Origin of the sequence: Serratia sp. X3 (genome assembly GCF_014982455.1) — a bacterium.
GTDB lineage: Bacteria > Pseudomonadota > Gammaproteobacteria > Enterobacterales > Enterobacteriaceae > Serratia > Serratia ureilytica.
In genome coordinates this window covers 57,672-513,436 of sequence record NZ_JADCNB010000002.1, presented here as the reverse complement: position 1 = coordinate 513,436, position 455,765 = coordinate 57,672, and the positions used below count along the sequence as shown (strand labels likewise).

The following is a 455,765-nucleotide window of genomic DNA, read 5'->3' as shown; positions in this document are numbered from 1 at the left end:
GATCCGGGATTGCTGGCCGCGCGCGAGCTGGCGCAGGGGCCGGTGATCGGCATTGCGGAAGCGGCGATGCATATGGCGTCGATGGTGGCGACCCGTTTTTCGATCGTCACCACGTTACCGCGCACGCTGATTATCGCCCGCCACCTGCTGCATCAGTACGGTTTTCATCAGCATTGCGCGGCGCTGCACGCCATTGACTTGCCGGTGCTGGCGCTGGAGGACGGCAGCGGGCTGGCGCAGGAGAAAGTGCGCGAGCGCTGCATCCGCGCTCTGAAAGAGGATGGCTGCGGGGCGATTGTGCTCGGCTGCGGCGGAATGGCGACGCTGGCGCAGGAACTGACCCGCGAGCTGCGGGCGCCGGTGATTGATGGCGTCAGCGCGGCGGTAAAAATGGTGGAGTCGCTGGTGGCGTTGGGGTTATCGACCAGCAAACAAGGGGACTTGGCCTATCCCGAAACCAAAGCGTTAAGCGGTCAATTTCAGTCGTTAAATCTATTTTAAAGGGATGAAGAATGGTCATTGTCGATGAGAATTACCCCCGCGACCTGCGAGGCTACGCCGGAGATCCGCCGCACGCGCGCTGGCCGGGCAACGCGCGGATTGCCGTGCAGTTTGTGCTCAATTACGAGGAGGGCGCGGAGAATCATGTGCTGCATGGCGATGCGGGATCGGAACAGTTTCTCTCCGATATTATCGGCGCAGCCAGCTATCCGGCGCGCCATATGTCGATGGATTCGCTGTACGAATACGGCAGCCGGGCGGGCTTTTGGCGGATCCACCGCGAGTTCAGCCGGCGTGGCCTGCCGCTGACGGTCTTCGGCGTGGCGATGGCGCTGGCGCGTCAGCCGGAGATTGTCGCGGCGATCAAAGCGGCGAAATACGATGTGGTCAGCCATGGCTGGCGCTGGATCCATTATCAAAATATGGATATCGCTGAGGAGCGCGAGCATATGCAAAAAGCGGTGCAAGTGCTGGCCGACCTGTTCGGTAAAGCGCCTACCGGCTGGTATACCGGGCGCGATAGCCCCAACACTCGGCAACTGGTCGTGGAGCAGGGCGGTTTTGATTATGACAGCGATTATTACGGCGATGATTTGCCGTTCTGGAGCGAAGTGGCGTGCGGCGACGGCAGCCGTCGGCCGCACCTGATCGTTCCTTACACGCTGGACGCCAACGACATGCGTTTCGCCACCGCTCAGGGGTTTAATACCGCCGAGCAATTTTACACCTATCTGAAAGACAGCTTCGACGTGCTGTACGCTGAGGGTGAGGAGGCGCCGAAGATGATGTCGGTGGGGATGCACTGTCGTCTGCTGGGCAGGCCGGGGCGTTTTCGCGCGCTGCAGCGTTTTCTCGATTATATCCAGCAACACGAACGGGTGTGGGTCTGTACGCGGCAGCAGATAGCGGACCACTGGCGCGAGACCCATCCGTATCCGGGAACATGACGCATGCCTGGCGGCGTTGTGTCGGCTCCACTGCGAAAACGCCGCCTGCACGTCACGTTTTCAAAGACATGATACGTATGAAAGGCCGCCCTCTCTGCGCCGCTGATGTGACGGGCACGGCGTGATACCGCTCGCCAGTCGGGAGTACTCGAGGCCATTTGACGCTGTGGGGGAGGATTTCAACAGGGGATAGGGGATTAAAAAACCTCGCCGAAGCGAGGGTTTTGTGTACTATGTGACGCTAAGCCATTAAATTAAAAAAAGATAAGTAAGATAGACGATAACAGCAAAAGCCAATGCACTGTATCGCAGGACATCGTATCGCAAGCGGCGCTTGTTTATTCTCACGCCTCCTCCATTCAGTCAGTCTGCCAAAGGTTCGATGAACCACTATGAAATATAGATGTGAAACTCATAACGGATTTTATTTTTTCTGTATTTTGACGTCCGTCGCAATGTGACGGACCTGGCATTGATTTCCAGAATGTGAAGAGGTGAGCAATACGGTTAACTAGATATGATGCTCATGGTTAGCATGAGAGTGTTAACAGAGGGGCGTTGTCGGCATGGGGAGATGTCATCAACGTTAGAACGGCGCTTATATGAGCCGGGGTTAATATCGGCTCATATAAGCGATGGGATGTTATTTAGATATAGGTACGTTCACCGAGATGTTAAGAGATTCGTTCGGGGATTTTCTTTTGGCGTAATATTTTTCGGTCAGAATGTAATAATAAATAGCGATAACAAAACCATCTATTGTAAAAAGTGAGACGGTAGAGGTGAAAATGATCAAAAGAATCAGATCGAAACTTTTGAAGTTCATTACCTGCAGTCCGATGGCCGCTGTGATGAAGCCGATCACGCCCAGGTTAATAAATATGCCGTTCAGGCCAACATTAGGCGTGAAGCCTGCCCCGCCGCCACGAGAGATCAAATAATTGACCATACCCATCTTGGAGTTGTCAAAGCAGTTGTAATCATCGGCACAGCCTAAGAAAAGACTCTTTATATCCATATACTGAATCATATAAGAGGCTGACAGTCTGTGCGCGATTGACTCATTAGGGATGTAAAAATTGGGATCGCCGATGTTTAAATAAGTGGCAAACGATACCAGCGATAAGAAAAATACGGCATAGGTGATCGTTACCGGGATCTTGTTTATTATCCGTTTTAGAGGGTAAAGTATGCCAATGATCAACAGTGAGAATGAAACTTTTGACAGGCTGCATAGAAAACCTGCAGCGAAAAGCGCATATTCTTTTTTCTTCACATTGCCTTCGCGCAGCCTTATCAAGAAAACGACGGCAAGCAGAGAGGCAAAGAACCCCGCTTCCCTGGATAAGCCAGACATGCGAGGGAAAAGAATGATAGCAAATTGGTTGCTCGAAGTTTTGGTTGCGAACTGTCCCCAGATTAATTGGGAGAGGTTTTTAGGCCCCATTGCCAATGCCAGCGATTTGTCGACGAAAAATGCCACAAATTGCATTAGGCACCATACCAGGGAAATTAAAAAGCAAAAATAGACTTTTCGAGATATTTCATTTCGCATTGTGACAAAATAGAAAATCCCTAATGCTAAGACTGCAGATTTAATTGCGATGGTAGGGTTTATTGTGATTAAGCAAACTGCCATCCAAATGAACAGGAACGCAATTGTCTTGCGACTGACTTTTTGCATTCTACTCAGGAATGTTGTGTCGGCGAAAATTAATATTATCCATAAATAAAAGGTCATTCCTGATATATATGGATTAAATGGCACTGCAATGAAAAATATTGCAATCATCCAACGCAGTGTTTCATCATAAAAACGCTTCATGAAAAAATTCCCTTTCATAACAAGCATGCAAAAGAGTTTTTGGCTAATTCTTTGAATTTATCAAACTCTATTTTACCTAGAATGGTATTGCATTGTCTGATTTGTTTTTGTTTGATGATTTATTTGGTGTTAATCACTAATAATTTATTTTATTATGGTTTTTTATTCTAAGTTTAATTTGTTTTTATGTCTGATTTGGTTTTATAATCTGGTTGTTTTGCTTAAAAATTGACCACAAAAAGCTGGCATCAATAAGGTTAATCTGTAAGTTTGGCAATGAGTAGGGCGTTGCTGGTCATGTATGTTGTTATTTATCATGTGATTATGTTCTGGTGTTGATTGTTGTGACATATGGAAACATATTTTCTGTTTTGTGTGTGAGCATTTTCTAGCTGTGCGTGTACGGCATATTAAAAACGCTTAAAGAAAAGTGCAGTGTTATCGCTTTTCAACATGATGCTCATTTTTTTGCTCACGAGGAGGAAGTGGCACCCGGAATGCCTACGGTGCCTGGGGGCAGGTGGAATGAGGGATATCTGCGGCGGGCTTGCTGCGTTTCCTGTATACACAATGGGGCTGACAATGGGATTGCCGGGCTTTGTGCTGGATAACGACAGAATGGATAAGCGGTTTTCTGTTCCCTTCCGCTGGCCTCGTCACTTATTGCTCTGCTATCGATGTATTTATCTGTATGCCGAAACGATGCTGTCTTGTCCGCCACGAGGCTGTTTACCCACCGCCAATTGAACCTTCGTTTATTTTGCCGCGTTACAATAGGTGAAAATTTACCCATGGAGCCTATCGTGCGCAAATCCAGATTCTTTCTCGTGACCTTGCTGTGCCTGTGCGGCGCCGCCGTGCTGTACGTCATGGCTTACCGGGCGTTGGGGCATTACCTCAGCGACGGGGAGAAGGCCTACCCGGACATCACCGTTGAAATCCGCTGAGGTCCGTGCGCCGCCGCGGTGATTGCGCCGATTTTTTCGCACTGATTTACCCGCCATTTACCCGCCGTCGGCAATGATGACGCTGCGTCTCCACACTGTGTGGTTCTCTTGGGCGGAATGCGGTTATGTCACTGCAACAGGTATCGAATGTTTCTTTGAGCAATAACGGCTTAAAAGGCATCGGTTACAAACATTACGCGTTGGCGATCGTGGCGTTTTCGGCGATCGTGCGGTTTATTTCCTTAACGGATCGGTATTTTTGGTGCGACGAGGCCTCCAGCGTGCTGACCAGCCGCTATGATGTGGGCGCTTTGTTGTACCATGCTTCCTTCGATGTTCACCCGCCGCTTTATTACCTGCTGCTGCATGGCTGGATGGTGCTGTTTGGCGACGGCATTATGGCGGCCCGCGCGCTGAGCCTGGTGTTCGGCGTGATGACGGTGGCGCTGGCGATGCGTTTTACCCGTTGGTTGACCAACGAGCGGGCGGCGCTGACCGCGGGATGGCTGATGGCGATCATGCCGATGGCGGTGCGTTACAGCCAGGAGGCGCGCATGTATGCGCTGATGGGGCTGCTGGCGATCGCCGCCGCCATGGCGCTGGCGAAGTGGCTGAAAACGCCGGATAACCGCCGTTATCTGGCGCTGTATGCGCTGTTGATGACGCTGAGTTTTTATACTCACTACTTCACGATTTTCACGCTGATCGCGCACTGGCTGGTGGTGTTGGCGCTGTCGTGCCGCCGCGAAGGCGAGTGTTACATCAGACAGCCGGCGTGGTGGGTGGCCAATGCGGCGATTGGCGTGGCCTATATTCCCTGGCTGCTGGTGCTGCTCAATCTGCTGGCGCATATCGCCGAACTGCGGGTCGGCGGCGACGTCGGTTGGATCCCTCAGGTTGCCTGGAGCGATCTGCCGGCGATGTATTGGCGTTTTCTCACCGGGCATGATGGCAGCAACTATCCCACGATCATTCTCTGGCTGCTGCCGGCGATGTTTATCGCCTTATGTTCACTGCTGCTGTGGCGGCGCCAGATGCCGAGAAAGTATGCGCTGTTGCTGCTCGGCGGCATGCTGATCCCGGTGACGTTGGTATTCGCCATTTCCTGGCGTTCGCCGCTGTTTGTCGATCGCTACCTTTATTCCGCCGCGCTCGGCATTCCGCTGGTATTGGGCGTGCTGATCGCCGGTACGAAAAGCCGGGTGCGCGGGATCTCTTTGCTGCTGTTCTTCAGCCTGCTGTTCGGCTGCGGCGTGCGCAACGACTATCCGGTCGAGAAAGATGAGTTCAAGGTGATGGTGCACTACATCAACAGTAACTATCAGCCCAACGATGCGGTGGTGGTCAGCAACATGTTCAACTACCTGAGCTATGTGTATTACAACAAGCAGGGCTATCGCGCCTTGCTGTATACCCCCGCCAGGCCCAACGGCATTTCGGGCAAGCCCAATGCCTATGGTTTCGGCACCTTTTTCCACGATCGGGCGGCGCAGACCTACGTCGATAACCTCAGCGCGTTAGCGAAAGGCCATCGCCGGGTCTGGCTGGTCAGCGGCGGGGATTTCAATCAGGACTTCGGCCGTTCGCCGCCGGGGTGGGTCAATACCGGCACCTTCAAAAGCGGAGGTTTCGAGTCGAGGCTGTTCGTGGTGCCTTGAGCGGAATGTCATATTTCCCATTCGGCGTTACATCTGGCCGAGCAAACTTACGCGGGGATGACAGTTCTATACATTGGGATTGGTACTGTAGCTCTACCCGATGATGTTGTGTGTTATCCATTCCCTGTAGTGTATTACCCCATCCCTGTTAAGTTTATCCCGCCTTGTGCGGGATTTTTTTTATCTGCGCATACCCGGCGGCGCGTAGCACGATTTTTTTGAATGACACCGTCAGTTTTATTCAGTATTCAGCCGTTGCGCGCTTGATTAGATTGAACGCGAGATGGGCGTCGTCGGCGCCTCTGTGCAATGAGTGGAGAATTTCTATGGCGAAGACAGTAGTGGTGTTTCATTCCGGCTACGGCCATACCGAGCGTTTGGCGAAAGTGGTGGCGGAAGGCGCAGGGGCCGAACTGATCGCCATCGATCAGGAAGGCGATATCAGCGATGAAGCGTGGCAGAAGCTGGATGAGGCGGACGCCATCATCTTTGGCTCACCGACCTATATGGGCGGCCCGTCCTGGCAGTTCAAGAAATTCGCCGACGCCAGCTCCAAAGCCTGGTTCGGCCGCAAGTGGCAGGACAAAGTTTTCGGCGGCTTTACCAACAGCGCCAGCCTGAACGGCGACAAACAGGTCACGCTGATTGCGCTGCAAACGCTGGCTTCGCAACATGGCGGCCTGTGGGTCAGTCTGGGGCTACTGCCGGCCAACACCAAATCGGCGCAGCGTACCGATGTCAACAACCTGGGCGGTTCGGTGGGGCTGTTGGTGCAAACGCCGTCGGATGCCGGCGTGGACGAGATGCTGTCGGGCGATCTGGCGACCGCCAAGCTCTATGGTCAGCGCGTGGCGGGCTTTGCCGCCAAACTGGCGTAAGGCCTTGCCGCGTGCAGCGTTCATTTTCTCTGCACATTTGGCATGTAAGCTGCGAAATGTTATTAGCCTGCTTGGGCTAACGCTGCATTTCGTACAAATATTCCCGGTTCCTAGGCCGGGTTTTTTGTTGCTAAGGTCTGCTTAAGCTTTCGCCGCTACACTGCATGGCAGCACAGGCATGCAATGAATGGCTGTGTCGTAACTGTCGATTTGCTGTTGTTCAAGCAAGCCCGCTTTAGGCGGGCTTTTTTTGGGTTGTTATTGCACGGGCGGCCCAGTTGCAGGAAAATAATCGCGTAGTTATTCAAATATCATTCAACGAGCAATAACCACAATCTTATTAATGTAATTAACGTCGTCGGCGGCCTATTACGCTTTGCGCTATGCTGTCAGCAGAGCTGAGCATTATTTGCCGACGGTATGCGGGGGAGCCCACCGCCGCCACATTAGGTTCAGAAAAGTCTGTTAATTAATTGTTAATGCTTTTTATTATTGATTTGTCTGGCTTTTTTGGTTGAAATTCGGGTTGATTATCCCTCACTGGCCGGGCGAGAGAGTATGCACATTATTATTCTGGTTATTAGCAAAATATGGGCGAGGCGATGAACGCCAGAATAAACGCCAGGCATGGCCTGCCGCTTACGGTTCAGCTCATCAATCTTTTCATGCTGGCCTTTTTACTTTCCCTGGTGGGCATTCTTAGCCGACCGATTGGCTCGCTTTCTTTATTTTGGCCGGTGAATGCGATTCTGCTCGGCCTGCTGCTGCGCAAACCCGCTTACGCCACGCCGCTCGGCTGGCTTACGACCTATCTGGGCATGGTTGCCGCCGATCTCAGCACCGGCGAGGGCTGGTCTTTGGCGCTGTGGCTGAATGCCTGCAACATGTCGCTGATCGTCGTCGGTTACGGCATCATGCTGATGCTGCCGCAATCTCAACGGCGCATGGGTAAACCCCAGGCGATACTCTATATGTTCAGCGCCAGCCTGGCCGGTGCGGCGGTGGCGTCGACGCTGTCCGTGCTGCGCAACGATAGCCTGTACAACAACACGGTGGTGGTCGCCTGGTTGGCCTGGTTCAGCGAACAGTTTTCGACGACCCTGCTGCTGTTGCCGGTGCTGATGGCGGCGCCGCGGTTGAAACAGCTGTTGCGCATGCAGGTGCGTTGGCGCTTGAAAGGCTGCCTGCCGCTGCTGGCGCTGCTGCTGTCGCTGGCGTTCAGCGTCTATATCGGCGGGCCGGGCGCGATCGCCTTCCCGATCCCGGCGCTGCTGTGGTGCGCGGTGCGTTATCAGCTGTTCCCCGTGACGTTGCTGACGCTGTTGACCGGTATGTCCGAGATCAGCAGCATCTCTGCCAACCTGGTGCTGTATGAAACGCCGAACAACCATAATGCCTTCCTCGACACGCTGATGTCCGCCCGATTGGGTATCGCCATGCTGGTGATGGGGCCGCTGATCCTCGCCAGTTCCATCGCGGCCAACCGTAAGCTTATGCGGCGTCTGGAGCACAGCGCCAACCACGATTTCCTGACCGGCGTGCTGGCGCGCAGCGCGATGACGCGCAAAGCGGGCGAGCTGTTGGAGCACAAGCACCGTTCCAAAGAAGCGGTGTCGTTACTGCTGATCGATATCGATCATTTCAAGCAGATCAACGATACGCACGGCCACAGCGTCGGCGATCAGGTGCTGGCGTCGTTCGCGCACATCGTGCGGCGCGAGCTGCGGCACGATCAGCTATTCGGCCGCTTGGGCGGGGAAGAGTTTGCCATCATGCTGCCGCGCGCGTTGGCGGCGCAGGGCGTGGCGCTGGGGGAACATCTGCGCCGGCTGGTGGAGCAGACGGAGCTGCAGGCGGAAGGCAAGCAGACGTTGAAAATCACCATCAGCGTCGGCGTCGCCAGTTTGGCGATGAACGAGGTGAAATCGCTGGAGCAGTTGATGAACATGGCGGATATCGCGCTGTATCGCGCCAAATCGCAGGGGCGTAATCGGGTGGAGTCGTTCAACGTGGTGAACGGCAACAGCGTCGAGCATATCCTGTTCCGCTAACCGTTTTCAGCCTTGCCTGGGCTCGAAGCGGGTTTCGCAATTAGGGCAAATCAGTATCACGTCTTGCAGCATTGCCGCGCATTTTTGCCGGGTAACATAGCCGCATTTAGGGCAGACGATTTGGGTGGAGCGGTTGATAAAACCTTTAACGCTGCTGGAATCGGACATATCAATAGCCTGTGTCAGGTGAAAACTCACGCTAACACAGGCGACGACAAATTTCGTTGGTTATTTTCTGTACGCAGAGGCTTACAGGCTTTTCAGCGCCTTGATGGTCTCATCCATGTCGATCTCGTGCTCGGAGAAGGTATGGGTGGTGTTCTGGAAGGTGGTGATGGTCAGCATGCGCAGCGTTTGCATGGCCTGCGCCTGGTCTTCGGACTGCGGGCGAATGCGGTTCATCAGCAGGCCGACTGACAGCACGGTGTTCTCTTTATCCACGTCGGCTTTGACCGGCACTTCTTTGGTGAAGGTATTGAAAGACTTGATGCTGGCGATCTTGATTCTTTCATTGGCGATGATGATGTATTTGCTGGGCGCCAACACTTTGACCGCATAAGCCGACGGGCCTTTGGTGTTGTTGGTCGGTTCGAAGGTCACCGCCGCGTTTTTCTTAATCAGCTCCGGGTTTTGCACTTTAATCACGTGAAAATAACGATTTTCTCCGTTCTCGTCGGTAATAAAGCCGAAGCCTTTGTCTTCAAAAAAAGTCGTTATCTTGCCGTTCATCGCTATTCTCACAAAAAGGTTCAATACAGCGCTTATGATAGCGCGGAATGCCCTGCAGCGACAGATTGCGCGGGCGGCATTTAGTCATGCGATAACGGCATTTAGCGGCTTCCCGGCGACATGCTATGTTCATGATGACTTTATTCAATGCGCAAAAAGGAATAGCGATGGGCATCAAACGTCTCAATCACGCCGTGCTGTACGTCAGCGACGTGCGGCAGAGCGCCGACTTTTATCATCAGGTCTTGGGCTTCAAGCTGAAGCCGTCCGACAGCCCCGATCGAGCGGTATTTACCCAGGCCGCCGACTCGGACAACGATCACGATTTGGCGTTGTTCAGCAAGAACCTGGGCCAGCAGCGCGCCGGGGTGTTTCGCGCCAATGGCGAGCCGCCGGCGGAGCATGAGCCGCCGGCCGGGCTGTACCATCTGGCCTGGGAAGTGGACAGCCTGGAAGAGCTGGAGCGCATTCGCCATCAGCTGGCCGAACGCGGCATTCTCGGGTTGGAAGAGGATCACGGCGTGCACAAAAGCATTTATGGTCACGATCCGGACGGGCTGCTGTTCGAGGTGACCTGGTTTATTCCCCCGGCGTTGCTGACCGAAGAGGACAAAAACCAGCAGGGGATCCGCCCGCTGGATTTCGCCGCCGAGAAGCGGCGTTTCGCCGGCCTCTAACCTGCTCCTGCGCGGGGCGCATCGGCGCCCCGACGCTCACAGCACTTTGTTGAGGAAGTTGACGGTGCGCGGGTGCTGCGGCTGAGCCAGCACCTGTCTGGCATCGCCCTGCTCGACGATCTGCCCGTCGACCATAAACACCACCCGATCCGCCGCTTCGCGCGCAAAGCCGATTTCATGCGTCACCACCACCAGCGTGACGCCCAGATCCGCCAACCCTTTAATCACGTCCAGCACTTCGCCGACCAGCTCGGGATCGAGCGCGGAGGTCGGCTCATCGAACAGGATCACCTTTGGGTTCAGCGCCAGCGCGCGCGCGATGGCGATGCGCTGCTGTTGGCCGCCGGAGAGGTGGCGCGGGTAGGCGTCCGCCTTGTGGCGCAGCCCGACCGTATCCAGCAGCTCATAGGCCAGCGCTTTCGCCCGTTCGCGGGAGTGGATCTTGTGCACCACCGGCGCTTCGATGATGTTTTCCAGCACCGTCAGGTGCGGGAACAGGTTGAAGTTTTGGAACACGTAGCCGACGTTGATGCGCTGCCGGAGGATGGCCTTTTCCTTCAGCTCGTACAGCCGGTTGCCCTTGCGGCGGTAGCCGACGTAGTCGCCGTCGATGCGGATAAAGCCCTCGTCGACGCGCTCCAGATGGTTGATCGCCCGCAGCAGCGTCGATTTTCCGGAGCCGGAAGGCCCGAGGATCACGGTCACGGTCCCCGGCTGCAGCGTCAGGCTGACGTCGTCCAACGCCTTGTGTTTGCCGAAGAACTTGCTGACGTTGCTGATTTCGATCAGGCCGCGCGCCGGCACCGGGGTGAGGTTGCGTGCCGGCTGTTCGGGCAAGGCGTAATAATCAATGGCTTCAGACATGCGGGTCTCCTAACGTTTTAGCCAGCCGGCCAGTTTCTGCCAGGGCGTCGGCGGCAGTTCGCGCACCGCGCCCCGGGCGAAATAGCGTTCGATGTAGTATTGGATCACCGACAGGGCGGTGGTGATGAACAGATACCAGACGGTGGCCACCATCAGCAGCGGTATCACCTGCTGGGTGCGGTTATAGATCACCTGGATGGTGTAAAACAGCTCCGGCAGCGCCAGCACATAAACGATTGAGGTGCCTTTCGCCAGACTGATGATCTCGTTGAATCCGGTCGGAATAATGGATCGCAGCGCCTGCGGTAGAATGATGCGGAAGGTGCGGCGATAGCCCGGCAGGCCCAGCGCCGCCGCCGCTTCGTGCTGGCCGTAATCCACGCCCAGGATGCCGCCGCGGATGATCTCGGCGGTATAGGCGGACTGCACCAGCGTCAGGCCCAGCACCGCCACGGCGAACTGGCCGAGGATATCGATGGTCGGGTAGCTGGCAAATACCACCGAGGTAAAGGGAATGCCCAGCGAGATGGCGTCGTACAGATAGGAAAAGTTATACAGGATGATCAGCACCAGGATCAGCGGCAGCGAGCGAAACAGCCAGATATACCCCCAGGCCAGCGACGCCAGCAGGTAAGAGCGCGACAGCCGCGCCAGCGCCAGCAGGGTGCCGAACAGGATGCTGAACAGCGTGCCGAGTAGCGTCAGCAGCAGGGTCTGTCCCAGCCCCGCCAGCACCGCCGGGGCGAAGAACCACTCGGCGAACACGCCCCATTCCCAGCGCGCGTTGCCCGCCACCGATTGCACGATGGCGGCCAGAATAAACAGCGAAAACAGCGCGCCGATCAGCCGCAGCGGATAGCGGGCGGGCACCACTTTCAAGACTTCTTGTTTGGACATGTCATGTCTCCTGATACAGATAAAGGGGCCTTAGGCGATTTTCCTTTCCGACGCGCAACAACAGGCGTCTTCTGCAATCAGGCTTTTGCGGAACGGCAGGCGGCCATCGTAGGGTGGGCGGCTGTAAACCTCGCTGTCGACGGTGGGATCGAACTGCGGCTGATAACCGTTGCTCAGGTACAGGCCCACCGCTTCGGGCTGGCGAAAGCCGGTGGTCAGATAGAGCCGGCGATAACCCTGCGCCAGCGCCAGCGTTTCCAACTGCTGCAACACCCGTTGCGCCAGGCCCTGGCGGCGCAGATCGCCCCGCGTCCAGATACGCTTCAGCTCGGCGGTTTGCCCGTCATAGCGCTTGAAGGCGCCCATGGCGATCGGCGTACCGGCGCGCAGCAGCACGATGAAGGCACCCTGCGGCGGTGCGTACAGGTCCAGCGGTTCCGGTTCCTGGTCACCAAAATAGTCGCCGTAACGCTGACGATATTCGCCGAACAGCCCCTCGATCACCGGGGCGATCAGCGGGTCGGTCGGCAGCGTCTGAATGAAAGTGTCTTGCGTCATCGCGCGCTCCTAATCGCCCAGACCGGGCGGGTTGATTTCCGACTGCGCAAGACGTTCGACGCTCTCGCCCCAGCGGTTGAGCACCTGATCGTACTGTCCGCCGCGGATCGCGCCGTTCAGCGCTTCATTCACCGCCTGCACCAGCCCGTTGCCTTTACGGGTGGTGACGGCGATGTGCGCCGCCTTGGGCCAACCGCCTTCCACCGTGCCCGCCAGCCGGGTACGGCCATTCAGCGCCGCTTTATAGGCGCCCAGCACGTTGGGCCCGAAATAGGCGTCGGCCCGGCCGGACTGGATCGCCAGCGTGGCGGCCGCATCGTCGGTCACGTAGATCGGCTGGAAGGGTTTGAGCCCCTGCTGCCGGTTCTGTTTGTCCCACGCCAGCAAGATGGCTTCCTGGTTGGTGCCGGAGCCGACGATGATCTTTAATCCGGCGATATCGGCAGGCCGTTTGATCGTCGCGATCTTGCCGCCGGTTTTGACATAAAAGCCGAGCGAGTTGATGCGATAGGTGGCGAAGTCGAAGCGGGTTTTGCGCTCTTTGGTCACAGTAACGTTGGTGATGGCCGCGTCATACTTGCCGGAAACCACCCCCAGCGGCCAGTCTTCCCACGAGGTTTGCACCACGTTCAGTTCCAGGCCCAGGCTGTCGGCCACCAACTGCGCGATATCCACTTCGCTGCCGATAAGCCGCCGGTTGTCGGCGGCGAACAGCGCCAGCGGCGGCGTGTTGAGCGCGGCGATCGCGACGGTGAACCGGCCCGGCTTCACGAAGCGGAAATCGGCCGGCAGCTTGGCGATCGCCTGCGGGTTTTTCGGCGCATGGATAGGGGTTTCATTGGCCTGCAAATCGATGCCGGTGCCCGCCTGCGCGGCGCCGGTCAGGCTCAGCAAGGCCGCCACGAGAGCGGCGGTAACGGTTTTCTGCATAGCGGGTATCCCTGAAAACGATCTTATTATTGGGTGAATCTGTTCAACGGACGCTTCAGGCCCAGGTGTTCGCGCAGCGTATCGCCGTGGTACGCCTGGCGGAACAGGCCGCGCCGTTGCAGGACGGGCACCACCCGATCGACGAAGTGCCCGAAGGCGTTGGGCGTACCGCCGCTGATGATGAAGCCGTCGGCGGCTTCGCCGTCGAACCAGCGTTGCAGGCCGTCGGCCACCGCTTCCGGCGTGCCGCTGAACACCGGGCGCGGCGAGGCGGCCTCCAGCGCCACCTGGCGCAGCGTGAGGTTACGCTCGCGGGCGTTGCGCTTGATGGCGTCGGTGGTGCTGCGGAAGCTGTTTTTCCCCAGATCGCCGATGTCCGGGAAGGGCGCGTCCAACGGATGGCGGGAAAAGTCGTAATGTTCGAAGTAGCGGCCAAGGTAGTTGAGGGCGTTCTCGATGCTGACCAGACGGGCGGTCTCCTGGTACTGACGCTCGACGTCCGCATCGTCGTCGCCGACGATCACGCTGACGCCCTGGAAGATGCGCAGATCGTCCGGTTCGCGCCCCTGTTCCACCAACTGCCGCTTCACGTCCTGGTACAAATCCTGCGCCTGCTCCAGCGTGTCGTGATGGGTGAAGATCGCATCGGCGTGCCTGGCCGCCAGCCGTTTGCCGTCTTCGGAGGCGCCGGCCTGGAACAGGATCGGGCGGCCCTGCGGCGTGCGGCCGATGTTCAACGGCCCCTGCACCGAGAAGAACTCCCCCTGATGATTGAGGGTGTGCAGTTTCCCGGCGCGGAAAAATTCGCCGCTGGCCTTATTGCGCACGAAGGCATCGTCTTCCCAGGAGTCCCACAGTCCTTTGGCGACGTCGAGAAACTCGCCGGCGATGCGGTAACGCAGGCTGTGCTCCGGGTGCTCGGCGCGCGAGAAGTTTTTGGCCGAACCTTCCAGCGGCGACGTCACCACGTTCCAGCCCGCGCGGCCGTTGCTCAGGTGATCGAGGCTGGCGAACTGGCGGGCGACGGTGAACGGATCGCTGTAGGAGGTGGAGAGCGTGCCCACCAGGCCAATTTTGTCGGTGGCGGCGGACAGCGCGGCCAATAAGGTCAACGGCTCGAAACGGTTAAGAAAATGCGGAATGGACTTTTCGTTGATATATAAGCCATCGGCGACGAAGACGAAATCGAATTTCCCTTGTTCGGCTTTTTTCGCCGAGGCGATATTAAATTCGAGGTTGATGCTGGCGTCGGCGGTGGCGTCCGGGTGGCGCCAGGCGGACATATTTCCCGAGGCGCCGTGCAGAATGGCGCCCAGCCGTAATTGCCGTTGATTATTCGCGTTGTCGCTCATCGTGATTATCCTGTCATGCGCCGAAAGGCGCGCGGTGTCTGATGCGTCCACTATTGATGAGCGCTGGCGGGATGTAAAACAACAAAACAGCATATTCAAATGTTGAAAACTGCAAATATCACGGCGAGCGAAAATAATAATCCCCGGCGCAGCATCAGCGGCGTCGGGGAAATACTATTTCACGTTATTCAGGCGTTGCTGAGGGCTTTTTTCGCTGCGGGGGTTAATTGTTGCAGCGTGCGCTCCGCCAGCAGCGAAAAATAGTGGGCGGCAGGGAAGAGGGCGTGCTCATCGGGATTGAAACGCGGATGGTGCAGACCGAATTCGCTGGCGGAGCCGATGCTGACGAATGCGCCCGGCACGTGATGCAGATACAGCGCGAAATCCTCGCCGCCCATTTGCAGTTCCGCTTCTTCGACCCGGTAGCCGGCCTCGGCGGCGACGGTTTTGCTGAACGCCGCCCAATGGGCGTCGTTGATCACCGCCGGCGGCCCCGGCTGCCAGTGGAGTTCGGCCTGTGCGCCGAGCGCGGCGGCAACGCCGTCGATCACCTGGCGAATTTTATCCGGCACCTGGCGGCGCACCGCGTCGCTGTGGGTGCGCACCGTGCCTTCCAGCTCGACGGTTTGCGGCAGCACGTTCCAGGTATTGCCGCCTTCGATGCGCGTCACGCTCACCACCAGCGATTCCAGCGAGCTGAAGCTGCGGCTGGGCAGCGTTTGCAGCGCGCCGACGATCTGGCTGGCGGTGACGATGGTATCGACACCCTGTTCCGGTTTGGCGGCGTGGGCGCCTTTGCCGGTGATGCGGATCTGGAAGCGATCGACGTTGGCGTAGAACGGCCCGGCGCGGGTGGCGAAGGTGCCGGTGGGCAGCTCCGGCGCATTGTGCAGGCCAAATATCGCCGCGACGTTATCCAGCGCGCCGGCGTCGATCAGGTGTCGGGCGCCGTTAAAGGTCTCTTCCGCCGGCTGGAAGAAGATGCGCACCGTGCCCGCCAGTTCGGCTTCACGCGCTTTGAGCAGGTGTGCGGCGCCGAGCATCACCGAGGTGTGAAAGTCGTGCCCGCAGGCGTGCATCACGCCGCTGTTTTGCGAACTGAAGGGCACGTCGGCGATTTCGTCGATCGGCAGGGCGTCGATGTCGCCGCGCAGCGCGATGATCGGCCCCTGGCCGCTGCCGATCTCCGCCACGACGCCGGTTTTCAGCGCCAATGGCAGAAGGCGAATGTTCGCCTCTTGCAGCCAGCGGGTCAGGCGGGCGGTGGTGGCGAATTCGTGATTGGAAAGCTCCGGGTTTTGGTGCAGTTCACGCCGATAGGCGATGATCTTGTCTGCCAACTGGCTGGTCATAGGCTTGGCTCACAGTGGGAAATAAACCCTAACCCTAGTGCAGGGGCCGCCGAAGCAAAAAGACCATCTGGTTATATTTCATAGCGATTGTGTCTGCACGGCGCGTCAACGATGGGGGGCAGGGGCAGGTTTAGGCGTTCGCGCGTTGTTCGCCGGCGCAGGGAGAGGATTGACCTGGAACGGCAACTTACTGCAACCGGTGTCATTCATTTACACCGGACAACACGGATTTTTTCACTCTTTATCGGATTTCTGTGATCGCGGTGGTGGACAAAATCCTGCCTGCTTGCTGTACTGTAATCGACACAGGTTTTGTGTCTTTCATTCACGTTAAAGGTAAGTTTGATGTCTAAGATTAAAGGTAGCGTTAAGTGGTTTAATGAATCCAAGGGCTTCGGTTTCATTACTCCGGAAGATGGTAGCAAGGACGTTTTCGTTCACTTCTCTGCCATCGTTAGCAACGGTTTCAAAACGCTTGCTGAAGGCCAGCGTGTAGAATTTGAAATCACGAACGGTGCCAAAGGCCCATCTGCCGCTAACGTTACTGCTATCTAAGCTGCGTAGCTGAATTTCTTAAAACCCGCTCATTGAGCGGGTTTTTTATTGGGCGCGTTATGCGTCGCTGCGGCGGGCCAACAGGCTGAACAGCAGGATGGCGATGGCGTAACAGCCGACGATGGTCAGCGCCATCGACAGGCCCGAGGTGCCGCCCAGCCCGGTGAGCGGCACGGCGCAGGCGCCAAGCGCGAACATGCACACGCCGATCAAGGCCGACGCGCTGCCGGCTTTGTCCCCCTGGCTTTGCATCGCCAGCGACGAGGCGGTCGGGCCGACGATGCCGATCACCGCCACCGAGAAGAACAGCGGCACCAGCAACACGACCAGCGGCGCATGCAGCGCGGCGGCCAACAGCAGCAACAGCGACGCGATGGCTGCCATCGTCAGCCCGCTCTTCAACACCCGGCGTTCCCCCCAACGTGAACTGAGACGGCTGGCCAGCTGCGCCGCAATGATCAGCCCGACGCCGTTAATGGCGAAGCACAGGCTGAACATCTGCGGGCTGAGGCCGTAGATCTGCTGCAAGACAAAAGGCGAAGCGCCGATATAGGCGAACATGCCGGCCATTACGAAGCCCTGCGTCAGGCACAGGCCCATGAAATAGCGCTGGGTCAGCAACCCGCCGAGCGACATCAGCATCGCCAGAATGCCGCCCTGGCTGCGGCGCTCTACCGGCAGGGATTCGCGCAGCTTCAGCGCCGACAGGCTGAACAGCAGCACCGCGATGGCCGCCAGCACGCCGAAGATGCCGCGCCAGTTCATCACCTGCAGCATCACGCCGCCCAGCACCGGCGCGACGATCGGCGCCAGGCCGTTAACCAGCATCAGCAAGGCGAAGAAACGGGTCAGCTCATGGCCGGCGTACAGATCGCGGGCAATGGCGCGGGAAATCACCGCGCCGCCGGCGCCGGCGATGCCCTGCAGCAGGCGAGCGATCAGCAACTGGTCGATGGTGGGCGCCAGCGCGCACCACAGCGAAGCGCCCAGCAGCAGGATCAGCGACAGCAGCAGCGGGCGCATACGGCCCAGTTTGTCGCTGTAAGGGCCAAAAATCAGCTGGCCGACGCCCAGGCCGAGCAGCCCGGCGGTCAGGCTGAGCTGCGCGGCGGCGGTGGAGGTATTCAGCTCGCCCGCCATTTCCGGCAGGGCGGGCAGATAGAGATCGGTGCACAGCGGCCCCAGCGCGGCCAACAGGCCAAGCACGACGGCGTACACCAGACGTTGTCTGGCTAAGTGTTTGGTCATGGGAGATTAAGATTTCCTGAACAGGTGAGAAATGGCCTGCTGATACAGATCGCGCAGCAGGGACGCATCGGCTTTTTGCGTGGTAAGGATTCGGTAACCGGTACCTTCGCTCATGACGGCGATAAACTCCACTCGGGCGGCGATCTCTTCCGCGCTGAAGTCGGGATACAGCCGCCGCAGGTTGTGGCACACGTGGCGAAACAGCCGCGCTTCCGCATCGCTGAGCAGTTTGGCCACCACCGGGTTGCGCGTGGCCTCGGCGGTCACTTCCAGCATCAGCATGTGATCGGTTTCGCTCTCGCCCGGTTGCTGAAACAGCGTGCGCGCCGCCAGCGTGCCGGCGATCAGGTTGATGTGATCGCCAAGGTTTTCCAGGCGCTGCATCTTGCTGGTGATGATGCGGTTGACGATCTCTTCGATGATCGCGTCTTTATTGGCGAAATAGCGATAGATTTGCCCGACGCTGAGCTGCGAGCCCTGGGCAATCTCCGCCATGCTGGCGGCATGGAAGCCGTGGCGGCGGAAGCTGGTTTTCGCCGCTTCGACGATCTGATCGCGGCGCGCCTGCACCTTGGCCTGTTTACTGTCGTTGGGGGAGAGCATCTGCCCGATCCTTTGCTGCGCGTGAGCCGGGTTCACAATTTTGGGTGTGAACGTTCATTCTCAATTGTAGTGTAACGGATGGGGAGGACGCAAGATGAACGCGCGCCGCGGGGAAAAGGTGTTTAGGCGAACAGGTAGGCGTTGATAAAGGCGGCGACGATCAGCACGCACAGCGCAACGGCGATCGTTTCGGCGGTGGTTTTCGGCAGGCTAAACATAGCGATTTCTCATCCAGTCAGGAGTTCTGGATGAGATTATGCGCATGCAAGATTAAGGAAACATTAAGGGCTTAGCGCCCGTTGACCCACATCACCAGCATGAAGGCCAGCAGCGTCATCGCCAGCGAACCGGCCAGGTTGAGCAGCATATTGGCCAATGCCCAGCCGAAGCGGCCGTCCTGCATCAGATACACCACCTCCAGCGAAAAGGTGGAGAAGGTGGTCAAGCCGCCGCAAAACCCGGTGGTGATCAGCAATTTCCAGGTGGGATCCAGGTGCGTCATGCGGGTGAAAATCGCCATCGCCAGGCCGATGATAAAACCGCCGACCAGATTGACCATCAGCGTACCGAGCGGGATGTGGGCGTTCAGCGGATTCATTTTCATGCTTACCGCCCAGCGCAAAACGCTGCCGACGCCGCCGCCGATAAAGACGGCCAGTAAAGAACTCAACATGGGGCAACTCCCTTTCAAACAGAGAAATTCACGGGCTCGGAAAGGGACAGGCGTAACGCTACGCGCCTCTCTCCGAGAGGTTACGTAGACATCATCAGCCTGTGAAGGCGGTTAGGGAGGAATGTCATCTCCAGCGTGCCGCACGGCCTTTTTCACCGTACCCGATGGATGTTACACCTAACGCCGTCTATTTTGTAGTATCGACCCCCTGCGAGGTAAAACCGATGGAAATCAGAGCGGCGCGTCTGGGCGACCGGCACGCTATCGCCGAATTGATGACGGCGTTGGGCTATCCCGGCACCGAGGCGTTTCTGACGCAGCGCATGCAGCAACTGTTGGCGCACCCGGACGAGGCGCTGCTGGTGGCGGTGGATGGGGCGCAGGTGCTGGGCGTGTTGTCGCTGCATTTTCTGCCGCAGCTGGCGTTGGCCGGCGACATTGGCCGCATCAGCTATTTTTGCGTCGACGATCGGGCGCGCGGCGCGGGCGTAGGGCGGCGGTTGTTGGCGGAGGGAGAGGCGCTGGCACACCGTCGCGGCTGCGATCGGTTGGAGGTTCATTGCCACAGTCGCCGCGAGCGGGCCCATGCGTTTTACCTGCGCGAAGGCTTTGTTGAAGCGCCGAAGTATTTTGCCAAGTTATTAAGTCAGTAAGTTATTCCCCTGGCGGCACTGCCGTTTCCAGCCGGTTGCGGCCGTTTTGCTTCGCCCGATAGAGCGCGCTGTCGGCCGCTTTCAGCCAGTCCAGATAGCAGCCCAACGCGGGGTGGTAGTTGGCGATGCCGGCGCTGATCTGCAGCCGCAGCTGTGGCGCCTCTTTGAAGATAACGGCGTCCAGTTGCTGCTGGATGCGCCGCAGGACGGTTTCCGCCTGTTCGGCGCTGGTGTTCGGCAGCACCGCGCCAAACTCGTCGCCGCCGTAGCGCCCAACGATATCCACGTTGCGCAAGCCAATCAGCAGCTCTTCCGCCAGCGCCGCCAGGGCCTCATCCCCCAGCGCATGGCCGAAAGTATCGTTGATGGTTTTGAAACGATCGATATCCATCAGGATCAGCGTGGCGTTGCCCTGGTAGCGGCGGCAGCTGTCGAACTGACGATGCAGCAGATGCTCCCAATGGCGGCGGTTGTACAAGCCGGTCAGCCCATCGCGGGTGCTGATGCGCTGCAGCTCCTGTTTCTTTTCCGCCAACCGTTTGGCGGTGCGATAGGTCACCAGACCGAGCAGCGTCGGGTAAAGGTAGATCATCGGCAGGCACAGATAGATCTGCAGCGGCGTGCTGTGCGGGTGGAACGGGAAGCCGAGCAGCGCGCCGGTCAGCGCCGCTGCGGCCAGTTGAATCGCCAAGCCTTTGACAAACAGCGCTTTGCCGGCTGAAGCGATGTTATTCATGCTCATCATCGACAGGATGACGATGGCGGGCAGCGCGTTGAACGCCATCATCGCTGCCCAGAAGCCGCCGAAGGCGGAGTCGATCAACAGGTTGCGGATCTCGGCTTTGAAAGGATCTTTGGCGCGGCAGGCCAGGCGATAGGCGAGATGCGGCCAGAGAAAGCCGTGAAAGGCCAGCAATAGCCAGACCGCCGTGGGCGGAGCCAAGGGGTAGAGTGCGGCGCAAACGCAGATAAAGCCGAGCCCCAGACCGGCGACGCGGGGCAGATAGGTGCGTTTGGCGAAGCTGAGGCCGGATTTTCGGGCATCGAAAATGGGTGGAGCAATATACATCCGGCATCTCCCTGATAGGCATCACGGCAGAGTAGCATGCGGGTGATAAACTAAGAATAGTCTGGGATTCACGCTGCGGGGGGGCGTGGTATTCCTGCGACCGATCTCACTCTGTTACATGTTGCGGTTGTGCGAGCCGAAGGAAAGTCGCTAAATATTCGCAGGCAAGGTCAGTTTTTCTCGCTGTTCACGCAGCGCTCTATGATAAGAAGGTGAGTATGGAAGGTATCAGCATTACCAAACTTCTGGTGATTGCGGTGTTGGTGATTTTACTGTTCGGCACCAGCAAATTGCGCACGCTCGGCGCCGATCTTGGCGCGGCGCTGAAAGGCTTTAAAAAAGCCGTGGGCGATGACAGCACGCCGCCGGCCGCCGGCAACAATGCCGCCGAAAGCCAGTCCGCTCAGCAGAGCGTCGAAAAGAAAGACGTTTAACCTCGTCTGACCGCGCGCAATAAAAAACGGATGCCTTGCGGACATCCGTTTTTTGGCGTTTCCGCCGTCTATAGCGTAACAAACTATTACGCGTTATTTCACTTCCATCCCTTTGGCCTGCAGATCGGCGTGGTAAGACGAACGCACGAACGGGCCGCAAGCAGCGTGGGTGAAGCCCATCGCCATCGCTTCTTCTTTCATCTCGTCAAACTCGGCAGGGCTGACGTAGCGTTGCACCGGCAGGTGGTGGCGGCTTGGCTGCAGGTACTGGCCCAGCGTCAGCATAGTCACGCCGTGGCGACGCAGATCGCGCATCACTTCAATGATTTCCGCGTTGGTTTCACCCAGGCCGACCATCAGGCCGGATTTGGTCGGGATATCCGGGTGCGCGTCTTTAAAGCGCTCCAGCAGCTTCAGCGACCATTCATAGTTGGCGCCCGGACGCACCTGACGGTAGACGCGCGGCACGTTTTCCAGGTTGTGGTTGAATACGTCCGGTGGCGTGGCGGTGAGGATCTCCAGCGCGCGGTCCATACGGCCGCGGAAGTCCGGCACCAGCGTTTCAATTTTGATGTTCGGGCTTTTGGCGCGGATGGCCGAGATGCAGTCGGCAAAGTGCTGAGCGCCGCCGTCGCGCAGATCGTCGCGGTCAACCGAGGTGATCACCACGTAACGCAGCGCCATGTCGGCGATGGTTTGCGCCAGCTTTTCCGGCTCGTTGGCGTCCGGCGCGATCGGGCGGCCGTGGGCCACGTCGCAGAACGGACAGCGGCGGGTGCAGATGGCGCCGAGGATCATAAAGGTGGCGGTACCGTGGTTGAAACACTCGGACAGGTTAGGGCACGAGGCTTCCTCACAGACGGAGTGCAGGCCGTTCTTGCGCATCGCGGCTTTGATGCCCTGAATGCGCGTTGAGTCGGCAGGCAGTTTGATCTTCATCCACTCGGGTTTACGCAACAGCTCCTGCCGTTCGGTGACCACCGTTTTGACCGGGATCAGCGCCATTTTGTCAGCATCGCGGTATTTGACGCCGCGTTCCATCTGAATTGGTTTACTCATAATCGTGCAGGTTCCAGTTACGAAGCTCGACCGTCTGGTAGCCGAGTAAATGAACAAATTCCTGTACCAGGATTGGGTGTATGTCTTCAATGCCAACGCCGGGCGCCAGCGCGCTGACCTGCGTCATCTGCATGCCGGCGTAACCGCAAGGGTTGATGCGTTGGAAAGGGCTGAGGTCCATCGCCACATTCAGGGCCAGGCCGTGGAATGAGCTGCCTTTGCGGATCCGCAAGCCCAACGAACAGATTTTCTGCTCCCCCACGTACACGCCGGGCGCATCCGGACGGGCGCGCGATGCGAGACGGAAGTGGGCGAGGGTGTTGATAACCGTATCTTCTATCGCCGTGACCAATTGACGTACGCCGACCTTGTTGCGTTTCAGATCGACCATCACGTACATCACCTGCTGACCCGGCCCGTGGTAGGTCACCTGGCCGCCGCGATCGCTCTGGACAACCGGGATGTCGCCGGGCATCAGCACATGTTCGGCTTTGCCGGCCTGACCCTGGGTGAACACCGGGTGATGCTGCACCAGCCACAGCTCGTCCGGCGTGGTCTCGGTACGACTGTCGGTAAAGTTATGCATGGCTTGGGATACAGGCGCGTAGGGCTGCAACCCCAGCTGACGCAAAATGATCTTGTCTGGTTGCAAAAGAGTCATCGTCAGGTTACAGAAGTGGTAAAGCCATTATACCGGGCGCTCCGGCCTGCGACCAGCCTTTCGCTGACCAAAAATGCGCAATCCGGGAAGACGCTGCGCCATCCCGGGTTGATAAGCAGGAGTTTATGCTGGAATTACAGCACCATGCGAACAATTTCAATGTTGCCCAACTCTTCGTACAGGGTTTCGACCTGCTCGATGTGAGTGGCATTGATGGTGATGGAGACGGAGTGGTAGTTGCCTTTGCTGCTTGGCTTGACCTGCGGGTTGTAATTGCCCGGCGCATGGCGCTGCACCACTTCAACCACCTGGTCAACCAGCTCTGGCTGCGCCAGGCCCATTACCTTGTAGGTAAACGAGCAAGGGAATTCGAGCAGTTCGTTCAGTTTAGTTTTTTGCATGTGCGTGCGCTCCAGAGTGCTAGCTAATCTATAAAGTATAACTCCCGCCGGGGCGGGAGTTAGTGTTATTCACTATATGGGGACGATTTCGCCCGTTTCAACCGTTAACCGAACCAGTGGTGGAACATCAGTTTGATGTAGTCCACGATGCGGCTGAAGAAGCCGCCTTCTTTCACTTCGTTCATCACCACCAGCGGACGCTGGTCGATGGTTTTGCCGTCCAGCTGGAAGTTGATGCTGCCCACCACCTGGTTTTTCGCCAGCGGCGCGTGAATTTCCGGCGTGTTCAGCACGTAGCTGGCCTTCAGATCTTTCATGCGGCCGCGCGGAATGGTCAGGTAGACGTCTTTGTCCACGCCCAGCTCAACGCGGTCGGCATCGCCGAACCAGACCGGCTCGGAGGCGAACTCTTTACCGACTTTCAGCGGCGCCACGGTTTCGAAGAAGCGGAAGCCCCAGGTCAGCAGTTTCTTGCTTTCGGCTTCACGGCCTTTGTAGGTGCGGCCGCCCATCACGGCGGAGATCAGGCGCATTTGGCCTTCGGTCGCCGAAGCCACCAGGTTGTAACCCGCCGCGTCGGTATGGCCGGTTTTGATGCCGTCGACGTTCAGGCTGTTATCCCACAGCAGACCGTTGCGGTTCATCTGGCGGATATTGTTGAAGGTGAACTCTTTTTCTTTGTAAATCGCGTATTCTTCCGGCACGTCGCGGATCAGCGCCTGGCCGATCAGCGCCATGTCGCGCGCCGAGCTGTATTGGCCCTGCGCATCCAGGCCGTGCACCGTCTGGAAGTGGGTATTCTGCAGGCCCAGCTTGCTGACGTAGGTGTTCATCAGGTTGACGAAGGCGTCCTGGCTGCCGGCGACGTAGTCGGCCATCGCCACGCAGGCGTCGTTACCGGACTGCAGGTTGATGCCGCGGGTCAGTTTGGAGACCGGCACGCGATCGCCCGGCTTCAGGAACATCAGCGAGGAGCCTTTGAACACCGGGTTGCCGGTCGCCCAGGCGTCCTGGCCGACGGTCACCAGATCGTCCTGGCCGATTTTGCCCGCTTTCAGCGCCTGGCCGATGACGTAGCTGGTCATCATTTTGGTCAGGCTGGCCGGATCGCGACGCGCATCGGCGTTCATCTCGGCCAGCACCTTGCCGGAGTTGTAATCAATCAGGATGTACGCTTCCGCATCGATCTGCGGGACACCTGGGATCATGGTTTTGATATTAACGTCATCGGCATGCGCAACGGAGGCTGCGCTCATTGCGATAACGGTGCCGAGGGCGATGCTTTTGATTAAGCGAAAAGAAGTTACTTGTTTCATGATCGGGACTACAACATCCGTGAAAGTAAAGTTAAAAAACGAGCCACACTATAGCAGATGCGATCCCGGCAGGCATTACCCATTCATCTGACTAATTGCGGTTAGTGCCCTTTTAGCTGCAAGAAAATGTTTCAGCTAAATAACCGCTTATCGGCCGTGAATGCCCGCCGGGCTTAACGCTCAGGGTGCAGCAGTAACGAAAGACTGTTGTTGCGCTTCGCTCGCCAGGCGTTGCTGCAGCTGGGCCGCCTGTTGACGGCTGCTGAACGGGCCAAGCTGGACGCGATAAACGTTGCCGTTGGCCGCTACTTTGCCCGGCACGCCAAACTGTTGGCTCAGGCTCTGTTGCCAGCTCTGGGCGCGCTCGGCGCTGCTCAGCGCGCCGACCTGCACCACGTAGCCGCCGGAAGAGGCGACGGCAGCCGTGCCGACAGCCGCCGCGCCGGCCGCGACCGGTGCGGCCACCGCGGCGGCTTCAGGTTCGGAACCTTCCAGCACCCCGGCCGGCACCGCGCTCGGCGCGCCGAGGAAACCGCTGCGGCCGTTGGCGGCATTGCCGCCGGCTGCAGGGGCGCTGTTGTCGTCGGTGCGCAGGGTGCTGTTATCGATCGGGCGCACCGCCGCGCCGCTGGCGATCGGCGCCTCCTGTTGAATAGGGGTGCCCATGCCGCTGGAGCCGAGATCCGGACGCGCCGGCAGGGCGTAGCTCTGTTTCGCCACGATGGTGCCGATGGTGCCGGGGCCGCTCAGCGTGCCGTCCGGCGCCACGTTGATGAAATCGACCTTGACCTTGGTATTGTTGGACAGGTTGAGGCGGTCGGCGGCGGCTTTCGACAGATCGATGATGCGGCCCTTGGTGTATGGCCCGCGATCGTTGACGCGCACCACCAGCTGACGGCCGTTGGCCAGGTTAGTGACGCGCACATAGCTTGGGATTGGCAGGGTCGGATGCGCCGCCGTCAGGCCGTTGGGGTCAAACTGCTCGCCCAGTGCCGTGGTGTTGCCGTTGGCCTCTTCGCCATACCAGGCCGCCAGGCCGGTCTGCGAGAAGTTCTGCGGATCTTTTGCGATGCGGTAAGTATCGCCATTAACCTTATAGTCCTGCATGTTATTAGGGTTATAGGGTTCATATTGAGGCTCGACGCCGCCGATTTCCACCACCGGGCCGTTGTACGGCTGCGGAGGGGCTTGCTGTTCCGTGGTCGGGGCGGTACAGGCGGAGAGCAACACCGCCGCGACGCCGATCCAAAGCCATTCCTTACGCATTACTCACCTCTTATAAACTTTTAGACAGCATTTTCCGATGCGTGTGGATCGACATGATGATGCCGAAACCGGCCATCAACACTATCAGCGCCGAACCCCCGTAACTGACCAGAGGCAAAGGTACGCCAACTACCGGCAAAATGCCACTGACCATACCGATGTTAACAAAGACATAAACGAACAAAATCAGCATCAAGCCGCCGACCATGACGCGGCCAAAGGTGGTTTGCGCCTTGGCGGCAATCATCAGCCCGCGGATGATCACCAGCAGGTAAAGCGCCAGCAGCACCAGTACCCCGATCAGCCCCAGCTCTTCGGCCAGGACGGCGAAGATAAAGTCGGTATGGCGCTCCGGCAGAAACTCCAGCTGCGACTGGGTGCCGTGCAGCCAGCCCTTGCCGGACAGGCCGCCGGAGCCGATGGCGATCTTGGATTGAATGATGTGATAACCGGCGCCGAGCGGGTCGCTCTCCGGATCGAGCAGCATCATGACGCGGTCGCGCTGATAGCCGTGCATCAGGAAGAACCACAGCACCGGGATGAAGGCCGCCAGCGCGACGGCGGCGACGGCGATCAGCTTCCAGCTCATGCCGGACAGGAACAGCACAAACAGGCCGGAAGCGGCGATCAGGATAGAGGTGCCCAGATCCGGCTGCGCGGCTACCAGCAGCGTCGGCAGGAAGATCAGCACCAGCGCGATGGCGGTGTTTTTCAGCGAAGGCGGGCAGACGTCGCGGTTCATAAAGCGCGCCACCATCAGCGGCACGGCGATCTTGGCGATTTCCGACGGCTGGAAGCGCACTACGCCGAGATCCAGCCAGCGCTGCGCGCCTTTACTGATTTGCCCGAAGGCGTCCACCAGGATCAGCAAAATCACGCAGAAGATATACAGATAGGGCGCCCAGCTTTCGTACACGCGCGGCGGGATCTGCGCCATGACGGCCATCACGATCAGCCCCATGACGATCTGCCCGATCTTGCGCTCCATCATGCCGATGTCCTGGCCGCTGGCGCTCCACATCACGAAGGCGCTGTAGACCAACAGGGCCAGGATCAGCAGCAGGAACGTCGGGTCGATGTGGATTTTGGTCCAGATCGAGCCTTTTTGTTGGCTTTCAGTCATGTTCTACCTTAGTCACCTTCTACGCCAGGCGGCAGCGGGGCCTCGCTTGGCAATTGCGTATTGTTGTCGCCCAGCAGAATGTGGTCGAGGATCTGGCGGGTGATGGTCCCCACCGCCGGACCGGAGCCGCCGTTTTCCAGAATGATGGCGACCGACACCGTCGGGTTGTTGAACGGTGCGAAGGCGGTCATCAGTTTGTGATCGCGCAGGTGCTCCGCCAGTTTGTGGGCGTTGTAGGTTTCATAGCCGAATACCTGTGCGGTACCCGATTTCGCCGCGGCTTTATAAGGTGCGTCCGCAAAGTATTTGCGCGCCGTCCCGTTCGGACGGTTGGCCACACCGTACATGCCGTCTTTGGCAATTTCCCAGAAGCCGGAGTGAATATCGCCGATCTGCGTGTTTTCTTCCTGTTTGAACGGCACCAGCGCGCCGTTGATGCGGGTGCTCTGCAGCAGGTGCGGCGTTTTGACGGTGCCGTCGTTGATCAGGGTGTTCAGCGCCTTGGCCATCTGGATCGGCGTCGCGGTCCAGTAACCCTGGCCGATGCCTACCGGAATGGTGTCGCCCTGATACCACGGTTTTTTATAGCGTTTCTGCTTCCATTCTCGCGTCGGCATCAGGCCGGAGCGCTCTTCAGACAGATCGATGCCGGTGTACTGGCCGTAACCGAATTTGGTCAGCCAGGTCGACAGCCGATCGATCCCCATGTCATAAGCGACCTGGTAGAAATAGGTATCTGCGGACTCTTCCAGCGCCTTGGTGACGTTCAGGCGGCCGTGGCCCCATTTCTTCCAGTCTCGAAAGCGTTTTTCCGAGCCGGGCAATTGCCACCAGCCGGGATCGAACACCACGGTGTTTTTGGTGATCACCCCGGCGCTCAGCGCCGACACCGCGATATAAGGCTTCACCGTCGAGGCGGGCGGATAGACCCCCTGGGTGGCGCGGTTGATCAGCGGGCGATTCGGATCGTTCAGCAACCCCTGATAGTCCTTGCTGGAAATGCCGTCGACGAACAGGTTCGGATCGTAGCTCGGGTTGGAGACCATCGCCAGGATGGCACCGGTGCGCGGATCGCTCACCACCACCGCGGCGCGGCTGCCGACCAACAGCTGTTCGATATAGCGCTGCAGGTTAAGATCGAGCGTCAGGTAGACGTCCTGACCGGCGGAAGGCGGCTGTTCGTGCAATTGGCGGATCACCCGGCCGCGGTTGTTGACCTCGACCTCTTCATAGCCGGTTTTGCCGTGCAGCGTGTCTTCGTAATAACGTTCGATGCCCAGCTTGCCGATATCGTGGGTGGCGGCGTAGTTGGCCAGTTTGCCGTCTTTGTCCAGCCGCTCGACGTCGCGATCGTTGATCTTCGAAACGTAGCCGGTGACGTGGGTGAGGGCGGAGCCGTAAGGGTAGTAGCGGCGCTGGTAGCCTTTCACTTCCACGCCCGGGAAACGGAACTGATTGACCGCAAAACGGGCGACTTGCACCTCGGTCAGCGCGGTTTTCACCGGAATGGAGACGAAACGGCGCGAGCGCTTGCGCTCTTTTTCGAAATTGGTGATGTCGTCATCGGTCAAGTCGACCACCGGGCGCAGCGCCTGCAGCGTGGCTTTGAGATCGTCGACCTTTTCCGGCATCAGTTCCAGCTGATAAATGGTGCGGTTGAGCGCCAGCGGAGTACCGTTGCGATCGTAGATAATGCCGCGGCTGGGCGCGATGGGCACCAGCTTGATGCGGTTTTCGTTGGAGCGGGTGCGGTAATCCTCGACGCGGACCACTTGCAGATTATACAGGTTGGCGATCAGGATGCCGGACAGCACCAGGATGACCAAGAACGCCACCAGGGCGCGGCGTACAAACAGGGCGGATTCAGCCGTATAGTCGCGAAAAGGGTTACGTTCTATTTTCATCCCGCTGCTTTATTTCACTCTGTCACGGTCACCACCGGCTATTCCCGGTGGTAAGGATGATTTGTAGTAATACTCCAGGCGCGGTAGAGGCTTTCGGCCACCAGGACGCGCACCAAAGGATGCGGCAGTGTCAACGGAGAAAGCGACCAACTCTGCTCGGCAGCGGCTTTGCAGGCGGGCGCCAGCCCTTCCGGGCCGCCGATCAGCAAGCTGACGTTGCGGCCATCCTGTTTCCAGCGCTCAAGCTGCTGCGCCAGCTGCGGCGTTTCCCACGGCGTGCCTGGGATATCCAGCGTAACGATGCGGTTGCCTTTGCCCACCGCCGCCAGCATTTGTTCGCCTTCCTTGTCCAGAATGCGTTTGATGTCGGCGTTTTTGCCGCGTTTGCCGGCCGGGATCTCGGTCAGCTCAAACGGCATATCTTTGGGAAAGCGGTGCAGGTAATCCATAAAGCCGGTTTGCACCCAGTCTGGCATTTTGGTGCCGACCGCCACCAATTGCAGTTTCACCGCTTAGCTCCAGAGTTTTTCCAGCTCGTACAGGCGACGGCTTTCTTCCTGCATCACGTGCACGATCACTTCGCCCAGATCGACCACGATCCAGTCGGAGGCTTCCTGGCCTTTCATGCCAAACAGCTCCATGCCCGCGGCGCGGGATTCCTGCACCACGTGGCTGGCGATCGACATCACGTGGCGAGTCGACGTGCCGGTGCAGATGATCATGCAATCGGTGATGCTGGATTTGCCCTGTACGTCCAGAGCGACAATGTCTTGGCCTTTCAGGTCATCGATTTTATCGATGACGAAATCTTGGAGCGCTTTACCTTGCAAAGGTTCCCCCTCGGGTGTGTTCTGTTCAGTCGGCTGCGGTGGGCAAAATGCGCGCGCCGCGGCGTAACCGGATAAAGGTTTCGGCAGGCTGCCGCTGAAAGCCAGCTAACTGGTGACTGCCCGGCCAGCTAAGGTTTCCGGGGTTTTCAGCGGATACCTGAAAAATAGCGGCGCAGTATATCACGCACCTTTCGCTAGCGATATAAACCCTGCAACTCGATATAGCGCTGCACCGGGCGCGGCAGCAGATCGTCGCAGTTGAGACCCTGATGGCGGCGCTGGCGGATCTCGGTGGCGGAAATTTCCAGCTCCGGCGTATCGGCCAGATAGATATGGCCGTGCGGGCGGCGGCTGAGCAGCGCCGGGTCGGCAGTGCGATGACGTTCCAGCCACTGCTGCAGTTCCGGCGTGTCCATGCGATCGTTATAGCCCGGGCGCGCCAACACCAGCAGATGGCAGACGTCCAACAGCGCCTGCCAGCGGTGCCATTTATGCAGCGTCAGCAGCGAGTCCTGGCCAATAATAAACGCCAGCGGCTGGGCGGCGCCACGCTCTTTACGAATCGTTTCCAACGTCTCGATGGTGTAGGAGGGGGTGGTGCGATGCAGTTCGCGATCGTCGACCGCGAACAGCGGATTGCCGGCGATCGCCAGCTCGACCATCTTCAAGCGCTGCTGTGCGTTGGCCTCGGGCTGCGGGCGGTGCGGCGGCACGTGGTTAGGCAGCAGCGTGACGCGATTCAGGCCCACTTCGGCGGCCAGCGCCTCCACCGGCCGCAGATGGCCGTAGTGGATCGGATCAAAGGTGCCGCCAAACAGCGCGTGCAATACGGTGGGGTGTTCCGGATTAGTGGGCATCGGTAAAACTCGTGGCCAGGGGTTTGCCGCACAGCAGCATCGACAGGGTTTCCAGTTCCGGCCAGACCGACTGGCCATAGTCCTGCTTGAGGGTCAGCTCGATTTGCGTCAGCAGCTGTACCGCTTGCTGCAGCTGGGCGCCGGACAGGCGTTGCAGCGCCTGGGTCACCAGCGGGCGGCGATTCTGCCAGACCTTGTGCTGGTCGAACAGCGTGCGCAGCGGCGCGGACGCCATGCGGCGCTGCAGCGTCAGCAACAGCAGCAGTTCGCGCTGCAGAGTGCGCAACAGGATCACCGGCTCGACATCCTCTTGCTGCAGCTGCTGCAAAATATGCCAGGCGCGCTTGCTCTTGCCGGCCAGCAAGGCGTCCAGCCAGTGGAACGGCGTGAAGTGGGCGGCGTCGTTCACCGCCTGCTCGACGCGCGGCAGGGTGAGCTTGCCGTCCGGGTGCAGCAGCGACAGCCGCTCCAACGCCTGCGATAGCGCCAGCAGGTTGCCTTCGTAGCAGTAGCACAGCAGCTGATTGGCGGCGTCGTCCAACTCCAGCTTCATCGCCTTGGCGCGCGCGGCGACCCAGCGCGGCAGCTGTGCCTGCTCCGGCGTCTGGCAACTGACGAGGGCGCCGTGCGGGCTGAGCGCCTTGAACCAGGCGCTGTTTTCCTGCGCTTTGGTGAGGCGCGGGCCGCGCAGGATCAGCAGGATGTCGTCGTGCAGCAGGGTGGCGAGCTTGGTCAGCTGTTCACCGATCGGCGCCGTCGGGCCGTTTTCCGGGAAAATCAGCAGCAGCGTCTGGCGGCTGGCGAACAGGCTCATCGCCTGGCAGATGCCGAAGATGGCGTCCCAGTCGGTATGGGCGTCGAGGGAAATGCTGTAGTGCTCGCTGAACTGCTGCTGTTGCGCGGCCTGCCGGAGCAGATCCTGGCTTTCCTGCAGCAGCAGCGGTTCATTGCCGCTCAATAAATAACAAGCGCGCAGCCCCTCTCGGAGCTGCGCGGCAAGTTGTTCCGGATAAATGCGGATCATTGTGCGGTTTGGCTTGCCGCTCGTTCGCCAGCGGCAGCGGCTTTCTGCCGGTTTTCTTCTTCCGCCGCGTGCACGGTCAGCAGTTTGCGTACCAGCTGTTGCGCCGCCTGCTCACGCATTTCCTGGCGAATGATCTCCTGCTCGGAGTCTTTGGCCAGCGCGGTCAGCGGGTTGTCGAAGAACGAACGGAACACTTTCACCGACAGCGGATACAGGTCGTGGCCCGGGAGCAGCACCTGGGCCTGCACGGTCAGCACCAGCTGATACTCGGCGGTTTTACCGTCCTGGAAGATCGAGGCGGTATCCTGGCTTTCCGTCGCGCCGACGATGCGCAGAGAAGGCACGTCTTTACGCTTCGGATCGCTGACGATGGTCACGGCGTTCAAACGCAGTTGCTCACGCACCGCGCGCGTCAATGGCCCGTAAGGATCCGAACTGTCCAGGATCAGCGTTTTCATTTCATTAGGCACCTGCGTGGTGCCACGCAGGTGAAAACCGCAGCCGGCGGTGACCAGCACCGCCAACCCCAGCAACAGCGTCAGAATACGTTGTCGCACAACTCCTCCTTGTGTTAACCCACAACCAGGTTAAGCAGTTTGCCCGGAACGTAGATCACTTTGCGAATCGTGACGCCGTCCAGATATTTAGCCACCAGATGCTCTTCGGCAGCGCGCGCGCGCACTTGCTCTTCGGTCGCATCGGCAGATACGGTGATTTTAGCGCGGACCTTGCCGTTCACCTGCACCACCACCAGCTTGGAGTCTTCGACCATCGCCTGCTCGTCGGCAACCGGCCATGGCGCGGTGTCCACGTCGCCTTCGCCGCCCAGCGCCTGCCACAGGGCGAAGCACACGTGCGGGGTGAACGGATACAGCATGCGAACCACGGCCAGCAGCGCTTCCTGCAGCAGCGCGCGATCCTGCTCGCTCTCCTGCGGCGCACGGGCCAGTTTGTTCATCAGCTCCATCACGGCGGCGATCGCGGTGTTGAAGGTCTGGCGGCGGCCGATATCGTCGGTCACTTTGGCGATGGTTTTGTGCAGATCGCGGCGCAGCGCTTTCTGCTCTTCGTTCAGCGACGCCACGTCCAGCGGCTGCACCGCGCCTTTTTCCACGTGATCGTAGGCCAGTTTCCATACGCGTTTCAGGAAGCGGTTAGCCCCTTCCACGCCGGATTCCTGCCACTCCAGCGTCATTTCTGCCGGTGAAGCGAACATCATGAACAGACGCACGGTGTCCGCGCCGTATTTTTCCACCATCTCCTGCGGGTCGATGCCGTTGTTCTTCGACTTCGACATTTTGCTCATGCCAGCATAGACCAGTTCACGGCCTTGCGGATCGGTGGCCTTGATGATGCGGCCTTTGTCGTCGCGCTCGACGGTGGCGTCAACCGGGGATACCCAGACGCGCTCGCCGCTGTTGCCGGTGTAGTAGAAGGCGTCGGCCAGCACCATGCCCTGACACAGCAGGCGCTTGGCCGGCTCATCGGAATCCACCAGGCCCGCATCGCGCATCAGCTTGTGGAAGAAGCGGAAGTACATCAGGTGCATGATGGCGTGCTCGATGCCGCCGATATATTGATCGACCGGCAGCCAGTAGTTGGCGGCGGCCGGATCCAGCATGCCCTGGTCATACTGCGGGCAGGTGTAGCGCGCGTAGTACCAGGAGGACTCCATAAAGGTGTCGAAGGTGTCGGTTTCGCGCAGCGCCGGCTGGCCGTTGACGGTGGTCTTCGCCCACTCAGGGTCGGCCTTGATCGGGCTGGTGATGCCGTCCATGACCACGTCTTCCGGCAGGATCACCGGCAGTTGGTCTTCCGGCGTCGGCATCACGGTGCCGTCTTCCAGGGTCACCATCGGGATTGGCGCGCCCCAGTAACGTTGACGGGAAACGCCCCAGTCGCGCAGACGGTAATTGACCTTGCGCTGGCCGACGCCTTTGGCGACCAGTTTGTCGGCGATGGCGTTAAAGCCCGCTTCGTTGTCCAGACCGTCAAACTCGCCGGAGTTGAACAGCGCGCCTTTGTCGGTCATCGCTTCGGCGCTCACGTCAGGCTGGCTGCCGTCGAGGTTCAGGATCACCGGTTTGATCGGCAAATCATATTTGGTGGCGAATTCCCAGTCGCGCTGGTCGTGCGCCGGCACCGCCATCACGGCGCCGGTGCCGTATTCCATCAGCACGAAGTTGGCGACCCACACCGGCAGCTTCTCGCCGCTCAGCGGATGGACAACGAACAGGCCGGTCGGCATGCCTTTCTTCTCCATCGTCGCCATTTCGGCTTCGGCCACTTTGGTGTTGCGGCATTCGTCGATGAAGTCGGTCAGCGCCGGGTTGTTGCGCGCGCCCTGTTGCGCCAGCGGGTGACCCGCGGCGACCGCCACGTAGGTGGCGCCCATGAAGGTGTCGGGACGGGTGGTGTAAACCGTCAGCTTCTCTTCGCTGCCAGCCACGTCGAAGGTGATTTCCACGCCTTCGGAGCGGCCAATCCAGTTGCGCTGCATGGTTTTCACCTGCTCCGGCCAGCTTTCCAGCGTGTCCAGATCGTTCAGCAGCTGATCGGCGTAGGCGGTGATTTTGATGAACCACTGCGGGATCTCTTTACGCTCGACCTTGGTATCGCAGCGCCAGCAGCAGCCGTCGATAACCTGTTCGTTGGCCAGCACGGTCAGATCGTGCGGACACCAGTTCACCGCCGAGGTCTTCTTGTAGACCAGGCCTTTTTCATACAGCTTGGTGAAGAACCACTGTTCCCAGCGGTAGTATTCCGGCTGGCAGGTGGCGATTTCGCGATCCCAGTCGTAGCCGAAGCCCAGCAGTTTCAGCTGGTTCTTCATGTATTCGATGTTGTCGTAGGTCCACGGGGCCGGTGCGGTGTTGTTTTTCACCGCCGCGCCTTCCGCCGGCAGGCCGAACGCATCCCAGCCGATCGGCTGCAGTACGTTTTTGCCCAGCATGCGCTGATAGCGCGAGATCACGTCGCCGATAGTGTAGTTACGAACGTGGCCCATGTGCAGTCGGCCGGACGGGTAAGGCAGCATGGATAGGCAGTAGTACTTTTCCTTGCTGTCGTCTTCGGTAACTTTGAAAGTCTGCTTCTCTTGCCAGTGAAGCTGTACGTTCGATTCTATGTCTTCTGGACGGTATTGCTCTTGCATGGCGGCCGGTGGTCCTGTAGGTGTAAACCGTTGCCCCGGTCAGAGGCAACGCAATGAACATTTAGTATTCGTAGATCCGCATAGCATAGCTGATAAGACCTCCCGGCAACAACTCCAAGCGCCTGACTCGGCGCATTTAAAAAAAACGCCGCCATGACGCGGCTCACAACCTGCGGATCCCGCGTCTTGCCAAGTGACATCAGTCATTTACGGCTAAAATAAGAACAAGTAGCTTAAGGGTATCCCCATGGCCAAGTCCGGCGCAGCGTTTATCGAGGAGAGTCTATGAACAAGGTTGCTCAGTATTACCGCGAATTGGTGGCATCGCTGACCGAACGTCTGAAAAACGGCGAACGCGATATCGACGAACTGGTGGCCAGCGCGGAGCGGCGGTTGAACGAGGCCGAAGATCTGACGCGCGACGAGGTGCGGCAGGTGACGCAGGCGGTGCGGCGCGATCTGGAAGAGTTCGCCCGCAGCTATCAGGAAAGCCGGGACGAGTTTACCGACAGCGTGTTTATGCGGGTGATTAAGGAGAGCCTGTGGCAGGAACTGGCGGATATCACCGATAAAACCCAGCTGGAGTGGCGTGAGGTGTTCAAGGATGTCAGCCACCACGGCGTGTATCACAGCGGTGAAGTGGTGGGGCTGGGCAATCTGGTCTGCGAGCAGTGTCACTACCACCTGGCGTTTTACACGCCGGAAGTGCTGCCGCTCTGCCCGAAATGCGGTCACGACCAGTTCCAGCGTCGGCCATTTGAACCCTGATGACGTCCCCCGCCGCGGCGGGGGACGCTGACGTTTACCGTTAACGGAACAGTTTCTTCAGCAGGTTGCTCAGGAAACCGCCGCTGACGGCTTCCTGGGCGACGTTTGCCGGCGCCGGTGCGCTGGCCGGGACGGCGACGCCAGCCGGGATTTTCTGCGCGACCGCGATGCGGCTGTCCTGGGCGGCTTTCTCCGCCGCTTCCGGGCCGTAGGCGAAGCCTTCCGCCAGCACGAATTCAACGTCGGTGATGCCGATAAAGCCCAGGAACAGTTTCACGTACGGGGTGATCAGATCCGTCGGCGTGTCGGCGTGGATGCCGCCGCGGCTGGAGATGACGATCGCTTTTTTGCCCGTCACCAGCCCTTCGGCGCCGGCGGAGGTGTAGCGGAACGTCTGACCGGCGCGGGCGATCAGATCGAAGTAGATCTTCAGCTGCGTCGGGATGTTGAAGTTGTACATCGGGGCGCTGATGATCAGCGTGTCGTGCGACTTCAGTTCGGCAATCAGCTCATCGGACAGCGCCAGGGTGCTTTGCTGATGCGGCGTCAGCGGTTTGTCGCCGGCGGTAAAGCCGGCCATCACTTCGCCATCCAGCTCCGGCAGCGTTGGGTTGGCCAAGTCGCGCACGGTGAAGGTGTCTTCCGGGTGAGCTTCACGCCATTGTTCGACAAAAAAATCGACTAATTTTCCAGACTGGGAATATTCACCCAGAATGCTTGATTTCAGGACCAGTACGCGGCTCATTGGCTTATCTCCAGGCGAAGTGTAATCGGTAACGATGTCAATCGGTGTAAACGCATGGTAGAGGCAAGCCATCAACAGTGATAGCGCAAAAATTCGCTGAGTTAAATCAAAAAAGTTGAATGAGGGCGCGAGCGCGCCCCGAGAGGATCAATAACGCGCGACGCGCTCGGCCAGCAGATCGATAAAGCCTGCGCGATCGATGCCGGTCAGCACTTCCACGTTGGCCGCGTTGCCGGTTTGCTGGAAATAGTCCACCACCGTCATGCCGACGGTGTATTCCCCTTTGGTTTCCACACCGACCCAGCGTTCAATGCCGGTAAACAGCTGCGGCGCCAGCAGCCAGGCGATGGTGCAGGGATCGTGCATCGCCGCGCCAGGCAGGCCGCGCGGGTGGCTGAGATACAGCGGCAGGTAAAAATCGAGCATCTCCGCCACCGCCTGCGCGACCGGATTGGCTATCTGACGAATGCGCTCGATATCCTGCGGCAGCACCAGCGCCTGGTGGGTGACGTTCAGGCCGGCCATGGTCAGCGGCACGCCGGATTTCAACACCATCTCGGCGGCTTCGGGATCGACGAAGATATTGAATTCCGCCACCGGCGTGGTATTGCCGGCATTCATGCCGCCGCCCATAAATACGATGCGCTCGATACGGCTTTTCAGCTCGGCGTGCTGGGCCAACAGCAGGGCGATGTTGGTCATCGGGCCGGTCACCACCAGGGTGATTGGCTGCGGGCTGGCGCGCAGCAGGTCGGCGATCAGCTCGACGGCGCCGCGGGGATCGGGTTTGAGGGTCGGCGTCGGCAGGTGGGTGTTGCCCATGCCGGTTTTGCCGTGGACATAGTCGGCGATCACCAGCTCGCGCATCAGCGGGCGAGCGGCGCCGGCGGCGACAGGGATGTCCTCGCGCTGCATCAGGGTCAACAGACCCAGCGCGTTATGCAGGGTTTTCTCCGGCGTCTGGTTGCCGGCGGAGGTGGTGATGGCTTTGACGTCCAGCTCCGGCGAGCGCAGCGCCATAGCCAGCGCGATGGCGTCGTCGAGGCCGGGATCGCAATCGATGATAATAGGGCGGGGCATGTTCTTTCTCCTCTGTTTGTTATCCGGCGAGCATCGGATCAAAAACGAGGAGATACAAGCGCTTTTCGTGCCGGGAGAAAAGATGCGCCCCTGGCGGGGCGCATAGCGAGAACTTAGTGCAGGATCTTGGCCAGGAAGTCCTTGGCGCGATCGGACTCGGGGTTGTTGAAGAAATCGTCTTTGTTGCGGTCTTCGACGATTTTGCCTTCGTCCATAAAGATCACCCGGTTCGCCACCTTGCGGGCGAAGCCCATTTCGTGGGTCACCACCATCATGGTCATGCCTTCGTTCGCCAGCTCGACCATCACGTCCAGCACTTCGTTGATCATTTCCGGATCGAGCGCCGAGGTCGGTTCGTCGAACAGCATGGCGATCGGATCCATGCATAGCGCGCGGGCGATGGCGACGCGCTGTTGCTGGCCGCCGGAGAGCTGGCCGGGGAACTTGTTGGCATGGGCGGACAGGCCGACGCGTTCCAGCAGCTTCAGGCCCTTCTCGCGTGAGGCGGTCTTGTCGCGCTTGAGCACTTTTACCTGCGCCAGCGTCAGGTTGTCGATAATGGACAGGTGCGGGAACAGTTCAAAGTGTTGGAACACCATGCCGACCTTGGCGCGCAGCTGCGCCAGGTTGGTTTTCTTGTCGTTGACGGGCGTGCCGTTCACCAGGATGCTTCCCTGCTGGATCGGCTCCAGGCCGTTGACGGTTTTGATCAGGGTGGACTTGCCGGAACCTGAAGGACCGCAGACGACGACCACTTCGCCTTTTTTCACTTCGGTGGTGCAATCGGTCAACACTTGAAAGTGACCGTACCACTTGGAAACATTTTTCAGGGATATCATCAAACAGTCCTTTTCTTCAAATAGCTTACCAGCGCCGAGGCGGCGAGGCTGATAACAAAATAGACAAAGCCGGCGAACAGGATCATTTCAACCTGGGTGCCGTCGCGTTCGCCAATGGTCGATGCGGTGCGGAAGAAGTCGGCCAGGCTCAGTACGTAAACCAGCGAGGTATCCTGGAACAGTACGATGCCCTGGGTCAGCAGCAGTGGCACCATGGCGCGGAACGCCTGCGGCAGGATCACCAACCGCATGGATTGCCAATGCGTCATGCCCAGCGCCAACGCGGCGGAGGATTGGCCACGCGAGATGCTGATGATACCGGCGCGGATGATTTCCGAGTAATAGGCCGCTTCAAACAGGGAAAAGGCTACCATAGCCGAGATCAGGCGAATATCGGTTTTCGGCGACAGGCCTAGAACCTGTTGTAATAAGCTTGGAACCACCAGATAGAACCACAGCAGCACCATCACCAGCGGCACCGAGCGGAACAGGTTGACATACAGGGTGGCGAACCAGCTGATGGGCTTGAACGGCGACAGACGCATCACCGCCAGCACGGTGCCCCACAGAATGCCGACCACGATGGCGGTCACGGTGATCTTCAGCGTGATCGCCATGCCCTGCAGCAGATAAGGGAAGCTTGGGACGATCGACGCCCAGTCAAATTCGTACATTATTTACTCCCCAGGTTGCCAGGCAACTGCACTTTCTTTTCGACCAGACGCATAAACAGCATGATCACGGCGTTGATGCCGATATAAGCCAGCGTAATGGCGGTAAAGGATTCATAGGCGTGTGCGGAGTAATCCAACAGCTTGCCGGCCTGTGCGGCCATGTCCACCAGGCCGATGGTGGAGGCGATGGCGGAGTTTTTGACCAGGTTGAGCATCTCTGAGGTCATCGGCGGCACGATAACCCGGTAGGCGTTCGGTAACAGCACGTAGCGGTAGGTTTGCGGCAGCGTCAGGCCCATCGCCAACCCGGCGGCTTTCTGGCCGCGCGGCAGGGATTGAATGGCGGCGCGCACTTGCTCGCAAACGCGGGCGGCGGTAAACAGCCCCAGACAGAGCATGGAAGAGACGAAGAACTGCACGTTGGGATCCAGCTCGGTCTTGAACCAGGTGCCGATATTGGCCGGCAGCAGCTCGGGGATCACCAGATACCAGGTAAAGAATTGCACGATCAGCGGCACGTTGCGGAACAGTTCGACGTAACAGGTGCCGAGAGTGGAAAGAAAGCGGTTGGGCACGGTACGCAAGATACCGAACAGCGAACCGACGAAGAAAGCGATAATCCATGCACAGACGGAGAGGGCCACCGTGACCTGAAAGCCGGACCAGATCCAGCCGAGGTAAGTGGTGTTCCCAAACGGGGCCTGCTGCAGGAAGATACCCCAGTTCCAATCTATTGACATAACAAACTCCGATAAACGGGCGCAGGGCGCCGAAGAGTGATGACTTGATAGGCGCCGATCGCCGCGCGGCCAGTTGGGCTGGCTTGTTGTGTGCGGAGATCGGTGACGCGCCTTGGGGAAAATGAGGGAGGGGAACGGCCCCCCTCATTCCTGTCTGTCCCAGTCATCAACTGGGCCGGTTTGGCTTGGCGGCCGCCCCGGCTTTATTCTATTGAGTCAGTTCAACGCTTTGTCGTTAGGCGCTTTGAACAGTTGCTTCATGTCGTCCGACAGCTCGAAGTTCATGTTTAGGTTTTTCGGTGGGATAGGCTGCTTGAACCATTTATCAAACCACTTGGCCGCTTCACCGGAGGTTTGCGCCTGGGCGATAGTGTCATCGACCAGTTTCTTGAACTCAGGATCGTCTTTACGCAGCATGCAGCCGTAGGCTTCTTTCGACTGCGGCGTGCCGATGATTTCCCATTGATCCGGCTTCTTGGCTTTGGCGCGCTCGCCCGCCAGCAGGGCGTCATCCATCATGAAGGCCACCGCGCGGCCGCTTTCCAGGGTGCGGAAGGAGTCGCCGTGGTCTTTGGCGCTGATGATGCGCATGTTCATTTTGTCGCTGTCGTTCAGTTTGTTCAGCAACACTTCGGACGTGGTGCCGGAGGTGACCACCACCGGTTTGCCGGCCAGGTCTTTAAAGTCTTTGATGTCGGAGCCTTTCTTCACCAGCAGGCGGGTGCCGACCACAAAGATGGTGTCGGAGAAGGCGGCCTGTTTCTGGCGCTCTACGTTATTGGTGGTAGAGCCGCATTCGAAGTCATAGGTGCCGTTTTGCAGCAGCGGGATGCGGTTCTGCGAGGTAATCGGCAGCATTTTCACCTGCAGATTCGGTGCATTCAGCTTTTTCTTAACGGCTTCAACGATTTGGTTGGAGTAGTCCTGAGAGTAGCCCACAACTTTTTGCTGGTTGTCGTAGTAGGAAAAGGGCACAGACGATTCGCGGTGGCCGACAACGATAACGCCGTTGTCTTTGATTTTCTTCAGCGTACCGGTCAGGTCTTCCGCGTGCGCCACGCTACCTGCCATACCGAGCAGCAGTAACGATAACGCCAATTTACGCATTTGCATGGTCCAACTCCTTTGCTGTTGTGGTGGCTCTGACTAAAGAGCGTCAGGTTTAAATCGACTATTTATTGCTCAGGTTATAAAGATAGTCTTAGAACGGATAGCCGTTAAAAAATAACCGATTGTGAATATCTTGAAACTAAAATGTTTCATTTTTTGAGACGCCGCGCGCACCAAATCAATGCAACCAAACCCCGACGCACCCGCATGGTGCGTTCGGTGCCTCCAAAATGTGCACGGGTGCGACAAAACGTCAGCAAAAGTTAACCGACGTGCGATGTCACCTTAGATAAAGCAAGGAGTGTGCCAGCCGCGTTGATTTAACGACGTTTTCTGACCGAGGTGGGGGAACGTTTACGGAAACGCGGGGCGCGGCGGGCGCGCCCCGGCGAACAGGACTATTTGCGGCGCAGGCCCAACATCAGCGCCCAACCGCCCAGCAACAGGGTGATCACCCACAGCGGCGCGGCGCCGAAACGCGCGTAAGGCGTGACGCCGGTGGTCGGTGTGACCTTCACTTCAAGCACCTGACGAGTGAACTGCGGGATCTCGGCGATCACCTCGCCGTTCGCGTCCACCGCGGCGGTGACGCCGTTGTTGGTGCTGCGCAGCAGCGGCCGGCCCAGTTCCAGCGCCCGCATGCGCGCCATCTGGAAGTGCTGCCATGGGCCGATGGAGTGGCCGAACCAGGCGTCGTTGGAGATGGTCAGCAGGAAGTTGGTGTCCGGGCGGAAGTTATCGCGCACCTGCTGGCCCAACACGATTTCGTAGCAAATGGCCGCCGTCAGGTTGTAGCCGCGTACGCTGAGCTGCGGTTGTACGTAGTCGCCGCGGCTGAAGGAGGACATCGGCAGGTCGAAGAACGGCGCCAGCGGCCGCAGCAGTGTCTCCAGCGGCACAAACTCGCCGAACGGCACCAGGTGGTGCTTGTTGTAGCGATCGTTGGCAGGGTAGCTGTACGGCGTCGGTTCACCGAGCACGATGGCGCTGTTATAGATTTGCTGGCCCTGCGGCGTGGCGCGCACGTCGACGATGCCGGTGATGAGGCTGCTGTTCTTCGCCCGCATCAGGTCGTCCATCATCGTCAGGAAGCCGTTCTGATTGGCTTCATAATCCGGGATGGCGGATTCCGGCCAGATGACGATCGGCGCCTTGCCCATGTAGGGACGGGTTTCGTCCAGATAGGTTTGCAGCGTGCTGACCAGCGCTTTCGGATCCCATTTCATCGATTGAGCGATGTTGCCTTGCACCATGGCGACATTCACCGCTTTATCCGTCTGCGGGGTAAACCACTGCAGCTGGCGCAGCGGCCATGGCAACAGCAGCAGCGCGGCGGCGATCACCGCCGCCGAGAGGCGGCGCTGATTGACGGCGTACACCAGCAGGCCGGCGATGGCCATCAGCACAAAGGTGATGGCGTCGACGCCCAGCAGCGGCGCGATGCCTTTCAGCGGGCCGTTAATCTGGCTGTAGCCGAACTGCAACCACGGGAAGCCGGTCAGCACCCAGCCGCGCAGGAATTCCGTGACCTGCCACAGCGCCGGCGCGGCGATGGCCAGCCGCCACCAGCGCGTAGCCGGCCACAGGCGGGTCAGCAGCCCGGCGAACAGCCCGGTATACAGCGACAGGTAAGCGGCGAGCAGCGCCACCAGGAAGACGTTGACGGCGAACGGCATGCCGCCGAAATCGGCGATGCTGACATACACCCAGTTGATGCCGCTGCCGAACAACCCGAAGCCCCAGATAAAGCCGAGCAGGGCGGACTGTTTGGTGGTGCGATTGAGGGTAACGGCCAGCAGGCCGAACAGGGAGACGATGGCCGCGGGCCAGAAATCGTAGGGCGAGAACGCCAGCGTCCCGCCGGCACCTGACAACAGCGCCAGCAGGGCGCGAACCCACTGGCGTTCAAGTAATGAGGCTTTAGCCATGTTGGATTTAATCTTCCAGTTTCGGTGGTGGAGAGTCGTCCGGAATTTTTACATGAACCTGGATGATACGTCGACTGTCTGCCATGGCAACTTTAAATAGGTAACCTTCGATTTCAATGGTTTCCCCGCGCGCCGGCAGATGGCCGAAGGCCTGCATCACCAAACCGCCGATGGTATCGACCTCGTCGTCGCTGAAATGGGTGCCGAAGGCTTCGTTGAAGTCTTCGATCGGCGCCAGCGCGCGTACGGTGTACATGTGGCGGCTGAGCTGGCGGATATCCAGATCGTCTTCGTCGTCGTATTCGTCTTCGATCTCGCCGACGATCAGTTCCAGAATGTCTTCGATGGTGACCAGGCCGGACACGCCGCCGAATTCGTCAATGACAATCGCCATGTGATAGCGCTGGGAGCGGAACTCTTTCAACATCCGGTCGACGCGCTTGCTTTCCGGCACCACCACCGCGGTGCGCAGCACTTTGTCGATGCTGAACGGCTCGGAGTCTGCGCGCATGAACGGCAGCAGATCCTTGGCCATCAGGATGCCTTCGATGTGATCTTTGTCTTCGCTGATCACCGGGAAGCGCGAGTGGGCGGAGTCGATAATCACGTCCAGGCACTCTTCCAGCGTCTGGTTGCGCTTGAGCGTCACCATCTGGGAGCGGGGGATCATGATGTCGCGCACGCGCTGTTCGGCGATATCCATCACGCCTTCCAGCATGTCGCGGGTATCAGGATCGATCAGGTCGTTTTGTTCGGAATCACGGATCAGCTCGACCAGATCGCCACGGTTTTTGGGCTCGCCGTGGAACAGCTGGTTAAGGATAAGAGTAAAGAACCCCTTCTTGGGACTGGGGCTGTCATTGCTTTGTGAATGGTCGTCGCTCATGGCGTTTTCGTTACTGTCACTCATGTCAGAGTTAAGGGGCGTCAGCGACAGCCCCGTTAGGGGCTGTAAGGTAAACGGCTGACGTCAGACGGGGTCTTTTTCCGCCAGGTACGGATCAGGATAGCCCAGTCCGTGCATGATTTCGGTTTCCAAAGACTCCATTTCTTCGGCTTCATCGTCTTCGATGTGGTCATACCCTAGCAGATGAAGGCTGCCGTGGACAACCATATGCGCCCAGTGGGCCTCCAGCGCCTTGCCTTGCTCAATCGCTTCCTGTTCAACCACCTGGCGGCAGATGATCAGATCGCCGAGCAGCGGCAGCTCGATGCCAGGCGGGGCCTCGAACGGGAAAGAGAGCACGTTGGTCGGCTTGTCTTTGCCGCGATAGGTCAGGTTCAGCTCGTGGCTTTCCGCTTCGTCCACCAGACGCACGGTGACCTCCGCCTCTTCCTGAAATTGCGGCAGCACGCCTTCGAGCCAGCGCTGGAACGTGGCTTCATCCGGCAGGCCATCGCTGCTTTCACAGGCAATCTGCAGATCCAAAATCACCTGGCTCATGGTGTCTCCTGCTCGGAGGCGGCGAGCGCCTCGCGCTTACGTTGTTCGGCAATTGCGTCTTTGCGTTTCTGTTCGGCCGCTTCCCAGGCCTCATAAGCGATGACCACGCGGGCCACCACCGGGTGGCGCACCACGTCTTCGCTGTGGAAGAAGTTGAAGCTCAGTTCTTCCACGTCCGACAGCACTTCCACCGCGTGGCGCAGGCCGGATTTCTGGTTGCGCGGCAGGTCGATCTGGGTGACGTCGCCGGTGATGACCGCCTTCGAGTTGAAACCGATGCGCGTCAGGAACATCTTCATCTGCTCGATGGTGGTGTTCTGGCTCTCATCCAGAATGATAAAGGCGTCGTTCAGCGTACGGCCGCGCATATAGGCCAGCGGCGCGACTTCGATCACGTTGCGCTCAATGAGCTTCTCCACGCGCTCGAAGCCCAGCATCTCGAACAGGGCGTCGTACAGCGGGCGCAGATAAGGATCGACCTTCTGGCTCAGATCGCCCGGCAGGAAGCCCAGCTTTTCGCCGGCTTCGACCGCAGGACGGGTCAGCAGAATGCGGCGAATTTCCTGGCGTTCCAGCGCATCCACCGCGGCGGCGACCGCCAGGTAGGTTTTGCCGGTACCGGCCGGGCCGATGCCGAAGGTGATGTCGTGATCGAGAATGTTGGCGATGTACTGCGCCTGGTTAGGCGTGCGCGGTTTCACCATGCCACGCTTGGTTTTGATGGTGACCGCCTTGCCGTAATCCGGCACGCTGTCCGCCACCTGTTCCAGCACCCGGCTCTCTTTGATAGCCAGATGGATTTGCTCCGGATCGATATCCGGGATCACGCCGCGAATCGGCGCGGTATCCACGTACAGATGGCGCAGGATATCGGCGGCGGCGACCACGCACAGGTTTTTGCCGACCAGCTTGAAGCGGTTGTCGCGACGATTGATTTCGATGCCCAATCGGCGCTCGAGTTGCTTGATGTTGTCATCAAACGGGCCGCACAGGCTGAGCAAACGCTTGTTGTCTGCGGGCTCCAACATAATTTCTTGTGTTGCGACGTTCAAACTATTCCTCTAGGTCACATCGGGCCTGGTTGATGTCACATAGCGCGTCCGGGACGCGCGCGTTCAGGACGAGCCTGAATACTCTCTTTCTTGAATTATTCATGGTGCGCCGCAACGGCGCAAGTTTACCGCTGATCTATCTGTGCGCCGTCGGCGGAATTCAAGGGAAGATAAGGAAAAAACGCGGCGGGGCGCAAAGCCCGCCGCGTCATCACAGGACAAGGCCGCCGAGAATCAGTTCTTTTTCACGAACTCGGATTTCAGTTTCATCGGGCCGAAGCCGTCGATTTTGCAGTCGATGTTGTGATCGCCTTCCACCAGACGAATGTTTTTCACCTTGGTGCCGATCTTCAGCATCGAGGAGCTGCCTTTAACCTTCAGGTCCTTGATCACGGTGACCGCGTCGCCGTCCGCCAGCAGGTTGCCGTTGGCGTCTTTGACGATCAGCGCGTCCTGATCTTCCGCCGGGGCGCTGTCGCTCCACTCGTGGGCGCACTCAGGGCAGATGAACAGGGCATTGTCCTGGTAGGTGTATTCGGAGTTGCACTTCGGGCAGTGTGGGAGTTGCATGTTATGTCGCCTCTTCAACAATAAAAAAATAAAAAAGAACATCACCGGGCGCGGGCGCCCGGCGGAGAAACGGTAAGGAGTAGCGCGAATGGGCGGCGATAAGGCGAGCCGCCACGGGCGTCAGGGCTGGTAAATGCCGACGCCCAGCGCGTTTTCTTTGCGGGTACGGGCGATCACCGACTGCGGGGATTCATGTACGCGCAGATCCATCTGCTGCTCGGTGCGCACCACTGCGCCACGCAGGGTGTTGGTCAGCACCTCGGTAATTTCCACGTCGACAAACTGGCCGATCATGTCGGGCGTGCCTTCGAAGTTTACCACACGGTTGCATTCGGTGCGCCCGGCCAGCTCCATCACGCTTTTGCGCGAGGTGCCTTCCACCAGAATGCGCTGGACGGTGCCGAGCATGCGGCGGCTGAACTGCAGCGCCTGCTGGTTGATGCGATCCTGCAGAATGTACAGCCGCTGTTTTTTCTCTTCTTCGCTGACGTCGTCAACCATGTCCGCCGCCGGCGTACCGGGGCGCGACGAATAGATGAAGCTGAAGCTGACGTCGAAGTTGACGTCGGCGATCAGGTTCATGGTCTGTTCGAAGTCGGCCTGGCTCTCGCCCGGGAAACCGACGATGAAGTCGGAGCTGAGCTGGATGTTCGGACGCGCCTTGCGCAGCTTGCGGATAATCGCCTTATACTCCAACGCGGTATGGGCGCGTTTCATCATAGTCAGAATGCGATCCGAACCGCTCTGCACCGGCAGGTGCAGGAAGCTGACCAGTTCTGGCGTGTCTTCGTACACCGCGATGATGTCATCGGTGAACTCGATAGGGTGGCTGGTGGTGAAGCGAATGCGATCGATGCCGTCGATGGCGGCCACCAGACGCAGCAGTTCGGCGAACGAGCAGATATCGCCGTCATGCGTGGCGCCGCGGTACGCGTTAACGTTTTGGCCGAGCAGGTTGACTTCGCGCACGCCCTGCGCCGCCAGTTGGGCGATTTCGAACAGCACGTCGTCGCTCGGGCGGCTCACTTCCTCGCCGCGGGTGTATGGCACCACGCAGAAAGTGCAGTATTTGTTGCAGCCTTCCATGATCGACACGAACGCGGTCGGGCCTTCGGCGCGCGGCTCCGGCAGGCGGTCGAACTTTTCGATCTCCGGGAAACTGATATCGACCACCGGGCTGCGGGTGCCCTGAACGTGGTTGATCATTTCCGGCAGGCGGTGCAGGGTCTGCGGGCCGAATACCACATCGACGCAAGGCGCGCGGCTGCGGATCAGTTCGCCTTCTTGTGAGGCCACGCAACCGCCGACGCCGATGATGACAGACGGGTTCTTCTCTTTCAGCAAGCGCCAGCGCCCCAGCATGGCGAAAACTTTTTCCTGCGCTTTTTCACGGATCGAGCAGGTGTTCAGCAACAGCACGTCCGCTTCCTCGGCGTTGTCGGTCCACTCGAAGCCGTGCGTGCTGTTCAACAGGTCGGCCATTTTCGATGAATCGTACTCATTCATCTGGCAGCCCCAGGTTTTGATATGTAGTTTTTTCGTCATTGACTTGCCATTACTCAGTGCGGAGCAAAAGTTGCGTTACGCGACATGCAGGGCGCGTATTGTAATCATTTGCCGCCGTTGTGACCAGCGCGGGGGAAAATGGCACGCAACCTGAAGCCGAAGCGAAAATCCGGTACACTGCGCAAAACGCCATGTCGGGTGGGATGGCGAGCATTCACATAGAAAACATAGCCAATATGAAGACATCTCAAAATCGGTATGACGCGGTGGTGGTGGGCGGCGGCATGGTCGGCGCGGCGGCGGCTCTGGGCCTGGCGCAGGCGGGCTGGTCGGTGGCGTTGCTGGAACATCAGGCGCCGCAGGCGTTCGAGGCGCAAAGCCCGCCGGACCTGCGCATTTCCGCTATCGGCTGCACCTCGGTGGGGCTGCTGAAACAGCTTGGCGCCTGGCCCGCCGTGACGGCGATGCGCACGGCGCCGTATCGCCGGCTGGAGACCTGGGAATGGGCGTCGTCGCGCGTGGCGTTCGATGCGGTATCGCTGGGGCTGCCGGAGTTGGGCTTTATGGTGGAAAACCGCATTTTGCAGCTGGCGCTGTGGCAGCAGTTCGCACAGTGCGCCAATTTGACGCTACTGTGCCCCGCCAGGCTGCAATCGCTGCAGCGGGCGGACAAGGCCTGGCAACTGACGCTGGACAGCGGCGAAACGCTGCAGGCGCGGCTGGTTGTCGGCGCCGACGGCGCCAACTCGCAGGTGCGCAAGCTGGCGGCGATCGGCACCAACGGCTGGCAGTATCGTCAGGCGTGCATGTTGATCACCGTCGATACCGGCGCGCCGCAGCAGGATGTGACCTGGCAGCGCTTCTTCCCGTCAGGGCCGCGCGCTTTCCTGCCGCTGTACGACAGCTGGGCGTCGCTGGTGTGGTATGACAGCCCGCAGCGCATTCGCCAACTGCAGGCGATGCCGCCGGCGCAGCTGGAGCGCGAGATCGCCGCCGCTTTTCCGGCGCGACTGGGCCCGGTCAAGGTGCACGCCGCCGGATCGTTCCCGTTGACGCGCCGTCATGCGCAGCGCTACGTGCTGCCGGGCCTGGCGCTGCTGGGCGATGCGGCGCATACCATCAATCCGCTGGCCGGGCAGGGCGTCAATCTGGGATATCGCGATGTGGATGCCTTGCTGAACGTGCTGAGCGAGGCGCGGGAGCAGGGAGAAGACTGGAGCGGCGAGGCGGTGCTGCTGCGCTATCAACGCCGCCGCCGTACTGACAATCTGTTGATGCAGAGCGGCATGGATCTGTTCTATACCGCCTTCAGCAATAACCTGGCGCCGCTGACCGTGGCGCGCAATCTGGCGCTGATGGCCGCGCAGCGGGCGGGCAAGCTGAAAGAGCATGCGTTGAAGTATGCCTTGGGATTGTAACCGACAGGGCTCAGCGGTGGCTGGGCCTATTTAAGGTTGGCTGAACGGCAGACAGCAAAAAGCCCGCCGAAGCGGGCTTTTCTAAATATGGCTGGGGTGCCAGGATTCGAACCTGGGTATGCTGGTATCAGAAACCAGAGCCTTACCGCTTGGCGACACCCCAATTATGGTGGCTACGACGGGATTTGAACCTGTGACCCCATCATTATGAGTGATGTGCTCTAACCAGCTGAGCTACGTAGCCGATGTTACTTTTTACTTCTTTGATTTGCAAGCAGTTTTTTATGGCTGGGGTACCTGGATTCGAACCAGGGAATGCCGGTATCAAAAACCGGTGCCTTACCGCTTGGCGATACCCCACCTGCAAACAAATCTTATGTTGAAACCCCATTCCCGAAAGAATATGGCTGGGGTACCTGGATTCGAACCAGGGAATGCCGGTATCAAAAACCGGTGCCTTACCGCTTGGCGATACCCCATCAACATACTGCGCCGACGATGAAGAGAAATGGTGCGGGAGGCGAGACTTGAACTCGCACACCTTGCGGCGCCAGAACCTAAATCTGGTGCGTCTACCAATTTCGCCACTCCCGCAAATACAAAAAAGAGATGGTGGCTACGACGGGATTCGAACCTGTGACCCCATCATTATGAGTGATGTGCTCTAACCAGCTGAGCTACGTAGCCCTCTTTTTTTGCTTTGCCTTCATCGGCGTTGCGGGGCGCATTATGCGTATATGACCGATTTGCGTCAACAAGTTTTTTCCCGAAAAAGCGCCCGGAAGCGCCGTTTGTCTGGGTTGTGAACATTATGGCGATAAAATCGGCAATTCAGGCAGTTGGCGGGCGGAAAAGGCAACAAAAAGGCGGGCCAAAAGGCCCGCCCCGGGGAAAATGCCGCGCGATTATTTATAGGCGGCCTGGTGCACGCCGACGGCGCGGCCGGAAGGATCGTCCATCTTCTTGAACGATTCATCCCACTCGATGGCCTTGGCGGACGAGCAGGCGACGGATGGGCCGCCCGGCACGCATTCGGCGGCGCTCGGCAGCGGGAACAGCTCCTCGAAGATTTCGCGGTACAGGTAGCCTTCTTTCGACGTCGGCGTGTTGTACGGGAAGCGGAAACGCGCGGTTTCGAGCTGTTGATCGCTAATTTGCTGCGCAGCCACCTCTTTTAGCGTGTCGATCCAGCTGTAGCCGACGCCGTCGGAGAACTGCTCTTTCTGGCGCCAGGCCACGCTGGCCGGCAAATAAGACTCGAAACATTCGCGAACGATGTGTTTTTCCATTTTGCCGTTGCCGCACATTTTATCTTTCGGGTTGATGCGCATCGCCACGTCGAGGAATTTCTTGTCCAGGAACGGCACGCGGGCTTCGACGCCCCAGGCGGACATCGCCTTGTTGGCGCGTGCGCAGTCGAACATGTGCAGCGCCAGCAGTTTGCGTACGGTCTCTTCGTGGAATTCGCGGGCGTCCGGCGCCTTATGGAAGTACAGGTAGCCGCCGAACACTTCGTCCGCGCCTTCGCCGGAAAGCACCATCTTGATGCCCATCGCCTTGATTTTGCGCGACATCAGGTACATCGGCGTCGACGCGCGGATGGTGGTGACGTCATAGGTTTCGATGTGGTAAATCACGTCGCGGATGGCGTCCAGCCCTTCCTGCACGGTGAAGTGGATCTCATGGTGCACGGTGCCCAGATGGTTGGCCACCTCCTGCGCGGCGCGCAGATCCGGCGAGCCTTCCAGCCCGACGGCGAAGGAGTGCAGCTGCGGCCACCAGGCTTCGCTGCGTTCCTGATCTTCCACGCGGCGCGCGGCGTACTTCTTGGTGATCGCCGAAATGACCGAGGAATCCAGCCCGCCCGACAGCAGCACGCCGTAAGGCACGTCGGACATCAGGTGGCTTTTCACCGACTCTTCCAGCGCGGTGCGCAGGGCGGCGGCGTCGGTCACGTTGTCCTTGACGCTGTCGTAATCGAACCAGTCGCGGCGATAGTATTCGCGGATCTGGCCGTCCTGGCTCCACAGGTAGCTGCCGGCCGGGAATTCCTTGATGGTGCGGCACACCGGCACCAGCGCTTTCATTTCCGAGGCAACGTACAGGTTGCCGTGTTCGTCATGGCCCATGTACAGCGGGATGATGCCCAGGTGATCGCGGCCGATCAGGTAGGCGTCTTTTTCGGTGTCATACAGGGCAAAGGCGAACATGCCTTGCAGATCGTCGAGGAACTCCGGGCCTTTCTCCTGATACAGCGCCAGGATCACTTCACAGTCGGAGCCGGTCTGGAAGGCATAGCGGTCGCTCAGCTGTTGGCGCAGCGCCTGGTGGTTGTAAATTTCGCCGTTGACCGCCAGAACGTGGGTGTGCGCAGCGTTGTACAGCGGTTGAGCGCCGTTGTTGACGTCGACGATCGACAGGCGTTCGTGAGCCAGAATGGCTTTGTCGCTGGCGTAAACGCCGGACCAATCCGGGCCGCGGTGGCGCATCAGACGTGACAGCTCCAGCGCTTTCTTACGCAGTTCAACGGGATCGGACTTCAGATCGAGCACACCGAAAATAGAACACATACAACTCTCCTAACGGGCTTTTATGACTGTGATGTTGTTTTTACTGTTATGGGCAGCATTGCCGATTTATCAGCGATAACGCGGTTTTGCTGCGCTGTGGTTATGAAAATGCGCCAAAAGCTGCAGAGGTTGCAAGCGTTTTAGCCATGCGCTGAGAAATAGTTGTTTGCGTGGCTGAGGTTTTTAACGGATTTTCAGTTATTGGCGTGAAAAATTATCGATTATGCAATTTTTAGCGTGATGGCGGGATTGCCGGCCAGTTTGACCGGCAATCGATTAGCGATTAGGCGATGAGCTGCCAGAGAGTGAACGCGGCATCCGGCGTCCAGCCGGCATTGGAGGTGTGCGCCTGAATACAGGTGTATTTCTTGCCTTTATAACTCACGACGTCGCCGGCTTTGTAGCTGTGGTTGTTCTGCCACTCGGGCGCGCCCGGATCGGGCGGCGTACCGTCATTGGCGGTTTTGACCGCCAGCGCGCTGCTCGGCAGGGAGGTATTGCCCTGGGTGTCGGTCGCGGTAACGAAGTAGCTGTACTGGGTTGCCGGCGTCAGACCGCTGTCGGCCAGCGACAGACCGGCGGTTTGGCCGATCGGGTTGCCGTCGCGGTAGACGGTGTAGCTGGCGATCGGTGAGGCGCCGGTGGCGGCGGCCCAGCTCAGTTTCAGCGAGGTGGCGCCCAGCTCTGCGACCGTCAGCGCCGTCGGCGCATTAGGCTTTCCCGGCGGTGGGGTGACGCCGCCCTGAATCAGCGGCGCATAGCGGGTTTTGAACTCCCAATTGTAGGCGACGCCGGCTTTGCTCTTGCCGTTATCCCAGTTGATTGACCAGGTCATCAGGCCCTTGATCGACAGGTTTTTGGCGTCGAGACGCGAGAAAGCGTTATACACCGCCTGTTTGTTGACCACGTAGCCGGTGGCGGCGGCATCGTTGTTGCTCGGCAGGCCGATGACGAATTTCGCCGCCGGGATCTTCGCATAGCCGCGGGTGCCGGTAACCAGGCTTTCCGTCAGGTAGTAGAGGAAGTCCTCTTTCAGGGCGTCGTTATTCTGCGTGATCCAGGCATTGAGTTCATCCACCCAAATACCGTCGCCGCCCTGGTTATAATATTGCGGCGCGATAAAGTCGTAATAGCCTTCGAGGGCATTAATATAATCCAGGTAGGTGCCGTTGGTGCGTAAATACGGGAATTCCGGCGCCATGCTGATAATAAAGTTTTTTCCCTGCGCGGCGTAATGGTCTTTTACTTTTTTCAACGCCGCTGGCAAGACGGTTTTATTATTGGCGGCGCCGATCGCCGCCTGTTCCAGATCGATATCCAGGCCGTCGAAGCCATAGACTTCCACCAGGCGAATAATCTCGTCTTTCAGCTTGTCTTCGTCGCCGGTTTTCAGCTCGATATGCGCGTCTGCGCCGCCGAGGGAGATCAGCACCGCGCGGCCCTGGCTGTTCAGCACGCCCACCTGGCGGCGGAACTCAGCGTCGGACAGGTTGTAAGGCTTGAAGGTCGGGATGCCCTGGCCTTTCATAAAGGCGACGGCCACCACGTTGTACTCGGCGGGAATGTCGGTCAGGTTCATATTGGTGAACTGGCCCTGCTGATAGCCGTCACTGGCGCCGGCGGCCCAGTTGTGCCAGAAACCCATCAGGATCTTTTTATTGGCGATAGACGGCATAATGGCCGCGTCATCGGCGGCGACGGCATTAATAGTGTTATTTGTGCTCATGGTAGCCTCATTAATTAGGGGTAAGGGTTTTCCGCTCGCCGGCAATATCAGCTATTGGCGGGGCGTAACGTTATAATGAGGATTTTTAACGCAGGCAGGCTGAAACCTTTTATGGCCATGGACGAATTAAATTCAAACTGACGCTGAGGGAGAAGGAAATAATGGCGGCCGGGCGGCCGCCATAGCCGCATCAGAAGATGGTGATATCGGCGACGGAAGGGTAGACGTAGCTCGGGCGGAACGGCATGGTTTCGATGTCGCTCAGCGTGGAGACGCCGGACAGCACCAGCACGGTTTCCAGGCCGGCCTGGAAGCCCGCCAGAATGTCGGTGCGCAGGTTGTCGCCAACGATCACCGTCTCTTCCGAGTGCGCCTGCATTTTGTTCAGTGCGGCGCGAATGATCCACGGGCTGGGCTTGCCGACGTAAAACGGCTTGCGGCCGGTGATCTTCTCGATGGGGGCGCACAGCGCGCCGCAGGCCGGCGAGAAGCCGTGGCCGTGACTATCCGGGTTGGTGGCGATAAAGCGCGCGCCGTTGCTCACGAAGTAGGCGGCTTTATGCATCATGTCCCAGTTGTAAGAGCGGGTTTCACCGACGATCACGAAGTCCGGGTTGATGTCGGTGATGGTGAAACCGGCTTTGTACAGCTCATGGATCAAGGCGCCTTCGCCGACCACATAGGCTTTTTTGCCTTCCTGACGGCGCAGGAAATCGGCGGTGGCCATCGCCGAGGTGTAGAACGCGCTCTCCGGCACTTCCAGCCCGGCGGCGGCGAAGCGGTTCGCCAGATCCTGTGCGGTCTGTGATGGGTAGTTGGTCAGCACCACCAGCGGCATGCCTTGTTCCTGGATGCGCGCCAGGAACAGATCGGCGCCGGGAACCGGCGTATTGTCATGCAGCAGCACGCCGTCGATATCGCATATAACGTTTTTGATTTTCATTTGTCGCTGTTTCTCATGATTACGGCAGGCGAAGGGTGACGATAACACGCCTGCCAGAAGCGGCGGATCAGCTTTCCAGCAATCGCTGCAAGAGCACGCCGTTGAGCATCGCGCGTTTGGCCAGGGCGAAAGCGCCGATCGCCGAGCGATGATTGAGTTCGGAGGTCACCACCGGCAGATTTTTGCGGAAGTCCTTCAGCACCTGGGTATTGATACAGCTCTGGATCGCCGGCAGCAGCACCTTGTCCGCTTCGGTGATCTCACCGGCGATCACCACCTTCTGCGGATTGAACAGGTTGATGGCGATGGCCACCGCCTTGCCCAGATAGCGGCCTACGTGTTCGATCACTTCGCTGGCCAGCAGATCGCCGCGGTTGGCGGCCTTGCAGATGGCGTTGATGCCGCAGTCTTCCAGCGTCAGTTTGCTTGGGTAGCCCTGGCTCAGCAACTGGCGCACGCGCTGTTCGATCGCCGCGTTGGCGGCCACGGTTTCCAGGCAGCCGAAGTTGCCGCAGTGGCAGCGTTCCCCCAGCGGATCGATCTGGATATGGCCGATCTCGCCGACGTTGCCGTTGTTGCCGAGAAAAATCTGCCCGTTGACGATGATGCCGGCGCCGGTGCCGCGGTGCAGGCGCACCAGAATCGAGTCTTCGCAGTCGCGGGTGGCGCCGAAGTAGTGCTCCGCCAGCGCCAGGCTGCGGATGTCGTGGCCGACGAAGCTGGTGACGTTGAAGCGCTGCTGCAGGTTGTCCACCAGCGCCCAATTGCTGACGCTGATATGCGGCATGTAGCGCACCACGCCCAGCGCCGGATCCACCAGGCCGGGCAGGATCACCGCGATGGCGATCAGCTCGCGCAGGCGGCGCTGGTTAGCGTCGATGAATTGGGCGATGGCGGCGAACAGCGCATTCTCCAGCGTTTCTTGAGTGCGTTCCGGCAGCGGATAGTGTTCTTCGCTGAGCGACTTGCCGCTCATGTCATACAGGGTGATAGTGGCGTCGTGGCGGCCGAGACGCACCGCGACGGTATGGAAATGACGGGTTTCCGACACGATGGAGATCGCGCGGCGGCCGCCGGTGGAGGCTTGCTGATCGACTTCTTTGATCAGCCCGCGCTCCAGCAGCTGGCGAGTAATTTTGGTGACGCTGGCGGGGGCGAGCTGGCTGAGTTCGGCAATCTGAATGCGCGAGATCGGGCCCTGCTGGTCGATCAGGCGGTAAACTGCCGCGCCGTTAAGTTGTTTGACTAAGTCAACGTTCCCTATTTGTGCTTGTCCGCCAGTGCTCATCAATAATTTTACTCGCTGTTCATTGAATTAAACCTCGTTACCGTTAACGAGCGTTTTGGTGATCTTGAAATCACGGGTGAAGGCGGTCAGGTTAGCCACCTTGCCGGCTTCGAGGGTGCCCAGACGGTGATCGACGCCGATGGCGCGCGCCGGATACAGCGTCGCCATGCGCAGCGCTTCGTCCAGCGCGATGCCGATATGCTCGACGCTGTTTCGCACCGCTTCGATCATGGTCAGCGCGGAACCGCTCAGGGTGCCGTTCTCATCCACGCACAGCCCATCCCGATAGTATATTGTTTTACCGGCGAAAATAAATTGGTCAATATCTGCGCCCGCCGGCGCGGTGGCATCGGTGACCAGGACCAATTTATCACCTTTCAGGCGTTTGGCGTTACGGATACTCGCCCAGGCCACGTGATGGCCGTCGGCGATGATGCCGGTATAGACCTCCGGCGTATCGAAGATCGCCCCCATCAGCCCCGGTTCGCGGCCGGTGATATAAGGCATGGCGTTGTACAGGTGGGTGGCGAAGCTGATGCCGGCGGCGAAACCGGTGCGAGCCTGATCGTAGGTGGCGTTCGAGTGGCCGGCGGAGACCACGATGCCGGCCTCGGTCAACTGCTTGATAAAGTGCGGCTCAACCATTTCCGGCGCCAGCGTCACCTTGGTGATCACGTCGGCGTTGGCGCACAGGTAATCGATCATTTCCTGGGTTGGCTTGCGAATGAACGCCGGGTTGTGGGTGCCTTTTTTCACCGGGCTGAGGTATGGCCCTTCCAGGTGCAGGCCCAACGCCTGGTTTTGGTGCTTTTTCAGATAAGCGCGCATCACGTTGACGCTGTGCTTCATGAATTCGTCGCTGCTGGTGATCAGCGTCGGCAGATAGCTGGTGCAGCCGGATTTCTCGTTGGCGCGCTGCATGATCTCCAGCGTTTCTTCCGAGATCGCTTCCAGCGAATCGTTGAACTGTACGCCGCCGCAGCCGTTCAGCTGCACGTCGATAAGCCCGGGGGCCAGGATGGCGCCACCCAGGTCGCGCGTTTCGATGCCGGCGGGCAATTCAGCCGCCGGGCAGACTTTCTCGATCAGCCCATCAGCGATAATGACTGCATGGTCATCAAGTACGTCGTGGCCGGTATAGATTCGGCCGTGGGTTAAAGCGAACATCGTAGCCCCCTGCAAAGATTAAAGACTTTTAACGCTTTCCGCTTCTAACTCGCGGAAATATTTGACAGTTTTGACTTTCAGCTCCATGGTGGCCGGTTCGTCGCACACCACTACCGCTTTGGCGTGCAGCTGCAGACAGCTGATGGTCCACATGTGGTTGATATTGCCTTCCACTGCGGCTTCCAGCGCCTGCGCCTTGGCGTGGCCGGTGACCAGGATCATCACTTCTTCCGCGTCCAGCAGCGTGCCCACGCCGACGGTCAGCGCATATTTCGGCACCAGGCTGACATCGCCGCCGAAGAAGCGCGAGTTGGCGATGCGGGTGTCTTCGGTCAGCGTTTTGATGCGGGTGCGCGAAGCCAGGGACGAAGCCGGCTCGTTGAACGCGATATGGCCGTCGATGCCCACGCCGCCCATGAACAGGTTAATTTTGCCGTAAGACTTGATCTTCTCTTCGTACTGGCGGCACTCGGCGTCGACATCCGCGGCGTTGCCGTTCAGCAGGTTGATATTTTCGCGAGGGATATCAACGTGATCAAAGAAGTTGCGGTACATGAAGGTGTGATAGCTTTCCGGGTGTTCCTGCGGCAGGCCAACGTACTCGTCCATGTTGAAAGTCACAACATGCTTAAAGCTTACTTCACCTGCTTTGTGCATCGCAATCAGATGTTTGTAGGCTTCCAGCGGCGTGCCGCCGGTGGGCAGGCCGAGCACAAACGGGCGCTCTGCGGTTGGCTTGAATGCGTTGATGCGTTGAACGATATGACGCGCGGCCCATTTGCCGACTTGTGCGGTATCTTTCAGTGGGATAAGTCTCATCTAACACCTCTTGGGATAAGTAAACTAAAGCTATACTGTACGGGCCTGCGGGAGTCGTAAGCGTAACCCAGCTTTATGATTCTCGCGTGAATCGTCCGTCCGGTTGATTTTTTGAATGATAAAATAAGTTTTGTGTGATGGCCAGCAATCTGGGAGGTAAAGACTACTTTTTGGTGATATTTATCACAAAAAAGGAGGTTTTAATTTGCGATACAAAATAAATTTTTTACACTCGGCATGAGTGATACGTGCCAAGCGCTGTTTCTAAAAAGGTAGTGAGAGCTCCAAATAAACTACTAATAGGGTCCGTCCGCGGACAACATAGGGGGAAAAGGTGAACATTCTTAGTTATTTGCAAAAGGTGGGACGGGCGCTGATGGTGCCGGTCGCCACGCTGCCCGCCGCCGCCATCTTGATGGGCGTCGGGTACTGGATTGACCCTGTTGGTTGGGGCGGCGACAACGCGCTCGCCGCTTTCTTCATTAAATCCGGCTCCGCTATCATCGACAACATGTCGGTGCTGTTCGCTATCGGCGTGGCCTACGGCATGTCCAAAGACAAGGACGGCGCCGCCGCGTTGACCGGCTTCGTCGGCTTCCTGGTGCTGACCACCCTCTGTTCCCCGGCCGCCGTGTCGATGATTCAGAAGATCCCGCTGGATCAGGTGCCCGCCGCGTTCGGCAAGATCCAGAACCAGTTCGTCGGTATTCTGGTCGGCATCATCTCCGCCGAAGTGTACAACCGCTTCAGCGGCGTCGAGCTGCCCAAGGCGCTGTCGTTCTTCAGCGGCCGCCGTTTGGTGCCGATCCTCATTTCCTTCCTGATGATCCTGGTGGCTTTCATCCTGATGTACATTTGGCCGGTGATCTTCAACGGTCTGGTGAACTTCGGTGAACACATTCAGAAAATGGGCTCGGTCGGCGCGGGCATCTACGCCTTCTTCAACCGCCTGCTGATCCCGGTCGGTCTGCACCACGCGCTGAACTCGGTGTTCTGGTTCGACGTGGCCGGCATCAACGATATTCCTAACTTCCTTGGCGGCCAGCAGTCGATCGAAGCCGGTAAAGCGGTTGTCGGCATCACCGGCCGTTATCAGGCGGGCTTCTTCCCGATCATGATGTTCGGTCTGCCGGGGGCGGCGCTGGCCATTTACCACTGCGCGCGTCCTGAGAACAAAGCCAAAGTGGCGGGCATCATGCTGGCAGCCGCTTTCGCCGCCTTCTTTACCGGTATTACCGAACCGCTGGAATTCTCCTTCATGTTCGTGGCGCCGGTGCTGTACGTGATCCACGCTGTGCTGACCGGTATCTCGGTGTTCATCGCCGCCAGCATGCATTGGATCGCCGGTTTCGGCTTCAGCGCCGGCCTGGTGGATATGGTGCTGTCGTCTCGCAACCCGCTGGCGACCCACTGGTACATGCTGATCCCGCAAGGCCTGGTGTTCTTCGTCATCTACTACGTGGTGTTCCGCTTCACCATCAATAAATTCAACCTGATGACCCCGGGCCGCGAGCTGGCGGTTGCCGGTGACGAAACCGACGGCTACGACGTCAACGTCGACAGCAACGCCGGTAAAGACGAGAACGAAACCACCACCCTGGCTCGTCGTTACGTCGGTGCGATCGGCGGTTCCGACAACCTGACCGGCATCGACGCCTGCATCACCCGCCTGCGTTTGAATGTGAAAGACTCCGCGCTGGTGAACGACGCATTGGCGAAACGCCTCGGCGCGTCGGGCGTTATCCGCCTGAACAAGCAGAGCGTGCAAGTGATCGTCGGCACCCGTGCCGAACTTATCGCCAGCGCAATGCGCAACGTGATTGCGGCCGGCCCGGTAGCGGCAGCGGCGGCCCCGGCGGCGGCCCCGGCGGCGGCGCCTGCCGCGGAAGCCAAACCGCAGGCGGTGCCGAACGCGCCGAAAGCCGCGTTTGAAACGCTGCTGGCGCCGGTGACCGGCGAAGTGGTGGCGCTCGAACAGGTGCCGGATGAAGCTTTCGCCAGCAAGGCGGTAGGCGACGGCCTGGCGATTCGCCCGACCGACAAGATCGTGGTGGCGCCGGCTGACGGCACTGTGGTGAAAATCTTCAATACCAACCACGCATTCTGCCTGGAAACCGACAAGGGCGCCGAGATCGTGGTGCACATGGGGATCGACACCGTCGCGCTGGAAGGCCAGGGCTTCAAACGCCTGGTGGAAGAGGGCGCGGAAGTGAAAGCCGGTCAACCGATTCTGGAACTGGATCTGGATTACCTGAATGCCAATGCGCGTTCGATGATCAGCCCGGTGGTAGTCAGCAACTCTGACGAGTACGCCGGCCTGGCGGCGCTGGCCAGCGGCTCTGTGGTCGCCGGTCAGACCAAGCTGTACGAGATCCAGAAATAAGGCTGTTTTTACCTGAGTAGTGCCTGGGGCCGAACACGCATCATGGCGGCGTTTGCCCCGACTTGGCGGGAAGAGAGCGATCTCTTCCCGCTTTTTTTATCCCGTTTCGCCCCACGGCGGTGCGCTGCGCGCCGATGGTGCAACGCGCCGCATTTTTCATGAAACAAACGGTTGTTTCCAGACGTGGCTTGTTGGATCATAGGCGGTTATGTGTAGCGCTTTGCATTGAGGAACAGTGAAATGAGTGAGGCTGAAGCCCGCCCAACCAATTTTATCCGTCAGATCGTCGATGAAGATCTGGCGTCGGGGAAACACACGTCGGTACATACCCGTTTCCCGCCGGAGCCTAACGGCTATCTGCATATCGGCCACGCCAAGTCCATCTGCCTGAACTTCGGCATCGCCAAGGACTATCAGGGCCAGTGCAACCTGCGCTTCGATGACACCAACCCGGTGAAAGAAGACATCGAGTTCGTCGAGTCTATCAAGCACGACGTGGAGTGGCTGGGCTTTGAGTGGAGCGGCAACGTTCGTTACTCCTCAGACTATTTCGATCAGCTGCACCAGTATGCGGTGGAGCTGATCACCAAGGGCCTGGCTTACGTCGACGAACTGTCGCCGGAGCAGATCCGTGAATATCGCGGTACCCTGACTGCGCCGGGCAAAGACAGCCCGTACCGCGGCCGCAGCGTGGAAGAGAACCTGGCGCTGTTCGAGAAGATGCGCAACGGCGAGTTCGCCGAAGGAGCCGCCTGCCTGCGCGCCAAGATCGATATGGCTTCGCCGTTTATCGTGATGCGCGATCCGGTGCTGTACCGCATCAAGTTCGCCGAACACCACCAGACCGGCAACAAATGGTGCATCTACCCGATGTACGATTTCACCCACTGCATTTCCGATGCGCTGGAAGGGATCACCCATTCGCTGTGCACCCTGGAGTTCCAGGATAACCGCCGTCTGTATGACTGGGTGCTGGATAACATCACCATTCCTTGCCACCCGCGTCAGTACGAGTTTTCGCGTCTCAACCTCGAATACGCCATCATGTCGAAGCGCAAGCTGCACCAGCTGGTGGCCGAGAAGATCGTCGAAGGCTGGGATGACCCGCGCATGCCGACCGTCTCCGGTCTGCGCCGCCGCGGTTATACCGCCGCCTCGATCCGCGAGTTCTGCCTGCGCATCGGCGTAACCAAGCAAGACAACAACGTTGAAATGATGGCGCTGGAATCCTGCATTCGCGACGATCTGAACGAAAACGCGCCGCGCGCCATGGCGGTGCTCGATCCGGTGAAAATCGTTATCGAGAACATGGGCGACGCGGTGGAAATGGTCAGCATGCCTAACCACCCGAACAAGCCGGAAATGGGCAACCGCGATGTGCCGTTCAGCCGTGAGATCTATATCGATCGCGCCGACTTCCGCGAAGAAGCCAACAAGCAGTACAAGCGTCTGGTGTTGGGTAAGGAAGTGCGTCTGCGCAATGCGTACGTGATCAAGGCCGAGCGCGTCGAGAAGGACGAAGCGGGCGAGATCACCACCATCTTCTGCAGCTACGATGCGGAAACGCTGAGCAAAGATCCTACCGACGGCCGCAAGGTGAAGGGCGTGATCCACTGGGTGTCTGCGGCGCACGCGCTGCCGGCGGAAATTCGCCTGTACGATCGCCTGTTCAGCGTACCTAACCCGGGTGCGGCGGAGGACTTCCTCTCCACCATTAACCCGGAATCGCTGGTGATCAAGCACGGTTTCGTTGAGCCGAGTCTGGCGGCCGCACAGCCGGAGAAAGCCTATCAGTTCGAGCGTGAAGGCTACTTCTGCGCCGACAGCCATTACTCTTCGGCTGAGCACCTGGTGTTTAACCGCACCGTCGGTCTGCGTGACACCTGGGCGAAAATCGAAGGCTAATCTTAATCGCCTCGAAAATTAATGTATCAGCGCGGCTCAGGCCGCGCTTTTTTATGCCTGCGATTGAGCAAATCCTCTATTCCCGCCACGTTTTTCCGGGCTGCTTTTAATTAACTGCGGTGCGTTAATCAATAAGTTTTCTTATATTGGGCTTAGTAGTCTTAATCTTTTCTTATATATTCGTGATGCGAATTAATTTCATTTAGAGAGCGCTCTCAAATTTTATTTCCTGACTGACGCATTTAGTCAGGCTGAAACCATTAATCGTCTCTGGTTGACCTGGTATCTGTGTTTATTCTGATTTAATTGAATTTTTTATTCGACACCTTCCATGAATGTCAGCGTAACAAATTATCACCGATATGTGCTCTTTGTCATACTTTGACAAATCTTCCGCATTTTTCATTTGATAATTCGCGTCGCGAAAAATAGTCTGTCTGTAGCAATTAGTGCTGTGGGAATAACATCTCGTCGGCAATATTTTTTACCCGTTCGGGTTTTTTATTGGCAGTCGTGCAGGGCAGTGGTGAACACAGGCGGCTGCAACTTTTAAGTTAAGTCAAAGAGGAATTTCAATATGGGTACGCACGGTGCTCAGCGTAAAACGCTGGCGCTCGCAGTCGCGGGCGCGCTGTTGGGAACAGGGTTTGCCATGGCGCCTGAGGCGAAAGCCGCAGGGTTTATCGAGGATTCCACGCTGACCGGCGGCATTTATTACTGGCAACGTGAGCGCGACCGTAAAGATCTCAATCCGGACAGCAAGGATTACAATCAATACACCACCAACCTGTCCCACTCCACCGCCAACCTGAGCCTGGATTTCGCCTCGGGCTACGCCTGGGACATGTTCGGTCTGGATGTCGGCACTTTTACCGCCATCGAACTGGCTGAATCCAGCGCCAGCGGTCACCCGAACGAAATCGCATTCTCCTCGAAGAACCGTACCTACGACGAAGACTACTCCGGTGACAAAGGCGGTATCAGCCTGTACAAAGCCGCCGCCAAATTCAAATACGGCCCGGTCTGGGCGCGCGCCGGCTATATTCAGCCGAGCGGCCAAACCCTGCTGGCGCCGCACTGGAGCTTTATGCCGGGCACTTATCAGGGGGCTGAAGCCGGCGCCAAGTTCGACTACGGCGATGCCGGCGCGTTGAGCTTCTCCTACATGTGGGCCGACAAATACAAAGCGCCGTGGCATATCGAGATGGACGACTTCCGCCAGAACGACAAGAAAACCCGCGTCTCCTACCTGCACTCGCTGGGCGCCAAGTACGATTTCAAAAACGATCTGGTGCTGGAAGCCGCTTACGGCCAGGCCCAGGGGTACGTGAATCAGTACTTCACCAAGGCGTCTTACAAATTCGATCTGCTGGGCAACCCGCTGACCACCAGTTACCAGTTCTATGGCGCGGAAGACCGCATCAGCAACAAGAACGATCCGAACAGCATCTACGACGGCCTGGCCTGGCTGCAGGCCCTGACCTTCGGTTACACCACCGGCCAGTTCAACTGGCGTCTGGAAGGCACCATGGTCAAGGCGGAAGGCAATCAGGGCTTCTTCCTGCAACGTATGACCCCGACCTACGCCTCGTCAAACGGTCGCCTGGACGTGTGGTGGGATAACCGCTCCGACTTTAACGCCAACGGCGAGAAAGCGGTGTATGCCGGCGTGATGTATGACCTCAGCAACTGGAACCTGCCGGGCATGGCGGTCGGCGGCTCTTACGTTTACGCCTGGGACGCCAAGCCGAGCACCAACCCAATCTACGATCAGAGCCAGCGCCTGAAAGAGAGCGCCTGGAGTCTGGACGCGATGTACACCATCCAGGAAGGGCGAGCCAAGGGCACGCTGCTCAAGCTGCATTACACCCAGTATGACAATCACACCAACATTCCGAGCTGGGGCGGCGGTTACGGCAACATCTTCCAGGACGAGAAAGACGTCAAGTTCATGGTCATCGCGCCATTCACCATCTTCTGATGCGTTCCCCGGCCTCGCCGCCGGGGCAGTTAAGGGAATTCAACGATGAAAAAAATCATGCTGATGTTGGCGGCCGCTGCGGCCCTGAGCGCCTGTGCGCAACCCGCTGCGCCGCCGGAAGACGCCAGGTTGAAACAGGCTTACAGCGCCTGCATCAATACCGCGGAAGGCTCGCCGGAGCGTCTGCAGCCGTGCAAGGCGGTGCTTAACGTGCTGAAGCAAGAGAAACAGCACCAGCAGTTCGCCGCGCAGGAAACGGTGCGGGTGATGGATTATCAGAACTGCATTATGGCGGTTCACAGCGGTAACGGTCAGGCTTACGACGCCAAGTGCGGCAAGCTGTGGCAAGAAATTCGCGATAACAATAATTAAGAAGGACGAGAAGATGAACGCATTCAAACTGAGCGCACTGGCCGCCTTGACGGCAACGATGGGATTCCTGGGCGGCATGGGGAGCGCCATGGCCGATCAACAGCTGGTGGATCAGCTGAGCCAACTGAAGCTGAACGTGAAAATGCTGGATAACCGCGCCGGGGAAAACGGCGTGGATTGCGCGGCGCTGGGCGCCGACTGGGCCTCATGCAACCGGGTGTTGTTCACCCTGAGCAACGACGGGCAGGCGATCGACGGCAAAGACTGGATCATTTATTTCCACAGCCCGCGCCAGACTCTGCGGGTAGACAACGATCAGTTCAAGATCGCTCACCTCACCGGCGATCTGTACAAGCTGGAGCCCACCGCCAAGTTCAGCGGTTTCCCGGCCGGTAAGGCGGTGGAAATCCCGGTGGTCGCCGAATACTGGCAGCTGTTCAGAAACGACTTCCTGCCGCGCTGGTATGCTACGTCCGGCGACGCCAAGCCGAAAATGCTGGCGAATACCGACACCGAAAATCTGGATCAGTTTGTGGCGCCATTTACCGGCGATCAGTGGAAGCGCACCAAGGACGACAAAAATATTCTGATGACGCCGGCTTCGCGTTTTGTCAGCAACGCCGATCTGCAGACGCTGCCCGCCGGGGCGCTGCGCGGCCAGATCGTGCCGACGCCGATGCAGGTGAAAGTGCACGCGCAGGACGCCGATCTGCGCAAAGGGGTATCGCCGGATCTGAGCACGTTGGTCAAGCCGGCGGCGGAGGTCGTCAACCAGCGCTTCGCGCTGCTGGGTGTACCGGTTCAGGCCAACGGTTACCCGATCAAGACCGACATCCAGCCGGGCAAGTTTAAAGGTGCGATGGCGGTGCCGGGCGCTTATGAGCTGAAGATCGGCAAGAAAGAGGCGCGGGTGATCGGCTTCGATCAGGCCGGGGTGTTCTACGGGTTGCAGTCTATCCTGTCGTTAGTGCCGACCGACGGCAGCGGCAAGATCGCCACGCTCGACGCCAGCGATGCGCCGCGCTTCCAGTATCGCGGCATTTTCCTCGACGTGGCGCGTAACTTCCATAAGAAGGATGCGGTGCTGCGCCTGCTGGATCAGATGGCGGCTTACAAGCTCAACAAATTCCACTTCCACCTGAGCGATGACGAAGGTTGGCGCATCGAAATTCCCGGCTTGCCTGAGTTGACGGAAGTCGGCGGCCAGCGCTGCCACGATCTGAGCGAAACCACCTGCCTGCTGCCGCAGTACGGCCAGGGGCCGGATGTCTACGGCGGTTTCTTCACTCGTCAGGACTACATCGACATCATCAAATACGCCCAGGCGCGCCAGATTGAGGTGATCCCGGAGATCGACATGCCGGCGCACGCCCGCGCCGCGGTGGTCTCGATGGAAGCGCGCTACAAGAAACTGCATGCCGCCGGCAAAGAGCAGGAGGCCAACGAGTTCCGCCTGGTGGATCCGACCGATACCTCCAATACCACCTCGGTGCAGTTCTTTAACCGTCAGAGTTACCTGAACCCGTGCCTGGATTCCTCCCAGCGCTTTGTCGACAAGGTGATTGGCGAGATTGCCCAGATGCATAAAGAAGCCGGCCAGCCGATCAAGACCTGGCACTTCGGCGGCGACGAAGCGAAAAACATTCGTTTAGGCGCCGGCTACACCGACAAGGCGAAACCGGAACCGGGTAAAGGCATCATTGACCAGAGCAATGAAGACAAGCCGTGGGCCAAGTCGCAGGTGTGCCAGGTGATGATCAAAGAGGGCAAAGTGGCCGACATGGAGCATCTGCCGAGCTACTTCGGCCAAGAGGTCAGCAAGCTGGTGAAGGCGCACGGCATCGACAGAATGCAGGCCTGGCAAGACGGCCTGAAGGACGCCGAGAGTTCGAAGGCGTTCGCCACCTCGCGCGTGGGGGTCAACTTCTGGGACACCCTGTACTGGGGCGGTTTCGACAGCGTCAACGACTGGGCCAACAAAGGGTATGAAGTGGTGGTCTCCAACCCGGACTACGTCTATATGGACTTCCCTTACGAGGTGAACCCGGACGAGCGCGGTTATTACTGGGGCACCCGCTTCAGCGACGAGCGCAAGGTGTTCAGCTTCGCGCCGGACAACATGCCGCAGAACGCGGAAACCTCGGTTGACCGAGACGGCAACCACTTCAACGCCAAGAGCGACAAGCCGTGGCCGGGGGCATATGGACTTTCCGCTCAGCTGTGGAGCGAAACCCAGCGCACCGACCCGCAGATGGAATACATGATCTTCCCACGCGCGCTGTCGGTGGCGGAACGCGCCTGGCATCGCGCCGGTTGGGAGCAGGACTATCGCGCCGGCCGCGAATACAAAGGCGGGGAAACCCACTTTGTCGATACCAAGACGCTGGAGAAAGATTGGCTGCGCTTCGCCAATATTCTGGGCCAGCGTGAACTGGCCAAGCTGGACAAAGGCGGCGTCGCTTATCGTCTGCCGGTGCCGGGCGCTCGCGTGGCGGGCGGCAAGCTGGAGGCGAATATTGCGCTGCCGGGGTTGGGCATCGAGTATTCCACCGACGGCGGTAAGCAGTGGCAGCGCTATGATGCCAAGGCCAAACCTGCGGTCTCCGGCGAAGTACAGGTGCGCTCGGTCAGCCCGGACGGCAAACGCTACAGCCGCGCCGAGAAGGTCTAAGAAGGGCGGTGCGGCCCGCAGTTTTGGCGGCGGGCCGCATCATAACGAAGGGGGAATGCGTTCGCCCGCGCGTGTCGGCGCAGGGCGGACGTTGTAGTGAGAGTAGTACGTGGAGTCGCTGTGCCGCTGCAATTGTGGTATTTCATGACATGATTTTCCCCGGCTGGTCCGGGGATTTTTTTTCCCGTTGTACGGCGGGCATAAAAAAACCGCCTCAAGGTGAGGCGGTTTTTCATAGCCGGTCAGGGCTTATTTCTTGTCGTGCAGCGTTTCGTCTTCGCGACAGTCACCGGTTTCACAGTGGCCGTACAGGTACAGACTGTGGTTGGTGAGCTTGATGCCGTGCTGCTTGGCGATGTCACGCTGGCGCACTTCGATGGATTCGTCGCTGAATTCGATCACTTTGCCGCAATCCAGGCAAATCAGGTGATCGTGGTGATGCTGTTGGGTCAGCTCGAACACGGACTTGCCGCCTTCGAAATTGTGACGTGTCACAATGCCCGCATCGTCAAACTGGTTCAGTACGCGATAAACCGTCGCCAGCCCGATCTCTTCGCCCATATCAATCAGTTTTTTGTACAAATCTTCCGCACTGACGTGATGGCATTCCGGATTTTGCAGTACTTCCAGGATTTTGAGTCGCGGAAGCGTGACTTTTAAGCCGGCCTTCTTCAATGCGATGTTGTTGTCGGTCATGCGAATTCAGTCCTGTTACTATGCTAATCAAGTTGAGGCGTACTCGCCTGTGGCATCGGTCGGCACAAAGAGTTAATGCGTCTCATTATAGAACCGGTTGTACTAAATGGAAACCGCCGGTTGTTAACAAAGATATAATTGCACTATTGCATGTTTTGCATGCAACGCCTTGATGGATGGGATAAACCGATATCTCAGTCTACCGTGACGGGGTGGGAAGTTACAAATCTGTAGCTTCTATCGCAGCAATCCCTGTTGCCGATGACGGCCCTGTCGGCACACTATGCACTTTACAGGGCCTTTGTTCAACCTTTCGCCAGTCCCGGCGTTTAGCCGACGATATCGGCCAGGCTCAGCTCTTCGACGATCTGTTTGACCCAGGCGTCGACACGCTCGTTGGTCAGCTCCGGCTGACGGTCTTCGTCGATCGCCAGACCGATGAAGTGGTTGTCGTCCGCCAGGCCTTTGGAGGCTTCGAAGTGGTAGCCTTTGGTCGGCCAGTGGCCCACGATGGCCGCGCCGCGCGGTTCGATGATGTCGCGGATGGTGCCCATCGCGTCACAGAAATATTCCGCGTAGTCTTCCTGGTCGCCGCAGCCGAACAGCGCCACCAGTTTGCCGTTGAAATCGACTTCTTCCAGCGTCGGGAAGAAATCGTCCCAGTCACACTGCGCTTCACCGTAGTACCAGGTCGGGATACCCAGCAGCAGGATATCGAACCCTTCCAGGTCTTCTTTGCTGCTTTTAGCGATGTCGTGCACTTCAGAGACGTCGTCGCCAAACTGTTTCTGGAGAATTTTCTGGATCATTTTGGCAATGTTTTCGGTATTGCCAGTGTCGCTGCCAAAGAAAATGCCTACAGTAGCCATATCGCGTATAACCTTTAAATTCAAGTAATTGCATTACTCGATGCCAGCACTGCCGCCGCTGACGCCGATTAAAATGATGCCATGGCAAGAGCCGTTCGCCGCGGGGGGCGGGCGCCGACAGGCGCAGTCTCTTACCGGTAAATGCGTATCATGCCAGAAAGTGGCGCCGGGGTTTTATCGCATTTATGCGATGCCGGAGATGAAGAAAAGCGTGTCGATCCGGCGTTGTCCTTAACGCCGCGCCGCGCGTGCGGCCGAAGAGATCAATGTTCCGGCTGTTCTTCCGCCAGTTGCGCCAACAGCATCTGCTCGATGAGTTCGCTGCGGCTGATGTTGCGCTGTTCCGCCAGTTTGTTCAGGGCGTCCACCGCATCCGCGTTGATTTTCAGCTCTACGCGCCGCAATCCACGCACTTTATCGCGCCGTAACTGATTGCGCTTATTGATTCTAAGCTGTTCATCGCGGGAAAGCGGGTTGGTTTTCGGGCGCCCCGGACGGCGTTCATCTGCGAACAGATCCAGCGTCGTGCGATCCGTTTGTTCTTTTGCCATAGGTAGCGGTACTGCAAGGGAGTTTGCATCAAAAAGCGCTCGCACGCTTCCGGAGGCATCGGTTAACACACTTCGGGCCAATAAACCCTAACCCAAATTCACCCCCGACCCGGCGTTCGCGAACGCGCTGGCGCGGCGGCAAAATTATAGCGCGCCATATTACCCCAGCAGATGGAGCGGCGACAATGCCTAACTGCGGGCTAAACGCGCTAAGCCGTTATCTTTAGCGCGTTTTTTCGCCAGGTGAGCGTATTTTTCAGGCTTCGTCGAGGAAACGGTGGATGGCGCGCAGCACCGCCTCCGGTTTTTCGGCGTGCACCCAATGGCCGGTGCCGGCAACGACGTGCGCGCGGGCCTGCGGGAACTGGCGGGCGATGTCCGCACGGTAGCTGTCCTGCACGTACGGCGACAGGCCGCCGCGAATGAACAGGGTCGGGTGCGGCCAGGCCGGCACGTCCTGCCAGCCGGTGATGTCATCATAGCGTTCAATCAGCACCGACAGGTTGAAGCGCCATTCGCCGTTATGGAAGGATTTCAGCAGGAACTGGATGACGCCTTCTTCCTGCAGGTAATCACGCATCAGTTGGGCGGCGGCCTGGCGCTGGGTGATGCCGGCGGCGCTGACGGCCTTCAGGGCGGCGAAAATCTCGTCGTGACGTCGGGTCTGGTAATTCACCGGCGCGACGTCGATGACGATCAGCTTGGCGACGCGCTCGGGCGCGATGGCGGTCAGCGCCATCGCCGCTTTGCCGCCCATCGAATGGCCGATGACGATCGCTTTCTCAAGCCGCAGTTCGTCGAGGAGCTCCAGCAGATCCTGCGCCATCGCGGGGTAGTTCATCTCGTCGGCGCGCGGGGAGAGGCCGTGGTTGCGCAGATCGACCTTAATTACGCTGTGACGCTGATGCAGATCGCGCGCCAGCACGCCCAGGTTGTCCAGATTGCCGAACAGCCCGTGGATCAGCAGCACCGGCAGCGCGTCTGACTCGGCGGCCAGCAGTTGATAATGTAATTTCATGGCGAAGTTCATACTGAGAGAGATTCAGATTAGGGTATCATGATTGAATCGCACGATGAATCATGCGGAATTTTCGCGGCGCGGGCTTGGCAGTGCCGGCTATAGGTATTAGTCTGCATTTGCCGTCCGGAGGCACATTGTTGTGTTCGCCCCAGCGCTTTTAACCTTATAATCCCATGGCTTGAATGCAGGATCTGGCTTCAGGTTCTAAGTAGAAAAAACAGTATTGGATAAAGATGAAAACTATTGAAGTCGACGAAGAGCTTTACCGTTATATTGCCAGCCACACGCAACACATCGGTGAAAGCGCGTCCGATATTTTACGCCGCATGTTGAAATTCACCGCCGGTCAGCCGGTGCGCGCGTTGCCTGCCGCCAGTGCGTCGCCGTCCGTCGAACCGGAAAAAGCGGCGCCGGTTCAGCGCCCGCGCGATCGCGTACGCGCCGTGCGTGAACTGCTGCTGTCGGATGAATACGCCGAGCAGAACAAAGCGGTCAACCGTTTCATGCTGGTGCTGTCCACGCTGTACACCCTCGATGCCGCCGGTTTTGCCGCCGCCACCGAGGCGTTGACCGGCCGTACCCGCACCTATTTCGCCGGCGATCAGCAGACCCTGCTGGCCAACGGCACGCATACCAAGCCGAAGCATGTGCCGGGCACCCCTTACTGGGTGATCACCAATACCAATACCGGCCGCAAACGCAGCATGATCGAACACATCATGCAGGCGATGCAGTTCCCGGCGGAACTGATCGAGAAAGTTTGCGGTACCGTCTAATTTAGCGAACAGCCCGTCATGATGGCCGTGCGCGACGTATTTGCCCGGTCACCGACAGGGATGAGGGAGATATGTCGATGGCGAATAATCCACGTGCCGGGCAGCCCGCCCGTCAAAGCGATCTGATCAACGTAGCCCAGCTGACGTCGCAGTACTATGTGCTGCAACCGGAAGCCGGCAATGCCGCACATGCGGTGAAGTTTGGCACCTCCGGCCACCGCGGCAGCGCGCAGCGCCACAGCTTCAACGAAGCGCACATCCTCGCCATCGCTCAGGCGATCGCCGAAGTTCGTCATCAGCAGGGCACCACCGGCCCGTGCTACGTGGGCAAAGACACCCATGCGCTGTCCGAGCCGGCCTTTATTTCCGTGCTGGAAGTGCTGACCGCCAACGGCGTCGATGTGATCGTGCAGGAAAACAACGGCTTCACGCCAACGCCGGCAGTATCGCATGCCATTTTGTGCCACAACCGCCACGGCGGCGCGCAGGCCGACGGCATCGTCATTACGCCGTCCCATAACCCGCCGGAAGACGGCGGCATCAAATACAATCCGCCGAACGGCGGCCCGGCTGACACCAACCTGACGTCGGTGATCGAAAAGCGCGCCAACGAACTGCTGGCGCAGCAGCTGAAAGGCGTGCAGCGTCAGTCGCTGGACAAGGCCTGGAACAGCGGCCATCTGCACGCCAAAGATCTGGTGCAGCCTTACGTCGAAGGGCTGGTGGAGGTGGTCGACATGCCGGCCATCCAACGCGCCGGCCTGAAGCTGGGCGTGGATCCGCTCGGCGGTTCCGGCATCGCCTATTGGCAACGGGTAGCGGAACACTACAAGCTGGATCTGACGCTGGTGAACGATTCCATCGATCAGACGTTCCGCTTTATGCACCTGGATCACGACGGCATCATCCGCATGGACTGCTCGTCGGAGTCGGCGATGGCCGGCCTGCTGGCGCTGCGCGACAAATTCGATCTGGCGTTCGCCAACGATCCGGATTACGACCGCCACGGCATCGTCACGCCGAAGGGCCTGATGAACCCGAACCACTATCTGGCGGTAGCCATCAACTACCTGTTCCAGCATCGCCCGCAGTGGGGCGCCGATGTGGCGGTAGGTAAAACGCTGGTGTCCAGCGCGATGATCGATCGCGTGGTAGCCGATCTGGGCCGCAAGCTGGTGGAAGTGCCGGTCGGCTTCAAGTGGTTCGTGGACGGCCTGTTCGACGGCAGCCTGGGCTTTGGCGGCGAAGAGAGCGCCGGGGCCTCGTTCCTGCGCTTCAACGGTCAGCCGTGGTCGACCGACAAAGACGGCATCATCATGTGCCTGCTGGCGGCTGAAATCACCGCGGTAACCGGTGAGAACCCGCAGCATCACTATGACGATCTGGCCAAGCGTTTCGGCGCGCCAAGCTACAACCGCATCCAGGCGCCGGCCACCCATGCGCAGAAAGCGGCGCTGTCCAAGCTGTCGCCGGAGATGGTCAAGGCCAGTACGCTGGGCGGGGACCCGATCACCGCACGTCTGACCGCAGCGCCGGGCAACGGCGCGTCGATCGGCGGCCTGAAAGTGATGACCGACAACGGCTGGTTCGCGGCCCGTCCTTCCGGCACCGAAGAGGCATACAAGATCTATTGCGAGAGCTTCCTCGGGGCGAAACACCGCGAGAAAATCGAGCACGAAGCGGTCGAGATCGTCAGCGAAGTGCTGGCTTCCGCCAAGTAATCGCTTTTCTTGATTGATAAAAAGCGCTGTTTTTACAGCGCTTTTTTTATGGGCGTTATTTAGATATATCTTTTTCACGGCACGCGCTTGCGCATTTAGATATATCGATCTAGATTAGCGCTATCGATGCTGTTTAGATATATCTAAACAACCTCGTATTGATGTTCCCTACTAAAGCGAGGTCTCACCTTATGTTTCATCGATTAGGTTTACACCGGCATCATCATCACCATGAATGCGAAGAGGGCCGTCGTCATCGCGGCGGGCGCCATCACTTCGGCGGCGAAAGCGAAGAGCACGGCCGGGGTGGGCGCGGCGGCCGGGGCGGGCGTCATCGTCTGTTCGAACACGGCGATCTGCGCCTGGTGTTGCTGGCGCTGGTGGCGCGCAAGCCCAGCCACGGGTACGAATTGATCAAGGCGATCGAGGAAGCGTCATCCGGCCTGTATGTACCGAGCCCGGGGGTGATTTACCCCACGCTGACGCTGCTGGAAGAGCAGGATTTCCTCGAACCGCTCACCACCGGCAACGGCCGCAAAAGCTACCGCATCACCGCGGCGGGCGAGAGCGAGCTGCAAAAGCATCAACAGGTGGTTGAGGTCATTCTGGCGCGTCTGGCGGGTGCCGGCCGCGAGCGTCATCGGCACGGCAACCTGGCGGAAGGCATCTACGACGCCATGAACCGTCTGCGCAGCCTGCTGCGCGGCAACGTGATGCGCGCCGATCTCACGCCGCAGCAGGTGGAGCGCATCAACGCCGCGTTGCTGACCGCCGTGGCGGCGATCGAAAGCGAAATGCAGATTCAACCTTCGCAACAGGAGAAGAACTGATGCCCGGCCACCGTTTTAACATTACCGTTGAAGCCCTGAGCGATCGCCAGGGCAATCCCGTCGAGAAAGCGCCGCTGAGTTTTGAAGTGACCAACCACGACGATATTCTCGAGATCGTCGAGCGCATTCGGGCGCGTGACGATCTGAACTTCGGCCCCGAGCAGAGCGCCGCCTTCGCCGTAGGGTTGAAACTGTTCTCCGAAGTGATGATCGAAAACCGCAAACACCCGGTGTTCGCGCCGCTGCGCGAGGCGTTTAAGGAATTTATGGTCGGATTGAAGAAGGGCCCGGCGGCGTAAAGGCGCGGAAAACCGCGCCCTCCGGGGTTAAGGCATGAAGCGATAGCCGACGCCGGTTTCGGTCAGCAGGTGTTTGGGCCGGGCCGGATCGGCTTCGAGCTTCTGCCGCAAATGGCCCATGTAGATGCGCAGATAGTGGCTGTGCTCCACGTAGTTCGGCCCCCAGACGTGGCTCAACAGCTGGCGTTGGGTGATCACCTTGCCGGCGTTGGCCAGCAGCTCCGCCAACAGGCGAAACTCGATCGGCGTCAGATGCAGATCTTCGTCGTTGCGCAGCACCCGGCGATTCACCAGATCGACGGTGATCGCCGAAAAGCTCACCAGCGGGCTTTCCTGTTGGCTGGCGGAGTGGCGGCGCAGCGCGACCCGCACCCGCGCCAGCAACTCACCGATGCCGAACGGCTTGCTGAGGTAGTCGTCGGCGCCGGCGTCCAGCGCGGCGATCTTGTCCTCTTCGGCGTTGCGCGCCGACAGCACGATCACCGGAATGGCGCTCCACTGCCGCAGATCGCGGATGTAGCTCAGCCCGTCGCCATCCGGCAACCCCAAATCCAGGATGATCAGATCCGGTTTGCGCGTGCCGGCCTCAATCAGCCCCCGCTGCAGCGTTTCACTTTCAAACACCCGCAGGCCTTCGCTCTCCAGCGCGGTGCGCACGAAGCGGCGGATCTCTTTTTCATCTTCAACAATCAGAATGTTGGTTGGCGTTATGCTCACGTTTCCCCTGCGTTGATTACAGATCGAAGGCGTCGCCGTCGATCTCGGGCGGTTTTTCCAGCGGCAGCACGAAGCGGAAGCTGGCGCCGCCGTTGGCGCCGTTTTCCGCCCAGATGCGGCCGTCATGCACTTCAATAATGGCACGACAAATCGCTAACCCCAAGCCGACGCCGGGGATCGCCGACTCTTTATTGCCGCGTGAAAACTTGTCGAAAATCAGCTGCAGCTGATCGGCGGGGATGCCGGGGCCGTTATCCCAGACCTCGACTTCCAGCCACTCGGGCAGCGTGCGGGCGCGAATGCCGATGGTGGCCTCGGCGCCGGCGTATTTATTGGCGTTTTCCAACAGGTTGGTGAACACCCGTTCCAGCAGGCTGCCGTCGCAGTTGACCAGAATCTGTTCCGGCGGCAGATCGACCTCGATTGGATGCTGGCTGAGCAGCGGCTCCAGCATGTGCAGCGAAGCGCCGACGATCTCTTCCAGCGACTGCCACTCTTTACGCAGGCTGAAACCGCCAGACTGGATGCGCGCCATATCGAGCAGGTTGTTCACCAGCCGGGTGGTGCTCAGCACCTGCTGGCGGATCTGGCTGGCCTGGGTGGCGTGATTGGAGCCTTCGGCTGCCAGGTCCAGCGTGAGAATTTCCGCCTGGCCGAACAATACGGTCAGCGGGGTGCGCAGATCGTGCGACAGCGCCGCCAGCAGCGAGTTGCGCAGCTGTTCGCGTTCGGCGTCCAGCTTGGCTTCTTCGGCGCTGCGCGCCAGGTGCAGCCGTTCCAGCGCGCTGGCGATCAGCACTGCGAAGGTTTGCAGCAGCCGCTGTTGTTCCGGCACCATCAGCTGGCGCAGGTTGTTGGGTTCGATCGCCAACAGGCCGAAGGTCTGTTTGGGGGTATTGAGCGGCAGCAGTTGGTAAGGCACGCCGGGCAGGGTGTCGGTGCCGGCGCCGGCCGGCAAGCCTTTATCGAAACTCCAGCGCGCGATGGCTTCGTCTACCGACAGCAGCCCGCCTTCCTCGCCGATCATTTGCTGCAGCCGGCCGTCTTCCTGCGGCAGCAGCAGCACGGTTTTCGCCTGGAAGCTGCTGGAGAGGAAATGACGGCTGGTGTTGGCGATGTCGGCCACGGTCAGCGCGCGGCTCAGCCCGCGTGACATTTCGTACAGATGGCGCGCCCGCTGCTCGCGATAGCGCGCCACCCGGGCCTGATAACGCACCCCGGCGGTCAGGTTGCCGATGATGATGCCGACGGCGAGCATCACGCCGAAGGTCAGCAGATACTGCATATCGCTGACGGCGAACGACCATTCGGGCTGAACGAAGAACAGATCGAAACTGGCGACGTTGATCACCGCCGCCAGCACCGATGGCCAGCGGCCGAAGAACAGCGCGACGATCGCCACGCCGAGCAGGTAGACCATCACCAGGTTGGCCTGATCGAAGCCCGGCAGCAGCCACTGCGAGAGCAGGGTAATCAGCGCGCACAGCGCCACCGCCACCGCGCAGCCGCGCAGCTGCATGCGCCATTTCTCATTGAAGCTGCGGCCGTCGTGCTCCTTGCCCGGCGGCGGCTGTGCGGCGTCGTTGTCCAGCGCGACGATCACCAGATCGAGATCCGGGCCCAGCCGGCCGAGGCGATCGGCGAAACTGCCGCGCAGCTTCCAGCGCTGCTCGCTGCGGCGGCCGATGATGATTTTGCCGAGGTTATGCTCGCGGGCGTAGCGCAGCACTGCGCGCTCTTCGGACGGATCGGCCAGGGTGGCGGTTTCGGCGCCCAGCTCCTGCGCTAGCCGCAGCGCGCGCAGAATGGCGCGGCGCTGGTTTTCCGGCAGCCGGTGCAGCTTGGGGGTTTCCACGTAGACCGCATGCCAGTGGCAGCCGAGCCGCGCCGCCAGCCGGGCGGCGATGCGCACCAGCTTTTCGTTGCCGCTGTTGTGGCCGACGCACAGCAGAATGCTGTCGCGGGTGTGCCACACTTTCTCGCGCCCCTGGGTGTCGCGAAACTCGCGCATCTGGTCATCGACCCGATCGGCGGTGCGGCGCAGCGCCAACTCGCGCAGGGCGATCAGGTTGCCTTTACGGAAAAAATGCTCGATGGCGCGCTCGGCCTGGCCGGGAATATACACTTTGCCTTCGTGCAGCCGTCGGCGCAGATCGTCCGGCGGCAGATCGACCAGCACCACTTCGCTGGCCTCGTCAAACACGTGGTCGGGCACCGTTTCGCGCACCCGCACGCCGGTCACGCCGCCCACCACGTCGTTCAGACTTTCCAAATGTTGCACGTTGACGGTAGTCAGCACGTCGATGCCGGCGTCCAGCAGCTCTTCCACATCCTGCCAGCGTTTGGGGTGGCGCGAACCGTGGGCGTTGCTGTGCGCCAGTTCGTCCATCAGGATCAGCGCCGGATGGCGCGCCAACGCGGCGTCGAGGTCGAATTCATGCACCAGTCGCCCACGATGCTGGATGCGCTTTTGCGGCAACAGCGCCAGGCCGTCGAGCAGGGCGGCGGTCTCGCTGCGGCCGTGGGTTTCCACCACGCCGACCAGCACATCCAGCCCCTGAGCGCGCAAACGCTGGGCCTCCTGCAGCATGGCGTAGGTTTTGCCCACGCCGGCGCAGGCGCCGAAGAATACCTTCAACCGGCCGCGCGGTTTTTCATTGGCCAGCGCCAGCAGGCTATCGGGATCGGGACGCTGCTGTTCTTCTTCGACCATGACAATTCCTTGTGTTACCAAGCAAAAAGGGGTTCGGCACGCCGAACCCTATCACTATGCTGAATACGGCGCGTTACTTCAACGCATCCAGCGCCAGGTTCAGTTTCAGCACGTTGACCACCGATTCGCCCATGAAGTTGGGCGTGGCCCGATCGGTGTTGTCTTCGATCAGTTTGGCGACCTGTTCCGGCGGCAGATGACGCGCCGCCGCGACCCGCGCCAGCTGATACCGCGCCGCAGCGGTCGAGATCTGCGGATCCAGCCCGCTGCCGGAGGCGGTCAGCAGATCCACCGGGATCGGGCCGCTCATGGCCGGATTGGCCTGGCGCAGCTGCGCCGCGCGTTCGGCGATAGCCTTATCCAGCGCCGGGTTGGTGGCCGCCAGGTTGCTGCCGGCGGAGGCCAGTGGATTATAGGCTGAATCGCCGGTCGCCGACGGGCGGCCCCAGAAATAGTCGGCGCGCGTGAACTTCTGGCCGATCAACGCGGAGCCGACCGCCTTGTTGCCCTGGTACAGCAGCGAACCGTTGGCCGCGCCCGAAAACAGCAGCTGCGCCAGCCCGGTGGTCAGCAGCGGATAGGCGATGCCGGTGATCAGCGTCAGCAGGATCAACATCACCAGCGCAGGTCGTAAATACGTCATGTTCATTTCCCTCAATGGTTAACCGGCGACGTGCAGCGCGACCAGGATCAGGTCGATCAGTTTGATGCCGACGAACGGCACCAGCAGACCGCCGACCCCATACAGCCACAGGTTGCGGCGCAGCAGAGCTGCGGCGCTCATCGGTTTGTAGCTCACCCCTTTCAGCGCCAGCGGGATCAGAAACACGATCACCAGGGCGTTGAAGATCACCGCCGACATGATGGCGGAGGCGGGGGAGTGCAGGTGCATCACGTTCAGCGCGTTCAGCTGCGGATAGGTGGCCGCGAACGCCGCCGGAATGATGGCGAAGTACTTGGCCACGTCGTTGGCGATGCTGAAGGTGGTCAGCGAGCCGCGCGTCATCAGCATCTGTTTGCCGATATGCACCACTTCGATCAGCTTGGTCGGGTTGGAATCCAGATCGACCATGTTGCCCGCCTCTTTGGCGGCCTGGGTACCGGAGTTCATCGCCACCGCCACATCGGCCTGCGCCAGCGCCGGGGCGTCGTTGGTGCCGTCGCCGGTCATCGCCACCAGACGGCCTTCCGCCTGATACTGGCGGATCAGCGCCAGCTTGGCTTCCGGCGTGGCTTCCGACAGGAAGTCGTCCACCCCGGCTTCGGCGGCGATCGCCGCCGCGGTCAGCGGGTTATCGCCGGTGATCATCACCGTTTTGATGCCCATCTTGCGCAGCTCATTGAAGCGCTCTTTGATGCCGCCCTTGACGATATCCTTCAACGCCACCACGCCCAGCACCCGTGCGCCTTCCGCCACCACCAGCGGCGTACCGCCGGTGCGCGCCACGCTTTCCACCAGATCGTCCACCGCCCGCGGGAAGTGCCCCTGATTGGTTTCGACGTGACGGCGAATGGCGTCCACCGCGCCTTTGCGGATCATGCGCTCCTGCACGTTGACGCCGCTCATGCGGGTCTGGGCGGAGAAGGGCACGAAGGTGGCGTTCAGCGCCTGCAGATCGCGCTCGCGCAGGTTAAAGCGCTGTTTGGCCAGCACCACGATGCTGCGGCCTTCCGGCGTTTCGTCCGCCAGCGAGGCCAGCTGCGCGGCATCCGCCAGCTCTTGCTCTTTCACGCCCGGCGCCGGCAGGAACTCCGAAGCCTGGCGGTTGCCCAGCGTGATGGTGCCGGTTTTATCCAGCAGCAGCACGTCCACGTCGCCGGCGGCTTCCACCGCGCGGCCGCTGGTGGCGATCACGTTGGCGCCGAGCATGCGGCTCATCCCGGCCACGCCGATGGCGGACAACAGACCGCCGATGGTGGTGGGGATCAGGCAAACCAGCAGCGCGACCAGCACGGTGATGGTGACCACGCTGCCGCTGCCGGCCGCCTGGACGCTGTATTGCGAGAACGGGAACAGGGTGGCGGTGGCCAACACGAACACGATGGTCAGCGCCACCAGCAGGATGGTCAGCGCGATTTCGTTCGGCGTTTTGCGGCGTTTGGCGCCTTCCACCATGGCGATCATGCGATCGAGGAAGGTTTCCCCCGGGTTGACGCTGCACTGCACCACCAGCCAGTCGGACAGCACGCGGGTGCCGCCGGTGACCGAAGAGAAGTCCCCGCCGGATTCGCGGATCACCGGGGCGGATTCCCCGGTGATGGCGCTTTCATCCACCGAGGCGCCGCCCTCCAGCACTTCGCCGTCGCACGGAATGGTGTCGCCGGCTTCCACCAGCACGATATCGCCTTTGCGCAGGCTCTCGGCAGCCACTTTCTCCGTGGCGCCGTCGCGGCGCGGGCCGGCCAGTTTTTTCGCCCAGCTGGTTTTCTTGGTGCCTTTCAGGCTTTCCGCCTGGGCCTTGCTGCGGCCTTCGGCCAGCGCCTCGGCGAAGTTGGCGAACAGCACGGTGAACCACAACCACAGGGCGACGCTGCCGGTAAAGGCGGCGGCGCCGTCGGTTTGGCCGGCGAGGATCGCCAGCCAGATGGCGGTGGTCAGAATGCTGCCGATATACACCACGAACATCACCGGGTTGCGCCATTGAACGCGAGGATCCAGTTTTTTCACCGCATCGATCAGCGCGGTGCGCACCAGGGCCGGTTCAAACAGCGCGCGTTGTTTGCGAGTCATCTCTTATTCTCTCTCTGTGACGTCGGTTAGTTTGCCAACCAAAGTTGCAAATGCTCGGCCACCGGGCCCAGCGCCAGCGCAGGCACGAAGGTCAGCGCACCCACCAGCAGCACGGTGCCGATCAGCAAGCCGATAAACAGCGGCCCATAGGTCGGCAGGGTGCCGTTGCCCGCCGGCTGGCGTTGCTTGGCGCTCAGTGAACCGGCGATCGCCAGCACCGGCAGGATCACCCCGAAACGGCCGACGAACATGGCGAAGGCCAGCAGCAGGTTGTAGAACGGCGTATTGACGCTCAACCCGGCGAAGGCGCTGCCGTTGTTGTTGGCGGCGGAGGACAGGGCATACAGCACTTCGCTGAAGCCGTGGGCGCCCGGATTGAGGATGCCGGCGCGGCCCGCGTCGGTGCCGATGGCCAGCGCGCTGCCCAGCAACACCAGCGCCGGCGTGACCAGGATCGCCAGCGCGGTCATCTTCATGTCATAGACGTCGATCTTCTTGCCCAGATATTCCGGGGTGCGGCCGATCATCAGACCGGCGATAAACACCGTCAGCAGCACGAACAGCAGCATGCCGTACAGGCCGGAGCCGACGCCGCCGAACACCACTTCACCGATCTGCATCAGCCACATCGGCACCATGCCGCCCAGCGCGGTGAAGGAGTCGTGCATGGCGTTGACCGCCCCGCAGGACGCGGCGGTGGTCACCACCGAGAACAGGCTGGTGGCGAGAATGCCGAAGCGCGACTCTTTGCCTTCCATATTGATGTTGCTGTCGGCGCCCAGCGCGCTCAGGTGCGGGTTGCCCGCCAGCTCGGCGTACATCACCACCACCACCGCCACCACGAAGATCAGCGCCATCGCCCAGATCAGCGCGTGGCCCTGACGGTTTTCACCGGCCAGTTGTCCGAAAGAGAAGCACAGCGCGCAAGGGATCAGGAAGATGGCCAGCATCTGCACGAAGTTGGTCAGCACGGTCGGGTTTTCGAACGGGTGCGCCGAGTTGGCACCGAAGACCCCCCCGCCGTTGGTGCCGAGCATCTTGATCGCTTCCTGCGAGGCGACCGGCCCCATCGGCAGCGTCTGCTGCGCGCCTTCGAGCGTGGTGACGTGCAGGTAAGGCAGGAAGTTTTGCAGCGTGCCCTGGCTGACGAAGAACAGGGCGATCAGCAGCGCGATCGGCAGCAGCACATACAGCGTGATGCGGAACAGATCGGCCCAGGCGTTGCCGACGGTCTTGCCGGCGCGGCGGGTAAAGGCACGGATCAGCGCAAAGGCCACGGCGATGCCGGTGGAGGCGGAAACGAAGTTCTGCACCGCCAGCCCGGCCATCTGGCTGAAATAGCTGAGGGCGCTTTCACCGCTGTAGGCTTGCCAGTTGGTGTTGGTGACGAAGCTGACGGCGGTGTTGAGCGCCAGATCCCAGGAGAGGCCAGGGAAGCCTTGCGGGTTGAGCGGCAGCGAGCCCTGCGCCATCAGCAGGGCGAACAGCAGCGCCAGGCCGAGCAGGTTAAACGCCAGGATCGCCAGCGCGTACTGCCACCAATTCATCTCGGTGGGGCGGATGCCGCAGGCGCGCCAGACGCCGGCTTCCACTGCGCGCAGCGCAGGCAGCGGCTCACCTTCGATCAGGCGCGCCATAAAACCGCCCAGCGGCCGGGCCAGCAGCAGAAGCACCAGCAGGAAACTGGCGATCAGTAAAAAGGCTGAAGCCGCCATCAGAAATCCTCCGCGTTAAACAGGGCGTAGACCAGATAGGCCAACAGCAGCAGAACCAACAGCGCACCACCAATAACGCTGAAACTCACGGGACACCTCCAGAGGTGTTGTTTTTGATAGAGGCAGTGTAGGGAGCGGGGTAGAAAGAAGATGAAAAAATCGCGCGGGCGGGTGTAAAAAAAGTATAAAAATGGCTGAAATTTCAGCAAAAATTGAGCATTTCAACCAGCAGGTTGGCGGCGAGATTGCGCCTGATGAGTGAATAAGCAAGGGCAGCGGCGTGGAAGCAGGAACCGGATAATAACCACAACGTAACCAATGTTAAGTTAAAAATTAACTTGGTTGTAACAAAATTACGAATCGCCGCGGTGATTAGCGATTTTTTGTGCGATTTAGTGGTCGGATGAGTAGTAAACTTTCATCAAGTGCGCTAAAATTTTGTCCAGTTACCAAATTACCGATTGTTCATTTGATACGCCCACGCCGTTTTCCCTGACAAATCAACGGCAGGCGTTTTTAAGGAGGTTCGCATGTCTACGACCTATCACGCTTATTCACTGCATCGGATTCTCCTGCGCCGCAGCGCAGTGGTGATCGCGGGCATTTTGGCCCTGCCGGTGATGCTGTTCCGCAGCGATCGCGGGCGTTTTTACAGCTACCTGCACCGCGTCTGGTCAAAAACCAGCGATAAGCCGGTCTGGCTGCAGCAGGCGGAACTGGCGTCCTGCGACTTCTACTGAGTCACTGCCGACTCACGAACAACCCTCGCCCTGCGGCGGGGGTTTTTTTATGCCCCAAGCCCGCTGCCGTCAAGCGCAAGGTCGTATTTGGCAAGCCATTCTTCTACACTTTCCTCATCGACCAACACCACGAGAGAACGGTATGAGTGACAAGATCCCTATCGGCATCAGCGCCTGTTTACTGGGCGACGCGGTGCGTTTCGACGGTGGCCACAAGCGGCTGGCCTTCGCGGTGGAACAGTTGGCGCCCTATGTGCGCTTTGAGCCCGTTTGCCCGGAAATGGCGATCGGCCTGCCCACGCCGCGCCCGGCGCTGCGTCTGGTGAAACAGGCGCAGCCGTGGCCGGCGATGCGCTACAGCAACGACGCCGGCGTGGATCTGACCGAGGAGATGCGCAGTTTCTCCGCGCAGCGCGTGGCTGCGTTGCAACACCTGTGCGGCTATATCGTCTGCGCCAAGTCGCCGAGCTGCGGCCTGGAGCGGGTGCGGGTCTACAGCGAGAACGGCAAGGACTCGCGTAAAAACGGCGTCGGGCTGTTTACCGCCGAGCTGCTGCGCCAGATGCCGTGGCTGCCGGTGGAAGAGGATGGGCGTTTGCAGGATGCGGCGCTGCGGGAAAACTTTATCGAGCGAGTGTACGCGCTGTATGAGTTGAACATGCTGTGGCGTCAGGGGCTGACCCGCGGCGGGCTGATCGCGTTTCACAGCCGCTACAAACTGTCGTTGCTGGCGCATTCGCAGCCGGCGTACCGCGAACTGGGGCGTTTCGTCGCCGACATTCATCGCTGGGACTCGCTGGAAGACTTCGCCGTGGAGTACCGCAGCCGCCTGATGGCGCTGTTGGCGCACAAGGCGACGCGCCGCAACCATACCAACGTGCTGATGCACGTGCAGGGTTACTTCCGCCGCCAGCTCAGCGCGGCGCAGCGCCAGGAGCTGGCGCACCTGATCGACCGCTACCGGCAGGGCATGCAGCCGCTGCTGGCGCCGATCGCCTTGCTTAAGCATTACATGGCGGAATACCCCGACAGTTATCTGGCGGAGCAACGCTATTTCGAACCTTATCCGGAGGCGCTGCGTTTGCGTTACGGCCATTGATTGACAAGGGAATTTTATGACCACGCATCTGGTCTGGTTGCGTAACGATCTGCGTATCACCGACAACAAAGCGCTGCACGCTGCCTGCAGCGATCCCAAAGCCCGGGTGCTGGCGGTGTTTATCGCCACCCCGCAGCAGTGGCGGCAGCATGAGATGGCGCCGCGGCAGGCGGCGCTGATCTACGCCAGCCTGCGGGCGGTACAGCAGGCGCTGGCGCAAAAGGGCATTGCGCTGCATTGCCTTGCCGGCACGGACTTTGCCGCGTCGATCGACTGGCTGGCGGAGTATTGCCGGCGAGAGCAGGTGGACGCGCTATTTTACAACCGCCAGTACGAACTGAATGAACGGCGACGCGATGCGCGGCTGGAGCAGCAGTTGAATGGACGGGTAACGTGCCACGGTTTTGATGACAGCCTGCTGTTGCCGCCGGGCAGCGTGCTAACCGGCGGCGGCGAGATGTACAAGGTTTATACGCCGTTTCGCAACGCCTTCATTCAGCGCCTGACTGAGTCCGACGTGAGCTGCCTGCCGGCGCCGAAGATCCGTGCCGATGGCGCGTTGCCTGCGCCTGAGGCGCCTGTGGCGTTCGATTATCCCGCGGCGGACATCGGGGATGACTATCCCGCCGGCGAGGAGGCCGCGCTGCAGCGGCTGCGCGCCTTTTGTCGTGAGCAGGTGCAAGATTACCTTCGGCAGCGCGATCTGCCCGCCATCGCCGGCACCAGCAGCCTGTCGCCCTATCTGGCGATCGGCGCGCTGTCGCCGCGCCAGTGTTTTAACCGCCTGCGCGCCGAATGCCCGCAGCTGCTGGAAGATCGCGAGAGCGGCGCTTTCGCCTGGCTGAACGAGCTGATTTGGCGCGAGTTCTATCGCCACCTGCTGGTGGCCTACCCCGAGCTGTGCCGCCATCGTCCCTTTATCGCCTGGACGGACAAGGTGCGCTGGAGCGATGACGCGGCGAAGCTGCAGGCCTGGCAGCGGGGCGAGACCGGCTATCCGATCGTCGATGCCGCCATGCGCCAGCTGAACGCTACCGGCTGGATGCACAACCGGCTGCGCATGATCAGCGCCAGTTTTCTGGTGAAGGACCTGCTGATCGACTGGCGGGCCGGGGAGCGCTACTTCATGTCGCAACTGCTGGACGGGGATCTGGCGGCCAATAACGGCGGCTGGCAGTGGGCGGCCTCCACCGGCACCGACGCCGCGCCGTATTTCCGCATCTTTAACCCGACCACCCAGGGTGAACGTTTTGATCCACAAGGCACTTTCATCCGTAAATGGTTGCCGGAACTGGCGGATGTGCCCGACAATGACATCCATTACCCCCACCGCTGGGCGGAAAAGCAGCGCCGTACGCTGAACTACCCGCTGCCGATCGTCGATCACAAACAAGCCCGCGTGGAGACGTTGGCGGCGTTCGAGGCGGCGAAACGGGGAGAGTCTTGAGGCAACTGCAAGGAGCGACGTAATGATGAAAAAGGTGCTGGCCCTGTGCCTGAGCGGCTATTCCGCGCTGGCGATCGCCGGCTTTGACGTGGTGGCGCTGGGTGTCGACGGCGGCGTCAGCGACGGCAACCTGACCTCTTATCTGATCCGCAGCGATAATCAGCCGCAGTATGTGGCGCTGGACGCCGGCTCGCTGCTGCCGGGCATCGCCAAAGGGCTGGAGAAGGGCAGTTTCCCGCAGGTGACCCCTGAGCTGGCCGCGCCTTACACGCCGCAGGGCTATGTGTTCCGGCAGTTGATCGGCGGCTATTTCATCAGCCACGGCCATCTGGACCACGTGGCGGGGCTGATCGTCGGCTCGCCCGAGGATAATAAAAAAACCGTTTACGCCCAGGCGGACACCGTGCTGACCCTGCGCAACCATTACTTCAACTGGAAGGCCTGGCCGAACTTTACCGACGCCGGCAACGGCTCGCGGCTGGGCACCTACCGGCTGCAAACGGTGCGGCCGCAGCAGCGCTTTACCCTCGGCCTGACCGGGTTGACCGGCGTGATGTACCCGCTCAGCCACGATCGCTACCCGTCGTCAATGCTGCTGATTTCCAACGGCAACGAGTTCTTCGCCTACTTCGGCGATACCGGGCCGGACAAGGTGGAGCAGTCGCGCGATCTCGATACCGTGTGGCGCGTGCTGGGGCCGCTTGTCGAGCAGAAAAAGCTCAAGGGCATGATTATCGAAACCTCTTACCCCAACGGGGTGGAGGACAAACATCTGTACGGCCATCTGACGCCGGCCTGGCTGCTGAAGGAGCTGAAGAACCTGACGCAGTACAGCGGCGGCGAAGGCTCGCTGAACGGTCTGCCGGTGGTTGTCAGCCACATCAAGCCGAGCCTGAAGCAGGGCGAAGACGCGCGCGCCGCCATTGCGCAGCAGCTGGCGCAGGGCAACGATCTGGGAGTGAAATTCATCCTGATGGCGCAGGGCGACCGGCAGACATTTTGACTATGAAGAGAGAAGAGAATGCGTAACCTCGATCTGGAACAACTGATCAACACGGAACTGAACGCCGCGGCGTTTCAGGACTATGCCCCCAATGGATTGCAGGTGGAAGGGCGCCCGCACGTGCAGCGCATCGTGACCGGCGTCACCGCCTGTCAGGCGCTGTTGGACGCCGCGGTGGCGCATCAGGCCGACGCGATCATCGTGCATCACGGCTATTTCTGGAAAAACGAGGCGCCGGCGGTGCGCGGCATGAAGCGCAACCGCCTGAAAACGCTGTTGACCCACGACATCAATCTGTACGGCTACCACCTGCCGCTGGACGCGCATCCGGTGCTGGGCAACAACGCGCAGCTGGCGCAGGCGCTGGGCATTCGGGTGATTGGCGACGTCGAGCCGCTGGTGCCGCACGGGGAATTCGAACAGCCGCTGACCGGCGAAGCGCTGCAACAGCGCATCGAAAGCCGGCTGGGGCGCGCGGTGCTGCACTGCGGCGATAACGCGCCTGAGCATATTCGCCGAGTGGCCTGGTGCACCGGCGGCGGCCAGGGCTTTATCGACAGCGCGGCGCGCTTCGGCGTCGATGCTTTCATCAGCGGTGAAGTGTCTGAGCAGACCATTCACAGCGCGCGCGAAATGGGCGTGCATTTCTTTGCCGCCGGCCACCACGCGACCGAGCGCGGCGGCGTGAAAGCGCTGGGGGAATGGCTGGCTCAGCACCACGGTTTTGATGTGACCTTTATCGATATCCCGAATCCCGCCTGATTTTTTCTGCGTCGGATCCAGCCCGGCCTGCGCGCCGGCTGAATCCTTTTACCGCGCTATTTCCTTATTTTCCTTATGGTTGCGTTCTATTGACAGCCGGGGCTGCGTCACGCATAACTGGTGTGTTTTTCAGCGCGATAATAATAAGGAGAATAAGGGTGCAACAAGCGCGTTATTACCTTTTAGGTGAAAGAGCGGTAGTGCTTGAACTGTCACCGCCGGTGACGTTGCCGAGCCAGCAGCGCATCTGGGCGCTGGCGGAAAAGCTGAATCATCATCCCGACGTGCGGGAAGTGGTGCCGGGAATGAACAACCTGACGCTGCTGTTGCATACGCCACAGGCCGACGCCGAAGCGATGCTCGCGTTACTGCAGCAGGGGTGGGAAAGCAAAGAGCGCCTGACGCCGGAGTCGCGTCAGGTGGAGATCCCGGTTGTCTACGGCGGGGAACAGGGCCCCGACCTGGATGAGGTGGCGCGCCATACCGGCATGACGCCGCGACAGGTGGTGGAATGCCATGCGGCGGCGGCTTACGTGGTCTATTTTCTCGGCTTTCAGCCGGGCTTCTCCTATTTGGGCGGCATGCCGGAAAAACTGGCGACGCCGCGCCGCGCCGAACCGCGTCTGGCGGTGGCGGCCGGCTCCGTCGGTATCGGCGGCGGCCAGACCGGCATCTATCCGCTGACGACACCCGGCGGCTGGCAGCTGATCGGCCGCACGCCGCTGGCGTTGTTCAATCCCCATGAAATGCCGCCGACGCTGCTGCGCCCGGGTGATAGCGTACGCTTTGTGCCGCAGAAGGAGGGCGTATGCTGATTATTCTGCGTGCCGGCATCTATACCACGGTGCAGGATTTGGGCCGTGAAGGATTTCGCCGTCTGGGCATCAGTACCGGCGGCGCGTTGGATCAACCGGCGCTGAAGATCGCCAACCTGCTGGTGGGCAACGCGCCGGAGGCCGCCGGGCTGGAGATCACGCTCGGCCAGTTCAGCGCCGAGTTTACCCGTCCCGGCTGGATCGCCCTGACCGGCGCCGGCTGCGACGCGCAGCTGGACGGTAAGCCGCTGTGGACCGGCTGGCGCTACCCGGTGAAAAAGGGGCAGCGTCTGGTGCTGGGCACGCCGAAGCGCGGCATGCGCAGTTATCTCGCGATCGCCGGCGGTATCGCCGTGCCGGAAATGCTGGGCTCGCGCAGCACCGACATGAAAGCCGCTTTTGGTGGGTGCGAGGGGCGTAATCTGAGGGACGGCGATCGGTTGCCGCTGGGCCAATCCGCCGCTGAACCGCAAACCCGCTGTGGCGTGAAGCAGTTGCTGTTCACCAATCGCATCCGTGCGTTGCCGGGGCCGGAGTACGCCGAATTCAGCGAAGAGGCGCAAGATACGTTTTGGCGCGCCGCCTGGCAGCTCAGCCCCCAGAGCAACCGCATGGGCTACCGTTTGCACGGCGGCACGCCGCTGGCACGCACCACCGACAGAGAGATGCTGTCGCACGGTCTGATGCCTGGTGTGGTGCAGGTGCCGCACAACGGCCAGCCGATCGTGCTGATGGCCGATGCGCAAACCACCGGCGGTTACCCGCGCATCGCCTGCGTGATCGAAGCCGATCTTTACCATTTGGCGCAGATCCGTCTCGGCGAACCGATCCATTTCGTTCTCTGTTCACTGGCCGAGGCGCAGCGCGCCAAGGCCGAGCAGGATCTTTTCCTTCGACAGATTGCCTGGGGGTTACATGATCGTTGATTTGAACGCCGATCTCGGCGAAGGCTGCGCCAACGACCAGGCGCTGTTGCAATTGGTGAGCTCGGCCAACATCGCCTGCGGCTTCCACGCCGGCGATGCGCAGACCATGCGTCAGTCGGTGCGCTGGGCATTGCAGTACGGCGTGGCGATCGGCGCCCACCCGAGTTTTCCCGATCGGGAGAATTTCGGTCGCACTCGCATGCAGCTGCCGCCGGAAACGGTGTACGCGCAGGTGGTGTATCAGCTCGGGGCGCTGGCGGCCATCGCCCGCGCCGAGGGCGGGGTGATGGTGCACGTTAAGCCGCACGGCATGCTGTACAACCAGGCGGCGGTTGAGCCGGCGCTGGCGGAAGCCATCGCCCGGGCGGTGCAGGCGGTCGATCCGGCGCTGCGGCTGGTGGGGCTGGCCGGCAGCGAGCTGATCCGCGCCGGGCAACGGCTCGGTCTGACCACCCGGCAGGAGGTGTTCGCCGATCGCGGTTATCAGGCCGACGGCACGCTGGTGCCGCGCGGTTTGCCGGGGGCATTGATCGAGGATGACGAACAAGCGCTGGCGCAAACCCTGGAGATGGTGCGCCATCACCGGGTGCGCAGCGTCGATGGCGTTTGGACCGCCGTACAGGCGGAGACCGTCTGCCTGCACGGGGACGGCGAGCATGCGCTGGCGTATGCGCGCAAGCTGCGGGACAGTTTTGTTCAACAGGGCATCCGCGTCAGCGCAGAGCAGTAAAGCAAGACACAACATCACAAACAAAAAAATTATTAGAAAATATCGAGGGAAGACTATGGAACAGGCCGTGAATCTCTGGCCACTGATCGGCATCGCCGCGATCGTGGTCGGGTTTGTATTGCGTTTCAATCCGGTGCTGGTGGTGATCGCCGCCGGCATCATCACCGGTCTGGCGGCGCTGATGCCGCTGGACGTCATTCTGGAAAAGCTCGGCGAGGGCTTTCTCAATACCCGAAACCTGCCGCTGATCCTGCTGCTGCCGCTGGCGGTGATCGGCCTGCTGGAACGTCACGGGCTGAAAGAGCGGGCGCAGGCGTGGATCGCCAAGATCAAAAGCGCCACCGCCGGCCGTTTGCTGATCGTGTACCTGTTCGTGCGCGAGATCACCGCGGCGATGGGGCTGACCAGCCTGGGCGGGCATCCGCAGATGGTGCGGCCGCTGCTGGCGCCGATGGCGGAAGGGGCGACGGAAAACCGCTACGGCGAGTTGCCGGAGCGCACCCGCCACCGCCTGCGCGCCATGTCGGCCGCCACCGACAACGTCGGGCTGTTCTTCGGCGAGGATATCTTCGTGGCCTTCGGCGCGATCATCTTCATGCATAACTTTATGCTGGAGTCCGGCGGCATTCAGACCGAGCCATTGCATATCGCGCTGTGGGGCATTCCGACCGCCATTTTCGCTTTCCTGATCCACGCTTTCCGGCTGTATCGGATGGATAAACAGCTGAGCGCCGAGCTGGCGCAGCTGAATCAGGCGGCGCTGCAGGCGAAGGGGGAAGCACGATGAACTTCCAGCAACAATATCTCTACTGGCTGGCCGGCGCGGTGCTGCTGATTGTGGCGGTGATGTCCTTGCGCGATCGCGCCAACCCGCGCCGCATCACCACCGGGCTGTTTTGGGGGCTGTACGGCCTGGTATTCCTGGTCGGCGACTGGACTTACCGCCTGCTGGGCGACGTGCTCGGCGAAGGCAGCAACGAGAAACGCATGCTGCACATCATCGTTGGCGTGGTGGTGGTGGTGATGGCCCTGATCGCCGGCTTCGGCGGCGTGCGCCTCGGCAGCTATCATCAGCGAACGCCGCAGGAGCGCGAGGCGAGCGCCAAGCGCCTGGGCAACAAGCTGTTCATTCCCGCGCTGGCGATCCCGGTGGTGACGGTGATCGGCGTGCTGCTGTTCAACAACGTGCCGGCGTTGCAAAACGCGGTATTCGGCAGCGGTAACCACGCGACGCTGATCACCCTGTTCTCGATGACCGTCGGTTGTCTGATCGGGTTGGCGATCGCGGTGAAAATGACCCATGAGAAGGCGCTGCAGCCGATACAGGAAGCGCGGCGCCTGCTGGATTCGATCGGCTGGGCGTTCATTCTGCCGCAGATCCTCGCCACGCTGGGGCTGCTGTTTACCGTCGCCGGCGTTGGCACTGCGATCTCGCATTTGACCCAGGAATATCTGGCGGTCGATAACCGTTTTATCGCCGTGGCGGTCTACGCTATCGGTATGGCGGTGCTGACCATGGTGATGGGCAACGCCTTCGCCGCTTTCCCGATCGTTACCGCCGGCATCGGCATTCCGATCCTGGTGTTGCAGCACGGCGGCAACCCGGCGGTGATGGCGGCGATCGGCATGTTCTCCGGCTATTGCGGCACCCTGATGACGCCGATGGCGGCGAACTTTAACATTGTGCCGGCGGCGCTGCTGGAGTTGCCGGACAAGAATGCGGTGATCAAGGCGCAGGTGCCGACCGGCGCGCTGCTGCTGTTGGTTAACGTGTTCCTGCTGTATTTCCTGATGTTCCTGTAGGAGTAAGGATGCAAAAAGTATTGATTACCGGCTTCGAGCCGTTTGGCGGCGAGCGCCTCAATCCCTCCTGGGAAGTGGTGAAGCAGCTCAACGATATGGAACTGGTGGGCACGCGTATCGTGGCGCGCCAGTTGCCGTGCGTGTTCGGCGCCGCGCTGGAGGCGCTCAATGCGGCGATCGACGAGGTGCAGCCGGTGATTGTGCTGGCTATCGGCCAGGCCGGCGGCCGCACCGATATCACGATTGAACGGGTGGCGATCAACGTCGACGATGCGCGTATTCCCGACAATCAGGGGCAGCAGCCGGTGGATGAGCCGATCGTCGCCGGCGGTCCGGCGGCCTATTTCAGCACCTTGCCGATCAAAGCGATGGTGAGTTCGATGCGCGAGGCCGGCATTCCGGCCGCCGTTTCGCAGACTGCCGGCACCTACGTGTGCAACCATGTGATGTATGGGCTGCTGCACCGTTTGAGCGGCCAGCGCGAGGTGAAGGGCGGTTTTATCCATATCCCGTATCTGCCTGAGCAGGCGGCGGCGCACCCCGGCGCGCCGAGCATGGCGGCTTCGACGGTGCTGTTTGCATTGGAGCTGGCCGTTTCCATCGCTTTGCAGGTGGAACACGATCTGAAAGTGGTGGGCGGTGCAACGCATTAAGCCTGATAATCCCCGGCGCATCGGGCTGCGCCGGGTCTATGCAAGGAGTGGTCTATGCCGGAAGGACCGGAGATCCGCCGGGCGGCGGACAAACTGGCGGCGGCGGTGATCGATCAGCCGCTGACCGCCGTCGATTTCGCTTTTCCCCAGTTGAAGCACTACCGCCAGCGTTTGCTCGGCGAGCGCATCGTCGCCATCGAGCCGCGCGGCAAGGCGCTGTTGACCCACTTTTCCAATGGGCTGACGATGTACAGCCATAACCAGCTGTACGGCGTATGGAAAGTGGCGGCGGCGGGAGAGACGCCGGAGACCAAGCGCGATCTGCGGGTGCGGCTGGAAACCGCTCGCAGCGCAATATTGCTCTACAGCGCTTCCGACATCACCGTCGGGCCGCGCGAGGAGATAGAACAGCACCCGTTCCTGCAACGCATCGGCCCCGACGTGCTGGACATGTCGTTGACGGTGGATGAGGTGCAGGCGCGTTTGCTGACGCCGCGTTTTCGCCGCAGACAGCTGGGCGGCATGTTGCTCGACCAGGCGTTTCTTGCCGGATTGGGCAATTATCTGCGCGCCGAAATTCTGTGGCAGGCCAAACTGGCGCCGCAGCACAAACCGCAGGATCTGGCGCCGGAAGCGCTTTGGCGTCTGGCGGAGGCGCTGCTGGCGGTGCCGCGTCTTTCCTATCAGACGCGCGGGCAGGCGGATGAGAACCGCCATCACGGCGCGCTGTTTCGCTTCAAGGTGTTTCATCGCAGCGGCGAGCCCTGTGAGCGCTGCGGCGCGATGATTGTGCGCACCGACCTGTCGTCGCGGCCGTTTTATTGGTGCCCGGGCTGCCAGAAATGAGCAAAAAAAACGCCGCCCGAAGGGGCGGCGCTGTGCGGTTTCAGCCGGGGAAGCGGCTTACTTGGTTTTCAGCTGGGATTTGAAATCACGCTCGGCATAGCCGGTGTACAGCTGACGCGGACGGGCAATTTTGATGCCTTCGTCGTGCATTTCGTTCCAGTGCGCGATCCAGCCGATGGTGCGCGCGATGGCGAAGATCACGGTGAACATGGAAGAAGGAATGCCCATCGCCTTCAGGATGATGCCTGAGTAGAAGTCGACGTTCGGGTACAGTTTCTTCTCGATGAAGTACGGGTCGTTCAGCGCGATGTGCTCCAGCTCCATCGCCACCTGCAGCAGGTTGTCGTCCTTCTTGTTCAGCTCTTTCAGCACTTCGTGACAGGTCTCGCGCATCACGGTGGCGCGCGGATCGTAGTTCTTGTACACGCGGTGGCCGAAGCCCATCAGGCGGAAGGAGTCGTTCTTGTCCTTGGCGCGTTTGATGAATTCCGGAATGTGATCGACGGTCTTGATCTCTTCCAGCATTTTCAGCGCCGCTTCGTTGGCGCCGCCGTGCGCTGGCCCCCACAGGGAGGCGATACCGGCCGCGATGCAGGCGAACGGGTTGGCGCCGGAAGAGCCGGCGGTGCGCACGGTCGAGGTAGAGGCGTTCTGCTCATGGTCGGCGTGCAGGATCAGGATGCGATCCATGGCGCGTTCCAATACCGGGTTCACCACGTACTCTTCGCACGGGGTGGCGAACATCATGTGCAGGAAGTTGCCGGCATAGGACAGATCGTTGCGCGGATAAACGAACGGCTGGCCCAGGGAGTATTTGTAGCACATCGCGGCCACGGTCGGCATTTTGGACAGCAGACGGAACGCGGTGATTTCACGGTGACGCTCGTTGTTGACGTCCAGCGCATCGTGGTAGAACGCCGCCAGCGCGCCGGTCACGCCGCACAGCACCGCCATCGGGTGCGAGTCGCGACGGAAGCCACGGAACAGATGGGTGATCTGGTCGTGGATCATGGTGTGGCGGGTTACGGTGGTTTTGAAGGTCTCGAACTCTTCCGGCGTTGGGGTCTCGCCGTACAGCAGGATGTAGCACACTTCCAGGTAGGAAGATTCTTTCGCCAGCTGTTCGATAGGGAAGCCGCGGTGCAGCAGCACGCCTTTGTCGCCGTCGATGAAGGTAATCTTGGATTCGCAAGAAGCGGTGGAGGTAAAGCCGGGATCAAATGTGAAATAACCTTTGGAACCCAGAGCGCGGACATCGAGGACATCAGGGCCCAGTGTCGGTGTCAATACGCCCAGTTCGATCGGAGCTTCGCTGTCGTTAATGGTTAGCGTCGCTTTCTTATCAGTCATTTACTGTCTCCTTAGCGCCTTATTTTAAAAACCACTAACAACTGAAATACCTTAAATCTCTGCAGGTTGCCCGCAAAAAAATGGTGCGGACGCTAACTCTGTGAGCGACTGCGCAACTGTGCGCGGGTAGGGTACAGAGTGCTGACCAGGCGAACGAGACGGGTGACCAGTTGTTAACGATTCAGAGTAATTCGTTATAGTCTGTTAATCTTACCTATGAGCTGTTCGAAGAGATGTGAACCTATCCCAATAATCTGTTTTTATGTGCTTTATTTGCTTTTGACGCCGGCAAACTCGAGCGGGAAACAACGGCTATTGGGATAGGTTCGCCAAATACACTGTTGCATAACTCGAACCCGGGAGGAAGTGTATCTGCTGACCCATAGCGCATCATAGGACCGTTTGTGCCCCTATATGTAATGGAAATGTTGATCTCTTGTCAAATCAGATAATTAATTTTGCACTAATTGTGAAATCCGTGATCTGAATCACTGTTCGGGGGAAATGTTATCAAAGCGGTTGTATGAGAATTGTAATCAGAATGTGATCCTCCTATACTGCCGCCAGGTCTCCGGATTACCCTGAAGTAGGAGCACCCAGCGTTATAAATGCGCGCCGTTTGAGCACAGAGGATGTTGATGTTTGAGCGCGTGACGTGTAAGGGTTTTAGGCTCTTAACGCTGTCTGATCCCCGCCCAGGCCCGGAGGAAGGAAAATAATAAGAGCTGTGTGGGCAAATACGTGAAAAAACAACGACCTGTCAACTTGGATCTGCAAACGATCCGGTTCCCCGTAACTGCGATAGCGTCTATCTTACACCGAGTCTCTGGCGTAATTACCTTCGTTGCCGTGGGTATCCTCCTCTGGCTGCTGGGCCTGTCACTCTCTTCCCAAGAGGGGTTCCTGCAGGCGGCCGCCATCATGAATAGCTTCATCGTCAAATTCATATTCTGGGGCATCCTCACGGCGCTGGCCTATCACATTTGCGGTGGCATCCGTCACTTGTTAATGGATTTTGGCTACATCGAAGAGAGTTTGGCCGCCGGCACCCGTTCCGCCCAGGTGGCGATCGGTCTGACCGTCGTGCTGTCAGTTCTGGCTGGAGTCCTCGTATGGTAAACAACGTTTCTGCATTAGGGCGCAACGGCGTGCACGATTGGCTGCTGCTGCGTGCTTCCGCTATCATCATCACCCTGTACGTCCTGTATATCCTGGGCTTTTTCGTCACGGCTCCGGAACTCACTTATGACATCTGGCGCGGTTTCTTCGCCACTTCCATTACGAAAGTGTTCACTCTGCTGACCTTGCTGTCGATTCTGGTTCACGCCTGGATCGGGCTGTGGCAGGTGCTGACGGACTACGTCAAGCCGCTGGCGGTTCGCCTGGTGTTGCAGCTGGCTGTCGTGGTCGCGTTGCTGGTCTATTTACTGTACGGAACAATCGTAGTGTGGGGTGCTTAAATGAAACTGCCAGTCAGAGAGTTTGATGCCGTCGTAATCGGCGCCGGCGGTGCGGGCATGCGTGCCGCGCTGCAAATTTCCCAAGCGGGCTCGACCTGTGCCCTGCTGTCCAAAGTTTTCCCGACCCGTTCCCATACCGTCTCCGCCCAGGGCGGTATCACCGTCGCGCTGGGCAACAGCCACGAGGACAACTGGGAATGGCATATGTACGACACGGTGAAAGGTTCCGACTATATCGGTGACCAGGACGCCATCGAATATATGTGTAAAACCGGCCCGGAAGCGATTCTGGAACTGGAACACATGGGCCTGCCGTTCTCTCGCCTGGACGACGGCCGCATCTATCAGCGCCCGTTCGGCGGCCAGTCGCTGAACTTCGGCGGCGAGCAGGCGGCGCGTACCGCCGCCGCAGCCGACCGTACCGGCCACGCGCTGCTGCACACCCTGTACCAACAGAACCTGAAAAACCACACCACCATTTTCTCCGAGTGGTATGCGCTCGATCTGGTGAAAAACCAGGACGGCGCGGTGGTCGGCACCACGGCTATCTGCATCGAAACCGGTGAAGTGGTTTACTTCAAAGCCAAGGCCACCGTGCTGGCGACCGGCGGCGCAGGCCGCATTTACCAGTCCACCACCAACGCCCACATCAACACCGGCGACGGTGTCGGCATGGCGCTGCGCGCCGGCGTGCCGGTGCAGGACATGGAAATGTGGCAGTTCCACCCGACCGGCATCGCCGGCGCGGGCGTGCTGGTGACCGAAGGCTGCCGCGGCGAAGGCGGTTACCTGTTGAACAAACACGGCGAGCGCTTCATGGAGCGTTATGCACCGAACGCCAAAGATCTGGCGGGCCGCGACGTGGTTGCCCGTTCGATCATGATCGAAATCCGCGAAGGCCGCGGCTGCGACGGTCCTTGGGGCCCGCACGCCAAGCTGAAGCTGGATCACCTGGGCAAAGAGGTGCTGGAATCCCGTCTGCCGGGCATTCTGGAGCTGTCCCGCACCTTCGCGCACGTCGATCCGGTGAAAGAGCCGATCCCGGTTATCCCAACCTGTCACTATATGATGGGCGGCATTCCGACCAAGGTGACCGGTCAGGCGCTGACCGTGAACGAGAAAGGCGAAGACGTGGTGATCCCGGGGCTGTTCGCCGTGGGCGAAATCGCCTGCGTATCGGTGCACGGCGCCAACCGTCTGGGCGGCAACTCGCTGCTGGACCTGGTGGTGTTCGGCCGTTCCGCCGGCATGCACCTGCAGGAATCGTTGGAAGAGCAGGGCGTGAGCCGTGACGCCAGCGACTCCGACGTGGAAGCTTCGCTTGATCGTCTGAACCGCTGGAACAACACCCGTTCCGGCGAAGATCCGGTCGAAATTCGCAAAGCGCTGCAGTCTTGCATGCAGCACAACTTCTCGGTATTCCGCGAAGGCGATGCGATGGCCAAGGGCCTGGAAGAACTGAAAGTGATCCGTGAACGTCTGAAGAACGCACGCCTGGACGATACCTCCAGCGAGTTCAACACCCAGCGCATCGAGTGCCTGGAGTTGGATAACCTGATGGAGACCGCGTATTCCACCGCCGTGTCGGCCAACTTCCGTACCGAGAGCCGTGGCGCGCACAGCCGCTTCGACTACCCGGAACGCGATGACGCCAACTGGCTGTGCCATTCGCTGTATCTGCCGCAATCGGAAAGCATGACGCGTCGTGAAGTGAACATGCAACCGAAGCTGCGCCCGGCATTCCCGCCGAAAGTGCGTTCTTACTAATTGCGGAGATCGACAGATGAAACTCGAATTTTCCATTTATCGCTACAATCCGGATGTCGACGACGCGCCGCACATGCAGGACTACACCCTGGAAGCGGAAGAAGGCCGTGACATGATGCTGCTGGATGCGTTGATCCAGCTGAAAGAAAAAGACCCGACCCTGTCGTTCCGTCGCTCATGCCGCGAAGGCGTGTGCGGTTCCGACGGCCTGAACATGAACGGTAAAAACGGCCTGGCGTGCATCACCCCGGTTTCGTCGCTGCGCAAAGGCAACGGCAAGATCGTGATCCGTCCGCTGCCGGGCCTGCCGGTGGTGCGCGATCTGGTGGTGGATATGGGTCAGTTCTACACCCAGTATGAAAAGATCAAGCCTTACCTGCTGAACGACGGCAAGAACCCGCCGGCGCGCGAGCACCTGCAGTCGCCGGAGCAGCGCGCCAAGCTGGACGGTCTGTACGAGTGCATCCTGTGCGCCTGCTGCTCGACCTCTTGCCCATCGTTCTGGTGGAACCCGGACAAGTTCATCGGGCCTGCCGGTCTGTTGGCGGCGTATCGCTTCCTGATCGACAGCCGTGACACGGAAACGCAAGAACGTTTAGATGATCTGGACGACGCTTTTAGTGTTTTCCGCTGCCATAGCATTATGAATTGTGTCAGTGTATGTCCTAAAGGCTTGAACCCGACGCGTGCGATCGGGCATATCAAGTCCATGCTGCTGCAACGCGGCGCATAAACGGAATGAGATGCTGCGCCGGGCTCTTTTCCGGCGCACATCCCATAGGGGAGGGAACCTCTAAAAACTGACCCGCGGCTGCGGCGCTATGCAGCCTGGTTCTTCCGCCGGTTTTTAGAGGTTCCTTGTAAGGGACCGCAAGGTCCATAACAGAACGTATCGGGCCGACATGGCCGCAAGTACGTCGAGTGAACCGTTTTACGGCAAACCGTATTCATCACGGTAATTATGTTAACCACGGCGAAAACTAAAGCTTCAAAGCTTAAGGGATCATGATGCAGAACGGCGCAATGAAGGCCTGGCTGGATTCCTCCTATCTGGCGGGCGCGAACCAGTCTTACATAGAGCAGCTCTATGAAGACTTCTTAACCGATCCGGGTTCCGTTGAAGATAGCTGGCGTTCCATTTTTCAACAGCTACCAACCGCGGGTGTCAAACCCGATCAGCTTCACTCTCAAACGCGCGATTACTTCCGCCGCCTGGCGAAAGACTCCGCGCGCTACAACACCACCATCACCGATCCGGAAACCGACGCCAAACAGGTCAAGGTACTGCAGCTGATCAATGCCTTCCGCTTCCGCGGGCATCAGCATGCCAACCTCGATCCGCTCGGCCTGTGGCAGCGCGAGCAAGTTCCTGACCTTGATCCCGCATATCACAACCTGACCGAAGCCGATTTCCAGGAAACTTTCAACGTGGGCTCTTTCGCCATCGGCAAAGAAACCATGAAGCTGGGCGATCTGTACGCCGCGCTGAAGCAGACCTACTGCGGTTCGATCGGCGCTGAGTACATGCACATCACCAACACCGAAGAGAAACGCTGGATCCAGCAGCGCATCGAGTCGGTGGTGGGGCGCGCCAGCTTTACCGCCGACGAAAAACGCCGTTTCCTGAACGAGCTGACCGCGGCGGAAGGCCTGGAACGTTACCTGGGCGCCAAATTCCCGGGTGCCAAACGCTTCTCGCTGGAAGGCGGCGACGCGTTGGTGCCGATGCTCAAAGAGATGGTGCGCCACGCCGGTAAGAACGGCACGCGCGAAGTGGTGTTGGGCATGGCCCACCGCGGCCGTCTGAACGTGCTGATCAACGTGCTGGGCAAAAAGCCGGCCGATCTGTTCGACGAATTCGCCGGCAAGCATAAAGAACACCTCGGCACCGGTGACGTGAAATATCACCAGGGCTTCTCCTCCGACGTGGAAACCGAAGGCGGCATGGTTCACCTGGCGCTGGCGTTCAACCCGTCGCACCTGGAGATCGTCAGCCCGGTGGTCATGGGGTCGGTTCGCGCCCGTCGCGATCGTCTGGACGAAGCGCGCAGCAACATGGTGCTGCCGATCACCATCCACGGCGACGCCGCCATTACCGGCCAGGGCGTGGTTCAGGAAACCCTGAACATGTCTCAGGCTCGCGGCTACGAAGTGGGCGGCACCGTGCGCATCGTTATCAACAACCAGGTTGGCTTCACCACCTCCAACCCGCTGGATGCGCGCTCTACCGAATATTGCACCGACATCGCCAAAATGGTTCAGGCGCCGATCTTCCACGTTAACGCGGACGATCCGGAAGCCGTAGCCTTCGTCACTCGCCTGGCGTTGGATTTCCGTAACACCTTTAAGCGTGACGTGATGATCGATCTGGTCTGCTACCGTCGCCATGGGCACAACGAGGCCGATGAGCCGAGCGCCACCCAGCCGGTGATGTATCAGAAGATCAAGAAACACCCTACGCCGCGCAAAATCTACGCTGACGTTCTGACCGAGCAGAAAGTGGCCAGCCTGGAAGATGCCACGGAAATGGTCAACCTGTACCGCGACGCGCTCGACCGCGGCGATTGCGTGGTTGAAGAGTGGCGACCGATGAACCTGCACTCCTTCACCTGGTCGCCGTACCTGAACCACGAGTGGGACGAAGAGTACCCGAGCAAGGTTGAGATGAAGCGTCTGCAGGAACTGGGCCGCCGCATCAGCACCGTGCCGGAAGCGATCGAAATGCAGTCGCGCGTGGCGAAAATCTACGCTGACCGCGCCGAGATGGCCGCAGGCAACAAGCCGTTCGACTGGGGCGCCGCCGAAACGCTGGCCTACGCCACCATGGCGGATGAAGGCATTCCCATCCGCATCTCCGGCGAAGACGCCGGCCGCGGCACCTTCTTCCACCGTCACGCGGTGGTGCACAACCAGAAAAACGGTTCGGTCTATGTTCCGCTGGCGAATATCCACAGCGGCCAGGGCGAATTCAAGGTCTGGGACTCCGTGCTGTCTGAAGAGGCGGTGCTGGCGTTCGAATACGGCTACGCCACGGCGGAACCGCGCACGCTGACCATCTGGGAAGCGCAGTTCGGTGACTTCGCCAACGGTGCGCAGGTTGTTATCGACCAGTTCATCAGCTCCGGCGAGCAAAAATGGGGCCGTATGTGCGGCCTAGTGATGCTGCTGCCGCACGGTTATGAAGGCCAGGGCCCTGAGCACTCCTCCGCGCGTCTGGAACGTTATCTGCAGCTGTGCGCTGAGCAGAACATGCAGGTGTGTGTCCCGTCCACGCCGGCGCAGGTTTACCATATGCTGCGTCGTCAGGCGCTGCGCGGTATGCGCCGTCCGCTGGTGGTGATGTCGCCGAAGTCGCTGCTGCGTCACCCGCTGGCGGTCTCTTCGCTGGACGAGCTGGCCAACGGCACCTTCCTGCCGGCGATCGGCGAGATCGACGACTTGGATCCGAAAGCGGTCAAGCGCGTCGTGCTGTGCTCCGGCAAGGTTTACTACGACCTGCTGGAACAGCGTCGCAAGAACGAGCAGAAAGACGTGGCCATCGTGCGCATCGAGCAGCTGTATCCGTTCCCGCATCAGGCCGTTCAGGCCGTGCTGGAGCAATACTCGCACGTGCATGACTTCGTCTGGTGTCAGGAAGAGCCTCTGAACCAGGGCGCCTGGTACTGCAGCCAACACAACTTCCGTGAGGTGGTGCCGTTCGGGGCTTCTTTACGTTACGCAGGACGTCCGGCCTCCGCCTCTCCGGCGGTGGGTTATATGTCCGTACACCAGAAGCAGCAGCAGGCTCTGGTGAATGATGCGCTGAATATTGACTAATGTTCGCTCGCTTGCCGGCCGAGGGGCCGGCAAGCAGATGATAAAAAACTTAAGGGAAAGCTAAATGAGTAGCGTAGATATTCTGGTTCCTGACCTTCCTGAATCGGTTGCCGATGCGACCGTAGCCACCTGGCACAAGAAACCGGGCGACAGCGTTCAGCGTGACGAAGTCCTGGTTGAAATCGAAACCGACAAAGTGGTGTTGGAAGTGCCGGCCAGTGAAGCGGGTATTCTCGATGCTATCGTGGAAGAAGAGGGCGCGACCGTACTGTCTCGCCAGCTGCTCGGCCGCATCCGTCCGGGCGACAGCTCCGGCAAGCCGACCGCTGAGAAGAGCCAGGAGAAAGAAGCCACGCCTGCACAGCGCGCGACCGCGAGCCTGGAAGAAGAAAGCAATGACGCGCTCAGCCCGGCGATTCGCCGCCTGATTGCTGAACACGATCTCGATGCCGGCGCCATCAAAGGCACCGGCGTGGGTGGCCGCATTACGCGTGAAGACGTGGAAGCGCACCTGGCCAAAGGCGGCGCCGCTGCCAAACCAGCCGCCGCTGAAGCCGCGCCGCAGCCTGCTCTGGCTGGCCGCAGCGAAAAACGCGTGCCGATGACCCGCCTGCGCAAACGCGTCGCCGAGCGTCTGCTGGAGGCGAAAAACAGCACCGCGATGTTGACCACCTTCAACGAAATCAACATGCAGCCGATCATGGACCTGCGCAAGCAGTACGGCGAAGCCTTCGAGAAACGCCACGGCGTGCGTCTGGGCTTCATGTCCTTCTACATCAAGGCGGTGGTTGAAGCGCTGAAGCGTTTCCCGGAAGTGAACGCGTCGATCGACGGTTCCGACGTGGTTTACCACAACTACTTCGACATCAGCATCGCGGTTTCTACTCCGCGCGGCCTGGTGACGCCGGTACTGCGCGATGTGGACGCCATGAGCATGGCTGACATCGAGAAGAAAATCAAAGAGCTGGCCGTTAAGGGCCGCGACGGCAAACTGACCGTGGAAGAGCTGACCGGCGGTAACTTCACCATTACCAACGGCGGCGTATTCGGCTCCCTGATGTCCACCCCGATCATCAACCCGCCGCAGAGCGCCATCCTGGGCATGCACGCCATCAAAGATCGCCCAATGGCGGTCAATGGTCAGGTGGTGATCCAGCCGATGATGTATCTGGCGCTGTCTTATGACCACCGCCTGATCGACGGTAAAGAATCCGTCGGTTATCTGGTGACGGTCAAAGAGATGCTGGAAGATCCGGCTCGTCTGCTGCTGGACGTCTAGTAACCCTTGCCGGGCGCGGCATGCCGCGCCCGCACTCTGTGCTATGTGGCCGGAAAACCATGCGGTTACCGCGTAATAATGGTCCGGCTAAAAACCTTCAGAACTGAATGGATAGAACATCATGAATTTACACGAATATCAGGCAAAACAGCTGTTTGCTCGGTATGGCATGCCGGCACCAACCGGTTACGCCTGTACCACTCCGCGTGAAGCAGAAGAAGCCGCATCCAAAATCGGCTCCGGCCCGTGGGTGGTGAAATGTCAGGTTCATGCTGGCGGCCGCGGTAAAGCGGGCGGCGTTAAAGTCGTCAACAGCAAAGAAGATATCCGTGCCTTCGCGGAAGCCTGGTTGGGCAAACGTCTGGTGACTTACCAGACTGACGCGCTGGGCCAGCCGGTTAACCAGATCCTGGTAGAAGCGGCGACCGACATCGATAAAGAGCTGTATCTGGGCGCCGTTGTAGACCGCGCGACCCGCCGCATCGTATTCATGGCGTCTACCGAAGGCGGCGTGGAAATCGAAAAAGTGGCGGAAGAAACCCCGGAACTGATCCACAAAATGACCATCGATCCGCTGGCGGGTCCACAGCCTTATCAGGGCCGTGAGCTGGCCTTCAAACTGGGCCTGACCGGCAAGCAAGTCAGCCAGTTCGCCAAGATCTTCATGGGTCTGGCGACGCTGTTCCTGGAGCGTGACCTGGCGATGGTTGAGATCAACCCGCTGGTGATCACCAAGCAGGGCGATCTGGTGTGCCTGGACGGCAAACTGGGCGCCGACGGCAACGCCCTGTTCCGTCAGCCTGAACTGCGTGAAATGCGTGACCCTTCGCAGGAAGACGAGCGTGAATCCCGCGCGGCTCAGTGGGAGCTGAACTACGTTGCCCTCGACGGCAACATCGGCTGCATGGTGAACGGCGCCGGTCTGGCGATGGGCACCATGGACATCGTTAAACTGCACGGCGGCGAACCGGCCAACTTCCTGGACGTTGGCGGCGGCGCGACCAAAGAGCGCGTGACCGAAGCGTTCAAAATCATCCTGTCCGACGACAAGGTGAAAGCGGTTCTGGTTAACATCTTCGGTGGTATCGTACGTTGCGATCTGATCGCCGACGGCATCATCGGCGCAGTGGCTGAAGTGGGCGTTAACGTCCCGGTCGTGGTGCGCCTGGAAGGGAACAATGCCGAACTGGGCGCCAAGAAACTGGCGGACAGCGGCCTGAATATCATTGCTGCGACCAGCCTGACTGATGCGGCTCAGCAAGTTGTTGCAGCAGTGGAGGGTAAATAATGTCCATCTTAATCGATAAAAACACCAAAGTAATTTGCCAGGGCTTCACCGGTAGCCAGGGGACTTTCCACTCCGAACAAGCCATCGCTTACGGCACCAAAATGGTTGGCGGCGTCACCCCGGGCAAAGGCGGCACTCAGCACCTGGGTCTGCCGGTGTTCAACACCGTGCGTGAAGCGGTTGAAGCGACCGGCGCGACGGCCTCTGTCATCTACGTTCCAGCGCCGTTCTGCAAAGACTCCATCCTGGAAGCGATCGATGCCGGCATCAAACTGATCATCACCATCACCGAAGGCATCCCGACTCTGGACATGCTGACCGTGAAAGTGAAACTGGACGAAGCCGGCGTGCGCATGATCGGGCCGAACTGCCCAGGCGTGATCACCCCGGGCGAGTGCAAAATCGGTATCATGCCTGGCCACATCCACCTGCCGGGCAAAGTGGGTATCGTGTCCCGCTCCGGTACCCTGACCTATGAAGCGGTGAAACAAACCACCGATGCCGGTCTGGGCCAGTCCACCTGCGTGGGCATCGGCGGCGACCCGATCCCGGGCTCCAACTTCATCGATATCCTGAAGATGTTCCAGCAGGATCCGCAGACCGAAGCGATCGTGATGATCGGTGAGATCGGCGGCAGCGCTGAAGAGGAAGCGGCAGCTTACATCAAAGAACACGTCACCAAACCGGTCGTGGGTTACATCGCCGGCGTGACCGCGCCGAAAGGCAAACGCATGGGCCACGCGGGCGCCATCATCGCAGGCGGAAAAGGCACCGCGGACGAGAAGTTTGCTGCGCTGGAAGCGGCGGGCGTGAAAACCGTTCGCAGCCTGGCGGACATCGGCGACGCGGTAAAAGCGGTGCTGAAGCGCTAAGCATTGAGTACGAAATAACACTATCTCGACATGTTTGGCCACCCATTGGGTGGCCTTTTTTATGGGTGAAGATCAGAAGTCGTTAAGCGCCTTGATCAACGCGATCCGATCCTGCAGGCGGCGCTGCCGCACCGGATCCGTGGCGGTTTGCCGCTGTTGCTCCAACGAGGTGAGGGCGGTGCGGTAATCGTCGGCATTGTTGAACAGCGCGTCTTTGACGTTGATCGAGGCGACGTTGGTGTAGCGCCCGTCGTCGGTGGTCGGCACCTGGATGACGCCATCATTGAGCAGCCGTTTGACTATCGCTCGCTGCGGTTCGTATCCCGCCATGCCGACCAGCTTCCAGCGCTGCGGCGGCACGCTCTGATACTGGCCGTGTTTCACTTCCGTCAGGTAGCGCAGAGTCAGGTTGCGAATGGTGCCTTCTTCTTCACCGTATTGCGCTTTGCTGTCGAACAGCACCGGGAAGGATTGCCCCTCCAGCGCGCCACCCTTCTGCGTCAGGTGGCCCATACGGTAACTGTTCATGCCCAGGCGGATCGGCATGTCGTCGGTGACCGGCGTGCCGTCTGCCAGGTGCAGACTGACGATGCGTGAACCGGCCGGTTGACGCAGATCGATGGTGTAAGTGACGCCGTCGAAGAAATCGTTGGTGGAATATTTGGACGAGCGCCGTGCCGGGTTAAAGCTGTAGGTGACGTCGCCCGGCTGCAGCTGGTTGAAATAATCGGCAGACCACTCCATGTAGCGTTTAAGCGCTTTGCCGTTGAGCTGATAAACGGTGATCTCGCCGCCGGCGTATTGGTAGTTAAAGGCGATATCCTTGGCCTTGATGTCGCCGACATCCAGTTTGGCGCGATCGTTGTCGATCTGCAGGGCGATCACCTGCGCCAGCGGTGCATAGTGACGGGCGGCCTGCTGGAATAACTCACTGATGCCGGTATCCTGAACGTGTACCTGAGGAATGCCGCGAAACTCGTCGGCAGGCACCAGATCGCTGCCGCTCAGTTTCGCCACGACTCGGTTGGCGTTGGCGCGCAAAATGTCATGATACGGCTGGTAGAGAGCCTGCATGGCGCTGTCTGGCGCCAGCCCCTTGATGGAATAGGTGTAGCTGTTTTTGTCGATCAGCGTGAATTTGCCATCGCGGCGTTCAAATTGCAGGTCAATGCGTGACAGCGCGCGACCGTACTTATCCGGCTCCGTGATGATGACGCCGTTCACCACCGCTTTGTCGATCTTCACATGCATGTGACCGGCGACGATCGCCGCCAGCTCCGGGTTGGCGTTGGCGATGTCCGCCACGCCGGTGCCGGGGCGCTGGTTCTCGTTGTCGATGCCCATATGCGCGACCAGCACGATCGCGTCGACCTGGCCGTCGATCTGCCTGATGACCTGTTTCACCGCCTGTACCGGATCGGTGAAGTTCAGCCCTTTGATGCGATCGGTGCCCTTGGCGAATTCCGCAGTCATCGGCGTGTCCATGCCGATAATGCCGATCTTCACGCCCTGGCGTTCAACGATGGTGTAAGCGGGCAGGTAGGGTTTGCCGCTGTCCCAGACGATATTGCCTGCGAGCGCCGCCCCCTTGAACTGTTTGAGCGGCGTGGCCAGCACAGGCAGACCGAAGTCGAATTCGTGGTTGCCCATCACCCAGACGTCGTAGTCAAGCGCGTTGAGGCCCAGCATCATCGGGCTGACGGCCTCCTGTTTGAAGGTTTCGACGAAGTTGCCTTGGATGGTGTCGCCGGCGTCCACCAGAATCAGGTTGGGCTGTTCGGCGCGCACCTTTTTGACCTGGGTGGCTATCTGGCTCAGGCTGCCCGCCAGGTTTTCCGTGTCGCTGGCGTAGTCCCAGGGCACGAAAGTGCCGTGCAGATCGGAGGTGCCCAACAGGGTGATATTTACCGTTTCGGCGGCCATGGCGTTTCCCGAGAGTCCCAAGACAGAGGCAAAGATGATTTTTTTCATAAGTTATTGTCACTCAATGCAATTTTAACATAATTGGTCATTTTGCTACAAAATCGCAACCTTTACGATCCCATTGCGAGAAATAGACTAATATTGGAGAGAGATTTGTTGTTTTGTGACTGCTATCACTGTCACGGCTTATTGGAAATAAAAGGTTAATTATGTCGCATAATAAGTGCGTAATAATACAATGGCGGCTCTTTTGAATTACATTTATTTAACACAAAAATATCATTAAAAAACAATTAAACCATTGCGCAACATGACCCTAAGAAAATTATGCGAAATGTGCTGATGAATATGGAAATAATATGCGGATAGGCTTAAATTGTCTCAGATCAAATTAGGCCGAAGTACCTCTTTCGGCTAAGATTTGACCTGTAACCAAAAGTCCAACCCACGTCACGTAAAAACCTATTTATTGTGTGGGATTGGGCGAGTATCATCCATGTTGTGATTATGGATGGTTGATCTTGTTGCATTTGTTACCCGTTGTCGGTTTTCAGTGGCGTGCTTGTCGACGGCCCGTGCGGGCTATTGGCCGAGTGTGCGGTTGAAAGCGGAGAAGCTGGATCAAATTTGTTGTGTTTAAGGGCATTCACTGCGGGGCGTTACTGGCGGCTTTGAAAGAAGCGTGCCGATAACCGCGTGTCGGAGTCTTCCTGCGAGGAGCAAGGAGTCAAGATGTTTGATATTGTCGAACTGTCGCGCTTACAGTTTGCTTTAACGGCGATGTACCATTTCTTATTTGTCCCATTAACGCTCGGTATGGCGTTCTTGCTGGCAATTATGGAAACGGTATATGTCCTGTCTGGCAAACAAATCTATAAAGACATGACCAAATTCTGGGGAAAGTTATTTGCGATTAACTTTGCTCTGGGTGTGGCCACCGGTTTGACCATGGAGTTCCAGTTCGGGACTAACTGGTCATATTTCTCTCATTACGTCGGCGATATCTTCGGGGCCCCACTGGCTATCGAAGGTCTGATGGCGTTCTTCCTTGAATCGACGCTGGTCGGCCTGTTCTTCTTCGGCTGGGATCGTCTGAGCAAGGTGCAGCACATGGCGGTAACCTGGTTCGTGGCCCTCGGCTCCAACCTGTCCGCGCTGTGGATCCTGGTCGCCAACGGCTGGATGCAGAACCCGATCGCGTCGGATTTCAACTTCGAAACCATGCGCATGGAGATGGTCAGCTTCTCCGAGTTGGTGCTTAACCCGGTTGCGCAGGTGAAATTCGTTCACACCGTGGCTGCAGGCTACACCACCGGCGCCATGTTCGTGCTGGGCATCAGCGCTTACTACCTGCTGAAGGGCCGCGACATCGCTTTCGCCAAACGCTCCTTCGCCATCGCCGCCAGCTTCGGCATGGCTGCGGTGCTGTCGGTGATCGTGCTGGGTGACGAATCCGGTTACGAAATGGGCGACGTACAGAAAACCAAACTGGCCGCCATCGAAGCGGAGTGGGATACCCAGCCGGCGCCGGCGTCCTTCACCCTGTTCGGCATTCCCGATCAGGACAAGATGGAAAACTCCTTCTCTATTCAGATCCCGTATGCGCTTGGCCTGATCGCCACGCGTTCCACCGACACTCAGGTCACCGGCCTGAAAGATCTGCTGGCGCAACATGAAGTGCGCATCCGCAACGGCATGAAAGCCTACCAGCTGCTGGAAGAGCTGCGCGGCGGCAATACCGATCCTGCGGTGCGTGCGGAATTCAACAAAACCAAGCAAGACCTGGGCTACGGCATGCTGCTGAAGCGTTATACCCCGAACGTCAGCGACGCGACGGAAGCGCAGATCCAGCAGGCGACCAAGGACTCCATTCCACGCGTGGCACCGCTGTACTTCGCCTTCCGCATCATGGTGGCCTGTGGCGTGCTGATGCTGCTGATTATCGGTCTGTCCTTCCTGAGCGTGGTGCGCGGTCGTATCGGCCAGAAAAAATGGCTGTTGCGTGCGGCGCTGTATGGCCTGCCGCTGCCGTGGATCGCGGTGGAAGCCGGCTGGTTCGTGGCGGAATACGGCCGTCAACCGTGGGCGATTGGTGAGGTGCTGCCGACCGCAGTCGCCAACTCTTCGCTGACCGCGGGCGACATTCTGTTCTCGATGGGGCTGATTTGCGGCTTGTACACCCTGTTCCTGGTGGCTGAAATGTACCTGATGTTCAAGTTTGCGCGTCTGGGTCCAAGCAGCCTGAAAACCGGCCGCTACCACTTTGAACAACCGACTGCCGCCGTGCAGGAAGCGCGCTAAACAGGAGTCCACGTATGTTTGACTATGAAGTACTGCGATTTATCTGGTGGGTGCTGGTTGGCGTACTGCTGATCGGCTTCGCCGTCACCGACGGTTTCGACATGGGCGTCGGCATCCTGGTGCGCATCATCGGTAAAACCGATACCGAGCGCCGGGTGATGATCAACTCCATCGCCCCTCACTGGGACGGTAACCAGGTGTGGCTGATCACCGCCGGCGGCGCGCTGTTCGCCGCCTGGCCGATGGTCTACGCAGCGGCCTTCTCGGGCTTCTACGTCGCCATGATCCTGGTGCTGGCGGCGTTGTTCTTCCGCCCGGTCGGTTTTGACTACCGTTCCAAGCTCGAGAGCAGCCGCTGGCGCAACATGTGGGACTGGGGCATCTTCATCGGTTCCTTCGTGCCTGCGTTGGTGTTCGGCGTGGCGTTCGGCAACCTGCTGCAGGGCGTGCCGTTCCATGTGGACGAGTACCTGCGTCTGTTCTACACCGGCAACTTCTTCCAGCTGCTGAATCCGTTCGGTCTGTTGGCGGGCGTGGTCAGTCTGACCATGCTGGTCACTCAGGGCGCGACCTACCTGCAGATGCGCACCACCGGCGAGATCCACCTGCGGTCACGCGCCGCAGCGCAGATCGCGACGCTGATCATGGCGGTATGCTTCCTGCTGGCGGGGGTGTGGCTGGTTAAAGGCATCGACGGCTACGTGATCACTTCGGCGCTGGACACCATGGCGGAATCCAACCCGCTGCGTAAAGAAGTGGCGCATCAGGCCGGCGCATGGCTGATCAACTTCAACAAGTATCCGCTGCTGTGGGCCTTGCCTGCACTGGGCGTAGTACTGCCGTTGTTCACCATCCTGTTCTCGCGTCTGGAGAAAGGCGCGCTGGCGTTTGTCACCTCGTCGCTGACCATCGCCTGCGTCATCCTTACCGCCGGGGTCACCATGTTCCCGTTCGTGATGCCGTCCAGCACCGTGCCTAACGTCAGCCTGACCATGTGGGACGCGACGTCGAGCCTGTTGACGCTGAAAGTGATGACCGTCGTGGCGGCGATCTTCGTGCCTATCGTTTTGGCGTACACCAGCTGGTCGTACTACAAAATGTTCGGTCGTCTCGACAAGAACTACATCGAAAACAACAAGCATTCGCTGTACTAAGGATAAGGAGCTAAACCATGTGGTATTTTGCCTGGATTCTCGGAACGCTTCTTGCCTGCGCCTTCGGCATCATCACGGCGCTGGCGCTTGAGCAGAGCGAAGCGACCAAAGCTCAGCAAGACGGTAAGTAATGAGCTCGTCCGTGATTGACAAGCTGTACGCTGTCACTGACAAGGGCCCGGTTCGGGCCCTTTCCCTGGTGCTGGCGTTGATTTTGGCGGGGTGCGTGTTCTGGGATCCGACGCGTTTCGCCGCCAAAACCAGCTCGCTGGAGATTTGGGAAGGGCTGTTGCTGATTTGGGCCGTATGCGCCGGAGTGATCCACGGCTTCGGATTCCGCCCGCAGCGCAGCGTCTGGCGCGCTTTTTTCGCGCCGCTTCCTGCAATTGTGATCTTGTGCGCAGGATTACTTTACGTTTCTTTATAATCTCCCCGATGTCCCCACGTTATGGGCCCTCACGGCCCATAATTATTTTCATTCCCATCTTGTAACCCATTCCCAACCCGATCCGTCTTGCGTATAGTAGCAGCGTTAAATTGCATTGCTGGGAAGTAGAGTGAGTAATACGTTGTTTCGATGGCCGGTTCGCGTTTACTACGAGGATACCGATGCCAGTGGTGTGGTCTATCACGCCCGCTACGTCGCCTTTTTTGAAAGAGCGCGCACAGAGATGCTGCGTCAGCACAACTTTCATCAACAGCAGCTGCTCAGTGAACAAGTCGCTTTTGTCGTCCGGCGCATGACGGTGGATTATCTGGCTCCGGCTCGTCTCGACGAGCAACTGGAGGTCCAGAGTGAAATCACCTCTCTGCGCGGGGCTTCTCTCACGTTTGCTCAACGCATTGTCAATTCTGACGGGGCCCTACTGAGCCAGGCAGATGTCCTGATTGCCTGTATTGATCCACACCAAATGAAGCCAAGAGCGCTTCCTAAGTCTATTGTCGCGGAGTTTAAGCAGTGACTGACATGAACATCCTAGATTTATTCTTGAAGGCGAGCCTGCTGGTTAAGCTTATCATGTTGATTTTGATATGCTTCTCGGTAGCCTCTTGGGCGATCATCATTCAGCGCACCCGCATCCTCAATGCGGCGACGCGTGACGCCGAAGCCTTTGAAGACAAATTCTGGTCCGGTATCGAGCTTTCCCGTCTGTACCAGGAAAGTCAGGCGCGTCGCGATAGCCTGACCGGTTCCGAGCAGATCTTCCATTCCGGCTTCAAGGAGTTCGCCCGCCTGCACCGCGCCAACAACCATGCGCCGGAGTCGGTGATCGAAGGGGCGTCGCGTGCGATGCGCATTTCGATGAACCGCGAGCTGGAAACGCTGGAAACCCATATTCCGTTCCTCGGCACCGTCGGTTCGATCAGTCCGTACATCGGCCTGTTCGGCACCGTGTGGGGGATTATGCACGCCTTTATCGCGCTGGGCGCGGTGAAGCAAGCCACGCTGCAGATGGTGGCGCCGGGTATCGCCGAAGCGCTGATCGCCACCGCGATCGGTCTGTTCGCCGCCATCCCGGCGGTAATGGCCTATAACCGTCTCAACCAGCGCGTCAACAAGCTTGAGCAGAATTACGACAACTTTATGGAAGAGTTCACCGCTATTCTGCATCGTCAGGCCTTCTCCAGCGACAGCAAATAAGTAGGAGGTAGCATGGCGAGAGTACGTGGACGTAGTCGGCGCGAGCTGAAGTCCGAAATTAACATCGTTCCGCTGCTCGACGTGTTGCTGGTGCTGCTGCTGATCTTTATGGCAACCGCGCCAATCATCACGCAGAGCGTGGAGGTTGACCTGCCGGACGCCACCGATTCCAAAACGGTGTCCAGCGATGACAATCCGCCGGTGATCCTCGAGGTTTCCGGCGTAGGTCAATACACCCTGGTGGTGGATCACAACCGTATGGAGCTGCTGCCGCCTGAACAAGTCGCGGCCGAAGCCAAGTCGCGTTTGGCGGCTAACCCGAAAACGGTCTTTTTGATCGGCGGTGCGAAGGAAGTCCCTTACGATGAGATTATCAAAGCATTGAATATTCTCCATCAGGCGGGCGTGGCTTCCGTGGGGCTGATGACCCAGCCGATCTGACCGTAAGGCGAACGGCAACCCGGTTCCTGCGCTGCGGCCCAGGAACCCCGTATAAGCAACACCAGTTTTTGGGAATCTATTTTGGTAAAGGCAACTGAGCAAAACGATAAGCTGAACCGCGCCGTTATTGTTTCGGTCGTTCTGCACTTCATATTGATTGCCCTGCTGATTTGGGGATCGCTGCAGGAAAAGGTCGACATGGGCGCCGGCGGTGGCGGTGATGGCACCGTGGTGGGCGCGGTGATGGTCGATCCCGGCGCGGTGGTGGAGCAGTACAACCGCCAGCAGCAGCAGAGCAACGATGCGCAGCGTGCCGAGAAGCAGCGTCAGAAAAAAGCGGAGCAACAGGCCGAAGAGCTTCAGCAGAAGCAGGCGGAGCAACAGCAGCGCCTGAAAGAGCTGGAGAAAGAGCGTTTGGCGGCGCAGGAGAAAGCCGCGCAGAACGCCAAGGCGCAGGCTGAGCAACAGCAGAAGGCGGCGGAGCAGCAGAAGCAGGCCGCCGAGCAGCAAAAAGCGGCGGAAGCCGCCGCTGCGAAGGCCAAAGAGCAACAGAAGGTCGCCGAAGCCGCCGCCGCCAAGGCGAAGGCCGAAGCGGACAAGGTCGCCAAGGCGCAGGCGGACGCGCAGAAGAAAGCCGAAGCGGAAGCCAAGAAAGAAGCGGCTGCTGCCGCCGCCGCCAAGAAACAGGCGGAAGAGGCGAAGAAAGCCGCCGCCGCTGCCGCAGAGCAAAAAGCTGCAGAGGCCGCAGAGAAGAAAGCGGCTGCTGAAGCCGAGAAAAAAGCCGCAGCGGAAGCCGAGAAGAAGGCTGCCGCCGAGGCAGAGAAGAAAGCGGCGGCCGAGAAAGCCGCTGCCGCCAAGAAAGCCGCTGCAGAGAAGAAAAAAGCCGCCGCCGAGGCTGCGAAGCAATCGGCGGAAGTTGATGACCTGTTTGGTGGCCTGGCGGACGGCAAGAACGCGCCGAAAGGTGGTGGTGCCAAATCGAAAGGTGATGGTAAACCGGCCGGGCAGGGCAATGCCAAGGCGGCAGGCGCCAGCGGGGCGGATATCAGCGGTTATATGGGGCAGATTCAAGGGGCGATTCAGAGCAAGTTCTATGACGCCAGTTCGTTCGCCGGCAAAACCTGCGACCTGCGTATCAAGCTGGCGCCGGACGGCCTGCTGATAAGCGTACAAGCAGCGGGGGGCGATCCTGCTCTGTGTCAAGCTGCGGTGTCTGCCGCCAAGTTGGCGCATATACCGAAGCCGCCGAGCGATGCCGTTTATCAGCACTTTAAGAATTCTATACTTGAATTCAAGCCGCAATAACGGTTGATTGAGTGAGTGATATCACAGGGATGTACTAAGGTAACCAACAGGGATTATGTAGTTTTACGTAAGTTGGTTTGTTAAAATTCTGCTAATTTATCGCAGGCATCCCGCCTGGATAAGGGAGATGAGATGAAGCAGGCATTTCGAGTAGCGCTAGGTTTTTTAATTCTGTGGGCGTCCGTGTTGCACGCGGAAGTTCGCATTGAAATCACCCAAGGGGTCGACTCCGCTCGTCCGATTGGCGTGGTGCCGTTTAAATGGGCGGGCCCAGGCACGCCGCCGGAAGATATCGGCAAGATTGTCGGTGCGGATCTGCGCAACAGCGGCAAATTCAACCCGATCGACGTGGCGCGCATGCCGCAGCAACCCACCTCCGCGTCTGAAGTGACGCCGGCGGCCTGGACTGCATTGGGCATCGACGCCGTGGTTGTCGGCCAGGTTCAACCTGGCGCCGACGGCAGCTACCTGATCTCCTACCAGCTGGTGGACACCTCGGGTTCGCCGGGCACCGTATTGGCGCAGAACCAGTATAAAGTGACCAAACAGTGGTTGCGTTATTCTGCCCATACCGCCAGCGACGAAGTGTTCGAGAAGCTGACCGGCATCAAGGGCGCGTTCCGCACCCGTATCGCCTACGTGGTGCAGACCAACGGCGGGAAATTCCCGTACGAGCTGCGCGTAGCGGATTACGACGGTTACAACCAGTTCACGGTGCACCGTTCGCCTGAGCCGCTGATGTCGCCGGCCTGGTCGCCGGACGGTAGCAAACTGGCTTACGTGACCTTCGAGAGCGGCCGTTCCGCGCTGGTGGTGCAAACCTTGGCTAACGGCGCCATCCGCCAGATCGCTTCGTTCCCGCGCCACAACGGTGCGCCGGCGTTCTCGCCGGACGGCAGCAAGCTGGCCTTCGCGTTGTCCAAGAGCGGCAGCCTGAACCTGTACGTGATGAACCTCGGCTCCGGCCAGATCACGCAGCTGACCGATGGCCGCAACAACAACACCGAACCGACCTGGTTCCCGGATGGTCAGTCTCTGGCGTTTACCTCCGACCAGGGCGGGCGTCCGCAGATTTATAAAATCAGCGCCAGCGGCGGTGCCGCACAGCGTCTGACGTGGGAAGGCTCTCAGAACCAGGATTCTGAAGTCAGCTCCGATGGTAAATTCCTGGTGATGGTCAGCACCAACAGTGGTGCACAACACATCGCCAAACAAGATCTTGGATCAGGCGCCGTTCAGGTTTTGACCGGCACCTTCCTGGATGAAACGCCTAGTATTGCGCCAAACGGCACCATGGTGATCTATAGCTCCACGCAAGGTATGGGCTCCGTGCTGCAGTTGGTGTCAACTGATGGGCGTTTCAAAGCGCGTCTTCCGGCAACTGATGGACAGGTCAAATTCCCTGCCTGGTCGCCGTATCTGTGATGCATGTGTAAATATGTATGGCAAACTATAAAAGGATCAAAGAAATGCAACTGAACAAAGTGCTGAAAGGGCTTCTGCTGGCACTGCCAGTTCTGGCTGTAGCAGCTTGTAGTTCTAACAAAAGCGCGAACAACGACCAATCTGGTATGGGCGCTGGCGCCGGCACTGGTATGGAAAACGGCAGCAGCAACCTGTCTTCCGAAGAACAAGCTCGTCTGCAGATGCAAGAACTGCAGAAGAACAACATCGTTTACTTCGGCCTGGACAAGTATGACGTAAGCTCCGAATTCGCTCAGATGCTGGACGCGCACGCTGCATTCCTGCGTAACAACCCGTCTTACAAAGTGACCGTTGAAGGCCACGCTGACGAACGCGGCACGCCGGAATACAACATCGCTCTGGGTGAGCGTCGTGCTAACGCCGTTAAAATGTACCTGCAGGGTAAAGGCGTTTCCGCTGACCAGATCTCTATCGTTTCTTACGGTAAAGAAAAACCAGCAGTACTGGGCCACGACGAAGCGGCTTATGCTAAAAACCGTCGTGCCGTTCTGGTTTACTAAGAGAATCGCATGAACAGTAACTTCAGACGTCACCTGTTGAGTCTGTCGTTACTGGTTGGCGTAGCGGCCCCTTGGGCCGCTACTGCCCAAGCGCCAATCAGTAATGTCGGCTCCGGCTCGGTCGAAGACCGCGTCACCTCGCTTGAGCGCATCAGCAATGCTCAAGGCCAGCTTTTAAACCAACTCCAGCAACAACTCTCTGACAATCAACGCGACATTGATTCTCTCCGTGGGCAAATCCAGGAAAGCCAGTATCAGTTGAATCAGGTCGTTGAACGCCAGAAGCAAATCTATCAACAGATGGATAGCCTCAGCCAGGGCGGCGCTCAGAGCGCCTCTGCGGCAGCGGGCGCTGCCGGCGGGGCAGCCGCAGGCGCATCTTCCGATGCGGGCAGCAGCGCGCCTGCAGCCGCTTCTGCAACGCCGAGCGGCGGTGATGAGAACAGCGACTACAACGCCGCTGTTTCTCTGGCGCTGGAAAAAAAACAGTATGACCAGGCGATTTCCGCCTTTCAGTCCTTCGTAAAACAGTACCCGAAGTCTACTTACCAGCCCAACGCCAACTATTGGCTGGGCCAGTTGTTCTACAACAAGGGTAAAAAAGACGATGCGGCCTATTATTTTGCGGTGGTGGTGAAGAATTACGCTAAATCACCGAAGGCGCCGGACGCCATGTACAAGGTGGGTATCATCATGCAGGAAAAAGGGCAGGCTGATAAAGCCAAAGCCGTGTTCCAGCAGGTGATTAAACAATACCCAACCAGTGCGGCGGCCAAGCAGGCGAAAAGTCGCGTAGGCAGTTAACGGTTAGAAAAATGAGCCCAGAAGTTAGTCGATTTGACCGATTTCTGGGCTCGTTCGCGTGAAGAACAAGCAGTTGAACGCATCGGTAAAAAATTTAGGTTGCGCTGCCAAGATAAATTAGTAATATATGCCGCCGTTGCCAAGACATCTTGCAAGATGTTAAAGCGGCAGGGAAATTGGGTCGTTAGCTCAGTTGGTAGAGCAGTTGACTTTTAATCAATTGGTCGCAGGTTCGAATCCTGCACGACCCACCAATTTCTGAAGTAGCAGTAACCACAACAGTGGGTGATTAGCTCAGTTGGTAGAGCATCTCCTTTACACGGAGGGGGTCGGCGGTTCGAGCCCGTCATCACCCACCACTGTTATGGGTCGTTAGCTCAGTTGGTAGAGCAGTTGACTTTTAATCAATTGGTCGCAGGTTCGAATCCTGCACGACCCACCATTCATAGAGAATGGCTGCAATAGAAAATCGTAAAGGATGAGAACCGTAAAGGTTCGAGTCTCGCGAAGCGAGACAACATCACTCCGGTGATGGCCCGCAAGGGCGAGGCCAAAGGCCGAGTTATCCTGCACGACCCACCATTCTTAGAGAATGGCAGCTTCAGAATCGGTTTGATGTGGCAAAGTAAAGGTCCGAGTCGAGTACCCGTCGAGTTGTCCTGAACATCCCCATCCTTGTTTTCCGCGAGTCGGTTTTTGTAACCTATTCGCCATCAGCAGTAAACCACATCAGTGGGTCGTTAGCTCAGTTGGTAGAGCAGTTGACTTTTAATCAATTGGTCGCAGGTTCGAATCCTGCACGACCCACCACTCTTTGATAGAGCAAGGTGTTAAATCGTCAGGATGAGAACCGTAGAGGTTCGAGTCTCGCGAAGCGAGACAACATCACCCCGGTGATGGCCCGCAAGGGCGAGGCCAAAGGCCGAGTTATCCTGCACGACCCACCACTCTTTGATAGAGCAGGATGTGAAAAATAGCAGTACCACAGCAGTGGGTGATTAGCTCAGTTGGTAGAGCATCTCCTTTACACGGAGGGGGTCGGCGGTTCGAGCCCGTCATCACCCACCACACTGCGGGTCGTTAGCTCAGTTGGTAGAGCAGTTGACTTTTAATCAATTGGTCGCAGGTTCGAATCCTGCACGACCCACCAATTCAGAGAAAAGCGCCTTTTGGCGCTTTTTTCGTTTCTGTAACACCCAAACCTGACTTATCCTCTTGCCAACAGAGTTTACCGAGTTGTGCAGGATGAGACAAAAGCATTTATGCTTTTGAACAGCGCTTGCGCTGGCCCGAAGGGGCCGTCTATGAAATAGGCGGATAGCCGTAGAGGCTCGAGCATCGCGCAGCGATACGACAACGCGCAGCGTTGCCCGCAGGGTGAGGCCACAGGCCGAATCAATCCTGCACGACCCACCCATTCAGAAAAAGCGCCTTTTGGCGCTTTTTTCGCATCTGTAATCCCGCACCCGAATCTTCTGCTTTCTCGTTTCAACACCGCAACGTTCTGCATCTCGTCGTTCTCTGAACGCTATACGTTCTCTCCGGGGCATTATCTGCAGCGATTTGCGTGGTCAACGCCTATGTTTTTTAATCCATTAAACACTGAGTGCGCAAATATGAAAATATCAGCGGACTTTTCGCGCGATTTTAGGTATTTTGTTTAGTATATAAAACGATGGGCGTTGCGGCAGGCGATATTCACGCGGCAGGCGCCTAGCCTAGCATGAGATTGCAGCGATGAGTGAAATGTTTGATGTCAACGCGGCGGTGTATCCCTTCCCGCCGAAACCGGTACCGCTGGACGTAGCGGAAAAAGCCTTTTATCGCGAGAAGATCAAAACCCTGCTCAAGCAGCGCAATGCGGTGATGGTCGCCCACTACTATACCGATCCGGAAATCCAGGCGCTGGCGGAAGAAACCGGTGGCTGCGTGGCGGATTCGCTGGAAATGGCGCGCTTCGGCAGCGCCCATCCGGCTTCCACGTTGTTGGTGGCCGGCGTGCGCTTCATGGGGGAGACCGCCAAGATCCTCAGCCCGGAAAAACAGGTGCTGATGCCGACCCTGTTTGCCGAATGTTCGCTTGACCTGGGTTGCCCGGAAGAGGAGTTCCATGTGTTTTGCGACAGCCATCCCGATCGCACCGTGGTGGTCTATGCGAACACCTCGGCGGCGGTCAAAGCACGCGCCGACTGGGTGGTGACCTCCAGCATCGCCGTCGAACTGATCGAGCATCTGGATAGCCTGGGCGAGAAAATTATTTGGGCGCCGGATCGCCATCTCGGCAGCTATGTGCAGAAGCAGACCGGCGCCGACGTGCTGTGCTGGCAAGGCGCCTGCATTGTCCATGACGAGTTCAAGACCCAGGCGCTGCGGCGCATGAAGGCGCTCTATCCGCAGGCGGCTATCCTGGTGCATCCCGAATCGCCTCAGGCGGTGGTCGAGCTGGCGGATGCGGTGGGGTCTACCAGCCAGTTGATTCAGGCGGCGAAAACATTGCCGCATCAACAGCTGATCGTTGCTACCGATCGCGGTATCTTTTACAAGATGCAGCAGGCCTGTCCGGACAAGGAGCTGTTCGAAGCGCCGACCGCCGGAGAAGGCGCGACCTGCCGCAGCTGCGCGCATTGCCCGTGGATGGCGATGAATGGCCTGAAGGCGATTGCCGAAGGGCTGGAGCAGGGGGGCGCGCAGCATGAGATCCACGTGGACGCTGCGCTGCGTGAAAAGGCGCTGGTGCCGCTGAACCGCATGCTGGATTTCGCCGCTCAGCTTAAGATGCAGGTTAAAGGCAACGCTTAACCGTTTAAAAGGATGACCTCATGAGCTTCTTCAGTACCAGCAATATTCTGGTGCATATTCCGCTTGGCGCGGGCGGTTACGATCTGTCGTGGATCGAAGCCATCGGCACCCTGTTCGGATTGCTGTGCATCTGGTACGCCAGCAAGGAAAAAATCATCAACTACCTGTTCGGCCTGATCAACGTCACGCTGTTCGCGGTGATTTTCTTCCAGATCCAGCTGTACGCCAGCCTGCTGCTGCAGCTGTTTTTCTTCGGCGCCAATATTTACGGTTGGTATGCCTGGAGCCGCCAGACGCAGGATAATCAGGCTGAGCTGCAGATCCGCTGGCTGCCGCTGCCGAAAGCGCTGGCTTGGGCGGCGGTGTGCGTCATCGGCATCGGCCTGATGACCTTCAACATTGACCGCGTGTTCGCCTGGCTGACGCAGATTGCGGTGGCGGTGATGCAAGGGCTGGGGCTGAACGTACAGATGCCGACGCTGCAGCCGGACGCTTTCCCGTTCTGGGATTCGGCGATGATGGTGCTGTCCATCGTGGCGATGATCCTGATGACGCGCAAGTACGTGGAAAACTGGCTGCTGTGGGTGGTGATCGATGTCATCAGCGTGGCGATCTTCGCTTACCAGGGCGTTTACGCGATGGCGCTGGAGTACGTCATTCTGACGTTGATCGCGCTGAACGGCTCCTGGCTGTGGATCAAGAGCGCCGGGCGCAACCATTCCAATCCGCTATCTTCCGCGCCGTAACAACGCAGAGGGCGCCGTGATGGCGCCCTCTTGGCTTAGTGGCGATGCCCAAGGTGCGAATGCGCTTCGGCATGTGAGTGTTCACTCGGCTCCGGCGCCCGATTGATACCGCAGTCCGGCGTCTCGCAATGCCGGTACTCCATCTGAATGGTCACGTGGCCGATCTTGTAGTGTTGCAACAGATAAGCCTGGATGCGTTGCAACAGCCCATCGTGGTCATGTGGCGGGATCACCTGCGCATGCAGCGTCATCAGCTTCTGTTCGCCGATCTGCCAGACGTGTACGTGGTGGATATTGCGCACTTCCGGGATGTTCAGGCACAGGTCTTTTTGCAGCTTGGCGATGTCAACCTCCTGCGGTGTGCCTTCCAGCAGCTCGTGGAAGCTCTCCTTCAGCAGCCGCCAGGCGCTGCGCAGTACCAGACAGGAGACCAGTACCGACAGGATCGGGTCAATCGGCGTCCAGCCGGTGGCGAGAATAACGATGGCCGCGACGATAGCGCCCACCGAGCCGAGCAGGTCGCCCAGCACATGCAGCGCGGCGGCGCGCACGTTGATATTTTTCTCTTCGCTGCCGCGATGCAGCAGCCAGAAGGCGAACAGGTTCGCCAGCAGCCCCGCTATGGCGATGATCAGCATCGGGGTACCCATCACCGGCTGCGGTTCGAAGAAACGCCGTATCGCCTCCCACAGGATGAATACCACGATCACCAGCAGCGCTGCGGCGTTGAGGAAGGCCGCCAGCGTGGTCAGGCGCAGGTAGCCGAAGGTGTGGCGCGCGTTGGGTTTGCGCTGGGAGAAGTGTACCGCCATCAGCGCCACCAGCAGCGCGGCGGCGTCGGTCAGCATATGGCCGGCGTCGGCCAACAGCGCCAGCGAGCCGGACAACAGGCCGCCGACCACCTCGGCCACCATAAAGACGGCGGTGACTAAAAAAGCGGTCAGTAGGCGTTTACTATTACTGTCTTTCGGCAGGTGTACGTGTGGAGTGTCCGACATTATTCATCCTTATGCATAGCGAAAGAGGGGGCGGCGGCGAGCAGAGCGCCCAGCTCCGGTTCTATCTGCGCCACTAACGCCTTTAATTTAGTATAAGCGGCGGCGGCAAGCTCGCCCCGACGTGCGGTATCCACCAGCTGTTGGCACAGTTGCGCAGCTTCCGGCAGCTGCAGCATCAGCAGGCTGCCCTTGATGCGGTGTGCCGCCTGCTCCAGGCGAGGCCAGTCGTTCGCGGCGACGGCGTCCGCGAGCCGCTGCCGGTCTTGCCGCAGCGTATCGCCGAGGGTCTGCGCCAGCCGCTGCAGCATGGCGCGATCGCCGCCCGCCATTTCGGCCAGCGTTTGCCGTAGGTCAGTAAGGACTGACTTTTCTTCCTGAGCCTGCGGTTGCTGAGCCAATACCTGGCCGATCGCCGTCAGCGAAATCGGCTTGGTCAGGAAGTGATCGATCGCCACCAGCCCCGGCGGGATGCGGGTAAACTCCTGCACGTCCGCCGAACAGAGCACGATGCGGCAAGGCGGGCGCTGCAGCCGCTGTTCGTCGCGCCGGATCAGCCTGGCCAGCGTCAGGCCGTCCGGGCGCGGCATGTTATAGTCGATAAACAGCAGGTCAAACGGCTGCCGTCGCTGGGCCTTCAGCAGCGCATAGCCTTGTTCGAAGCGGGCGGGTTGCTGCCCGAAGTGGCGCAGTTGGCGTTCCAGCAGCAACAAATTGGTGGGATGATCGTCGATCAGCGCGGTACGCAAGGCGGAAGACGGCAGAGCAAAGGTGTGCTCCTCCTGGGCGCCAGCTGGCGCGTCGCCGCTCAGCTCGACCGGTATCACTACCTCGACGCGGGTGCCGACGCCCGGCTGCGAGTGCAGCTCTATGCGGCCGCCCATCTGTTCGACGATTTCTTTGCAGATAGAGAGGCCCAAACCGGTACCTTGCACCGAGATGCGTTGCGCGCCGCGCGCGCGGTAAAACGGTTGAAACAGCTTGCTTACTTCATCGGCGGCGATGCCGCAGCCGCTGTCGTTCACCGTTAACTGCAACTCTCCCCGTCGTTCATCCTGCGCGCGCCAGCCGACCTCGACCTGAATGGTTCCGCGCGTCGTGAACTTTATCGCGTTGTTTATCAGGTTGTTAGCCACCTGAAGTAAACGCTCACCATCAATGACCACCGCCTCCGGCAGCGCCGGATCCGCCGCCACCTTCAACGTCAACGGCCGTTCGCCGATAAGCGGCCGGTAAAGGGCGTCAATGCGCGCGACCCAGGGGCGCAGCGCCACCGGTTTTGGTGCCAACGTCAACGACCCGGTTTCCAGCCGCGCGTGATCCTGCAGGTCGTTGAGCAGGTTGAGCAGCGATGAGGCCGAACTGTAAATCACCGGCAGGCCTTCCGGCGCCGGTTGGCGTTTGAGCTCCAGTTCCAGCAGGCCAAGGATGGCGTGCATCGGCGTGCGCAGTTCATGGCTGACGGTGGCGAGGAATTTGCTCTTCATGCGGTTTTCCGCTTCGGCGCGGCGGCGCGCCTGCTCGAGCTCTTCGCGTTCGCGTTTTTCACGGCGCTGCAGCATGAAACGGCGCAGCGTCAGCGCCAACAGCAGCACGGTGGCGGCGGCCAACAGCGCCAGCAGCCAGGTGGTCTGCGGCGGCATGCGGTTGTCGTTCACCGCGTCGATAAGGTTGCTGCGGTCGACGATCCACTCGTCGCGCAGCGATTGCAGGGTATCCGCCGGGATCTGCATCAGGTTCTTATCGAGGATCGCCAGCAGCAGCGGCTGATCGCGGCGTACGCCGAAGGCTACCGGATAGGGGATGTTGTTGGCGGCGAAGGCCAGTTTGATCGCGCCGGAATAGCGCGACAGCGCCAAAAAGTTGGCGGAAATGACGTTATCTACCAGCGCATCCAACTGGCCGTTGGCCAGCGCGTCGTACATCGACTTGCTGTCGGCGAAGCTGACGGTCTGTTCCTGCTCCGGTACCAGCCCCTGAGCCAAATCGCCCTGCAACACGCCGATGCGCTTGCCGGCCAGATCGCTCCAGGTCGAGACGCCGTTGGCATACTGGCCGACGTAAACGCCCCACAGCGAACGGTGGATCGGCATGCTGGCGCCATAGCGCGCCTTGACGCCGCGCGCCAGTGGCAGGGCGGCGCGGAAGCTGGCCTGGCCGGATTGCACCAGTTGATCGGCCTGCTCGGCGTTGCGCGCCCACAGCGGCGCGAAACGCAGCCCAGTGTTTTGCGCGATGATGTTGAGAATATCGATGGCGTAGCCGCGCGGCTGGCCGTCGGAACCGCGGTAGGCGAACGGGAAGTTGTTCTCGATGGCGGCATAGTAAACCACGCGGTGGCTCGCCACCCAATTCTTCTCCATCGTCGTCAGATCGGCATTGCCGGTATCGAGGTAGCTGGGGATCTTTTTGCTCCAGCGGCTCTGTAGGGCATTCATCAGTTCCATCGGCGCGTCGGCGATGGCGGTGTCCAGCGTGTCTATCAGGCGCGGGTCGGCGGCGGCGAACACGAAGGAAAGGTTGCCCAGGTTCTCGTTGCTTTCAATTTGATAGAGCTGGCCGAGCTGCAGCTGGTCGATGATAAAGCTGGCGCTGGCCTCGTCGGCGATAAAGTAGTCGCTGCTGCCGTTGAGCAGCGAATAGACCGCCTGCAGGTTGTTGTCGTAGCGCTGGATCTGCGACGCCACCGCCTGCAGGGCGCCGCCGGACTGCATGTCGGTCAGCGCGCCGATCGCGACGCGGGCGTTGGCGGAATTGAGCATCACCGGCCGATCGTTGCTGCGATCGCGCAATACGCGCAGGTTGCTGATGTAGTAAGGCTGGGAGATCTCCAGCCCGTGCAGCGCTTCGCTCTGCGGGATGCCGTACAGCAGATCGACCTTGCCGTCGTGCAGCGCCTGTTCCAGCTGGGTCAGATCGGCGAAGCCGTAAATGGCGAAGCGGATGCCGGTCACCTGCTGAATATAGCCGAGGTAGTCGGCGTTCAGCCCATACAGATCGTCGTCCACGATGATGTTGTACGGGCTGGTGTTCTCACTGATGATGCCGACGCGCAGCGTGCGATCGCGCCAGGGATTTTTCTCGCCGACGATCAGCATATTCTCAGGGGTATTCAGGTTGCTGACCAGCTGATAGCGCACCGGCTCCGCCGCCTGCGCCAGGCCGCACCACAGGATCAGCAGCAGCAGGGCGCGGCGCATCATGGCGCCAGCTCTTTAAACACCGCCACCAGCTCCAGCAGGTTGCCGGCGCCGGTTTTGCGCTGGATGTTTTTTTTGTGCGTGCTGACGGTCTTGTTGCTGATGTGCAGCCGGTCGGCGATCTGCAGGTTGGATAGCCCCTGGCTCAGCAAGCCCAGCACCTCGAGCTCCTTAGGGGTGAGCAGCCCGCCGTCCGCCGTCGGCGCCTCTTCGGCCAGCGCGGCGGCGGGGAAGCTGATTTCACCGTCCAGCACCTGCTCGATCGCCTGCACCAACTCCGCCAGCGAGCTGCCTTTATTGACGAAACCGTCGGCGCCGGCGGCATGCGCCATGCGCGCATAGACATCGGCTTCCTGCGCTGTATAGATCAGGATCTTTTGTTGCGGATAGCGGCGGCGGATTTTTTTCAACAGCTGCAGCCCGTCGACCTGCGGCAGGCCGATATCCAGGATCACCAGGCCGAAAGCGGCCTCGGCCAGCAGGGCCAGCGCCTGTACGTCATCCTGCGCCGCCTGCAGGCGGTAGGGGCGGGATGATTTCATTAGCGCCGCTTCCAGTGCGACATGAACCACCGGGTGGTCATCAACTAATAGCAGAGAGGGCATGTTCAACTCGGGTCACTTTATATTCCGATCGCTAGCATAGCGAAAAAGGAGGCTCTGCGCTCGCCAGATGAAACAGCACAATCTGCTGTTAATTTGGCGGTTCCAGCGGTGGGGGGCAAAGGTGATTTACAGCGCCATTCTCACAGGCTAGATTGTTGGGATCTACACCGTTACGCACTGCGAAATACCCCACGATACCGAATGGAAAAGCTATGAATTACCAAAACGACGATTTACGCATTAATGATATTAAGGAACTCCTGCCGCCGGTGGCTTTGCTGGAGAAATTCCCGGCCACTGAACGCGCGGCAAAGACGGTGTCCCAGGCCCGCAGCGCAATTCACAATATCCTCCGCGGCAGCGACGATCGCCTGCTGGTGGTAATTGGCCCTTGCTCCATCCATGATACCCAAGCCGCCAAAGAGTACGCGGGGCGCCTGCTGGCGCTGCGTGAAGAACTGAGCGGCGAGCTGGAAGTGGTGATGCGCGTGTACTTCGAAAAACCGCGCACCACCGTGGGCTGGAAAGGCCTGATCAACGATCCGCAAATGGACAACAGCTTCAACATCAACGACGGCCTGCGCCTGGCGCGCAAGCTGCTGGTGGAGATCAACGACAGCGGGCTGCCGGCCGCCGGCGAATTCCTCGACATGATCACGCCGCAATACCTGGCGGATCTGATGAGCTGGGGCGCTATCGGCGCGCGCACCACGGAATCGCAGGTGCACCGTGAACTGGCCTCCGGCCTCTCTTGCCCGGTCGGCTTCAAGAACGGCACCGACGGCACCATCAAGGTGGCGATCGACGCCATCAACGCCGCCGGCGCGCCGCACTGTTTCCTGTCGGTGACCAAATGGGGCCACTCGGCGATCGTTAACACCAGCGGCAACGGTGACTGCCACATTATCCTGCGCGGCGGCAAAGAGCCAAACTACAGTGCGGCGCATGTGAAGGACGTCAAAGCCGGCCTGAGCAAAGCGGGGCTGCCGGCGCAGGTGATGATCGACTTCAGCCATGCCAACAGCAGCAAACAGTTCAAAAAACAGATGGACGTGAGCGCCGATGTTTGCGGGCAGATTGGCGGCGGTGAAAAAGCGATTATCGGTGTGATGATCGAAAGCCACCTGGTGGAAGGCAACCAGAGCCTCGAAAGCGGTGAGCCGCTGGTTTACGGCAAGAGCGTCACCGACGGTTGCATCGGCTGGCAGGATACCGAAACCGTGCTGCGCGATCTGGCGGCGGCGGTGAAAGCGCGCCGCGGTTAATCGCGTAAAGAGGGCTCGCCAGCGGGCCCTTTTTCTATTTACCTTAAAATTTTATATCTCTTGTCAATTTAAGGCCTACAGTCAATAGGCTTATTAAATCTTTAAGCGGCCGTATTCGCATTATTCCTATTTAATAAAAGAATAATTGTCACCGCTCTCGGCATTGTGCTTATATAAGACGCTTTTTTATTCCATAAACCCCGCAGGCCTAATAAGTGGGGAGTGGTATGACCTTATTCCTTTCAGGATGAAAGAATTATGACAAACAATACCTCGCAGCCGCTGGGGCTGCACCGGATTAAATTCCATGGGAAAGGTGGTGAGTACTTCGCTATTTGGTTAGTCAACGCGTTATTGACCGCGCTGACCCTGGGCATCTATTCCGCCTGGGCGACGGTGCGTCGTCGTCGCTATTTTTACGGCAACACGGAATTGGACGGCGATCGTTTCGATTATCATGCGCAGCCGCTGCAAATTCTGAAAGGACGGCTGTTGGTGATTGGCGGCATCATCGTATTTTATTTCCTGCTGGCGGTGACGCCATTGCTGGGGCTGTTGGCGCTGCTGGTATTGCTTGCCCTGCTGCCGTGGATTGTTATCCGCAGCTGGCGCTACAATGCGATTATGTCGAGCTATCGCGGCGTGCGCTTTAATTATGTCTGCCGCACCGGGCGCGCCTATTGGGCTTTGCTGTTCTGCCCGTTATTGCTGATTATCGGACTGTATGTCGGTCTGATCGTCTTGCTCGGCATTGGCAGCGGTCTTGGCAGCATCAACGCCATCGCATTTATGCTGGTGCTGACGCTGATTTTGGCCGTGCCGGCATTTGCGGCGGTAAACGGCATTATTAGCGCACTGCAGCATGATTTGTACGTTAATAACCTGTTTTTCGGGAACACGCCGTTTATTGCCGAACTGAAGAAATCGGCCTTTATCAAATTTGCCTTGATCGGCCTGCTCATATTCCTGCCGTTCATGTTGGTCGCGCTGGTGTGCATCGGTTCGTTCTTCTTTACCCTCTATCAGATGGTGTTGATGGGCATGTTGACCAACGAAGCCATCGATGTGCTGGTGCTGGACAATATCAGCAGCCTTCTGCTGATGATGGTGGTGCTGCTGATCGGCGCCCTGGTGGCCAGCAGCTACCAGGTTGTCGCCCAACGCAACTACCTGTTTAACCAGGCAAGGCTGAACGGCGACATCAAGCTGCATTCCTCAATGAAAACGCTGCCGTACATGGGATTGTTGATCACCAATACCCTGATTACCCTGTTCTCGCTCGGTTTGGCGGCGCCGGTGGCGGAAGTGCGTCATGCCCGTTATCTGGCGGCGTGCACGGCGGTTGAAGGCGATCTGGCGCTGCTGGACATTACGGCGCATCAGGAAACCGCCAACAGCGCGGTGGCCGAAGAAGCGGTGCAGGCGCTGGATCTGGGCGGCAGCTTCTGAGGCGCCGATGATCCTTGAAGGCGCTTATCAGTTGCCGGGGCGGGCCGCACGTGAGGCGGCTCGTCTGCTGGTGAACGAAAGCGGCGAAGGCGTGACGTTGCAGCGGCAGGATGAACAGCGTTACATCCCGCTGACGGACATCACCGTTTCTGCCGCGCTGGGCAATATTCCGCTGACGCTCACCTTCAAGGGGGGCGGGCGCTTTGTGCCCGACGACGACGCGGCCTTTCGCCGCTGGTTCTATCAGCGCCGTTCGCCGGGGTGGGTGCATCGCCTGGAACGCCATAAACGCGGCGTCGCCCTGGCGCTGCTGATGACGCTGTTGGCGGTAGTGGCTTACGTTTACGTGGTGCTGCCGTGGGCGAGCAGCGAGATCGCCATGCGCATCCCCACCTCGGTGGAACAGAAGCTGGGCGAACATACGCAGACGTTCTTGGAGCAGAGCGGCTTCGCGCCCTCGGCACTGCCGGCCGAGCGGCAACGGGCGCTGCAGCAGCTGTTCCGGCAGGTGATGCCGGCCGACATGCGCCAAGAGCGCACGCCGCTCTCGCTGAAGTTGATGGCGGCGCCCGGTGCGCCGAACGCCTTTATGTTGCCGGACGGCACGCTGGTGCTCAGCGATAGCCTGGTCACCTTGTCGAAAAACGACGATGGCCTGGCGGCGGTGATGCTGCACGAAATGGGGCATCACGCTTATCGCCATCCGATGCGCATGTTGGTGCGTTCGTCACTGGTGGCGTTGACGCTGATGTGGATGACGGGTGACGTCAGCGGCATCGGCGACACGTTGCTGCAGTCCGCATCCTTCGTAAATGAGATGCAGTTTTCTCGCGGGATGGAGCGTGAGGCGGATGCGTTTGCGATAGCGGAAATGCAGCGCCAGGGGCATTCGCTGGCGGAAATGGCGGCGATCTATCGCGCGTTGGCGCAGGCGCCTGAACGAGAAAAGACCGATGACTGGGCGCTGCCGGCCTGGCTCAGCACCCATCCGGCGATGCAGGAACGGCTGGATGCGGTGAATGAGGCGATGGCGCAGCAGAAATAAAAAAGCCCCCGGTGAAAACCGGGGGCTTTTTCGTGAACCGGCGAAATTACTTCGCTTTACCCTGGTTCGCCACGGCCGCCGCTTTTGCAGCGATCTCATCGGCGTTACCCAGGTAGTAACGTTTGGTTGGCTTGAAGTTCTCGTCGAACTCATACACCAACGGCACGCCGGTTGGGATGTTCAGCTCGAGGATTTCGTCTTCGCTCAGGTTATCCAGGTATTTCACCAGCGCGCGCAGCGAGTTGCCGTGCGCCGCAACGATCACGCGCTCGCCGCTCTTGATGCGTGGCAGGATCTCTTCGTCCCAGTAAGGGATAACGCGATCGATGGTCAGCGCCAGGCTTTCGGTCAGCGGCAGCTCTTGCTCGCTCAGCGAGGCGTAGCGCGGATCGTGGCCAGGGTAACGTTCGTCTTCTTTGGTCAGCTCCGGCGGGGTCACCGCGAAGCCGCGACGCCATTGTTTCACCTGCTCGTCGCCGTATTTTTCAGCGGTTTCGGCTTTGTTCAGACCCTGCAGCGCGCCGTAGTGACGTTCGTTCAGCTTCCAGGATTTTTCGGTTGGCAACCAGGCCTGATCCAGCTCGTCGAGGATGTTCCACAAGGTGTGGATCGCGCGCTTCAGTACGGAGGTGTAAGCGAAGTCGAAAGTGAAACCTTCTTCTTTCAACAGCTTGCCTGCTGCTTTCGCTTCGGTGCGGCCCTTATCGGACAGATCAACATCATACCAACCGGTGAAGCGGTTTTCTTGGTTCCACTGGCTTTCGCCGTGACGCACCAGAACCAGCTTAGTTACAGCCATAGCTTAACTCCTTAATAATCTGACATTTCAATGATAACGAAAATCATTATATTGCCGCGGGCCGGGGCTCGGCAATCGATAGTGTCTAACCATAGCCAATTTCTTGCCGCAAAGTAAGGGCTGGAGAAAGGAAAAAGCTGAATCGTTCAGCCTGAGGCGGAAGGGGGAGAAACGGCGCGCCGAAATCGTTTCGGGCGCGCCGTGGCGTGGGGTAAATCAGGCCGATTTTTTCAGGCAGTTGCTCATGAAGGTTTTACGCGCGTCGCCCTTCAGATTCTTGGTCTTGGCGTCGGCGTTGCAGGTTTTCATCTTCTGCTGCTGCGGCGTCAGGGTTTTGCCTGTCGCAGCGGCGCCTTCGGATTTCAGACAGGTGCTCATAAAGGTGGAGCGATCCGCGCCTTTCAGCGACTTGGTGGATGCCTGCTGGTTGCAATCGGTCATGCGTTTCTGTTGGGCCGCCTGCGCCGGCGAAGGCGTTTTTGTCGCCGTCGTCGCGTCGGCCGCCATCAGATTGGTGCTCAGCATTAAGCCCGCCAGCAATGGAAGTGCAGTAATCAGACGCATAGGTGTTCCTTCAGCTATTGATTGGCCGCCATCGGCCGAAAATTGTGACGTTGCACAAGGCGTTGTGCTTATCACGGTAGCCTGAGTGTAGTGCGCGCTTTGGAATAAGGAAAGGTGGGCGCCGGCGGGGGGATAGCGCTAAAAGGTAAGCATTTATAACAAATCGCCCCCGGCCGCGCGGCGAGGGGCATGGCGGGTCAGATAGGATAAAACTGATAATGCGTGGCGCTGCGGTAGCGGCTCCCCGGCTGCAGCCAGCAATCCGGCTGCGGCCACTCGGGATGGTGCGGGCTGTCCGGCAAAAACTCGCTTTCCAGCGCCACGCCGGCATGGTTGGCATAGCTGCCGCCGTCGCGCGCCGGCGTGCCGGCCAGAAAATTGCCGCTGTAGAGTTGCAGCGCAGGCGCGTCGGTGAACACGCTCATTTGCACCTGCCCGTCGGCGGACCACAAATGGGCCGCCGGGCTTTCCAGCGCGCCGCAGATGCGGTGCAACAGAAAGGCGTGATCGTAACCGTTGACCCGCTGTTGGTCGCGATCGCGCAGGAAATCCTGCAGCAGCGTTTTCGGTTGACGAAAATCCATGCCGCTGCTGCCCACCGGCGTCAGCTCGGCGCAGGGAATGCCCTCGGCGTCGACGGGCAGATAGCGATCGGCGAACAGCTGCAGCCGTTGGGCGCGGGCGTCGGTGCCGGGGCCGTCCAGATTGAAATAGGCGTGGTTGGTCAGGTTGACCGGGCAGGGGCGATCGACCTGCGCCAGATAGCTGATTTCCAGACGATTATCGGGGGTCAGGCGGTAGCAAATCTGCACGTCGAGATTGCCGGGGAAGCCCTGATCGCCATCCGCTGAATGCAGCGCATAGCAGACCTGTTGCGTATCCTGCTGTATCCGGCGCCAGCGGCGGGCATGAAAACCGTCGGGGCCGCCGTGCAACTGGTGCGCGCCCTGATTGGCGAGCAGCGCATGGGATTTACCGTCGATGGGCAGGCTGGCATTGGCGATGCGGTTGGCGTAACGGCCGACGGTGGCGCCCAGATAGGCGCCCTGACGTTGATAGTCCGCGGCGCTGCGGCAGCCGAGCAGCAGCTCGCGTTTTTCGCCGGATGTGAGCGGCAATACCGCGGACAACCAGGTGGCGCCCCAGTCCATCAGGGTGACGGTCATGCCGCCGGCGTTTTGCAGCCGCGTCAGCTGGTAAGGCTGCCCATCGGGCGCCGCTTCCGTGCTCACCGTCAGCATGTGCCGGCCCCCTGCGAAGCCTGGCAGACGTAAAACGTTTCCCGCAATCCGCCGGTTTGCAGCGGATACTCGTGCGCCACGGCGGCGCGCACCGTTTCCACGAGGTCCTGCGGCATCAGCGCGACGATGCAGCCGCCAAAGCCGCCTCCGGTCATGCGCACGCCGCCGCGCGGGCCGAGGATCGCTTTGACAATCTCGACCAACCGATCGATTGGCGGCACGGTGATTTCGAAGTCGTCACGCATCGAGGCGTGGGACTCCGCCATCAGCCGGCCCATGCGTTGCAGATCGCCGGCCGCCAGCGCATCGGCCGCCGCCAGCGTGCGGGCATTCTCGCTGATGACATGGCGCGCGCGTTTGGCCACCAACGGATCCAACTCATGTTGACGCGCTGCAAACTGTTCGGGGCTGACGTCGCGCAGCGCCTTGACGCCAAAGAAACGCGCCGCTTCTTCGCACTGTTTGCGGCGGGTGTTGTATTCGCTGTCCACCAGCCCGCGTTGCACATTGGAGTTGATGATCACCACCGCCACGCTGTCCGGCATCGGCACCGCGCGGGTCTCCAGCGAGCGGCAGTCGATCAGCAGAGCGCTGTCGCGCCGGCCGAGCGCGGAGATCAGCTGGTCCATGATGCCGCAGTTGCAACCGACGAATTGGTTCTCCGCCTCCTGGCCGTTCAGCGCCAGCGCCACGCCGTCCAGCGGCAGCTGATAGAGCGCCTGCAGCGCCTGGCCCACCGCCACTTCCAGCGCGGCGGAGGAGCTGAGCCCCGCGCCCTGCGGCACATTGCCGGCGATCACCAGATCCGCGCCGCCGAAATCGGCGTTACGGCGCTGAAGGTGCTTCACCACGCCGCGGACATAGTCGGACCAGCGCTGGTCGGGATGGCTGACGATCGGATCGTCGAGCGAGAATTGATCCTGCTGATTCTGATAATCGGCGGCCAGCACGCGGATCTGGCGGTCGTCGCGCTTGGCGCAGGCGATAACGGTTTGGTAATCAATGGCGCAGGGCAGCACGAAGCCGTCATTGTAATCGGTGTGCTCGCCGATCAGGTTCACCCGCCCCGGCGCCTGGATGGTCAACGCCGGCGCATAGCCGAAGTGTTTGGTAAACAGGGAATGGGTAAGCGGTTTCAGGCTCATGCTTGGGCTCCGGCTTCACGGTAATGAATATCGCTGACGGCGCGCAGACGCTCTGCGGCCTGTTCGGCGGTCAGGTCACGCTGGGTTTCCGCCAGCATCTCGTAACCGACCATAAATTTGCGCACGCTGGCTGAGCGCAGCAGCGGCGGATAGAAATGGGCGTGCAGCTGCCAGTGCCGGTTGTCGGCGCCGTTGAACGGCGCGCCGTGCCATCCCATCGAATAGGGGAACGAGCACCGGAACAGGTTGTCGTAGCGGCTGGTCAGCTTCTTCAGCGCCAGCGCCAGATCGCGGCTCTGCGCCGCGCTGAGATCGGTGATGCGCTGCACCGCCGTTTTCGGCAGCAGCAGCGTTTCAAACGGCCAGGCGGCCCAGTAGGGCACCACCGCCAGCCAGTGTTCGGTGTTCACCACGATGCGTTCGCCTGCGGCCAGCTCGCGCTGCGCATAGTCCAGCAGCAGCGGGGAGGCATGTTCCCGGAAATAGTCGTGTTGCAGGCGATCTTCGCGTTCGGCCTCGTTCGGCAGAAAACTGTTGGCCCAGACCTGCCCGTGCGGGTGCGGGTTGGAGCAGCCCATCGCCGCGCCTTTGTTTTCGAACAGTTGCACCCAGGGGTAATGCTTGCCCAGCTCCTCGGTTTGCGCCTGCCAGGCGGCGACCACCTGCTCCAGCGCCGGCAGCGTCAGTTCGGGCAGGGTTTTGCTGTGATCGGGAGAGAAGCAGATAACCCGGCTGACGCCGCGCGCGCTCTGGCTGCGCATCAACGGATCGTGGCTGTCGGGCGCCGGCGGCGTATCGCTCATCAGCGCGGCGAAATCGTTGGTAAAGACATAGGTGCCGCGATATTCCGGATTGCGATCGCCGGTGACGCGCGCGTTGCCCGGGCACAGGAAACAGTCGGGATCGTGCGTCGGCAGCGTTGCCGTGGGGACGCTCTCCTGTTGGCCCTGCCAGGGGCGCTTGGCGCGGTGCGGTGAGACCAGCACCCACTGGCCGCTCAGCGGGTTAAAGCGGCGGTGTGGATGGTCGATAGGGTTAAATTCCGTCATACGGTTCCTTTCTTGGCGTCGACGAGGGTGTAATCGCTTCCAATTACCGTCTTGATACGCCCATTGCTGAACAGGGAGTGGTCAATGCGCAAAAAGATAGCATGGCTACAGCGATAAAAAGGTGATCCAACGCGAAAAATGGAATCGTTTACACTTCGGTGAAAAGTACCGGAAAGGCGGTGTAAAGCAGCGTGCAAAACGGTTGATGGCGGGGCGGTGAGGCGCTTGTGATAACGTTTTCATCCAGCCAACCGGCAGAGAAGCGCTCTCTGCCGGCGTCAGAGGTTAGGGATGCTGATACAGTGGGTAGGTGAAGAACAGCAGATGGGTCAGATTCAGTCCGAAATGGAACAGAATCGGCACCCACAGACGGCCGCTCCACATCCACGCCAGACCGTAGATCACCCCGGCGAGGGTCGCGAAGATCACCATCAGCATGCCGCCCGCCAGATGCGCGGCGCCGAACACCAGGGAGGCGACGATCAGCGCCGGCCAGGCCCCCAGCCACTGGCTGAGGCGCTGCTGCAGGTAGCCGCGAAACAGCGCTTCTTCGGCCATGCAGACGAAGAACAGGTTCGCCATGACGAAGGGCAGGATCCAGGCGGGCGCATGCAGCTCGATTTTTAATCCGCCCAGCGCCACCGCCAGCAGCAACAGCGCCGGCACGGCCAGCAGCAACGCAATCCAGCCCGCCTTGCCGCCGTTGCCGCCGCGTTCGGCGGAAAACAATGTGGGCAAGCAGGCGAACAGCAGGAACGGCACCATCGCCTTGTCGAAGTTGTAATACATGGTGAACGGCGCGCTGAGCGGGCCGGCCTTTTCGCCGTCGATCATCAGCTGGTTGTGGATGCCAGGCACCAGATGCAAGAACAGCGCCACGCAACCGGCGATCACCAACCCTTCGAGCGCGATCGCCAGATTACGCTGCGCGCGAAAATAATGACGCAGACCCGCCAGCGCCACGATGGCCAACAGGCAACCCAGGCTGAGCGGCGTCAGCACCCCATGATAAAGCCCCATGCCCGCCGAGGCGGCCAGGATCACCCAGGCTATCAGCCGGTTAAACGGCAAGAAAAATAACGAAGCAGCCAGTACGCCCCACATAATATATCCCTTTAAATATGTACACGGCGCTCAGCGCCTTTGCGGCGTGCGATGATGGCGAAATTGAGCGCTAAAGCGGATAGTAGCACACCAGAATGACGCTAAAGGTCGGGGCAGTGATGGATTTGTGCATGATGCCGGCCGACACAACCGGCGGCGATGCGGGTTAGCTTCTCATCCAGGCCTGCGAACGGGTGATTTCGGCCAGATTTTGCAGGGTATCCAGACTCTGCTGGTGGATCTCCTGCGTAGGGGCTGCGCACAGATCGTGCAATACGGTCACCTGAAAGCCGGCGTCGTGCGCCTGACGCGCGGTGCTTTCTATGGCGAGCGGCGTGCTGATGCCCGCCAGCAGCAAATGGTGGCACCGATGTTGCCGCAGCCAGGCTAACAAATTGTTACCGGAGAAGGCGCTAACCGCCGTTTTTTCAAACTGCAGATCGGTCTCTTCCTGATGCAGTTCGGGCATCCAGCGGCAGCCCGGGCCGTTTAACCGCAGCGCGCCGATCTGCTTGAGATGGTTGAACAGCGGCGAGTGAGGCGGGATGTCATGATAATCGTCGGCGAATCCCACCCGCACCCAAATTACCGGGATTTTTCGCACCCGCGCGTAGGCCGCGGCGGCATTGACGTTGGCGAGCAGGTGGGTCGCCGCCACCTGTTCACGGCAGTGGTTGGCGCGGCCTTTGGGCCCGATAAGATCCTCGATCAGGTCGATGATAATCAACGCAGCGGACATGGCGTCTCCAGAAAATGGCCTTCTTTCTTTCTATGATAAAAGGCCAAATGTGATGTGCTGCGGTGAAGTGTTGCCGGATATGTTTACGCCGCGTTTCAGGCGGAGGCCGCTTCCAGCCGCTGGTGTTGATAGCCGTAGCCGTCCTGGCCGTCGGGCACGAAGCTGAGGCGGTGGGTGATGCACTGCGGCGCATCTTCGGCATGGTGCGAAACGAACAGCAGCTGGGTGGCGCCCTGGCCGATCAGCACGTCGATGAAGCGGCGCACCAGCTGGCGATTGAGCGGATCCAACCCTTGCAGCGGCTCGTCGAGGATCAGCAGCGCCGGGTGTTTCACCAGCGCGCGGGCGATGAGCGCCAACCGCTGTTGGCCCCAGGAAAGGCTGTGGAACGGGGCGTCACCGTGGGCGCCGTCGAGCCCGAGCAGCGCCAGCCATTGCTCGGTCAGCTGCCGCTGGCGATCCGAGACCGCCTGATAAATGCCGATAGAATCGAAGAACCCCGACAGCACCACGTTGCGCACGCTGGTGTTGACGCGATAATCCAGATGCAGGCTGCTGCTGACGTAGCCGATATGGCGTTTGATTTCCCAGATGGTTTCCCCGCTGCCGCGGCGGCGGCCGAACAGTGTCAGATCGTTGCTGTAACCCTGCGGGTGATCGCCGGTGATCAAACTGAGCAGGGTGGATTTGCCGGCGCCGTTCGGGCCGACGATCTGCCAGTGTTCACCGGGGTTAACCTGCCAGTCGAGATGATTGAGGATCGGCCGCTCGTTATAGCTGACCACGCCGTCACGCAGGACGATCAGCGGACGATCCGCCGGCAGGGCCACTTTATGCGCCGGATCCTCCGTTTCCGGCAGCGCCAGCCCGCTGAGGTTTTCGCTGTGCGCCAGCTGCGCCACCAGCGCGTCCGCCATCACCTGGCTGCGCGGCCCGCGGTTGGTCAGGGTGCAGTCCGCCAGCACGCCCACCTGCCGGACAAAATCCGGTATTTCGTCGAAACGGTTGAGCACCAGCACCACGGTCTGCCCCTGGGCGGAAAGCTCGCTCAGCAGCGCGGCGAGCTGCGTGCGCGAGTGAACGTCCAGCCCGTCGAAGGGTTCGTCGAGGATCAGCAGGTCGGGCTGCGGCATCAGCGCGCGGCACAGCAGGGTTTTGCGCGTTTCGCCGGTAGACAGGTATTTGAAGCGGCGCGTCAGCAGGGCGGTGATGCCGAACTGCGCGGCCAGTCGCTCACAGCGTGCGGCGTCTTTCACCTCTTCCTGAATGATCTCCGCCGCGGTGCGGCCGGTGTCGTCTTCGTCCGCGCTGAGCAGATCGGTATTGTTGCGTTGCCACTCGTCGCTGACCATCTTTTGCAACTGTTCGAAGGAGATGCGCACCGCATGCTGAAAATCGCTGCGGCGTTCGCCGCGCAGCAGAACCAGTTCGTCGGCCAACGCGCGCGCCAGGGCGGATTTGCCGCTGCCGTTGGCGCCGACGAAGGCCCAGCTTTCACCGGCCTGGATCGCCAGCGCTTCCAGCGTCAGGGTGCGGGTATCGCTCAAGCGGAATGAACCTTGCGAAATGTGCAACGACGACATCACCTGTTCCTTTTTTTGCAATTATTTGCCTTAGAAATAGGCGCATTGCAGGGGGATGTCAATCAACAAAAACGCAACATCACGTTGCGCTTAACACAACGTGGCGACAATCACCCGATCGGCGTTGAACAAGGCGTGTACGGCGTCGCCGACGCTCAGCTGCAGGCGCTGCAGCTCTGCCGTCGTCAGGGTCGCGCACAGGGTTTCGCCGCCCGCCAGCGTCACCAGCACCTCGCTGTGTTCGGCGCCCGGCTGAATGCCGGCCACCACGCCCGCCAGCGCATTATCCGCGTCGGCGTTATCGGCCGCATTGACGCTCAGACGCACCCAGGGCGCCTTGATCAGCGCCAGCACCTCTTTGCCGGGCGTCAGTTGCAGCCGATCGGCGCTTTGCTGGGTAATGGCCGCCGTCAGGCGAGTGCTGCCGTCGTTCAGCAGGATCGCCAGATGCTGCTGTACCTGTTGGTGGTCGCGTTCGATCACTGTGCCGAAAAACTGATTGCGCGCGCTGGTTTGCAGCGAGAAGCGCGAGATGGCCGCCAGCAGGCTGTCGAGCGGCAGATCGTCCTGCTGCAGCACGTCGAAGGCTTTTTGCTGCACCTGGCCCAGCAGATCGTACAGCTGGATTAGCCGTTGGCCGTAGTGCGTCAGATGCGCGCCGCCGCCGCCTTTGCCGCCGGTGGCGCGTTCCACCACCGTTTGTTCCGCCAGTTGGTTCATCTCATTGATGGCGTCCCAGGCGCTTTTGTAGCTGATGCCCGCCAGTTTGGCGCCCTGGCTGATGGAGCCGGTGTGCTGCACCTGTTTCAGCAGCGCGATGCGGCGCGGATCGGCGAACAGCTTTTGCTGGAGTTTAAGAGTCAGAAGAATTTCGGCCTGCATAAGCGCATCCTGTCGGCGGCAAAAATCGTATTGTCGCCGATTTGGCGGCAAAGCGCCAAAGGGCACGTTTGGCCGATCACAATTTTGCCTCGCTGGCTAAAATAACTCCGATTTTAGCGATTTTTTGGGTTAGAATAACCCGATATGCGGTGAAAGGCATTTGCCGCTCAATGGGCAGTTAAGCGAGGCTATCATGTTGGAATTATTGAAAAGTCTGTTATTCGCCGTGGTGATGGTGCCGGTGGTCATGGCGCTCATTCTCGGCTTGATCTACGGTTTTGGCGAAGTGTTCAACGTCTTCTCCAAAGTGGGCCGTTCGAAAGAAAACCGCACCCAGCACTGACCGTTCCCCATCCCGATACCCGTCGGCATCGCCCGGCGGGCATTCCTCAAGTTATCTCACGCTTTGCCGATAAACCGCATGACAAGCTTTCGCGCAACGTTATATTATTTTTTATATAACGAAGAGTGATAATGCACGTTAACTTGCGGAGAAAAACAATGAAACAGCAATGGACCAAATGGGTTGGCGGGATCGTGTTGGCATCGGGCCTGGTGGCTCAGGCCTCGGCGGCGGAAAAGATCACCGTGTTCGCCGCCGCGTCGCTGACCAACGCGCTGCAGGACATCGCCACCCAATATCAAAAAGGCAAGGACGTGCAGGTGGTTTCCTCCTTCGCGTCGTCCTCGACGCTGGCGCGCCAAATTGAGCAGGGCGCCCCGGCCGATCTGTTTATCTCCGCCGATCAACAGTGGATGGATTACGCCATCGACAAACAGCAGATGGTAAAAGACACCCGCTATACGCTGCTGGGCAACGAACTGGTGCTGATCGCCGCCAGGAACGATAAACAAGACAAGATCGCCATCGACAAGCAGACCGATTGGGCCATGCTGCTGAACGGTGGCCGCCTGGCGGTGGGCGATCCGGATCACGTGCCGGCCGGCATCTACGCCAAAGAGGCGCTGGAGCATCTGGGCGCCTGGCGCGCGCTGGAGCCTAAACTGGCGCGCGCCAACAATGTGCGCAGCGCGATGGCGTTGGTGGAGCGCGGTGAAGCGCCGCTCGGCATCGTTTACGGTTCCGACGCGGTCGCCAGCGACAAGGTGAAAGTGGTGGGCGTGTTCCCGGAAGACAGCCACAAACCGGTTGAATATCCGATGGCGATTGTGAAAGATCGTCAAAATCCGACGGTCAGCGCTTTCTATACCTATTTGAAGAGCCCGGAAGCGGCCGCTATTTTCGAACATTATGGATTCACCCCGCGTAAATGATTCTGAGCGAGTACGAGTGGCAGGCGGTTGAGCTGAGCCTGAAAGTTTCCGGTTTGGCGGTAGTCTGCAGCCTGCCGTTCGGCATTCTGATGGCCTGGGTGCTGGTGCGCTGCCGTTTTCCCGGCAAGGCGCTGCTCGATGGCGTCATTCACCTGCCGCTGGTGCTGCCGCCGGTGGTGGTCGGTTATTTGCTGCTGATCGCCATGGGGCGGCGCGGCGTCATCGGCGAGCGGCTGTACGATTGGTTCGGCTTCAGCTTCAGCTTTAGCTGGCGCGGCGCCGCGCTGGCGTCGGCGGTGGTGGCGTTTCCGCTGATGGTGCGCGCCATTCGGCTGGCGCTGGAGGCGGTGGATACCCGGCTGGAGCAGGCGGCGCGCACGCTGGGCGCCAATCCGTGGCGGGTATTTTTCACCATCACGCTGCCGCTGTCGCTGCCCGGCGTCATTGTCGGCGTGGTGCTGGCCTTCGCCCGTTCGCTGGGGGAGTTTGGCGCCACCATCACCTTCGTCTCCAACATTCCCGGGGAAACTCGCACCATTCCGCTGGCGATGTATACGCTGATTGAAACGCCGGGTGCGGAGGCCGCCGCCGCGCGTCTGTGCGTGATCGCCATCGTGCTGTCGCTGGCTTCGCTGATGGTGTCCGAATGGCTGGCCCGCTGGGGCCGCAAACGGATGGGGGTGTAAATGCTGGAGCTGGATTTCTCGCAGCAGCTGGGCGACCTCAATCTCAACGTCCGCGCCGATTTGCCGGCGCAGGGCATCACCGCGATTTTCGGCCTGTCCGGCGCAGGCAAAACTTCATTGATCAACGCCATCGGCGGCCTGACTCGCCTGCAGCAGGGGCGCATCGCGCTCAATGGTCGCACGCTGGTGGATACCGCCGCGGGCCTCTGCCTGCCGCCGGAAAAGCGCCGTATCGGCTATGTGTTTCAGGATGCGCGGCTGTTCCCGCATTATCGGGTGCGCGGCAACCTGCAGTACGGCATGGCGGCCGGCATGCGCGCGCAGTTCAATACCATCGTCGAGCTGCTGGGCATCGGGCCGCTGCTTAATCGGCTGCCGCTGACGCTCTCCGGCGGTGAAAAACAGCGGGTGGCGATCGGCCGCGCGCTGCTGACGGCGCCGGAACTGCTGCTGATGGACGAACCGCTGGCCTCGCTCGATCTGCCGCGCAAACGCGAGCTGCTGCCGTATCTGGAGCGGTTGGCGCAGGACGTGAACATCCCCATCCTCTATGTCAGCCACAGCCTGGACGAGATCCTGCGCCTGGCCGAGCAGGTATTGGTGCTGGATCGCGGCGAGGTGCGCGCGTTCGGCGGGCTGGAAGCCGTCTGGGCCAGCAGCGCGCTGCGGCCGTGGCTGCAACGTGAAGATCAGAGCAGCGTGCTGCGCGTCAGCGTGATTGAGCATCATCAACGTTATGCCATGACCGCGCTGGCGCTCGGCGATCAGCGGCTGTGGGTCAGCGGCATCGACGCCGAGTTGGGCACTCAGCTGCGCATTCGCATCAATGCCGCCGACGTCTCGTTGGTGCTGCAGCCGCCGGTCAACAGCAGCATTCGCAACGTCTTGCCGGCCAAGGTCAGCGAGTGTCTGGACGTGGACGGGCAGGTGGAAGTGAAGCTGGCGGTCGGGGAACACGTGCTGTGGGCGCGCATCACGCCCTGGGCGCGAGACGAACTGGCGATCCGCCCCGGGCAGTGGCTGTACGCGCAGGTGAAAAGCGTGTCGATCAGCCGCGAGAGCCGTTAAGGCGGGCCCTCCCGGCGGGAGGGCGAAAAGACTACAGCACGCGGGTGCGGATCACCTCGGCGATGCCCGGTTGCAGGTTATCGGCGATCACCAGATCGGCGCGTTCCTTGATCGCGTCATCGGCGTTGCCCATCGCCACGCCCAAACCGACCGCTTCCAGCATGCTGATGTCGTTGTAGTTGTCGCCGAACGCCACCACCTGATCCATGCTCAGCCCCTGCGACTCCACCCATTGGCGCAGGCGTTTGCCTTTGCTGTTGCCGCCTTTGGCGATATCCACCTGATCGTGCCAGGACCATTCGCACGCCAGCCCCAGCTCTTTTTCCACCGTGTCGGCAAACTCGCGCAGCGCCGGAATATCGGCGTGCGAGGTGGCGAATTTCCAGATCGCCTGCGCGTCGTCGGCCGCCTGCGCCAGGCTGCCGACCTGCAGCAGCGTCGGGCGCTGCGCCGCAGGCAGGGTTTCGGCCCAGGCCAGCGAGCGAATCACGTGGCCGCTCGGTTCCTGATACAGCATGGCGTCGTCAACGTACATCAACCCGTGAATGTCGGTCTGTTTGAGCATCTGCAGCACCTGTTTGGCCTGCTCCTTCGCCAAGGGATCGGCGGCCAGCACCTTTTTCTGCTGAAAATCATACAGGTAAGTGCCGTTGCAGCAGATGGCCGGTGTGTCAATCTGTAGCGCCTGGTAGAACGGATGGATGGCGACGTGATGGCGGCCGGTGACCACCACCACCTGGACGCCGGCGGCGCGCGCCTGCGCCAGCGCTTCCAGCGACTGCGGTAAGATGCGTTTTTGATTGTCCAGCAGGGTGCCGTCAAGATCGAGGGCGATGACGCGGTAGCTCATAGGGTTCTCGTTATCGTTAGCCATAAAATTAATCCGATGGTACACCGGATAGCCAATGGAGAAAACCGCGTGTGCTTCCGGTGCTAAGCAGGGTTGCCATGCGACGGATGTGCGGTAAGCTAGGGACAATCGAACGGCCTGAAACCGGTTCCTCTTTTACCCTTTGCAAGGAGAACACATGAAGCAAATCGTTTATGTCGCCAGCCCGGAGAGCCAGCAGATCCACGTCTGGCAGTTGGACGACGCCGGCGCGCTGGCGCTGCTGCAAACCGTTGACGTGCCGGGCCAGGTGCAGCCGATGACCCTTCATCCGGACAAGACTCACCTGTACGTCGGCGTGCGTCCGGCGTTCGGCATCGTCAGCTACCGCATCGAGGCGGACGGCACGCTGCAGCAGGCCGGCATGGCGCCGCTGCCGGGCAGCCCGACCCATATCTCCACCGATTTGCAGGGGCGTTACCTGTTCTCCGCTTCCTACAGCGGCAACTGCGCCAGCATCAGCCCGATCGGCCACGACGGCGTGGTCACGGCGCCGATCCAACAGATCGACGGTCTGAACGCGCCGCACTCGGCGAACATCGATCCGACCAACCAGCTGGTGCTGGTGCCGTGCCTGAAAGAAGACCGCATCCGTCTGTTCAACCTGAGCCTGGCGGGCCAGCTGACGCCGCACGCGCAGGACGCGGTGGATATCGCCGCCGGCGCCGGTCCGCGCCATATGGCGTTCCACCACAACGACAAGTTCGCTTACTGCGTCAATGAGCTGAACGGCACGGTGGACGTGCTGGCCATTTCGGAAAACGGCGGCAAATACACCGTGACGCAAACGCTGGATATCATGCCGGACGATTTCGACGGCACCCGCTGGGCGGCGGACATTCATATCACGCCGAACGGCCGCTTCCTGTACACCAGCGATCGCACCGCCAGCATTCTGACCCTCTTCAGCGTCTCCGAAGACGGCGGCACGTTGAGCGTGGTCGGCTATTATCCGACCGAAGCGCAACCGCGCGGTTTCAATATCGATCACAGCGGCCGCTTCGTGATTTCGTCCGGCCAGAAGTCCGATCACATCGCGGTGCATGAAATTGATCAGGCCAGCGGTCAGCTGACTATGTTGGCGCGTTATCCGGTGGGCAAAGGCCCGATGTGGGTAAGCGTGCTGGCGAAGTAATTCGGCGGGCAGAGTGGAAAAGCGCGGTTCGGTTGAGCCGCGCTTTTTTATGGGCGGAGATCAGTTGAACATCACCGTCAGCGTGGCGCTGCCGAGGCTGTGGAAATGCACGTTAAAGCCCACCAATGCGCCGCTGGAACCTTCATCCACCTCAATGCTTTCCACGTCCAGCGCATGCACGGTGAACTGATAGCGGTGGCGTTCGCCATTCGGCGGCGCGGCGCCGCCGTAACCGGCCGAGCCGAAGTCGGTACGGGTTTGCAGCGCGGCGCTCGGCAGCGGCGCTTTGCCGGAGCCTGCGCCCTGCGGCAGCTCGCGCACGTCGGCCGGAATATTGGCCACCACCCAGTGCCACCAGCCGGAGCCGGTCGGGGCATCGGGATCGTACAGGGTGACGACGAAGCTTTTGGTGCAGGCTGGCACGCCGTCCCAGGCCAGGTGCGGCGACAGGTTATCGCCGCGGTAACCCATGCCGTTGAAGACCTGCGTCTGCGGCATTGTGCCGCCGTCCTGCAGATCGTTGCTGTACAAACGAAAAGCCATAATGACTCCCAGTTGTCGATAAACGCGGACCCTTAAGCTAGATCTTTTCGCTGGAACAATACAACCCCTTGCGCCAGCGGTGGACGGTTGATCTCGACGGTGACATGCACCAGTTCAGGATGCGCAGCCAACAGTTGGCGCACACGATCGGCGGTGAGGGCGCGATCGGCGCTGCTCAGGGCGAGGACGCAATGATATTTTCCTTTGCCGATGCGGCCTACATGCAAATCGGTCAGCGTGAGCGCGTGGCCGGAATCGGCCAGGGCCTGGCGGATGTCTTGCGCCACCGGGGCGTCCATTTCGGCATCCAGCAAAATCTTTCCGCTATCGCGCATCAGGCTATAGGCCCAGGCGGCCACCATCGCCGCGCCGACGATGCCCATCAGCGGATCGAGCCAGGCGGCGCCCCAAAGCTTGCCGCCGAACAGCGCGACGAGCGCCAGCACCGAGGTGGCGGCGTCGGCGAGCACGTGAACATAGGCAGAACGCAGGTTGAGGTCATGATGAGTGTCGTCGTGGTCATCCCCGTGATGATGATGGTGGCCGCCGCCGCGCAACAGCCAGGCGCAGAGCAGGTTGACGGCCAGCCCGATCGCGCCGATGGCGATGGCTTCGTTGTAATGAATCGGGCTGGGATTCAGCAGCCGCTGCCCAGACTGAAACAGCATCAGCGCCGCCACCAGCACCAACAACACCGCGCTGGTGTAACCGGCCAGCACTTCGATCTTCCAGGTGCCGAGGCTAAAGCGGCGATCCTTGGCCAGTCGGCGTGCTGCGCCGTAAGCCAGCACCGACAGGCCCAGGGCCAGCGCGTGCGAACTCATGTGCCAGCCGTCGGCCAGCAGCGCCATCGAGTTAAACAGCCAGCCGCCGGCGATCTCGATAGCCATCATACTGGCGGTGAGTATCACCGCCCATCTGGTGTTTCTTTCGGCCAATGGGTTACCATCGTCAAAAACGTGGCTGTGCTCGCGGGGCAAAACGGGCGCGTGAGACGTCATGGTGAAGTTCCTCAGCAAAAGATAGTGTGCTGAAATATACTATACCCCAGTATAGTAAATGACAATCAGGCGGAAATGATGAGCCATACCCACAGAGATCAAAAGAAGCTGTTGGCGCGGGTGCGCCGCATTAAAGGGCAGGCCGAAGCGCTGGAACGCGCGCTGGAGAGCGGCGGCGAATGTTCGGCTGTTCTGCAGCAGATCGCGGCGGTGCGCGGCGCGGTCAACGGTCTGATGGCGCAGGTGCTGGAAGGGCATGTGCGCGAACATCTGGCTGCCGCGGACGCTACGCCGCAGCAGCGCGAGCAGGACATCGAGCAATTGATGACCGTTTTACGTTCTTATATGAAGTAATCATGATTTCACTGAAAAAACGCACGCCGTGGTTCGGCTGGCTGCGCCGTTGGGCCAAAGGCATCAAGCGCGATATCTACGCGCTGTGGCTGGCCGCCCGTGATAAGCGCACCCCGTGGTACGCCAAGCTGATCGCGCTGCTGGTGGCCGGTTATGCGATCTCACCGATCGATCTGATCCCGGATTTTATTCCGGTGCTGGGCTATCTGGACGATGTGATCATCGTGCCGTTGGGCATCATGTTGGCGGTGCGGCTGATCCCCAAACCGCTGATGGCCGAGCTGCGCGAGAAGGCGCAAAAGCGCGTCGATAATCCCACCGGCCGCATGGCGGCGGCGATGATCATTTTACTGTGGCTGCTGTGTTTGGGATTGCTGGCCCGCTATCTGGACCAGCATTGGTAAGGCATTAACGCGCGGCGGCGGCGACGGCGGCGGTCAGGCGGCTGAGCTGGTCCGCTTCGATGATGTAAGGCGGCATCAGGTAAATCAGCTTGCCGAACGGCCGGATCCATACCCCGCGCTCGACGAATCCGCGCTGCAGCTCGGCGACATCCACCGGTTCGCGCATCTCCACCACCCCAATCGCGCCCAGCACCCGCACGTCGGCCACCTTCGGCAGCGCCGCCAACGGCAACAGTTCCCGCTTCAACTGGGTTTCGATGGCGCTCACCTGCGCCTGCCAGCGATTTTCCGCCAGCAGCGCCAGACTGGCGTCCGCCACGGCGCAGGCCAGCGGATTGCCCATAAAGGTCGGCCCGTGCATAAAGCAGCCGGCCGCGCCGTTGCTGATGGTCTCCGCCACATGGCGGGTAGTCAAGGTGGCGGAAAGGGTCATATAGCCGCCGGTCAGCGCCTTGCCCAGACAGAGAATGTCCGGCACCACCTGCGCGTGCTCGCAGGCGAACAGCTTGCCGGTGCGGCCGAAACCGGTGGCGATCTCGTCGGCGATCAGCAGCACCTGATGGCGATCGCACAGCTCGCGCACCCGCTTGAGGTAGGTCGGATGGTAGATGCGCATGCCGCCGGCGCCTTGCACCACCGGTTCCAGGATCACCGCCGCCACTTCACCGGCGTGCTGTTCCAGCAGCGCGGCGAACGGCGCGATATCCTCTTCGCGCCATTCCTCGTCGAAGCGGCACTGCGGCGCGGTGGCGAACAGGTGTGGCGCCAGATACCCCTGATAGAGGCTGTGCATCGAGTTGTCCGGATCGCAGACCGACATCGCGCCGAAGGTATCGCCGTGATAGCCGTGGCGCAGCGTCAGGATGCGCTGCCGGCGCTCGCCGCGCGCCTGCCAGTACTGCAGCGCCATTTTCAGCGACACTTCTACCGCCACCGAACCAGAGTCCGCCAGGAACACGCACTGCAGCGCTTCCGGCGTCATTTCCACCAGCCGACGGCACAACGAGATAGCGGCCGGATGGGTAATGCCGCCGAACATCACGTGCGACATCTTCTCCAACTGCTGGCTGGCGGCCTGATTCAGGCGCGGATGGTTGTAACCGTGGATCGCCGCCCACCAGGAGGACATGCCGTCCACCAGACGCCGGCCGTCCGCCAGCTGCAGTTCGACGCCGCTGGCCGATTCGATCGGGTAACAGGGTAACGGGCGGCTCATGGAGGTGTAGGGGTGCCAGATATGGCGTTGGTCAAACGCCAGGTCGGAAGCGGTGACAGACATTGTTGTAAACCAAAAAGTATTAAGATTGGTTGACAGTATATCCACAATATTTAAACTGGCGACACTTTTTCGTTTTGGAGACGCCATGATGGCCGACCGCATTCACTGGACAGTAGGGCAAGCCCAGGCCCTGTTTGACAAACCGCTGCTAGAACTGCTGTTCGAAGCGCAAACCGTACACCGCCAGCACTTCGACCCGCGTCAGGTGCAGGTCAGCACGCTGCTGTCGATCAAGACTGGCGCTTGCCCGGAAGACTGCAAATACTGCCCGCAGAGCTCACGCTACAAGACCGGCCTGGAGTCGGAGCGGCTGATGCAGGTCGAGCAGGTGCTGGAATCGGCGCGCAAGGCCAAGGCGAACGGTTCGACCCGTTTTTGCATGGGCGCGGCGTGGAAGAACCCGCACGAGCGCGATATGCCTTATCTGCAGCAAATGGTGCAGGGCGTGAAAGCGATGGGCATGGAAACCTGCATGACGCTGGGCACATTGGATGGCACCCAGGCCGAGCGGCTGGCGGAGGCCGGGCTGGATTACTACAACCATAATCTCGACACCTCGCCGGAGTTCTACGGCAACATCATCACCACCCGCAGCTACCAGGAGCGCCTGGATACGCTCGACAAGGTGCGCGACGCCGGCATCAAAGTGTGCTCCGGCGGCATCGTCGGGCTGGGTGAAACGGTGCGCGATCGCGCCGGGCTGCTGGTGCAACTGGCCAACCTGCCAAAACCACCGGAGAGCGTGCCGATCAACATGTTGGTGAAGGTGAAAGGCACGCCGCTGGCGGATAACGACGACGTCGATCCGTTTGATTTCATCCGCACCATCGCGGTGGCGCGCATCATGATGCCATCTTCTTATGTCCGTCTCTCCGCAGGCCGCGAACAGATGAACGAACAGACGCAGGCGATGTGCTTCATGGCCGGCGCCAACTCGATCTTCTACGGTTGCAAGCTGCTGACCACGCCGAATCCGGAAGAAGACAAAGACCTGCAGCTGTTCCGCAAGCTGGGGCTCAACCCGCAGCAGACCGCCACCGAACACGGCGACAACCAGCAACAGCAGGTGCTGGCCAAGCAACTGCTGAACGCCGATACCGCCGAGTTTTACAACGCGGCGCCGTGATGAGCTGGCAGCAACGCATCGAGCAGGCGCTGGCTGAGCGGCGCCTGAACGCCGCCTATCGCCGGCGACAGACCACCGAGGGCGGCAACGGCCGTCAGATCCGGCTCGGCGATCGTCTCTATCTGAACTTCTCCGGTAACGACTACCTGGGGCTGAGCCAGGATGCGCGGGTGATCGCCGCCTGGCAGCAGGGCGCGCAGCGTTACGGCGTCGGCAGCGGCGGTTCGGGCCACGTGACCGGTTTTAGCGCGGCGCATCAGGCGCTGGAAGAGCAACTGGCGGCGTGGCTCGGCTATCCGCGCGCGCTGCTGTTTATCTCCGGCTACGCCGCCAACCAGGCGGTGCTGGCGGCGTTGATGCAAAAGGGCGATCGCATTTTGGCCGATCGTCTCAGCCACGCCTCGCTGCTGGAGGCGGCGGCGCAGTCGCCGGCCGAGCTGCGCCGGTTCCAGCATAATCAACCGCAGGCCTTGGCGGATCTGCTGGCCAAACCCTGCGACGGGCAGCGGCTGGCGGTCACCGAAGGGGTGTTCAGCATGGATGGCGACGGTGCGCCGTTGGCGGAGCTGCATCGCTTAACCCGTGCGGCGGGCGCCTGGCTGATGGTGGACGACGCCCACGGCATCGGCGTGCGCGGCGAACAAGGCCGCGGCAGCTGCTGGCAGCAGGGCGTGCGCCCTGAACTACTGGTGGCGACCTTCGGCAAGGCGTTCGGCGTCAGCGGCGCGGCGGTGCTGTGCGATGAAGCGACCGCCGAGTATCTGCTGCAGTTCGCCCGCCATCTGATCTACAGCACCGCGATGCCGCCGGCGCAGGCCTGCGCGCTGCAGGCGGCGCTGGTCTGCATTCGCGAGGGCGATGACCTGCGCGCCCGGCTGCAGGCCAACATCCGGCGTTTCCGCCAGGGCGCGGCGCCGCTGGCGCTGACCCTGACGGATTCCGATACCGCCATCCAGCCGCTGCTGGTGGGGGACAATCAACGCGCGCTCGATCTGGCGACCCGTCTGCGCGAGTGCGGCCTGTGGGTGAGCGCCATCCGTCCGCCGACGGTGCCCCCGGGCGGCGCGCGGCTGCGCATTACCCTGACGGCGGCGCATCAGCCGCAGGATATCGATCGCCTGCTGGAGGTGCTGAATGACGTCAGCCAATGACACAGTGAACAAACAGGCGGTCGCCTCGGCCTTCAGCCGCGCGGCCGGCAGCTACGACGCCGCCGCCGAGCTGCAGCGTGACGTTGGCGAGCGCTTACTGGGGATGGGGAGTTCTCACCCAGGCGAACAGCTGCTGGACGCCGGCTGCGGCACCGGCTATTTCAGCCGCATGTGGCGTGAGCGCGGCAAACGGGTGACCGCGCTCGATTTGGCGCCGGGCATGCTGGACGTCGCCCGCCAACGGCAGGCGGCGCATCATTATCTGCTGGGCGATATCGAACAGGTGCCGCTGCCAGATGCGGCGATGGACATCTGTTTCAGCAGCCTGGTGGTGCAGTGGTGCAGCGATCTGCCTGCCGCGCTGGCGGAGCTGTATCGCGTGACCCGGCCCGGCGGCGTGATCCTGTTTTCCACGCTGGCGGCGGGCTCGCTGCAGGAATTGGGGGACGCCTGGCAACAGGTGGACGGCGAACGTCACGTGAACGCCTTTTTGCCGTTGACGCAGATCCGCGCCGCCTGCGCCGCCTATCGACACGAGCTGGTGACGGAGTTGCGCACCCTGAATTACCCGGACGTGATGACGCTGATGCGCTCGCTCAAGGGCATCGGGGCGACGCACTTGCATCAGGGGCGCGAGGGCGGCCTGATGTCGCGCGGCCGCCTCGCCGCGCTGCAGGCGGCTTACCCGTGTCGGCAGGGGCAGTTCCCGCTCAGCTATCATCTGGCTTATGGAGTGATTTATCGTGAGTAAACGTTGGTTCGTGACCGGCACCGACACCGAAGTGGGGAAAACCGTCGCCAGCAGCGCCTTGCTGCAGGCCGCCAACCGGGCGGGCTATCGCAGCGCCGGCTATAAGCCGGTGGCCTCCGGCAGCGAGATGACCGCCGAGGGGCTGCGCAACGGCGACGCGCTGGCGCTGCAGGCCAACAGCGGTGTGGCGCTGGATTACGACGAAGTGAACCCTTACGTATTTGCCGAACCGACCTCGCCGCATATCGTCAGCGCCGATGAAGGCCGGCCGATCGACGCGGCGCGGCTGTCCGACGGCCTGCGCCGGCTGGAGCAGCGCGCCGACTGGGTGCTGGTCGAGGGGGCCGGCGGGTGGTTTACCCCGTTGTCGGCGGAGTACACCTTCGCCGACTGGGTGCGGCAAGAGCAACTGCCGGTGATCCTGGTGGTGGGCATCAAGCTGGGCTGCATCAACCACGCGGTGCTGACGGCCCAGGCGGTGCAACAGGCCGGGCTGACGCTGGCCGGTTGGATCGCCAACGACGTGGCGCCGCCGGGGCGGCGGCATCAGGAATACCTGGCTACGCTGCGCCGTATGCTGCCCGCGCCGCTGCTGGGCGAAATCCCGCACCTGCCGCAGGCCGAACGGGCGCCGCTGGGGCAGTATCTGGATATCAGCTTGCTGGCGCAGTGAGAGGTTCTGGCTGATGAATCACAACGCCGGGTCTTATGACCCGGCGTTGGCTTTTACATGGCGGTAATACAGGCGTTATCGAGATAAAGCACGCCATTTTTCGCCAGGGCAAACAGGTTGAACGTCAGGATGACATGGGTCGCCCAGACCGGGACTTTTCGTCGATTGGCGTTGAAACGATATTCGGTGTACTCGGCGTAAGCATCGGCTTTCAAGGCGGCGTCCCAGGCTGCCGGCGCGGCTTTGGCGACGAGCGAGATGCCATTGTCCGCATGGTCCTGGATACAGGCATATTGCAGCGTCGCGAACAGATTGCCGGTACCGCCGTTGACCGTTTTCAGGGTAAAACAGGCGCCCAGCTGCTCATATTGCGCGGCGGGCACGATCACTCTCACTCCGGCGTTGGTATTGGCGTTGCCCAACTTGGTCACTTTCAGGGCATTGCTGCCGTTGACGCCCGCGCCGGCTTCGATACTGATAGTCACTGCGTCTGAGGTAAAGGGCTCGCTGATCGTGCCGCCTGTCACTTCCCAGCCAAACGGCTTAGCGGAAAAGGCGAACTCACCGTCTTTTAACTTGTTATTCACGGCGCCGACCAGCGTCTGGATCCCGGCGCCACCCCCACCGCCATCCAGTCGGCTATTGACGATGACAAAGTCGCCGGTACCGCTGAAATAGCGGCCGCTGGCGGTTCGTACGCCATAGAACTTCACGCTGTCGACGATAATCCCGCTACTGCCGGCCTCGGCGTAAAACAGCGACGCTTGTGCCAGTCGGCCGCCGGCGACGATGATTTCGCCGCCGTGTATCAACAGCGATGCATTTTGATTGGCGCTGCAACGGAAGGGAATTTCCGTAAGTGGACTATTACCGTTGTTGAATTCCATATGGCAGCCATGCAATTCAATGCTACCGGCCTCAACGTCGGCAATCGAGCCGGCATAGTCGATCGAAGTGCCGAACAGGCGGAAGGCGCCGTTGGGGTTAGCGTTGCGAACGGCCAGCCCCTGGGAATTGCCGAGGGTGCCACCGAAGAAGTTGATGCCTTCGCCGAAGTTTTGGGCGCCGCTGTTCGTTGAAGGCATATGCAGGCACTCAAAACAGCGAATGACTTCACAGGCGTAGTGGTGGGCGATATAGGCATTGGTACCGTAGTACAGGCCGTAGTAGAAGCCGGAAATATAGACGTTATTGACGGAAAAGTTGCCCAGCGGGCCTTCAGGCGAATCGAAACGGACGCCGTCGATATAGGTGTATTCGATCGTCGTTTCATCTTTGCTGTTGTTAATCCTGGCGCCGATGCCCTTTACGGTGAAATCTTTCATGATAGGCGCCGGGCGAATAGGAACGTTGTTATCCAGCGCGCCGCTGCTGGTATAGCAGCGCAGGAAATAGTTATGGTCGCTTTCCGTGCCGTTGGGGATCTCGGTAGTGATGTTGACGCCGTTGCCGTCGATATAGACGAATCCGACATTGATATCGGTTTTAGGCGCCGTCCAAAGGGCAAAAGGCGCGGCGAATCTGACAATCGCAGGGCGTTTTAACGTTTTGATGATAAAGTCTTGTGCGCCGACCAGTTCGTCGCGCGAACTGACGTAAATGCCTTCAATATTAAGACGTTCCTGCAGGCTCCAGTTTTTGTTGCGCAAATCCGCGTATTGAATAAATGCCGCGTTGTTGTCTGTCATGCTTACATCCCTCGATATTATGGTGTCGGTGTGGCCCCTATCGAGTATGAAAAGATGGCCGGCCCATGCCTATTGGGCGCAGACCGGCCGTGACTGATACAACAGCAACCTAATCGCTAACCCGAGCACTCACTCTGCCAGCCCGGCGCCGATCAGCGCCTCATCCAGCTGCGCCAGCGCGCCGTGCGCCACGGTGCGCCCGCTCTCGAGCAGACAAAAACGATCCGCCACCCGGCGCACGAACGGCAACTGATGCTCTACCAGCAAAATGGTCATGCCCAACTCATAGTTGAGTCTGCGGATCACGTTGCCGATGTCGGCGGCGATCGAGGGCGGTACGCCCGTCGTGGGTTCGTCGAGGATCAGCAGCGCCGGCTCCTGCGCCAGCGCACGACCAATCGCCAACTGGCGCTGAGCGCCTTCGCACAGATCGCCGGCGCGGCGGGTGCGCATCTGGCGCAAATTGGGAAACAGGCTGTAGATCAGCGGCGGAATGCGGTAAGGGGCGCCGCGCACGGCCATCTGCGCCACTTGCAGATTCTCTTCCACGCTCAGCTGCGAGAAGAGTTGCCGCCCTTGCGGGACGTGGCTGATGCCGAGTGCGGCGCGGCGCTCCATCGGTTGCAGCAGCAGGTTTTGCGGCGGCTGATCCGCCGGCTGCCAGGTCATGCTGCCGCTCACCACCGGCAAATGCCCCATGATGCAGTTGACCAGCGTGGTCTTGCCCACGCCGTTGCGCCCGATCAGCACTGTGCACTGGCCGCGCGGCAGCTCCAGGTTGATGTCCCACAGGGTATGATTTTGCCCGTAAAATTGATTGACCGATCTCAGACTCAGCATGTGGCATTCTCCTCATAGACATAGGCGCCCGTTCCACTCGTTGGTGGGGTGCTGCAAAGGCCGCATTGGCGGTTGATTTCCCGAGTGTGGCAATGTCCGGAACAAAATGCCGTCCCTCCGATTCGCCTGAGCAATGTCTGCGGTGGACGGAAAGACAGTCAATATGTCGTGAAAAACGACGTTTATGACGACTTGGTGTCGTTCTCGCGCTTTTACGAGGCATAGCCAGGCGGCAGTTGCACGTCGCATTCGGCAGCGCATTATGCTGTCGCGCCTCGTTCGCACGCGGGAAGATAAAGCAACTCCCAGGCCAGTTTTGCCACTGGCCGAAAAGGGGGGAGTGTTATCGCTTTGTTAACCGCCTGTCAGGCCCGACGCGCTCTGCCGCGGCGGCCTGAAAATACGCCGGGAAGTTAACCCGGACATTTTTTGCACTCTTGTGGTGCTCTCCGGCGTGGGCGTGGTGCAAGGCGTTGCGCCGCCGTCAAGCGCGATCGGCGTGAAAGGGGGCAATGCGATTTTGGCAATGGGGATTTTTAGTATTAATCGGCATAAACAAAGCGATATTTTTATGAAAAAATAACTAAAAAAGCCATTTTGGCGAGTGTAAAGGGCGAAAAGCTTTCTTTCTGTAACTCCCGCCACGGGCGGGGCGGTGAGAGTTATCCACTATTCCTGTGGATAACCTTGTGCATTAGATTTAGAAAAACGCTGTAAAGCGAGAGCCGACGCGGGTTCTGTTCGCTTTGTCCGCAATCTCGTCTTTTTATTAAAAACATTAATTATCAATAAATTAACTAAAATCAAGACGCCAGGGCATTGATCGGGTTTCTATGTGTGATTTTTCGCCGGCGTGCTATCAATAAGTTAATTTTCGGCAAGTTCTGGGGATAAATCTGTTATTGACAATAAAAATGTCACCCCGCTGTAATCTCACGGTGCAACGGCGTTGCCGCGCTGCCGGGCGCAGCGACGAATCCGCTTGAAGCTGGTTTTATATCCAGTATCATGGGCACTGGCGCAAATCGCCGACACTTTCCATAATTAGGGGCCACGTCCGGCGCAGAGCCGGCTGGCCGCCTGAGCGCGCGCATCTCCACAGGGTAGCCGAGCAATGAGTAAACTTTTCAAACTGCATTCTGATTTCAAACCGGCCGGCGATCAGCCGGAAGCCATCCGCAAACTGGAAGAAGGGTTGGAAGACGGCCTGGCGCACCAGACGCTGCTGGGGGTAACCGGCTCGGGCAAAACGTTCACCATCGCCAACGTGATAGCCGATCTGAATCGGCCGACCATGGTGCTGGCGCCGAACAAGACGTTGGCGGCGCAGCTGTACGGCGAGATGAAAGAGTTTTTCCCGGAGAATGCGGTGGAGTACTTCGTCTCCTACTACGACTACTACCAGCCGGAAGCCTACGTGCCCAGCTCCGACACCTTCATTGAAAAAGACGCTTCGGTGAATGAGCACATCGAGCAGATGCGCCTTTCCGCCACCAAGGCGCTGCTCGAGCGGCGCGACGTGGTGGTGGTGGCGTCGGTGTCGGCGATCTACGGCCTGGGCGATCCGGATCTTTACCTGAAGATGATGCTGCACCTGACCAAGGGCATGATCATCGATCAGCGCTCCATTTTGCGCCGGCTGGCGGAGCTGCAGTATTCCCGCAACGATCAGGCTTTCCAGCGCGCCACCTTCCGCGTGCGCGGTGAGGTGATCGACATTTTCCCGGCGGAGTCGGACGAGCTGGCGCTGCGCGTCGAGCTGTTCGACGACGAAGTGGAGCGGTTGTCGCTGTTCGATCCGCTGACCGGGCAGATTGAGCAGGTGGTGCCGCGTTTCACCATCTACCCGAAGTCGCACTACGTGACGCCGCGCGAGCGGATCATTCAGGCGATGGAAGAGATCAAGGTCGATCTGGCGGACCGCCGCAAGGTGCTGTTGGCCAACAACAAGCTGCTGGAAGAGCAGCGCCTGACGCAGCGCACCCAGTTCGATCTGGAGATGATGAACGAGCTGGGTTACTGCTCGGGCATCGAAAACTACTCGCGCTACCTTTCCGGGCGCGCCGAGGGCGAGCCGCCGCCGACGTTGTTCGATTACCTGCCGGCGGACGGCCTGCTGGTGGTCGACGAATCCCACGTGACCATTCCGCAAATCGGCGCGATGTTCAAAGGCGACCGCGCGCGCAAGGAAACGCTGGTGGAGTACGGTTTCCGCCTGCCGTCGGCGCTGGACAACCGCCCGCTGCGCTTCGAGGAGTTCGAGGCGCTGGCGCCGCAGACCATCTATGTTTCCGCCACGCCGGGCAAATATGAGCTGGAGAAATCCGGCGGCGATCTGATCGACCAGGTGGTGCGCCCGACCGGGCTGCTGGATCCGATCGTGGAAGTGCGGCCAGTCGCCACTCAGGTGGACGATCTGCTCTCCGAGATCCGCAAGCGTGCGGCGATCAACGAGCGCGTGCTGGTGACCACCCTGACCAAACGCATGGCGGAAGACTTGACCGAATATCTGGAAGAGCATGGCGAGCGCGTGCGCTACCTGCACTCGGATATCGACACCGTGGAACGCGTCGAAATCATTCGTGACCTGCGTCTGGGCGAGTTTGACGTGCTGGTGGGCATCAACCTGCTGCGTGAGGGGCTCGACATGCCTGAGGTGTCGCTGGTGGCGATTCTGGACGCCGACAAGGAAGGCTTCCTGCGTTCCGAACGTTCGCTGATCCAGACTATCGGCCGCGCGGCGCGTAACCTGAACGGCAAGGCGATCCTGTATGGCGATCGCATCACCGATTCGATGGCCAAAGCGATCGGTGAAACCGAGCGGCGGCGCGCCAAGCAGCAGGCTTACAACGAAGCCAACGGCATCGTGCCGCAGGGGCTGAACAAGAAGATCGGCGACATTCTGCAGATTGGCCAGCCGGTCAACCGCGCCAAGGGTAAAGGCAGGGGCAAGGCGGCGGACAGCGGCGCTCAGCTGCAGAACCTCACGCCGAAAGCGCTGGATCAGAAAATCCGCGATCTGGAAGCGCAGATGTATACCCATGCGCAAAATCTGGAGTTCGAGCAGGCGGCTGCGCTGCGCGACGAGATCCACCAGCTGCGCGAGCAGTTCATCGCGATTTCCTGACCGTTGGACGGCGCCCGCGCTGTGGGCGTCAAAATTCCTTGTCGGCCGCGTCAAAGCTGTTATGGTGTGCGGCCCGATTTGACCACGAAGAGTACCGAACATGAGCCAACACCAGTCTAAAGACCCGCTGCACGGCGTGACGCTGGAGCAACTGCTGAATAAACTGGTGGATCACTACGGTTGGTCCGAGCTGGGCGCGCGCATTCGCATCAACTGCTTCCGCAGCGATCCGAGCATCAAGTCCAGTCTGAAATTTTTGCGTCGTACGCCCTGGGCGCGTAAAGAGGTGGAAGATCTGTATATCGATATGGTCAGCCATCCCGCCCCAGCCAGCGATAATCCCTGGCTGCGCGGGCGAGACGGTTAAATTCGGTCAGCGGCGGTCGGCCAGCTCCACCAGCGCTTGATCCAGCGCCTGGCGCAGCAGCTGGCGATCGTGGCGATAAGGGATGTCGCTCGCTTCCAGCGGTTGCTGAATCACCACCCGATCCTGCACTTCACTGGCGTCCACCGCCGGGCCGACGATCAGCGCATCGATCATCCGGCGGCCGATCTTCTCTTCCATCAGCGTCAGCTTATCCTTTAACGACAGCGCCGCGGCGGCCACGCTCAGCTCGCGGCCGAGGTTGCCGATATAGATCATGCTGGCGCTGCTGCGGCGCAGCGCCTGGGTGAGATCGTCGAGCAGCAGCAGCGGCATCAGGCTGGTGAGAAAACTGCCCGGCCCAATCAGGATCACGTCGGCCTGCGCGATGGCGTCCAGCGCTTCGCGCGTGGCGTTGACCGGGGGAGACAGCATCAGCTCCTGCGGCATATGAGTCAGTTGGTCAACATTCACTTCACCGTAAACATGGTTGCCTTCGTGATCGTGCGCCATCAAATCCACCGGCTGTTCCGACATCGGGATTAACGCCGCGTCCACCTTCAACAGGCTGCGCACCAGGTTGATCGCTTCCAGCGGGCGCACGCTCAGGTGATCCAGCGCTTTCAACATCAGGTTGCCGAGGTTATGGCCGGCCAGTTCGCCGTTGCCGCTGAAGCGGTATTCGAACATCGCCGAGGCGACGCTCGGCTCGGTGATCAGCTGGTTGAGACAGTTGCGGGTATCGCCCCAGGCAATGCCGCCTTCCGAACGGCGGATCCGGCCGGTGGAACCGCCGTTGTCGGTGGTGGTAACGATGCCGGTCAGGCGGGAGCCTAAGGACGACAGGGCCGACATCACACGGCCCAGGCCGTGTCCGCCGCCCAACGCCACCACGCGGTCGAGATCGGCCAGGGTACGATTACGCATAAATTTCCTTACAAAGGGGCTGAACTGCCCGCATAAGGTAGCGGATCCGGCGTAAAAACGCGATATACCCGTTATCCTTGACGTTGCCTCTGGGGTGAACGCGCTTGCCGTCGGGAGGCGACGCCCATTATTTAGGGGATAAAGAGTGCCATTTGCGTGATTCTGGTCAATTCGCCCTCGTAAGCGATGTTTATCATGGTTTACCCGATTACGCGGCGTCTAAAAACGCTGTATAGACAGTTATATAGCGAATTAACGCGTTGGCTATCGTTGCCGATTAGCGCTAGAATTCTGCTGAAAACCACGGTTTCATTCCGGCTACTCAAGGTAGCGGGAAGAGAAATCAAACTCCTAGCCCCTGCGCCTACGTTGTTCATCCGGAACGATATGGCGCCTGGGCCGTGGCGAAGTCAGCCACCAGGGTGCAGAGGGGAAACGCTCGCATCTCCCGACTTTGGAAAGGTGTTATGGTACCGCAACTCATTGATGCTTATGAGCGCAAGTTCTATTACCTGCGCTTGTCGATCACCGACGTGTGCAACTTTCGTTGCACCTACTGTCTGCCCGACGGCTACAAGCCGAGCGGCAGCCCGAAAAGCTTCCTGTCGCTGGATGAAATCCGCCGCGTCAGCCGCGCGTTCGCCGAACTGGGCACCGAAAAGGTGCGCCTGACCGGCGGCGAGCCTTCGCTGCGCCGCGACTTTACCGAGATCATCGCCGCCGTGCGGGAAAATCCGGCCATTCGCACGCTGGCGGTCACCACCAACGGCTACCGTCTGGCGCGCGACGTCGCCGCCTGGCGTGACGCCGGTCTGACGGCGATCAACGTCAGCATCGACAGTCTGGATCCCCGCCAGTTTCACGCCATTACCGGTCAGGACAAGTTCTGCCAGGTGATGGACGGCATCGACGCCGCCTTCAGCGCCGGTTTCAGCAAGGTCAAGGTCAACGCCGTGCTGATGCGCGACGTCAATCACCAGCAACTCGGCGCGTTTCTCGCCTGGATCAAGGATCGGCCGATCCAGCTGCGCTTTATCGAACTGATGGAAACCGGCGAGGGGGGCGAACTGTTTCGCAAACACCACGTTTCCGGCGAAGTGATTCGTCTGCAGCTGGAGCAGCAGGGCTGGCAGCGCCAGGCGCGCGGACGCAGCGACGGCCCGGCGCAGGTGTTCAGCCACCCGGACTACCAGGGTGAGGTGGGTCTTATCATGCCGTATGAAAAAGACTTCTGCGCCAGCTGCAACCGGCTGCGCGTTTCTTCCATCGGCAATCTGCATCTGTGCCTGTTCGGCGAGCAGGGGGTGCCCCTGCGCGATCTGCTGGCGGACGACGGCCAGCTCGACGCGCTGAAGGCGCGCATTCAGAGCGGGCTGCTGAGCAAGAAGCAGACCCATTTCCTGCATCAGGGCAACAGTGGGATCACCCAGAACCTGTCGTTTATCGGCGGCTGACAGCCAATAGGAGCTTATTGAACCATGAGCCATGCGAGCAGCGAGTTTATTCCGGCGCATATCGCCATCCTGACCGTGTCCGACAGCCGCGGCGCGGCGGAAGACACCTCCGGCCAATATCTGCAGGAAGCGGCGCAGGAAGCCGGCCATCAGGTGGTGGATCGCGCCATCGTCAAAGATGACATTTACCAGATCCGCGCACGGGTTTCCGCGTGGATCGCCGATGACAACGTGCAGGCGGTGCTGATCACCGGCGGCACCGGTTTTACCGCGCGCGACAACACGCCGGAAGCGCTGTTGCCGCTGTTCGACAGAGAGGTGGAAGGGTTCGGCGAACTGTTCCGCATGGTGTCGTACGAAGAGATCGGCACCGCGACGATCCAGTCGCGCGCGCTGGCCGGCCTGGCCAACCGCACGGTGATTTTCGCCATGCCGGGCTCCACCCGCGCCTGCCGCACCGCCTGGGAGCGGATTATCGAAGAACAGTTGGACGCGCGCCATCGCCCGTGCAACTTCCAGCCCCATTTGAAGAAGCCCTGAGTCATGACACAGCTAACCCACATTAACGCCGCCGGCGAAGCCCATATGGTTGACGTTTCCGCCAAGGCCGAAACGGTGCGCGAGGCGCGCGCCGAAGCCTTCGTCGATATGCTGCCCGCCACGCTGGCGATGATCGTCGACGGCAGCCATCACAAGGGCGACGTGTTCGCCACGGCGCGCATCGCCGGCATTCAGGCGGCCAAACGCACCTGGGAACTGATCCCGCTGTGCCACCCGCTGATGTTGAGCAAAGTCGAAGTGCAACTGGAGGCGCAAACGGAGCACAGCCGGGTGCGCATTGAAACCTGCTGCCGGCTGACCGGCAAAACCGGCGTCGAGATGGAAGCGCTGACCGCCGCCTCGGTGGCGGCATTGACCATCTATGACATGTGCAAAGCGGTACAGAAAGACATGGTGATCGGCCCGGTGCGCCTGCTGGCGAAAAGCGGCGGCAAATCCGGCGATTTTAAGGTGAACGCATGATCGATATTCTTTTCTTCGCGCAGGTGCGCGAACTGGTGGGCACCGGCGCGCTGTCGATGCCGGCGGATTACCCGACCGTCGAGGCGCTGCGTCAGGCGCTGTGCGCGCGCGGCGATCGCTGGGCGCTGGCGCTGGAGTCCGGCAAACTGCTGGCGGCGGTCAATCAGTCGCTGGTGGCGGCGGATCACCCGCTGCGCGCCGGCGATGAAGTGGCCTTCTTCCCGCCGGTTACCGGGGGATAAGCATGGAAAACACCCGCATTCGCGTGGGCGAAGCGCCGTTCAACGTCGGCGACGAGTATCAGTGGCTGGCGCAGTGCGACGCCGACGGCGCGGTGGTGACCTTCACCGGCAAGGTGCGCAACCATAACCTCGGGGACGACGTCAGCGCGCTGACGCTGGAACACTATCCCGGCATGACCGAGAAGGCGCTGGCGGAGATCGTGGCCGAGGCGCGCAGCCGTTGGCCGCTGCAGCGCGTGACGGTGATCCACCGCGTCGGCGCGCTGTATCCCGGCGACGAGATCGTGTTCGTCGGCGTGACCGGCGCGCACCGCGGCATGGCGTTCGCCGCCAGCGAGTTCATCATGGACTACCTGAAGACCCGCGCGCCGTTCTGGAAGCGCGAAGCGACCGGCCAGGGCGATCGTTGGGTGGACGCTCGAGACAGCGATCGTCAGGCCGCGCAGCGCTGGCACGACGCGGCTAAATAACGCCTCAACAGCGGAAACAAATCAAGACCTTTGCCGCTTTCGCGCGGCCTATTCTGTGGTACGCTTATAGCAGGCGAAGCCCCGTTTACGGGGCTTCGGAATCTTGTTTACAACGCAAAAGGTAACCGTCATGGACCGATATCCACGCTCTAATGGTTCAATCGTCGAACGTGCCAACAGCGGCATTCAGGCCTACATGGCGCAGGTTTACGGCTGGATGACCTGCGGTCTGCTGCTGACGGCGTTCGTTTCCTGGTATGCGGCCAATACGCCCGCGATCCTCAACTTCATCTTCTCCAGCCAGATCACCTTCTTCGGTCTGATCATCGCCCAGTTGGCGCTGGTGTTCGTGATTTCCGGCATGGTCAACCGCCTGAGCGGCGCGGTGGCCACCTCGTTGTTCATGCTGTACTCGGCGCTGACCGGGCTGACGCTGTCGAGCATCTTTATCGCGTACACCTACAGCTCGATCGCCAGCACTTTCGTAGTCACCGCCGGCATGTTCGGCGCGATGAGCCTGTACGGCTACACCACCAAGCGCGATCTGAGCGGCTTCGGCAGCATGTTGTTCATGGCGCTGATCGGCATCGTGCTGGCTTCGCTGGTGAACATCTGGCTGAAAAGCACCGCGCTGATGTGGGCGATTACCTACATCGGGGTGGTGGTGTTCGTCGGCCTGACCGCGTACGACACGCAGAAACTCAAGGCGATGGGCGAGCAGCTGAACGCCGATGATAAAGACGGCTTCCGCAAGTACGCCATCGTTGGCGCGCTGACGCTGTATCTCGACTTCATCAACCTGTTCCTGATGTTGCTGCGCATTTTCGGCAACCGCCGCTAAATCCGTCGTCTTTCATGCCTTAGGGTATTTGGCGATCAAAAAGCTCTGCATGTGACATGCAGAGCTTTTTTTATGCGATCTTGCGGCGGAACAGCGCGTAGGCGGCGCTGCCGGTGGTGGCGGTGATCACCAGCAGCGGCCACAGGCTGCGCCAGATAATGCTGAAGCTGGCGTCCTTCAGGTAGATCTGCTTGGTGATGTCGGTGAAGTGGCGTATCGGGTTCACCCAGGTCAGATCCTGCAGCCACACCGGCATATTCTCCACCGGCGAGACATACCCCGAGAGCAGGATCGCCGGCATCATGAACACGAACACGCCGATAAACGCCTGTTGCTGAGTGGCGCACAGCGACGAGATCAGCAGGCCGAAACCGACCAGCGACAGCCCGTAGATCAACATGGTGGCGTAGAACAGCAGTAGCGATCCGGCGAACGGGATCTGATACAGGAAGATGCCGATCAACAGCACGATGCTGGCCTGGAAGCTGGCGACGATCAGCGCCGGCACCGCCTTGCCGATAAAGATCTGCCAGGTGGTGAGCGGCGAGACCAGCAGCTGTTCCAGCGTGCCCTGTTCACGTTCGCGCGCCACCGACAGCGAGGTGACGATCAGCACGCCGATGGTGGTGATCATGGCGATCAGCGACGGCACCACGAACCATTTGTAGTCCAGATTCGGGTTATACCAGTTGCGCACCACCAGTTCGCTGTTGTTGGGTTTGGCGCGCTTGCCGAGCAGCTCGTTCTGATATTCCTGCACGATCTGCTGCACGTAGTTGGCGGCGATCTGCGCGCTGTTGGAGTTGCGCCCGTCGAGCAGCAGCTGCAGCGGCGCGGTGTTGCCGGCGGCGATATCGCGTGAGAACTGCGCCGGGAAGCGGATCAGCAGCAGCGCCCGCTGGTTGTCGATGGTGGTCTTTATCTCCTGCGGATTGCGCAGCAGCAGGACATGGGAGAAGGCTTTGGCCTTGGCGAAGCGTTGGGTCAGCTCCACCGATGCTTGGCCGCTGTCCTCGCTGTAGACCGCGATGGTGGCGTTGGTGACTTCCAGCGTCGCGGCGAACGGGAACAGCAGCACCTGCAGGATCACCGGCATGATCAGGATGGCGCGGGTTTGCGGATCGCGCAGCAGCGCCTGCATTTCCTTGATGATGAGCGTCAACAGACGGTGAAACATCACTCTTTCTCCTTAATCCAGCCGGCGCTGGGTTTTCCAGGCCGTCAGGCCAATGAACACCACGGCGGAAGCGATCAGGAACAGCAGATTGATCGCCAGCACGGTGCCGACGTTGCCCGCCAGGAACAGCGTTTGCAGCGTGCTGACGAAGTAACGCGCGGGAATGATGTAGGTCACTGCGCGTACGATGGCCGGCATGCTGTCGATCTGGAAGATGAAGCCGGACAGCATGATCGACGGCAGGAAGGCGGCGTTCAGCGCCACCATCGCCGCGTTGAACTGGTTGCGGGTGAGGGTGGAGATCAGCAGGCCCATGCCGAGGGTGCTGGCGAGGAACAGGCTGCTGATCAGCAGCAGGATCAGCAGCGAACCGCGATAGGGCACGCCGAGCACCCAGACCGCCACCGCCATGCACAGCGCCATGGCGATCATGCCGAGGAAGTAATACGGGATCAGCTTGGAGAGCAGCAGCTCGCTGCGCGTCACCTGGGTGGAGAGCAGGGCTTCCATGGTGCCGCGCTCCCATTCGCGGGCGATCACCAGCGAGGTGAGAATGGCGCCGATCACCGTCATGATGATGGTGATGGCGCCGGGAATGATGTAGTGCCGGCTGATGGCCGCCGGGTTGAACCAGTAGCGCATCTGCACGTCAATCAGCGGCTTGTCGTTGCTCCCCCGATCGGCGGCGCGCTGCTGCTGCCAAACTTGCCATACGCCCTGGGCATAGCCCTGCACGAAGTTGGCGGTGTTCGGCTCGCTGCCGTCGGTGATCACCTGGATAGGGGCGCTGTCGTGCGGGCGCGCCATGCGCTGGTCGAAATCCACCGGGATCACCACCAGGCCGCGGATCGTGCCGGCCTGCATCTGCTGGATCAGCTGCTGGCGGTTATCGCTGATGGTCGGTTCGATATAGGGCGAACCGGCGAAGGCGTGGGCCAGATCGCGCGCGTCTTCGCTCTGTTGCTCCATCAGAATGCCCAGATGCAGCTTGCTGGAGTCCAGGTTGATGCCGTAGCCGAAGATAAACAGCAGCATCAGCGGGATAACGAAGGCGATCAGGCCGCTGCTGGGATCGCGCAGTATTTGCCGCGTCTCCTTCAGGCACAGCGCGCGCAGTCGGCGCCAGGAGAAGCCGCCGTCGTCGATTGGGGCTCGGTTGTCGCTCACCGCGGTTCCTCCTCGTCGTAGCCCTGCACCAGTTCGATAAACGCCTGTTCCATCGAGGGGTTGGGGTTGTCGTCGCGCGCTACCTGTTGTTTGAGATCGTCCGGCGTGCCGGCGGCGATGATCTTGCCGCGATACACCAGGCCGATGCGGTCGCAGTATTCCGCCTCGTCCATAAAGTGGGTGGTCACCATCACCGTGACGCCTTTGTCGACCATGCCGTTGATGTGCAGCCAGAACTCGCGCCGCGTCAGCGGATCGACGCCGGAGGTCGGTTCGTCGAGGAACAGAATATCCGGTTCGTGCATCAGCGCGCAGGCCAGCGCCAGGCGTTGCTTGAAGCCGAGCGGCAGGGCATCCGGCGTCTGATCGAGGATCGGCGCGAAGTTGAAGGCGCGGGACATCTCGTCGATTTTGTCGCGCTGCGCCTTGCCGCTCAGGCCGTAGACGCCGGAGAAGAACTTCAGGTTCTGCGCCACCGTCAGGTTGCCGTACAGCGAGAATTTTTGCGCCATGTAGCCGAGGCGTTGGCGCGCCTTGCCGGAACTGGTCTTCAGATCCATCCCCAGCACCAGCGCCTTGCCGCCGGACGGCACCAGCAGGCCGCACATCATTTTGAAGGTGGTGGACTTGCCGGCGCCGTTCGGGCCGAGCAGACCGAAGATTTCGCCGCGCCGTACCTGAAAATCGACGTGATCGGTGGCGGCGAAATCGCCGAATTTCTTGGTCAGCTGCACCGCTTCGATCACCGTTTCACCGCTTTCTCCGTCAACGGTCGGCATGATCTCCGCCAGCGCCGAGCGATGGTTGGGGCCGCCGCCGAGCAGATCGATAAACGCATCCTCGAAGCGCGGATCCGCTTCGTCCAGTTCGGCGTCCGGCAGATCCAGCGCCTGCAGCAGCTGCCGGTGATCTTCGCCTTCTTTCAGGATCAGGCGCAGGTACTTGCCCTGGATCACGCCGTCGGTGACCGCCGGCAGGCAGATCGCCCGCTGCAGCAACGATCGATGGCTGCCGGGCGGCGCGGCGATCAATACCGTGCGTCCGGCCATGCGCTGGGTCAGATCCTGCGGCGCGCCGCTGAACAGCAGCTCGCCCTCGTTGAGCAGCAGCACTTCGCGACACTGCTCGGCCTCGTCGAGATAAGAGGTGCTCCACAGGATCAACATGCCGTCATTGGCCAGCTCGTGCACCATGCGCCACAGCTCGCGGCGCGAGATCGGATCGACGCCGACGCCCGGTTCGTCCAGCAGCAGCACCTGGGGTTCGCCCACCAGCGTGCAGGCCAGTCCCAGTTTTTGCTTCATGCCGCCGGAAAGCTTGCCCGCTAGACGCTCGGTGAAGCGGGTCAGATCGGTGAATTTCAGCAGCCGTTCGAAGGTCTGGCGGCGAAGATCGCCGGTGACGCCGCGCAGATCGGCGTACAGCGTCAGGTTCTCCATCACCGTCAGATCCTCATACAGCCCGAACTTCTGCGGCATGTAGCCGAGGATCGCATGCAGTTGGCGATCCTGGCCGATCGGATCCAGCCCGGCGACCCGCAGTTTGCCGCTGCTGGGCTTCAGCAGCCCGGCCAGCATGCGCAGCAGGGTGGTTTTGCCGGCGCCGTCCGGGCCGACCAGCCCGATGACCGCGCCGCTGCGCAGGGTGGTGGTCAGGCTGGCGACCGCCGGTTTCTCAAGCGACGGGAAGCGCTTTTCCAGCCCTTCCAACTCGATGGTGTGCGCCTGTTCCATGGCCGGCCTCAGGGTTTGGCGAAGCGCAGGGTGACCGGCATGCCCTGACGCAGCGCATCGTCGGCGTCGGTGACGATCACCCGCAGGCGGTACACCAGATCGGTGCGCAGATCCGGCGTTTCAACGCTTTTCGGCGTGAACTCTGCGGTTGGCGAGACGAAACCGATCTTGCCGTGGTAAGGCTTGTCGGGGCGGCCGTCGGTGTAAATTTCCAGCTCGGTGCCGGGCACCGCCTGGTTCAGGCTGGTCTCGTTGACGTAGGCGCGCACCCACACCGGCCGGGTCAGCGACAGGGTGAACACCGTGCCGCCGGCGCCGAGCATGGTGCCCGGCTCCACCGCGCGGGTCAGCACCGTGCCGGCGGAAGGGGAGAGCAGCGTGGCGTCTTGCAGGTTCAATTGCGCCTGCGCCAACGCCGCTTCGCTTTGCGCCACCTCGGCCTTGGCCTGTTCAATCTCTTGCGGGCGGTTGCCGCTGCGGTATTGCGACAGTTTGTCCTTCGCCGCCTGCAGGTTGGCCTGCGCCTGGTTGCGGGCGGTGCGCGCATCCTCCAGCGCGTCGGCGGAGGTGGCGTTTTTCGCCCACAGCCCCTGCTGGCGCTTCAGGAAACTGTCGGCGTAGGCGAAAGCGGACTGGCGCTGCGCCATTTCTGACTGCACCTGGGCTATCTCTTCGCTGCGATAGCCGGCCTGCAGCAGCGACAGTTTGGCGCGCGCGCTGCCGACGTTGGCTTCGGCCTGTTGCAGCGCATTGCGGTAGGGAGCATCGTCCAGTTTGCCGAGCAGCTGGCCCGGCTGAACGGTATCGCCTTCATCCACCGTCAGCGACGCCAGGCGGCCGTCGACGCGAAAGCCGAGGTTGACCGTGCGGATATCGACGTTGCCGTACAGCGTCAGCGGCCGCTCCTGCTGTTGTTGGTAATGCCATACCCCGTAAGCGACGGCCGCGATCAGCAGAATCAACAACACGATCAAGGCACTGCGTTTTTTGTTCATAACACTCCCTGCCTGAATTTACGCGCCGTGACGTTGGCGCAGCCCAATAACTAAAATCTCGATATGCTCGCTCAGCACCGCCGCGATTTGCGCCGCTTCGCCCTCGCCAATCTCTTGCCAGCCGGCCTGACGGCGGATGGTCTCCCGCGCTACGCGGAACGACAGCACCTCGCCGATCAGCGCATGGGTATGCAACACGAGGCGGGCAGCGCGTTCGTCGATGCCGGTGGCGGCCGACAGCAGGCGGCACAGCCGTTCGTGCATCGGCGCGATCACCTGGCGGTGGATCAGCGGGTAGGCGTCGGTTGGGGCGAGCTGTTCGCGCGACATGATTTTGCTCAGATTCAGCGTGTGCGGCTGGGTCATCAGTTCGCTGAAGGCCAGCAGGCCACGCTGCAGCAAACGCAGCGCTGCGTCGGGCGATCGCTGTGCGGCAGGCTGCTGCCCAAAGCGATCGGCCTCTTCGGCCAGCGGGGCGAACGCCTGCTGGATGAAATCGGCGAGCGACTGCGCCACGGCCAGATACAGCCCCTCTTTGGAGCTGAAGTAGTAGGTGATGGCGGCGATATTCTGGCCGGCGCGCTGGGCGATATCGCGGGTGGTGGCGCCCTGCAGGCCGAATTCGCCGAACAGGTCGGTCGCCGCGGCGAGCAGTTGCCGACGCGTTTGCTCGCCGCGCGCCCGGCCGGCGGCCTGATGAGGGACGGAAGCTGGCATGGGGCACGCTCAAAGTTAATCAATCATATGATTAACTTTATGCCAGATTGTTTAAAACGCAACCGCTAACCACAATGAGTTATGTGACCGACTTCAGATAATGCTGAATTTACGGCAGATTGTGCTCTCTGCACGTAAAAGTGCTTTTTATTGCGCGACTTCTGTTACAATCGCCGCCTGGTGCACTGCAGTTTGTGCCAATCCCTCGTGGTCATGCTTAATGCCCCGTCTGATCATCCTCCCAGGAAACTGCACCGAACACTGTTAGGTTAGGGGGGATCTGGAGTTTTTCTCTTTATGTCATTTGAAACCCTCGGCTTAAGTGCTGAAATTGTGCGCGCTGTTGAAGAACAGGGCTATCGCGAACCGACGCCAATTCAGCGTCAGGCTATCCCTGTCGTGCTGGAAGGTCGTGACCTGATGGCCAGCGCCCAGACCGGCACCGGTAAAACCGCCGGTTTTACCCTGCCGCTGTTGCAGCTGCTGAGCAAGCATGACCATCCGGTCAAAGGCCGTCGCCCGGTGCGCGCGCTGATCCTGACGCCAACCCGTGAGCTGGCGGCGCAGATCGGCGAAAACGTTGATGCCTACAGCAAACACCTGCGCCTGCGTTCGCTGGTGGTGTTTGGCGGCGTGAGCATCAACCCGCAGATGATGAAGCTGCGCGGCGGCGTCGATATCCTGGTGGCGACGCCGGGCCGTCTGCTGGATCTGGAACATCAGAACGCGGTTGACCTGTCCAAAATCGAAATTCTGGTGCTGGACGAAGCGGACCGCATGTTGGACATGGGCTTTATCCACGACATCCGTCGCGTGCTGGCCAAGCTGCCGGCCAAGCGCCAGAACCTGCTGTTCTCCGCAACCTTCTCCGACGACATCAAGGCGCTGGCCAACAAACTGCTGCATAACCCGGCCTCGGTGGAAGTGGCTCGCCGCAATACCGCGTCCGAGCAGATCGAGCAGAGCGTGCACTTCGTCGACAAGAAGCGTAAGCGGGAACTGCTGTCGCAGATGATCGGCGAAGGCGACTGGAAACAGGTGCTGGTCTTTACCCGCACCAAGCACGGCGCCAACCACCTGGCGGAACAGCTGAACAAAGACGGCATCACCGCCGCGGCGATCCACGGCAACAAGAGCCAGGGCGCCCGAACCCGTGCGCTGGCCGATTTTAAAGACGGCCGCATCCGCGTGCTGGTGGCGACCGACATTGCGGCGCGCGGTCTGGATATCGACCAGTTGCCGCACGTGGTGAACTACGAGCTGCCTAACGTGCCGGAAGACTACGTGCACCGCATCGGCCGCACCGGCCGCGCGGAGCGCACCGGCGAAGCTATCTCGTTGGTGTGCGTGGATGAGCACAAGCTGCTGCGCGACATCGAACGTCTGCTGAAGCGTGAAATTCCGCGCATTGCGCTGCCGGGCTACGAGCCGGATCCGACCATTAAGGCCGAGCCGATCATCAACGGCCGCCAGGGCGGCGGACGCGGTGCGCCGCGCGGCAACGGCGGCGGCCAACGTTCCGGTAACGGCGGCGGTCAGCGCAGCGGTAACGCCAACGGCGGCCAGCGTGAAAACCGTGGCAACGGTAACGGCAACGCTCGCCCGCAGGGTGATGGCCAGCGCCGTTCTGGCGCGCCGGCCTCGCGTCGCCCGCGCAACCGCAAACCGGCCGAATAAGCCCGATTGCGCAAAAGCAAGCCGCCTGTATGGGCGGCTTTTTTTTGCCTGGCGGAACGGCATTTTCGTACTAGGCTGGACGGTGGCTACCCCTACATTCCAGGAGACGGAGATGAAATTGAAGTGCGCAATTCTCGATGACTATCAGCAGGTGGCGCTCAACATGGCGGATTGGTCAGCGCTGACCGATCGGGTGGTGGTGTCGGCCATCAGCGCGCACTTTACCGATGAGGCGGAGCTGGCGGTGCATCTGCAGGAATGTGACATTCTGGTCATCATGCGCGAGCGCACGCCGATAACCGCCTCGCTGCTGGCGCGGTTGCCGCAACTGAAACTGCTGATCACCTCCGGCATGCGCAATGCCGCTATCGATCTGGCCGCCGCCGCCGAGCGCGGCGTGGTGGTGTGCGGCACTGCCAGCGGGTCGGCCGCGCCGATGGAGCTGACCTGGGCGCTGCTGCTCGGGCTGGCCAAGCATATCGTGCCGGAAAGCGCAGGGCTGCGGAACAACGGCCCGTGGCAGTTGGGCTTGGGCGTCACGCTGCAGGGGAAGACGCTGGGGCTGCTGGGGCTGGGTAAGATCGGCGGCCAAATGGCCAAGGTGGCGCAGGCGTTCGGCATGCGGGTGCTGGCCTGGAGCCAGAACCTGACGGCGGAACGGGCAGCGCAGGAAGGCACCCTGCTGGCGCCGTCCAAGCGGGCGCTGTTCGAGCAGAGCGATTTTGTCTCCATTCACCTGGTGCTGAGCGATCGCAGCCGTGGGTTGGTGGGGCGCGACGAATTGACGGCGATGAAACCCACCGCTTACCTGATCAACACCTCGCGCGCGGGGATCGTCGATCGGGCGGCGCTGGTGGACGTGCTGCAACAGCGGAAGATCGCCGGCGCCGGGCTGGACGTGTTCGAGACGGAGCCGCTGCCGGCCGACGATGTGTTTCGTCAGCTGCCCAACGTGCTGGCGACGCCGCATGTGGGTTACGTGGCGGAGGACAACTACCGCGCCTACTTCACCGAGGCGGTCGAGGACATTGCGGCGTTTCTCGCCGGCCAACCGATCCGTCGGCTGGGCTGACGGCGTTTTTAATGCCCGCAGAGGCTTGTCTGGCGCGGGCATTCACCCGTATCATTGCGGGTCTTTTTTTAGCTGGGATTGGTCATGCGCGTATTATTGGCTCCGATGGAGGGCGTTCTCGACTCTTTGGTGCGTGAATTACTCACCGAAGTGAACGACTACGATCTGTGCATCACGGAATTTTTGCGCGTGGTCGATCAGCTGCTGCCGGCCAAGTCGTTCTACCGGCTGTGCCCGGAGCTGCGTCACGCCAGCCGCACGCCGTCGGGCACGCTGGTGCGGGTACAGCTGCTGGGGCAGTACCCGCAGTGGCTGGCGGAGAACGCCGCGCGCGCGGTGGAATTGGGCTCTTACGGCGTCGATCTCAACTGCGGCTGCCCGTCCAAGCTGGTGAACGGCAGCGGCGGCGGGGCGACGCTGCTCAAAGATCCGGAATTGATCTACCAGGGCGCCAAGGCGATGCGCGCGGCGGTGCCGGCCCATCTGCCGGTCACGGTGAAGGTGCGCCTGGGCTGGGACTCTTCCAATCGCAGCTTTGAAATCGCCGATGCGGTGCAGCAGGCGGGCGCCAGCGAACTGACGGTGCACGGTCGCACCAAAGAGGACGGCTATAAGGCGGATCGCATCAACTGGGCGGCGATCGGCGAGATCCGTCAGCGGCTGAGCATCCCGGTTGTCGCCAACGGCGAGATCTGGGATTACCAGAGCGCGCAGGATTGCCTGCAGACGACCGGCTGCGACGCCATCATGCTGGGGCGCGGCGCGCTCAACGTGCCGAACCTGAGCCGGGTGGTGAAATATAACGAACCGCGCATGCCCTGGCCGCAGGTGGTTGAGCTGCTGCAAAAATACGTCCATCTGGAAAAGCAGGGCGACACCGGCCTGTATCACGTGGCGCGCATTAAACAGTGGCTGGGTTATTTGCGTAAAGAATATGATGAAGCAACTGAACTGTTCAGCGAAATACGCGCGCTGACGACGTCCGGGGATATTGCGCGCGTCATCTGCCGCAGCTGAAAATAAACCCGCGCGTGGCGGGTTTATTTAAATCGGCATTATCAGGCGGCTTTATCAAGTCTGTTTAATTCTATCTCGATATCCTGAATGGTTTTTTCCAGTCCTTCCAGACAGGCGCCCTGTTTATTCAATAGGTCGTTAATGGCTTCGGCGAATGCCTTATTTTTGCATTCCCCCTGATCGAAGGCCAGCCAGTGTGCGGAGAGCGTCTCGATATTCGACTGCGCGTAGTGGCGCATTTCCTTCAGCTGGGAAGCGACATTGCGTAAATTATCCAGCTGCGCCTGTGCATTTGCATTGTTGCTCATGAATTTCTCCTTGAGTTGGCCGTTAAATAATTTCGACTGCGGGATCAAGCTTACCCCATTTAAATAAAAATATCACCCTGAGTGGTCTGGGTGGTTATTTTTTGGTGGGTGTGACTATATTTATTGTTCGGTTGAACAAGGACTTGGGTGGAATTGTAAAAATAGATAAATAAGGTGTTTTTGGCGATTATTTTCGGCCATCCCGTTCGGGATGGCCGTTATTCTACCCCTTAAGCGTGAGGCCGACTATGCCGCGTCCGCCAGCATAAACATGCCGTAGGGGTGAATTTCCAGATAATACTGCTCGCCGACGTTCGGTTGCAGGCGGGTGGCGTTAACCTGCAGCAAAATCTGTTGCCCGTGCCACGCCACCGTCACCTCATACTGCGGCCCCATGTAGGCGACATGCTGGATCTCGCAGCGCTGGCTTTCATCGCCATGCTCGCTCAGCGTGATCGCTTCCGGCCGCACGCCCACCGTGCCGGCGCCCTGGGCGGCAAAGTGCGCGGGGCGCGGCAGGCGATAGCCGCTGATATCGACATGATCGGCGCTGAAGCTGGCCGGGAACAGGTTGGCGTCCCCCATAAAGCTCGCCATAAAGCGCGAGGCGGGTTGCCGATAGAGATCCTGCGGCGAGCCCATCTGCATGATATGCCCCTTGTTCATCACCAGTACGGTGTCGGAGACTGCAAAAGCCTCGCTCTGATCGTGGGTGACGTACAGCGACGTGATATCAAACTGCTTTTGCAGCTCGCGGATCTTTTCGCGCATGCTGCGGCGCAGGTTGGCGTCGAGGTTGCTCAACGGCTCGTCGAACAGCAGCACTTTCGGCTTGAGGATCAGCGCGCGCGCCAGCGCCACGCGCTGCTGTTGGCCGCCGGAGATCTGATCGACATAGCGATCGTCGAACCCCGCCAAGTCCACCATCGCCAGCGCTTCCTGCACGCGCGCTTTCACTTCGGCGCGCGGAATGCCGAGCATCTTCAGGCCATAGCCGACGTTCTCCCCCAGCGACATGTGCGGGAACAGGGCATAAGACTGGAATACCATGCAGATGTCACGCTGCTGGATGGAACGATGGGTGACGTCTTCACCATCAATGAATATCTGCCCGTCGCTCGGTTTTTCCAGCCCGGCGACCAGGCGCAAAATGGTGGTCTTGCCGCAGCCGGAAGGGCCGAGTAGCGTCACCATTTGCCCCCGTGGGATGGTGAGCGTGATGTTATCGATTACCGTGTTGCTGCCGAACCGTTTGGAGACGTTACGCAGTTCAACGAAATTTTTCTGGCTCATCATGGGCTCCATTACGCCTGGTTTTTGGCTTTTGAACGGGAGATGCGTGCCTCGCCGATCAGCCAGTCAAAGAGGAAAATAATCGCCAGCATCACCACGATCAGAATTGAACCGTAGGCGATCGCCACGCCGTATTCGCCGTCTTCCACGCGGTTGAGGATGTAGGCGGTGGCCACGCGGGTATCGGGGGTGACCAGGAAGACGATGGCGCTGACGGTGGTGATGGCGCGCACGAAGCTGTAGATCAGCGCCGACAGGATAGCCGGGCGCAGCAGCGGCAGCAGGATGTGCGTGATGGTGCGCAGCGAGCCGGCGCGCAGGCTGAGCGAGGCTTCGTCCAGCGATTTGTCTATCTGGCCCAGCCCGGCGATCCCGGCGCGAATGCCCACCGGCACGTTGCGCATCACCATCGAAATAATCACGATGGCGGCCGTCCCGGTGAGGTACACCGGCGCGCCGTTAAAGGCGAGAATGTAAGAGACGCCCGCCACGGTGCCCGGCACCGCAAAGCACAGCATGGTGGTGAACTCGATGGTCTTTTTGCCCTTGAACTGCTGGCGCACCACGATCCAGGCGATCAGCAGGCCGAACGCGGCGGTGATCGGCGCGGCGATCCCGGCGTACAGCAGCGTATCGAGCAGCGAAGGCCACGCGCCGTCGCTCATGCCCTGGCCGAACAGCTTGATGAAGTTATCCAGCGTCAGCGTGTAATCCACCCCCCAGTTGACGGTGAAGCTGCCGTAGAAAATGCTGCCGTAAAGCAGGGCGTTAAAGGCTATCCACACCGCCAGCAGCGCGATCACGCTCCATACCAGCGTGACCGGCAGCGGCTGTACGTCGCCGCGATAGGATTTGCCGGACACGGTGACGTAGGAACGCTTGCCGATCCACATATACTGGATGCAGAACACCAACAGCGAGAACAGCAGCAGGAAGGCGCCGAGGGTGCTGGCGGCCTGATAATCGAGCTGTGAACCGGTAATGTAGAAATAGATTTGCGTCGCCAGCACGTCGAAGTTGCCGCCGAGCACCAGCGGGTTGCTGAAATCAGCCAGCGATTGCACCACCACGATCAGAAACGCGTTGGCCAGCGCCGGTTTCAGCAGCGGCACGAACACGCCGTTAAAGGTTTGCCAGCGGCTGGCGCGCAGGGTGTAGGAGGCTTCTTCCAGCGAAGGATGAATGGTCTTGATCGCGCCGTCGAGGATCATGAATGCCATCGGAGTGAACGCCAGCACCTGCGCCAGCCAGATGCCGGTAAAGCCGTACAGCCAGTTGGTGTTGGTCAAACCGAACCAGGCCACCATCCACTCGGTGACGTAGCCGGAGCGCCCCATCATCAGCGTGATGCCCAGGCCGACGACGAACGGCGGCGTGACGATGGGCAGGATGGAGAAGATGCGGCCGATAATGGCGCTGCGCCTGGCGACGCGGGTGGTGTAAATCGCCAGCACCAGGCCGAAAAAGGTGCAGCCGGCGCCCACAGCGATCGACAGGGCGATGGAGTTGAGGATCACCTGAATGATATGCGCCTGCGACAGCACGTTCATAAACGCCAGCGGCGCGAACGCGCCCGTCTGGTCGGTGAACATCGGAATGAAAATCGCGATGCTCGGCCAGACGATAAAGACGCCGATCAGCGCCACGATGGTGACCAGCGCGCCGATCACGAAACGGTCGCCCCCCAGCCAGTCGAGGCGGGTCAGCGCCAGCGTCATGATGGCGCCCAGCGCGGTCAACTGCACCAGGGTGGCGTAGCCTAAACCGCGTCCCGCCACCGTGGCGCTGACAACGATAAAGGCCATGCACAGCAGCGCCCAGCCGGCATCGAGCGCGTGGCGGCGCCGCTGCTCACGGCCCGCCGCAGCGTAAGGGCGCAGCAGCAGCAGGCTCGGCAGCAGGCACCAAAGCCAGCTGATATTGCGGTGTGACCAGCCATAGGCCGCGAGGATCTCTTCGCCGGTGGACTCCAGCAGGCCGTAATCCAGGCTCCAGCTCGGCAGCAGGGCGAACGCCAGCCAGCCAAGCAAAACCCAAAGGGATATCGCATCTCGTTTTTTCACGAGATGGAGTGCATGTGTATGTGACATAAGTTTCCCGGATGTTCAGGCCGGGCAAGCCGTGAGGCTTACCCGGCAACAGGCGCAGAATGTGGGCTTATTTACCCATCTTGACTTCGCTGACCCATTTATTGATCAGCGCCTTGCGGACGTCGGTCGAACCGTACTTGTCCATGTCGTAGTTGATCAGCTTCAGGTCGTCGAGCTTCAGCGAGTTCGGCGAGGTGTCGGCGGTGGTGTTGGTCAGGATCTGATAGGACTTGCCTTGCTTCCACGCCAGCTCCTGCGCCTCTTTCGACAACACCCAGTCCACGAACAGCTTGGCGTTGTCGAGGTTGCGCGCGCCTTTGAGGATGCTGACGCCGCCGATTTCGTAGCCGGTGCCTTCGCAAGGCGAGATCAGCTCCAGCGGCGCGCCCTGTTCCTTTTCGAGCGAGTAGTCATGCAGGAAACCGATGCCGATCGCCGTTTCACCGCGGGCGGCGTTGCGCGCCGGGGCAATGCCGGATTTGGTGTACTGCGAGACGTTGGCGTTCAGCTGCTTGAGGTAATCGAACGCCTGATCGTCTCCCCACAGCTGGGCAAAGGTCGCTAGCGCGGTGTAGGCGGTGCCGGAGCTTTGCGGATCGGCGATTTGAATCTCGCCTTTGTATTCCGGTTTGGTCAGGTCTTTCCAGCACTTGGGCACCGGCAGGTTTTTCTCTTTCAGGCGCTGGGTATTGACGCCAAAGCCGAGAATGCCGACGTAGACCGCCGAGGAGTAGTTGCCTTTCAGCTTGGCCGGATCGCGGAATTGCGTCATCACCTGGTCGAGATTCGGCGATTTGTACGGCTGCAGCAGCCCCATTTCACCGGCCTGGGATTGCGGATCGAGCGTGCCGCCGTACCAGACGTCCGCCTGCGGGTTCTTCTTCTCGGCGTCCACTTTCGCCAGCGTACTGCCGGATCCGTTGCGGATGAACGCGGTTTTCACGTCATATTTCTCGCCAAAGGCTTTGGTTTCCGCTTCGCACATTTCATTGGTGGCGCTGCAGTAGACCACCAGGCGGCCCTTGGCGTGCGCGGCGCCGCTCAGCGTGGCCAGCGCGATGCCGGACGCTATCAAGGTAGTGACCCACGTTTTTTTCATTGTTTTATCCTTCTCTCGGTAGAGGTGGTAACGCTCGCCATCAGCAGCGGCATCAGCAATAAACCCATAAGAACGGCGGCGATCGACAGCAAACTGAACATGCCTGACCAGCCGTAGCCTTCGATGACCCGCGACAGCGGCCAGCCCGCCAGCGCTGCCCCCAGGTAGGCGAACAGGCCGAGAAAGCCGGTGATGGAGCCCGCGGCGCCTTTGTGCCCGCATTCCACGGCGGCGAGGCCAATCAGCATCTGTGGGCCGAAGACAAAAAAGCCCACCGTAAAGAAACAGCCCGCCAGCAGCGTGTAGTGATGCACCGGCGCCAGCCACAGCGCGGCGACGGAAACCATCAGCCCGAGCGTGAACAGCAGAATCATCGGCGCGCGCTGCCCGCCGAACAGCACATCCGAGCCCCAGCCGGCGAACAGCGCGCCGAGCAGGCCGCCTATCTCGAACAGCATCACCGTCGCATTGGCGCTGAGCAGGTTGACGCCGTGGCTTTCCGTCAGCCACAGATTGCCCCAGTCGTTCAAGGCGATGCGGATCAGATAGACCAGCACGTAAGAGACGCCGAGCAACCAGATCATCGGGTTGTTCAGCATCGTGGCGCGCAACATTCGCCACAGCCCCATCGGCGGGCTTTGCTGTTCCTGGCGCAGCTCCAGCGGATCGTGGCGCCACTGGCCGACCGACGGCAGGCCTTCTTCCTGTGGCGTGCCTGTCAGCTGCCGCGTGAGCCAGATGCCCAGCACCATGCTGACGGCCCCCGGGATCAACATCGCCGCCTGCCAGCCCCAGCGCTGGGCGGCGAAGGCGCTGATCAGCGGCACAATCGCGCCGCCGAGGTTGATCGACATATTCCAGCAGCCCCACCAGAAGCCGCGTTCGTTGCGCGAATACCAGTGGGTCAGCAGCCGCGCGCAGGGCGGCCAGCCCCAGCCCTGAAAGAAGCCGTTCAGCGCCCAGACCGCCAGCAGCAGCGTCAGCGATTCGCCGAAGGCGAATGCCACGTTCAGCAAACCGGTGGCGAACAGGCCGATCCCCATAAACCCGCGCTGCCCATGGCCGTCGTGCCACAACCCGGCGACGAATTTTGACAGGCCGTAGCTCAGATAAAACAGCGAGCCGAGCAGGCCGATGTCTCCTTTATCCAGCCCCAAATCCGTTTGCAGCGCCGGCAGCACGTAATTCACGCTTTTGCGCGTCAGGTAAAAGGCGGCATACCCGATGACCATGTACAGCAGCAGCCGCGGGCGCAGCGCGCGGTAGCGATGATCGATTTCAGATGCCGAGCGTGCTTGCATAGCCGCCTCCCTGGTGCTGACTATAAGAAGGTGAAAAGGAAAGGGGATGAGAGAAAGTCCGGAGTGGCTAAGACTTTTTCCTAGTTAGTCGGCGGTTTGTTGCAAATTTGTGGGCAGGTTAACAATTACCCGGGTGCCGCGCTGCGTGTCCAGCGTCAGTTCGCCGCCGAGCGCGCTGACCCGTTCGCGCATTCCCTGAATGCCGAAGCCCGGCGCGTTGCCCGCATGGATGCCGACGCCGTTGTCCCGCACCTCGAGGTGCAAAATGGCGCCTTGCTGATACAAAACGATGGCGACTTCGCTGGCCTCGGCGTGTTTGCACACGTTGTTGAGCAGCTCTTGCAGCAGCCGGTAGAGGGTGAAGCGCACCGTCTCGCCGGCGGGCGTGTCGGTCAGGCGGTAGTCGAAACGGCAACGGATGCCCCGTTCGCTAAAGGCGAATTCGCTCAGCAGGTGGTGAAGCGCGTCTTTGAACGCCAGCTCGTCCAGCGCGGGCGGGCGAAGTTGGCGCAGCAGCTGGCGCGTGGAGTGATGAATGCGCCGGGCGAGATCGCCTATCTGGTTCGCGGCGGCCTGGGTTTGCGCCGGATCGCGCGCCCGCTTGACCAGCTGCGACTGAATTTGAATGGCGGTGATGTTCTGGCCGATTTCATCGTGCAGCTCGCGCGCCAGGTTCTTTCGCGTGTCTTCTTCGGTGTGGATCAGTTTTTCGGTCAACGCCCGCCGCGCCGCCAACTCTTCTTCCAGGCGTTGGCGATAGTGGTGCAGGTTTTGCGCCAGGTGCTGCTGACGGCTGATGGCGATGCCCAGACCGATGCCGAGCAGCGCCTGGGTCGCCAGAAAGATTTCCAGCTCGACCAGATTGCCGAACCCCACGCCGACCTGCCGCGCGATGGTGATCATCATGCTGCCGAGCAGGCCGGACAGCACGCCGCCCTGCCAACCGAACTTCCACGCCATCACCACGTTCGGCAAAAACACCACGATCAGCAGCAGGCGCTCGATTTCCGGCGACAGCACCATCTGCGTACCGATGCCGATAACGAAAAACAGGCTGCACCAGATGATTAAGGACGCGCGCAGCGGCGGGTTGGCGGTGTCCAGCCCCAGCAGATGGTAGCGGTGCTGCTGGCGCAGAAATTCAAAGATCAGATAGACGAACGGGGTCAACAAAACACCGCCGGTAAACGACGCCAGGCCGAGCAGCATCGCCGGGCTCTGCGCGAAAGGCGACAGCAGGGCGGTATTGAGCAGCGAGGCGGCGGTCACTGCGGCCAGCAGCAGCGTCAGCCGTTGCCAGTAGAGCGGAAAACGGCGCCAGACCCGCTGCGCGAGAAGTGCCGGGATCAGGGTGATGAACGGCGCGGCCAGCAGGCCGTAGCCGCTCAGCAGGCGTTCGCCGTGCAGCCAGAACAGCAGCAGCACCGGTGGTATTATCAGGGCGGGCCAATAGCGCCGCCCCAGCAAGATCAGCAGCGCGAGATAGACGCCGTGGGGCAGAAACAGCGCCGCCTGATTGCCGTTGTGGGTCAGATAGAAACCGAGCGTCCACAGCATCAGCCAGCCGCTGCCCCAGGCCAACAGGATAAACAGCGAGATAACCCAGGGCCGTGAGCGGAGTGACATCAATGCCCCACCAGCAGCTGATGATCGAGGGCGAAATGCACCAGCTCGATGGTGCTGTTGCACTGCAGCTTGCCCAGGACGTTGGCGCGATGTACGTGCACCGTTTTATGGCTGAGATCGAGCTTGAAAGCGATCTCCTTTACGCTGTCGCCTTTGACCAGCAGTTCGAAGATTTCACGCTCGCGCGGGGTCAGCACTTCCAGCGCCGTGGCCGGCTGCTCGCCGCCGCGCAGCGCCCGCAGCGCGTCGGCGCACAGGTAATGGCCGCCCATATCGACGGAGCGCACCGCCTGCACCAGCTCTTCCGGCCCGCAGCGTTTGGTCAGATAACCGCTGGCGCCGGCATCCAGCGCGCTCTGCACGAAGGTGGGGGAGTCATAAATGCTGAGTATGATCGCGCGAAACAGCGGCTTCTGCGCCCGCAGGCGTTTCAACAGGCTCAGGCCGTTTTCATCCGGCATGGCGATGTCCATCACCGCGACGCTGACGTCGTCGCGCAGCAATGCCGGCCAGGCCGCCGCCGCGCTGCTGTATTGCCCCGCCACGTCGATGTCTGCTTCGAGGCTGAGCAATTGCGCAAAGCCGGAGCGCACCACCACATGGTCATCCACCAGTATCACACGGATCATTTTTCGCACTCTGTTGCCGAATCATGATCCTATGATGCCTGCCGCCGCGATGCTGGCAATCAGCCAAGCGCGGTTATGCAATCGATGTAACAGAATCGTAATAAAAGGACGCCGCCGGCGCCGTCAACGATCCACATCGATGGCGAAATGTCGCCACAGCGCGGCCCGCCGCTCCTCTTCCGAATGCAGCGTCGTTTCGTGGCGCTGGTGATCTTCGGTCACGATCAGCTTCATGTCGCTGAGAGTCACCCGGCCCTGTTCGGTCGGCCGTGAACACACCAGGCGCTGGGTGAAGTGCGACTGCGGCGAGGTGCTGTGGAATCGGCACATCTCGTCGAATTCATGCGGTTCGCGCGGCTGAACGGTAAAGCGATACAGGGTTTTGGCATGCGAGCGCTGGTCGCCGTTGCGGCGTTCCAGCAGGTAATATTCGCCTTCCCGCTCCAGGTGGAAGGTGCCGCTGGCCTGCGGTTGCGGCTCGGCAACGACGATTTTGAGCGGCGTCAGGAAGGAATCGCCGAAACCGACGTCCACCAGCCAGGCCTGGCCCGCCAGATCCACCCGCAGCGCCAGATGGTCGTAGGGCGGGCCGAAATGGCCGTCGCGCGCGCGGATCTCGCCGGAGATAAAGCTCACCCTGAAACCGATCTCCCGCAGCAGCAGGGCGAACAGCGTATTCAGCTCATAACAGAAACCGCCGCGGTTACGCTCGACCACTTTGCTGAACAGCGCTTCGGGCGCCAGCTGAATACCCTGATGATAAATAATGCTCAGGTTCTCGAACGGCACGCTCAGCATGTGGCGATGGTGCAGCTGTTGCAACGTGGGGAGATCGGGGCGGGCGACGCCGGTAAAGCCGATATGCTGCAGGTAGCGTTGGATGTCCACAGGGTGTCTCGCATGAGAAAAAGTAGGCTTAAAATAGCGGGCTTTGCGGCGTTTGTGAGCGCATTACGTGCTGCGCCTCGGCAGCCGGATTACTTTCCCGACGGGCGTCTTAGGTAAAGCGCCGGGTTCAGTGAGCGCAGATGCATTTTCAGTACGGCACCCCGTTGAAAGAGATAGTTGAGTACGGTCAATGACAGCAGTTCGGTCAGCAAGGTGCTGTAAGCGGCGCCCATCATGCCGTATTGCCGAATCAGGCCGTATGACAGGGGAATGTTAATGATAAACACCAACAACATTTTGCGTGAAAGGAAGCCGTAACCGGAAAACAGCACGATGTATTTATAGGCCACGGTCCCCAGGGCGGAGAGCAGGGTGGCGACGGCCAATACCCCCATGGCGGCATAGGCCGCCAGGTATTGCTCGCCGTACAACAGTGCGATGACCGGTTTGCCCAGCCAAACGATCCCGGCGACGATGGCTAAGGCGATGGCCAGCACCAACCCATTCAGTTTGGCCGCGGCGCGCATCGCGTCTTCGCGCCGATAGGCGAATATTTTCGCGAAGAACGAGGTGATGACGGCATCGGTAACGAACATCCAGGCGGTCGCCAGGGTAATGGCGACCGAGTAAATGCCCAGCACCGCGGCGGAAACGAACCACATCAAAAACAGCTGCGCCAGCCGGGTATAGATGGCGATGGAAACATTGGATACCGCCAACGGCAGGCCGCTGGCGAGCAGATAGCGCACATATTTGCGCCGAATACGGCCGGGGGCTGAAAAGCCCGGATGGCGGCGATGATAAAGGTGATGACGGATCAGATAGGGGATGAGGTACACCATCACGATAGGGATGGCCAGAAAGTACAGGTGCAGATCAAAAAACACGATCAGCCAGCGAGCCAACAATGCGCTGGCTAAGCCGGCCACGTTGGCCAGGGTATTGAAACGCGATTCCAGCCGGGCGTCATGGTAAATGGCGAAGACGTCTTTGAGTGAAAAAAACGAGGCCAGGAATGTGGCGGCGCAAAAGTAAAAGGTCGTGAAGTCTTCCCGCAGCCCGGTATAAAGCAAGATGATCGCAGAAAAGGCCAGGAAACAGGCTTGCCTCAGCCGGTTGGTGGAGAACATCAGCGCTGCGCCGGAGCGCGGATTACGGCTAATGCGTTTGAAGAGGATGGTGTCCGACCCCAGCAGCGCCAACGTTTGGGTAATGGCGAAAACCGCTGTGGCAAAGGTAATCTTTCCGAAGCTTTCCGGCCCAATATATTTGGCCATGTAGGCGGTGATGAATATAACGCCGAGGATTGATACCGTCTTTTCCGCTATCATCCAGGAAGCGTTTCTTATTATGCTGAAGTCTATGATCTTTAGTTTCACTGACGCTTCCCTGAATACCTTATGATATAGGATTATTCCGTTTTTTATCCTTTAATAATCACCAAGGCTTTTTTTATATTTTACAATTGAAGTCAATTGCATTTAAACTTTAGCTGGGTCTTTTGTTATGTTGGATTAATGGATGAATCAACGGAATGAGAAAATTCGTAAAATACCTCTATAAGGTTTCGCCTGACTTTATTTATTATCAGCTGTCGCATTATTTTGTTCACGGAAGCTTTGTCAACTTTTTGAATCCTAAAAGTTTTTCTGAAAGGATTTATCATAGAATGCGCTACCCGCGCGAAGAGTTCAGCCTGTTGGCGGATAAGGTGGCGGTGAGGGATTATATCTCCAGTCGCGTTTCGGAAAAATACCTAACGCCGGTCATCATGATAACGGAGAACTTCACTGAGCAAGACTATTTGTCGTTGCCTCAATCTTTTGTTATCAAAACAAATAACGCCTCACAGCAAGTTAAGATTGTCAGAGATAAAGCGCGAGTGAGTTATGATGAGATTGCAAGCACTCTCAAGAAATGGTCAAAAATAACGTATTGGAAGCGCTTTCGTGAGAAGCACTATGCGAAGATCCCACTGCAAATTGTGGTTGAAAATCTGTTGGACATCGAACGCGACGGTGAATTGATCGACTATAAAGTGCATGTTTTTAACGGCAGCCAGCCTTATCTGTTCGTGGAGTTGCTGCGGGGCGGCCCGGAGCCGACGTCGCTGGAGTTTTTGGACCGCCATGCGCATCACTGCTTTTTTACCCAGAAAGATATTCCCCAGATCAATACGTTGCACGCGAAGCCTGACTTTTGGGATGAGATGATTGAGGTCGCCCAAGCCGTTGCCGCCGATCTGGACTACTGCCGGGTCGATTTCTACCTGACGCAAGACAGGCTCTATATCGGCGAGCTGACGCTTACCCCCGGTGCAGGCAATGAAGTGTACCAACCGCGCGCCACGAACCTGCTGCTGGGCGAGCTGATGGCCAAAACCTGAACGCTATGTCGAGCGTTGAGCCAGTTCCCGCAGCCAGCCCAAAAACGCCGCAGCGCCGGGTTTTTCCAGCGTGCGCGGCGGGTAAACTACGTAGTAGGGCTTGCTGAGTGGCAGCGCCGGTTCAGCCAGGGTGACCAGCCGGCCTTCCGCCAGTTCACGGGCGATCAGCCGCCGCTGGCCGAGCAGCACCCCGCGTCCTTGCACGGCGGCGTCGATGGCCAGCGAGGTCAGGTTATAGGTCAGCCCGCGGCGCGGCGGCGGCGGCCGATCGGCGGCGGTGAACCATTCGTGCCAGCCCGGCAGAAACTGGCTCTCCTTGCCCCAATCGACGTGGAGCAGCGGCAGTTGCGTCCAGTCGCCGCGATCGCGCAGCGCCGGGCTGCATACCGGCTGCACCCGATCCTGAAACAGCTGCACTTTTTCCAGCAGCGGGTAATCCTGATCGCCGAAGCACAGCGCGAAATCCGCCGCCGAATGGGCGAAATCGACCGCCGCATGGGTCGCGTGCAGCCGCAGATCGCCGTCGGGGCACTGCGCCAGCCAGTCGCCCAGCGCCGGATTCAGCCATTTAGACGCCAGCGCCGGCAGGGCGAACACCGTCAGCGCCTGTTTGCCGCGCTGGCGTTCGACGTGTTGCTGCGCCACGCGCAGCGTTTCAAACGCCTCTTGCACATAGGCCAGGTAGTCCGCGCCCTGTTCGGTCAGCGTGACGCCGCTTTTGGCGCGAATGAACAGCGTGATGCCCAGATGTTGTTCGAGCTGGCGGATCTGTTGGCTGACGGCGGCGGCGGTCAGCGCCAGCGCATCCGCCGCACGGGCCAGGCTGCCGGTGCGAGCGGCGGTTTCGAACGCCAGAATGGCGCTCAGCTTGGGCAAGCGCGCACGGGACGGTGAGTGCATGAGCAGGGCTTATCGCTAAGAATTCGTTAGCTTATCCATAACGTATTTTTGTTATGGCGGCAATGCGGCATTCGCTACAGTGGGAGGCATCCGGCTTTCGCACACGAGGGGAACGTCATGCCGCAACTTGCCGATATTATCGATCTGTCCGCTCATCCCATCGACGACGCCGCGTTCCGCGTCCGCTGCCGGCAAACGCTGGCGCGCGCCGGCGCGCTGGTACTGCCGGGATTTCTGCGCGAAGCCGCGCTGGCGACGGTGCGGCTGGAGGGTGCCGAACAGCACCATGCGGCGTTTTACGCCACCAGCAAACACAACGTGTATCTACGGCCACAGGACGACGCGCTGCCGGCCGACCATGCGCGCAACCGGCTGGTGGTGTCGTCCAAGGGCTGCATTACCGACGAGGATATTCCGCCGCAGTCGCCGCTGCGCGCGTTGTACGACGCTCCGGCGTTTCGCGCGTTCCTGTGCGCGGTGTTGGATGAGGCGCAGCTCTATCCCTACGCCGATCGGCTGTCGTCGATCAACCTGCATTACGCCCACACCGGCCAGGAGCTGGGCTGGCATTTTGACAACTCCTCGTTCGCCATCACGCTCCTGATCCAGAAACCGCAGGCGGGCGGGCGCTTCGAATACGTGGAGAACCTGCGCGACGCCGATCGCGGCGAGATGAACTATGCCGGGGTCACGCAGGTGCTGGACGGCGAGCGGGCGGTCAAACAGCTGGCGATGGAGGAGGGGGATTTGGTGCTGTTTCGCGGGCGCAACGCCATGCACCGGGTGACGCCGACCGAAGGCGACACCACGCGCATGCTGGTGGTGCTGGCCTACAATGCGCAGCCGGACGTGATGCTGTCGGAAAGCGCCAGAATGACGTTCTACGGGCGGTTATAGCGGATAAAAAAAACCGCCCCGGAGGGCGGTTTGTCGATTCAGTGCGGGTTCTGCTCTTCGTGAGCCTGCTGTTCCAGCTTCACTTCCTGCGCGCGTTTGCGCAGGCCGAACCAGCCCAGCGTCAGCAGCACCGCCAACACCGGAATGGTGGCGATGGTCCAGGTGCCGTTCGGGTAGTCGAAAGCCATCATCACCACCACGATCAGCAGGAACGCCAGCGTCAGCCACGAAGTGAACGGCGCGCCCGGCATTCTGAACGACACCGGCTGAGCACGGCCTTCGCGCACGGCTTTGCGCAGGCGCATCTGGCAAACGATGATAAACGCCCAGGAGGCGATGATGCCCAGCGAGGCGATGTTCAGCACGATCTCGAACACCTGCGACGGCACCAGGTAGTTGAGCACCACGCCGATCACGTAGATGCCGCAGGTGACCAGGATGCCGGCGTAAGGCACCTGCTGGCTGCTCATTTTGGCCATCAGCTTCGGCGCGGAGCCGCCCATCGCCAGCGAACGCAGGATGCGGCCGGTGGAGTAGAGGCCGGAGTTGAGGCTGGACAGCGCGGCGGTCAACACCACGATGTTCATGATGGTGCCGATGTAAGGCACGCCCAGCTTGCTGAAGAAGGTGACGAACGGGCTTTGGCCGGCCTGATAGGCGTTCCACGGCAGCAGCAGCACCAGCAGCACCACGGAGCCGACGTAGAACAGACCGATACGCCAGATCACGCTATTGATCGCTTTAGGCATCATTTTGGCCGGATCTTTACACTCGCCGGCGGCGGTGCCGATAAGCTCGATGCCGGCGAAGGCGAAGATCACCCCTTGCACCAGCACCAGCGCTGGCAGCAGGCCGTGCGGGAACATGCCGCCGTTTTCCGTGATCAGGTGCATGCCGGTGGTGTGGCCGGCCACCGGCGTGCCGGTGCCGAGGAAGACGACGCCGACAATCAGGAACAGCGCGATGGCGGCGACCTTGATCAGCGCGAACCAGAACTCCATCTCGGCGAACCACTTCACGCCGATCATGTTCATGGTGGCGACGATGCCGAGCGCGCCGAGGGCGAACAGCCACTGCGGCACGTCGGCGAAGGTGCCCCAATAGTGCATGTACAGCGCCACGGCGGTGATGTCGACGATGCCGGTCATCGCCCAGTTGAGGAAATACATCCAACCGGCGACGTAAGAGGCTTTTTCACCGAGGAATTCGCGAGCGTAAGAAACGAAGCTGCCGCTGGAAGGGCGATGCAGCACCAGTTCGCCCAGCGCGCGCAGGATGAAGAAAGAGAAGATCCCGCACACCAGATAGACTAGCGCCAGCGCCGGCCCGGCCAGTTCGAGACGGCCGCCGGTACCGAGGAACAAGCCGGTGCCGATGGAGCCGCCGATGGCGATCATTTGGATTTGCCGGTTGCCCATGCTTTTGTGATAACCGGATTCATGAGAGTCTAGCCAGCGTCTTCTGGCGGCGTGTTTTTCATCCGCAGACTGTTTTTGTGAGTGCATTATCCGTCCTGTTTACCTGTCTATGTTAACCCTGCTCTTACCGAGAGCAAACGATTGCTATGACCAATCGTCATGAGAATGAGGTCGTGGCATCATTCCGCTGTTTATTGTGTATACAGCCATCATTAAAATAACGGCGAAGCATGCTACCTTTTCTCCGTAATGGTGGCAAAAAATACTGCGCATAAAACGTGAACAAGTGTGTTTATTTTTTAATCCAAATATAAAAGGATATATTATTCAAAAAGATGTGATGTTTTATCAAGACGGAAATCTCGAGGAATAAAAAGTGATTAAAATCACAAAATAATAATTACCGTGCAAATTACAGGGTGTTGTTCTTATATTTCGCGGTGAGAAATAAGGGGAAAGGAAATGGCGACCCGCGCAGAAAATGGCATCAGCAGCGGGTCGGTGGGCGCGTAACGGGTCTTAGGCCGATTCGCCGGCCGGCAGGGCCGATGCGGGCAGGCCGAACAGCTTGTCGAATGCCCAATTGAACACGAAGGTATAACAAGGAATGATGACGATCAACGCCATATCCAGCAGCAGCGCCTGCCACAGCGTGATGCCCATCCACCAGGCGATCAGCGGGATCAGATACACCACCAGCGTCAGCTGAAAGCCGACGGCGTGCAAAATGCGGCGTTTGAGCGTGCGGGTGCGCGACGCCTGGCGGCTTTCCCACCACTCGAATAAATAGTTGTAAATAAAGTTCCAGCTTACCGCGATGGTGGTGATCACCACCGCCAGCGGCCCGGTGCTGCTTGGCGCATGGCCCGACAGCAGCGCCAGCCCCAGCGCCGAGATCGCCATGCCGATGATTTCATAAGCGGTGACATACACCAGTTTGCGTTTGACGCCTTGCATCGTTTTCTCCCGATCTGTTTTTAGTTGCCTCTGTGGCGACGGCGGCTAAGATAACGTCAATCACATTGATAGAAAAAGTCAGGAGTTGTCAGTTAATCTGACAGGTTGAACAATGAATTTTTCCAGCGACAACATCGAACTGTTTTTGGCGGTGCTCGATCGCGGCTCGTTTTCCGCCGCCGCCCGCGCGCTGCGGCGCGTGCCCTCCGCCGTCAGCATGGCCATCGCCAACATGGAGGCGGAGCTCGGTTTCGCCTTGTTCGACCGTTCTCACCGTGAACCGACGCCGACCGCGCTGGCGTTGGCCCTGGCGCCGCACGCCCGCCTGATCGCCGGGCAGCTCAAGCAGCTGCAGGTGCACGCCATCGAACTGTCCCAGGGGCTGGAGAGCCGGCTTTCGATCGGCGTGGCGTCGGATATCAACGGCGCCGGCCTGCTGGCAGCGGTGAAAACGCTGTCGCGACGTTATCCGCTGCTGAACATCGAAGTGCTCAGCGCGCCGCAGGACGACGTGTTGCACATGCTGCACGAGGGGCGCATCGGCGTTTGTCTGGCGTTCGGCGGGCTGAACGTCAACAGCGCGGAACAGTTCCACTTCGTGGGCGCGGAGTCACTGGTGGCGATGCTGTCGCCGCAGCACCCGGCGCTGGACGGCGCGGCGGGCGAGCTGTTTCTCGAGGATCTGGTCAACGTGCGGCAGATCATGGTGGCCAGTCGCGATCTGCCGATCGGCGATCTGCGTCCCCAGGTGGCGGAGGCTTACTGGCGCACCGACAGCCTGCCGATGGCGCTGAACATGGTGGAAGCAGGCCTGGGGTGGGGCAATTTTCCGCTGTCGTTGGCCGAGCCGCTGCTGGCGCAGGGGCGGTTGGTGCGGCTGAAATTCAAAAACACCAAGAACGAGCTGCGCTTGCCGATGCATTTGATCTGGCTTAAGAATCGCCCGCTGGACAAGGCGGCGCGCGAACTGGTCGCGCTGATGCGCGAGGCGCCGCAGGAAAGCTGACGCCCGCTGCGTTTGCTTACTCTGGGTGGCGTTTACGCCACCAGAAACGCACCAGCAGGATGGCGGCGATCGCCAGCGCGACAAACAGCAGGCTGGAGAGCTTTTTGTCGAAGCCGGTAACGAAGCGTTCGATCGCCTGGCCGCCAAAATAACCGAGCATGACGAAGATCGTCGCCCATAAAATGGCGCCGAGGATGTTAAGCGGCACGAAGCGCGAGGGCGGCAGGCGGCTGGCGCCGATCAACACCGGGCCGATGATGCGGAAACCGTACATGAAACGCACCCCAATAACGAACAGCATCGGGTGGCGGGCGATCAGCCTTCTGGCGCGCGCGATGCGCTTTTCCTGTCCCTTGAGCCGCGAGATGACGCGGCCTTCAAACCGGCGGCCGGCGAAGTACAACAGCTGGTCTCCCATCATGCCGCCCAGCGCCACCACTGCGATCACCCACGGCCAGTGCAGCAGCCCTTCATGGGCGGCGATGCCGCCCAGCAGCGTGATGGTTTCCCCTTCCGCCAGGCAGCCGATAAACAACGCCCAGTAACCGTAGTCCGTAATATAGTGGGCTAAATCGGTCATTCCTTACTCCTTATGTGGCTGACGCATAAGGGCAAGTATACGCCCGATTGCTAACCTTGGGCGATCTGGGCCACCAACGCTCTGCGCCGCTGCAGGCTCTCCGCCATCTGCGCCTGTACCTTGGCGTAAATGTGCGGCGGGGCCAATTCCGGCGTGCCGCCCTCGAACGGCGGCGCCGGGGCGTATTCCAGATAGAGCTGGATCATTTGGGCGGTCTCTTCGCCGTGCAGTTCGGCGATCAGCGCCAGCGCGAAATCGATGCCGGCGGTGACGCCGCCGCCGCTGATCACATTGCCGTCGCGCTCCACGCGCGCTGAGCTCGGCACGGCGCCGAACAGCTGCAGGCTGTCGCGCATCGACCAGTGGCAGGCGGCGCGTTTGCCTTGCAGCAGACCGGCGGCGGCCAGGATCAGCGAACCGGTGCATACCGAGGTCAGGTAGCGGGCATCGGCGCCCAGCCGACGGATCTGCTGCATGAACGCCTGATCCTGCAGTGCCTGGGTGCAGCCGCTGCCGCCCGGCACGCACAGCACGTCGCAGCGCGCGATCTCCGGCAGCGGGCGCAGCTGGGTGAAGTGCAAGCCTTCAGACTCGACATCCGCGCCGTCTACCGAGGCGACGATGATTTCCGCGCCCGGCATGCGGCGCAGGAACTGCAAGGGGCCCGTGAAGTCGAGCTGGGTGACGCCTTGATAGATGGGAAATACAATCACTAATGATTCAGACATGATATTCGCCTCATTTTTATCGTTGGACCTGGGTCATAATAGCCGCCCTGTTTTTGGCTGATATGACAGATAACCCTCAAAAAGCGCCATCATGAAAACGATCGGTTTTGTGGTTTTTCCCGGTTTTAACCTGCTGGACATTGCCGGGCCGCTGGCGGCGTTCGATAACGTCAGCCAGTTCACCGACCCGCCGGCCTACCGCTGTGTGGCGATCTCGCCGCAGGGCGGCATGGTCGCCAGCTCGGCCGGGGTGGAAATCGCCACGCAGCCGTGCGTCGACGAGCATTTCGATACCCTTGTCGTCGCTGGCGGCAGCGGCAACGTGATGGCGGCGCAGTCACCGGCGCTGGCGGCGTTCCTGGCCAAGCAAAGCCGACGAGCGCGGCGCATCGCCAGCGTATGTACCGGCGCGTTTATTCTGGCGGCCTGCGGGCTGCTGGACGGCAAGCGCGCCACCACTCACTGGTATCATGCGGCGCGGCTGCAGCAGAACTACCCGCGCATTCGCGTCGACAGCAACCGCATCTTCATTCGCGACGGGGATATCTGGACCTCGGCCGGCATCAGCGCCGGCATCGATCTGGCGTTGGCGCTGATCGAAGACGATCTGGGCGCCACCCTGGCGGCGGCCGTGGCGCGGCAGCTGGTGGTCTATCACCGTCGCCCCGGCGGGCAGTCGCAGTACTCGCTGCTGCTGGCGCTGAATCCGTCATCGGATCGCATGCGCACCGCGCTGTCGTACGCGCGCGAGCATTTGCATCTGCCGCTGTCGGTGGCGGATCTGGCCGACGCCGCCTGCCTGAGCGAGCGGCAATTCGGCCGGCTGTTCCGCGCCGAAACCGGGCAGACGCCGGCCAAGGTGATCGAGCAGCTGCGGGTGGAGGCGGCCAGAGGGCGTATTGAAGAGAGCGCCGAACCGCTGGAAGCGATCGCCCGCTCGGTGGGGTTCAGCGATCCGGAACGCATGAGGCGGGCGTTTATCCGCGTATTTGGCCTGTCGCCGCAGGCGATCCGCCGGCTTGGCCGCGCGGGATAACTTTTTTGCCACGCCTGGCGGCGGGGCGCATCAGAGGAGCAACGGATGTATCAGGATTTTGAGAGCGAATTGAGCTGGGCGATGCGCCATATGCCGCGCACCCGGGCGGCGGTGGCGGCGTTGCCGGACCTGCACGGGGTGCGGCTGGCGTGCAATATGCACCTGGATCTGAAAATGGCGCCGCTGGTGGCCGGCCTGCTGGACAAGGGCGCGGCGATCTTTCTGACCACCTGCAATCCCACCACGGTACAGAACGACGTGGTGGCCTGGCTGGAACGGCGGGGCGCGCAGGCTTACGCCTGGCGCGATATGAGCGCCGGCGAATGGTCGGAATCTTTCGATCGCGCGCTGGCCTGGCGGCCGACTCACCTGTGCGAAATGGGAGCGGATCTGACCACCCGTCTGCACCAATCGCCGAACGGCCCGCAGATCGTCGCCGGGCTGGAGGCCACCGGGTCAGGCATCAGCCGGTTGAACGGCGTGGCGCCGCGTTACCCGATCTTCAACTGGGACGATCTGCCGGTGAAAGAAGGATTGCATAACCGGCACATGGTTGGGCTGACCGCCTGGCATACCTTCTTCCAGACCACCCATTTGACGCTGCACGAGAAGCGCGTGCTGGTGATCGGTTACGGCCTGGTCGGGCAGGGCACGGCGGCCGCGGCCAGAGCCTACGGCGGCCAGGTGATGGTGGCGGAAATCGATCCGGCGCGTGCGCTGCAGGCGCGCTATGACGGCTGGCAGGTGGTGGATCTGGCGAACGCGGTCGCGCAGGCGGACGTTATCGCCACCGCGACCGGCGCGAAAAACGTGCTCTCGGCGCAGCATCTGCAACAGGCGCAGGACGGCGTATTTATCCTCAACGTCGGCCACGTGGCCGAAGAGATCGATGTCAGCTTCCTCAAGGGCCTGCCGCACCACGAGCCGATGCCTTATGTGAATGCTTACCAACTGAATGAAAAGACGGTCTATTTGCTGGCCAACGGCTCGATGTTCAACCTGACCGCCGGCTATGGCGACAGCCTTAACGCCTTCGACGTGACGCTGGCGGTGATGGCGGCCGGCATCGGCCATATTGTCGGCGCGGGAGCGCGGCAAACGCCGGGGCTGTACCTGTTGCCGCAGTCGGCGTGGCAGCCGGCACTGTAACTTTTTCCCCGCGGGCGTTCATCCCAGAGCGCCCGCGGGCTGTGCCGTTTTTCGGCCGACAGAATTTGTCACAAATCCGCCATACAATCCCAGTGCCAAGCGCTGAACCCTCACATATAATTCGCTGAGTTCAAGCCCCCATTTCAGAGTAATGCCTGTGAAAATACGTGTTTTGGTTCTGACCCTGCTCGCTTTGCAGGCGGGCGCAGGCTTTGCGCCGCGCGCGCTGGCCAGCGACAACGCTGCCGCCCTGCACGCCACCCAGCCTGAGCTGGCCTCCGGCAGCGCGATGGTCGTCGATATGCAAACCCATAAGGTGATGTACGCGCGCAACCCGGATGAAGTGGTGCCGATCGCCTCGATCACCAAGCTGATGACCGCCATGGTCACGTTGGACGCGCACCTGCCGCTCGACGAGATGCTGTCGGTGGACATCCACCAGACGCCGGAGATGAAAGGGGTGTATTCACGGGTGCGGCTGAACAGCGAAATCAGCCGCAAGGATATGCTGCTGCTGGCGCTGATGTCGTCGGAAAACCGCGCGGCCGCCAGCCTGGCGCACCACTATCCGGGGGGCTACAACGCCTTCATCAAAGCGATGAACGCCAAAGCCAGGGCGCTCGGCATGACCAATACCCATTATGTGGAACCGACCGGGCTCTCTATTCATAACGTGTCGACGGCGCGCGATCTGACCAAACTGCTGATCGCCACCAAGCAATATCCGTTGATCGGCCAGCTCAGCACCACCACCGAACGCATGGCCAGCTTCAAGGATCCCAACTACACGCTGCCGTTCCGCAACACCAACCACCTGGTGTACAACCCGAAATGGAACATTCAGCTGACCAAGACCGGCTTTACCAACCAGGCGGGCCACTGCCTGGCGATGCGCACCATGATCGGCAACCGCTCGGTGTCGCTGGTGGTGCTGGACGCTTTTGGCAAATATACCCACTTCGCCGACGCCAACCGTCTGCGCAGCTGGATTGAAACCGGCAAGGTGACGCCGATCCCGGCCGCCGCGCGTGACTATCGCCGCCAAAAAGACGCCCGTCTGGCGAAGAACGACAGCGAATAACCCGCCTGGCGGTCCGCCCGTTTGCGGCGGGCCGCTATCGGCCCTCGGGCCGTCTGATGACAAATCCCCGCTCGCGATCGCCGTCGAAACCCGCTTTGAGATAAAGCTGGTGCGCGCCGGTGCGTTGCTGCCCCGACAGCAGCATCACCTTATAACAGCCCTTGCGCCAGGCCAGCTGCAGCGCGTATTCGATCATGGCGAGCGCCACGCCGTGGCCGCGGTAGGGCTCCGCCGTCACCACATGCTCGATGACGCCGAACGGCTGCGCCTGGTGCGCCAGCCCCGGGATCAGCGCCAGCATGCAGGTGGCTATCGGGTATTCTTCTTTCGCCGCCACCACCAGACGGATCGCCGGATCGTCCAACAGGCGTTGCAGGGTACGGCGCGCATCGTCGGTGCGCAGCGGCGCGTCCTGCGGGCGCAGCTCGCGATACAAGGCTAACAGGCCGTTGAGATCGTCCGGCTGCGCCAGGCGATGAATGATGCTCATGGTTGCTCCTTTCCGCCGCTTCAACGGTAATCCGCTATCCTCCATTAATACCACAACGTTTGCCGGAGGGGATGTTATGAGTCAGGTTTCGACCTTTGTCATGTTCCAGGGAGAGGCGCAGCGGGCGATCGATCTCTACAACCAGGTGTTTGAGCGTTTTCGGCTCATGCAGGTGCAGCATTACGATCCGACGCCGGACGGCCGGCGGTTGATCAAGCATGCGTCCATCGATTTTGATCGGCAGAACCTGGTGTTTACCGATAGCCCGATCAGCCATGACTTCAGCTTTACCCCGGCGGTGTCGCTGTTCATCAACCTGCCTAACGAAGAAGCGTTGGAGCGGACGTTCCAGCGTCTGGCGGAGGGCGGCAAGGTGCTGATGCCGCTCGATGACTACGGCTTCAGCGCCCGTTTCGGTTGGCTCAACGATCGTTTCGGCCTCTCCTGGCAGCTCAATGTGCCGGCGGGCGATCTGCCCTGAGCTTAGCGCGCGGCGTGCAAAAGGGATGGTCGTGCCTACTGTTGTTTCATATGCTTATCGCCATGGCGGCAGGGCTCTCTGCCGTGGGAAATACCGACAACATCATGGAAAGGTGCGCTTTGATTGATTTTGACCGCTATGTTGAGCAAGCGAAGTCTTACGGCGAGTGGCCGGGCGGGCATGTGGAGATGTCGTCCGGTCGCGTTGAGGGATTGAGCTATCGCCTGTATCGGCAAACTGCCGCGAGTGAAGACGTGATGGTGGTGTATCACGGCGGCGGGGTGAACAGCGCCGCCGGGTATGACGTTCTTGCGCGCCAGCTGGCCGCCGAGCCAACGCTCGCGGTGTGCCTGGTGGATATCCGCGGACATGGCGATTCCACGGGAGAGCGGGGGACGGTTGAGCGGCCTGAGCGTATTTGGCGCGATGTCGATGTCATCCTGGCGGAAATGCGCCGCCGGTTTCCGTTGGCGCGCAGGAATCTGCTGGGCCATTCGAGCGGCGCCGGGATGTTGCTCAACTACTTGACCCGTTACTCTGGCGAACAGCAGGCGGACAGCCTGATCATGCTGGCGCCCGAGCTGGGGCCATTTTCCGGGATGGCCCGCGATCTGGCGGCGACGGCCCGTTTTGCGCAGGTGCGTCAATGGCCGTTTGTCGCCAATGCGCTCAGCGGCGGGCGCTGGTTTGGGCACGTTCGGGCGGTCAGCCTGAATTTTCCCCCGGCTGTGCTGGCCGCTGACCCCGATTTTGTCTGCCAATACAGCGTCAATATGGCTAACGCGTTGACGCCTCGCGCCCCGGCCAGGCAACTGGCGGCGCTGCGATTACCGACCTTGCTGCTGGCGGCAGCGCAGGATGAGTTGTTCAATGCGCAAGCGATGCAGCGCTTCGTCGAACAGCATGGCAACGCCCAAACCGCCTTTGGTTTGCTTGAAGGCAGCACGCATTTATCGTGCGTATTTGATGCCCATCGCCTTGTCCTTCAACATATCTCGCGTGCGGCCGCTACCGGATCCGGTGAGGGGCTGGCGGGCGAGGGGGCTTAACGTCGGCGCGGGGCGGCCATTGCTGGCCTGGCGTTTTCCTCTCTCATCCTATATCCCTGCATGGCGCTTAACCGCTATGCTAAACAAATAATAAATGTGAATGTAAAAGGATGAATCATTTTGGCAGGAAGTAGCTTACTCACTCTCATCGACGACATCGCCTCATTGCTCGACGATGTCTCTTTAATGAGCAAGATGGCGGCGAAAAAAACCGCCGGGGTGCTGGGGGACGATCTGGCGCTCAATGCGCAGCAGGTCACCGGCGTTAAAGCCGACCGCGAGCTGCCGGTGGTGTGGAGCGTCGCCAAAGGCTCGCTGATCAACAAGGCGATCCTGGTGCCGTTGGCGCTCTTGATCAGCGCCTTCGCGCCCTGGGCGATTACGCCGCTGCTGATGGTGGGCGGCGCCTACCTGTGTTACGAAGGGTTCGAAAAGGTGTTCCACAGCCTGAAGCCCGGCAAGGCGGCGCAGGAGGAAAAATCGGACGGGCCCGGCGCCAATGAGGACGCCGCGGCCTATGAAAAACGCAAGGTGAAGGGGGCGATACGCACCGATTTTGTGCTGTCCGCCGAGATTATCGCCATCACCTTGGGCACGGTCGCCGGCGCCACCTTCAGCCAGCAGGTGATCGTCTTGTGCGGCATCGCCGTCGTGATGACGCTCGGTGTGTACGGCATTGTCGCCGGCATCGTCCGCCTGGACGATCTGGGGCTGTATCTGAGCCGCAAACGCAGCGCGGTGGCGCGCTCCCTCGGCGGCGGCATCGTGCGCGCCGCGCCTTATTTGATGAAAACGCTGTCGATCGTCGGCACTGTCGCCATGTTTATGGTCGGTGGCGGTATTCTGACCCACGGTTTGCCGCCGGTGCATCATCTGTTCGAAGACTGGGCCTCGTACACCACTGTGGTGCCGACGTTTGGCCACCTTTTGCAGGGGGTGATCCCGGCGCTGTTGAACGTGGCGTTCGGGCTGGTGGCCGGCGGCGTGGTGCTGGCGGTGGTGTCGGCGCTGGGCGCCGTGCGTGCGCGTTTCAAGGCTTGATGAAAAGTCTCGCCCCGGGAGGGGCGGGACGTATCAGACGAATTAAAAGATCAGTTTGAGAACGCCGGTAATCGTCAACAAACCCACGATGAAGATGATGGCGACAATCCACAGAATAATTTTCATTGGCTTCTTCCTTACCGGTTAAAGGTGGGGCGCGATTGGCGCTAACTTAATGAAATCATTCTTCACTATAGACGCTATCTCTCTATCGTGCGTCGTCATGCCTTCACGGGCGCCGCTTGTCGCCCGCGCCCAGCGCGCGCTGCATAATCTGCGTGTCGCGCCATTCCCCCAGCTTGAACCCCACCGCTTTTAACGTCCCTGCACTGGTGAAGCCGAGTGACTGATGCAAGGCCAATGAGCCGCGGTTGGCGGCGGAATCGCCGACGATCGCCAGCATCTGGCGCCAGGGGCCTTGTTCGCAGCGGGCGATCAAGGCGCTCAGAAGCGCTCTGCCGATGCCTTTACCCTGCTGCCCTTCGGCGATGTACACCGAGTCTTCCACGGTAAAGCGGTAAGCCGGCCGGGGGCGATAAGGTGTGGCATAACAGTAACCCACAATGGCGCCTGCGCTTTTCGCCACCAGCCAGGGCAGCCCGGCCTCCCGCACCTTGCTCAGGCGCAGCTGCATTTCCGCCAGCGTCGGCGGCTGTTCTTCAAACGAGGCCGCGCCTGTCAGCACGTGGTGGGTGTAAATACGCAGCACGGCGGCCATATCGTCCGGCGTGGCGTCAAGAAGGCTGAGTACGGGGGCGGAGAGCGTCATGGCGGGTCGTTCACCTTGAAAATCAGCGGATAAACCGCATTATGCGCGCCGCCCGCCGTCGGGGTAAATCGGGTTTTCTTATGGTGAGATAAGAAAAGGCGATGATGAGCGGGAAGGGGCTCTTTGGGGAGAGCCCCTGAGGCGGTTTGCCTGGCATTACCAGCCTTTCACCGCGCCGCCGTTGAAGATTTTTTCGGCGGCTTTGGCCACTTCATCCGATTCATAGGCCTTGATGAAGTTCTGCACGTTCGGCGCGTCCTTGTTGTCTTCGCGCGTGACGATGATGTTGGTGTACGGCGAGTCTTTATCTTCGATGAAGATGCCGTCTTTGGTCGGCGACAGGCCGGTTTGGTTGATGTAGGTGGTGCTGATGACGGCGACGGTGACCTTCGGATCGTCCAGCACATGCGGCAACTGCGCGCCTTCCAGCTCCATGATCTGGTAATGATGCGGGTTGGCGCTGATATCCAGTGCGGTAGGCAGCAGCCCTTTGCCAGGCTTCAGGCTAATCAGCCCGGTTTTTTCCAGCAGCAGCAGGGCGCGCCCCAGGTTGGTCGGATCGAGCGGAATGGCGATCACCGCGCCGTCCGGCAGCTCTTTCAGCGATTTTATCTTTTTGGAGTAGCCGGCCATCGGGAAGACAAAGGTATTGCCGACCGCTACCAGCTTATAGCCGTGATCTTTGTTTTGCTGTTCGAGGAACGGGCGGTGCTGGAACACGTTGGCGTCCAGTTCGCCCTTGTCGGTGGCGTCGTTCGGCAGCAGCGAGCCGCTGAAACCGACCAGCTCGACGTCCAGCCCGTATTTCTCTTTCGCCACCTGCCTGGCGACTTCCGCCACGTCCTGTTCCGCGCCGTTGATGACGCCGACTTTGATATGGTTTTGGTCGATTTTTTGATCGCAGCCCTGAAGTGCCAATACGGCGGCGAAGGCCGCCGCCAGAGGGGTGATACGCCAGCGTAAGGTCATCGAACTCTCCCTGAAAAGAACAATAAAATCAGTTGGTTTTTGTTCTTACAGCTAAGCCTGAACCGCCGATGAAGTCAAACGCTCGTTCAGCATAAACGGCTATAGCTTATAGCCGTTATGCGATGGGGGATTATCGGCTGAGTGAACGCAGCACCACGATGCCCGGCGTGGCCATCACGTAATCCATAAAGGGCGAATCGACGACCTGCATGTTGGCCTTGCGCGATGAGGCGTTGCGCAGCACCGGGCCGTTGTCGGTCATGACGAAGATGCCGGTATGGGTCACGTCCAGCCCGGCGAGGTTGGTGTAAATGCCGATGTAGTCGCCGGTGCGCAGCTGGGCCAGTACCTTGTCGTCGACGCGATCGCTGGGAATGTAGGTCACGCTGCGCTGCACGACGGGCAAGCCGGGCAGGTAGCTGCCGCCGTCGGCTTTCTGATTGAGGTTTTTCACGAGGCTGACGGCGTGCGGGCTGAGCTGGGCGGTGATGTCTTCGGCCACTTTTTTCGGCCGCTGCGCCCAGTCGGTGAAGAAGTGTTTGCGCTGCGGGAAGGCGATTTTGCCGTCGACATAGCGGATGTCCACCAGGCGCTGAACGAACTCGGCTTCGTTGCGGGCGGTGCTGAGCGCTTCGACATAATCGATGTAGGTGAAGCAATCCAGCCCGCGGAAGTCGATCACCAACTGCTCGGGCGTGCTCTGCGAACCGATCAGGCGGTTGGCGAGATAGGGCGTGCCGAGGAATTCGCGCGAAATCAAATCGACGGTGCGGCCATGCGGCTGCGCGGCGGGCCAACCGGCGCGCAGTGCGAGGATCTCACGCAGCTTGCTGCGGGTGCTGTCATCCATCTGCGGTTGCAGGTTCGGCGGCGAAACGGCGGCGTCGGTCGGCGGCGTTGCGGGGGGGACGGCGGTGGGGCGATCGGCGCATCCGCTCATGGCGATAGCTAACATCAGTAAAACAGCCTTGTTCTTGTTCATACGGCCCTCCATGGGTGTCGCTGGTTTATCAGAGTAAGTGATAACAGTTCTCATCCGATGGTAGGGGTTAAAAAGTAAACATAACCTCAATGGGAATCGATAAATCAGTAACCGATTTCGCTATTGAACGGCAAATACCAGAACAGCGCGATTTCGTGATCGGCGATCTCCGGTTCGGCGCGGTACAGCAAGCGATCGATGCCGCCGAGGATAAATCCATAGTGCTGGTAGCAGCGGCAGGCCGCCAGGTTGTTGTTCTGCGTTTCGAGCATCATACCTGAGGTTTCCTGCTGCCGCGCCCACTGTTTGGCGCAGTCCAGCAGCGCCCCGGCGATGCCTTGGCGGCGCGCGTCAGCGCTGACGGCGATCTCGTCGATCAGGGTGTAGCCGTTCCAGTTTTTGCTCAGCGTGATGTGGCCAACGGCGTCGTTCTGGCGATAAGCCAGGAAGGTCACGCTGTCTTCGTTGGCGAACGGCGCCAGGGGATAGCGTTTGCGAAACGGCGCCACCGGGCGGGTTGGCCAGCTGTCCACCGGGCTGTCGAACTGCGGCAGGGCGTAACAGGCGATGGTGAAGCTGAAATCGCCGCGGGCCAGATAATCGTCGGGCAACGTCTCAATGGCTGCGATGCGGATGGCCGGGTTCATTACGGCAGCTCCCGCAGCAGACGCGCCGGGTTGCCGGCGTAGATCCCCTTGCGGGTGATGTCGCGGGTCACGACCGCCCCGGCGCCGATCACCGCGTCGCTGCAGATCGTCACCGCCAGGATCGTGGCACCGGAACCGATGGACACCCGATCGCCGATGCAGGTGCGCCCCCAGCTGGCCGGATCGGCGTTGGGCGCGCCGTCCCGAAACAGATCGTTGGCGAAGGTGACGCCGTGGCCGACAAAGCACGCTTCGCCGAGGGTAACGTATTCGCAGATAAAGCTGTGCGACTGAATTTTACTGCGCGCGCCGATGCTGACGTGGCGCTGGATCTCGACGAACGGGCCGACGAAGACATCGTCGCCGAGCCGGCAGCCGTAAAGATTGCAGGGTTCTACCACGGTGACGTTGCGCCCGGCGTCGACGTCGACGATCCCCGCCTGGCGGGTAATGATAGCGGATGACATAACCTTCCTCACAGCCTGGGTTTAATGGGGAGAGTATAAGAGAAAGCGCCGCGCCTTTCGCTTTCCGCACGTTTTTTCGCCAAAAGACTATAATTAGTACAGGGGAGAGAGCCCCGTGGCCGCAATCCTCGCACGGGTAGCTGTCCGTCAGAGGTGTGAAATTCGTTCGCCGATCGCGGCCTACGGCGAGATAGGAGGTGTCTCATGGTCAGTCATGTTTGGGGACTTCTGGCGCATCCCAGCGCCGAGTTCGAACAGATCAAAAGCGAGAATGAAAGCGTCTCGCACCTATACACCCATCACGTGTTGCTCTTGGCAGCAATCCCGGTGGTCTGCGCCTTTATCGGCACCACCCAGTTGGGCTGGCTCTCCGGCGAGGGACATGCCATCAGGCTCGACATGTTTACCGCGTTTTATACCGCCGTGGCGTTCTACCTGCTGATGCTGGCAGGCGTAGCAGCCATGGGGAAAGTCATTCACTGGATGGCGCGGCGTTATGAATCGCGCCCAAGCCTGCACCGCTGCATGGTGTTCGCCGGCTACGTGGCGACCCCGATGTTCCTCAGCGGGGTAGTGGCGCTTTATCCGGTCGTCTGGCTGTGTCTGTTTGTCGGCATTATCGGCCTGTGCTATTCGGGCTATCTGCTGAATCTGGGGATCCCACACTTCCTGAATATCGACAGTAAGGAAGGGTTCATCTTCTCCAGCTCGACCTTCGCCATCGGCATTCTGTTGCTTGAGCTGCTGCTTGGGGTGACGGTGCTGCTGTGGGGGTACGGTTCCTGGTTGTTCTGAGTTAACGGTTGTTGTTATCGCCCCCGCGCCGGTGGAACGGCGCGGGGGCTTTTGTTTTTAGGCTATGCGCGGCGGAAAACCAGCATCACGCCGAGCACGATGCCCGCCATGCCCAGCAGGCTCAGCGCGGCCAGCGCGTGGCCGAGCAGCAGATAATCCAGCAGGGCGGTGACCGCCGGGATCAGGTAGAACAGGCTGGTCACCTGCACCAGGTTGCCGCGCTGGATCAGCCGATACAGCAAGAACGTCGCCAGCACCGAGATCACCACCGCCATCCACAGCAGCGGCAGCACGAACTCAGGCCGCCATTCGACCCGCAGCGGCTCAAACGGCAGCGCCAACGCACACATCAACAGCCCGACGGCATACTGCAGCGGCAACACCGCCAGCGGCGGCTGCGTCATGCCCTTTTGCAGCAGGGTGCCGGCGGTCATGCAGCCCAAGGCGATAAAGGCGAACAGCATGCCGCTCAGCGAGAAATGGGCCACCATCAGGCTTTGGTACACCACCAGCGTCAGCCCCGCCAACGCCAGCGCCAACCCGAGCGCGCGCAGCCCGGCGCAGCGCCGTTCGGTAATGAACTGGGTCAGGATCGGCTGCACGCCAAGCAGCGTGGCCAGCACGCCAGGGGTAATGCCCCGTTCGAGGGCCAGCAGATAGCAGATCTGATAGCTGCCGATCATCAGCACGCCGATCAACGCGACGCGCCGGCGGGTGCCGGCGGCGGGCAGGCACTGGCACCGCCACAGGCCGATGGCCAACAGCACCGCCAGCGCGATGGCGCAGCGGAAGAACAGAAAAGCGAAGGCGGAGGCGTGCTCCAACCCCCAACGGGAGAAGATCGCGCCGCTGCTCCAAAGCAGGACGAACAGAGTAGCCAGGCCGGCATTGGCCCAGAGAGAAGGTAATCGCATATCAATTTCACCTGTCGTGAAAATTACAGGCTCCGGCGCGCGCGGCGGTCTACGCCTGAACGCAACAAATCAACATAAGCCGGAGGTAAAAAGTCGGTGTGGCTTAGCGCACGACCACAATGCGTGGCGGGTAAGCGGCAACCGCGGAAACGACAGAGAAAACGGCGGGTGGAGCGGAGGAAGCACACAGCAAAACGACGGCCGGAACGGTCGCGTTTGTCGGATCTGTGCTGTGCGCCAGGTAGGTCATGTGAGTTCCTGAAAACCGTGAATGAAACCAATCGCTTCAAACATAGCCAAGTTCAGCGGGGCGCGCAACCGAAAATCACAGAAGTACAGATGATAATGAAAATCATTATCATTAAATTAAAGGTGTGCTATGTTGCTGCAAAAACGCAGTTTTAACGCCAGCGCGAGGCGCAAGGGGGTAGGCTCCCCGCCGCCGTTTCCCGTCATGCGTGCGGCAAGAGACTTTACGATTCGTTTTTGCAGAGGGCGCGCAATCGTGATAAAAACATTGATATGTTATAATATAACAATTAACGCATGATGAATTCAGCTCACGACATCCTCCATGTTGATGAGGTTAGCCTGACCGGCCACGGCGGGGCCTCGATACTCGACAACATCCATTTCACGCTGCGCGCCGGTGAGAAGCTGGCGGTGATCGGTCCTAACGGCAGCGGAAAATCCAGCCTGTTGCGCACGCTGATCGGCGAAACGCGTCCGGACAGCGGTGAGATTTACTGGCGCGGGCGCGCTTTGTCCGGCTTGTCGGCGGCGGAACGCGCCAGAAGCATCGCCTTTCTGGCGCAAAACGATCTGCCGGATTTGCGGCTGTCGCTGGAGGACTATGTGGCGTTAGGGCGTTTGCCGCATGGCGAACGGCCCGCGGCGGGAAAACGCATCGTTGACGAGACTATCGGGGAAACCGGTCTGGCGCCGCTCAGGCACCACCCGTTGGGGCGGCTCTCGGGCGGCCAGCGTCAGCGCGCTGCGTTGGCCCGGGCGTTGGCGCAGACTCCCGACCTGTTGTTGTTGGATGAGCCGACCAATCACCTCGATCCCCCCGGGCGTTCGGCGCTGCTGTCGTTAGTAAAACATAAAGCCATCGCCGTGATTGCGGTGCTGCATGACCTGCCCGTGGCGGAGGCGTTCGCCGATCGGATCCTGGTGCTCAACGAAAGCCGCCAGGTGGCCTGTGGCTCGCCCGCGGCGGTGTTGCAAACCCCGGTAATTCTGCCGGTGTTCGGCATGCACAGTTTCAGCGTGGCGCATCCCGTCAGCGGGAAAACGCTGCGTATTTTTGAAGTTCCCCATTGCGCTTGATAAACCAGAGAAAAACATGAACATACGCGTACTCCCCTTGCTCCTGCTGTTGGCCGGCGGAGCGGCAGCGGCCGAAAAATTTCCCGTCACCGTAGAAAGCTGCGGTACGCCGATCACCTTCAATCAGGCGCCGCAGCGCGCCGTCATCAACGACATCAATATGGCCGAGATGGCTTTTGCGCTTCATCTGCAGGATCGGATCGTCGGGCTGACCGGCATCACCGGCTGGTACAAATTGACGCCTGACTTCAAGACGGCGATAGGCGCCATTCCCGAACTGGCGCCGAAGTATCCCGCCCTGGAAACGTTGCTGGCGGCGCAGCCGGACTTTTTCTTCGCCGGCTGGAATTACGGCATGAAGATCGGCGGCGACGTCACGCCGGAGACGCTCGCGCCGTTCGGCATCAAAACGCTGGTGCTGAGCGAGAGCTGCGTACAGGCCGGCGGCCGGCCGCAGAAGGCCGATATGAACCTGCTGTATGACGATGAGCTGAAGCTCGGCAAGATTTTCGGCAAGCAGCGAGAGGCCGCCGCGCTGATTGAGGGCTGGCGCCGCCGGTTAGCTGCGCTGCCCGCCAGACCGGCGGGTCAGGCGCCGCTCAAGGTGTTCGTGTATGACTCGGGAGAAGAGAAGCCTTTTACCAGCGGTAAATACGCCATGCCGACGGCGATCGTCGAAGCGGCGGGCGGCCGCAACGTGATGGATGGTTTGGCGGCGAGTTGGACGACGGCATCCTGGGAGGCGGTGGCGGCGGCGGAACCCGACTTCATCATTCTGCTGGATTACCAGACCGGGTCAGGCGCCGAGTCGCTGCGGCGTTTCCTCGAGTCTCATCCGTTAATGAAGTTGACGCCTGCGGTACGGCACCATCGTTATCTGAAACTGCAGTATGCGGAGCTGACGCCGGGGCCGGCCAACATCGGCGCGGTGGAAAAGCTGGCGCGGGCGCTGTACGCGCCGGAGGCTGAATGAACTCGCCGACACGGCGGTTTATGGTGCTCGCGCCGCTGGCGCTGTTGACGTTGTGCGGATTAATGGTCTGGAGCCTGCAATTGGGCAGCGTCGCGCTGTCATGGCGGCAGGCGTTGGCGGCGTTAGGGATAGGTTCGGCGCCGCTTTCCGGCATGCTGGACACTATCGTCGTGCAACTGCGCGTACCTCGGGCCTTGTTGGCGGCGTTGACCGGCGCCGGGCTGGCGATGACCGGCGCGCTGCTGCAGACCACCACCCGCAATGAGCTGGCCGATCCATTTTTGTTTGGGCTTTCCTCCGGCGCCGCCGCCGGCGCGGTGCTGGTCATCACGCGCTTCGGCGATGCGCTGGGGGCGCTGACGTTGCCGCTGTCCGCTTTCGTCGGCGGCATTCTGTCCGCGTTGGCGGTGATGATCCTGTTTCGCGTCAGCCGGGTCAGGCGCGCCGAGCAGCTTATCGTCTGCGGCCTGGCGGTCTCATTTTTGTTCAGCGCGCTCACCAGCTATCTGGTCTTTTCCGGCGATCAGCGGGCGGCCGGTTCAGTGTTGTTCTGGTCGCTGGGCGGCCTGGGGTTGGCGCGTTGGGATAATCTGTTCATTCCGCTGGTGAGTTTCGCACTGTTGGCCGGGTTTACGGCGCTGCGTTGGCGGGCGCTGGACGCGCTGCTGGCGGGCGAGCAAACCGCCCATTCGATGGGCGTCAACGTGGCGCGCCTGCGCACCGAGACCTTTCTGTGCTGCGCATTGTCTACGGCGTTTCTCGTTTCGCTGACGGGGGTGATCGGTTTTGTCGGGCTGATGGTGCCTTATCTGGCCCGGCGCCTGGTGGGCGTGCGCCACCGCTTGTCCGTGCCGATGTGCGGCCTGCTGGGGGCGATGCTGCTGACCGGCGGCGACATGCTCAGCCGCAGCCTGATCCCCAATCAGGAGCTGCCCATCGGCATCATTACGGCGGGGCTGGGGGGCGCGTTCATCGTCTCCTTGCTGTTGCGCGCGGAGCGGTGAACGCCATTCTGCGAAGATAACGTCGTCTATCGAAGGCCCGCGCCGGGTGGGCGGCGGGCCGATCGTGCGGCGTTTAGCGGGGGTCTTCGGCCCAACCTTTGCGTTTGCTGGTTTTGCCGATGCCGGGGTTGAAGCTGTTGGTCGGATCGGCGGCGCGGTAGAACGCCTGCAGATCCGGTTTGGCATGGTACAGGTGGCCGACGTTATGCTCCGCCGGGTACTCGGCGCCGCGCCGGTTGAGGATCTCGAGCATCTTTTCTTTCAGTGCATGGCTGTCCACGCCTTTTTTCACCACGTAGTCCTGGTGGAAGACGTGGCACATAAAGTGGCCGTAATACAGCTTATGCACCAACTGACTGTCGATTTCCGGCGGCAGCGTTTCGAACCAGTCGGTGTCGTTGCGGCGCAGGGCGATGTCCAGCGCCAGAATATCCTCCACCTTGTCGGCGTGCACCGCGTGGTAGCGCACGGCGGCGCCGGCGGCGGCGAAGCGGTGCAGGAAAGCCTTTTTGCCCTCGTCAGGCGTGCAGGCGAAGAAGGCGCCTTCGGCCTGGGCGAAATAGTCGGTCAGGTAGCGCTGGGCCTCTTCCACGCCGGGGCCGGCCATCTTCAGCAGCAGATGGTGTTCGAAACGTTCACGGTATTCCTTCATGCGTTTCGGCAGGTGGCTCGGCGCCAGATGGCTCAAGCCCTGCATCAGCCGATCGGTCAGGTTGTGCGGCAGCAGCGGCAGCTTGTTGAGGCTGGCGTCCATACGGCCCTTCAGAGTGAAGAAGCGCGGCATCTGATCGGTGCCGAGCTTGTCGATCATCATGAAGGTGTCTTTGCCGTACACCTCGGCGATGTCGAAGATATCGCGGTGCATGTATTCACCGGCCACCGGCAGGTTTTCGAATTTGCTCAGCATGTGGCGGCGCAGTTCGGTCAGCACCGCGGTGTCGTTGGTGCCGATATAGAACACCTGCTCTTTGCCCTCTTTCTCGAAGGTGTCGAGCCGCACCGCGAACACCGCCAGCTTGCCGGCGCAGCCGGAGGCTTCGTACAGGCGGCGTTTGTCGGCGTTGAAGCGGGAAGGGGTGTCGGCGTCGACGTCGCGCACCCGGCTGGCGTACTCGTTATCCGAGGCGCGCAGCTCGCCGTATTCGACGTCGCTCGGGCGATAGTCGCCTTTTTCCAGCCGGGTGAGGATCTCTTCCGGCGTGTCGCCAAGCCGGATGCCCAGATGGTTAACCAGGCGCAGCTGGCCGTCTTCCCCTAACTGGGCGTACAGCGCCATTTCGGTATAGGCCGGGCCGCGTTTCACCAGCGAGCCGCCGGAGTTGTTGCACACGCCGCCGATCACCGAGGCGCCGATACAGGAAGAGCCGATCACCGAATGCGGTTCACGGCCGTAGGGCTTGAGCAATTTCTCGAGGTGGTGCAGGGTGCTGCCGGGGAAGCCGACCACCTGCTTGCCGTTGTCCAGCACCTGAATATGGTCGAGGCGCAGGGTGCTGACGATGACGATATCGCGATCATAGTTGTTGCCGCTGGGGGTTGAGCCCTCGGTCAGGCCGGTGTTGGCGGCCTGCATGATGACGATTTTATCGGCGGCCACGCAGGCCTGCAGAATGCGCCACAGCTGCAGCAGGCTAGTGGGAAACACCACTGCCAGCGCCTGGCCTTCGCCGGAGCGGAATCCTTTGCGATACCGTTCGGTGTTGCGATCGCCGGTCAACAACTGCGGGCCGCCGACGATGTCCTTAAGCTGGTTGAGAAACGCCTGATTGCCTGACTGCATGCTGCCTGTCTCCCTGTCATCCCCGTCGCTTTAACCGCGGCGCCGGAGTGCCGCGCAGTCAGCTAAGAGGCTATTAATTAAATAACTTATTAAGCTATCAGCTTGTCAAACTAATGGCTTGCGGATTTAGTAGCGTTCGGCGTAACCGGCACGACGCTCTTCGTCGCGCAGCGTCAGGATCTCCACGCCGTCGGCGGTGACCGCTACGGTGTGTTCCCACTGCGCCGACAGTTTTTTGTCGCGCGTCACCACCGTCCAGCCGTCTTTCTTCTGCTTGATGCGGCGGTCGCCCTGATTGATCATCGGCTCGATGGTGAACACCATGCCTTCCTGCAGCGCCATGCCGCTGCCGGGTTGGCCGTAGTGCAATACCGCCGGCTCTTCGTGCATGTCGCGGCCGATGCCGTGGCCGCAATACTCCCGCACGATGCTGTAGCCGGCCTGCTCGGCGTGGCGCTGGATGGCGTGGCCGATATCGCCGAGGGTGGTGCCCGGTTTCACCGCGCGAATGCCCTGCCACATCGATTCATAGACGTTGTTCACCAGCCGTTTGGCCAGCGGCGTCACCTGGCCGATGCAGTACATCTTGCTGGAGTCGGCGATGTAGCCGCCGTTTTCCAGCGTGATGTCCACGTTGACTATCATGCCGGAACGCAGGATTTTGCTGGCCGACGGCACCCCGTGGCATACCACGTCGTCGACTGAGGTGTTGAGCACATAGGGGAAATCATACTGCCCCTTGCTGGCCGGGCGCGACTTCAGTTCTTCGACGATAAACGCCTCGGCGCGGTCGTTGATCTCCATGGTGGAGATGCCTTCGACGATGACCTCATCGAGCATAGCAAACACTTTAGCCAGCAGAGCGCCGGAATGGCGCATTTTGGCAATCTCTTCCGGCGTTTTAATCACAATCTGTTTCACCCGACAATCTCCTTCAGCGTCAACGCGTTATCTTTCATCATTTTTTTTACCAGTTGCGGGTAGGTCAGTTCCGGATGGAACTCCGCCAGCATGCCGATCTTGATCCAGTACTCGGCCTGCGCGTTGATCGAACGCGTCATGGTCAGACTGGCGAGGCGCAGATCGTCATGCAGCGCGTCCGAAATTTTTACGATGCCCATCGGCGTCTCCATAAATGAACGATATACGAAGTGTATACGCTTTGGATGGTCACGATGTGGCAATCTGTGGCGTAAGAAGATTCTGGCAACAACGATTGCCGCCGCCAGGCAATGCGTTTATTGTGATGAACGACTTTTTTGCCATGATTTTTCAGAAGGATTTAAGGCGTGACTAAACTACGTGTTGGGGTGATTTTTGGCGGTAAATCGGCGGAGCATGAGGTGTCGCTGCAGTCGGCCAAAAACATTGTGGATGCAATCGACAAAGAGAAGTTTGACGTCACGCTGCTGGGGATCGACAAACAGGGGCAGTGGCACATCAACGACGCCTCCAACTACCTGCTCAATGCCGAGAATCCGGCGCTGATCGCGCTGAACCGCTCGAACAAGAACGTGGCGCTGATCCCGGGCCAGGAAAAACAGCAGCTGATCGAAGCGGGCAGCGCCGGCGCGCTGGGCCAGCTCGACGTCATCTTCCCGATCGTGCACGGCACGCTGGGGGAAGACGGCTCGCTGCAGGGGCTGCTGCGCATGGCCAATATGCCGTTCGTCGGCGCCGGCGTGCTCGGCTCGGCGGTCAGCATGGATAAAGACGTGACCAAGCGCCTGCTGCGCGACGCCGGGCTGGCGGTGGCGCCGTTCGTCACTCTGACCCGCGCCAATCGCGCCGGGTTCACGTTTGAGCAACTGAGCGAGCGCCTCGGCCTGCCGCTGTTCGTCAAGCCGGCCAACCAGGGCTCGTCGGTGGGGGTCAGCAAGGTGGAAAACCGCGCCGAGTTTGACGCGGCGGTGGCACTGGCCTTCAGTTTCGATCACAAAGTGCTGGTGGAGTCGGCGATCGTCGGCCGCGAGATCGAGTGCGCGGTGCTGGGCAACGACGATCCGCAGGCCAGCGTGTGCGGCGAGATCGTGCTGAGCGACGCTTTCTACTCCTACGACACCAAATACATCAATGAGCAGGGCGCTCAGGTGGTGGTGCCGGCGGCGATCGCGCCGGAAGTGAGCGACCACATCCGTGAGGTGGCGCTGAAGGCGTTCCGCGCGCTGGAGTGCTTCGGGTTGGCGCGGGTGGATGTGTTCCTGACGCCGGATAACCAGGTGGTGATCAACGAGATCAACACGCTGCCGGGCTTCACCAACATCAGCATGTATCCCAAGCTGTGGGCCGCCAGCGGCGTCAGCTACCAGGCACTGATCACGCGCCTGATCGAATTGGCGCTGGAGCGCCACCAGCAGGATCGCGCGCTGAACAGTTCGGTGTTCGATCGCTAAACGCGGCAGGGGGCGGCGGTGCCGCCCCCGTCCATCACTTCACCGTCACGTCGATATCGCCGAAATACTTCTTCGACAGCGCCGTCACCGTGCCTTGCTGTTTCACTTTGGCGATGGCGGCATCCAGTTTCTTCTTCAGCGCCTCATCCCCTTTGCGCAGGCCGAAGGCGATGCCTTCACCGAGGATCTTGTCGTCGCGCACCGCCTCGCCGACGAAGGCGAAGCCTTTCCCGTCCGGCTGCGACAGGAAGCCGCTTTGCCCCGAGGGCGCCATCACCAGCGTGGCGTCGAGCCGACCGGCCGCCAGATCGAGATACACCTGATTCTGATCCTGATAAGACACCACATCCACGCCCGCCGGCGCCCAATGGGTTTTGGCGTAAATCTCCTGAATCGAGCCTTGCAGCACGCCCACGTGTTTGCCCGCCAGCGCTTTGGCGTCCGGCAGCAGGCCGCTGCCCGCTTTGGCGATCAGGCGGTTCGGCACCTGATAGATGGCGTCGGTAAAGGCGATCGCCTGGCGCCGCTGTTCGGTCACGTTCATCGCCGAGTTGATGGCGTCGAACTTGCGCGCCTGCAGCGCCGGGATCAGGCTGTCGAACGAGGTTTCCACCCAGCTGCATTGCAACTGCGCGGCGGCGCACACCGCGTCGCCCAGTTCAATGTCGAACCCTTCCAGTTTGCCGCTGGCGGATTTGGATTCGAACGGCGGATAGAGCGCTTCCAGACCGAAGCGCAGGCTGTTTTCCGCCGCCAGAGAAGAGCCGGCGGCCAGCAGGCATCCGGCGGCGAACAGCGTTTTCAAAGCTTTCATAGGCAGTGCCCCTTTCCCATGGTCGGACAAAAAATTACACCTGGCTCAGGCGGCGCGCGCCTTCCAGCAGGGTCTCGTTATCTTTGGAAAAACTCAGCCGAATAAGGCCGGTATCGGTGCCGTCGCTGTAGAACGCCGACAGCGGGATCGTCGCCACCTTCGCTTCGCGGATCAAGCGCACGGCGAAATCATTGTCGCTTTCGTGACTGAAGCCGCTAAAACGGGCCAGCATGAAGAAGCTGCCGCGGCTGGGCAGCAGCTCAAAGCGCGAATCCTGCAGGGCGCTGGCCAGCAGATCGCGCTTTTGCTGGTAAAACGCCGCCAGCCCCAGGTAACTCTGCGGGTTGGCGAGCGCGGCGGCGAAGGCGTACTGCATCGGCGTATCGGCGGAGAACACCATGAACTGGTGCACCTTGCGGATCTCGTCCATCAACGCCGCCGGCGCCAGGCAGTAGCCGACGCGCCAGCCGGTGACATGGTAGGTTTTACCGAACGACGACACGATCACGCTGCGTTCCGCCAGCTGAGGATAGCGCGCCATGCTGTGGTGAATATCGCCGTCGAACACCACATGCTCGTAGACCTCGTCGGACAGGAGCACGATGTCGGTGTCGCGGGTCAGGGCGGTCAGGCGGTCGATATCCTGCGCGTCGAACACCGCGCCGGTCGGGTTGTGCGGCGTGTTGACGATGATCATGCGCGTTTTGCCGTTGATGGCGGCGGCCACTTCGTCCCAGTCGACGCGAAAGTCCTGCAGCGACAGTTTGATCGCCACCGGCGTGGCGCCCTGCAGGCGCACGATCGGCGCATAGCTGTCGAACGCCGGTTCGAAATAGATCACCTCGTCGCCGGGGTGCACCAGCGCGCTGATCGCCGAGTACAGCCCTTCGCTGGCGCTGGCGATCACCGTGATTTCTTCGTCGGCGTCATAGCGCGCGCCATACAATCGTTCAGCTTTTTCCGCCAGAGCAGCACGTAACGCCGCCACGCCGCTCATCGGCGCGTATTGGTTATGACCTGCGCGCATGGCTTGCGCCGTTGCCTCGATCAGCTGCGGGTCACCGGCGAAGTTGGGCGCGCCCTGCGACAGGTTGAGGGCCTGATGTTCGGCGCTGAGTTGGCCAATGACGGTGAAGATGGTGGTGCCGACGTCCGGCAGCTTCGAGCGGGATGAGCAGGCGCTCTGCATGATGGGCTCCAGGCAAACAGGGAAGTGTTGAGCGATTAAGCATCAGGCGGCGTAGGCGGACAAGGGAAAGTTTGTCATACTTGCCATGCACTACGATCATACCTAATCGAGGCTCGCTATGCCGATATCCCTGCCGTCGCTCGACGTATTGAAAACCTTTGTGGTGGTGGCGCAACGCCTCAACTTTACCCATGCCGCCCGGCAGCTGCACCTGACGCAGGGGGCGGTCAGTCGGCAAATTCTTGGGCTGGAACAGCGTCTGGGCTATCCGCTGTTCAGCCGTCAGGCGCGCGGTCTGGCGCTGACGCCGCAGGGCGCGCAGCTGCTGGCGCCGGTGCAGCAGGCGCTGGGGCAGTTGGATGAAGCCCTGACGCGGGCCGCCGCCCCGCCGGGGGCGCTGCGCATCAAATGCCCGACCTGCGCCATGCGCTGGGTGCTGCCGCGCATCATTCGCCTGCAAAATGAACGGCCGGACATGCATATCGAGCTGACCGCCTCGGTGTCGCACGGCCTGGATTTCAGTACCGAGCAGTTTGACGCCGCGGTGGTATTCGGCCGGCCGCCGGGTAAAAAGCTGACCGCGCACTTGCTGTTCGATGAAATCCTCACGCCGGTCTGCACGCCGACGTTTCTGCCGCCGGCGGCCCGGTTGATGGACTTGACGGACAAAACTCTGCTGCACCCGACGCGCGATCGGCGCGACTGGCTGCGCTGGCTGAAGGCGGCGGGCGCCGATGCGTTGCCGTCCGGTAAGGCCCAGCATTTCGATACCCTCGATCTGGCGATGAGCGCCGCGCTGCAGGGATTCGGCATCGCCATCGGCGATCTGTGCCTGCTGGAGGAGGATATTCAGGCGCAGCGCATCGTAACGCCGTTCCCGCTCTGCGTCAGCAGCGGCGCGGCCTATTATTTGGTCTATCCTGAACGCACGGTGGCGCCGACGTTAACCGCGCTGGTCGATTTTCTGGCGGCGGAGGCCGCCGACAACCGCGCCCGGCTGCAGAATTACCTGCCGATAACCTGTAATGCTTTGTAAACATTAGCGATGCGAATTCCCTTGGCGATGAAACAGAGTGTGGCAAACTGTTTCTTCACTCCGATTAAACTCCGCGGCGTTGGCGGCGGAAACACGCCTGAGATAAAACAAGATGAAATGGCTTTGTGTGGTGAGTATGTTGTCCGGTCTGGCCCTCAGCCCGGTTTTTGCGCAGGAAACGCCGATAACGCAGGGCATTCACGCCCAGCAGCGCGACGCCTTCGTGTCCAATTTGATGAAGCAGATGACGCTGGAAGAGAAGATTGGCCAGCTGCGGCTGATCAGCGTCGGGCCGGATAACCCGAAAGAAGCGATCCGCGAGGGGATCCGCAAAGGGCAGATCGGCGCCATCTTCAATACCGTCACCCGGCCGGATATCCGGGTGATGCAAGATCAGGCGATGCAGCTCAGCCGCCTGAAAATCCCGTTGTTCTTTGCCTATGACGTGGTGCACGGCCAGCGCACCGTGTTCCCGATCAGCCTGGGGCTGGCGGCCAGCTTCGATCTGGAAGCCATCGCGCTCAGCGCCCGGGTCGCGGCGCAAGAGGCCAGCGATGACGGCCTGAACATGACCTTCGCGCCGATGGTCGATATCACCCGCGATCCGCGCTGGGGCCGGGTTTCCGAAGGCTTCGGCGAAGACACCTGGCTGGTCTCGAAAATCGCCAAGGTGATGGTCGACGGTTTCCAGAACGGCGACCCGGCCAAACCCGGTTCGGTGATGGCCAGCGTCAAGCACTTTGCATTGTACGGCGCCGTCGAAGGCGGCCGCGATTACAACACCGTCGACATGAGCCCGCTGCGCATGCATCAGGACTATCTGCCGCCTTACAAAGCGGCGGTGGACGCCGGCAGCGGCGGGGTGATGGTGTCGCTCAACTCGGTGAACGGCGTGCCGGCCACCGCCAACCCGTGGCTGCTGAAAGATCTGCTGCGCGAGCAGTGGGGCTTTAAAGGCATCACCATCAGCGACCATGGCGCAATTAAAGAGCTGATTAAACACGGCGTGGCCGCCGATGCGCGCGACGCGGTGCGCCTGGCGATCACCTCCGGCGTCGACATGAGCATGAGCGACGAGTTCTACGACAAATACCTGCCGGGTCTGGTGAAGGACGGACTGGTGTCTGAAAGCGATATCGACCGCGCCTGTCGCGACGTGCTGAACACCAAATACGACATGGGGCTGTTCAAGGATCCGTATGTGCATCTGGGGCCGGTGGGTTCCGATCCGCAGGACACCAACGCCGAAAGCCGTCTGCACCGCGCCGAAGCGCGGGTGGTGGCGCGCAAGACGATGGTGCTGCTGAAGAACGATAAACAGACGCTGCCGCTTAGCAAGCAGGCGACCATCGCGCTGGTCGGGCCGATGGCCGACAGCCAGCGCGACGTGATGGGCAGTTGGTCAGCCGCCGGGGTGGTCAAGCAGTCGGTCACCCTGCGCGAGGGGCTGGAGCGGGCGGTGGGTGACAAGGTGCGCATTCTGTACGCCAAGGGCGCCAACGTCACGCAGGATAAAGGCATCATCGACTATCTGAACGAGTATGAGCCGGCGGTGGCGTTCGATACCCGTTCGCCGCAGCAGATGATCGACGAAGCGGTGCAGGCGGCGAACAAGGCCGACGTGGTGGTGGCGGTGGTGGGGGAATCGCAGGGCATGGCGCACGAGGCCTCCAGCCGTGCCGACATCACGATCCCGCAGAGCCAGCGTGATTTGATCGCCGCGCTGAAAGCCACCGGCAAGCCGCTGGTGCTGGTGCTGATGAACGGCCGGCCGCTGGCGCTGAGCTGGGAGAGCGAGCAGGCGGACGCGATGTTGGAAACCTGGTACAGCGGCACCGAGGGCGGCAACGCGGTGGCGGACGTGCTGTTCGGCGACTATAACCCGTCGGGCAAGCTGCCGATGACCTTCCCGCGCTCGGTCGGCCAGATCCCGATGTACTACAACCACCTGAACACCGGCCGGCCGTTCGGCAAGGAGAACCCGGGCAAGTACACCTCGCGCTACTTCGATTCGCCGAACGGCCCGCTGTATCCGTTTGGTTACGGCCTGAGCTACACCACCTTCAGTCTGTCGGATCTGAAATTGTCCAGCCCGACGATGGCGCGCAACGGCAAGTTAACCGCCAGCGTCACGCTGAAGAATACCGGCAAGTACGACGGCGCCACGGTGGTGCAGCTGTATCTGCAGGACGTCACCGCGTCGGTCAGCCGCCCGGTGAAAGAGCTGCGCAACTTCAAGAAAGTGACGCTGAAGGCCGGTCAGTCGCAGCAGGTTGAGCTGCCGATTAGCGAAGACGATCTGAAGTTCTACAACGCCAGCCTGAAGTGGGGGGCGGAGCCGGGCAAATTCAACGTGTTCGTCGGCCTGGATTCCGACAACGTGCAGGCGCAAAGCTTTACGCTGAAGTAACCTTTTCCCCCTCTTTCACTGCGGTGGGAGAGGGGGCATCCATCCCTTTCCGCTAACGTCACCGGAGCTTGCCTCATGAAACGCTATCTGGACTGCAGCGCCAGCGATCTGGCCGATATCGGCAAAACCGATCTGCTCTACGCCATCCGCGCCAGTGAAGGGCGCATTTTGGTCAGCGAAACCATCGCGGTCACTCAGCCGCTGCTCAATAACGTCACCAACGCCGAACTGGCGGCCAGCCAGGGCGCCGACCTGCTGCTGTTGAACCTGTTCGACGTCGATCGTCCGCATATCGCGGGCCTGCCCGCCGACGTGCCGCCGCAGGAGGCGCTGCGCACGCTGCAGCGCCTGACCGGGCGGGTGATCGGGGTGAACCTGGAGGCCGTCGATCCGGCTTTCGCCAGCGAACATAACGACTTTTGGCAGATGACCGCGGGCCGCGCCGCCACCGCCGAGAATGCGCGCAAGCTGTATCAGCTCGGCGCGCGCATGCTGGTGCTGACCGGCAACCCGAACAATGGCGTCAGCAATCAGGCGATCGCCGCCGCGCTGAAAGCGATCCGCGAGGAAGTGGGCGACGAGATGGTGCTGGTGACCGGCAAGATGCACGGCGCCGGCATCGTGCGCGAAAGCGGCAGCCAACTGATCGGCGAGCAAGACATCGCGCTGTTCGTGGAGAACGGTGCGGACATCGTGCTGCTGCCGGCGCCGGGCACCATTCCCGGCATGTCGCAGGAGAAAGTGGCGGCGCTGATCGCCTTTGCCCAGCGGCAGGGGGCGCTGGCGATGACGGCGATCGGCACCTCGCAAGAGGGGGCCGACGTGCAGACCGTGCGGCAGATTGCGCTGATGAGCAAAATGGCCGGCGCGGATCTGCACCATATCGGCGATACCGGCTTTTTGGGGCTGGCGCTGCCGGAAAACATCTTCGCCTACAGCGTAGCGATTCGCGGCGTGCGCCACACCTACAGCCGCATGGCGCGTTCAATTAACCGCTGAAATGGCTGCCGCTTGCGGGCTTTTCTTCCGCTAGGCAACATTCGCAACCCATAGCTTAATAACGCCGGCAGACAAAGGTCGGGCTTTGAAGCGTACTGACCACATACAGGTTGCCGAGTACGTGTTCGACGGCGACATGGTAGGAGATTCGGGGATCTTCCGACTGCAAAAAGGTCGCCCAAAGGGGGGCGGGAACCGTATCTCCGGCATGTTTACGGTCGGCGGCGAATCGCAGCGTATACCCATCGCCGCCGCCATCCTCTTCATCCGTCTCATCGCCGGGGGTGTCATACACATAGTGAAGTTCGCGGTTCAGCACATAGGTTTTTTCTTGTCGCTCGATAAAGCCATTGAGCCTGATAAAGCCAGTGCCGTTGTGGTAGAGGAAAAAATACATCTTTGCTTTTAAAACCGCGGCGGGCTCCATGGCAGGGCCATAGCGGTTGCGCGTGGTGATCTCCGCTTCGCAACGCAGTAAGGTTTTAGGATGGTGCGACAGCTGGGCGACCTGGCTTGCCAGAGGCGCCATCAGCAATAACAAGCCGACGATGAAGCGTGTTTTTTTGTTCATGGCGTCATACCGTCGGTGTTTTTGATCGTGCGGCACCGGCCATATTGACCGGGTTGCACCAGATTGCAAATGGCGATGAAGGTGACCTGAAAAGGAAGATTGGGGTTGGCGATTTTGGTGTAGAACAGATCGGCGGGCGTCGTGCCGCAGTCGGTCGCTTCAGCTTTCAATGCAGCGGCAATTTGCGCTTGCGTTTCATGCCGGTCGTTCAGCGCGGCGGTTTCCAAAGTAAAAACGTTGCACAGCTCATGGCGATAAAAAAAATCGACCCTGGCGTTTTTGAACGCGTGAACCGGCCGGTTGAACCACAATAAAGCGCAGACGAGGCTAAAGCACGCAATCATCATCAATACAGCGGCAAGGGGCGCTTTTTTTGCCTGGCAGATATTCCCATGCCGTTTTAACAGCGCGCTGGCTCGGGTCAACAGGGGGGGAATAACCGTTTTTGGGTTGTCCGGTGAGCGCATGTTTTCGCATGAGGTAATTTCCGCTTCAAGAATGAAACCCAGCTTGGGGATGGTAATAATGATTTGCGGATCCAGTGCCAGCGATTCAAGCGCTTTTCTTATCTCACTGATGCAACCATTCAGATTATTGTTTGAACCCACAAAACCATTATCTTCCCAGACCCGCTGCATCAAATGCCTGCGGGTGAGCATCTCTTTATGATGGGTAACCAACTCTAACAATAAGCGGGTGGCAGGGTTAGATAACGGCATAAAAGATTCCCGTTCATTGATGATGAACAATGCGCGTTCGGCAGGTGAGAAAATAATCATCTGATTAATGACGTATTCCATAATGTGCTGCTTGCCCTTATAGCGACGGCGAAATTTAGCGAGGACAGAGTTATCTATTATTTTTCACCCGTCAAGATGATGGCGGTTTTTTCATGTTGTGAAATTTTTGGCGAAAGTTTAAACGTACGGATGTTGCCAGTTTTATAATATTAGGTTTTCTTTGTTTTGGTTTTTAATTCTTTATTTATATATTTTTAGGAATTAAGAACTGTTTTCATGGTTAAATGCAATACATATTTCTTGTTTTTGGCTGCGGCGATACTATGGAACTCGCTGGGTAATGCGACAGGATTTTGCCGTAAATCCACGTTTAAATTGCGGGTTTTCTTTGTTTGACGCCTGAATGGCCAAGAGGAAAAGGTATGTTTAAAAGAAGCTGGACGCTTTTACGCTATAGGCGAAAATTCTTTGAAGCTATTCAATCTGTCGGGATTGTGATGGCGATAGTTACCGGGCTGGTGTTGCTGGCAGGCATTTCGTTTATTGCAATTGAAAAATGGCTCAGCCTTTTCTGATGGTTTTTCGGATATATATTTTGGGATGAAGTTATTATGTCTATTCCATGTTTAAAGTTCATGGTGATGGTCTATGTCAGCGTATTGCTTTTGTTGGGTGGCTATATTTATCACTATGATATGAACTATTTCTCGCTGACGTTTCCATATTCTCTTGTGATTGGGGGGGGCCTGTTTGCTTTATTGGGCGTCGGCGGCGCGATCCTTTTTTTGCGAAAAACGTGGGGGATGACCCCCGCGTGTTTTTTCTTTGCGCTGGGCGCGGTGATATTGCTGCTGCCCCTTTTTTATTCTCGTGCCGAGTGGGGCGTGCTTACCGTCGGGCGAATGGCCTGCCTGTTTGGCAGTTGGATTATTTACTTTATCCTATTGCAATATCGGGTCATGCCACACGTGCGTATTGCGTTTATCTATACGCTGGTATTAGCCGCAGCCGTGGGAGGCATTTGGCTTTTTTCCTTCCCGGCCGAGGCGGCGGCGGGCTATGCCGGCAGCGGGGGGCGTTGGCCGGATGCCGCGAGCAGTATATTGGCGAGCGGATTATTGGCGGGATGGGGTCTGACGGTGTTGCCTCGGTTCCGCATGTTGCGCCGAGATAGCGAGCGATGGCGTATTTTACTCTTGCTGCCGCTCTTGATCGGTTTATCCGCCGCGCTGGGCTGGGGGGCATCGCAGACCGTTTGTCTCAGCGTGCTATTGGGTGCCGCGCTGCTGACCCTGATGTTTGTGCGCAGATACCCGCTGCATTGCGTGCTCGCGCTGCTGATGACGGCATTGGGATGCTGCCTGGCGATATTGGCGGATGAATTGAACGCCGGCGTTCGTTTGTCGAATGCCGCGCCTTGCTGCGATACGCTGCTTGATTCGCTGGCGCTGGTGGCAGAGCGGCCGTGGTCAGGATGGGGCTATGGCCGATTCGAGCATGGCTTTGAGCATTTACAGGCCCATGCGCTGCCCGCGGTAGCGCGGGCTGGCGCAGCGCGGCAACCCTATAACGAGCTCCTGCTGTGGTGGATAGAAGGCGGCGTCGTTGCGTTGGCGGGCATGCTGTGCCTGCTGGCGGGCGTGGCGGCGCTGGTGCGCCAAACATGGCGACGGGAGCGCATCGCCGCCCGCTTGCACAGCCCGGCCGCCGGGGAAGAGGCCGCGTTGGTGGCGAGCGGCATTCCCTTGCTGCTGTGCGCGCAGTTTTCCTACCCGTTCGGGCTGTCGCTCATCCAATGGGCGGTTTTGACGCTGCTGCTCGTTACATTGGATGGGCGCAGCAGGTTCAGCGCCGGCCGGTTTTGCCGGTTTGTTTTCGCGCGGAGGGAAACGGCGTGAACACGGTCATCAATATCGCCTTCCTGGATATCGACCGCTTTTTTGTCGCCGGGACGTATCGGGCGCTGAGCGACTATTTTGGTGAACGTGGCATCGAGGCGCGCTGCTGCGAGCCGATGAATGCCGACCTTGTGTTCCAGGCGATCGCCAAAGGCGACATGGCGCGTTTTTGCCATCCTCCCCATGCTCCTCACGCCCTTTATCTCGCCGTTTACGATCTCAGAGAAGCCCGCATTCGCGCCATTTCGGGGTGCCTGAGGGAAGCGGGCAGGGTGTACCGCAATGAAGGCGTCGCAAAGCTGTTGCACACGGTAGCGCGGGTGATAAAAGGCCGAACCGGCGGCGCCTGCGGTTTTTCTTGTTGCGCCTGGTGTCAGCCGTTGCCATTGACGCCGCAGGAAAAACAAGTGATGCGTTACCTGAGTTGGGAAATGACGCCGACCGCCATTGCCCGTCGGCTTCGGGTCAGCATCAAGACGGTGAGCACGCATAAACGGGCGGTGATGAGAAAGATGCATTTTCAGCGCGATGCGGAGCTTTACCGCTGGTTGCGTCAGGGGGGATTCGGTCCGGGAAATGGCGATAGCCACATCGTCTGAGCGATGGCATGGCAGGTCCGGGCCTGATGGCCCGGAGCGACTTACCAAAACAGCGGCGTGGTGCTTTCGGCCAGAAATGCCAGCAGCGTTTCATTGACCGCCGCCGGATTTTCCTTGTTGCTGATATGCCCGGCGTTGGGGATCAGCACATGTCGGCAGCCGAGAAGATCCGCCATGCGCTGGCCTTCCGCCGGCGGGCGCGGCTTATCCTGCGCGCCGGTGATGACGATGCTGGCGGCGGTGATGTGTTCCAGCAGCGCCAGCTTGTCGGGGCGGCCGAAGATCATCCGGCCCAGCGGCACGATGCTTTCGCGCAGGCGCTCGGCGGGCAGGCTTTGCAGATGGGCCAGCAACGGCTGCGACAGCGCAGCGGGCACGTCGTCGGAATAGAACTGCGCGGCGATATATTCCAGCAGCGGCGGCGTAATGGCGCCGGCCTGTTCCACGGCGGCCAGCATGCCCATATAGCGCTGCCGCGCCTCTGGGGTTTCGTCGCCCAGGTAGCTGTCCAGCAGCGCCAGCACTTTCACCCGCTCCGGCGCCAGCGCCGCCAGTTCGGCGCCCCACATGCCGCCGACGGACAGGCCGACGATGCCGAACTCTTCAATATCCAAATGATCCATCAGCGCCAAATGATCGGCGGCGATATCCGACAGGCTGTTTCGCCCGGGCGGCAGCGCCGGTGAATCGCCGTGGCCCCAGAGATCCGGCACGATGAGGCGGTAGCGTTTAGCCAGCGCTTCGAACTGCGGCGCCCACATATTCAGATCGAACAGATAGCTGTGGCCCAGCAGCAATGGAAAGCCTGAACCTACGTCGAGATAATGCAGGGATTTGCCCATCGTTGGCATCTTATCGGTTCCTTATATAAAAAGAGTCCCGGCTGCTTATATCACACTCATATTCGACCCACGGTATTAATTTACCTTAAATTACTCAGGCGGAGGCTTATTTTTAATTACCCATTGCTAACAAGACGTCAATAAAAGGTGACATTAAGGAAAATATTCTGGTCGATGCCAGAGCCTTGGTTTATGCTGGCGCTCCTTTCGGTATGGAATAGATAAACAGGGAGTCGCGATGAAAAGACTTTTCAGACTATTAATTATTTTGCTTGTCATTTTGCTGCTGGCGGCGGTGCTGTGGTGGTTCTTCGGGCGCGGCAATCCGAATGCGCTGTGGCAGATAGTCAGCCAACAGTGCGTGCCCAATCAGCAGCAGAACCACGATCCCGCGCCCTGCTTAAAGGTGGATTTAACCGAGGGATATGTGCTGTTTAAGGACAGCAAGGGCCCTTACCACGATCTGGTGATGCCGGCCGAAAAGGTCAGCGGCATCGAGAGTCCGATATTGCAAGCGGAGCGAACGCCGCCTTATTTCGCCCAGGCCTGGAATAACCGCGAACATATATCCAGCGAGCTGGGTAAACCGTTAAAAGACGCATGGGTTTCTCTGGCGGTCAATTCGAAATATGGCCGCTCTCAAAATCAGCTGCATATTCACGTTGCCTGTTTGCGCCAGGATGTCTATAACGCGCTGGGGGAACAGGCTGAGCAATTAGATCAACAGTGGCGGCCGCTGGCGGTGAAATTGGTCGGCCATCAATATCTGGCCAGAAAATTGGCGGGCACCGATTTAACCCAGGAAGATCCTTTCCGCTTGTTGCAAAACTACGTGGTCGAGCAGGGCGACAGCATCGGCAATTACGGCCTGGCGCTGGCGGTCAGCCCGAAGGGCGAGATGCTGCTGTTGGCAAACCGTCTGAAGTTGACCGATCTCAACCTGGGGTCGGCCGGTGAAATTCAGGACTACCGGTGCGAGATCGCGGGGAACTGAGTTTTTCTTATCGCTCCCCGTCGCTGGGGAGCGTATGCCGTGCGATACGAACTAACCAAATGTATTAACTCGTTTTTATTTTATTCTCCCTCATCTGCTTGATCCTGTTCTCATGTCCGATCTATTATTTGTTTGCACAAGCAAATAAATAATCGAGAGTAACCCGACATGTCACAACCGCGTAAACTTCCTGCTGCACTGGGCATCCATCTGGATGTGACCAATCGCCTGTGGCGCACGGCGATGGACCAGTCGGTGAAAATGACCAATCTGACGCGCCCGCATTGGCTGGCGCTGAGTGCGATTGCCGATCTGGGGGATGGCTGCACGTTGAAAGACGTTTCGCAGCATTTGAACGCCGAAGTCTCGACGATGTCGCGCGCGCTGCTGTTTCTGGAAAAAAATCGGCTTATCGCTCGCGATGCTCTGTCCGAAGATAAGCGCGCCAAAGGGGTGAGAATGACCGAGGCCGGGCAGGAGATGCTGGCGCAGTTGGATCATTCCAGCCAGCAAGCGAGGGAAAAACTGCTCAATGGCATTTCGGCCAACGATCTGGAGGCTTTTTACCGCGTATTGTTTGGCATCAAGCATAACGCGATAGCGATGCTCGAACAGGAAAATCTGTTGCCAGACGAGTTTGCTCTTCTGGCGGAGGAGCGAGTGGGTGCGATGAAGCCGGAAGGTGAAGCGTGAACGGCCGCTGGCGGAGAGCACAACAGCTGTGCGTTATCGCGTTGGGGATCTTCTCCTGCTCGGTCTTCGCCAGCCAGAATGACCAACAGGTCATCGCACGGGGAAAATATCTGGCTACCGCCGCAGATTGCGCGGCTTGTCACCGCGGCAGCAGTCAACAGGACGCCCCCTATGTCGGCGGTTATGCCATCGCGTCGCCGATGGGCGACATCATCGCCAGCAATATCACGCCCGCCAAAGGAACCGGCATTGGCGACTACAGTGAACAAGAGTTTCGCCGCGCGTTAACGCAGGGCATTCGGCGGGACGGCCAACCTTTGTATCCCGCCATGCCTTATACCGCTTATCGGGGGCTGAGTGATGACGATCTGCACGCGCTGTATCGCTATTTTATGGCCGGTGTCGCACCGGTCGATCGTGCGGTGCCTGAGACCCAACTGACGTTCCCTTTTTCCTGGCGTTATGCGATCCACGGCTGGAACTGGCTGTTTCTGAAAAAGACGCCCGTCGATGCAGACGAGAGGAAGGCGCGTGGCCGCTATCTGGTGGATGTGCTGGGGCATTGCTCGGCGTGTCACAGCCCGCGTAACGGGATGATGGCGGAACGCGGCGATCGCTATCTGGCAGGAGGAGAAACCGGCGGTTGGATCGCGCCGAATATCACCTCGGATCCCGTGAGCGGCATCGGCGGCTGGAGCCAGAAAGAGTTGGTGCAGTATCTGCGGACCGGGCGCAATGACAAAGCTCAGGCTGCCGGCGGCATGGCGGAGGCGGTGGAGCATAGCCTGCGTTTCCTGAGTGACGACGATCTCGACGCCATCGCCGACTGGCTCAAACAGACGCCGCCGCTTGTCACCGTACAAGGAACGAAAGCGGCCTATCAATATCAGGGGGGCGGTAAAGGCCGTGCCGCCGGACAGGCGCTGTATGCCGCTTCCTGTGCCAGCTGCCATCGTCTGGGCGGCGAGGGGGCTTATGACGGCCATTTCCCTTCTTTGATGCACAACACCACCGTAGGCAGCGAACGGGCCAATAACCTGATCATGGTGATGCTGTATGGCGTGCAGCGTCAGGGGGAGACGCTGCAGACCTGGATGCCGGGGTTCGCCGATAGTCTGGATGACAGGCAACTGGCTGAATTGGGCAATTACGTATTGCAGCAATTCGGCAATCCGGCGGTCAGGATAACGCCGGAGCAAGTGGCTCTGCAGCGGGCGGGCGGTGAAAAACCGCTGTTGATTACGTCATTGCCTTATGTGTTCTGGGGCGGCGTATTGTTGGCATTGATCGTCATTGGGGCGTGGGTGAAACGTCGGGTGAAGCATTGATCCAAGAGAGGATGGCATGAAGTTTAATCTGAACGGCCAGGCGGTCGAATTTAACGGCGAGCCGGATACGCCGCTGCTGTGGGTGATCCGAGAACATTTTAAGTTAACCGGCACCAAGTTCGGCTGCGGTATCGGCGCCTGTGGCGCTTGTACGGTACATGTCGACGGTAAGGCTGTGCGTTCATGCTGTTATCCGCTGCAATTGGTGCGCGATCGGCAGGTGACCACCATCGAAGGGCTGTCCATCGATCGCCGTCATCCGGTGCAGCAGGCCTGGATTGCGGAGGACGTGCCGCAGTGCGGCTACTGCCAATCAGGCATGATCATGGCGGTCAGTGCGCTGCTGGCGGAACACCCGAGTCCGGACGATCGGCAGATAGATACGGGCCTGACCAATCTGTGCCGCTGTGCCACTTACCACCGGATCCGTGCGGCGGTGCACCGCGCCGCCGACAAGGGAGAACCCTGAGTATGGCGATCACCCGCAGAACCTTGATAAAAGGCAGCGCGTTGGCAGTGGCCGCCATGCTGCTGCCGATATCGACGCGCAGCCTGGCGGCCGTGGTTTCACAGGACGTGGCGCCTCCGGACAACCAGTACGAATTGAACGATTGGATCTGGATCGATCGCGATGGGCGCATCGTTATCGGCGTGTCGCAATGTGAAGTCGGGCAGGGGATTTACACCGGCCTGGCCGAAGTGGTGGCGGCGGAGATGGATGCCGATTGGGCGCAGGTGACGGTGAAATTCGTCACCGGCCGCGACGCTTACCGTCAGGTTGCCGGGGGCGAGGCTTTCGCGCAGTTTGTCGCCGCCTCAACCTCCATGACCAAATTTCATCAGCGTGCCCGGCTGGCCGGCGCACAGGCGAGAGATTTCTTTCTGCGGGCCGGCGCAAAACATTTCGCGCTTTCACCATCGCAGTGCCGTACGGAGAAAGGCTGGGTGCTTGAGAAAGGCGGGAAGCGCAAGGTTGCCTATGGCGATTTGGTGCGCTATGCCGCCGAGCTGCCGTTGGATCCGCAGCCTGCTTTAAAGAGTGAGGCGCAAGAGCGAGAGAGTGTCATTGGCAAGCCGCTGTTGCGGGTCGATACGCCGGAGAAAGTGGATGGCAGTGCGATTTACGGTATTGATATCGACTTGCCGGAGATGCTGATCGGCGTCCCCTGGATGGTGCCCGACCTTAGCGGAAAGCTGGTCGCCGTGCGTAATGAACGACAGATTCGGGCCATGCCGGGCGTGGTGGATCTGGTGTTGACCCGGCAGTGGTCGATGAACAACATGGTCGGATTGGATCATGATATGTCACTCAATACGGTGATCGTGGTGGCGGCGAGTTACTGGCAGGCCAAAAAGGCGGCGGATTTGCTGGAGGTCGACTGGCTGCCGGGCGCAGGAAAAGCGCTGACCGGCAGCGTGATTGCGGCGGAGAATTTGGCGATGCTGGATGGCGATACACTGGTGCCGGCGGTCGATCGCGGCGAGGCGTCGGCGTTGATTCGTGGCGTTGAACAAGGTTCGCGCTTGCATGAGGCGCGTTACAGCGCACCTTATGTGGCGCACGCTACCCTGGAGCCTTGCAATGCCACCAGCCATTACGGCGAGGGCCGTATCGAAACCTGGGGCCCCTTCCAGGGGCAGGACATGGTGCGTAACATTCTGGCGAAAATGTTCGGGCTGAAGCCGACGGATGTGGTGGTGAATACGACCTATCTGGGGGGCAGCTTTGGACGCAAATATCTGCCGGATGCCGTGATGCATGCTACCGTCGCCTCCCGGGCGGTGGGGAAACCGGTCAAAGTGATCTATCCGCGCGAGATCGACATGCGGCACGAATACTATCGTCCGGCCTGCATCAGCCATTATCGGGCGCTGTTGGATGAAAACGGCTACCCGCAGGCGCTGTGGGCGCGCTATGCCGGGCAGTCTCTCTTCTGGCAAATGCGACGCGAAACGGTCAACGACGCCGGGGGATGGGATGAAAGTATGGTGGAGTGCGTTTACAGCACGCCGTATCGCATTCCTCATCTGAAGGTGGAGGCCGGCATCGTCGAACAGCCGATTTCCCTGAGCTATCTGCGCGGTGTCGGCAGCGTCGCCAGTCTGTTCTTTTTGGAAAGCTTTATCAGCGAACTCAGCCATAAGGCAAACCGGGACGAATACCAATATCGACGGCATCTGTTGCAGGACAGCCCGGAAGCGTTGCGCGTCCTGGACGCCACTGCGGCGGCGGCGGGGTGGCAGCATGAACCGCCGTCGGGTGTTTATCGCGGTATGGCGTGCAATATTTGGGTTGGCCGCAATAACGCTTTCACCACCTACGTCGGTTTGGTGGTTGAAATCGCCATTCAGGAGGGGCGACTACGGGTGCTGCGCGCGGTATGCGGGATTGACTGCGGTAAGGTGATAAACCCGAACCTGGTGCGTGCCAACGTAGAGGGCGGCATCGGCTTTGCGCTGACCACCTGTCTGCACAGCGAGCTGCATTTTGAACGGGGTGGCGTGGTGGAAGGGAATTTCGATCGTTATCCGCTGCTCGCGATCGCCGAAATGCCCAAGGTGGAAGTGGTGGTACTCGACAGTGCGCGTGCGCCGCAGGGATGCGGGGAAGTGTCGACTGCGGTGGTCGCCCCGGCGATGGCCAGCGCGCTGCATAAGGCCACCGGCAAAACCTATCGTACTATGCCGTTCCCACGCGAGTTCTCGTCGGTGTAACGGCCCGCCGGTTCGGTCAGCCGGCGGGCCGTGCGGTCAGAGCTTTTTCAGCAGCGCCAGCAGTTGCGCTTCGCTTTTCTCCGCTAATCCGTCGATCGCCAGCTTGATGATGTCGGAGCGGGTGATGCGCACGATGCCGTTGCGCGCCGCCTGCACGATCACTTCATCGATAGCGTCAATGTGGCTGTCCGTCAGGCTGACGGAAATCGCCTTATAGGTGCGCTTACGGCCGGCCGGCTTGGCTTCCGGCGCGGGCGCCGCTACCGGCAATGTATGCGAGGTGGCGCTGTTGATGAATTCGTCTTCCGACATGCGGTGGGTAGGGGTGCGTTTCTTCACAGGATCACCTCTTTCACCAGGCATTCAATTTCGCTCTGCGCCTTTTCATTGTTCGCCTCGTGCACGGTGATGGCTTCACCCCAGGCGTCGCGGTAAATCTTGCGGTCGCACAGGCGGTTGCTCACCAGGGTGAACTCCGGGTATTCACTCAGCACCTGCGCCGCTTCGTTGGCTTCATTAATAAAGATATTGGTCGGGCACATGTTCAATACGATGTAGCCTTTGACCTTCTCGTTGTATTCCTGCGCGGTGGAGAACATCTCCGACAGATAGCCGATGGTGTCGAGATCCATCTGCGAAGGGCGCAGCGGCGAGAGGAACAGATCGGCGGCCAGCAGGCCGGAGCGCAGTTCGGCGCTGTCGCGGCCGGCGGTATCGACGATCACGTAGTCGTAATGGCGATCGAGCTCCAGCAGCGTTTCCTTGATTTTACCCGACGCGGCCACCACCGGAATGTGCGGCAGCCCCTCGACGTTCTGACGGTCGTTGTACCAGGTCATGATCGATTTCTGGTCGTCGGCATCGACGATGATCGCCGTCTTGCCTTGCTTAAGAATCAGATACCCAGCGATATTCACTGCTTTCGTCGATTTGCCGACGCCGCCTTTTTGCGAGCCAATCAGAACAATCATGCTGCCATCTCTCAAGTTATTAAGCGGGTAACTTATTAAGTTAATGTGCTTATTAGGTTGATAATTAAACAGGTTAACAAGAATAACTCGCGAACAATATGCACCAACTGCGGCGGCTTGCCAAGCCAGTATGTTGTTAACTGCGCAGCTTATTTTGCGGTGAATGGACCGGATGGGTAAGTAGGAATTCTCTGGGAAGTGGCGGAACGGAAGAGGCTTTTGTTAGTTTAACAGCTTAATAAGTTAGTGGCTCATTAAGCTGTCGATGGCGTTACTTCTTCATCATCGCCTTCAGGTTGGCGAACGGGTTGTGGGTGGCGACGCCGATATCTTTTTGCGCATCTTCACCGGCCACCACCGTCGAACCGTATTGATCGGCCTCGGTGTATTTCGAGTGTTCGTGGTCGTGGCAATACAGACACAACATTTCCCAGTTGCTGCCGTCTTCCGGGTTGTTGCTGTGATCGTGATCGATGTGGTGCACCGTCAGCTCGCGCAGGTTGGAATAAACGAATTCGCGCGAGCAGCGCCCGCATACCCAGGGGAACAGTTTCAGCGCTTTTTCGCGGTAGCCGGTTTCCAGCTTCGCATAGTTTTTGGGGATATAGGCCATGGTGGTTGTCCGTTGTGAATCACTATGCGGTAAATAATACCACACAGCGTGCGGCTACAACGTGCGGCTCATCTTGCCGTTGTCAAAAGTCTCCACCGCCCAGTCGATGAACGCCCGCAGCTTGCCGCTGAGGTGGCGATTGGATGGGTAGACCACGTACATCTGCTCCGGCGGCGGCTGCCAGTCGTGCAGCAGGCTGACCAGTTCGCCGCGCTCGAGGTGCGGCTGCGCCATAAACCGATAGATCTGGATGATGCCCAGGCCGGCCAGGCTCGCCGCCAGCAGGGCGTTGCCTTCATTGATGCTGACCGGGTAGCGCTGTTGGATGGCGATCTCTTTGCCGCGCTCGACATAGCGTTGCGGATGGATGCGGTCGTTGACCGGATGGCGGTAGTGCACCATCGGAAAACCCTGTTCCAGATCGCACGGGTGGCGCGGGGTGCCGTGGCGCGCCAGATAAGTCGGGGTGGCGCAGCTGACCCAGTCCAGATCGAACAGACGCCGGGCGATCAGGCTGGAGTCGGCCAACGGACCGCTGCGGATCACGCAGTCGGCGCTGTCGCTAATAAGATCGATAACGCGATCGCCGATGCTGAGATCGATCTGGATTTGCGGGTAGCGTTCCAAAAAGCCGGGCAGCGCCGGCAACAGCAGTTGGCGGGCGGTGCCGCTGCCGGTATCGATGCGCAGCACGCCCTGCGGAGAATTCTGCGACTCGGTCAGACAGCCCTCCATCTGCTCCAAATCCGCCAGCCATTTCACCGTATTCTGGTAATAGCATTCGCCTTCGCGGGTGACCGACACGCTGCGGGTGGTGCGCTGGAACAGTTTGGTCTGCAGGTGATCCTCCAGATTTTGGATCAGCTTGGTGACCGTCGCTTTCGGCATGCCCAGCGAATCGGCGGCGCGGGTAAAGCCGCCGGTTTCCACGACGCGGTTAAATACCCGGATAGCGAGCAAATGATGGTCCATAGGTTCTCAACGCCATGCCCCGGCGGTGGCCGGGGCGTGTTTCTGCAGATAGATAATGATTAACACTGTTTAGCGCCAATCGCGCCGGCGCGCAAGCTGAGACCGAACACCAGAGCGGCGGAGAGGATCAGCGCGCCGCCGAACAGCATGGCGCTGCTGACGCCCTGCCAGTCCACCACCTCACCGCCCAGCAATGCGCCGGAGGCCAGCGCAATCTGAACGACGCACACCAGCAGCGCCTGGCCGGCTTCCGGCGCCTGTGGCACCGCGGCGAACATCCAGTTGGTGGCGCAGACCGGCACGGCGCCAAAGGCCAGCCCCCACACCAGCACCATCAGTGTGGCGCCGCCGAGGCCGCTGAGCAGCGGTGAGACGATCAGGATGCCCGCCAGCATGGCGGCGATCAGGATAAAGGTGGCGCGCAGGCTGTATTCCCCCAGGCGTTCGCCGAGGAAGGTGCCTAGCAGGCCGATGGCGCCATAGGCCAACAGCTGCAGCGAGATGGCCGACGGGCTGAGCACGAACACCTGCAGCAGCAGGGGCCGCAGATAGGTGTAGGCGGCGAAGTGGCCGATGAACAGCAGCACGATGGCGATCAGGCCGATGCGCGCCATCGGCAGACGCAGCGGCAGCACCAGATCGCGCGGCGTGACCGGTCGGGAAGGTGGTACCGACGTGAGTAAACGCAGCTGCGCCAACAGTACGCCGACCGCCAGCGCCGCACCGCCGAAGAAGGCGGCGCGCCAGCCGAACAGATCGCCGACCAGTGCGCCGATCGGCACGCCGCATACCGCGCCGACCGAAACGCCGCTGAGGATCAGCGCGGTGGCTCGCCCCTGGCTGGCTTCCGGCACCAGATGGCGGCCATAGTTGGCGGCGAACGACCAGAAGCCGCCGACGCAGATGCCCAGCAGCACGCGGCCGAGCAACATCATCGGAAAGTTGACGGCCAGCGCCGCCACCAGATTGGATACCACCAGCAGCAGCGACAGCCCCAGCATCAATAAACGCCGATCCAGGCGGCCAGACATCAGGCTCAATACCGGTGCGGCCACCGCTGCCACGATGCCGGGCATGGTGACCATCAGCCCGGCGGTGCCGGTACTGACGCCCAGCGAAGGGGCGATGTTGGTCAGCAGGCCGATCGGCAGAAACTCGGTGGTGACCATGACAAAACAGGCGACCGTCAGCGAGAAGATCGCCGGCCACGGGGATGATGCAGGGTTATCTTTATTATTCAGCATAATACCGCTCTTCTCAGGTGAATGCGCAGGCCGCGCTCGGGGCGCGGCGTGATCAAAGTCACAATCTACGGCAGGCCGAAGGCGCAGATAAATCCGCTGGCGGTGTTTACACTGTTTCTGAGGGGGAACAATGACGGCAGCGAGTTAAAACGCGGCTTGCGCCGCGCCAAGGGGAAAGGAATAAAACGGTATAAGGTTATGACCGGGACGCGCGCGGCGCTAGAGCCCCGGTGCTTTCCACATGGAGGTGGTCAGGCCGTTATCCACCAGCGTCAGCTGATCGGCGTAAACCTGCCGCCAGTTTTCCTTCTGCTCCTGATACAAGGCGTGGTGGGTCATGTCCGGCTGATGTTCGCGCTCCCAGCGCACCAGCTGCTCGCCGGTTTCGGCCAGCGACGCGTAAAGCCCGGCGCCGACGCCGGCGGCGATCGCGCAGCCCAGCGCGGTGGCTTCTTTCACCACCGGCACGCGCACCGTCAGGCCGGTGACGTCGCTGAGGATTTGGCTCCACAGTTTGCCTTTGGCACCACCGCCGGCGAACACCAGCGAGCGGGCCTGCACGCCGGAGAAGGCGGCGATCTGTTCCAGATTACAGGCGGAGACGATGGCGGCATTCTCCTCCAGCGCGCGGAACAGCGTTTGTTTGTTGCAGCGTTCAGGATCGATAGACATGTTGATGAATGACGGCGCCGCGTGATACCAGGTTTTGAAATGCATGGCGTCGGAAAAGATCGGCATCACGCCGTAGGCGCCCGGCGGCACCCTGGCCGCCATCTCTTCCAGCAGGCTGTAAGCGTCGATCCCCAGTCGCTCCGCCAGCAGTTTCTCTTCGGCGCAGAAAGCGTCGCGGAACCAGCGCATGGTCAGGCCGGTAAAGAAGCTGATGGATTCCGCCTGCGCCATGCCGGGAATGACGTGAGGGTTAATGCGGATGTTCATTTCCGGATCGATGGCCGGTTCCGGCAGGTTGACGATTTGCTGCCAGAAGGTGCCGCCGAGCACCGCCGTCTGCCCGGCGCGCACGATGCCGAGCCCCAGACTGCCGAGCTGCACGTCGCCGCCGCCCATCACCACCGGGGTGCCGCGCAGCAGCCCGCTCTCCTGTGCCGCCTGCTCGGTGACGCCCCCCAGCACGCTGCCGGTCTCTTTCACCGGCGACAGAATATCGGCGCGCAGCCCGGCCATATCGAGCAGCGCCGGCCGCCAGTCGCGGCTGGTCAGATCCAGCATGCCGGTAGTACCGGCGTTGGAAGGATCGACCGCCAGCTCGCCGCTCAGCATGTAGGCCAGCCAGTCGCTGATCATGGTCAGCGTCGCCGCCTGGCGATAGATGTCCGGCCGATGGTGCGCCAGCCACAGCAGGCGCGGCATGGCGCTCAGTGCCAGCGTCTGGCCGGAGTACTGGTAGACCTCACGTTCGAAGCCTTGGTTGTGCAACTCTTTCAGTTCGCTGACTTCATGGCTGGCGCGCGCATCGACATTGGCGCAGGCCCAGATCGGCACGCCGTTGCGATCGTACAGAACGATGCCTTCACGCATCGAGCAGCAGGCCACCGCACGGATCGCCTGCGCGCCCAGCCCCGCGCGCTGCAACGCCTGGCGGATGCACTGGCAGGCCAACTGCCAGTTGCGGTTGAGATCGAATTCCATCGAGCCGGGCACGCCCGGCACCGCGAGGTGTTGCCACTCCGCCTGACCGTGCGCGATCTGATTGCCCGCCAGATCGAAGATCACCGCGCGAATGCTGCCTGTTCCTGCGTCCAGCGCCATCAAGTAGTTATCCATAGCCTATGCTCTCAGGGGGAGGAATAGTAACTATAGATGCCGCCGTCTTCCCTCGCCGGGGGCGGAGTGGGCATCGCCGGTGCGATTTGTGAGCCAGGCGGCAAAATTGCCGTTGCGGCAGGGCAATCGACGGGAATAAACCTATGGTTGGAAAGCGCCATGCTGCGGCGCGCCGTTTAAACAAGGAGCTGTCATGCACGTCACATTGGTAGAGATCAACGTTAAACAGGACAAGATCGACGAATTTATCGACGTTTTCCGCGCCAATCATCTGGGGGCGATCGAAGAGCCGGGCAACCTGCGTTTCGACGTGCTGCAGGATGAGCATATTCCGACGCGGTTTTACATCTACGAAGCCTATCGCGACGAGCAGGCGGTGGCGGCGCATAAGCAGACCCCACACTATCTGCAGTGCGTGGAGAAGCTGGAAGCGCTGATGACCGGCCCGCGCAAGAAAACCACCTTCATTGGCCTGATGCCGGAATAAACGCCGGCGTTTGCCGGTGTCCATGCGCCCGGTTTGGTTGTAACCTGCAAGGCAAAGCGAATTTTCAATGGGATAAGCGGGGCGAGGATGACATTGCGCGATCGGCTGTTGGCGCTGTTGGTGGTGGTGATCTGGGGCGTGAATTTCGTGGTAATCAAGTTCGGCCTGCAGGGGATGCCGCCGTTCCTGTTGGCCGGGATGCGTTTTTTACTGGTGGCGTTGCCGGCGATCTTCTTTATCCCGCGCCCGACCATCCCGTGGAAATGGCTGTTGCTCTACGGCATGACCATGAGCTTCGCGCAGTTTGCCTTTCTGTTTGTCGCCATCAAGGTGGGCATGCCGGCGGGGTTGGCCTCGCTGGTGTTGCAGGCGCAGGTGTTCTTCACCCTGCTGTTGGGTGTCGTGCTGATGGGCGAAAAGCTGCGCGTCAATCATTTCGTCGGCATCGCTATCGCCAGCGGCGGCATGCTGGCGCTGGCGCAGGCCAGCTTGCATAAGCCGGGCAGCGGCGCGGTCCCCCTGGCGGGCCTGCTGCTGACCCTGGCGGCGGCGTTCTCCTGGGCGCTGGGCAACCTGACCAACAAGAAGATCCTGGTCGGTTTCCCGCAGCGCAACATTTTGTCGCTGGTGGTGTGGAGCGCGCCGATCCCGGTACTGCCGTTCCTGATTTGCAGCTGGCTGTTCGACGGCCCGCAGGCGGTGCTGGCCAGCCTGAGCCATGTGCAGGTCGGCACCTGGCTGGCGGTTGCCTATCTGGCGTTCGCCGCCACGCTGTTCGGTTATTCGGTGTGGGGCAGCCTGCTGGGGCGCTACGAAACCTGGCGCGTCGCGCCGCTGACGCTGCTGGTGCCGCTGGTCGGGCTGTTCGCCGCCTGGCTGCTGCTGGACGAAGCGCTGTCACCGGCGCAGTTCGGCGGCGCGTTGCTGGTGCTGGCCGGTATGGCGGTCAATACCTTCGGGTTGCCGCGCCGACGGGCCGTCGCGGTGCGCTAAACCTAACAGGGCAATTCTGTTCAATACGTTGTCGGCGTGGCCCGGCATTCTGGCGCTTGTGAATTTTTCCTCAGGTGCCCTCATGAATAATATCTACCTTTCCATGGCCGCATTTGCGCTGGCGGCCTCCATCACGCCCGGCCCGGTCAACATCGTTGCATTGAGCGCCGGGGCGCAGTTCGGCTTTGGCGCGACCCAGCGTCACGTGTTCGGCGCCACGCTGGGGTTTACCCTGTTGCTGGTGCTGCTGGGTTTGGGTATGCACCAACTGCTGATCCTGTGGCCGGCGTTGACCCGCTTGATCCAATGGGCCGGCGTGGCCTTCCTGCTGTTTATGGCCTACCGGCTGGCGTTTGACGACGGCAGGCTGGGCAACGGCGAGGCGCAGGCGCCTTCCTGTTGGTACGGCGCGCTGATGCAATGGCTGAACCCCAAGGCGTGGCTGGCGTCGGTGGCCAGCCTCGGGGCGTTTGTCGGCGACGGCGACATCCGGCTGCTGTGGCAGTTCGCCGGGCTCTACTTCGTGATTTGCTATGCTTCGGTGGCCTGCTGGGCTTACGTTGGCGCGATGTTGCGCGGCCTGCTCAGGCAGGCGCGCAACGTACAGCGTTTCAATCGTGCGATGGCGGCGTTGCTGGCGGCCAGCGCCTGCTATCTGTTGGCGGAGGGTTTTTGATACTGGCCGGGCGTGGCGGCCAGCAGCTGTTTGAAGGTGCGCTGGAAGTGCGCCTGATCGGCAAAGCCGCTTTCGCTGGCGGCCGCGGCGATCGGCAGGCCGCTTTTCAACAGCCGATGGCCGTGCTGCACGCGGCGATTGACCAGATAGGCGTGCGGCGTCATGCCGTAGCGCTGGCGGAAGGCGCGGATCAGGTAGGAGGGCGAGAGCGCGGCGGCGCGGCAAATGTCTTCCAGCGTCAGCGACTGAGTGCAGTGCGCGTCGATAAACGCCGCCGCCGTTTCCAGTCGGGGGTGCGGCGGCGTCTCCGGCTGGCGGCCGCTGCCCAGCGCGAGCTGCAGGGCGCTGAAATACTCCACCAGGGCGATCTGTTTTTCCAGCGCGCCGCACTGCGCGTTCGTCAGTAGCGCGTACAGTTGGTTCAGCCCGTTGAACAGCGCCGGATCGCGGCTGAGCGGCCGGCTGAAGGGGACAAAGCGGTCGCCGTCGCCGCCCATCATTTCCTGCTGCAGCGCGCCGAGCCAGGCGAGATCGAGATAGAACATGATGTATGACCAACGGCGGTCGGCGATCGGGTTGCAGGCATGCGCCTGCTGCGGATTGATGACAACCACATCGCCGGCGCCGACCTGCATGCGCCGCTCGCCGTTGATATAGGTGCTGACGCCGCCGGTGATGGCGCCGATGGAAAAGAATTCGTGGCTGTGCAGGCTGTAGCACACTTTGCGGCCATCATTGATGGCGCGCGCTTCGACAAAAGGCAACTGCGGGTCGCGCCAGAACTGGGGCGTTTTTTCACTCATGCGCTTTCCTTTTCACTGCGGCGGCATCACAGTGTTATAGCCTGAAAGCGACGAAAAGGGGAATGGCGGATGATGATTTTTAACGTGTTCGGCCGCCTGGTAGGCGTGAAGCGTATCGGGGACGAATGGCGGCTGTTCCGCGTGACGCTGCCGGAGCGCAAATATGCCCCCAGCTACGATATCATGTTGCCGGCGGATCTGCGCGAAGAGGAGATCGCCGGCTATCTGGGGGATATCTATCACGAAGCCGCGACCCCGCAGCGGCCGGACGTGTTTCGCGTCGAGTAGCGCGGGCGTTACTCTTCCGCGTTGCGCGCCATGAGGCGGCGCTGATGTTCCTCGCTGGCGGCCTGGATCTCTTCCAGCACCGAGCCGACGTCGGCGCGCTTCTGAATTTCGCTGAATCGGCCGCTGAGGACGCTGTCCGGCGTCAGCGTGCCTTCCTGATACAGCGCCCAGATCTCTTTGGCATATTGGCTGTCGCGCAGCTCCGGCGCAAATTGGCCGTAATATTCCGCCAGATTGTTGATATCGCGCTCGAACATGCTTTTGGCGTGGTTGTTGGCGGCGGCGTCCACCACCTGCGGCAGATCGATGATCACCGGCCCGTCTTTATCCATCAGCACGTTGAATTCCGACAGATCGCCGTGCACCAAGCCGGCGCACAGCATGCGCACCGCGTAGTTCATCATCAAAGCATGACCGGCGCGCGCCTGTTCCGGCGTCAGGATGACATCGCTCAGACGCGGCGCCACCAGGCCTTCCTCGTCGGTGATCAGCTCCATCAGCAGCACGCCGTCCAGGCAGATGTCCGGCTGCGGCACCCGCACCCCGGCCCTGGCCAGCAGATACAGCGCGTCCACTTCGGTGTTCTGCCAGGCTTCTTCCTGTTGCTGACGGCCGAATTTGGAGCCTTTGCTCATGGCGCGCGCGTCGCGGCTGTTGCGCACCTTGCGCCCTTCCTGGTAGTGCACGGCCTGCTTGAAGTTGCGCTTCTCGGCTTCTTTGTACACTTTGGCGCAGCGGATCTCATCGCCGCAGCGCACGATAAACACGTCGGCTTCTTTGCCGCTTTTCAAACGGCGGATGACTTCGTCGATTAACCCGTCATCCACCAGCGGCTGGAGTCGTTTTGGAATTTTCATGCAGCCTTGTACCCTATTTAGGCTCCGGTGTGAATGGCTTGCGCAGTTGATAGCGTAAGTTAGACCCGAAAGGCAAACATTAGTTTTGCCGCCGCGGCATCATTGCGCGGCGGCGGGCGTTCACAGGCTGCCTGTCGGCACCCAGACGCTGACGCTGCCGGCGTTGACCGGGAAATGGGCGCTGCCCTGGTCGTCGGTGGTGATTTCCTCCTGGCGGTTACCGAGGAAATCGCGCCAGGCGGTGCGCGCCAGATCGGCGCCGAGCGCGACCGTCTTGCCGCTTTCGCCGCCGTTGGTCAACACCACCACGCAGCCGGGGGCGTCGGCGGTGCCGGCGCGGCTGAAGGCCACGCAGTGGCTGTCGTCGAAGTAGTCGGTTTGCGGGCCGTTGGCGAAGCGCTGGCGGGCGGCGATCAGCTTCTCCAGCTCCGGGATCGCCGGCATGTCGATCGGGTATTCGCCGCCGTCGCGCCCTTTATCGCGGTAACTGGCGCCATAAAGGTCGGGGTAAAACACGCAGGGCACGCCCTGTTCGCGCAGCAGGATCAGCGCGTAGGCCAGCGGTTTGAACCAGGGTTCCACCGGCGCCTCCAGCGATTGCAGCGGCTGGGTATCGTGGTTGGCCACCAGCGTCACCGCGTGGGCCGGATCGGCGGCGGTCAGGGTATCGGTGAAGATCTGCGCCATGTCGAAGCCGTCGCCCTGTTTCGACGCCTGATGAAACTTCAGGTGCAGCGCCACGTCGAACAGCATCACTTTGCCGTCCACCAACTCGATGTATTGTTGCAGCGCGCTGAGATCGTGCGACCAGTATTCGGCGACGATAAACAGATCGCGCTGCGCGCTGTCGCGCACGTGATCCGCCCACTCTTTGAAAAACCAGGCGGGAATGTGTTTGGCGGCGTCCAGGCGGAAGCCGTCGCACGGCAGCGTGTCCAGCAGCCAGCGCGCCCAGTATTTGAGCTCCTCCGTCACGGCAGCGTTGCGGAACTCCACGTCGGCGCCCATCAGGTAGTCGTAGTTGCCTTTCTCGTCGTCGACCTGATCGTTCCAGCCGTCGTCGCCGTAGTCGTTGGCGATTTTAAACACCCCTTTATCGTCCGGCTGCTCAACGTAATCGACGCCGCTGAAGCATTTGTAATCCCAGATAAACTCGGAATGCGCGCCCTGGCGGCCGGGGAAGGTGAAGCGGGTATAGGCCAGCGCGTCGAAGCCCTGGTCGTCAATGTCGTTGCGGTTGTTGGCGTCCACTTTGAACACGTGTACCCGTTCTTTTTCGTCCGCGCCGAGCTTGTGGTTGAACACCACGTCGTAAATCACCCCCACGCCGTGTTCGCGCAGCGCAGTGGCGGCGTGTTCGAGCGCCGCCTTGTCGCCGTATTTGGTGGCCACGCTGCCTTTCTGGTCAAACTCGCCCAGATCGAACAGATCGTAGGTGTCGTAACCGACGGAGTAACCGCCGGAAGCGCCTTTGTAGGCGGGCGGCAGCCACAGATCGGTAATGCCCAGTTCGGCGAGGTGCGGGGCGCGTTCGGCGGCCTCCTGCCACAGTTTGCCGCCGTCGGGGTAGTACCAGTGGAAGAATTGCAGCAGGGTGGTTTTTTTCGTCATGAGCCAGCGTCCCGGTTAGCCAGAAGGAAAGGAGCAGTTAAAGCATGGGCTACTTTTGGCAAAAGGGACAAGTTTGGCATAGGCGGCCCGAGAAGGCCGCCCGAGAGACTGCTTAACGCTGGCTGGCGTAATGAGGCGAGCGCGGGCCATAAAGAATGGCGCCGTTCTGACCTGTTGCCGACAGGAGGCGAGTGTTGGCGATGGCGCCAATGTCGAACCCTTTGTCGCTGATGGTATCCGCGATTTGTGAAATCGCGGCGCTGATCACCATGCCCAGCAGGCCACCGGAATTGTTGTTGCCTTCGTTGCTGGATGCGGTGGCGGTGCCGGCCCACAGCTGTTTGCCGTTGCGCAGGTCAACCAGGCGAGCGGCTACGGTAACGCGAGTTTCGCTGCTGATCACCATGTAGCTGGTACCGTATTGCGTGACATCCAGGTACAGCACGGTGTCGGCGCCGAAAATCTGGTGCAGTTTTTTCGGACTGACGGCGCGGATGTCGTTGGCGTTGGTTAGACCGTTTTGCAGGAAGGTTTCCTCCACTACAGCGACCGGCAGCACATAGTAACCGGCCTCGGCCAGCGGTAAGGTTGTACTGGCGAGCACGCTGTGGCTGGCTTTGACATCCGGCGACTGATTAACCGGCGGCAAGACCAGGATCGACTTCGGCTTGCTCTCATGGAATGCCGCATAGTCATAAGGCGTTTGCTTGGCACAGCCGCTCAGCAACAGGATGGCGGTAACGCTGAGGAAAGTGAGTACACGCTTCATTTAAAGCTCCCCTTATCCTTGGCCATCAGGAAATTCATAAACGGTGCCGATTCCGGGAACAGCGTTTTTTCCGTGTTGAATTCATTCATGGCTTGTCCGTCGTTGCCGGTTTTGCTGTACAGCAGACCCAGTTGCGCATGCAGCCCCGGCGGTACGGCTTTATCCTTGGCGCGGGATTTCTCGACGATCTCTTTCAGCGTAGCGATCTGCTGCTCAGGGCTTTGCCCATCCTGCTGGTAGTATTGATAAAGAGAAGTTTGGTAGCCATCCCAATTGTAAAGCGTTTTCGGCGCGGCGCAGCCGGCCAACAGGGTCGCTGCAAACAGCGCCCCGCCCATTTTTTTAGTTATCATCTTTCTGCTTCTAGTCCGTTAGTGAGCAGGGCGCCATGCGCCGTTTTCGATACCGGTAACCAGGTTATTGACGGCTTCACGCACGGCCAGATCCAGCACCTTGCCGTTAAGGGTGGAGTCGTAGCTGGCGGTGCCCCCGAAACCGATGATTTCGCGATTGGACAGTTCGTATTCACCGGCGCCCTGAGAGGAATAGACGACTTCTGAGGTCTGTACGTTCACGACGTTCAGATTAACTTTGGCGTAAGCGACCTGTGATTTACCACGGCCCAAAATGCCCCACAGCTGATGATCGCCGACTTCTTTGCGGCCGAATTCGGTGACATCGCCGGTAATCACATAGTTGGCGCCTTTCAGCGTTTGTGCTTTCCCTTTAATGCCGGCTTCAGTTTTCAACTCTTCCATGTTGGCGCGATCCAGCACGTTGAAACGGCCAGTCTGCTGCAAATGCGTGATCAGGATAGTCTTGGACTGATTGCCCAGCCGATCGACGCCATCGGAGAAGATGCCATTCATGTAGCTGGAGCGGTTGTCGAATTTGCCGACGGCGATAGGGCTGCGTGGGCCCTGATAAGAGGTGTTGTAGGAAGCCACTTTCGGCACTTCCAAAGAGCGGGAGGATTCGGTCGCGCAGCCCGCCAGTAAAGTGACGGAAAGGGCGACGGAACAGACGGCGAGTGATTTTTTCATTGGCATGCGATCTCTCCATGAGCATAAAACGGCGCGGGAGCAACCCGCGCCCGATGTTTCCATCACGAGCGTTGTCGCCGTTATGGAAGCGTCGCGATCCTGCCATGAATATGTAACAAATTACAACAAGATATCGGCATTAATGCCGCTATTAACATTGTTGTAACCTATTGTAATGCAATGGATTGATATCGATTTCTTCTCTTATCCGCAGATTTTTTCATGATTGTATGTTTTTTAACTGGTTTATTGTTTTATCAACATTAAATTAATGAATTTTTATTCTGATTTTTTTGAATTAATCAGTTTACTGTATTGGGTAATGTAACGTTTTGCATCAGCTCCTCTGTTATACCGGGGTTCATGGCGGTTTGATGATCCGTTAAGGTAGTGAGAATTAGGTAACACTATCAACTAAATCTCATTTTTTATCGGTAGCTAATTGGGGATATCAATTGTGAACATCAGGGATTTCAGAGCATTGGCGCGCAATTTGGTCAGAGAATTCGGCATGTTGAACAAGCAGAGCAACGGCTCGCGCTTTTCGCCGCTGCAGATCCATCTGATGATCGAAGTTAGCGAGCAGCCGCTGGGCGTCACCGAGCTGGCGGCCCGGCTGTGCATCGACAAGGCCAGCGCCAGCCGGGCGCTGCGCAGCCTGGTGGCCGCCGGCGTGATAGAAACGGTGGATCATCCGGATGACAGGCGGCACAACCTGCATCGGCTGAGTAAACAGGGCGGCAAGACGCTGGCCGGCATCGAGAACGACGCCGACGGCTTTATGCAGGCGGCGCTGGCGCAGTTGGATGACGATGAGCTGGCGAGCACCACTGCGGCGATGAAAAAGATGACCGCGGCGCTGCGCAGCGCGCGCAAACAGCGCGACGCCAATCTGCGGGTGCGGCCGATCGCCGCGCGCGACGATGCGGCGATGGCGGCGATCATTCGCGAGGTGTTTCGCGAGTACGGCATGGACAAGATGGAAGGGGTCAGCCTGCACGATCCGGATCTCGATCGGCTGACCGGCCTGTATCATGACAACGGCGGCCGCTACTGGGTGCTGGAGCGGGACGGGCAGGTGGTGGGGGGCGTCGGCATGGCGCCGCTGGCCGGCGAAGAGCCCGGCTATTGCGAACTGCAAAAACTGTTCTTCAAACCCGGTGCGCGCGGGCTGGGCATGGCGCGCTATATGGTGGTGCAGGCGCTGAAGGCGGCGCGGGCGGCGGGGTACCGCTACTGCTACCTGGAAACCACCGAACAGTTGAAAGAGGCGATCGGGTTGTATTACGCGCTGGGTTTCACGCTGCTGACGGAACGGCGCGGCAATACCGGCCACCACGGCTGCAATGTGTGCATGCTGAAAAATCTGCAGAACGACGATATGTGAGCGGTTTCAAGGTTAACGCCCGCGCCTTGTGTCACCCTGTTAACCGTTTGATAACAATCACAACGTTTTATCAGGGAGGAGAATTATGTTGGGGGATCCGATGGCGCTGTCCGCGCTGGTCACGCTGGTGGTCATCGCGCTATGGGCCAGCGCCCGTTTGCCGGAGTATTTGGTCGCGCTGCTGTTCTTTGCGGCGGTGATGGTATTGCAGCTGGCGCCCGCCGCGGTGACCTTTTCCGGTTTCGCGTCTTCCGCATTCTGGTTGGTGCTCAGCGGTTTCGTGTTGGGCACCGCCATCCGCAGCACCGGCTTGGCGGATCGCCTTGCCAACCGACTCTTGCCGCATCTGGCCGGTTCCTGGCCGCGCCTGGTGGGCGGCGTGGTGGCGATAAGCTACGCGTTGGCGTTTGTCATGCCCTCCAATATGGGGCGCATTACGCTGCTGATGCCGATCGTCATGGCGTTGGCCGAGCGCGCCGGCCTGGCGGAAGGCTCGCGCGGCCGCATCGGTTTGGCGCTGGCGGTGGGGTTCGGCACCTTCCAGCTTTCCGCCAGCATCCTGCCGGCCAACGTGCCTAACCTGGTGATGAGCGGTGCGGCGGAAAGCGCCTACGGCAGCCACTTCGCTTATCTCTCTTATCTGCTGTTGCACGCTCCGGTGCTCGGGTTGGCCAAAGGCGCGCTGCTGACGCTGTGCATCTGCGGCCTGTTCCGTGCCCGGCCGCAGCCAGTGGCGGCCGAGGCGGGGCAAACGCCGCTCAGCGCCGCCGAGTGGCGGCTGATCGCGCTGTTGGGCATTACGGTGCTGCTGTGGATGACCGACAGCTGGCACGGCATCGCCCCCGCCTGGATCGGGTTGGCGGCGGCCTGCTTCTGCCTGTTGCCGCGCATCGGTTTTCTCAACGGCGAGCAGTTCGCCGCCGGGGTCAACGTGCGCACCTGTATTTACGTGGCAGGGATCCTGGGGCTGACCGCATTGGTCAGCCACTCGGGGCTCGGCGATCGGTTGGGTGGCGCGCTGCTGGCGATGATGCCGGATCTGCACGGCAAGCCGTTTACTGCATTCGGTTCGCTGGTGGGGATCACCGCGCTGTTGAATTTCGTGGTGACCGCCAACGGCGTGCCGGCGCTGTTTACCCCGCTGGCGCAGGCGTTGTCCGCAGGCAGCGGCTTGCCGCTGCTGACGGTGCTGATGACCCAGGTGATCGGTTACGCCACGCCGCTGTTGCCGTATCAGGCCTCGCCGATCGTGGTGGCGATGGGGATGGGCAAAGTGCCGGCGCGTGAAGGGCTAAAGCTGTGTCTGCTGTTGGCCGCGCTCAGCTTCGCACTGCTGGTGCCGTTGGACTATCTGTGGTTCAGGCTGCTGGGGTGGATCCCGTAAACAGCCCCGCGCCGCCGGCAAAGCAGTCTTCGTCCAGCGTCAGGGTGGCGATTTTATGCACCGGTCCGCGCATGCTGACCTGAAAATCGCCGCTGAAGGCGATCTGCAGTTCGCCGCCCGGCATCCGCACACTAACCCGATCGCCGACTCGTCCCAACTTGCGCATCACGCTGGCGGCGGCGCAGCTGCTGCTGCCGGAGGCGAGGGTAAAACCGGCGCCGCGCTCCCAGATGCCGATACGCAGCGTCTGGCGATCGACCACTTCCACCAGTTGTACATTGGTGCGTTTCGGGAACAGCGGATGGCGCTCAATCTGCGGTCCGAGCCGATGCACCTGCGCCAGATCCAGTTTTTCCACCGGCACCACGCAGTGCGGGTTGCCCATCGACACCAGCGAAACGCTTAACGTCTCCTCCTTCAGGGGCAGCGGATAGTTCAGCGCCTCCGGCAGATCGATCAAGGCCGGCAGCGCCGCCGGGCTGAAATTGGCGCGCCCCATCTCCACGGTTATCTGATGCGCGTCTTCCGCCACCTGGCAACGCACGTCGCCGCCGGCGGTGTGCACCAGAAATGGCTGATGCGCCACGCGCTTGCTGTCGAACAGATACCGCGCGTAGATACGCAAGCCGTTGCCGCTTTTCTCCGCTTCGGAGCCGTCCGGGTTGATGATGCGCAGGGTGGGATTGACGGCGTCGCCGCTGTCGATCAGCAGGCCGTCGGAACCGATGCCGTAATGCGGGTGGCACAGCAGGCGGATCTGTTCCTGGCTCAGGCGATCGGCGACCGAACGGTGGCATACCAGGTAGTCGTTGCCCAGACCGTGATATTTGTGAAACAGCAGGGGAGTCATGACGTTGCTCGGCTCAGCGGGAAGAGGTCGCTACAGCTTACAACAGAACGTTGGCGTTAAAGCAAACAAAAGGCGGCCTGAGCCGCCCTTTTGCACGATTGCCGATCCGGCCATTAATTGTAGATGATCGCGGTGCCGTGCAGTTTGTTGTCACCGGTAGTGGCGATGATCTGGAAGGATTTGGCGCCCGCCGCGTCGGCTTTGGCCGCCAGTTTGTTTTCCAGGCTGCTCAGGTCGGACGCGCCGCTGACGGTAACGACGCCGGCTTTTTGCAGGTCGGCGGGTTGCGCGTTCACCAGTTCGGCGGCGAAGCTGCCGAAGGAGGCGGAAGTCAGTGCGATGGCTGCGATGGTCATTTTCAGGTTTTTCATGGTCTTATTTCCTATCAGTGTTCTTTACGATGTTTGTTTTGTAAGGTCGTTAATTTAATTAACGATCGATAATTTAATGTTAGATGCCGGTTTGACGGATTGCAAGTATTTTTTTAATGCTCGTTAATTAATTTTTTTTTACGCCCTGGCGTTGTGAGCAATAAGGGTATGCAGTCCACAGGCTTAATGCTTTGTTATTGATAGATTTCTGCAGTGCCATGCAGCTGGTTGTTGCCGCCGGCGCTGGTGATGCGGAAGGATTTGGCGCCGGCCTGATCGGCTTTGGCGGCCAGGCTGTTTTCCAGCGAGGTCAAATCGGACGCGCCGCTGACGGTGATGACGCCCACTTTTTGCTGGTCGGCCGGTTGGCTAGTGACCAAATCGGCGGCGAAGCTGCCGAAGGAAACGCTGGCCAGAGTGAGGGCGGCTAAGGTTAGTTTTAAGCTTTTCATGATGTTAATTCCTTTTCGATAACGGTCAATAGAGGGTTTAATCCGGTTCGCTAATTTTTATTAACGATCGATAACTAAATGCTAATCGGTTCTCGACGAGGGCGCAATATTTTTTTATAATGATCGTTAAGTTATTTGTGCTAAGCCTGCTGTGGAGCGGGATAGGAGAGGAACGATGAGCATCAATGAAGCGGTTTGCGGCAAGAAAAGCCGTGGCAGACCCAAACAATTTGATCGCGACCGGGCGTTGGAAAGCGCACTCGATCTGTTCTGGCGGCACGGGTATGAAGCCACCTCGCTGGCCGATCTGGTGGAAGTGACCGGCGCCAAGGCGCCGACGCTGTATGCCGAGTTCGGCAACAAAGAGGGGATGTTCCGCGCGGCGGTGGAGCGCTATCTGCAGAAATACACCACCTGCACCAACCAGCTGTTGGAACAGGATGTGCCGGTGGCCGAGATCGTCGAGGCTTACGTGCGTTCTTCGGTTCAGGTCTTCACCGATCCCGATACCCCCTCCGGCTGCTTTATGGTGTGCGCCTCCGCTGCGCTGTCGTCCGCGTCCGACGACGTCGCCCAGATGCTGCGCAAAAAGCATCATGCGCAGGAAGCGGCGCTGAAGGCCTGCTTCGATCGCAAGGTGCAGCAGGGCGAGCTGCTGGCGAAAACCGATACCGCGCTGCTGGCGAAATACGTGATTTGCACCATTGAAGGTATGTCGGTGCAGGCGCGAGAAGGGGCAAGCCGGGACGATCTGTTGCGGTTGCTGGAGGCGCTGATGCTGGTGTGGCCGCGGCTCAGCCAGATTGGCAATAAGGTGTAGAAACAGGCCCGGTTTTTACCGCAATGCTGATCAGTTAGCGTTTTTCTGCAGGCGTTCGTGACATTTTCGGTCGATAAAAGTGAGATGCCCCATGTGGCTCACGCACCTCGACCGAGCCAGGGGCCGAAGGCGCGGCCCCTGGCTGCCCTATCAGACGGTTGGCTTTGCCAACTGCCCTCTCTCCGCCATAGCGCATTGAGGCCGGTTGCGACAGGCGTCCCTGCCTGTCTCACCTGAAACCGCCGTCCATGGCGGTTTCGCCTAATGCGCTATGCCTGCGTTCGGCGTCTTCAAGGGCGCCCAACACCGCGCTCATCTCCAACTTCTCTACCAGAACCTCATAAGCGACAGATTTCCCGGTAGCAGCCAGCTCAGGTGTTGACCTTGGGCGCGCATCACCGGCTGCCGAGCAAGACGGCGTTGTCAGGGTCAACCGGCCAGGGAAGGCCGGTTGATGCGAGACTAACAGGGACGTTTGTCGCAGCCGACCCGCCCGACAACGCTGACGCGGCGAGGGTATCCGCGTAGCGGACAGATGGTGTTAAGCGAAGGCGCGGGTGGAGGGGCCGCGCCATCGGCCCCTCCAATTGCCGTTCATATTGGCCACAGAGAAATGCGGACATTTACGGCAATTCCCCTGCACAGAACGCCCAGAGGCTGGATAAAAAAATGCCACTCAGGCTTAAGTGAGCGGCATTGCGGCTTTTACCGGGCCGTTTAACCCATTACTGATTGACCGGGATCACCGCGCCCTGGTACTTCTCGCGGATAAAGTCTTGAATCGGCTTGGAGTGCAACACTTTCACCAGCGCCACGATCTCCGGCTTGTTCACGTCGGCTTTGTGCACGGTGATGATGTTGGCGTACGGGTTGTTTTCGCCGCTTTCGACCGCGATTGGATCCTTGGTCGGATTCAGCCCGGCGTCGATGGCGTAGTTGGCGTTGATCACCACGGCGTCACCTTCGTTGTTGTTGTACATCTGCGGCAGCAGCGCGCCTTCAACGTTAGCCTGGAACTTCAGGTGTTTCGGGTTTTCCACCACGTCGGCGATGCGCGCATCCACCTTGCTCACCCCTGGCTTCAGCTTGATCACGCCTTCCCGTTCAAAGATTGACAGAATGCGGCCTTCTTCCGCCACCGCGTCGCGCATGATGATTTTGCCGTTTTCCGGCAGATCTTTCAGGCTCTTGTACTTCTTCGAGTAGATGCCGATAGGCTCAATATGGATCGCGCCGGCGCTGACGAAGTCGTAGCTCTTGTCGTCGGCGTGGTCTTTCAGCACCGAGTTCAGGTAAGGCACGTGCTGGAAGTAGTTGGCGTCGATGTCGTGGCTGGCCAGCGCGGTGTTCGGCAGGATGTAGTCCTGGAAGCGCTTGATCTGCAGATCGATGCCTTCCTTCGCCAGTATCGGTTTGGCCTGTTCGAGGATCTCGGCGTGCGGCACGTTGGAGGCGCCAACCACCAGCTTGGTCGCCGCGGCGGCGCCGTAAGAGGCGAGGGTGGCGACAGAGGCGAAAGCCAACATCAGTAGGTGCTTTTTCATCATCGTTTTCCTTGGTTAATTAACGTTTATCGAGCGTTCTTGTCAGGGTGTCGCCAATGAACTGAATGACGAAAACGATCAGCAGGATCGTCAGCGTTGCCACCAGCGTCACGTCACTGTGGTTGCGTTGGAAGCCTTCCAGATAGGCCAGGTTGCCCAGGCCGCCGGCGCCGATCACCCCGGCCATCGCGGTGTAGCTCACCAGCGCGATCAGGGTGACGGTGATGCCGGAAACCAGCGCCGGCGAGCTCTCCGGCAGCAAGACGCGGAAAATCAGGGTGCGGTTTTTGGCGCCCATCGAGCGCGCCGCTTCGATTACCCCTTTGTCGACCTCGCGCAGCGCGATCTCCACCAGTCGGGCGTAGAACGGCGCGGCGCCGACGATCAGCGCCGGCAGGGCGGCGTCCGCACCGAGAATGGTGCCGATCAGCGACTTGGTGAACGGGATCAGCAGCACGATCAGAATGATGAACGGAATGGAGCGGAAGACGTTGACCAGCACGGAGATCAGGGTGTAGACCGTGCGGTTTTGCAGCAACTGCCCCTTCGAGGTTAAAAACAGCAGCACGCCGAGCACGATGCCCAGCACCAGCGTGGCCAAACCGGCGATGCCGGTCATGTACAGCGTTTCCCAGGTGGCGTCCCACAGTTGGTCCAGACGCAGGTGGGGGAACAGGGATTCAATCATGTTGGATAACCTCGACGGCGATGTCTCTTTCGTTCAGCAGGCTGAGCATGTCGGCGACGTGTTGTTCGTTGCCTTCGGCGTGGATGTACAGTTCGCCGAACGAACCGTTGAGGGTGTGGCTGATCTTGCCGTGCAGAATGTTGACGGTGAGCGGGTAGCGCCGAATCACCTCGGCGATCACCGCCTGATGCGTTTGTTCGCCGACGAAGGTCAGCTTGAAGATCGCCCCCGGCAGGTGGGCGGTGAGCTGCGGGTTGAAGCTCTCAGCCGTGTCCGCATACTGCGACACCTGTTTGACGAACTGCCGGGTGATCGGCTGCTGTGGCCGGGTGAACACCTCGAGCACCGGCCCCTCTTCGACGATGCGGCCGTTTTCCATTACCGCCACGCGGTGGCAGATTTTGCGCACCACGTGCATTTCGTGGGTGATCAGCACGATGGTCAATTTCAGCTGGCGATTGATGGCCAGCAGCAGATCGAGAATGGCGTCGGTGGTTTGCGGATCGAGCGCCGAGGTGGCCTCGTCGCACAGCAGCACGCTCGGGTTATTGGCCAGCGCGCGGGCGATGCCGACGCGCTGTTTCTGGCCGCCGCTGAGCTGCGACGGGTAGGCGTCTTCGCGTCCCTGCAGGCCGACCAGCGCGATCAGTTCCGCCACACGCGGGGCAATCTGCGCCTTGGGGACGCCGGCTATCTGCATGGAAAAAGCGATGTTTTGGCTGACGGTGCGCGACCACAGCAGGTTGAAGTGTTGGAACACCATGCTGATTTTCAGCCGCGCCTGGCGCAGGTGGCTGCCTTTGGCGCGGGCGATATCGAATCCGCCCACGTCAATGCGGCCGCTGGTGGGCTTTTCCAGGCCGTTGAGCAGGCGGATCAGCGTGCTTTTGCCGGCGCCGCTGTAGCCGATGATGCCGTAAATTTGCCCGGCTTCTATCGCCAGGCTGACGTCGTCAACCGCCACGACGCGGCCCTGTGCGCTGTCAAAAGTTTTGCAAACGTTCGAAAGAACGATCATAGCGAAGCGGATCCTTATCGATACATCACAGCATTCCGTCCGGGGCGCGTCGCGCCGGACAAGGATCGTTCGGCTTTTCGGCGGGGCACAACCCGGCGGGAAGTGACGGACGGAACCTCTGTTGCGGGTGAATACCGGGCAATCCTACCGAGGGTTTATAGTGACAGGAAGAATGTAAAATCTATTACTTATTCTGATTTGATATATTAGCGGCGAGCGAGATAAGGGGGAGAAAACCGGCCGCAGGGCGGCCGGCGGAGGCGGACTAGCGTTTTTCCAGCTTCATGTGCAGCAGCGGGAACGGGTTGCCCTGGCCGTCGAGCGGTGAGCGGCCGGTGATGACAAAACCGTAGTGGCGGTAGAAGCCGCTGGCCTGCGGATTTTGCTCGTTCACGTCCAGCTGCAGCTCATCGTGCAGCGTTTCCGCGTGGGTCAGCAGCGCTTTGCCCACGCCTTTGCCGCGCTGATCGGCATCGATAAACAGCATCTCCACCTTGTTGCCGTTCAGACCGATAAAGCCGCAGGGATGCCCCGGCTGCTCTTCGGCCACCCAAACGTTGACCGCCGGCAGGTAGTCGTTCAGCACCAGCGGGAACAGCTGTGCGATGTTGTCTTCGGTTAAAAAGTGGTGAGTGGCGCGCACCGAACGCAGCCAGATATCTGCCAATTGCGCGTTGTCTTCCGCCGCGCGTGCTCTGATGGTAATCATCGAACTCTCTGCTATCTAAGTTGAAGGAAAAGAAACTAGATAGAGGTTTTGTGGGGTTAGTGCCGAATTAACGTGGGTTAACGCCCTGCAAAGCGCCTCTGCAGTGGATCGAATAGGCCCGCCTGGTTGCAAGCGGTATAACAACTGTAATTCAGTAAGTTAAAGCTTTCAACCGCCGCAGGGCGCAATGAGGCGCTCGCCGCGTGATACACTGGCCGCTGAATGAGCAAGAGGGCGGCAGGATGGAAGCGGTACGCGCAGCGATAGAAAAACAGGTGCTCAGCCTGACCGGGCTGGCGCTCGGCGGCGTCGATTTTGAGAATCCGCCCGGCGATCCGGGGCTGTTCGGCCCGCAGTCGGTCATCTGGCAGGTACATCGCGACTTCACCCCGATGCTGTGCGGCGGCGTCAGCGCCTTGTTGTTGCAAATGCTGCACCCGTTGGCGCTGGCCGGCGTATGGGATCACTCCAACTTCCGCGACGATATGATCGGCCGCCTGCGCCGCACTAGCCAGTTCGTGTCGGTCACCACCTTCGGCCCGACCGCCGAGGCGGAGCGGCTGATCGCCAAAGTCAAAGCCATCCACCTGCGAGTGGCCGGCGTCGGCAGCGACGGCACGCCCTATGCCGCCAGCGATCCGGCGCTGCTGACCTGGGTGCACGTGGCGGAGAGCAGCCGTTTTCTGGCCAGCCACCTGCGCTACCGCAACCCGCATCTTTCCCGCGATTTGCAGGATCAATACTATCGCGAAGCGGCGCGTGTGGCCGCCGCGCTGGGGGCGACCACCATCCCTCAGTCCTGCGCGGAAGTAGACGACTATCTGCAGGCGATGCGGCCGCAGCTGGTGTGCGATGAACGCACGCAAGAGGTGGCGCGCATTCTGCTGAAGGCGCCGGCGCCGAGCGCATTGGCGCGCCCCCTCGGCGGGGTGGTGATGCAGGCGGGCATCGATCTGTTACCCGATTGGGCGCAGCGGCAGTTCGGTTTTCATCCGGGCGCGCTGCGGCGGCGGCTGGTGCGAACGGGCGCCGCCGGTTTGGGCAAGGTGCTGGGCGCGTCGATGCGCAACGGTTCCTATCAGCGTGCGGTGCGGCGCATCACTCAGCCGTCATGAGCCGCAGCCGCTATAATTAGCCTTTGTTTATCTTCGTTTACGGCCGTTTTTGAGACTTTTACGGGTGATCCGGCCAGTAATGCGTTTTACACTTGGGGGGCAAAGCCACATTCCATTTTTTGCGCGCAGCCGATTCTGCCGCGCCCTGACCCTATTGAGGTGATATGAACGAGTCATACGTACTTGCTGAAGTCAGCAATGAGAACCAGACGCTGGTCGCGGTGGTTCAGCAAGGGAGCAGGGCAGCCTATTTTTACATTTATCCCGCCGAAGCCTACAGCGATCGCTATCAGGTGCGCGCCTGCTGGCTGCGCAATCTGGCCGCCGCGCCGCTGCAGGAAGATCGCGCCGCGCTGGAGCAGGGGCAACCGCCGATGCTGGCGGCGGAATTTTGCCGCAACCTGGAAGGGGAAGCGCCGCTGAACCCGGAAGGGCTGATGGTGGTGTGGAGCGAAAGCGACGACGGCGCGGCCCTGTGGTATTACGGCCAACTGCTGGCGGTGATCCCCGGCTGGAGCCTGTATATCGACCATTCGGTGTGCTATTCCGCCAGCTGCATCAAGGAGAGCCCGTTGGCCTATCCGCTCGGTTCGGCCTCAACCAACACGCAATATGCGCAGGCGGAGAGCACCCGCCAATTCTGGCGCAGCTGGCAGCGTGAAGAGGGCAATCCGTGGCCGAAGATGCAGCGCGATTTTCAGGCGCGCTATGAGCAGCATTTCGGCCCTTCGGTAAAATACTACGCCATCGATCAGGGCAAGTGGCCTCCGATGGCCATCACCCAGCATGAACGCGACGGCATCTATTACTTCCTCACCATGGGCGTTAGCATTCGGCCGATGCCGTGGGTGGAGATCCTGTTCAACGATGAGGCTTCGCGCTATCGCCGCATGGAGATGGCGATCGCCATCGACAGCCAATACATGACCGAAGACAACGCGGTGCAGATGGCCAGCGCGCTGGCCGGTTTCGCTCACGCGCCTTGGGCGCGGCTGACCTGGATCGGCGAAGGGCATACGCTGGAGTCCGACGTGGCGCCGTTGGGCTATGAAGGCTATATTTTATCGTCGTCCTTCTACCCGCATCACGCGCACCTGACGTTGCCGCAGCAGTACGGCGATCCGGTGAACCTGTTCTGGGCCAGCCCGGTGTTTACCGCCGAGCGCCAGCTGGCGCACGCCACGCCGAACGGCGGGCACGATCTGGTGCACAGGCTGCGCGAGCAGGGCGTCGACCATATTTTCCGCCCGCGCCAGCCGGTGTGCTGACGCGACTTGTCTTCTCTTCGGGAGCCGCCATGACCAGCGCGCTGTTGATTATCGATGTGCAGGAAGGGTTGTTTACGCCGCCGCCGGCGGATGCCGCGGGCACCGTTGCGCGCATCAACCAACTGAGCGAGCGCGCCCGCCGGGCGGGCGTGCCGGTTGTCGTGATTCAGCACCATACGCCGGACGACGAACTGCCGCATGGCAGCGCCGCCTGGCAACTGCTTGCGGCGCTGAAGGTGGCGCCGGGCGACCATCGGGTGGATAAAACCACGCCGGACTCGTTCCTGCGCACTTCGCTCGGCGCGTTACTGATCGCCAACGGCGTATCGCAGCTGGTGGTTTGCGGCTACTCCACGCCGTTTTGCATCGATACCACGGTGCGCAGCGCGGCGGCGCACGGCTATCCGGTGACGCTGGCGGCGGATGCCCACACCTGCCACGACAAATCCTATGCCGACGGTTTGCTGATCCGTACCCACCATAACGAGACGCTGTCGAACACCGACAGCTTCGGCGTGCCGATCCGCGCCATACCCGCGGCGGACATCGTGTTCTGAGTATGGAAAACGGGGGCCAACGCCCCCGTTCGTTATTTCAGGCCCGCTCGTCGCGCCGCCACCTTGGCCAGCGCCGCCCAGTCCAGATCCGCATCCCCCTGCGCCATCGCGTCGAGGAAATTGTCTTTCAGCACCCCGGCGAACGGCATCGGCGTATGGCTGTCGGCGCCGGCGGCCAGCGCAAGCCCGACGTCCTTCAGCCCCAGCGCCAGCCGGAATCCGGCGGGTGAATACTTCTCGGCGGCGATCAGCGCGCCATAGCCCTGATAGGCCGGGGCGGCGAAGACGGTGCCGCTCAGCATCTGCAGATAGTCGGCGCCGGAAACGCCGTAGTTGCGCACCAGCGCGCTGCCTTCCGCCATCGCTTCAATGGCGCTGGCCAGCGTAAAGTTGGTGGCGATTTTGACCACGTTGGCCTGCGCCGGATCGGCGCCGAAGTGCCAGGTTTTCTGGCCGAGGGCATCGAACAGCGGCTGCGCTTGCTTCAGCCGCTCGCTATCGCCGGCCGCCAGAATATTCAGCTTGCCGGCGGCGGCCACGTCGACCCGGCCCAGCACCGGCGCGGCGATATAGCCGATGCCGTGTTCCGCATGCAGCGTCGTCAGGCGTTTGGCGAGTTCGACCGAGATAGTCGCCATATTGATATGCAGCGCGCCCGGTTTCATCCGCTGCAGCAATCCGCTGTCCACCACCACCTGTTGCGTCGCGGCATCGTCGGCCAGCATGGTGATCAGCACGTCGGCATCGGCCAACTGTTCCGGCCGTTCGGCCTGCCGCGCGCCGGCGCTCACCAGCGGCTGCGCCGCCTGCGGCGAACGGTTCCATACCGTCAACGCAAATCCCGCCTTCACCAGGTTAGCCGCCATGGCGCTGCCCATCCCACCCAGTCCGGCAAATCCGATCTTCATCATGCGCTCCTTTTTCAGGTTGAAGGTTTTACCCTAGCGCGCCGGGCCAGGAACGCAAATGCCGGAGTTTAACGCCGTCTTACGCGCCGGCGGCGGGCTATTGACGCATTGCCGCTGCGGGTATACCTTGATGGCATGAATATATCGATGCACTCCACCCACAATCAGTCATGGTGGCGCCTCTTCTGAGGCGGCACGAGTATTCACATCTCTTTTTAATGCCGCCGGTTTGGCGGCATTATCTTTTGTGGCGTTGATCCGGCGGTCTACAGACCTTCAGGAGCACTGTCATGAGTTACACCATTCTTACCGGCGATCGCGCCACCGGCCCACTGCATTTAGGTCACTTCGTCGGCTCGCTGCGCCAGCGCGTCGAACTGCAGCACCAGCATAACCAAACGGTGATGGTGGCGGATTTGCAGGGCCTGACCGACAACGGCAACAACCCGCAAAAAATCAGTGCCAACGTGCTCAACGTGGTGGCCGACTATCTGGCGGTCGGCATCGATCCGCACAAGACCACCATTTGCCTGCAGTCGGCGCTGCCGGCGTTGGCCGAGCTGACGATGTACTACCTCAACCTGGTCAGCGTGGCGCGGCTGGAACGCAACCCGACGGTGAAAAGCGAAATCGCCGAGAAGGATTTCGCCCGCAGCCTGCCGGCCGGTTTTCTGATCTATCCGGTCAGCCAGGCGGCGGACATCACCGCCTTCGGCGCCACCCACGTGCCGGTCGGCGAGGATCAGCTGCCGATGCTGGAGCAAACCAACGAGATCGTTCGGCGCTTCAACCACATCGTCGGCCAACCGGTACTGACGGAGTGCCAGCCGCTGCTGAGCAACGTCGGGCGTCTGCCGGGGCTGGACGGGCAGGGCAAAATGTCGAAATCGCGCGGCAACGCCATCCCGCTTGGCGCCGGCGCCGACGAGGTGCACAAGGCGGTGATGAGCATGTTCACCGATCCCGGTCATCTCAACGTCAGCGATCCCGGCCGGGTGGAGGGCAACATGGTGTTCACCTATCTGGACGCCTTCTGCGAAGACGCCGCGCTGGTGGCGGAGCTGAAGGCGCACTACCGGCGCGGCGGGTTGGGGGACGTGAAAATCAAACGGCTGCTGGAGGATTGCCTGCAGAGCCTGCTCGAACCGATCCGTACCCGCCGCGCCGAATTCATCGCCGATAAAGGCGAGCTGACGCGCATCCTGCAGCACGGCACCCGCCGCGCGCATCAGGTCAGCCAGCAGACGCTGCAGCAAGTCAAGGCGGCGCTGGGGCTGGACTTCTTTAGCCTGGAATGATGCGCACGCCGGGGCGGCACGCGTCACGCCCCGGCCATAAAACCATCATCCCACTGTCATAAACTTATCCGTTAATAGGTGCCCATAATGATTAGCCACTGAAACCAGAGAAATCATATGGCTCAGGCACTGTTAAAATTGGCGCAGCACGACTTTCCAGGGCAGCACGCCGCCGCATCCCGCAAAGTGTTATCGGTAAAGGGGCTCGGCAAGGCCTACAAAGCGCAGCAGCGCGTGCTGGATGACATCAATTTCGATCTGCACGCCGGCGAATTCGTGGCGGTGATCGGCCGCTCCGGCGCAGGCAAGTCCACGCTGCTGCATACCCTCAACGGCACCATTCCTTCCAGCTGCGGCGAGATGCTGCACTTCGAAGACGATGGCGTGGCGCAGGATATCGCCCAGCTTGCCGGCCGCCAGATGCGCCAATGGCGCGCGCGCTGCGGCATGATCTTCCAGGACTTCTGCCTGGTGCCGCGGCTGGACGTGATGACCAACGTGCTGCTGGGGCGCCTGAGCCACACCTCCACTCTGAAATCCTTCTTCAAACTGTTCGATGACGCCGACCGCGCTCGCGCCATCGAGCTGTTGCAGTGGCTCAACATGCTGCCGCACGCGCTGCAGCGCGCCGAGCACCTCTCCGGCGGCCAGATGCAGCGCGTCGCCATCTGCCGCGCGCTGATGCAAAACCCGCAAATCCTGCTGGCCGATGAGCCGGTGGCGTCGCTCGATCCGAAAAACACCCGCCGCATCATGGACGCGCTGCAGAAAATCAGCGAAGACGGCATCGCGGTGATGGTGAACCTGCACTCGGTCGAACTGGTGAAAGAGTATTGCTCGCGGGTGATCGGCATCGCCCACGGGAAGATCGTGTTTGACGGGCATCCTTCGCAACTGAACGAACGGATCCTGCACCAACTGTATGGCGAGGAAGCCAATCAGATCCATTGAAGCACTTTTGACCTTTACCCTTTACACACAAGGCACACCTAATGAAAAAAGTATTGAGTCTGACCACCCTGATGGCCGGCGCGATGATGGTATTTAATGCTGCCGCAGCGGATGCGCCGAAAGAGCTGAACCTGGGCATTCTCGGCGGCCAGAACGCCACCCAGCAGATCGGCGATAACCAGTGCGTGAAGCAGTTCCTGGATAAAGAGTTGAACGTCGATACCAAGCTGCGCAATTCGTCCGACTATTCCGGCGTGATCCAGGGCCTGCTGGGCGGCAAGATTGACCTGGTGCTCAGCATGTCGCCGTCGTCGTTCGCTTCGGTTTACATCAAGGATCCGAAAGCGGTGGACATCGTCGGCATCGCGGTTGACGACGTCGACCAGTCGCGCGGCTACCACTCGGTGGTGGTAGTGAAGGCCGGCAGCCCGTACCAGAAACTGGAAGACCTGAAGGGCAAGGCCATCGGCTTCGCCGATCCGGATTCCACCTCCGGCTTCCTGATCCCGAACCAGGCGTTTAAAAAGCTGTTCGGCGGCACGGTCGACAACAAATACAACAACACCTTCTCCAGCGTCACCTTCTCCGGCGGCCACGAGCAGGACATCCTCGGCGTGCTGAACGGCCAGTTCGAAGGCGCAGTGACCTGGGCGTCGATGATCGGCGACTACAACACCGGCTATACCAGCGGCGCGTTCACCCGCATGATCCGCATGGATCATCCGGACCTGATGAAACAGATCCGCATCATCTGGCAGTCGCCGCTGATCCCGAACGGCCCGATCCTGGTGAGCAACTCGCTGCCGGCCGACTTCAAGGCCAAAGTGGTCACCGCCATCAAGAAGCTGGATAAAGACGATCACGCGTGCTTTATCAAAGCGATGGGCGGCAAACAGCACATCGGCGACACCACCCTGGCGGAATACCAGACCATCATCGATATGAAGCGCGAGCTGACCAAAGGCGACCGTTGATTCCCGGCTGCCTCGGCCGCCCGAATGAAGGGGTTCAGCATGCTGAACCCCTTGTTCCATAACGATGGAAGACCTGTTTTGAATACCGATTTCGCACACTATTACCAACGGATCCGCAGCAAGCAAAAGCGCGAAGCGCTGCTGTGGTCGCTCGGGCTGGTGGTGCTGTACCTGGGCGCCGGCAACCTCGCCGAGTTCAACCTGCACACCGTCTGGGTGTCTATTCCGCACTTCTTCGACTACCTGGCCGAAACCGTGCCGACGCTGCACTGGAACCTGCTGTTCGCCGATGGGCGTACCGAAGGCTCGCTGGCCTACTGGGGCTATCGCCTGAACATTCAGCTGCCGCTGATCTGGGAGACCCTGCAGCTGGCGCTGGCGGCGACCATATTCTCGGTGCTGGTGGCGACCGTGCTGGCGTTTCTGGCCGCCGGCAATACCTATACTCCGGCCTCGGTGCGGCTGGCGATCCGCACGCTGGTGGCGTTTCTGCGCACCATGCCGGAGCTGGCGTGGGCGGTGATGTTCGTGATGGCGTTCGGCATCGGCGCCATTCCCGGCTTCCTGGCGCTGGCGCTGCACACCATAGGCAGCCTGACCAAGCTGTTCTACGAATCGATCGAAACCGCCTCCAACAAACCGGTACGCGGGCTGGCGGCCTGCGGCGCCACGCCGCTGCAGCGCATGCGCTTTGGCCTGTGGCCGCAGGTGAAGCCGGTGTTTCTCTCCTACAGCTTCATGCGGCTGGAGATCAACTTTCGCCAGTCGACCATTTTGGGGCTGGTGGGGGCGGGCGGCATCGGCCAGGAGCTGATGACCAACATTAAACTCGACCGTTACGATCAGGTCAGCATGACGCTGCTGCTGATCATCGTGGTGGTTTCCGTGCTCGACTACGTGTCGGGCGAGCTGCGCAAGCGCGTGGTGGAGGGGGCAAAATGACAGCGGGCACTCCGGCGTCGGCGGAAACGCTACGCCAGTTGAAACAGCAGCATCCGGCGATCTTCGCGCAGCAGGGGCGTTACCTGCGCACCGTCGGCCTGATCGCCTTGGCGATCGTGCTGTACTACGTGTTCTTCTTCCTGGTCTTCGGCATTAGCTGGCCGCAGTTTATCAACGGCTGCCAGCAGCTGGGGCGCTATTTCCTGCGCATGTTCGTCTGGCATGACTTCGCCAACTGGCCGTTCATGTACTACTTCCAGCAGATCGGCATCACCATCGCCATCGTGTTCGCCGGCACCATCACCGCGTCGCTGATCGCGCTGCCGCTGTCGTTCTTCGCCGCGCGCAACGTGATGTCGACGCCGCTGCTGCGGCCAATTTCGGTGCTGGTGCGCCGCTTGCTGGACGTGCTGCGCGGTATCGACATGGCGATCTGGGGGCTGATCTTCGTGCGCGCCGTCGGCATGGGGCCGCTGGCCGGGGTGTTGGCTATCGTGATGCAGGACGTCGGGCTGCTGGGCAAACTGTACGCCGAAGGCCATGAGGCGGTGGACAAGTCCCCGAGCCGCGGCCTGACGGCGGTGGGCGCCAACGGGTTGCAGAAGCACCGCTACGGCATTTTCACCCAGTCGTTCCCCACTTTCCTGGCGCTCAGCCTGTACCAGATCGAATCCAACACCCGCTCTGCGGCGGTGCTAGGCTTTGTCGGCGCCGGCGGCATCGGCCTGGTGTACGCGGAGAACATGCGGCTGTGGAACTGGGACGTAGTGATGTTCATCACCCTGATCCTGGTGGTGGTGGTGATGATCATGGACAAGGTCTCGTCGCTGCTGCGCAACAAGTACATCATCGGTGAAGACATCCCGCTGTATCAGCAAAAAAGCCAAATCGATTGAGAAACCCCTTGCCGATCCCTATACTGCCGCACATTCAAGGTGTGTGGCAGTCATTTCGTTTCGCAATGTGCGCACGTCCCCGTTAGACAAATAAGGCAATGCAATCCCATGATGAACAACGACGTGCTGCGCAGCGTGCGCTATATGCTGAGCATTAACAACGCCAAAATGGTCGAGATTATCAAACTGGACGATTTCGAGGTGGCGGTGTCGGCGATGGACGCTTACGTGATCAAAGAAGGCGAGCCGGGCTACGAGAAGTGCCCGGACGAAGTGATGGCCCACTTCCTCAACGGCCTGGTGTTCTTCAAACGCGGCAAGGACGACAAGTTCCCGGCGCCGGCGGTTGAGCTGCCAATCACCAACAACCTGGTGCTGAAAAAGCTGCGCGTGGCGTTCGAGCTGAAAGACACCGACATGCACCAGATTTTCACCGCGGTGGACTTCCGCATCTCCAAGCCGGAGCTGAGCGCGCTGTTCCGCAAAGAGGGCACCAAGAACTACCGCCCATGCGGCGATCAGATGCTGCGCTACTTCCTCAAAGGGTTGGCGCAGCGCATTCGCGGCGAGTAACGCGCAGCGTTCACCGAACATCAGGCGCAATCGCAAGGTTGCGCCTTTTTTATTGCCGCTCTCCCGCCCGCCATTGTTGTACTGGCCCTCAGCCACCCGTCATCGATGGAGGGCGTGCCGCCCATCCGGTTACTTTTTCATGGTCAATTCAATCACCCAAACCATGAGGAAAGCAGGATGCCAACCATCACGAAAACCCAATCACTTTACACGTTGACCCGGCCGGTCTGGCTGGATGCGGCAGGCATGAGCAAGGGCATCGACCACGATCGCCAGCACCTGGGCATTATTCTCGCCGCCGGGCAGGTGCTGCGCGTGCGCCAGACCAACGCGGCGTTTACCGGCAAGCTCACGCTGCGCTTGCTGAATGACGACAGCAAAACGGAGGCGGAATTCAGCGTTGGCGCGAGCTGGGTCGAGGCCCAGGTCAATGCCGTCTCGGTGCCGTTCATCGATACGCCGTATGGGCAGGGCGAGCCGGCGCTGGAGTTCGAGTACCCGGACACGGCGAAAGCGCTGCCGGTTTATCGCCGTGGCGAAAACGAAGCCGCATTCTTTGCCCGCTGGGACGATCGGGACGCCGAGTTTGCCCTGGTCGATGCGGAATACGCAGTGTTGCTGGTGCCGAAAATCAGTAAACCGGCGCTGAAGTCGCTGGGCGACGCGAAAAACATCGACGGGCTGATCGCCTACTACGATCGCATTTTCACTTTCTACAATGCGCTGACCGGCGTCTCGTTCGAGGCTGAACACGAATCCGATCGCAATATTCGCAACCGCTACTTTATGAAGGCCGATAAGCACGGCGCCGGCGCCGCGTATTACGGCGGCCGCTGGACGGCGGAAACCAGCAACTCGGTCAGCAGCTTCTGGCTGACGCCGAAAGACAGCAACTGGGGCAGCCTGCATGAGATCGCGCACGGCTATCAGGGGCACTTTATGGGCGACAAATATTTCTCCACCGGTGAGATGTGGAACAATATTTATGCCGCTTGCTATCAGGACGTGATGCTGGGGGAACGCAAATACCAGGAGGGGTGGCTGTATAACTACGGCAACGCGGCCGACGTCGAGAAGAAAATCATCGATTTGATCGCTCAGGGCACGCCGCTCAACCAGTGGGATCTGCGCTCCAAGCTGTTCTTCGCGATGCTGATGGTCGACAAGGCAGGCAAGAACGCCTTCACGCACTTTAATCAGCAATATCGTCAAAGCTGCAACACGCCGGGCTTCGTGCCGTCGGAACATGCCTTGCTGGATCTGCTGTCGGCAAGCTTCGCCGCGGCCGGTGAGCAGATCGACGTGACGCCGTTCGTCGAGCTGACCGGCGGCGTGATCACCCAAGCGCAGCGCGATCGCAACGCGTTCAGCCACGCCAAGGCGGTGTATCCGCTGTATCAACTGGTGGACGCGCAAAGTCTGCCGGCGGTGCAGGCGCAGCTGAAACTGGATTCCTCGCTGCGGCTGGTCGATTCCTGCCAGCTCAAGGCCAGCGGGCTGAAAGGTGACGTCACCCTAAGTCTGGATATCGATGACTTTGCGCAGATCTACGGTGAAGACCTGATCCTGATGGAAGGGGCGCGCTATGCCCACAAAGTCCGTATCGACACGCCGACCCTGGCGCTGACTGCGCTGCCGATCGGCGTGTATACCTTGCGGTTGCCGACCGGTAAAGATCGTAAATATCGGCCGACGGCGGGTTACCTGACGGTGAAGCAGGGGAAAAACGCGGTGACGCTTCGCTTTGAGCGCAAAGCCGCTTCGCCGATCGTTTCGCAGGAGATCAATCTGTTGGGCCTGAGCGATGCGGTCTTCGCCACCGTGGTCGTCGATCGCGCCAAAGGAGCGGTGGTGGTTGACGTGACCAGCACCACGCCGCACGCCTACTTCCCCGGTGAAACCTATGCCCGGGTGACGCTGCGCGATCGGCAGGGCGCGGTGCGCTTCAGCAAGGAGATTCAGGGCACTCAGGCTACCTTAAGTCATGACGAGCTGCCGTTTGCCGAGGGCGATGACATCGAGATTTACCATGTGGAGCCGAGTCGGGTGCGCCTGAATCCGGCGGCGACCGGGGTTATCGATAATAAAAACAAAACCAACGTGCTGCGTATCGAAAAAAGCGGGCTGAAAAACCCGGCGCTGTCCGGCGATCCTGAACAAGCGCTGCTGACGCGTCTGGAACAGGCGGCGCAGCGTTTGCGTCGCCTGTTGCCAGCTTACTATGCACCATCGTCGTCGTTCAAAGATGATATTTATCTGGCGATCGGCGCCTTTGCCGAGCCGCAGCGCGAGTCACTGTTGGCGACCTATCGGGATTGTCTGCCGGCCGACAATACGCCGCCGGATGCCAACGTCGGCAATGCGTTTACCGTGGCTGCCAAAGGGATCGGCGATCGCCAGTTCCTGACCGGTGACGTCGATCTGGTGAAGAAAACCGTTACCGTCACGCTGGCGGCGGGGATTGCTCACCACTACTTTGCCGACAGCTACGCCTTCCTCAGCGTGACGGATGCGGACGGCAACGTCTTGCTCAGTTACGATGTCATCGGCAGCCAGAATCAATCGGCCAAAACCTGGGTGCTGCCGCTGTCAGGTTACGGCGGTGAAGTGATTCATCTGCGGCATGAAGAGCCGGACAACCGCCTGGCGATCGTCAACGAAATGCAGCACCTGCGGCTGGCGGAGAAGGGCAAGCAACAGACCTACTGCATTACGCCGGTCGGTTTGAAACGCATCAACGACTGATCCCCATCGGCCTGCGGGGCGGCGAGTGTCGTCGCCCCGGTTTTTCCTCTTCGTTATCCCGCCATTGCACTCTTTTTGTTCTCCCGCTGCGCGCCGCTGGTGCAGCCCGTTTGCTGCTATCGTCATAAGTTTTAATTATAATTTATTGAAATCATGAGATTAAAAATTGGCACGCCGGTTGCTCTGTTGGATCCCATCTTGTGTACCAGATGGAATTCAGTCGATGAGCGAATCTGTTGTAGCGTGCGGTTTTACCCTCAGTGAATGGCAGCACCATTATCAAACCCGTCCGGCGGGCGAGCGCCTCGCCTGCGTCAGTGCGACGATCGAAACGCTGGTCGCCGGGCTGAACCCAGACGATAACGCCTGGCTGTATCTCGCTACGCCGGCGCAGCGCGAGCAGCAGTATCGGCAGCTGGCGCAGAGGCTCGAGGTGGTCGCAGGCGATCTCAGCCGCCTGCCGCTGTTCGGCGTGCCCTTCGCCATCAAAGACAATATCGACGTCGGCGGCTGGCCGACCAGCGCCGCCTGCCCGGCGTTCACTTATCAGGCCGCGGCGGACGCCACCGTGGTCGCCCACCTGCGCGCCGCCGGGGCGATCGCCCTCGGTAAAACCAACCTCGACCAGTTCGCTACCGGGTTGGTGGGCACCCGCTCACCTTACGGCGCGGTGGTCAACAGCTTCGACAGCCGCTACGTCAGCGGCGGTTCCAGCTCCGGCTCCGCTTCGGTGGTGGCGCGCGGCCTGGTGCCGTTCGCGCTCGGCACCGATACCGCCGGTTCGGGGCGCGTGCCCGCCGGGTTCAACAACATCGTCGGGCTGAAGCCGACCAAAGGGCGATTGTCCAACCGCGGCGTGGTGCCGGCCTGCCGGTTGAACGATACGGTGTCGGTCTTCGCGTTGACGGTGGCCGATGCCGCGCAGGTGGCGGAGCTGGCGAGCGGCTTTGACGCGGCAGACCCGTATTCCCGCCCCGATCCGTATACCGCGCCGGCGGATATCCCCGCCGCGCCGCGTTTCGCCGTTCCCGCCCAGCTGGAGTTTTTCGGCGACGTGCAGGCCGAGCGGGCGTTTCACCGAGCGCTGGCGCAGCTGCAGGCGGGCGGCGCCACGCTGGAACCCCTCGATTTCGCGCCGTTTCGCACTCTGGCGGAACAGCTGTATTACGGCCCCTGGGTAGCGGAGCGCACGGTAGCGATTGAGCAGGTGCTGGAAGCGAACCCGCAGGCTATCGATCCGGTGGTGCGCGGCATCGTTGGTAACGGCCTGGGCTACAGCGCCTGCGACGCCTACAAAGCAGAATACCTGCGCGCCGAGCTGGCGCGGCAGATCGCCCAGCGGCTGGCGCCGTTCGACGCGCTGGTGGTGCCGACCGCGCCCACTATCCGCACCCTGGCGGAGATGGCGCAAGAGCCGGTGCTGTTCAATTCGCAATTTGGCACTTACACCAATTTCACCAACCTGGCCGATCTGAGCGCGCTGGCGCTGCCGGGGCCGCTGCGCGAAGACGGGCTGCCGGCGGGCATCACCCTGATTGCGCCCGCCTGGCATGACCGGGCGCTGGCGGCGTTTGGCCTGCGTTGGCAACGGCAAAGCGCCTTGCCGCTCGGGGCCATCGGCCGGGCATTGCCGCCGCAGCCTGCGCCGGCGCCGTCCACAGGGCACGTGCGTCTGGCGGTAGTGGGCGCTCACCTTAGCGGTATGCCGCTCAACGTCCAGCTGACGCAGCGTGACGCGGTGCAGGTGGAGCAAACCGTCACCGCCCCCTGTTATCGCCTCTACGCGCTGGCCGATACCGATCCGCCGAAGCCAGGGTTGGCGCGCGTGGCGCAGGGCGCGGCGATCCGCGTTGAGCTGTGGGACATCCCGCTGGCGCGTTTCGGCGAGTTTGTGGCGGAAATTCCGGCGCCATTGGGCATCGGCACGCTGCTGCTGGCGGACGGCCGGCGGGTGAAGGGGTTTATCTGCGAAGCCTGGGCGTTGGAAGACGCGACGGATATCACTGAGTTTGGCGGTTGGCGCGACTATCTCGCCAGCGTTAAGGGGGCATGAACATGTTTACTACCGTACTGATCGCAAACCGCGGCGAAATCGCCTGCCGCGCCATTCGCACCCTGAAACGCCTGGGCGTAACCAGCGTGGCGGTCTACTCTGATGCCGACCGCAATGCGCCGCACGTCACCGAGGCCGACAGGGCGGTGGCGCTCGGCGGCGACAAGGCCGCCGACAGTTACCTGCGCATCGACAAGATCCTCGCGGCCGCAGCGGCCACCGGCGCGCAGGCGATCTACCCCGGCTACGGCTTTTTGTCCGAGAGCGCCGAGTTTGCCGACGCCTGCGAGGCGGCGGGCATCGCCTTTATCGGCCCGACGGCGGCGCAGATGCGCGAGTTCGGCCTCAAGCACCGGGCGCGCGAGCTGGCGGCGTTGGCCGGGGTGCCGATGACGCCGGGCACCGGCTTGCTGGAGAGCGTTGAGCAGGCGGTTGCCGCCGCCGCGCGCATCGGCTACCCGGTGATGCTGAAAAGCACCGCCGGCGGCGGCGGCATCGGCCTGACGCGCTGTGACGACGAGGCGGCGCTGCGCGACGCGTACGACAGCGTCAAACGGCTGGGAGAGCAGTTCTTCCGCGACGCCGGCGCCTTTATCGAACGCTTCGTCGATCGGGCGCGCCACGTCGAGGTGCAGATTTTCGGCGACGGCCAGGGGCGGGTGGCGGCGCTCGGCGAGCGCGACTGTTCGCTGCAGCGGCGCAACCAAAAGGTGGTGGAGGAAACCCCGGCGCCGCATCTGCCGGCGGCGACCCGCCAGGCGCTGCACCGGGCGGCGGTGGCGCTGGGCGAGTCGGTGAATTACCGCAGCGCCGGCACCGTAGAGTTTATCTATGACGCTGCGCGCGACGAGTTTTATTTCCTGGAAGTGAACACCCGCTTACAGGTCGAGCACCCGGTCACCGAAATGGTCACCGGCCTGGATCTGATCGCATGCATGCTGCAGGTGGCGGCGGGCGACGCGCTGGATTGGGCGACGTTGCAACGCGCGCCGCAGGGCGCGGCGATCGAAGTGCGCCTCTACGCCGAAGATCCGCTGAAAAACTTCCAGCCCAGCCCCGGCGTACTGACCGAGGTGCATTTCCCTGACGACGTGCGCCTCGACGGTTGGGTGGCGACCGGCAGCGAAGTGTCGGCGTTTTACGATCCGATGATCGCCAAGCTGATCGTGCACGGCGCCGATCGGGCGCAGGCGCTGGAAAAATTGCGCGCGGCGCTGGCGGCGACCCGTTTGCACGGCATCGCCACCAACCTCGACTATCTGCGGCAGGTGATCGCCACGCCGCAATTTCAGCGCGGCGACGTCTGGACGCGCCTGCTGGACGATGTGCGTTTCCAGCCGCACTGCCTCGAAGTGTTGCAACCCGGCACCTACAGCAGCGTGCAGGATTATCCCGGCCGCCTCGGCTATTGGGACATCGGCGTGCCGCCGTCCGGCCCGATGGACGACTTCGCGTTTCGGCTGGCCAACCGCATCGTCGGCAACCACCCGGCGGCCGCCGGGCTGGAGTTTACCCTGCAGGGGCCGACGCTGCGCTTTCACTGCGACGCCACCATCGCGCTGACGGGCGCGAGCTGCCCGGCCGATCTGGATGGCGAGGCGGTCGCCTACTGGCGGCCGATCGCGGTGCGGGCCGGGCAGGTATTGACGCTGGGCCGTGCTACGCAAGGTTGCCGCACCTATCTGGCGGTACGTAACGGCTTCGACGTGCCGGTATATCTCGGCAGCCGCTCCACCTTCGCGCTGGGCCAGTTCGGCGGCCACGCCGGGCGCACCTTGCGGGTGGCGGACATGTTGGCGATCGCCCAACCGGCGCTGGCGGCCAGCACCACCCCGGCGCCGATCGCCGCGCCGCAGGCGATGGACGACAGCCTGATCCCGCACTACGGCGACCAGTGGCACATCGGCGTGCTGTACGGGCCGCACGGCGCGCCGGACTTTTTCACCGCTGAATCGATAGAGGCCTTTTTCGCCACCGACTGGCAGGTGCATTACAACTCCAACCGCCTCGGGGTGCGCCTGGCGGGGCCGAAGCCCGAGTGGGCGCGGGAGGACGGCGGCGAGGCCGGTTTGCATCCTTCCAACGTGCACGATTGCGAGTACGCCATCGGCGCCATCAACTTCACCGGCGACTTCCCGGTGATCCTGACCCGCGACGGGCCGAGCCTCGGCGGCTTCGTCTGTCCGGTGACCATCGCCAAGGCCGAACTGTGGAAAGTGGGGCAGGTGAAGCCGGGCGACCGCATCCGTTTCCATCCGATCGGCTTCCGGCAGGCGCAGTCGCTGGAGCAGGCGCAGCTCGGCAGCATCGAAGCGCTGGCGGCGGTGAAGGCCATCACCCTGCCGCCGCCGGATCTGGCCCCGGCGGAGACCGTTTCCGCCGCGGTGCTGGCGGCGCTGCCGGCGGCGGAAGGGCGCCCGGCGGTGGCGTATCGCCAGGCGGGGGACGGCTACATCCTGATGGAGTACGGCGACAACGTGCTCGATCTGGCGCTGCGGCTGCGCATTCATCTGCTGATGCAGTCGCTGCGTGAGGAGGCGATACCGGGCGTGGCGGAGCTGGCGCCGGGCGTGCGTTCGCTGCAGATCCGCTACGACAGCCGGCAGATTGGCCAGGCCGACCTGCTGCAGCGCCTGCTGGCGCGCGAACGGGCGCTGGGGGACGTCAGCCGCCTGAAGGTGCCGACGCGCACCGTGTGGCTGCCGATGGCGTTTGAGGATTCGGCCACGCTGGGGGCGGTGGATCGCTATCAACAGACGGTGCGCGCCTCGGCGCCCTGGCTGCCGAACAACGTCGATTTCATTCAGCGCATCAATGGCCTGAGCCGACGCGAGCAGGTGCGCGACATTCTGTTCGACGCCAGCTACCTGATCCTCGGGCTGGGCGACGTCTACCTCGGCGCGCCCTGCGCGGTGCCGCTCGATCCGCGCCATCGCCTGCTGAGCTCCAAATACAACCCGGCGCGCACCCATACCGCCGAAGGGACGGTCGGCATCGGCGGCATGTACATGTGCATCTACGGCATGGACTCGCCGGGCGGTTACCAGCTGGTGGGGCGCACGCTGCCGATCTGGAACAAGTTTCTCAAAAACCCGCAGTTCACCGCCGGTGAGCCCTGGCTGCTGCGCTTCTTTGATCAGGTGCGCTTCTACCCGGTCAGCGAGCAAGAGTTGGACGAGCAGCGCGAAGCGTTCCGTGAAGGGCGCATGCAGGTGCGCATCGAAGAGAGCGAGTTCGACTTCGCCGCCTACACCCGTTTCCTGGCCGACAACGCCGAGGCGATCGCCGACTTCCAGCATCGCCAGCAGCAGGCGTTCAGCGCCGAAGTGGCGCGCTGGCGCAGCGATGACGACGAGGCCGAGGCGCAGCTGTTGCCGCCGGAGGAAGAAGACGCCATCGACGGCGATCTGGTCAGCGCCGATCTGAACGGCAGCGTGTGGAAGATCCTGGTGGAACCGGGGCAGGCGGTGGCGGCCGGGCAGCCGCTGATCGTGGTCGAGGCGATGAAAATGGAGCTGGCGGTCACCGCGCCGCGCGCCGGGATCGTTAAACGCATCAGCTGCCGGCAGGGGCGGCCGGTCGGGCCGGGCGACGCCCTGCTGTGGCTGGAAAAGGCGGTCTGAACGGAGGAGCGATGATGCAAATCACCAACGGAGAGCACAAGGCGCGCCCGGAGGGGCTGGCGGAGCGCATTTATCTGCAGCTCAAGGCCGACATCTTCGAGTTTCGCCTGCTGCCGGGCGATCGCTTCAGCGAAAGCGACGTGGCGCAGCGCATGGCGGCCAGCCGCACGCCGGTGCGTCAGGCGCTGTTTCGGCTGGAGCGCGAAGGCTATGTCGAGGTGCTGTTTCGCAGCGGCTGGCAGGTGCGGCCGTTCGATTTCGCCTACTTCGAGGAGCTGTACGACCTGCGCATCGTGCTGGAACAAGAGGCGGTGAAACGGCTGTGCGAACGCCCGGCCGGGAAAACGCCGGACGCGCTGGCGGCGCTGAGCCGTTTTTGGACCGAAGCGCCGCGTCTGGCGGACGGCAAGGCGGTGTCGCAGCACGATGAGCAGTTTCATCAGGCGTTGGTGGCCGCGGCGGGCAACGGCGAAATGGCGCGCATTCACCGTGAGCTGACCGAAAAGATCCGCATCATTCGCCGGCTGGATTTCACCCAGCAGGCGCGGGTGGACGCCACCTACCGTGAGCACGCCGCCATTTTGCAGGCGATCCTGCGGCGGCAAAGCGGGGCGGCGCAAACGCTGCTTAGCGAGCATATCGCCGTCAGCAAGGCAGAGGTACGAAAAATAACGCTGCACATGTTGCACCAGGCGCGGGCTCAGCAGCCTGCGCGTTCGGCGTAACGATTTTGATTTCACACACATCAGGAGTTTGAACTATGCAACGTCGTCGTTTTATCAAAGCTTTTGCGCTGTCCGCCGCCGCTGTCGGCCTGGGCCTGGCCTGGAGCGCGCAGGCCGCCGACACCATCAAGGTCGGCATTCTGAGTTCGCTCTCCGGCACCATGGCGATTTCCGAGACGCCGCTGAAGGATGTGGCGCTGATGACCATCGACGAGATCAACGCCAAAGGTGGGGTGCTCGGCAAAAAGCTGGAGCCGGTGGTGGTGGATCCGGCCTCCAACTGGCCGCTGTTCGCCGAAAAGGCGCGCCAGCTGCTGAGCCAGGACAAGGTGGCGGCGGTGTTTGGCTGCTGGACTTCGGTGTCGCGCAAGTCGGTGCTGCCGGTGTTTGAGGAGCTGAACGGACTGTTGTTCTATCCGGTGCAATACGAAGGCGAAGAGATGTCGCCGAACGTGTTCTACACCGGCGCGGCGCCGAACCAGCAGGCGATCCCGGCGGTGGAATACCTGCTGAGCGAGGACGGTGGCGGCGCTAAGCGCTTCTTCCTGTTGGGCACCGATTACGTCTATCCGCGCACCACCAACAAGATCCTGCGCGCCTTCCTGCACAGCAAAGGCGTGCAGGACAAGGATATCGAAGAAGTCTATACGCCGTTCGGCTATAGCGATTACCAGACCATCGTCGCCAACATCAAGAAGTTCGCCGCCGGCGGCAACACCGCGGTGATCTCCACCATCAACGGCGATTCCAACGTGCCGTTCTACAAAGAACTCGCCAACCAGGGCGTCAAGGCCACCGACGTGCCGGTGATCGCCTTCTCGGTCGGCGAGGAAGAGCTGCGCGGCATCGACACCAAGCCGCTGGTGGGCAATCTGGCGGCCTGGAACTACTTCGAATCGCTGGATAACCCGACCAACAAACAGTTTGTCAGTCAGTGGAAGGCCTACGCCAAGGCGCATAATCTGCCGAATTACGCCACTGCGGTCACCAACGATCCCATGGAGGCCACCTACGTCGGCCTCCACATGTGGGCGCAGGCGGTGGAAAAGGCCGGCACCACTGACGTCGATAAGGTGCGCGCGGCGATGGCCGGGCAAACCTTCGCCGCGCCGTCGGGCTTCACGCTGACCATGGACAAGACCAATCACCACCTGCACAAGCCGGTGATGATCGGCGAGATCGAGGGCAACGGCCAGTTCAACGTAGTGTGGCAGACCGAGGCGCCGGTGCGCGCGCAGCCGTGGAGTCCGTATATCGCCGGCAACGACAAAAAACCGGATTACCCGGTGAAAGGCGGCAAGTAACGTCACTCAGCGCCGGCGCGGCTCGACGCGCGCCGGCCCAACAGAAGAGGCAGCTGATGCAATCTCCGTTTTTATCCTCTCTGCGCGCCGGGCTGTGGCTATTGTGCGCCTGGCCCCTGCTGGCGCAGGCCGGGCCGGCCGATGAGTTCGCGGCGGCCACTCGCGCGCAGCAGGCCAAACTGCTGCAGGCGTGGGCGGCCGAGCCGGATCCTGCGCGTCTGCCGTTGCTGCAGGGGCTGCAGCAGGAAACCGTGGCGATCGACGAGGCGAAACGCGCCTTTATCCGCCAGGGTGACCGCTATCTGCCGCTTGAAGGTGAGGCGGCCCCGGTTGGCGAGCCGAAGAAGGTGTGGCTGAACAACCGGCTGCGCATTCTAATCGCCAACGCGTTGTCGGCGCAGCGGTTGGTCAGTGCGGACGCGGCGGTGCGGCTGCAGGCGGCGACCGCGCTGCAGCGCGAGGCGCAGGGCGAGCAGTTGCCGCTGTTGACCCGGCGGCTGGCGCAGGAGAAAGACCCGCAGGTACGCGACGCGCTGAGCATTGCGCTGGCGAACCTGCAATTGACCGACGCCAGCCCGCAGGTGCGCTTCAATGCGGTGCGGCTGCTGGGGGAATCGGGCGAGCCGGAAACCCGCGCGCGGCTGCAAGCCTTGATCGACGCGGCCAATGAGCCGGACGCCGCGGTGCGCGCCGAGGCGCAGCGCAGCCTGCAGCGCGTGCAGCACCGCCTGATGATCGGCGATCTGCTCGGCCAGGCGTTCAGCGGCCTGTCACTCGGCTCGATCTTGCTGCTGGCGGCGCTTGGCCTGGCGATCACCTACGGCCTGCTCGGCGTCATCAATATGGCGCACGGAGAAATGCTGATGCTCGGCGCCTATTCCGCCTATCTGGTGCAGGGGCTGTTTCAACAGTTTGCGCCGCAGTGGCTGGCGCTATATCCGCTGGCGGCGCTGCCGGTGGCGTTCGCCATCACCGCCGGGATCGGCATGACGCTTGAGCGTACGGTGATCCGCCACCTGTACGGCCGGCCGCTGGAAACCCTGCTGGCCACCTGGGGCATCAGCCTGGTGCTGATCCAACTGGTGCGGGTGCTGTTCGGCGCGCAGAACGTCGAGGTCGCCAACCCGGCGTGGCTGTCGGGTGGCGTGCAGCTGTTGCCGAATCTGGTGTTGCCGTGGAACCGCATCGCGGTGATCGCGTTCGTGCTGCTGGTGCTGGCGTTGACCTGGCTGTTGCTGAACAAGACCCGGCTCGGCATGAACGTGCGCGCGGTGACGCAAAACCGCGCGATGGCCGCCTGCTGCGGCGTGCCCACCGGCCGGGTGGACATGCTGGCCTTCGGGCTGGGATCCGGCATCGCCGGGCTCGGCGGGGTGGCGCTGTCGCAGTTGGGCAACGTCGGGCCGGAGCTGGGGCAAGGTTACATTATCGACTCGTTCCTGGTGGTGGTGCTCGGCGGCGTCGGCCAGCTGGCGGGGACGGTGGCGGCGGCCTTTGGCCTCGGCATCGTCAATAAGATCCTCGAGCCGCAGATCGGCGCCGTGCTGGGCAAGATCCTGATCCTGGTGCTGATCGTTCTGTTTATTCAAAAGCGTCCGCAGGGGCTGTTCGCCCTCAAGGGCAGGGTGATTGACTGATGAGCCAACCATTGACCGTAACCGGCGTGCAGAAAGCGCCCCGGCTGGCGTTGAGCATCGGCGCGCTGGCGTTGCTGGCGCTGTTGGTGATGCCGTTCTTGACGCTGTTGCCGGCGGATCATCCGCTGGCGGTGTCCACCTATACCCTGACGCTGGCGGGCAAGATCCTGTGCTACGCGGTGGTGGCGGTGGCGCTCGATCTGGTGTGGGGCTATGCCGGGCTGCTGTCGCTCGGCCACGGGCTATTCTTCGCGCTTGGCGGCTACGCCATGGGCATGTACCTGATGCGGCAGGCGGCGGGCGACGGGCTGCCGGCATTTATGGCGTTCCTCTCCTGGAATGAGCTGCCGTGGTTCTGGAGCGGCACCCAGCATTTCGCCTGGGCGCTGTGCCTGATCGTGCTGGTGCCGGGCCTGCTGGCCTTCCTGTTCGGCTACTTCGCCTTTCGCTCGAAAATCAAAGGGGTGTACTTCTCGATCATGACCCAGGCGCTGACCTATGCCGGCATGCTGCTGTTCTTTCGCAACGAGACCGGTTTCGGCGGCAATAACGGCTTTACCGGTTTCACCACGCTGCTCGGCTTTCCCATCACCGCCGCCGGCACGCGGGTGGCGCTGTTCCTGGCGACGGTGCTGCTGCTGGCCGCCAGCCTGGCCATCGGCTTTGCGCTGGCGCGCAGCAAATTCGGCCGGGTGCTGACCGCGGTGCGCGATGCGGAAAACCGCCTGACCTTCTGCGGCTACGATCCGAAAGGCTTCAAGCTGTTCGTCTGGACGCTGTCGGCGGTGCTGTGCGGGCTGGCCGGCGCGCTCTATGTGCCGCAGGTCGGCATCATCAACCCCGGCGAAATGTCGCCGACCAACTCGATCGAGGCCGCCATTTGGGTCGCCCTCGGCGGGCGCGGCACGCTGGTGGGGCCGCTGCTCGGCGCCGGCATCGTCAACGGCGCCAAGAGCTGGTTCACCATGGCCATTCCCGAATACTGGCAGTTTTTCCTCGGCCTGATGTTTATTGTCGTCACGCTGTTTCTCCCGAAAGGAGTGATTGGCCTGCTGCGCCGGAGGAAAAACTCATGAAGGCGATGCAAGTGACCGACGAACTGTTTACCCATCCGCTGCCGGCGGACAAATACCGGCAGCAAACCGATCCGGTGCTGCAGCTCGACAATGTCAACGTCAGCTTCGACGGTTTTCGTGCGCTGACCGATCTGTCGCTGCGCATTGGCGTCGGCGAACTGCGCTGCGTGATCGGCCCCAACGGCGCCGGCAAGACCACGCTGATGGATGTGATCACCGGCAAAACCCGGCCGGACAGCGGCAGGGTGTTTTACGACCAGACCGTCGATCTGACCCGGCTGGCGCCGATGCAGATCGCCCATGCCGGCATCGGCCGCAAGTTTCAAAAACCGACGGTGTTCGAGGCGCTGACGGTGTTCGAAAATCTGGAGATCGCCCAGAAAACCCGCAAGTCGGTATGGGCCTGCCTGCGCGCCCGTTTAAGCAGCGAACAGCGCGACCGCATCGACGAGATGCTGAAGACCCTGCGGCTGGGGCATGAGCGCCACCGGCCCGCCGGGCTGCTGTCCCACGGGCAGAAACAGTTTCTCGAGATCGGCATGCTGCTGGTGCAGGAACCGCATCTGCTGCTGCTCGACGAGCCGGCGGCCGGCATGACCGACGCTGAAACCGACTACACCGCCGAACTGTTCCGCGAGCTGGCGGGCAAGCATTCGCTGATGGTGGTGGAGCACGACATGGGGTTTGTGGAAACCATCGCCGATCGCGTGACGGTGCTGCATCAGGGGCAGGTGCTGGCGGAAGGATCGCTGGCGCAGGTGCAGGCCGATGAACGGGTGATTGAGGTATATCTGGGGCGCTGAGGAGGCGTAATCATGCTGCAGGTAGAAGAATTGAATCAGTATTACGGCGGCAGCCACATTTTGCGCGGCCTGTCGTTCGAGGCGCGCATCGGCGAAGTGACCTGCCTGCTGGGGCGCAACGGCGTGGGCAAGACCACGCTGCTGAAATGCCTGATGGGGCTGATCCCGGCACGCAGCGGCAGCGTTTGTTGGCGGGGCGAAACCATTACCGGCAAAAAGCCGCATCAGCGGGTGCAGGCGGGCATCGCCTATGTGCCGCAGGGGCGGGAGATTTTTCCGCGCCTGACGGTGGAGGAAAATCTGCTGATGGGGCTGGCGCGTTTTTCCGGCGCCGACGCGCGCGCGGTGCCGGATCCGATCTATGACCTGTTTCCGGTGCTGCGGCAAATGAAGGATCGGCGCGGCGGCGATCTTTCCGGCGGGCAGCAACAGCAGCTGGCGATCGGCCGGGCGCTGGCCTGCCGACCGCAGCTGTTGATCCTCGACGAACCGACGGAAGGGATCCAACCTTCGGTGATCAAGGAGATCGGCGCGGTGATCAAACAGCTGGCGGCGCGGGGCGATATGGCAATCCTGCTGGTGGAGCAGTTCTATGATTTTGCCGCCGATCTGGCGGACAGCTATCTGGTGATGTCGCGCGGCAGCATCGTGCAGCGCGGCGCCGGCAGCGCTATGGAACAGGACGGCGTCCGCGCGCTGGTGGCGATTTAACGTTGGGTCAGCTGAAAAAGGATTGGCTGAGTGGATCGCGGGAATGATGCAGCACTCTGATGATATTCACCTCCCGCTTGTGCTGTCGAAAATAAATCAGGTGGTCGGTGACGGGCAATACCCATAGGCCGGGGCCGATTGCATCGATGTTTTTGCCGAGTTGGTGGTGGCCAAGGTTATCGAAAGCCTGATGCAGGCGGCGCAGATAATCTTCCGCCACCTGCAAGCCAAAGTGCGCCAACTCGTAAAAATAGATCTCTTCCATATCGTCCAACGCTTTTGGACGAACGGTTACTCTCCTGCGCATCCTTTTGCTTTGCTCCGTATTCTTTCCATGAACACATCACGATCCCATTCGACGGCTTCGCCGCTGTTCTCTCCTTCGGCGATCAAGCGCCTAAGCTCTTCCAGTTTTGAGGCGGCGGTACGTTCGCGCAAAGTGCGCACGGATTCGCGGATGACTTCGCTGGGCGTGCGGTAATCGCCGCTGGCCACCAGGTCTTCGACGAAGCTACGCAGTTCGTCACCCAGATCTACCGTTAGTGTTCTGCCCATTGTTCCTCCTCACTTTCGGCTATGCTGCGTCATTGTAAGATTAGTTCTTACATTGTGCACGTCAAACTATCAGGATCTCAATAGCGGTCCCGTCATGAGGACGGGAGCCACCCGTTTATTCATTAAGGATAACCATGAACGAAATCACTGTGTCACGCCTCGGTTGTATCGTCCTGTCCCTGTTTCCGGCCCTGTGGGGGCTGTTTAGCCTGTTGAACAATACGGCGGATTTCGCCGGCACCGCGCGCAATGCGGTGGGGCCGCTGCTCGCCATGCAGGATACTTATCAAACGCCGGGGCTGATGTGGCGCGCGATCAGCGCCGACTGGGCCTGCATGTTGGGGTTGGCGGTCATCACCGCGCTGGAAACGCTGGCCGGCCTATTCGCGGCGGCGGGCGTGGCGCTGATGATCGGGCGATTGAAAGGCCCTTACGCCGCCTTCGCCAAGGGCAAAGCCTGGGCGATGCTGGGGGCGCTTTGCGCGATAACGGTGTGGGGCGTCGGCTTTATGGTGGTCGCCGGCGACTGGTTTATGGCCTGGCAGGCCAAAGAGAACCCGCTGGCGGTGCAGCTGGGGGCGCTGATCTACCTGGTGCCCAATGCGTTTGCCTTGCTGTTTCTGATGCTGCAGCGGGAGCCGCGCTAACGACGGCGAGTGGGGCGCGGTTACAGCGCCTTGCTCATATACCAGATGCCTATCGAGCCCTGGGCGCTGGTGTAGCAGGTCTCGCCACACATGCTCAATCCTTGACGCTGATAAAAACGTTGGGCGCGGGTGTTGCGTTGCAGCACTTCCAGCCACAGCGTTTTTTGCCGACGGTCGATAGCCCGCTGCTGCACCTGTTCGAACAGGCGCTGGCCATAGCCGTTGCCGGCATGGCCCGGCAGGAAATAGATTTTCTGCAGCTCTGCGCCGATTTGTTCGGTTGGTGCCAGCAGGCTGTCGAAGTTCACCCGCGCATAGCCGACGAGGGCGTCATCCTCATGGGCCAACAGCCAGCATACGTCGGGATCGCGCAGCGTCCGTTCCAGCGCGGAGACGGAAAAATCCTCCGCCAGAAAGGCCTCCAGCTCGTGCGGGTAGCGCCACAGCTCACCGAAGTGGGCGCGATAGGTGCGGATGCCGATATCGCGCACCTGGGTTAAATCTTCTACCAATGCCTGACGGACGGTGAACATCTGTGCCCCTTTGAGTAAGAAGAATTACAGCCGTTGTTCCAGATGCCGGTGGGGCACCATCGCCTGATGCAGAATGGCGAGAACGGTGATGCCGGCAGGGCGGCTGCGGTAGTAGATCCTATGGCTGGCGTAAGGAAAACTGCGTATCGCTTCGCCCAGATCGTGGAAGTGAGCTTTACCCGCTTCCGGCATATCTGCCAAATGATGCATGACCTCTCTCAACTGCTCAAGATAGCGGCGAGATTGCGCTTGGCCCCAGTGTTCGATGGTGAAATGACGAATAGCCAGCAGATCTTGTTGGGCCTGCGGGGTGAGGCGAAACGCGGGCATCTCAGTCTGTTTCATCGGTGAGCATACGGTTGAAGAAGGCATCGCCGTCTACCGCCTTACCGGCGTCTTCCTCGGCGGTGGCCTGCGCGATTTTTTGCTGCAGTGCGCGTAATTTGAGATCTTCCAGCGCCTGGTAATCTTCTACCGACATGACGACGGCGACCGGTTTGCCGTTGCGATTGATTTGCACCGGTTCACGCTGCGCCTTGAGCAGCAAATCGCCGAATTGGGTTTTGGCCTCGTTCGCGCTGAGTGCGTACATTTAATCGCTCCAGTTAATTAAATCGTTCGATTTAATCATTATACGGCGCGATGAAAAAATCACCAATGTTATTCCGGCGGGCAGGTTTCGTTGGACAGATGCCGCGGCGTTTCACGGCGAAAACCCAGGCCGATGATGCGGCCGAACAGGCGCGGCAGCCAGCGGCTGTTGCCGACGCGGGCGATCAGGCGCGAACCGCCAGCGGCGCGGCGCTGACCCGGCTTGCGCTGGCTCATTTTGATCTGCAAAAACTGGATGGCGCGAGTGGGGAATTCGCGCCGGCGCTGCACGCTCAGCAGATGCTTCAGCTGCAGCCGATGCTGGCGCAGCGGCGGGATCAGGGCGTTGGCGGCGGCCACCGCGTCCTGAATCGCCAGGTTGACGCCCACGCCGCCGATCGGCGACATGGCGTGCGCGGCGTCGCCGATGCACAGCACCCCCGGTTTGGCCCAGCGATCCAGACGATCGATGCGAATGCTCAGCAGTTTTACCTGATCCCACTCGACGATCTCCTGCAGGCGATCGTCCTGGAACGGCGCCACCTCGGCGAGGTGCAGCAAAAATTTCTCCAGCCCGCTGCGGCGGATCGCATCGAAGCTGCCTTTGTCGATCGAGTAACCGCACTGCCAGTAGTCGCCGCGATCGATCATGATGAAGTTCTGTTTCGGCCCGGTATGGCCCATCGACCAGGCCGGATCGCCCGGCTGCTTGCTGAGCTTCATCCACAATACGTCGCGCGGCGCGCCGAAGGAGCGGCTGCTGAGCGCCGCCTGTTCGCGCACCACCGAGTTGCGGCCGTCGGTGCCGATCACCAACTGGCTGCGCACGCGGATCGGGCCTTCCGGCGTGTCGGCCAGCACGCCGCACACCTGGCCGCGGTCGTACAGCAGCTGGTGAACCTGCGTTGAGGTCAGCAGCCTGAAGTTGGGGAAGCCGGCGGCCTGCTGGGCCAAAAAGTTGAGGAACTCCCACTGCGGCATAAAGGCGATAAATTTGCAGCGCGTCGGCAGGCGGGTGAAATCCGCTAGCTTGATGTCGCGCCCGGCGACTTCGGCATGCAGAGATTCCGCGCGCTGATGCGGCAGCGTCAGCAGTTCGTCGAGCAGGCCCAGTTGATGCATGACTTCCAGCGTCGACGGGTGAATGGTGTCACCGCGAAAATCGCGCAGGAAATCGGCGTGCTTCTCCAGCACCGTCACGTCGATCCCCGCCCGCGCCAGCAGATAGCCGAGCATCAGCCCGGCGGGGCCGCCTCCCACGATGCAGCAGGTGGTGGCGTAAGGTGTGATTGGTGATGACGACATGACGGTTGACCCCGGAGACCGGCCCGCATCCCGCGAGCCGCAAATGAATATGCAATATTGATAATGATTATCAATATCACATTGAGCTGTCAACCCGCGGCGCAGTGTGGTCAAAGGGAGCGGACAGAGGGGCGGAACCGGCGGGCAGGGTAGAACGGTATTGCATCGCGAGTATAAGGATTCTCCGGAAAGACATTGACCCTGAGCGCGTGACACGCCATCTTTATCAGTAAAATCGGTATTATTTTGATTGATGGTTCAGAAAATCAGGATGGTCAGCATGGGGCGAATAACGTTCGATCTCGAGGATTTGCGCAGCTTCGTCACCGGCGTCGAGCTGGGCAGCTTCGCCAAGGCGGCTGAACGGCTGGGGCGTTCGACGTCGGCGGTCAGCGCCCACCTGAAAAAACTGGAACAGCAGGTTGGCGCGCCGATCCTGCGCAAGGCCGGGCGCGGCATGGTGATGACCGAGACGGGGGAAACTCTGCTTGGCTACGCGCGCCGCCTGCTGGAGCTTAATGACGAAGCCGCCGCCGCGGTGCGCGGGCTGGATCTGCAGGGCACGGTGCGGCTGGGGCTGCAGGAGGATTTCGGCGAGACGTTTCTGCCGCAGGTGTTGGGCAGCTTCGCGCGCGCCAATCCGAAGGTGAGGATCGAGGCGCGCATCGCGCGTAATGCCGAGTTGATCGACTGGGTGCTGAAAGGCCAGCTGGATCTGTCGCTGGCGTGGGATGGCGGTCTGAGCACGCCGTTTCATCAGGCGCTGGGGCAGCGGCAGTTGCACTGGATCGCGTCGCCCGGCTTCGCGCTGGCGCCCTGGCGAGAAGGGGATGAGCCGCTGCCGTTGGTGATGTTCGACGCGCCCTGTCTGATGCGCAGCGCGGCGACGCAGGCGCTGGATCGCGCCGGCATACCCTGGCGCATCGCCTTTAGCAGCCGCAGCCTGAACGGCGTGTGGGCGGCGGTGAGCGCCGGGTTGGGCGTTACGGTGCGCACGGCGGCGGGCTTGCCGCCCGGCCTGTCGCCGCTGGCCCCCGATCTGCTGCCCGCTCTCGGCCAACTCGGCGTGGTGCTGCACCGCGCCGAGGATCAGCCTTCGGCCGCCGTGCAGCGGCTGGCGCAGATCGTGGTCGAGCGGATCGAAACTTAATCTTGGGCGATAGGCTGCTTGCCGCTCAGCTGGCCCCATTCGCTCCAGGCGCCGTCATACAACTTGACCTGCGGCGCGCCGAGCGACAGCAGGCCAAACGCCAGCACCGCCGCCGTCACGCCGGAGCCGCAGCTGGTGATGATTGGGCCGTTGATGTCCACCCCCTTGTCGCTGAAGGTTTGGCGCAGCGCTTCCAACGATTTGAAGCGGCCGTTTTCCAGCAGCTCGCCGTACGGAATGTTGATGCTGCCGGGAATATGGCCGCGGTGCAGGCCGGGGCGCGGCTCTGGCGCTTCGGCATAAAAGCGCGGCGCGGCGCGCGCGTCGAGAATTTGCACCGGCGTGCCTAACGCTTGCTCCACTTGCCGCATATCCACCACCGCGTCGGCGTTGAACCGGGCGTTAAACGTCTGCGGGGCAGGCTGCGCCGGGCCGGTTTCCAGCGCTTGCCCCAGCGCGGTCCAGCCGTTCAGCCCTTCATCCAGCACATAAACGCGCTCGGCGCCGAAATTGCGGAAAGTCCACCAGCCGCGCGGTGCGGAGAACTGGTTGCCCTCATCGTAAATCACCAGGGTATCGCGCTCGCTGATGCCCAATTGGCCCGCCGCCGCGGCGAATTCCGCCGCCGTCGGCAACATGTGCGGCAGCGCGGTGTTTTTGTCCGCCACGTCGTCGATGTCAAAATAGACCGCGCCGGGGATATGGCCGCGTTCGAACTCGGCAAGCATGTCTTTTTTCGGCGTCAGCCCGACCGGCGACATCCGCACGTCGAGAACGACCAGATTTTCATCGTTGATATGTTGCGCAAGCCATTGGGGAGTCACCAGAAACGGAGAGTTCATCGTCATTGTTCGCCTGTTGTGAAAACGGATTTTCACTATACACCAGGCCGCGCGGGGATGAAGTATGATGTTCAGTCAAAGGCGATGGGCCGGGAGCGGAGAAATCATGACGGACGAGGCGTTTGGCGGGGCCAAGATCGCGCTGCTGTGCGACGGTCTCTTGCTGGTTTACCAACGGGACGACAAGCCGGGCATTCCGTGGCCCGGTCAGTGGGATCTGCCCGGCGGCGGGCGGGAAAACGGCGAAACGCCGCTGCAGTGCGTGCAGCGGGAAACGCGGGAAGAGTTCGGCGTGGCGATCGCCGAACGTCAGGTTGTCTGGCGGCGGCGCTACGCCGGCATTTTGCCCGGCTATCCGCCGACCTGGTTCATGGCCGGGATGATCACTCCGGCGCAGATCGCCGCCATACGTTTCGGCGACGAGGGGCAGCGTTGGCGGATGATGCCGGTGGAGCAGTTTATTCACCATCCGCAGGGTATCGAACACCTGCGCCGCCGGGTGGCGGAGTATTTGCGGCAGGGCGGTTAACTCCGTTGTTCAGGATGCCGCCAGCCGGTTGATCTGCGCCGGTTCGATGATGCGCAGCGCGCTTTCCCGTCGCGCCACCGCCAGCATCGCCCGCCCGATTCGTTCGGTGCTGCTTACCCGGGCGGGAAACAGCCGCAATGCGCCGAGCCACAGCGGCTTGAACAGCCGATAGGCCAGATCGTAGAGGCGGGTTTTGGAGCGAATGCCGTGCAGCGGCACAATGGCGCCGGGACGGAACATCACCGCGTGGAACGGCAGCGCCAGCAGCGCGTTTTCGGTGGCGCCATTGACCCTGGCCCACATGCTGCGGCCGCGTTCGCTGCTGTCGGTGCCGAGGCCGGAGACGTAGACGAAGACCATCGACGGATTCAGCGTCGCCAACGGGCGGGCGGCGGCCAGCGTCAGATCGTAAGTCACCGCGCGATATTCAGCTTCACTCAGGCCGGAGGACGAAATCCCCAGGCAGAAGAAGCAGGCGTCGTAGCCGGCGAGCTGCGGCTCCAGCGCCGACAGATCACGCAGATCGGGCACAGAAAGCTGGCGCAGTTTGGCGTGGCTCTGGGCCAACGGGCTTCGGCCGATGCTGAGCACTTCGCTGACGCGCGGATCGTGCAGGCATTCCCGCAGCGCGCCCTGGCCCACCATGCCGCTGGCGCCGAAAATAATCACTTTCATGCTCTGTTCTCCCACTGGCCGGCGGCGCGCTGCGTGCGCCAGCGGCTGGGCGTCAGCGTTTCCCACTGAATAAAGGCGCGGCTGAACGAATTCAGCTCTTCGAATCCCAGCACAAAGGCGATTTCGCCCGGTTCAAGGTCGGTTTCCGCCAACAGCCGGCAGGCGGTGCGGTGGCGGGTTTTGTCCAGCAATTGCTGGTAGCTGTAGCCGTGCTGTTGCAAGCGGCGCTGCAGCGTGCGCGGGCTGAGATAGAGTTCAGCGGCCACGCTGCTGACGCTGGGGCGCTGGCCGCGCATGCTGCGGCTGAGGATCGCCATCACCTGCGTGGGCAGATCGTGCGCCGACTGAGATTTGGCCAGCTCCGCCTCCAGCCCCGGCAGCAATACGGCCAGCATGTCCTGATTGTAAGTGATGAACGGTTGGTCTATCAGCGCGCGGTCAAACACCAGCACGTCCTGCGGGGCGCGGAATTTCACCGGGCAGCCGAAATAGTGCGCCAGCGGCGAGGCGGCGTCCGGCCGCCGGGTCAATTCGATCGCCTGCGGCTGCAGGGGCAAGCCGGTGCCGCGCCGACACAGGGCCGTGATGGCGGCGAACATGGCGTCGATCAGCAGCGCCGGCGCAGGGGCTTCGCTCATGGTCCAGCGCGTATGCAAGCGGATGCTGTCGCCGTCTTCTTCCAGCATCAGCTCTTCCGGGCAAACCAGCCGTTTATAGCGCGCCACTTTTTGCAACGCTTCGCCCAGCGTGGCGGAATGCAACGCGGCGACCAACGCAATGTCATAGTGTTCCGGCGGGACCTCGCCGCCCAGGCGCAGGCCGAAGGCGGGATCGTCAGTCAGCTGTGGCAGACTGCGCCAAAGAGAGAAGAATTGTTGCGTGGTGAGTTTAATCTTGTCGCGCCGCGCGCCGAACAGGCTGGCAGGTAGCCCGGCCAGGTGGCCGAGCTGCTCGATATCGACGCCCTGCGCCGCCAGGTGTACCGCCAGCGCGCCGGAAACCGGGATTTGATCGCTGCTCAATGCGGGCTCCTTAGGGTTTTCCCGTCACGACTGCCGCGATGGCGGCGTGATCCGGCGAGCTGTCGTCGTGGTCGGTGCTGAGACTGAGGGCGCGAAACGCGGCGTCCTCCGCCTGGCGTTCTGCCAACACCTGCGCCGCCATATGCACCGCGTCGCTGCCGAGCAGCAGGCGTAGCGGAGGGGCTTCCAGCGCCGCCAACTGCAGGATCGCCTGCGCCGCCTTGGCCGGATCGCCGGTTTGGCTGCCGTTATGCTGCTGCAGGAAGGCCAGCATCGGCCCCAGCGTCGGCTGATAGGCTTCGCCGATCGGCGCAATGGTCATTGAAGAACCGGCCCAGTCGGTGCGGAAGCCGCCGGGTTCGACCATCGTCACCTTGACGCCGAAGGGGGCCATCTCTTTGGCCAATGATTCGGAGAACCCTTCGACCGCCCACTTGGCGGTATGGTAGGCGCTGAGGCCGGCAATGCCGAGGCGAGCGCCGATGGTGGCGATCTGGATGATATGGCCGCTGCCCTGCCGGCGTAATATCGGCAGCGCCGCGCGGGTGACGTTGAACACGCCGAAGAAGTTGGTTTCGAGCTGCGCGCGAAAATCGGCTTCATCGGCTTCCTCCACCGGCGCGATATTGCCGTAGCCGGCGTTGTTGACCAGCACGTCCAGCCGACCAAAGCGTTCAATCGCCGTGCGCACCGCGCGTTCGGCGGCGGCGGCGTCGGTGACGTCGAGCGCGATCGTGGCGACCCGATCGCCGTAGCGTTCCACCAGCGGCTGCAGCTGTTGCGGCTGACGGGCGGTGGCGACCAGACGGTGCCCGGCGGCCAACACCGCCTGCGCCAGCTGTTGGCCCAGGCCGCGGGAACTGCCGGTGATTAACCATACCTGTGACTGAGACATCATGACCTTCCTGATTGCGAGTGGGTGTGATGCCACTTTAGAGCGACGGGCAGCGCAGCGATAATCCGATCGCGTCAAGATTTAATCCGATTGCGCCAAACTGTCGGCCGGCATCAGCCGCTGGATGGTGGCGCCGACCCGCTGTACCGCCTGCTCGATCTCCGGCGTCAGCGCCGGCGCATAGTTGATGCGCAGACAGTTGCGGTATTTGCCGGCGGCGGAAAAGATGCTGCCGACGGCGATCTGCACGCCCTGCTGCTCGAGATGACGGTTGAGGCGCAGGGTGTCGAACGCTTCATCCAGCTCTATCCACAGCATAAAACCGCCGCGCGGCCGGCTGACGCGGGTGCCTGCCGGGAAGTATTTCAGGATCAGATCGGTCATGCGGTCGCGGTTTTGCTGGTAGCGGGCGCGCATGCGCCGCAGGTGCTTCAGATAGTGCCCGCCGCGAATGAATTCGGCGATCGCCAGCTGCGGCTGGGTGGCGGTGGCGCCGGAGCCGATGAACTTCATGTGCAGCACCCGCTCCAGATAGCGGCCGGGCGCGATCCAGCCCACGCGCAGCCCCGGCGCCAGCGTTTTAGAAAACGAGCTGCACAGCAGCACGCGGCCATCTTCGTCGAACGATTTGATGGTGCGAGGCCGCGGGTAGTGGTAGGCGATGTCGCCGTAAACATCGTCTTCGATGATCGCCGCATCATGGCGCTGCGCCAGCGTCAGCAGCCGCTGTTTATGGGCGTCGGGCATGATGTAGCCCAGCGGGTTGTTGCAGTTGGGCGTCAGCAGGACGGCCTTGACCGGCCACTGTTCCAGCGCCATCTCCAGCGCCGCCAGGCTCACGCCGGTCAGCGGATCGGTGGGGATTTCCAGCGCTTTGATGCCCAATCCCTTCAGCGTTTGCATGGTGCCGTGGAAGCAGGGGGAATCGACCGCCACGATATCGCCGGGTTGGCAAACGGCGCGCAGCCCGGCGGAGATCGCTTCCTGACAGCCGGTGGTGATCAGCAACTGATCGGCGCCGATTTGGCAGCCGGAATCCAGCAGCAGGCGCGCGACCTGTTCGCGCAGCGCCGCCACGCCCTGAATGCTGTCGTAATACAGGCTGCGCAAATCGCCGTGGCGGGCGGCGTTTCTCAAGGCGACGATCAGCGGTTTCATCGTCGGCTCGGCGATGTTTGGCATGCCGCGCCCCAGTTGGATCAGGCCCTCGCGCGGCCGGCTGCGCACCAGTTCCAGCACCTGTTCCCATTGCGAAATGTCCACCGGCCGCTGCACCGGCGCCGTCATGGCGGGCAGCTCGGCCTGCGTGCGCTGCGCATGCACGAAGTAGCCCGATTTCGGCCGCGCTTCCACCAGGCGCTGTTCTTCCAGCAGGCGGTAGGCTTGTTGCACCGTGCTGATGCTGACGCCGTGTTCCAGGCTCAGCGCACGCACCGAAGGCAAGCGGTCGCCGGCCGGATACAGTCCTTGCTGGATGCGCTGGCTAAGAATGGCGGCCAGGGCGGCATAGCGTGTCATACAGATGCCTCTCGTTGAGTTGAATGCCGTAAAAACCGGTACAGATGCCTCAAAAGTAAACCATTCAGCGCATTTTGGTATGCAGCTGTATGAAAAAAATAGCGCTAACGTGCATCTGTATTGTTTTTTGCCCGGCGCGCATCATCACAACAAGGCGAAAACATCAGGGGGAATAATAAGATGGCTCTGTTTGATGGCATGACGACGTGGCGACGGATAGGCTGGTCACGCTGGCGTTGGTATTTGTTGCGTCGCAGAACGCGCAGAGAATTACTGCTGCTGAACGACAGGCAACTGGCGGATATCGGCCTGACGCGAGCGGATGCGCGCCGCGAAGGGGATAAGCCTTTCTGGAGAGGGTGAGGAAAGCGAATGCTGAAATTATTGGGTAAGGCTTCATCGATCAACGTGCGCAAGGTGTTGTGGACCTGCCATGAGCTGGCGCTGCCGCTGGAACGGGAGGACTGGGGCAGCGGCTTTCGCTCCACGCAGGTACCCGAGTTTTTGGCGCTCAATCCCAACGGCCTGGTGCCGGTGCTGATCGACGGCGCGCGGGTGCTGTGGGAGTCGAACACCATTTGCCGCTATCTGGCGGGGCGGGAAGGGCGGCAAGATCTGCTGCCGCAGGCGCCCGGCGCGCGGGCGGCGGTAGAGATGTGGATGGACTGGCAGGCCACCGATCTGAACGGCGCCTGGCGCTATGTATTCATGTCGCGGGTGCGCGGGCATGCGGATTATCAGGATGCCGCCAGCCTGGCCGCCGCCGAGCGAGAATGGAACCGGCTGATGGGCTTGTTGGACGCACATCTGGCGCAGCGCGGCCCTTACGCCGCCGGCGCTGCCTTCACGCTGGCGGACGTGGTGCTGGGGTTGTCGCTGAACCGTTGGTTGATGACGCCGTTCGAGCGGCCGCATTATGCGGCGCTGGCGGACTATCAGCAGCGCCTGCTGCAACGTCCCGGCTACGTGCGGCACGGCGCCAACGGTTTACCGTGATATGAAATAAATGGTTCATTTTATCTCGTCCGGATACGACCCGCCGTGTCCGGGATTTCTTCGTTGCATCATCCCGTCAAGGTTTCATGAACGACATCACGAATCCGAACTTTCTTTTTCCGTGCGCTTGTTATTGAAATTTATATTCCATATAAACCCGTTATCAACCGGGGCGTTTCATTGAGTGGCGCCTGGTTCTACGCAGGATTTCGGTCACGGGAGAGAATGATGAAACAGGTACGCGTTGGGTTAATCGGCACCGGCTATATCGGGCGTTGTCACGCTATCGCCTATGCGCAGGCCGCCACGGTATTCCCCCTCAAGGGGGAACTGGTGCTGGAGATGCTGGCGGAGGTGACGCCCGAGCTAGCGGCGCAGCGCGCCGCCGAATTCGGTTTTGCGCGCTCGACCGGCGACTGGCGGCAGCTGGTGGCCGATCCGGCGATCGACGTGGTGGACATCTGCGCCCCCAATTTCTTGCACAAAGAGATGGCGCTGGCGGCGATCCGCCACGGCAAGCACGTGTATTCGGAAAAGCCGCTGGCGCTGGATGCCGCCGACGCGGCGGAGATGGTGCAGGCCGCACGCGCCAAGGGGGTGAAAACGCTGGTCGGTTTTAACTACATGAAAAACCCCACCAGCCAACTGGCGCGTGAAATTATCGCCAACGGCGAAATCGGCGAGGTGGTGCATTTTTACGGCACCCACAATGAGGATTATCTGGCCGATCCGCGCACGCCGATCGACTGGCACTGCCGCCGCGCCAGCGCCGGGTTAGGCGCGCTCGGGGATCTGGCGGCACACATCGTCAATATGGCGCACTACCTGGTGGGAGATATCGTGGCGGTTTCCGGCGATATGCAGACCGTGATCAAACAGCGGCCGGATCCGCAAGACCCGACGCGCCTGCACCCGGTGGAAAACGAAGATCAGGCCAGTGCGCTGCTGCGTTTCGCCGGCGGGGCGATGGGCACTATCGAAACGTCACGCATCGCCTGCGGGCGCAAGATGGGGTTGACCTATGTGGTTACCGGTACCAAAGGCACGCTGAGTTATACCCAGGAGCGGATGGCGGAGCTGAAGCTATATCGGCACGATGAACCGGCGGAGCGGCAGGGGTTCAAGACGCTACTGGTGGGGCCGAAGCACCCGGACTACGCGGCGTTTTGCATCAGCGCCGGGCACGGCATCGGTTTTAACGATCAGAAGACGGTGGAGATCCGCGATCTGGTCAACGGCATCGCCGCAGGCGACCGCATGTGGCCGGACTTTGAAGAGGGCTGGAAGGTGTCGTGCGTGCTGGATGCGATAGCCGCCTCCGCCGAACAGCGGCGCTGGCTGGAGATCAACCGCGATTGAAAAGGAAATGGCGCTCTCCGCGGACAGCGCCATTAATTTATTATGTTGCTAGCTTAATACCTTATTAAGTTAATTTTATAATAAGTCATTGGCTTGATAACTTAGAACGAGAAGCACGAACAGCCGAACGCGCCCCAGAAGGCATTCTCGTCCGACACCGGGATGCTGGAGCGGCGCGCGATGTCATGCTGGTGCGCATGCACGCCGCACGGGCCGCAGCATTGGTGCGCCTGGCTCACTACCCCGACGCGGGTCGCCGCCGACGGCGGCGCGGAGCGGTAATGGCCCGGCACCTGGGTGACCGGCGACCACTCTGGCAACACCGGCAGCGGCGGCGGCGCCAGCGGTGAGAAGCTGCCGGCGGCGTAGACCACTTTGCCGTCCACCACCGTCATCACCGACTCGATGCCTTTGATCTGCTCTTCCGGCACGCTGAAGTAGTCCTGCGACAGCACCGCCAAATCCGCCAGTTGGCCGACCTTGATCTGGCCTTTCTTGCCCTGCTCGGTGGAGAACCAGGCGCTGCCCTGGGTCCACAGCATCAGCGCCGTTTCGCGATCCAGCCGGGCGCTGTCGTCGTACATCGCCATGCCGCCGACGGTGCGGCCGGAGACCAGCCAGTACAGCGCCGTCCACGGGTTGTAGCTGGCGACGCGGGTGGCGTCGGTGCCCAGCCCGACCGGCAGCTCGGCCGCCAGCATTTTCGCCACCGGCGGCGTATGTTTGGTGGCTTCGATGCCGTAGCGGTCGGCGAAATATTCCCCCTGGAACGCCATGCGGTGCTGCACCGCAATGCCGCCGCCCAGCGCCTTGACCCGCTCGATATTGCGTTCGGTAATGGTCTCGGCGTGATCGAACAGCCAGTGCAGGCCGTTGAACGGAATATCGCGGTTCACCTTCTCGAACACGTCCAGCATGCGGCTGATGGATTCGTCATAGGTGGCGTGCAGGCGGAACGGCCAGCGGTGCTCGACCAGATGACGCACCACCCGCTCCAGCTCGTCTTCGGTGCCCGGCGGCAGATCCGGGCGCGGCTGCAGGAAGTCTTCGAAGTCGGCGGCGGAAAACACCAGCATCTCGCCGGCGCCGTTGTGGCGATAGAAGTCGGTGCCCTGGCCCGGTTTGAGCATGTCGGTCCACAGCTCGAAGTCTTCCAGCTCCTGTTTAGGCCGCTGGGTGAACAGGTTATAGGCGATGCGGATGGTCAGCTGCTTTTTCTCGTGCAGCTCGGCGATCACCTGATAATCCTCCGGGTAGTTCTGGAAGCCGCCGCCGGCGTCGATGGCGCTGGTGAGGCCGAGACGGTTCAGCTCACGCATGAACTGGCGGGTGGAGTTGACCTGCTGCTCCAGCGGCAGCTTCGGCCCTTTCGCCAGCGTGGCGTACAGGATCATGGCGTTGGGTTTGGCGATCAGCATGCCGGTCGGATTGCCGTTGGCGTCGCGTTGGATCTCGCCGCCCGGCGGGTTCGGCGTGTCTTTGGTGTAGCCGACCACCTTCAGCGCCGCGCGGTTGAGCAGCGCGCGATCGTATAAATGCAGAATAAATACCGGCGTGTCCGGCGCCGCCTGGTTGATTTCGTCCAGCGTCGGCATGCGGCGTTCGGCGAACTGGAATTCGGTCCAGCCGCCGACCACCCGCACCCATTGCGGGCTCGGGGTGCGCAGCGCCTGTTCTTTCAACATGCGCAGCGCGTCGGCCAGCGAGGGCACGCCTTCCCAGCGCAGCTCCAGGTTATAGTTCAGGCCGCCGCGGATCAGGTGCAGGTGCGAGTCGTTCAGGCCAGGAATGGCGGTGTGGCCGTGCAGATCGATCACCTGGGTTTCCGGCCCGGCGTGCTGCATGACTTCGCTTTCGCTGCCGACCGCCAGAAACTTGCCGTCGCGGATGGCGACCGCCTGTGCGGTAGGATTTTGGCGATCGACGGTGTGAAACTTGCCGTTGGTGATGATCAATGAAGCGTGGTGGTTCATAACATTCTCCCGGTGAACCGCCTAGCGGCGGATCAGCCATTGATGAAAAACGCGAGTCACGATGGGCATCCACAGGTACACCACCAGGGCGACCACAGTGGCGTCATTGAGAAAATGGCCGAGCAGCGTGCCGTTCAACTGCGGCAGCGCCAGCCCCCAAAACCAGGGCACCAGATTGGTGGAAGGGAAGATCACCAGCAGGGTGATGATGAACTGCTTCCACTGGGGCGGTTGGCGCACGCCAGGGTTGGGCGGGGTGAACCAGAACTCCGCGCCGGGGCGGATCTCGATATGGTCGTTCTCCAGCAACAGCGGAGTGACTTCTTCGATGTATTGCTTGCGCAGCGGCGAGTTGAGCCAGCGGTAGAGATTATCGACATTGTCGAAGCGGACCAGCACCGTATAGGCCTGTTCGCTGTCGGATGGGCGGATGACGTTGACGCCCAGATGGCCGGTGAAGCCCGCGGCGTCCGGCATGATGCGGTTCAGCCAGGCCTCATAGGCCTGCTCGTTCCCCTGCGCCAAACGGTGGGTGATCACCAGCGTGACATGCTGCGGATGGGCCATAAAACCGACTCCTGAAAATACCCCGGCGCGGGGCCGGGGCAGGGGGAATTATTTCACCGTGCGGGCCGGTGCGTGGTGCACCATGGTGTAAGCGTAGTCGACACCCATGCCGTACGCGCCGCTGTGTTCGCGCACCAGCGCCATCACCGCGTCGTAAGTGTCTTTGCGCGCCCAGTCGCGTTGGTACTCCAGCAGCACCTGCTGCCAGGTCACCGGTACGGCGCCGACCTGCACCATGCGATCGATCGCGCGCTCGTGCGCATCGACGGAGGTGCCACCGGAGGTGTCGGTCACCACATACACTTCATAGCCGGCTTCCAGCGCCATCAGCGCCGGGAAGGTCAGGCACACTTCGGTCCACAGCGCGGAGATCACCAGCTTTTTGCGGCCGGTGGCTTCCACGGCTTTGACGAAGGCCGCGTCTTCCCAGGAGTTCATCGAGGTGCGTTCAATCGGGGTGATTTCAGGGTGTACCGCCAGCAGCTCCGGCCAGATATAGCCGCTGAAGCTTTCGGTTTCGACCGAGGTGAAAAGGGTAGGAACGTTGAAAATCTTGCCTGCCTTCGCCAAACCAACAACGTTGTTTTTCAGTTGCTGACGATCAATATTAGCCACGCCGAAGGCCATTTGCGGTTGATGATCGATAAAAATCAGTGCGGAGTTGTCTTTATCAAGCAGTTGAAACTTGGACATAATTTACCTTCCCAGTGATATTTCGGTTGAACATCTGATGAGTGTAACGCCGATAAAACCCATGGTAGGCAGAGGGCGATTTCAAAGATACCGCAGAATTTTTGCCGACTTGTTGAGTTTTTTTATACACGGGAGAAAACATGAGATTAAACCTGGAAGCGCTGCTGATTTTGGATGCGCTGGACCGGCACGGATCTTTCGCCGCCGCGGCCGCCGCACTGTTTAAAACCCCTTCGGCACTAAGTTATATGGTGCAAAAGCTCGAGAACGATCTCGACATCACCCTGCTCGATCGCTCCGGCCATCGGGCGAAGTTCACCGATACCGGCAAGCTGATGCTGGAAAAAGGGCGGGTGCTGCTGCGCGCGGCGCAGGATCTGGAACAGCAGGCGCGGTATGTCGAAAACGGCTGGGAAAGCGAGATCACGCTCGGGATTGACGCCTCTTTCCCGTTTGCCCGCCTGTTGCCGCTGATAGAAGAGTTCTACCGGCAGCATCACCATACCCGGCTGCGCTTCAGCCACGAGGTGCTGGCCGGCTCCTGGGAGTCGCTGGTTTACGGCTGTGCCGACATTATCATCGGCGCCATCTGCGAACCGCCGTCGCGGGTGGGTTATGCGTTCAGCCGCCTGGGGCAGCTGGACTACGTGTTCGCCGTCGCGCCGCAGCATCCGCTGGCGGCATTGCCGGAACCGTTGCCGAAGGATGAGATCCGTCAGCACCGGGCGGTGGTGGTGCGCGATACCTCGCGCGTCAACGCGCCGCAGAGCCTGAATCTGCTGGAAGAGCAAGACACGCTGACGGTCTTCGGCTTCGACGCCAAGCTGCAGGCGCAGCTGGCCGGGCTGGGCTGCGGCTATCTGCCGCGCGCCTTGGCGGAACCTTACCTGAACAGCGGCGAACTAGTAGCGAAACGCGTCGAATCGGAACGTTGCAGCGACATCGCCTACTTCGGCTGGCGGGAAAGCGCCAGCGGCCTGGCGGCCAAGTGGTGGCGCGAGCGGCTGCAGCGTTACGCGGATGACGGTGAGGCTTACCCAGCGGCGCAGTAAGGGCGCTCGATAAAGATTAATCCCCAATAAGGACATAGGGAATGAAAAAGACACTAAGCCTGTTGGCGCTGTTACTGTTGAACGGCTGCGGCGCGGGCGCCGGGCGTCAGGCCGGCACCCCCTTGCCGTCGCCGCAGGCCGAGGCGCCGGTAGCGGCGCCGCTCAGCTATCCGGTGCGGGTGCATAACGCGGTGAGCCGCGAGCTGCGTTTGCCGGAGCACGCGCGCGGCCAACGCTGCACCATCAGCATCCGTCTGCGGCCGGACGGGAAACTGGCGAGCAGCAAGATCGTAAGAGGCGATGCGCCCCTGTGCGCGGCGGCCAACGCGGCGGTGCAGCGCGCGCAGTTTCCGCCGATGGCCAGCGCCACTGAATACGCATTGTTCAACGCCGTGGTGCTCGATTTCGTTCCCTGAAGGGATATGACCGACGGGCCGTCTGCGCGGCCCGTTTTTTCTCGTTTCGCCGTTTGCGTATTCACGCTTTTCCGCCAATAGTGTTCTGCAGGCATGCACCCAGACAATTTTTCATTGGCCGGGCAACGGGAGCAAAAGACATGAAAGGCGGGCATCATTATCAGGTCTCGGTGACCTGGCAGGGGAATCTGGGCGCAGGCACGGAAGATTATCGCGCTTATGGACGCGATCACCTGATCGGCGCCGTGGGCAAGGCAGACATCGCCGGCTCAGCCGATCCGGCCTTTCGCGGTGACGCGACGCGCTGGAATCCGGAGGATTTGCTGGTGGCATCGCTCAGCGCTTGTCACAAATTATGGTACCTGCATCTGTGCGCCACCTCGGGGATTTCGGTGCTGGCCTATCAGGACGATGCCGTGGGCGTGATGCGCGAAGACGCCGCGCGCGGCGGCTTTTTCACCTCGGTGACGCTGCGGCCGCAGGTCACGGTGCGCGACGGCGACGATCTGCAACTGGCGCAACAGCTGCATGAGAAGGCGCATCACCTGTGCTTTATCGCCAATTCGGTGAATTTCCCGGTGGCGTGCGAACCGCAGGCCGCGCACGCAACCCGCTGAATTTTCACTTAGCTTTGCCATTTTCGTTATTTTGAACGTCACTGCGGCTCACGGATACTGGGAGAAAATCCCCAACCGCGAGCCGCAGCATGTCCTACGCCCACTATTTGCACCCCGAACAACGCGACCGCATCCGGCGGCTTCATCGGCGCTGGCACTGGCGGCTGGAACTGCCCACCTGGGGGATCATGGCGGCGGTGTACGGCGGCTGGTTTGGCGTGGCGCATTATTGGCAGGCGCTGGGCCCGTGGCTTGGCGCGCCGCTGCTGATCCTGCTGACCACCGGGTATATGTCGCTGCAGCATGAGCTGATCCACGGCCATCCGACGCGCCGGCCGCGCGTCAATCAGCTGTTCGGCCTGTTGCCGCTGGCGGTGTGGTATCCCTATGGACTGTATCGCGATTCGCATCTGCGCCACCATCGCAATGAACACCTGACCGATCCGCACGAAGATCCCGAAAGCTACTACTTCAGCGCCGCGCAGTGGCGGCGTTATCCCCGCCTGTTGCCGCGGCTGGCCGCGGTGCGCAATACGCTGATCGGCCGGGTGCTCCTCGGCCCGGCGCTGGATATCGTCGCCACGCTGTTCGGCGCCGTGAAGACGCTTGCGGCGGGCGATCTGCGCGCCTGGGCGATGTGGCTGACGCATCTGTCGCTGTTGGCGGCGCTGCTGCACTGGCTGCAGGCGCAGGGTATCGGTACGGCGTTTTACCTGTTGGCCATCAGCTATCCGGCGCTGGCGCTGACCAAGGTAAGATCGTTTTTTGAGCATCGCGCCGTGGACGCACCGCAGGCACGTTCTATTATTAATGAGGCGGGCTGGCCGTGGCGGCTGTTGTTTCTCAATTTGAACTACCATTTAGTGCATCACGATCTGCCCGGCCTGCCCTGGTATGGCCTGCGCGAAGTCTATCTGGCGGAGCGCGAGGCGTATCAGCGCCGCAGCCAGGGATTTGTCGCGCAAGGCTACGGCGAGTGGCTGCGCGATTACGCGCTGACGCCGATCGACGTCGGCGTGCATCCGCTGAGCGCCGGCGAACGGCGGGAGGAACGCGGTGCCCGGCCGAAGAAAAACTTTATTGCGCGCTGGAAGCGCGTTTCTCAGGATTTTCCAACCGAACTGGCCCATGAGCCGGAAAACATATAACCAGAGGAAAAGTATGGCAATCACCTTATCACGCGGACGTTCCTTTGCCGTCGCGCTGGCCCTGCTGGCCACCGGCGGCCTGGCGCAGGCGGCCGACTCGGTACGCGTCGGCTCCAAGATCGATACCGAAGGTTCGCTGCTCGGCAACATCATCGTGCAGGTGCTGGAAGCCAACGGCATCAAGACCACCAACAAGCTGCAGCTCGGCACCACCAAGGTGTTGCGCGGCGCCATCACCTCCGGCGAGATCGACATTTACCCGGAGTACACCGGCAACGGCGCGTTTTTCTTCTCCGATGAGAAAGATCCGGCATGGAAGAACGCCCAGGCCGGTTTCGAGAAGGTGAAGCAGCTCGACTACGACAAAAACAAAATCGTCTGGTTGGACGCGGCGCCGGCCAACAATACCTGGACTATCGCCATTCGGCAGGACGTGGCGGACGCCAACCATCTCAAAACGCTGGCGGATCTCGGCAAGTGGATCAACGGCGGCGGCAAGTTCAAGCTGGCGGCCTCGGCGGAGTTTATCGAGCGGCCGGATGCGCTGCCGGCGTTCCAGAACGCCTACGGTTTCAAGCTGAATCAGGATCAACTGCTGTCTCTGGCCGGCGGCGACACGGCGGTGACCATCAAGGCCGCAGCGGAGCAGACCTCCGGCGTCAACGCGGCGATGGCCTACGGCACCGATGGCCCGGTGGCGGCGCTGGGGCTGCAGACGCTGGCGGACCCGAAAGGCGTACAGCCCATCTACGCGCCGGCGCCGATCGTGCGCGAAGCGGCGCTGAAAGCGCACGCCAATCTGCCTGAACTGCTGAAACCGGTGTTCGCCTCGCTGGATGGGCCGACGCTGCAAAAGCTCAACGCGCAGATCGCCGTGGAAGGCCAGGACGCCAAACAGGTGGCGGCCGCTTACCTGAAAGAGAAAGGATTTGTTAAGGGATAACGCCGAGGTGCCCCCTCTTGTTACGGGAGAGGGGGAAAACCGATGGCGCCGGAGAGTTTCTTTGACTATTGCCGTAAAACATCGCGTGTTGTTAACGCTGTTCGTGTTGTTGCTGCTGGCCGCCTTCGGCCTGCCGTTCCTCAGTTATGCCCCCAATCGTCTGCTGTCGGGTAAAAGCCTGTCTTTATTCTCCCTGCTGCACGGCCCGGCGCTGTGGCTGCTGTTGCCGCTGGCGGCGTTGGCGATCCTCAGCCTGTTGCCGCCGACGCGGGGGCGTGCGCTGTTGACGGCGCTGGCCGCCTGCGGGGTGCTGACGCTGGTCTTTTGGATCGGCGGACAGGCCGCCGAACGCCTGGCGCAGGAGGGATCGCGCCTGGCACGCACCTCTTGGGGCAGCGGTGCCTGGCTGACGATGGCGCTGAGCCTGCTGATCGCCGCCGACGCCATGACGCGCCTCACCGCGTCGCACCTGCGGCGGATGCTCGGCAACGCGCTGGTGCTGGTGCCGCCGGCGCTGCTGCTGTTCGGCCATCAGCTCGATCAGCTGTCGCTGCTGAAGGAGTACCACAATCGGCAGGAGGTGTTTGACGCCGCGCTGCTGCAGCACCTGACCATTCTGCTGGCGACGATGGCGCCGGCGCTGGCGATCGGCGTGCCGCTCGGGGTGCTGTGTTTTCGCTCCGAGCGCTGGCAGCGGCCGATCTTCTCCGCGCTGAACATTATCCAGACCGTGCCTTCCATCGCGCTGTTCGGCCTGCTGATCGCGCCGCTGGCGGGGCTGGCGGCGGCAGTGCCCTGGCTGGCGGAACACGGCGTCAGCGGTATCGGCATGGCGCCGGCGATCGTGGCGCTGGTGCTGTACGCGCTGTTGCCGCTGGTGCGCAGCGTGGTGGCGGGGCTGCAAAGCGTGCCGGCCGGCGTGATTGAGTCCGCTACCGGCATGGGGCTGACGCGCGGGCAGATCTTCCTGCGCGTGCAACTGCCGTTGGCGCTGCCGCTGTTCCTGACCGGTGTGCGTATTCTGGCGGTGCAAACCGTCGGCATGGCGGTGGTGGCGGCGCTGATCGGCGCCGGCGGCTTTGGCGCCATCGTGTTTCAGGGGCTGCTCAGCAGCGCGCTGGATCTGGTTCTGCTGGGGGTGATCCCGGTGGTCATGATGGCGGTCATCGTCGATTCGCTGTTTAAATTTTGGGTTTCAATCCTGGACGTATCGCGCCGATGATTCACTTTGAGCAAGTCAGCAAAATTTTTCAGGGCAAGCCGGCGGTGGACGATCTCACGCTGCACATCGCCGAGGGCGAATTCACCGTGTTGATCGGCACCTCGGGTTCCGGCAAGTCCACGACATTAAAAATGATCAACCGCCTGATCGAACACGATCGGGGCAAGATTCTCTTTGCCGGCGAAGAGATCCAGTCGTTTAAACCGCAGGATCTGCGGCGGCGCATGGGTTATGCGATCCAATCGATCGGCCTGTTTCCACATTGGACGGTGGAGGAGAACATCGCCACCGTGCCGCAGCTGCTGAAATGGCCGCGCGCGCGCATTCGCGATCGGGTTACCGAGTTGCTGGAGCTGCTGCACCTGGAACCGGATCTGTTTCGTCGCCGCTACCCGCACCAGCTTTCCGGCGGGCAGCAGCAGCGGGTTGGCGTGGCGCGCGCGCTCGCCGCCGATCCCGAGGTGTTGTTGATGGACGAACCGTTCGGCGCGTTGGATCCGGTCACCCGCACGGCGCTGCAGGCGGAGATCGCCCGCATTCATCAGATCTCGGGCCGCACCATTGTGCTGGTGACGCACGACATCGACGAGGCGTTGGGCCTGGCGGATCGCCTGGTACTGCTCGATCAGGGGCGGGTGGTGCAACAGGGCACGCCGCTGACGCTGTTGACCGCCCCGGCCAACGACTTCGTGCGTGACTTTTTCGGGCGCAGCGATCGCGGCATCAAGCTGCTGTCGCTGGGGACGGTGGCGGAGCGGGTGCGGCCCGGTGTTGCCGGGGGCGAACCGATCGCCGCCGCCATGAGCCTGCGCGAGGCGCTGTCGGTGTTCGTGGCGCGCGGCAGCGACTGCCTGCCGGTGGTGGATGAACGGGGCGAAGCGTTGGGGGTTCTGCACTTCCACGATCTGATCGCCGGGCAGGCGCTGTCATGAGCGGGCGTCTCTGGCGCCTGCTGCGCGATCCGCTGCCCTGGACGCTGGCGCTGCTGTTGGCGCTGGTGTTCGGCATGGATCATCTGCGCGGTCTGTTTGCCGCCTGGTTCCCCGATCTGGACCGGCCCATTTATCAGCAGGACAGCTTTATCGCGCTGGTGGGGGCGCACCTGTCGCTGGTGGCGATCTCCAGCCTGATTGCGGTGGCTCTCGGCGTGGCGGCGGGCGTCGCCGTGACCCGACGCGGCGGCCGGGAGTTTCGTTCGCTGCTGGAAACGGTGGTGGCGGTGGGGCAGACCTTCCCGCCGGTGGCGGTGTTGGCGGTGGCGGTGCCGGTGATGGGCTTCAGCGAGCAGCCGGCGATCATTGCGCTGGTGCTGTACGGCTTGCTGCCGATCCTGCAGGGTACGCTGGCGGGCATCGAATCGGTGCCGCCCGCCACGCGCGAGATCGCCCGCGGCGTGGGGATGAGCGCCTGGCAAATTCTGTGGCGGGTTGAACTGCCGCTGGCGGCGCCGGTGATCGTCGCCGGGATCCGCACGTCGGTAATCATTAACATCGGCACGGCGGCCATCGCTTCCACCGTCGGTACCAAAACGCTCGGTTCGCCGATCATCATCGGCCTGACCGGGTTTAACACCGCCTATGTGATCCAGGGCGCGGCGGTTGTGGCGTTGTTGGCTATTATCACCGATATGCTGTTCGAACGTTGGGTGCGTTATCTCACCGCCTGGCGTCAGCAGACGCTGGCGGCCACTCCGGCGGGGTAAGGGGGAAATGATGCAGGTGTCTCTACCGATGTACGGCGTTGGCCGGGAGCAGGCCGACGCTTTCTGGCAGGTCTTGCGCGGCAAGCTGCTGCGGCTGGGGCTGCCGGCGGCGCCGGAACGGCTCAGCTGGCCGGACGATTTGGCGCGGCATTGGCGGCGCGAGGATCTCTTGCTCAGCCAAACCTGTGGTTATCCGTTGGTCAGCAGCCTGCCGCAGGTGCAGCTGATTGGAACCTATCATTATCGGGTGGAAGGGTGCGACGGGCCTAATTACCGCAGCTGGCTGGTGGTGCGCGCAGGCGACTCCGGGGAACGGCTGGCGGATTTTCGCGGCCGGACGGTGGCGTATAACAGCACCGATTCCCAGTCCGGCTACAACGGCTTGCGCGCGCTGATCGCACCGCTGGCGCAGGACGGGAAATTCTTCGGTGCGGCTATCGCCTCCGGGGCGCATTATCAGTCGCTGAAACTGATCCGCAGCGGGCAGGCGGATATCGCCGCCATCGATTCCATCAGCATGGAACTGCTGCGCCGCGCGCAGCCGCAGGCGCTGGAGGGGCTGAAAATCATCGGCCGCACGGCGGCGGTGCCGGGTTTGCCGCTGATCACCGCAGCCGGCACGCCGCCGGAACAGGTGGACATCCTGCGCGCCGGCGCCCGAGCGATGCTGGATGAGGCGGTCAGCGACCGCCTGCTAATCGGCGATTTCAGCCTGGTGCCGCGCTCGGCTTACCAGATTATCACCGTGCTGGAGCAACAGGCCGCCGCACAGGGCGTAACGGCGCTCTAGCCGCCGTTACAGCAGGCCGCCGCCGTCGATGTCGATCACGCTGCCGGTGACGAAACCGTTCTCCATCGCCAGCAGGTAACCCGCCGCGACGTCGGCCGCCTGGCCGATCCGGCCGACCGGCAGACTGACGCTCACGCGCTCGAACAGCGCCTGACGCTGCGCGGCGCCCATGCCGTCGTAGGCTTCGGTGGCGGTGATGCCGGGGCTGACCACGTTCACCCGCCGCGGGGCCAGTTCCTTCGCCAGCTGTTTACCGACCGCTTCCAGCGCGGCGTTGATGCCGGTTTTGATCAACTGACCGCCGAGGTATTTGCGCGACAGCTGGCCGGAGGTCAGGGTGATGGAGCCCTGCGGCGCCAGCGTCGGCAGCGCGGCCTGCACCGCGCGCAAGCTGCCCCAGAATTTGACGTTGAAGTCGGCCTGCGCCTGCTCAAAATCAGTCTCCGCCAGCGGTTTCGCCTGCACCAGCGGCCCGGCGGTGATCACCAGATGGTCGAAAGCGCCGACGGCGGCAAACAGCGCATGCAGCGACGCTTCATCGGTTAGATCGGCCTGCATCAGATGCAGCGCGTCGTTTTTCTCCCCGGCGTGGGGAAGGCGGCGCGAAGCCAGCACCACTTCAGCGCCGCGCGCCGCCGCTGCGTAGGCCACCGCGGCGCCAATGCCGCTGGTGCCGCCCAGGATCACCAGCTTTTGTCGTTTCAGGGGGGAGTCAGGAATCGTCATGTTAAGGCCTCTTTTTAGGTAAGTTTCAACGGGATCTATCTTTCCTGATTGAAAATGAGGAAAAAAGCCCGCCTAATAGTAAACACTTGTAAATTAATATTAATAATTGATTGGGCTAAAAAGAGGGGGAGCAGATGACCTCATTTGTCGATCTCGAGGTGTTTGTCCGCACGGTGGACGGTGGCAGTTTTTCCGCCGCGGCGCGCGCGCTGGACATGACGCCGGCGGCGGCCAGCATTGCGGTGAAAAGGCTGGAGCAGCAGTTGGGCGCGCGGCTGCTGGTGCGTTCCACCCGCAGCCTGAGGTTAACGGAGGAGGGGGCTCGCTATCTCGACAGCGCGCGCCTGGCGCTGGGCGCGTTAGCCGAAGGAGAGCAGGCGATCCGCGAGAAGCATCAGGGGCTGTCCGGGGTGCTGCAGATTTCCGCGCCGTCGGATTTTGGCCGCAATTTGCTGCTCTGCTGGCTGGATGAGTTCCGCCTGCAGCATCCGCATATTCAGCTGCAGCTTCTGATCAACGATCGGCAGGCCGACCTGTTCCGCGAACCGGTGGACGTGGCGTTGCGCTTCGGGCCGCTGGCCGACTCTTCGCTGGTGGCGCTGCCGATCTTGCCGCAGCATCGGCGGTTGATCTGCGCCAGCCCGGATTACCTGCGGCGTCACGGCGCGCCGCAAACGCCGGCCGATCTGGCCCGGCACAGCATTCTGGTGTATCAGCCCAGCGGCAAACGGCAGGTGGAATGGCGGCTGTGGCGCGGTGAGGAGGGGGTCGAAGTGCCGCTGAACGGCAGCTATTTTACCGATGACGGCGAGGTGGCGCGGCGCTGGGCGCTGGCGGGGCACGGCGTGGTGCGCAAGTCGGCGATCGACGTGGCGGCCGACATTCACGCCGGGCGGCTGGTGCAACTGTTGCCGGAATGGCGCAGCGACGCGGTGCCGATCAATCTGGTCTGCCCGCATCGTTCGCAGGTGTCGGAGCGCGTCAGGCAACTGCAGCGCTTTTTACAGCAGCGCTGCCAGCGCTGGATGGACGATCACTTGGCCTGAAGGGGTTCGGTTTGCGCCGGCGTAGCGGCGGTATCACCGGCAGGCGCGCTTTCTTCGTGCGGGGTGGTGGAACGGGTGTAGATGTTCAGCCCGGCGAGGAATACGCCGCCCAGAGAACCGAAGGCGCACAGGGCGATGACGATGACGAACGCTTTTTTCAGCATAGGAATAATTTCGCAGGTTGCTTGGAACAGCGGGAATTATAGCCCCTTCGCCGGGTGAAACAAGAATCGTTTTTAACGGCGGCCCGCAGACCGCCCTTTGTGATCATCGCCGTTCGCAGTCGATGGCCTGTACGTTGGCCGGGCGGGCGAACAGGTATTTTCCCAGCGTCACCAGCACCACCGCCGCCACGATGATCACCAGCGCCAGCCACTCGCGCGGCGCCAGCGATTCACCGGCAAAACCGATGCCGAGCAGCACCGCCACCACCGGGTTGACGTAGGCATAGCTGGTGGCGACCGCCGGGCGCACGTTCTTCAACAAGAACATATAGGCGCTGATCGCCAGCATCGAACCGAAGACGATCAGATAGCCCAGCGCCAGAAAGCCGGCGGTGCTCGGCATCTGAACGAGGCGCTCGCCGCTCAGCTGGCTGGCTGCCAATAACACCACGCCGGCGACCAGCATCTCCGCCGCGCCGGCCATCGGCCCGGCCGGCAGCGAGATGCGCGATCCCAACACCGATCCGAAGGCCCAGCTGGCCGAAGCCAGCAAAATCAGCAGCGCGCCGGTCGGATTGCCCACCAGGTTGTTGCCGGTATTAAGCAGCACGATGCCCACCAACCCGAGCGCGATGCCGGCCCATTCCAGCTTGGTGTTGCGCATGCCCCACAGCAGGCTGAAGCAGAGGGTGAACAGCGGCACCGTCGCCACCATCACCGCCGCAATGCCGGAGGGCACATGTTGGTGTTCCGCCACCGTCACCAGGCCGTTGCCCACCGCCAGCAGCAGAATGCCGATGGCGCCGGCGGCCAGCCACTGCTTCGGCGTCGGCAGCGCGTGGCCGCGCCAGGCCAGGAAACTGAACAGCACGATGCCGGCTAGCAGAAAGCGAATCCCGGCCATCATCAGCGGCGGCCACTGTTCGACGCCCAGACGAATGACGAAATAGGTGGAACCCCAAACGATATATAACGTGAACAACGCCCCGATCAACGGCAGGACGCTACGGCTTTGTTGGCTAAGCATAGGATTGTATTTTGCGGGAATGATTATTATTAGAACGCTCAGTAAACCCGATCGGGCAACCGATAAGCAATGGCCTGCGGCATTATTTTTCCGGCGGCCGAAAGCCGTTCAATGGCCTTGCTGTTTCCACTGCAGCCAACTGACGGCCGGCAGATAAATCGACCAGCCGATGGCCAGCAGCAGCAGCATGAACTCCGGCGGCACGCCGGGCAGCAGGGCGTCCAGTTTCCAGGAGACGGCGTAGGCGAAAGGGCCGAGGGCGGCGCCCAATACCGCCAGCGGCCAGGGCGCCGCTCTGACCACGTCCAACAGCCAATACCACCAGCAGCCGAAGCCGATCCACAGCGCGATGGTCCAGAGCGGCAGGCCGTGTTGCCCGCTGTAATGCAGCACGCCGCTGTAGCTCCACAGACCATCCATGCCGATGCCGCCCAAGGCGGCCAGGGCGGCGCCCTTGCGGCGGGCGGCGGGGGTAAAGATCAGCGCCAGCGCCGCACCGGCCAGCAGTATGCCGTTGAGCCGATCGCGAGTCAGCAGCGCCAGCAGCCAGCAGACGCCCAGCCCCAGCGTCGCCAGCCAGAATCCGGCATGCGGCTTCTTCATCGTTCAACTCCCGTGGGGTTACTCTGCCGCCGCGCGCGCAGCGCGCCGACGGAGGTGTCAGAACGGGCGCGGGGCCCGTTGTTTGCCTGAATATTCGATAATTCAACCTTAGAAGGGAAGGTGCGGGGTGCACAAGCAGAATAATCTGTACCGGTTGAAAACGCGGGCAAAAACCGGTGTTACAAGAGAGAAATCCGGTAGGCGCAGCGGCGTGAGCCGGCCAGAATGTGTTCGGCGCGCTCCACCTGCGCCTGCAGCACTTCGGTGAAGATGCTCAGCTCAGCGCGGCAGAAGCCCTGGCAGACGGTGGCGGCGGCGCAGATCGGGCAGTGGTTTTCCACCAGCAGATAGGCGCCGTCTTCCTCCTGACGCCATTCGGCCATATACCCTTCGCGGCAGCGGATCTCGGTGAGGCGCGCCACGCGTTCGCGCAGATCGGTGGCGCCGATCATCGCCTGCTTGTAGTTGATGCGGTTTTCCTGCTCACGGGTCTCGATCAGCAGGTCGATCGCCTGTTCACCCAGCTTGTCACGCACGGTGCGCAGCAGCTGCACCGTCAGATCCGCATGGGTGTCAGGAAAGCGTGCGTTACCGGCGGCAGTCAAATGCCACAGCTGCACCGGGCGGCCCACGCCGCGCGTTTCCGCTACCGCTTCGACCAGCCCCTCTTTCGCCAGCTTGACGAACTGCTGCCGGGCCGCTTCACCGGTGGTGCCGAGCACTTTTCCTGCGTCTGAGGCTTGCTGCGGGCCGCGGGTCTTCAATAGCGTCAGCAAGCGGTCACTGACCGATTGTGCGGTGCTGCCGCCATTTTCCAAGTTTATTCTTGACATATTTCTCCGCCTCGCCCTAACTTATTCCAAGATAACTCTTGTTAAATTTAACGCAATCTCATGACCAACTCAATGCCATTCCTCTGAAAACAGGACAACAACCGTGATAACCCATGATGATAGCCGCTGGAGTGACCTTTTCTCCGGCAAAAATGCGGCCAGTGCGATCGCGCTCTCGCTTGGCGTGGCGCTGCATGCCATCAATATTCTGGTCGCCACCACCATTCTGCCCTCGGTGGTGCAGGATATCGGCGGTCTGGATCTCTATGCCTGGAACACCACGCTGTTCGTGGTGGCGTCGATCCTCGGCTCCGCGCTGTCGGCCCGCTTGCTCAGCGGCTACGGCGCGCGCAACGCCTATCTGGTCGCTTCGCTGTTTTTCATTGCCGGAGCGGGGCTGTGCGCGCTGGCGCCGAGCATGCCGGTGATGCTGATCGGCCGCACGGTGCAGGGGTTCGGCGGCGGGCTGATCTTTGCGCTCTCCTACGCGATGATCAATCTGGTGTTCGAGCAGCGATTGTGGCCGCGCGCCATGGCGCTTATCTCGGCGATGTGGGGCATCGCCACGCTGGTCGGCCCGGCGGTAGGCGGCATTTTTGCCGAGTTGCACGCCTGGCGTTGGGCCTTCGGCATTCTGCTGCCGATCATGGCGCTGTACGCCGCGTTTACCTTCCTGATCCTGCCCAAGGGCCAGGCGCAGCAGGCGGCCGCGCCGCTGCCGACCGCGCAGCTGCTGTTGCTGACCGTGGCGGTGCTGGTGGTGTCCGCCGGCAGCCTGGCGCACAGCGTCTGGATCAACCTGGCGGGCATCGCGCTTTCGCTGGCGCTGATGGCCTGGCTGATGAAGCGCGAGGCGCGCTCGCGCGCGCGCCTGTTGCCGCACGGCGCGCTGCGGCGCGGCTCATCGCTGGCGGCGCTCTATATTACGGTGTCGTTGCTGGTGATCGGCATGACCAGCGAAATCTTCGTGCCCTATTTCCTGCAGTTGCTGCACGGCCAGTCGCCGCTGATCTCCGGCTATATCGCCGCGACCATGGCCGCCGGCTGGACGTTGTCCGAAATTCTCAGCTCCGGCTGGCGCGGGGCGGGCATTCGCCGGGCGATCGTCAGCGGGCCGCTGTTCGTGCTGGTGGGCCTGCTGGCGCTGGCGATCCTGATGCCGACGCCCTCCGACGGTCACTGGCAGGCGCTGACCCCGATCGTCATCGCGTTGTCGCTGGTGGGTTTCGGCATCGGCTTCGGCTGGCCGCATCTGCTGACGCGCATTTTGCAGGTGGCGCCTGAAGCGGACAAAGACATCGCCGGCGCCTCGATCACCACGGTGCAGCTGTTCGCCACCGCATTCGGCGCGGCGCTGGCGGGGATGACCGCCAACCTGGCGGGGCTGAACGATCCGGGCGGCGCGGCATCGGCGGCGCGTTGGCTGTTCCTGGCGTTCGCGCTGGCGCCGCTGCTGGCGGTATTCAGCGCCTGGCGCTGCGCCGCGATCGCGCCGCCGGCCGCCGAGACGGGCAATTTTGTACCCAACCCGTCCTCGCGCGAGTGCTAGAACGCTTCTCCTCATTCGGCGATGTTTGCGGTGATCCTGGCGTTATTCCTGCGCGACATTGTTAAAATCCGCTTGCTATATCTCTAATTTGAGATTATTTCTCTTATATGGGATTTTCAAGCGGAGTGTGAGCGATGGATAACGGTCTGGACAATGCCGACCTGAGGTTGGCGCAGCGGCTGGCGGATTTGCGCCGGCAACGGGCGTGGTCGCTGGAGGAGCTGGCGCAGTGCACCGATCTTAGCCGGGCGACGCTCTCGCGGGTGGAGCGCGCCGAGACCAGCCCGACGGCGTCGTTGCTGAACCGGCTGTGCGCCGCCTATGGGTTGACCATGTCGCGCCTGCTGAGCGAGATCGAAGACGAGCCGCCGGAGCTGTTGCGGCCGCAGCAGCAACCGGTGTGGGTCGATCGCGCCAGCGGTTTTCACCGTCGCTCCGTTTCTCCCCCCGCTGCGTTGTATAAGGCCGAATTTATCGAAGCCCGGCTCGATGCCGGCGCGCAGATCGATTACGACCTGCCGTCGATTCCGGCGCTGGAGCACCATCTCTGGCTGCTGTCCGGGCAGCTGGAGTTGACGCTGGAAGGGCGCGTTTTCCGGTTATCATCCGGCGACTGCCTGCGCTACCGCCTGTTCGGCACCTCCCGTTTCCATGTCCCCGGCGATGAGCCGGCCCATTACACCCTCGTTATTTGCAGGCCATAGCCATGATCGAATTGCAACAGTGGGACGCCGGCGCGGCGCAAAGCGCCATGGCCGAATTGGCCGAAATGCTGCACGCCAGCGTGGCGCACGGCGCAAGCATCGGTTTTGTCATGCCCTTTACGCTGACGCAGGCGCAGGCATTTTGGCAGGGGTTGCTGCCGGCCATCGCGCGGGGAGAGCGTGCGATGCTGGTGGCGCTCGCGAACGGCCGGCCGGTCGGCACCGTGCAGCTGTTACTGGCGATGCCGGACAACGGCCGTCACCGGGCGGAAGTGGTCAAGCTGATGGTGCACCCGCAGGCTCGGCGGCAGGGCGTCGCCCGGCTGCTGATGCAGGAAGTGCAGGCGCTGGCGGCGCGTCATCAGCGCAGCCTGTTGGTGCTGGATACCCTGAGCGGCAGCGCGGCGCAGGAGCTGTACCGTCAATTGGGGTTCGAGTCGGCGGGCGATATCCCGCAATACGCCCGCGCCAGCGACGGCGGGGCGTTGGAGGCCACCTGCTATATGTATAAACTGCTGTGAGGGTTAGCGCCCGCGCCAGGCGTTGATCGCCTGCTGGCGAACCTGCAGCTTTTGCTGCGGCGTTAGCTTGTTGTAGTCGCGGGCCAGGCCGTTTTCCCAATCGCCGTACATCGGGTTGGGCAGCACGATGAATTCGGTGCCGAACTTAGCCTGGTTGTCGCTGACGAACGCCCGGCGCTGCGCATTATCCTGGTGATAAGTCGCGGCGCCGAAGTCGTTCAGGTTGTCGCCCGCGTACACCACGATGTCATAGCCGGCTTGTTTGATGGCGTCGAAGCGCGCCTGTTTATTGGCGGTGTCGGTGCTGAGCAGCACGGTTTTTGCCGACAGGCCGGTGAAACCGAGCTTCTGCATGTTGGCCACCGTGGCGGCGTAGTCGCTCTGTTTGCGGTTCGAGACGTAGAACATCGTCCCCTGATGGCCGTTGACGTAGCGGGCGAACGCCACTGCGCCCGGCACCGCGGCGGCCTGTTCGGCCTGCGTCCATTTGGCCCAAGTCGCGCCGTCGTACGGTCGGCCTTGCTGCGCCTGCCAGCCGGAGTAGGCGCTGTTATCCAGCATGGTTTCATCCAGATCGACCACCACCGCCTTTTTACGGCCTGGCGCGGCCCTGGCCTGATCGAAGGCGCGCTGCGCGCTGTTGAACGCCTGATGCGCCAGCGCCTGGTATTCGCCGGACTGTTGGAACCAGTTGACCGCCAGCACCGATTGATCCGCCAGCCGCTGCTGGGCCTGCGCATCGGTGTGCGGCGGCTGCGCGCAACCGGTCAAGGCCAGCAGCGCGACGCCCATCGCCGCGCCGAGGGTGAGTGTGCGTACCTGTTTTCCTGCCATTGTTATCTCTCTTTTTTATTGTGGGCTGTCCAGCAGCATATCCATCTCGAACTGACGCAGGGGATCCTGCCGCCAGCCAAGATGCGTAAAGAAGGGGGCGGCCACCTCGGGCACAAAGACGTTGGCGGTCAGCGGCAAAGGGGCGAACTGCGCTTGCAGCGCGGCCAGCAAGGCGCGGGCATGCCCCTGGCCGCGGTGCTGCGGCGGCACGTAGATCAGGCGCAGCCAGCAATGCTCGGCACCGGGCATCACCACGGCGTAAACCTGACGATTGAGCGTATAGGCTTGCGGTTTGCCCGGCAGCTTGAACAACGATTCAGGGGCGATCAGCCAGGGCAGGTCGGTGGCGCCTTCCGCCGTCAGGCGATGGCTGACGGTCAGCGGGTCGACCGCCTGCAGCACCGCCTTGCCTGGCGGCACGGCCGCCGGCGCCTGATGGCCGGTCAGGGTGCGCACGATACGCAGCCCGGCGCGGTGGTACAGCGCCAGCGCGGCGTCGTTGCCTTCGATCACTTCCAGCGACAGCCGATGGTCGCCGCGCTGACGGGCATCCGCCACCACGCGCTGCATCAGCGCCTTGCCCAGCCCCTGGCCGCGCATCTCCGGGCGCACGGAAAAGGCCGCCACCCGGCTGTGCCGGCCGCGGCGAGCGATCAGCACCACCGCCACCGGTTCATGGCGATGGGTGACGATCAGGCTGTCGTTCAGGCTGAGATCTTCGGCGCCGAAGCGGGCGGCGAAGGTCGGCCCGTCGAGGACGAAACGCACGATGTAGTTTTCAAAACAGTGGTTGAGGATATTCGCCAGTTCGTCGCTGCTGTAGCACACGGCGTTGTGATAGTTAAACCGACCGTCGTTATGCATGGCTGATTCCGCTCGGAGGAAAGCTATACATGTAGACCCGTTTGTTTGGCAAGGCAAGCGGGGGCATTCGCCGGCGGGGAAAATAAAAACAAAAAAGCCGGACGCAGCCGCCCGGCGAAATAAAACTCTGGGTATCAAGTGACGCTAAAGTTTGCAGTGGTGGTTATTCATTCATCACATCAGAACTGATAGGTCAGGGCGACGGCAATCACGTTGTCGTCTTTCAGACCCAGCTTGTTATTGCTGTCGAGCTGGTTGATTTTATAATCCACATAGGTCGACATGTTCTTGTTGAAATAGTAGTACGCGCCGACGTCGATATATTTCACCAGGTCGGCATCGCCGATGCCTTCAATATCTTTGCCCTTCTGCTGAACGTAGCCCAGCGATGGACGCAGACCGAAGTCGAACTGATATTGCGCAACCAGTTCCAGGCCTTCGGCTTTATTGGCGAAGCCGCTGACGGAAGTGGAGCGGTTATTGATGGTGGCGGTGCCGGAAATTGGCGCGATGTTGCGGCTTTCCGAGTAGGTCGCGGCCAGGTAGACATCGTTGTTGTCATACTTCAGACCGGCGGCCCAGATATCGGCCTTGTCGCCTTTACCGAAGGTGCCCGCTTTCTGACTGGCGGTGCGGTTGGAAGAGGCATAGGCGGCACCCACGCTCAGGCCGTCGATGATTTCATAGCTGGAGGAAAGACCCCAGCCGTCGCCGTTCGCCTTGCTGGCGGAGCGGCTGTCGTTTTCGTTCTTGCCCTGATACTGGACGGCGAATTTCAGGCCGTCGACCAGACCGAAGAAGTTGTTGTTACGGTAGGTAGCGACGCCGTTGGTGCGGCCGTTCATGAAGTTGTCGGTTTTGACGTACGCGTCGTCGCCGAATTCAGGCAGCATATCCGTCCAGGCGCCGACGTCGTAAATAATGCCGTAATTGCGACCGTAGTCGAAAGAACCGAGGTCTTTATATTTCAGACCTGCGAAGCCCAGACGTGTTTTAGTGTCTTTGGTGCCGTCGGATTCAGAATGGTTAGCGGCGATCTGATATTCCCACTGGCCGTAACCGGTCAGCATGTCATTAATCTGGGTGGCGCCTTTAAAGCCGATACGGACGTAGGTTTTATCGCCATCGTTGCCGGCATCATCGGAGAAATAATGCAGGGCTTTCACACGACCGTAAAAATCGAGTTTGTTGCCGTCTTTATTGTAGATTTCTGCTGCCTGTGCCGCTTGCGCAAGTAAAAGTGCCGGAATAATAACGGCCAGAAGATTACGTTTCATGGGTTACCCTGCTTTATTCGATTAAAAGACGCTATCATCAGTTGCATTGCTGCTTTACTGTGCCGTCCGGTTGTTGGCGGCGGAGAATTTTTACCGTAGTAATGTGATCTATTTATGACAAAAAATTCATTTTCATGTCGAACGATTAAAAAAGTCGCGCAAAGGGTGAATTTTTTCTGCAACCGACGGTCGGCGGCTGGTCTACAGTTACCGATAGCCTGATCGGTTTCCGGAGGAATCATGCACGATACTTATACATTGTTCGGTACGCAGGGGTGTGGCTCGACCATCGTGGCCGCCGCGTTGGTGCTGACCGCGTTCCCCTGGGGCTACGAGGAAGTGGATTACACTCAGGACGGCCCGGAGCGGGATCGCCTGTTGGCGTTGAACCCGCTCGGCCAGGTCCCCACTCTGGTGCTGCCTGATGACGAAGTGATGACGGAGAGCGCGGCGATTATCCTGCTGCTGCACGATCGCGCGCCGCACGCTGAATTGGCGCCGCCCGGCGGCTCGTCGCTGTTGCCGCGCTTTTTACGCTGGCTGTTGTTCATCAACGCGGAGATTTATCCCACTTTCACCTACGCCGACCATCCCCAGCGCTGGCAGCCGAAAACGGAAGGGGCGGAACAGCTGAAAAACGCAGTGATGAGCTATCGCGAGCGTTTATTGCGGCAGTTGAACGCCGCCGCCGGCGCCGCCGGCCCGTGGTTTCTCGGCAAGAGCTTCAGCGCGCTGGATCTGTACGTGGCGGTGATGTGCAACTGGCGGCCGGGGCGCGCGTGGTTCCGGCAACACTGCCCGCGGCTTTACGCCATCGCCGCACGGGTGGAGCAGCGGCCGGAGCTGAATGCGCTGCTGAGCGCCCATTTCGACGGCGTTGCGCCGCTGGAATCGTGACATCTCCCCGCCGTCGGCGGGGAACCCTCCCGTTTTTCTGAACCGAGACTGCCGAAAATCCCGATTTTCACTCGCCTCGTCGGCGGGTAGCGTAAGGCTATCCGCAACTGACAGGAGAGTGTGATGCCATTAGAATCCCGGGCCGGACAACAGGCGTTCGGCGATATCGCCCCCAAGCTGGCGCAGCTCAGCGACAGCGTGTTGTTTGACGATGTCTGGCAGCGGCCAGAGCTGAGCCCGCGCGAGCGCAGCCTGATCACCGTCGCCGCGCTGGTGGCGCTCAACCGCCTGGAGCAACTGCCGTTTCATCTGCAGCTGGCGCAGCGCAACGGCGTCGATCGCCCGCAATTGGTGGAGCTCATCACCCACCTGGCGTTTTACGCCGGCTGGCCCGCGGCGGCGTCGGCCGTGGCGCGCTTGCGCGAGCTTGAACCGGAGGCGCCCCATGCCGTTTAGCCGCATCGCCCTGCATCAGGGCAAATCCGCCGACTACCTGCAAACCTTGTCCGACAGCCTGCATCAGGCGCTGGTAGAGGCGTTCGAGGTGCCGCCGGCGGACAAATTTCAGGTGATCGATCAATACCGCCCCGGTGAGCTTATCTACGATCGCGACTATCTCGGCGGGCCGCGCAGTGCGGATTTCGTGCTGTTCTACATCACCGCCGGGCGGCCGCGCGACAGCGACACCAAGCGGCGTTTTTACCGGCGGTTGGCGACGCTGCTGGCGGAAAACCTGCGGCTGAACCCCGAGGATGTGATGGTGGTGATCGCCACCACCCGGTTGGACGAATGGTCGTTCGGCGCCGGGCGCGCCTCGATGATCGATCCGCAGACGTAACTCGGGCTGACGCCGCCGGCGGTCTGTGGGACAATAGCGCCATCATTTCGTTTAGATAAGAGTTGAATGGCGCTCTCCTCCGCAGTTAAAGATCAGATTGGCCAGTGGTACAAAGCCCTGCAGCAGCAAATACCGGATTTCATTTCCCGCGCGCCCCAGCGCCAGATGATCGCTGAGGTGGCGAAGACGCTGGCCGGCGACTACCCGCGCCATCTGGCGATTGAGGCGCCGACCGGCGTCGGCAAAACGCTGTCTTACCTGATACCGGGCATCGCCGTCGGGCGGGCGGAGAGCAAACCGCTGGTGGTCAGCACCGCCAACGTGGCGCTGCAGGATCAGATCTACAGCAAGGATTTGCCGCTGCTGAAGAAGATTATTCCCGATCTGAAATTTACCGGCGCCTTTGGCCGCGGGCGTTACGTGTGCCCGCGCAACCTGGCGGCGATGAGCACCGACGTCAGCCAACAGGGCGATCTGACGCTGTTCCTCGACGACGAGCTGGCGCCGTCCAGCGGTGAAGAGCAGGCGCTGTGTCAGAAGCTGACCAAGGCGCTGGCCCGCTTTGAGTGGGACGGGCTGCGCGATCACTATCAGCAGAGCATCGACGATCCGCTGTGGGCCAAGCTGAGCACCGACAAGGCCAACTGCCTGGGGCGCAATTGCCACTACATTCGCGAATGCCCGTTCTATATCGCTCGCAAAGAGATCGAGAGCGCCGACGTGGTGGTGGCCAACCACGCGCTGGTGATGGCGGCGCTGGAGACGGAATCGGTGCTGCCGAACCCGAAAGAGCTGCTGCTGGTGCTGGACGAAGGCCACCATTTGCCGGAGGTGGCGCGCGACGCGCTGGAGATCGACGGGGAAATCACCGCGCTGTCGACCAACCTGCAGCTGGACATGATCGTGCGCCAGGTCGAGCAGTGCATGACGCAGTACCGGCCGAAGAATCCGCCGGGGCTGGCCAACAGCGAACGGCTGAAAAACCATTGCGAGGAGCTGCGCGAGCTGGTGCAGATCTTCGAGCATCAGGTCAGCGCCTATCTGCCCGGCGATAGCGTGGCGGCCGAGCACCGTTTTGAAATGGGCGAGCTGCCCGCGGAGATGGTGGAGAGCTGCGCACGGCTGTTCAAACTGACCGATGCGCTGCGCGGGCTGGCGGAGTTCGTGCTTAACGATCTGACCGAACAGACCGGCAAGCACGACATCATGCGTCTGCACCGCTCGATCATTCAGATGAGCCGCACGCTGGGCTATCTGGAGGCGATGAGCAAGCTGTGGCGGCTGGCGGCGCTCGACAAGTCGTCCAACGCGCCGATCTCCAAATGGGTCACGCGCGAACTGCGCGATAACGTCACCCATCTGTATTTGCACTGCGTCGGCATTCGCGTCAGCGATCAGCTGGAAAAGCTGCTGTGGCGCAAGGTGCCGCACGTGGTGGTCACCTCGGCCACGCTGCGTTCACTGAACAGCTTCGCGCGTTTGCAAGAGATGAGCGGGCTGAGCGAGAAGGCCGGCGATCGCTTCGAAACGCTCTCATCGCCGTTCAATCACGTCGAACAGGGCAAGATTGTCATTCCGCAGATGCGCTATGAACCGGCGCTCGCCAACGAGGCGGAGCACCTTGAGGAAATGGCGCGGTTTTTCCGCGCCGAGCAGGCGAGCGGCAAGCACAAAGGCATGCTGATCCTGTTCAGCAGCCACCGGGCGATGCAGACTTTCCTCAGCTACGTGACCGATCTGCGGCTGATGCTGCTGGTGCAGGGCGACCAGCCGCGCTACCGGCTGGTGGAAGAGCACCGCAAGCGGGTGGAGAAGGGCGTCGCCAGCGTGCTGGTGGGGCTGCAATCGTTCGCCGAAGGGCTGGATCTGAAAGGCGAACTGCTGACCCAGGTGCATATTCACAAAATCGCGTTCCCGCCGATCGACAGCCCGGTGATCATCACCGAAGGCGAGTGGCTGAAATCGCTGAAGCGTTATCCGTTCGAAGTGCAGAGCCTGCCGAGCGCCTCGTTCAACCTGATCCAGCAGGTCGGCCGCCTGATCCGCAGCAACCAATGTTATGGCGAGATCGTGATCTACGATCGCCGGCTGTTGACCAAAAACTACGGTTCGCGGCTGTTGGCGTCGTTGCCGGTGTTCCCGATTGAGCAGCGCGCGGTGCCGGAGGCCGACAAGGCGCATCTGGCGGCGCTGAAATCCGCCGCCGACGCGGCTAAAAAAGAGAAGAAGCGCGGCAACCCGTTCGCCCGCAAACGGCGGCGTTGATCAGAGCAGCGGCGGCAGGCGGCGCTTGACCGGCGTGGTTTTCACGATCGAGGTGTTGCTCTGCGCGTGTTCGGCCAACCGATCGAGGGTGTGGTCGAGCTGTTCCATCGAGTGCGCCACCAGCCGCACGATAAAGCAGTCTTCACCGGTCACCTTATCGCATTCGACCACTTCCGGGATCGCCTGAATCAGCTGTTCGACCTTCTTCAGCATGCCCGGCAGCGGCTTGATGCGCACCAGCGACTGAAAGGCGTAACCCACCGCCTGCAGATTGACGTTCAGGGTATAGCCCTGGATCACGCCGCTTTCCTCCAGCCGCCGCAGTCTTTCCGACGTGCTCGGCGACGACAGGCCCACCTGCGCGCTCAGCGTTTTCAACGATGCGCGCGCATCTTCCGCCAGAATGGTCAGGATTTGGCGATCGATATCATCCATAACGCCTCCGTTAGGTGTTTTCTTGATTGTAGCTGCGAGAAAAAGGCAGTTAAGCATATCTGCCTTTTTTATGCTATGGAAAGCCGCCCTGCGAAGCCGCAAGCTATGTCTCTGGGCAAGCTTTGAGGAACGCAGAATGAATACAGAGATAAAACGCGGCTCGCTGGAGATGGCGGCGGCGATGCTGATTTCCGGCTCCATCGGCTGGTTTGTGCTGATGTCCGGCCAGCCGGTGGTCAACGTGGTGTTTTGGCGCTGCGCGGTGGGGGCGCTGGTGCTGCTGGCGGTGTGTGGCGCGCTGGGCCAGCTGCGCCGCGATGCGCTGACGCGCGCCACGCTGCTGCTGGCGATCGCCGGCGGCGTCGCGCTGGTGATCAACTGGCTGCTGCTGTTCGCCGCCTATTCCTATGCCTCTATCTCCATCGCCACCGCGGTGTACAACACCCAGCCATTTATGCTGGTGGGGCTGGGGGCGCTGTTTTTGGGGGAACGGCTGACCGCCCGCAAGCTGCTGTGGCTGGGGCTGGCGTTCGGCGGCATGATGCTGGTGGTGCTGGCGCAGCCGCGGCAGGCGGGGGAGCAGAGCCATTATCTGGCGGGCATCGCGCTGGCGCTCGGCGCGGCTTTTTTTTACGCCCTGATGGCGCTGGCGGCCAAGCGGCTTAAAGGCACGCCGCCGCATCTTATTGCGCTGATTCAGGTGACGGTGGGGGCGGTGATGCTGCTGCCGCTGGTGGATTTTCATGCGTCGGCCAGCGTGGGGCAGTGGGGGATGCTGGCGACGCTCGGCGTGTTGCATACCGGCCTGATGTACGTGCTGATGTACGGCGCGTTGCAGAAGCTGCCGACCCACCTGATCGGCTCGCTGTCGTTCATCTACCCGATCGCCGCCATGCTGGTGGATCGCCTGGCGTTTGGCCATCGGCTGTCGGCATGGCAACTGCTGGGGACGGCGATCATCCTGCTGGCGGCGGCGGGCATGAACCTGCTGGGCGATCGGCGAGCGCGACTGCTGCCGGCCTCGGACGGCCGGCGCGCCGGCTGATGCTCAGTTCGGTTTTTTCAGCCGACGCCATAAAGTGGTGCGACTGATCCCGAGCAACCGGGCGGCGGCGGCGTGGTCGCCTCCACACCGCGCCAGGGCTTCGTGGGCGGAGACGGGCGCCGCCTGCGTCTCGGGCGGCGAGACCGTCGCCAGCTCCGGCAGCAGCCACTGCAGGGTCTCGCCGCTCGGCGCGACGCCGGTGCTCAGCATCAGCGCCACCCGCTCCATCATGTTGCGCAGCTCGCGCAGGTTGCCGGGCCAGGCGTAATGACCCAGCGCGGCGTAACACCCGGCCAGGGCGGCGCGCAGCGGCTCCGTCAGCGGCACGTCGAGCGCCGCCAGCGACTGTTTCAGAAAGTGTTCCGCCAGCATCGCGATATCGTCGCCGCGCGCCCGCAATGGCGGCAGCTGCAGCCGCAGGGCGCTCAGGCGGTAAAACAGATCGGCGCGAAAATCGCCCTGTTGAATCGCTTGCTCCAGGCGGGTGTGGGTGGCGCTGATAACGCGAAAATCGACCGCCACCGGCTGTTGCCCGCCGACCCGGGTGATGGTTTTCTCTTCCAGCGCCCGCAGCAGCCGGGTTTGCAGGTGCAGCGGCATTTCGCCGATCTCATCCAGAAACAGGGTGCCGCCGTTGGCGGTTTCCAGCAGCCCGCGTCGGCCGCCGCGCCGTGAACCGGTGAAGGCGCCTTCTTCATAGCCGAACAGCTCCGCCTCCAGCAGCGATTCGGCGATGGCGCCGCAGTTGATGGCGACGAACGGCGGCGTCGCGCCCCTGGACGGCGCGCCGCGCCGGGAAAAGTATTCGCGGTGGATCGCCTGCGCCGCCAGCTCTTTGCCGGTGCCGGTTTCGCCTTCGATCAACACCGCCGCCGGCGAGCGGGCGTACAGCATGATGGTGCGCCGGGTCTGCTCCATCTGCGGGGAGTCGCCCTGCAAATCGCCCAGCCCATAGCGTGGCTGCAGGGTATCGCGCGCGGCGTAATCGCCGCCGCGCTTGGCGCCGCCCAGCATCAGGCGCGTTACGTCCAGCGCATCGCTGAAAGCGGCGCGCAGGGTGGCGGCGGAATAGAGAAAAATGGCGGTGAGCCCGGCTTCTTCCGCCAGATCGCTGATGAGGCCTGCGCCGACCACGGCCTGAATACCGGCGGCTTTCAGCTCGGCGATCTGTCCGCGCGCGTCCTCTTCGGTGACGTAACTGCGCTGCTCCAGCGGCAGATCGAAGGTTTGCTGGAACTCCATCAGCGCGGGCAGGGGCGTTTTATAGGTGATGACGCCGATCCGGTCGGCGGTTCTGCGCGCCTGGCTCAGCGCCTGCAGCAGGTCGAAGCCGCCGGGCTTGACCAAAATGACCGGCACCGACAGGCGGCTTTTCAGGTAGGCACCGTTGGAGCCGGCGGCGATGATGGCGTCGCAAGGCTCAGTCGCCAGGCGATCGCGAATATGCTGCACCGCCTCTTCGAAGCCGAGACGGATCGGGGTGATGGTCGCCAGATGGTCGAACTCGAGACTGATATCTCGGAACAAATCGAACAGGCGGGTGATGGAGACGGTCCAGATCACCGGTTTGTCAGGCGTGCGGGACGGCGTGATGTGATCGCTCATGGTAGGTTACCGAATGAAAGTGGCTGCATTAGGTGTAGCCCGGTTTCAACCTTGTTTCAAATGCGCTGTGTGAAACATCGATTGAAACGTTAACTGAAACGTTTTTTATCCCTTAGCCTGGCGATTGGCGCAGCAGTTTTTGTAACATCTTTATTTTTATCGCTTTTAATTTTTTCCTCGCCAAAGTGCAACCTGGCCCGCCTCTTGCTATGTCTGTTTCATCTAGCTAATCGGAGAGAACGTCATGACGCTGCGCTCACCCGGGCTCGCCTTTCGTCAGGCCCTGAGTAAAGAGAAACCCCTGCAAATCGCCGGCGCGATCAACGCCAACCATGCCCTGCTGGCCCAGCAGGCGGGGTTCCAGGCCATCTATCTTTCCGGCGGCGGCGTGGCGGCCGGTTCGCTGGGGCTGCCGGACCTGGGCATTTCGACGCTGGACGATGTGTTGACCGATATTCGCCGCATCACCGATGTCTGCCCGCTGCCGCTGCTGGTGGATGTCGACAGCGGTTTCGGCGCATCGGCGTTCAACGTCGCCCGCACGGTGCGCTCGGTGAGCAAGGCCGGGGCGGCGGCGCTGCATATCGAAGATCAGGTCGGCGCCAAGCGCTGCGGCCATCGGCCCAATAAGGCCATCGTCTCCACCGAAGAGATGGTGGATCGCATCAAGGCGGCGGTAGATGCGCGCAGCGATCCGGACTTCGTGATCATGGCGCGCACCGATGCGCTGGCGGTGGAGGGGCTGGAGGCGGCCATCGAGCGCGCTCAGGCTTACGTGGCGGCCGGGGCCGACATGCTGTTTCCGGAGGCGATCACCGAGCTGGGCATGTACCGCCGCTTCGCCGAAGCGACGCAGGTGCCGATCCTCGCCAACATCACCGAATTCGGCGCGACGCCGCTGTTCACTACCGAGGAGCTGCGCAGCGCCCGGGTGGATATGGCGCTGTATCCGCTGTCGGCCTTCCGGGCGATGAATCGGGCGGCGGAGCGGGTGTACCGCGCCCTGCGCGAAGAGGGCACGCAGAAAAACGTCATCGACACCATGCAGACCCGCAACGAGCTGTATGAAAGCATCAACTACTATTTGTTCGAAGAGAAACTCGACGCTCTGTTCGCTCGCCAACGCGACGAATAAGCGCCATTCACGCAGAAGCCAAATGAGGACAGTATGAGCCAAGCGATCCCCCCGCAAAGCCCGACTGGCGTTAAGCCGAAAAAATCCGTGGCGTTATCCGGCGTGCCCGCCGGGAATACCGCGCTGTGTTCCGTAGGGCGCAGCGGCAACGATCTGCACTACCGCGGTTACGACATTCTCGACCTCGCGCGCCACTGCGAGTTTGAAGAGGTCGCCCATCTGCTTATCCACGGCAAGTTGCCCAACCGCGACGAACTTCATGCCTACAAGCAGCGGCTCAAGGCGCTGCGCGGCCTACCCGCCAGCGTGCGCACGGTGCTGGAGGCGCTGCCGGCGGCATCTCACCCGATGGACGTGATGCGCACCGGCGTTTCGGCCCTCGGCTGCACGCTGCCGGAAAAAGAGCAGCACGGCGCGGCCGGCGCGCGCGACATCGCCGACCGCCTGCTGGCGTCGTTGGGATCGATGCTGCTGTATTGGTATCACTACAGCCACAACGGCGAGCGCATTCAGCCGGAGACCGACGACGATTCCATCGGCGGCCACTTCCTGCACCTGCTGCACGGCGCAGCGCCTTCCGCCAGCTGGGAGCAGGCGATGCACGCGTCATTGATCCTGTACGCCGAGCATGAATTCAACGCCTCGACCTTCGCCGGCCGGGTGATCGCCGGCACCGGATCCGATGTCTATTCGGCGATCGTCGGCGCCATTGGCGCGCTGCGCGGGCCGAAGCACGGCGGCGCCAACGAGGTGTCGCTGGAGATCCAGCAACGCTATGAAACGCCGGACGAAGCGGAAGCCGACATTCGCCGCCGCATCGACAACAAAGAGGTGGTGATCGGCTTTGGGCACCCGGTGTATACCGTCTCCGATCCGCGCCATCAGGTGATCAAAGAGATCGCGCTGCGCCTGTCGCAGGAAGCGGGCGCGATGAAGCTGTATGACATCGCTGACCGGCTGGAAAGCGTGATGCGCGACACCAAAAACATGTTCCCCAACCTCGACTGGTTCTCGGCGGTGTCTTACCACCAGCTGGGGGTGCCCACCGAAATGTTCACGCCGCTGTTCGTCATGGCACGGGTGAGCGGCTGGTCGGCGCACATCATCGAGCAACGGCAGGACAACAAAATCATTCGCCCGTCCGCCAACTATACCGGGCCGGAAGCGCGAGCCTTCGTACCGCTGGATCAGCGCTGAGCGCCGATCGTTATCGTGTCGTTTTCACTCTGGAGCCTTTGGGAATCATGATGCTTGAGTCTGCCAACACCGGCCGTCCGCCGTTCGATCGCGAAATGGTCGATATCGTCGATTATGTGATGAAAGAGGCCGTCGATACCCCGGCGGCGTACCGCACCGCCCATTATTGCCTGCTCGATACCCTCGGCTGCGGGCTGGAGGCGCTGAGCTACCCGGCCTGCAAGAAACTGATGGGGCCGGTGGTGCCGGGCGCCGAGGTGCTGAACGGCAGCCGGGTGCCCGGCACCCGTTTCCAGCTGGATCCGGTGCAGGCGGCGTTCAATATCGGCGCCATGATCCGCTGGCTCGACTTTAACGACACCTGGCTGGCGGCGGAGTGGGGCCACCCGTCGGACAACCTGGGCGGGATCCTGGCGGTGGCCGATTGGCTCTCTCGCCAGGCGGTGGCGGCGGGCAAAGCGCCGCTAACCATGCGGCAGGTGCTGATCGCCATGATCAAGGCGCATGAGATCCAGGGCTGCCTGGCGCTGGAAAACGCCTTCAACCGGGTAGGGTTGGATCACGTGCTGCTGGTGAAGGTGGCGTCCACCGCGGTGGTGGCGCAGCTGCTCGGCCTGAGCCGCGAGGCGATCCTGAACGCGGTGTCGCTGGCGTGGGTGGACGGGCAGTCGCTGCGCACCTACCGCCACGCGCCTAACGCCGGCACCCGCAAATCCTGGGCGGCGGGGGATGCGACCGCCCGCGCGGTGAGGCTGGCGCTGATGGCCGCCACCGGTGAGATGGGCTATCCCTCGGCGCTCACGGCGCCGACCTGGGGATTCTACGACGTCTCGTTCAACGGCAAACCTTTCCGCTTCCAGCGGCCGTACGGCGCGTATGTGATGGAGAACGTGCTGTTTAAAATTTCGTTCCCGGCGGAGTTCCATGCCCAGACCGCCGTGGAGGCGGCCATGACGCTGCATCGTCAGATGCAGGCCGCCGGAAAAACCGCCGCCGACATCGCCGCAGTGAGCATCCGCACTCATGAGGCCTGCCTGCGCATTATCGACAAGCAGGGGCCGCTGGATAACCCGGCGGATCGCGATCACTGCATTCAGTATATGGTGGCGATCCCGCTGCTGTTCGGCCGGCTGACGGCGGCGGATTACGAGGACCGGGTGGCCGAAGATCCGCGCATCGACGCATTGCGTAGCAAGATCCGCTGCCATGAAGATCCCGCCTTCACGCGCGATTATCACGATCCGGAAAAACGCTCGATCGCCAATGCGCTGACGGTGGAGTTCGCCGACGGCAGCCGTTTGGATGAGGTGGCGGTGGAGTATCCTATCGGCCATGCGCGGCGGCGCGAAGAGGGCATCCCGCTGCTGATCGAGAAGTTCAAAATCAACCTGGCGCGCCAGTTCCCGGCCCTGCAGCAGCAGCGCATTCTCGAGGTGTCGCTGGATCGGCAGCGGCTGGCGCAGATGCCGGTCAACGAGTATCTCGATTTGTGGGTGATCTGATGTGAGCGGCGCTGACAAGCCACGTCGGCGTCGCTATGATGGACGCTCCATCCCCGTCCGTCTTCTTATCAGGTGATTCATGATTGATGCCGCAACGCTGTTGTTGTTTTCCGGCGCCTGCGTGGCGCTGACTCCCGGCCCGGATATGCTGCTGATCGCTTCGCGCAGCGTCAGCCAGGAGCGGCGGGCCGGTTTCGCTTCGCTGGCGGGCATTCAGCTCGGCACTTACTGCCATGCGCTGGCGGCGGCGCTGGGGTTGTCGCAACTGTTCGTCGCGGTGCCGCTGGCTTACGACGCGGTGAGAATGTTGGGCGCGGCCTATCTGCTCTATTTGGCGTGGAAAACGCTGCGATCAGGCAGCAGTCTGCAGGCTTCTGCCGGGTTGCAGGCGGTGCCGACGGCGCGCATTTTCCGTCAGGGGCTGCTGACCAACATCCTCAACCCGAAAATGGCGCTGTTCGTGCTGGCGCTGTTCCCGCAGTTTATCGATCCGCGCGCCGGCTCGGTGGTGGTGCAGATGCTGGCGCTGGCGACGGTGCTGAATCTGGTCGGCTTGCTGATTAACGGCGGGGTGATCCTGGCGGTCAGCGGCATGAAAAGCCGTTTCGCCGGCCGCCGTTAATCCTCGCGCAGCAGCGCTTCAAACGCCGCGCTGGCCGGTTCGTTCGGCAGCGCGCTGTACATCACCAGCCGCAGATGGTTCTCTTCGTCGACGATGAAAGAGGCGTGGTCAAAGGTGACCGGGCCGATCTCCGGGACGACGAAGCTGCGCCGCCCCTGACAGCGTCCGTGAATGTCATGCTGCCGCCAGAGCCGGCGGAACGGCGGCGACACCCGCTCCAGCGCCTGCACCCGTTGGCGCATCACCTCATCCTCCGGCGCGCGGGCGTAGTCGCGGCGGAAGCTGGCCAGGATTTGCGGCGCCTGCGCCTGCCACTCCAGCAGGCGCTCATTGAGCTGCGGATCGGCAAACAGCATCCACAACATGTTGCGCTCTTGCGCCGGGCGCTCGCCGATGGCGAACAGCCGCTGCGCCGCCGGATTCCAGGCGATGATGTCCCAACTCAGGTTCATGACGTAGGCCGGCCGCAGCGCTAAATCGTCCAGCAGACGCCGCACCAACGGCGAAACCTGGCACCACTGATGCCCAACCGGCACCGGCGGGCGCTGATGCGCCAATAAGAACAGGTGGTAGCGGCCAGCGGCGTCGAGCTGCAGCACCCGCGCCAGATTTTCCAAAAACGTCACCGATGCATTGATTTCCCTGCCTTGCTCCAGCCAGGTGTACCAGGTGAGGCCGACGCCGGCCAGCGCCGCCACCTCCTCGCGCCGCAAGCCCGGCGTGCGGCGGCGGCTGCCGCTCGGCAAGCCGACCGCCTCTGGTGACAGTTGTTCTCGCTTTTGCCGCAGAAAATCTCCCAGTTCGTGGCGGGTGCGTTCGAGGGTGCGTGGGGGCATGTCGGCCGTCCTGTTGCTGTCAGTAATAGTATAAGTGGCTATATAGTAACAGTTTAAACCTTGTTCCATACTGCGGCCATCATAATCTCTGGAGGTGGTATGGAACATTCATTATCTCGTGAGCGGCGAGGGCTGCCCGGCCTGCCGGTGCTGCTGTTGGGCGGTTTTGTCACGGTGTTCGATCTGTTCGTGGTCAACGTGGCGGCGCCGGTGATCCAGCGGCAGTTCGCCGCCGATTTCGCCGGGGTCGGTTTGATCGTCGCCGGTTACGAGCTGGCGTTTGGGGTGCTGTTGATCGCCGGTGGGCGTCTGGGCGATCGCTTCGGGCGTCGGCGTCTGTTCAGCCTCGGCATGCTGGGATTCACGTTGAGCTCCCTGCTGTGCGGGCTGGCGGGATCGCTCAGCCTGCTGATCGCCGCGCGTATTCTGCAGGGGGCGACGGCGGCGCTGTTGTTCCCGCAAATTTACGCCTTGATGCGGGTGCTGTACGCGCCGCAACAGCGGCGGCGCGCCTTCGCCTGGCTGGGCATGACGTTGGGGTTGGCGGCGATATTCGGCCAGATCCTCGGCGGATTTATCATCGAGGCCAACCTGTTCGGCAGCGGTTGGCGCATGATCTTTTTGATCAATTTGCCGATCGGCGCACTGGCGCTGTGGGCGGCGCGGCGCATTCCCGAATCACGGGTGGCGCAGGCGCAGCGGCTGGACGGCGTTGGTCTGTGGCTGGCGGCGACCGGCCTGTCGCTGTTGCTGCTGCCGCTGCTGGAGGGGCCGGCGCGCGGCTGGCCGTGGTGGATAGCGCCTATGTTGGCGTTGGCGATGCTGACGTTGTGGGGCTTCCTGCGTTGGGAGCGCCGTCTGGCGCAGCGCGGTGACGATGCGGTGCTCGATCCGGCGCTGTTCCGCCAGGCGGGTTTCGCGCCGGGTATGGCGGTGGTGCTGGCGATTTATGCCACCGCCTCCTCGTTTTTCTTGTGTTTCGCGCTGCTGCTGCAGGCGGGGGCGGGGCTGACGCCTTTTCAGGCGGGCAGCCTGTTCGCCCCGGCCAGCGCGGCCTTTATGTTGGCCTCGATGCTGGCGCCCCGGCTGGCGCAGCGCTGGGGCAACGGTGTGCTGAGCGTGGGCGTGGCGATTTACGCCGCCGGGTTGGCGCTATTGATGGCGCAGGTGCTGTGGGGTGAGGCGCTGACGCATCCGCTGCGGCTGCTGCCGGGGTTGGTGGTGCTGGGGTTCGGTCAGGCGCTGAGCATGACGCCGCTGCTGAATCTGGTGCTGGGTTTGGCGCAGGAGCGGCAGGCGGGGATGGCGGCGGGTCTGGTCGCCACCGTGCAGCAGGTGGGAGGCGCGTTGGGCATCGTGGTCAGCGGCGTCGGTTTTGTGCCGCTGTTGGCGAGCGGCGGCACGGCGGAGCGCTATGCCCAGGCCTTTGCCGGTGCCATGGTATTTAATCTGTTGGCGATGGGCATCGCCCTGCTGTTGTTAAACCGGATCACTCGAAATAGCCAGAAAGCGGATCTTAAGTAGGCCGCCGGCGGGTGCTTTACTGTCGTCATCATGAGAGAGCGATAAGGAGCCCACTGATGTTTCAACCCGCCGCATTTCGCGAAGACGATCTCGATACCCAACTGGCGCTGGTGCGCGCCCATCCGCTCGGGCTGCTGGTCAGCCACGGCGAACAGGGATTGACGGCCGATCCGCTGCCGTTTGTGGCCGATGTCGAGCAAGGGCAGCTCCGGCTGCGGGGGCACCTGTCGCGCGCCAACGAACACTGGCGGCGGTTGCAACAGGTGGCCGAATGTCTGGTGATCTTTCAGGGCGTGGAGGGCTATGTGTCGCCCGGCTGGTACCCGAGCAAGCGCCAGAGCGGCAAGGTGGTGCCGACCTGGAACTACAGCGTCGTGCAGCTGTATGGCGTGCCGACGGTGACGGACGATCCGGCCTGGCTGCGCCGCCAACTGATCGATCTGACCGCGCAGCAGGAAGGGCGGCGTCCTGAACCCTGGCGACTCGACGATGCGCCGGCCAACTACATCGCCGCGCAGCTTAAAGGCATCGTCGGCATCGAGATCGCCGTCACCCGGCGCGAAGGCAAATGGAAGATGAGCCAAAACCGCAGCGCCGACGACGCCGGCGGGGTCATCGCCGGGCTGCGCGAGGGCGATGACGCGCAGCTGCGGCTGGCGGCGGAGGTTGAGCGGCGGCGCGGATAGGGTATGCTAACTGAAGGGCAGCCAGGGGAACCTTCGGATGGATTACACCAAAATTATCAAAGAAATAGGCCGCGGCAAAAACCATGCGCGCGACCTGGATCAACAGACCGCTTTTCAGCTGTATCAGGCGATGCTGGCCGGGGAGGTCCCCGAACTTGAGCTGGGCGGCATTCTGATCGCGCTGCGCATCAAGGGCGAAGCCGAAGAGGAGATGCTGGGGTTCTATCAGGCGATGCAGCAGCAGGTATTGTCGCTGCAGGCGCCGCAAGGGCGCCCGCTGCCGGTAGTGCTGCCGAGCTACAACGGCGCGCGCAAGCAGGCCAACCTGACGCCGCTGCTGGCGCTGCTGCTGGCGAAAGTGGGCCTGCCGGTGGTGGTGCACGGTGTGCTGGACGACAGCACCCGCGTGACCAGCGCCGAGATTTTCCGCGCGCTTGGGCTGCCGTGGTCGGAACAGGCTGCTCACGCCCAGCGGCGTCTCGATAACGGCGAGGCGGTATTCATGCCGGTTTCCACGCTGTCGGCACCGTTGGCGCGGCAGCTCGGATTGCGTTGGCGCATGGGGGTGCGCAACAGCGCTCATACGCTGGCCAAGCTGGCGACGCCGTTTGGCGAGCAGGATGCGTTGCGTCTCGCCAGCGTCTCACATCCGGAGTATGTTGGCCGGGTGGCGTCGTTTTTCCGCCAGATTGGCGCCCGCGGGTTGCTGATGCACGGCACGGAAGGCGAGGCCTATGCCAACCCGCTGCGCTGTCCGCAGATTCACCACATCGTCGGCGGCGAACAGCAGGTGCTGCTGGAGCGTACCTTGCCGGATGAAACGCCGGCATTGCCGGCGGCGAAAGACGCGGCAACCACCGCACGCTGGACTGAACGCTGTCTGGCGGGCGAGGTGGCGATACCGCAGGCCATCCAGCGGCAGGTCGCCTGTTGCCTGGTGGCCGCCGGCGAGAGCGAGACGCTGGAGCAGGGGCTGCAGCGCCTGCGTCAGGCCTAAGCGCGACTATACTGGGATATTTCCTCATCGGCTGAGAAGGACGGTTATGCAACAGGCTCTCGATTACTTCAATCAATTGAACCAGGATTACCTCGACGTTCACCGCGCCAAAGAAGAGCTGTTCTGGCAAAACTACATGGGCACCGGCGATGAAGACGTCTCGGCGCGCTTTTCCGCCGCGGAAAGCGCCTATAAGCGCTTCCTCGCCGAACCGCGCCGGCTGGCCGAGATCCGCAGCCTGCTTGCCGGGCTGGAAGTGTTGCCGCAGGAGGCGCAGCGCGATGCGCTGATCCATGGTCTGCAAGGTTGGCTGCGTTTCTTCGACTGCAACGCCATTGAAGACTCGCAGGCGCAGGCGCTGTTGGAGCAAATCATCCACGCCGAGTCCGATCTCTACTCGCGCCGCAAGGGCTATCAGGTTACGCACCTGAACGCCGACGGGCGGCCGGTGGCGGCCTCGCTCGGCGAGCTGCTGACCAACCAGGCGACCAACCCGAACGAAGACTCTCGCCGCAGCTCGCAGCAGGCGCTGCGCGATCTGGAGCAATGGCTGCTGCATAACGGCCTGCCGGAGCTGATCGGCCTGCGCAACCGCTTTGCGCGCCAGATGGGCTATCGCAACTACTTCGATTACAAGGTGAACAAAACCGAGCGCATGACGCCGGAGCAGCTGTTCGCCATTCTGGATCGCTTCGAGCGGGAAACCCGCACGGCCAACGCGCGCAGTCTGCGGCAGCTGGCGGCCGACAAGGGCGACCAGGCGCTGGAGCCGTGGAACGTACGCTTCGCCAGCGCCGGCGACGTTACCCGTCAACTGGATCCTTACTTCCCGTTTTCTCGTTCGCTGGAACGCTGGGTCGACAGCTTCAAACGCCTGCACATCGGTTTTGGCGGCGCCGAGATGAATCTCGATCTGCTGGTGCGCAAAGGCAAGTTTGAGAACGGCTTCATGCACGGCCCGGTGCCGCCGTTTGTGCGCCAGGGGGAATGGGTGCCGGCGCGCATCAACTTCACCAGCCTGGCGCAGCCGGGGCAGGTGGGCAGTGGCGCTTACGGGCTCAACACTCTGTTCCACGAGGGCGGCCATGCGGCGCACTTCGCCAACATCCGCCAGAACGCGCCGTGCTTCTCGCAGGAGTTCCCGCCGACCTCGATGGCCTATGCCGAAACCCAGTCGATGTTCTGCGACAGCCTGCTGGACGATGCCGACTGGTTGAAGCGCTATGCGAAAAACGCCGCCGGCGAAGCGGTGCCCGATGCGCTGATTGAGGCCGGCATCGCGGCGCGCCAGCCGATGCGCGCGTTCAACGAACGCCATATCCTGCTGGTGCCGTACTTCGAGTGGGCGTTGTATCAGTGGGATGACGAGCAGCGCACGCCGGAAGTCATCACCGCGCTGGCGCGTGAGATCGAGCAAAAGATCCTCGGCATCAGCGGCAGCCCGCGCCCGACGTTGGCGATCCCGCACCTGCTGTCGCTGGAGTCCGCTTGTTCCTACCAGGGCTATCTGCTGGCGATGATGGCGGTGGAGCAAACCCGTCACTTCTTCCTGCAGCGCGACGGTTACCTGACGGACAACCCGGCCATCGGCCCGGATCTGGCGCAACACTACTGGTTGCCGGGCAACAGCGTCAGCCATGACGACACGCTGCGCAGCCTGACCGGCGAAGGGTTTAATCCGGACTATCTGGCGCAGGCCTGCAACCAGACGGTGGCGCAGGCGTGGCATGAGGCGCAGCAGACGATGGCCGCCGCGGCCAAGCGTCCGCAGCCGCCGGCAGATTTCGATTTGCAGGCGCACATCCGGGTGGTGGATGGCGAGACGGTATTGGCGGACAACGCCGAGGGTGACGAACGGATGTGCCGCGACTTCGCTGCGGCGATAGAGGCGCGCCTGGCTTAAGGCGGATAATAAAATCCACGCCGCGGCGTGGATTTTATTTAATGGCTAAACCGGGCGCTATTTTATTCGAAATAGACGTCGGGATTATCCGCCAAAGACACGAAGCTCTTGGTGTTTCTATCCAGCGTGCGAATTTCTCCGCTTTCGATGTCGTACACCCAGCCGTGCAGGCGCAGCCCGCTGTTGCGCAGACCCACCGCCACAGAAGGGTGGGTTTTGATATTATTTAGCTGAGCTATAACGTTCTCTTCCACCATAGCGTTAACTTTGTCTGTTTCGCTATGCCACGTTTTCTTCTCGACCACCGCTTTTGCCGCATCGGCATAGTGCAGCCAGTGAGCTACCGCAGGCATGGGGTCGAGGCACTGGCAGGAGGCTATCGCTTTCATTGCGCCGCAGTTCGAGTGGCCACAAATCACGATATCGGTAACTCCCAACGCCACCACTGCATACTCGATGGTGGCAGAGACGCCGCCCGGCTCCGGGCCGAAGGAAGGGACGATGTTGCCGGCGTTACGGATAACGAAAAGCTGCCCAGGTTCTTGCTGTGTGACCAGCTCGGGCACTAAACGGCTGTCAGAGCATGAGATAAACAGCGCTTTGGGATTTTGGCTGGAGGCAAGGCTGCGGAACAGTTCCTTGCGCTGCGGGAAAATCTCTTTCTGGAAACTGAGGAAACCTTCAATGATATGTTGCATACAACGCTCTCTGCATCTGTAGTCTGCGTAACATGATAATCATCCTCTCCCGTTAGTCCAGCTATGGGCAGGTAAAAAAATGTGTGTGCAAACCCCACTGAATACAGGGTTTCTGCCTGTTGGTGACAGAATTTTCCGGCTCGTTTACGCGTGGGGTGCGGACAAAGCGGACGGCAAAAAACTCGCTGTCGTACCCATTCAGCGCTGACGCACGCGAACATAAAAAAAGCCCGCCGGGGTGATAGCCGGCGGGCTTTTTGACGTCTGGGGCGGAGATTATTTGTAGATAACCGCGGTGGCGTGCATCAGGTTATTGCCGCTGGTGGAGGTGATGGTGAAAGCCTTGGCGCCCGCCGCATCGGCTTTGGCGGCCAACTGGGATTTCAGGCTGCTCAGGTCGGTCGCGCCGCTGGCGACGATCACGCCGGCTTTTTCGAATTGGGCGGCATCCTGCGCGCTGACGTGTTCAGCGGCGAAAGTGGTGAAAGAAACGGTAGCCAGGGCGATAGCGGCAGCAAAAGTTTTGATGGTTTTCATGTTGGTCATTCCTGTCAAAGTGAATTAGGGAGAAAGGGTGTTGCCTTTCGATGGGAAGATTATTGCGCAGTGACAGGCGGGATGAAATCGGAGAGTGTTGATAGTTTTGTTCAGATTTTTTGATTGTTAATCCCCCCGTTTGCATCCGAGATAAACGGGGGGAGACGATCAGCGCGTCGGGCGTGTCAGGTCGAACCGGTGCTGTTCCGAAATGCCGTAGTAGGCGCTCGGGCCGCCGGCGCGCAGGATCGGTTCGGCGGCGGCGGTCTGGTAAACGCCGTGTTCATCCAGCAGCGCCGGATCGAGATGCACCGCCACCACTTCGCCCAACACCAGCCAGGTCTCCACCTGTTCCCCGGCGGCGGTTTGCAGCTGAATGCATTGGGTCAGGCGGCATTCGAAGTTCACCGGGCTTTCGGCCACGCGCTCGGCTTTGACCCGGCGCCCGGGCAGCGGCGTGACGCCGGCGAAGGCGAATTCGTCCTCACCGCGCGGCAGGTTGATGGAACTGTTGTTCATCGCTTCCGCCAACGGGCGCGTCGCCAGGTTCCAGACGAACTCGCCGGTTTCCACGATATTCGCCACGCTGTCTTTCCAGCCGGTGCTGGCGAAACCGATGATTGGCGGGCGGTAGTTGAAGCAATTGAAAAAGCTGTAGGGCGCCAGATTACGCAAGCCGGCGGTGCTGCGGGAAGAGATCCAGCCGATGGGGCGCGGGCCGACGATGGCGTTCAGCGGATCGTGCGGCAGGCCGTGGCCGGCGGCGGGTTCATAATAATAACGAGATTCACGGCTCATGGGGGCCCCTGTGGCAATCGATGAAGCTTTCATTGTGCCGGGTTTCCCGCCGCTGCGCCATTCCGGGCCGGATGTGTTATCTTACGCGCCGGAAATACCTTCAAGAGAGCCCGTCACGGTGGAAAAAAAGAAAACCTTCCCGCAGCAGAAAAGCGGCCTGCATCCGCGCAACCGTCATCGTTCGCGCTACGACTTCCCGGCGCTGATCGCCAGCTGCCCGGCGTTGGCGCCGTTCGTAAAACCGAACGCCTGGGGCGATGTCTCGGTGGACTTCGCCGATCCGGCGGCGGTGAAAATGCTCAACCGTGCGTTGCTGCAACACTTTTACGGCATCGAGCACTGGGATATTCCGGCTGATTACCTGTGCCCGCCGATCCCCGGCCGCGCCGACTATCTGCACCACCTGGCGGATCTGCTGGCGACCAGCAACGGCGGCGAGATCCCGCGCGGCAAGGGCGTGGCGATCCTTGACGTCGGCGTCGGCGCCAACTGCATTTACCCGATCGTCGGCCTGCGCGAATACGGCTGGCGTTTCACCGGCTCCGAAATCGATCCGGTGTCGCTCAACGCAGCCAAAATGATCGTCGAGATGAACCCGACGCTGCGCAACAGCGTGCGTCTGCGGCTGCAAAAACAGCCTGAGCTGATTTTTAGTGGCATCATCGGCGCGGCCGAGAAATTCGACGCCACCCTGTGCAACCCGCCGTTCCACGCGTCCGAGCAGGAAGCGCGCGCCAGCACCCGCCGCAAGCTGCATAAACTGGGCAAAGGGGAAGTGGCCGACAAGCCGGTGCAAAACTTCGGCGGCAAGAACAACGAGCTGTGGTGCGAAGGCGGCGAAGAAGCCTTTGTGCGCAAGATGGTGGAAGAGAGCGTCAGCAAGGCCAACAACTGCTTGTGGTTCACCTCGCTTATCTCGAAAAACACCACGTTGCCGGCCATCTACCATGCGCTGAAAGTGGCGGGGGCGGCCGAGGTGCGCACCGTCGAGATGGCGCAAGGGCAGAAGATCAGCCGCTTCGTCGCCTGGACCTTCCATGACGCCGAGCAACAGGCCGCCTGGGCAGCCGAACGCTGGCGTTAATCTTCCCGGCGCCGGTTATCCTGCCGGCGCCGACAAAAATCCGCATTTTACCTTTCAATTTTCATCACTTACGTTATTCTCAATCCAGTTATTCATAATAAAAATCTTAGGTTGTTGGTTTATTTAAATTCGAATAATTACTTTACTGAATAAATAAATTTAATCCGGTTAAGAGCAATAACCAGAAGGATCGGCGCTGCCCGCTCCTTCAGCGATGGCACGTCTGCGTGTGGGCGCGGCATGTGGCCAGACAAAATAAGAAAAGCGCCATCATCTGCCACAAGGACTACACCCTATGCTTTTACGATTCAGTCAGTTAACTACCCACAAAGGCGCCGAACTGAGCGCGATAGAACACGCCGTTCCCATGATTGTATTCTCGCCCGACGGCACGGTATTGCGCGCCAACGATCTCTTTCTCAGCACGCTCGGATTTCAACGCGATGATGTGATAGGCCGGCATCACCGTATTTTCTGCGATCCGAACTATGTCGCCAGCCCGTTATATCGCGAACATTGGGAGACGCTGAATAAAGGGCAACCCATCACGGACACGATAAAGCGCATCGCGAAAAACGGCGAGGCGGTGTGGCTGCAGGGCACCTATGCGCCGGTGCTGAATAAACAGGGTAAGGTGGTGGAAATCGTCAAGATCGCCAGCGAAGTGACCGAGCGAGTGACCCAGGCGCAGGAACACCGCAGCCTGCTGGCGGCGCTGAATCGCTCGATGGCGATGATTTCTTTCACGCCGCAGGGCGACATTGTCAGCGCCAACGACAATATGCTGGCGCTGATGGGCTATCGGCTGGATGAGGCGTGCGGGCAGTCGCATGCGGTGCTGTGCCCGCCGGCGTTCGCCGCTTCCGACGACTATCGGCGGCACTGGCAGCGCCTGGCGCGCGGCGAGTTCATCACCGGGCGTTTTGAGCGCGTCAACCGGCGCGGCGAACGGGTCTGGCTGGAGGCCAGCTATAACCCGATCCTCGACAACGACGGCCAGGTGGTGAAAGTGGTGAAGATCGCCCAGGACATCACCCGGTTGATGCAACAGCAGCAGCACGAAGAAGAGATGGTGCGCAACGCGCATCATCTGTCGCTCGATACCGACCGGCAGGCGGCGCAGGGCGCGGTCATCGTGCAGCAGGCGGTGAAGGGCATGCAGCAGGTCGAAGCGGCGGCGCGCGAAACGTCGGACGTGGTCACCGAGCTTGGCAAGTGCTCTCAGCAGATCGGCACCATCGTCGAAGCCATTCGTAAAATTGCCTCGCAAACCAATCTGCTGGCGATTAACGCCTCCATTGAAGCCGCCCATGCCGGTGAGCACGGGCGCGGTTTTGCGGTGGTGGCCAACGAGGTGCGCACGCTGGCGGAACAGTCGCGCAAGGCGGCGACCGAGATCGAACGCATGACCAAGTCTATCCAGCAAGGCGTGGCGGCGGCGATCGCCGGTATGGCGACCTGCGTGGAACAGGCCGGCGGCGGTGTGGCATTGACCCATGACGCCGGAGAAGTGATCAACCAGGTCAACATCGGCATGCATGACGTCGTGAAACTGATGCAGGCGTTTACGTCGGTGAAGCAGGGCGACGCGCTGCACTGAGTTTGCCGGGCACCGCCCCTAAAAGCGGGGCGGCGTTTGTCTCTTCCCACCGATCTCTGCGCCGTTGAGCCGCGGTTCAATTTTACCGGCCTATGCTATTCTTAAATATGAACGAACGTTCGTTCATATTTATTCGATGGCGCCAGGCGCCCCCCTTCACCGTTTCGGGAGCTGCCGATGGGAAACCGAGAAAAGATTGTCGACGCTGCGCTGCACAGCTTTACCCATAAGGGATTTCACCAGACCAGCATGCGGGATATCGCCCAGGCGGCGGGCGTCAGCGTGGGCAACCTCTATAACCATTTTTCCGGCAAGGAGGCGCTGATCGGCGAGATCGCGCTGCTGGAAAACGGCGTATTCGCCGAGTTCGCCGCCGCATTGCTGGCCGAGAAAAAGCGGCCGAAACAGGCGCTGTCGGCTTTTTTCACCGCCTATCACGCTTTTGTCGCCGAACCGGACAATGTGCAACTGTCGGCGGAAATTGTGGCTGAAGTGGCGCGCAACCCGGCATTGGCCGAGCCGTTCAGCGCCAACCAGCGGCAGTTGATTGAGGCGCTGGCGACGACGATCGCCGAGGCTCAGCAAATCGGCGAGATCGCGCCGGCGATAGCGCCCTTGCCGCTCGCGCAGCTGGTGCTGGACGTGATCGAAAGCCAGGCCTGGCGGCAGGCTATCTTCGCGTCGCCTTCGCCGGAGGCGATCACGCCGGTGCGGCTGTTGGAGCAACTGCTCTACCGCCAACTCTAGTCGAGGTTGATATGTTGCACATTGAGCCTTATCGCGACGCTGACCGTCTGCAAACGGCGGCGTTGATCTACGCCGCGTTCTGCGACAAATTCCAGCGCGCGCGCCATCTGAGCGCCCGCCTTCAGTGGCGTCTGTTCTATCGGCTGTGGAGTTGGAAGCAAAGCGGCAGCCGGGAGCGCAGCTTCGTGGTGAAACAGGATGAACAGGTGGTGGCGGCCTTTGCCCTGAATGCCATCGATGGCGAGAACCGCGCCGGGCTGCGTCCGCGCGCCTTGCCGATTTGGCGGCTGTGTCGCCGCTATGGCTGGCTGAACGTTTGGCGCATGTATCTGCAAATTGCGGTGTTGCAGCACACCCCGGCGGCCGATGAGCTGTATCTTTCCTACCTGGCGGTGGCCGAGAGTCAGCGCGGCAAAGGGGTGGGCAGGCGACTGCTGCAGTGGATGAATGACTACGCCGCCGAACAAGGCGCAGGCCGGCGCCTGAGCCTGCACGTCAGCCGGCGCAACGTCGATGCGCAGCGTCTGTATCAGCGCTGCGGTTTTCAGGTGCGGCGCGAAGAACATTACGCCTCGCTGGGCTTGCTGTTCGGCCAGGCCGACTGGGTGTTGATGGAGAAACGCAGCGGGGAGGCGACGTGCGCAGAATAGGGCTGTTCATCGTGGCGCTGCTCCTGCCGGCGCTCGGCTGGGTGATTTACGTCAACGACTTTCGCTTTGTCACCGAACCGGTGGTGGTGACCGCCGGCGGCAATCGGCTGACCGGCACGCTGGTGCTGCCGGAGCATGCGCCGGTGAAGCCCGGCGTGGTGGTGTTCGTGCACGGCGATGGGCCGGCCAACGCCAGCCGCGACGAAGGCTATTACGGCATTTGGGAGACGATGGCGCAGCAGGGCTATGCGGTTTTAGCCTTCGATAAGCCGGGCGTGGGCGGCTCCGGCGGCAACTGGCTGCATCAGACCATGGCGGATCGCGCGCGGGAAACCGCCGATATCATCGACTGGGCCCGGCAGGACGGGCGCTTCGATGCGCGCTGCGTGGGGCTGTGGGGCACCAGCCAGGCGGGGTGGGTGATGCCGGAGGTGGCGCGTTTGCGCCCCGACATCGCGTTTACGCTGGCGGTGGCGCCGGCGATCAACTGGCTGCGGCAGGGGCGCTACAACACCCGGGCGGCGATGGCGGCGGCAGGGGACGATGAAGCGTCGATCGCCGCGCGCGAGGCGCACTGGCGCCACATCCAAACGCTGCTCGAACAGCCGGACGGCTACGAACAGTACCGCCGTGAGTTTGGCGCCGCCGCTGCATTGAGCGCCGACCGCTGGCGCTTTATTCGCGCCAACATGGCCAGCGACGCGACGGCGGGATTGCGGTATTTCGTCACGCCGGTACACCTGATCCTGGGTGGGCGCGACGTCAACGTGGACGCGGACGAAACCGAGCGCGTGTATCGGCAAACGATCCCGGCCTCGCTGCTGACGGTGACGCGCATCGACGAGGCCGATCATGTGATGGTCAAGCCGCTGTACGCGCGCCATCCGTGGCTGATCAACGTGGTGGGCCTGTTTGCCCCGCGCTCGGTGCAATACGATGCCTACCGGCAGGACGTGGCGGCCTTCCTGGCCGCTCAGCCCTGCGGGCGCGGGCGCTAACCTCAGATCGCCGCGGGCGGCGCCTGCTCGTCATGCGACTGCGGCGCGCGGGAAATCTGCATCGCCTGCTGCGGCATGCCGATGCCGGCCCGATCGAAATGGATTTTCACCAGCCGGTCGAGGGCGTATTGCACCACCCACTGTTTCAGCGCCTGCGTGCGCACCGTCACGCGGGTGGTGAACGAGCGATCGCCCAGCGCCACCACGCCGTTGAAGACCGGCTCGCCAATCAGGAAATGCTTCACCTGTTCATCCTGCTTCAGCGCCTCGATGGCCTGATGCAGCACCTCATTGACCCGATCGATGTCCTCGTCGCGGCTGACGGTGTAATTGGCGCGGTATACCCCGAACTCACGCGCATAGTTGGCCAGCGTGGTGATCGAAGAGTACGGCACGATGTGATAGACGCCGTAGTCGTCGCGCAGGCCGATCGAGCGGATGGTCATGCGCTCCACGGTGCCGGTAATGCCGCTGACGGTCACGTATTCGCCAGTGTTCATGCCGTTTTCAAACTGGATGAACACGCCGGTGATCACGTCTTTCACCAGCGTCTGGGCACCGAAGCTGATGGCCAGCCCCAGCGCGCCGGCGCCCGCCAGCAGCGGCGCGATGTTCAGCCCGACCTGCGACAGCACGATCATCACGGTGATGGTGCTGATAACGATAGCCAACACGTTGCGAAACAGCGTCAGCAGCGTGCGTTCGCGCGCGCTCGGCCGCACGCCGTTGCTCAGCTCCAGCGCCAGGCGGTGCTCGATGATGCTGGCCATCAGCGTCCAGCTGAACACGGCGATCAACAGGATCAGCAGAATATGCACCAGCCCGCCGAGCGTCCGCTGGCCATTTTCGCTGCCCGCCCATTGATACAGGTTGATCAGATGCCAGGCATCGAGCAGAAACAGGGTCACTGCCAGCACCACCATTACCCGCAGTATCTTCAACCCGTTGGGGATGTAGGAGTTGATGCGCCGTTCAAGCATCGGATAGCGCAGATTGACGTCGGTCGGCAGCGAAATGCGACGGAAAATCCAGCGGGTCAGCATGCCGGACAGCAGAGCGCCGACACCGACCACCAGCAGGCTTTTTACCGTGGCGCTCATCATAAAGCGCAGGCTGTTGCCGATGTCGAACTGGGACAGCACGAACAACACCAGAAAATAGGCGATCGCCAACAGATGCCAGACATGCCCCAGCCCGCGCAGGATCACGCTGAAAAACGCCATCGACCGTTCGGCCAGCAGGTTGATCTGTTGCTGTATCGGTTTGCGGTTGTGCAGGATCAGCCAAATGGCGTACAGCGTCAGCGCCAGCATCACCACCAGGTTGACGGCGGCGGCGGCCGAATAGCTGATCTGGACCGCCACCACCGGCACCACCACCATCAGGCCATAGCCGATCAGGCCGCTGAGCCAGGCGAGGCGGGTGTTCCAATAGCGCGCGCTCCGATCGCTGAAGGGGAATGGGCGCAGATAGTCGAAGCGGGGGGCGAAAATCAGCCGCAGCACCGCCTTGAAAAATTCAATCACCGCGAAGGCGCTGAGAAACAGGGTCTGCAGCCGCAGGATGGTGGCGCTGTCGGCGTGGACGTGGCGGGCAAACAGGTTGCCTGCCGCCAGCGCCAGCAGCAGCACTAGCAGATCGATGGCGAAAGCGCCGAGAATGGCGGCGGGGCGCTTATACCACGGGCCGCGCTGCAGCCTGGCGTTGTGCCCCCAACTGCCCATGCGCTTGTACAGCGGCGCGATCAGCCGCCGGATCAGGTGGAACAGCGCAAAGGTGACCGCCACCGTCAGCAGAAAGTAGCCCAGCGCGCGGAAAAAGCCGGCGGGATTGAAAACGCGCTTCGGGCCGGAATCGATCAGCTTTTGCAGCGCGCCGAGCTTCTGGTTAAAGGTGCCGATGCCTTCCTGCGCCAGCGAGTTCAGGCTGTCGCTCAGCGTAGCGGGCGTCGATGCCTCCGGCGTTGCCGGCGCGGCGGCGGGGGCGTCGCCGGCGGTCTGTTTCAGGTGGTTAATGAGTTCCGCGCGCGCTTTGTCGTCTTGCAGCAGCTCAGCCAGCGCGGCGTAGGCGGCTTTCTGCTGCTCGCTCTTGTCGGCGGGCGCGGGCGGCGCATTTTGCGCCAGCGCCGGTGGTGCGAAGACGTTCAGGGTCAACAGCAGCAGCAGGAAAAGCAGGTGTTCTCGCAGATGAGAACCTCGTCGGGAGTCTGCGTTTGGCGGCATGGTTCCTCTCTTTGGCGTTCTGTGATCGGCGGATGTAAAAGCAATACGATGAAAAACAATCAATATAGTAGGAAAGGTGGCGCGACGGGGCGTGGGAGAGCGTGCGGAATGAAAGCGGCGGGCGCGTGGTGCGCCCGCCGTTAAACCGCCAGGATCAGGACACGTGCTGCAGGAACTCCTGCAGACGCGGGCTTGGCGGATGGTTGATCAGATCGTGCGGGTTGCCGTCTTCGGCAATCCGGCCCTTATCGATAAAGATCAGGCGCGACGCCACTTTTTCGGCAAAGCCGACTTCATGGGTAACGATGACCATCGTCATGCCTTCCTCGGCCAGATCTTGCATCACCTTAAGCACTTCGTGGCGCAGCTCCGGATCGAGCGCGGAGGTCGGCTCGTCGAACAGCATCATTTTCGGCTTCACCGCCAGCGCGCGCGCAATGGCCACGCGCTGCTGCTGGCCACCCGACAGTTCGGACGGATAGTGGTGGGCACGTTCCGCCAGACCGACCTTGGCCAGCAGCTCGCGCGCCAGCTTTTCCGCATCGGACTTCTTCGCGCCGCGCACGCGGATCGGGCCGAAGGCGACGTTTTCCAGCGCCGTCAGGTGCGGGAACAGGTAGAACTGCTGGAATACCATACCGGCTTCCTGGCGGATCAACCGATCGTCCACTTTCGGATCGTTGGCTTTCAGGCCATCGACGATCAGATCGCCGCTGGTCACCTCTTCCAGCTTGTTGATGCAGCGCAGCAGGGTGGATTTGCCGGAGCCGGACGGCCCGATGATCACCACCACTTCGCCTTTGTCGATCTTCAAATCGATGTTGTGCAGCACCTGGGTTTGGCCAAAATGCTTGGAGACGTTTTTAAATTCAATCACAGGATTTTCATCCTTCTTTCCAGACGACGCAGCACGAAGCTCAGCACCAGAGTAATAATCAGGTAGATAACCGCCACGGCGCTCCAGATTTCCAGCGCGCGGAAGTTACCGGCAATAATTTCCTGACCCTGACGGGTCAGCTCCGCCACGCCGATCACGATGAACAGCGAGGTATCTTTGATGCTGATGATCCACTGGTTGCCCAGCGGCGGCAGCATGCGGCGCAGCGCCAGCGGCATAATGACGTAGCGGATGGTTTCGCGGCGCGACAGGCCGAGCGCCAGCCCGGCTTCGCGGAAACCGTTATGGATAGACAGCACCGCGCCGCGGGTGATTTCCGCGATGTAGGCGCCGGAGTTGATCATGATGGTCACCACCGCCGCGGTGAACGGATCGATGCGCAAATCGGTGAACGCCATCGGCAGGGCGAAGTAGATGAACATCACCTGCACCACGATCGGCGTGCCGCGGATCACTTCGATAAACACCAACGCGATGTGGTTGGCGATCCATCCGCCGTAGGTGCGGGCAAAGCCGGCGACGAGGCCGATGATCAGGCCGCCAATCAGACCGAGGACCGAAATCCACAGGGTCATTTTGGCGCCCTCTAACAAGATAGGAATGGCGGGCCAGATGGCGCTCCAGTCGAACTGCATGATATTTCTCCCGGTGATCCCAAACGTGGGTATCAGATACAACGAAGCGCAGGGGGTTAAGCGACCCCCTGTGCTTAAGTTAATAGCGTGCCAAGTTCACCGCTTACTTAGGTTCGGTGCCGAACCACTTCTTGTAGATTTCGTTATAGGTGCCGTTCTCGCGCAGGGTTTTCAGCGCGCCGTTCACCTTCTCGCGCAGCGCATCGCTGCCTTTAGGGAAGGCGATGCCATACTGCTGCGCTTCCAGCGAATCGCCGACGGTTTTGAACTTGCCGGCGCCGGCCGTCTTGATGAAGTATAAGATGTTTGGCGTGTCGTGCAGCACCGCGTCGGCGCGCTTGGTGCCCAGTTCCATATAAGCGTTGTCAATGTTCGGGAACTGACGCAGATCCTTGGTTTTGATGTGCTGCTTGGCGTAATCCACCGAGCCGGTGCCGCTCTTCACCGCCACCACTTTACCATTCAGATCGTCGATGCCTTTCACGCTGTTGTTGTCGGCATTGACCATGACCAGCAGGCCGCTCTTGTAGTAACCGTCCGAGAAGTCGATGGCTTTCTTGCGCTCATCGGTGATGGTTATGCCGGCCAGCGCCAGATCGACGTTTTTGGTCTGCAGCGCCGGAATGATGCCGCCGAAGTCCATCGGTTTCAGGGTGTAGTCCAGCTTCAGTTCTTTGGCGACGGCGGCCCACAGGTCGATGTCGAAGCCGACATATTTGTCGCCTTGCTTGAACTCAAAAGGAACGAAAGCGGTGTCGGTGGCGACCACCAGTTTGTCTGCTGCGTGGGAACTTACGGCAAAGGCCAGGGAGAGTGCGGCCAGGGAGACTTTAAAAATCGACTTCATGAGAGGAATTCCTGTACAGGTTGCGGATTACCCATTTTTTATATTGCAGTTGGTGCCATGAAAAAATCGTGCCATGTTTTCAACTACTATAAAAACAAAGAGTTACTGTGTGATGTTGTGCCGTGACGGCGAATAGTTATGGTTGTGCACCACAATGAGGCACCGAAATGGTGCGTAAGAATTATCTTGGTGCACGAGGCTATCATTAACCAAATTTTGGCTGTGAAACAACCGTTCTTTAACGTTTTTGCTTCAATATTGATAACTAACTCTAACTTTCATGATGCACTGACGGTGCAAGCGTGACTGCGAGAGGGGAAAAAGGGGAGCAGATGATAATGCTAGCGCAACTGGCTGTCTTTGCTGCCGCGCCGGTTGTACAGGCTGGTGGCCGCGTGTTTTTTGTCTTGTTCGGCCTGGCAGGCGACGCAAAAACGCACCCCCTTCAGCGCCTGGCGGCGCGCCTCGGGGATCGGTTCTCCGCATTCCTGGCAATAGCGTTCGCTCTCGCCATGCCCGAGCGCATCACGCGCGCGCTGCACCGCATCGTCGACGGTGGAATCAATTTGATCTTGTACGGCGCCGTCCGCCGCCCAGCCGCTGGCCATCATCACCTCCTGACAAGGGAAACCTACCGTTTAATATGGGCCGTTTTTTGCACAATTCAACGGCCGCACAAAAGAAAACAGGCCGGGCGAAGCCCAGCCTGTTCTGCCCGGCACGACGGGCGGTCTGCAACGCGTTGCGGCGTTATTCGATGTTGGATTCGATGAACCACAGGAACTTGTCCAGATCGCGCGAGGCGGCGGTGAACATATCGGCGGTGTCTTCGTCTTCCACTTCGGTAATGGCTTTACGGATGTCGTTCGCTACCGCGCCATAGCGATCGGCCAGCGCTTTCAGGTGTTCTTGCACGCTGTGGATATTGGTCGGATAGCTTTTCAGCGGCGTGCGATCGTTCACCACCTGTACGGTGCCCAGCGCCACGCCGCCCAGCTGCACCACGCGCTCGGCGAAGGTGTCCTGGTGCTCGATGATGGCGGTGCGGAAGCCGTCCAGCATTTCATGAACCGCGATAAAGTTCGCGCCACGCATGTTCCAGTGCGCCTGTTTGGTGATCAACGAAAGATCGATGAATTGCACGACCTGGTGGTTCAGCGCCTTGATGGCGGCCAGTTTGATTTTTTCGTCCAGATCGTTACGGGTATACAGCAGATCAGAAGATTTCGTTTTCACCAGTTTAGCGGTACTCATATCAGATATCCTCTTGATTAGTCGTTGTCCTATTTCGTTACGGGATCAATTATAGCAGGGCTGTTTATTTTTGCCGGACGAAAATGGCTATTGTACAAATAGGGTTAGCCTACGGATAATGGGTCTGGTTGAATTTTTATTTAATGCAATAGCATGAAAAATATAATTATTTGTCATTTACTGATTTGTTATTTATGGCTGTGAAAATTTACCTTGGTTATTTTATTTTTTCGCCTGCGGGTTTCGGCTAAATATCCGCTTTGTTATCGTGGTGTTAATTTCTCATCCATTCATATTGATAGCGGTAATTGATGCCGCTACAGTAGGGTAATTATCCTCTCTCTTTATAGGGCGAATAATGAAAATTAACGTCGTCGGCACCAGCGGCAGCGGTAAAAGCACCCTGGCGCGTCAACTGGCGGAACGGCTTGGCGTGCCCTATATCGAGATGGACAGGCTGTATTGGCGGCCTGAATGGCAGGGAACGCCCGATGATGAGTTCCTGGCGCGGCTTGAACAGACGCTGGCCGAAGCGGGGGATGGCTGGGTGCTGGACGGCAATTACAGCCGCACGCAGCCGGTCAAGTGGCGCGAGGTCGATTATATTCTGTGGCTGGACTATGGTTTCGGCCGCACGTTGTGGCAGGCCGTGCGCCGCGCGTGCCGACGCGCGGCCGGCAAAAGCGAGCTGTGGCCGGGCACCGGCAATCGGGAAAGCTTCCGCCGTTCTTTCTTCAGCCGCGAGTCGATCGTGCTTTGGACGATCCGCACTTACTCGAAGAACCGGCGAAAATACCTGGCGGAGATGGCTCGTCCCGACGCCGGGCGCCGTTTCGTGCGCCTGCGTTCACCCCGCCAGGCCGCCGATTTTCTACGGGCGCTGCTGCAGGTTCACAGCAGCAGACGGTGATGGATCCTCACCACCGCTTTCTTGATGTGCTGCGGCCGCTGCCACACGCAGCCGGTCTTGTGCGGTTCCATCTGGAAAAAGAGGGCGAACATGCCGTGCGTCATGTGCAGCGTTTGCGGGTGGCGTTTGATGTCCAGCAGCAGCAGATCGCTATTCTCCGTGTGGGGTTGTTCGCGATGCCCATTGCCCGCCAGGCCGTATTCGATGCGCTCTTCACCGCTGATCAGCAGATGCAGCGCGATGTATTCCTGATGCATTTCGGCGCGCTTTTCCGCCGCCGGCGCGGTGGTCAGCGTCATCACGTCCATAAAGATGTTGTCGCCGTCGATCGGGTGATGCCCCAGCGCCAGTTCTGGCAGGTCGCATCGGCGCAATTCGGTCAGGGTTGAAACCAGCGCCGGCGCGAGTCCGCGGCCGAAGCGTGGGTTGAACAGGCTGTTGTGAATCACTGTTATTCTCCATGTGAGCGAAAGTCCAAAGAGCCTGCGATACAGGCTAAGGGGAAGTATGTCGACTTGTCACGAGGAAAACAGTTAACCCGCCTGCATTCCGACGTTGCGGTCTGCAGGCGAGTCGGGTCATCAGGAAAGGCTTTCGAGGCGAGGTTTGGGGCGAATGGTGAGGGCGGAGCCCATGGAGGCGGCGATGATCGCCGCCAGCGCCAGCCATTGCACGCCGCTCAGGTGTTCGCCGAGGAACAGCATGCCGGATAACGCCGCCATCGCCGGTTCCAGGCTCATCAAGGTGCCGAAGGTGCGCGCCGGAATTTTGGGCAGCGCGATGATCTCCAGCGAATAAGGCAGCGCGGTGGAGAGGATCGCCACCGCCAGCGCTATCGGCAGAATCTCAACGTTGAACAGCACGCTGCCGGTTTGCCAGGCGCCGATCGGGCAGAACACCAACGCGGCGATCAGCGAGCCGAGCGCCACCGTGCCGGGGCCGTGATCGCCGCCGGCCTTCTGGCCGAAGATGATATACACCGCCCAGCAGGCGCCGGCGCCGAGTGCGCAGGCGGCACCCAACGGGTCGATTCCGCCTACGTCGTGACCAAGCGGCAGCAGGAACCACAGCCCGGCGATCGCCAACGCCACCCAAAGGAAGTCAATCGGCCGCCGCGACGAGAACATGGCCACCGCCAGCGGGCCGGTAAACTCCAGCGCCACGGCGATGCCGAGCGGCACGGTGCGCAACGACAGGTAGAACAGGTAGTTCATCGCGCCGAGCGACAGGCCGTAAATCAACAGCGGCAAGCGGCTGCCGGCGGCGATGCGCATGCGCCACGGGCGGAAGATGATGAACAGAATCAGGGTGCCGATGAAAAGACGCAGCGTCGTGATGCCTTCCGCGCCCACGATCGGGAACAGGCTTTTGGCCAACGAAGCGCCGCTCTGGATCGACACCATGGCGATGATTAACAGACAAATGGGCAGCAGCGCGGAGGGCGCTCTGCCGGCAGTAGATAACGACATCCTTAATGGGCCTTTTATGCGCCGTTCTTCAGCCTTGAGAAAACGGTCAAAACAGGGATGCGAGCAGTGTAAATGAAATGACGAAAATCTGTCTGAGAAAAGCGCGCATCGCGGTGAAATCCGCCGATCCTCGGATGAGATGTGGCGGATTTGGTCAAAAAATGCGCTTTTTCTTAAGAATTATCTGGATATTAAATAGGTGATTTTTGTCACAGAAAGTCGTAGAATACGGCCGAAAATAGAGCGAAAAGAAGAAGATACACTGTTCTTGAAATCTTCTGTTACACGATATAAAGCATTAGACACTCATTTCAAGGCAGAGTTTCACGCTAATTTTTGTTATATTTTCAAAGCATGAACAAATGGATGTACTTAATAATAAAACGCGTTTGAGGTGGTTATGAAAAAAATTGCATGTCTTTCCGCAGTAGCAGCTTGCGTATTAGCAGTTAGCGCAGGTACCGCATTCGCTGGTCAGAGCACCGTATCCGCTGGCTATGCGCAGGGTGATTTCCAAGGCGTTGCTAACAAAGCCGACGGTTTCAACCTGAAATACCGTTACGAGTTCGACAACAACCCACTGGGCGTAATCGGTTCCTTTACCCACCTGGAAAAGGACGGTTCTCAGGACGGTTTCTATAACAAAGCTCAGTACAACTCTATCTCTGCCGGTCCAGCATACCGCATCAATGACTGGGCGAGCATCTACGGTCTGGTTGGCCTGGGTTACGGTAAATTCACTACCAACGCTCAGAACGGCACTTCTCGTCACGACACCGCTGACTACGGCTTCACCTACGGCGCCGGTCTGCAGTTCAACCCAATCGAGAACGTTGCCCTGGATGTCGGTTACGAGCAGAACCGCATTCGCAGCGTTGACGTTGGCACCTGGAACGTTGGCGTAGGCTACCGCTTCTAAGTGTGTTCGTGCCTGCGGGCATGAACCTGCGGCCTTGTTTGCCGCACCCATAAAAAATCCGCCTCCGGGCGGATTTTTTTTATCTGTCATTCACCGCCGCGCCCCGTCGGCTGCGTCGAAAAGCGCGCACTGCGGGCATCGCGCTCATAGCCTTGCGGCTCGGTCAACAACCCGTACAGCTCGGGGCGCCGCCCGTAGATCCAGCGGCGACCGGTGCTGAGCGGGATCAGCGTCAGATCGAGCTCGGCGCTGACCATCCGGTCTTCCGCCGCCCAGGTCTCCGCCACGATCCGGCCGTAAGGATCGAGGATCATCGCGTTGCCGGTGCGTATTTCATCGTCATCTCGGCCCACGCCGTTGCTGAACAGCAAGAACAGCCCGTTGTCGTGAGCGCGCGACGGCAGCCAGCGCATCAGCCAGCCGCGGCCGTGTTCGCCGCGAAAGGCGGCTTCTATCGCCTGCGGATCTTCCGCGCGCCGCTGCCACAGCGCCTGCGGGATCGGCTTCATGCCGTGCGGGCTGCGCGAATGGGTGCCGCCGGTCTGGTGCGGGGCGATCAGCACCTCCGCGCCCAGCAGCGCCGTTGCGCGCACATTCTCCACCAGATTATTGTCCCAGCAGATCAAGACGCCCACGCGTACGCCCCAGGGGGTATCGAACACCGTATAGCGGTCGCCGCTGGCGATAGCCGGGTGCTCGAAGGCGTGCAGTTTGCGGTGCACATGCAGTTCGCCGTCCGGCAGACAAACGGCATAGGCGTTGTAACATCGGCCGTCATCGCCCAGCTCGATCAGCCCGACGCCAATCGCCATGTTGTAACGCTCAGCCAGCGGGCGAATGCGCGCCAGCGAAGGGCTGCTCACGATCGGCTCCGCCAGCGCCCGCACTTCGGCGTCGGACAGATGGCGCACGTGCCAATAGCCGGTAACGCACATTTCCGGGAAGGCCAACAGTTGTATCTGTTGTTCGGCCGCTTCCGCGATAAAGCGTTCCATGGTCGACAGGTTGTAATTCTTGTCATTGGCGCGATGCTGAAATTGCACCGTGGCGGCGCGTAATGAGGTGGTCATGGGATTTCTCCGGTTGGGGTCTGCATTGATTACAGCAGGCGAATTGATTACTGTATAATCAATTAAATTCCTTATTTGATAACCTAACGGAATGGATATAAAACAACTGCGCGCCCTGGTGGCGCTGGCGGAGCAGGGCAACTATCGGCAGGCGGCGAGCCTGCTGTGCATCAGCCAACCGGCGCTGAGCAAGCAAATTCAGGCGCTGGAAGCCCAGCTTGACGTTCGGCTGTTCGAGCGCGGCCGACAAGGGGCGGTGCTCACTGCCGGCGGGCGGCGGCTTTACCCGGAGGCGCAGGCGCTGGTGGAGCAGTATCAGCAGTTTCAGCGGCGCGCGCGGCGGGTGGCGCTCGGGGAAGCGGGGCGGCTGGCGCTGGGGTTTGGCCTGTCCAGTTTTCATCTGGCGCCGCAGTTGGTGGCCGCCTTTCGCCAACGGTTTCCCGAGGTGGCGATTGGTCTCGAAGATCTGCCGTCGGAGCGGCAGTATCAGCTGTTGCTGCAGGGAGAGTTGCAGGCGGGGTTCGTGCGCTTGCCGGTCAATACGCCACTGTGCGGCGTCGCGTTGTTGAGCGATCGGTTGGTGCTGGCTGCGCCGGGCGCGCTGGCGCTGCGCGCCGACGATTTGATGACGCGTTTCAATCAGTTGCCGCTGTTGCAATTGACCCCTAAACGCGGGCGCGGGCTGAGCGATCAGTCGCTGCGGTTTATCGCCGCTCACCGGTTGACGCCGAACGTAGTGCAGCAGGCCGGCGACATCCAGACGCTGTTGGCGCTGGTCGCCGCCGGCGTCGGCGTCGCGCTGTTGCCGCACAGCATCACGCATATCGCGCCGGCCGGCATCGACATTTTACCGCTGAGCGGCGAGGAGACGGAGTGGCAGGTCGGTATCGCCTGGGCTCCGCAGCGCGCCGACGCGCTGCGGGACAACTTCATTCAGACGGCGTTGGCGGTGCAACGCGCTTAGGCATTCAAAGCGGGCAGTGCATCACCACGATCGGGTTTTGATGGTACTCGCTGCGGTGGCTTTCGCTGAAGCCGACCTTTTTCGCCAACGCCAGCGAAGCCTGGTTTTCAGGCGAGATGATGCAGATGGTTTTTTCCCCCGGCAGGTGCGTTTTCCCCCAGGCCAGCGCCGCCCGCAGCGCCTCGGTGGCATAGCCTTTGCCGTGCGCCGAACTCACCAGCGTCCAGCCCATCTCCGGCGCATCGAGCGGCGGGGTGATGTCGCGCAGGAAGTTGGAGAAGCCGATGCTGCCGAGATACTCGCCGCTCTGCTTGTCACGCACCGCCCAATACCCGTATCCCAACAGCGCCCAGTGGCCAACGTAGCGCATCAGGCGTCCCCAGGAGTCTTCCCGGTCGCGCGGGGTGCCGCCGATATAGCGCACCACCAGCGGGTCGGCCCACAGCGCGGCCAGCGAGTCGAAGTCGTCCAGCGTGTGCGCGTCCAGCCGCAGGCGTTCGGTGATAAGCGTTGGCGCGGTGTTGATTACGGTCATGTTGCTGCTCCTGCACAGGGGGAAAGGCGATGAAAAACAACGGCGTTCAGTATGCCAGAGAAATCACGCCGCCAGCCACAACAGCCAGGTGAACAGGAAGCCGCTCAGGCCGAGCAGGGTGGTCAGCACCGTCCAGGTCTTCAGGCCATCGGCCACCGACAGCCCCAGATAGCGCGTGACGATCCAAAAACCGGAGTCGTTGACGTGCGAAAGCCCGAGCCCGCCGAAACAGGTCGCCAGCGTTACCAGCACCAGCTGCAGCTGGTTCAAGCCGCTGACCGCTTCCGACAACAGGCCGCCGGTGGTCAGGATCGCCACGGTGGCGGAACCCTGCGAGGCGCGCAGCGCCAGCGAAATGATAAAGGCGGCGGGCACCAGCGGCAGGCCGATGGTCGTCAGCACCTCCGCCAGCGCCTTGCCGACGCCGGATTCCACCAGCACCTTGCCGAACACGCCGCCCGCGCCGGTCACCAGGATCACCACCGCGGCGGTCGGCAGCGCTGCCCCCATCACGTCGCCGGCATGCTGCAGGCTCCAGCCGCGGCGCAGCGCCAGGAAGTAGAAGGCCAGCAGCAGGGCGATCATCAGCGCCACCGCCGGCGAGCCCAGCAGCGACAGCGCATCGCGCAGCGCCGAGCCGGCCGGCAGCAGGGTGGCGGAGACGGTGCCGAGCATGATGATGGCGATCGGGATGACGATCAGCGCCGCCACCAGGCCAGCGCCGGGCGGGTTGATGCGATCGCTGAGCGGCGCGTGATCTTCCGGACGCGGTTCCGGCGCCGCCAGCTGCAGCTGTTCCAGCACCTCTATCGATAACGGATAGGTTTTGCGGTTGAGGTAGTTGGCGGCGAAATAGCCGATAACGCCGACCGGAATACAGATCGCGAGGCCGATAATGGTCAGCCAGCCGATGTCGGCGTTGAGCAAGCCGGCGGCGGCGACCGGGCCGGGGTGCGGCGGCAGCGCGACGTGTACCGTCAACATCACGCCGGCCATCGGCAGGCCGAACTTGAGCGGCGACACTTTGGCGACCTTGGCGAAGCCATAGATAATCGGCGCCAGAATGATAAAGCCGACGTCGAAGAACACCGGAATGCCGAGAATAAACGCGGCGAGGGTCAGCGCCGCGACGGTATGTTTCGGCCCCAGACCCTGGCTGAAACGCTGCGCCAGCGACTCGGCGCCGCCCGATTGTTCGATCATGCGACCGAGCATCGCCCCCAGACCGATGATGATGGTCACCGAGCCGAGCACGCCGCCCATTCCGGCGGTCATCACTTTCATCACTTCGCCGGTCGGAATGCCGCTGGCCAGCGCCACCAGCAAACTGACCACCAACAGCGCGACGAAGGGCTGCACCTTCGCCTTAATCACCATCAATAACAGCAGCACCACGCCGAGTACGGCAATCAGCAACAGCAGAGAGGTAGACATGAAAAAAGCCTTTCGTTGGGTAAGCGTTGGGCACCGCGATCGCCGCGTGGCGATACGGGTGCGTTTCATTGTTATAAAATCGATTTCCTGGTGTCGGCGTGCGGCTTTAGCGGTAAGGCTTCAGCCAGCCGAGCCCGGCGGCGGTGTCGCCGCGCGGGCGGTATTCGCAACCGATCCAGCCCTGATAGCCGAGCGCATCCAGCTTGTCGAACAGCCACGGATAATTCAGTTCGCCCTCGTCGGGCTCATGGCGATCCGGCACCGAGGCTATCTGGATATGCGCGTAGCGCCCGGCCAGCGTCTCCAGCAGCCCGCTGATATTGCCGTCCACCAACTGCGCGTGGAAAAAATCGAACTGGATGAACACGTTCGGTCTCTCGATCGCCGCCACCGCTTCCGCCGCCTGATGCTGACTGGCGAACAGGTAGTCGGGTTTGACCGGCGGGCTGAGCGCCTCGATCAGCACCTTGACGCCGTGCGGCGCAAAAGCGTCGGCGGCATAGCGCGCATTGGCGATAAAGGTGTCGAGATAACGCCGTCGATCCGCGCCCGCGGGCAGCACGCCGGCCATCAGGTGCACGCAGGGGCAGGAAAGGGCGATGGCGTAGGCCAGCGCGCGATCGATATCGGCGCGCGCATCCCGCTCGCGGCCCGGCAGCGCCGCCAGCCCCCATTCGCCGGCGGCGGCATCGCCGGGCGCGGTGTTGAACAGTACCTGTTGCAGGCCATTTTCGCGCAGTTTTTCGGCCAACAGATCGGCGGGATACTCGTAAGGGAACAGGAATTCCACCGCGCTGAAGCCCTGTGCGGCAGCGGCGGCAAAGCGATCGAGGAACGGCACCTCGGTAAACATCATCGACAAATTGGCGGCAAATTTAGGCATGGTTCAGCTCCGTAATTCGGCAATTTCATCAGCGGTCAAATAGCGGATCGGACGATCGCCGAGGGTGAAGATCAGCCGCGCCGCATCTTCCATCTCTTCGGTATTGTCCGCTGCCGCTCGCAGGTCTTTACCCGTCACCACCGGGCCGTGGTTGGCCAGTAAAAAGGCGCGGTGGGTCGGCGCCAGGCGGGCCAGATCCTGCGCCAGCCTTTCGTCGCCGGGGCGATAGTAGGGCACCACCGGCACCTTGCCGACGCGCATCACCACATAGGGGGTGAACGGTTTGATGGCGTTGTCGGCGTCCAGCCCTTGCAGGCAAGAGAGCGCCGTGAGGTAGGTGCAATGCAAGTGCACTACCGCTTTGCATTCCGGGTTGTTCAGATAGAGCGCCCGATGAAAGCTGATCTCTTTCGACGGTTTGTCGCCGGAGAGCCAGTCGCCGTTCAGGCTCACTTTAGACAGGCGATCGGCCTGCAGCTCGCCGAGACAGGAGCCGGTCGGCGTCGCCAGCAGCGCGCCGTCCGGCAGCAACAGCGAGAGGTTGCCGGCGGAGCCGGTGGCGTAGCCGCGTTGGAAAAACGAGGCGCCCAGGCGCACCATTTCTTCACGCGCTTGCTGTTCAATCGTCATGCTCATACCGGGAACTCCGTTTGCGCGCGCACGAAGAAGGCTTCATCGCCAAAATTGCCCGATTTCAGCGCCAGGGAAATCGCCCGATCGCTGGCGCGCACCCAGGGAACGCCGGGGGAAATGCTGGGGCCGATATGGAAGCCGCGAATGCCCAGCGCCTGTGTGACCACGCCGGAGGTTTCGCCGCCGGCGACGATAAAGCGATTGAACCCCAACTGATGCAGTTGCATCACCAGTTCGGCGAACAAGGCTTCCACCGCTTCGCTGGCGGCGGCGCCATGCCGTTGTTGCGTTTGCTGCAACGACTCCGGCGATGCAGTGGCGTAGATCAGCGGGGCTAGCGCTTCTCTTGCATGGCGCTGCGCCCAGTGCGCCAACTCGACGGCGTAGGCGGCGCGCGTCTGGGGATCGAAGCAACGGTCGATATCGATGGCCTGCGCCGCCGCGCGTTCGCGATAGTGCGCCACCTGCCGGTTAGTCATGACGGAGCAGGAGCCAGACAGTACCGCCGCCTTTTCCCCCTGCGGCGCGCCGGCCGCTTCTGCCGTGCGATCGCCGTTCTGCGCCCATTGCCGCGCCAGGCCGATCGCCAGGCCCGAACCGCCGGTCACCAGCTTCATCGTTTTCAACGCTTCACCCTGGGTAAGCAGATGCCGTTCGTTGAGCGTGTCCAGCACCGCGTAGCGCACGCCTTCCTGCGCCAATTGCTGCAGTTTCTCGCTGACTGCCTCGGCGCCGCGATCCATTTCCGCCGCCGTCACCAGCCCACAGCGCCCGGCGGCCTGGGACTCCATCAGGCGAAGCAGGTTGCTGTCGGTCATTGGCGTGACCGGGTGATGACGCATGCCGGACTCAGACAGCAGCTGCTCCCCGACGAACAGGTAGCCCTGATAGACCGTGCGGCCGTTTACCGGAAGCGCCGGGGAAACAACCGTGAAATTTTCCCCCAGGGCGGCGAGCAGGGCGTCGGTCACCGGGCCGATATTGCCTTGTGCGGTGCTGTCGAAGGTGGAGCAGTATTTGAAGTAGAACTGGCGGCAGCCCTGTTTTTGCAGCCAGGCCAGCGCTTGCAACGCCTGTTCGACCGCCTGCTCTGCCGGGCAGGAGCGCGATTTCAGGCTGATGACGACCGCCTGAGCACCGACCGGCGTTTCGTCTTGCGGCACGCCGTTCAACTGCACCGTCGGCAGGCCGTTTTGCACCAAAAAACTGGCGATGTCGGTCGCGCCGGTAAAATCATCCGCGATTACGCCGAGCTGCATCAGAGCGTCTCCTTTTTCTGCGGCAGATCGATGCCGGCAAAGATTTTGATTACCGCGCTGTCATCTTCTTTACCGTAGCCGGCGTTGCTGGCGGCGGTAAACATGGTGAAGGCGGTGGAGGCCAGCGGCAGCGGGAAATGCAGCGCCTTGGCGGTATCCGCCACCAGCCCCAGATCCTTGACGAAGATATCCACCGCCGATTTGGGCGTATAGTCGCCGTCGACCACGTGGCGCATGCGATTTTCGAACATCCAGGAGTTGCCGGCGGCGTGGGTGACGACGTCATACATGACGTCCAGCGGGATGTTGGCGCGGGCGGCCAGCGCCATGGCTTCCGCCCCGGCGGCGATGTGCACCCCGGCCAACAGCTGGTGGATGATTTTTACCGTCGCGCCCAGGCCGATGGTTTCGCCGATGCGGTAAACCTTGCCGGCGATGGCGTCCAGCACGGGTTGCAGGCGCGTGAAGGTGGCGTCGGCGCCGGCGGCCATCACCGTCATCTGGCCTTCTTCCGCCTTGGCCGCCCCGCCGGAAACCGGCGCATCCAGCATCGCCAGGCCGTAGTCCAGCAGCCGTTGCTCGATCTGTTTGGCGTCATCGGCGGAAATGGTCGAAGACACCATCACCGCCGTGCCCGGCTTGAGCTGCGGCGCCAGGCCTTGCTCGCCGAACAGGATTTGCTTCACCTGTGCGGCGTTCACCACCAGCAGCAACACGGCGTCCAGCTCGGCGGCGAAGTCGCAGGCGCTGGGGGCCGTTTGTTTCGCGCCGGCCTGTTGCAGCGCCGCCAGCGCCTGCGGATTGAGATCGGCGCCGTAGGTGGTCAATCCGGCGCGGAGGCATGAACGCGCGGCGCCCATGCCCATCGCCCCCAGCCCGATGACGCAAACGGCATAATTCCCTGGGTGTGTCATACTGCACTCCTGTTAATTTTAGTGATAATTTGTTTTGTTGTGTTAAATGTAAGCGCTTGTCGGCCGATTATCCGCGATCGTTATCACAATAATTAACAATGTGTGAAACGGATTTTTCGTGCGATTTCTGGCCTGAAGCAACATTACTATTATGTTTTTAAATAAGTTTATGTTTTGCCAGCCTAACTGCGCTCGCCGTCACGCCGCGAGAAATTAGGGCTATCGGCGAACGAAAATTGACGTAAAATCACAATTATTATCACCGCAGCAACGAGAGGGAACCGTGATACCTGTAGAACGCCATCAACAAATTCTTGCGCTGGTATCCGAACGCGGCGTCGTCAGCATCGCCGAGCTGACCGAACGGCTGGGGGTGTCGCATATGACGATCCGCCGTGACGTGCAAAAACTGGAAGAACAGGGGGCGGTGCAGTCGGTCTCGGGCGGCGTGCAGGCGCCGGAACGGGTGGCGAGCGAACCTTCTCACCAGACCAAAGAGGGGATGTTCGGCCGGCAGAAAATCGCCATCGGCCGGCTGGCGGCGCGGCAAATTCCCGCCAATAGCTGTATCTATCTGGATGCCGGCACCACCACGCTGGCGCTGGCGAAACAGATCGGAGAACGTGACGATTTGACGGTGGTGACCAACGACTTTGTCATCGCCGGGTTCCTGATAGAGCATAGCCAGTGCCGAATCATCCACACCGGCGGCACTGTGTGCCGGGAAAACCGTTCCTGCGTCGGCGAGGCGGCGGCGCAGGCGCTGCGCGGTCTGTTTATCGATCTGGCGTTCATCTCCGCCTCTTCGTGGAGCATGCGCGGCCTGTCGACGCCGAACGAAGATAAGGTGATGGTGAAGAAGGCCATCGTCGAGGCCAGCCGCCGCCGCATTCTGCTCAGCGATACGTCCAAATACGGCAAAGTCGCCACCTATCTGGCGCTGCCGATCGCCGCCTTTGACGCCATCATTACCGATGAGGGGTTGCCCGCCGCCGCGCGGGAGGCCATTGAGCAAGCGGGGATTGCATTGCTGACGGCGGAAGAAGAAGAATAAGAACGAACCGGAATCAGGATGGAAGTTCGGTATCGATGCTACGTGCGGGCGGTTCACTGGTTTCAACGCCGCCGCGTTCACGCCATTCGCGGCGCCTTTGTTCCCACCACTCTTCGTGGAAGGCTTGCATCTCTTTCAGGCGCTGTTCCTTAACGTGCTGTTGGTAAGTATGGGATGCTATGGGGGCTACGTGGGATTTCGATGACATAGAGGCCGTCCTTTATAAACTCTATTTTGTATAAATAATGCCCTTTGTGCGCGTATTTTTTCAACAAAAAATCATAAATTTTAGCTAATGCTGGCCTTAACGGTGCACTTAAGATGATCCTGGCATGATACTGATAGGCAAACTTGAGAAGAGTTTCCCCGATGCCAACAACGAATAAGCGTTCGCGTTGGAGAAGGGTATAATGCATTGCGGTATAGGTATCGAAAGCTGAGCGCCGATGCCTGTTTACGTCGCTCAACGCCTTAACATCATAAAACTCCAGAGAGAAAGCATTATTGAGGAGAGCAGTGTCCACATACACTGGGGCAAACCAATGGTGCATGTTTTGCCCAATTCTCTTGAAATCCAAATGATAGATGGCCGATTTACCATCACCTTTTCTGACAGCAATCTGATATCTGTATGTGTCTGCTATTCCAGTGTGTGACTCCCTCACATCAATATCCATGATAAAATCCTTTTTACTATTATTTTTCCTATAGTTATCCCCTTTGTGACGAACAGATTATTAACCGCGGCGGAGACGATCCTCCAGCCGCCGATGAAGGTTGTGCGCAGCGCCGCGCAAAACTAAATGCCGCTGAACCAGTTGTAGCCCTGATCTTCCCAATACCCGCCTGGATTGACGTCGCTGACGAAGATGGCGGCGATATGTTTGGCATTTTTGAACCCCAGCTTGGTCGGCACGCGCAGCCGCAGCGGGTAGCCGTAGTCCGCCGGCAGCGCCTTGCCGCCGAAATCCAGCGCCAGGATGGTCTGCGGGTGCAGCGCGGTGGCCATGTCGAGGCTGGCGTAGTAACGATCGGCGCATTTGAAGCCGACGTAACCGGCATTCAGATCCGCGCCGACGTGCTGCAGAAAGGTGCGCAGCGGCACGCCGCCCCATTGGCCAATGGCGCTCCAGCCCTCAATACAGATCAGGCGCGTGATCTGGCTTTGCTGTGGCAGCCGCTGCAGCTGTTCCAGCGTCCAGGGCGCTTTTTTCTCCACTTTCCCCGCGACCTCAAGCCGGTAGCCGGCGAGATCGATCTCGGGGACGTTGTATTCCGGGTAAAATGCGTTAAAGGGGAAAGGGTGGGTGATCTGATCCGGCCGGTAAGTTTGCGCCAACCGCTGGCCGCTGAACAGCCAGGCCTGCACCCGGTCGTTCCAGCGCGACATGGCCCACAGCACCTTATCCACCCGATCGCCGTCTTGCAGATTACACCCGGTCAGCATGGCGATGCCGCCCAGCGTCAGCCCGGAGCGCAACATCAGCCGGCGTTGCAGATTGACCAGCTGCTTTTTTTGGTCCGCTTCCAGCGTCGGCGCGGTTGCCCGCTGTTTTTTCTCATTCATGTTTGCCACCCGTTATCATCGCCCACAGGGTTTTGGGCACGACAGCCACCATAAAGACGTGGATCGCCACAAACAGGCCGATGCCGGCCATGGCGAAGAAATGCACGTAGCGCGCGAAGTCGAAGCCGCCAAACAGCGCGACCAATCCCTGCAGCTGAACCGGTTTCCAAATCGCCAGGCCGGAGAGCACCAGTAATAGGCCGAGCGCCAGTACGCCGAGGTACATCAGTTTCTGAATGGCGTTGTAGCGGCCATGCCGGTGGCGCAGGCGCAGCGTCATCGCCAGCCAGATATCCTGCCGCAGCGCGTCGGCGCGAAGCGGCAACAGATCGCGGCGAAAATGGCCGCTGAACAGGCTCCACAGCAGATAGCAGACGGCGTTGAGCGCCAATAGCCACATCACCGCCAAATGCCAACCAATCGCGCCGCCCAGCCACCCGCCCAGCGTCATCTGCGGCGGAAAGCGGAAGTCGAACAGCGGCGAGGCGTTGTAGATTTCCCAACCACTCATGAACATGCACACCATGGCGAACAGGTTGATCCAATGAGTGATGCGAACCGGCCAGCGATGCACCGGCGGCGACGCGTTGGTCTTCATGGCATTCCTCCAGTTACATCGGCGGCACGGTGCCGTCTTTGCCGGCGGAAATGCGCGTGGCGACGCGCTGACCCTTATCGTCGGCGGCGGAAAACAGCACGATGTGCACGCCCGGTTTAAGCAGGCTCAGATCGCCCGGATCCAGCGTCACGATCGGCACGTCTTCCGGCACGACGACGGTTTTCTGCTGGTTACCGTAAGTAACGGTCAGGGTGCGGCCGTTGGATTTCACCAGTTTGCCGACGGTGCCGTTGGTCATGGTGTCTACTTTGCCGTCGGCGGATTCCCAGGCCGAATGTCCTTCGCCGGTGCCGCGCAGGCTGGCGGCGAACACGTGCACTTCCAGTGCCTTGAGCGTGCCGTCCGGCTGCGGCACGGCGGCGGTGCCGATAAAGCTGTCCGGTTTGATATCGTCCAGCGTGGCTTTGGAAACGCTGAGCACTTTAGTTTGATCGTTCAGCTTGACGCTGAGTGTCTCGCCCTTGCGGTCGGTCAGCTGCAGATTGCCGTCGGCAACCTGCGTGATGGTGCCGCGCAGCGGCGCAATCACCTTGCCCGGCGGTTGGGCGGCGGCGGCCAATCCGCTGGAAAGCAGTAACGTGGACAACAGTAAACCGGCTATACGATGTCGGGTAATCATAACGTTCTCCTGAAATGAGTTTGCCGGTTAAGCATGGTTGACCTACTGGGTCAGCGCCATGGCCGTTTGATGACATTAATGTCATCAAGTTTGTCCGCCGAAGCTGCTAGTATTTTTGCAGACGTAACGAGGTGGCGAGCATGCGAATACTGGTAGTTGAAGACGATATCGGCACAGGGGATTACCTGAAGAAAGGGCTGGGGGAAGCGGGCTATGGCGTCGATTTGGCGCGCAACGGCACCGACGGGCTGTTTCGCGCGTTGGAGCAGGACTACGATGCGATCGTGCTCGATGTCATGCTGCCGGGGCTGGATGGCTGGCAGATCATCGAGGTATTGCGCAAGAAAAGCGACGTGCCGATCCTGTTTCTCACCGCCCGCGATGGCGTGCAGGATCGCATCCACGGTCTGGAGCTGGGCGCGGACGACTATCTTATCAAACCGTTTTCCTTTACCGAGTTGGTGCTGCGTTTGCGCACCTTGCTGCGCCGCGGGCCGGCGCGCGAAGCCGATCATTACGCCATCGCCGATCTGCAGTTGGACGTGTTGCGCCGCCGGGCGGTGCGCCAGGATCAGGTGATCCCGTTGACCAATAAAGAATTCATGCTGCTGCATCTGCTGGTGCGGCGTGAAGGCGAAGTGCTGTCGCGCACGCAGATAGCCTCTCAGGTGTGGGACATGAATTTCGACAGCGACACCAATGTGGTTGACGTGGCCATCAAACGCCTGCGCGCCAAAATCGACCGGCCGTTCGACGTCAAGCTGATCCACAGCGTGCGCGGCATCGGCTATGTTTGCGAGCCGCGCTCGTGAACGCCCGCGCTTCACGTCGGCCGGTGTCGCTGACGCTGCGTACCGCCATGCTGTTCGCGCTGGTGGCCGCCTGCGTGGTGAGCGGGGCGGGCTGGTATCTGTTCGGCGCGATGCGCCAGGAAATGACGCTCCGCAGCGACCTGCAGGTGACCGGGCGCGTAGAGTATTTCCGCCATTTACTGGGGCAGCGCTTTCCTTTGGCGCGCCTGACCGCCAATAACGGCCTGTTCGAAAATATGCTGGGCAATGAACAGGACGTGCTGATTTTCCAAATCCCGGGGCAAAAACCGCTCATCAATGTGAATCCGGCCAGGGTGGCCCTGCCGCCAATCGCGCCGACGCCGCCCGAACAGGCGCAGACGCTGGCCGCCGTGCGCGGCGGGGAAACGGCGCAGGGGGTGCCGCTGCGCGCGGCATCGGCGATGGTGCGTCTGGAAGACGGCAGTTTGCTGCAGATCTCCGCTGCGCACGTCATGGTCAACGAGCAGAAGATGCTGGCGCGTTACCTGTGGCGCATTGTCGCGGCGGTCATTGTGGCTTTCCTGCTGATTGCGCTGCTGGGCTATGGGGTCATGCGCCGGGGATTGAAGCCGCTATGGCGCATGGCGGCGCAGGCGTCGCAGATTGCGCCCAATACATTGTCCACTCGCCTCAGCGAACAGGGGGCGCCGAAGGAGTTGCAGCAGCTGACCCGGTCGTTCAATGCGATGCTCGATCGGTTGAATGAAGGCTATCAGCGGCTGACGCAGTTTTCCGCCGATCTGGCCCATGAGATCCGCACGCCGGTGGGCGCGTTGATGGGCCAGTGTCAGGTGGCGCTGTATCAATCCCGCAGCGTGGAGGAGTACGAAATCCTATTGTCGAACAATATGGATGAGCTGGAGCGTATTTCGCGCATGGTGGAAAACATCCTGTTTCTGGCGCGCGCCGGTGAGGCGCAGTCTGCGCTGAACTACAGTCATCTGGAGGTGGCGACCGAGCTGCGGCGGGTGGCGGATTACTTCGAAGGGCTGGCGGAAGAACGCGGCATCGCGCTGAGCTGCGAAGGGGAAGGCGAGCTGAAGGCGGACGCGATGTTGTTCCAGCGGGCGCTGAGCAACCTGGTAGCCAACGCGGTGCGCTATGCTGATGAAAACAGCCTGATCGCGTTGCGCGCTGAGCGGCGCGCCGATGCCTGGTGGGTGCAGGTCATCAATCAGGGGCCGCCGATCGCGCCGGCGCATCTGGAAAAGCTGTTCGATCGTTTCTACCGCGCCGATCCCGCGCGCAGCGCCGGCAGCCACGCCAGCGGCCTCGGGCTGTCCATCGTGCGCGCCATCATGACGTTGCACGGTGGTGAGGTGCGCGCGCAGTGTACCGATGATGGTCGTACGGCTTGTTTGACCTTTAGTCTGATATTCCCGTCATCAGCTCAGTGAGCCGCAGCGAATGCATTCGCTCACTGCGGATAACGCGATAGGCGTCATTTGTAATTTTTTCCTTTCATTCCTATTTCCCATCACCTTAGCCAGATCTAAATTTTAACATTTACATTGCTGCAAGCGCCTTAATTCATCCGGCTAATGCTGTTGCTGGCGGTATGTGATTATGCTCAACATTCACGTTTTATTATCTTGTTATTAAAATTTAGTCTGATGACCTTTTATTAGGCCGATTTTCCTTAAAATTGATAATTTGCGATATAAAAAACTAACTTTATGGTTTTTGGTGTGTCAATGTATCAATGAGTGTGGTGATTGGTTAACCTTTGGTTATGGTTTACTAGAAAAATCCTATATAAACGATGGTGAGGTGAAAAAGCGTATTTCGTGGCGTTAATTGAGAGGTTTTTCTTGCCTGTGCTTAGGTTTTTTTGCTAATTAACCTGATTAAATATTTTTTAATATTTCATTAACATTTAACGCCAAACTATAAATTATCGCTATAGTGAAAACATGTGAATAAAATGAAATATAGATTTAATGACCATATTCTCTTTGACGCAGACACCAGAACCCTTAGTCCAATAGATTTTTCTGACGATCCTATATCCATATCCAGTCCTTCTAAACGGCTGTTGCTGCTGTTGATTGCCCATCACGGTGAGGCTGTGGGGCGTGAATTGATATTCAAGAAAGTCTGGGACGATTACGGCATGGTTTCCAGCAATAATAATCTTAATCAGTGCGTCAGCAAATTACGCCGGGTGATTAAAAATCTTGGCGTCGAGGATGAGGTCATTGCTACGGTTCCTAAAGTAGGTTTTATGCTGCGTGATGAGATTACTATCGAGTGTTGTGAGCACGTGGAAGATATTCCCGACGAAGAACCTGCCAGCCCCTTGCCGAAGCCTGCATCTGAAGAGAGCGCAAATCCGCTGTCGGACAGCGTCATCTACGGAGCCACTGCTCGCCTCGGTTATTTCCGCCGCTGGTGGCTGAAAATCAGCGCGTTGGTTTTGGGGGGGATCCTCATGGCTACTGCTATCACCGCCTATTTTAGCGGTTCAGGGGCCCGGCAAGAGAGCTACCTGGGCAAGTCGGGCAATTGCAAGGTTTTCATGTCGCTACCTGATGGCTCCGCTTCGGTCAACGCCAGTTTGAATCGGGACATTTTGGCTTACGCGGCTCACCAAACGGGAGAGTGCAGTGGCGATGAGTTTTTGCTGGTGGTGCGCAGCAATCAGGTGCGGGCTTACATTTCCGGCATTTCCCGCTTATTCCTGTTGCGTTGCAAGATCTTGCGCGAGCATAAAATGGAGATTTGTTCAGGTTTGGAAAGCGATAGTGCTGAGTTTATTAATTAATATTGAAAACCTCCTTTTTAAGGTGATTGAGAACGGAAATCGGACGGAAATATTAGGGTTTTGAGGTTGGCTGCATGGTTTTAATTTGGCGGGTTGTCGTATGGCGATTATTTATGAATGGCCTTTGTAGGCAATGAGAGGCATTCTCCTTTCTGCGCCATTTCCGATATAATTATGGTGAGTGTGTATGGTTAACGCTGATTTTGGCGATGCGCTGCTATTCTTTGAGCCCAGCTTTTGGGTGAGAAAGGGAATGGATGCGTTTCTCATTACCAGGTCAAATCGAAGATATTCTATCGATACGCTGCGGGGATTAGAGGCGGTGTTGAAAGAGGGGAATCCTCAAGCGGTCGTTATGGAGTTATATCATCAGGGCGAATATTTGTATGATGTATTACGGTTCGTTACAAGGGCGAAAAATGTCTGGCCAGAAACGCCATTGGTGATTTTCACTGCCATCGAACATCCCGGAATATTAGCGTTGCTGGCGATGAATGCGCGTATAGCGATAGTGGCGAAGGATGACCCTTTGCATTGTCTGAAAGATGCTATTGCCGCCGCAGGTGACTTTTCCGGCTATCGTTCGCCGCATATTCGCGCCCGGTTGGCGCATTCGCCAGCCGCCTTATCCGACAGTGAATGGCGAATCCTGAGTATGATGGTTGCCGGTGCGTCTCCACGAAGCATTGCCAACATGACCCGACGAAGTTACAAAACCATAAGCTCCCATAAACTTAACATTATGCGCAAATTGGGCCTCAACCAGGCCGGTTTTCTGCGGCTTATTCTAGCCCTGAAAACACGATTTCCCTCTTGAAACGTGGCGATGAGCCACATTCCTCTCCACAGCGGCCGATCTTAATTGGCCGCTGCTCCGATGTGTAAATCAAACCCAATATCGCGCCCTAAATAGTCACGCTGACGCTGAAATTCTGAATGGGTATGAAGGCAAGAAAACGGCTGCTTCGTGGCCACGTAATCACCGCTTTGATGAGCTTAAAAGCCAATGAGATTGTGCTTTTATCAAAGGCTTGATTAGATTTTTAATGTTACTTTCCGAGGTTAAAAATATTAATTTTGAAATTTAAAACTAAACATTTGAACTTTGGTGGTTAATGATTCTTTTTTGATTGTTCGGGGATATTGTAGTGGCGTCAAGCAGACTGGCTAAACGCAATGATGCAAAAGGCAGGCTGAGAATGGACGAAATAAAGAGAACATATTTAACAATGAAGAATGAAGGGAGTTATACCATGAAGAAAATGACACTGGCTCTGGCGATCGTTTCCGCCTTTGCAGCGGTCAGCACTGCACAAGCCGCCGACGTTACCGCTCAGGCGCTGGCAACCTGGTCTGCAACCGCCAAGAAAGATACCACCAGCAAACTGGTCGTGACGCCGATTGGCAGTCTGGCCTTCAACTATGCAGAAGGCATTAAGGGTTTCAACAGCCAGAAAGGCCTGTTTGACGTCACCGTGGAAGGCGATACCACGGCAACCGCTTTCAAACTGACCTCAAAACTGGTCTCCAATACCCTGACTCAGCTGGATACTTCCGGTTCTACTTTGGAAGTCGGGGTGAACTATAACGGTGCGGTGGTCGGGAAAACGGCTGAAACCACCATGATCGACACCACCGCCGGTATTTTGGGCGGCAATCTGAGCGCCTTGTCCAACGCCTACAACCAGGCCGGCCGCACCAGCGCGCAGGATCAGTTCACCTTCAGCATCATCGGCGCGACGTCAAACGGCACCACCGCCGTCACGGATTTCAGTACGCTGCCGGAAGGTATCTGGAGCGGCGATGTCAGCGTCGAATTCAACGCGACCTGGACTTCTTAACCCTCGAACACTCTTTATCTGGCAGGGGGGAGACCTCCTGCTATTTATCGCCCATCAACGCCAGTGGAATACCGCAATGACACGCTTTTCTCTCGCCGTCACCCTGATGTTAATGCTGCTGCAGCCGGCTTTGGCTCTCGATGTGGGTGAGATCAGCTCCTTCATGCCGGGCGACAGCGCGCGTCTGAGTAAGGAAATCAAAAACACCACCGACAGCGGCCGGCTGGTCAACGTCAGCATCGAACGCATTTCCAGCCCCCTGGCCTCCGGTACGGTGATCCCGATGAGCAGCCGGGATGAAATGCTGCTGTCGCCCGCCAGCCTGATCTTGCCGGCCAACGCCAGCGATGTGATCCGCTTTTACTACAAAGGGCCGAATGACGCTCAGGAGCGCTACTACCGCATCGTTTGGTTTGATCAGGCGCTGAGCGAGGCGGGGCAAAATTCGGCTCGGCGCAATGCCGTGGCCACCACGTCGGCGCGCATCGGCACCATTTTGGTGGTGGCGCCCCGGCAGGATCGCTTCGCCTATCAGTTCGCCAATGGGCGGATCAAAAACACCGGCAATGCCACGTTCAAAGTGGTGGCCTACGGCAATTGCAGGAACAAGCAGGACGGCAGCGACTGCAAGGAAAACTATTTCGTGATGCCGGGGAAGGATCGCGCCTTCAGCAAGGTTGACGTCAACGATAAAAAAGGGCGTGTCGCGCTGTGGCACGGCGAACAGTTTATCCCGGTGAAGTAATGCGCGCGTTATCCACGATGGAAGCAAAACAATCACGCAAGGAGTGGCAAGTGAACGCTGTGCTGTTGAAAACGCTTTTGGCTGCCGGTGCGCTGGCGCTTCCGACGCTGTTGCCCGGCCGTATGGCGGTGGCGGCCGGTTTGACGCAGATTAACGGCGTGCTGATCCCGCAAACCTTTAGCCTGGCGTTGCGTGAGGGGATGAGTATTCCGCTGTTGTTGCATTATGAAAAGAGCGATGGCGTCAAAGATGACAGCCGCATCGGCCATGCCTTTCTCTATTTGGATCGGGACAGGCTAAAGATTCGTCGGGTGACGCTGGAAGATAACGATGACGGCGCTCGGTTGACGGCGGCGATTGCCGGCCAGTTGCAAGCTTTACAGGATGCTCAATTCGATCGTCGGCAGCAAATCCGGTTAGCGGACGACGCCTGGCTGGCGTTGGATTTCAGGCAGCTCAACCTGCAGTTGGTGGTGAAGGAATCCGCCTTGGGAACGGTACTGCGCAGCCGCTCCAGCGATATCGGCGCGTCTAGCGTGGATGCCGTAAGCAGCACGCTGGATTATAACCTGGGGGTCTACGACAACCGAACCCGCGCCAGCGAAGGCAATACCTCCAGTTATTTATCGCTCAACAGCGTCACGGCGTTGCGTGAACACCACGTGGAGTTGAACGGTTCAGTCTACGGTATCGGCAGCGGCGATGAGAACGCCACGCTGTACAAAGCGATGTACGAACGCGATTTCGCCGGCCGTCGTTTCGCCGCCGGCATGCTGGACAGCTGGAACCTGCAGTCACTGGGGCCGGTCACGACCATCAACTCGAGCAAGATTTACGGTCTGTCATACGGCAACCGCGCCAATTCGACGGTGTTCGATAATACCCAAGCACTGACGCCGATCGTGGTGTTTTTTCCCTCGGCCGGTGAGGTGCACCTGTCGCGTGATGGGCGTCTGCTCAGCGTACAAAATTTCGCGATGGGCAACCATGAAGTGGACACCACCAGTCTGCCCTACGGCATGTATGACGTAGAGGTGGAGGTCGTGGTCAACGGCAAAGTCGTGGATAAACGCATGCAGCGAGTGAATAAACTGTTCAGCCCCAATCGCGGCGCCAATGCGCCGCTGGCCTGGCAATTCTGGGGCGGGATGCTGCGCATGGACGACTGGCGCGGCGAGCGAGAGCGCCACCGTCCGGCAAAGGATTCTTATTTGCTTGGCGCTTCGGCTACCGGCAATCTGCAAACGCTCAATTGGGCGCTGTCCGGCTATACGTTTGACGGCAATGCGGTCGGTGAGAGCCGCCTCAGTCTGCCTGTGACCGAGTCGATTCAGTTCAACCTGCAAAATATGGCGGCCTCCGATCGTTCCTGGAGCTTGATCAACAGCGTTAGCGCCGCGTTGCCCGGCGGCTTCAGCAGTCTGTGGGTCAATCAGGAGAAAACGCAGATTGGCGAGCGCCTGTTGCAGAATGATGCCTATAACCGCGCCGTTGGCGGCAGCCTTAATCTGGGCGCGCTGTGGTCCCCGCTGGGCACTCTGAGCGTCAGCTATAACGACGATAAAAAGAACGACAGTCACTATTACAATGCCGATTATTACCAGAACATCTTTACCGGCCGTTTCGGCACGCTGGGCGTACGTGCGGGCGTGCAACGCTATAACAACGGCAGCAGCAGCGCCAATACCGGCAAGTATATCGCGCTCGATTTTTCACTGCCGATGGGCAATTGGCTCAGCGCAGGCGTTTCCAACCAAAACGGCTACACCACCGCCAACCTGGCGGCGCGCAAAGATATCAAGGATGGCCCAATCCGCACATTGGGCGCCAACCTGTCGCGGGCAATCGCCGGTGATACCCGTGGCGACAACCGCTTCAACGGTGGCGGCTATGCGCGCTTCGACACCAAATATTCCGCCGGCACGCTCAATGTCAGCAGCTCCGCCGACGGCTACGTCAACAGCAGCCTGACCGCGAGCGGCAGCGTAGGCTGGCAAGGGCGTGATATCGCCATCAGCGGCCGCAACGAAGGCAACGCCGGGATCATCTTCAACACCGGCATCGAAAATGACGGTCTGCTGACCGCGCGGGTTGACGGCCGGATGGTGAAACTGAGCGGCAATAAGAACTACCTGCCGTTGTCGCCTTACGGCCAGTACGACGTTGAGCTGATGAACAACAAAAATTCGGCGGAGAGCTTCGACATCGTGACCAAACGCAAGAGCAAGCTCACCTTGTATCCGGGCAACGTGGCGGTGATCTCGCCGGAGATCAAACAGATGGTGACGGTATTCGGCCGCATCAAGGCGGAGGACGGCACGCTGCTGGCCAACGCCTATATCAAGAACCATATCGGCCGCACCCGCACCGATGAGAAAGGCGAATTTATCATGGACGTCGACAAGAAATTCCCGGTTATCGATTTTACCCACAGCGGCAATCAGACATGCGAAGTGGATTTGGATCTGAGCAAGGCGCAAGGCGCAGTGTGGGTCGGTGATGTGATCTGCACCGGGCTGAAAACCTATGCGGGCACTGTTTCATCCGGGGAGTTTGACCATGAGAGCTAACGTTGCGCTGTTGTTATTGCTGGCGCTGATGGCCCCTGCGCTGCAGGCTGCGGTCAGCCAGACCAACTGGCCGGATGCGGCGGTAATGAAATTTGTCTTCGTGGAAAACAACGCCGACGACAACTTTTTCGTCACGCCAGCCGGCGGCCTGGATCCGCGTATGACCGGTGCCAATAAGTGGACCGGGCTGAAATACGGCGGTTCCGGCACTATCTATCAGCAAAGCTTGGGGTACGTGGATAATGGCTACAACACGGGGTTGAATGCCAACTGGCGCTATGACATGTGGGTGGAAAATGCGCCGATAAAGAACCCATTTCTTGGCTTGCGCTGCATCAACTGGTATGCCGGGTGTAATATGGACACCAGTCTGATTCTGCCGCAGACCACCGACGAGAAGGGATTTTACGGCGCCGTGGTCACGCCCGGCGGCGCAAAATGGATGCACGGCATGATGTCGCCGAGTTTCTATCAGTATCTGAAGCAGATGGCGACGGGCGAAGCTTTCAGCATGCAGATCAACGGCTGCCAAACGTCGGTAGCTTATGACGCTTCAGCCGGTGGCCGCTGTCGGGATCAGGCCAGCGGCAGTTGGTACAAGCGCACCGTCACGCACAGCAAGGCGGCGCACCTGCGTTTTATCAATACCAATGCCGTATCGGAGGTGTTCGTCAACAGCGATGGGGTGCCGATCATCGGCGAGGGCAATGCCGATTGCAAAAACCAAACTATCGGCGCCCGCTCAGGCATCATGTGCAAGATGGTCAGCTACGATTTGCAGACCGACGGCAGCGTCAGCAATACTTCGATTCATATTTTCCCGGCGATTAACCATGCGGCGCTGTCTTCAGCGGTGAATGCCGCCGATCTGCAGTTCAGTCTGAACGGCAATACCTGGAAAAACACGTCGGGCACCGGCAGCTACTATACCTTTAACGAGCTGAAGAGCAGCAATGCCGTCTATGTGTTCTTCTCCAGTAACTTCTTCAAGCAGATGGTTGCGCTGGGGATTTCCGACAGCGGCACCCGTGATCTGATCAATTTCCGTTTTCAGAACACCACTTCGCCGGAGTCGGGATGGTATGAATTTTCCACCTCAAACCAGCTGATTATCAAGCCGCGCGATTTCAGCATCAGCATTATTTCCGATGATTACGACAACAGCCCGCACCGTGAAGGGTATGTCGGCCCGACAGAGCCGGCGCTGGAGTTCGGCTACATCGTGACCACCAGCGGTAAAACCGCCGCTGATGAGGTGAGGGTGATGGCGACCGGGCCCACCCGGGCGATCAACGGGGTGAACTACTGTCTCTTTTCCTCTGCGGATAACAGTACCCAGGTGCCGTTCCCCGCCATCCTCAGCATCACCACCAGCACCAACGGTCAGCAGAGCTTCGCCGCCGGCTGTGACGGACAGTGGCACGACATGACGAACGCGCTTTGGAGCAGCACCCCGTGGAATGATATCTCCGGCGAAGTGGGTGTCCTGAACAAGACCCGCGTGACCTTTAGCATTCCGATGAATAACCCGATATCGCTGAGAACCGTCGACGGCAACGGTTGGTATGGCGACGTCAGCGCCGCCGGTGAAATTCATGTCGAAGCCACCTGGCGCAACATCAATTGAGGAACGGCCGTGAAACGTGTGCTGATGGGGTTGCTATGTTTGTCCTTCACGTTGACAGCCGCCGCGATCAATGTCGGCACCCTGACGTTTGCCATGGATCAGGACAGCGCACTCACCGCCAAGCGGGTGTTGAATAACAACCGCAGTGCGCGTCTGTATCAGGTGAGCATTCGCGCCATCGATCGGCCGGGAGAGCGTGAGGTGCGCAGCCGGCCGGCGGATGGCGAACTGCTGTTCGCACCGCGCCAGTTGATGCTGCAGGCCGGGCAGGCGGAGTACTACAAATTTTTCTATCATGGGCCGCAGGATAATCGTGAGCGTTATTACCGGGTGTCATTTCGCGAAGTGCCGACCCGATTGTTCGAGCCGGGGCTGCGTCAGGGCGCCGGCGTCAATCTGGAGCCGATTGTGGTGATGGACACCATATTGGTGGTGCGTCCACGCCAGGTAAACTTTGCCTATCGGCTCGATGCACAACGGGGAACGCTCACCAACACCGGCAATACCTACTTCAAGTTCTTGCTCAAGCCGGGCTGCAACAGCACGGATGAAGAGGGCGTTACCGAGTACCTGCGCCCCGGTGATACGCTGACTCACGCCGGCATTCGGCTTAAGGGGCAAAAATTCATTATCTATAACGACAAATTTATCAGCGTCGATCGCAGCTGCCTCGATTAACGCGGCGGAATGGCAAAGCGGAAGCAGGCGCCGCTTTGCGGTTGTTCGATCAGCTGAATGTCGCTGTCGTGCAGCTGCAGAATGCGCCGCACGATCATTAACCCCAGCCCGCCGGCGGGGCGTCGAGCGCCGCTCAGGACAGACGGCCGCACGAACAGATCGGCGCGCAGCGTCTGCGGAATGCCGGGGCCGCTGTCGCTGACCTGCACCATCACCTGGTCTTCCTGCCGCCACAGCCGCACGCCGATGTCGCCGCCGGGCGGCGTATGGCGAATGGCGTTGTCCAGCAGATTGGTCAGCACCCGCTCAATCATGCTGAGATCGGCGAACACCGGCGGCACGCCGGGGGCGATGTCGGCGTGCAGCCGCTGGTTGCGCGCCTCCGCCGCCAGCTCGAATTTCTGGAACACGTCCTGCAGCAGTTCGCTGAGGGAGAAGGGCTCTTTTTGTGGTTTCACCACGCCATATTCCAGCCGCGCCAGCTCGAACAGCTCCTGCGCCAGCTTGCCCACCTTGCGGCTCTGCGCCAGCGCGATCTCCAGATAGCGCCGCCGATCGGTGTCGCTCAGGGTGGCGGCCTTGACCGACAGCGTTTCCAGATAGCCGTGCAGCGAGGTGAGCGGGGTGCGCAGATCGTGCGAGACGTTGGCGATGAATTCGCGCCGCAGCCGATCCTGCTGCGCCAGCGTTTGCCACTGTTCGGCGAGGCGCTGCGCCATGCGGTGGAAGGCCTGTTGCAGCTGGCTCACCTCGTCGCGCCCGGCCGGCACCGCCGGTAGCGCCGCGTAGGCCTGCACCGCCTCAATGCCGCCGCTGTCCAGCGCATTGACCTGACGGGTCAGGCGCCGGATGGGGCGAGTGACCCAGTAGAACGCGAAACCGCCGGCCAGCAGGCTGAACAGCACCATCATCCCGGAGGTCCACAGCGCCATGCTGACCGCCGAGTTGAACTGGGCGTTGCTGGCCAGCGCCGTGTACTCTTCACCGAGCAAGACCACATACAGATAGCCCTCGACCCGGCCGTCGACCTTCAGCGGCGCAACGCTGAACACCTTGCGCCCGTCCGCGCTGCGCGGATCGTCGCCGTACACCGGCATCTGCGCGCCATCGAGCAGCGCCTGCAGCGGCGCCAGCGCGACCCGCTGCCGCTTCAGATGCCCGGCCGGCGCGGCGTTGCCAATGATTGCGCCCTGTTTGTCGAGCAGATAAACCTCAACGCTGGGGTTCACCGCCATCAGCTGGTCGAACAGGGTATGCACCGCCTGCGGATCCGGCCCGTTCACCCCCAGCAGCGGATTGCTGTCGGCGATATGCTGCGCCAGGTTGCCGGACAGGCGCTGGATCACCGCCTGGCTGTACTGGGTATTGCTGCGCACCTGCATCCAGCCGGAAAAGGCGCAGCCGATGACGATCAGCAGCGCGAAGATAATCGTGAGGCGTTGCGCTAACGTAAGGTTTTTCATGGCTCACTCTTGCGGCGCGGCCGCGAATTTATAGCCCATGCCCCACACCGTGAGGATGCGCTCGGGTTCCGCCGGGTTGCGCTCGATCTTGATGCGCAGCCGGTTGATATGGGTGTTGACGGTGTGCTCATACCCCTCGTGCTGATAGCCCCAGACCTGATTCAACAGGCTGAGGCGCGAGAACACCTGGCCCGGGTGGCGGGCGAAAAAGTACAGCAGGTCGAATTCGCGCGGCGTCAGCTCGATCGGCTGTTGGTGCAGGCGCACTTCGCGGGCGATGGGATCGATGGTCAGATCGTTGAAGCTGAGCGCGCCGGCGTCCATGCGCAGGTTGCGGCTCATCGCCTCCTGGCGGCGAAACAGCGCCTTGACCCGCGCCACCAGCTCCAGCATGGAAAAGGGTTTGGCCAGATAGTCGTCGGCGCCCAGCTCCAGCCCCAGCACGCGGTGCACCTCGCTGGAGCGCGCGCTGGTGATGATGATCGGCGTGTAGCGCGTCATGGTGCGCGCCCGGCGGCAAATCTCCAATCCGTCTACGCCCGGCAGCATCAGATCGAGGATCAAGGCGTCCCAGCCGCCCTGTTCCAGCATCGCCATGCCCTGATTGCCGTCGGCGGCGTGGCTGATGGCGTAACCCTCGTCACGCAGATGCAACTGCAGCAGCTCGGCGATGTCGCCGTCGTCCTCGACGATCAAAATTCGTTTTGGCTTGTCCATTCTCATTACCGCTGATTAGCCCGATTCTCTCTGAAGTCTACACAACCGCCACCGGCGGAGTTATCACATTTTATTTAACTTTGCGTGAGGTCTTGGGGAACAAATCCGGGGAATACTCGGTTCATCGCATCGTTAGCTGGCAGGAATCGTTATGAGCCTCACTCTCACCCCGGAACAACGACAGACCGTACATCCGCTGTGGCTGCGGTTAACGCATTGGCTGAATGCGCTGGCGATGCTGATCATGGTGACCAGCGGCTGGCGTATCTACAACGCTTCGCCGCTGTTCAACTTCAGCTTCTTCAACGAGCTGACGCTCGGCGGCTGGCTGGGCGGCGCGCTGCAGTGGCACTTCGCCGGCATGTGGCTGTTTGGCGTCAACGGGCTGTGTTACCTGCTGTTGAACCTCGCCAGCGGGCGCTTCAAACGCAAATATTGGCCGCTCAGCCCGAAGCAGTTTCTCGCCGATGTCGGCGCGGCGCTGCGCGGCAGGCTGCAGCACGCCGACCTGCGCCACTACAACATGGTGCAGCGCGTGGCCTATCTGTCGGTGATGCTCCTCGGCGTGATAAGCGCGCTGTCCGGACTGGTGCTGTGGAAATCGGTGCAGTTTCCGCTGCTGCGCACGCTGCTCGGCGGCTATGAGGCGGCGCGCTATATCCACTTTTTCGCCATGTCGGCGCTGGTGGCCTTCGTCGCGATCCATTTGGTGATGGTGGCGCTGGTGCCCCGCACGCTGCTGGCCATGCTGCGCGGACGTTAAGGAGTTCACGATGAAAAAGGATAAACCGATCATGACGATCGTTGAAGGGCAGGCGATCGTCAAAGAAGCGCAGCGCTTGTTGACCGCGTCGTCCCGCCGCCGCTTTCTGCGCAACGGCCTGACGCTGGGCGGTATCGCTATGCTTACCGGCTGCGATCTCAGCGGCAACGCCAACGTCGAGCAGGCGCTGAGCCGCATTTCGCGCCTCAACGATCGGGTGCAGGGCTGGCTGTTCAACGGCGATCGCCTGGCACCGGTCTACCCGGAGTCGATGATCACCCGGCCATTCCCGTTCAACGCCTTTTACGCCGAGGAGGAGGCGCCCGACATCAACGGCGACGACTATCGGCTGGAAGTGGCGGGGTTGGTGCAGGACAAGCGCGCCTGGAGCCTGCCGCAGCTGCATCGGATGGCGCAGGTTAGCCAGGTGACGCGTCATATTTGCGTCGAGGGTTGGAGCGCCATCGGCAAGTGGGGCGGCGTGCCGTTTGCCAACTTTCTAAAGGTAATCGGCGCGGATCTGAGCGCCCGCTACGTCAGCTTCAAATGCGCCGACGACTACTACACCAGTATCGACATGGCCACCGCGCTGCATCCGCAGACGATTATCGCGCTGACCTACGACGGCCAGATCTTGCCGCGCAAGTACGGCTATCCGATGAAGCTGCGCATGCCGACCAAGCTGGGCTACAAGAATCCGAAGCACATTCAGGTGATCGAGGTCACCAACCGCTTCCCGGGCGGTTACTGGGAAGACCAGGGTTACAACTGGTTTGGCGGCAGCTGAGGCGGCCGCCGACCATTCTCCGGCACTCCGGTGCCTTTGACATGACGGAAGGAAATACCATGAAAAAGTTATTCGCAATGATGATGTGCAGCGCGCTGATGCTGGGCGTAGCCGGCGCCAACGCCGCGGACGGCATGGGCAAAGACGCGATGAAAAAGGACGGCATGAGCCAGATGTCGCACGACGGCATGGCGAAAGACGGCATGAAAAAAGAGTGCATGGGCAAGGACTGCATGAAGAAAGACAAAATGGGCAAAGACGCCATGAAAAAGGATGGCATGGCGAAAGACAGTATGGCCAAAGACGGCATGAAGAAAGACGAGATGAAAAAGGACGCGATGGGGCACTAAGCCGCCTCACCCCGCGGCCGCAAGCGGCAAACCGCGGCGGCTGCGGGCAACATAAGGAGAGAGGATGATGTTGGCGACATGGCTGCGGCGCTTTCGGCGCTCGAACGGGGACGTTATCTTTATGCGCGCGGCGCTGGTGGTGATCTTTGCCGCCTTCGGTTACGCCAAATGGTTTGATTACGAGGCGCAGGGGCTGGTGCCGCTGATCGGCAACAGCCCGCTGCTGAGCTGGATGCATCAGGCGTTCGGCATTCGCGGCGCCAGTTATGCATTGGGCGTCGCCGAATGGAGCTTCGGTTTGCTGCTGCTGGCGGGGTTCTGGTCGCGGCGTCTGGGTTTGCTGGGGGCGATCGGATCGACGGTGACCTACCTGACCACGTTGACGCTGATCTTTTCCACGCCGGGCGCCTGGGAGCCATCCGCCGGCGGTTTTCCCGCCATGGCCGGCGCCACCAGCTTTTTAATCAAGGATCTGGTGTTGCTGGCCGGCTCCCTGGTGCTGCTGAAGGCCGATTTGCCGGCCGAGCAGGCATAAAAAAGGGCGTAGCCTGGCTACGCCCTCTGGTTATTTCTCGGCCGTCACATATCCGGGAAGGTCAGGGTGCCCCCCGGCGCTTCGCGATGAATGTGCAGGAAGTTCAGGTGCTTCTCGTACTGGTCGAGAATATCGCCAATCACCTGTTCCTTGCTGTAGTCCATCAGATCGTTGCCCTGGGTGCCTTCCATCAGGAAGGTTTCCAGCCGGTAGTAGTGCGACTTGCCGGAGCGGGCGCGGTAGGTGAAGCCCGGCACCGAGTAGCGCATCGGCCAGATCTGATAGATGAAGTTCTGTTCCTCGCCCAGGTGCACCAGCAGCTCCAGGTGGTTCAGGCGTTCGTCCTCGGTCGGCGGCACTTCGCTGAACTCCACCTTCGCGCCGCGCAACTCCAGCTCGCGCGCCACGTCCTGCATTGCCGGGCGGCAAACCTTATCCAACATTTTCTGCGTGTACTGCGTGCCCGGGTAGTTCATCACCCGCGACAGACGCTGTTTCCAGTTGAGCACGTCGTGGCTGGAGACTGGCACCGGCGCCAGGGTGCTGAGCGCGCTGGCCTTGCGGTAGTCCTCCACCCGCAGCGATTTGTACAGCCCGGCCATCACGAAGAAGATCACGAAGCTGAACGGCAGGCCCATGATCACCGTGGTTTTCTGCAACGCCGGCACGCCGTCGGTCATCAGCATGCCGATGGTCAGCAGGCCGATGGCCACCGACCAGAAAATCCGCAGCCAGTTCGGCGCATCATTATTGATGTCGGCCAGGCGCGAGGTGAAGTTACCCAGCACCAGCGAGCCGGAGTCCGCCGAGGTGACGTAGAACAGCAGGCCGGTGATGGTGGCCACCGAGGCGCTGAAGGTGAAGCCGGGGTATTGCGCCAGCAGGCTGTAGAAGCCGCGCTCCGGGAACTGCATCACTTCCTGCGCGAATTCCGCGTTGCCGTGAATGATCTGATACAGCGCGCTGTTGCCGAAGATAGACAGCCACAGCAGGGTGAACACGAACGGAATGATCAGCGTGCCGACCACGAACTGGCGAATGGTGCGCCCGCGCGAGATGCGCGCCAGGAACAGACCGACGAACGGCGACCACGCCACCCACCAGGCCCAGAAGAACAGCGTCCAGTTGTTCATCCACTCCACCGGCCGATCGAACGCGAAGCTGTTGAGCGTCATGCCCATAAAGCGGTTGACGTAATCGCCGACGTTAAGCACCAGCGCGTTGAGCAGGAACTCGGTGTCGCCGAAGAACAGCACGAACAGGATCAGGCCCAGCGCCAGCAGCACGTTCAGCTCGGACAGGATGCGGATGCCCTTGTTGACCCCCGAGGTGACCGAGATGGTGGCCATGATCACCGACAGCAGGATCAGCGAGCCCTGCACCGTCAGGTTTTCCGGGATCTCGAACAGCACCTTGAGGCCGTAGTTGAGCTGCACCACACCAATGCCCAGCGTGGTGGCGATGCCGAAGATGGTGCCGAGCACCGCGGCGATGTCCACGCTGTGGCCGATCGGGCCGTTGATGCGTTTACCGAAGATCGGGTACAGCGCCGAGCGGATGGTCAGCGGCAGATTGTAGCGATAGCTGAAGTAGCCGAGGGCGATGCCCATCAGCGCGTACATCGACCAGCCGGTCAGGCCGTAGTGGAACAGTGTCCAGACCATCGCCTGGCGGGCGGCCTCCAGCGTTTGCGCGTCGCCTTCCGGCGGCATCATGTACTGGGTCACCGGCTCGGCGACCGAGAAGAACATCAAATCGATGCCGATGCCGGCGGCGAACAGCATCGCCGCCCAACTCATCAGGCTGAACTCCGGTTTGGACTGTTCCGGCCCGAGCTTGATGGAACCGAAGCGCGAGGCGGCGATAAACACCACGAACACGATGTACAGCGTCGCCGCCAGCAGGTAGTACCAACCGAAGGTGGTCGACACCCAATTCAGCGTGCGGGTGATCCACTGCCCGGAGAAGTCGGTAAAAAAGATGGTCATCAGCGAGAAGGCCAGGATCAGCCCCGCCGAGGTGAAGAAAACCACAGGGTTGAGGCGGTCCTGCTGCGGTTTGGAGGAGGTTTCGCGTGTTGTCATCGTCATCCTCTGAACTGAGTAAAATCGTGCCGCTCCGCATTCTGGGGCGCGTTGGCGCATCCGGAAAACGGGCGAATGAAGGCGGCGGCCATCCCCACGGGAATGGCCTGAACGATGCCGCTTTCGCCTGCTTATGAAGCACCGGAGCGCTTCGCGGCGGGAACCGCTTACAGCCACTGATTTTGGTCAGATTCGTTAATTACCTCACAAAAATCAGCCAGTTCCACAACCAGAAAATACATTTTTTTAACCAGGCGGCAATAAAATATATGCAATTTTTATTGAACGTTCAATCAAAAAAAAGTTTAATAGTCCTCATGATGACCTGAATCACGGGCGAAACGGCAGTGAAATTTGCCCGCTGAGATAAGGCCGAAGTCGGTTTTGTGAGAGTCGAAATATGCCAAAGGTAGGAATGCAGCCAATCAGAAGGCAGCAGTTGATTGATGCCACGCTCGCCGCGGTAAACGAAGTGGGAATGCATGACGCCACCATCGCGCAGATTGCGCGGCGGGCCGGCGTTTCCAACGGCATCATCAGCCATTATTTCAAGGATAAGAACGGCCTGCTGGAAGCCACGATGCGCTATCTAATCAGCCATCTGGGCGAGGCGGTGAAGCTGCGGCTGCAGGCGCTGACCGACAACAGCCCGGCGGCGCGGTTGCAGGCGATCGTCGCCGGCAACTTCGACGACAGCCAGATCAACAGCGCGGCGATGAAGACCTGGCTGGCCTTTTGGGCCAGCAGTCTGTACCAGCCGCAGCTCAACCGCTTGCAACAGGTGAACGGCCGTCGGCTCTATTCCAACCTGTGCGCCGAGTTTCGCCGCGTTATGCCGCAGCCGCAGGCGCGGTTGGCGGCCAAGGGGCTGGCGGCGCTGATCGATGGGCTGTGGCTGCGCAGCGCGCTGCGCGGCTCCGCGTTCAATCAGGCGCAGGCGCTGGCGCTCACGACCGAATACATCACGTTCCAACTCCGGGGGCAAACGCCGCCCGGAGGATAACTCAAGGAGATCCTATGTCCCGTTTTGGCTTGCAGAAGCTCTATATTCATGGCGCCTATGTAGACAGCACCGCTGGAAAAACCTTCAACGCCATTAACCCGGCGAACGGCGAGGTTCTGGCTGAAGTCCAGTCCGCCGGCGCTGAAGACGTCGATCGTGCGGTGGCCAGTGCGGCCAGCGGGCAGAAGGTGTGGGCGGCGATGACGGCGATGGCGCGCTCGCGCATCCTGCGTCGCGCGGTGGATATTCTGCGCGAGCGCAACGATGAACTGGCGGCGCTGGAAACGCTGGATACCGGCAAAGCGATGTCGGAAACCACCGCGGTGGATATCGTCACCGGCGCTGACGTGCTGGAGTACTACGCCGGCCTGATCCCGGCCATTGAAGGCGAGCAGATCCCGCTGCGCGATACCTCGTTCGTCTACACCCGCCGCGAGCCGCTGGGCGTGGTGGCCGGCATCGGCGCCTGGAACTACCCGATTCAAATCGCGCTGTGGAAGTCCGCGCCGGCGCTGGCGGCGGGCAACGCGATGATCTTCAAGCCGAGTGAAGTCACGTCATTGACGGCGCTGAAGCTGGCGGAAATCTACACCGAAGCCGGCCTGCCGGACGGCGTGTTCAACGTGGTGACAGGCAGCGGGGCGGAAGTGGGGCAGTACCTGACCGACCATCCGGGCATCGCCAAAGTGTCCTTCACCGGCGGGGTGAAAACCGGCAAGAAGGTGATGGCCAACGCGTCGGGTTCGACGCTGAAGGAAGTCACCATGGAGTTGGGCGGCAAATCGCCGCTGATTATCTTCGACGACGCCGATCTGGATCGCGCCGCCGATATCGCCATGATGGCCAACTTCTACAGTTCCGGCCAGGTGTGCACCAACGGCACCCGCGTCTTCGTGCCGGCGGCGCTGCAGGCGCAGTTTGAGGCGAAAATCCTCGAGCGCGTGAAGCGCATTCGCCTCGGTGACCCGACCGATCCGCAAACCAACTTCGGGCCGCTGGTCAGCTTCGCGCACATGGAGTCGGTGCTGCGCTTTATCGAGAGCGGCAAAAACAGCGGCGCGCGCCTGCTGTGCGGCGGCGAACGCGTCACCCATGGCGAATTCGGCAAGGGCGCTTATGTGGCGCCGACGGTGTTCAGCGACTGCCGTGACGATATGGAAATCGTGCGCGAGGAGATCTTCGGGCCGGTGATGAGCATCCTTAGCTACCAGAACGAAGAGGAAGTGGTGCGCCGCGCCAACGACACCACCTTCGGCCTGGCCGCGGGCGTGGTGACCAACGATCTGGCCCGCGCGCACCGCGTGATCCACCAGCTGGAAGCCGGCATTTGCTGGATCAACACCTGGGGCGAGTCGGCGGCGGAAATGCCGGTCGGCGGCTACAAGCAGTCCGGCGTTGGCCGCGAGAACGGCCTGACGACGCTGGAACACTACACCCAGATCAAATCGGTGCAGGTCGAGCTGGGCGAATACGCCTCGGTATTCTGATCTTCCCGTCGTCTTTCGAGCCGCAGCCGCGTTGGCTGCGGCCGACAATCTCTAGAGCGCCCAAATACACAGCCTGTTGCCGAGCCGCGCTTCGCGTCTTTGCCTGACCAGGCCTCTATAAAGTAAGGAGATAATGAATGGAATTTGACTACATCATTATCGGTGCCGGTTCAGCCGGCAACGTGTTAGCCACCCGATTGACCGAGGACGCCGACGTCAGCGTCCTGCTGCTGGAAGCCGGCGGCCCGGATTACCGGATGGATTTCCGTACCCAGATGCCGGCCGCGCTGGCGTTTCCGCTGCAGGGCCGCCGCTATAACTGGGCGTATGAAACCGATCCTGAGCCGCACATGAATAACCGCCGGATGGAATGCGGCCGCGGCAAAGGGCTGGGCGGTTCGTCCCTGATCAACGGCATGTGTTACATTCGCGGCAACGCGATGGACTTCGACAACTGGGCCAAGGCGCCGGGTCTGGAAGACTGGACCTATCTGGACTGTCTGCCGTATTTCCGCAAGGCGGAAACGCGCGATATCGGCCCGAACGATTACCACGGCGGCGATGGCCCGGTGAGCGTCACCACGCCGAAGGCCGGTAACAACGAACTTTTCCACGCCATGGTGGAAGCCGGCGTGCAGGCGGGCTATCCGCGCACCGACGATCTGAACGGCTATCAGCAGGAAGGGTTCGGCCCGATGGACCGCACCGTGACGCCGAAAGGGCGCCGCGCCAGCACCGCCCGTGGTTATCTGGATCAGGCCCGTTCGCGGCCGAACCTGACGATCGTCACCCATGCGCTGACCGACCACATCGTGTTCGACGGCAAGCGTGCAGTGGGCGTTAACTATCTGCAGGGCGACAGCAATCAGCTGACCCATGCCAAAGCGCGCCGCGAAGTGCTGCTGTGCGCCGGCGCCATCGCCTCGCCGCAAATTCTGCAGCGTTCGGGCGTCGGCCCGGCGGCGCTGCTGAAAAGTCTGGACATCAACGTGGTGCACGATCTGCCGGGCGTCGGAGAGAACCTGCAGGACCACCTGGAGATGTATCTGCAGTACGCCTGTAAGAAACCAGTGTCGCTGTACCCGGCGTTGCAATGGTTCAATCAGCCGAAGATCGGCGCGGAATGGCTATTCAACGGCACCGGCGTCGGCGCCAGCAACCAGTTCGAGGCCGGCGGTTTCATCCGCAGCCGCGCAGAGTTCGCCTGGCCGAACATTCAGTATCACTTCCTGCCGGTGGCGATTAACTATAACGGCAGCAACGCGGTGAAAGAGCATGGCTTCCAGGCCCACGTCGGTTCGATGCGCTCGCCGAGCCGCGGCCGGGTGCAGGTGAAGTCGAAGGATCCGCGCCAGCACCCGAGCATTTTGTTCAACTACATGTCGACCGAACAGGATTGGCAGGAGTTCCGCGACGCTATCCGCATCACGCGCGAAATCATGGCGCAGCCTGCCCTGGACGAATACCGCGGCCGCGAGATCAGCCCAGGGCCGGAGGTGCAGACCGACGAGCAGCTGGACGCCTTCGTGCGCGAGCACGCCGAAACCGCCTTCCACCCGTCCTGCTCGTGCAAGATGGGCGAAGACGAGATGGCGGTGGTCGACGGCCAGGGCCGGGTGCACGGCATGGAAGGATTGCGGGTGGTGGATGCGTCAATCATGCCGCTGATCATTACCGGCAACCTGAACGCCACCACCATCATGATCGCCGAAAAGATCGCCGACCGCATTCGCCAGCGCGCGCCGCTGCCGCGCAGCACCGCCGACTACTACGTCGCCGGCGATGCGCCGGTGCGCAAGCAGTAACCGACACGCCCTCTCGCCGTTGAGGGGGAGGGCCGCCGTAGCAAGCAACCCCTCTCCATATGCTCTTCCCCAAGGCGAGGGGGCAACTCTCTTTTTATTCCTTATCCCATCATGCCACCGGCAGCGAGATCGCCTGATCGAAACTGTTGGGCGTCGCCATGCGCCACATGCGGGCGTAGAACTCGCTTTTGATCTCCGGCTGCAGCAGCGCGCCCGGCTCCAGGTAGTAATAGATATCGGCGTACACCTTGATCTCGGTCGGCGTGATGCGGCGCAGCATATGGTGCGAGGTCAGCTGCTCCGGGCGGCTGACGCCGGCCGCCGCCAGCATATCCGCCAGCGCTTTCACCGTATTTTGATGGAAGTGATAGACGCGCTCCGCCTTGTTCGGCACCACCAACGCCTTCTGACGCAGCGGATCTTGCGTCGCGACGCCGGTCGGGCAGTGGTTGGTGTGGCAGCTTTGCGACTGGATGCAGCCGACGGCGAACATAAAGCCGCGCGCCGAATTCACCCAGTCGGCGCCGAGCACCAGCACGCTGGCGATGTCAAAGGCGCTGATGATCTTGCCGCTGGCACCAATCTTGATTTGGTCGCGCAGGCCGCAGCCCACCAGCGTGTTATGCACGAACAGCAGCCCTTCGCGCAGCGGCATGCCCATATAGTTGGAGAGTTCGAGCGGGGCGGCGCCGGTGCCGCCTTCCTTGCCGTCCACCACGATGAAGTCCGGCAGAATGCGGGTGTGCAGCATCGCCTTGACGATGGCGACGAACTCCCACGGGTGGCCGATGCACAGCTTGAAACCGACCGGTTTGCCGCCTGACAGCTCGCGCAGCTGTTGGATGAACTGCATCATTTCCAGCGGGGTGGTAAAGGCGCTGTGCGAGGCCGGCGAGATGCAATCCACGCCTTCCGGCACGCCGCGGGTGGCGGCGATTTCCGCATCCACTTTTTTCGCCGGCAGAATGCCGCCGTGGCCCGGTTTGGCGCCCTGGCTGAGCTTGATTTCAATCATTTTCACCTGCGGGCTTTGCGCCTGTTCGGCAAAGCGGCGCGGATCGAAATGGCCGTCGGCGGTGCGGCAGCCGAAATAGCCGCTGCCCAGTTCCCACACCAAATCACCGTTGTTTTCGCGGTGATAGCGGCTGATGCTGCCCTCGCCGGTGTCGTGGTAGAAATTGCCTTTGGCCGCGCCGAGGTTGAGTGCACGAATGGCGTTGGCGGAGAGCGCGCCGAAGCTCATCGCCGAAATGTTGAAGATTGACGCGGAGTAGGGCTGGCGGCAGTCAGCGCCGCCGATGGTGATACGAAAACTGGTGGGATCGGCGGCTTCCACTGGCCGCATGGAGTGGCCGATGCACTCATAGCCGGTTTGATACACGTCCAGCAGGGTGCCGAACGGTTTGTCGCCCATCTCGTTTTTCGCCCGGCGATACACCAGCGTGCGCTGGGTGCGGGAGAACGGGATCTCTTCATTATCCTGCTCGAGGAAATACTGGCGCAGTTCCGGGCGGATGAACTCGAAGAAGAAGCGCAGGCGGCCGATGATCGGGTAGTTGCGGCAAATGGCGTGGCGCTGCTGCGTGAGATCGTAGATACCCAACACCATCAGGCAACCGCAAGCCAGGGCCGGCAGCCAGAACCACGGATGGTTGTGCATCATGATCAAGAAAACCAGGGTGAGCAAGATGCTCAGCACAAAGCAGGTATAGCGGCTGAATAAGGACGACTTCATAACATCTCCTGATGTTTATTTTTAATCCACACGACATGACTCACGGATAATCCGTGTGCAAATCGTAGCCAACAGGAGAGGATGTTGTGTGTCTGTTGCTGCTTTGTCGCCGGTTGTTACATTAATTTAACTCGGCGAGGGGGGATTGCCGCGCGGCGTACCGCGCAACAAACCAGGACGTGTTATTTGCCGGCGACGAAGATGGTGCTCATGCTGCGCAGCCGCAGCTTTTTCATCGCGCTGTATTTCTGCGAGAAGATGGTTTTCGGGTGCGTGCCGCGTTTTTCCGCGATATGCAGCAGGCTGTCGCCGCGCAGCAGATTGAAGATCACGTCGCTTTCCGCCGGGCTGAGCTCGCGGGTTTTCTGCACCCGGATACCGCCCGGCTCTTTGCTTTCCAGCAGCCGCTGGATTTTTTCCTGCAGCGAATAAAGCGGAATGCGGGTGGAGACCAACTCGACTGAAATCCCCAGGATCGACAGCAGTTTCACCACGCGCTCGTCGTCATAGAACACCAACAGGCGCGTTTTGCTGTTGTACTGCTGGTGCAGGGACACCAGGCTTTCGATCACGTTGACGCTCTGTTCCAGGTTTTGCGAGGTGAAAATCAGTGCGATATCGTGCTTGGTGATCTTTTCCGCTTTGGCGCCGCCGTGCATGAAATCGGAAAACAGGCGGATATCGTACGCGCCGTAGTGTTTCTTCAGCAGCACCGACAGGCCAACATAGCTGTACTTACACTCACTAATCACAAGAACGTTGTTTTTAGACATAGGGCAAACACCAATACCGAGTTAAAAGTATTCAGCTGTAAGAAGCGAGTTCAAATCCCTGATGCTGGATTCCTTCCACAGCTTTCCCTGCAGTGCGTAATATGGCATTTCATCCAGCCATTTCTTGTGTTCGGGAGTTTCAACTCCTTCGATAATTACCTTGTAATGATTAAGGTAAAAGAAGCGCAGTAACGCGCGCATCAAGCCCTCGCCGCCGGACTTTTTCATAAAGTCCCAAAGCAGAAAACGATCGAGCTTAACGAAGCGGAACTGGCTGTTGTACAACGCGGAAAAACCCGCATAGCCAGAACCAAAATCATCGAGCCAAAATGAATAACTATTCAATGACGGATCGCCGTGCACGCGATCTTTCACCAGCCGGGTTGAATTCTCGCTGATCTCAAAATGAATACAGCGCAGGGCATTAATTCTTTCGGCAAAGTGAGTATTCGCCAGCGATTGCAGGGAATAATCGTCAACATTCAAAGTGGCTATCACTTGGTTTTCATGAAACCAGTGTTTGTATTTATCGATCAGATTGATCTGATCCATCAAAATCTCAATCCGGGTAGCGCTGTCGGCATGGCGAAAGAACTGTTCAGGAGAAAAATGGGCATATTCGCTATTAAACGTAAAGCGAGACAGGCATTCAACGGCCAGCAATTGTCCCGATTTCGCGAACATTGGCTGGAAAACATAATTAATGCCGTTATTTTTCTCTCTGAAAGAACCGCTCATTTCCCAATCCTTGGATTGATATTTAACTTGTTGATTTTAAATGGTTAAAAAGAAAGTTACTCCGTATTTATTGGTAAATTTCTTATTTAAAGCGTCAGGATGGCCGAAACGTGTCGACAGACCATTTAACGCGGAATTCGTGCCAAAGTCCAAACGTCGCAATCTGTTACTAAATGTAAATATTCGGGATAATATTCTGATTTTCAGGCCTTAACGCAAAATGTTGAACTCTGCAGCTTTCCCAAACACAGATTATTCCTATTCATATGAATCGTCAACATCGATCGATAGGTATCCGCCGATAGTTTATTCCTATCAAGAGGGGGCTTATGAATGTTTTAAACGATTTAACATTAAGAATATGCTTAGTCTATATTTCGTCCGGCAATGAGTTCATCGAGGCAACGCTCCTTTTCAGCAAGGGAGTGCTATCGCTGAGTGTATGCTCAGTGGCGGCAATATATATATAAGCCCGCCACTGAATCGATTATTTTATTGTTCTATGGAGCTGGAAATGAAAAAAGTATTATTGCCTTTGGCTGCCCTGGTATTGTCTGCAACTGCTTCCAACGCAATGGCAGCAAACGGCACTGTTAAATTCACCGGTGAAATCAAACAGTCTACCTGCCAGGTAACTAGCGATACTCAAAATAAAGAAGTTTACCTGGGTACTTACCCAACTTCTGCTTTCCCAACCGTGGGTTCTAAATCCGCTTCTAAAGCTTTCCAGATCTCTCTGGAAAAATGTGATGCCGGCGATTACAGCCTGCGCTTCGACGGTAACACCGTTGCCGGCAACCCAGACCTGCTGTCCGTAAGCAACGTTGGCGGCACCGGCGCTGCAGCTACCGGCGTGGGTATCGAAATCACCGATAACAACGGCAAGCCATTCGCTATCGGCGACGGTTCCAACATCAACGACGATGTAGCGAAAGTCACCATCGCTGCTGACGGTAAAGCGACCTTCAACCTGCAGGCTCGTTACCGTTCATTCGATAGCAACGTAACTGCAGGTCTGGCTAACGCCACCAGCCCGTTCACTATCGAATACAAATAATCGTCTTTCAGGACACATACGGCCAAGGATGGCCCATAGAGGAAACCGATGAAAAAGTTCTTTGCTGCTCTGCTGATGCTGGGCACCTTTAACAGCTACGCCGGTATCCAGGTAGATGCCACTCGCGTGATCTATAAAGGCGATGACAAATCCGCCTCTCTGCCAATTCATAACGATGCTTCAGAAGCTTATATGGTGCAGACCTGGCTGGACACCGGCGATAGAAACCAAGTGCCGAAAAATCTGCCTGTCGTTGTCGTTCCACCGATTCTGAAATTGGACGCTGCCAAAACCGCGGTTTTGCGCTTTATCTATTCCGGTAATGGCTTACCTCAGGATAAAGAAACCCTGCTGTGGATTAACGTGCAGGAAATTCCACCGGCGCCGAAGCAAGAAAACGTGCTGCAGGTTGCGGTGCGTACCCGAATCAAACTTTTTTACCGGCCGGTGGCGTTGAAAACGACGCTGGACGAGCAAGTACAAAACTTGCGTTGGCAGCGTGAAGGTTCACGCCTGCAAGTGATTAACGATGGCCCGCTGCATATTACCTTTGGGGCGCTGCATTTGAAAAACAGCGCGGGCAAGACCGTGGATGTGGACGCCAACATGGTGAGCCCGAAAGATCGCTTATCGATCAACATCCCGGCGGGCGTCAGCGTCGGCAACAAGATTGCTTTCAGTTATATCAACGATTTTGGCGGTAGAACGGAAGTCAAGGACGTTCCAGTACAATAAGAGAGACAGGGAATGGCAAATCAACGAAAAGTAGCAGGCGGAACGACGCGGCTGACGCAGCTGATCCGTATTGCAATCATTGCCGCCAGCGCGCCAATGTTATGGAGTGAAACGGCGCTGGCAGAGTTTAACATGTCGTTTATTCACGGCGATGAAAACCTGAGTAACGCGGAAGCGGTCGCTCAGGGCGATGCTTTGCAACCGGGCGTTTACCCATTCGACATCTACGTCAACCTGACTCAGGTCGATCACAAAGATGTTACTTTTCGTCAGGTTAAAGGCCAGACCGCGTCTCAACCTTGCCTGAAAGTTGAAGACCTGCGCAACTACGGCATCAAACTGCCGGAAACGCTGCAGGCCGGCAGCTGCGTTGATCTGCCTGCGTTGGTTAAAGACGCCACCGTCAGCTATGACGCGGCGGTGCAGCAGATCAACATCTCCGTACCGCAGACCATGATGGATCTGAGCGCCATTGGCGCGATCCCGCCAAGCATGTACGATGAAGGCATCAACGCGCTGTTCGCCAACTATAACTTCAACTACAACAAGAACAGCTATCGCCGAGATGACGCCGACGACAGCGAGTACATGTTCCTCGCGTTGAACAGTGGCCTCAACCTGGGCAGATGGCGCCTGCGCAACAACTCCACCTGGGACAAACAGAGTGGCAGCAGCAGCAACTGGACCAACGTCTCTTCCTGGGCCGAGACCGACATCGTGCCATGGCGCAGCCGTTTGGTGATGGGGCAGGCGAGCACCAACAACAGCGTGTTCAACAGCTTCCAGTTCCGCGGGGTACAACTCTCTAGCGTTGACGACATGCTGCCGGACAGCCTGCGCGGTTATGCGCCGGTAGTGCGCGGCGTGGCGGCGACCAACGCCCGCGTCGAGATCCGCCAGAACGGTTACGTCATCTATAGCACCAACGTCGCGCCGGGTCCGTTCGAGATCCACGACGTCTATCCGCATACCAATAACGGTGACCTGCAGGTGACCGTGAACGAGGCCGACGGTTCGCATAAAACGTTCAGCGTTGCCTACTCCTCCGTGGCCAACATGCTGCGCGAAGGTATTTGGAACTTCCAGCTGACCGCCGGTAAATACCACAACGGTAACGGCGGCTATCAGCCGAAGCTGATTCAGGGCACGGCGGCATACGGCATGAACTATGGCCTGACGCCGTTCGGTGGCGCCATCATCGCCGAGCACTACCGTTCCGCTGCCGTGGGTATCGGTAAGAGTCTGGGCTCATGGGGCGCCATCTCCGTAGACGGTTCGATCTCCGATACCGAGCTGGCGAACGGCGATCGCAAACAGGGACAGAGCTTCCGTTTCCTGTACTCCAAGTCGCTCAACCAGATGGGCACCAACTTCCAGTTGGCGGGCTATCGCTATGCGACGTCCGGTTACTATGATCTCAGCGATGCGGTCCAGGAACGCAACAGCTGGCGCAACGGCATTTATGCCAATGATTACTGGGATCCAAACGATCTGCAGCCGGGCCAGCCTTCCTGGAGCAACAACCAGAAACGCACCCGATACACCGCGCGCTACGGCAACAAGCGCGAACGCGTCGAGCTGTCGCTCAGCCAGCAGCTGTGGGCGGGCGCGAGCCTGTACGCCAACGTCAGCCACCAGAACTACTGGGGCGTGTCCGGTAACGATCGCACGATTCAACTGGGTTACAACGACGGCTTCAAACGTATTTCCTACGGCGTGTATCTGCAGGATACGCGCGGCCAGTACGGCTATTCCGATCGCAGCGTGAACTTCACGATGTCGATCCCGTTGGATTGGGGCCAGAGCAACAACTCGACCACCGCCAACTTCAGCGCGGCGCACAGCAAACAGAGCGGCGACAGCTACTCGACCGGCATCAGCGGCACCATGCTGGATGACCGTCGCATGAACTACTCGGTTTCCACCGGGCATACGCAGTCCTCCGGTCAGAGCAGCAACCTGAACCTGGGCTACAGCAGCAGCATCGGTAACATCGACGGTAGCTATGCCTACAGTTCGAAATACCGCCAGGAAGGGCTGGGCCTCTCCGGTGGTCTGCTGGTGCACTCCGGCGGCGCGACTCTGACTCAGCCGTTGCAGAACACTATCTTGCTGGTGGAAGCGAAAGACGCCAAAGGCGTGCGTCTGGAAAACCAGCCGGGCGTGACCATCGATCGCTTCGGTTATGCGGTGGTGCCGTCGGCCAACCCGTACCGCTACAACTATGTGGCGCTGCGCACCGAAGATTTTGGCCCGGGCCTGGATGTGCCGGTGGCCAGTAAGCAAGTGGTGCCGACCGAGAAATCGGTGGTGAAGGTGAGCTTCGATACCTTCAAGGGCGTCAGCCTGCTGATTCACGCTCGTCTGGGTGATAACGGTTATCCGGCCATCGGCGCCGGCGTGTTCAACGAGTCCGGCCGCAACAGCGGCACCGTGGGCCTGGAGGGCGCAACCTATGTTTCCGGCGTGAAAGCGGGTGAAAAACTGACGATCAAATGGGGCCCGAAAGCCGATCAGCAATGCGTACTGCCGATTCCGGCGGACGTGGGCGACAAACAAGCGGCCATGGGATATCAGGAACTGACCCTGCAATGCCAAAAACTGTAAGGTACACCATGAACTTGAGCAAATTAGCACGTAACACACTTCTGTCGGTGGTGGGGCTGGCGGGGTTGGCGATGGCGCAACAGGCGGCGGCGATGCAATGCCGCTTCGGCAACTCGACCGGCAGTAGCAGACCAACCGGCAGCGTGACGCAGGATATCGACGTCGGCCGTCCAATCGTGCTGGCCGCCAGCGACTTTGTGGCGGGCAACCTGATTTGGCGTTCGCAGAACTTTACCTCCACCTTTACGTGCTGGGATACCGATAAATTCCCACAGGGGGAACACGCTTATATTTACTGGAACCCGCAGAACTCGTTCGGCGCGTTAGATAAATCATTGGCTATCGGTGTGTCGATCAACGGTGTTGATTATGATGCGATCAACCTTAAGCAGAGCTCCAACAGCCCGACCGGCCCGGATTTGGGGCCAGGCACAATACGTACCAACGGTAGAAACCCGGCGGCGCCGCAGGCGGTGACTGCCACCTATTCGGTGTATATCAAAGCCACCGGGGTGAAACCGCCGGCGGGTAACTTCCCGCCGCTGGCACGCGCATCGCTGTTCCAAATCGATGGCGTGAAGGGTCTGAACGCTACCAAAGACAGTAACTTTAACGCCTACATCAAGGGGCTGGACAAGATCCGCGTGATCCAGTGCAACCCGCAGATCACCGTGTTGGCCAACAACGGCGCCAGCGTCGATTTCGGCGTGCTAACCAGCTCCAGCGCCAAAATCGGTACTATCGCCAAGCAGGTGCCGTTTGATATCAAGGCTACCTTGAGCGGCGGCGAATGTGCCGGCCAATCTCTGCAGGCCAGTTTCAGCAGCACCAACGCCGATCCGTCAGACAACACGCAGATCCTGCCAACCACCCAACCGGGCGTGGCGATCTTCCTGACGCAGCAGCGCGACACCAGTAAAAAACCGATCCCACTGCAAACCAACGTGGATTTCGGCGGTGTGCTGCAGGATAAGCAGAACGAAGTGAAAGAGACCTTTATCGCGAACCTGAAGTGGTTGACCAATACGCCGAAGACCGGGGTGTTCAACGCCACTGCCAACGTCGACGTCACCTTCAAATAATTCGGTGTCTCGTCAATAAAGAAAGGGTTCAGTTCTCGCGAACTGAACCCTTTTTTTGTGCCTAATACCGCGTGGATTAACGCAGCCCCATCCAACTGGTGCATACGCCTTCCGGCAGTTTGCCGGCAAACCAGCGCGGTAAGGCGGGGGCGTCGCGGTGTTGCTCAACCTGCGGCTGCGCCGGCCATTCGGCGACGTCCCAGCGGGTGGTGCGGCGATACACCGCCGGGGTCTTGCCGAACTGTTTCTTGAAGGCACGCGAGAACGAAGGCTGAGAGTCGAAATGGTATTGCAGGGCGATATCCAGGATCGGGCGTGGGGTGGAGCGCAGCGCCTGCGCCGCCTGCGACAGGCGCCGCTCGCGGATATAGCTGCCGAGCGCGTGGCCGGTGGTGCTGCGGAACATGCGCTGCAGGTGCCATTTGGAGTAGCCCGACTTGGCGGCGACGTTGTCCAGCAGCAGCGGCTGATCCAGATGAGTTTCAATCCAGTCTAGTAAATCGTGAATGATATTGACGCGATCCATGGTTTTAGTTCTCCCGCAAAAACGACATTCAGGTCACAGTGACTTAGCTTAATTATCCAAGAATATGCTTTGATAATAGGCGTGAGTGCGCCGTTACGCAAGGGTAAACCGGGGGTAAATAGGTGGCCAAAAATGCTCTTTGAGCGGCAGGGGTATAGAAAAAAGGCCGCATAAGGCGGCCTTGTCAGCAGGAAACCACGGGGAATCAGTTAGTTTCCGGTTTCACTTCAATGTAGTTCAGACCCAGCACGCTGCTGGTGTAGCCGCGGATCTTGTTGGTCATCTCGATATCGCCGTTCAGCTTGTGGCCGTAAGACGGGATGATCTCTTTCAGCTTGCTCTGCCATTCCGGCGTCGCCACTTTGTCTTTGAACACGGTTTCCATCAGATGCAGCATGATTGGCGCAGCGGTAGAAGCGCCCGGCGAAGCGCCCAGCAGAGCGGCGATGCTGCCGTCTTCGGAGCTGACGACTTCGGTGCCGAACTGCAGCACGCCGCCTTTATCCGCGTCTTTCTTGATGATCTGTACGCGCTGGCCTGCGGTCCACAGCTTCCAGTCTTCCTGCTTGGCGTCCGGGAAGTACTCTTTCAGCGCGGCGAAGCGGTCGTCGTCGTTCATCATCAGCTGGCCGACCAGGTATTTCACCAGATCGAAGTTATCCAGACCGACGTGGGTCATCGGCATCAGGTTCGAGGTGCTTAGCGAGTGCAGCAGATCGAACAGCGAGCCGTTCTTCAGGAACTTGCTGGAGAAGGTGGCGAACGGCCCGAACAGCAGCACGCGCTTGCCGTCCAGCATGCGGGTATCCAGGTGCGGCACGGACATCGGCGGCGAACCTACGCTGGCCAGGCCATACACTTTGGCCAGGTGCTGGTTGGCGATCTCCGGATTGGTGGTGACCAGGAACTGGCCGCCGACCGGGAAGCCGCCGTAGCCGTCGGCTTCAGGGATGCCGGATTTCTGCAGCAGGGTCAGGGATGCGCCGCCTGCGCCGATGAACACGAACTTGGCGTTAACGGTGGTTTCTTTGCCGTCGCGGTTCAGATCGGCAACGGTCACGCTCCAGGTCTGGTCGGCGTTGCGCTTGATGTCGCGCACTTCGTGGCTCAGGTTCAGCTTGAACTTGTCGCTGGCGCTCAGCGCGTCAACCAGCTGGTGGGTGATCACGCCGAAGTTGACGTCGGTACCCAGCGGCATGCGGGTCGCGGCGATTTTCTGCGCCGGATCGCGGCCGTTCATCACCAGTGGCGCCCACTGCTTGATCTGCGCAGGATCTTCGGAGTATTCCATGCCGCGGAACAGGGTGCTGTGCTGCAGCGCCGCATAGCGTTTACGCAGGAAGTTGACGTTGTCGTCGCCCCACACGAAGCTCATGTGCGGCACGCTGTTAATGAAAGATTTCGGATCTTTCAGGACATTGTTTTTCACCTGATAAGACCAGAACTGGCGAGAGATTTCGAAAGACTCGTTGACCTTCACCGCCTTGCTGATGTCGATGGTGCCATCGGCTTTTTCCGGCGTGTAGTTCATTTCGCTGAAGGCGGAGTGCCCGGTACCGGCGTTGTTCCAGCCGTTGGAGCTCTCTTCCGCTACGCCGTTCATGCGCTCGTACATGTCGATGGTCCAGGTCGGCTCCAGCTCATGCAGATAGGTACCCAAGGTGGCGCTCATGATGCCGCCGCCGATCAGAACCACGTCGACGGTTTTATTCTTCTCTTCAGCCGCCGCCTGTTGCGTAACGCCAAACAGGCTGAGACTGAAAATCAGGACGAGTAATTTTCTCATTGAATTAAATCTCTTGTGTGTAAATTCTACTCATTGCAGGTGAAAGAATTTAGCGGGAGTTACCCTGGAAATAATGAAGCCGACCGCCCGGCGAAAGCCGATAGGCAGCAATAATGCCTTTTTGTTAATAGGGTTTTTAACGAAAAGTGAACTATTGCAGGCCGTCCGGATGCAAATTGATCGGTTCACGTTACTGGCGGGGTATTATTGTTTGCGAGAATGTTAAAAACTACTTTTGTAACTAAAAAAAACGAATATAAGCAAAAATAGGCCGGTTGCTGTCGCAGGAATAAACAGAGAGGAGCGAAAGACAATATAACCGCGTTATTTTCATGGGTTAATTGCCGCGTAATTAGACGTTATTTCGTTATCACACAATAATTGCGGATTAATTGCAAATGCGCATCGGTAACCAATAATAAATGGCCGCCGTTGCGGGCGGCCATCGTTCAGAGGGCGGTTACTTGATGCCCATCGCATCGCGCATGGTGAAGAACAGATCGGTCTGATCGGTCAGGCCCACTACGTTGGCGGCGTGCGGGCCGTAGGCCGCGACGCGCAGCTGGGTGCCGGTGTGCCCCTGCGACTCCTCTTCCGAGTTGCCGTAGCTGAGGGTCATCGGTGCGCCGTCCTTGGTGGTCAGCTTTTGGGTCAGGCCCGGCGCTTTGGCGTCGGCGGAGACGATCTGGCTGGCGTGCGCGTGGTCGGCAGTGACGATCACCAGCGTGTTGCCGTCGGCGCGGGCGAAGGCCAGCGCTTTTTGCACCGCTTCGTCCAGATCGACGGTTTCGCCAATCTGCCCGCACGGGTTGGCGGCGTGATCCTGCTTATCGATCGACGCGCCCTCCACCTGCAGGAAGAAGCCGTTCGGGTTGTCTTTCAACAGCGCGATCGCTTTTTCGGTCATCGCCGCCAGCGTTGGCGTGGCGGCGGTGCGCGCCGGGTTGTTTTCGCAGGTTACCGCCGGTTTGTCGAGGTTGCCGTGGTAGCTGGCTTTCGGCCCCAGCCAACGCACCGGCATATTGCCGTCGGCGAACAGCCCCAGCAGCGGTTTTTGCTGGTTGGCGAGGGTAACGGCCTGCAGTTCGTCGGCGTTGCTCACCCACTGATAACCCTGCGCCGCCGCCTGCTCCTTCAGCGATTTTCCTTGCCATTCGCCGCTTTTCGCCAGCTGGTTGAACGATTTCGCGCCGCCGCCCAGCGTGACGTCGGCGCGGGTTTTCAGCAGTTGTTCGGTGATGGAGCCGCGGCCGCCGTTTTCCAGCGCGTTAGCGGCGCATTTCTCGCTGGTTTCCTCCGGGCCATAGCACTTGCGTGAGATGACGTGCGAGACCAGCGCTGCCGGCGTGGCGTCTTGCAACTCGGCGGTGGAGACGTTGCCGGTGGCCTTGCCGGCGGCCTTGGCGATCTCCAGCAGCGTCGGTTGATCCTTGCCGTTCACGTCCACGCCGAGCGCGCCGTTATAGGTTTTCACCCCGGTGGCCCAGGCGGTGGCGGAGGCGGCGGAGTCGGTCACGTAGTCCGGCTTGTGGGTTTTCCTGTCCAGCGAGTAATGGGTGTATTGCCCGGTCAGCGGCAGGGCGTCGATGCCCTTGAAGTAACCGCCTGCGCCTTCGGCGTAGTTGCGCGCGGCGGTGATCTCGGAATCCCCCATGCCATCGCCAATCAGCAGGATCACGTTTTTCGCCGTTTTGTCCGACAGCGACGCCTTCAGCGCGGCGGTCTGATCGCCGGCCAGACGGCGGGCGCCGCCCGGTTCGACGAGGTTGCCGCGCGCGGCGCGATCGGTCAGGCCATCGGCATTGGCCGAGGTTTCCGCCGCGATGGCGGAGGAACAGAGCAGGGCGGACAGTACGGCGCCGGCGATCAGGGATACAGCAGGTTGCATGGGGTAAGCTCCTTGTCGTAATACAACAATGTAAATAACATCAAATTGTTACGAAAGGAGAGTAGAGCAGAGGGATGACAATTTTATGACAGTGGAAGGCGGGATGGCCCGGCGGCCACCCCGTTTGACGATCAGGCCGCGCGCGCCGGGATAGCGAGCCCACGCTGCACCGCCGGGCGCGCCAGACCGCGCTCCAGCCACTGCGCGACGCGAGGGAAACTGTCGAACTCCACCAGTTCGCGCGCCTCATAGAAGCCGATCAGGTTGCGCACCCAACCCAGCAGCGAGATATCGGCGATGGTGTACTCCGCGCCCATGATCCAGTCGCGGCCTTCAAGGCGTGTTTCCAGCACGCCGAGCAGGCGTTTCGATTCGTTTTTGTAGCGCTCCAGCGGCCGCTTGTCTTCATATTCGCGCCCGGCGAATTTATGGAAGAAACCGAGCTGGCCGAACATCGGGCCGACGGCGGCCATCTGGAAGAACACCCATTGAATGGTTTCGTAACGCTGCGCCGGGTCCTGTGGCAGGAAACGGCCGCTCTTTTCCGCCAGGTAGAGCAGAATGGCGCCGGATTCGAACAGCGGCAGCGGCCGGCCGCCGGGGCCGTCGGGATCGATGATCGCCGGGATCTTGCCGTTCGGGTTCAGCGCCAGGAATTCCGGCGTCCAGGTTTCGTTGTTGCCGATGTCGATCAGGTGCGCTTCATAAGGCAGGCCGATCTCTTCGAGCATGATGGACACTTTGACGCCGTTCGGCGTCGGCAGAGAGTAGAGCTGCAGCCGTTCCGGATGCTGAGCCGGCCAGCGTTTGACGATCGGGAATTGGGTGGAATCGAGCATGGAAACTCCTCGGGTTGGCGGGGTCGCTTAAGCGTACCCCTAGAGTATTGCAGTAAAACTACCCTGCCGCCGGGTTACACCGTGAGGTCAAAATGTGCGGCCAGCGCTTTTTTACCGGCGTCGGTCAGCTGCAGCTCGCGGCTGTCGAGTTGGCGCAGCATCCAGCCGCGTTGGATAAAGGCGTTCAGCAGCGCAGCGCCCAGCGCGCCGCCGAGGTGAGATCGGCGTTCGCTCCAGTCCAGGCAACCGCAGGCGAAACGGCGGCGGGTGGGAGCGGGGGAACAATCGACGCTCAGCCGCGCCAGGGCCGCCTGGCCGGCGTCGCTTAAGCGGTAGTCTTCCTCGCCGCTCAACCAGTTCAGCGCATGCAGCCGATCGTGCAGCTTTACCGCTACCTCGCCCGCCATATGGTCGTAGCAGGTGCGGGCATATTGCAGCGAGGTCGGCGTGCTGCTCTTCACCGACGGGCGCGGCACGCCGGTCAACGCCATCAGACCTTCCAGCGCGGCGGCCACCGGTTGCCCGGCCAGCCGGAAATAGCGATAGCGCCCCTGTTTGACGCAGGCAATCAACTGCTGTTCCAGCAGTTTCGCCAGATGCGCGCTGGCGGTGGACGGGGCGACCTCGACCGCCGCGCTGAGCTCGGTAGCGGTGTAGGCGCGCCCGTCCATCAACAGGCACAGCATGCGCGCCCGGGTGCGGTCGGCGATGGCGGCGCTCAGCGCCGCTAAACGATCTTCTATCTCGATGTTATGCATACTTCGAGGTTAGACGAAGTATGGCTGTGCGTCCATTGCTAGCCTGTAGTCATCGCACTTTGCTGCTGTGCGGCCGTATTCGCTGGATATTGATGAGCGGGCGTTGAAATCGGTGCAGTGGCGCCGTTCGCTGAATGCGCGCGTGCCGGAATTTTACCGTTGAGAGGAGACGAGGATGATTGCCGTGATTTTTGAACTGCAGGCCGCCGATGGGCAGCGCGATACCTATCTGGCGCTGGCGGCGGCGCTGAAGCCGCTGCTGGCGCAGATCGACGGATTCATCTCTATCGAGCGCTTCCAAAGCCTGGCGGATCCTGCGCGCCTGCTGTCGCTCTCTTTCTGGCGCGACGAGGCGGCGGTGCAGCAGTGGCGCAATCTCGAACAGCACCGGGCGGCGCAGACGCGCGGCCGTGGCGAAGTGTTGGCGCAGTATCGGCTGCGGGTGGCGGAGGTGGTGCGGGACTACGGGCTGGAGAGACGCGACCAGGCGCCACAGGATAGCCGTTGTTATCACGCACAGAGCAAGCCTGCGTCGGAAGCGAATTGACAACGCTGCACGGTTGTCATATTCATTAGCTATGAAAAAATCCTACCGCCCATTCGCGAAAATTATTATCACCCTTCTCCAGAGGGTGGGATAGCGCGTGTGTCGCCAATAAAAACCCGCCGGCAGGCGGGTTTTTTTATCCCCTTCCGGCAACGACCGGAGAACGTCATGAAAACCTACCCTGGAGTTTTACACCTGATGTGCGGCAAGGCCGGCGCAGGCAAATCGACGTTGGCGCAGCGTTTGGCCCAGCAGCCGCAAACGCTGTTGCTGAGCGAAGATGCATGGCTGGCGACGCTGTATGAACAGGATATGGCCAGCCTGCAAGACTACGCGCGCTGCTCCGACCGGTTGCGGCGGGCGCTGGGCGGGCACCTTGTTCAGCTGCTGCGCGGCGGTTGGTCCGTGGCGCTCGATTTCCCGATGAATACGCCGGACAGGCGGCGCTGGGCCAAAGCCTTGGCGGAGGAGGCCGGCGTCGCGCACTGCCTGCACTTTCTCGACGTCAGCCATGCGCAGTGCCTGAACCGGATAACGCTGAGAAATGCGCGCGGCGAACACCCGTTTACACTGAGCGAGGCGGAGTTTGAGCACCTGGCGCAGTATTTTGTTCCCCCGGTGGAAGAGGAAGGGATGACTATCTTGCGTTATGGCGAGCGGGACTGAAAACCGGCGCCATGACGGCGCCGGCAACAGGGTTAGGCTTCGGCGTTAAACGCGTTGTGGAAGGTGACCTCCGCGCACGGCAGCGCGCCTTGGAAGGCGACGGCGCGGAAGTAGTCTTGCGGCACGCCCGGCAGGGTCAGCGCGCTCTGCGCCTGGAAGCCGAAACGGCCGTAATAGCTCGGATCGCCCAGCACCACGCAGCCTGCGGCGCCACGCTCCTGCAGCTCGGCCAGCAGCCGGCGGATAAGCATGCTGCCGATCCCCTGGCCCTGACAGGCCGGCAGCACCGACACCGGCGCCAGCCCGTACCACCCGGCGGCGCCGTTGCTGAGTGCGACCGGCGAGACGGACGCGTGCCCGATCGGTGTGCCATTGCGTTCGGCGACCAGCGACAGGGTGAGGGCTCCCGCCGCGCGCAGCGCATTGACGATAAACTGCTCGGTGTGGCTGCTGTGCTCGGCATGCAAGAATGCGGCGGCGGTGAGGGTGGCGATGGCGCCGACGTCGGCCGGCGTTTCGTGGCGTAACGTGATGTTCATGGTTGTATCCTGATTAAATAAGACTGTGCCGACCGGGCTACCTGCCCGGCCGGTATCGATGATTAACGGTTATCCAGCTGCGCCCGCACGGCCTTGAGCCCGGCGAAGGTGACGCGATAAGGGCGCCCCTGGCGAGAGAGGATCAGGCGTTTGGTTTTGAGCTTGGTGAAAACGGCCAGCGAGCAGTCGGCCAAGCCGAGCCCTTCGCGGGTGTAGCATTCAACGTGGGTGACGCGACCGGCGTCGTTGCGGGTGAAGGCGATATAGCCGCCTTTGGCCAACACGTGCAGCACGCGTTGTTCCGCTTTGGAAATGTTCATGTTGGGAGATCCTGTAATAACCCCAGATACGCGCATCCCCGCGCAAACGCGCGTCGGATACGTCAGAGTCCCTCGCCATGCGGCAAGGAAGCGACTATCGGGTGGTTACAATCTCCAACATACAGGCCTCGGGCAGTGAAAAACGCCAGAGCGGCGTTTCAGCGCAGTTAATGTAGCCAATGGCCGGTTGGCTGTCAATTTGCCGGCGACGTGGGCCGCCGGCGCAAGGCCAATCAGAAAGGCTTGGTCGGCAGGTATTTGCCGTCCAGGGTGATCACCGCGCGTTCGCCGCCGTCCGGATCGGCGACCTTCTTGATATCCAGCTTGAAGTTGATGGCGCTGATGATGCCGTCGCCAAACTGCTCGTGCACCAGCGCTTTCAGCGTGGAGCCGTAGACCTGCAGCATTTCATAGAAACGATAAATGGTCGGGTCGGTCGGCACGCCGCCGGGGATGCTGCCGCGCAGCGGGATGGTTTGCAGCAGCTGTACCGCCTCTTCATCCAGCCCCAGCTTGACCGCCACGGTGCGCGCCGCCGCTTCCGGCAGCGCATGCTGCCCCAGCAGCGCGGCGGTGACGAACGCCAGGCTGAGACCGGTGCCCTCGGCCAGCGCTTCGAACGTCAGGTTATGGCGGATCTTGGCGGCCATGATGGTGTCGGTGAGCGCTTCGCGCGGGGCGGCGTTGTGCAGAGAGTGTGTCATGTTGGCTCCTTTTGTGGGCTTAAAAACGGGCGATCGCCGGCGTGGCGGTCACCTCGGGATGGGTGGCGAGCGGCACGAAGCGGCGGGTTTCGCCGTCCAGCGCCTCGATAGCGCCGCTGGCGATGTCATAGACCCAGCCGTGCAGCGTCAGGCGGCCCTGTTCCAGCGCCAGGGCGACGGAAGGGTGCGTTTTGATGTTGTTGAGCTGGGCGATGACGTTTTCGCGCACCATCGACGCGACCCGCGCTTCGTCGCAGGCGTGCGGATAAGCCTGATTGACCGCCTTGGCGGAATCGGCGTAACGCAGCCAGCCGGCGACCGTTGGCAGGTGATCCAGACACTGGCAGGTGGCGATGGCGGTCATCGCGCCGCAGTCGGAATGGCCGCAGATCACGATATCTTCCACGCCCAGCGCGGCGACGGCGTACTCGACCGAGGCGGTCACCCCGCCGGGTTCGGGGCCGAAAGAAGGCACGATGTTGCCGGCATTGCGGATAACGAACAGATCGCCCGGCTCGCGCTGGGTGACCAGCTCCGGCACCAGGCGGCTGTCGGAACACGAGATAAACAGCGTGCGCGGATTTTGGCGGGTGGCCAGCCGCTGAAACAGCGCCGTGCGTTCAACAAAGGCTTCGCGCTGGAACTTCAGGAAGCCCTCAATTACCTCTTTCATTGTTTTTCTCCCAGGGGGGTAAGCGATGGAGGCATCATGAACGCTTCTGGCTATAGGGTCTAAGACCCATTTATAATGCTGGCTATAGGTTTTACTAATAGTTGGGGCGCTATGCTGCTGCGACATATCCGTTATTTTCTGGCCGTGGCCGAACAGGGCAATTTCACCCGTGCCGCCGAAGCGCTGCACGTCTCGCAACCGACCTTGTCGCAGCAGATCAAACAGCTGGAGGATGCGCTGGGAGCGCCGCTGTTCGATCGCAGCGGCAGAAGGGTGCAGCTGACCGACGCCGGTGAGGCCTGGATGCGCTATGCGCGCCTGGCGCTGCAGGATCTGGACGCCGGCGCGCGGGCGATCCATGACGTGGCGACGCTGGCGCGCGGCCATTTGCGGCTGGCGATGACCCCGACCTTCACCGCCTATCTGGTGGGGCCGACGATCGATGCGTTCTACCGCCGCTACCCGGGGATTACGCTGAGCATTGAGGAGATGGCGCAAGAGCGGATTGAGGCGCTGCTGGCGCAGGATCGGCTGGATCTGGGGATTGCCTTTGAGATGGCGCAGTCGGCGGAGGTGGAAGCGATGCCGTTGTTCAGTGAGACGCTGGAGCTGATGGTCGGCGCCGATCATCCCCTGGCGGCGCGGCGTCGGCCGCTGGCGCTGGCGGAGTGGCGAACTCTGCCGCTGGCCTTGCTGAGCGGCGACTTCGCCACGCGTCAGTTTATCGATCGCTACTGCACGCAGCTCGGTTTCCGGCCGCAGGTGGCGGTGGAGGCCAATGCGCTGGGCGCCATCCTTGAGATCGTGCGGCGCGGGCAGCTCGCCACGCTGTTGCCGGCCGCGATTGCGCGCGAGAACCGGCAGTTGAAAAAAGTGGCGTTGGCCAACGCCATGCCGGTGCGGCAGGCGGTATGGCTGCAGCGCCAAGGCGCTTACCGCAGCGCCGCCGCGCAGGCGTTTATCGCCGTTTTGCGGCAACAGGGCGTTACGCCAACGCCCCCCAGCGCTGCGTCATCCCCAGCAGATGCACCAGCCCGAAGCCGAGGCAAATCAGCGAGCTGACGACGATGAAGCGTTGGCTGCGGCCGGTATCGCGCAGGGCGAAAGGGCCGGCGACGCCGCGCAGCAGGTAGATAAAGGTGATGATAAACAGCGCGGGCCGCAGCAGTGGCGCGATCAGGCCCGCGCCGGACAGCGCGTAAAGCGCCCAAATAAACAACACCAGCGCGATGCCGGCGGTAACGACGGCAGGGAACTTTTTACCTGCTTCCGCCGCCTTAATGAAGCGATCGCCGGCGCCGCACAGCCGATAGCCGCGCGGCCCGGCGGCGATCACCCAAATATGCAGCAGGGCGGCGATGGCGCTCAGCGCAGCGCCGATCAGCAGCGCGGTGTTATAGAGGTGTGGCATGGTTCAGCATCCTTGTCCTAAATCAGTCTGGTATCAAGCGTAGACCAGAATGGGTAAGTCAGGCCGGGGGGAGCTCAACGGCCGACATTTGCAGCGCGTCTTCAGGCACTACGTGCGCCTGCGCATCGATAAATGCCAACTGCACCGGCAGCCCGCTGCGTTTATCCACCAGTTGAACGTGGGGGTTGTCATGCAGAATATGCCGGTGGCCCCACGCCATCAGCGCAACCAGGATGGGCCCCAGGCTGCGCCCCTTGTCCGTCAAGACATATTCATGTCGTTCGCGCTCGCCCGGCTCCCGGTAAGCGCGTTTGGCCAACAGTTCTTGTTCTACCATGGCATTCAGACGGTTGCTCAACGCCTGGCGTGAAGCGCCGATATTCTCGCGCAGCTCTTCAAAACGGCGGACGCCGTAGAATGACTCGCGCAGGATCAGTAATGTCCAGCGATCGCCAAGCAGATCCGCGGCCTGCGCCAGCCCGCACAGGGCAAGAGAAACGGTAGGGAGATCGGGAGATTTTGACATGGGCATTTTCCTTGGCTAATCTAGGTCTTATTTTTAGACTTAACTATATTCAAGGAGAGTATAATGCCATTTGTTAATGTGCAAACGGTGAAAGGCATGCTGGATGAACGGCAAAAAAGCGAATTGCTGTCCCGCATTACCGAACTGCTGGTAGAGATAGAAGGGCGAGGGGATCCGGCGTTCAGGCAGTCGGTTTGGGTCCGAATCGATGAACATGCGCCCGAACAATGGAGCCTGGGCGGCGTGCAGCCGACGGCGGCGATGATTGCCGCGAAGTTCCCGCCGCGTTAGTTCAGCTATGCCGCCTGCGAAAAGGATCGGATGCCGCAGGCGCCGCTCAAAATGTCACCGAAACTTCCCGCGATCTCTGCACCCCGTTGTGGCATAATGCGCGCCAAATCACATTCCCTATGTATAAAGAGCGAGCGCTGTGTTAAGCACTAACAACATCACCATGCAGTTCGGCAGTAAGCCGTTGTTTGAAAACATCTCTGTCAAATTCGGCGGCGGCAACCGTTACGGCCTGATCGGCGCCAACGGCTGCGGCAAGTCCACCTTTATGAAAATCCTCGGCGGCGATCTGGCACCGAGCGGCGGCAACGTGTTCCTCGATCCGAACGAGCGCCTGGGTAAACTGCGTCAGGATCAGTTCGCCTTTGAGCAGTACAGCGTGCTGGATACCGTGATCATGGGCCACACCGAACTGTGGGCGGTGAAGGAAGAGCGCGACCGCATCTACGCATTGGCGGAGATGAGCGAAGAAGACGGCTATAAAGTGGCCGATCTGGAAGTGGCCTACGGCGAAATGGACGGCTACAGCGCCGAAGCGCGCGCCGGCGAACTGTTGCTCGGCGTGGGCATTCCGGTTGAGCAGCACTATGGCCCGATGAGCGAAATCGCGCCGGGCTGGAAGCTGCGCGTGTTGCTGGCGCAGGCGCTGTTCTCCGATCCGGAAATCCTGCTGCTCGACGAACCGACCAACAACCTGGACATCGACACCATCCGCTGGCTGGAAAACGTGCTCAACGAGCGCAACAGCACCATGATCATCATCTCGCACGACCGTCACTTCCTGAACATGGTCTGCACCCACATGGCGGATCTGGACTACGGCGAACTGCGCGTTTACCCGGGCAACTACGACGAATACATGACCGCCGCCACCCAGGCGCGCGAGCGTCTGCTGGCGGACAACGCCAAGAAGAAGGCGCAGATCAATGAGCTGCAATCGTTCGTCAGCCGCTTCAGCGCCAACGCCTCCAAATCCAAGCAGGCCACCTCGCGCGCTCGTCAGATCGACAAGATCCAACTGGAAGAGGTGAAAGCTTCCAGCCGCCAGAACCCGTTCATCCGCTTCGAGCAGGACAAGAAGCTGTTCCGTAACGCGCTGGAAGTGGAAGCGCTCACCAAGGGCTTCGACGAAGGCCCGTTGTTCAGCAAGCTGAACCTGATGGTGGAAGTGGGCGAGAAGGTCGCGGTGCTGGGCGCCAACGGCATCGGTAAAACCACCCTGCTGAAAACGCTGGTGGGCGACGCGCAGCCGGACAGCGGCACCGTGAAATGGTCGGAAAACGCCCGTATCGGTTACTACGCGCAGGATCACGAATACGAGTTCGACGACACCCTGAGCGTGTTCGACTGGATGAGCCAGTGGAAGCAGGAAAAAGACGACGAGCAGGCGGTGCGCAGCGTGCTGGGCCGTCTGCTGTTCAGCCAGGACGACATCAAGAAGAAAGTGAAGGTGCTGTCCGGTGGTGAGAAGGGCCGCATGCTGTTCGGCAAGCTGATGATGCAGCGCCCGAATATTCTGGTGATGGACGAACCGACCAACCACCTGGATATGGAATCCATCGAATCGCTGAACATGGCGCTGGAGATGTACGAAGGCACGCTGATCTTCGTCTCCCACGACCGTGAGTTCGTCAGCTCGCTGGCGACCCGGATTCTGGAAATCACCCCGAACAAGGTGATCGACTTTACCGGCAACTACGAAGACTATCTGCGCAGCCAGGGCATCGTGTAACCCTCGCGGCAACGCATCAGGGCGGGAATTATCCCGCCCTTTTTTTATCCGTCATTCCCCGCCGCACACCTCGCAGTGCGGATCCTTCGGCAGTTTCATCTCGCGGAACTGCATGCTCATCGCATCGAACATCAACAGCTTGCCGCGCAGCGGCTGACCATAGTCGGCCAACAGCTTGATGGCTTCCATCGCCTGCAGGGTGCCGATAGTGCCGACCAGCGGCGCCATCACGCCGGCTTCTACGCAGGTGAGGGCGCTGTCGCCGAACAGCCGGCTCAGGCAGCGGTAGCAGGGCTCGCCCGGCTGATAGGTGAACACGCTGAGCTGGCCCTCCATGCGGATCGCCGCGCCGGAAACCAGCGGTTTGCGCTGCGCGTGGCACAGGCGGTTCAGCGCGTCGCGCGCCGCCACGTTGTCGGTGCAGTCCAGCACCAGATCGCTGGCGGCGATCTCTGCCGCAACTGCATCGTCTTCCAGACGGCCGTCGATGGCGTCGATGCGGATATGCGGATTGATGGCGCTCAGTTCCTGCCTGGCGGAGGCGACTTTGCTCTGGCCGATGCGATCGTCGCGGTGCAGGATTTGGCGCTGCAGATTGGAGAGCGAGACGGTGTCGAAATCCACCAGCACCAGATGGCCGACCCCGGCCGCCGCCAGATAAGGCGCGGCGGCGCAGCCCAGCCCGCCCAGCCCGGCGATTAGCACGCGGGCGGCCTTCAGCTTCTCCTGGCCGTCGAAGTCAAAGCCGCGCAGCACGATCTGGCGGTTGTAGCGCAGAGCTTCGGCGTCGGTCAATTCCGGCAACATGTTCAGCTCCTCAGCAGGGCGTTGAACGGTTCGATCTCTACCGTTTCACCCGCCGCCACCGAACCGCGTTCGCGCTCCAGCACGATGAAACAGTTGCCCTGGCTGTAGGAGCTGAAGACGTGTGAGCCCTGGTGGCCGGTGGTGCTGACCTCCAGTTCGCCCGCGGCGTTGCTGCTGAACACGCCGCGCTGAAAATCGAGGCGGCCCGGCGATTTCTTCAGCGGCGTCAGCGCCCGCGCGCGCAGGCGCGGCGGCAGGCGCCAGTCGCTGTGGCCGGCCAACTTCGCCAGCAGCGGTTGCACCAGCTGGTAGAAGGTCAGGGCGGCGGAAACCGGGTTGCCCGGCAGGCCGCAGAACCAGGCGTGGCCCAGTTTGCCGAAGGCGAACGGTTTGCCGGGTTTGATCGCCAGCTTCCAGAAGCTGACCTGGCCCAGCTCGTCGAGCATCTGTTTGGTGTAGTCGGCTTCGCCGACCGAGACACCGCCGCTGCTGATCACCACGTCGGCCTGGCTGTCCGCTTGTTCGAAGGCGGCGCGCAGCGCATCGCGATCGTCGCGGATAATGCCGAGATCGAGCACGTCGCAGCCCAGCTGCTCCAGCATCAGGCGCACCGCGAAGCGGTTGGTGTCATAGATCTGGCCCGCCTGCAGCGGCTGGCCGACCGGCTGCAGTTCGTCGCCGGTGGAAAACACCGCGACCTTCAGCTTACGCATCACTTGCACTTCGGCGACCCCGAGCGAAGCCAGCAGCGGCAGCTGCGCGGCGCCCAGCTTCACGCCGGCCGGCAGCACGCTGGCGCCTTGGCGAATGTCTTCACCCGCCAAACGGATATTCTGGCCGGCTTCTGCCGGGGCGGTAAAACGCACGCCCAGGTTGCTCACTTCAGCCTGCTCCTGCATGACAACCGCGTCCGCCCCGGCCGGGATCGGCGCGCCGGTCATGATGCGCACGCAGCTGTTGGCCGGCCATTGGCCGTCGAACGGTGCGCCGGCGAAGGCCTTACCGGCGACCGGCAGCGGCACGCCGGCCTGTAAATCGGCGAGGCGCACCGCATAGCCGTCCATCGCCGAGTTGGCGAACGGCGGCACGTCGAGTGGTGAGACCACCGGCGCGGCGGTGATGCGGCCGGCGGCGGCGGTCAGGGCGATGGATTCGGTCTGCTGCAGCGGGGCGATCTGCCCGAGCATTTTTTCCAGCGCTTGCTCCAGGGAGATGAGATCGGAAGTATGGCAATGATCCATAAGGGGAACTCCGTAATCAGGGTGCGCATTGATAGCGACAAAGTGCGGGTATTATGGCAGAGAACGCCGGGGGGGAGAACGGGTTATGCCCGCCATCTTTCGCACTGCGCCGGAAGTGCGAACGGGTATAAACTGCGTAAAACAGAGGAGAATCATGATGCATAAACAGGTTATCGAATTCTGGTTCGACGAGATCGAACCGGTGATGTGGTTCAAAAAGGACGATGATTTCGATCGCTTGCTGCACAGCCGCTTCGGCGAAATCTGGCGGGCGGCGGCGGCGGGGGAGCTGGCGCACTGGCGCGACACCATCGAAGGGCGGCTGGCGGAGGTGATCGTGCTCGATCAGTTCAGCCGCAACCTGTTCCGCGGCACGCCGCAGTCGTTCGCCTGCGACGGCATGGCGTTGATTCTGGCGCAGGAGGCGATCCGCAGCGGCGAGTGCGAACGGCTGAGCCGCGAGCAGCGCGGCTTCCTTTATCTGCCGTTCATGCATTCGGAATCGCCGCTGATTCACCAACAGGCGCTGGTGTTGTATACCGAGCTCAATAACGGCGATCAGCTGGAATTCGAACTGCGTCATAAGGCGATCATCGATCGTTTCGGCCGTTACCCGCATCGCAATGCGATATTGGGGCGCATCAGCACGCCGGAAGAAGAGGCCTTTTTACAGCAACCCGGTTCCGGTTTTTAATCGCGGATTATCTTCGCCCGGCCGGGAAAAAAACGGCAGGCCGGGCGTCGAAATAATGATTATTCAGCGTGAACGCTTATTTCATTACCCCATGCCGCTATTTCCTCTCGCGAAATTACCAATAATCCCAGCCGCACTATCAGCGGTTTGCTGCTTTTTATAACCTGCTGTTTTTATTCCAATAAGCTATTTCAAGGTGCGAAACGGTCTAAGCGGACTACGCTAAAAGTGGGGCGTGGACGTTATGCTGTACTTCCACAGTCGGGCTAAATAGCATCGAAAAAAGACTGAATAATAATGATACCGCGCTCAGCTTATTCGCTGTGCTACGGCGGGATTAACACAGGGTGTCAGGCAAATGAGCAAACCAGTGATTGCCATTCATGGCGGCGCGGGCGCAATTACCCGGGCGGCGCTGAGTGCGGAAAAGGAACGGCAGTATATTCAGGCGCTGTCCGAGATCGTGGCCGCCGGGCAGGCGATATTGGCACAGGGCGGCAGCGCGCTGGACGCGGTGACCGAAGCGGTGCGGCTGCTCGAAGAGTGCCCGCTGTTCAACGCCGGTAAAGGCTCGGTGTTTACCCATCAGGGCACCCACGAGCTGGATGCCTGCGTGATGGACGGCCGCACCTGTGATGCCGGCGCCGTCGCCGGCGTCAGCCGCATCCGCAACCCGGTGCTGGCGGCGCGCGCGGTGCTGGAAAACAGCGAACACGTGCTGTTTACCGCCGAAGGCGCCGAGAAGTTTGCCGCCGCCCACGGCTTGGAAATGGTCGCCCCCGACTTCTTCTTTACTCAGGAACGCTTTGATCAGTTGCACCGCGCCCAGGCGGAGCAGGGGCGGGTATTGCTCGATCACGACGGCGCGGCGCAGGCCGCCGATCCGCTCGATCCCGATCGCAAATTCGGCACCGTCGGCGCGGTGGCGCTGGATGCGCTGGGCAACCTCGCCGCCGCCACTTCCACCGGCGGCATGACCAACAAGCAGGCCGGGCGGGTGGGCGACACGCCGATCATCGGCGCCGGTTGCTATGCCAATAACGCCACCGTGGCGGTCTCCAGCACCGGCACCGGCGAAATCTTCTTGCGCGGCGTGGCGGCCTATGACGTCTCCGCCCTGATCGAATACGGCGGGCTCAGCCTGCAAGAAGCCAGCGATCGGGTGGTGATGGAGAAGCTGCCGGCGCTGGGCGGCAGCGGCGGCATGATCGCCGTCGATCGCCACGGCAATATCGCGCTGCCGTTCAACAGCGAGGGGATGTATCGCGGTTTTGGCTATGTCGGCGATGCGCCGTCCGTCGGGATTTATCGCTAAGCGTTCACCGGGAGGGTGTATGACCGACGTTTCATTCCGGCCCGCCGGCGACGGGCTGCCATTGCCGCCGCAGCGGGTGCTGACGGTGCGCGATCTGAGCATCAGCTTTCCTCAAGCGGACGGCGCCGTAGAAGCGGTGCGCAACCTGTCGTTCGATCTCGATCGCGGCGAGACGCTGGCGATCGTCGGCGAGTCCGGCTCCGGCAAATCGGTCACTTCACTGGGGCTGATGCGTCTGGTGGAGCAGGGCGGCGGGCGCATCGTCGGCGGCGCCATGACGCTGCGCCGGCGCGACGGCGCGTTGCTCGATCTGGCGCGCGCCTCGCAGCACACGCTACGCACGGTGCGTGGCGCCGACATGGCAATGATCTTCCAGGAGCCGATGACCTCGCTCAACCCGGTATTTCCAGTCGGCGAGCAGATCGCCGAATCGCTGCGTTTGCATCAGGGCATGGACCACCGCAGCGCGCGCCAGGAGGCGCTGCGCATGCTCGATCTGGTGCGTATTCCGGAGGCTAAAGAGGTGTTGGGGCGCTACCCGCATCAGCTTTCCGGCGGTATGCGCCAGCGGGTGATGATCGCCATGGCGCTCTCCTGCAAGCCGGCGCTGTTGATCGCCGATGAGCCCACCACCGCCCTCGACGTCACCATTCAGGCGCAGATCCTGCAGCTGATCCGCGTGCTGCAACAGGAGATGCAGATGGGGGTGATCTTCATCACTCACGACATGGGCGTGGTGGCGGAGATCGCCGATCGGGTGTTGGTGATGCGCCGCGGTGAGCAGGTGGAACAAAATCGGGTGCGCGAGCTGTTCGCCGCACCGCAACAGGCCTATACCCGGGCGCTGCTGGCGGCGGTGCCGAAGCTGGGGGCGATGGCCGATCGGCCGCTGCCGGCGAAGTTTCCGCTGCCGGATGGCGAGGGCGATGCCGCGCCGCAGGATACCGTGCCGCCAGACGCCGCGCCGATCCTGCGGGTGGAGCATCTGGTCACGCGTTTTGATCTGCGCGGCGGGCTGTTCAATCGGGTCACTCGCCGGGTGCACGCGGTGGAAAACGTCAGTTTCGATCTTTACCCCGGCGAGACGCTGGGGCTGGTGGGCGAGTCCGGCTGCGGCAAGTCCACCACCGGGCGTTCTTTGCTGAAACTGGTGGACAGCCAGAGCGGCACCATCACCTTCGCCGGGCGGCGAATCGATCGGTTGAAGGGGCCGGCGCTGCAGCACCTGCGGCGCGATATTCAGTTCATCTTTCAAGATCCTTACGCCTCGCTCGATCCGCGCCTGACGGTCGGTTTTTCCATCATGGAGCCGCTGCTGGTGCACAAAGTGATGCGCGGCCGGGAGGCCGAAAGGCGGGTGGCCTGGCTGTTGGAACGCGTCGGCCTGTTGCCGGAACACGCGCGCCGCTACCCGCACGAATTTTCCGGCGGCCAGCGCCAGCGTATCTGCATCGCACGCGCGTTGGCGTTGAACCCGAAAGTGGTGATCGCCGACGAGGCGGTTTCGGCGCTGGACGTGTCGATTCAGGCGCAGATCGTCAATCTGCTGCTCGATCTGCAGCGCGAGTTCGGCATCGCTTTTCTGTTCATTTCACACGACATGGCGGTGGTGGAGCGCATCAGCCACCGGGTGGCGGTGATGTACCTCGGGCAGATCGTGGAAATCGGCCCGCGGCAGGCGGTGTTCGACAACCCGCAGCACCCCTACACCCGCAAGCTGATGGCGGCGGTGCCGGTGGCCGATCCCGCTCACGCCCACAAACGGCAGCCGCTGCCGGCCGATGAGATCCCGAGCCCGGTGCGCGCGCTGGGCGATGAACCCGTTACCGCACCGCTGGTGCAGGTTGGCGCCGGACACTTTGTCGCCCGCCACCCGATCGCCGGTGCTTTTTAAACACCTCAGGAGAGACAAGCGACATGAAGCACACATTCAAACGCAATGCGCTGTTGGCCGCCGTACTGCTGGCTGCGGGAACCGGCCCGGTCTGGGCGGCGAAGGACGCGGTGATCGCCGTGGCGTCCAACTTCACCACCCTCGATCCCTACGACGCCAACGACACGCTGTCGCAGGCGGTGGCCAAGTCTTTCTATCAGGGGCTGTTCGGCTTCGACAAGGACATGAAGCTGGTGAACGTGCTGGCGGACAGCTATGAGGTCAGCAAAGACGGCTTGACCTATACCGTCAAACTGCGCCAGGGCATTAAATTCCACGACGGCACCGCGTTCAACGCCGAGGCGGTGAAGGTCAACCTCGACCGCGCCAGCAACCCGGACAGCCACCTCAAGCGCTACAACCTGTTCAAGATGATCGACAAAACCGAAGCGGTGGACGCCAATACGGTGAAAATCGTGCTGAAGGCGCCGTTCTCGGCGTTCGTCAACAATCTGGCGCACCCGGCGGCGGCGATCATCTCCCCGGCGGCGCTGAAGCAATACGGCAAGGAGATCGGTTTCCATCCGGTCGGCACCGGGCCGTATCAGTTCGTGACCTGGAACCAGACCGATTTCGTCAAGGTGAAGAAGTTCGACGGCTACTGGCAGCCGGGGCTGCCGAAGCTCGACAGCATCACCTGGCGCCCGGTGGTGGATAACAACACCCGCGCGGCGATGCTGCAGACCGGCGAGGCGACCTTCGCCTTCCCGATCCCTTACGAGCAGGCCAAAGTGCTGGAAGGCAACGCCAAGCTGGACGTGGTGGCCGCGCCGTCGATCCTGCAGCGTTACATCAGCATGAACGTTACCCAAAAGCCGTTCGACAACCCGAAGGTGCGCCAGGCGCTGAACTACGCGATTAACAAGGACGCGCTGATCAAGGTGGCGTTTGCCGGTTACGCGGTGCCGGCGGAAGGGCCGGTGCCGCCGGCGATCGATTTCGCCGCGCGCTATAAGCCGTGGCCGTACGATCCGGCCAAGGCGCGCGAGCTGTTGAAAGAGGCCGGTTACCCGAACGGCTTCACCACCACGCTGTGGTCGTCCCACAACCACAGCACCGCGCAGAAGGTGCTGCAGTTCACCCAACAGCAGCTGGCGCAGGTGGGGGTGAAAGTGACGGTGACGGCGATGGATGCCGGGCAGCGCGCGGCGCAGGTGGAGAGCGTCGGGGTGAAAGACACCGGCGTGCGGCTGTTCTACACCGGCTGGTCGGCCTCGACCGGGGAAGCGGACTGGGCGCTGTCGCCGCTGTTCTCCACCCAGGCGGCGCCGCCGAAGCAGTTCAACACCGCGTTCTACAGCAATCCGCAGGTGGACAAGGATCTGACCGACGCGCTGGCAACCACCGATCGCGCCGAGAAGCAGAAACTGTATCAGGACGCGCAGGATCGCATCTGGGCCGACGCGCCCTGGATCTTCCTGGCGACCGAACGCTTGCTGTCGGCCAACAGCAAACAGCTGAGCGGTTTCTACGTGATGCCGGATACCTCGTTCAACTTTGATAACGCCGATCTGAAATAAGGCGCCCATCCCCGCCTGCGGCCACGCGGCTGCGGGTGGGGGAAGGAATGAGATGCTCAATTATTTTCTGAAACGACTGCTGGGCCTGATCCCGACGCTGCTGATCGTAGCGGTGCTGGTGTTCCTGTTCGTCCACCTGCTGCCGGGCGATCCGGCGCGGCTGGCGGCGGGGCCGGAGGCCGACGAGGCGGTGGTGCAGCTGGTGCGCAAGGATTTGGGGCTGGATAAGCCGCTGCCGCAGCAGTTCGCGCACTTTTTCGTCAACGCGCTGCGGGGCGACTTCGGCATCTCGATGGTGTCCAAGCGCCCGGTGAGTGAAGAGATCGCCTCGCGCTTTCTGCCGACCTTCTGGCTGACCGTCACCAGCATGCTGTGGGCGGTGGCGTTCGGCCTGGCGATCGGCGTGGTGTCGGCGGTGTGGCGTAACCGTTGGCCGGATCGCCTCGGCATGACGCTGGCGGTGTCGGGGATCTCGTTCCCGGCCTTTGCGCTCGGCATGCTGTTGATGCAGGTGTTCTCGGTCGAGCTGGGGTGGCTGCCGACGGTGGGCGCCGACAGCTGGCGGCACTACATTCTGCCTTCGATCACTTTGGGGGCGGCGGTGGCGGCGGTGATGGCGCGTTTCACCCGCGCTTCGTTCGTCGAGGTGTTGCAGGAAGACTACATGCGCACCGCGCGCGCCAAGGGCGTGAGAGAAAGCGTGGTGGTGATGAAACACGGCCTGCGCAATGCGATGATCCCGGTGGTGACCATGATGGGGCTGCAGTTCGGCTTCCTGCTCGGCGGTTCGATCGTGGTGGAGAAGGTGTTCAACTGGCCGGGGCTGGGGCGCTTGCTGGTGGACTCGGTGGAGATGCGCGATTACCCGGTGATCCAGGCCGAGGTGCTGCTGTTCTCGCTGGAGTTCATCCTGATCAACCTGCTGGTGGATATGCTGTACGCGGCGATCAATCCGGCGATTCGTTACCAATGAGGATGCGGCATGATTAAGCATTGGCGGCGCAGCGCCGCACTGAAGGCGATGCCGCTTATTGACCCCAACGCGGTGCGCACGCCGTGGGGCGAATTTTGGCGGCGTTTTCGCCGCCAGCGGGCGGCGCTGGTCGCCGGTCTGTTGGTGCTGCTGCTGATTGCGGCGGCGCTGCTGGCGCCTTATCTGGCGCCGTTCGATGCGGAAAACTATTTCGATTACGACCGGCTGAACGAAGGGCCTTCGCTGCTGCACTGGCTGGGGGTGGATTCCCTCGGACGCGATATTTTCAGCCGCATCCTGATGGGCGCGCGCATTTCGCTGGCGGCCGGGGTGTTCTCGGTGCTGACGGGCGGGGCGATCGGCACGCTGCTGGGGCTGCTGGCCGGCTACTATGAAGGCTGGTGGGATCGCCTCACCATGCGCGTCTGTGACGTGCTGTTCGCGTTTCCCGGCATTTTGCTGGCGATCGGCGTGGTGGCGATCATGGGCAGCGGCATGGCCAACGTGATCGTCGCGGTGGCGATCTTCAGCATTCCGGCCTTCGCTCGCCTGGTGCGCGGCAATACGCTGGTGCTGAAGCGCCTGACCTATATCGAGTCGGCGCGCAGTATCGGCGCCTCGGACTGGACCATCATCCTGCGGCACATCCTACCGGGCACCCTGTCTTCGATCGTGGTCTATTTCACTCTGCGCATCGGTACCTCGATCATCACCGCCGCCAGCCTGTCGTTTTTGGGGCTGGGCGCCCAGCCGCCGACGCCGGAGTGGGGAGCGATGCTCAACGAAGCGCGCGCCGATATGGTGATCGCGCCGCACGTGGCGATCTTCCCCAGCCTGGCGATATTTATCACCGTGCTGGCGTTCAACCTGTTAGGCGACGGATTGCGCGACGCGCTCGATCCGAAGCTGAAGGGGTGATGCTTTAACGTATGGCGCACATTTGAACGGGCTCACATGACGTCTCAGTGCTATTATCCGTTCAATAAGCCGTGTTGTTTGCACGAAAATGAGTGAGAGAGGTGCCGATGCCAGTAAAACAACGAACGACGCAAAGTGTGACTATGACGCTGGAACGCAGTTTGTTGAGCCGTGCGCGTGAGGCGGGGATTAATCTCAGCGCGACGCTGACTGCTGCTTTAGATGCTGAGTTGCGTCAGCATGAGAGGATAAAATGGCAGGAAGAAAACCGAGAGGCGCTTGAAGCGCTTAACCGATTTAATGATGAGCATGGTTGCTTTAGCGACGAATACAGGACGTTTTAGCGATGCAATTTACGGTGTATGCGAATAGCGGGAACAGCGCGATTTACCCCCTGCTGCTTGATGTGACGAGCGATATCATTGGGCAATTAAATCGTCGAGTTGTGATCCCTTTGTTGCCCGTTGAAAAATACCCGGGGAGTCCGCGACCGGAGCGCTTGATCCCGTTGATCAAATTGATTGATGACAACGAGTACGCCGTGATGACATATGAAATGGCCAGCATCCCGGTTCGGGCTTTGGGGGCCGAATTTTGTGATGTTTCCCAGTATCGGAGCAGGATAAAAGCCGCCATCGACTTTCTTCTTGACGGTATTTGAAGAAATCCGGGCGGTTTAACCGCCCGGATTTTTTTATCAGCGGAACAGGTGCTCGGCGTGGAAGCGCAGGTGATCTTCCACGAAGGTGGCGATGGTGAAGTAGCTGTGATCGTACCCCGGCTGAATGCGCAGCGTCAGCGGCCAGTCGCGCTGGCGCGCCAGCTCCGCCAGCCGCGCCGGCTGCAGCTGATCGGCCAGGAACTGGTCGTCGTCGCCCTGATCGATAAGGACCGGCATTTTCTCCGCGCCGCTGGCCAGCAGATGGCAGCTGTCGTACTGCAGCCACTGGCTCTCGTCGCTGCCCAGATAGGCGGTGAACGCCTTGCGGCCCCACGGTACCTGGCACGGGTTGACGATCGGCGCGAAGGCCGATACCGAGCGGAAGCGCTGCGGGTTGCGAAACGCCATCATCAGCGCACCGTGGCCGCCCATCGAGTGGCCGAAGATCGACTGACGATCGCTGACGCTGAAGTGCTGTTCGATCAGCGCCGGCAGTTCGGCGCTGATGTAGTCGTACATGCGGAAGTGACGATCCCACGGCGCCTGGGTGGCGTTCAGGTAGAACCCGGCGCCCTGGCCCAGGTCGTAGCCTTCGTCGTTCGGCACTTCGTCGCCGCGCGGGCTGGTGTCCGGCATCACCAGCACCAGGCCCAGCTCGGCGGCGATGCGCTGCGCGCCGGCTTTCAACGTGAAGTTCTCGTCGTTGCAGGTCAGCCCCGACAGCCAGTACAGCACCGGCGGCGGGTTGTCATCGCGCGGCGGCGGCAGGTAGATGCTGAATGTCATGTTGCAATTCAGGCTCTGCGCCGCGTGGCGATAGCGCTGTTGCCAGCCGCCGAACATGCGGTGCTCTTCGAGAAGTTCCAATGACAACGTCATCTCTGCCTCCTGGCTTATTTGTCGAAGTGGATGACGGAACGGATCGATTTGCCTTCGTGCATCAAATCGAACGCTTCGTTGATCTGCTCCAGCCCCATGGTGTGGGTGATAAAGTCGTTCAGCGCGAATTCGCCGTCCAGATAACGCTCGACGATGCCCGGCAGCTGCGAACGGCCCTTGACGCCGCCGAATGCCGAGCCGCGCCAGACGCGGCCGGTGACCAGCTGGAATGGCCGGGTCGAGATCTCTTCGCCGGCGCCCGCGACGCCGATGATCACCGATTCCCCCCAGCCCTTGTGGCAGCATTCCAGCGCGGAACGCATCACGTTGACGTTGCCGATGCACTCGAAGGAGAAGTCGACACCGCCGTCGGTCAGCTCGACGATCACCTCCTGAATCGGTTTGTCATAGTCTTTCGGGTTGATCAGATCGGTAGCGCCCAGCTTGCGCGCCAGATCGAACTTGCTGGTGTTGATGTCGATGCCGATGATGCGGCCCGCACCGGCCATCTGCGCGCCGATGATCGCCGACAGGCCGATGCCGCCCAGGCCGAAGATCGCCACGGTGTCGCCCGGTTGCACTTTGGCGGTGTTCATCACCGCGCCCATGCCGGTAGTGACGCCGCAGCCCAGCAGGCACACTTCCTCCAACGGCGCTTCTTTGTTGATTTTCGCCAGTGAAATTTCCGGCACCACGGTGTATTCGGAGAAGGTGGAGGTGCCCATGTAGTGGAAGATCGGCTTGCCGTCCTTGAAGAAGCGGGTGGTGCCGTCCGGCATCAGGCCTTTGCCCTGAGTGGCGCGGATCGCCTGGCACAGGTTGGTCTTGCCGGATTTACAGAATTTGCACTCGCCGCACTCCGGGGTGTAGAGCGGGATCACGTGATCGCCGACCGCCACGCTGGTGACGCCTTCACCGACCGCTTCCACCACGCCGCCGCCCTCGTGGCCGAGGATCGCCGGGAACACGCCTTCCGGATCTTTTCCGGACAGAGTGTAGGCGTCGGTGTGACAAACGCCGGTGGCGACGATCCGCACCAGCACTTCGCCTTTTTGCGGTGGCATCAGCTCGACTTCTTCGATCTTCAGCGGCTGGTTCGGGCCCCAGGCAACGGCGGCGCGGGTTTTGATCATCTCCATCATAGTCTCCTCAGTGGTTTTCTTTTTAAATCAGGCGATATCGACAACGTCTGATAAATCGTTGGGGGTGCTTTCATCAACAGCGGCGGTTTCCGTCTGTTCAATAATCAATTCTTTCAGCGCGCGCACGTTCGGCCCGAACGCGTCGCGGCGCCACAGCAGCCAGGTGGCGGTGTCGGCCACGTCCGGCGGCAGGGTGTGAACCCGAACCCGTTCATGGCCCGGCAGCAGGCTGAGCACCGAATGCGGGATCATCGCCAGCCCGGCGCCGCTGGCGACGCAGGCCAGCATGGCGTGATAGGACTGGATCTCCATGATCTGCCCCGGCCGCACGCCTTCGCGCTTGAACCAGGCCTCCAGCCGCAGGCGGTAGGAACAGCTGGCGCGAAAGGCGAACAGCGTTTCGCCGTTGGCGTCTTTGGCGCTGTGGATCGGCGCGTGATCGAGACAGGAGATCACCACCATATGTTCAGGATAGGCGATGCAGCCGTTCAGCTCGTCATAGGGCACCGGGCCGTCGACCAGCGCTGCCGCCAGCGTGCCGGCGCGAACCCGATCGGCGATTTCGCCGGAGGTGCCGGTAGTCAGCGACAGAGACACCTGCGAGAAACGCTGGTGGTAAGCCGCCAGCAGCGAGGGCAGGCGGGTGGCGGCAGTGCTCTCCATCGAGCCGAGAGCGAAGTTGCCCGCCGGTTCGCCGGCATGGGTGATGCTCATTGCCTCGTCGCTCAGCGCCAGGATGCGATTGGCGTAGTACAGAAAGTTATGGCCCATCGGCGACAGGCGCAGGCGCTGTTTTTCGCGGATAAACAGATCGGCGCCCAGCTCTTGCTCGAGCTGGCGCAGCCGGGTGGTCAGATTCGACGGCACGCGGTGCAGCTGCTCGGCGGCGCGGGCGACCGAGCCGGTTTCCGCTACGCAGCAGAACATGCGAAGCTGGGTCAGATCCATAATGTTCTCGTTTTGTGATGAACTTGATGACTATTATTCAGTTTTTGTGAGTTTAATACTGCGGCATGATACTGGCAACTTTCTTTTAACCTTTTGGATACCGGTATGGCTTTACGTATTGCCTTGAGCGGGTTTGCCGCGCTGATCGTGGCGATGGGCATTGGCCGCTTCGCTTTCACCCCTCAGGTGCCGCTGATGATTGCTGACCACCAGTTCAGCCTGACCGGTGCCGGGCTGGTGGCGGCGATCAACTATTTGGGCTACCTGTGCGGCGCCTACGACGCGATGCGCGCCACGCGCCACGTCGAGCGGCGCCTGTGGCTGGGCGTATGGGGCGCGATGGTGCTGACGCTGCTGTCGGCGTTGGCGCAGGATGAATGGACCCACGGCGCGCTGCGCTTCGTCATCGGCTGGGCCAGCGGCTGGGCGATGGTGCTGGTGGCGGCCTGGACCAACGAGCGGTTGGCGCACTACGGCCGGCCGGCGCTGAGCGCGGCGGTGTTCGCCGGGCCGGGCGCTGGCATCTTCCTCAGCGGCATGCTGGCAGTGGGCATCAACGCGCTGGGGCTGACGGCGGCGCAGGCCTGGCTGGTGTATGGCGGGCTGGCGCTGGTGCTGGTCGGGGGGATTAGCGCCTTTCTGCCGCGCAGCGGCGAGCTGCATCGCCCGGACGTGGCTCCGGAGCCGCTGCTGCTGACGCCGGCGCTCAAGCGTCTGGTGTGGAGCTACAGCCTGGCCGGCTTCGGCTATATCCTGCCGGCGACCTTCTTGTCGCAGATGGCGGCGGCGCGTTTTCCCGACAGCCTGTTCGCGCAGTTCGTCTGGCCGGTGTTCGGCGGCGCGGCGGTGCTGGGGATCGTTATCGGCATTGTGACCCGCCATCGGCTGACCACCCAAACCCGGTTGGCGATCACGCTGTGGGTACAGGCGCTCGGCGTGCTGAGCGCCGAAGTGGTGCCGGGCGTGGCCGGCCTGGCGCTCGGGGCGTTGCTGACCGGCGGCGGTTTCCTCTGTGTGGTGCAGCTCGCCCTTCAGCACGGCCGTGAACTGGCGCCGCGCCATGCGCGTTACATGGCCGGATTGCTGACCACCGGTTATGCGATCGGCCAGCTGGTCGGGCCGATGCTGTCGGCGCTGTCGACCGCCTTGACCCATCGGCTGGAACCGGCGCTGTATGTGGCGGTGATAGCACTGTTGGTGGCCGGAGGGCTGGCGGTGAATACCCCGGCGCGGCGGTTGGCGCAAAAAACGGCGACTCGGTGATTAAAAACCATACAAAAAGCGTGGAGACCCGCAGCCGGCCTGATTGTGCTAAATGCGAAGATTTCACCTCTGGATGAAGTACTATCACTGGATAATCGCCGCGCTCTCATCTACAGTGGGGGCAAAATCTTGACCGGGTTCACGTTATCCACCACGAAAACTCTGCCGTCACGAGAGCAAGCAATTCGCCGGCCGCACGCCCTATCAGGCCGCCGGCGGGTTCCGTCCGCAGGAGAACAAATACATGACATCATTAAGTAAAGAAGCCGCGCTGGTGCATGCGGCACTGGAAGAGCGTGGTCTGGAGACACCGCTGCGCGGGGAAGTGCTGGATCGCGAAACGCGCAAGCGTCGCATCAAAGAGCACATGACCGAAATCATGCAGCTGCTGAATCTCGATCTGTCTGACGACAGCCTGGCGGAAACGCCGCATCGCATCGCCAAAATGTATGTCGACGAGATCTTCTCCGGTCTGGACTACGCCAACTTCCCGAAAATCACCGTCATCGAGAACAAAATGAAGGTGGATGAGATGGTGACGGTGCGCGATATCACGCTGACCAGCACCTGTGAACACCATTTCGTCACCATCGACGGCAAGGCCACCGTGGCCTATATCCCGAAAGACTCGGTGATCGGTCTGTCGAAGATCAACCGCATCGTGCAGTTCTTCTCCCAGCGTCCGCAGGTGCAAGAGCGCCTGACCCAGCAGATCCTGGTCGCGCTGCAGACCCTGCTCGGCACCAATAACGTGGCGGTATCGATCGATGCGGTCCATTATTGTGTCAAGGCGCGCGGCATTCGCGACGCGACCAGCGCCACCACCACCACCTCGTTGGGGGGGCTGTTCAAGTCCAGCCAAAATACCCGCCAGGAGTTCCTGCGCGCGGTGCGCCATCACCAGGGGTGATGGCGTTGCGGGGCGACTCGCAAAACGACAACAGGCGCCTGCGGGCGCCTTTTTCATGAGCGGAAGACAGCGATAAAAAATGAACAGTCATCCTCTGCCGCGCATCGCCACGCTGGACTGCGTGCGCGGCATCGCCATCCTCGGCATCTTATTGCTGAACATCAGCGCCTTCGGCTTGCCGAAGGCCGCCTACCTCAATCCGGCCTATCTGGGGATGCCGTCATCGCGCGACGCCTGGACCTGGGCGCTGCTGGATCTCTTCGCCCAGGCCAAGTTCCTGGCGATGTTCGCGCTGCTGTTCGGCGCCGGGCTGCAAATGCTGCTGCGGCGCGGCAAAAGCTGGATCCGCGCGCGGCTGTCGTGGCTGGTGCTGTTCGGCCTCGCGCACGCCATCTTCCTGTGGGACGGCGATATTCTGCTGGCCTACGGGCTGATCGGCCTGGTGTGCTGGCGCATGATCCGCGAAGCCAAAGACACATTCCAGCTGCTGAAAACCGGCGTGGTGCTCTACCTGATCGGCGTGGCGGTGCTGCTGCTGCTCGGTTTTGTCTCGCACGGTGAACCGGGCAGCTTCTGGCAACCGGGCGTGGCGGAGTTGCAGTACGAGAAGTTCTGGAAGCTGCAGGGCGGTTTCGAAGCCTGGCGCAGCCGCGCCGATCTGCTCTCGTCCAGCCTGCTGGCCATCGGCGCGCAGTATGGCTGGGAGCTGGCGGGGCTGATGCTGTTCGGCGCCGGGCTAATGCGCAGCGGCTGGCTGCGCGGCAGCTATTCCTCCGGCTATTACCTGCGGCAGGCGGCGTGGCTGTTGCCGCTGTCCGTGCTGATCCAACTGCCGGCGGTGGCGCTGCAATGGCAGGTGCACTGGGACTATCGCTGGAGCGGTTTCCTGCTGCAGGTGCCGCGCGAGCTGGGCGCGCCGCTGCAGGCGCTGGGCTATCTGGCGCTGTGTTACGGTTTCTGGCCCGCGCTGTCGCGCCTGCGCATCGCCCACTGGCTGAGCCAGGTGGGGCGCATGGCGCTGAGCAACTACCTGTTGCAAACGCTGATCTGCACTACGCTGTTTTATCGCTTTGGCCTCTATGAGCAGTTCGACCGGCTTCAACTGTTGGCGTTGGTGCCGCTGGTCTGGTTGATCAACCTGGCGTTTTCCGCACTGTGGCTGCGTTACTTCGAACAGGGGCCGATGGAATGGCTGTGGCGCAAATTGACGCAGATGGCCGCCGGTGGAACGGAATCCAAAGCGCTGAAGTGAGCGCCCATCGGCAGGTTAAAAAAATGTATGTAAACGTTTTCTTTCCTGTGACGTAATTCACGCAGAGCTGCGGGTCAATCGGGGTAGGATAGCGCCACCGGCCACTACCCCGATTTCAGGATCCCGCATGCCTCCAGTTCATCCGATCACTATTCGCGACGTGGCGAAACGCGCCGGCGTCTCCGTGGCGACCGTGTCTCGCGTGCTCAATCACAGCGCGCTGACCAGCAAAGAGACGCGCGAACAGGTGCTGCAGGCGGTGGCGGAACTGGGTTACCGCCCCAACGCCAATGCCCAGGCGCTGGCGACCCAAAGCAGCGATACGCTGGGCGTAGTGGTGATGGACGTGTCCGATCCGTTCTTCGGCGCGCTGGTGAAAGCGGTAGACACGGTGGCGCAGAAACATCACAAGTATCTGCTGATCGGCAACAGCTATCATCAGGCGGACAAAGAGCGCCATGCGATCGAAGTGCTGATCCGTCAGCGCTGTAATGCCCTGATTGTTCACGCCAAAGCCCTGAGCGACACCGAACTGATCGGCTTTCTGGAGCAGGTGCCGGGCATGGTGCTGATCAATCGGATTATCCCCGGCTATGAGTCGCGCTGCGTTGGGCTGGACAACGTCAGTGGCGCTGACATGGCGATGCGTCTTCTGCTCTCGCAGGGCCATCGTCGCATCGGTTATCTGGGCTCCAATCACCCGATCGAGGACGGGCCGCTGCGTCAGCAAGGTTATGTTCAGGCGATGGCCGCCGCCGGGCTGGCGACGCCCGACAGCTGGCGCGCGTACGGTTCGCCGGATCTGCAGGGCGGCGAGGCGGCGATGGTCGAGCTGCTGGGGCGCAACTTACAGCTGAGCGCGGTGTTCGCCTACAACGACGCCATGGCCGCCGGCGCCATGGCGGTGCTGAAAGAAAACGGTATCACGGTGCCGCAGCATTTCTCGCTGATCGGCTTCGACGACATTCCCATCGCGCGCTACACCAGCCCCAAACTCACCACGGTGCGTTACCCGATCGTTTCGATGGCCACGTTGGCGACCGAGCTGGCATTACAGGGCGCAGCGGGCCTGGTGGAGCCGCAGGCCAGCCATCTGTTCATGCCGACGCTGGTGCGGCGCCATTCTGTCGCCCCCTGGCAAAGTGAGGCGATGGTCACTCTCTGACGATTTAATCTTGTGTAACCGTTTTCAATCTGTGAGAAAATTCACAGAATATTAACATCACGCCGTCTATGCTCTAGGCGTTTTCAGGCGCAAAGGCCCTTGCCGCTGTAACCGTTTATCTCGCGCTGACACAGCATTTCTCGGAAATAACAAGATCCACGGACGACAGGTGTTGAGTGGAAATCGCCTGGCCTGGGGTGTGCGCACTGCCGGTGACCATTGGCTCAAAGACGAGTAATACCCTACACAGAACCGGAGATTGACAATGAATAAGAAGGTTTTCACCCTGGCCGCCATGGCCGCTGCCATGATGTTTGGCGCCGCAGCCCATGCTGATACCCGTATTGGCGTCACGATTTACAAATACGACGACAACTTCATGTCGGTGGTGCGCAAAGCGATCGAGAAAGACGCCAAGGCTTCACCGGACGTTACCCTGTTGATGAATGACTCGCAGAACGACCAGTCCAAACAGAACGATCAGATCGACGTGCTGCTGGCCAAGGGCGTGAAAGCGCTGGCGATCAACCTGGTCGACCCGGCCGCGGCGCCGGTGGTTATCGATAAGGCGCGCGCAAACGATATCCCGGTGGTGTTCTACAACAAAGAACCTTCCCGCAAGGCGCTGGACAGCTATGACAAGGCGTATTACGTCGGCACCGATTCCAAAGAGTCCGGCGTGATCCAGGGCGAACTGATTGCCAAACACTGGAAAGCCAATCCGGCCTGGGATCTGAACAAAGACGGCCAGATCCAATTCGTGCTGCTGAAGGGCGAGCCGGGCCATCCGGATGCCGAAGCGCGCACCACCTACGTGGTGAAAACGCTGAACGAGAAAGGCATCAAGACCCAACAGCTGCAGTTGGATACCGCGATGTGGGATACCGCGCAGGCGAAAGACAAGATGGACGCCTGGCTCTCCGGCCCGAACGCCAATAAGATCGAAGTGGTGATCGCCAACAACGACGCCATGGCGATGGGCGCGGTGGAAGCGCTGAAAGCACACAACAAGACCAGTATTCCGGTGTTCGGCGTGGATGCGCTGCCTGAAGCGTTGGCGCTGGTTAAATCCGGCGCGATGGCGGGGACGGTGCTGAATGACGCCGACAATCAGGCGAAGGCCACCTTCGAGCTGGCGAAAAACCTGGCGGCGGGCAAACCGGCCACCGAAGGCACCCAATATAAAATCGAAAATAAAGTCGTGCGTATCCCTTACGTCGGCGTAGATAAAGACAACCTGTCTCAGTTCATTAAATAAGAATTGAGATCCCGCTAAGACCCCGCCTGCGGCGCCAACACCAGGGATACCGCCGGCGGGGATGTTTACGACTGCAAGATCGTTAAGCCAGGTGTATTTATGGCCGATAGCTCACGCGAATTTTTGCTGGAAATGACGGATATTTGTAAGTCATTTCCCGGCGTCAAAGCCTTGGACAATGTCAATTTACGCGTCCGTCCACACTCCATTCACGCCCTGATGGGGGAGAACGGCGCGGGGAAATCGACGTTGTTGAAATGCCTGTTCGGCATTTACAAAAAAGACAGCGGCAGCATTGTATTTCAGGGCCGGGAAATCGACTTCAAGAGCTCGAAGGAAGCGCTGGAGCACGGCGTTTCCATGGTGCATCAGGAGCTGAACCTGGTGCTGCAACGCACCGTGATGGACAACATGTGGCTGGGACGCTACCCGACCAAAGGCCTGTTCGTCGATCAGGACAAGATGTTCAAAGACACTCAGGCGATCTTCGACGAGCTGGATATCGACATCAACCCGCGCGAAAAGGTGGGCAACCTGTCGGTGTCGCAGATGCAGATGATCGAGATCGCCAAAGCGTTTTCCTATGACGCCAAGATCGTCATCATGGACGAACCGACCTCTTCGTTGACGGAGAAGGAGGTCAATCACCTGTTCACCATCATCCGCAAGCTGAAAGAGCGCGGCTGCGGCATCGTCTATATCTCGCACAAGATGGAAGAGATCTTCCAGCTGTGCGACGAGATAACGGTGCTGCGCGACGGCCAGTGGATCGCCACCCAGCCGCTGGAAGGGCTGGATATGGACAAGATCATCGCCATGATGGTCGGCCGCTCGCTGAGCCAGCGTTTCCCCGACAGGCAGAACACGCCGGGTGAGGTGATCCTCGAGGTGAAGAACCTGACGTCGCTGCGCCAGCCTTCGATCCGCGATGTGTCCTTCGATCTGCACCAGGGCGAGATCCTCGGCATCGCCGGGCTGGTGGGCGCCAAACGCACCGACATCGTCGAGACGCTGTTCGGCATTCGCGAGAAGGTGGCGGGCACTATCAAGCTGCACGGCAAGGCGATCGGCAACCACAGCGCCAACGAAGCGATTAACCACGGTTTCGCGCTGGTGACCGAAGAGCGCCGATCCACCGGGATTTACGCCTACCTCGACGTGGGTTTCAACTCGCTGATCTCCAACATCCGCAATTATAAAAACAAGCTCGGCCTGCTGGACAACGCGCGGATGAAGAGCGACACCCAGTGGGTGATCGACGCCATGCGGGTGAAAACGCCGGGGCATCACACCCATATCGGCTCGCTGTCCGGCGGCAACCAGCAGAAGGTGATCATCGGCCGCTGGCTGCTGACGCAGCCGGAGATCCTGATGCTGGATGAACCGACGCGCGGCATCGACGTGGGCGCCAAGTTCGAGATCTATCAGCTGATGACCGAACTGGCGAAGAAGGGCAAGGGGATCATTATCGTCTCGTCCGAAATGCCGGAGCTTTTGGGGATCACCGACCGCATTTTGGTGATGAGCAACGGCCAGGTTGCGGGCATCGTTAACACCAAGCAGACCTCGCAAAATGAAATCTTACGTCTCGCCTCCCTGCACCTTTAAGGATTCGAATTATGAACGCGCTAAATAAAAAAACCTTATTTACCTATTTCAAGGAAGGCGGCATTTACGTGGTGTTGCTGGTGCTGTTGGCCATCATCATCATTCAGGATCCTACCTTCCTCAGCCTGATGAACTTGAGCAACATCCTGACGCAGTCTTCGGTGCGCATCATCATCGCGCTGGGCGTGGCGGGGCTGATCGTTACCCAGGGCACCGACCTGTCCGCGGGGCGGCAGGTGGGGCTGGCGGCGGTGGTGGCGGCCACGCTGCTGCAGTCGATGGATAACGTCAACAAAGTGTTCCCGCACATGGAAACCTGGTCGATTCCCGTGGTCATCCTGCTGGTGTGTGCGGTCGGCGCGGTGATCGGCCTGGTTAACGGCCTGATTATCGCCTACCTCAACGTGACGCCGTTCATCACCACGTTGGGCACCATGATCATCGTCTACGGCATCAACTCGCTGTATTACGATTCGGTCGGTGCGTCGCCGGTCGCCGGCTTCGATCCGAAGTTCTCCACCTTTGCCCAAGGCTTCTTGCGCTTCGGCGACTTTAAGCTGTCGTACATCACCTTCTATGCGCTGATTGCCATCATTTTCGTCTGGATCCTGTGGACCAAGACCCGTTTCGGCAAGAACATCTTCGCCATCGGCGGCAACCCGGAAGCGGCCAAGGTCTCCGGCGTCAACGTGCCGCTGAACCTGATCATGATCTATGCGCTGTCCGGCGTGTTCTATGCCTTCGGCGGCTTGCTGGAAGCGGGGCGCATCGGCAGCGCCACCAACAACCTCGGCTTTATGTATGAGCTGGACGCCATCGCCGCCTGCGTGGTGGGGGGCGTCTCGTTTGCCGGCGGGGTGGGGACGGTGTGGGGCGTGGTGACCGGGGTGATCATCTTTACCGTCATCAACTACGGCCTGACCTATATCGGCATCAACCCGTACTGGCAGTACATCATCAAGGGCAGCATCATCATCTTCGCCGTGGCGCTGGACTCGTTGAAATACGCCAAGAAGAAGTAGATCTACCGCAGCAGAGACGACAAGGCCGGCAAAATATGCCGGCCTTTCTTTTGGGCGTTTGCCGCATCAGGGCTGTTTGGCTTTCTGCTTCTCTTCTTTCAGCTTGTGCTCCAGCTCCACCAACTGTTCCGGCGAGACGGCGGGATAACCCTGGGCGTCTTCCGGCACGGTGTGCATGGCGGAGATCGGGATCAGCGGGCCGAGGAAACGCGGCTCGCGCTTGAGGATGTACAGATCGGTCAGCGCGCCCAGACGGGCGAAGATCTCGCGGGCGCGCACCGTCATCATGTCTTTCGGCGACGGCACCGCGTAGCACTGCGCCTGAATGCCCATGTGCAGGGCGATAAACAGCGCGCGCTCGCAGTGGAAGCGCTGGGTGATGATGATGAAATCGTTGGTGTCGAACACCTTGCGGGTGCGCACGATGGAATCCAGGGTGCGGAAGCCGGCGTAATCCAGCACGATATCGCTCGGCGCCACGCCGGCGGCGATTAGATCGCGGCGCATGGTCATCGGTTCGTTATAGCTTTGCTGGGCATTGTCGCCGCTCAGCAGCAGGTATTTCACCTTGCCGCTGTTATAGGCGTTGATCGCTCCCTGAATGCGGTAACGGTAGTACTGGTTGATCACGCCGGTGCGATAATACTTGGCGGTGCCGAGCACTACGCCGACCTGGCGATGCGGCAATTCCTGCAGTTCGTCGTAGACGTAAGGCGCGGTTTTCCAGCTGATCCAGCGATCGAGCGCAATAGCCGAGCCCATCAACACCGCAATGATGATGAACAGGCTGATTATCAGGCGTTTCCACATGTTGTTGCCTTACGCGCGCCGGGCTGAAAAAGATGGATCAAGGCTACTTTACCTGACCGACCGACGCAAGACGCGAACCGCCTGAAGCACGCGCGTCGCCGCATTTTTCGGCGGTTTTGCCGCACAAAAAAGCCCGGCGGAGCCGGGCTGGGTCATTTCAGCGCGTCAATCAGAACGAAGTGCGCTTGTAGCTGCGGTACTGCGGCCGCCAGAAGTTGTGCTCGATGGCTTTCGACAGTGCGTCTTCGGAGGTGACGATCGCCACACCCTGCAGCTGCGCCGCTTTGCCCACTTCCATGGCGATGCACTTGGATACGCCCTGAATATCGTCGATATTCGGCAGCAGCGCGCCGTGGCCGTCGGTCGCCAGCGGCGAACAATCCGCCAGCGCCCGGCTAGCGGCCATCAGCATGGCGTCGGTGACGCGGGTGGCGCCGGAGGCCAGCACGCCCAAACCGATGCCCGGGAAGATGTAGGAGTTGTTGCACTGAGCAATCGGGTACAGCTGCTCTTTGTAGCTTACCGGCGCGAACGGGCTGCCGGTCGCGACCAGGGCGGCGCCGTCGGTCCAGTTGATGATGTCTTCCGGACGGGCTTCCACGCGCGAGGTCGGGTTGGACAGTGGCATCACGATAGGGCGTTCGCAGTGCTTGTGCATCTCGCGGATCAGCTCTTCGGTAAACAGCCCCGGCTGGCCGGAAACGCCGATCAGAATGGTCGGCTTGGCGTTGCGCACCACGTCCAGCAGCGAGATGGCGTCGCTGGCGGTTTCCCAACCGGACAGGTTGTCGCTCTTCTGCACCAGCTTGCTTTGGAAGTCGAGCAGGTTCGGCAGTTTGTCGGTCAGCAGGCCGAAACGGTCAACCATGAATACGCGGGCGCGCGCTTCGTCTTCGCTCAACCCCTCGGACTTCATCTGCGCGATGATCTGCTCGGCGATGCCGCAGCCGGCGGAACCGGCGCCGAGGAAGGTGACGGTTTGATCGCGCAGCTGGCTGCCGGCGGCGCGGCTGGCGGCGATCAGGCTGCCGAGGGTGACCGCGGCGGTGCCCTGAATGTCGTCGTTAAAGCAGCAGATCTCGTCGCGGTAGCGGTTCAGCAACGGGGTGGCGTTGTTCTGCGCGAAGTCTTCAAACTGCAGCAGCACGTTCGGCCAGCGGCGTTTGACCGCCTGAATAAACTCTTCGACAAAGGCGTGGTACTCCTCGCCGGAGATGCGCGGATGGCGCCAGCCCATGTACAGCGGATCGTTGAGGCGCTGCGGGTTGTTGGTGCCGACGTCCAGCACCACCGGCAGGGTGTAGGCCGGGCTGATGCCGCCGCAGGCGGTATACAGCGAAAGCTTGCCGATTGGAATGCCCATGCCGCCGATGCCCTGGTCGCCCAGGCCGAGAATGCGTTCGCCGTCGGTCACCACGATCACCTTGACGTTCTGCTTGGTGGCGTTTTGCAGCATGTCATCGATGCGATCGCGGTTCGGGTAGGAGATGAACAGCCCGCGCGCGCGGCGGTAGATATCGGAGAAGTGCTCACAGGCCTCGCCGACGGTCGGGGTGTAGATGATTGGCATCATCTCGCTCAAGTGCGAGTCCAGCAGGCGATAGAACAGGGTTTCGTTGGTGTCCTGGATGTTGCGCAGGTAGATGTGCTTATCGTTATCGTTCTTGAAATCCTGATACTGACGGTAGGCGCGTTCCACCTGTTCTTCGATGGTCTCCACCGCTTCCGGCAGCAGGCCGTGCAGGTTGAAGTGGCTACGTTCTTCCTCGGTGAAAGCGCTGCCTTTGTTCAGCAGCGGAAATTCCAGCAGAATCGGGCCGGCGTAAGGGATGTAGAGCGGGCGTTTGCTTTCGTATTCTAGTTCCATCAGTTTTACTCTTCACGTATCAGATAACTGTATTGCCGACGATCCTAAAAGATAAAGAGAAGATGTACAGCATTTGTTGCCCGATGATGAACCAGGTTGGCGTAATTATCGACAATCAAATGATTTTTTAACTAAAGAAAGTGTCTCTGGTGGCGTCGGGGCATTGTATTTGGCGGGCGGTACTGTTAACGGCGGAACCGGATGGCCCCGCCGTGGTGCGCTTAGAAGGCGGCGCGGCTGACGTTTTGGCAACCCAGCGCCGCCAGGGTGACGCGGGTGGCATCCCACTGGCTGATGCTCGCGTCCTGCGGTTCGGCCAGCACAGCGCGGCGAATGTTCTGGCAGTCGCCGCCGGAGAGGTTCAGCAGGATCAGCGCGGCCTGCAGCGGCGGCAGGCTCGGGTTGAAGGCGGCGTTTTCCGCATAGCGGCCGGCGTAGATATTGCCGTCTGCCGTTTCCAGCGCCACGCCGCTGTGGGCGTTGCTGTACGGCGCGTGGCTCCGGTTGGCCGCCGCCAGCGCCGCTTGCGTCAGCGCATCGTTCAGCGGCAGTTGATGCCCGTGATCGACCTCGTCCATCAGCAGTGAAGCGACATCCAGATCTTTCGGGCCGAAGGCATCCGGCAGATAGTCCGCCAGCGTGGCCGGCGCGCGGCCAGGCAAACGGATTTGCAGCTCGCCGCCGCTGTTCAGCTCATTCATAAACTGGCGGCAGTGGCCGCACGGCGTGTAGTTGACGGTGACCGAAGCCAGCGCTTTTTCGCCGCGCAGCCAGGCGTGAGTCACTGCGCTTTGTTCCGCATGTACGGATTGCTGCAGCGGCGCGCCGCTGAATTCCATATTGGCGCCGAAATAGAGATTGCCGCTTTGCCCGCGCGCGATGGCGCCGACGTGGAAATGCGATATCGGGGTTAACGAGCAGGCCGCCGCCAGCGGCAGCAGCGCGAATGCCAGCGCGTCATCGTCCAACCCGCAGCCTGAGCGGATCGCCGCCGCTTGCTCGGCCGTGAACATCGCCGGAAAGTCGGACGCGTTCAGATAGGGCTGCAGGGCGGATTGCAGTGTCGCGGGCAGTGCGCTGAAAGCGGTGTGAAAACGCGGATGCATGGAAGGTCTCTCTACAGGTTAACGGGATCACATTCTAGGCAGGCCAGAGACATTAAAGTGTGATCAATATCTCTTAAATGATGAAATCAATGCAATAAAAGGCATAAATGCGAGATGTATCGCAAGTTTCATCCTGATCAACCGAATAGATGCAACAGCACCGGAAACACAAACGGCGCCAGCAGCGAGGTGATGATGCCGCAGATCACCAGCGCCAGCGAGCCGAAGGCGCCCTCCTGATAGTCCATCTCCGCGCAGCGCGCGGTGCCCAGCGCGTGGGAAGCCGTGCCCATTGCCAGGCCACGCGCCGAGGGGGTCGTGATTTTCAACAGGTTGAACAGCGTGTGGCCGAACACGGCGCCGAGGATGCCGACGAAAATAACGCAAACCGCGCTGATCGCCGGAATGCCGCCGAGCGAGTCCGCGACGGCCATCGCGATCGGCGTAGTGACCGATTTCGGCAAGATAGAGGCGGCGATTTCCGGCGTGGCGCCCAACCACAGGGCGATGGCGCCGCCGCTGATCATGGCGGTCAGGCTGCCGATGAAGCACACCGTGATAATTGACTTCCAGCGTGCGCGGATTTGGTGCAACTGCTCATACAGCGGGAAGGCCAGCGCGACGACCGCCGGCTGCAGCAAATCGTTGAGGATCCTGCTGCCCTGGAAGTAGCGCTCATAGGAAATGCCGCTGAGCAGCAGCAGCGGGATGATCACCGCCATGGACACCAGCAGCGGATTGAGCAGCGGTATGTTCAACTTGCGCGCCAGCCAGCGCGCGGCGAAATAGACCGCCAGCGTCAGCGGCAGCGACCACCAGATTTCATGGATCATGAGTTGCCCTCCGTGTCGTCGGGCTTGCCGGCAATGCGGCGCTCGCGGTGAAAATAGTGTGAGGTATAGCCGACCACCACCAGCACCATCAGCGTGCTGATCAGGCAAGAAATGACCAGCGGGCCCAGATGCGCAACGATCTGGTCATAATATTTCATCACGCCGACGCCGATCGGCACGAACAGCAGCACCATGTAGCGGATCAGCAAATGACAGCCGGGTTTAACCCATTTGGCCGGCAGGATCTGGGTCGAGAGCAGCGCGAACAGCAAGAGCATGCCGATGATGCTGCCGGGAATGGCGAAAGGCAGCAGCGCCGCCACTGCGTTGCCGACGAACAGACACAGGTAGATGAGGAGCAGGGCCCTGAGGTATTTCCAGCACAGTGTGAGCACGTTGGCCATTGTCTTTTTCCGTTTAACCGATGCATTCATCATACAATTAAACTGTGAGCCACGCCACAGATCGCACCATGAATTCTCGCTATGCCTGCCATGCGCGATCGGCGGGTTGACATCCTGCTTTGAGAGTTGCAGGCAGGGTCAGCGCGCGTCCTCGGCCGTTGCCGCAGAACGTTCCGCCAAACGATGGCCGAGGAAGAAAAACAGCAGGCTGAGCAGCGCGGCGACGATCAGCATTACGAACATCAGCGGCGGCGCGGCGTAGCTGAGCATGACCCCGCACAGCACTGGGTTGATGGCGCCGCCCAGCGCGCTGAGGTTCTGTACGCCATAGTAGCTGCCTTTCAGGTGCGGCGGCGCGATAAAGTCGATGAACATGTATTCCACCGGGATAACGATGATCTCGCCTAAGGTAAACACCGCCATCGCCGCCAGCCATAGCCAGACCGCCTGGCCGGCCACCATAAAACCGAGCAGCCCGACGATGAAAAACAGCGTGCCCAGCGCCAGCCAGCGCAGCATATTCTCCTGGCGCATGCCGCGGCTGAGCAGGTATTGCAGGGCGATGACGATACCGGCGTTGACGATCATCACCAACCCAATGATTTTATAGGCGAACTCGGCGCTGGAGACGGTGATCAGGTACTGCGACAGATAGCCCGTGAACTGACCGAACACCACCGCGCCCAGGGTGCTGCCGAGGGTGAAGTAGATCAGCCGGCGATCGCTGCGCAAGATGGTCAGCGTCTGGCGGAAGTTGGGCAGTGAGGCTGATGCGGCGATAGGGGCTGCGTGCTGTTCCCGCCCGCGCAAGCGCAGGCTCAGCGCCGCCACCGTCGCCAGCGCCAGGCCGCCTGACAGGTAGAACGGCAGCAGCGGACTCAGCCCGGCCACCAGAACGCCGAGCGCAGAGCCGATCGCCCAGCCGACATTGACCAGCGTGTAGTTGATTGAGAAAGCCTTGATGCGCTGCTCGACCGGCAGCCAATCGGCGAAACAGGCCTTAATGGTGATGCTCAGCACCGAATAACAGGTGTGCAGGATCGCCAGCACCACGATCACGCCGCCGGGACGCGGGATCCAGGGAATGGCGAAGAAACTCAGCGCGAACAATAAAATCGACAGCAGGATCAGGCGGTTTTTGCTGAATTTGTCTACCAGATAGCCGCCGTACAGGCTGGCGATGATGCCGAGGGTGAGGCTGACGCCCAGGATCACGCCCACGCTTTTCGGCAACAGCTGGAAGTGCTCGGTGAGGTAGATGGTGATGAACGGCAGCGTGACGCCGCGGCCGATGGTCAACACCAGCGAACTGGCCAGCAGTACGTTGATCAGCGAGGGGAATCCCTTCATTTGAAACCTGTTTATGCATACAGTTATTGGGCGATGCAGATAACATAGCGCATTTTGGCGGGGACGGAAGGGGGCTGCCGATATTTATCTGAAAAACAGAGGCTGCGTCGGCAGCCTCGTGAAAAACAGCATTATTTACCGTGTTCGGCCTGCAGCGTGGCGAACCACGGCTGAACGAAATCGCTGCTGCTGCCCCAGCCGGGGATTATCTTCGCCAGGCCGGCGACGTTGACCGGCCCCGGTTGCGCCAGCAGCAGCGCCTGCGGAATGACCGATGCTTTGAACTGATAGTTGTCCGGCGTGCTTTCCCCGGCGATCTTGTTGGCCACCAGGCGCAGGTTGACCGCGCCGATCAGCTTCGGATCCACCGCCACGCTGACCTGCCACGGGCTGCCGGCCTCACGCATCAGCTGTAAATCCTGATTGGAGATATCGATGCTGTACAGCTTGATTTCGGTGCGGCCGTTCTCTTTCAGCGCCTTGTAAGCCCCTTGGGTAAAGGCGTCCCACGTGCCCCAGATGGCGTCGATCTTGCCTTTCGGGTATTTCGCTAGCACCGCGCCCACCTTGTTGGCGGTATCGCCCTGTACGTCGGATGAGACCGCGCCGATCGATTCCAGCTCATGAATGCCCGGATGCTGTTTCAGCAACTGCTGATAAGCGGCCTGACGGCGCTCCATCGGCGGGAAGCCGGCCACCCACAGCTTGACAATATTGGCCTGGCCGTTGAAATCCTTCACCAGTTGGCCGAAGGAGGCATTGGCCAGTGAAGCGTCGTCCTGCTGCGAGACGGTGACGCCGGGAACGCTGCCGCTGACGTCGGTATCGAAAGCCGCGACGGCGATGCCGGCCGCCGCGATGCGCTTGACCAGGTCGGTGGAATAGGGAGCTCGCCCCTGCGAGAGAATGATGCCGTCATATTTCTGGCTGATAGCCTGATTAACGAAGTCCTGGAAGCGCGCGTCGTCGCCGTTGCTGAGGAAGGTATCCACCTTGAAGCCCAGCTTGCGCCCTTCCTGAATGGCACCCGCCAAAAATTGCGTGGTGTTGTCGTCGGATCCGAGGTTGCGGATCACCGCTATGCGCACCGGCCCCTGATGCTGAGCGATGGCGGCGGGTACGGCGGCGTTTTCCGCCGCCTGCAGCGGCAGGGCGGACAACAGACTGAGGGCGAGCAGCGAAGTCTTGAGGTTTTTCATTATTATAGGCTCCAAAAAAGCAGGGAAACGATCCCGGTGAAGGTCTGTTATAGCAGTCTTTCTGTTTGGACGTCTATTTTGGGTTTCGGAGCATCATAGCCGGATGCGGCGGGCAGGGGAATCAGGGCGGTTATGACTTTTTCTTCATGCTTATAACGTGGGGGTTGGGGCAATAAAAAAGGGCCGAGCAAGCTCGACCCTCCCTACGCCGCGCATCTGCGCGATTACTTGACCTGCATGCCAGGCTGCGCGCCGCTGTCCGGGCTCAGCAGGAAGATCTCTTTCCCGCCTGGGCCCGCCGCCATCACCATGCCTTCTGACACGCCGAAGCGCATTTTACGCGGCGCCAGGTTGGCGACCATGATGGTCAGACGGCCTTCCAGCGCTTTCGGGTCCGGGTAAGCGGAGCGAATGCCGGAGAAGATTTGGCGCGATTCGCCGCCCAGATCCAGCTGCAGCTTCAGCAGCTTGTCGGAGCCCTCGACAAAGTCGGCGCTCTTGATCAGGGCGATACGCATGTCGACCTTGGCGAAGTCGTCGAAGGTGATGGTTTCCTGAATGGGATCATCGGCCAATGGACCGGTCACCGGCTTGGCGGCGGCCATGTCTTCCTTCGAGGCGTTGACCATCTCGTTGACCTTGTCCAGATCGATGCGGTTGAATAGCGCTTTGAACGCGTTCACCTGATGGCCCAGCAGCGGCTGCGGGATCGCGTCCCAGCTCAGTTCGGCGTTGAGGAACGCTTCGGCGCGTTCGGTCAGCGAAGGCAGCACCGGCTTAAGGTAAGTCATCAGCACGCGGAACAGGTTGATGCCCATCGAGCAGATGGCCTGCAGATCGGCATCGCGGCCTTCTTCCTTCGCCACTACCCACGGCGCCTGCTCATCCACGTAACGGTTGGCCAGATCGGCCAGCGCCATGATTTCGCGGATCGCGCGGCTGAACTCGCGGCCGGCGTAGGCTTCGGCGATGCTCTGCGCCGCATCAACGAAGGTCTGGTACAGCGCCGGATCGGCCAGGCTGTCGGCCAGCTTGCCGCCGAAGCGCTTGTTGATAAAGCCGGCGTTGCGTGACGCCAGGTTCACCACCTTGTTGACGATGTCGGCGTTGACGCGCTGCACGAAGTCTTCCAGATTGAGATCGATGTCATCAATGCGTGAAGAGAGCTTGGCGGCGTAGTAATAACGCAGGCAGTCGGCATCCAGATGCTGCAGGTAGGTGCCGGCCTTGATGAAGGTGCCGCGCGACTTGGACATCTTGGCGCCGTTCACCGTCACGTAACCGTGCACGAACAGGTTGCTCGGTTTGCGGAACTGGCTGCCTTCCAGCATCGCCGGCCAGAACAGGCTGTGGAAGTAGACGATGTCCTTGCCGATAAAGTGGTACAGCTCGGTGGTGGAGTCTTTGCGCCAAAACTCGTCGAAGTCCAGATCGCCGCGCTTGTCGCACAGGTTCTTGAAGGAGCCCATGTAGCCGATCGGCGCGTCCAGCCAGACGTAGAAGTATTTGCCCGGCGCATCCGGGATTTCGAAGCCGAAGTAAGGCGCATCGCGGGAGATGTCCCACTGCTGCAGGCCGGATTCGAACCACTCCTGCATCTTGTTCGCTACCTGCTCCTGCAGCGCGCCAGAGCGCGTCCACGCCTGCAGCATTTCGCTGAAGGCCGGCAGGTCGAAGAAGAAGTGCTCGGAGTCGCGCATCACCGGCGTCGCGCCGGAAACCACGGACTTCGGATCGATCAGTTCCGTCGGGCTGTAGGTGGCGCCGCACACTTCGCAGTTGTCGCCGTACTGGTCCGGCGATTTGCATTTCGGGCAGGTGCCTTTCACGAAACGGTCCGGCAGGAACATGCCTTTCTCCGGATCGTACAGCTGAGAAATGGTACGGTTCTTGATAAAACCGTTTTCTTTCAAGCGGCTGTAAATCAGGGTGGACAGCTCACGGTTTTCATCGCTATGGGTCGAATGATAGTTGTCATAGCTGATGCCAAAGCCGGCGAAATCCTGTTGGTGCTCCTGGCTCATCTCCGCGATCATTTCTTCCGGTTTAACGCCCAGTTGCTGCGCTTTCAGCATGATCGGCGTGCCGTGCGCGTCGTCCGCGCAGATGAAATGCACTTCGTGGCCGCGCATTCGTTGGTAACGCACCCAGATATCCGCCTGGATGTGCTCGAGCATGTGGCCGAGATGGATGGAACCATTTGCGTACGGTAGCGCGCACGTCACCAATAATTTTTTCGCGACTTGAGCCATAGTGAGAACTTGCTTTCTGTAATGAATAAAAGGGCCTTCGATGTTAACCGATCGCGCCCTTCGCTGCTAGGGCGGTTTCTTACAGGTTATACGCGCCAGCCGCCGCGCAGTTCTGGTATGCTTAGCCGGAAGCTACCCATTCAAAATCAAGGAGCCGGGATGAACGCAAAATCCCCTGAGCAGACCAACCCCGAAGTTCTGCGCGCCCTGGTGACCGGTGTACTGGCCGCCTTTGAACACCCGACGTTGAAAAACAACCTGACCGCATTGAAGGCTATCCATCACTGCGCGTTGCTGGACGATGTACTGCATATCGAACTGACGATGCCCTTTGCCTGGCAGAGCGGTTTTGAAGCGCTGCAGGCGAGCGTCGGCCCCGAACTGCTGCGCGTGACCGGCGCCGGCGCCATCGATTGGAAGCTGAAACACGATATCACGACGCTGAAGCGCGCCAACGCGCAGGCCGGGATCAAAGGCGTGCGCAACATCATCGCCGTCAGCTCCGGCAAAGGCGGAGTGGGGAAATCCAGCACCGCCGTCAACCTGGCGCTGGCGCTGGCCGCCGAAGGAGCCAAGGTCGGCATTCTGGACGCCGACATTTACGGCCCGTCGATCCCCAACATGCTGGGCACCGAACATGAGCGGCCGACCTCGCCGGACGGGCAGCATATGGCACCGATCATGGCGCACGGGCTGGCGACCAACTCCATCGGTTATCTGGTGACCGACGACAACGCCATGGTGTGGCGCGGCCCGATGGCCAGCAAGGCGTTGATGCAGCTGCTGCAGGATACGCTGTGGCCGGATCTGGATTACCTGGTGCTGGACATGCCGCCGGGCACCGGTGACATCCAACTGACGCTGTCGCAGAACATTCCGGTGACCGGCGCGCTGGTGGTCACCACGCCGCAGGATATCGCCTTGCTGGATGCCGCCAAAGGCATCGTAATGTTCGAGAAAGTGCATGTGCCGGTACTGGGCATTGTCGAGAACATGAGCGTGCATATCTGCAGCAACTGCGGCCACCATGAGCCGATCTTTGGCACCGGCGGCGCCGAGAAGCTGGTGCAGAAATATAACAGCCGTCTGCTGGGGCAGATGCCGCTGCATATCTCGCTGCGTGAAGATCTGGATCGCGGTACGCCGACGGTGATCAGCCGCCCGGAGAGCGAATTCGCCGACATGTATCGTCAATTGGCCGGCCGTGTGGCTGCGCAGATGTATTGGCAGGGCGAGGCGATCCCGACGGAGATTGCGTTCCGCGCGCTGTAATCAGCCTATCGCAATGCAAGAACCCGGCTTAAACGCCGGGTTTTTTTATGGGGTAGGGGTCGGCTTGTGTAGGTCGGCACGGGTATAAGGGCGTTCGATCTGCGCCAGCGTTTTGGCGATATGTTCCAGCAATCCCTGAGTGGGGGCCGGCTGCCGCTGCCCCATCAGCGCCAACGGCAAGGCCAGCGCGATGGCCAAATGCGGCCAGGCAAGCTGTGGTCGCGCTTTCCCTCGCTGCAGCCATAAAAACAGCGCGCTAGCCAGGTAGCCTAAAATCAGCCCGCTGATCACCTCGGATACGGAATGCACGCGGATCTCCAAGCGCGACACGCCGACGGTGAAAGGCAATATCCACCCGGTCAACAACGCGATGCTGCGCACCGGATGGGAAAATCGACCGGTTAAAGCCCAAAGCAGCGGCGGCCAGATGCTCGCGGCGAGGGCCGAATGGCCGCTGAATCCGGTGAAGTCATAACTTGCGCTACCAATGCCCCAGCCCATAAAGGCCAACTTGGACAGGCAGACCAGCCCGCCGGTGAAACCGAAAATCAGCGCCCATTGCCAGCCTGCCGCGCGAGTGGCGGGCGATGCGAGCAGCAATAAAAAAAGAATCAGCGCGCAGGGCAGCAGCAGCATGCTGTCGCCGAAAAAAGTCAAAAAATACCAATCCAGCACATCATTCTCCGATGAAAGACTACGGGGTCCCTAAGTCAGCGCAGGAGTGTAACCTGTTGCGGAGCATTGCCCTAGCCGTGAGATTCTTAAAATGTCATATCGCCGGTACGGCGCGATAGCCTGAATTCGCCCGCCGTCGCGCAATATACAGTGGCGCAAACCCCGACGACTCCCTATAATTGTCGCGTTTTAGTTCCCTCCCTTCACATTACGAAATCAGGTCTTTAATTTTATGACTGACAATCCGCATCAGTGCGTCATTATTGGTATAGCTGGCGCATCTGCCTCCGGAAAAAGCCTTATTGCCAGCACGTTGTACCGCGAACTCCGCGAGCAGGTCGGCGATGAGCACATCGGCGTTATTCCAGAAGACAGTTACTATAAAGACCAGAGTCACCTGACCATGGAAGAACGGGTCAAAACCAACTATGACCACCCGAGCGCCATGGATCACAACCTGCTGTTCCAGCATTTGCAGATGCTGAAGGCCGGCAAAGCGATCGAACTGCCGCTGTACAGCTACACCGAGCACACGCGCAAGAAAGAAACCGTTCACCTGAAACCTAAAAAAGTCATTATTCTGGAAGGGATCTTGCTGCTGACGGATATCCGCTTGCGCCAGGAGATGAATTTCTCGATCTTCGTCGACACGCCGCTGGATATCTGCCTGATGCGCCGCATGAAGCGCGATGTCAACGAGCGTGGCCGCTCAATGGATTCGGTGATGGCGCAATACCAGAAGACCGTGCGCCCGATGTTCCTGCAGTTTATCGAACCTTCCAAACAATACGCCGATATCATCGTCCCGCGCGGCGGCAAAAACCGCATCGCGATCGATATTCTGAAAGCCAAAATCAGCCAATTCTTTGAATAATGCCGCTTAATGGCCGGGAATGTGTATTTCCGGCCGGCGGCCAACTATTTGCACCCCGGCGTAGACCTTTCGCCCGTTGTGTGGCAATTTTTGTTTAGTTACGCGTTTTGATGGAGAAGAGAGACATGAGACTGTGCGACCGCGATATAGAAGCCTGGCTGGATAGCGAGAAACTGGTGATTTCCCCGCGCCCGCCGCTCGAACGCATCAACGGGGCCACAGTAGATGTCCGTTTGGGCAACCAGTTCCGCGTATTCAGCGGCCATACCGCGCCTTTTATCGATCTCAGCGGGCCGAAAGACGAAGTCAGCGCTGCGTTGGATCGCGTGATGAGCGACGAGATTGTCCTGCCGGAAGGCGAGGCGTTTTTCCTTCATCCCGGCGAGCTGGCCCTGGCGGTGACGTTCGAATCCGTGACGCTGCCGGACGATCTGGTGGGCTGGCTCGACGGCCGTTCTTCTCTGGCGCGCCTGGGGTTGATGGTGCACGTCACTGCGCACCGTATCGATCCGGGCTGGCACGGACGCATCGTGCTGGAATTTTACAACTCCGGCAAGCTGCCGCTGGCGCTGCGGCCGGGCATGCTGATCGGGGCCTTGAGCTTTGAACCGTTGTCCGGCCCGGCGGCCCGGCCATACAACAGCCGGCAGGACGCGAAGTATCGCGATCAGCAGGGCGCAGTAGCCAGTCGAATCGACAAGGACTAACGGCGCGGGATGCACCGTCGGTGTGGCGCTGACAAGAGGGTGGCATGAGAAGATTACTGACGACATTGGCGATTTTACTGGTGGTCGTGGTGGCGGGGATGTCCGCGCTGGTACTGCTGGTCAATCCGAATGATTTTCGCGGTTACATGATCAAAAAGGTCGAGCAGAAGAGCGGCTATCAGCTGACGCTCGAAGGCGACCTGCGCTGGCATATCTGGCCGCAGCTCAGCATTTTGGCCGGGCGCATGACGCTGACCGCGCCGGGCGCGAAAGCGCCGGTGGTGAGCGCGGAAAATATGCGCCTCGATGTCAAACTGTTGCCTCTGCTGTCGCATCAGCTGTTTGTGAAACAGGTGATGCTGAAAAACGCCATCATTCGCCTTACGCCCGATAGCGAAGAGCATTCGCAGATGGATGCCCCGATCGCGCCGGCCGGCACTGGCACAGACGCGACAGACGTGGCCTGGAAGTTCGATATCGATAATCTGCGGGTTGTGGACAGTCTGCTGATTTGGCAGCGCGCCGACAATGAGCAAATTAATGTCCGGGATATCAATCTCACCCTGCAACAAACGCAGACCCGACAGGCGCAGCTGGAACTTTCCAGCCGGGTCAACCGCGATCAGCGCGACCTGACCTTCAGCATGGCGGCCGATGTCGACTTGCAGCAGTTCCCCCGCCAGATTGGCGCCAAAGTCACCCAGTTCAATTATCAACTGGCGGGTGCGGATATTCCGAACGGCGGTATTCAGGGAGAGGGCAATGCGCAGGTGGTCTATCAGCAGACGCCGGCGCAGATTGCCGTCAGCCAGCTGAGCGTCAGTGCCAATAACAGCCAATTGACCGGCGATATCAGCGCCACGCTGGGGGCGGTGCCCGGCTATGTGGTGAACCTCAATTCGGCTAACCTCGATCTCGATGCGCTCTCCGGCTGGCAATCCAGCACCAATACCGCCGAACAACCCGCCGTGACTTCCGCGCCGGTGATTGCCAGCCAGGTTGACGATCGGCAGCAGAATTTAGAGGCGCTGCGCGATTTCAATGCGCAGTTGAATCTGCAGGCCGCGCAGTTGACCTATCGCGGTATGAACGTCACTCAGTTGGCCGTCGTGGCGGACAACCAACGCGGACTGCTGACGCTGCATAAACTCGCCGGACAATTGGCCGGCGGTGATTTCTCCTTGCCGGGCGCGCTGGACGCGCGCGGCAATAAACCGGTGATCAGCGTGCAGCCGGCGCTGAACCAGGTTGAACTGGGCACGGTGCTCAAAGCCTTCGACATGCCGCAGATGTTGACCGGCAAATTCAGCATGAAAGGGGATTTGACCGGCGATCGCCTCTCTTCACAGTCATTTGAGCGCCGCTGGCGCGGTACGGCGCAGCTGGCGATGCAGGATGCGCAGCTGCATGGCCTGAACATTCAGCAGCTGATCCAGCAGGCTGTGGCGCGCAACGATAACAGCGTGCGCGGGCAAGACAGCTATCAGCGTTATACCGAGGTCAAAAACGTCTCGGCGCAGGCTAGTCTGAATCAAGGCACGATCAAGCTCAGCGGTCTGACGGCGGATTCTCCTTTGCTGGCGCTGACCGGCGTCGGCAGCATCGATATGCCGGGCAAACAGTGCGATATGGCGCTTAACGTGCGCGTCACCGGCGGATGGCAAGGGCGCGGCGAGCTGATCGAGCAACTGCAAAAAACGCCGATCCCGCTGCGGGTCTATGGGCCGTGGCAACAGCTCAACTATCAACTGCAGGTCGATCAGGTGTTGCGTAAAACGCTGCAGGATCGGGCTAAAGATGCGCTGAACAAATGGGCTGAAAAGAACAAGGATTCGCGCGAAGGTCAGGATCTGAAAAAGCTGCTCGACAAACTTTGAATCACATCAAGGGGGCTTTGCCCCCTTGATCTAACATGGCTGGAATTAATCGGCGATTTTTCCGTAACCTTTCCATACGCCGGGCGTACCCGCTGCCACACATCGCCAACCATCCCAGCCCCCTGCGGCAGGAGCGCTGTTGATCACTCTGTCACCTTGACTATAGGTGCCGGAAGTGGGAGCCGCAGTGCCATACATTGTGCGTACATTGCCTGGAATAGCGATGCGGAGCCGTTTGCCTAGTATCTCATTGCCTGCAATGCTGTTCGCGTAATACACGCCGTTTATACAGTTAAATGCCATATTGCCTAACACGGTGCTATTGATGAATGAGTGGGAAAGCTGAGGCGTATCCTTAGGGTCGGAGAACGTGACATCTTGGGTTACCAGGACGCCATCAAAATGCGCGCCTAAAGCGGGGTTCACCGAACCTTCGACGACGAGAGCGTTCATCGAACCGCCAAACCACCTCAAAGAGCCTGCGGTATTCTTTAAGACGACATTTGCGGCAACCACATTGGAAAACTGGTGATTGCCGTTGTACGCGGAGAGATTTATGTTGCCGACCAAGCAATTTGATAATGCCAACGTGCCTCTTTTTCCTTCGGCACGGACAGTAAGATCGCCGCCTAAGCCTCGGCCGCCGGAAATCGTCGTTCTGCCATAGCCGTTAATAAGCACCGCATTTCTAAAACGAGAACCCGCATGTTCAGATATCTGTACATCTGCGTTGGCGATTTCCATGAAATCTCTTTTCCCCCACATCGCTTTGTCTCTTATTTCAGCGTGGGTCTGATTAAACATCAATCCGATGCCGCTGATGATACGAATGTAAGGGCTGCATTTGTTGTTTTCAATTTGACAATTATTAAATCTGATCATGTTGCACGCATCATTTTTTATCGTGCTGGTCAGTAATAACGCAGGGTGAGTGGTCTTCGTATTATCAGAAGGATCGCCACTTGAATAACCGCCGTCTTGAATATTGGTGGCTTCAAAGACGGAGTCTTGCACTTTGTCCAACCAAAGATTACAACCATTGAATGAATATATTTGAAGGTTGTTAGTATATACGTAGCCGACATTTGCCAGTCGAATAGCACTCAGTGTATAGTTCATGCCGTCAAACGACAGGTTTTCGATACGCAGCCCCCAGCTGAATTTCTTCTCTGTATTATATTCTATTAAAATTATATTGGGGTCGTCAGGGTTTTCGCTCGGCCGAATAATGCAATTACGTGTATTACTGCCGCGAAGTACACCCGCCCAATTTCCGGGGATCTTGACCACTCCTGGTTGCAGGTAGGTCATGCCGCTTGGGAAGACAAGTTCGACACGATAGTTGTTGACGATGGACTCCTGTAAAATTTTGGCATTCAGTGCGCCATATTGTGGTGAGCCTATTCGTATTCCCAACCATTCCAGAGGCCAAATGTTGGTAGAGACGGATTCAAGTCTGATCCAACACCAATCTTCATTGACACGAACGACGATGCCGTTTTTCTCTTTAAGATCGGTCGATTTAACCGCATAAAACTCTCCTCCGCCGGAGGATTTTAAGGTGTCTGTCGCATAGAAACTGACGACATCGATTTTTTGATTGGGAAATTGCGGTATTACTTTCCTTAAAGTGTTGATGTCTGGACAGCGACCAATGTATTTCGCGCCGTCATATTCCGCTAGTTTTAAAGACATTGCAGAGAGCGTATTGGTTGACTGCAAGTCTTTTTCTTTCTCAGGGGGAATAATGCTGCGAATATTATCCGTTGCGTACGTTTTTCCGACTAAAATACCCGATGTTCCGGCTATTATTGTTTTTACAAGATTACGCCTATTCATGTAAATGACCTCTTTGATAGCGGTAGGGCCAGAACCCTCAACTATACTAACAGCGAAGTGTGAATGAACAAATTTAAGTTGTTAAATGTGATTTCTTAACCTCGCTTCTTGTTTATTCCTGTAGAGCCTGAAAGGTGGGTTTCGGCCGTGTATCTGCTAGAGGTGCGCCGGAGATTACCAAAAAATAGTTTACTGAATTGATTTGTATCACTTGTCGTGGCTGAGGATTTCACTACTATGCCAGAAAAATTTATCTTCTCTGCTTTTTGAGGTTCATATGGTTGAGCTCCTTATTGGCGCCGCAGTCGCGGCGGGCGTGGGCCGTTACATTATCAAGGGATATTCCGCTACCGGCGTCTTGTTGGTGGGGGGGCTGCTGCTGCTCGGCATCAGCGCCCTGATGGGGAAAACGCTGTTGCCGTCCGGCGCCGCCTCAACCGGCTGGCGCGCGACCGACATGATCGAATACGTCAAGATTTTGCTGATGAGCCGCGGCGGCGATCTCGGCATGATGATCATGATGCTGTGCGGCTTTGCCGCCTACATGACGCATATCGGCGCCAACGACGTGGTCGTCAAGCTGGCTTCGCGTCCGCTGCAGATGATCAATTCGCCTTATCTGCTGATGGTGGCGGCGTATTTTGTCGCTTGCCTGATGTCGCTGGCGGTCTCTTCCGCCACTGGCCTCGGCGTGCTGCTGATGGCGACACTGTTCCCGTTGATGGTGAACGTGGGCATCAGCCGCGGCGCGGCGGCTGCCATTTGCGCTTCGCCGGCGGCGATTATTCTGGCGCCGACGTCCGGCGACGTGGTGCTGGCGGCCAAAGCGGCGGAAATGCCGCTGGTGGACTTCGCGTTCAAGACCACGTTGCCTATCTCGATTGCCGCCATTGTCTGCATGGCTGTGGCGCATTTTTTCTGGCAGCGTTATCTCGACAGAAAGAGCAATGAACAGCATCACATCATGGACGTCAGCGAAATCAAAACCCATGCGCCGGGATTTTACGCGATATTGCCGTTTACACCGATCCTCGGCGTGCTGATTTTCGACGGCAAATGGGGACCGGAGCTGCACATCATTACCGTGCTGGTGGGTTGCATACTGTTGGCGGCATTGATTGAGTTCGTGCGCAGTTTCAGCGCGAAACAGGTATTCAGCGGCCTGGAAGTGGCTTATCGCGGCATGGCGGACGCATTCGCCAGCGTGGTCATGCTGTTGGTGGCCGCCGGGGTCTTCGCGCAAGGGTTGAGCACCGTCGGCTTTATCAGCGGGTTGATCGGGCTGGCGCAGTCGTTCGGCACCGGCGGTTTGATCATGATGTTGGTGCTGGTGGTGATCACCATGCTGGCAGCCATGACCACCGGCTCCGGTAATGCGCCGTTCTATGCGTTTGTCGAACTGATCCCGAAACTGGCGGCGCAAATGGGCGTTAATCCGGCTTATCTGGTGATCCCGATGCTGCAGGCGTCTAACCTCGGCCGCACGCTGTCGCCGGTCTCCGGCGTGGTGGTGGCGGTCTCCGGCATGGCGAAAATCTCACCGTTCGACGTGGTGAAGCGCACTTCGGTGCCGGTGATTGTCGGGCTGGTGGTGGTGATCGTGGCGACGGAGTTGCTGGTTCCCCAGTAAAACCAAGGCCGGGCAATGCCCGGCCTCAATGTTAAACCTCGTAGTCCTCCGGTGGGGGAGGCGGGGTGATCTTCACTTTCAGGATACGGTGGCTGTTGACCTCCAACGGCTCGAACAGGTAGTCACCGATCGTGATTTGTTCGCCTTCTTGCGGCACGCGCTGGCTGTGTTCCATCAGCAGCCCCGCCAGCGTGTGGTATTCGCGCTTTTCTTCCAGCGGCATCGGCAGGTACAACACCAGATCTTCCAGCGGCATATAGCCGTTGGCGGTCCAACTGCCGTCCTCGTTTTGCTGAATGTCGTGGCGTGCGTCCACCTCTTCGCCGGCCTCCGGCAGGTTGCCGGCGATGGTTTCCATCACGTCCGTCAGGGTGACGATGCCTTCGACGGAACCGAACTCATCGACCACAAAGGCAAAGTGCGTCTGTGCCTGGCGGAATTGCTCAAGGGCGCTCAACAGCGTGAGCTGCTCCGGGAAGATCAACGGTTGGCGTATCAGCGCGCGCAGATCCAGCGGCGCCTGCGCCAACTGCTGTTTGAGGACGTCGATAGTGTGGATCACACCCAGCGGTTCGTCGCTGGCGCTGCTTTCTACCACCACGATGCGCGTGTGTTGATTGCGCTCCAGCAATTGCGTCAGCTTCTCCTGCGGATCGTTCAGCTCAAGGTATTCGACGTCGTGACGCGAGGTCATGATGCTGCTGACCGTGCGCTGCGCCATGCCCAACACGCGTTCGATCATGCGCCGCTCTTGCTGATTGAAGATCTCGCCGTTTTCGCTGTCGCTGTCGGCCAGCAGATTGGCGGAATGACTGTCGACCTCGGCTTCTTCATGTTTGCCGCTCAGCATGCGCAGCACCGCCTCGGCGGTACGTTCGCGCAGCGGCCGCACCTTTGACAGGAAGCGGCGGCGGTTGAACTGCGCCAGTTGGTTCAAGGCTTCGATCATCACCGAGAAGCCGATCGCCGCGTAGAGGTAGCCTTTCGGAATGTGATAGCCGAAGCCCTCCGCCACCAGGCTGAAGCCGATCATCAGCAGGAAGCTCAGGCACAGGATGACGATAGTCGGGTGAGCGTTGACGAAGCGCGTCAACGGTTTGCTGGCCAGCAGCATCAGGCCGATGGCGATACAGACCGCGATCATCATCACCGCCAGGTGGTCGACCATGCCGACCGCGGTGATCACCGAGTCGAGTGAGAAGACGGCGTCCAGCACCACGATCTGCGCCACCACCGGCCAGAAACGCGCGCCTTTGCGTGTGCCGTGCTGCTCTTCATCCTTGCCTTCCAGCCGCTCGTTCAGCTCCATGGTGGCTTTGAACAGCAGGAATATCCCACCGACCAGCATGATCAGATCGCGGCCGCTGAAGGGGTGCTCCGCAACGATGAACATCGGCTTAGTCAGCGTCGCCAGCCACGAGATGGAGGCGAGCAACGCCAGACGCATCACCAGCGCCAGCAACAGACCGACGACACGAGCCTTATCTCTTTGTTGTTTTGGTAGTTTATCCGCCAGAATGGCGATGAAGACAAGGTTGTCTATACCCAGAACGATTTCCAGCACGACCAATGTGGCCAGGCCGGCCCAAATTGTTGGATCAGCGATCCATTCCATACGCCCAATTTCACCTGTAAGTTCTACGGCTTATGCCGCACGGGAATGATGGGCGCTGAGGCGGCAAAATTCAACTTTAATCCGGGACATGTCGACAAAAACGGGCGTTGCAAGACTTGGCGCAACAAATATTGCTCGCCGATACTGGGCATGAAAGCGGCGGGCGGTATCAGGCTGTTTTTGCCGGGATACGCCTCGCTCATAAAAAGAACGTCTCTATAAATCTATTTAAATCAAAATATTAAAATCTCTATCCGCGTCAGGGACTCGTTACGGTATGTGGCATGAGTAGTCTTATTCTGAAAACGGCTGGCTGGGGGGATCTAAGGCTTGTATCACTTGGACATTAGTATAAGAATCCTAGCCATATAAACGTCAGTAACTAACATTGTTTGGTTATAAAGGCTCCAGTTTTTTTATTGTTTTGTGAGCGGTGCGGCAATCCAGATTAAGAGCAAATGCCGCTTTACAAAAAGTGATTTGGCTCACGGGGTGACGTGAGTGAAAACGTCAATAACAGTACTTTGGTAGCTGCAAGCCAAGGGCGGTAGCATGCTTGATGAATGTTCCCTTTTTACTTGCCGTGGGGATTCAGCGCCACGATGAATTGGAATGAAAATGCAGAAAAGACTCAAGGCAGTGATCCCTGTAGCGGGCCTGGGAACCCGAATGTTGCCGGCAACCAAAGCCATCCCTAAAGAAATGTTGCCGGTGGTCGATAAGCCCTTAATTCAGTACATCGTCAGTGAGTGCGTAGCGGCGGGCATCAAAGACATCGTTTTGGTTACCCATTCATCAAAAAATGCGATTGAAAACCACTTCGACACTTCTTTTGAACTGGAAGCGATGCTCGAAGCGCGCGTAAAGCGCCAGTTGCTGGCTGAAGTGCAAAGTATTTGCCCGCCGGATGTGACCGTGATGCAAGTGCGCCAGGGCCAGGCGAAAGGGTTGGGACATGCCGTATTGTGCGCCAAGCCGATGGTAGGCGATTCTCCTTTTGTGGTGCTGCTTCCGGATGTTTTGCTGGATGATGCAACCGCGGATCTGCGCACAGATAATCTGGCCAGAATGCTCCAGCGTTTCGACGAGACGGGATTCAGTCAGATTATGGTTGAACCGGTGCCGGAACAGGATGTGTCTAAATACGGCGTAGTTGACTGCGCGGGCGCGACGCTCGCTGCGGGTGAAAGTGCGCCGATGACGGCCGTGGTAGAGAAGCCGGCTCGCGAGGATGCGCCTTCCAATCTGGCGGTTGTTGGTCGTTATGTGCTTGCCGCCGATATTTGGCCGTTGCTTGAAAAGACCCCACCCGGCGCGGGCGATGAGATCCAACTGACCGATGCGATCGCGATGTTGATGGAGGAACAAACGGTGGAAGCGTTCCATATGAGCGGTAAATCCCATGATTGTGGTGACAAGCTTGGCTACATGAAGGCATTTGTGCAGTATGGATTGCGTCACGGTTCCGAAGGCGAAAACTTCAGCCGCTGGTTGAAGCAGACGTTGAATAAGTAACAGGCTGTCGCCACTGCGGCTGAAAGCGATCACCAGATTGAATGAGGGCTACTATGACGAAGTTGAAAGCGGTTATTCCTGTGGCAGGGCTGGGTATGCGTATGCTTCCGGCGACCAAGGCGATTCCGAAAGAAATGTTGCCGATCGTAGATAAACCGCTGATTCAATACATTGTCAATGAATGTGTTGCTGCCGGGATCAAAGAGATCATCTTGGTGACGCATTCTTCTAAGAACGCCATCGAAAACCATTTTGATACCTCATTCGAATTGGAGGCGATGCTGGAGGCTCGTGTGAAACGGCAACTGTTGGATGAGGTGCAGTCGATAACGCCAAAAGGCGTCACGCTGATGCATATCCGGCAGGGGCAGCCAAAGGGGTTGGGCCACGCGGTGCTCTGTGCCAAACCTTTGGTCGGTGATTCGCCGTTTGTCGTTCTGTTGCCGGATATCTTGCTGGATGACGCAAAAGCCGATTTGAAGAAAGACAATCTGTCACACATGATTGCGCGCTTTGAACAAACCGGTCTGAGCCAGGTGTTGGTTCAGACGGCGGATGAACACGTCCTGCATGACTATTCTGTGGTGCACTGTGAAGCCAGCAGCCTGGCTCCCGGCGAAAGCGCTCGTATCACGTCGATTATCGAAAAACCGGCGCCGGAAACCAAGTTGGAATCCAACTATTCGGCGGTGGGACGTTATGTGTTGTCAGCGGATATTTGGCCTCTTCTGGAGACGACCAAACCGGGGGCCTGGGGCCGTATTCAACTGACCGATGCGATTGCCGAATTGTTGAAACACAAACCGGTAGAGGCAACAGAGTTGGTTGGGGAGTCGTTCAACTGTGGTGAAAAACTGGGGTACTTGCGGGCTTTTGTCACCTACGGTTTGCGTCATCCTACTCAGGGCAAGGCTTTCCGGGAATGGGCTGAACAGCTGGCGTTTTGAACTAGACTGGATGGTTTCCCATCGGCCAGATCACTGTAAGGAAATCAGGAGAGTGGTTGAATTTTGGGGAATTTCACTGTCTCAATTTTTATATTAGTATACATTCAATAGCGGGTTGTTGAGTTGCCTTGGCGAGTGATTTTTGCACGAACTTACCAGGCTACTCTGCAATATACTGTTATTAATACAAATTAAAGCCCGAATCGGCCCCGGCATCGATTTTCGCCAATGAGAGGCTTCTCAGCTTATTTATCTTGCCAATAATAGCTTTGCTCTTATCAACGGCAGATAAACGTTTTTGAAAATTGCAACAGGGCGCTTATTGAGAGACGGCGCAGCAAGTGTCAGGCATTTTGATAAGGTTACAGCGACGCAGCCACGGTTGGCTAGCATTGTAGCTTTGCAGATACATTTACTTGAAAGTGATGATAATTTGATGGCAAAACGACAATTGAAAGTGATATCGCTATTGATATCAATCAGCGTAATCAGTGGATGCACGGTGTTTCCTGGAACCCATTTATCGACCAGTGGAAAAGAAGTCGTAAAACAAGAAGATGCTGACTTCGACATTGATAAGCTGGTTAATATTTACCCTATGACGCCTAAGCTGCTGGATTCGTTGCGTCCTGCGAAAGTGATCGCCCAGTCCAATGCGCAATTGGATGCGTCGCTGAGCAAATATGAATACCGGATTGGGGTGGGTGACGTTATTAACGTGACGGTCTGGGATCACCCTGAGTTGACAACGCCGGCTGGTCAATACCGCAGCGCCAGTGACACCGGTAACTGGGTGCATGCCGACGGTTCAATTTTCTACCCTTATATCGGCAAGGTGAGCGTGGTAGGCAAAACGGTCACCGAGATCCGCGATCAAATCGCCAGGAGACTGGCGCAATATATAGAAAGCCCACAGGTTGACGTCAATATCGCCGCTTTCCGTTCTCAGAAAGCGTATGTGACGGGGGAAGTCGCCAAGTCGGGGCAACAACCGATTACTAACGTGCCATTGACGGTGATGGATGCCATCAATGCCGCCGGCGGGCTGACCGAAAATGCAGACTGGCGCAATATTATTCTCACGCACAATGGCAAAGAGTCGAATCTGTCTCTGCAAAAGCTGATGCAGAATGGCGATCTGACGCAAAACCGCCTGCTCTATCCTGGCGATATTCTGTATATCCCGCGTAATGACGACCTGAAAGTATTTGTGATGGGGGAAGTCAGAACGCCGGCCACGCTTAAGATGGATCGCAGCGGTATGACGTTGACGGAAGCGTTGGGAGCAAGCCAAGGGATAGCGCAGTCCAGTGCTGATGCGACAGGCATTTTCGTTATTCGACCTCTGCATGGCACTCAGGGCAATAAACTGGCGAACATCTATCAGTTGAATATGTCGGATGCGACAGCCATGGTGATGGGGGCGGAGTTCCACCTTCAGCCTTATGACATTGTCTATGTCACTGCGGCGCCGGTCGCTCGTTGGAATCGTCTGGTTACGCAGTTGGTGCCAACCATTGACGGCTTCAACAACCTGACGGAAGGTACGCTGCGTATTCGTAACTGGCCGTAGAGGATACGCTATGTTTGATTCTGTTTTGGTTGTCTGTGTTGGAAATATCTGCCGTTCTCCGACGGGGGAGCGGCTGTTGAAAAAACATCTGCCACAAAAAAAAATCGCGTCGGCCGGTATCGGCGCACTCGTCGGTAAGCCGGCGGATGAGGCTGCGGTGGCGGTGGCGGAAGAGCATGGTCTTTCTTTGGATAACCATGTTGCACAGCAGTTGACCAAGGAAATGTGTCGTGAATATTCGCTGATACTGGTGATGGAAAAAAGTCACATTGAGGCCGTTTGCCGTTTAGCCCCCGAAGTCAGGGGGAAAACCATGCTGTTCGCTCACTGGCTGGGGCAGGCCGAAGTTCCTGATCCGTATAAGAAGAGTCACGAAGCGTTTGAGTTTGTATATAACCTTCTGGCTGAAGCTGCGCAGAAATGGGCAAAAGCATTAAATCGTTAACCAGAGATGACAATGATTGATAATAGCAAACTGGGTCCGGCTGCGGGCGCAAGTAATGATGAGATTGATTTAGGTCGGTTGCTGGGAACGCTGCTGGATCATCGGTGGCTGATTATAGGGATTACGACATTCTTTGCCGTGATCGGCATCGTCTATTCTCTGTTCGCTACGCCTGTGTACCAGTCGGATGCATTGATTCAAGTTGAACAAAGTTCGGGTAACTCGATCCTCAACAACCTTTCCGAAATGTTGCCTACGGCACAGCCTGGCTCTGCGGCGGAGATTGAGTTGATCAAATCCCGCATGGTGCTCGGCAAAACCGTCGCAGATTTGAATCTGAATACGGTCGTCGAACAAAAATACTTCCCGATTTTTGGGCAGGGTTGGAATCGTTTGATGGGGAACGAACCCGGCAAGATAGCCTTGTCGCGTTTGTCTATTCCTTATTCATGGAATGAGAAAGACCTTGAGCTGGAAGTGATTGATAAAAACAGTTTCGCTCTCAGCGTTGATGGTGATGAATTCCTCAAAGGCAAAACGGGTGAGCTGGTCAATCAAAAAGGCGTGACCATGCTGGTCAGCGAAATTGACGCGGCGCCTGGTACGGTCTTCAAAGTGACCAAGCGCAGCGATCTGATGGCTATTAACGCGTTGCTCGCGGCGTTGACGGTTGAAGATAAAGCCAAGGACACCGGCGTGTTGGCGTTGACCTTGCAAGGGGAAGATCCTGAGCTGGTGGGTAAAACGCTCGACAGCATTTCGAAAAATTATTTGCTGCAGAACGTTGAGCGTAAGTCGGAAGAAGCGGCCAAGAGCCTCGAATTCCTGAAAGAGCAACTGCCGCAGGTGAGAACCTCGCTGGACATCGCTGAAGATAAGCTGAATAAGTTCCGTCAGGACAATGACTCCGTCGATCTGTCGCTCGAAGCCAAGTCTATGCTGGACAGTGTGGTTTCTGTCGAGGCACAACTGAATGAGTTGACCTTCAAAGAAGCTGAGATATCGAAGCTGTACACTAAAGAGCACCCGGCATATCGTGCTTTGATGGAGAAGCGTGGGACCCTGGAAGGGGAACGCGCGAAGCTGAACAAACGTATTAGCGTAATGCCTAAGACGCAGCAGGAAATCTTGCGGCTAACCCGAGATGTTGATGCGGGTAAAGAAATCTACATGCAGCTGCTGAATAAGCAACAAGAGCTTGGGATCACCAAAGCCAGTACCGTGGGTAATGTGCGTATTGTCGATCCGGCGGTGACTCAGCCAAAACCGGTTCAGCCACGTAAGACTTTGATTGTTCTGCTGTGTGTGGTATTGGGCGGGATGTTATCCATCGGCATCGTGGTGCTTAAAACCATGCTGCACCATGGAATCGAGAGCCCTGACGAGTTGGAGCAGCGGGGAATCAACGTCTACGCCAGCATTCCATTGTCTGAATGGCAGCAGAAAAAAGACCGTGAAGTCTTGCTGCGCACTCATCGCAAGTCCAATACGCGCGCCAACTCGTTGCTTGCCGTCGGTAACCCGGCTGACCTTGCCATCGAAGCCGTTCGCAGTCTGCGCACCAGCCTGCATTTTGCGATGATGGAAGCGAAGAATAATGTGTTGATGATTTCCGGCGCCAGTCCAAATATCGGTAAAACGTTTGTCAGTATCAACCTGGCGGCGGTTATCGCTCAGGCAGGGCAGCGTGTGCTGGTTATCGACGCCGATATGCGAAAAGGGTATTCACACACACTGCTGGATGCCAATTGGCAGGATGGTTTATCTGATATTTTGTCAGGCAAAATCGATGCTGCCAGCGCGGTTCGTCCTACGCAAATCAACGGAATGGACTTTATTCCTCGCGGTCAGATTCCACCGAATCCTTCTGAGTTGCTGATGCACAGCCGTTTTGCCGATTTGGTCGAATGGGCGGACAAGCATTATGATCTGGTTCTGATCGATACCCCGCCTATCCTGGCTGTCACCGATGCGGCAATTATTGGCCACCATGTCGGTACGGCGCTGATGATCGCGCGCTTCGGTATGAACACGGTTAAAGAACTCGAGATCAGCGTGCGTAGATTCGATCAAAACGGTATCGAGATCAAAGGTATTATTCTGAACGCCGTTGAACGTCGCGCAAGCAGCTACTATGGCAACTACGGTTACTACCAATACGAATACAAATCTGGCAGTAAAGACGCGTAAGAAAGCAAATCTCCCTTCAAGAGGTTATAAGTGTCTTTATAACCTCGCTTTATCTAAAGCGCTTCGTCTTACGGCGCCGAAATACCTGATAAAAACCGGCTATTATGAATATATTAATTGTTAATACATTATATGCACCATTCAAGGTTGGCGGCGCGGAAGTGTCTGTGCAACTTTTGGCGGAAGAGCTGGTTTCAAAAGGCGATAGAGTTCGCGTAGTTTGTTTACACGATGAAAAGTTCAGAAAGCAGACGGAAATAAATGGCGTCGAGGTGGTTTATTTACCGCTGATAAATCTGTACTGGCCTTTCAGTAATGAGCAAAAAGGGAAGTTGTCAAAAGTCGTCTGGCATTTGGTTGACAATTTCAATCCAATGATGGGAAAGTCTTTCTCCAGAGAGTTGGATGATTTTAATCCCGATGTGGTACATACCAATAACATCAGTGGCTTTTCTGTTGCGATTTGGGGCTGTGTCAAAAAAAGGAATATAAAACTCGTCCATACGGCTCGTGACTATTATCTCTTTCACCATAACTGTACGCTGTTTCAACATGGGGAAAATATGGATGTAGGTTCTGCAGCGGTCCAGTTGACATCTATGGTGAAAAAGCGAAAAAGCAAGAATGTCGATAGGTTTGTCGGCATCAGCAAGTACATCTCTGCATTGCATCAAGATAATGGTTTTGCCATTAATGCCCGACATAGTCACATCTACAATCCGATAAAAAAAAGTCATGTTGCCGACCAATCGTCGTCGGTTATCCGGATTGGCTTTATTGGCCGTTTGACCACAGATAAAGGGTTCAAGGCGTTCTGCGCCAAAGCGTTGGAAATGACGATATCTGGTGAGGTGGAGTTTTACGCTGCCGGGCGTTTTTCCTCCTCGGATGAAGGCCGCGCCTTGCAACTTAGGGCGGAGGAGGCGGGTGTCCATCTGTTGGGGTTTGTGCCGGTAGAATCCTTCCTGGCTCAGATTGATATGGTTTATTTGCCTACACTCTGGAATGAACCGTTTGGGCGAGCAGTAGCGGAAACGGCTGCTGCCGGCAAGCACGTCTTCACTTCTTTCGCCGGTGGCGTTGCTGAAATCGCTGAACATTACCCCAATGTATATCAGCTGAGTGAATTTACGTTGGAAAAACTGCGAATCTTAAAAAATGAGCGCGTCGAGTTTGTTGATGTGAATCCCTTTGACGCCGGGCGGTTGGCTGCGGGTTATCAAGAGGTTTATAAGAGCTGATATGGGATTCTCATCGAAAAAATTCGCAGACTATTTTGTTATCACCTATCTGGTAGTAATTTCAATCAGTGGGGTTATCAATATCGTCGCTCACAATACGACGCGCCTGATACTGCTTTATAAAGATGTCTATTCTTTGGCATTACCGGCATTTTTACTGCTTTATCTGGTGGCAAATAAGAGTAGAACCGGCCCCGGTTTTAGAAGCTACCTACTGCTTTTTATTGGCATGGTTGTGCTTTCCCTGTCATATGTTCTGATTTCTATTCTTAACAGCAATTTTAAAATTGGTAACGTCGTTACGCAGTTCCGCTTCGAGTTGTTTACCTATTCATCGTTGTTGGTTGCCGCTCTCTTGGTGTGTCTTGAACCTGAACATCGCATGAAGTTGCTGATAAGGTTGATTAAAGTTTACGTCATAGTTACCGTTGTTAATGCTATTTTCGCCATACTGGAAAGCGTGTTTTCAGGTTTGCTTTATGCGCTAACCGGGGTGACTCCTGGATTACAGTTTACGCAAGTGGGAAAAGATAATGGGATAATCTTACGCACCGCAAGCGGATTCTTTAGGGCGATAGGTCTTTTTAGTAGTCCTTTTACATTATCTGAATTTTTATTCTTCGGTCTGATATTAAGCACATTTGTTAGTAAGAAAAATCGCCTGAGATATATGCTCATTGTCTCGGCCGGTATTGTCTGTTCCACATCGAAAACCGCCATGATTATGGCCAGTATCTATTTTGGTTATCTTTTTATTCGCCGCTTCCTATCGTTGAAAGCCAGTTTAGCCAGTGTGGTGCTTGTATGCGTGGCATTGTCATCATTCTTCTACGCAACCATGACGGACATGGGGATCTATAAATCTATCTATTCAAGCGATAATAATTATGCAGAGCAAAGTATTCTGGAAAGGATCTTACTGATTGAAGAAGTGAGAAATAGTGACACCTATTCAATTTTTACCGGAGCAGGTTATGGCGTTAACGGTAATGCCGCGGTCGGTGATGATGCTGCGCTGCCGTTGGACAGTATCTATATCTTCTTGCTTTCCAACTATGGCGGAGTGGGAATTTTCATCTTCTTACTTGCTGCGTCAATTATTTTGCTGAAACTGTATAATAAAGTCCGCTATGGACAGTTCTATACGGGCGTATTCCTGTATTGGATGATTTCGCTATCTATCAACTTAGTTTATAACAACCCGATTACTAATTATCCAGGGTATGTTTTCTCGATTATTATTTCTGCTTTGCTTTTGTCATTTAGACAAGATGAGTTTTCTAAGATGGCTGATGCCCAAAGGCTCCAAGCGCAGACACGATAAGCTTGAATTGTATAGTGGCGTCGTCATAGAGGTATATATGATTGTTGTTAATGCACGATTTCTCACACAAGAGTTAACAGGGGTGCAGCGCTTTGCCGAACAGATTAGCCTGGCGCTACGGGAACTACGCGACGATATCGTTTTTGTTTCACCTGGTGATATAAAGAATACGAAAGCTGCTGAGTTGCTCAATGTAAAGGTGGTTGGACATCGAACCGGGCATCAATGGGAACAACGTGACCTGCCAAAATATCTGAAAGCCAATGGCAATCCATTGTTGATCAATTTAGGGAATACTGCGCCGCTGTGGTATAAGAATAAGGTCGTGACTCATCATGACGTGACTTATAAGAAATTCCCGCAGAGCTATTCTAGAAAGTTTCGGTTGATGTATAACCTGCTGATTCCCATCATGCTAAAAAACAGCCGTGCACTATTGACCGTTAGTGAATTTTCTAAAAAAGAAATTACGACGACTTATGGTTACAATCCGAAAAATACCTTTGTGATCGCCAATGCCGTATCCGATCTTTTTTCTCGCAGAAGTGTCGAGAGTGCCAGCAATACTGATGAGCGTTTTCTGCTGGCGGTTTCGTCGCCTAACTATCATAAGAATTTTCATGGTTTACTGGCCGCTTTTTCTGCCGCATGTCAAAATTCGGATGTTAAACTTAAGATTATCGGTGGAAAGAATAAAAATTTTTCAGGCATGGATTTCTCTGGCAATGATGAGAACGCCATGAAGAATGTTGAATTCTTAGGGCGAGTCACCGATGAAGAGTTGGTGGCGATTTACCAACGCGCTTTAGCGTTTGTTTTTCCTTCGTTCTATGAAGGCTTTGGTATTCCTCCATTGGAAGCCCAGGCTTGCGGATGTCCCGTCGTTTCGTCGAACCAGGCCTCCTTACCCGAAGTATTGGCGGATAGTGCCCTGTATTTTAACCCGTATAAGCATCAGGAAATGGTTGATGCACTGAATAGAATTATCAACGATGAATCGTTGCGCGAACAGCTCAAAGAGAAAGGCTACAACAACATCGGTCATTATTCCTGGCTTGAATCGGCCAGGAAGTTGGAAAATATTATCACTCAGTTGAGATAGCGCTAGAATATTAGGCATTCGGTAATTGTAGAACGTTATTATGAAATTGCGGATGCCTGGCATATCTGAAGAGACGTTGAGAAGATATCATTCAGCGATTCAGAAAAGCCGAATCATTAGTGAAGAGTATTCTTGTATTGGGATTTCAAATTTAAGGTGAGTTGGGGAGAGGTATGTCTGAACAGAAGTCGTTAAATGTCGGGGTCGTAGCCGATTGGTTGGTGACCTACGCAGGGGCTGAGCGCGTAATAAAAGAGTTTATTGACATATATCCCGATTCTACTCTCTATTCCGTGGTCGATTTTTTGTCGGATGCCGCTCGACAACAGATTCACAACAAGCATGCCACAACCACATTCATACAAAATCTACCGAAAGCCAAGACCAGCTACCAAAAGTATTTGCCTCTGATGCCGTTGGCTATTGAGCAGCTTGATGTCTCCTCTCATGATGTCGTGCTATCCAGCAGTCATGCTGTGGCCAAAGGCGTTCTGACTGGACCCGATCAGCTGCATATCAGCTATGTGCATTCGCCCATCCGTTATGCCTGGGATCTGCAGCATCAATACCTGCGCGAAGCTAACTTGATGAAGGGCATGAAAGGGCGGTTGGCTAAATGGTTGCTGCACAAAATTCGCATGTGGGACTATCGTACCGCTAACGGCGTCGACCATTTTATCGCTAATTCACAGTTTATTGCGCGTCGTATTAAGAAAGTGTATGGCCGTGAAGCCGACGTTATTTATCCACCTGTTGATGTGGATCGATTCTTACTTAATGAAAACAAGGATGATTTCTATTTTACGGCGTCGCGAATGGTCCCTTATAAGCGCATGGACTTGATCGTTGAAGCTTTCAGTGCGATGCCTGACAAGAAGCTGATCGTGATAGGCGACGGCTCGGAGATGGCGAAGATCAAAGCCAAAGCGGGCAAAAACGTTGAGATCCTGGGGTACCAGAGCAATGAGGTATTGCAGGATCACATGTCCAGAGCCAAAGCGTTTGTTTTCGCTGCTGAAGAAGACTTCGGCATTACGCCGGTAGAGGCGCAGGCATGCGGAACACCCGTTATCACCTTCGGTAAAGGTGGCGCGTTGGAAACCGTGCGTCCGTTTGGCGTCAGTAATCCTACCGGGCTTTTCTTCTCGGAACAAACGGTCCCTTCGTTGGTCGCTGCCGTAGAGCAATTTGAGAAAATACAGGACCAAATCAGCCCTGTTGACTGTCGTACTCAAGCCTGCAAATTCTCTGCGGAACGTTTTCGCAGTGAGCTGACCGAATACATTAATGCCAAATGGCATGAGTTCAATACCGCGAAAACCATAAAATACTGATCGGTGAGATTTATTATGAGTAATATTTATCCTGTAATTATGGCTGGCGGTACCGGAAGCCGTTTATGGCCTCTCTCAAGAGAATTATTTCCGAAACAGTTTTTAGCGTTGTGCAGTGAATTTTCCATGTTGCAAACCACGGTCAACAGACTTGATGGGTTGGAGATATCAAATCCGCTGGTGATCTGCAATGAAGAGCACCGTTTTATTGTTGCAGAACAGTTGCGACAGATTACTCGTTTATCCCACAACATTATTTTGGAGCCGGTTGGGCGCAATACGGCACCGGCCATTGCACTGGCCGCGTTGCAGGCGACCGCTGGCGGCGAAGATCCCTTATTGCTGGTTTTGGCAGCAGATCATGTTATCCAGAATGAGGAAGCATTCCGTACGGCTGTATTGCAAGCGGTGCCTTATGCTGAAGCAGGAAAACTGGCGACCTTCGGGATTGTGCCGACCGGTCCGGAAACAGGGTATGGTTATATCCATAAAGGTGAAAGTATTGATGGGGCGCATGCCTCTCGGGTGTCCCGCTTTGTTGAAAAACCGAATCTGTCGACGGCTAAAGAGTATCTTGCCAGCGGAGAATACTTATGGAACAGCGGGATGTTCCTGTTTAAAGCCAGCCGTTATCTCGAGGAGTTGAATAAATTTCGTCCGGATATTTTGGCTGCGTGTCGTCAGGCCTTGCTGCATACGGCGCCGGATCTGGATTTTGTCCGTGTCGATCGCGAAGCCTTCATTCTTTGCCCGGATGAGTCCATAGACTATGCGGTGATGGAGCAGACAGCGGATGCCATCGTGGTGCCGTTGGATGCGGGGTGGAGCGATGTCGGTTCCTGGTCGGCGCTTTGGGACATCAGTGCGAAAGATGCAAACGGCAACAGCACCTTTGGTGATGTGTTGCAACATGATTGTTCAAATAACTATATTCGTGCCGAACATAAATTGGTCGCAACGGTAGGTGTAGATAACTTGGTTATCGTTGAAACCAAAGATGCTGTGTTGATCTCGAATAAAGATAAAGTGCAAGACGTTAAAGAGATCGTCAATCATCTGAAACGTGGACAGCGTTCGGAATGCAAGCAGCATCGTGAGGTCTACCGCCCATGGGGCAAGCATGACGCCATTGCGCAAGGCGAGCGTTTTCAGGTACGTAAGATAACGGTTAAACCTGGCGAGAAACTCTCATTGCAGATGCACCATCACCGTTCAGAGCATTGGGTGGTCGTTTCTGGTACCGCCAAAGTTATAAAAGGCGGTGAGACAAAGTTTGTAACTGAAAACGAATCTATTTATATTCCATTAGGTACTGAACACTCATTAGAGAACCCAGGAAAAATTGCATTGGATTTGATTGAAATTCAATCCGGCTCTTATTTGGGTGAAGACGATATTATTCGCATTGATGATAATGGAAAATACAAATAACGGTGATGTGTCTTAAGCGTGACATGTTTTCGTAAATTTTTTTGGTAAGGATTTTTGGATGACTCAAACTTTAACTTGTTTCAAAGCATACGACATTCGTGGCCGGTTAGGTGAGGAGTTAAATACGGATATTGCCTATCGTATCGGTCGGGCTTACGGTGAGTTTTTGCAACCACGCGAAGTTGTGGTTGGTGGCGATGTTCGTTTGACCAGTGAAGAGCTAAAACTGGCGCTGGCTGAAGGTTTGCGTGATGCCGGCGTTGACGTACTGGATATCGGGCTCAGCGGTACCGAGGAGATTTATTTCGCGACTTTCCATTTGGGTATTGATGGTGGCATTGAAGTGACCGCCAGCCACAATCCTATGGATTACAATGGCATGAAGCTGGTGAGAAGCCAGGCCAAACCGATCAGCGGTGATACCGGCTTACGCGATATTCAGCGATTGGCCGAAGGGAACGAGTTTGCCGAAGTGGATCCCTCTGCGCGTGGCAGCTACCGTAAGATTTCCGTAGAGGATGCCTATATTGAGCACCTGCTAGGCTATATCGATGTCAAAAATCTGAAGCCGCTTAAACTGGTGGTCAATTCCGGCAATGGTGCAGCAGGGCATGTGATCGATGCCATTGAAGCACGTTTCAAGCAACTGCAAGTTCCGGTCGAATTTATCAAGGTTCACCATCAGCCGGATGGTAATTTCCCTAACGGTATTCCTAATCCTCTGTTGCCTGAGTGTCGTGAAGATACGGCGCAAGCGGTTCGCGCGCATGGTGCCGATATGGGCATTGCGTTTGATGGCGACTTCGATCGTTGCTTCCTGTTTGACGAGAAGGGCGGCTTTATTGAAGGTTACTATATTGTTGGCCTTCTGGCTGCGGCGTTTCTGGAGAAAGAAACCGGTGCCAAAATCATTCACGATCCGCGCTTAAGCTGGAACACGATTGATGTGGTCAACGCCAGCGGTGGCGTGCCTGTCATGTCGAAAACCGGCCATGCCTTTATCAAGGAACGCATGCGTAAGGAAGATGCTGTCTATGGCGGTGAGATGAGTGCTCACCACTATTTCCGCGAGTTTTCTTATTGCGATAGCGGCATGATCCCATGGCTCTTGGTTGCCGAATTGCTTTGTCTGAAGAATATGTCCCTCGGACAATTGGTGGCCGATCGCATGGCTGCCTACCCGGCTTCCGGGGAGATTAACAGCCATCTGCAAGATCCTCAGGCATCGATTGATAAAGTCCTGGAATGCTATCGGTCTGATGCGCTGCTGTTCGATCACACCGATGGTATCAGTTTGGAGTTTTCTGACTGGCGATTCAACTTACGCAGCTCGAACACGGAGCCGGTGGTTCGCTTAAACGTTGAGTCGCGGGCGAATCCGTCATTGATGCAGCAGAAAACAGAGGAAATTCTTGCCTTGCTCCGCAGTTAAACTCTGCACTTACGCTATATTGGAAGTTCGGGGCTGTATTGCCCCGGCTTTAGGAATATAGGTACCAGAGAAAACTAACAAAAGGCATCTATACTATGCTAGCGAATAGGCCGTTATCTATGAATGGTTTCCGTCGTGGGAGTTTGCATACCAATGCGTCCCTGACATCAATGTTGCAACGATTTTCCGATATTTTTATCGTTTTTTGCGGGCTCTACTTATCCTGTCTGATTTCAGGAACGCGCTTCGCCATACAACACTGGGTTATGGTATTAACGTCGATTGTGATATTTCAAATGATCGGCGGCATTACGGATTTTTATCGTTCCTGGCGCGGTGTGCGAGCAGGGTTAGAGATTCGGCTTATTATCCAAAACTGGACGATAAGCTTGGTGATGACTTCGGGCGCTGTTGCATTTGTCAATGATTTTAATAATGAATATATAGTATATATTCAATGGTACTTATTTGTTTGCTGCGGTTTAGTCATTACACGCAGCACTATCCGTTTGATGCTGGGATATATGCGGAATTTAGGATTTAACACCCGTAATATCGCCATCATGGGATCGATGCCGGTTGGTATTCGGCTCGCGGAAACGTTGAGTGATGCGCATTGGATGGGATTCCGGGTACTGGGTATCTATGATGACAGTGCAGAGCCATTGGACAGTGTGATCGAACGCCGTGGCGATTTAGCGCAACTAATTGAGGACGCTAAGTGTGGTCGAGTTGATCGGATTTATATCGCGATGCCTATGGAGCAAGAAAAGCTGATCAAGGATACGGTGACTGAACTTTCCGATACCACGTGTTCCGTGATGCTGATTCCAGACATATTCACCTTTAATATGTTGCAGTCGCGCTCGGAAGAAATTAACGGCGTATCCGTTGTCTCGTTGTTTGATACACCAATGAGTGGTATTAACCAGGTGATAAAGCGGGTGGAAGATATTGTTCTCTCCATTTTTATCCTGCTCTTTATTTCACCGGTACTGGTGTTGATTTCAGCCGCAGTGAAGTTTACTTCTCCTGGCCCGGTGATTTTCAAACAGCGCCGATACGGCATGGATGGCAAGGCGATTGAAGTGTGGAAGTTCCGCTCCATGAAGGTAATGGAGAATGGCGATAAAGTCGTTCAGGCGACAAAGGGCGATTCGCGGGTGACACCGGTGGGGGCATTTCTGCGCCGTACTTCACTCGATGAGCTGCCTCAATTTATCAATGTGCTGAAAGGCGACATGTCGATTGTAGGGCCACGCCCTCACGCCGTTGCGCATAATGAGCAGTATCGTAAGTTGATCAAGGGTTATATGCTGCGGCATAAAATGAAGCCTGGCATCACAGGTTGGGCCCAGATAAATGGCTGGCGGGGTGAAACCGACACACTGGATAAAATGGAAAAGCGTGTTGAATTTGACCTTGATTACATTCGGAACTGGAGCGTTTGGTTGGATGTAAAGATTGTTTTCTTGACGATATTTAAAGGGTTCGTCAGTAAAACAGCTTATTAATTACTCTGATGGTAAATTGCCTCATCGGGCTTCCTGTCCAACAGGTTGCCTGGGGCGTGCGGGAGGTCGCGTTGAAAATCCAGCCTGGTACCACACGTAGCCCCGTAAAAGGCTATGCGAGAATAGTAAAAGCATGCGCGGTTGCGGGCGCGTTATTGTTCGGTTTATACGGAAACGCGAATGCGTTTGAAGTGGGTGTGAACGTTCATTTACGTCACTACCCCAAACTTACAGACAGCTATCTGTCTTTAATCAAAGAGTATGGCTTTACTTCTTTCCGAGCCGGATATTTATGGGCGGCGGTGGAGCAAACGTCTGGCGTGATGAACGTCACCGGCCCATTGACCAAGGAAGATGATGCTTATCAATACGGCCTCTCTCAGTATGGGTTGAATTCTTTACTTATTCTTGCCTACGGCAATACCGCCTATAACGCACCAGACTACCCCACCACGCCTGCGGCTATCGATGGATTTGCCAATTATGCATACTGGACCGCAAAGCGCTTTAAAGGAAAGGTAAAATATTACGAAGTTTGGAATGAGTGGACTGTAGGGACGGGCACGAGCAAGAAGACAGCTGTTCCACCGCCGGAGGTGTTTGCTGAACTGGTTAAGAAGACTTCCGCCGCCGTCAAACGGGCTGACCCCGATGCCATCGTTCTCGCCGGTTCGCTTAGTCCGATCGGGCCAGAAGGGTTCAACTGGTTCAAACGACTCATGCAGTTGGGCATCCTGAATAGCATCGATGGTATTTCGGTGCATCCTTATTCTTACCGCTTACCCGATTTAGCCTTAAGAGCACCTGAGGATAATCTTAACGCTATCGACAAATTTGAACAGAAGATAAAAGCCATCGCCCAAAAAACAGTCCCTGTTTATATTACAGAGATGGGGGTGCCGACTTACAATGGCCCCGGCGGGTTGAGTGATGCTGCTGCTGCGCAATACGTTGTTAAGTATACGATGTTGGCTAAATCGCGACCGTATATCAAAGGTATTTGGTGGTATGATCTTATTGATGATGGTGATAATCCGGCAATCAACGAACACCGTTTTGGTCTGTTTAATCGACATGAACAACCAAAAGCCGCTGCACTGGCTTACGAAAAAATTGCCAAGGTAGCGCGCGATTTCACCGTAAGTGACTACAAAGTATCGTCTGACGGTGTGATAAGTATTGCGTTGAAGGGAAGCGGTAATCAGTATGCGATGCTCTATTGGCAAAAACCGCAAGTGGTGCAACCTTCAGCTCAGGCAAATGGTTTGAGAGCATTAATCAGCAGCGCGCCAGTACAGAAGACGAAAGAGTCTGCCGCCCAACCGTTGATTGAGTTAAACAGCCAGAAAACTGTGTTGCAAGGAGATACTCCCGTGTTGATGTTATCCGATAAGCCTATATCATCGCCGACGCGTTAATGTTTTTTTTACTATTTTGGGCTTTTATTTTTCCTGGATTATGACTGATAAATATTTTTCTCAACATCAGGTGGTTTCTATGCAAATAGATAAACAGGCGAAAACCACCGCTGACAATAAAACTCCTGTTCGTTTGGATTATGTAGACTCGATACGAGGGATTGCGGCGATAAGTGTAGTTGTTGCCCATTTTTTGGTGCCGATTTACGGTTACGATAAGTATGTTTTTTCCCATGTTTTTGATGTCGGTAAAATAGGTGTCGTATTATTTTTTATTATCAGCGGGTTTATCATTCCCTTTAGTTTTCGTCGTGAAAACGGCGGTGTTCAAGCTTTCTTTATCTCGCGCTTTTTCAGGCTTTACCCTGGATATTGGTTCTCGTTGTTATTGTATCTTGTTGTTTCTTACTGCTTTGGTGAGCAGTTCCCCTTGCGGCAAATTTTGGCCAACATCACCATGTTTCAAACGGCTTTGCACGTGAAAGATATTGTCGGCGTATATTGGACGCTGTTTATTGAACTGGTCTTTTACATCATGTGTGTATTCGCCTTCATCCTGGGGTTACTCAACAAGGTAAGATTCAATTTTATTTCTGCGCTTGTCATGTTGGCTGTTGCTCTGGCGATGGGAGTTGCCAGACATAAGCTGGATGCTGCATTTCCTGTTGCTCTGCCGCTTGCATTGTCACTCATGATGTTTGGCGGTTTATGGCGTTCATATTTGTTGGAAGGCGATCTATTCGCTAAAAAACAGGCGATTTACTATATCGCGATTTTTGCTTGCGTCATTCCGCTAGTCAGTTTCTATTCCTATGGTTCGGAGCCCGGGCATACGATGAGATATACTTTGACGTATTATCTCAGCATGCTGCTGTTCATCCTGTTGACAACGCGGCTCAAAATTCATAACAAATTCATGGTGCTCATGGGTGTTATTAGTTACTCTATTTATCTGATTCATCCTAGCCTGTTGATTGTATTCGAACATCTGACAGCTAATCTCGACAATGGCGCTCGCTATTTTTGGGGGAGTGTCGGGGCGATTTTAACTTTGCCGTTTTCATATTTGGTATACAAATATATCGAGTTGCCATCGATCCACTTTGGCAGACGAGTTAAGTCCAGCTTGGTCAAAGCGATGCCTCTCTGAGCATGTTTGCTGCGATTACCTGATTCATTTCTATCGGTATTATCTATGGGCATCTTCATCACCATCGATGAAGATGCTTTTTTTATGCCTGTTTCCCGCCTTCATCATCGTGCTCCAACTTTTCAACGTTCATGTAATATCTTTATTCTTCAATGAGATAGTTTTTATCTTTATATCACTTATGCCCCTATCCCCCATCCCTCCGCGGCGACTAACCGGCATTGCACGTCTGAAAAAAATCCTCTCTATTTAGTATGGTTTTTCTCTGTCTAACTTAGGTTTGAGCCATCACTGAAGCGATCTTTATATGAAAATGGCAATATCATTGCCATTTTATTCGAAGTTTAAACAAATTATCTTATTAACCATCGCCTTACCGTTAGATGTGCTGCCTTTAATTGACGTAACAATAATCTCATTGCGTTCCTTGACAGATCCGGTCATCAGATACTTTACTCAGTAAATAACTATGGGCGCGTTTAGGAGAGTTATTTGGCTGGAATTGATTTTATTGCTATTAATTTGATGTTGAGTTTACAGGCAAGACCAAACTTCTTTAAATTCAGCAGCTAAGTTTATGTTGCTGAACATCGAAAGTTGTGTGGAACGTTCTTTTTACCTTATCTCACTTAGATTAGGAGTTTTTTATGGCTTCTCTAGCATCTCAGCAGCAGGCGGCGGCGATCTACTATTCGGTTTTGGGACGTACTCCGTCTCTGACCGAGATCAATACCTATGGGCAGCAGCTCGAAGGTGGCACACAAACCGCAGCGCAACTGGCACAGTTCTTCATCAGCTCTTCCGGCGGGAATGCGCTCTATTCTGGGAAAACCGACTCGGAAATTCTGCAGATTATCTATACTCGTGAGTACGGTTCTGCCGCCACATCTCAACAACTGACTGATTTCCTGAATGGCAACACCCTGAGTTCGGCGGTTTCCAATGTCGTCAGCGGGTTGCTGAACTACAGCGGTAGCGACGCCACGATATTGGCTCAACAGACCGCATTCCAAAACACGGTTAACACGTTGCTATATCCTTCGACGGCCTCCGCTGCCTTAGGGCAGGGTGCATCGGATATTCAAGCTATTTTGCATGTTATCGGTTCGACCGTGACGGCCGATGCCGTCAACTATTTTGGCGCTAAAATCAATGCCGGGATGACGATCACTCAGGCTGCGGCCGCCAACATTGCGGGGCGTTCTTACCTGACTTCGCTGAGTGACGACGCATTTATCGCCCGTCTGTTCCAATTTGGTTACGAGCGTGCGCCATCCTCTGCCGAATCTGCCAGCTTCCTGTCATTGCTGCAGGGGGGCGCGACTCGTGCCGATCTGGTGGTTGATATTATCCAGGCATTGCGTGGCACCGTCGCGGCCGGCGATCTGACGGCGCAGCAACATTTCAATAGCGCTACGACCGTGTACCAACCAGGCCATCTCCCAGGATTGGCGTTCCAGGAACAAATCGCAGCTGTCTACCTGGGCGTTCCGGAACGTGGTGTTGATGCTTCCGGGTTAGACACCTGGAGCAAAGCGTTAGCTGCCGGCATGTCATATAACTCATTGATCGGTAACCTGGTTAGTTCTTCCGAGTTCCAACGTAAGGGCGGGCAGTTAACCGGCACTGATTTTATCCAGCATGTTTTCACCGCGGTGCATGGTGTTGCCGCCACGACGGCCCAACTGGCTATTTACAGTGCATTGGGCTCAGACAAAGGGATCATTACCCAAGCGATTATTAATGATCTGCGCT

Annotated in this window: 438 protein-coding genes, 12 tRNA genes, 2 other RNA genes, 2 pseudogenes and 2 riboswitches (2 of these 456 cut by a window edge); of the genes and pseudogenes, 239 read left to right on the top strand and 215 right to left on the bottom strand. The window is 60.0% G+C overall.

The window, feature by feature from the left end; all coding sequences use genetic code 11:
- Both IMX17_RS12810 and puuE read left to right on the top strand, forming a co-directional pair.
- A pseudogene (locus IMX17_RS12810) lies at positions 1–625 on the top strand (aspartate/glutamate racemase family protein) (its annotated part extends 243 nt beyond the left edge of the window); the annotation flags it as partial.
- On the top strand, positions 546–1,448 hold the full coding sequence (gene puuE / locus IMX17_RS12805; RefSeq protein WP_227414577.1) for an allantoinase PuuE: 903 nt from the start codon (positions 546–548) through the stop codon (positions 1,446–1,448). The pseudogene IMX17_RS12810 and the gene puuE, both read left to right, overlap by 80 nt.
- A 643-nt stretch (positions 1,449–2,091) precedes the next feature.
- Here puuE and IMX17_RS12800 read toward each other — a convergent pair.
- On the bottom strand, positions 2,092–3,273 hold the full coding sequence (locus IMX17_RS12800; protein WP_182264987.1) for a hypothetical protein: 1,182 nt from the start codon (positions 3,271–3,273) through the stop codon (positions 2,092–2,094).
- A gap of 803 nt (positions 3,274–4,076) precedes the next feature.
- Here IMX17_RS12800 and IMX17_RS12795 point away from each other — a divergent pair.
- From IMX17_RS12795 to IMX17_RS12780, 4 genes are all read left to right on the top strand, one after another.
- The gene (locus IMX17_RS12795; RefSeq protein ID WP_162837200.1) at positions 4,077–4,220 is read left to right on the top strand and encodes a hypothetical protein; all 144 of its coding nucleotides are present in this window, start codon (positions 4,077–4,079) and stop codon (positions 4,218–4,220) included.
- 125 nt (positions 4,221–4,345) lie between these two features.
- Positions 4,346–5,878, top strand: a complete 1,533-nt coding sequence (locus IMX17_RS12790; protein ID WP_193549821.1) for a glycosyltransferase family 39 protein — start codon at positions 4,346–4,348, stop codon at positions 5,876–5,878.
- Positions 5,879–6,204: 326 nt separating this feature from the next.
- The gene (locus tag IMX17_RS12785) at positions 6,205–6,756 is read left to right on the top strand and encodes a flavodoxin family protein (protein WP_033642149.1); all 552 of its coding nucleotides are present in this window, start codon (positions 6,205–6,207) and stop codon (positions 6,754–6,756) included.
- 602 nt (positions 6,757–7,358) lie between these two features.
- Entirely contained in the window at positions 7,359–8,807 is a 1,449-nt protein-coding gene (locus IMX17_RS12780) for a GGDEF domain-containing protein (protein WP_046897101.1), read from the top strand.
- 6 nt (positions 8,808–8,813) lie between these two features.
- On the opposite strand, the gene IMX17_RS25230 is transcribed toward IMX17_RS12780, so the two are convergent.
- Together IMX17_RS25230 and IMX17_RS12775 are read right to left on the bottom strand one after the other, a co-directional pair.
- On the bottom strand, positions 8,814–8,975 hold the full coding sequence (locus tag IMX17_RS25230; protein ID WP_015376921.1) for a YnfU family zinc-binding protein: 162 nt from the start codon (positions 8,973–8,975) through the stop codon (positions 8,814–8,816).
- An 81-nt stretch (positions 8,976–9,056) separates the two neighbouring features.
- Complete coding sequence (locus IMX17_RS12775; protein ID WP_015376922.1) at positions 9,057–9,536, bottom strand: cold-shock protein; 480 nt, start codon at positions 9,534–9,536, stop codon at positions 9,057–9,059.
- Positions 9,537–9,703: 167 nt separating this feature from the next.
- On the opposite strand from IMX17_RS12775, the gene IMX17_RS12770 reads away from it, so the two are divergent.
- Entirely contained in the window at positions 9,704–10,213 is a 510-nt protein-coding gene (locus IMX17_RS12770) for a VOC family protein (RefSeq protein ID WP_015376923.1), read from the top strand.
- A 36-nt stretch (positions 10,214–10,249) separates the two neighbouring features.
- Here IMX17_RS12770 and IMX17_RS12765 read toward each other — a convergent pair whose 3' ends face one another.
- From IMX17_RS12765 to IMX17_RS12740, 6 genes are all read right to left on the bottom strand, one after another.
- On the bottom strand, positions 10,250–11,077 hold the full coding sequence (locus IMX17_RS12765) for an amino acid ABC transporter ATP-binding protein (protein WP_227414555.1): 828 nt from the start codon (positions 11,075–11,077) through the stop codon (positions 10,250–10,252).
- A gap of 9 nt (positions 11,078–11,086) precedes the next feature.
- Positions 11,087–11,974, bottom strand: a complete 888-nt coding sequence (locus tag IMX17_RS12760) for an amino acid ABC transporter permease (protein WP_004940038.1) — start codon at positions 11,972–11,974, stop codon at positions 11,087–11,089.
- A gap of 30 nt (positions 11,975–12,004) precedes the next feature.
- Positions 12,005–12,532 carry a GNAT family N-acetyltransferase gene (locus IMX17_RS12755; RefSeq protein WP_047025715.1) on the bottom strand — a complete coding sequence of 176 codons (528 nt, stop codon included), beginning with the start codon at positions 12,530–12,532 and terminating at the stop codon, positions 12,005–12,007.
- Positions 12,533–12,541: 9 nt separating this feature from the next.
- Positions 12,542–13,462 (bottom strand): ABC transporter substrate-binding protein, encoded by a 921-nt coding sequence (locus tag IMX17_RS12750; RefSeq protein WP_193549820.1) that lies wholly within the window; start codon positions 13,460–13,462, stop codon positions 12,542–12,544.
- Between the two features lie 26 nt (positions 13,463–13,488).
- A complete protein-coding gene (locus IMX17_RS12745; protein WP_193549819.1) occupies positions 13,489–14,814 on the bottom strand; it encodes an LLM class flavin-dependent oxidoreductase in 1,326 nt (441 codons plus the stop codon).
- A 188-nt stretch (positions 14,815–15,002) separates the two neighbouring features.
- Positions 15,003–16,166: a M20 peptidase aminoacylase family protein gene (locus IMX17_RS12740; RefSeq protein ID WP_182264983.1), complete on the bottom strand. Its 1,164-nt coding sequence runs from the start codon at positions 16,164–16,166 to the stop codon at positions 15,003–15,005.
- Positions 16,167–16,511: 345 nt separating this feature from the next.
- Here IMX17_RS12740 and cspE point away from each other — a divergent pair, with 345 nt between their 5' ends.
- Positions 16,512–16,721 (top strand): transcription antiterminator/RNA stability regulator CspE, encoded by a 210-nt coding sequence (gene cspE / locus IMX17_RS12735; RefSeq protein ID WP_004940030.1) that lies wholly within the window; start codon positions 16,512–16,514, stop codon positions 16,719–16,721.
- Positions 16,722–16,778: 57 nt separating this feature from the next.
- On the opposite strand, the gene IMX17_RS12730 is transcribed toward cspE, so the two are convergent.
- The 3 genes from IMX17_RS12730 to crcB all read right to left on the bottom strand — a co-directional run bounded on the left by IMX17_RS12730 (position 16,779) and on the right by crcB (position 19,245).
- Positions 16,779–17,969, bottom strand: a complete 1,191-nt coding sequence (locus IMX17_RS12730) for a multidrug effflux MFS transporter (RefSeq protein ID WP_046896763.1) — start codon at positions 17,967–17,969, stop codon at positions 16,779–16,781.
- A gap of 6 nt (positions 17,970–17,975) precedes the next feature.
- Positions 17,976–18,572, bottom strand: a complete 597-nt coding sequence (locus IMX17_RS12725; RefSeq protein ID WP_182264982.1) for a TetR/AcrR family transcriptional regulator — start codon at positions 18,570–18,572, stop codon at positions 17,976–17,978.
- Between the two features lie 289 nt (positions 18,573–18,861).
- Positions 18,862–19,245 carry a fluoride efflux transporter CrcB gene (gene crcB / locus IMX17_RS12720; RefSeq protein ID WP_019454092.1) on the bottom strand — a complete coding sequence of 128 codons (384 nt, stop codon included), beginning with the start codon at positions 19,243–19,245 and terminating at the stop codon, positions 18,862–18,864.
- A gap of 78 nt (positions 19,246–19,323) precedes the next feature.
- Positions 19,324–19,386, bottom strand: a riboswitch (Fluoride riboswitch).
- An 83-nt stretch (positions 19,387–19,469) separates the two neighbouring features.
- Here crcB and IMX17_RS12715 point away from each other — a divergent pair.
- On the top strand, positions 19,470–19,898 hold the full coding sequence (locus IMX17_RS12715) for a GNAT family N-acetyltransferase (protein WP_046896764.1): 429 nt from the start codon (positions 19,470–19,472) through the stop codon (positions 19,896–19,898).
- Position 19,899: 1 nt separating this feature from the next.
- Here the strand turns inward: IMX17_RS12715 and IMX17_RS12710 are convergent, their stop codons facing one another.
- On the bottom strand, positions 19,900–20,967 hold the full coding sequence (locus tag IMX17_RS12710; protein WP_046896765.1) for a diguanylate cyclase: 1,068 nt from the start codon (positions 20,965–20,967) through the stop codon (positions 19,900–19,902).
- A gap of 218 nt (positions 20,968–21,185) precedes the next feature.
- Between IMX17_RS12710 and tatA the strand changes: the two genes are divergently transcribed.
- Positions 21,186–21,401: a Sec-independent protein translocase subunit TatA gene (tatA, locus tag IMX17_RS12705; RefSeq protein ID WP_004940019.1), complete on the top strand. Its 216-nt coding sequence runs from the start codon at positions 21,186–21,188 to the stop codon at positions 21,399–21,401.
- Between the two features lie 93 nt (positions 21,402–21,494).
- On the opposite strand, the gene lipA is transcribed toward tatA, so the two are convergent.
- The 13 genes from lipA to leuS form a co-directional block, all read right to left on the bottom strand.
- Entirely contained in the window at positions 21,495–22,460 is a 966-nt protein-coding gene (lipA, locus tag IMX17_RS12700) for a lipoyl synthase (protein WP_193549818.1), read from the bottom strand.
- A complete protein-coding gene (lipB, locus tag IMX17_RS12695; RefSeq protein ID WP_015376934.1) occupies positions 22,453–23,121 on the bottom strand; it encodes a lipoyl(octanoyl) transferase LipB in 669 nt (222 codons plus the stop codon). Before lipB ends, lipA begins: the two co-directional genes overlap by 8 nt.
- A 134-nt stretch (positions 23,122–23,255) precedes the next feature.
- Positions 23,256–23,522, bottom strand: a complete 267-nt coding sequence (gene ybeD / locus IMX17_RS12690; protein WP_193549817.1) for a DUF493 family protein YbeD — start codon at positions 23,520–23,522, stop codon at positions 23,256–23,258.
- Positions 23,523–23,626: 104 nt separating this feature from the next.
- The gene (gene dacA, locus IMX17_RS12685; RefSeq protein ID WP_004940010.1) at positions 23,627–24,838 is read right to left on the bottom strand and encodes a D-alanyl-D-alanine carboxypeptidase DacA; all 1,212 of its coding nucleotides are present in this window, start codon (positions 24,836–24,838) and stop codon (positions 23,627–23,629) included.
- A 180-nt stretch (positions 24,839–25,018) separates the two neighbouring features.
- On the bottom strand, positions 25,019–26,104 hold the full coding sequence (gene rlpA, locus IMX17_RS12680) for an endolytic peptidoglycan transglycosylase RlpA (protein WP_193549816.1): 1,086 nt from the start codon (positions 26,102–26,104) through the stop codon (positions 25,019–25,021).
- 10 nt (positions 26,105–26,114) lie between these two features.
- Positions 26,115–27,227, bottom strand: a complete 1,113-nt coding sequence (gene mrdB, locus IMX17_RS12675; protein WP_004940006.1) for a peptidoglycan glycosyltransferase MrdB — start codon at positions 27,225–27,227, stop codon at positions 26,115–26,117.
- 8 nt (positions 27,228–27,235) lie between these two features.
- On the bottom strand, positions 27,236–29,131 hold the full coding sequence (mrdA, locus tag IMX17_RS12670) for a peptidoglycan DD-transpeptidase MrdA (protein ID WP_033642160.1): 1,896 nt from the start codon (positions 29,129–29,131) through the stop codon (positions 27,236–27,238).
- Between the two features lie 38 nt (positions 29,132–29,169).
- On the bottom strand, positions 29,170–29,640 hold the full coding sequence (gene rlmH, locus IMX17_RS12665; RefSeq protein ID WP_004940002.1) for a 23S rRNA (pseudouridine(1915)-N(3))-methyltransferase RlmH: 471 nt from the start codon (positions 29,638–29,640) through the stop codon (positions 29,170–29,172).
- A 3-nt stretch (positions 29,641–29,643) separates the two neighbouring features.
- A complete protein-coding gene (gene rsfS, locus IMX17_RS12660; protein ID WP_004940001.1) occupies positions 29,644–29,961 on the bottom strand; it encodes a ribosome silencing factor in 318 nt (105 codons plus the stop codon).
- A 194-nt stretch (positions 29,962–30,155) separates the two neighbouring features.
- Positions 30,156–30,818, bottom strand: coding sequence for a nicotinate-nucleotide adenylyltransferase (gene nadD / locus IMX17_RS12655; protein ID WP_015376938.1), 663 nt, complete (start codon positions 30,816–30,818; stop codon positions 30,156–30,158).
- Positions 30,808–31,842, bottom strand: a complete 1,035-nt coding sequence (gene holA / locus IMX17_RS12650) for a DNA polymerase III subunit delta (RefSeq protein ID WP_042783844.1) — start codon at positions 31,840–31,842, stop codon at positions 30,808–30,810. Before holA ends, nadD begins: the two co-directional genes overlap by 11 nt.
- Positions 31,839–32,399: an LPS assembly lipoprotein LptE gene (lptE, locus tag IMX17_RS12645; RefSeq protein ID WP_015376940.1), complete on the bottom strand. Its 561-nt coding sequence runs from the start codon at positions 32,397–32,399 to the stop codon at positions 31,839–31,841. The genes holA and lptE overlap by 4 nt, the downstream gene beginning before the upstream one ends.
- 14 nt (positions 32,400–32,413) lie before the next feature.
- Complete coding sequence (gene leuS, locus IMX17_RS12640) at positions 32,414–34,996, bottom strand: leucine--tRNA ligase (RefSeq protein WP_047572364.1); 2,583 nt, start codon at positions 34,994–34,996, stop codon at positions 32,414–32,416.
- A gap of 285 nt (positions 34,997–35,281) precedes the next feature.
- On the opposite strand from leuS, the gene IMX17_RS12635 reads away from it, so the two are divergent.
- Positions 35,282–35,764 (top strand): zinc ribbon-containing protein, encoded by a 483-nt coding sequence (locus IMX17_RS12635; protein ID WP_025301844.1) that lies wholly within the window; start codon positions 35,282–35,284, stop codon positions 35,762–35,764.
- 40 nt (positions 35,765–35,804) lie between these two features.
- On the opposite strand, the gene IMX17_RS12630 is transcribed toward IMX17_RS12635, so the two are convergent.
- The 12 genes from IMX17_RS12630 to miaB form a co-directional block, all read right to left on the bottom strand.
- Positions 35,805–36,509: an FMN-dependent NADH-azoreductase gene (locus IMX17_RS12630; protein WP_033642164.1), complete on the bottom strand. Its 705-nt coding sequence runs from the start codon at positions 36,507–36,509 to the stop codon at positions 35,805–35,807.
- Positions 36,510–36,656: 147 nt separating this feature from the next.
- Positions 36,657–37,589 carry a pyrimidine-specific ribonucleoside hydrolase RihA gene (gene rihA, locus IMX17_RS12625; protein ID WP_033651153.1) on the bottom strand — a complete coding sequence of 311 codons (933 nt, stop codon included), beginning with the start codon at positions 37,587–37,589 and terminating at the stop codon, positions 36,657–36,659.
- A gap of 113 nt (positions 37,590–37,702) precedes the next feature.
- Positions 37,703–38,428, bottom strand: a complete 726-nt coding sequence (locus IMX17_RS12620; protein WP_004939983.1) for an amino acid ABC transporter ATP-binding protein — start codon at positions 38,426–38,428, stop codon at positions 37,703–37,705.
- Positions 38,428–39,102 carry a glutamate/aspartate ABC transporter permease GltK gene (gltK, locus tag IMX17_RS12615; protein ID WP_015376945.1) on the bottom strand — a complete coding sequence of 225 codons (675 nt, stop codon included), beginning with the start codon at positions 39,100–39,102 and terminating at the stop codon, positions 38,428–38,430. Before gltK ends, IMX17_RS12620 begins: the two co-directional genes overlap by 1 nt.
- Positions 39,102–39,842, bottom strand: coding sequence for an amino acid ABC transporter permease (locus tag IMX17_RS12610; RefSeq protein WP_004939979.1), 741 nt, complete (start codon positions 39,840–39,842; stop codon positions 39,102–39,104). The genes gltK and IMX17_RS12610 overlap by 1 nt, the downstream gene beginning before the upstream one ends.
- Before the next feature lie 216 nt (positions 39,843–40,058).
- The gene (locus tag IMX17_RS12605) at positions 40,059–40,955 is read right to left on the bottom strand and encodes an amino acid ABC transporter substrate-binding protein (RefSeq protein WP_033642166.1); all 897 of its coding nucleotides are present in this window, start codon (positions 40,953–40,955) and stop codon (positions 40,059–40,061) included.
- Between the two features lie 395 nt (positions 40,956–41,350).
- The gene (gene lnt / locus IMX17_RS12600) at positions 41,351–42,880 is read right to left on the bottom strand and encodes an apolipoprotein N-acyltransferase (RefSeq protein ID WP_182264977.1); all 1,530 of its coding nucleotides are present in this window, start codon (positions 42,878–42,880) and stop codon (positions 41,351–41,353) included.
- Between the two features lie 7 nt (positions 42,881–42,887).
- Entirely contained in the window at positions 42,888–43,766 is an 879-nt protein-coding gene (corC, locus tag IMX17_RS12595) for a CNNM family magnesium/cobalt transport protein CorC (protein ID WP_004939973.1), read from the bottom strand.
- An 84-nt stretch (positions 43,767–43,850) separates the two neighbouring features.
- Positions 43,851–44,324, bottom strand: a complete 474-nt coding sequence (ybeY, locus tag IMX17_RS12590; protein WP_004939970.1) for an rRNA maturation RNase YbeY — start codon at positions 44,322–44,324, stop codon at positions 43,851–43,853.
- Positions 44,321–45,352: a PhoH family protein gene (locus IMX17_RS12585; RefSeq protein WP_170853105.1), complete on the bottom strand. Its 1,032-nt coding sequence runs from the start codon at positions 45,350–45,352 to the stop codon at positions 44,321–44,323. The genes ybeY and IMX17_RS12585 overlap by 4 nt, the downstream gene beginning before the upstream one ends.
- Before the next feature lie 258 nt (positions 45,353–45,610).
- Entirely contained in the window at positions 45,611–45,946 is a 336-nt protein-coding gene (locus tag IMX17_RS12580; RefSeq protein WP_004939967.1) for a zinc ribbon domain-containing protein YjdM, read from the bottom strand.
- 120 nt (positions 45,947–46,066) lie between these two features.
- Positions 46,067–47,491, bottom strand: a complete 1,425-nt coding sequence (miaB, locus tag IMX17_RS12575) for a tRNA (N6-isopentenyl adenosine(37)-C2)-methylthiotransferase MiaB (RefSeq protein WP_004939964.1) — start codon at positions 47,489–47,491, stop codon at positions 46,067–46,069.
- A 197-nt stretch (positions 47,492–47,688) separates the two neighbouring features.
- On the opposite strand from miaB, the gene ubiF reads away from it, so the two are divergent.
- Entirely contained in the window at positions 47,689–48,870 is a 1,182-nt protein-coding gene (gene ubiF, locus IMX17_RS12570; RefSeq protein WP_094143970.1) for a 3-demethoxyubiquinol 3-hydroxylase, read from the top strand.
- An 88-nt stretch (positions 48,871–48,958) separates the two neighbouring features.
- Here ubiF and IMX17_RS12565 read toward each other — a convergent pair.
- The 12 genes from IMX17_RS12565 to nagB form a co-directional block, all read right to left on the bottom strand.
- Positions 48,959–49,033, bottom strand: a tRNA-Gln gene (locus IMX17_RS12565).
- A 4-nt stretch (positions 49,034–49,037) separates the two neighbouring features.
- Positions 49,038–49,114: transfer RNA gene (locus IMX17_RS12560), tRNA-Met, on the bottom strand.
- Positions 49,115–49,155: 41 nt separating this feature from the next.
- Positions 49,156–49,230 (bottom strand) — tRNA-Gln (locus IMX17_RS12555).
- A 44-nt stretch (positions 49,231–49,274) separates the two neighbouring features.
- Positions 49,275–49,349, bottom strand: a tRNA-Gln gene (locus IMX17_RS12550).
- 30 nt (positions 49,350–49,379) lie between these two features.
- A tRNA-Leu gene (locus IMX17_RS12545) sits at positions 49,380–49,464 on the bottom strand.
- 16 nt (positions 49,465–49,480) lie between these two features.
- Positions 49,481–49,557 (bottom strand) — tRNA-Met (locus IMX17_RS12540).
- Between the two features lie 218 nt (positions 49,558–49,775).
- On the bottom strand, positions 49,776–51,440 hold the full coding sequence (gene asnB, locus IMX17_RS12535; RefSeq protein WP_033642171.1) for an asparagine synthase B: 1,665 nt from the start codon (positions 51,438–51,440) through the stop codon (positions 49,776–49,778).
- Between the two features lie 283 nt (positions 51,441–51,723).
- Complete coding sequence (locus IMX17_RS12530) at positions 51,724–53,166, bottom strand: glycosyl hydrolase family 18 protein (RefSeq protein ID WP_046896774.1); 1,443 nt, start codon at positions 53,164–53,166, stop codon at positions 51,724–51,726.
- A 190-nt stretch (positions 53,167–53,356) separates the two neighbouring features.
- The gene (locus IMX17_RS12525; protein WP_004939957.1) at positions 53,357–54,109 is read right to left on the bottom strand and encodes an HAD-IIA family hydrolase; all 753 of its coding nucleotides are present in this window, start codon (positions 54,107–54,109) and stop codon (positions 53,357–53,359) included.
- A gap of 67 nt (positions 54,110–54,176) precedes the next feature.
- A complete protein-coding gene (locus tag IMX17_RS12520) occupies positions 54,177–55,397 on the bottom strand; it encodes an N-acetylglucosamine repressor (RefSeq protein ID WP_019454064.1) in 1,221 nt (406 codons plus the stop codon).
- A 27-nt stretch (positions 55,398–55,424) separates the two neighbouring features.
- Positions 55,425–56,564 (bottom strand): N-acetylglucosamine-6-phosphate deacetylase, encoded by a 1,140-nt coding sequence (nagA, locus tag IMX17_RS12515; protein WP_193549815.1) that lies wholly within the window; start codon positions 56,562–56,564, stop codon positions 55,425–55,427.
- Between the two features lie 18 nt (positions 56,565–56,582).
- Entirely contained in the window at positions 56,583–57,383 is an 801-nt protein-coding gene (gene nagB / locus IMX17_RS12510; RefSeq protein ID WP_004939952.1) for a glucosamine-6-phosphate deaminase, read from the bottom strand.
- A gap of 334 nt (positions 57,384–57,717) precedes the next feature.
- Here nagB and nagE point away from each other — a divergent pair, with 334 nt between their 5' ends.
- The 5 genes from nagE (at position 57,718) to IMX17_RS12485 (ending at position 66,695) form a co-directional block, all read left to right on the top strand.
- On the top strand, positions 57,718–59,766 hold the full coding sequence (gene nagE, locus IMX17_RS12505; RefSeq protein WP_193549814.1) for an N-acetylglucosamine-specific PTS transporter subunit IIBC: 2,049 nt from the start codon (positions 57,718–57,720) through the stop codon (positions 59,764–59,766).
- A gap of 240 nt (positions 59,767–60,006) precedes the next feature.
- Positions 60,007–61,671, top strand: a complete 1,665-nt coding sequence (gene glnS, locus IMX17_RS12500; protein WP_046896777.1) for a glutamine--tRNA ligase — start codon at positions 60,007–60,009, stop codon at positions 61,669–61,671.
- A gap of 577 nt (positions 61,672–62,248) precedes the next feature.
- On the top strand, positions 62,249–63,652 hold the full coding sequence (locus IMX17_RS12495) for an OprD family outer membrane porin (RefSeq protein ID WP_033642176.1): 1,404 nt from the start codon (positions 62,249–62,251) through the stop codon (positions 63,650–63,652).
- 45 nt (positions 63,653–63,697) lie between these two features.
- Positions 63,698–64,024 carry a ChiQ/YbfN family lipoprotein gene (gene chiQ, locus IMX17_RS12490; protein WP_046686572.1) on the top strand — a complete coding sequence of 109 codons (327 nt, stop codon included), beginning with the start codon at positions 63,698–63,700 and terminating at the stop codon, positions 64,022–64,024.
- 13 nt (positions 64,025–64,037) lie between these two features.
- Positions 64,038–66,695: a beta-N-acetylhexosaminidase gene (locus tag IMX17_RS12485; protein ID WP_182264975.1), complete on the top strand. Its 2,658-nt coding sequence runs from the start codon at positions 64,038–64,040 to the stop codon at positions 66,693–66,695.
- Between the two features lie 249 nt (positions 66,696–66,944).
- Here the strand turns inward: IMX17_RS12485 and fur are convergent, their stop codons facing one another.
- The 4 genes from fur to ybfF all read right to left on the bottom strand — a co-directional run bounded on the left by fur (position 66,945) and on the right by ybfF (position 69,841).
- Positions 66,945–67,391, bottom strand: coding sequence for a ferric iron uptake transcriptional regulator (gene fur, locus IMX17_RS12480; protein WP_019454058.1), 447 nt, complete (start codon positions 67,389–67,391; stop codon positions 66,945–66,947).
- 329 nt (positions 67,392–67,720) lie between these two features.
- Positions 67,721–68,260 (bottom strand): flavodoxin FldA, encoded by a 540-nt coding sequence (fldA, locus tag IMX17_RS12475; protein ID WP_004939938.1) that lies wholly within the window; start codon positions 68,258–68,260, stop codon positions 67,721–67,723.
- 263 nt (positions 68,261–68,523) lie between these two features.
- Positions 68,524–68,811: a LexA regulated protein gene (gene ybfE / locus IMX17_RS12470; RefSeq protein WP_004939936.1), complete on the bottom strand. Its 288-nt coding sequence runs from the start codon at positions 68,809–68,811 to the stop codon at positions 68,524–68,526.
- 256 nt (positions 68,812–69,067) lie between these two features.
- Positions 69,068–69,841 (bottom strand): esterase, encoded by a 774-nt coding sequence (gene ybfF, locus IMX17_RS12465; RefSeq protein ID WP_080350162.1) that lies wholly within the window; start codon positions 69,839–69,841, stop codon positions 69,068–69,070.
- 224 nt (positions 69,842–70,065) lie between these two features.
- Here ybfF and seqA point away from each other — a divergent pair, with 224 nt between their 5' ends.
- From seqA to IMX17_RS12445, 4 genes are all read left to right on the top strand, one after another.
- On the top strand, positions 70,066–70,608 hold the full coding sequence (gene seqA, locus IMX17_RS12460) for a replication initiation negative regulator SeqA (RefSeq protein ID WP_046896779.1): 543 nt from the start codon (positions 70,066–70,068) through the stop codon (positions 70,606–70,608).
- Positions 70,609–70,685: 77 nt separating this feature from the next.
- Entirely contained in the window at positions 70,686–72,329 is a 1,644-nt protein-coding gene (pgm, locus tag IMX17_RS12455; RefSeq protein WP_193549813.1) for a phosphoglucomutase (alpha-D-glucose-1,6-bisphosphate-dependent), read from the top strand.
- A 191-nt stretch (positions 72,330–72,520) separates the two neighbouring features.
- On the top strand, positions 72,521–73,159 hold the full coding sequence (locus IMX17_RS12450; RefSeq protein ID WP_193549812.1) for a PadR family transcriptional regulator: 639 nt from the start codon (positions 72,521–72,523) through the stop codon (positions 73,157–73,159).
- Complete coding sequence (locus IMX17_RS12445) at positions 73,159–73,458, top strand: DUF3861 domain-containing protein (protein WP_004939927.1); 300 nt, start codon at positions 73,159–73,161, stop codon at positions 73,456–73,458. The genes IMX17_RS12450 and IMX17_RS12445 overlap by 1 nt, the downstream gene beginning before the upstream one ends.
- A 27-nt stretch (positions 73,459–73,485) precedes the next feature.
- Here IMX17_RS12445 and kdpE read toward each other — a convergent pair whose 3' ends face one another.
- From kdpE to IMX17_RS25455, 6 genes are all read right to left on the bottom strand, one after another.
- Positions 73,486–74,175 (bottom strand): two-component system response regulator KdpE, encoded by a 690-nt coding sequence (gene kdpE, locus IMX17_RS12440; protein ID WP_033637458.1) that lies wholly within the window; start codon positions 74,173–74,175, stop codon positions 73,486–73,488.
- Positions 74,176–74,191: 16 nt separating this feature from the next.
- Positions 74,192–76,888, bottom strand: a complete 2,697-nt coding sequence (gene kdpD / locus IMX17_RS12435; protein ID WP_046896781.1) for a two-component system sensor histidine kinase KdpD — start codon at positions 76,886–76,888, stop codon at positions 74,192–74,194.
- Positions 76,889–76,961: 73 nt separating this feature from the next.
- Entirely contained in the window at positions 76,962–77,531 is a 570-nt protein-coding gene (gene kdpC / locus IMX17_RS12430) for a potassium-transporting ATPase subunit KdpC (protein WP_182264971.1), read from the bottom strand.
- A gap of 18 nt (positions 77,532–77,549) precedes the next feature.
- On the bottom strand, positions 77,550–79,619 hold the full coding sequence (gene kdpB / locus IMX17_RS12425; RefSeq protein WP_182264970.1) for a potassium-transporting ATPase subunit KdpB: 2,070 nt from the start codon (positions 79,617–79,619) through the stop codon (positions 77,550–77,552).
- A gap of 26 nt (positions 79,620–79,645) precedes the next feature.
- Positions 79,646–81,334 carry a potassium-transporting ATPase subunit KdpA gene (gene kdpA / locus IMX17_RS12420; protein ID WP_182264969.1) on the bottom strand — a complete coding sequence of 563 codons (1,689 nt, stop codon included), beginning with the start codon at positions 81,332–81,334 and terminating at the stop codon, positions 79,646–79,648.
- Positions 81,334–81,423, bottom strand: coding sequence for a K(+)-transporting ATPase subunit F (locus tag IMX17_RS25455; protein ID WP_016928742.1), 90 nt, complete (start codon positions 81,421–81,423; stop codon positions 81,334–81,336). The genes kdpA and IMX17_RS25455 overlap by 1 nt, the downstream gene beginning before the upstream one ends.
- Before the next feature lie 441 nt (positions 81,424–81,864).
- Here IMX17_RS25455 and IMX17_RS12410 point away from each other — a divergent pair, with 441 nt between their 5' ends.
- The 12 genes from IMX17_RS12410 to nei all read left to right on the top strand — a co-directional run bounded on the left by IMX17_RS12410 (position 81,865) and on the right by nei (position 92,158).
- Positions 81,865–82,074: a YbfA family protein gene (locus tag IMX17_RS12410; RefSeq protein ID WP_004939916.1), complete on the top strand. Its 210-nt coding sequence runs from the start codon at positions 81,865–81,867 to the stop codon at positions 82,072–82,074.
- Positions 82,075–82,216: 142 nt separating this feature from the next.
- Complete coding sequence (locus IMX17_RS12405; RefSeq protein ID WP_033651168.1) at positions 82,217–83,173, top strand: DUF523 and DUF1722 domain-containing protein; 957 nt, start codon at positions 82,217–82,219, stop codon at positions 83,171–83,173.
- Positions 83,174–83,189: 16 nt separating this feature from the next.
- Positions 83,190–84,620 carry a deoxyribodipyrimidine photo-lyase gene (gene phrB, locus IMX17_RS12400; RefSeq protein WP_193549811.1) on the top strand — a complete coding sequence of 477 codons (1,431 nt, stop codon included), beginning with the start codon at positions 83,190–83,192 and terminating at the stop codon, positions 84,618–84,620.
- A 22-nt stretch (positions 84,621–84,642) separates the two neighbouring features.
- Entirely contained in the window at positions 84,643–85,623 is a 981-nt protein-coding gene (locus IMX17_RS12395) for an MBL fold metallo-hydrolase (protein ID WP_044031756.1), read from the top strand.
- A gap of 18 nt (positions 85,624–85,641) precedes the next feature.
- Positions 85,642–86,385: a type 2 GTP cyclohydrolase I gene (locus tag IMX17_RS12390; RefSeq protein WP_016928738.1), complete on the top strand. Its 744-nt coding sequence runs from the start codon at positions 85,642–85,644 to the stop codon at positions 86,383–86,385.
- A gap of 158 nt (positions 86,386–86,543) precedes the next feature.
- On the top strand, positions 86,544–87,200 hold the full coding sequence (pxpB, locus tag IMX17_RS12385) for a 5-oxoprolinase subunit PxpB (RefSeq protein WP_182264967.1): 657 nt from the start codon (positions 86,544–86,546) through the stop codon (positions 87,198–87,200).
- Complete coding sequence (gene pxpC, locus IMX17_RS12380) at positions 87,194–88,126, top strand: 5-oxoprolinase subunit PxpC (RefSeq protein ID WP_193549810.1); 933 nt, start codon at positions 87,194–87,196, stop codon at positions 88,124–88,126. The genes pxpB and pxpC overlap by 7 nt, the downstream gene beginning before the upstream one ends.
- Complete coding sequence (gene pxpA / locus IMX17_RS12375) at positions 88,116–88,856, top strand: 5-oxoprolinase subunit PxpA (protein ID WP_004939906.1); 741 nt, start codon at positions 88,116–88,118, stop codon at positions 88,854–88,856. The genes pxpC and pxpA overlap by 11 nt, the downstream gene beginning before the upstream one ends.
- Before the next feature lie 55 nt (positions 88,857–88,911).
- Entirely contained in the window at positions 88,912–89,643 is a 732-nt protein-coding gene (locus tag IMX17_RS12370; protein ID WP_016928734.1) for a DUF969 domain-containing protein, read from the top strand.
- A complete protein-coding gene (locus IMX17_RS12365) occupies positions 89,640–90,659 on the top strand; it encodes a DUF979 domain-containing protein (RefSeq protein ID WP_046896788.1) in 1,020 nt (339 codons plus the stop codon). The genes IMX17_RS12370 and IMX17_RS12365 overlap by 4 nt, the downstream gene beginning before the upstream one ends.
- An 8-nt stretch (positions 90,660–90,667) precedes the next feature.
- Positions 90,668–91,312 (top strand): pyroglutamyl-peptidase I, encoded by a 645-nt coding sequence (gene pcp, locus IMX17_RS12360; protein WP_193549809.1) that lies wholly within the window; start codon positions 90,668–90,670, stop codon positions 91,310–91,312.
- Between the two features lie 54 nt (positions 91,313–91,366).
- Positions 91,367–92,158: an endonuclease VIII gene (gene nei / locus IMX17_RS12355; protein WP_193549808.1), complete on the top strand. Its 792-nt coding sequence runs from the start codon at positions 91,367–91,369 to the stop codon at positions 92,156–92,158.
- Positions 92,159–92,215: 57 nt separating this feature from the next.
- Here the strand turns inward: nei and IMX17_RS12350 are convergent, their stop codons facing one another.
- On the bottom strand, positions 92,216–93,508 hold the full coding sequence (locus IMX17_RS12350; RefSeq protein WP_033642196.1) for a citrate synthase: 1,293 nt from the start codon (positions 93,506–93,508) through the stop codon (positions 92,216–92,218).
- 729 nt (positions 93,509–94,237) lie between these two features.
- On the opposite strand from IMX17_RS12350, the gene sdhC reads away from it, so the two are divergent.
- The 8 genes from sdhC to sucD all read left to right on the top strand — a co-directional run bounded on the left by sdhC (position 94,238) and on the right by sucD (position 103,990).
- On the top strand, positions 94,238–94,627 hold the full coding sequence (gene sdhC / locus IMX17_RS12345) for a succinate dehydrogenase cytochrome b556 subunit (protein WP_004939893.1): 390 nt from the start codon (positions 94,238–94,240) through the stop codon (positions 94,625–94,627).
- Entirely contained in the window at positions 94,621–94,968 is a 348-nt protein-coding gene (gene sdhD, locus IMX17_RS12340; protein WP_004939891.1) for a succinate dehydrogenase membrane anchor subunit, read from the top strand. The genes sdhC and sdhD overlap by 7 nt, the downstream gene beginning before the upstream one ends.
- Positions 94,969–96,735, top strand: coding sequence for a succinate dehydrogenase flavoprotein subunit (gene sdhA / locus IMX17_RS12335; RefSeq protein WP_015376974.1), 1,767 nt, complete (start codon positions 94,969–94,971; stop codon positions 96,733–96,735).
- Between the two features lie 16 nt (positions 96,736–96,751).
- The gene (locus tag IMX17_RS12330) at positions 96,752–97,468 is read left to right on the top strand and encodes a succinate dehydrogenase iron-sulfur subunit (RefSeq protein WP_015376975.1); all 717 of its coding nucleotides are present in this window, start codon (positions 96,752–96,754) and stop codon (positions 97,466–97,468) included.
- 275 nt (positions 97,469–97,743) lie between these two features.
- The gene (gene sucA, locus IMX17_RS12325) at positions 97,744–100,551 is read left to right on the top strand and encodes a 2-oxoglutarate dehydrogenase E1 component (protein ID WP_182264963.1); all 2,808 of its coding nucleotides are present in this window, start codon (positions 97,744–97,746) and stop codon (positions 100,549–100,551) included.
- A 64-nt stretch (positions 100,552–100,615) separates the two neighbouring features.
- Entirely contained in the window at positions 100,616–101,830 is a 1,215-nt protein-coding gene (gene odhB / locus IMX17_RS12320; RefSeq protein ID WP_033642197.1) for a 2-oxoglutarate dehydrogenase complex dihydrolipoyllysine-residue succinyltransferase, read from the top strand.
- Positions 101,831–101,951: 121 nt separating this feature from the next.
- Positions 101,952–103,118 (top strand): ADP-forming succinate--CoA ligase subunit beta, encoded by a 1,167-nt coding sequence (gene sucC / locus IMX17_RS12315; RefSeq protein WP_015376978.1) that lies wholly within the window; start codon positions 101,952–101,954, stop codon positions 103,116–103,118.
- Positions 103,118–103,990, top strand: a complete 873-nt coding sequence (gene sucD, locus IMX17_RS12310; RefSeq protein WP_004939878.1) for a succinate--CoA ligase subunit alpha — start codon at positions 103,118–103,120, stop codon at positions 103,988–103,990. Before sucC ends, sucD begins: the two co-directional genes overlap by 1 nt.
- Before the next feature lie 72 nt (positions 103,991–104,062).
- On the opposite strand, the gene IMX17_RS12305 is transcribed toward sucD, so the two are convergent.
- The gene (locus tag IMX17_RS12305; RefSeq protein ID WP_182264962.1) at positions 104,063–105,961 is read right to left on the bottom strand and encodes a bifunctional UDP-sugar hydrolase/5'-nucleotidase; all 1,899 of its coding nucleotides are present in this window, start codon (positions 105,959–105,961) and stop codon (positions 104,063–104,065) included.
- 684 nt (positions 105,962–106,645) lie between these two features.
- On the opposite strand from IMX17_RS12305, the gene cydA reads away from it, so the two are divergent.
- From cydA to pnuC, 21 genes are all read left to right on the top strand, one after another.
- Positions 106,646–108,214, top strand: a complete 1,569-nt coding sequence (gene cydA, locus IMX17_RS12300) for a cytochrome ubiquinol oxidase subunit I (RefSeq protein ID WP_004939873.1) — start codon at positions 106,646–106,648, stop codon at positions 108,212–108,214.
- Between the two features lie 14 nt (positions 108,215–108,228).
- Entirely contained in the window at positions 108,229–109,368 is a 1,140-nt protein-coding gene (gene cydB / locus IMX17_RS12295) for a cytochrome d ubiquinol oxidase subunit II (protein ID WP_015376980.1), read from the top strand.
- A gap of 17 nt (positions 109,369–109,385) precedes the next feature.
- A complete protein-coding gene (cydX, locus tag IMX17_RS12290; RefSeq protein WP_004939868.1) occupies positions 109,386–109,499 on the top strand; it encodes a cytochrome bd-I oxidase subunit CydX in 114 nt (37 codons plus the stop codon).
- Positions 109,499–109,795, top strand: coding sequence for a cyd operon protein YbgE (ybgE, locus tag IMX17_RS12285; RefSeq protein WP_004939866.1), 297 nt, complete (start codon positions 109,499–109,501; stop codon positions 109,793–109,795). The genes cydX and ybgE overlap by 1 nt, the downstream gene beginning before the upstream one ends.
- Positions 109,796–109,925: 130 nt before the next feature.
- Positions 109,926–110,330 carry a tol-pal system-associated acyl-CoA thioesterase gene (ybgC, locus tag IMX17_RS12280; protein ID WP_004939863.1) on the top strand — a complete coding sequence of 135 codons (405 nt, stop codon included), beginning with the start codon at positions 109,926–109,928 and terminating at the stop codon, positions 110,328–110,330.
- Positions 110,327–111,010 carry a Tol-Pal system protein TolQ gene (gene tolQ, locus IMX17_RS12275; RefSeq protein ID WP_004939862.1) on the top strand — a complete coding sequence of 228 codons (684 nt, stop codon included), beginning with the start codon at positions 110,327–110,329 and terminating at the stop codon, positions 111,008–111,010. Before ybgC ends, tolQ begins: the two co-directional genes overlap by 4 nt.
- 12 nt (positions 111,011–111,022) lie before the next feature.
- Positions 111,023–111,451: a colicin uptake protein TolR gene (gene tolR, locus IMX17_RS12270; protein ID WP_004939859.1), complete on the top strand. Its 429-nt coding sequence runs from the start codon at positions 111,023–111,025 to the stop codon at positions 111,449–111,451.
- Between the two features lie 81 nt (positions 111,452–111,532).
- The gene (gene tolA / locus IMX17_RS12265) at positions 111,533–112,756 is read left to right on the top strand and encodes a cell envelope integrity protein TolA (RefSeq protein WP_193549807.1); all 1,224 of its coding nucleotides are present in this window, start codon (positions 111,533–111,535) and stop codon (positions 112,754–112,756) included.
- 132 nt (positions 112,757–112,888) lie between these two features.
- A complete protein-coding gene (tolB, locus tag IMX17_RS12260; protein WP_004939856.1) occupies positions 112,889–114,181 on the top strand; it encodes a Tol-Pal system beta propeller repeat protein TolB in 1,293 nt (430 codons plus the stop codon).
- A 44-nt stretch (positions 114,182–114,225) separates the two neighbouring features.
- Positions 114,226–114,741, top strand: a complete 516-nt coding sequence (gene pal / locus IMX17_RS12255; protein ID WP_004939853.1) for a peptidoglycan-associated lipoprotein Pal — start codon at positions 114,226–114,228, stop codon at positions 114,739–114,741.
- 9 nt (positions 114,742–114,750) lie between these two features.
- The gene (gene cpoB, locus IMX17_RS12250) at positions 114,751–115,545 is read left to right on the top strand and encodes a cell division protein CpoB (protein WP_182264960.1); all 795 of its coding nucleotides are present in this window, start codon (positions 114,751–114,753) and stop codon (positions 115,543–115,545) included.
- 178 nt (positions 115,546–115,723) lie between these two features.
- Positions 115,724–115,799: transfer RNA gene (locus IMX17_RS12245), tRNA-Lys, on the top strand.
- Positions 115,800–115,828: 29 nt separating this feature from the next.
- Positions 115,829–115,904, top strand: a tRNA-Val gene (locus tag IMX17_RS12240).
- A 7-nt stretch (positions 115,905–115,911) separates the two neighbouring features.
- Positions 115,912–115,987: transfer RNA gene (locus IMX17_RS12235), tRNA-Lys, on the top strand.
- Between the two features lie 15 nt (positions 115,988–116,002).
- Positions 116,003–116,127: non-coding RNA, RtT sRNA (locus IMX17_RS12230), on the top strand.
- 152 nt (positions 116,128–116,279) lie between these two features.
- Positions 116,280–116,355, top strand: a tRNA-Lys gene (locus IMX17_RS12225).
- 13 nt (positions 116,356–116,368) lie between these two features.
- Positions 116,369–116,492: non-coding RNA, RtT sRNA (locus IMX17_RS12220), on the top strand.
- A 45-nt stretch (positions 116,493–116,537) separates the two neighbouring features.
- Positions 116,538–116,613 (top strand) — tRNA-Val (locus tag IMX17_RS12215).
- Positions 116,614–116,619: 6 nt separating this feature from the next.
- Positions 116,620–116,695, top strand: a tRNA-Lys gene (locus IMX17_RS12210).
- Between the two features lie 587 nt (positions 116,696–117,282).
- The gene (gene nadA / locus IMX17_RS12205; RefSeq protein ID WP_193549806.1) at positions 117,283–118,344 is read left to right on the top strand and encodes a quinolinate synthase NadA; all 1,062 of its coding nucleotides are present in this window, start codon (positions 117,283–117,285) and stop codon (positions 118,342–118,344) included.
- Between the two features lie 20 nt (positions 118,345–118,364).
- Complete coding sequence (pnuC, locus tag IMX17_RS12200; protein ID WP_021504601.1) at positions 118,365–119,090, top strand: nicotinamide riboside transporter PnuC; 726 nt, start codon at positions 118,365–118,367, stop codon at positions 119,088–119,090.
- A 35-nt stretch (positions 119,091–119,125) separates the two neighbouring features.
- On the opposite strand, the gene zitB is transcribed toward pnuC, so the two are convergent.
- Genes zitB through IMX17_RS12185 form a run of 3 tightly spaced genes read right to left on the bottom strand, consistent with a single transcriptional unit; the run spans position 119,126 to position 123,890 of the window.
- Positions 119,126–120,088 carry a CDF family zinc transporter ZitB gene (zitB, locus tag IMX17_RS12195; protein ID WP_033652340.1) on the bottom strand — a complete coding sequence of 321 codons (963 nt, stop codon included), beginning with the start codon at positions 120,086–120,088 and terminating at the stop codon, positions 119,126–119,128.
- Positions 120,088–123,288, bottom strand: coding sequence for a transporter substrate-binding domain-containing protein (locus IMX17_RS12190; RefSeq protein WP_182264958.1), 3,201 nt, complete (start codon positions 123,286–123,288; stop codon positions 120,088–120,090). Before IMX17_RS12190 ends, zitB begins: the two co-directional genes overlap by 1 nt.
- On the bottom strand, positions 123,285–123,890 hold the full coding sequence (locus IMX17_RS12185) for a response regulator transcription factor (RefSeq protein ID WP_033642206.1): 606 nt from the start codon (positions 123,888–123,890) through the stop codon (positions 123,285–123,287). Before IMX17_RS12185 ends, IMX17_RS12190 begins: the two co-directional genes overlap by 4 nt.
- A 212-nt stretch (positions 123,891–124,102) precedes the next feature.
- Here IMX17_RS12185 and aroG point away from each other — a divergent pair, with 212 nt between their 5' ends.
- From aroG to IMX17_RS12170, 3 genes are all read left to right on the top strand, one after another.
- On the top strand, positions 124,103–125,155 hold the full coding sequence (aroG, locus tag IMX17_RS12180) for a 3-deoxy-7-phosphoheptulonate synthase AroG (protein WP_025301893.1): 1,053 nt from the start codon (positions 124,103–124,105) through the stop codon (positions 125,153–125,155).
- A gap of 258 nt (positions 125,156–125,413) precedes the next feature.
- A complete protein-coding gene (locus IMX17_RS12175; protein WP_033642207.1) occupies positions 125,414–126,604 on the top strand; it encodes a YjgN family protein in 1,191 nt (396 codons plus the stop codon).
- A 7-nt stretch (positions 126,605–126,611) separates the two neighbouring features.
- Positions 126,612–127,649 (top strand): M48 family metallopeptidase, encoded by a 1,038-nt coding sequence (locus IMX17_RS12170; protein WP_182264957.1) that lies wholly within the window; start codon positions 126,612–126,614, stop codon positions 127,647–127,649.
- A gap of 46 nt (positions 127,650–127,695) precedes the next feature.
- On the opposite strand, the gene gpmA is transcribed toward IMX17_RS12170, so the two are convergent.
- The 9 genes from gpmA to modE form a co-directional block, all read right to left on the bottom strand.
- Positions 127,696–128,448: a 2,3-diphosphoglycerate-dependent phosphoglycerate mutase gene (gene gpmA / locus IMX17_RS12165; RefSeq protein WP_016928714.1), complete on the bottom strand. Its 753-nt coding sequence runs from the start codon at positions 128,446–128,448 to the stop codon at positions 127,696–127,698.
- 216 nt (positions 128,449–128,664) lie between these two features.
- The gene (locus tag IMX17_RS12160; RefSeq protein WP_046896799.1) at positions 128,665–129,012 is read right to left on the bottom strand and encodes a PsiF family protein; all 348 of its coding nucleotides are present in this window, start codon (positions 129,010–129,012) and stop codon (positions 128,665–128,667) included.
- 197 nt (positions 129,013–129,209) lie between these two features.
- Positions 129,210–130,253, bottom strand: a complete 1,044-nt coding sequence (gene galM, locus IMX17_RS12155) for a galactose-1-epimerase (protein WP_182264956.1) — start codon at positions 130,251–130,253, stop codon at positions 129,210–129,212.
- Positions 130,247–131,398, bottom strand: a complete 1,152-nt coding sequence (galK, locus tag IMX17_RS12150; RefSeq protein WP_182264955.1) for a galactokinase — start codon at positions 131,396–131,398, stop codon at positions 130,247–130,249. Before galK ends, galM begins: the two co-directional genes overlap by 7 nt.
- On the bottom strand, positions 131,395–132,447 hold the full coding sequence (gene galT, locus IMX17_RS12145) for a galactose-1-phosphate uridylyltransferase (RefSeq protein WP_182264954.1): 1,053 nt from the start codon (positions 132,445–132,447) through the stop codon (positions 131,395–131,397). Before galT ends, galK begins: the two co-directional genes overlap by 4 nt.
- A 285-nt stretch (positions 132,448–132,732) precedes the next feature.
- A complete protein-coding gene (locus IMX17_RS12140) occupies positions 132,733–133,551 on the bottom strand; it encodes a CPBP family intramembrane glutamic endopeptidase (protein ID WP_182264953.1) in 819 nt (272 codons plus the stop codon).
- A gap of 166 nt (positions 133,552–133,717) precedes the next feature.
- The gene (locus IMX17_RS12135; RefSeq protein WP_182264952.1) at positions 133,718–134,290 is read right to left on the bottom strand and encodes a cysteine hydrolase family protein; all 573 of its coding nucleotides are present in this window, start codon (positions 134,288–134,290) and stop codon (positions 133,718–133,720) included.
- Between the two features lie 95 nt (positions 134,291–134,385).
- A complete protein-coding gene (modF, locus tag IMX17_RS12130) occupies positions 134,386–135,873 on the bottom strand; it encodes a molybdate ABC transporter ATP-binding protein ModF (RefSeq protein WP_182264951.1) in 1,488 nt (495 codons plus the stop codon).
- A gap of 90 nt (positions 135,874–135,963) precedes the next feature.
- On the bottom strand, positions 135,964–136,755 hold the full coding sequence (gene modE / locus IMX17_RS12125) for a molybdenum-dependent transcriptional regulator (RefSeq protein ID WP_182264950.1): 792 nt from the start codon (positions 136,753–136,755) through the stop codon (positions 135,964–135,966).
- A 193-nt stretch (positions 136,756–136,948) separates the two neighbouring features.
- Here modE and IMX17_RS12120 point away from each other — a divergent pair, with 193 nt between their 5' ends.
- The 4 genes from IMX17_RS12120 (at position 136,949) to modC (ending at position 139,784) form a co-directional block, all read left to right on the top strand.
- Complete coding sequence (locus IMX17_RS12120) at positions 136,949–137,098, top strand: AcrZ family multidrug efflux pump-associated protein (protein WP_004939813.1); 150 nt, start codon at positions 136,949–136,951, stop codon at positions 137,096–137,098.
- Between the two features lie 158 nt (positions 137,099–137,256).
- Positions 137,257–138,030 carry a molybdate ABC transporter substrate-binding protein gene (gene modA / locus IMX17_RS12115; protein WP_182264949.1) on the top strand — a complete coding sequence of 258 codons (774 nt, stop codon included), beginning with the start codon at positions 137,257–137,259 and terminating at the stop codon, positions 138,028–138,030.
- The gene (gene modB, locus IMX17_RS12110) at positions 138,027–138,716 is read left to right on the top strand and encodes a molybdate ABC transporter permease subunit (RefSeq protein WP_033642225.1); all 690 of its coding nucleotides are present in this window, start codon (positions 138,027–138,029) and stop codon (positions 138,714–138,716) included. The genes modA and modB overlap by 4 nt, the downstream gene beginning before the upstream one ends.
- The gene (gene modC / locus IMX17_RS12105) at positions 138,717–139,784 is read left to right on the top strand and encodes a molybdenum ABC transporter ATP-binding protein ModC (protein ID WP_046686592.1); all 1,068 of its coding nucleotides are present in this window, start codon (positions 138,717–138,719) and stop codon (positions 139,782–139,784) included.
- 31 nt (positions 139,785–139,815) lie between these two features.
- On the opposite strand, the gene IMX17_RS12100 is transcribed toward modC, so the two are convergent.
- Positions 139,816–140,634, bottom strand: coding sequence for a pyridoxal phosphatase (locus tag IMX17_RS12100; protein WP_182265127.1), 819 nt, complete (start codon positions 140,632–140,634; stop codon positions 139,816–139,818).
- A gap of 178 nt (positions 140,635–140,812) precedes the next feature.
- Here IMX17_RS12100 and pgl point away from each other — a divergent pair, with 178 nt between their 5' ends.
- A complete protein-coding gene (gene pgl / locus IMX17_RS12095) occupies positions 140,813–141,808 on the top strand; it encodes a 6-phosphogluconolactonase (protein ID WP_182264948.1) in 996 nt (331 codons plus the stop codon).
- Between the two features lie 60 nt (positions 141,809–141,868).
- Here the strand turns inward: pgl and IMX17_RS12090 are convergent, their stop codons facing one another.
- Both IMX17_RS12090 and dmeF read right to left on the bottom strand, forming a co-directional pair.
- On the bottom strand, positions 141,869–142,351 hold the full coding sequence (locus IMX17_RS12090) for a kinase inhibitor (protein WP_046896813.1): 483 nt from the start codon (positions 142,349–142,351) through the stop codon (positions 141,869–141,871).
- Between the two features lie 32 nt (positions 142,352–142,383).
- Positions 142,384–143,352, bottom strand: a complete 969-nt coding sequence (gene dmeF, locus IMX17_RS12085; RefSeq protein WP_072056012.1) for a CDF family Co(II)/Ni(II) efflux transporter DmeF — start codon at positions 143,350–143,352, stop codon at positions 142,384–142,386.
- A 78-nt stretch (positions 143,353–143,430) separates the two neighbouring features.
- On the opposite strand from dmeF, the gene IMX17_RS12080 reads away from it, so the two are divergent.
- Both IMX17_RS12080 and IMX17_RS12075 read left to right on the top strand, forming a co-directional pair.
- Positions 143,431–143,706: a metal/formaldehyde-sensitive transcriptional repressor gene (locus IMX17_RS12080; protein ID WP_025301915.1), complete on the top strand. Its 276-nt coding sequence runs from the start codon at positions 143,431–143,433 to the stop codon at positions 143,704–143,706.
- 2 nt (positions 143,707–143,708) lie between these two features.
- Positions 143,709–144,110 (top strand): YkvA family protein, encoded by a 402-nt coding sequence (locus tag IMX17_RS12075; RefSeq protein WP_025301916.1) that lies wholly within the window; start codon positions 143,709–143,711, stop codon positions 144,108–144,110.
- Between the two features lie 4 nt (positions 144,111–144,114).
- On the opposite strand, the gene bioA is transcribed toward IMX17_RS12075, so the two are convergent.
- Positions 144,115–145,389 (bottom strand): adenosylmethionine--8-amino-7-oxononanoate transaminase, encoded by a 1,275-nt coding sequence (bioA, locus tag IMX17_RS12070; RefSeq protein WP_182264947.1) that lies wholly within the window; start codon positions 145,387–145,389, stop codon positions 144,115–144,117.
- An 88-nt stretch (positions 145,390–145,477) separates the two neighbouring features.
- On the opposite strand from bioA, the gene bioB reads away from it, so the two are divergent.
- Genes bioB through bioD form a run of 4 tightly spaced genes read left to right on the top strand, consistent with a single transcriptional unit; the run spans position 145,478 to position 149,090 of the window.
- On the top strand, positions 145,478–146,515 hold the full coding sequence (bioB, locus tag IMX17_RS12065) for a biotin synthase BioB (protein WP_033652413.1): 1,038 nt from the start codon (positions 145,478–145,480) through the stop codon (positions 146,513–146,515).
- Positions 146,515–147,666 (top strand): 8-amino-7-oxononanoate synthase, encoded by a 1,152-nt coding sequence (gene bioF, locus IMX17_RS12060; RefSeq protein WP_046896817.1) that lies wholly within the window; start codon positions 146,515–146,517, stop codon positions 147,664–147,666. The genes bioB and bioF overlap by 1 nt, the downstream gene beginning before the upstream one ends.
- Complete coding sequence (gene bioC, locus IMX17_RS12055; protein WP_046896818.1) at positions 147,650–148,417, top strand: malonyl-ACP O-methyltransferase BioC; 768 nt, start codon at positions 147,650–147,652, stop codon at positions 148,415–148,417. Before bioF ends, bioC begins: the two co-directional genes overlap by 17 nt.
- On the top strand, positions 148,410–149,090 hold the full coding sequence (gene bioD, locus IMX17_RS12050) for a dethiobiotin synthase (RefSeq protein ID WP_033642233.1): 681 nt from the start codon (positions 148,410–148,412) through the stop codon (positions 149,088–149,090). The genes bioC and bioD overlap by 8 nt, the downstream gene beginning before the upstream one ends.
- A gap of 53 nt (positions 149,091–149,143) precedes the next feature.
- On the opposite strand, the gene IMX17_RS12045 is transcribed toward bioD, so the two are convergent.
- Positions 149,144–150,778 (bottom strand): hypothetical protein, encoded by a 1,635-nt coding sequence (locus IMX17_RS12045; protein WP_182264946.1) that lies wholly within the window; start codon positions 150,776–150,778, stop codon positions 149,144–149,146.
- 129 nt (positions 150,779–150,907) lie between these two features.
- Positions 150,908–151,618, bottom strand: coding sequence for an ATP-binding cassette domain-containing protein (locus tag IMX17_RS12040; RefSeq protein WP_182264945.1), 711 nt, complete (start codon positions 151,616–151,618; stop codon positions 150,908–150,910).
- Between the two features lie 454 nt (positions 151,619–152,072).
- Here IMX17_RS12040 and IMX17_RS25375 point away from each other — a divergent pair, with 454 nt between their 5' ends.
- The 3 genes from IMX17_RS25375 (at position 152,073) to IMX17_RS12030 (ending at position 155,112) form a co-directional block, all read left to right on the top strand.
- Entirely contained in the window at positions 152,073–152,201 is a 129-nt protein-coding gene (locus tag IMX17_RS25375) for a hypothetical protein (RefSeq protein WP_255326645.1), read from the top strand.
- A 531-nt stretch (positions 152,202–152,732) separates the two neighbouring features.
- Positions 152,733–154,745, top strand: coding sequence for an excinuclease ABC subunit UvrB (gene uvrB, locus IMX17_RS12035; RefSeq protein ID WP_033642236.1), 2,013 nt, complete (start codon positions 152,733–152,735; stop codon positions 154,743–154,745).
- Positions 154,746–154,845: 100 nt separating this feature from the next.
- A complete protein-coding gene (locus tag IMX17_RS12030; protein ID WP_004939783.1) occupies positions 154,846–155,112 on the top strand; it encodes a VF530 family DNA-binding protein in 267 nt (88 codons plus the stop codon).
- A gap of 6 nt (positions 155,113–155,118) precedes the next feature.
- On the opposite strand, the gene yvcK is transcribed toward IMX17_RS12030, so the two are convergent.
- On the bottom strand, positions 155,119–156,036 hold the full coding sequence (yvcK, locus tag IMX17_RS12025) for a uridine diphosphate-N-acetylglucosamine-binding protein YvcK (RefSeq protein ID WP_033642237.1): 918 nt from the start codon (positions 156,034–156,036) through the stop codon (positions 155,119–155,121).
- 336 nt (positions 156,037–156,372) lie between these two features.
- Positions 156,373–156,517, top strand: a riboswitch (molybdenum cofactor riboswitch).
- On the opposite strand from yvcK, the gene moaA reads away from it, so the two are divergent.
- From moaA to IMX17_RS11995, 6 genes are all read left to right on the top strand, one after another.
- On the top strand, positions 156,504–157,490 hold the full coding sequence (gene moaA / locus IMX17_RS12020) for a GTP 3',8-cyclase MoaA (protein ID WP_182264944.1): 987 nt from the start codon (positions 156,504–156,506) through the stop codon (positions 157,488–157,490). (Overlaps the previous riboswitch by 14 nt.)
- Positions 157,491–157,514: 24 nt before the next feature.
- Positions 157,515–158,030 (top strand): molybdenum cofactor biosynthesis protein B, encoded by a 516-nt coding sequence (gene moaB, locus IMX17_RS12015; protein WP_033642238.1) that lies wholly within the window; start codon positions 157,515–157,517, stop codon positions 158,028–158,030.
- A 3-nt stretch (positions 158,031–158,033) separates the two neighbouring features.
- Positions 158,034–158,513, top strand: coding sequence for a cyclic pyranopterin monophosphate synthase MoaC (moaC, locus tag IMX17_RS12010; protein WP_025301929.1), 480 nt, complete (start codon positions 158,034–158,036; stop codon positions 158,511–158,513).
- Positions 158,510–158,755 carry a molybdopterin synthase sulfur carrier subunit gene (gene moaD / locus IMX17_RS12005; RefSeq protein ID WP_004939768.1) on the top strand — a complete coding sequence of 82 codons (246 nt, stop codon included), beginning with the start codon at positions 158,510–158,512 and terminating at the stop codon, positions 158,753–158,755. Before moaC ends, moaD begins: the two co-directional genes overlap by 4 nt.
- A gap of 2 nt (positions 158,756–158,757) precedes the next feature.
- Positions 158,758–159,225, top strand: a complete 468-nt coding sequence (gene moaE / locus IMX17_RS12000) for a molybdopterin synthase catalytic subunit MoaE (RefSeq protein WP_033642239.1) — start codon at positions 158,758–158,760, stop codon at positions 159,223–159,225.
- A 130-nt stretch (positions 159,226–159,355) separates the two neighbouring features.
- The gene (locus IMX17_RS11995; RefSeq protein ID WP_004939761.1) at positions 159,356–160,066 is read left to right on the top strand and encodes a Bax inhibitor-1/YccA family protein; all 711 of its coding nucleotides are present in this window, start codon (positions 159,356–159,358) and stop codon (positions 160,064–160,066) included.
- A gap of 70 nt (positions 160,067–160,136) precedes the next feature.
- Here IMX17_RS11995 and IMX17_RS11990 read toward each other — a convergent pair whose 3' ends face one another.
- The 5 genes from IMX17_RS11990 to cecR are packed head-to-tail and all read right to left on the bottom strand — an operon-like array spanning position 160,137 to position 165,855.
- Positions 160,137–161,243 (bottom strand): ABC transporter permease, encoded by a 1,107-nt coding sequence (locus tag IMX17_RS11990; RefSeq protein WP_042783886.1) that lies wholly within the window; start codon positions 161,241–161,243, stop codon positions 160,137–160,139.
- A 12-nt stretch (positions 161,244–161,255) separates the two neighbouring features.
- Positions 161,256–162,410 (bottom strand): ABC transporter permease, encoded by a 1,155-nt coding sequence (locus tag IMX17_RS11985; RefSeq protein ID WP_182264943.1) that lies wholly within the window; start codon positions 162,408–162,410, stop codon positions 161,256–161,258.
- A complete protein-coding gene (locus IMX17_RS11980; protein ID WP_099785322.1) occupies positions 162,407–164,143 on the bottom strand; it encodes an ATP-binding cassette domain-containing protein in 1,737 nt (578 codons plus the stop codon). The genes IMX17_RS11985 and IMX17_RS11980 overlap by 4 nt, the downstream gene beginning before the upstream one ends.
- 8 nt (positions 164,144–164,151) lie before the next feature.
- Positions 164,152–165,138: a secretion protein HlyD gene (gene hlyD / locus IMX17_RS11975; protein WP_164057429.1), complete on the bottom strand. Its 987-nt coding sequence runs from the start codon at positions 165,136–165,138 to the stop codon at positions 164,152–164,154.
- 18 nt (positions 165,139–165,156) lie between these two features.
- Positions 165,157–165,855, bottom strand: a complete 699-nt coding sequence (gene cecR, locus IMX17_RS11970; protein WP_182264942.1) for a transcriptional regulator CecR — start codon at positions 165,853–165,855, stop codon at positions 165,157–165,159.
- A gap of 297 nt (positions 165,856–166,152) precedes the next feature.
- Between cecR and rhlE the strand changes: the two genes are divergently transcribed.
- The 3 genes from rhlE (at position 166,153) to dusC (ending at position 169,621) form a co-directional block, all read left to right on the top strand.
- A complete protein-coding gene (gene rhlE / locus IMX17_RS11965) occupies positions 166,153–167,532 on the top strand; it encodes an ATP-dependent RNA helicase RhlE (RefSeq protein ID WP_042783890.1) in 1,380 nt (459 codons plus the stop codon).
- Between the two features lie 112 nt (positions 167,533–167,644).
- Positions 167,645–168,604 (top strand): D-2-hydroxyacid dehydrogenase family protein, encoded by a 960-nt coding sequence (locus IMX17_RS11960; RefSeq protein ID WP_182264941.1) that lies wholly within the window; start codon positions 167,645–167,647, stop codon positions 168,602–168,604.
- Between the two features lie 84 nt (positions 168,605–168,688).
- Complete coding sequence (gene dusC, locus IMX17_RS11955; protein ID WP_033652368.1) at positions 168,689–169,621, top strand: tRNA dihydrouridine(16) synthase DusC; 933 nt, start codon at positions 168,689–168,691, stop codon at positions 169,619–169,621.
- 41 nt (positions 169,622–169,662) lie between these two features.
- Here the strand turns inward: dusC and IMX17_RS11950 are convergent, their stop codons facing one another.
- The 9 genes from IMX17_RS11950 to IMX17_RS11910 form a co-directional block, all read right to left on the bottom strand.
- Positions 169,663–169,929 (bottom strand): hypothetical protein, encoded by a 267-nt coding sequence (locus IMX17_RS11950; RefSeq protein WP_033642249.1) that lies wholly within the window; start codon positions 169,927–169,929, stop codon positions 169,663–169,665.
- A 246-nt stretch (positions 169,930–170,175) separates the two neighbouring features.
- Entirely contained in the window at positions 170,176–171,222 is a 1,047-nt protein-coding gene (gene fbpC, locus IMX17_RS11945; RefSeq protein ID WP_033642250.1) for a ferric ABC transporter ATP-binding protein, read from the bottom strand.
- A gap of 11 nt (positions 171,223–171,233) precedes the next feature.
- A complete protein-coding gene (locus tag IMX17_RS11940; RefSeq protein ID WP_193549805.1) occupies positions 171,234–173,312 on the bottom strand; it encodes an iron ABC transporter permease in 2,079 nt (692 codons plus the stop codon).
- A gap of 67 nt (positions 173,313–173,379) precedes the next feature.
- A complete protein-coding gene (locus IMX17_RS11935) occupies positions 173,380–174,411 on the bottom strand; it encodes an ABC transporter substrate-binding protein (protein ID WP_182264939.1) in 1,032 nt (343 codons plus the stop codon).
- Positions 174,408–175,736, bottom strand: coding sequence for an MFS transporter family glucose-6-phosphate receptor UhpC (uhpC, locus tag IMX17_RS11930; RefSeq protein WP_370571315.1), 1,329 nt, complete (start codon positions 175,734–175,736; stop codon positions 174,408–174,410). Before uhpC ends, IMX17_RS11935 begins: the two co-directional genes overlap by 4 nt.
- A 60-nt stretch (positions 175,737–175,796) precedes the next feature.
- The gene (locus IMX17_RS11925) at positions 175,797–177,338 is read right to left on the bottom strand and encodes an MASE1 domain-containing protein (RefSeq protein WP_182264938.1); all 1,542 of its coding nucleotides are present in this window, start codon (positions 177,336–177,338) and stop codon (positions 175,797–175,799) included.
- Positions 177,338–177,967 (bottom strand): response regulator transcription factor, encoded by a 630-nt coding sequence (locus tag IMX17_RS11920; protein WP_182264937.1) that lies wholly within the window; start codon positions 177,965–177,967, stop codon positions 177,338–177,340. The genes IMX17_RS11925 and IMX17_RS11920 overlap by 1 nt, the downstream gene beginning before the upstream one ends.
- Positions 177,968–178,090: 123 nt before the next feature.
- Positions 178,091–178,855, bottom strand: coding sequence for an arylamine N-acetyltransferase (locus IMX17_RS11915; RefSeq protein ID WP_046896834.1), 765 nt, complete (start codon positions 178,853–178,855; stop codon positions 178,091–178,093).
- Positions 178,856–178,944: 89 nt separating this feature from the next.
- The gene (locus tag IMX17_RS11910) at positions 178,945–180,234 is read right to left on the bottom strand and encodes an oligosaccharide flippase family protein (RefSeq protein WP_046896835.1); all 1,290 of its coding nucleotides are present in this window, start codon (positions 180,232–180,234) and stop codon (positions 178,945–178,947) included.
- A 155-nt stretch (positions 180,235–180,389) separates the two neighbouring features.
- On the opposite strand from IMX17_RS11910, the gene IMX17_RS11905 reads away from it, so the two are divergent.
- A complete protein-coding gene (locus IMX17_RS11905; RefSeq protein ID WP_046896836.1) occupies positions 180,390–181,241 on the top strand; it encodes an ATP-grasp fold amidoligase family protein in 852 nt (283 codons plus the stop codon).
- 3 nt (positions 181,242–181,244) lie between these two features.
- Here the strand turns inward: IMX17_RS11905 and IMX17_RS11900 are convergent, their stop codons facing one another.
- A complete protein-coding gene (locus tag IMX17_RS11900) occupies positions 181,245–182,141 on the bottom strand; it encodes a LysR substrate-binding domain-containing protein (RefSeq protein ID WP_182264936.1) in 897 nt (298 codons plus the stop codon).
- A gap of 117 nt (positions 182,142–182,258) precedes the next feature.
- Between IMX17_RS11900 and IMX17_RS11895 the strand changes: the two genes are divergently transcribed.
- The gene (locus IMX17_RS11895; protein ID WP_046686611.1) at positions 182,259–183,038 is read left to right on the top strand and encodes a 2OG-Fe(II) oxygenase; all 780 of its coding nucleotides are present in this window, start codon (positions 182,259–182,261) and stop codon (positions 183,036–183,038) included.
- 38 nt (positions 183,039–183,076) lie between these two features.
- Here the strand turns inward: IMX17_RS11895 and ansP are convergent, their stop codons facing one another.
- Both ansP and IMX17_RS11885 read right to left on the bottom strand, forming a co-directional pair.
- The gene (ansP, locus tag IMX17_RS11890; protein WP_033642262.1) at positions 183,077–184,543 is read right to left on the bottom strand and encodes an L-asparagine permease; all 1,467 of its coding nucleotides are present in this window, start codon (positions 184,541–184,543) and stop codon (positions 183,077–183,079) included.
- A 432-nt stretch (positions 184,544–184,975) separates the two neighbouring features.
- Positions 184,976–185,413, bottom strand: a complete 438-nt coding sequence (locus IMX17_RS11885; protein WP_046896838.1) for a PACE efflux transporter — start codon at positions 185,411–185,413, stop codon at positions 184,976–184,978.
- Between the two features lie 112 nt (positions 185,414–185,525).
- Between IMX17_RS11885 and IMX17_RS11880 the strand changes: the two genes are divergently transcribed.
- Positions 185,526–186,419, top strand: a complete 894-nt coding sequence (locus IMX17_RS11880) for a LysR family transcriptional regulator (RefSeq protein WP_046896839.1) — start codon at positions 185,526–185,528, stop codon at positions 186,417–186,419.
- A 16-nt stretch (positions 186,420–186,435) separates the two neighbouring features.
- Here IMX17_RS11880 and IMX17_RS11875 read toward each other — a convergent pair whose 3' ends face one another.
- Positions 186,436–186,999, bottom strand: a complete 564-nt coding sequence (locus tag IMX17_RS11875) for a DedA family protein (protein ID WP_015377041.1) — start codon at positions 186,997–186,999, stop codon at positions 186,436–186,438.
- A gap of 50 nt (positions 187,000–187,049) precedes the next feature.
- A complete protein-coding gene (locus IMX17_RS11870; RefSeq protein ID WP_182264935.1) occupies positions 187,050–187,727 on the bottom strand; it encodes a DJ-1/PfpI family protein in 678 nt (225 codons plus the stop codon).
- A gap of 91 nt (positions 187,728–187,818) precedes the next feature.
- Between IMX17_RS11870 and IMX17_RS11865 the strand changes: the two genes are divergently transcribed.
- From IMX17_RS11865 to pbpG, 3 genes are all read left to right on the top strand, one after another.
- Positions 187,819–188,763 (top strand): GlxA family transcriptional regulator, encoded by a 945-nt coding sequence (locus IMX17_RS11865; RefSeq protein ID WP_193549803.1) that lies wholly within the window; start codon positions 187,819–187,821, stop codon positions 188,761–188,763.
- A gap of 45 nt (positions 188,764–188,808) precedes the next feature.
- Entirely contained in the window at positions 188,809–189,912 is a 1,104-nt protein-coding gene (locus tag IMX17_RS11860; RefSeq protein WP_046896842.1) for an adenosylhomocysteinase, read from the top strand.
- Positions 189,913–190,063: 151 nt separating this feature from the next.
- Positions 190,064–190,993 (top strand): D-alanyl-D-alanine endopeptidase, encoded by a 930-nt coding sequence (pbpG, locus tag IMX17_RS11855; protein ID WP_015377045.1) that lies wholly within the window; start codon positions 190,064–190,066, stop codon positions 190,991–190,993.
- Positions 190,994–191,027: 34 nt separating this feature from the next.
- Here the strand turns inward: pbpG and IMX17_RS11850 are convergent, their stop codons facing one another.
- Positions 191,028–191,483 carry a GNAT family N-acetyltransferase gene (locus tag IMX17_RS11850; protein ID WP_046896843.1) on the bottom strand — a complete coding sequence of 152 codons (456 nt, stop codon included), beginning with the start codon at positions 191,481–191,483 and terminating at the stop codon, positions 191,028–191,030.
- Positions 191,484–191,559: 76 nt separating this feature from the next.
- Here IMX17_RS11850 and IMX17_RS11845 point away from each other — a divergent pair, with 76 nt between their 5' ends.
- The 3 genes from IMX17_RS11845 (at position 191,560) to IMX17_RS11835 (ending at position 194,054) form a co-directional block, all read left to right on the top strand.
- Positions 191,560–191,964, top strand: a complete 405-nt coding sequence (locus IMX17_RS11845; protein ID WP_193549802.1) for a VOC family protein — start codon at positions 191,560–191,562, stop codon at positions 191,962–191,964.
- Positions 191,965–192,014: 50 nt separating this feature from the next.
- On the top strand, positions 192,015–193,013 hold the full coding sequence (locus IMX17_RS11840; RefSeq protein ID WP_227414554.1) for an alpha/beta fold hydrolase: 999 nt from the start codon (positions 192,015–192,017) through the stop codon (positions 193,011–193,013).
- A gap of 120 nt (positions 193,014–193,133) precedes the next feature.
- The gene (locus IMX17_RS11835) at positions 193,134–194,054 is read left to right on the top strand and encodes a DUF808 domain-containing protein (RefSeq protein WP_182264932.1); all 921 of its coding nucleotides are present in this window, start codon (positions 193,134–193,136) and stop codon (positions 194,052–194,054) included.
- 229 nt (positions 194,055–194,283) lie between these two features.
- On the opposite strand, the gene IMX17_RS11830 is transcribed toward IMX17_RS11835, so the two are convergent.
- The 5 genes from IMX17_RS11830 to IMX17_RS11810 form a co-directional block, all read right to left on the bottom strand.
- Complete coding sequence (locus IMX17_RS11830; protein WP_182264931.1) at positions 194,284–194,823, bottom strand: GNAT family N-acetyltransferase; 540 nt, start codon at positions 194,821–194,823, stop codon at positions 194,284–194,286.
- Positions 194,824–194,979: 156 nt separating this feature from the next.
- Positions 194,980–195,792, bottom strand: a complete 813-nt coding sequence (locus tag IMX17_RS11825; protein ID WP_046896846.1) for a MetQ/NlpA family lipoprotein — start codon at positions 195,790–195,792, stop codon at positions 194,980–194,982.
- Between the two features lie 130 nt (positions 195,793–195,922).
- Positions 195,923–196,774 (bottom strand): DUF1460 domain-containing protein, encoded by an 852-nt coding sequence (locus IMX17_RS11820; protein WP_193549801.1) that lies wholly within the window; start codon positions 196,772–196,774, stop codon positions 195,923–195,925.
- A gap of 104 nt (positions 196,775–196,878) precedes the next feature.
- Positions 196,879–197,421 (bottom strand): GNAT family N-acetyltransferase, encoded by a 543-nt coding sequence (locus tag IMX17_RS11815; protein WP_033652386.1) that lies wholly within the window; start codon positions 197,419–197,421, stop codon positions 196,879–196,881.
- A complete protein-coding gene (locus tag IMX17_RS11810) occupies positions 197,421–197,888 on the bottom strand; it encodes an acyltransferase (RefSeq protein ID WP_069100124.1) in 468 nt (155 codons plus the stop codon). Before IMX17_RS11810 ends, IMX17_RS11815 begins: the two co-directional genes overlap by 1 nt.
- A gap of 204 nt (positions 197,889–198,092) precedes the next feature.
- On the opposite strand from IMX17_RS11810, the gene IMX17_RS11805 reads away from it, so the two are divergent.
- Complete coding sequence (locus IMX17_RS11805) at positions 198,093–198,683, top strand: Yip1 family protein (RefSeq protein WP_019453944.1); 591 nt, start codon at positions 198,093–198,095, stop codon at positions 198,681–198,683.
- 62 nt (positions 198,684–198,745) lie between these two features.
- Here IMX17_RS11805 and IMX17_RS11800 read toward each other — a convergent pair whose 3' ends face one another.
- Entirely contained in the window at positions 198,746–199,597 is an 852-nt protein-coding gene (locus IMX17_RS11800) for a DMT family transporter (protein WP_182264930.1), read from the bottom strand.
- Between the two features lie 546 nt (positions 199,598–200,143).
- Between IMX17_RS11800 and IMX17_RS11795 the strand changes: the two genes are divergently transcribed.
- From IMX17_RS11795 to IMX17_RS11785, 3 genes are read left to right on the top strand one after another with little or no spacing between them, the layout of a single operon-like run.
- On the top strand, positions 200,144–200,926 hold the full coding sequence (locus IMX17_RS11795; RefSeq protein ID WP_227414553.1) for an ABC transporter ATP-binding protein: 783 nt from the start codon (positions 200,144–200,146) through the stop codon (positions 200,924–200,926).
- 16 nt (positions 200,927–200,942) lie between these two features.
- Positions 200,943–201,899 (top strand): ABC transporter substrate-binding protein, encoded by a 957-nt coding sequence (locus tag IMX17_RS11790; RefSeq protein ID WP_046896850.1) that lies wholly within the window; start codon positions 200,943–200,945, stop codon positions 201,897–201,899.
- A complete protein-coding gene (locus tag IMX17_RS11785; protein ID WP_033652390.1) occupies positions 201,896–202,903 on the top strand; it encodes an iron ABC transporter permease in 1,008 nt (335 codons plus the stop codon). Before IMX17_RS11790 ends, IMX17_RS11785 begins: the two co-directional genes overlap by 4 nt.
- Positions 202,904–202,976: 73 nt before the next feature.
- Here IMX17_RS11785 and dld read toward each other — a convergent pair whose 3' ends face one another.
- The 3 genes from dld to IMX17_RS11770 all read right to left on the bottom strand — a co-directional run bounded on the left by dld (position 202,977) and on the right by IMX17_RS11770 (position 205,804).
- Positions 202,977–204,683 carry a D-lactate dehydrogenase gene (gene dld, locus IMX17_RS11780; protein ID WP_182264928.1) on the bottom strand — a complete coding sequence of 569 codons (1,707 nt, stop codon included), beginning with the start codon at positions 204,681–204,683 and terminating at the stop codon, positions 202,977–202,979.
- Between the two features lie 126 nt (positions 204,684–204,809).
- The gene (map, locus tag IMX17_RS11775) at positions 204,810–205,604 is read right to left on the bottom strand and encodes a type I methionyl aminopeptidase (RefSeq protein ID WP_193549800.1); all 795 of its coding nucleotides are present in this window, start codon (positions 205,602–205,604) and stop codon (positions 204,810–204,812) included.
- Entirely contained in the window at positions 205,601–205,804 is a 204-nt protein-coding gene (locus tag IMX17_RS11770; RefSeq protein WP_006324220.1) for a ParD-like family protein, read from the bottom strand. Before IMX17_RS11770 ends, map begins: the two co-directional genes overlap by 4 nt.
- Positions 205,805–205,972: 168 nt before the next feature.
- On the opposite strand from IMX17_RS11770, the gene ddlA reads away from it, so the two are divergent.
- Positions 205,973–207,076, top strand: coding sequence for a D-alanine--D-alanine ligase (gene ddlA / locus IMX17_RS11765; protein WP_015377061.1), 1,104 nt, complete (start codon positions 205,973–205,975; stop codon positions 207,074–207,076).
- Positions 207,077–207,110: 34 nt separating this feature from the next.
- On the opposite strand, the gene IMX17_RS11760 is transcribed toward ddlA, so the two are convergent.
- Together IMX17_RS11760 and IMX17_RS11755 are read right to left on the bottom strand one after the other, a co-directional pair.
- Positions 207,111–207,890 carry an ABC transporter substrate-binding protein gene (locus tag IMX17_RS11760; RefSeq protein WP_046896852.1) on the bottom strand — a complete coding sequence of 260 codons (780 nt, stop codon included), beginning with the start codon at positions 207,888–207,890 and terminating at the stop codon, positions 207,111–207,113.
- Between the two features lie 34 nt (positions 207,891–207,924).
- Entirely contained in the window at positions 207,925–209,079 is a 1,155-nt protein-coding gene (locus IMX17_RS11755; protein WP_193549799.1) for a methionine aminotransferase, read from the bottom strand.
- Positions 209,080–209,197: 118 nt separating this feature from the next.
- Between IMX17_RS11755 and IMX17_RS11750 the strand changes: the two genes are divergently transcribed.
- From IMX17_RS11750 to IMX17_RS11740, 3 genes are all read left to right on the top strand, one after another.
- On the top strand, positions 209,198–210,115 hold the full coding sequence (locus tag IMX17_RS11750; protein ID WP_193549798.1) for a LysR substrate-binding domain-containing protein: 918 nt from the start codon (positions 209,198–209,200) through the stop codon (positions 210,113–210,115).
- 112 nt (positions 210,116–210,227) lie between these two features.
- Positions 210,228–212,525, top strand: coding sequence for a beta-glucosidase BglX (gene bglX, locus IMX17_RS11745; protein WP_193549797.1), 2,298 nt, complete (start codon positions 210,228–210,230; stop codon positions 212,523–212,525).
- A 75-nt stretch (positions 212,526–212,600) separates the two neighbouring features.
- The gene (locus IMX17_RS11740; RefSeq protein ID WP_046896856.1) at positions 212,601–213,524 is read left to right on the top strand and encodes a PEP phosphonomutase; all 924 of its coding nucleotides are present in this window, start codon (positions 212,601–212,603) and stop codon (positions 213,522–213,524) included.
- A 55-nt stretch (positions 213,525–213,579) separates the two neighbouring features.
- Here IMX17_RS11740 and IMX17_RS11735 read toward each other — a convergent pair whose 3' ends face one another.
- The gene (locus IMX17_RS11735; RefSeq protein WP_182264925.1) at positions 213,580–214,095 is read right to left on the bottom strand and encodes a hypothetical protein; all 516 of its coding nucleotides are present in this window, start codon (positions 214,093–214,095) and stop codon (positions 213,580–213,582) included.
- A complete protein-coding gene (locus tag IMX17_RS11730) occupies positions 214,092–214,895 on the bottom strand; it encodes a winged helix-turn-helix domain-containing protein (protein WP_182264924.1) in 804 nt (267 codons plus the stop codon). Before IMX17_RS11730 ends, IMX17_RS11735 begins: the two co-directional genes overlap by 4 nt.
- 362 nt (positions 214,896–215,257) lie before the next feature.
- Here IMX17_RS11730 and IMX17_RS11725 point away from each other — a divergent pair, with 362 nt between their 5' ends.
- Genes IMX17_RS11725 through IMX17_RS11715 form a run of 3 tightly spaced genes read left to right on the top strand, consistent with a single transcriptional unit; the run spans position 215,258 to position 217,332 of the window.
- Positions 215,258–215,410 (top strand): hypothetical protein, encoded by a 153-nt coding sequence (locus tag IMX17_RS11725; protein ID WP_182264923.1) that lies wholly within the window; start codon positions 215,258–215,260, stop codon positions 215,408–215,410.
- 36 nt (positions 215,411–215,446) lie between these two features.
- Positions 215,447–216,733: an O-antigen ligase gene (locus IMX17_RS11720; protein ID WP_182264922.1), complete on the top strand. Its 1,287-nt coding sequence runs from the start codon at positions 215,447–215,449 to the stop codon at positions 216,731–216,733.
- Positions 216,730–217,332: a LuxR C-terminal-related transcriptional regulator gene (locus IMX17_RS11715; protein WP_182264921.1), complete on the top strand. Its 603-nt coding sequence runs from the start codon at positions 216,730–216,732 to the stop codon at positions 217,330–217,332. The genes IMX17_RS11720 and IMX17_RS11715 overlap by 4 nt, the downstream gene beginning before the upstream one ends.
- A 41-nt stretch (positions 217,333–217,373) precedes the next feature.
- Here IMX17_RS11715 and IMX17_RS11710 read toward each other — a convergent pair whose 3' ends face one another.
- Positions 217,374–218,174: an alpha/beta fold hydrolase gene (locus IMX17_RS11710; RefSeq protein WP_094142463.1), complete on the bottom strand. Its 801-nt coding sequence runs from the start codon at positions 218,172–218,174 to the stop codon at positions 217,374–217,376.
- Between the two features lie 238 nt (positions 218,175–218,412).
- Here IMX17_RS11710 and IMX17_RS11705 point away from each other — a divergent pair, with 238 nt between their 5' ends.
- The 5 genes from IMX17_RS11705 (at position 218,413) to IMX17_RS11685 (ending at position 223,904) form a co-directional block, all read left to right on the top strand.
- Complete coding sequence (locus IMX17_RS11705; protein ID WP_182264920.1) at positions 218,413–219,168, top strand: CDP-diacylglycerol diphosphatase; 756 nt, start codon at positions 218,413–218,415, stop codon at positions 219,166–219,168.
- Between the two features lie 168 nt (positions 219,169–219,336).
- Positions 219,337–219,861, top strand: coding sequence for a MarR family winged helix-turn-helix transcriptional regulator (locus IMX17_RS11700; RefSeq protein WP_182264919.1), 525 nt, complete (start codon positions 219,337–219,339; stop codon positions 219,859–219,861).
- Complete coding sequence (locus IMX17_RS11695) at positions 219,858–221,189, top strand: cytochrome c (protein WP_182264918.1); 1,332 nt, start codon at positions 219,858–219,860, stop codon at positions 221,187–221,189. The genes IMX17_RS11700 and IMX17_RS11695 overlap by 4 nt, the downstream gene beginning before the upstream one ends.
- Positions 221,190–221,205: 16 nt before the next feature.
- Positions 221,206–221,658 carry a (2Fe-2S)-binding protein gene (locus IMX17_RS11690; protein WP_046896859.1) on the top strand — a complete coding sequence of 151 codons (453 nt, stop codon included), beginning with the start codon at positions 221,206–221,208 and terminating at the stop codon, positions 221,656–221,658.
- 2 nt (positions 221,659–221,660) lie between these two features.
- Positions 221,661–223,904, top strand: coding sequence for a molybdopterin cofactor-binding domain-containing protein (locus tag IMX17_RS11685; RefSeq protein WP_193549796.1), 2,244 nt, complete (start codon positions 221,661–221,663; stop codon positions 223,902–223,904).
- 36 nt (positions 223,905–223,940) lie between these two features.
- On the opposite strand, the gene IMX17_RS11680 is transcribed toward IMX17_RS11685, so the two are convergent.
- The 6 genes from IMX17_RS11680 to lsrK form a co-directional block, all read right to left on the bottom strand.
- Positions 223,941–224,243: a hypothetical protein gene (locus tag IMX17_RS11680; RefSeq protein WP_046896861.1), complete on the bottom strand. Its 303-nt coding sequence runs from the start codon at positions 224,241–224,243 to the stop codon at positions 223,941–223,943.
- A complete protein-coding gene (locus tag IMX17_RS11675; protein WP_025301991.1) occupies positions 224,240–224,875 on the bottom strand; it encodes an AAA family ATPase in 636 nt (211 codons plus the stop codon). Before IMX17_RS11675 ends, IMX17_RS11680 begins: the two co-directional genes overlap by 4 nt.
- A 271-nt stretch (positions 224,876–225,146) precedes the next feature.
- Positions 225,147–225,488 (bottom strand): HNH nuclease YajD, encoded by a 342-nt coding sequence (gene yajD / locus IMX17_RS11670; RefSeq protein WP_004939576.1) that lies wholly within the window; start codon positions 225,486–225,488, stop codon positions 225,147–225,149.
- 54 nt (positions 225,489–225,542) lie between these two features.
- Positions 225,543–226,460, bottom strand: coding sequence for a LysR family transcriptional regulator (locus IMX17_RS11665; RefSeq protein WP_193549795.1), 918 nt, complete (start codon positions 226,458–226,460; stop codon positions 225,543–225,545).
- A gap of 59 nt (positions 226,461–226,519) precedes the next feature.
- Positions 226,520–227,704, bottom strand: a complete 1,185-nt coding sequence (locus IMX17_RS11660) for an MFS transporter (protein WP_171453560.1) — start codon at positions 227,702–227,704, stop codon at positions 226,520–226,522.
- Positions 227,705–227,923: 219 nt separating this feature from the next.
- Positions 227,924–229,489, bottom strand: coding sequence for an autoinducer-2 kinase (gene lsrK / locus IMX17_RS11655; protein ID WP_193549794.1), 1,566 nt, complete (start codon positions 229,487–229,489; stop codon positions 227,924–227,926).
- Positions 229,490–229,682: 193 nt separating this feature from the next.
- On the opposite strand from lsrK, the gene lsrG reads away from it, so the two are divergent.
- The 3 genes from lsrG to IMX17_RS11640 all read left to right on the top strand — a co-directional run bounded on the left by lsrG (position 229,683) and on the right by IMX17_RS11640 (position 231,645).
- Positions 229,683–229,976, top strand: coding sequence for a (4S)-4-hydroxy-5-phosphonooxypentane-2,3-dione isomerase (gene lsrG, locus IMX17_RS11650; protein ID WP_033642299.1), 294 nt, complete (start codon positions 229,683–229,685; stop codon positions 229,974–229,976).
- Positions 229,977–230,063: 87 nt separating this feature from the next.
- A complete protein-coding gene (locus IMX17_RS11645) occupies positions 230,064–230,969 on the top strand; it encodes an EamA family transporter (RefSeq protein WP_182264915.1) in 906 nt (301 codons plus the stop codon).
- Between the two features lie 82 nt (positions 230,970–231,051).
- Positions 231,052–231,645, top strand: a complete 594-nt coding sequence (locus IMX17_RS11640; RefSeq protein ID WP_033642301.1) for a LysE family translocator — start codon at positions 231,052–231,054, stop codon at positions 231,643–231,645.
- On the opposite strand, the gene IMX17_RS11635 is transcribed toward IMX17_RS11640, so the two are convergent.
- Positions 231,621–232,448 carry an AraC family transcriptional regulator gene (locus IMX17_RS11635; protein ID WP_046896865.1) on the bottom strand — a complete coding sequence of 276 codons (828 nt, stop codon included), beginning with the start codon at positions 232,446–232,448 and terminating at the stop codon, positions 231,621–231,623. The genes IMX17_RS11640 and IMX17_RS11635 overlap by 25 nt on opposite strands.
- 69 nt (positions 232,449–232,517) lie before the next feature.
- On the opposite strand from IMX17_RS11635, the gene IMX17_RS11630 reads away from it, so the two are divergent.
- Positions 232,518–232,736 carry a hypothetical protein gene (locus tag IMX17_RS11630; RefSeq protein WP_193549793.1) on the top strand — a complete coding sequence of 73 codons (219 nt, stop codon included), beginning with the start codon at positions 232,518–232,520 and terminating at the stop codon, positions 232,734–232,736.
- Between the two features lie 8 nt (positions 232,737–232,744).
- Here IMX17_RS11630 and IMX17_RS11625 read toward each other — a convergent pair whose 3' ends face one another.
- The 5 genes from IMX17_RS11625 to IMX17_RS11605 form a co-directional block, all read right to left on the bottom strand.
- Entirely contained in the window at positions 232,745–233,593 is an 849-nt protein-coding gene (locus IMX17_RS11625; protein WP_193549792.1) for a PA4780 family RIO1-like protein kinase, read from the bottom strand.
- 120 nt (positions 233,594–233,713) lie between these two features.
- Entirely contained in the window at positions 233,714–235,204 is a 1,491-nt protein-coding gene (gene amyA, locus IMX17_RS11620; protein WP_046896867.1) for an alpha-amylase, read from the bottom strand.
- 112 nt (positions 235,205–235,316) lie between these two features.
- Complete coding sequence (locus IMX17_RS11615) at positions 235,317–235,973, bottom strand: DUF799 domain-containing protein (RefSeq protein ID WP_046896868.1); 657 nt, start codon at positions 235,971–235,973, stop codon at positions 235,317–235,319.
- Positions 235,970–236,326, bottom strand: a complete 357-nt coding sequence (locus tag IMX17_RS11610; protein WP_046896869.1) for a DUF4810 domain-containing protein — start codon at positions 236,324–236,326, stop codon at positions 235,970–235,972. The genes IMX17_RS11615 and IMX17_RS11610 overlap by 4 nt, the downstream gene beginning before the upstream one ends.
- Before the next feature lie 18 nt (positions 236,327–236,344).
- Positions 236,345–237,016, bottom strand: coding sequence for a CsgG/HfaB family protein (locus IMX17_RS11605; RefSeq protein WP_046896870.1), 672 nt, complete (start codon positions 237,014–237,016; stop codon positions 236,345–236,347).
- Positions 237,017–237,497: 481 nt separating this feature from the next.
- Between IMX17_RS11605 and IMX17_RS11600 the strand changes: the two genes are divergently transcribed.
- Positions 237,498–238,403 carry a helix-turn-helix domain-containing GNAT family N-acetyltransferase gene (locus IMX17_RS11600; protein ID WP_080350167.1) on the top strand — a complete coding sequence of 302 codons (906 nt, stop codon included), beginning with the start codon at positions 237,498–237,500 and terminating at the stop codon, positions 238,401–238,403.
- Between the two features lie 85 nt (positions 238,404–238,488).
- The gene (locus IMX17_RS11595; protein WP_182074543.1) at positions 238,489–239,787 is read left to right on the top strand and encodes an SLC13 family permease; all 1,299 of its coding nucleotides are present in this window, start codon (positions 238,489–238,491) and stop codon (positions 239,785–239,787) included.
- Here IMX17_RS11595 and dapF read toward each other — a convergent pair.
- The 3 genes from dapF to IMX17_RS11580 form a co-directional block, all read right to left on the bottom strand.
- Positions 239,762–240,637 (bottom strand): diaminopimelate epimerase, encoded by an 876-nt coding sequence (gene dapF, locus IMX17_RS11590; RefSeq protein ID WP_069100137.1) that lies wholly within the window; start codon positions 240,635–240,637, stop codon positions 239,762–239,764. The genes IMX17_RS11595 and dapF overlap by 26 nt on opposite strands.
- Before the next feature lie 113 nt (positions 240,638–240,750).
- Complete coding sequence (locus tag IMX17_RS11585) at positions 240,751–241,008, bottom strand: YdgH/BhsA/McbA-like domain containing protein (protein WP_046896874.1); 258 nt, start codon at positions 241,006–241,008, stop codon at positions 240,751–240,753.
- Between the two features lie 194 nt (positions 241,009–241,202).
- Positions 241,203–241,460: a DUF1471 domain-containing protein gene (locus IMX17_RS11580; protein ID WP_033642312.1), complete on the bottom strand. Its 258-nt coding sequence runs from the start codon at positions 241,458–241,460 to the stop codon at positions 241,203–241,205.
- A 175-nt stretch (positions 241,461–241,635) separates the two neighbouring features.
- On the opposite strand from IMX17_RS11580, the gene IMX17_RS11575 reads away from it, so the two are divergent.
- Positions 241,636–242,280, top strand: a complete 645-nt coding sequence (locus IMX17_RS11575) for a TetR/AcrR family transcriptional regulator (RefSeq protein WP_033642313.1) — start codon at positions 241,636–241,638, stop codon at positions 242,278–242,280.
- 725 nt (positions 242,281–243,005) lie between these two features.
- On the opposite strand, the gene IMX17_RS11570 is transcribed toward IMX17_RS11575, so the two are convergent.
- The 4 genes from IMX17_RS11570 to IMX17_RS11555 all read right to left on the bottom strand — a co-directional run bounded on the left by IMX17_RS11570 (position 243,006) and on the right by IMX17_RS11555 (position 246,239).
- On the bottom strand, positions 243,006–243,824 hold the full coding sequence (locus tag IMX17_RS11570; protein WP_033652662.1) for a MetQ/NlpA family ABC transporter substrate-binding protein: 819 nt from the start codon (positions 243,822–243,824) through the stop codon (positions 243,006–243,008).
- A gap of 19 nt (positions 243,825–243,843) precedes the next feature.
- Positions 243,844–244,512 carry a methionine ABC transporter permease gene (locus IMX17_RS11565; RefSeq protein ID WP_033642316.1) on the bottom strand — a complete coding sequence of 223 codons (669 nt, stop codon included), beginning with the start codon at positions 244,510–244,512 and terminating at the stop codon, positions 243,844–243,846.
- Positions 244,505–245,530, bottom strand: a complete 1,026-nt coding sequence (locus IMX17_RS11560; RefSeq protein WP_193549791.1) for a methionine ABC transporter ATP-binding protein — start codon at positions 245,528–245,530, stop codon at positions 244,505–244,507. Before IMX17_RS11560 ends, IMX17_RS11565 begins: the two co-directional genes overlap by 8 nt.
- Before the next feature lie 265 nt (positions 245,531–245,795).
- Complete coding sequence (locus IMX17_RS11555; protein ID WP_033642318.1) at positions 245,796–246,239, bottom strand: acetyltransferase; 444 nt, start codon at positions 246,237–246,239, stop codon at positions 245,796–245,798.
- Between the two features lie 242 nt (positions 246,240–246,481).
- Here IMX17_RS11555 and IMX17_RS11550 point away from each other — a divergent pair, with 242 nt between their 5' ends.
- The 3 genes from IMX17_RS11550 to IMX17_RS11540 all read left to right on the top strand — a co-directional run bounded on the left by IMX17_RS11550 (position 246,482) and on the right by IMX17_RS11540 (position 249,179).
- On the top strand, positions 246,482–247,354 hold the full coding sequence (locus IMX17_RS11550; protein WP_182264913.1) for an oxygenase MpaB family protein: 873 nt from the start codon (positions 246,482–246,484) through the stop codon (positions 247,352–247,354).
- Between the two features lie 164 nt (positions 247,355–247,518).
- Complete coding sequence (locus IMX17_RS11545; RefSeq protein ID WP_033652667.1) at positions 247,519–248,622, top strand: suppressor of fused domain protein; 1,104 nt, start codon at positions 247,519–247,521, stop codon at positions 248,620–248,622.
- A gap of 29 nt (positions 248,623–248,651) precedes the next feature.
- The gene (locus IMX17_RS11540; RefSeq protein ID WP_193549790.1) at positions 248,652–249,179 is read left to right on the top strand and encodes a cysteine hydrolase family protein; all 528 of its coding nucleotides are present in this window, start codon (positions 248,652–248,654) and stop codon (positions 249,177–249,179) included.
- A gap of 32 nt (positions 249,180–249,211) precedes the next feature.
- On the opposite strand, the gene IMX17_RS11535 is transcribed toward IMX17_RS11540, so the two are convergent.
- A complete protein-coding gene (locus IMX17_RS11535) occupies positions 249,212–250,087 on the bottom strand; it encodes an NAD(P)-dependent oxidoreductase (RefSeq protein ID WP_046896878.1) in 876 nt (291 codons plus the stop codon).
- A gap of 290 nt (positions 250,088–250,377) precedes the next feature.
- Between IMX17_RS11535 and trpS the strand changes: the two genes are divergently transcribed.
- The 15 genes from trpS (at position 250,378) to urtE (ending at position 270,398) form a co-directional block, all read left to right on the top strand.
- Positions 250,378–251,385, top strand: a complete 1,008-nt coding sequence (gene trpS, locus IMX17_RS11530) for a tryptophan--tRNA ligase (RefSeq protein WP_042783933.1) — start codon at positions 250,378–250,380, stop codon at positions 251,383–251,385.
- Positions 251,386–251,502: 117 nt separating this feature from the next.
- A complete protein-coding gene (phnC, locus tag IMX17_RS11525; RefSeq protein WP_019454697.1) occupies positions 251,503–252,336 on the top strand; it encodes a phosphonate ABC transporter ATP-binding protein in 834 nt (277 codons plus the stop codon).
- A 41-nt stretch (positions 252,337–252,377) separates the two neighbouring features.
- The gene (gene phnD, locus IMX17_RS11520) at positions 252,378–253,310 is read left to right on the top strand and encodes a phosphonate ABC transporter substrate-binding protein (protein ID WP_004939482.1); all 933 of its coding nucleotides are present in this window, start codon (positions 252,378–252,380) and stop codon (positions 253,308–253,310) included.
- A gap of 78 nt (positions 253,311–253,388) precedes the next feature.
- Positions 253,389–254,252, top strand: a complete 864-nt coding sequence (gene phnE, locus IMX17_RS11515; protein WP_016928590.1) for a phosphonate ABC transporter, permease protein PhnE — start codon at positions 253,389–253,391, stop codon at positions 254,250–254,252.
- Positions 254,249–255,148: a phosphonate ABC transporter, permease protein PhnE gene (gene phnE, locus IMX17_RS11510; protein ID WP_033633798.1), complete on the top strand. Its 900-nt coding sequence runs from the start codon at positions 254,249–254,251 to the stop codon at positions 255,146–255,148. Before phnE (IMX17_RS11515) ends, phnE (IMX17_RS11510) begins: the two co-directional genes overlap by 4 nt.
- Before the next feature lie 108 nt (positions 255,149–255,256).
- Complete coding sequence (locus tag IMX17_RS11505; RefSeq protein ID WP_016928588.1) at positions 255,257–255,721, top strand: DUF1456 family protein; 465 nt, start codon at positions 255,257–255,259, stop codon at positions 255,719–255,721.
- 177 nt (positions 255,722–255,898) lie between these two features.
- Complete coding sequence (locus IMX17_RS11500; protein WP_193549789.1) at positions 255,899–258,466, top strand: putative mucin/carbohydrate-binding domain-containing protein; 2,568 nt, start codon at positions 255,899–255,901, stop codon at positions 258,464–258,466.
- Positions 258,467–258,689: 223 nt separating this feature from the next.
- Complete coding sequence (atzF, locus tag IMX17_RS11495; protein WP_193549788.1) at positions 258,690–260,519, top strand: allophanate hydrolase; 1,830 nt, start codon at positions 258,690–258,692, stop codon at positions 260,517–260,519.
- A 2-nt stretch (positions 260,520–260,521) separates the two neighbouring features.
- Positions 260,522–264,142 carry an urea carboxylase gene (uca, locus tag IMX17_RS11490; protein ID WP_193549787.1) on the top strand — a complete coding sequence of 1,207 codons (3,621 nt, stop codon included), beginning with the start codon at positions 260,522–260,524 and terminating at the stop codon, positions 264,140–264,142.
- Positions 264,143–264,156: 14 nt separating this feature from the next.
- The gene (locus IMX17_RS11485) at positions 264,157–264,867 is read left to right on the top strand and encodes a GntR family transcriptional regulator (protein ID WP_046897112.1); all 711 of its coding nucleotides are present in this window, start codon (positions 264,157–264,159) and stop codon (positions 264,865–264,867) included.
- A gap of 35 nt (positions 264,868–264,902) precedes the next feature.
- A complete protein-coding gene (urtA, locus tag IMX17_RS11480) occupies positions 264,903–266,171 on the top strand; it encodes an urea ABC transporter substrate-binding protein (RefSeq protein WP_025302020.1) in 1,269 nt (422 codons plus the stop codon).
- Positions 266,172–266,227: 56 nt separating this feature from the next.
- Positions 266,228–267,808: an urea ABC transporter permease subunit UrtB gene (gene urtB / locus IMX17_RS11475; RefSeq protein ID WP_182264907.1), complete on the top strand. Its 1,581-nt coding sequence runs from the start codon at positions 266,228–266,230 to the stop codon at positions 267,806–267,808.
- A complete protein-coding gene (gene urtC, locus IMX17_RS11470) occupies positions 267,808–268,884 on the top strand; it encodes an urea ABC transporter permease subunit UrtC (RefSeq protein ID WP_046896883.1) in 1,077 nt (358 codons plus the stop codon). The genes urtB and urtC overlap by 1 nt, the downstream gene beginning before the upstream one ends.
- Positions 268,881–269,687 carry an urea ABC transporter ATP-binding protein UrtD gene (gene urtD / locus IMX17_RS11465; protein WP_015377102.1) on the top strand — a complete coding sequence of 269 codons (807 nt, stop codon included), beginning with the start codon at positions 268,881–268,883 and terminating at the stop codon, positions 269,685–269,687. The genes urtC and urtD overlap by 4 nt, the downstream gene beginning before the upstream one ends.
- A 12-nt stretch (positions 269,688–269,699) precedes the next feature.
- Positions 269,700–270,398: an urea ABC transporter ATP-binding subunit UrtE gene (gene urtE, locus IMX17_RS11460; protein WP_182264906.1), complete on the top strand. Its 699-nt coding sequence runs from the start codon at positions 269,700–269,702 to the stop codon at positions 270,396–270,398.
- 7 nt (positions 270,399–270,405) lie between these two features.
- On the opposite strand, the gene IMX17_RS11455 is transcribed toward urtE, so the two are convergent.
- Entirely contained in the window at positions 270,406–270,705 is a 300-nt protein-coding gene (locus IMX17_RS11455) for a type II toxin-antitoxin system RelE/ParE family toxin (RefSeq protein ID WP_182264905.1), read from the bottom strand.
- On the bottom strand, positions 270,690–270,953 hold the full coding sequence (locus IMX17_RS11450) for a type II toxin-antitoxin system ParD family antitoxin (RefSeq protein WP_004939442.1): 264 nt from the start codon (positions 270,951–270,953) through the stop codon (positions 270,690–270,692). The genes IMX17_RS11455 and IMX17_RS11450 overlap by 16 nt, the downstream gene beginning before the upstream one ends.
- A gap of 134 nt (positions 270,954–271,087) precedes the next feature.
- Here IMX17_RS11450 and IMX17_RS11445 point away from each other — a divergent pair, with 134 nt between their 5' ends.
- Entirely contained in the window at positions 271,088–271,600 is a 513-nt protein-coding gene (locus IMX17_RS11445; RefSeq protein ID WP_046896886.1) for a DUF2165 family protein, read from the top strand.
- Positions 271,601–271,620: 20 nt separating this feature from the next.
- Here the strand turns inward: IMX17_RS11445 and IMX17_RS11440 are convergent, their stop codons facing one another.
- From IMX17_RS11440 to IMX17_RS11425, 4 genes are all read right to left on the bottom strand, one after another.
- Positions 271,621–272,133 (bottom strand): GNAT family N-acetyltransferase, encoded by a 513-nt coding sequence (locus IMX17_RS11440; protein ID WP_046896887.1) that lies wholly within the window; start codon positions 272,131–272,133, stop codon positions 271,621–271,623.
- 24 nt (positions 272,134–272,157) lie between these two features.
- Positions 272,158–272,478 carry a type II toxin-antitoxin system RelE/ParE family toxin gene (locus IMX17_RS11435; RefSeq protein WP_227414552.1) on the bottom strand — a complete coding sequence of 107 codons (321 nt, stop codon included), beginning with the start codon at positions 272,476–272,478 and terminating at the stop codon, positions 272,158–272,160.
- On the bottom strand, positions 272,465–272,725 hold the full coding sequence (locus IMX17_RS11430) for a type II toxin-antitoxin system Phd/YefM family antitoxin (RefSeq protein WP_046896889.1): 261 nt from the start codon (positions 272,723–272,725) through the stop codon (positions 272,465–272,467). The genes IMX17_RS11435 and IMX17_RS11430 overlap by 14 nt, the downstream gene beginning before the upstream one ends.
- A 68-nt stretch (positions 272,726–272,793) precedes the next feature.
- The gene (locus tag IMX17_RS11425; RefSeq protein ID WP_046896890.1) at positions 272,794–274,029 is read right to left on the bottom strand and encodes an FAD-dependent oxidoreductase; all 1,236 of its coding nucleotides are present in this window, start codon (positions 274,027–274,029) and stop codon (positions 272,794–272,796) included.
- A 280-nt stretch (positions 274,030–274,309) separates the two neighbouring features.
- Here IMX17_RS11425 and IMX17_RS11420 point away from each other — a divergent pair, with 280 nt between their 5' ends.
- A complete protein-coding gene (locus IMX17_RS11420; protein WP_033642340.1) occupies positions 274,310–275,179 on the top strand; it encodes a LysR substrate-binding domain-containing protein in 870 nt (289 codons plus the stop codon).
- Here IMX17_RS11420 and sseA read toward each other — a convergent pair.
- Positions 275,176–276,021 (bottom strand): 3-mercaptopyruvate sulfurtransferase, encoded by an 846-nt coding sequence (gene sseA, locus IMX17_RS11415; protein WP_046897113.1) that lies wholly within the window; start codon positions 276,019–276,021, stop codon positions 275,176–275,178. The two genes, IMX17_RS11420 and sseA, sit on opposite strands and share 4 nt — an antisense overlap.
- A 106-nt stretch (positions 276,022–276,127) precedes the next feature.
- On the opposite strand from sseA, the gene IMX17_RS11410 reads away from it, so the two are divergent.
- Positions 276,128–276,550, top strand: a complete 423-nt coding sequence (locus IMX17_RS11410) for an NUDIX hydrolase (protein ID WP_193549786.1) — start codon at positions 276,128–276,130, stop codon at positions 276,548–276,550.
- Between the two features lie 9 nt (positions 276,551–276,559).
- Here the strand turns inward: IMX17_RS11410 and IMX17_RS11405 are convergent, their stop codons facing one another.
- The 4 genes from IMX17_RS11405 to IMX17_RS11390 form a co-directional block, all read right to left on the bottom strand.
- Entirely contained in the window at positions 276,560–277,225 is a 666-nt protein-coding gene (locus tag IMX17_RS11405) for an epimerase (protein WP_193549785.1), read from the bottom strand.
- Complete coding sequence (locus IMX17_RS11400; protein WP_193549784.1) at positions 277,222–278,247, bottom strand: AraC family transcriptional regulator; 1,026 nt, start codon at positions 278,245–278,247, stop codon at positions 277,222–277,224. The genes IMX17_RS11405 and IMX17_RS11400 overlap by 4 nt, the downstream gene beginning before the upstream one ends.
- A gap of 10 nt (positions 278,248–278,257) precedes the next feature.
- Positions 278,258–279,145 carry an oxidoreductase gene (locus IMX17_RS11395; protein WP_227414551.1) on the bottom strand — a complete coding sequence of 296 codons (888 nt, stop codon included), beginning with the start codon at positions 279,143–279,145 and terminating at the stop codon, positions 278,258–278,260.
- 78 nt (positions 279,146–279,223) lie between these two features.
- A complete protein-coding gene (locus IMX17_RS11390) occupies positions 279,224–280,660 on the bottom strand; it encodes a PLP-dependent aminotransferase family protein (protein ID WP_046896896.1) in 1,437 nt (478 codons plus the stop codon).
- Positions 280,661–280,840: 180 nt separating this feature from the next.
- On the opposite strand from IMX17_RS11390, the gene IMX17_RS11385 reads away from it, so the two are divergent.
- From IMX17_RS11385 to IMX17_RS11375, 3 genes are all read left to right on the top strand, one after another.
- Positions 280,841–281,023, top strand: coding sequence for a DUF1127 domain-containing protein (locus IMX17_RS11385; protein ID WP_072056013.1), 183 nt, complete (start codon positions 280,841–280,843; stop codon positions 281,021–281,023).
- A gap of 9 nt (positions 281,024–281,032) precedes the next feature.
- Positions 281,033–281,656 (top strand): glutathione S-transferase family protein, encoded by a 624-nt coding sequence (locus IMX17_RS11380; RefSeq protein ID WP_046896897.1) that lies wholly within the window; start codon positions 281,033–281,035, stop codon positions 281,654–281,656.
- 228 nt (positions 281,657–281,884) lie between these two features.
- The gene (locus IMX17_RS11375; RefSeq protein WP_033640958.1) at positions 281,885–283,015 is read left to right on the top strand and encodes a Gfo/Idh/MocA family protein; all 1,131 of its coding nucleotides are present in this window, start codon (positions 281,885–281,887) and stop codon (positions 283,013–283,015) included.
- Between the two features lie 101 nt (positions 283,016–283,116).
- On the opposite strand, the gene IMX17_RS11370 is transcribed toward IMX17_RS11375, so the two are convergent.
- Genes IMX17_RS11370 through IMX17_RS11360 form a run of 3 tightly spaced genes read right to left on the bottom strand, consistent with a single transcriptional unit; the run spans position 283,117 to position 286,248 of the window.
- Positions 283,117–284,988, bottom strand: coding sequence for an amidohydrolase (locus tag IMX17_RS11370; RefSeq protein ID WP_046896898.1), 1,872 nt, complete (start codon positions 284,986–284,988; stop codon positions 283,117–283,119).
- Between the two features lie 21 nt (positions 284,989–285,009).
- On the bottom strand, positions 285,010–285,555 hold the full coding sequence (locus tag IMX17_RS11365) for an antibiotic biosynthesis monooxygenase (protein ID WP_193549783.1): 546 nt from the start codon (positions 285,553–285,555) through the stop codon (positions 285,010–285,012).
- 48 nt (positions 285,556–285,603) lie between these two features.
- A complete protein-coding gene (locus tag IMX17_RS11360) occupies positions 285,604–286,248 on the bottom strand; it encodes a hydrolase (protein ID WP_193549782.1) in 645 nt (214 codons plus the stop codon).
- 140 nt (positions 286,249–286,388) lie between these two features.
- Between IMX17_RS11360 and IMX17_RS11355 the strand changes: the two genes are divergently transcribed.
- The 9 genes from IMX17_RS11355 to IMX17_RS11315 all read left to right on the top strand — a co-directional run bounded on the left by IMX17_RS11355 (position 286,389) and on the right by IMX17_RS11315 (position 294,138).
- Positions 286,389–287,300: a LysR substrate-binding domain-containing protein gene (locus IMX17_RS11355; protein WP_042783950.1), complete on the top strand. Its 912-nt coding sequence runs from the start codon at positions 286,389–286,391 to the stop codon at positions 287,298–287,300.
- A 41-nt stretch (positions 287,301–287,341) separates the two neighbouring features.
- Positions 287,342–287,716, top strand: a complete 375-nt coding sequence (locus tag IMX17_RS11350) for a cell envelope integrity TolA C-terminal domain-containing protein (RefSeq protein ID WP_046896901.1) — start codon at positions 287,342–287,344, stop codon at positions 287,714–287,716.
- Positions 287,717–287,856: 140 nt separating this feature from the next.
- On the top strand, positions 287,857–288,333 hold the full coding sequence (locus tag IMX17_RS11345) for an OsmC family protein (protein WP_182264898.1): 477 nt from the start codon (positions 287,857–287,859) through the stop codon (positions 288,331–288,333).
- Between the two features lie 89 nt (positions 288,334–288,422).
- Positions 288,423–289,481, top strand: coding sequence for a fatty acid desaturase (locus tag IMX17_RS11340; RefSeq protein ID WP_046896903.1), 1,059 nt, complete (start codon positions 288,423–288,425; stop codon positions 289,479–289,481).
- Positions 289,482–289,494: 13 nt separating this feature from the next.
- Positions 289,495–290,424, top strand: coding sequence for an ABC transporter substrate-binding protein (locus IMX17_RS11335; RefSeq protein ID WP_089196769.1), 930 nt, complete (start codon positions 289,495–289,497; stop codon positions 290,422–290,424).
- 61 nt (positions 290,425–290,485) lie between these two features.
- Complete coding sequence (locus tag IMX17_RS11330; protein WP_072628081.1) at positions 290,486–291,646, top strand: ABC transporter permease; 1,161 nt, start codon at positions 290,486–290,488, stop codon at positions 291,644–291,646.
- Complete coding sequence (locus IMX17_RS11325; RefSeq protein ID WP_046896906.1) at positions 291,643–292,578, top strand: ABC transporter ATP-binding protein; 936 nt, start codon at positions 291,643–291,645, stop codon at positions 292,576–292,578. Before IMX17_RS11330 ends, IMX17_RS11325 begins: the two co-directional genes overlap by 4 nt.
- A complete protein-coding gene (locus IMX17_RS11320; RefSeq protein WP_046896907.1) occupies positions 292,575–293,348 on the top strand; it encodes an ABC transporter permease in 774 nt (257 codons plus the stop codon). The genes IMX17_RS11325 and IMX17_RS11320 overlap by 4 nt, the downstream gene beginning before the upstream one ends.
- A gap of 28 nt (positions 293,349–293,376) precedes the next feature.
- Positions 293,377–294,138 carry a phosphate/phosphite/phosphonate ABC transporter substrate-binding protein gene (locus IMX17_RS11315; protein ID WP_182265125.1) on the top strand — a complete coding sequence of 254 codons (762 nt, stop codon included), beginning with the start codon at positions 293,377–293,379 and terminating at the stop codon, positions 294,136–294,138.
- Positions 294,139–294,144: 6 nt separating this feature from the next.
- Here the strand turns inward: IMX17_RS11315 and IMX17_RS11310 are convergent, their stop codons facing one another.
- Positions 294,145–294,864, bottom strand: coding sequence for an SDR family oxidoreductase (locus tag IMX17_RS11310; RefSeq protein ID WP_193549781.1), 720 nt, complete (start codon positions 294,862–294,864; stop codon positions 294,145–294,147).
- A 134-nt stretch (positions 294,865–294,998) separates the two neighbouring features.
- On the opposite strand from IMX17_RS11310, the gene IMX17_RS11305 reads away from it, so the two are divergent.
- Entirely contained in the window at positions 294,999–295,910 is a 912-nt protein-coding gene (locus IMX17_RS11305) for a LysR family transcriptional regulator (RefSeq protein WP_033637627.1), read from the top strand.
- Here the strand turns inward: IMX17_RS11305 and IMX17_RS11300 are convergent.
- The 4 genes from IMX17_RS11300 to IMX17_RS11285 all read right to left on the bottom strand — a co-directional run bounded on the left by IMX17_RS11300 (position 295,898) and on the right by IMX17_RS11285 (position 298,537).
- A complete protein-coding gene (locus tag IMX17_RS11300; protein WP_193549780.1) occupies positions 295,898–296,074 on the bottom strand; it encodes a hypothetical protein in 177 nt (58 codons plus the stop codon). The genes IMX17_RS11305 and IMX17_RS11300 overlap by 13 nt on opposite strands.
- A gap of 103 nt (positions 296,075–296,177) precedes the next feature.
- Positions 296,178–297,101: a drug/metabolite exporter YedA gene (gene yedA, locus IMX17_RS11295; protein WP_182264896.1), complete on the bottom strand. Its 924-nt coding sequence runs from the start codon at positions 297,099–297,101 to the stop codon at positions 296,178–296,180.
- Positions 297,102–297,209: 108 nt separating this feature from the next.
- Complete coding sequence (locus IMX17_RS11290; protein WP_046896911.1) at positions 297,210–297,704, bottom strand: DUF2878 domain-containing protein; 495 nt, start codon at positions 297,702–297,704, stop codon at positions 297,210–297,212.
- A 179-nt stretch (positions 297,705–297,883) separates the two neighbouring features.
- The gene (locus IMX17_RS11285) at positions 297,884–298,537 is read right to left on the bottom strand and encodes a metalloregulator ArsR/SmtB family transcription factor (RefSeq protein WP_046896912.1); all 654 of its coding nucleotides are present in this window, start codon (positions 298,535–298,537) and stop codon (positions 297,884–297,886) included.
- Positions 298,538–298,640: 103 nt separating this feature from the next.
- On the opposite strand from IMX17_RS11285, the gene IMX17_RS11280 reads away from it, so the two are divergent.
- The 3 genes from IMX17_RS11280 (at position 298,641) to IMX17_RS11270 (ending at position 301,311) form a co-directional block, all read left to right on the top strand.
- A complete protein-coding gene (locus IMX17_RS11280) occupies positions 298,641–300,086 on the top strand; it encodes an MFS transporter (protein WP_193549779.1) in 1,446 nt (481 codons plus the stop codon).
- 134 nt (positions 300,087–300,220) lie between these two features.
- Positions 300,221–300,790: a helix-turn-helix domain-containing protein gene (locus IMX17_RS11275; RefSeq protein ID WP_193549778.1), complete on the top strand. Its 570-nt coding sequence runs from the start codon at positions 300,221–300,223 to the stop codon at positions 300,788–300,790.
- A 2-nt stretch (positions 300,791–300,792) separates the two neighbouring features.
- Positions 300,793–301,311, top strand: a complete 519-nt coding sequence (locus IMX17_RS11270; protein ID WP_193549777.1) for a GNAT family N-acetyltransferase — start codon at positions 300,793–300,795, stop codon at positions 301,309–301,311.
- Between the two features lie 3 nt (positions 301,312–301,314).
- On the opposite strand, the gene IMX17_RS11265 is transcribed toward IMX17_RS11270, so the two are convergent.
- The 3 genes from IMX17_RS11265 to ompC form a co-directional block, all read right to left on the bottom strand.
- Positions 301,315–302,145 (bottom strand): 5'-nucleotidase, lipoprotein e(P4) family, encoded by an 831-nt coding sequence (locus IMX17_RS11265; protein ID WP_193549776.1) that lies wholly within the window; start codon positions 302,143–302,145, stop codon positions 301,315–301,317.
- A gap of 15 nt (positions 302,146–302,160) precedes the next feature.
- On the bottom strand, positions 302,161–303,009 hold the full coding sequence (locus IMX17_RS11260) for a GNAT family N-acetyltransferase (RefSeq protein WP_193549775.1): 849 nt from the start codon (positions 303,007–303,009) through the stop codon (positions 302,161–302,163).
- 179 nt (positions 303,010–303,188) lie between these two features.
- Positions 303,189–304,286 (bottom strand): porin OmpC, encoded by a 1,098-nt coding sequence (gene ompC, locus IMX17_RS11255; RefSeq protein ID WP_046896918.1) that lies wholly within the window; start codon positions 304,284–304,286, stop codon positions 303,189–303,191.
- A gap of 240 nt (positions 304,287–304,526) precedes the next feature.
- Between ompC and IMX17_RS11250 the strand changes: the two genes are divergently transcribed.
- From IMX17_RS11250 to dinG, 4 genes are all read left to right on the top strand, one after another.
- The gene (locus IMX17_RS11250) at positions 304,527–305,183 is read left to right on the top strand and encodes a glutathione S-transferase family protein (protein WP_193549774.1); all 657 of its coding nucleotides are present in this window, start codon (positions 304,527–304,529) and stop codon (positions 305,181–305,183) included.
- Between the two features lie 123 nt (positions 305,184–305,306).
- Complete coding sequence (locus IMX17_RS11245; protein ID WP_046896920.1) at positions 305,307–305,639, top strand: carboxymuconolactone decarboxylase family protein; 333 nt, start codon at positions 305,307–305,309, stop codon at positions 305,637–305,639.
- Positions 305,629–306,021 carry a tautomerase family protein gene (locus IMX17_RS11240; protein WP_193549773.1) on the top strand — a complete coding sequence of 131 codons (393 nt, stop codon included), beginning with the start codon at positions 305,629–305,631 and terminating at the stop codon, positions 306,019–306,021. The genes IMX17_RS11245 and IMX17_RS11240 overlap by 11 nt, the downstream gene beginning before the upstream one ends.
- Before the next feature lie 66 nt (positions 306,022–306,087).
- Positions 306,088–308,286 carry an ATP-dependent DNA helicase DinG gene (dinG, locus tag IMX17_RS11235; protein WP_033642371.1) on the top strand — a complete coding sequence of 733 codons (2,199 nt, stop codon included), beginning with the start codon at positions 306,088–306,090 and terminating at the stop codon, positions 308,284–308,286.
- Here the strand turns inward: dinG and IMX17_RS11230 are convergent, their stop codons facing one another.
- Positions 308,287–308,721, bottom strand: a complete 435-nt coding sequence (locus IMX17_RS11230; RefSeq protein WP_042783967.1) for an Lrp/AsnC family transcriptional regulator — start codon at positions 308,719–308,721, stop codon at positions 308,287–308,289.
- A gap of 136 nt (positions 308,722–308,857) precedes the next feature.
- On the opposite strand from IMX17_RS11230, the gene IMX17_RS11225 reads away from it, so the two are divergent.
- Positions 308,858–309,766: a DMT family transporter gene (locus IMX17_RS11225; protein ID WP_193549772.1), complete on the top strand. Its 909-nt coding sequence runs from the start codon at positions 308,858–308,860 to the stop codon at positions 309,764–309,766.
- Between the two features lie 3 nt (positions 309,767–309,769).
- On the opposite strand, the gene prpR is transcribed toward IMX17_RS11225, so the two are convergent.
- The gene (prpR, locus tag IMX17_RS11220; RefSeq protein ID WP_182264889.1) at positions 309,770–311,371 is read right to left on the bottom strand and encodes a propionate catabolism operon regulatory protein PrpR; all 1,602 of its coding nucleotides are present in this window, start codon (positions 311,369–311,371) and stop codon (positions 309,770–309,772) included.
- A 244-nt stretch (positions 311,372–311,615) separates the two neighbouring features.
- Here prpR and prpB point away from each other — a divergent pair, with 244 nt between their 5' ends.
- From prpB to IMX17_RS11200, 4 genes and pseudogenes are all read left to right on the top strand, one after another.
- Positions 311,616–312,506 (top strand): methylisocitrate lyase, encoded by an 891-nt coding sequence (prpB, locus tag IMX17_RS11215; RefSeq protein ID WP_182264888.1) that lies wholly within the window; start codon positions 311,616–311,618, stop codon positions 312,504–312,506.
- Between the two features lie 33 nt (positions 312,507–312,539).
- Positions 312,540–313,703, top strand: a complete 1,164-nt coding sequence (prpC, locus tag IMX17_RS11210) for a 2-methylcitrate synthase (RefSeq protein WP_015377141.1) — start codon at positions 312,540–312,542, stop codon at positions 313,701–313,703.
- Between the two features lie 50 nt (positions 313,704–313,753).
- On the top strand, positions 313,754–315,205 hold the full coding sequence (locus IMX17_RS11205) for a bifunctional 2-methylcitrate dehydratase/aconitate hydratase (RefSeq protein ID WP_182265124.1): 1,452 nt from the start codon (positions 313,754–313,756) through the stop codon (positions 315,203–315,205).
- Between the two features lie 79 nt (positions 315,206–315,284).
- A pseudogene (locus IMX17_RS11200) lies at positions 315,285–315,824 on the top strand (LysE family translocator); the annotation flags it as partial.
- Here IMX17_RS11200 and IMX17_RS11195 read toward each other — a convergent pair.
- The gene (locus tag IMX17_RS11195) at positions 315,824–316,663 is read right to left on the bottom strand and encodes a helix-turn-helix transcriptional regulator (protein WP_046896928.1); all 840 of its coding nucleotides are present in this window, start codon (positions 316,661–316,663) and stop codon (positions 315,824–315,826) included. The pseudogene IMX17_RS11200 and the gene IMX17_RS11195 overlap by 1 nt on opposite strands.
- A gap of 99 nt (positions 316,664–316,762) precedes the next feature.
- On the opposite strand from IMX17_RS11195, the gene IMX17_RS11190 reads away from it, so the two are divergent.
- Genes IMX17_RS11190 through IMX17_RS11175 form a run of 4 tightly spaced genes read left to right on the top strand, consistent with a single transcriptional unit; the run spans position 316,763 to position 321,773 of the window.
- Positions 316,763–318,187, top strand: a complete 1,425-nt coding sequence (locus IMX17_RS11190; RefSeq protein WP_193549771.1) for an MFS transporter — start codon at positions 316,763–316,765, stop codon at positions 318,185–318,187.
- A gap of 56 nt (positions 318,188–318,243) precedes the next feature.
- Positions 318,244–318,873 carry an FMN-binding negative transcriptional regulator gene (locus IMX17_RS11185; RefSeq protein WP_182264886.1) on the top strand — a complete coding sequence of 210 codons (630 nt, stop codon included), beginning with the start codon at positions 318,244–318,246 and terminating at the stop codon, positions 318,871–318,873.
- A gap of 37 nt (positions 318,874–318,910) precedes the next feature.
- Positions 318,911–319,870, top strand: coding sequence for a DNA-binding protein YbiB (ybiB, locus tag IMX17_RS11180; protein ID WP_182264885.1), 960 nt, complete (start codon positions 318,911–318,913; stop codon positions 319,868–319,870).
- Positions 319,871–319,916: 46 nt separating this feature from the next.
- The gene (locus IMX17_RS11175) at positions 319,917–321,773 is read left to right on the top strand and encodes a M3 family metallopeptidase (protein ID WP_193549770.1); all 1,857 of its coding nucleotides are present in this window, start codon (positions 319,917–319,919) and stop codon (positions 321,771–321,773) included.
- 62 nt (positions 321,774–321,835) lie between these two features.
- Here the strand turns inward: IMX17_RS11175 and IMX17_RS11170 are convergent, their stop codons facing one another.
- From IMX17_RS11170 to IMX17_RS11160, 3 genes are all read right to left on the bottom strand, one after another.
- Entirely contained in the window at positions 321,836–322,471 is a 636-nt protein-coding gene (locus IMX17_RS11170) for a carbonic anhydrase (RefSeq protein ID WP_033633764.1), read from the bottom strand.
- 276 nt (positions 322,472–322,747) lie between these two features.
- Positions 322,748–323,008 carry a YdgH/BhsA/McbA-like domain containing protein gene (locus IMX17_RS11165; RefSeq protein WP_015377148.1) on the bottom strand — a complete coding sequence of 87 codons (261 nt, stop codon included), beginning with the start codon at positions 323,006–323,008 and terminating at the stop codon, positions 322,748–322,750.
- Positions 323,009–323,176: 168 nt separating this feature from the next.
- A complete protein-coding gene (locus IMX17_RS11160; RefSeq protein WP_033633763.1) occupies positions 323,177–323,806 on the bottom strand; it encodes a flavin reductase family protein in 630 nt (209 codons plus the stop codon).
- A gap of 118 nt (positions 323,807–323,924) precedes the next feature.
- Here IMX17_RS11160 and rlmF point away from each other — a divergent pair, with 118 nt between their 5' ends.
- From rlmF to IMX17_RS11135, 5 genes are all read left to right on the top strand, one after another.
- A complete protein-coding gene (gene rlmF / locus IMX17_RS11155; protein WP_167333741.1) occupies positions 323,925–324,890 on the top strand; it encodes a 23S rRNA (adenine(1618)-N(6))-methyltransferase RlmF in 966 nt (321 codons plus the stop codon).
- A 295-nt stretch (positions 324,891–325,185) separates the two neighbouring features.
- On the top strand, positions 325,186–326,490 hold the full coding sequence (locus IMX17_RS11150) for a PAS domain-containing methyl-accepting chemotaxis protein (RefSeq protein WP_033633761.1): 1,305 nt from the start codon (positions 325,186–325,188) through the stop codon (positions 326,488–326,490).
- A gap of 177 nt (positions 326,491–326,667) precedes the next feature.
- Positions 326,668–327,237, top strand: coding sequence for a TetR/AcrR family transcriptional regulator (locus IMX17_RS11145; protein ID WP_033633760.1), 570 nt, complete (start codon positions 326,668–326,670; stop codon positions 327,235–327,237).
- A gap of 11 nt (positions 327,238–327,248) precedes the next feature.
- Entirely contained in the window at positions 327,249–327,887 is a 639-nt protein-coding gene (locus IMX17_RS11140; RefSeq protein WP_033633759.1) for an N-acetyltransferase, read from the top strand.
- Positions 327,875–328,885 carry a S9 family peptidase gene (locus IMX17_RS11135; RefSeq protein WP_182264883.1) on the top strand — a complete coding sequence of 337 codons (1,011 nt, stop codon included), beginning with the start codon at positions 327,875–327,877 and terminating at the stop codon, positions 328,883–328,885. The genes IMX17_RS11140 and IMX17_RS11135 overlap by 13 nt, the downstream gene beginning before the upstream one ends.
- Before the next feature lie 2 nt (positions 328,886–328,887).
- Here the strand turns inward: IMX17_RS11135 and ybiO are convergent, their stop codons facing one another.
- The 6 genes from ybiO to dps all read right to left on the bottom strand — a co-directional run bounded on the left by ybiO (position 328,888) and on the right by dps (position 334,741).
- Complete coding sequence (gene ybiO / locus IMX17_RS11130) at positions 328,888–331,107, bottom strand: mechanosensitive channel protein (RefSeq protein ID WP_182264882.1); 2,220 nt, start codon at positions 331,105–331,107, stop codon at positions 328,888–328,890.
- Positions 331,108–331,261: 154 nt separating this feature from the next.
- Positions 331,262–331,984 carry a glutamine ABC transporter ATP-binding protein GlnQ gene (glnQ, locus tag IMX17_RS11125; protein WP_004939230.1) on the bottom strand — a complete coding sequence of 241 codons (723 nt, stop codon included), beginning with the start codon at positions 331,982–331,984 and terminating at the stop codon, positions 331,262–331,264.
- Entirely contained in the window at positions 331,981–332,640 is a 660-nt protein-coding gene (gene glnP / locus IMX17_RS11120; RefSeq protein WP_004939229.1) for a glutamine ABC transporter permease GlnP, read from the bottom strand. The genes glnQ and glnP overlap by 4 nt, the downstream gene beginning before the upstream one ends.
- A 103-nt stretch (positions 332,641–332,743) precedes the next feature.
- Positions 332,744–333,487 carry a glutamine ABC transporter substrate-binding protein GlnH gene (gene glnH, locus IMX17_RS11115; RefSeq protein WP_016928516.1) on the bottom strand — a complete coding sequence of 248 codons (744 nt, stop codon included), beginning with the start codon at positions 333,485–333,487 and terminating at the stop codon, positions 332,744–332,746.
- Positions 333,488–333,828: 341 nt separating this feature from the next.
- Entirely contained in the window at positions 333,829–334,095 is a 267-nt protein-coding gene (locus IMX17_RS11110) for a DksA/TraR family C4-type zinc finger protein (protein ID WP_033633755.1), read from the bottom strand.
- A gap of 142 nt (positions 334,096–334,237) precedes the next feature.
- Positions 334,238–334,741, bottom strand: coding sequence for a DNA starvation/stationary phase protection protein Dps (gene dps, locus IMX17_RS11105; RefSeq protein WP_016928514.1), 504 nt, complete (start codon positions 334,739–334,741; stop codon positions 334,238–334,240).
- Positions 334,742–335,099: 358 nt separating this feature from the next.
- Between dps and IMX17_RS11100 the strand changes: the two genes are divergently transcribed.
- Entirely contained in the window at positions 335,100–335,651 is a 552-nt protein-coding gene (locus IMX17_RS11100) for a shikimate kinase (RefSeq protein ID WP_033633754.1), read from the top strand.
- Here IMX17_RS11100 and nanQ read toward each other — a convergent pair.
- A complete protein-coding gene (gene nanQ, locus IMX17_RS11095) occupies positions 335,633–336,100 on the bottom strand; it encodes an N-acetylneuraminate anomerase (protein WP_033633753.1) in 468 nt (155 codons plus the stop codon). The genes IMX17_RS11100 and nanQ overlap by 19 nt on opposite strands.
- A 132-nt stretch (positions 336,101–336,232) precedes the next feature.
- Complete coding sequence (gene rhtA, locus IMX17_RS11090) at positions 336,233–337,120, bottom strand: threonine/homoserine exporter RhtA (RefSeq protein WP_046896937.1); 888 nt, start codon at positions 337,118–337,120, stop codon at positions 336,233–336,235.
- 400 nt (positions 337,121–337,520) lie between these two features.
- Here rhtA and ompX point away from each other — a divergent pair, with 400 nt between their 5' ends.
- On the top strand, positions 337,521–338,039 hold the full coding sequence (gene ompX, locus IMX17_RS11085) for an outer membrane protein OmpX (protein ID WP_019454480.1): 519 nt from the start codon (positions 337,521–337,523) through the stop codon (positions 338,037–338,039).
- Positions 338,040–338,125: 86 nt separating this feature from the next.
- Here ompX and IMX17_RS11080 read toward each other — a convergent pair whose 3' ends face one another.
- Entirely contained in the window at positions 338,126–339,109 is a 984-nt protein-coding gene (locus IMX17_RS11080) for a nitrilase family protein (protein ID WP_094144128.1), read from the bottom strand.
- Between the two features lie 91 nt (positions 339,110–339,200).
- Here IMX17_RS11080 and IMX17_RS11075 point away from each other — a divergent pair, with 91 nt between their 5' ends.
- The gene (locus IMX17_RS11075) at positions 339,201–340,073 is read left to right on the top strand and encodes a LysR family transcriptional regulator (protein WP_182264880.1); all 873 of its coding nucleotides are present in this window, start codon (positions 339,201–339,203) and stop codon (positions 340,071–340,073) included.
- A 4-nt stretch (positions 340,074–340,077) separates the two neighbouring features.
- Here the strand turns inward: IMX17_RS11075 and IMX17_RS11070 are convergent, their stop codons facing one another.
- From IMX17_RS11070 to ltnD, 6 genes are all read right to left on the bottom strand, one after another.
- Positions 340,078–340,608, bottom strand: coding sequence for a GNAT family N-acetyltransferase (locus tag IMX17_RS11070; RefSeq protein ID WP_182264879.1), 531 nt, complete (start codon positions 340,606–340,608; stop codon positions 340,078–340,080).
- Between the two features lie 63 nt (positions 340,609–340,671).
- Positions 340,672–342,042 carry a GntP family transporter gene (locus IMX17_RS11065; RefSeq protein ID WP_046896941.1) on the bottom strand — a complete coding sequence of 457 codons (1,371 nt, stop codon included), beginning with the start codon at positions 342,040–342,042 and terminating at the stop codon, positions 340,672–340,674.
- Between the two features lie 106 nt (positions 342,043–342,148).
- Positions 342,149–342,925: a 2-oxo-tetronate isomerase gene (gene otnI, locus IMX17_RS11060; protein ID WP_182264878.1), complete on the bottom strand. Its 777-nt coding sequence runs from the start codon at positions 342,923–342,925 to the stop codon at positions 342,149–342,151.
- Positions 342,926–342,928: 3 nt separating this feature from the next.
- Positions 342,929–343,561, bottom strand: coding sequence for an aldolase (locus IMX17_RS11055; protein ID WP_089191378.1), 633 nt, complete (start codon positions 343,559–343,561; stop codon positions 342,929–342,931).
- The gene (gene otnK / locus IMX17_RS11050) at positions 343,558–344,817 is read right to left on the bottom strand and encodes a 3-oxo-tetronate kinase (RefSeq protein WP_288443557.1); all 1,260 of its coding nucleotides are present in this window, start codon (positions 344,815–344,817) and stop codon (positions 343,558–343,560) included. Before otnK ends, IMX17_RS11055 begins: the two co-directional genes overlap by 4 nt.
- On the bottom strand, positions 344,817–345,731 hold the full coding sequence (ltnD, locus tag IMX17_RS11045) for an L-threonate dehydrogenase (RefSeq protein WP_046896944.1): 915 nt from the start codon (positions 345,729–345,731) through the stop codon (positions 344,817–344,819). Before ltnD ends, otnK begins: the two co-directional genes overlap by 1 nt.
- Before the next feature lie 283 nt (positions 345,732–346,014).
- Between ltnD and ygbI the strand changes: the two genes are divergently transcribed.
- Positions 346,015–346,785 (top strand): DNA-binding transcriptional repressor YgbI, encoded by a 771-nt coding sequence (gene ygbI, locus IMX17_RS11040; RefSeq protein ID WP_182264877.1) that lies wholly within the window; start codon positions 346,015–346,017, stop codon positions 346,783–346,785.
- Positions 346,786–346,934: 149 nt separating this feature from the next.
- Here the strand turns inward: ygbI and IMX17_RS11035 are convergent, their stop codons facing one another.
- The 4 genes from IMX17_RS11035 to IMX17_RS11020 form a co-directional block, all read right to left on the bottom strand.
- Complete coding sequence (locus IMX17_RS11035; RefSeq protein WP_046896946.1) at positions 346,935–347,462, bottom strand: hypothetical protein; 528 nt, start codon at positions 347,460–347,462, stop codon at positions 346,935–346,937.
- Between the two features lie 122 nt (positions 347,463–347,584).
- Entirely contained in the window at positions 347,585–348,352 is a 768-nt protein-coding gene (locus IMX17_RS11030; RefSeq protein ID WP_046896947.1) for a molybdopterin-dependent oxidoreductase, read from the bottom strand.
- Positions 348,345–348,950: a cytochrome b/b6 domain-containing protein gene (locus tag IMX17_RS11025; protein ID WP_033650566.1), complete on the bottom strand. Its 606-nt coding sequence runs from the start codon at positions 348,948–348,950 to the stop codon at positions 348,345–348,347. Before IMX17_RS11025 ends, IMX17_RS11030 begins: the two co-directional genes overlap by 8 nt.
- Before the next feature lie 13 nt (positions 348,951–348,963).
- Entirely contained in the window at positions 348,964–349,590 is a 627-nt protein-coding gene (locus IMX17_RS11020) for a hypothetical protein (protein WP_046896948.1), read from the bottom strand.
- A 140-nt stretch (positions 349,591–349,730) separates the two neighbouring features.
- Here IMX17_RS11020 and IMX17_RS11015 point away from each other — a divergent pair, with 140 nt between their 5' ends.
- From IMX17_RS11015 to IMX17_RS10975, 9 genes are all read left to right on the top strand, one after another.
- Positions 349,731–350,402, top strand: coding sequence for a heavy metal response regulator transcription factor (locus tag IMX17_RS11015; RefSeq protein WP_033650568.1), 672 nt, complete (start codon positions 349,731–349,733; stop codon positions 350,400–350,402).
- On the top strand, positions 350,399–351,820 hold the full coding sequence (locus tag IMX17_RS11010; RefSeq protein ID WP_193549769.1) for a heavy metal sensor histidine kinase: 1,422 nt from the start codon (positions 350,399–350,401) through the stop codon (positions 351,818–351,820). The genes IMX17_RS11015 and IMX17_RS11010 overlap by 4 nt, the downstream gene beginning before the upstream one ends.
- 527 nt (positions 351,821–352,347) lie before the next feature.
- A complete protein-coding gene (locus IMX17_RS11005) occupies positions 352,348–353,187 on the top strand; it encodes a winged helix-turn-helix domain-containing protein (protein WP_193549875.1) in 840 nt (279 codons plus the stop codon).
- Between the two features lie 187 nt (positions 353,188–353,374).
- Positions 353,375–354,004, top strand: coding sequence for a LuxR C-terminal-related transcriptional regulator (locus tag IMX17_RS11000; protein ID WP_046896950.1), 630 nt, complete (start codon positions 353,375–353,377; stop codon positions 354,002–354,004).
- 436 nt (positions 354,005–354,440) lie between these two features.
- Positions 354,441–355,028 (top strand): common pilus major fimbrillin subunit EcpA, encoded by a 588-nt coding sequence (locus IMX17_RS10995; RefSeq protein WP_004939148.1) that lies wholly within the window; start codon positions 354,441–354,443, stop codon positions 355,026–355,028.
- A 76-nt stretch (positions 355,029–355,104) separates the two neighbouring features.
- Positions 355,105–355,773: a hypothetical protein gene (locus tag IMX17_RS10990; protein ID WP_063919028.1), complete on the top strand. Its 669-nt coding sequence runs from the start codon at positions 355,105–355,107 to the stop codon at positions 355,771–355,773.
- A 50-nt stretch (positions 355,774–355,823) separates the two neighbouring features.
- Complete coding sequence (locus tag IMX17_RS10985) at positions 355,824–358,343, top strand: CS1-pili formation C-terminal domain-containing protein (protein WP_046896952.1); 2,520 nt, start codon at positions 355,824–355,826, stop codon at positions 358,341–358,343.
- Positions 358,333–359,970: a hypothetical protein gene (locus IMX17_RS10980; protein ID WP_046896953.1), complete on the top strand. Its 1,638-nt coding sequence runs from the start codon at positions 358,333–358,335 to the stop codon at positions 359,968–359,970. The genes IMX17_RS10985 and IMX17_RS10980 overlap by 11 nt, the downstream gene beginning before the upstream one ends.
- Before the next feature lie 24 nt (positions 359,971–359,994).
- The gene (locus IMX17_RS10975; protein WP_182265122.1) at positions 359,995–360,648 is read left to right on the top strand and encodes a fimbria/pilus periplasmic chaperone; all 654 of its coding nucleotides are present in this window, start codon (positions 359,995–359,997) and stop codon (positions 360,646–360,648) included.
- Here the strand turns inward: IMX17_RS10975 and IMX17_RS10970 are convergent.
- Both IMX17_RS10970 and IMX17_RS10965 read right to left on the bottom strand, forming a co-directional pair.
- The gene (locus IMX17_RS10970) at positions 360,645–362,111 is read right to left on the bottom strand and encodes an ATP-binding protein (RefSeq protein ID WP_046896955.1); all 1,467 of its coding nucleotides are present in this window, start codon (positions 362,109–362,111) and stop codon (positions 360,645–360,647) included. The two genes, IMX17_RS10975 and IMX17_RS10970, sit on opposite strands and share 4 nt — an antisense overlap.
- Positions 362,112–362,114: 3 nt before the next feature.
- Positions 362,115–362,828, bottom strand: coding sequence for a response regulator transcription factor (locus tag IMX17_RS10965; protein WP_016928494.1), 714 nt, complete (start codon positions 362,826–362,828; stop codon positions 362,115–362,117).
- Positions 362,829–362,979: 151 nt separating this feature from the next.
- On the opposite strand from IMX17_RS10965, the gene IMX17_RS10960 reads away from it, so the two are divergent.
- The 4 genes from IMX17_RS10960 to IMX17_RS10945 all read left to right on the top strand — a co-directional run bounded on the left by IMX17_RS10960 (position 362,980) and on the right by IMX17_RS10945 (position 365,263).
- Complete coding sequence (locus IMX17_RS10960) at positions 362,980–363,591, top strand: cytochrome b/b6 domain-containing protein (protein ID WP_046896957.1); 612 nt, start codon at positions 362,980–362,982, stop codon at positions 363,589–363,591.
- Positions 363,592–363,601: 10 nt separating this feature from the next.
- Entirely contained in the window at positions 363,602–364,378 is a 777-nt protein-coding gene (locus IMX17_RS10955) for a molybdopterin-dependent oxidoreductase (protein ID WP_046896958.1), read from the top strand.
- Positions 364,379–364,437: 59 nt separating this feature from the next.
- On the top strand, positions 364,438–364,728 hold the full coding sequence (locus IMX17_RS10950) for a pentapeptide MXKDX repeat protein (protein WP_046896959.1): 291 nt from the start codon (positions 364,438–364,440) through the stop codon (positions 364,726–364,728).
- Positions 364,729–364,792: 64 nt separating this feature from the next.
- The gene (locus tag IMX17_RS10945; RefSeq protein WP_004939115.1) at positions 364,793–365,263 is read left to right on the top strand and encodes a YkgB family protein; all 471 of its coding nucleotides are present in this window, start codon (positions 364,793–364,795) and stop codon (positions 365,261–365,263) included.
- A 44-nt stretch (positions 365,264–365,307) separates the two neighbouring features.
- On the opposite strand, the gene IMX17_RS10940 is transcribed toward IMX17_RS10945, so the two are convergent.
- A complete protein-coding gene (locus IMX17_RS10940; protein ID WP_004939112.1) occupies positions 365,308–367,347 on the bottom strand; it encodes a choline transporter in 2,040 nt (679 codons plus the stop codon).
- Between the two features lie 400 nt (positions 367,348–367,747).
- Here IMX17_RS10940 and betI point away from each other — a divergent pair, with 400 nt between their 5' ends.
- The 3 genes from betI (at position 367,748) to betA (ending at position 371,642) form a co-directional block, all read left to right on the top strand.
- The gene (betI, locus tag IMX17_RS10935) at positions 367,748–368,350 is read left to right on the top strand and encodes a transcriptional regulator BetI (RefSeq protein WP_033642409.1); all 603 of its coding nucleotides are present in this window, start codon (positions 367,748–367,750) and stop codon (positions 368,348–368,350) included.
- Positions 368,351–368,364: 14 nt separating this feature from the next.
- Positions 368,365–369,837, top strand: coding sequence for a betaine-aldehyde dehydrogenase (betB, locus tag IMX17_RS10930; protein WP_046896960.1), 1,473 nt, complete (start codon positions 368,365–368,367; stop codon positions 369,835–369,837).
- 137 nt (positions 369,838–369,974) lie between these two features.
- Positions 369,975–371,642, top strand: coding sequence for a choline dehydrogenase (betA, locus tag IMX17_RS10925; RefSeq protein WP_046896961.1), 1,668 nt, complete (start codon positions 369,975–369,977; stop codon positions 371,640–371,642).
- A gap of 109 nt (positions 371,643–371,751) precedes the next feature.
- Here betA and IMX17_RS10920 read toward each other — a convergent pair whose 3' ends face one another.
- From IMX17_RS10920 to IMX17_RS10910, 3 genes are all read right to left on the bottom strand, one after another.
- Positions 371,752–373,377, bottom strand: a complete 1,626-nt coding sequence (locus tag IMX17_RS10920; protein ID WP_182073865.1) for an FMN-binding glutamate synthase family protein — start codon at positions 373,375–373,377, stop codon at positions 371,752–371,754.
- Positions 373,378–373,559: 182 nt separating this feature from the next.
- Positions 373,560–374,150, bottom strand: coding sequence for a LuxR family transcriptional regulator (locus tag IMX17_RS10915; protein WP_004939094.1), 591 nt, complete (start codon positions 374,148–374,150; stop codon positions 373,560–373,562).
- 21 nt (positions 374,151–374,171) lie between these two features.
- Entirely contained in the window at positions 374,172–374,888 is a 717-nt protein-coding gene (locus IMX17_RS10910) for an EAL domain-containing protein (protein ID WP_193549768.1), read from the bottom strand.
- A 514-nt stretch (positions 374,889–375,402) separates the two neighbouring features.
- On the opposite strand from IMX17_RS10910, the gene IMX17_RS10905 reads away from it, so the two are divergent.
- From IMX17_RS10905 to IMX17_RS10890, 4 genes are read left to right on the top strand one after another with little or no spacing between them, the layout of a single operon-like run.
- On the top strand, positions 375,403–375,945 hold the full coding sequence (locus IMX17_RS10905; RefSeq protein ID WP_033647475.1) for a fimbrial protein: 543 nt from the start codon (positions 375,403–375,405) through the stop codon (positions 375,943–375,945).
- A gap of 48 nt (positions 375,946–375,993) precedes the next feature.
- The gene (locus tag IMX17_RS10900) at positions 375,994–376,680 is read left to right on the top strand and encodes a molecular chaperone (protein ID WP_033650575.1); all 687 of its coding nucleotides are present in this window, start codon (positions 375,994–375,996) and stop codon (positions 376,678–376,680) included.
- 12 nt (positions 376,681–376,692) lie between these two features.
- Entirely contained in the window at positions 376,693–379,287 is a 2,595-nt protein-coding gene (locus IMX17_RS10895; RefSeq protein WP_043137171.1) for a fimbria/pilus outer membrane usher protein, read from the top strand.
- Between the two features lie 14 nt (positions 379,288–379,301).
- Positions 379,302–380,369, top strand: coding sequence for a fimbrial protein (locus IMX17_RS10890; protein WP_370571162.1), 1,068 nt, complete (start codon positions 379,302–379,304; stop codon positions 380,367–380,369).
- A gap of 76 nt (positions 380,370–380,445) precedes the next feature.
- Here the strand turns inward: IMX17_RS10890 and IMX17_RS10885 are convergent, their stop codons facing one another.
- The 5 genes from IMX17_RS10885 to IMX17_RS10865 form a co-directional block, all read right to left on the bottom strand.
- Positions 380,446–380,895 (bottom strand): helix-turn-helix domain-containing protein, encoded by a 450-nt coding sequence (locus IMX17_RS10885; RefSeq protein ID WP_193549767.1) that lies wholly within the window; start codon positions 380,893–380,895, stop codon positions 380,446–380,448.
- Positions 380,896–381,100: 205 nt separating this feature from the next.
- Entirely contained in the window at positions 381,101–382,681 is a 1,581-nt protein-coding gene (locus IMX17_RS10880) for a malate:quinone oxidoreductase (protein ID WP_015377186.1), read from the bottom strand.
- A gap of 460 nt (positions 382,682–383,141) precedes the next feature.
- The gene (gene phoA / locus IMX17_RS10875) at positions 383,142–384,569 is read right to left on the bottom strand and encodes an alkaline phosphatase (RefSeq protein ID WP_193549766.1); all 1,428 of its coding nucleotides are present in this window, start codon (positions 384,567–384,569) and stop codon (positions 383,142–383,144) included.
- A gap of 131 nt (positions 384,570–384,700) precedes the next feature.
- On the bottom strand, positions 384,701–385,408 hold the full coding sequence (locus tag IMX17_RS10870) for a glutathione S-transferase N-terminal domain-containing protein (protein ID WP_033642416.1): 708 nt from the start codon (positions 385,406–385,408) through the stop codon (positions 384,701–384,703).
- A gap of 74 nt (positions 385,409–385,482) precedes the next feature.
- Complete coding sequence (locus IMX17_RS10865) at positions 385,483–386,166, bottom strand: helix-turn-helix transcriptional regulator (RefSeq protein ID WP_182264874.1); 684 nt, start codon at positions 386,164–386,166, stop codon at positions 385,483–385,485.
- Positions 386,167–386,341: 175 nt separating this feature from the next.
- Here IMX17_RS10865 and IMX17_RS10860 point away from each other — a divergent pair, with 175 nt between their 5' ends.
- Together IMX17_RS10860 and IMX17_RS10855 are read left to right on the top strand one after the other, a co-directional pair.
- Positions 386,342–386,713, top strand: a complete 372-nt coding sequence (locus tag IMX17_RS10860) for an antibiotic biosynthesis monooxygenase (RefSeq protein ID WP_182264873.1) — start codon at positions 386,342–386,344, stop codon at positions 386,711–386,713.
- A 168-nt stretch (positions 386,714–386,881) separates the two neighbouring features.
- The gene (locus tag IMX17_RS10855) at positions 386,882–387,379 is read left to right on the top strand and encodes an ATP-binding protein (RefSeq protein WP_182264872.1); all 498 of its coding nucleotides are present in this window, start codon (positions 386,882–386,884) and stop codon (positions 387,377–387,379) included.
- 32 nt (positions 387,380–387,411) lie between these two features.
- Here IMX17_RS10855 and IMX17_RS10850 read toward each other — a convergent pair whose 3' ends face one another.
- The 4 genes from IMX17_RS10850 to IMX17_RS10835 form a co-directional block, all read right to left on the bottom strand.
- Positions 387,412–387,918, bottom strand: a complete 507-nt coding sequence (locus IMX17_RS10850; protein WP_046896973.1) for a GNAT family N-acetyltransferase — start codon at positions 387,916–387,918, stop codon at positions 387,412–387,414.
- Positions 387,919–387,980: 62 nt separating this feature from the next.
- Complete coding sequence (locus tag IMX17_RS10845; protein ID WP_004939031.1) at positions 387,981–388,238, bottom strand: YjhX family toxin; 258 nt, start codon at positions 388,236–388,238, stop codon at positions 387,981–387,983.
- Positions 388,239–388,471: 233 nt separating this feature from the next.
- Positions 388,472–388,942: a cyanase gene (gene cynS, locus IMX17_RS10840; RefSeq protein WP_182264871.1), complete on the bottom strand. Its 471-nt coding sequence runs from the start codon at positions 388,940–388,942 to the stop codon at positions 388,472–388,474.
- A 19-nt stretch (positions 388,943–388,961) separates the two neighbouring features.
- The gene (locus IMX17_RS10835) at positions 388,962–389,615 is read right to left on the bottom strand and encodes a carbonic anhydrase (RefSeq protein ID WP_044031615.1); all 654 of its coding nucleotides are present in this window, start codon (positions 389,613–389,615) and stop codon (positions 388,962–388,964) included.
- 111 nt (positions 389,616–389,726) lie between these two features.
- On the opposite strand from IMX17_RS10835, the gene cynR reads away from it, so the two are divergent.
- Positions 389,727–390,677, top strand: coding sequence for a transcriptional regulator CynR (gene cynR, locus IMX17_RS10830; protein WP_193549765.1), 951 nt, complete (start codon positions 389,727–389,729; stop codon positions 390,675–390,677).
- Here the strand turns inward: cynR and IMX17_RS10825 are convergent.
- Together IMX17_RS10825 and IMX17_RS10820 are read right to left on the bottom strand one after the other, a co-directional pair.
- Complete coding sequence (locus tag IMX17_RS10825) at positions 390,601–391,026, bottom strand: hypothetical protein (RefSeq protein ID WP_193549764.1); 426 nt, start codon at positions 391,024–391,026, stop codon at positions 390,601–390,603. The genes cynR and IMX17_RS10825 overlap by 77 nt on opposite strands.
- Positions 391,027–391,084: 58 nt before the next feature.
- Positions 391,085–391,552, bottom strand: a complete 468-nt coding sequence (locus IMX17_RS10820) for a helix-turn-helix domain-containing protein (RefSeq protein WP_046896974.1) — start codon at positions 391,550–391,552, stop codon at positions 391,085–391,087.
- Positions 391,553–391,615: 63 nt separating this feature from the next.
- On the opposite strand from IMX17_RS10820, the gene IMX17_RS10815 reads away from it, so the two are divergent.
- Positions 391,616–391,843 (top strand): tautomerase family protein, encoded by a 228-nt coding sequence (locus tag IMX17_RS10815; protein WP_033650586.1) that lies wholly within the window; start codon positions 391,616–391,618, stop codon positions 391,841–391,843.
- A 139-nt stretch (positions 391,844–391,982) separates the two neighbouring features.
- Positions 391,983–393,575 carry an ABC-F family ATPase gene (locus IMX17_RS10810; RefSeq protein WP_004939011.1) on the top strand — a complete coding sequence of 531 codons (1,593 nt, stop codon included), beginning with the start codon at positions 391,983–391,985 and terminating at the stop codon, positions 393,573–393,575.
- Positions 393,576–393,626: 51 nt separating this feature from the next.
- On the opposite strand, the gene moeB is transcribed toward IMX17_RS10810, so the two are convergent.
- Together moeB and moeA are read right to left on the bottom strand one after the other, a co-directional pair.
- A complete protein-coding gene (gene moeB, locus IMX17_RS10805; RefSeq protein ID WP_046896975.1) occupies positions 393,627–394,382 on the bottom strand; it encodes a molybdopterin-synthase adenylyltransferase MoeB in 756 nt (251 codons plus the stop codon).
- A 2-nt stretch (positions 394,383–394,384) separates the two neighbouring features.
- Complete coding sequence (gene moeA, locus IMX17_RS10800; RefSeq protein WP_182264867.1) at positions 394,385–395,623, bottom strand: molybdopterin molybdotransferase MoeA; 1,239 nt, start codon at positions 395,621–395,623, stop codon at positions 394,385–394,387.
- Between the two features lie 157 nt (positions 395,624–395,780).
- Here moeA and IMX17_RS10795 point away from each other — a divergent pair, with 157 nt between their 5' ends.
- The 8 genes from IMX17_RS10795 to IMX17_RS10760 all read left to right on the top strand — a co-directional run bounded on the left by IMX17_RS10795 (position 395,781) and on the right by IMX17_RS10760 (position 403,637).
- Entirely contained in the window at positions 395,781–396,317 is a 537-nt protein-coding gene (locus IMX17_RS10795; protein WP_033650589.1) for a DUF924 family protein, read from the top strand.
- 358 nt (positions 396,318–396,675) lie between these two features.
- Positions 396,676–397,632 carry an isoaspartyl peptidase/L-asparaginase family protein gene (locus IMX17_RS10790; protein WP_033633719.1) on the top strand — a complete coding sequence of 319 codons (957 nt, stop codon included), beginning with the start codon at positions 396,676–396,678 and terminating at the stop codon, positions 397,630–397,632.
- A gap of 19 nt (positions 397,633–397,651) precedes the next feature.
- Positions 397,652–399,526, top strand: coding sequence for a dipeptide ABC transporter ATP-binding protein (locus IMX17_RS10785; protein WP_193549763.1), 1,875 nt, complete (start codon positions 397,652–397,654; stop codon positions 399,524–399,526).
- A gap of 23 nt (positions 399,527–399,549) precedes the next feature.
- On the top strand, positions 399,550–401,085 hold the full coding sequence (gsiB, locus tag IMX17_RS10780) for a glutathione ABC transporter substrate-binding protein GsiB (protein WP_004938996.1): 1,536 nt from the start codon (positions 399,550–399,552) through the stop codon (positions 401,083–401,085).
- Between the two features lie 52 nt (positions 401,086–401,137).
- Entirely contained in the window at positions 401,138–402,058 is a 921-nt protein-coding gene (gene gsiC, locus IMX17_RS10775; protein WP_046896979.1) for a glutathione ABC transporter permease GsiC, read from the top strand.
- A gap of 9 nt (positions 402,059–402,067) precedes the next feature.
- A complete protein-coding gene (gene gsiD / locus IMX17_RS10770) occupies positions 402,068–402,976 on the top strand; it encodes a glutathione ABC transporter permease GsiD (RefSeq protein WP_193549762.1) in 909 nt (302 codons plus the stop codon).
- A 107-nt stretch (positions 402,977–403,083) separates the two neighbouring features.
- A complete protein-coding gene (locus IMX17_RS10765) occupies positions 403,084–403,320 on the top strand; it encodes a type II toxin-antitoxin system CcdA family antitoxin (protein ID WP_029988820.1) in 237 nt (78 codons plus the stop codon).
- Positions 403,321–403,322: 2 nt separating this feature from the next.
- A complete protein-coding gene (locus IMX17_RS10760) occupies positions 403,323–403,637 on the top strand; it encodes a CcdB family protein (RefSeq protein WP_046896980.1) in 315 nt (104 codons plus the stop codon).
- Positions 403,638–403,673: 36 nt separating this feature from the next.
- Here IMX17_RS10760 and fghA read toward each other — a convergent pair whose 3' ends face one another.
- From fghA to IMX17_RS10745, 3 genes are read right to left on the bottom strand one after another with little or no spacing between them, the layout of a single operon-like run.
- Positions 403,674–404,516: an S-formylglutathione hydrolase gene (gene fghA, locus IMX17_RS10755; protein ID WP_015377214.1), complete on the bottom strand. Its 843-nt coding sequence runs from the start codon at positions 404,514–404,516 to the stop codon at positions 403,674–403,676.
- 14 nt (positions 404,517–404,530) lie between these two features.
- Positions 404,531–405,655, bottom strand: a complete 1,125-nt coding sequence (locus tag IMX17_RS10750) for an S-(hydroxymethyl)glutathione dehydrogenase/class III alcohol dehydrogenase (protein ID WP_016928454.1) — start codon at positions 405,653–405,655, stop codon at positions 404,531–404,533.
- Positions 405,656–405,685: 30 nt separating this feature from the next.
- Complete coding sequence (locus IMX17_RS10745) at positions 405,686–406,606, bottom strand: LysR family transcriptional regulator (protein WP_193549761.1); 921 nt, start codon at positions 406,604–406,606, stop codon at positions 405,686–405,688.
- Positions 406,607–406,711: 105 nt separating this feature from the next.
- Between IMX17_RS10745 and IMX17_RS10740 the strand changes: the two genes are divergently transcribed.
- From IMX17_RS10740 to mglC, 7 genes are all read left to right on the top strand, one after another.
- The gene (locus IMX17_RS10740) at positions 406,712–407,869 is read left to right on the top strand and encodes a YbfB/YjiJ family MFS transporter (RefSeq protein ID WP_094142395.1); all 1,158 of its coding nucleotides are present in this window, start codon (positions 406,712–406,714) and stop codon (positions 407,867–407,869) included.
- Positions 407,870–408,113: 244 nt separating this feature from the next.
- Positions 408,114–408,779 (top strand): GTP cyclohydrolase I FolE, encoded by a 666-nt coding sequence (gene folE / locus IMX17_RS10735; RefSeq protein WP_004938969.1) that lies wholly within the window; start codon positions 408,114–408,116, stop codon positions 408,777–408,779.
- Positions 408,780–408,858: 79 nt separating this feature from the next.
- Positions 408,859–410,031: a DUF418 domain-containing protein YeiB gene (gene yeiB / locus IMX17_RS10730; RefSeq protein WP_046896984.1), complete on the top strand. Its 1,173-nt coding sequence runs from the start codon at positions 408,859–408,861 to the stop codon at positions 410,029–410,031.
- 127 nt (positions 410,032–410,158) lie between these two features.
- A complete protein-coding gene (gene galS / locus IMX17_RS10725; protein ID WP_182264861.1) occupies positions 410,159–411,196 on the top strand; it encodes an HTH-type transcriptional regulator GalS in 1,038 nt (345 codons plus the stop codon).
- Positions 411,197–411,461: 265 nt separating this feature from the next.
- Positions 411,462–412,454, top strand: coding sequence for a galactose/glucose ABC transporter substrate-binding protein MglB (mglB, locus tag IMX17_RS10720; protein ID WP_033650594.1), 993 nt, complete (start codon positions 411,462–411,464; stop codon positions 412,452–412,454).
- A gap of 99 nt (positions 412,455–412,553) precedes the next feature.
- Complete coding sequence (gene mglA, locus IMX17_RS10715) at positions 412,554–414,062, top strand: galactose/methyl galactoside ABC transporter ATP-binding protein MglA (protein WP_182264860.1); 1,509 nt, start codon at positions 412,554–412,556, stop codon at positions 414,060–414,062.
- Positions 414,063–414,073: 11 nt separating this feature from the next.
- Positions 414,074–415,084 (top strand): galactose/methyl galactoside ABC transporter permease MglC, encoded by a 1,011-nt coding sequence (gene mglC / locus IMX17_RS10710; RefSeq protein ID WP_033642445.1) that lies wholly within the window; start codon positions 414,074–414,076, stop codon positions 415,082–415,084.
- Between the two features lie 66 nt (positions 415,085–415,150).
- On the opposite strand, the gene sanA is transcribed toward mglC, so the two are convergent.
- From sanA to metG, 8 genes are all read right to left on the bottom strand, one after another.
- On the bottom strand, positions 415,151–415,894 hold the full coding sequence (gene sanA / locus IMX17_RS10705; RefSeq protein ID WP_004938948.1) for an outer membrane permeability protein SanA: 744 nt from the start codon (positions 415,892–415,894) through the stop codon (positions 415,151–415,153).
- 169 nt (positions 415,895–416,063) lie between these two features.
- The gene (locus tag IMX17_RS10700; RefSeq protein WP_182264858.1) at positions 416,064–417,761 is read right to left on the bottom strand and encodes an NAD-dependent malic enzyme; all 1,698 of its coding nucleotides are present in this window, start codon (positions 417,759–417,761) and stop codon (positions 416,064–416,066) included.
- 221 nt (positions 417,762–417,982) lie between these two features.
- On the bottom strand, positions 417,983–418,867 hold the full coding sequence (gene cdd, locus IMX17_RS10695) for a cytidine deaminase (RefSeq protein WP_193549760.1): 885 nt from the start codon (positions 418,865–418,867) through the stop codon (positions 417,983–417,985).
- A 137-nt stretch (positions 418,868–419,004) separates the two neighbouring features.
- Positions 419,005–419,700, bottom strand: a complete 696-nt coding sequence (locus IMX17_RS10690; protein WP_193549759.1) for a CidB/LrgB family autolysis modulator — start codon at positions 419,698–419,700, stop codon at positions 419,005–419,007.
- Positions 419,697–420,104 (bottom strand): CidA/LrgA family protein, encoded by a 408-nt coding sequence (locus IMX17_RS10685; RefSeq protein WP_033642448.1) that lies wholly within the window; start codon positions 420,102–420,104, stop codon positions 419,697–419,699. Before IMX17_RS10685 ends, IMX17_RS10690 begins: the two co-directional genes overlap by 4 nt.
- Before the next feature lie 138 nt (positions 420,105–420,242).
- The gene (locus IMX17_RS10680) at positions 420,243–421,454 is read right to left on the bottom strand and encodes an MFS transporter (protein WP_046896988.1); all 1,212 of its coding nucleotides are present in this window, start codon (positions 421,452–421,454) and stop codon (positions 420,243–420,245) included.
- 131 nt (positions 421,455–421,585) lie between these two features.
- Positions 421,586–422,653, bottom strand: a complete 1,068-nt coding sequence (locus IMX17_RS10675) for a sugar ABC transporter substrate-binding protein (RefSeq protein WP_046896989.1) — start codon at positions 422,651–422,653, stop codon at positions 421,586–421,588.
- Between the two features lie 224 nt (positions 422,654–422,877).
- A complete protein-coding gene (metG, locus tag IMX17_RS10670; RefSeq protein ID WP_046896990.1) occupies positions 422,878–424,905 on the bottom strand; it encodes a methionine--tRNA ligase in 2,028 nt (675 codons plus the stop codon).
- Between the two features lie 159 nt (positions 424,906–425,064).
- On the opposite strand from metG, the gene apbC reads away from it, so the two are divergent.
- Positions 425,065–426,177, top strand: a complete 1,113-nt coding sequence (gene apbC, locus IMX17_RS10665) for an iron-sulfur cluster carrier protein ApbC (RefSeq protein ID WP_128868851.1) — start codon at positions 425,065–425,067, stop codon at positions 426,175–426,177.
- A gap of 45 nt (positions 426,178–426,222) precedes the next feature.
- Here apbC and IMX17_RS10660 read toward each other — a convergent pair whose 3' ends face one another.
- Positions 426,223–426,852, bottom strand: coding sequence for a phosphatase PAP2 family protein (locus IMX17_RS10660; RefSeq protein ID WP_193549758.1), 630 nt, complete (start codon positions 426,850–426,852; stop codon positions 426,223–426,225).
- Between the two features lie 232 nt (positions 426,853–427,084).
- On the opposite strand from IMX17_RS10660, the gene udk reads away from it, so the two are divergent.
- The 3 genes from udk to asmA all read left to right on the top strand — a co-directional run bounded on the left by udk (position 427,085) and on the right by asmA (position 430,310).
- Entirely contained in the window at positions 427,085–427,726 is a 642-nt protein-coding gene (udk, locus tag IMX17_RS10655; RefSeq protein ID WP_033642454.1) for a uridine kinase, read from the top strand.
- Positions 427,727–427,851: 125 nt separating this feature from the next.
- Positions 427,852–428,433 (top strand): dCTP deaminase, encoded by a 582-nt coding sequence (gene dcd / locus IMX17_RS10650; RefSeq protein ID WP_019454407.1) that lies wholly within the window; start codon positions 427,852–427,854, stop codon positions 428,431–428,433.
- 44 nt (positions 428,434–428,477) lie between these two features.
- Complete coding sequence (gene asmA / locus IMX17_RS10645) at positions 428,478–430,310, top strand: outer membrane assembly protein AsmA (RefSeq protein WP_182264853.1); 1,833 nt, start codon at positions 428,478–428,480, stop codon at positions 430,308–430,310.
- A 45-nt stretch (positions 430,311–430,355) separates the two neighbouring features.
- Here the strand turns inward: asmA and IMX17_RS10640 are convergent, their stop codons facing one another.
- Complete coding sequence (locus IMX17_RS10640) at positions 430,356–432,149, bottom strand: hypothetical protein (protein ID WP_182264852.1); 1,794 nt, start codon at positions 432,147–432,149, stop codon at positions 430,356–430,358.
- A gap of 277 nt (positions 432,150–432,426) precedes the next feature.
- On the opposite strand from IMX17_RS10640, the gene dcuC reads away from it, so the two are divergent.
- Positions 432,427–433,779, top strand: coding sequence for an anaerobic C4-dicarboxylate transporter DcuC (dcuC, locus tag IMX17_RS10635; RefSeq protein ID WP_182264851.1), 1,353 nt, complete (start codon positions 432,427–432,429; stop codon positions 433,777–433,779).
- A gap of 31 nt (positions 433,780–433,810) precedes the next feature.
- Here dcuC and IMX17_RS10630 read toward each other — a convergent pair whose 3' ends face one another.
- On the bottom strand, positions 433,811–435,394 hold the full coding sequence (locus IMX17_RS10630) for a TerC family protein (protein ID WP_033642457.1): 1,584 nt from the start codon (positions 435,392–435,394) through the stop codon (positions 433,811–433,813).
- Positions 435,395–436,012: 618 nt separating this feature from the next.
- On the opposite strand from IMX17_RS10630, the gene galU (IMX17_RS10625) reads away from it, so the two are divergent.
- The 15 genes from galU (IMX17_RS10625) to IMX17_RS10555 form a co-directional block, all read left to right on the top strand.
- Entirely contained in the window at positions 436,013–436,909 is an 897-nt protein-coding gene (galU, locus tag IMX17_RS10625) for a UTP--glucose-1-phosphate uridylyltransferase GalU (protein ID WP_182265120.1), read from the top strand.
- A 53-nt stretch (positions 436,910–436,962) separates the two neighbouring features.
- Positions 436,963–437,856, top strand: a complete 894-nt coding sequence (gene galU, locus IMX17_RS10620) for a UTP--glucose-1-phosphate uridylyltransferase GalU (RefSeq protein WP_182264850.1) — start codon at positions 436,963–436,965, stop codon at positions 437,854–437,856.
- Between the two features lie 436 nt (positions 437,857–438,292).
- Positions 438,293–439,429, top strand: coding sequence for a polysaccharide export protein (locus tag IMX17_RS10615; RefSeq protein WP_182265119.1), 1,137 nt, complete (start codon positions 438,293–438,295; stop codon positions 439,427–439,429).
- A gap of 10 nt (positions 439,430–439,439) precedes the next feature.
- On the top strand, positions 439,440–439,874 hold the full coding sequence (locus IMX17_RS10610; RefSeq protein ID WP_182264849.1) for a protein tyrosine phosphatase: 435 nt from the start codon (positions 439,440–439,442) through the stop codon (positions 439,872–439,874).
- A 12-nt stretch (positions 439,875–439,886) separates the two neighbouring features.
- Positions 439,887–442,064, top strand: coding sequence for a tyrosine-protein kinase Wzc (gene wzc, locus IMX17_RS10605; RefSeq protein ID WP_193549757.1), 2,178 nt, complete (start codon positions 439,887–439,889; stop codon positions 442,062–442,064).
- Positions 442,065–442,168: 104 nt separating this feature from the next.
- The gene (locus tag IMX17_RS10600; protein WP_193549756.1) at positions 442,169–443,305 is read left to right on the top strand and encodes a glycosyltransferase family 4 protein; all 1,137 of its coding nucleotides are present in this window, start codon (positions 442,169–442,171) and stop codon (positions 443,303–443,305) included.
- 1 nt (position 443,306) lies between these two features.
- Entirely contained in the window at positions 443,307–444,629 is a 1,323-nt protein-coding gene (locus IMX17_RS10595; RefSeq protein ID WP_193549755.1) for a hypothetical protein, read from the top strand.
- A gap of 37 nt (positions 444,630–444,666) precedes the next feature.
- Positions 444,667–445,731, top strand: coding sequence for a glycosyltransferase family 1 protein (locus IMX17_RS10590; protein WP_193549754.1), 1,065 nt, complete (start codon positions 444,667–444,669; stop codon positions 445,729–445,731).
- Between the two features lie 173 nt (positions 445,732–445,904).
- Positions 445,905–447,065, top strand: a complete 1,161-nt coding sequence (locus IMX17_RS10585; RefSeq protein ID WP_033650610.1) for a glycosyltransferase family 4 protein — start codon at positions 445,905–445,907, stop codon at positions 447,063–447,065.
- A gap of 15 nt (positions 447,066–447,080) precedes the next feature.
- Entirely contained in the window at positions 447,081–448,496 is a 1,416-nt protein-coding gene (locus IMX17_RS10580; protein ID WP_182264844.1) for a mannose-1-phosphate guanylyltransferase/mannose-6-phosphate isomerase, read from the top strand.
- Positions 448,497–448,554: 58 nt separating this feature from the next.
- Complete coding sequence (gene cpsG, locus IMX17_RS10575; RefSeq protein WP_033650612.1) at positions 448,555–449,928, top strand: phosphomannomutase CpsG; 1,374 nt, start codon at positions 448,555–448,557, stop codon at positions 449,926–449,928.
- Positions 449,929–450,047: 119 nt separating this feature from the next.
- On the top strand, positions 450,048–451,442 hold the full coding sequence (wcaJ, locus tag IMX17_RS10570; RefSeq protein WP_193549753.1) for an undecaprenyl-phosphate glucose phosphotransferase: 1,395 nt from the start codon (positions 450,048–450,050) through the stop codon (positions 451,440–451,442).
- A gap of 71 nt (positions 451,443–451,513) precedes the next feature.
- Positions 451,514–452,860, top strand: coding sequence for a cellulase family glycosylhydrolase (locus IMX17_RS10565; protein WP_227414548.1), 1,347 nt, complete (start codon positions 451,514–451,516; stop codon positions 452,858–452,860).
- Between the two features lie 79 nt (positions 452,861–452,939).
- The gene (locus IMX17_RS10560) at positions 452,940–454,010 is read left to right on the top strand and encodes an acyltransferase (protein ID WP_193549752.1); all 1,071 of its coding nucleotides are present in this window, start codon (positions 452,940–452,942) and stop codon (positions 454,008–454,010) included.
- 647 nt (positions 454,011–454,657) lie between these two features.
- Positions 454,658–455,765: the start of a DUF4214 domain-containing protein gene (locus IMX17_RS10555; RefSeq protein ID WP_182264841.1), read on the top strand. The gene runs 1,886 nt beyond the window's last position; 1,108 of the gene's 2,994 nt are visible here — the first part of the coding sequence; it begins with the start codon at positions 454,658–454,660; its stop codon lies beyond the right edge, outside the window.

Coding starts and splice junctions, on each gene's coding strand:
- IMX17_RS12800 (WP_182264987.1), bottom strand. CDS start 3,273: ATGAAGCGTTTTTATGATGAAACACTGCGTTGGATGATTGCAATATTT.
- IMX17_RS12790 (WP_193549821.1), top strand. CDS start 4,346: ATGTCACTGCAACAGGTATCGAATGTTTCTTTGAGCAATAACGGCTTA.
- IMX17_RS12785 (WP_033642149.1), top strand. CDS start 6,205: ATGGCGAAGACAGTAGTGGTGTTTCATTCCGGCTACGGCCATACCGAG.
- IMX17_RS12780 (WP_046897101.1), top strand. CDS start 7,359: ATGAACGCCAGAATAAACGCCAGGCATGGCCTGCCGCTTACGGTTCAG.
- IMX17_RS25230 (WP_015376921.1), bottom strand. CDS start 8,975: ATGTCCGATTCCAGCAGCGTTAAAGGTTTTATCAACCGCTCCACCCAA.
- IMX17_RS12775 (WP_015376922.1), bottom strand. CDS start 9,536: ATGAACGGCAAGATAACGACTTTTTTTGAAGACAAAGGCTTCGGCTTT.
- IMX17_RS12770 (WP_015376923.1), top strand. CDS start 9,704: ATGGGCATCAAACGTCTCAATCACGCCGTGCTGTACGTCAGCGACGTG.
- IMX17_RS12765 (WP_227414555.1), bottom strand. CDS start 11,077: ATGTCTGAAGCCATTGATTATTACGCCTTGCCCGAACAGCCGGCACGC.
- IMX17_RS12760 (WP_004940038.1), bottom strand. CDS start 11,974: ATGTCCAAACAAGAAGTCTTGAAAGTGGTGCCCGCCCGCTATCCGCTG.
- IMX17_RS12755 (WP_047025715.1), bottom strand. CDS start 12,532: ATGACGCAAGACACTTTCATTCAGACGCTGCCGACCGACCCGCTGATC.
- IMX17_RS12750 (WP_193549820.1), bottom strand. CDS start 13,462: ATGCAGAAAACCGTTACCGCCGCTCTCGTGGCGGCCTTGCTGAGCCTG.
- IMX17_RS12745 (WP_193549819.1), bottom strand. CDS start 14,814: ATGAGCGACAACGCGAATAATCAACGGCAATTACGGCTGGGCGCCATT.
- IMX17_RS12740 (WP_182264983.1), bottom strand. CDS start 16,166: ATGACCAGCCAGTTGGCAGACAAGATCATCGCCTATCGGCGTGAACTG.
- cspE (WP_004940030.1), top strand. CDS start 16,512: ATGTCTAAGATTAAAGGTAGCGTTAAGTGGTTTAATGAATCCAAGGGC.
- IMX17_RS12730 (WP_046896763.1), bottom strand. CDS start 17,969: ATGACCAAACACTTAGCCAGACAACGTCTGGTGTACGCCGTCGTGCTT.
- IMX17_RS12725 (WP_182264982.1), bottom strand. CDS start 18,572: ATGCTCTCCCCCAACGACAGTAAACAGGCCAAGGTGCAGGCGCGCCGC.
- crcB (WP_019454092.1), bottom strand. CDS start 19,245: ATGTTGAGTTCTTTACTGGCCGTCTTTATCGGCGGCGGCGTCGGCAGC.
- IMX17_RS12715 (WP_046896764.1), top strand. CDS start 19,470: ATGGAAATCAGAGCGGCGCGTCTGGGCGACCGGCACGCTATCGCCGAA.
- IMX17_RS12710 (WP_046896765.1), bottom strand. CDS start 20,967: ATGTATATTGCTCCACCCATTTTCGATGCCCGAAAATCCGGCCTCAGC.
- tatA (WP_004940019.1), top strand. CDS start 21,186: ATGGAAGGTATCAGCATTACCAAACTTCTGGTGATTGCGGTGTTGGTG.
- lipA (WP_193549818.1), bottom strand. CDS start 22,460: ATGAGTAAACCAATTCAGATGGAACGCGGCGTCAAATACCGCGATGCT.
- lipB (WP_015376934.1), bottom strand. CDS start 23,121: ATGACTCTTTTGCAACCAGACAAGATCATTTTGCGTCAGCTGGGGTTG.
- ybeD (WP_193549817.1), bottom strand. CDS start 23,522: ATGCAAAAAACTAAACTGAACGAACTGCTCGAATTCCCTTGCTCGTTT.
- dacA (WP_004940010.1), bottom strand. CDS start 24,838: ATGAAACAAGTAACTTCTTTTCGCTTAATCAAAAGCATCGCCCTCGGC.
- rlpA (WP_193549816.1), bottom strand. CDS start 26,104: ATGCGTAAGGAATGGCTTTGGATCGGCGTCGCGGCGGTGTTGCTCTCC.
- mrdB (WP_004940006.1), bottom strand. CDS start 27,227: ATGACTGAAAGCCAACAAAAAGGCTCGATCTGGACCAAAATCCACATC.
- mrdA (WP_033642160.1), bottom strand. CDS start 29,131: ATGAAAATAGAACGTAACCCTTTTCGCGACTATACGGCTGAATCCGCC.
- nadD (WP_015376938.1), bottom strand. CDS start 30,818: ATGCCCACTAATCCGGAACACCCCACCGTATTGCACGCGCTGTTTGGC.
- holA (WP_042783844.1), bottom strand. CDS start 31,842: ATGATCCGCATTTATCCGGAACAACTTGCCGCGCAGCTCCGAGAGGGG.
- leuS (WP_047572364.1), bottom strand. CDS start 34,996: ATGCAAGAGCAATACCGTCCAGAAGACATAGAATCGAACGTACAGCTT.
- IMX17_RS12635 (WP_025301844.1), top strand. CDS start 35,282: ATGAACAAGGTTGCTCAGTATTACCGCGAATTGGTGGCATCGCTGACC.
- IMX17_RS12630 (WP_033642164.1), bottom strand. CDS start 36,509: ATGAGCCGCGTACTGGTCCTGAAATCAAGCATTCTGGGTGAATATTCC.
- rihA (WP_033651153.1), bottom strand. CDS start 37,589: ATGCCCCGCCCTATTATCATCGATTGCGATCCCGGCCTCGACGACGCC.
- IMX17_RS12620 (WP_004939983.1), bottom strand. CDS start 38,428: ATGATATCCCTGAAAAATGTTTCCAAGTGGTACGGTCACTTTCAAGTG.
- gltK (WP_015376945.1), bottom strand. CDS start 39,102: ATGTACGAATTTGACTGGGCGTCGATCGTCCCAAGCTTCCCTTATCTG.
- IMX17_RS12610 (WP_004939979.1), bottom strand. CDS start 39,842: ATGTCAATAGATTGGAACTGGGGTATCTTCCTGCAGCAGGCCCCGTTT.
- IMX17_RS12605 (WP_033642166.1), bottom strand. CDS start 40,955: ATGCAAATGCGTAAATTGGCGTTATCGTTACTGCTGCTCGGTATGGCA.
- lnt (WP_182264977.1), bottom strand. CDS start 42,880: ATGGCTAAAGCCTCATTACTTGAACGCCAGTGGGTTCGCGCCCTGCTG.
- corC (WP_004939973.1), bottom strand. CDS start 43,766: ATGAGCGACGACCATTCACAAAGCAATGACAGCCCCAGTCCCAAGAAG.
- ybeY (WP_004939970.1), bottom strand. CDS start 44,324: ATGAGCCAGGTGATTTTGGATCTGCAGATTGCCTGTGAAAGCAGCGAT.
- IMX17_RS12585 (WP_170853105.1), bottom strand. CDS start 45,352: ATGTTGGAGCCCGCAGACAACAAGCGTTTGCTCAGCCTGTGCGGCCCG.
- IMX17_RS12580 (WP_004939967.1), bottom strand. CDS start 45,946: ATGCAACTCCCACACTGCCCGAAGTGCAACTCCGAATACACCTACCAG.
- miaB (WP_004939964.1), bottom strand. CDS start 47,491: ATGACGAAAAAACTACATATCAAAACCTGGGGCTGCCAGATGAATGAG.
- ubiF (WP_094143970.1), top strand. CDS start 47,689: ATGAAGACATCTCAAAATCGGTATGACGCGGTGGTGGTGGGCGGCGGC.
- asnB (WP_033642171.1), bottom strand. CDS start 51,440: ATGTGTTCTATTTTCGGTGTGCTCGATCTGAAGTCCGATCCCGTTGAA.
- IMX17_RS12530 (WP_046896774.1), bottom strand. CDS start 53,166: ATGAGCACAAATAACACTATTAATGCCGTCGCCGCCGATGACGCGGCC.
- IMX17_RS12525 (WP_004939957.1), bottom strand. CDS start 54,109: ATGAAAATCAAAAACGTTATATGCGATATCGACGGCGTGCTGCTGCAT.
- IMX17_RS12520 (WP_019454064.1), bottom strand. CDS start 55,397: ATGAGCACTGGCGGACAAGCACAAATAGGGAACGTTGACTTAGTCAAA.
- nagA (WP_193549815.1), bottom strand. CDS start 56,564: ATGTTCGCTTTAACCCACGGCCGAATCTATACCGGCCACGACGTACTT.
- nagB (WP_004939952.1), bottom strand. CDS start 57,383: ATGAGACTTATCCCACTGAAAGATACCGCACAAGTCGGCAAATGGGCC.
- glnS (WP_046896777.1), top strand. CDS start 60,007: ATGAGTGAGGCTGAAGCCCGCCCAACCAATTTTATCCGTCAGATCGTC.
- IMX17_RS12495 (WP_033642176.1), top strand. CDS start 62,249: ATGGGTACGCACGGTGCTCAGCGTAAAACGCTGGCGCTCGCAGTCGCG.
- chiQ (WP_046686572.1), top strand. CDS start 63,698: ATGAAAAAAATCATGCTGATGTTGGCGGCCGCTGCGGCCCTGAGCGCC.
- IMX17_RS12485 (WP_182264975.1), top strand. CDS start 64,038: ATGAACGCATTCAAACTGAGCGCACTGGCCGCCTTGACGGCAACGATG.
- fur (WP_019454058.1), bottom strand. CDS start 67,391: ATGACCGACAACAACATCGCATTGAAGAAGGCCGGCTTAAAAGTCACG.
- fldA (WP_004939938.1), bottom strand. CDS start 68,260: ATGGCTACTGTAGGCATTTTCTTTGGCAGCGACACTGGCAATACCGAA.
- ybfE (WP_004939936.1), bottom strand. CDS start 68,811: ATGGCAAAAGAACAAACGGATCGCACGACGCTGGATCTGTTCGCAGAT.
- ybfF (WP_080350162.1), bottom strand. CDS start 69,841: ATGAACTTCGCCATGAAATTACATTATCAACTGCTGGCCGCCGAGTCA.
- seqA (WP_046896779.1), top strand. CDS start 70,066: ATGAAAACTATTGAAGTCGACGAAGAGCTTTACCGTTATATTGCCAGC.
- pgm (WP_193549813.1), top strand. CDS start 70,686: ATGGCGAATAATCCACGTGCCGGGCAGCCCGCCCGTCAAAGCGATCTG.
- IMX17_RS12450 (WP_193549812.1), top strand. CDS start 72,521: ATGTTTCATCGATTAGGTTTACACCGGCATCATCATCACCATGAATGC.
- IMX17_RS12445 (WP_004939927.1), top strand. CDS start 73,159: ATGCCCGGCCACCGTTTTAACATTACCGTTGAAGCCCTGAGCGATCGC.
- kdpD (WP_046896781.1), bottom strand. CDS start 76,888: ATGGTCGAAGAAGAACAGCAGCGTCCCGATCCCGATAGCCTGCTGGCG.
- kdpC (WP_182264971.1), bottom strand. CDS start 77,531: ATGACGTATTTACGACCTGCGCTGGTGATGTTGATCCTGCTGACGCTG.
- kdpB (WP_182264970.1), bottom strand. CDS start 79,619: ATGACTCGCAAACAACGCGCGCTGTTTGAACCGGCCCTGGTGCGCACC.
- kdpA (WP_182264969.1), bottom strand. CDS start 81,334: ATGGCGGCTTCAGCCTTTTTACTGATCGCCAGTTTCCTGCTGGTGCTT.
- IMX17_RS12410 (WP_004939916.1), top strand. CDS start 81,865: ATGTCTACGACCTATCACGCTTATTCACTGCATCGGATTCTCCTGCGC.
- IMX17_RS12405 (WP_033651168.1), top strand. CDS start 82,217: ATGAGTGACAAGATCCCTATCGGCATCAGCGCCTGTTTACTGGGCGAC.
- phrB (WP_193549811.1), top strand. CDS start 83,190: ATGACCACGCATCTGGTCTGGTTGCGTAACGATCTGCGTATCACCGAC.
- IMX17_RS12395 (WP_044031756.1), top strand. CDS start 84,643: ATGATGAAAAAGGTGCTGGCCCTGTGCCTGAGCGGCTATTCCGCGCTG.
- IMX17_RS12390 (WP_016928738.1), top strand. CDS start 85,642: ATGCGTAACCTCGATCTGGAACAACTGATCAACACGGAACTGAACGCC.
- pxpC (WP_193549810.1), top strand. CDS start 87,194: ATGCTGATTATTCTGCGTGCCGGCATCTATACCACGGTGCAGGATTTG.
- pxpA (WP_004939906.1), top strand. CDS start 88,116: ATGATCGTTGATTTGAACGCCGATCTCGGCGAAGGCTGCGCCAACGAC.
- IMX17_RS12370 (WP_016928734.1), top strand. CDS start 88,912: ATGGAACAGGCCGTGAATCTCTGGCCACTGATCGGCATCGCCGCGATC.
- IMX17_RS12365 (WP_046896788.1), top strand. CDS start 89,640: ATGAACTTCCAGCAACAATATCTCTACTGGCTGGCCGGCGCGGTGCTG.
- pcp (WP_193549809.1), top strand. CDS start 90,668: ATGCAAAAAGTATTGATTACCGGCTTCGAGCCGTTTGGCGGCGAGCGC.
- nei (WP_193549808.1), top strand. CDS start 91,367: ATGCCGGAAGGACCGGAGATCCGCCGGGCGGCGGACAAACTGGCGGCG.
- IMX17_RS12350 (WP_033642196.1), bottom strand. CDS start 93,508: ATGACTGATAAGAAAGCGACGCTAACCATTAACGACAGCGAAGCTCCG.
- sdhD (WP_004939891.1), top strand. CDS start 94,621: ATGGTAAACAACGTTTCTGCATTAGGGCGCAACGGCGTGCACGATTGG.
- sdhA (WP_015376974.1), top strand. CDS start 94,969: ATGAAACTGCCAGTCAGAGAGTTTGATGCCGTCGTAATCGGCGCCGGC.
- IMX17_RS12330 (WP_015376975.1), top strand. CDS start 96,752: ATGAAACTCGAATTTTCCATTTATCGCTACAATCCGGATGTCGACGAC.
- sucA (WP_182264963.1), top strand. CDS start 97,744: ATGCAGAACGGCGCAATGAAGGCCTGGCTGGATTCCTCCTATCTGGCG.
- odhB (WP_033642197.1), top strand. CDS start 100,616: ATGAGTAGCGTAGATATTCTGGTTCCTGACCTTCCTGAATCGGTTGCC.
- sucC (WP_015376978.1), top strand. CDS start 101,952: ATGAATTTACACGAATATCAGGCAAAACAGCTGTTTGCTCGGTATGGC.
- sucD (WP_004939878.1), top strand. CDS start 103,118: ATGTCCATCTTAATCGATAAAAACACCAAAGTAATTTGCCAGGGCTTC.
- IMX17_RS12305 (WP_182264962.1), bottom strand. CDS start 105,961: ATGAAAAAAATCATCTTTGCCTCTGTCTTGGGACTCTCGGGAAACGCC.
- cydA (WP_004939873.1), top strand. CDS start 106,646: ATGTTTGATATTGTCGAACTGTCGCGCTTACAGTTTGCTTTAACGGCG.
- cydB (WP_015376980.1), top strand. CDS start 108,229: ATGTTTGACTATGAAGTACTGCGATTTATCTGGTGGGTGCTGGTTGGC.
- cydX (WP_004939868.1), top strand. CDS start 109,386: ATGTGGTATTTTGCCTGGATTCTCGGAACGCTTCTTGCCTGCGCCTTC.
- ybgE (WP_004939866.1), top strand. CDS start 109,499: ATGAGCTCGTCCGTGATTGACAAGCTGTACGCTGTCACTGACAAGGGC.
- tolR (WP_004939859.1), top strand. CDS start 111,023: ATGGCGAGAGTACGTGGACGTAGTCGGCGCGAGCTGAAGTCCGAAATT.
- tolB (WP_004939856.1), top strand. CDS start 112,889: ATGAAGCAGGCATTTCGAGTAGCGCTAGGTTTTTTAATTCTGTGGGCG.
- pal (WP_004939853.1), top strand. CDS start 114,226: ATGCAACTGAACAAAGTGCTGAAAGGGCTTCTGCTGGCACTGCCAGTT.
- cpoB (WP_182264960.1), top strand. CDS start 114,751: ATGAACAGTAACTTCAGACGTCACCTGTTGAGTCTGTCGTTACTGGTT.
- nadA (WP_193549806.1), top strand. CDS start 117,283: ATGAGTGAAATGTTTGATGTCAACGCGGCGGTGTATCCCTTCCCGCCG.
- pnuC (WP_021504601.1), top strand. CDS start 118,365: ATGAGCTTCTTCAGTACCAGCAATATTCTGGTGCATATTCCGCTTGGC.
- zitB (WP_033652340.1), bottom strand. CDS start 120,088: ATGTCGGACACTCCACACGTACACCTGCCGAAAGACAGTAATAGTAAA.
- IMX17_RS12190 (WP_182264958.1), bottom strand. CDS start 123,288: ATGATGCGCCGCGCCCTGCTGCTGCTGATCCTGTGGTGCGGCCTGGCG.
- IMX17_RS12185 (WP_033642206.1), bottom strand. CDS start 123,890: ATGCCCTCTCTGCTATTAGTTGATGACCACCCGGTGGTTCATGTCGCA.
- aroG (WP_025301893.1), top strand. CDS start 124,103: ATGAATTACCAAAACGACGATTTACGCATTAATGATATTAAGGAACTC.
- IMX17_RS12175 (WP_033642207.1), top strand. CDS start 125,414: ATGACAAACAATACCTCGCAGCCGCTGGGGCTGCACCGGATTAAATTC.
- IMX17_RS12170 (WP_182264957.1), top strand. CDS start 126,612: ATGATCCTTGAAGGCGCTTATCAGTTGCCGGGGCGGGCCGCACGTGAG.
- gpmA (WP_016928714.1), bottom strand. CDS start 128,448: ATGGCTGTAACTAAGCTGGTTCTGGTGCGTCACGGCGAAAGCCAGTGG.
- IMX17_RS12160 (WP_046896799.1), bottom strand. CDS start 129,012: ATGCGTCTGATTACTGCACTTCCATTGCTGGCGGGCTTAATGCTGAGC.
- galM (WP_182264956.1), bottom strand. CDS start 130,253: ATGCTGACGGTGAGCACGGAAGCGGCGCCCGATGGGCAGCCTTACCAG.
- galK (WP_182264955.1), bottom strand. CDS start 131,398: ATGAGCCTGAAACCGCTTACCCATTCCCTGTTTACCAAACACTTCGGC.
- galT (WP_182264954.1), bottom strand. CDS start 132,447: ATGACGGAATTTAACCCTATCGACCATCCACACCGCCGCTTTAACCCG.
- IMX17_RS12140 (WP_182264953.1), bottom strand. CDS start 133,551: ATGTGGGGCGTACTGGCTGCTTCGTTATTTTTCTTGCCGTTTAACCGG.
- IMX17_RS12135 (WP_182264952.1), bottom strand. CDS start 134,290: ATGTCCGCTGCGTTGATTATCATCGACCTGATCGAGGATCTTATCGGG.
- modF (WP_182264951.1), bottom strand. CDS start 135,873: ATGTCGTCGTTGCACATTTCGCAAGGTTCATTCCGCTTGAGCGATACC.
- modE (WP_182264950.1), bottom strand. CDS start 136,755: ATGCAGGCCGAAATTCTTCTGACTCTTAAACTCCAGCAAAAGCTGTTC.
- IMX17_RS12120 (WP_004939813.1), top strand. CDS start 136,949: ATGTTGGAATTATTGAAAAGTCTGTTATTCGCCGTGGTGATGGTGCCG.
- modA (WP_182264949.1), top strand. CDS start 137,257: ATGAAACAGCAATGGACCAAATGGGTTGGCGGGATCGTGTTGGCATCG.
- modB (WP_033642225.1), top strand. CDS start 138,027: ATGATTCTGAGCGAGTACGAGTGGCAGGCGGTTGAGCTGAGCCTGAAA.
- modC (WP_046686592.1), top strand. CDS start 138,717: ATGCTGGAGCTGGATTTCTCGCAGCAGCTGGGCGACCTCAATCTCAAC.
- IMX17_RS12100 (WP_182265127.1), bottom strand. CDS start 140,634: ATGAGCTACCGCGTCATCGCCCTCGATCTTGACGGCACCCTGCTGGAC.
- pgl (WP_182264948.1), top strand. CDS start 140,813: ATGAAGCAAATCGTTTATGTCGCCAGCCCGGAGAGCCAGCAGATCCAC.
- IMX17_RS12090 (WP_046896813.1), bottom strand. CDS start 142,351: ATGGCTTTTCGTTTGTACAGCAACGATCTGCAGGACGGCGGCACAATG.
- dmeF (WP_072056012.1), bottom strand. CDS start 143,352: ATGACGTCTCACGCGCCCGTTTTGCCCCGCGAGCACAGCCACGTTTTT.
- IMX17_RS12080 (WP_025301915.1), top strand. CDS start 143,431: ATGAGCCATACCCACAGAGATCAAAAGAAGCTGTTGGCGCGGGTGCGC.
- IMX17_RS12075 (WP_025301916.1), top strand. CDS start 143,709: ATGATTTCACTGAAAAAACGCACGCCGTGGTTCGGCTGGCTGCGCCGT.
- bioA (WP_182264947.1), bottom strand. CDS start 145,389: ATGTCTGTCACCGCTTCCGACCTGGCGTTTGACCAACGCCATATCTGG.
- bioB (WP_033652413.1), top strand. CDS start 145,478: ATGGCCGACCGCATTCACTGGACAGTAGGGCAAGCCCAGGCCCTGTTT.
- bioF (WP_046896817.1), top strand. CDS start 146,515: ATGAGCTGGCAGCAACGCATCGAGCAGGCGCTGGCTGAGCGGCGCCTG.
- bioC (WP_046896818.1), top strand. CDS start 147,650: ATGACGTCAGCCAATGACACAGTGAACAAACAGGCGGTCGCCTCGGCC.
- IMX17_RS12045 (WP_182264946.1), bottom strand. CDS start 150,778: ATGACAGACAACAACGCGGCATTTATTCAATACGCGGATTTGCGCAAC.
- IMX17_RS12040 (WP_182264945.1), bottom strand. CDS start 151,618: ATGCTGAGTCTGAGATCGGTCAATCAATTTTACGGGCAAAATCATACC.
- uvrB (WP_033642236.1), top strand. CDS start 152,733: ATGAGTAAACTTTTCAAACTGCATTCTGATTTCAAACCGGCCGGCGAT.
- IMX17_RS12030 (WP_004939783.1), top strand. CDS start 154,846: ATGAGCCAACACCAGTCTAAAGACCCGCTGCACGGCGTGACGCTGGAG.
- yvcK (WP_033642237.1), bottom strand. CDS start 156,036: ATGCGTAATCGTACCCTGGCCGATCTCGACCGCGTGGTGGCGTTGGGC.
- moaA (WP_182264944.1), top strand. CDS start 156,504: ATGGTACCGCAACTCATTGATGCTTATGAGCGCAAGTTCTATTACCTG.
- moaB (WP_033642238.1), top strand. CDS start 157,515: ATGAGCCATGCGAGCAGCGAGTTTATTCCGGCGCATATCGCCATCCTG.
- moaC (WP_025301929.1), top strand. CDS start 158,034: ATGACACAGCTAACCCACATTAACGCCGCCGGCGAAGCCCATATGGTT.
- moaD (WP_004939768.1), top strand. CDS start 158,510: ATGATCGATATTCTTTTCTTCGCGCAGGTGCGCGAACTGGTGGGCACC.
- moaE (WP_033642239.1), top strand. CDS start 158,758: ATGGAAAACACCCGCATTCGCGTGGGCGAAGCGCCGTTCAACGTCGGC.
- IMX17_RS11995 (WP_004939761.1), top strand. CDS start 159,356: ATGGACCGATATCCACGCTCTAATGGTTCAATCGTCGAACGTGCCAAC.
- IMX17_RS11990 (WP_042783886.1), bottom strand. CDS start 161,243: ATGTTTCACCGTCTGTTGACGCTCATCATCAAGGAAATGCAGGCGCTG.
- IMX17_RS11980 (WP_099785322.1), bottom strand. CDS start 164,143: ATGGAACAGGCGCACACCATCGAGTTGGAAGGGCTGGAAAAGCGCTTC.
- hlyD (WP_164057429.1), bottom strand. CDS start 165,138: ATGAACAAAAAACGCAGTGCCTTGATCGTGTTGTTGATTCTGCTGATC.
- cecR (WP_182264942.1), bottom strand. CDS start 165,855: ATGCCAGCTTCCGTCCCTCATCAGGCCGCCGGCCGGGCGCGCGGCGAG.
- rhlE (WP_042783890.1), top strand. CDS start 166,153: ATGTCATTTGAAACCCTCGGCTTAAGTGCTGAAATTGTGCGCGCTGTT.
- IMX17_RS11960 (WP_182264941.1), top strand. CDS start 167,645: ATGAAATTGAAGTGCGCAATTCTCGATGACTATCAGCAGGTGGCGCTC.
- dusC (WP_033652368.1), top strand. CDS start 168,689: ATGCGCGTATTATTGGCTCCGATGGAGGGCGTTCTCGACTCTTTGGTG.
- IMX17_RS11950 (WP_033642249.1), bottom strand. CDS start 169,929: ATGAGCAACAATGCAAATGCACAGGCGCAGCTGGATAATTTACGCAAT.
- fbpC (WP_033642250.1), bottom strand. CDS start 171,222: ATGAGCCAGAAAAATTTCGTTGAACTGCGTAACGTCTCCAAACGGTTC.
- IMX17_RS11940 (WP_193549805.1), bottom strand. CDS start 173,312: ATGTCACATACACATGCACTCCATCTCGTGAAAAAACGAGATGCGATA.
- IMX17_RS11935 (WP_182264939.1), bottom strand. CDS start 174,411: ATGAAAAAAACGTGGGTCACTACCTTGATAGCGTCCGGCATCGCGCTG.
- IMX17_RS11925 (WP_182264938.1), bottom strand. CDS start 177,338: ATGTCACTCCGCTCACGGCCCTGGGTTATCTCGCTGTTTATCCTGTTG.
- IMX17_RS11920 (WP_182264937.1), bottom strand. CDS start 177,967: ATGATCCGTGTGATACTGGTGGATGACCATGTGGTGGTGCGCTCCGGC.
- IMX17_RS11905 (WP_046896836.1), top strand. CDS start 180,390: ATGAGAAAATTCGTAAAATACCTCTATAAGGTTTCGCCTGACTTTATT.
- IMX17_RS11900 (WP_182264936.1), bottom strand. CDS start 182,141: ATGCACTCACCGTCCCGTGCGCGCTTGCCCAAGCTGAGCGCCATTCTG.
- IMX17_RS11895 (WP_046686611.1), top strand. CDS start 182,259: ATGCCGCAACTTGCCGATATTATCGATCTGTCCGCTCATCCCATCGAC.
- ansP (WP_033642262.1), bottom strand. CDS start 184,543: ATGCACTCACAAAAACAGTCTGCGGATGAAAAACACGCCGCCAGAAGA.
- IMX17_RS11885 (WP_046896838.1), bottom strand. CDS start 185,413: ATGCAAGGCGTCAAACGCAAACTGGTGTATGTCACCGCTTATGAAATC.
- IMX17_RS11880 (WP_046896839.1), top strand. CDS start 185,526: ATGAATTTTTCCAGCGACAACATCGAACTGTTTTTGGCGGTGCTCGAT.
- IMX17_RS11875 (WP_015377041.1), bottom strand. CDS start 186,999: ATGACCGATTTAGCCCACTATATTACGGACTACGGTTACTGGGCGTTG.
- IMX17_RS11870 (WP_182264935.1), bottom strand. CDS start 187,727: ATGTCTGAATCATTAGTGATTGTATTTCCCATCTATCAAGGCGTCACC.
- IMX17_RS11865 (WP_193549803.1), top strand. CDS start 187,819: ATGAAAACGATCGGTTTTGTGGTTTTTCCCGGTTTTAACCTGCTGGAC.
- IMX17_RS11860 (WP_046896842.1), top strand. CDS start 188,809: ATGTATCAGGATTTTGAGAGCGAATTGAGCTGGGCGATGCGCCATATG.
- pbpG (WP_015377045.1), top strand. CDS start 190,064: ATGCCTGTGAAAATACGTGTTTTGGTTCTGACCCTGCTCGCTTTGCAG.
- IMX17_RS11850 (WP_046896843.1), bottom strand. CDS start 191,483: ATGAGCATCATTCATCGCCTGGCGCAGCCGGACGATCTCAACGGCCTG.
- IMX17_RS11845 (WP_193549802.1), top strand. CDS start 191,560: ATGAGTCAGGTTTCGACCTTTGTCATGTTCCAGGGAGAGGCGCAGCGG.
- IMX17_RS11840 (WP_227414554.1), top strand. CDS start 192,015: ATGCTTATCGCCATGGCGGCAGGGCTCTCTGCCGTGGGAAATACCGAC.
- IMX17_RS11830 (WP_182264931.1), bottom strand. CDS start 194,823: ATGACGCTCTCCGCCCCCGTACTCAGCCTTCTTGACGCCACGCCGGAC.
- IMX17_RS11825 (WP_046896846.1), bottom strand. CDS start 195,792: ATGACCTTACGCTGGCGTATCACCCCTCTGGCGGCGGCCTTCGCCGCC.
- IMX17_RS11820 (WP_193549801.1), bottom strand. CDS start 196,774: ATGAACAAGAACAAGGCTGTTTTACTGATGTTAGCTATCGCCATGAGC.
- IMX17_RS11815 (WP_033652386.1), bottom strand. CDS start 197,421: ATGAACCCGGCCATCCGCATCGCAGCCATTGAGACGTTGCCCGACGAT.
- IMX17_RS11810 (WP_069100124.1), bottom strand. CDS start 197,888: ATGTCATCCGCTATCATTACCCGCCAGGCGGGGATCGTCGACGTCGAC.
- IMX17_RS11805 (WP_019453944.1), top strand. CDS start 198,093: ATGGTCAGTCATGTTTGGGGACTTCTGGCGCATCCCAGCGCCGAGTTC.
- IMX17_RS11800 (WP_182264930.1), bottom strand. CDS start 199,597: ATGCGATTACCTTCTCTCTGGGCCAATGCCGGCCTGGCTACTCTGTTC.
- IMX17_RS11795 (WP_227414553.1), top strand. CDS start 200,144: ATGATGAATTCAGCTCACGACATCCTCCATGTTGATGAGGTTAGCCTG.
- IMX17_RS11790 (WP_046896850.1), top strand. CDS start 200,943: ATGAACATACGCGTACTCCCCTTGCTCCTGCTGTTGGCCGGCGGAGCG.
- IMX17_RS11785 (WP_033652390.1), top strand. CDS start 201,896: ATGAACTCGCCGACACGGCGGTTTATGGTGCTCGCGCCGCTGGCGCTG.
- dld (WP_182264928.1), bottom strand. CDS start 204,683: ATGCAGTCAGGCAATCAGGCGTTTCTCAACCAGCTTAAGGACATCGTC.
- IMX17_RS11770 (WP_006324220.1), bottom strand. CDS start 205,804: ATGGGCATCGTAAAAATTTCGGACGCGCTGCATGACGATCTGCGCCTC.
- IMX17_RS11760 (WP_046896852.1), bottom strand. CDS start 207,890: ATGAAAGCTTTGAAAACGCTGTTCGCCGCCGGATGCCTGCTGGCCGCC.
- IMX17_RS11755 (WP_193549799.1), bottom strand. CDS start 209,079: ATGCAGAGCGCCTGCTCATCCCGCTCGAAGCTGCCGGACGTCGGCACC.
- IMX17_RS11750 (WP_193549798.1), top strand. CDS start 209,198: ATGCCGATATCCCTGCCGTCGCTCGACGTATTGAAAACCTTTGTGGTG.
- bglX (WP_193549797.1), top strand. CDS start 210,228: ATGAAATGGCTTTGTGTGGTGAGTATGTTGTCCGGTCTGGCCCTCAGC.
- IMX17_RS11740 (WP_046896856.1), top strand. CDS start 212,601: ATGAAACGCTATCTGGACTGCAGCGCCAGCGATCTGGCCGATATCGGC.
- IMX17_RS11735 (WP_182264925.1), bottom strand. CDS start 214,095: ATGAACAAAAAAACACGCTTCATCGTCGGCTTGTTATTGCTGATGGCG.
- IMX17_RS11730 (WP_182264924.1), bottom strand. CDS start 214,895: ATGGAATACGTCATTAATCAGATGATTATTTTCTCACCTGCCGAACGC.
- IMX17_RS11725 (WP_182264923.1), top strand. CDS start 215,258: ATGTTTAAAAGAAGCTGGACGCTTTTACGCTATAGGCGAAAATTCTTT.
- IMX17_RS11720 (WP_182264922.1), top strand. CDS start 215,447: ATGTCTATTCCATGTTTAAAGTTCATGGTGATGGTCTATGTCAGCGTA.
- IMX17_RS11710 (WP_094142463.1), bottom strand. CDS start 218,174: ATGGGCAAATCCCTGCATTATCTCGACGTAGGTTCAGGCTTTCCATTG.
- IMX17_RS11705 (WP_182264920.1), top strand. CDS start 218,413: ATGAAAAGACTTTTCAGACTATTAATTATTTTGCTTGTCATTTTGCTG.
- IMX17_RS11700 (WP_182264919.1), top strand. CDS start 219,337: ATGTCACAACCGCGTAAACTTCCTGCTGCACTGGGCATCCATCTGGAT.
- IMX17_RS11690 (WP_046896859.1), top strand. CDS start 221,206: ATGAAGTTTAATCTGAACGGCCAGGCGGTCGAATTTAACGGCGAGCCG.
- IMX17_RS11685 (WP_193549796.1), top strand. CDS start 221,661: ATGGCGATCACCCGCAGAACCTTGATAAAAGGCAGCGCGTTGGCAGTG.
- IMX17_RS11675 (WP_025301991.1), bottom strand. CDS start 224,875: ATGATTGTTCTGATTGGCTCGCAAAAAGGCGGCGTCGGCAAATCGACG.
- yajD (WP_004939576.1), bottom strand. CDS start 225,488: ATGGCCTATATCCCCAAAAACTATGCGAAGCTGGAAACCGGCTACCGC.
- IMX17_RS11665 (WP_193549795.1), bottom strand. CDS start 226,460: ATGGACCATCATTTGCTCGCTATCCGGGTATTTAACCGCGTCGTGGAA.
- IMX17_RS11660 (WP_171453560.1), bottom strand. CDS start 227,704: ATGCTGAATAATAAAGATAACCCTGCATCATCCCCGTGGCCGGCGATC.
- lsrK (WP_193549794.1), bottom strand. CDS start 229,489: ATGGATAACTACTTGATGGCGCTGGACGCAGGAACAGGCAGCATTCGC.
- lsrG (WP_033642299.1), top strand. CDS start 229,683: ATGCACGTCACATTGGTAGAGATCAACGTTAAACAGGACAAGATCGAC.
- IMX17_RS11645 (WP_182264915.1), top strand. CDS start 230,064: ATGACATTGCGCGATCGGCTGTTGGCGCTGTTGGTGGTGGTGATCTGG.
- IMX17_RS11640 (WP_033642301.1), top strand. CDS start 231,052: ATGAATAATATCTACCTTTCCATGGCCGCATTTGCGCTGGCGGCCTCC.
- IMX17_RS11635 (WP_046896865.1), bottom strand. CDS start 232,448: ATGAGTGAAAAAACGCCCCAGTTCTGGCGCGACCCGCAGTTGCCTTTT.
- IMX17_RS11630 (WP_193549793.1), top strand. CDS start 232,518: ATGATGATTTTTAACGTGTTCGGCCGCCTGGTAGGCGTGAAGCGTATC.
- IMX17_RS11625 (WP_193549792.1), bottom strand. CDS start 233,593: ATGAAAATTCCAAAACGACTCCAGCCGCTGGTGGATGACGGGTTAATC.
- amyA (WP_046896867.1), bottom strand. CDS start 235,204: ATGACGAAAAAAACCACCCTGCTGCAATTCTTCCACTGGTACTACCCC.
- IMX17_RS11615 (WP_046896868.1), bottom strand. CDS start 235,973: ATGAAGCGTGTACTCACTTTCCTCAGCGTTACCGCCATCCTGTTGCTG.
- IMX17_RS11610 (WP_046896869.1), bottom strand. CDS start 236,326: ATGATAACTAAAAAAATGGGCGGGGCGCTGTTTGCAGCGACCCTGTTG.
- IMX17_RS11605 (WP_046896870.1), bottom strand. CDS start 237,016: ATGAAAAAATCACTCGCCGTCTGTTCCGTCGCCCTTTCCGTCACTTTA.
- IMX17_RS11595 (WP_182074543.1), top strand. CDS start 238,489: ATGTTGGGGGATCCGATGGCGCTGTCCGCGCTGGTCACGCTGGTGGTC.
- dapF (WP_069100137.1), bottom strand. CDS start 240,637: ATGACTCCCCTGCTGTTTCACAAATATCACGGTCTGGGCAACGACTAC.
- IMX17_RS11585 (WP_046896874.1), bottom strand. CDS start 241,008: ATGAAAAACCTGAAAATGACCATCGCAGCCATCGCACTGACTTCCGCC.
- IMX17_RS11580 (WP_033642312.1), bottom strand. CDS start 241,460: ATGAAAAGCTTAAAACTAACCTTAGCCGCCCTCACTCTGGCCAGCGTT.
- IMX17_RS11575 (WP_033642313.1), top strand. CDS start 241,636: ATGAGCATCAATGAAGCGGTTTGCGGCAAGAAAAGCCGTGGCAGACCC.
- IMX17_RS11570 (WP_033652662.1), bottom strand. CDS start 243,824: ATGAAAAAGCACCTACTGATGTTGGCTTTCGCCTCTGTCGCCACCCTC.
- IMX17_RS11565 (WP_033642316.1), bottom strand. CDS start 244,512: ATGATTGAATCCCTGTTCCCCCACCTGCGTCTGGACCAACTGTGGGAC.
- IMX17_RS11560 (WP_193549791.1), bottom strand. CDS start 245,530: ATGATCGTTCTTTCGAACGTTTGCAAAACTTTTGACAGCGCACAGGGC.
- IMX17_RS11555 (WP_033642318.1), bottom strand. CDS start 246,239: ATGATTACCATCAGAGCACGCGCGGCGGAAGACAACGCGCAATTGGCA.
- IMX17_RS11550 (WP_182264913.1), top strand. CDS start 246,482: ATGGAAGCGGTACGCGCAGCGATAGAAAAACAGGTGCTCAGCCTGACC.
- IMX17_RS11545 (WP_033652667.1), top strand. CDS start 247,519: ATGAACGAGTCATACGTACTTGCTGAAGTCAGCAATGAGAACCAGACG.
- IMX17_RS11540 (WP_193549790.1), top strand. CDS start 248,652: ATGACCAGCGCGCTGTTGATTATCGATGTGCAGGAAGGGTTGTTTACG.
- IMX17_RS11535 (WP_046896878.1), bottom strand. CDS start 250,087: ATGAAGATCGGATTTGCCGGACTGGGTGGGATGGGCAGCGCCATGGCG.
- trpS (WP_042783933.1), top strand. CDS start 250,378: ATGAGTTACACCATTCTTACCGGCGATCGCGCCACCGGCCCACTGCAT.
- phnC (WP_019454697.1), top strand. CDS start 251,503: ATGGCTCAGGCACTGTTAAAATTGGCGCAGCACGACTTTCCAGGGCAG.
- phnD (WP_004939482.1), top strand. CDS start 252,378: ATGAAAAAAGTATTGAGTCTGACCACCCTGATGGCCGGCGCGATGATG.
- phnE (WP_033633798.1), top strand. CDS start 254,249: ATGACAGCGGGCACTCCGGCGTCGGCGGAAACGCTACGCCAGTTGAAA.
- IMX17_RS11505 (WP_016928588.1), top strand. CDS start 255,257: ATGATGAACAACGACGTGCTGCGCAGCGTGCGCTATATGCTGAGCATT.
- IMX17_RS11500 (WP_193549789.1), top strand. CDS start 255,899: ATGCCAACCATCACGAAAACCCAATCACTTTACACGTTGACCCGGCCG.
- atzF (WP_193549788.1), top strand. CDS start 258,690: ATGAGCGAATCTGTTGTAGCGTGCGGTTTTACCCTCAGTGAATGGCAG.
- uca (WP_193549787.1), top strand. CDS start 260,522: ATGTTTACTACCGTACTGATCGCAAACCGCGGCGAAATCGCCTGCCGC.
- IMX17_RS11485 (WP_046897112.1), top strand. CDS start 264,157: ATGCAAATCACCAACGGAGAGCACAAGGCGCGCCCGGAGGGGCTGGCG.
- urtA (WP_025302020.1), top strand. CDS start 264,903: ATGCAACGTCGTCGTTTTATCAAAGCTTTTGCGCTGTCCGCCGCCGCT.
- urtB (WP_182264907.1), top strand. CDS start 266,228: ATGCAATCTCCGTTTTTATCCTCTCTGCGCGCCGGGCTGTGGCTATTG.
- urtC (WP_046896883.1), top strand. CDS start 267,808: ATGAGCCAACCATTGACCGTAACCGGCGTGCAGAAAGCGCCCCGGCTG.
- urtD (WP_015377102.1), top strand. CDS start 268,881: ATGAAGGCGATGCAAGTGACCGACGAACTGTTTACCCATCCGCTGCCG.
- urtE (WP_182264906.1), top strand. CDS start 269,700: ATGCTGCAGGTAGAAGAATTGAATCAGTATTACGGCGGCAGCCACATT.
- IMX17_RS11455 (WP_182264905.1), bottom strand. CDS start 270,705: ATGCGCAGGAGAGTAACCGTTCGTCCAAAAGCGTTGGACGATATGGAA.
- IMX17_RS11450 (WP_004939442.1), bottom strand. CDS start 270,953: ATGGGCAGAACACTAACGGTAGATCTGGGTGACGAACTGCGTAGCTTC.
- IMX17_RS11445 (WP_046896886.1), top strand. CDS start 271,088: ATGAACGAAATCACTGTGTCACGCCTCGGTTGTATCGTCCTGTCCCTG.
- IMX17_RS11440 (WP_046896887.1), bottom strand. CDS start 272,133: ATGTTCACCGTCCGTCAGGCATTGGTAGAAGATTTAACCCAGGTGCGC.
- IMX17_RS11435 (WP_227414552.1), bottom strand. CDS start 272,478: ATGAAACAGACTGAGATGCCCGCGTTTCGCCTCACCCCGCAGGCCCAA.
- IMX17_RS11430 (WP_046896889.1), bottom strand. CDS start 272,725: ATGTACGCACTCAGCGCGAACGAGGCCAAAACCCAATTCGGCGATTTG.
- IMX17_RS11425 (WP_046896890.1), bottom strand. CDS start 274,029: ATGTCGTCATCACCAATCACACCTTACGCCACCACCTGCTGCATCGTG.
- IMX17_RS11420 (WP_033642340.1), top strand. CDS start 274,310: ATGGGGCGAATAACGTTCGATCTCGAGGATTTGCGCAGCTTCGTCACC.
- sseA (WP_046897113.1), bottom strand. CDS start 276,021: ATGAACTCTCCGTTTCTGGTGACTCCCCAATGGCTTGCGCAACATATC.
- IMX17_RS11410 (WP_193549786.1), top strand. CDS start 276,128: ATGACGGACGAGGCGTTTGGCGGGGCCAAGATCGCGCTGCTGTGCGAC.
- IMX17_RS11405 (WP_193549785.1), bottom strand. CDS start 277,225: ATGAAAGTGATTATTTTCGGCGCCAGCGGCATGGTGGGCCAGGGCGCG.
- IMX17_RS11395 (WP_227414551.1), bottom strand. CDS start 279,145: ATGATGTCTCAGTCACAGGTATGGTTAATCACCGGCAGTTCCCGCGGC.
- IMX17_RS11390 (WP_046896896.1), bottom strand. CDS start 280,660: ATGACACGCTATGCCGCCCTGGCCGCCATTCTTAGCCAGCGCATCCAG.
- IMX17_RS11385 (WP_072056013.1), top strand. CDS start 280,841: ATGGCTCTGTTTGATGGCATGACGACGTGGCGACGGATAGGCTGGTCA.
- IMX17_RS11380 (WP_046896897.1), top strand. CDS start 281,033: ATGCTGAAATTATTGGGTAAGGCTTCATCGATCAACGTGCGCAAGGTG.
- IMX17_RS11375 (WP_033640958.1), top strand. CDS start 281,885: ATGAAACAGGTACGCGTTGGGTTAATCGGCACCGGCTATATCGGGCGT.
- IMX17_RS11370 (WP_046896898.1), bottom strand. CDS start 284,988: ATGAACCACCACGCTTCATTGATCATCACCAACGGCAAGTTTCACACC.
- IMX17_RS11365 (WP_193549783.1), bottom strand. CDS start 285,555: ATGGCCCATCCGCAGCATGTCACGCTGGTGATCACCCACCGTTTGGCG.
- IMX17_RS11360 (WP_193549782.1), bottom strand. CDS start 286,248: ATGTCCAAGTTTCAACTGCTTGATAAAGACAACTCCGCACTGATTTTT.
- IMX17_RS11355 (WP_042783950.1), top strand. CDS start 286,389: ATGAGATTAAACCTGGAAGCGCTGCTGATTTTGGATGCGCTGGACCGG.
- IMX17_RS11350 (WP_046896901.1), top strand. CDS start 287,342: ATGAAAAAGACACTAAGCCTGTTGGCGCTGTTACTGTTGAACGGCTGC.
- IMX17_RS11345 (WP_182264898.1), top strand. CDS start 287,857: ATGAAAGGCGGGCATCATTATCAGGTCTCGGTGACCTGGCAGGGGAAT.
- IMX17_RS11340 (WP_046896903.1), top strand. CDS start 288,423: ATGTCCTACGCCCACTATTTGCACCCCGAACAACGCGACCGCATCCGG.
- IMX17_RS11335 (WP_089196769.1), top strand. CDS start 289,495: ATGGCAATCACCTTATCACGCGGACGTTCCTTTGCCGTCGCGCTGGCC.
- IMX17_RS11325 (WP_046896906.1), top strand. CDS start 291,643: ATGATTCACTTTGAGCAAGTCAGCAAAATTTTTCAGGGCAAGCCGGCG.
- IMX17_RS11320 (WP_046896907.1), top strand. CDS start 292,575: ATGAGCGGGCGTCTCTGGCGCCTGCTGCGCGATCCGCTGCCCTGGACG.
- IMX17_RS11315 (WP_182265125.1), top strand. CDS start 293,377: ATGTACGGCGTTGGCCGGGAGCAGGCCGACGCTTTCTGGCAGGTCTTG.
- IMX17_RS11310 (WP_193549781.1), bottom strand. CDS start 294,864: ATGACGATTCCTGACTCCCCCCTGAAACGACAAAAGCTGGTGATCCTG.
- IMX17_RS11305 (WP_033637627.1), top strand. CDS start 294,999: ATGACCTCATTTGTCGATCTCGAGGTGTTTGTCCGCACGGTGGACGGT.
- IMX17_RS11300 (WP_193549780.1), bottom strand. CDS start 296,074: ATGCTGAAAAAAGCGTTCGTCATCGTCATCGCCCTGTGCGCCTTCGGT.
- yedA (WP_182264896.1), bottom strand. CDS start 297,101: ATGCTTAGCCAACAAAGCCGTAGCGTCCTGCCGTTGATCGGGGCGTTG.
- IMX17_RS11290 (WP_046896911.1), bottom strand. CDS start 297,704: ATGAAGAAGCCGCATGCCGGATTCTGGCTGGCGACGCTGGGGCTGGGC.
- IMX17_RS11285 (WP_046896912.1), bottom strand. CDS start 298,537: ATGTCAAGAATAAACTTGGAAAATGGCGGCAGCACCGCACAATCGGTC.
- IMX17_RS11275 (WP_193549778.1), top strand. CDS start 300,221: ATGGATAACGGTCTGGACAATGCCGACCTGAGGTTGGCGCAGCGGCTG.
- IMX17_RS11270 (WP_193549777.1), top strand. CDS start 300,793: ATGATCGAATTGCAACAGTGGGACGCCGGCGCGGCGCAAAGCGCCATG.
- IMX17_RS11265 (WP_193549776.1), bottom strand. CDS start 302,145: ATGGCAGGAAAACAGGTACGCACACTCACCCTCGGCGCGGCGATGGGC.
- IMX17_RS11260 (WP_193549775.1), bottom strand. CDS start 303,009: ATGCATAACGACGGTCGGTTTAACTATCACAACGCCGTGTGCTACAGC.
- ompC (WP_046896918.1), bottom strand. CDS start 304,286: ATGAAACGTAATCTTCTGGCCGTTATTATTCCGGCACTTTTACTTGCG.
- IMX17_RS11250 (WP_193549774.1), top strand. CDS start 304,527: ATGCACGATACTTATACATTGTTCGGTACGCAGGGGTGTGGCTCGACC.
- IMX17_RS11245 (WP_046896920.1), top strand. CDS start 305,307: ATGCCATTAGAATCCCGGGCCGGACAACAGGCGTTCGGCGATATCGCC.
- IMX17_RS11240 (WP_193549773.1), top strand. CDS start 305,629: ATGCCGTTTAGCCGCATCGCCCTGCATCAGGGCAAATCCGCCGACTAC.
- dinG (WP_033642371.1), top strand. CDS start 306,088: ATGGCGCTCTCCTCCGCAGTTAAAGATCAGATTGGCCAGTGGTACAAA.
- IMX17_RS11230 (WP_042783967.1), bottom strand. CDS start 308,721: ATGGATGATATCGATCGCCAAATCCTGACCATTCTGGCGGAAGATGCG.
- IMX17_RS11225 (WP_193549772.1), top strand. CDS start 308,858: ATGAATACAGAGATAAAACGCGGCTCGCTGGAGATGGCGGCGGCGATG.
- prpR (WP_182264889.1), bottom strand. CDS start 311,371: ATGAGCGATCACATCACGCCGTCCCGCACGCCTGACAAACCGGTGATC.
- prpB (WP_182264888.1), top strand. CDS start 311,616: ATGACGCTGCGCTCACCCGGGCTCGCCTTTCGTCAGGCCCTGAGTAAA.
- prpC (WP_015377141.1), top strand. CDS start 312,540: ATGAGCCAAGCGATCCCCCCGCAAAGCCCGACTGGCGTTAAGCCGAAA.
- IMX17_RS11205 (WP_182265124.1), top strand. CDS start 313,754: ATGCTTGAGTCTGCCAACACCGGCCGTCCGCCGTTCGATCGCGAAATG.
- IMX17_RS11195 (WP_046896928.1), bottom strand. CDS start 316,663: ATGCCCCCACGCACCCTCGAACGCACCCGCCACGAACTGGGAGATTTT.
- IMX17_RS11190 (WP_193549771.1), top strand. CDS start 316,763: ATGGAACATTCATTATCTCGTGAGCGGCGAGGGCTGCCCGGCCTGCCG.
- IMX17_RS11185 (WP_182264886.1), top strand. CDS start 318,244: ATGTTTCAACCCGCCGCATTTCGCGAAGACGATCTCGATACCCAACTG.
- ybiB (WP_182264885.1), top strand. CDS start 318,911: ATGGATTACACCAAAATTATCAAAGAAATAGGCCGCGGCAAAAACCAT.
- IMX17_RS11175 (WP_193549770.1), top strand. CDS start 319,917: ATGCAACAGGCTCTCGATTACTTCAATCAATTGAACCAGGATTACCTC.
- IMX17_RS11170 (WP_033633764.1), bottom strand. CDS start 322,471: ATGCAACATATCATTGAAGGTTTCCTCAGTTTCCAGAAAGAGATTTTC.
- IMX17_RS11165 (WP_015377148.1), bottom strand. CDS start 323,008: ATGAAAACCATCAAAACTTTTGCTGCCGCTATCGCCCTGGCTACCGTT.
- IMX17_RS11160 (WP_033633763.1), bottom strand. CDS start 323,806: ATGAGCCGTGAATCTCGTTATTATTATGAACCCGCCGCCGGCCACGGC.
- IMX17_RS11150 (WP_033633761.1), top strand. CDS start 325,186: ATGCTTTTACGATTCAGTCAGTTAACTACCCACAAAGGCGCCGAACTG.
- IMX17_RS11145 (WP_033633760.1), top strand. CDS start 326,668: ATGGGAAACCGAGAAAAGATTGTCGACGCTGCGCTGCACAGCTTTACC.
- IMX17_RS11140 (WP_033633759.1), top strand. CDS start 327,249: ATGTTGCACATTGAGCCTTATCGCGACGCTGACCGTCTGCAAACGGCG.
- ybiO (WP_182264882.1), bottom strand. CDS start 331,107: ATGCCGCCAAACGCAGACTCCCGACGAGGTTCTCATCTGCGAGAACAC.
- glnP (WP_004939229.1), bottom strand. CDS start 332,640: ATGCAGTTCGACTGGAGCGCCATCTGGCCCGCCATTCCTATCTTGTTA.
- glnH (WP_016928516.1), bottom strand. CDS start 333,487: ATGAAGTCGATTTTTAAAGTCTCCCTGGCCGCACTCTCCCTGGCCTTT.
- IMX17_RS11110 (WP_033633755.1), bottom strand. CDS start 334,095: ATGGCCAGCGGCTGGGCGGCGGACGGCGCCGTACAAGATCAAATTGAT.
- dps (WP_016928514.1), bottom strand. CDS start 334,741: ATGAGTACCGCTAAACTGGTGAAAACGAAATCTTCTGATCTGCTGTAT.
- IMX17_RS11100 (WP_033633754.1), top strand. CDS start 335,100: ATGAAAATTAACGTCGTCGGCACCAGCGGCAGCGGTAAAAGCACCCTG.
- rhtA (WP_046896937.1), bottom strand. CDS start 337,120: ATGTCGTTATCTACTGCCGGCAGAGCGCCCTCCGCGCTGCTGCCCATT.
- ompX (WP_019454480.1), top strand. CDS start 337,521: ATGAAAAAAATTGCATGTCTTTCCGCAGTAGCAGCTTGCGTATTAGCA.
- IMX17_RS11080 (WP_094144128.1), bottom strand. CDS start 339,109: ATGACCACCTCATTACGCGCCGCCACGGTGCAATTTCAGCATCGCGCC.
- IMX17_RS11075 (WP_182264880.1), top strand. CDS start 339,201: ATGGATATAAAACAACTGCGCGCCCTGGTGGCGCTGGCGGAGCAGGGC.
- IMX17_RS11070 (WP_182264879.1), bottom strand. CDS start 340,608: ATGACCGTAATCAACACCGCGCCAACGCTTATCACCGAACGCCTGCGG.
- IMX17_RS11065 (WP_046896941.1), bottom strand. CDS start 342,042: ATGTCTACCTCTCTGCTGTTGCTGATTGCCGTACTCGGCGTGGTGCTG.
- otnI (WP_182264878.1), bottom strand. CDS start 342,925: ATGCCTAAATTTGCCGCCAATTTGTCGATGATGTTTACCGAGGTGCCG.
- IMX17_RS11055 (WP_089191378.1), bottom strand. CDS start 343,561: ATGAGCATGACGATTGAACAGCAAGCGCGTGAAGAAATGGTGCGCCTG.
- otnK (WP_288443557.1), bottom strand. CDS start 344,817: ATGCAGCTCGGCGTAATCGCGGATGATTTTACCGGCGCGACCGACATC.
- ltnD (WP_046896944.1), bottom strand. CDS start 345,731: ATGACACACCCAGGGAATTATGCCGTTTGCGTCATCGGGCTGGGGGCG.
- IMX17_RS11035 (WP_046896946.1), bottom strand. CDS start 347,462: ATGGATATTGATGTGAGGGAGTCACACACTGGAATAGCAGACACATAC.
- IMX17_RS11030 (WP_046896947.1), bottom strand. CDS start 348,352: ATGAATGAGAAAAAACAGCGGGCAACCGCGCCGACGCTGGAAGCGGAC.
- IMX17_RS11025 (WP_033650566.1), bottom strand. CDS start 348,950: ATGAAGACCAACGCGTCGCCGCCGGTGCATCGCTGGCCGGTTCGCATC.
- IMX17_RS11020 (WP_046896948.1), bottom strand. CDS start 349,590: ATGATTACCCGACATCGTATAGCCGGTTTACTGTTGTCCACGTTACTG.
- IMX17_RS11015 (WP_033650568.1), top strand. CDS start 349,731: ATGCGAATACTGGTAGTTGAAGACGATATCGGCACAGGGGATTACCTG.
- IMX17_RS11005 (WP_193549875.1), top strand. CDS start 352,348: ATGAAATATAGATTTAATGACCATATTCTCTTTGACGCAGACACCAGA.
- IMX17_RS11000 (WP_046896950.1), top strand. CDS start 353,375: ATGGTTAACGCTGATTTTGGCGATGCGCTGCTATTCTTTGAGCCCAGC.
- IMX17_RS10995 (WP_004939148.1), top strand. CDS start 354,441: ATGAAGAAAATGACACTGGCTCTGGCGATCGTTTCCGCCTTTGCAGCG.
- IMX17_RS10990 (WP_063919028.1), top strand. CDS start 355,105: ATGACACGCTTTTCTCTCGCCGTCACCCTGATGTTAATGCTGCTGCAG.
- IMX17_RS10980 (WP_046896953.1), top strand. CDS start 358,333: ATGAGAGCTAACGTTGCGCTGTTGTTATTGCTGGCGCTGATGGCCCCT.
- IMX17_RS10975 (WP_182265122.1), top strand. CDS start 359,995: ATGGGGTTGCTATGTTTGTCCTTCACGTTGACAGCCGCCGCGATCAAT.
- IMX17_RS10970 (WP_046896955.1), bottom strand. CDS start 362,111: ATGAAAAACCTTACGTTAGCGCAACGCCTCACGATTATCTTCGCGCTG.
- IMX17_RS10965 (WP_016928494.1), bottom strand. CDS start 362,828: ATGGACAAGCCAAAACGAATTTTGATCGTCGAGGACGACGGCGACATC.
- IMX17_RS10960 (WP_046896957.1), top strand. CDS start 362,980: ATGAGCCTCACTCTCACCCCGGAACAACGACAGACCGTACATCCGCTG.
- IMX17_RS10955 (WP_046896958.1), top strand. CDS start 363,602: ATGAAAAAGGATAAACCGATCATGACGATCGTTGAAGGGCAGGCGATC.
- IMX17_RS10950 (WP_046896959.1), top strand. CDS start 364,438: ATGAAAAAGTTATTCGCAATGATGATGTGCAGCGCGCTGATGCTGGGC.
- IMX17_RS10945 (WP_004939115.1), top strand. CDS start 364,793: ATGATGTTGGCGACATGGCTGCGGCGCTTTCGGCGCTCGAACGGGGAC.
- IMX17_RS10940 (WP_004939112.1), bottom strand. CDS start 367,347: ATGACAACACGCGAAACCTCCTCCAAACCGCAGCAGGACCGCCTCAAC.
- betI (WP_033642409.1), top strand. CDS start 367,748: ATGCCAAAGGTAGGAATGCAGCCAATCAGAAGGCAGCAGTTGATTGAT.
- betB (WP_046896960.1), top strand. CDS start 368,365: ATGTCCCGTTTTGGCTTGCAGAAGCTCTATATTCATGGCGCCTATGTA.
- betA (WP_046896961.1), top strand. CDS start 369,975: ATGGAATTTGACTACATCATTATCGGTGCCGGTTCAGCCGGCAACGTG.
- IMX17_RS10920 (WP_182073865.1), bottom strand. CDS start 373,377: ATGAAGTCGTCCTTATTCAGCCGCTATACCTGCTTTGTGCTGAGCATC.
- IMX17_RS10915 (WP_004939094.1), bottom strand. CDS start 374,150: ATGTCTAAAAACAACGTTCTTGTGATTAGTGAGTGTAAGTACAGCTAT.
- IMX17_RS10910 (WP_193549768.1), bottom strand. CDS start 374,888: ATGAGCGGTTCTTTCAGAGAGAAAAATAACGGCATTAATTATGTTTTC.
- IMX17_RS10905 (WP_033647475.1), top strand. CDS start 375,403: ATGAAAAAAGTATTATTGCCTTTGGCTGCCCTGGTATTGTCTGCAACT.
- IMX17_RS10900 (WP_033650575.1), top strand. CDS start 375,994: ATGAAAAAGTTCTTTGCTGCTCTGCTGATGCTGGGCACCTTTAACAGC.
- IMX17_RS10895 (WP_043137171.1), top strand. CDS start 376,693: ATGGCAAATCAACGAAAAGTAGCAGGCGGAACGACGCGGCTGACGCAG.
- IMX17_RS10885 (WP_193549767.1), bottom strand. CDS start 380,895: ATGGATCGCGTCAATATCATTCACGATTTACTAGACTGGATTGAAACT.
- IMX17_RS10880 (WP_015377186.1), bottom strand. CDS start 382,681: ATGAGAAAATTACTCGTCCTGATTTTCAGTCTCAGCCTGTTTGGCGTT.
- phoA (WP_193549766.1), bottom strand. CDS start 384,569: ATGCAACCTGCTGTATCCCTGATCGCCGGCGCCGTACTGTCCGCCCTG.
- IMX17_RS10870 (WP_033642416.1), bottom strand. CDS start 385,408: ATGCTCGATTCCACCCAATTCCCGATCGTCAAACGCTGGCCGGCTCAG.
- IMX17_RS10865 (WP_182264874.1), bottom strand. CDS start 386,166: ATGCATAACATCGAGATAGAAGATCGTTTAGCGGCGCTGAGCGCCGCC.
- IMX17_RS10860 (WP_182264873.1), top strand. CDS start 386,342: ATGATTGCCGTGATTTTTGAACTGCAGGCCGCCGATGGGCAGCGCGAT.
- IMX17_RS10855 (WP_182264872.1), top strand. CDS start 386,882: ATGAAAACCTACCCTGGAGTTTTACACCTGATGTGCGGCAAGGCCGGC.
- IMX17_RS10850 (WP_046896973.1), bottom strand. CDS start 387,918: ATGAACATCACGTTACGCCACGAAACGCCGGCCGACGTCGGCGCCATC.
- IMX17_RS10845 (WP_004939031.1), bottom strand. CDS start 388,238: ATGAACATTTCCAAAGCGGAACAACGCGTGCTGCACGTGTTGGCCAAA.
- cynS (WP_182264871.1), bottom strand. CDS start 388,942: ATGACACACTCTCTGCACAACGCCGCCCCGCGCGAAGCGCTCACCGAC.
- IMX17_RS10835 (WP_044031615.1), bottom strand. CDS start 389,615: ATGAAAGAGGTAATTGAGGGCTTCCTGAAGTTCCAGCGCGAAGCCTTT.
- cynR (WP_193549765.1), top strand. CDS start 389,727: ATGCTGCTGCGACATATCCGTTATTTTCTGGCCGTGGCCGAACAGGGC.
- IMX17_RS10825 (WP_193549764.1), bottom strand. CDS start 391,026: ATGCCACACCTCTATAACACCGCGCTGCTGATCGGCGCTGCGCTGAGC.
- IMX17_RS10820 (WP_046896974.1), bottom strand. CDS start 391,552: ATGTCAAAATCTCCCGATCTCCCTACCGTTTCTCTTGCCCTGTGCGGG.
- IMX17_RS10815 (WP_033650586.1), top strand. CDS start 391,616: ATGCCATTTGTTAATGTGCAAACGGTGAAAGGCATGCTGGATGAACGG.
- moeB (WP_046896975.1), bottom strand. CDS start 394,382: ATGTTGCCGGAATTGACCGACGCCGAAGCTCTGCGCTACAACCGCCAG.
- moeA (WP_182264867.1), bottom strand. CDS start 395,623: ATGGATCATTGCCATACTTCCGATCTCATCTCCCTGGAGCAAGCGCTG.
- IMX17_RS10795 (WP_033650589.1), top strand. CDS start 395,781: ATGCATAAACAGGTTATCGAATTCTGGTTCGACGAGATCGAACCGGTG.
- IMX17_RS10790 (WP_033633719.1), top strand. CDS start 396,676: ATGAGCAAACCAGTGATTGCCATTCATGGCGGCGCGGGCGCAATTACC.
- IMX17_RS10785 (WP_193549763.1), top strand. CDS start 397,652: ATGACCGACGTTTCATTCCGGCCCGCCGGCGACGGGCTGCCATTGCCG.
- gsiB (WP_004938996.1), top strand. CDS start 399,550: ATGAAGCACACATTCAAACGCAATGCGCTGTTGGCCGCCGTACTGCTG.
- gsiC (WP_046896979.1), top strand. CDS start 401,138: ATGCTCAATTATTTTCTGAAACGACTGCTGGGCCTGATCCCGACGCTG.
- gsiD (WP_193549762.1), top strand. CDS start 402,068: ATGATTAAGCATTGGCGGCGCAGCGCCGCACTGAAGGCGATGCCGCTT.
- IMX17_RS10765 (WP_029988820.1), top strand. CDS start 403,084: ATGCCAGTAAAACAACGAACGACGCAAAGTGTGACTATGACGCTGGAA.
- IMX17_RS10760 (WP_046896980.1), top strand. CDS start 403,323: ATGCAATTTACGGTGTATGCGAATAGCGGGAACAGCGCGATTTACCCC.
- fghA (WP_015377214.1), bottom strand. CDS start 404,516: ATGACGTTGTCATTGGAACTTCTCGAAGAGCACCGCATGTTCGGCGGC.
- IMX17_RS10750 (WP_016928454.1), bottom strand. CDS start 405,655: ATGGAGATGATCAAAACCCGCGCCGCCGTTGCCTGGGGCCCGAACCAG.
- IMX17_RS10745 (WP_193549761.1), bottom strand. CDS start 406,606: ATGGATCTGACCCAGCTTCGCATGTTCTGCTGCGTAGCGGAAACCGGC.
- IMX17_RS10740 (WP_094142395.1), top strand. CDS start 406,712: ATGGCTTTACGTATTGCCTTGAGCGGGTTTGCCGCGCTGATCGTGGCG.
- folE (WP_004938969.1), top strand. CDS start 408,114: ATGACATCATTAAGTAAAGAAGCCGCGCTGGTGCATGCGGCACTGGAA.
- yeiB (WP_046896984.1), top strand. CDS start 408,859: ATGAACAGTCATCCTCTGCCGCGCATCGCCACGCTGGACTGCGTGCGC.
- galS (WP_182264861.1), top strand. CDS start 410,159: ATGCCTCCAGTTCATCCGATCACTATTCGCGACGTGGCGAAACGCGCC.
- mglB (WP_033650594.1), top strand. CDS start 411,462: ATGAATAAGAAGGTTTTCACCCTGGCCGCCATGGCCGCTGCCATGATG.
- mglA (WP_182264860.1), top strand. CDS start 412,554: ATGGCCGATAGCTCACGCGAATTTTTGCTGGAAATGACGGATATTTGT.
- mglC (WP_033642445.1), top strand. CDS start 414,074: ATGAACGCGCTAAATAAAAAAACCTTATTTACCTATTTCAAGGAAGGC.
- sanA (WP_004938948.1), bottom strand. CDS start 415,894: ATGTGGAAACGCCTGATAATCAGCCTGTTCATCATCATTGCGGTGTTG.
- IMX17_RS10700 (WP_182264858.1), bottom strand. CDS start 417,761: ATGGAACTAGAATACGAAAGCAAACGCCCGCTCTACATCCCTTACGCC.
- cdd (WP_193549760.1), bottom strand. CDS start 418,867: ATGCATCCGCGTTTTCACACCGCTTTCAGCGCACTGCCCGCGACACTG.
- IMX17_RS10690 (WP_193549759.1), bottom strand. CDS start 419,700: ATGATCCATGAAATCTGGTGGTCGCTGCCGCTGACGCTGGCGGTCTAT.
- IMX17_RS10685 (WP_033642448.1), bottom strand. CDS start 420,104: ATGGCCAACGTGCTCACACTGTGCTGGAAATACCTCAGGGCCCTGCTC.
- IMX17_RS10680 (WP_046896988.1), bottom strand. CDS start 421,454: ATGAAGGGATTCCCCTCGCTGATCAACGTACTGCTGGCCAGTTCGCTG.
- IMX17_RS10675 (WP_046896989.1), bottom strand. CDS start 422,653: ATGAAAAACCTCAAGACTTCGCTGCTCGCCCTCAGTCTGTTGTCCGCC.
- metG (WP_046896990.1), bottom strand. CDS start 424,905: ATGGCTCAAGTCGCGAAAAAATTATTGGTGACGTGCGCGCTACCGTAC.
- apbC (WP_128868851.1), top strand. CDS start 425,065: ATGAACGCAAAATCCCCTGAGCAGACCAACCCCGAAGTTCTGCGCGCC.
- udk (WP_033642454.1), top strand. CDS start 427,085: ATGACTGACAATCCGCATCAGTGCGTCATTATTGGTATAGCTGGCGCA.
- dcd (WP_019454407.1), top strand. CDS start 427,852: ATGAGACTGTGCGACCGCGATATAGAAGCCTGGCTGGATAGCGAGAAA.
- asmA (WP_182264853.1), top strand. CDS start 428,478: ATGAGAAGATTACTGACGACATTGGCGATTTTACTGGTGGTCGTGGTG.
- IMX17_RS10640 (WP_182264852.1), bottom strand. CDS start 432,149: ATGAATAGGCGTAATCTTGTAAAAACAATAATAGCCGGAACATCGGGT.
- dcuC (WP_182264851.1), top strand. CDS start 432,427: ATGGTTGAGCTCCTTATTGGCGCCGCAGTCGCGGCGGGCGTGGGCCGT.
- IMX17_RS10630 (WP_033642457.1), bottom strand. CDS start 435,394: ATGGAATGGATCGCTGATCCAACAATTTGGGCCGGCCTGGCCACATTG.
- galU (WP_182265120.1), top strand. CDS start 436,013: ATGCAGAAAAGACTCAAGGCAGTGATCCCTGTAGCGGGCCTGGGAACC.
- galU (WP_182264850.1), top strand. CDS start 436,963: ATGACGAAGTTGAAAGCGGTTATTCCTGTGGCAGGGCTGGGTATGCGT.
- IMX17_RS10615 (WP_182265119.1), top strand. CDS start 438,293: ATGGCAAAACGACAATTGAAAGTGATATCGCTATTGATATCAATCAGC.
- IMX17_RS10610 (WP_182264849.1), top strand. CDS start 439,440: ATGTTTGATTCTGTTTTGGTTGTCTGTGTTGGAAATATCTGCCGTTCT.
- wzc (WP_193549757.1), top strand. CDS start 439,887: ATGATTGATAATAGCAAACTGGGTCCGGCTGCGGGCGCAAGTAATGAT.
- IMX17_RS10600 (WP_193549756.1), top strand. CDS start 442,169: ATGAATATATTAATTGTTAATACATTATATGCACCATTCAAGGTTGGC.
- IMX17_RS10595 (WP_193549755.1), top strand. CDS start 443,307: ATGGGATTCTCATCGAAAAAATTCGCAGACTATTTTGTTATCACCTAT.
- IMX17_RS10590 (WP_193549754.1), top strand. CDS start 444,667: ATGATTGTTGTTAATGCACGATTTCTCACACAAGAGTTAACAGGGGTG.
- IMX17_RS10585 (WP_033650610.1), top strand. CDS start 445,905: ATGTCTGAACAGAAGTCGTTAAATGTCGGGGTCGTAGCCGATTGGTTG.
- IMX17_RS10580 (WP_182264844.1), top strand. CDS start 447,081: ATGAGTAATATTTATCCTGTAATTATGGCTGGCGGTACCGGAAGCCGT.
- cpsG (WP_033650612.1), top strand. CDS start 448,555: ATGACTCAAACTTTAACTTGTTTCAAAGCATACGACATTCGTGGCCGG.
- wcaJ (WP_193549753.1), top strand. CDS start 450,048: ATGAATGGTTTCCGTCGTGGGAGTTTGCATACCAATGCGTCCCTGACA.
- IMX17_RS10560 (WP_193549752.1), top strand. CDS start 452,940: ATGCAAATAGATAAACAGGCGAAAACCACCGCTGACAATAAAACTCCT.